Source organism: Paenibacillus canaveralius (assembly GCF_047238265.1).
In the GTDB taxonomy this organism is placed as follows: Bacteria; Bacillota; Bacilli; order Paenibacillales; family NBRC-103111; genus Paenibacillus_F.
Genome location: NZ_JBDFMM010000001.1, coordinates 4,345,043 through 4,672,500, shown reverse-complemented (window position 1 = coordinate 4,672,500; position 327,458 = coordinate 4,345,043). Strand labels below are relative to the sequence as shown.

Genomic DNA, 327,458 nt, shown 5'->3' with positions numbered 1-327,458 from the left:
ATCTCACACTGCCGAGAAAAGCTTCTAGCCAGGCGAAGGTGCCCGTACCGCAAACCGACACAGGTGGGCGAGAAGAGAATTCTAAGGCGCGCGGAAGAACTCTCGTTAAGGAACTCGGCAAAATGACCCCGTAACTTCGGGAGAAGGGGTGCCCCGGTAGTGTGAATAGCACGAGGGGGCCGCAGTGAAAAGGCCCAAGCGACTGTTTAGCAAAAACACAGGTCTATGCGAAGCCGCAAGGCGAAGTATATGGGCTGACGCCTGCCCGGTGCTGGAAGGTTAAGGGGAGCGGTTAGGGGTAACCCGAAGCTGTGAACCGAAGCCCCAGTAAACGGCGGCCGTAACTATAACGGTCCTAAGGTAGCGAAATTCCTTGTCAGGTAAATTCTGACCCGCACGAATGGCGTAACGACTTGGGCGCTGTCTCAACGAGAGATCCGGTGAAATTTTAATACCTGTGAAGATGCAGGTTACCCGCGACAAGACGGAAAGACCCCATGGAGCTTTACTGCAGCTTGATATTGGACTTTGGTACGATCTGTACAGGATAGGTGGGAGCCTTTGAAGCCTGAGCGCCAGCTTGGGTGAAGGCGCCGTTGGGATACCACCCTGATCGTATCGGAGTTCTAACCTACTACCGTAATCCGGTAGAGGGACCGTGTCAGGTGGGCAGTTTGACTGGGGCGGTCGCCTCCTAAAGAGTAACGGAGGCGCCCCAAGGTTCCCTCAGAATGGTTGGAAATCATTCGAAGAGTGCAAAGGCATAAGGGAGCTTGACTGCGAGACATACAGGTCGAGCAGGGACGAAAGTCGGGCTTAGTGATCCGGTGGTACCGCATGGAAGGGCCATCGCTCAACGGATAAAAGCTACCCTGGGGATAACAGGCTTATCTCCCCCAAGAGTCCACATCGACGGGGAGGTTTGGCACCTCGATGTCGGCTCATCGCATCCTGGGGCTGAAGTAGGTCCCAAGGGTTGGGCTGTTCGCCCATTAAAGCGGTACGCGAGCTGGGTTCAGAACGTCGTGAGACAGTTCGGTCCCTATCTGTCGCGGGCGCAGGAAATTTGAGAGGAGCTGTCCTTAGTACGAGAGGACCGGGATGGACGTACCGCTGGTGTACCAGTTGTCTCGCCAGAGGCATCGCTGGGTAGCTATGTACGGAAGGGATAAGCGCTGAAAGCATCTAAGCGTGAAGCCCCCCTCAAGATGAGATTTCCCAGTATGTAAGACCCCTTGAAGACGACGAGGTAGATAGGTTGGAGGTGGAAGCACAGCAATGTGTGGAGCTGACCAATACTAATCGGTCGAGGGCTTGACCACCAAACATGTGCGGAGTACAGGTTACTTCGAAAGCATATGCTTAGGCACTTACGACAGTAAAAGCCGCATCAGAAGCATACCTAGCGTATGCACCACAAGATCTTTGGATGGATCGACTGCACGTTTCGCTGCTAGTTTTCAGGGAGCAACCCTGATAGTTTATTCCCTGATAGCTCAGTTGGTAGAGCACTCGACTGTTAATCGAGTTGTCACAGGTTCGAGTCCTGTTCGGGGAGCCATATGGAGAGGTGTCCGAGTGGTCGAAGGAGCACGATTGGAAATCGTGTAGGCGAGAAATCGTCTCGAGGGTTCGAATCCCTCTCTCTCCGCCATTTACATATGGCCCGTTGGTCAAGGGGTTAAGACACCTCCCTTTCACGGAGGTAACAGGGGTTCGAATCCCCTACGGGTCACCATCATAATTTAATCTTTGACAAGATTGATAATTATGATTATAATGTAAATCTATGGACGCTTAGCTCAGCTGGGAGAGCATCTGCCTTACAAGCAGAGGGTCGGCGGTTCGATCCCGTCAGCGTCCACCATACAAGCTTTGTTACTGACGCGGGGTGGAGCAGCCCGGTAGCTCGTCGGGCTCATAACCCGAAGGCCGCAGGTTCAAATCCTGCCCCCGCAATACTTGGAGCTGTGGTGTAGAGGCCTAACATGCCTGCCTGTCACGCAGGAGACCGCGGGTTCGAATCCCGTCAGCTCCGCCATTTTTATCTCTGTATACAAATGGATTTTAAGAACATAATAAGGCTCGGTAGCTCAGTCGGTAGAGCAGAGGACTGAAAATCCTCGTGTCGGCGGTTCGATTCCGTCCCGAGCCACCATTGATAATTTCATATGCCGTTGTAGCTCAATTGGTAGAGCAACTGACTTGTAATCAGTAGGTTGGGGGTTCAAGTCCTCTCGACGGCACCATCCCTGGAGGCTTAGCGAAGTGGCCAAACGCAGCAGACTGTAAATCTGTTCTCTTACGAGTTCGGTGGTTCGAATCCATCAGCCTCCACCAGTTTTAGGGGCATAGTTTAAAGGTAGAACAGCGGTCTCCAAAACCGTTAGTGTGGGTTCAATTCCTGCTGCCCCTGCCAATTTTATACTTGTATGGCGGTCGTGGCGAAGTGGTTAACGCATCGGTTTGTGGATCCGACATTCGGGGGTTCAATTCCCCTCGTCCGCCCCACTTATTACTCACTGACAATTGCAAGTGTTGGGGGTTAGCCAAGCGGTAAGGCAACGGACTTTGACTCCGTCATGCATAGGTTCAAATCCTATACCCCCAGTATGATATGCGGAAGTGGCTCAGCGGTAGAGCATCGCCTTGCCAAGGCGAGGGTCGCGGGTTCGATTCCCGTCTTCCGCTCCATTATAACAAGGCGCCATAGCCAAGTGGTAAGGCAGAGCTCTGCAAAAGCTTTACCCCCAGTTCGAGTCTGGGTGGCGCCTCCACCATTCTTTGCCGGAGTGGCGGAATCGGCAGACGCACAGGACTTAAAATCCTGCGGTAGGTGACTACCGTACCAGTTCAAGTCTGGTCTTCGGCACCAAAAGTGCTAAACAAATGTGTGCCCTTAGCTCAGCTGGATAGAGCGTTTGACTACGAATCAAAAGGTCAGGAGTTCGAATCTCTTAGGGCACGCCATACACAAGCCGGTGTGGCGGAATGGCAGACGCGACGGACTCAAAATCCGTTTCTCGCAAGGGAGTGGGGGTTCAAGTCCCTTCACCGGCATCATAAAAGCCTGGTTCCAGATTTACTGGAGTCAGGCTTTTTCCTTTTCCGGCGGATCGGATCTTATGGGGAAAAGCTAACATTTTAATTAAAAGACAGAGAGCTTGTGTACTGTTAAGTACAGTAGGCTCCCTGTCTTTTCTTTTTTAAGAACACAGATGTTTTAAGAAGGTTATAGTCGGCTTCCTTCATATAGAACGTTCGGCAGCAGCTTATGAAGAATGCAATTGGCTTAGGAAGGCCGTAATGGCTTTGTTTACTTGATCGGGATGTTCCTGGACTGTTAGATGGGCAGAGTCTTTAATTTCGGTATAGACCGCATTAGGAATTGAATCGACCATCTTCTTCATAACGATCGGTGTGGTGATCGAATCCTTCTCGCCACCGATAACAAGAGTCGGCACTTGTATGGTCGACAGAAGCTCTGTAGAGTCTTTTCTAAACGCCATGGCTAGAGAGGCATGGACAAGTCCCAGCGGATTCATCCCCTTGATTTGATCCTGGAGTTCACCGGCTAATTCCGAATTTTCTCCATCGGATAAAAGCTTGGGAATCATAGCTGTTGAGGCCGCCTGGGAACCCTGTTCCAAGAGTGAAGCCGCCATTTTCATCCGGTTGATTTGTCCCTCCAGTGGGTCGGCATCAGGGCGTGTATTAGCGAGAATGAGTCCATTGAAACGCTGTGGTGCTTTTCGCAGGAGATTAAACGCTACATAGCCGCCCATCGAGAAACCGGCAAGAACAGCCTTTTCCACTTGAAGTTGATCGAGAAGAAGCAGCAATTCGTCTGCCATGTGTTCCAGCGTAATTAGGTCCTTGTGAGGCTCTGATTGTCCAAATCCTCTCAGATCCGGAGCAATGACCCGATAATTCGATTCCAGCGCTGCAATCTGTTCGTGCCACATCCGGTGGTCCAGAGGAAAACCGTGAAGAAGCAGGACCGCCGGGCCGCTTCCCCGCTCTTCATAATAAGTTTTTAAGCCATGAATTGTTGTGAACATAACGTATCTCTCCTTAGATTATCGAGTTATTTTATATGTATGACCTGAATGCGGATAAACGAAAGTCGGTAGGGTTAGGCGGCTGTCTAAATGTTCATACTCCTTAAATACAAAAAAGTTTGGTTTTCACACAAGATCATACGTGTGCCTTATTTATATGCCTATGGCAGCAAGTGAATATGAACTTGTTGGAAGCTGAAAAATTTTGTCGGCTCTTTCTCTTCCGAGGTATTGCAAAGTCTTACGACTGAAGCAAGAAGGTAAAGGTTTAACTTGAGTGCATATAGGGCACGCGTTACCGCTCCGACAGTTGAGTTTTAAGAGCAAGGAACAAGTATTACTTCGACCACGGAAGTCTGGGATTGTTTTGTCAGAGGTAGTGCCCCAAAGAGGCAAAAGTCGTCTTAATGTTAGCTTGCTCTTTAATGATCTCTTTACTCCTCATCCCGGGTACGGAACATGTTAAGAGTGCTTGCCGAACTTAATATTAGCTGTGCAATGAACGAAAGATTAGTGGGCAAGTTTCTTGCACATTTGAAAGCGTGCAGGTTAGGAAACCGGACAGGTCAATAACGAGATACTTGATTTAACGTGTTTAAAAAAAGACTCATCGGAGTCTTGTAATCGTAACTGGTATCTTTTTTGTAGGTGTTTAGTGCAACAAACGGTTAACATGTCTCTTCGGAAATTAGTCATCCAGTATCAGGAGGCAGCAATATAACCGGTCATTGTCATATCCCCAAATTATTTCCCCGGAAATTTTTGGCATATTAACGTATAATTTAAGAAAAGCACGCGAATAATGCAAAATTGGCTATCTAAAAATATTACCCGTATACGGATGGAATGAAACTCCTCGACAAGATATTTATCATATATTTTCTCAAAGTCACATTAGGATACGCACATCTCATAAGAAGTCTTGTTAGTGAGTGGACATTTAATGTCTATTTAGGAGTGGCAGACAGGTAAAGGATGAAAGGAAAGAGGTAAAGGTCTGGACATAGGCTGTGATCCGCTTCCTTTATGGTTTGGGTCCTGTTTGTGGAAATTTGGGAAGGGGTAATAAGAAGGATAGCGAATATTGCTTTAGACAGAATCGATTATATACACGCGTGCTTATAGGAGGAGGATTACCCATGAAATTGCTTACTTTTCTAGGTGAACATGGACCGAGACTGGGCATCAGGCTCGAACAAGGTGTCTTGGACGTAGCCGAAGCGTTAAAAAATATGAAGGACTACGAGGAAGGCAGTGTGCCTACCCACATGGATGAAGTGATCAAGGGAGGGCCGGAGGCTATTCAGTCTCTGCAAAAGCTTATCGATGATCTTCCGGAAACCTCCGTAAACGAACCCTATCTCCTGGAGGAGTCTCCGCTGGTGTTCGCACCTTGTGTCACAGAGCCGGGTAAGATCATTTGTGTAGGTTTAAACTATCAGAAGCATGCCGAGGAAACAAAATCTCCGATTCCCGAGCATCCCGTGCTGTTTAACAAATTCAATAACGCTCTTACCGGGCATAAATGCGATGTACCTCTGCCTAACGTAACTTCTGAGCTGGATTATGAAGCTGAACTCGTTATCGTAATGGGACAAAAGGCGAAAGATGTGCCGAAGGAAGAGGCTGCACAATACATCTTCGGCTACACCTGCGGAAACGATCTGTCCGCGAGAGATTTACAGAGAAGAACCAATCAATGGCTGCTGGGCAAATCTTGCGATGGCTTTCTTCCGTTAGGACCCTATCTCGTCACGGGAGATGAGGTCGGGGACCCGAACGATTTAAAAATCCGTTCTCTGGTCAATGGAGAACAGCGTCAGAACTCGACGACAGCGGATATGATTTTCAAGGTAGAGGAGCTTGTCAGTTACATTTCCCGTCATATGACGCTATTGCCCGGAGATATCATTCTTACCGGTACGCCTGAAGGAGTAACCATCGGTTACCCGCGGGAGCAGCGAGTCTATCTTAAGGATGGGGATCAGACTCAGTGTCGAAATTGAGAAAATCGGCACCTTGTCCAATAAAGTAGTGGCGGAAACGAAAGTCGAAGAGGGCAAACCGGTAGGCCGTACTCTGGGTGTCTAAACACTTTTCATGAATCATGGAGAATTTGTTAAGAAAATTTAATGAAATTAAACGGTGCAATCCGGCTAATTCTTTAAAGTTATAAAAGGAGCTTTTCATACATTTGAAAAGCTTCTTTTTTTATATCTAAAAAAAGCTTATAAAATAAAGATTTATGCCACATTTTTACTTACTTCGGACGGCTTTTTCCTTTTTAGGGGGCAGCATTACATTTTCCTAAAACTTCTTTAACAATTTATTGCTATCCTTTAGTTACCGGAACGTTGGTCACAACGAATACGACAAATGAACGGGGATGATGTGTATGGCGAAAAAATCTTGGTCGACACAGGAGATGGAAAGACTCTGTATGCTTTCCAAAGAATGCCCTCCATCGGTAATTGCCAAGGAACTTGCCCGCCCGGTTACCTCCGTACGGAAGAAGCTGCGTGAGATCGGCGTCACGTATGTAAAGGGAGACGAGTGGAAGCGGAAGCAGGTTCAAATGCTGATCTCTGACGAAGCACGCGGAGAACTTCCACGCAGAAACAAGCAGGAATTGACCGAGGAAGCGCAAGTGTTGAATGAATTTTGGACAACACTGTTGTCGATGGCCAGCGTGGCCAAGAAAAAGGGAAAAAGAGTGGACGTTTTGTCCTTTATAGATACGTACCGTAAAATCAAGCTGGGCGGTTAAATAAACATCTCTTGCGGGACCTTTCGAGGTTTTGCGGGAGATTTTTTTATGGCCGGGAGACTTCGCCCGTTCTTTTTTGGTATAGTGGATAAAAAAGAGGGGAAGGAGTGTTCCTGTGACACCTCAAATCGTATCCATAAACGTAGGCAAGCCCAAGCGAATCGTCTATCAGGGAAAAGAAGTTGAAACGGGTATATACAAAGAGCCTGTACATCAGCCTTTGTATTTGTCGAAGACACAGCTGGAGGGAGACGGCCAGGCGGATCTGAAAGTTCACGGAGGGCCCGATAAGGCGCTTTGCGTATATAGTGCGGACTATTATGACTACTGGCAGAAGGAGTCTCGGACAACCTCTTTCTTTCGGAGCATTCGGAGAAAACATCACGATAAGCGGTCTTAATGAAAAAACGGTATGTATCGGAGATATTTATCAGCTTGGAGAAGCGGTTGTACAGGTTTCACAGCCGAGACGTCCCTGCTTTAAACTCAGCGTACGCCATTCGGATGTAAAACTGCCCGTAAAGCTGCAGGATACCGGGTACACCGGTTTCTACTTCCGCGTGTTGAAAGAAGGTATCATTCCCGAGAATCCCGTTTTCAGACTAGTGACGAGACATACTCAAGGCTTAACGGTTGAGTTTGTAAATACATGCAAATATCACGAGAAGGACAATATTTCCGGCATCCGGACGATATTGGCGAACGAAGCGCTTGCCGAAAGCTGGAGAGGTTCTTTTGAGAAAAAGCTTACGGAAGCGGGAGAGTTACCGGAGCCTGTGCAAAGCGGCGGGGTGGAGAAATGACATCCTCCGGTCTGCTTATAGATAAATTTAACCGTATTCACGATTATTTGCGTATTTCGGTTACCGACCGCTGCAACTTGCGCTGCGTCTACTGCATGCCGGAGGAAGGGATGACCTTCGAACCGGATGAGCGTCTGCTGAGGTATGACGAGATTACCGAAGTTGTCCGTGTATTATCGGAGCTAGGCGTACGCAAACTGAGGATTACGGGCGGCGAGCCGCTTGTCCGGAAAGATTTGCACATACTGGTCGGTCAGTTGTCCGCTATACCGGGTATCGAAGATATCGCTTTGACGACAAATGCCGTTTTTTTCGCCCAGCAGGCGGAGCGCTTGAGAGAAGCCGGACTTACACGGATTAATATCAGTCTCGATTCTCTTCGTCCGGACCGTTTCAGGCTTATTACAAGGGGCGGAGACGTCGGCCGTGTGCTGGCGGGGATCGAGGCTGCCCAGCGGGTCGGACTTTATCCCGTAAAGCTGAATGTCGTGCTCATGCAGGGACTGAACGACGATGAAATTGACGACTTCCTGCAAATGACGCTCGACAAGGACATTCAGGTGCGTTTTATCGAATATATGCCTATCGGTCATCAGGATGATGCCTGGAAGCTCCGGTATGTTCCTCTTTCGTCCGTGCTGGACAGGTGTTCCGAACGCGGGTGGAAAGTGGAGGAGATACAGTCCGTAAAAGGGAACGGTCCTTCTCAAAATTACCGGATCGCGGGAGGCAAAGGCTCTTTCGGCCTTATCCATCCGGTGAGCGACCATTTCTGCGCTTCCTGTAACCGGCTGCGGCTGACGGCGGACGGCAATATCAAGCCATGTTTATATTGGTCCCACGAGTTTAACGTGAGGCCGCTCATCGGGGATGACCGTGCGATCAGGGAGTTATTTTATAAAGCACTGGATATAAAGCCGGAAAGCCATGAAATGGCGAAAGCGCTCGAAGGGGACGAGCCGTCCCACCTCCCGACCGTGAGACGTATGTCTCAAATCGGCGGTTAAGCCGGAGATGCGCCCGCGTTTTTTTATGCCTAGAAGGAGGTAATTCCATGAGTGAAATCAGAAAACTGCGCCGGGAAGAACTCCGGGACAGCCTCGATTTGTCGATGTATGCTTTTCAATACGAACTTCCGGAGGAAGAGCTTGTCGAAAGACTCGCTACTATGAACCCCGAGGAAATCTGGGGATATTTTATCGATGGGAAACTGGCCTCGAAATTAACCCTTTTGGATCTTACAACGTGGATAAACGGCCGGAAGCTGAAAATGGGCGGGATCGCCGGCGTTGCGAGCTGGCCGGAAAACCGCCGGCAGGGAATGGTGGGACAACTGCTGTCGAAAGCGCTGGAAGTGATGAGAGAGAACGGGCAGATCCTTTCGTATCTTCATCCGTTTTCATTTGGGTTTTACCGCAAGTACGGCTGGGAGCTGAGCATGACCTATAAAAAAATCGAGCTTCAAACCTCTCAGCTTCCGAAGCTTGGCAATGCGAGTGGGCGGGTCATACGGACAGCCCCCAGCGCGGCCGCGCTTAATCCGATCTACGATGCGTATGCGGCAAGATTTAACGGACCCATTACGCGTACCGAAGAGTGGTGGGAAAACCGTCTTCTCAAAAAGAAAGGACACGTGGCGGTGTATCTGAATGAGGCAGGGGAGCCCAGAGGGTACGTGCATTATTGGATCGAAAACCATGAGTGCAAAGTTCATCAGCTGGTTTATCTCGATCAGGACGCAAAGCGCGGGCTGTGGAAGTTTATCGGCGATCATGATTCCATGTTCGACAAGCTGACCATGCAGGCGCCCCCGGACGAGGATCTGGCCTTTGAGCTGAACGATCCGAGGATTAAACAAGAGCTCGTCCCGTATTTTTCGGCGCGGATCGTCGATGTGGAGGGCCTCCTGGGCCAGCTGCGGCTGCGGCATACGGGACTGCCGCGGGAGACGTCTCTGCGCCTGCACGTAACGGACGGGCAGGCACCGTGGAACCACGGCACGTTCGAGCTTAGGCTTAACGCGCCGGAAGGCTCTGCGGCCGTCGTGAAGACCGCAGATGAACCGGCCGGCGGCAGCGGAGCCGCAGCGGACGGATTGGCGTGCGATATCCGCACGCTGTCCGTCTTGCTGCTCGGCGCCAAGAGCGCCGGCGAGCTCTACCGGATCGGACGTCTGGAAGGCGACGAACGATCCGTAGAGCTGCTTGCGGCGGCTCTGCCGCGCCGCACCTGTTACTTGCCGGACTTTTTCTAGTCCGGCACAAGAAAAAGCCGCACAGCCCAGCAATAACGGGCTGTGCGGCTTTTTGGCGCAGGGCGTCCCCCCGGCAAGAGCCAATTCGACAATCCGCGAGTTGGCGGGGGATTGTCGGTCAGCGGCGCTTGGCTTAAGAACGCTCAATGAGCAGATGGATGTCCCGGGTTAGTTCGGCTTTGTCCGTTAGGCGGGCTTCATAGCGCTGCTGAAGCGCGTTCAGCAGCTGACGGAGGCGTTCGATATTATCGGATACCGCATCCTTAAGATCGGAGATCCGTCCCTGGACGATCCAGTCGAAAATAAAACCGTCCATAAAATAGTCGGCAAACCCCAGAAACCCGTTATAATCGAGGTTCATCTCCGCAGTGCCCCCGACATCCTCCAGCTCTCGCTTGAAGCGGCCCATCAGTCCTTGGGCGTATTCGATCTGTTCCATAGCTTCATTGGCTTTGCTGCGTTTGAGATGAGTGGCGATCACGCCTCCGCCGAACATATCGTAGGTTCCCCAGCTTTTAGCCGATTTCAGCAGACTTTCCGCTTCTTCGAGAGATTCGGCGAGCTCGTGTCCCGCCCGGAGCGCTTCATCCAGCTCTTTGACCTCGGAGAGAGCCTGCCTTTTGGCGTCGTAGAGGGCATTCAATTGACCACGGAAAACTTCGCTTCTTCCACGCAGCCATTGTTCTTTTTCCTGAAGCAGAGCGGCGGCTTCTTCCTCCCAGCCGAGCAGGGAAGAACGGCGTTGTTCGAGTTCCGAAGTCGTCCGCGTTAACTCTTCTTCCGCCAGCCTTGTTTCCTCGGCACGGATACGTGCCTGAATCGCTTCGGCTTCTTCTTTTTCCAGCTTCTCTTCTTTTCTTCCCAGAACGGTATAAAACAAATTGACAAGCGATGCTTTCTCCAAACGCTCGACATCCCGCGTCTCATTCAGCAAAGCTTTCTCTGCCGCCATCCGCTGCTCCCGGGCCTGCTTCAGCCGGGCTTGAGCTTTTTCCAGCTGTTTATTAACCGTTCCAAGCAGGCTTTCTTTATTCAAAACTTCGTCATACCGGTATTTCCAGTTCTCCTCCATGCGTACCCCGCCCTCCCTAATGAGCCGATAACCTTCTTCACCTACAATACGTTCTGGGGAAAATAGGGTTGCATTCGGGTATACGGGTTGAAAAACGCTAAAGCGGGAATACCGTGCAGCCGGGTTTAGCCGGAGGCGGGTACGGGCTTCAAATAACGAAGAAGACGTTCTTTTTCAAGAAAGGGCTTAACCTGGACGGAGGTCTTAAACAGAAAGGGTTTGCCTGCCGTAGAGAAAACGAGGAGCAGAGGCTCGTTTAACCGCGAAGGATCAAGAAACAGAAACAATTCATTGGAGCTTCCCTGCATCCAGCGGTTATTAACGGCGAGCGGAGGGTCAAGGGGGAGTTTCAGGACGACTCCCTGCACATTGTCGATTTTCGTTTGAACGGCAATATCTTTAATACTGGCCAGCCAACGGGAAGCTTCGGAGCGGATTTCATCGGTAACGATAAGGGTTTCCACGACCTTTTGTTTATCTACATCGTAAAGCTGTGCGCGAACTTCCCGGGAAAAGCCTCCGGAAGAAGGAGGAACGGCGTGCGATGGCGTCGCCTGCAGTCTGGTTGTCCAAGTGCCCCCGGGCAAAGCGATGCTTGAGGCTCCGGTCCCGGCTGCGGCGGATACGGAAGATCCGTTTCCGGCCGCCTGTACGGAGAAGGCTGATGAAGGCACGAAACCGGCTGCAGTCGTGCACAATAGGGCGATAAGAGCGGTGCGCGCTCCAACGTTTCTTTTAGTCATGGAAGTATCTCCTTGTGCCGTTGTTGTGGTTGGACTTATTTTCTTATAAAGTCCCGTGAATTATTCCTTGCCGGGAGCGGCAAAAACGCCTTCCCCCGACCTTGGTCCAGGGGATTGGACCGCCAATAGGCGGTGTCGGATACGCCCCATATTCGCTACAATAAAAGCATCATTTCTTATCTTGGAGAGGATAGGCGATTGTGATATGCTATGTAAGGATTCGCGGCTCTAAATGACGCTAGGGACCGGTAAGAGTCAGGCGATACAACGGACGGATAAATTTTTCGGCAGACTGCAGCCCGCAAAGGAGGTGCCCCATGGAACAACAAATGAAAAATAAACGCCACCGGAACACGGCTATGCTGTTGATCGCAATGGGGATTTTCCTCATCCTGGAACGGTGGGTCGGTATATTTGTGGTGATTGCCCTGCTGCTGATGTTTTTCGGTTTTTATAAAATCCGGTATGAGAATGAGAAGAAAGGCATCGCCTTTATGGGCGTCGGGGCCGTCATTCTGCTGGGCAACAACTTCTCTCTCGTGCTGGCGGTTATCTTGATTTCGCTCGGGATTTTCTATATCAAGTCCAAGAAGGTACAGCCCGGAGACGATTTTATCCAGAAGCAGACCCTGATCGACAGCATCCGTCCGGGCAAAGAACCCTGGGTGCTTAAAGACAGCAGCATCTGGTTCATTATCGGTGAAGCTCATCTGGACCTTTCGTATGCGATATTGGAGAAAAAAGAAACGACGCTCGTTCTGCAGGGGATTATCGGAGATGTGCGGCTCATTGTGCCCGAAGAAATAGGGGTATCCATCGAAGCGTCGGTTACGGTCGGACAAATCAGTTCGCCTCTGGAAAAAGAATCCGGAGTTATTAATAAACTTAATTGGATATCTCCTAATTACGAAACGAGAGAACAACAGGTGAAACTAATCGTCTCTTATATCGTAGGGGATATAGACGTTCGCATGCTTTAGAACGAAACCGTCTGCTGACAAGAAAGGAGAATGGTGCCGTGGACAGCTACAAGAAAAGACTGACTAATATGATTTGGCGAAGCATGGCGGAATCCATTGTTCTTTGTCTGGCGGTGCTTACTTTTATCGTTTATATGCTGTATACCGCTAAATTTATAACTCCGCCCGAGACGTGGGCGCAAGGGATCAAAATCGGTGCCATGCTCGTAGGCGGCTCGATCATTCTGGGGGCGGCTTACGGGTATTGGAGCAGCAACCGGACGACGCGCCGGCTGGAGCTGCTGATGGAAACGATGCAGATGCTGGAGATCGGCAGCATTTCCCGCTCGACCCTGCCCCCGCTGGGTGAGGATGAGATCGGGCGTCTGGGCGAACAGCTCGGCCGCATCCTGAAAAAGTGGGAGGAGCAGGTAGCTTCACTCCAGCGTCTGTCAAACAATAACGCCCAGCTTGCGGAGAAGGCCCGGGTATCGGCCATCATTGAGGAGCGGCAGCGTCTGGCCAGAGAGCTGCACGATGCGGTCAGCCAGCAGCTGTTCGCGATCTCGATGACGGCTACTGCGGCTTTACGAACACTGGACAAAGACTTCGAGAAAGCCCAGCGGCAGATTCACCTCATCGAGGAAATGTCCTCCGTGGCTCAATCCGAAATGAGGGCGCTGCTGCTTCATCTGCGTCCGGTTCATTTGGAAGGCAAACAGCTTTCCGAAGGGCTGATCCGGCTGCTTCAGGAATTGAAAGCGAAAGTTCCCATGGAGATTACATGGGATTTGGACGATGAAATTGTACTGTCCAAAGGAATTGAGGACCACCTGTTCCGGATTGTCCAGGAAGCCATGTCGAATGCCCTGCGGCATTCGAAAGCGACCAGACTGGAGCTGCGCATGCAGCAGAAAGCGGGCTGGGTACGCCTGCTTATCCGCGATAACGGGGTAGGTTTCGACCTTGACGAGGAAAAACAGACATCTTATGGTTTATCAACGATGCGCGAACGGGTGAATGAGGTCGGAGGATCTCTTCAACTGGTTACGGCTCCGGGAAAAGGAACCCGTATCGAGATCCGGGTACCGATAATGACGGAAGGAGAGGAAGCATAGTGGACATGGTTAAAGTGCTGCTGGTCGACGACCACGAAATGGTCCGGATAGGGCTGGCGGCCGTTCTCGGTACGGAAGAGGGAATCGAGGTAGTCGGCGAAGCCAGCAACGGGGAGGACGGAATCCGGCTGGCACAGGAATACAAGCCGGACGTCGTGCTGATGGACCTGGTCATGGAGGGCATGGACGGTATCGAGACGACGCGGAAGCTGCTACAGCTTTACCCGGACTGCAAAGTTATCGTGTTGACGAGCTTTCTCGATGACGAGAAAATGTATCCGGTTCTGGAAGCGGGGGCGTTCAGCTATCTGCTCAAGACATCACGCGCCACGGAAATCGCCCAGGCTATCCGCGCCGCCGCGAAAGGACAATCCATTCTGGAGTCGCAGGTAGCTTCGAAGCTGATGAACCGTTTCCGGCAGCCGAAACCGGAAGCCGCTCCTCATGAAGATTTGACCGAACGCGAAATGGAAGTGCTCCGGCTCATTGCCGCGGGCAAATCCAATCAGGAAGTCGCCGATGATCTGTTCATCGGAATTAAAACCGTTAAATTCCATGTAACGAATGTTTTGGCCAAGCTGGGCGTCGAAGACCGCACCCAAGCGGCCATTTATGCGTTTAAGCATGGACTGGCGGAATAAAGCGCAACCTAAAAGCCCGTACCGCGAGATGGCGGTACGGGCTTCCCTTATAAAGCGGCCGGCTCCGGATCAGTTTGCTTCCTGATGAACGGACGGTAGGCTTGAAGCGCTTTGTTCAGCTGCATCTGGTGCATAGCTCCGCCGGTTTGAAACAGCGGTTCATCCGCTTCTTCCGTGTACTCCGAGCGATCCGGGCGGTCATAATCTTTGGGCCGCTTCCACTCGTTCGCTTCCCCCAGCCTGCGGAGCATAGCCGGCATGCCGGATTGCTGCCGGGTATCTTTACCGGCAGCGGCGTCCCGCTGGTCGGCGGGAAGTGTGCCGGCAGAACTCTGTTCCGCCGGGGCTGCCTTGCCGCTCCGTTCCTGCCGGGTATAAAGCATTTCGGGAAAGGGCCCGCGCGGGCTTACGGGACCAAGCCCGTTCATACGGCGGATGGCCTGAATCCGAAATAAACTGGAATGACTGCGGTACGTCTCATTCACGTACTGGGGTGTAACTATATACATAACCGTCCGCCACCTTTCAGGAACGTGCTTTTATAAATTCCTTCTTTTTTCGATTTCCATATAGTTACAAACATATTACCACGTTTTCGACGTTTTGAAAGCATCAAGTTGGACAAGTTTATAAAATTTATTTATCGCTGCTTGCCGGAGCTTTGGCTGCCGACTTTTCATTCCGATCTGGAAAGGTCAGACGGCCGGTTTGACGCTTCCCGTCCGGCGACTTACAATGAAGGCATATCAGATAGGGTAAACAAAGGGGATTTGACAGTGAACGGGTCAACGATATTAGTCATCATCGGATTTCTTGTCCTATGCGTGGTTTTTATGTGGGGCATGTCCAAAAAGTATAAGAAGTAAAACCGGTAAAAACTTGGAGGATAAATACCTGTTTACGGAGCAAAGCCTGCCATTTCGCATACCATGCAGTATCTGCAAACCATGTGGAGGCGATGTTTCTTGATCCGCAAACGAATTCCGGCCAAGGATGACAGGATACTGGTGCGTCTGACCGAAAAGGAGCTTTTGCCTTACACAAGAATGACTGTGCCGGAAGCGGACGTTAACCTTTCGGAAATGAAGAAAAGATTCAAGCTGGGAGAAACTTTCGTAGCTGACGAAGGGGCTTTCGCTGCCGGTTTTGTGAGCGTTCAGGTGTCGGATGACAGCCTGTTTGTCGATATGCTGGCGGTCGATGCGCGTTTTCAGGGCCGTGGGCTGGGGACGTCCCTAATGGAGCAGGCCGAAAAATACGGCCGCAAAAGGAAATGCCGGACTTCGCGGCTATATGTAGATTCTGTGAATGAGAAGGCCATTTCCTTCTATCTGGCGAAAGGGTATACCGTTAAAAGCTATGTGCCTCAACTGCGTCTTCATTTAATGGAAAAAAAGCTGTAAAAACGTTTCCCTGAGGTGGTAAAAGAAAAAACCGGGAATGTGTCCATTCCTGGTTTTTGGGGATAGTAAGATAAACGACCGCTTTCTATTGAAGTGCGATCAGGGCGGCGACAAACTTCCGGTCAAGAACGATAGGAGAATATCCCGCCGAATGGGCGATAACGGCCTGACTTTCCCGGTCGGCCGGGGGAGACGATTTTTTCCGGCCGGTCTTGGCCACTTTTAATTTTTTGCCCGTTTTTGCAGAAGGACGTTCTACAACGGGTTCTTCGTTTAAGATGAGATTTCCTTGATCAAGCCGGCTGAGTATACCGAAAATTTCCGCGCCGTCTCTTAAATAAACGAGAACGGGGCTGCCGATATGGGGCCGGATCTGCTCACTGTTTGCAGGATCGATTCGCTGCACCGTACTGCACCTCCATGGGGAGAATTCTGATAACAGCCTATGGCGGGGAAGCGGGAACGGATTGGACAGATGCCCGGTTTGTGAAAAAAAGTTGAATCCCTTTTGCAATTTCGGTATGCTTATTCTAATCTAAAACCAAAGAGAAAGAATGATGCGACGATGAATGGTGCTGTTTTTCTGATTTTCGGAGCTACAGGAGATTTGGCCAAGAGAAAACTGTTTCCCGCCTTTTACAGCCTGTACCGTGAAGGCAAGCTGAATGAACATTTCGCCGTAATCGGACTTGCGCGCCGTTCCAGGACGAACGAGCAGTTCCGCGAAGATCTGCGTGATTCCATTAACGAATTCGCCCGTCATCATGTGCAGGACGACGAGGACTGGGCTAAATTTGCCGAACATTTCGAATATTTACCGCTCGACATTAACAATGTGGACGGGTTCCGCCAATTGAATACGCTGACGCAGCAGCTTGACGTCAAGTTCCAGACCAACGGCAACCGTTTGTTCTACCTGGCGCTTGCGCCGGAGCTGTTCGGCAACGTGTCTTACAACCTCCGCGAAGGCGGCCTGCTGGAAACCACCGGCTGGCATCGTCTCGTGATCGAGAAGCCGTTCGGTTACGATCTGGAGTCCGCAGGCAAGCTGAACCAGCAGCTCCGTCAGGTGTTCGAGGAGAAAGATATTTACCGCATTGACCATTACCTGGGTAAAGAAATGGTTCAGAACATTGAAGTGGTGCGTTTTGCTAACGCGTTCTTCGAGCCGCTGTGGAATAACAAGTACATAGCCAACATCCAGATCACGCTAGGCGAAACCGTCGGCGTCGAAGACCGCGGCGGTTATTACGACCATTCAGGGGCTCTGCGCGATATGGCGCAGAACCATATGCTCCAGATGCTTGCGATGATGGCCATGGAGCCGCCTAGCCGTCTTCATCCGGAAGATATCCGGGATGAGAAGGTGAAGGTGCTGCGTTCCCTGCGTTCTTTCGAGTCCGCCGAAGAGGTCGGCAAGAATGTCGTACGCGGCCAGTATACGGCCGGGAAGCTGAACGGCAAGGAAATGCCGGCTTACCGCAGCGAAGAGAGCGTCAATCCCGAATCGAACACGGAAACGTATTTGGCGGCACGTGTTTTTGTGGACAACTTCCGTTGGGCGGGCGTTCCGTTCTACATTCGTACCGGCAAGCGTCTGCCCGTGAAATCCACGGAGGTTGTGGTAGAGTTCAAAAACGTGCCGGACAACGTTTACCTGGCTAACAAGCATGACTTGCAGCCGAATCTGCTTGTATTCCGCGTGAACCCGATGGAAGGTATTTATTTGCAGATGAATGCCAAAAAGCCGGGTGCCGAAGGCGTCATTATCCCGATCGCGATGGATTTCTGCCAGAGCTGTCAGGTCGGACTGAACACGCCGGAAGCGTACGAGCGTCTCATCTTCGACGCTATGCGCGGAGATTCCACCTACTTCACCCGCTGGGACGAAGTGGCGCACGCATGGCAGTTCGTGGACGCTATCGCCCAGGCGTGGAAAGAAAACGGCGGGGACCTGGCCCATTATCCGGCAGGCTCCTGGGGACCGGATGCGGCCAACGAGCTGCTCGCCGCGGACGGATTCAAATGGTGGCCGGTTAACGGCCAGCATGAAGGCGAAGTCATCTGGGCGAGCCAGTCATAACCGGACGTTCCGGTTACATGAACAAGAGGTTTACGGAAGCACCCTGCGGCTTAGGCTGACGGGTGCTTCTTTTGCTGGCCGCTTAGTCCATTGAAAAAAGGTGGGACCGTATCAGAAAACACCGGGAGGGAAGTCATGTACCGCATTCTGATTGTCGAGGACGATGATAAAATCGCCCACATTTTGAAAGATACGTTAACCAAATATGAATACGAGGTTTTCCGCGCGGTGCGGTTTCAAGATATTAAGGGAGAGGCCGCCGAGCTGGAACCGGATCTCATTTTACTGGACATCAATCTTCCCCGCTACGACGGGTTCTACTGGTGCCGTCAAATCCGCACGTTCTCCAATGTGCCGATTATTTTCCTGTCGGCGCGGACGGGAGAAATGGACCAGGTGATGGCGATCGAAAACGGCGGTGACGACTATTTGACGAAGCCGTTTAATCTGGACGTCGTGCTGGCCAAGGTCAAAGGCGCACTCCGCCGCGCGTACGGGGAATACGCCCAGGCGCAGCCGTCCAGAGACGAATGGGAGCTCAACGGGCTGAAGCTCGACCGGTTGAAAAACAGCCTGGAATTCGGCGGTAAACGGATGGAACTGACGAAAAACGAGCTGCTGCTGTTCGACTGCCTGGCCCAGAAGGCGGGAAGCATTACAGCCAGGGAGGAGCTGCTGGAGGCTCTCTGGGACGACGTTCATTTCGTCGATGACAACACGCTGACGGTGAACGTCACCCGGGTAAGGCGGAAGCTGGAAGAAATCGGCCTGCCGGGGATTATCGAAACGGTCCGGGGCCAAGGCTACCGTCTTCAGACGGAATGGGGGAAGAGCGGCGATGCATGACAAAGCCTGGACGTGGAAAAAATTTTTGCTCGACCGGCTTTTGTATACGGCCGCCTTCTTTTTCGCTATCCTGCTTATTCTGGTCCTTTTGTGGCTGGACCGTATGGAGGCGGGGCTGCCTCTTAAACCGGACAATTTGCTGTACCTGTTCCTGCTCGCCGGAACCGTGTGGGCGGCCGTCCTGATTTATGATTATGTCCGGCAGGCCGGGTATGCAAACGCACTGAACAAGCGGCTCGGCGAATCCGATCAAAGCTCGCTGGACAGTGCGGTGTTTCTGCCGTTCCGGACGCGGGAGCAGCAGGCGGTAAACGAGCTGCTGCAGAAGCAGCACCGGGCTTATTTATCCAGGCTGTCTTCCTACCGCTCGGCTCAGGAGCAGCATCTGCATTTTACGAACCAATGGGTTCACCAGCTCAAAACACCGGTGTCCGTCATCGACCTGCTTATCCAGCAGTCGGAAGGGAGGCCGATCCCCCCTGAGGCGCCGGAGCGGATGAAAGAGCTTCTCACAAGCATTCAAGAGGAGAACGAGAAGATCGCCTCGGGTCTTCAGATGATGCTCTATACGGCAAGGCTCGAAAAATTCGAGCTGGATGTCCATCCGCGGCGGATCGAGCTTACGGCCGTAGCCCGGCGGGTCGTAAACGAATACAAGAAAGCCTGTATACGCGCTTCCATTTTTCCGAAAATCGAGACTTTCGCCTCCGGCGTCTATGTGGAAACGGACGAAAAATGGCTCTCGTTCGTCCTGCACCAGCTTATCGGCAACGCCATTAAATACTCCCGCAAGCAGGAAGGAAACAAGCTGCTTCTTATCCGGATCGAAGAGCAGTCTTACGGCATCCGGCTTACGGTTCAGGACAGCGGCATCGGTATCGCTCCGGAAGACCTGCCGCGGGTTTTTGACGCTTTTTTCACGGGAGAGAACGGAAGGGGCGTCGTTACGGAGTCGACGGGGATGGGGCTGTATCTCGTCAAACAGGTGATGTCCCGGCTGGGACACCGGGTTGCCATCGAATCCGAGCCCGGCCACGGGACGGCGGTCAGCCTGATGTTTCAGAGCCAGGGCCTCCACCGGTTAGAAGGGCGAGAGTGGGACGGAGAGTACGGAGAATAGTCCGGGTGACGAAAATGTAAGGTTAACCTGCCGCATTGAAAGGCAAATCAATAGGTGGCTTCTCTTCAGAGGTCTATACTAGGAACATAGACATCATCAATGGAGGGATACCGGATGGCGGTTTTGAAAGCCGAGCAGGTAACGAAAATATACGGAACGAAAAGCAATCTGACGTACAAAGCACTGGAGAACATCGGCCTTGAAATCGGCGAAGGGGAGTTCGTCGGCGTTATGGGGCCTTCGGGAAGCGGCAAAACGACGCTCCTTAACATACTGGCCACGATCGATAAGCCGACAAGCGGCCATATCGAAATCAACGGAACCGATCCCGCGGCTTTATCGGGAAAGCAGCTCGCGTTGTTCCGGCGCCGTGAGCTGGGATTTATTTTCCAGGATTTCAATCTTCTCGACACCTTGTCGATCCGGGAAAATATTATCCTCCCGCTTGCCCTGGACAAAAAGCCGGTAGCGGAAATCGAAAGCCGGCTTAAGCCCTGCGCCGAACTTCTCGGAATTACGGCGATTCTGGACAAACGGACATACGAAGTGTCCGGCGGACAGAAACAGAGGGCGGCCATCGCCCGGGCCATCATCCACAGGCCGTCCATTCTGCTTGCGGACGAACTGACGGGCAACCTGGATTCCAAAGCCGCCAAGGATGTGATGGAATCGCTCAAAGAGCTGAACGAGCAGCTCGGCGCCACCATCATGATGGTTACGCACGATCCCTTTGCGGCGAGCTACTGCAAGCGGATTGTGTTTATCAAGGACGGGAAGTTCTTCTCCGAACTGAGACGGGGGGCGAACCGGCAGGCCTTTTTCCAGCAGATTCTCGATTCGTTAAGCGTGCTTGGGGGGAATTTCGATGAATTTTCGACAGCTCGCCCTTAAAAATATCCGCGGCAACTGGCACCAGTACGGCGCCTTTTTCTGGAGCAGCGTGTTCTCCGTTACGATTTTTTATATTTACTCCGCTTTTATTCTGCATCCGGACGTCATAAACGGTTCAATGCCGGCCGCTTCTAAGATCCGGGAAGTGATGATCGCCTGCGATTATATCATTATCATTTTTTCATTCTTTTTTATCCTGTACTCGATGTCGGCCTTTTTTAAATCACGGAAAAAAGAATTCGGCCTGCTGACGCTGTTCGGCATGACCAAAGGACAAATCCGCCGGATGGTGCTGCTGGAAAATGTCCTGATTTCCATTCTGGCCGTTGCCGCCGGTATCGGAATCGGATCGCTGTTCAGCAAGCTGTTTTTTATGGGGCTGGCCCGGCTTCTTGAAGTCGATTCCCCCATCCGGTTCGTTATCCCGGTTAAAGCGGTTCTGCTGACGGTTATCGGATTTGTGCTGTTGTTTCTGACCATTACCCTGCTGACCCTTTACCAAGTGGGACGTTCGGAAATCATCGACCTGCTCCGGGCTTCCAAGCAGCCGAAAAAAATGCCGGTTTTCTCCGTCTGGCTCGTTCTGCTTTCGGCCGTCTGTCTGGTCGCAGGCTATACGCTGGCTTATCAGATTACGTTGAGAAATTTTATTCTCTATTTCATGCCGGTCGTCTTTCTTACGGTGCTGGGAACGTACTTTTTGTTCACCCAGGGCAGCGTGTTTATTCTCCGGAGGCTTCAGCGACGGACTTCGCTTTATTACAATCAGACGAATCTGATTACGATATCGCAGCTCACGTTCAAGCTGAAAGATAATGCGCGGATGCTGTTTATGGTGTCCATCCTGTCCGCTGTCATCTTGTCCGCATCGGGTACGGTGTACGTGATCCTTAAGGATACCCGCAACCAGCTTATGGAGCATTATCCCCAGTCCATCGCCTTTACGGAAAAAGGGCTGAACAGCCACCGTGTAGTAGACCCGGAAGCATTAAAAAAGACCCTGAAACAGAACGGGGTCGAGCTGGAGTACGAAGTGCGGATGGCGGGCATTCCGGTCCGGGTCCCCGTCGAGCTGGGGGGCAGAGTCCGCGAGCAGCAGCTGTTCATCGTGTCGGAGGATGACTACAACGCCCAGGCCAAACGGCTGAACAAGCCGGAGCTGCGGGTGGAACGGGGGCATGCCTCGTACATTTATCCGTACAAAGAGCAGCAGCGCAAGTCTTTCACCCCCGGACAAGACCTGGTAGCGAAAATGAAAACGGGAACAAGAACGTTCAAGCTGGAAGAACAAATTAACGGGTCCGTTGTCCCGACCCAGTTCGATATCTCGACTTTGCTTGTGACGGACGCGTCGGAGTACAAGGAAATGATGGACTCTACTGCGGACGAGGACAAAAGCGTTTTGTACGGCTATGAGATCAAAAATTGGGAGGAAGCCTCTCCGACCGTCCATCAGATCGAAAATATGGTTCCCGAGCAGGAGAAGACAAATTTCGGGACCCGCGTCAATCAGTATCTGGAAACGAAGCAGTTGATGTCGCTGATGCTGTTTATCGGAATTTTCGTCAGTTTCCTTTTCTTTATCGCTTCGGGCAGCATGATATATTTCAAGCTGTTTACCGAGATCGAAGAAGATCAGGCCCAATTCCGGGCTCTTACCCGGATAGGGATTACGGACCAGGAGATCAGGCGGACGGTATCCATGCAGGTCGGGATGATCTTTTTTATCCCCCTTGCAGTCGGACTTGTCCATACGGTCTTTGCGATGAAGGCGCTCGGCAATATGCTCATTTCGAACATATGGTCTTACGCGGCGGTGGTGTTCGTCATTTTTGCTCTGATGCAGACGCTCTATTTCCTGGCTGCGAGACGTTCTTACATGAAAAGAATTTTAGAGCATTCGGTCCGATGATTTAAGTAGAATTAAGCTGTGAAAAAAGGCTTTTCTTTCCCGCCGGAGGTTGGCGGGCAGGGAAAGCCTTCTTCTTTTTTAAGGGGCAAATTATTTTATATGTAAATTATTATGTATATTGACGATAAAAGTAAAGAAAGGATGTATAACTAAATTGTAAATGTATGGAATTTTAAGATGGGAGAGAAGAGCGATGTATAGAAAAGGGGACAGTCTGGACGACTTCATTTTATTTGACCGCATTTGGACCCGGGTCTGGCGGCAGCAGGGCTTTGAGCTGGAATTTACCCGCAGGGACGCGGATTGCTACCTGATTCTCTCCGATGACGGTGAAGCGGCGGGAACGGTCGAGTTCAAGCGATACGACCCCGGCCGTCATCCGCTGGACGCTCTCGCTCCGTTCTGCGGACATTCCGCACTTGCGCCGGGCAAGGTCGTGGAAGTGGACAAGGTAGCCCTCCTTCCGGAATACCGGGGCCGCAACCTGGACAAGCTCATTTCGCTCATCGTACATTATTGTGAAAACCGCGGCTGCACGCATATCGTCGCATTGATGGAACCCAAACTGTGCAAGGCTCTGCGCATGGCGTTTCGAATCAAGCTTGAGCGTATCGCGGAGCCTTTCCACTACAAGGGGGGGATGGTCGTGCCGGTCGTGTGCGACGTAAGCCGCCTTTATTCCAATAAATCCGCCTACGGCTGGTTGCTTCCGAATCCGGAACGGCCGGAAATCGTCCTGCCTGCCGTCGGCTCTTGAGATAGAAAACAGGAACACCCTCGTGCCGGGGGGTTCCTGTTTTCTTTAACCGCGGGTCATGGCCTTCAAATTCGTGATGAGGCTGTCCAGACGCTGGTAGCTCGTCACGATATCTTTAATGCGGGAATCGTGATTCTCAAGCCCCGCCATAATCTCTTCGAAGGAAGCCATGTTCTGTTCGGTGCTTCCGGCGATGGCGACGATTTCGTGGGAAATCTTGCGGTACTCTTCCTGCAGCAGCGCAACGGATTCTTCCACGTGATCGGACTGATTTTTGACGAGTCCGGTATTGTCGGCTACCCGCTGGATGATGCTCTCGACCTGTTCGTTGGCGGCGCGTCCCGCCGTAATCGCCTGCTTCCCGAGATTCACCTGTTTGGTCACCTCGATGCTCGTATGGCGGATGCCCTGAAGAATGTCGTTGATCTCTTCCGTGGAGCGGCGGGAATTCTCGGCGAGCTTGCGGACTTCGTCGGAGACGACGGCAAAGCCTTTGCCGTGCTCTCCGGCCCTGGCGGCCTCGATTGCCGCGTTGAGCGCAAGCAGGTTGATCTGAGATGTGATGTCATTGATTAACCCGACCATGCTGCCGATGCGTACGCCTTGTTCATTCAGATCATTCATCAAATGGACGGTCCGGTGAATGATGCTGTAGACGGTTTCGATTTCCGCGCTGAGAGCGTGAACCTGTTCGCTACCCTGATTCGTCAGGCCGATATTCTCCGTAGACAGGCGCTGGAGCGTACCGGAGCCGTCGGCTACGCTGGAGACGACCCGTTCGACTTCCTGGACGAAACCGCTGATATCCACCACAATTTGAGTCTGATGCTCGACGCTGGTAGAGACTTCGCCGAACGTGGCGGTGACTTCTTGTGAAATTTTACCGGCTGTGGCTACATTGGTTTTGAGAGTGGCATTGAAATCATTTAATACTTCCACGCTAGAGCCGACCTGTTCCAGCAGCGAGTCCGTTTGAGTTTTTGCCTCCAGGGTCTCCGCCTGCTTTTCCATAACTTCTGTTTGCAGTTTTTCCGAAAAACGTGCGGAAGCGGCTGAAGCCGCGGTAATCATGACGACATAGAGCAGCAGGTTGGCGAGGGATTCTTTGGGGAACATGGCTTCGTAAAAACGCGGTTGGACGAATAGAAAGGCCGTTAAAGCCGCTCCAAGTATGCCGGAGAATACGATTGGCCGATAATTGGAGTAAAGGGTCATCAGCGCAATGTTGACGAAGATGAGGTAATACGTGCTCGTCAGCGGTTCGGCGTAAATCAGCAGGGTGGTCAACACGGTGATGTTCACCGGAACGATATACATAACGAGCCGGGGCGCTATGTGTTTAACCGACATCAGGGTGCTGATTCCGCAGATCACTATACCGACAACGGCAAGCACGAGAACTACTTCTAAACTGGCCGTCATAAGATCGATTACGATACCCAGGGCAAGCATAATCCACAGAATGCGGTTGAGCAGTTTGTTCCTTTTAAAAAGCAGATGGTTCGATTCCATGATTTCCCTCATCTCTTAATATTTGTTTACTTTCACCTAATCGGTTGTTTACCGTAAAAAGTTTATAGATTCCGCCAATAAATGTTAGTCTTTTTTTAAGATTTTTTTCGGACGGCGTTTGAAGAATCCGCGTGCAGTGCGGCAAAAAACGGGTTATAATAGGGGGAAGCTTAGCCGGAAGGAGCTGGCAGATGGACAGGCGCGCGTTTCTCAAATGGCTTACCGCATTTTTTGCCATTCTGCTCGGCGCCGGTGCGGGAACCGTATTAAGCGGATTAAGGCGGAAATCCGGGCTGCCCGACCGTGAAGCATCCGTGGCCAAGGCGGAAGAAGCCGAAGAGCTCCCGGCGGGAGAGGATCTTCAGCTGCCGGATGATCCGAAGGCGGGGAAGGCGCTCGCCACTTTCGCGATCATGAGCGATATTCACGCTTCGCCTGACGATCCGTTGACTCTGGAGCATTTTAAATCCGCTTTGGACGATATGGCCGCCATGAAGCAGCCGGTGGATGTTCTCCTTCTGACCGGCGATTGTACGGACTACGGGAGAGCGCGGGATTACAAGGAGCTGGGCCGTATTATGAAGGCACACAAGCTTCCGCCCGTGCATGCCAACATGGGGAATCACGAATATTACGATCTTTGGCTGGACAAAGCCGGCGAGTTTAACCGGGAGGGCATGCCCAACGGCAAAACCGACGCGATGGCCAGGGAAAGATTTTTAACATTTTTCGGATACAAGCAGCCGTATAACCGGATGGACCTGGAAGGCTGTACCGTTCTGCTGCTATCGCAGGAAGGCTATATGCAGGAGAAGCCCGAGGCTGGCGAAGGCGCCTGGTACACGGACGCGCAGATGGAGTGGTTCAAAGCCCAGCTGGCGGGCCTGGACAAAACGGCGCGGATCTTCATTATGATCCACCAGCCTCTGCCGATGCAGGGACGAAGCGGGGGAAGCCACCAGATCGTCCGCGGCAAGGAAATCCGGGAACTCATCGCCCCGTACAAGAACGTGTTCGTTTTCTGCGGGCACCGGCACCAGGATTTCCAGAACGGATCGGCCCACTATTTGCAGGAGCCGTTCCATTATTTTCACAACTCTTCGGTCGGCCGGACATTGAACAAGGCTCTGCCGGATGCCCGAAAATCGAAGACGCAAGGCCTTTATGTCCAGGTCTTCGAGAATAAGGTCGTGGTCCGCGGCCGCGACTATGCCCGGCGCAGATGGCTGAAGGAAGCGAACTGGACGGTCGCATTGAACAGGAAGAGCGTATGACGCCGCAGGCACCGGGAGCGGGCAGCGGCATAAGATGAACTATAGAGAAAGCAGGAAGGATCCAACCATGAGTACACCCTTACAAAAAGAGCTTCAAACCGAGGCGGCCAAGCGCCGCACGTTCGCCATTATTTCTCACCCCGATGCGGGTAAAACGACTCTGACGGAAAAGCTTCTGCTCTTCGGAGGCGCGATCCGTCTCGCCGGAACGGTTAAAGGCCGTAAAGTCGGCAAATATGCGACTTCCGACTGGATGGAGATCGAGAAACAGCGGGGGATCTCCGTTACGTCGTCCGTGATGCAGTTCGATTATCTCGGACACAAGGTCAACATTCTGGATACCCCGGGTCACCAGGATTTCAGTGAAGATACGTACCGCACCCTGACCGCGGCAGACAGCGCAGTGATGCTGATCGACGTCGCGAAGGGCGTCGAGGCGCAGACGATCAAGCTGTTCCAGGTATGCCGCATGAGAGGCATTCCGATTTTCACGTTTATCAACAAACTCGACCGTGAGGGCCGGGACCCGTTCGAACTCTTGGAAGAGCTGGAGCAGGTGCTCGGTATCCGCTCGTATCCCATGAACTGGCCGATCGGCATGGGCAAACGGTTCTCCGGCGTATACGACCGCCAGAGGACCCAGCTTGAGCTGTTCCAGGGGGACGATCACAAGCAGGTTGCCGTCCGCAAGGTGGAAGGCTACGAGGACCCGGTTATTAAGGAAATCGCGGGGGAGCATCTGTATGAGCAGCTCGGTCAAGAGCTGGAGCTTCTGGACGTGGCCGGCGATCCGTTCGATTACGAGAAAGTAATGAGAGGCGAGCTGACGCCGGTATTTTTCGGCAGTGCCGTCAACAACTTCGGCGTTCAGACGTTCCTGGAAAACTTCCTCGAACTGGCACCGGCTCCGGAGCCGCGCAAAAACACGCAGGGCGAAATGGTAGAGCCGACCAAAGAGAATTTCTCCGGGTATGTGTTCAAGATCCAGGCCAACATGAATCCGGCTCACCGAGACCGCATCGCGTTCCTGCGTATCGTGTCGGGCAAGTTCCAGAGAGGCATGTCCGTGAAACACGTGCGCGCCGGGAAGGAAATTAAGCTTTCTCAGCCGCAGCAGTTTCTCGCTCAGGACCGCGACATCGTGGAAGAAGCGTATCCGGGCGATATTATCGGGTTGTTCGACCCGGGTATTTTCAGAATAGGAGACTCTCTCAGCCAGAAGGAAGAGATCGTGTTCGACGAGCTGCCTACGTTCTCGCCGGAAATTTTCGCCAAAGTGACCGTCAAGAACGCTTTGAAACACAAGCAGTATCAGAAGGGGATCGACCAGCTTACGGAAGAAGGAACCATTCAAGTGTTCCGGACTACCGGAGCGTTTGACGATACGATTCTCGGGGTAGTCGGCCAGCTCCAGTTCGAAGTGTTCGAGCATCGGATGAAAGCCGAGTACGGGGTAGATATCCAGCTTCAGCGTCTGGGCTTCCAGTTTGCGAGATGGATTATCGACGAGAAAATCGATCCGTCCCGCTTCCGCATCAACTCGCAGCTTGTCACCGACAAGAAAGGCAACTATGTCGCCTTGTTCGAGAGCGAGTACGCTCTGCGGTCCGCTATGGAGAAAAATCCGAACGCGCAGTTCCTGACAAACGCGCCTTAATAAATAAGGAGGCACGGGCGGTGATTGCTTCCCGGCTTCCTTATTAAACGAAAAGCCATTCCGCCGATTTGGGCGGGATGGCTTTTTTGATGATTCGGCGCTAGTCCGGGTTATGGCTGTCCCGTTCGGTTTGTTGTTTACGGGCCCGTTTTTCGGCTGCAAAAGCGGTTAAGGTGCCGGCTGCCGTTTACGATAAAAGGGTTTCCGGCTTTGAGAAGAAGCAGGTACCGCTCGCCCGGAAACATTGTGCCTTCGTTGGAAAATTGAAGCACGTTAACCCTGATAGGTGTTCTGACATCCGCATCGCCCTTAAGGATTTGTTCGGGCTGGATTGTGTAAATGTTGTCCGTACCGGATTTCTGTTCCCGCAGTACTGTCCCCGTTACGATGACGTCGGATTCTTCCTCCAGTTGTTTAAGCGGAATCAGCGCATAATCCAGCGCGCACGCTTGATACGGGATTATGATCACGCCGATCAAGCCCGCCAAGACCAATAAGACGGCCGTCGTTAAACGGTACTTTCTTCTCACGGGATTCACCTCGGTTCTTTTTCCTACTTAACGGCAGTTCGGCCCGCAAGGTTGCATTTTCCCGTCGGCAGGCGTTTGTCCGTGACGGTCCATGGCCCGGCCTCATAAGCTGATCGTAGGTTTGAAAGATATGATTCAAGCAGGCAAGCCGGCGGAAAGGATAGGAGGAGGCACCGGATGAGAAGATATGTCGTGAGCAAGTGGGTGAAGACGGAGGCTGTACTGCACAGCACGGCTGTGCGTCCCCATATACCGGCGACGCGGATCTTGTCGGAAGAATCGCTGCGGGAAATGCTGAACGAATATCAAATGGTATATGTGAAACCCGACTGCGGGACATTCGGCAGCGGTGTCATGCGGGTGGATTATAACGAGAAAGATGCCAATCCTTACCGGTATCAGCACCTCAAGACAAGCCGAAGCTTCGATACTTTCGAGGATTTGTATCAATCTCTAAAAGCGGCAGTGAGAGGAAGAAAGTATCTGGTTCAAAAGGGCATCCGGATGCTGAAGCATAACCACAACGTGTTTGATTTACGGGTTATGGTCCAGACCAATCCGGCCGGACGATGGGAGACAACCGGTATGATCGGCAGAGTTTCTCAAGCCGGCAAGGTGGTTACGAATTACCACAGCGGAGGCAAGCTGCGATCCGTAGAGACTTTGCTCGGGCCCTATTTAGGCGCCGATGAAGTGAAGCGCTTCAAAGCGAGGTTAAAACGGCTGGCGCTCGGCACCGCTCATGCCCTTCGTTCGAAATATCCCGGTATCCGGGAAATCGGGCTGGATGTCGCTGTGGACCGGGAGTTTAAGCCTTGGGTGCTGGAAGTGAACACGAAGCCGGACCCGTATATTTTCAAAGTTTTGAAAAACAAGCGAATCTACGCGAAGGTGCACCGGTACTACAAGTTCAACAAACGGAAATAAAAGAAACGGCCGGGCTGCGTCAGCCGGGCCGTTTCGGTTTGTTTTGGTACAGTACTTCGCGTCACGCGTTCGCTTGAAATTGCGGGAAAGCCATTACGGGCAAACCGAAAACCGTAAACCGAAAACCGTAAACCGAAAACCGTAAACCGAAAACCGTAAACCGAAAACCGAAAACCGAAAACCGAAAACCGAAAACCGAAAACCGAAAACCGTAAACCGTAAACCGTAAACCGTAAACCGTAAACCGTAAACCGTAAACCGTAACGGGAAACCAAATTCGATACGTAGAGGACCGGCGAAGCAGACAAGCTTCTTTTCCGTCAGATCGGTCAACAGACGGGCGCGCCGTCAAATGCCGCTCTCAGATTCTCCGGCACTTGTTCCCTCTTGAGCCTTTTCTGCCGGCTTAACGGGGAACCGCAGGCGGAAGGTGGTACCTTCGCCGGGCACGCTCGATACGTGTATGTCGGCGTCGTGCGCCTCCATAAGCCGTTTCACGATCGAAAGTCCGAGGCCGGTTTCACTCCGGTCCTTGGAGCGGGAAGGATCGGCTTTATAGAACCGGTCCCAGATCTGTTCCATCTCTTCGGCGGTCATTCCCCGGCCCGTGTCGGAGATGCTCAGCTCAGTGGCGTTCACTGTCTGCCTTGCGGAGATGCGTATGGTGCCGTGAGATGTAAACTGGATGCTGTTTTTGATCAGGTTAATTAAGATTTGCGTTAAACGGTCATAATCGCCGTAAATCATCGTATCCGGAGGACAGTCGATTTCCAGATGAAGGTCTTTTTCCCCGATCAGGAATTCGAAAGACTCTTTCAGTACTTCCAGCAAATCATTCAGCGGATAGTGCTCGCGGCGCAGGGTGATGAGTCCGTTTTGGATTTTTTCCATATCCAGCAGTTCGTTGATAAGACGGATGAGCCGGAGCGTTTCCTGCTCGATGATGCCGTAGTATTTGACCTGCTCGTCGTGTCCGGTAATATACTCGCTCTTCAAGCCTTCGACAATACCCCGGATTGAGGTGAGCGGCGTTCTCAGTTCGTGCGTCACATCCGTGATGAAACGCCTCCGTTTGATTTCGATACGCTCCAGCTTATGGGAGGTGACCTCCAACTGCTCCGCCATCCGGTTGAAATCCCGGGACAGATCCCCGAGCTCGTCCGTCCGCGTGAGGTCGCAGCGCGTGTCGTACCGCCCGTCGGCGATGCGCCGGGTTGCCTGCCGGATCGAAAGAACGGCCGCGTTCATATTGCGCGAAACGATAAGCGCGACGATCATGGCGAGCACGAAAACAACGACGCCGGCGAGCACCACCATTTCGTACACGCGGGAGAGCGTCTGTGTCATTCCTTTAACCGGAGACATGACGAACAAATAATTTTTGCCGTCGGAATGCTTTAATTTAAGCTCGTACGGATACACGAGATAGGGGTCCGGTCCGCTCTCTTCCACAATCAGGGCCTTGCCGCTTTGAAGCTTGGGGATCTGGGCGAGCAGGCTGTCCATAAAGGTTTTGGACCGGAACGTCGGAGGCGTGGTGCGCTGGTCTTTAAAATAAAGCTGCCCCTTCGCATTCATGGCGATGAAGGAAATGCCGCGTTCCCTCAGAACGGTGCGGTAAGCGCTAAGGGTCAATTCGGGCACGACTTCCTCCCGGAGGATCAGCCGCGAAATCGTGTCGCCGGCACTCTGGAGCTCTTCCGTTTTCTCATCGTAAATATGAATCTTAAACAGATAGACGAAAATAAAACTGACGAGGACGAGCACGAGCAGAGACAGGAAGAGCAGGGAGACGAATTGTCTCTGGAAAAAGGTGAAGCGGTGCCGGGTCGGAATCAGCCTGAATTTCATCTTATTCCTCCAGTTTGTAGCCGACTCCCCAAACCGTAGCGATCAGCGGCCTCTCGGCGCTGCCGATTTTGGTGCGGAGTCTCTTGATGTGGACGTCGACGGTACGTTCATCGCCGTAAAAGTCATATCCCCACACAGCTTCGAGAAGCTGTTCCCGTGTAAACACGCGCTTGGGGTAGCGGACGAGCAGAGAGATCAGATCGAATTCGCGGGGCGTCAGGTTCGTGAATTTGTCCGGTCCGACGTAGACCTCCCGCGTGCTCGTATCGACTTTGATATCTTTGTAGACGAGCCGTTCTCCGTTGTCTTCGGCAAGTTCCTCGGGGAACGCCGGATCTGCCGCACTGTTGTCGGTCATACTGCCGGGCCCGCTGTGATACCGGCGCATAATCGCTTTGATGCGCGCGAGAAGCTCCAGGGGACTGAACGGCTTCGTGATATAATCGTCCGCGCCGGATTCCAGCCCGAGCACGCGGTCGCTTTCCTCTCCGCGGGCCGTCAGCAGAATAACGGGGGTGTCCCGGGTCTGGCGGATCATCCGGCACAGCTCGATCCCGCTCCGGTTCGGAAGCATCCAGTCCAGAATAATCAGGTTCCAGGAAGCTTCCCGGATCAAAGATTCGGCTTCGGAACCCGTGTGCACGAACGTAACGGTCCCTTCCCGTTCGAGAAAAGGGCGGAGCATTTCGCACACCGACCGGTCGTCTTCTACGACGAGCAGTTTCATTTTTCGCTCAACTCCTTATATGACAAGCGGTTGTCCCGGCGGGCTTCGGCCGCAACCTTGTTGTTCGATGCGCAAGCGCAGCTTAGGTTAGTGCGCTTTCATAATCTTAGCATAGTCGGTCGGATAGACGAGTGCAAGTAGGCAGGAAACCGGCGGAAAGCGCCTTCCGCCGATTGACAGGAAGCCGCGGAACATGAGAAAATGAACGCGTGTTCATTTATTTTATCCGAAAAATTTTTTACAATAAACGATAATGATCTCATCGGATCGCAAGATTTTGATGTACAAAGTATATATACATGGAATGATCTACAGAAACCGGGCGGTACGGAACGCCGACTGAGGGGTAGCGGTATGGTAACGAGAAAAGATGTGGCAAAAATGGCGGGGGTGTCCGAAGCGACGGTTTCCCGCGTTTTTAACAATGTAGGGCCTATGAAGGAGAATACGAAGCAGAAAGTGCTGGCGGCCGCCAAGGAGCTGAATTATCATCCCAACGCGGTGGCCCGCAGCTTCGCGCTGGGGAAAAGCGGACACATCGGTCTGATTTTGCCTTACGTGCCGAAGGTGCATCTGTTCTCGACGTATTATTTCTCGGAAATATTGAGCGGAATCGGGGAAGGGGTCCGCAGGCACGGCTGCGATATGCTGGTTATGTTCCGTTCTCCCCACGAATCGGTGGATTACACGGAGCCTTACCGTTCCCGGAAAGTGGACGGGTGTATTTTTCTGGGCGCGCTGGACGTGCCCTCGCAGCGGGAAGGGTTCCGGGAGCTTGACCGTCAGGGAATGCCGTTCGTGCTGATCAATCAGCACTACGAAGGGGAGACCTACAGCGTTGTGGACGCCGACCACGAGCAGGGCTGCTACGAGGCGGTCAAGCACTTGCTCGACGTCGGGTACCGGCGGATCGCGTTCTTGAACGGGGCCCCGGAGTATTCGAACAGCGCGGACCGTCTGCGCGGTTATAACCGGGCGCTCAACGAAGCGGGACTGACGCCGGAGCCCGGGCTTATTCTGGAAGGCAACTATAGCCGGACAAGCGGTTATAAAGCCGCGGCACGGATTGCCGAACTCGGCGGTGAGGTGGATGCGGTGTTCTCCTCGAACGACCGGATGGCGGTCGGCCTCATGCAGGGTCTGAAAGAGCGCGGCATCATCCCCGGTGAAGATCTCGCCATCGTGGGCTACGACGATTCCGAAGCCGCCAAGCTCAGCGATCCGCCGCTGACCTCCGTCTATGTCCCGTTCTTCGAGATGGGGCTTCTGGCGGCCGATGCGCTGCTGAAGCGGATTAACGCTTCTCCGGAAACCGAAGAGCTGTCTCCTCCGTTCCATGAACGTCTTTCCACGAAGCTCGTCGTTCGTGCTTCCTCCAGCTCCCGGCCAGGGGAATAAAAGTACGCCGGGACGGACAGCTTTTTGCAAATGCGATTGCCGCCCGGATCTCTCTCATTCATTCCGTTAAATTCCGGTATGCTATAATAGAGAAAAAAGACTCATTCCAAAGGAGCCCGAGCGAGTGGATACAGCGGACAAAAGTACGCCGCGCGGCAGGCGGTTCTAGCGGAGGAATAAAGGAGTCTACAAGGGAGCGGATACCGTTTGGAGCAGGGACAGCTGGTTGTGGTGACCGATTTTGACGGCACGTTGATGGAGCAGGATGTAGGGGCGACCCTGATGAAGGAACTCGGGGTGGAAGACCGCCCGGATGTCCGGGGGAAGCTGGAGCGTTTTTTGAACAAGGAGATCGGATCGCGGGAGTGGATTCACACGTCCTACGGCTTGCTGGGGGACCGGCAGAAGGATGTGAACGCCATCGCCGACCGTATGAATTTGAGGGACGGGGCCGAGGATTTTCTGGCGTACTGCAAAAGCAAAAGCATTCCCGTAACCGTACTCAGCGACGGGATGAAATATTATATCGATCGCATTATGGCCGCCAATCATGTAACGGTCGACACCGTTATTTCCAATCCCATTCAATACGGGGAGGACGGCGTTTACACATTGGGAACGCAAAACACGAACCCGGCCTGTTCCTGGTGCGGCTGCTGTAAATCGGGAGTTGTGCGAAAGCTGAAAGAAGAAGGCTGCCGGGTCATTTATATAGGTGACGGCAGCAGTGACATATACGGCTCGGCTTATGCCGACTGGGTTTTTGCCCGCAGCAGTCTGGCCCGTTATTTGACGCGTGAAGAGATTCCTTTTTATCCGTTCGCCACTTTTCATGATATTTTGAAGGTTGTGCGGGAACGGGAAGAGCATTTCCTGACCGGAACCCCCGAGCGCAGGGAACCGGCCGGGCACAGCTTTTGTAAATTCTGATCCTTATTAAAAAGTTAAAAAGCGGCAGCCGGCTGGCGAACAGCGGCTGCCGCCTTTCGGTTGAAGACCGCCCGGGCGGGAATAGACCGGCGATGATAAGCCCGGTTTTAAGTCAAATGATCGTGCAGTGCCGTAACAAGCTCGGACTGTTTCTCGGAATCGATGTTCTTCCAAATCACTTCGAACAAAACACCGAGTCCCGGAAGCGCCTGCTCTTGCCCGTCAATGGAATCGTTGATGATTTCTTTGAGCTCATCGTTGGACTTTCCTTCGACCCGTTGAACAATCGCCTGCCGCAAACTGAGGATCATGCCTTATACGCCTCGCTTCCGTGTGGTTTCGTCTTTAATATGCTCGAAAACGGGGGCAATCATGCTATAATTAAGTTCAGAATCAGGTATCCTAAAGCGTAAGGATGGAATGCCATGAAAAAACAGTTTGCGGTCATCGGAATGGGCCGTTTCGGATCGTCGGTAGCCAAAAACTTGACGGGACTCGGTTTCGAGGTTTTGGCGCTGGATCACAGTGAAGAGCGCATCCAGGAGATATCCACGGTTGTCACGCATTCGGTACAAGTGGATTGTACCGACGAAGAAGCCTTGAAAGCGCTCGGAATACGGAACTTCGACGTTGTCGTTGTGGCAATCGGTGAAAATATACAGGCCAGCATTTTGGCTACGCTTCTCCTGAAAGACATCGGGATTCCGACCATCGTCGTTAAAGCGGCTAACGATTTACACGGCAAGGTACTGCGCAAGATAGGCGCGGATAAAATCATTTATCCCGAGCGGGATATGGGGCAAAGGGTCGCCCATCATCTCATTTCGCCGAATATTCTGGACTATATCGAGCTGTCGAGCGAGCACAGCATTCTTGAAATGAAGGCCAACGACCGGATGATCGGCAAAAATTTACGCGACCTCGATCTTCGCGCGAAGTTTCAGTGCAACGTGATCGCCGTCAAGCGGCAGGAGCAGCTCATTATTCCTCCGCCCGTCGAATCGCCTATCCAGCCCGGAGAAATTCTGATCGTGCTCGGGAACAACAAAGATTTAAAACGTTTTGAAGTCGAATATTCGGAGTAAATGAATCATGACACAAGCATACAACCAGCCGGACATCACGTCCGTGCAGAACAATAGAGTCAAAGAATGGGCTTCGCTGCTGGATCGCAAGGGCCGGCAGAAAGCGGGCGCTTTCCTCATCGAGGGGATTCATCTCGTCGAGGAGGCCGTCCGCGCCGGCGCTCCTGTCCGCACTCTCGTATACGAGGCGGACAAGGGCCTGCCCGGCGCGCTGGCGGATCATGCCGGAGCGGCCGGCATAGAGACCGTCTCGGTGACGCGCCCGATCATGGAGCGCTGCACCGACACGGAGACACCGCAGGGAATCTTCGCGGTGGTGGACAAGCCGGCGGAGCCGGCCGAGACGCTGCTGAGGGATACCGGCAGCGATCTCGTGGTCGTGGTCGACGGAGTCCAGGACCCCGGGAACCTGGGCACGATTATCCGCAGCGCCGACGCGGTCGGTGCCTCTGCGGTCGTGCTCGGCCGGGGGACCGTCGACCTGTACAACCCCAAAGCGATCCGCTCGACGATGGGATCGCTGTTTCATCTGCCGATCGTGGAGGCGGATCTGCAGGAGCTTCTGCCGGCCGCGCGCGGGGCGGGGCGGCAGATTGTCGTCACGAGCCTTCAGGCGGATTCGAGCTGCTACGCGCTCGATATGACCCGCCCGACCTGGCTCGTGGTGGGCAACGAGGGCCGCGGCGTGTCCGAGGCGGCCGGAGAGCTTGCCACGCATCGGGTCATTATCCCGATGCAGGGGCAGGCGGAGTCGCTCAACGTGGCGATGGCGACGACGGTGCTGCTTTTCGAGGCGTCGCGGCAGCGGCTCGCCGGCTCGCCCGTTTAAGTCACTTGTTAGTTATAGCGTAAATTGAGACTGATTATAATATCAAAACGAGACAACCGGATGGCATCAAAACCTTTGTAATACAAGGATTTGCTGCCATTTGGTTTATATATGATCTTAAAAATTTTAAGATGAATGTAAAAAAAGTGTACTTTAAGACCCGGTAAAATTTTATATCCTAAGTTCGGACAAACCGAAGGGTCATATCCACTTTCGATGTACTCGGAAATATCAATAATTTCCCTCGTAACACTGATTCTAATCTATCGGAATACTATGAAAAAATTGCTGCTAGAATAAATCAATCTCAATCCAATAAGACCAGAAGTTCTTATAGTGATAGATACTATATTCACGTTGCTAATGATAAGGCAAGCAAATTTGATAGAGTAATAGTATTAACTAAACTGGAAATTTCACCTAATTATGCTGTCAAGCTTTCGGTAAGAAATGATGTTATTGACATAATGGGAAAGACAATGCCTATTCAGATTGTTGATGGATGGGAAGTATCGATACGTCCATGCGAACTTCATACGTTTGCTAAAATAGTTTGGGCGGGCTCTGCCACTCATGGTGGCACGTCAGAATATCGTGAATTAATGCGTTTCCTAACGGAAACGGGGATGAGTTTTTAGTTGACTTGATTGATTCTTCTGAGGATTACTTCTTGCATATAAAAAATCAATTCTAGAAGTCGTTGTTGTGGATCAACCTAGTTGATGTATTATACAATAACCACGTTTAAGAAAAAGTTCCATCCATGCTTTCCCTTCTGTTATAATTTGGTTTTCAATTGAAGTTTGAAATTAGATCACAATCTCAAATAGACATTATAAAAACAGCCTTTAATGGGCTATTTTTGTCTCAATTGATCTTATAACTAACAATCAAGTTGGGAGTCGCGTGCAGAGGAAACGGTCGGGGCCGCGATGGCAGAAAGCTGGCACCTGAATAGGAAATTTCCGGTGCCAGCTGCTGGTGTTCTTAATGTGATGAAGAGCCAATGAGTTGCTCGGCAATGCTTTTGGAAAGAGGCAACGTATTAATTTCAGAAGGCATCGCATTAATATTAAGGGTTTGTACATAATCCCCGCCGCGAGTTCCACCTGCGAACGTTGCGAATCCTGGAAAGTTGCCGCCATGCCCCCAAATCGTAATACCATTCGTCAGCTTTATTCCAGCGATCCCCAAACCGTATTCACCTACTGGAGTTTCAACCCCAGTTAACATCTGATCTAAAGTAGCTGGTTTTAATAGCTTGCCACTAAGTATAGCTCTGAAGAATGTATTCATATCATCCGCTGTGGAGATCATAGATCCCGCAGCATCTGCCCAAGAGGGATTCATTTCGGTTCTATCTATGAATTGACCGTCGAGTACGAAGTATCCTCGTGCATGTTCACCTGGAATAAACGAGTAGTCGTCGGGTACATAAGTGCTCGTTAGATTAAGGGGAGCTATGAAACGTTTCCTAATATGTTCCCCGTATGTTTCTCCAGTAGCCTTCTTAATAATCATCCCTGCCAGTACCGTATTCGTATTGGAATAAACCCATTTCTCTCCAGGCTTAGAGGTTGCCTTCATGTTCAGTCCAGTACGAACTAATTCGTCAGCAGTAAAGGAATGTAACGGGTTTGGGAGTAATTTATCGAGAATATCCTTGTGTTCTGAATAGTCAGGAATACCGCTTGTTTGGTTTAATAGTTGCCGAATCGTGATATGATCCCCTTCATATTCAGTACCCTTAACAACATCAGGCAGCCATTTTTCTATCGTGTCATCCAGGTTCAGTTTTTCTTCATCAACAAGCTGAAGAACGACCATTGCAGTAAACGTCTTTGTTAGACTACCGATCCGGAAAGTAAAGTTCGTTTTAACCCGGTCAGTACCGTAAATGCTTGCTTCACCGGAAGCATATGCCCATTTTGATCCTTTGTTTGAAGAAGCTACAATTATGCCCGGTATATTTTGATTGTTAGCAGCTTCATCGATAAGTTGCTTGGCTTTGGTCTGCGAATCTTGAATGCAAGTAGTAACGAGGGGATCCGTCTGATTTGCAAAACCGGTTCCTGATAATGGCAGTAATAGAGTCGCGGTAATCATTGTCGATACAGTGAGCATAGAAATTTTGTTCATTTCGTTTCTCCTTTTGATTAAAGAATCGTATTATTCATTCATTTGTGATGGAGTGACCTTTTTGATATAGAAAAAGATGTCAAATGTCTTGCCGAATGCAGTGTCTACAAACAAAGGTATTTGAGGTCCCAATGTTGTTACTCCGGCAAGTAGAGGACGGGTTTCATCTAACCAAGTTTTCACCGAACCGCTTGCTTTGCGCAAGTCTACAAAAAATTGATCATGTTTGACTTGTCCGACGGTATAGTTAATGCTTTTGGGGTCATCGACTTTAACCGTTCCATAAGGACCGAATTTGCCACTTTCATTAACAACGTTATATGAACCTGAGTGGGTTGAAGTCCCGATGGATACGTATTTGTCGCCGTAATGTTTAGCCAAATGTTGTCCTGACATCTCCGGATATACGAATGGAAGAGTATTGGTTTTGGATATATGTCCGTTATGACCCCATACAATGGTTTTCCCCCATTGTTCTTGTGTCCACTTCGCATTTTCATACATTGCAATATCATGTCTTAAGAAGAACTCCGGCGTTTGTTCAGCTGAAAACATATGAATAAATTGCTCGATAATACGGGCGCTATGCAATGCCCATTCGTAAGCTTCTTTTTGCTTGCCGGCATTAGCTTCATTTTTTTCTAGCAGCTCAATAATAGACCGGGCATTGGAAAGATGTTTTTCTTTCTCATCTTTCGGCAGTTTCTCAAAACTTTCTTCATCTTTTGTTGCGGAAATAAGCTCTTTCATTTTGTCATTTAATTGAGAAATCAAATTCGGATGATATTGTTGGATATAGTCTGAAATTTTGTTAAACACAGGTTCATCTAATTTTTTTTGATCCATCCCGACTACACGTACTTTGTTGGGATGCTTGGGATCGGCATTGTAGTCACGAATCCATTCCAACATTTGCGTTATTTCTTTATTGTTAAACATGGGGCTAAGAATTTTGCTTGGATGCCCTTTACCTGTAAGAACATATTGATCAAGCATCAATCCTTTCCCCCAGTTCTCCTCTAAGACAAGGTTTGTAAACCCCAATTCCGTAATCATATACTGTACGATACGGTGTTTCATCGTGAATATTTCATGCATGCCATGAGAAGCTTCGCCTAAACCAATAATAGAAGCAGATCCTATCATCTCTTTAAGTGGTTGTAAATCTTCCAAAGAAGCACGAGGCTCTGTTGTTGTTAATTTGCTTGCATTCTTCTCCAGCCACTGTAATGGAGTCTGGTCGTCCTTCATGGCAGTTTCAAGTTTAGATGCAGGCGTATTGCCCGAACTGGATGGTGTTGATGGGATTTCTTCTGTGGAACAACCGGCCAAACTTATACTACATATTGTAGTAAGCGCCAGCTTCGTTAATAAGTTCTTGTTCATTTTTACCTCCCCGGAGTTATTGTTTGACATTCGTTGCGAAGCGATTTGTCTCCCCGAGTATTGCAAAGTGATTGTCATACTGCCAAGATGCCATTATGTCACCATGATGCGTTTTTACTGTCATATGACGGCTTATCGTCCAATGCTTTCTGGGACCGAGTGAGCAATTCGGCTTCACGAACAGAAGCTTATTCCTTGGATGAAGCGTTACAAGCGGCGGCAGAGGAGGCGGCGAGATCGGTCATTTTGTCGGATACCGGCGATAACCCGCGGCAGGCGCTAGCATGGATTTGACCCTCGTTCTGAAGCGGCTGCTAGAGTTGGGTTGGGGGGAGACGCTTGTTGCCGTCATCGTTGATGCGCAGCGTGGGAGATGTGTTCGAAGCAGGTGAAGGCGGGCGTGTCAGACTCGGTCTCGGACGGTTCTATCCGACATTTGCTTGCGACGATTCGCAGCTAGCCGTCGACGCAGGGAACCGTTCGCGGCAAGGCATGCGCTGTCGTCCGGAGCAGTGGGGTTACCTTATATTTAATACGAAAGAAATGACCGATCTGATTGAATGAATTCGGGTCTATAATAACAATCCAGACAATGATCAAAAGTGCGTACCATAGGCATGTGAAAACGATTAGCGAAAATGTCTATGAATCGATCATAGAGTATGTGCAACCGCATAAACCGGAACTTGTGCCACTTTTGAACGATAAGTTTAAAGACCTTATCCCCGAACGAAGGATGCGTACATTTACATGAATCTTTCGGAATAAATGAAAAACAAATATCATGAAGACACCGAAGAAATTTGTAGGTTGCTGGAACAGTACGTATTTAGGGCCGTAATGCTTTGTCAGATGTTATCCGGCGATCTCGTCATATACTTGCGGGAGCAGATTTGTTTTCGCGGTGTGGCCGTTGTGCGCCCAGACGATCGACTTCCCAAATTTCTCCTCCGTCTATCTGGCATTTTCGTACATCGCTTTATCATACTAGTCCTGGATTGTCAAATGATAAGTTATTTGGATTCAGTCAACGAAATGGATTCAAATCCGACTTGAGGATACGAAGCACGAATGGTCCGCAGGTTGATCCTCATTAGTTCATCTGCGATGCCGTCACATTCTGAATATGGACGACAATATCGAACTCTTGTTCCAAGGCTATGTTGACGTGTGAAGATCGATGGCATATTGCGAGAACCCGACTTGGCCGAATGCGTAGTTAAAGCTTTCAGGTGGTTCGCTTTAACTGGAATGGGAACGATGGCTTTGTCGTTTCGTCTTCCGCTTATTTGTAATATGTTATTTTGGATTACGCAAGTAGTCATTATCCAGAGAGGAGTCAACGATCCATTGAAGCATGCCGATTAAACAGCCGTTTTTTTGTTTTCGGGATAATCCTCTCTTTAGAAAGTATCACATGACATTTTTACACTGGCGCAAATGACACAGGAAGCTGTACGATGCGGGTATTACTGGAGAGGAGCGATGAACCCATGAAAAACAGAGTGACAGGTTTCATCCAAAATGGTTATTTTTTATTATTGACTTTTGCTACAGGTCTGTTTTACTTTTGCTTCTATCTGGTTGCTCTATCGTTTAGTTTAAGCCTTTCTTTTACAGTCATTGGAATTCCTTTAGTCACTCATGTTTTACGAACAACTGCAACGTTTATTCAATTTGAGCGAACGCAAACAAAAATTTATACTGATGTTACGATTGCCCTATACGACAAGAAAGCGACAACGGAAGGATCGGTGTGGACTCAAGCCAAATCCGAGCTAACGGATCGCCGCAATTGGGTCGCCGTCTATTGGTTGATGCAGAAATTAGTGATTGGGCTTATCAGCCTCGTTAGTGCCGCAGCGCTCTATGTAGCTCCTTTTATGTTACTCCTGACTCCACTGCTGTATCGTTACATTGATATGAATGTTATTATCATGCATGTAGATACTTTGGCAAAATCGCTCATTGTGATGGCGGTCGGAGCCGCATTTGCTTTGATCAGCTTCAAGCTAGCCGATCGCTTGGTGAAATCGATCGGAGGTTATACTCGTATCATGATTCGACAGTTAAAATGATAGCTATGAAAAATATCAGACGTTAGATACAGGGGTTGAAACGAATTGTTGGACATCGTTAAACAGTGGATATGGTATGACTGGATTATGTTGGCGACCCGCTTTATAAACAGCACTACGCTCATCATCACGATGATCAGTGTTCAGGAAGGTTTGACATTACCGCTTTGGATCGTTGTTTTCTGGGGAGTCGCTGCCTTCTCCATTCCTTGGCTTTGCTTGCGGCTCAGTTATAAATATTACCTGTTCACGGAAATGCTGATCTATGGCGGACTGTGCATCTATTTAACTTCATTGTTCCCTGTTGCATTCGTCTCATTTCTTGTCTCTGCGTTTCTCATCGCGGCGAATAGCGCCCACCGATCTTATCGTTGGACGGCTCCGGTCACGATCCTTATTTTCCCCGCCTTGTTCTATACGGTAGCGCAAAGCAACGATTACTGGATTACGATCAGTTATTATGGGCTTGCTTATGTGATGGGCTTCGCCTTTCATTTATTGATCGTCAATCATCGGCAAAATGAAACGATTCGTAAGCAGAACGCGGTGCTCGAGCAATATATGTCCCAGATCGAGCGCATTACGCTGACGGAAGAACGAAATAGGCTGTCGCGGGAGCTTCACGATACGGTTGGGCATGCGTATACTTCCATCATCATGGGAATGGAGACATTGCGTGCCGAGCTTGTTACCGAAACAGGCATACAAAGACTAGATTCCTTGCTTGAACTGGGCCGCAAAAGCATCGAGGAAGTGAGGGGCTATTTGCATCAAATGGGATCAGCAGAGGATTCGCTGATTCAGTCTCTCCAGCTGCTTGGAGATGAATTTCAGGAGCATGCCCAGGTCAATGTCATTTTCCGAGTGTTGGGAGAGGAGTATATGTTGTCACGGCAAGCGAAAATGGCCTTGACTCGCTGTGTGCAAGAGTCGCTTACAAATGCCGTTCGTCACGGCGAGGCGACGGAAATGACCGTTTCATTACAATTCGAACAGCAATTTACGAGGCTTGAGGTGCAGGACAACGGGCGAGGGATGGAAGAGTGGCGGGAGGGGTTCGGCATTAACGCGATGAAGGAACGAGCGATGAATTTGCAGGGCCAAGTATCCGTTTTTACGAAACCGGGGGACGGGACACGGGTCGCTTGTACTTTGCCCCGACAAGCGGAGACGTTGGAAGAGGAAATACGCTTGCTGATTGTCGATGACCAACCGTTTATTCGAGAAAGTTTGCGGACGCTGCTGGACAAATTCCCGGATTTGGCCATAGTCGGCTTGGCTGAGGACGGCGAGCAAGCTGTCGACTTGTGCGAACGTCTTCAGCCTCACGTGGTGCTCATGGATTTGGACATGCCGCGCAAGGGTGGAGCGGAAGCGACCACGATCATCAAGGAGCAGTGGCCTCATATCCGGGTATTGATTTTCACCACGTTTCAGGATAGCGAGCAAGCGCGGGATTTACTGCGCAACGGCGCGGACGGTTTCCTGCTGAAAACGACGGAGCCGCTTGAGTTAGCCAATAAGATACGGATTATTCACCGTGGAGACACGTTGATCGAACAGGGAATGTCCCGCAAAATATTTGAAAAGCTCGATGAGAGTAGCGCATTACCGCGATCGAATACGGCCGATACCTATGATTTGACACCCAGAGAAATCGAAATATTGCAGCTTGTCGCCAAAGGTTACCGGTACAAGACGATAGCGTCCAAATTGTATTTGTCGGTCGGCACGGTCAGAAACTACGCCAGCTCAGTTAATACTAAGCTCGGTGTCAGCAACAAGGAAGAAGCTGTTATGAAAGCTTTGGAACTTGGAATCATCGCATAAACTCGGATGATAACGTGCGGCATATACAATTGGCTTCGTTTATATTTTGAACGACTTGTTGATGCTGGGAATTTGGGATTTTTTCCATTTTTGAATAACTTACATGAGTTTAACCATCTCATTAAACAATCCGGAGTTGCTTTTGCAGCATTATCTTTTATTTTCGATATACAATTTTATTAGGGAAGCAGAGCAATACAAAAACGCGGTTGTTTCCCTATAGGGGAACAAGAATGTACAGTTATATCGATCTGTACGCGGCGAACGTCATTAATATTTGCCATTTCTTGTTCTTTAATTCCGGACAAGGAATTGCATGTTCTCTTCGCTCTTACTCCACTGTTTTAAGGCATAAGACGGCGCTGAACATATGAACACCGCTCCACTTCCCTTGGTTTATGCTGCCGTTTTCCCCTAACACCTAAGCCTGCCCAAATGGAAGTCGTGCTCAAGATGACGTTATCTTATAAAAATATAAGGTTTGACCAATCGGATATTATAAACAGTCTCACATTGATGTTAAAAAAAACAGCCTAAAATGGGCTGTTTATGTCTCAAATGATCATATAACTCACATCGCTTATTTGAATTTAACGAAATAAAGAAGAAGAGCCGCTTCCGCAAGGAAGAACTCTTTTTCTTTTTTTGGTTTTCCGGCTGTGGAGTGATTAACGAATATGCCTGCACGGTAGTCTTTCACTTGCCGCCGATCCGGTACTTGTATAGACGCCTTGCCCGTTCAATCCGCAAGACCTTTACTTCCATCACACGTTTTACCGAAGGCCGAATCTACTTCTTGCGCGCAAACCCTTCCTCTTCCAGATACTCCACCGCTTCTTCGTAACTTTCAAAAACGGAGTCGAGATTGAGCCCCGCATGGATAAACCACATGTCATCCTCCGGCTTGACCGTTAACACATGACCGTCTGCGTTTTCCCATGTCTGTTCGTCCGCGCCGGAAGAGCCGGCTTTGTCTGCTGCCTGACGGGACGCTCCGGCAGGGGCGGTTAACGACCGGATTGCCGCTCCGGCGAGTTCGCGCAGTTGTTCTTCCGAGTAATCCCGGATGTTGACGAGGCCCTTGTCGTCCGTTTCGGCGCCCTCAATCTGCCCGGCATAAATATACCCGTTTCCGTTCGGATGGAAATGGTAGCCGACCGTTTTTTTATCATAAGCACTGTCTTCGTAATGAAAATTTACACGTCCGAGAGACACGTTTTTCCGCTGCAGTTCAGGGAAAGATTCCATAATGGCGATTTTTTGATCAAAAGTGAGCATAGCTGCCTCCGTTATAGCTTCCATGATTTAATTGCTGATTGTATCATATCCTGTCGGAACGGGACATACAACCGGGAAGGGCCTTCTTTTTTGAAACGAGCCCGCATAGGGTAATAGTAATGCCGCAGGACAGGGAGGAACACGGATGATCCGGCAAAGATGGAAAAGCAGGCCTACCCGCAAGCAAGGCTGGAAAAAAAGGCTGTTCATCGTGCTGCTCATTTTTACGCTTGTCTCGCTGCAGTCGTTTATTATCATCGAGCGGAATTTGAAGCCGCCGCTGATGAATCTGGCGAAAGTGCGGATCAAGCAGATCGCCACCGAATCCATCAATGAAGCGATTTCCGATAGGATTTCCAGAGGAACGGATTTCGAGAAGCTGATCGACTGGAAAACGGACAGCGGCGGCAAAGTATCCGGCTTTATGCTTAATTATTCCGAGCATATGCGGATTACCGCCGAAACCCGCGGAGCCGTTCAAAGCCAGTTGAACCGCCTGACGGCGATTCCCGAACATATTCCTCTCGGGCAGGCGATGGGAAGCGCCATTCTCGCTTCTTTCGGTCCGAATATCCCGATCCGGATTACGCCCGCCGGAGCCGTCAAGGTGGACCTCAGCACCCGGCATGAAAATGCCGGCATCAACATGATTCTCGTTGAAGTCTATATCCGGATCGTCGCCGAGGTTTCCGTCATCATTCCGTTCGATTCCGAACCGGAAATCGTCGAAACCGAAATTCCGATTTCCTACTCGCTTGTTGTCGGCGACGTGCCCATGTACTATTTCGACAACAAGGGGAACCCGGTCGGATCGAGCAAGGACGCGGTGCCGCCGAGCATCTCGCTTCCCAATCTCAAGGGGCAGCCTACAGCGGGGAGCGGCGGTAAGCTGCCGCCGGATGCGCCTGCGGAAGGGGTGTCCAAACCCGAGGGAGCGGAGGATAAAAAAGCGGAGTAGCCCGGTCCGGGAACAGAACAAGCCCTCTCCACGGAGAAGGGCCTGTTTGTCCGACCGTACGGTCGGGCGGATTCGGAGGCGGGAGCAGAAGCAGAAGCAGAAGCAGAAGTGAAGGTTATTTTCCCGCCGCTTTTTTCCTGAATTCCTCGCGCTCCCATTTCTTCAGCGACGGATAAGGATCGAAGGGCCAATCCGCCAAGCCCCTGTCCCTGTACATGCCGAAGTGCAGATGGGGCGGGAATTTGCCGGAGGTCCCCGGTTTTCCGTAGCCTGAGCTGCCGACCCAGCCGACGACTTGTCCGGGTGCCACAACGTCGCCTTCCTTGATTTTTTTATCGAATCCGGACAGGTGAGCGTAGTAATGATAAACGTTGTCGAGATCGCGTATGCCGATCCGCCAGCCTCCGTACGGATTCCAGCCTTTTACTTCTATAACGCCGTAGCCGGTGCTGCGTACCGGCACTCCGTAACCCGCGAACAGGTCCGTCCCTTCATGGATGCGGAAGCCGCCCCAGCCCCGGCTGGCTCCCCAAGTGCTGCGGTAGGAATATTCCGATTTGACCGGAAGGGGAAAAGCATGCTCGTGGAGGCTGAGCGTGCCGAATTTTTCGTAGATATCCGCAAATTGTTCGATGCGTTCGACGCTGCGCGTATTGGAATAATGCTCCCACAAGGAAATGCGGATATCTTCGGGATCTTTTCCGTGACGAAGCATGAGCCTTGCCATGGAGGCCAGACGGTCAAGGTCGCTGCCGCGGTCGGCCAGACCGTCACCCGACCCGTCCACCCCGACGCCGCCGAAAAAGGAGATGCTTCCCGGATCGGTGTCTTCGTGGTCGGGGTTAAGCATCCCGACCCAGGTCAGCTCGGGGAAGTCGATGCCGATCAGCCTTTCGGGCGCGTCTTTTTTGCGGCTTTTGTTCATGGTATATTCATAGCGGTCGACAGCCGCCAGCAGAGTCCACGGTATCCCCGTGATCTCACTGACTTTCTGCATCAGTTCTTTGCGTTCCGCATCCGGTATTTGCTTCGTATTAGCGGCCGGTGGAGGGGCCTTAACCGGCTCGGCTGCCGTCACCGTAAGGGGGCATGCCGCGAGGCACGCCGCTAACAACCCTGCAAACAGCCTTTTGGACGGCAGATTTCCTTTCATGCGATCACCTCGTTTTGGTGCTGATGACATTAGGATGTACAGGCTTGGTGGATTTATCCCGCAGGGGTTCAATTAAATGCCGCCGGAAGTGAAGAAAAGCGGCGTGGATTGTTTGTCCATTCGTGCTATAATGAAAAAAGCCCGGCTTCCGTCAGGTTTCTTGCTTTGGATGGATTGGCAAGTATTCGGATCGGGAACGTTACAAGAAAAACGCAAGGCCTTACAACCCTTGCGAACAAAAGGTGGAGCAAGCAATGGCAACTAAACCGTTACAGCGTAAGCCGGAATGGCTGAAAATAAAACTGAACACCGACGATAACTTTAAAGATTTAAAAAACATGATGCGTTCCAAAACGCTCCACACGGTATGTGAAGAAGCGAAATGCCCGAACATTCACGAATGCTGGGCGAACCGTACGGCAACCTTTATGATCCTCGGGGATATTTGTACCCGTGCCTGCCGCTTTTGCGCGGTTAAAACGGGCCTGCCGACCGAGCTGGATCTTCAGGAGCCGGAACGCGTAGCCGACGCCGCCGCTCAGATGGGGCTCAAACACTGCGTTGTAACGTCCGTAGCGCGCGATGATCTGAAGGACGGCGGAGCGACGATTTTTGCCGAGACGATCCGTGCCGTGCGGAGCAAAGTGCCGTTCTGCAGCGTGGAAGTGCTGATTCCCGATTTTATGGGGGATGAAGCTTCCCTGCAGATCGTGATGGACGCGAAACCGGACATTTTGAACCACAACATCGAGACCGTTGAACGCATGTCCGATCACGTCCGGGCCAAAGCCAAATACAGCCGCTCCCTTGAGCTGCTGGCCCGGGCCAAGAAGATGAACCCGGACATTCCGACGAAGTCGAGCATCATGATCGGGGTCGGCGAAGAGTGGGACGAAATCCTGCGGACCATGGACGATCTGCGCCGTCACGACTGTGACATTATGACGATCGGACAATACTTGCAGCCGACCAGAAAACATTTGGCCGTAGAAAAATATTATACGCCGGAGCAGTTCGCTCTGTTGAAGGAAGAAGGAATGAAGCGCGGGTTCAAGCATGTGGAATCCGGACCGCTCGTCCGCAGCTCGTACCATGCACATGAGCAGGTTCGATCGGCCTCACAGACGTCCGCTCCGTAACCGACGCCGGGATACAGGGGAGGAATTGGGACATGATTCATATCGGAGGCAGAGCGTACGAGCTGATCACCGAACACCGGAACGGTTGGAATCAGGAAGTTTTCCGGGACCGTTACAGCGAAGTGCTCGAACGCTACGATTATATAGTGGGAGACTGGGGTTACAATCAGTTGCGCCTAAGAGGATTTTTTCGTGAGAATCACAGCAAAGCGGGCAAGGAATCTTCGATTGTCTATCTTCAGGATTATTTGAACGAATACTGCAACTTCGGGTGCGCTTATTTTATTCTTGAAAAGCTCCCGGGCAAGCATACTCCGCCCGAACAAACGGAGGAAGAAGCTGCCGCGGAGGGAGCTCCCAAGCCTTCCAGACACCAGGGGGCTTCCAGAGCGGAAGCCAAACAGGAGTCCCGGGAGGGCAAAAGCGACAGCCGTGAGCCGCGTGCGGACAACAAGCAGGAGGCGAGGGAATCACGGCAGGAGCAGAGGGGTTCTTCGAACCGCTCCCAGCGCCAGCAGGACGGAGGCCGTCCGGATGCCCAGGTTTCCCAGAAGCAGGGCAAGCCTCGTCCGCCGAGACAACCCCGCGGAGACCAGCAGCGCGGCGAGCGTTCGTCCGAAGGCAAGCCGCACAACCAGCGGCAGAGCGGCGGGCAAGGCGGCCAAGGCCAGAACAACAACCAGAACAACAACCAGAACAACAACCAGAACAACAACCAGAACAACAACCAGAACAACAACCAGAACAACAACCAGAACAACAACCAGAACAACAACCAGAACAACAACCAGAACAACAACCAGAACAACAACCAGAACAACAACCAGAACAACAACCAGAACAACAACCGTCCTAAGCCTTCCCAAGCTGTCCAAAATCCGGCTCCGCCCGCGGGCCCGGAATCTTCCGAATAATACCGGCTGGAGAAAAGCAAAACCCTCTGTTCCTCCTTATATACATAAGGACAAACAGAGGGTTTTTATGTGTGTGCCCTTCCGGCAAAGGGCGCGCCAATCAGTTTGCTTTGTTCGCTTTTTGAGCCAGGCGGACGAGCATGTGGGCAAGCATGTGGCGCTCTTCGTCGCGGCCTACGTTCCACAGCTCTCTAAGCAGATTTTCTTCCGCGTTGCGAGGCTCCTCGTGAGCGGCCAGGTAGCCTGCCACTTTCTCAGCCGTTTTTGCGAGCTGCTCTTCGCCAAGGCCGAGACTTTCGCCCAAGTGAACGCGGCTTCCCAGGTAGGATTTAAATTCTTCGAAGTTTTTAAGAATCTGATCTTTCTCACCAGCATCCATGCGATTCATGACATCATTCACTTTACCTGTATCCAAAGTTCCGTTTTTGTCAACCATATGATTGTGTTCTGTCATCGTTAACGCCTCCTTGTATAAGGTTAGTATAATGTTACAAGACATTCTTACCCTCACGATTCCGGGTTGAATCGGTCCGGGCTGTTTTTTCGGGCGGCACTCGTATTGACTCGGCACCGGGCGCTGGCTATAATAAGAGATAACTTCTTACAAAAAGGGGAAATTTTGATGTCGGTGTCCGTTCTTAACTAAACAAATTCCATAACCGGAGTTCGAACACGTATCGCGCAGGTCAAATGTCGTTTAAAGCGATGTTTATTTTGTTGTGCGTACCGGATTCCAGTGGATTAGTTAAGAACAGCGGAAATCAATCATCGCCCCAGGTGCATACCCGGCTTTGAGCTTATTCCGTGCTTTCTTAAAAGCACGGTTTTTTAGTTAGCTCCCGTAAAGCCGGTTACCCACAAGGCGGAGAATGAGCATGCTCATTCTTCGTCTTTTTTTATTACCCATTAAAAGGAGAGATAGACCACCGATGAATCCAAACACGTATAAACGGCTGAACTACGAGATCATTAAACAGAATGTGATGGAATATGCCCTTTCTTATTTGGGAAAAGAACGGATCGAGAATATGGTGCCCATGACCCGGAAAGAGGATATCCGCAGCAGTCTCGACGAGACGGAGCAAGCGAAAAAGCTTCTGGAACAAGGCCGGGGAGCTCCCATTCCCTCCCTTGAAGGCATACGGGACATTCTCGATCTGCTCGGATCGGGCTATGTATTCAGTGAGCGGAATTTTTCCGATATCGGACAGTTTCTGTACAGCTGCACCCAGCTTATCCGCTATATGAGGTCTCACGCGCAAGCCGCTCCGCTGGTAAACATGTACGCGGCCGATATGAACGACCTCCCCGCGCTGCAGGCAGAGATCGAACGGTGTATCCGCAGCGGAGCGATTTTGGATACGGCGAGCAAGGAGCTGGCGAAAATCCGCAAAAAAAAGGCGACCGCCGAAGAACGGCTTAAAAGCAAGCTGGCTTCTCTGGCTAACAGATACCGGTCGATTATGCAGGAAAACCTGATCAGCATGCGGGGAGGACACTATGTGCTGCCGATTAAGAAGGAGCACCGGAAGATGGTAAAGGGGTCGGTACTGGATGAGTCGGCAAGCGGCCAAACCGTGTATATGGAGCCTCACGAGATCGTGGAGCTTCAAAGCCAGCTTTCTTTTCTGCGAAGGGAAGAAGCCGACGAAGAAATGAAAATTTTGAGCGAGCTGACGGCCATGATGGAAGAGAACAGAGACGCTTTCTGCAAAAACGTCGAGCAGGTCGGTATTTATGATTTTTTGTTTGCAAAAGCGAAGTACGGTCTGGAAATCGGGGGGGCGAGCGTAAAATTAAGCGGGGATGGCAGAATCGATCTCCGCGAAGCGCGGCATCCGCTGCTGGGAAACCGGATGGTGCCCCTGCATTTTATCATCGGGGGAGCCTACAATTCCCTGATTATAACCGGGCCCAACACGGGCGGAAAAACGCTCACGCTCAAAACCGTCGGACTTCTGACGCTGATGGCCCAGTCGGGTCTGCTCGTACCTGCCGCGGAAGGGAGTACCTTGGCCGTATTTACGCAAATAGCCGTAGATATCGGAGACGGTCAGAGTCTTGAAAATAACCTCAGCACGTTTTCGGCTCATATCCGAAACATGATGGAGATTCTGGAGAGCGCCGACCGGTCGACACTGGTCCTTATCGACGAAATGGCGACGGGAACCGATCCCGGCGAAGGAGTCGCACTGTCGGTGGCCATCCTGGAAGAGCTTCAGCGGAGGGGAGCGACGGTGGCGGTAACGACCCATTTTAACGAAATCAAAAATTTCGCGGAAGCGGCGGAAGGCTTTGAGAATGCCCGGATGGAGTTTGACCCGGCAACGCTTCAACCCCTCTACCGGCTGCGCATAGGAGAGGCCGGCCGGAGCTATGCGTTTCTGATCGCGCAGAAGCTGGGAATGCCGGCGGGAATTATAGAACGGTCGCGTGAAATCGCGTCGGAGGGAATCGGCAGGATTGCGGATGAAGGGAAGTTTAAGTGAGGGCAAGTGCGTAAACCGTAAACCGTAAACCGTAAACCGTAAACCGTAAACCGTAAACCGTAAACCGTAAACCGTAAACCCAACACAAAAAACGGGACGTCCCGGCAGCTTAAGCTTGCCGGAACGTCCCGTTCGTTATTACACGGGCCCCAAGGCGCCCGTCAGAGCTTTACTGAAATTCTTGGCCGATAAACGCTTCGCGGACCCGGTTCCAGAACGGGAACGGGCGGTAGCGGGCGAATTTCACCTTCAAATTCGGACTTACCCGGCACCGGATCGATTCCACATCGCTGCGCTGCACATACTGGTAATCGAACGCCAGGTAAACCGGGTGCTTCGATTTGGGATAAATGTCGCAGTGGTGATGCATCGGAAGCAGCATCGGCGATCCGAGCGTTCGGTAGACGCGATTGTTGATGGATGCAATCTCTGCTATCTGAATCGCGGCCAGAGACGGATGCACGATGGCGCCGCCCAGACTTTTGTTATAGGCGGTGCTGCCCGACGGAGTGGACACGCAGATGCCGTCTCCGCGGAACATCTCGAACATTTCGTCGTTGATGTCGACCTGGGCGACGAGCGTGTTCTCGATGCCTTTTAACGTGAATTCATTTAAGGCCAGACGCTGCTCGACACCTTGAGAAGAATGAATTTCAATTTCAAGAATAGGGTATTGAACAATGCGCAAGTCCTGATTGATTTCTCCGTTGTGCATAAGCTCTACCAGGTAATCGAGCTGATCGGGTTTCCAGTCGGCAAAGAAACCGAGATGCCCGGTATGAATGCCCACAAAAGAAATACGGTCCAGTTTATCCACAAATTGATGGAAGGCGATCAGCATCGTGCCGTCCCCGCCTATGGATACAACAACCTCGGGTTCCTGCTCGTCGAGCTCCATGCCGTATTGCCCGGCCAGTTCGTGAAAACGGCGGGCCAGACCGGCGGATACATCATCCTGACGCTGCACTAAAAAATATTTCAACACGGTTCCTCCTAAGAAGATGTTTGTTCGCAATAGGTATCAATGAGATTCAATGACGAAAGCGGAACGTCATGAAATTCAATGCCGACGCGATAAGAATCGCTGCTGAAGGGCGTGCTGCTACGAACTTCGCCTGTCAGGAGAAGCGGAGCTTCAACTTCAGGCAAATGGAAGGATAATTCCAACATCAGAGATTCGGTCATCTTGTACGGAGTGATCATAGAAGTGCCGCTCCGGCTGATTTCCAGAAGCTGCCCCTTAAAGGCCTGCGTTTCCCCGGCGGAACGCTGCCGGGCTCCGATCACGCGGCATGTGGCGGTCGTGTGCGGAGGCAGGGGCTTCCTGCAGTGCCTGCGGTTCTGATAGGAGTACAGCTCCTGCGGAGAGACGAGTTTCAGCACGCAGGAGGAGACTCCCGGGTCAAGCTGTACAAGATCGACAAAAGAATAATAGTTGATCCCCTGATCCTGGAAAGAGAATTCGATAAAAGAAATCTGCTCCAGCTTATCAAGCGGATTGGCGAGATCAAAATATACATGTACCGAAAAAAAGTCCAAGCCGGCCTCCCGCAAAAACACGCGGGTTTCCAAGCAAAAGGGCTGACCATCGGCGTTTTCTCCGACAATGATCAGCTTGCATTCCGTTTTCGGCACGAGAATATGTTGGGTCAGCGCATACGTCCAATTCATCATTATCACCATGGTTCCATGCGGCGGCATCCAGATTAGGTACACTCATTCATAACGAACCTTCTTTTCTCATAATAATCAATTACGGCCGATAACACAATGCTTAGACCCTGTAAAGCTTTAACGGAAAAAGCAGGAACGGGAATGCTTATTTGCCCGAAAGCCCGTAAATCGCCATTTTCCGTGCCGCGGGTGAGGTGTTTTAAGATACGAAGAGGCTGCCGGAGCCTGGGCGGAGGGTCACTTTTTGCAAGGCCGATTCATAGGATGAATTGACAGAATATTCTTTCAAACGGGTCGTTTCAGGAAGGAGTGAAGGAGGCGAAGCGAGAATAAAATAAGCAGGGAACCGGCGAAGACCACGAACGCGAGAGGAAAAAGAGCCAGCCATCCGCTGCCGCCGCCCATTCCGAATGTTCCGGCAGGCAGGGTGTTCTCCAGAAGAACTCCGATCGGCCGCATCGGTTTCCAGAGCACGAACACGAGCAGCACGGCAAGTAAACTATGCAGAATGCGGGCTGTCAGAAATGGCGCGTAACGCATGTTCGTCTCGCTCAGGACGCTTACGATCTGGGCATGAACGGATAGCCCTCCCCAGGAAAGAATGAAGGCGGCTGCGGCAGTCTTGAATACGAGCAGGGTCGAATCATCCATGCCCCCGGCCGCTTTGGCGCCTAATGTTACTTCGAAGGTGCCCCCGATCAGCGCATCCGAGAGAGCCGGAGGGAGCTGAAGCACGCTCAGGAACATGCGCAGCAGCCCGGAGAGCATCTGAATGACGCCGCTAAGGGTAAGCATTTCAAGCACGACGGAGAAAAAAACGACGAGGCTGCCCAGCAGGAAGATCAGGTTCAGCGAATTCCGGACCCCTTGGGCCAGCAAAGTGCCGAAGGGCCGCCCGTCCTCCAGCCGTGCTTTGTGCATCGCTTTGAACGCACGGGTCCAGACGGACGAACGACGGTCTGCGGCGGCTCGGGGAGCGGGCGTCGAAGGCGCACCTCTTCCATGGAAGCGCATGAGAAAGCCGACCAGCAGGGCGCTCCCGTAATGGGCGGCCGCAAGCACGGCGGCAAGGGAAGCGTCATGGAAGAAGCCGACGCAGACGGCCCCGATGAGGAAGATGGGATCGGAGCTTGTCGTGAAAGCGACAAGGCGCTCGCCTTCCTCCCGGTTGACGAGCCTGTCTTTCCATAGCTGCGAAGTCAGCTTCGCTCCGACCGGATAGCCGGAGGCAAAGCCCATGGCCATAACGAATCCGCCGATTCCGGGTATACGAAAAACGGGACGCATCATGGGATCGAAAATCATTCCGAAGAAATGGACGATTCCGAATCCGAGAAGCACCTCGGAAATAACGAAGAAAGGGAACAAGGCCGGGAAGAGCACGTCCCACCAGATGGCGACGCCGTGAACCGCTGCCGCAAGACTTTCGCGGGGGTAGGCAACCATAAGCGCGGCGATGCCGATGATCAGTACACACAAAGGAATAAGGGTAAAGACGGAACGCCTTGACATGGGGTTTGTACACCTCCTCCCTAACGTATATGAGCGGCGGGAGGCAAACATGCTTTTTGTAAGCGTATACTTTGTTTTCGAAAACACTGGAAGTTGAACTTAAGTATGGTACAATGGTACTAAACCTGGTTTTTCATCCTGTAACCGTGGGAGTGAAACTTATGGCTGGAGTAATTTCTGGACTGTTGGTATGCTTTTTTGTTTACGTGATAAGGGAAGCCCTTATAAATGCGGCGGAGGACGATCTGGAAGGATATTGAGCCGGGCAGTCAGGTCTGTTCAGTGCAGTATCCGCAGGTTGTTCGGCGCCGACGATAATAGTTGCTAAAGGATGACCGCAGCATGAATATCGATGATTCAACGACAACGCTTTACGAGCGTATGGGCGGGGAGCCTGTCCTGCGCAGGCTGGTGGAAGCCTTCTATCCGAAGGTTCAGGAGAATCCGCTTCTCGGCCCTCTGTTTCCGGAGGATATCCGTCCGGTTATGGAGAAACAGATTCAGTTTCTGACCCAATTTTTCGGCGGACCCATGCTTTACACGATGGAGCACGGACATCCGATGATGCGTGCGCGCCATATGCCTTTTCCCGTTACGATAGAGAGGGCGGATGCCTGGCTGTTCTGTATGCGTGAGGCTGCCCGTGAAATCGGCCTTCCCGATGATTTGGCGGGGATTCTGCTTGCGAGGCTGCAGGCGCCGGCCTACCATTTCGTGAATCAGGAATAAAGGGAGGAATCCGTTTCCGGCAGGAGTATGGTCTTGATTCCCCCGAAAATTTCAAAACGCTTATTGAAACACGCATGCTCTTTTCCGCATGGTACTTCAATAAGCGTTTTGCTGTTCCAGGAGCGAATGCTCCGGAGATTCGGTGCACAGGGTGATCCGGTTCTTGCCCGTATTTTTGGAAATATACAGGGCGCGGTCCGCTTCGTCGATCAGCAGCTGCAAATCGGTGGCGGCATCCGCGGCCGCGGATATGCCGATCGAGACGGTGACAGGCGTAGTCTCGGCATGTTCGAACGGATATGCGGCAACGGCCAGCCGGATCTGTTCGGCGTACGCCCGGAGCTTGACGGGATCGGTTTCCGTGCTCATGAGGATAAATTCTTCGCCTCCGTAACGGGCGATATAATCATGCTCCGCGAGCTCGTTCTTCAGAAGGCGTCCCGTTTCCCGGAGAAGCTGATCCCCGTGCAGGTGACCCCAGCAGTCGTTATACTGCTTGAAATTGTCGATGTCGATCATAAAGATGGAAACCGCACGGAAGCCGAGCGTACGACCCGCTATTTCAAAAAAGCTCCTCAGGTTCGGAAGCCCCGTCAGCAGATCCTGGCTTGCCTTCATTTCGAGCTTGCGCTGAGTCAGCCACTTGGCGTTCTCGTCGTTGCTCATGCCGATCAGGATGCAGACGGAGACAGCCGACACCGCGGACATAAACAGCAGCGGATACGATTCGCTCAGCGCATGCCTTCCCGTATGCACGGCCGCGTAGATGACGACCTGGGTCAGGAACAGGAGCACGCTGATTTTCAAACCGGCCCGGATCGGAATCGGCCTGCTGCCGGTTCTGAATTCGGAACGATGAAAACCCGAACTGAGAACAGCCGGGATAATCAGACTTTGCAGTGTCTGCATCACCCACATGGAATCCTCCGCCGTCAGGAAACAGTAGAGTGTGGGGAGCAGGGTGGAGAACAGGGCGTTGCCGAGCCCGTAGCGCAGTCCCGCCATAACGACCGGAAGGTAGCGCAGGTCTACGGCACCCGTGTCCAGCGAGAGCGGCTGCTGCATCAGCAGAATGCACGCCAGGCCGGTCAGGACAGGTGAAGCTATTTTTTCATAATTTTCAAAAAAATGCATGCGCTGTATTTTCAGCGCCAGATAGCTGAGGGTGACCAGGGTACAAGCAATGGTGAGGGCAACCAGATATTCACTCAAGCGGAACCACTCCTCGTTATTGCAATGGATGGCTCGTCTTACCGTTTTCTGAAAGGCCTGTCCGCGAGCAAATAATCCGTGTCCGTATCCACCAGCGTCACTTTCTCACGGCAGCAGGGAAACACGAGAAGTTTTTTCTTGCCTTCATGAATAGGAAGTAAGTCTTTAGTCCTTAGAGGCAGGAGAACGTTAGATTGGCTGCAGAACGGGCATTCGGCTACATAAATATCTTTCAAAACGGTTTCATAAGGCCATGTATGACTAAAAGGAAGCATCATTTTACTTCTTTTCACTTTCGGAATCCGGTGTGCGGCCCTCATCGGGCTTGGACGAAGCGAGTTCGGCCAGCTTTTGCAGCAGTATGTGCTGAGGCATATGCATCAGGTGTTCAAGCGGTACGCCCAGGTGCTTGGCAAGCTTGACCGCCGTATCCGGAGAAATGTTCAGGGGTTTCATTAGACCTATCCTTTCTTCGGGAAAAATGGTTCTTTTTATCTATTGATAGCATATTTCTTAAGAAGAAGCAATTGGGTGAATAAACGGTCCCTCCTCTTTACTGTATCCTATCGGGGGTCCTCTCACAACAAGACGGAAGACCCTTCTTTTGTTTGAAGGTGGATTATGGTTTAATGTTACCGTAGGTCAATTTGTTCTTTACCCTCTAATCGGAAAGGTGGATTACACATGCATACACCGTTGAATCAGACCTGGGATCTGGACGTTTTTTTTCCGGGCGGCAGCGAATCTCCCCAGTTTGCCTCGTTTCTGAACGACCTGGACGGCGATATCGCCGCATTCCGCGCCAGTCTCGGGAAAGCGTCGTCCCCTCAAACCGCCGGCGATTCGGCTGACTTTAAAGCGCTAATAGATCAATATCAGGGTATCTTAAAACGGATCCGTGAAGCGGATTCATTCGTAGGCTGCCTTGCGGCCGATAATCAGAAGGACAAGAAAGCCGTGCAGCTCGGCGGTAAAGTGAAAACGCTCTATGCCGATTTCCTGGCATCTTTGACCCGTCTTGACCCGGTTATCACGGGAACGCCGGATGACGTCTGGAGCGCTCTGCTTGAGCAGGAAGGCCTCCGCGAGATCGCGTTCTCCCTGAACGAGCGCAGAACCCAGGCGAAAGAGAAGCTTCCGCCTGAGCAGGAAGCTCTGATCAGCGACTTGGCGGTTGACGGCTATCACGGCTGGAACGACCTCTACAACACGACGGTGAGCCAGTTCCGCATGGTGGTGGAAGAGAACGGCGAGCGCCAGGAGCTGTCGGCGGGCCAGGCTTTCAACCGCCTCCATACGCCTGATCTTGCGAAGCGTACCGAGCTCTTCGGCCAGTGGGAAGAAGCATGGGCGGAGAAGGCCGACTTTGCGGCGGAAGCGCTCAACCACATCGCCGGCTTCAGGCTGCAGGTTTACAAACAGCGCGGCTGGGATTCCGTACATAAAGAGCCGCTTGAAATTAACCGCATGAGCAAGCAGACGCTCGATGTAATGTGGGACGTCATTACCCGCAACAAGGGCGTGCTCGTCGATTATCTGAACCGCAAGGCACAACTGCTCGGGCTTGAAAAGCTGGCGTGGGCGGATGTGGACGCCCCTCTGGAAGGCGGAACGAAGACCGTCGGCTACGATGAAGGCGCCAAGCTGATCGTCGACCAGTTCCGCGACTTCAGCCCGAGACTGGCCGATTATGCCGCGCAAGCGTTCGAGAACCGCTGGATCGAAGCGGAAGACCGTGCAGGCAAACGTCCGGGAGGATTCTGTACGTCGTTCCCGCTGGCGAAGCAGACGCGTATTTTCATGACCTACAGCGGAACGCTGAACAACTTGTCCACGCTCGCTCACGAGCTCGGCCACGGCTTCCATCAGTATCTGATGGACGATATGCCGGCGCTGGCCCAGGAGTACGCCATGAATGTGGCGGAGACCGCTTCCACCTTCGCGGAGCTGATCGTGTCCGACGCGGCCGTAAAAGCGGCATCCAGCGACGACGAGCGCATCGTCCTGCTCGAAGATAAAATTCAGCGCGCGGTCGCGTTCTTCATGAACATTCACGCGCGGTTTATTTTCGAAACCAATTTCTATGACGAGCGCCGCAAAGGACTCGTAAGCCCTGACCGTCTGAGCGAGCTGATGGTTCAAGCGCAGAAAGAAGCGTTCAACGACTCGCTCAGCGCTTATCACCCTCATTTCTGGGCGGCGAAACTGCACTTCTACGCAACGGATGTGCCGTTCTACAACTTCCCGTATACGTTCGGCTTCCTGTTCAGCGCGGGCATTTATGCGCGTGCGCTTGAAGAAGGAGCCGCGTTCGAAGACAAATACGCGGCGCTTCTCCGGGATACCGGCAGCATGACGGTGGAAGAGCTGGCCCAAAAGCACCTCGGCGCCGATCTGACCCGGCCGGATTTCTGGCAAAGCGCGGTCGATACCGTCATCGAAGACGTGAACGAATTCATGCGCCTGACGGAAAGCAAAGTGAAATAAGATAAACCCGGTCTTTACGGCAAAAAGAACCTTCAAATCCGCCATTGGTGGAGATGAAGGTTCTTTTTTAGTGACCAGCCCGAACACTTCCCTCGTCTGGATCGTCGCTTCTTCGGCCAGCTTCCTTACCTCCTGCGCCACTACGGCAAATCCCCGTCCCTGTTCTCCCGCTCTTGCCGCTTCGATTGAGGCATTCAGCGACAAAAGGTTCGTTTGTTCGGCTATTTCCGAGATCGCCTTGGTGATTTTGGAGATTCCTGCCGTTTGCTCTGCAAGCGTGCGGATCGTGTCGGAAACGCGCGCCGCAGCTTCGACATTTCTTTGCATGCCCTGTCCCTGAATTTCGACAGCTTCCCGGCCTTTGTCGACGAGCGACAGCATCTGCTCGGAACGCGCATTCATCGTTTGGGTCGATCCTGCAAAGTCGGAAACCTTCTGCTCGATATCTTTGGTGGAGACGGAGATGGTGGAGACTTCCTCCGAAATTTGTCCGGCTCCCGAGGCAAGCTCCTGGGCGGAAACCGTCACCTGCTGCAAAACGTCCTTGAGCTGCAAGTTCTGGGAGTAGATCCTCTGGCTTGTATCGGCGACTTGTTTTGTAATGGCCCCGGTTTCGCCCAAAATGCCGCGCAGCTTATCGGTCATGCTGTTGAAGGAGCGCCCGAGATCGCCAAGAGCATCGTCGGTCGTCGCGTCCACCTTGCGGGAAAAATCTCCCTTGGAGATGTTGAGTGCCGCGCGTGTAAGGTCTGCTACGGGTTCTGTAAGCGTTCTCTCAAACCAGCGTACGAATGGAAAACTTGCGGCCAGCATGACGGCCAGAAAAACAAAGCCGATCCAGCGGTTGGAGCCCGGAAGGAGGAGAAGGAGAAGCAGGGCGGCCGAATAAACGGCGATCAAGCCGTAGCATCCGGTGAGAAGCTTGCTCTTGAAGGAGAGTGACGACCAGCTCTTCATACATAACACTCCTATAGACAGAATAAATTCAAAATGTAACTTATTTCCTGCGGCCATTATATCACCGGCCTTTATAGGGGTCTATAGTTTTATTCGGCGTCCATGAAGTGAGTTGAAAGGCCCATAAAAACAAAAGAAGACATAGGTCTTTAGATTAATTCCCAGTAAATTTTTTGCGAAAAGAAAGCTGTGAAATGTGCCTATTTGACGTATTTTAGCGAGAAAAAGGTTGAAAAAAATAAAAGTAATGTAAAATTTTGTTGTATTAGATCTTAAGACACATTATACTGTGGCTACATACCTAGAACAGCCGCATTAACGCTAGTTTGAAAGGAACATTAAGGGGGAAAATCATGATTATTGAACCGGTTTCATTGGTGCGTCAGGTTGAAATTGTATTTATCGAGCTTCGCCAGGAATTGAGCGAGTTAAATTCGGGAACGGTCTTTTTGCAGATCCGAAACAATGCCATAGGAAAGTTCGGCGTCCGGCATAATCCTCTCGAAGCAAGAGACGGAGTTGTGCAGAAGAGCGGAACGGGGCTCGCGGAATCGCAGTGGCAGGCTTTCCGTCAGCTGGCGCTGGATTCCTTGAAGTATAAGGTGAATTGGACCCACGGAGAAATTACGTTCGATTTTACGCTAAAAAAAGAAACGCTGTATGCCAGCGTCATGTTCGAATCGAACTATAACATGTCCAACCTTATCCGCGGATAAAAGGATGAGAACAAAGCAAAAAGGTGGCTGCTTCGGCCACCTTTTTTGGTCGTGCTTAAGTATGTTTGAATCAGACGATTAACGTCCCAATTTGCCTGCCAGCTGTTGCTCGGCGATTTGAACCAGTCTGCGAGTGATGTGTCCACCGATCGCGCCTGTGTCGCGAGTAGCCATGTAACCGTAGTAACCGTCTTGAGGAATTTGAATGCCCAGTTCTTGAGCGACTTCGTATTTCAGCTGGTCCAAAGCTTGGTTAGCTTGTGGCACAACCAGTGTGTTGCTGCTGCGGGATTGTCCTGCACCCATTGATGTCACCTCCTTCGGTAATGGGTAGTATGAACCGTTTTGTTAAAAATACTCATGCTTTTATAAAAATTTTTAACTTGTCGAAAAGCGCCTGGATAGAGGTGTATAAATAGGTAGAAAAAGTCGAAAGCATCCATGAAATAAAAGATGCGCGTTTCTTTACGAAGGGCGGTAAGGAGGCTTGAGTGAGAGGCGTAACCCCGGCGTTTTGTGATAAACTATAGGCCGGGGATTGGGACAAAGTTTCACAAGCTTGTCCGGAACGACCCCTTTGCATGGAAAGGAAGGGAAGTATGGCCGATAAAAAGTTTTATGTGGTGTGGGTGGGCAGAACCCCGGGAATCTATTCGACTTGGGCCCAGTGCAAGGAGCAAACCGATGCGTTTCCGCAGGCCAAATACAAGTCGTATCCGACGGAGGCCGAGGCGCGGGCCGCTTTTGAACGCGGCTGGCAGAAATCGCTCGATTTCGGTTCGAAGAAAAAGTCCGCGGGAACGGGGGCTTCCGGTAAATCCGAGGCGCCTCCGGAGGTGGATTACGACAGCATTTCCGTCGATGTGGGCTGTTCCGGCAATCCCGGAATCGTGGAATACAAAGGCGTGGATACGAGAACGGGCGAAGTGATTTTTTACAGGGGACCGATTTCCAAAGGAACGAACAACATGGGAGAATTTCTCGCCATCGTTCACGCCCTCGCGTACTTGCAGAAGCAGGGAAGCAGCAAAACCATTTATACCGATTCGATGACGGCCCTTAGCTGGCTCCGCAAAAAAGAGGTAGCCTCCAACCTGGTCAGGGACGCTTCGACCGAAGAAATATGGACCCTGGTAGACCGCGCGCTCCAGTGGGTCCGCACCAACACCTATGCCAATAAAATCGTGAAATGGGATACCAAAAAGTGGGGCGAAATCAAAGCCGATTTCGGCCGTAAATAAGCCAGGCTCTTAGACCGGAACATTCTCCGGGCTGAGAGCTTTTTTTAGTTATGCGCAAAAAGGCCGCCCGGGAAGCTGCGCAAAAGCACCTAAAATTTTCGTTGACGAAAAGAAGGACGTACAGTATGATATGCCTTAATCCAACTGGAATACTTGGATTAAAGAGATTTTTACACAGAAAATGAACAACGGGGGAGATGGAACTATGAAAGGGATACGCAAAGTTGTCCATGTTTTCACTATGATGATTCTCATCGTCGGTCTGGTGGCGGCATGCGGCAAAGCAAACACGGAGACAACTACGGGATCGGCCGCGCAGACACCGGGCGCCTCGCCGGCTGGCGGAGATAAAGCTAATACCCTGGCGGGCAAGAAAGTCGCGCTGATTATGCGTCAGAACCTGGGCACATTCTCGGCTCAGTACGTCGAAGGCGTGAAAGAGCAGGTTACCAAGCTTGGCGGTACGGTAACGGTAATTCCTGCGGACGGCGATTTGACGAAGATGGCTTCCAACCTGGATGCGGCCGTCAACCAGAAATTCGATGGTATTCTACTCGATCACGGAACACCGGATGCCCTTCAGAACGGAATCAACAAAGCCGTGGAGAAGAAAATTCCGATCGTCGCGTTCGATTCCAACGTCAAAGGACCCGGCATCGTGGCCCTGGAGCAGAACGACCAGAAGCTGGCCGAACTGACGCTGGAACAGCTCGGTAAAGACGCTGGCGGCAAGGGCAACATCGTCAAAGTGTGGGTAGCAGGATTCCCTCCGATGGAGAGCCGCCAGATCGCTTACAAAGCATTCTTGGATAAGAACAAAGACATTAAAGAAATCGCGGCGTTCGGCAACGCGCAGAACCCGGCACTGGATACGCAGGCGCAAATGGAAGCGATCTTGAAAAAATATCCGAACAAAGGCGATATTACGGCCGTATGGGCGGCTTGGGACGAGTTCGCCAAAGGAGCGACGCGCGCCATTCAGCAGGCGGGCCGTACGGAAATTAAAGTATACGGCATCGACATGAGCGACGAAGACCTTCAGCTCATTCAGGATGCGAACAGCTCCTGGGTAGCTTCCGCCGCTGTCGATCCGAAAGATATCGGACGCATTCAAGTCCGCTACCTGTATCAGAAGCTTCACGGAGATCAGACTCCGGAGAAAGTCGTCCTGGAGCCGGTGTTCGTCTCCCGAGACGAGCTGCCGAAAGACAAGAAAGTTACGACGGCGGAGCTCAGCCAGTACGTGAAAGGCTGGGGCAACAGCCAGCAGGGTTATACTGACTGGCTCAAAGAAGCCGAGAAACAGTCGGGCAAATAAGAAGAACACGCGAAATCCCATCGGGTTGTTGACGATGGGATTTTGAAAGTTCGGGGAGGAGTACGGTTCACCATGACGACGACTTCACTATCCGTGCTGCGGATGAACGGCATTACGAAAACATTTCCCGGGGTCAAAGCCCTGTCGGAAGTGGATTTTGAAGTAAAAGGCGGCGAAATTCACGGGCTGCTCGGCGCGAACGGCGCGGGTAAAAGCACGCTCATGAAGATACTGTCCGGCGCGTATACGGCCGATGCGGGAACGATCGAAATCGACGGCGCGCCCGTTCCGATTGCGTCTCCCAAGGATGCGATGCGCCAAGGTATTTTCTGCGTGTATCAGGAAGTGGATACCGCACTCGTTCCGGAGCTTACGGTGGCGGAGAACGTGCTGCTGGACAGCGTCGCGCACGGGAGCGCCTGGCTGAGCTGGGGCACCTTGAACCGGGAGGCGGCGAGAATCCTCGATTCGATGGGCTCGGACATCCCGGTGAAGCTGAAGGCGTCGCAACTGACCATCGCGCAGAAGCAGCTCGTGCTTATCGCCCGGGCGGTGGCTCATGCGGCGAAGTGCGTCATTTTCGACGAGCCGACGGCGCCTCTCAGCCTGGACGAATCGGAGCAGCTATTCGCCATTATGGAGCGGCTGAAGGCAAACGGTGTCGGCTGCGTGTTCATCTCGCACCGGCTGGCGGAAGTGACGCGGCTGTGCGACCGGATCACGGTTATGCGGGACGGAAGCCGCGTGCTCACGAAGCCCGCCCGGGATGCAAGCCACGCCGAAATCATTGAAACGATGCTCGGCAAGACGTTCGCCGAGGAGTTTCCCAAGCTGCCGGCGGACCTCGGCGCGGAAGTGCTGGAGGTCCGGGGGCTGCGCCGCGGAACGAAGGTGCGCGGGGTCGATTTCACGCTCCGCGAGGGCGAAATCCTCGGCATCGTGGGCCTGGTCGGCGCCGGCAAAACCGAGCTGAGCCGGCTGCTCTTCGGAGCCGACCGTGCCGACGGCGGCGAAGTCTCCCTGCGCGGCAAACGGCTGCGGCTCCGTGAGCCGGAGGATGCCGTACGCGCAGGCGTGGTGCTTGTGCCGGAGGAGCGGCGCAAGCAGGGGGTGCTTGTGGAGGAATCGGTCCAGCGCAACTTGTCGCTGCCGATTCTCCGGAGCCTGAGCGCCGGCGGATTTGTCCGCAGGCGTGAGGAGCGCGGCCACGCCGAGCGGCTGATCGGCGAGCTCGGGGTGAAGCCGTCTCAGCCGGACCGGCCGGTGAAGCATCTGAGCGGCGGCAACCAGCAGAAGGTGGCCGTAGGCAAGTGGCTGCCGACCGACGCTTCGGTGTACATGTTCGACGAGCCGACGAAGGGTGTGGATGTCGGCGCGAAGAGCGACATTTTCCGGCTGATCGGCCAGCTGGCGCAGGAAGGCAAGGGAGTTATCTACCTGTCCTGCGAAATTGCCGAAATTCTGGGGATCGCCGACCGGATTCTCGTCATGAGCTACGGCCGGATCACCGGCGAGCTCAGCCGCGAGGAAGCGACGGCGGAAGCCATTTTATCTTACGCCAGCGCAGGGGAGGCCGAACACGTTGAAAGATAAAGCACTGGACGTTTCGTTCCGCTACGGGACGCTTGTCGTCATCGCCGCGGTTTTTGTCTTTTTTTCCATTACAAACCCGAACTTCTTAAGCTACGACAATATTTTTGATATTTTGCGTTCCATATCCATTGTCACGTTCGTGGCGATCGGCGTCACTTTGTCGCAGATTGTCGACGGGTTCGACTTGTCTGTCGGTTCTACCGTCTCCATCACGACCGTGGTGGCCGCTTCGCTGATGGTCTGGTACGAGCAGCCCCTGATCGTGGTTCTGCTGGTGCCTCTGGCGATCGGAATCGGAATCGGTCTGCTCAACGCCTTCCTGATTGTGAAGGTGCGCATTCCCGACCTGCTTGCCACGCTGACGGTGATGTATATAATCGCAGGGGCGCACAAAACGTACACCAAAGGCTTCTCGGTCTATAACAACATGCCGATGCCCGACGGCACAACGGCCAAAGGCGTAGTGACGGAGAGCTTCAAATGGCTGGGCCAGGGGAAAATCATCGGCCTGCCGGTTCCCGTCGTCCTGATGATTATCGCGGTAGCGGCCGTCCATATTTTCCTGACGTACACACGCTGGGGCCGTCAGCTGTATATTACGGGCGGCAACCGCGAAGCCGCCAGGTTGTCCGGCATCGGCGTGAACCGCGTGCGGACGGCCGCCTATGTGCTCTCGGGGCTCTTCGCCGCGATAGGGGGCATCCTGTATGCGGCCCGGATCGGCTCGGGCCAGATCGACGCGGGGGCTCCCCTGCTTATGGAAGCGGTGGCGGCCGTGTTCGTGGGCTACTCCGTCCTGGGCGCGGGCAAGCCGAATGTAATCGGCACTTTCTTCGGCGCGGTGCTGATCGGCATTTTGCTGAACGGCCTGACGATGCTGAACGTGCCGTATTACTCCTTCGATATTATCAAAGGAGGCGTGCTTCTTGCGGCGCTTGCCGTTACGTTCGTTCACTTGAACCGTCGGCGCCAATAAGGCGGGCACGGGCAAAAGACCTTGAAGGAAATCCTTCAAGGTCTTTTTTGAAAATCAGACTCTTACAAAATCCGGCGCCGTCCGAAAACGAATCGTTTTATTCGACCGTGGACAGAGTCAGCGTGTAATTTTTTCTCGTATCGACGTTCAGGAAAGCAGGCGTCACTTTAACGAAATAATTTGTTCCGGACGCGCCGCCGTTCAGCGTGACCGAACCGTTACCGCTGGCGGAGGAGTGGTAAACGGGCAGACCGAGCGGGGAAAGCGTATAAAGCGTGATCAGGTAAGGGTAGTTGGCAGGAGACGTGAGAGTAACTTTGTGTACGCTGCCGGCCGGAACTTGATCGGACCACCAGTCTCTGTCGAGCGAACCGCTCAGTTTGCCGTAGTTGGCTCCTTGAGACAACACATTGGCAGTTGTGTAAGTATCGTTAGGCTCGGTTTCGGCGTAAGCGGAAGAAGCTCCTAAGGTCAGCAGTAAAAGAAGTGTGAGAACAACGATTTTTTTCATTAATGACACCTCCAGGGTATAATAAATGCTAGGTTGGCCAACCTCCTTAAAAAATAGCATAAAAAGGTAAAAATGTAAATTTAGTATTTGTAAAAAAGGAAGCTTCCTTGCAGCAAATAAGCATTACATACGAAAAAAACAGTCAACTCCAGCTAACGGCTGAAGCGGACTGCTTTTAAAACGTTCGGATTCTATCAAACTTTCACTCTCCGGGGTTTAGAATGACCGATTGTTAGACAGGATGTATAAGAGGAGAGAAAGCGTCCTGCCTGTTTTACGGCGCCATGGAACAAACAAGCCGGCTAGAGCCTCATGTACAGCAGCCAGCTCAAACTTCCGGCAACCGCCCCTGCCGCCACAGCGACCCAGAACCAGCCGTTGCGCAACATTTGCCGCAAAGACGCTGGAAGTTCCCGCATAAAACCGCCTCCTTTTTCATACTTTTTATCATAATCGCCAGGCAGGGGCCTGTCGCCCGCCAAATTTTTCTGAAAGTTTTGAAATACCGGAACCATCTTCCCGTCAATTCGTTATATAGTAGAGAGAGTTAGAGCGGGCGGAAAGGCCCCGAGTTTTGTGAGGATAGGAGCACACCAGCACATGTTTACCAGACAATATTTTCAAAGCAAAGGTTTTCGGAGAATTTTGATCTTCGCCCTGCTTGCCCTTATTCTTTATGCTATGCAGAGCATGATCAATCTCATTCTGCTTACGTTCATCTTCGCTTTTCTGATGGACCGTATGCAGTCGTTCGTCTCATCCAGGCTGAACCGGTATATGAGAGTGGACCGGCGCTGGATCGTGGCGATTCTGTACGTGGTTATACTGGCGCTGCTGGGGATAGGGATGTACAGGTATTTGCCTGTCGTGGCCGTCCAGGTATCGCAGGTCGTCAGGCAGCTGTATGAATTTTATACCCAGCCGCAGGACAACGAAGTGCTCAGCTATATCATCAACCTCGTTAAACCTTACATTGAACAGACCGAGCTTTCGAAGTATATGAACCAGGGCTTCGGTTTTGTGTTCAAATCGGTGACCGACATCGGAAAAGTGCTGCTGCAGGTTTTCATCGCCCTGCTCCTCAGCTTGTTTTTCCTGCTTGAGAAGCCGAGAATCATCCGTTTTACCGCGAAGTTCAAAGACAGCAAAATCGCGGCGTTTTACGAAGAGGTGGCCTATTTCGGCAGCCGTTTTGTCCACTCTTTCGGTAAGGTGCTGGAAGCCCAGTTCCTCATTGCGCTTGTCAACGGCATTTTGTCCGTCATCGCATTGTGGATTCTCGGTTTTCCTCAGCTGTTCGGCCTCGGCCTGATGATTTTCCTGCTGGGTCTTGTCCCTGTGGCGGGCGTCATCATATCCCTGATTCCGCTCTGTACGATTGCCTACAGCATAGGCGGGATCATGATGGTGGTGTATGTGCTTATTCTGGTCGCTGTCCTTCATGCGCTGGAAGCCTACATGCTGAATCCGAAACTGATGTCGGCCAAAACGAATCTCCCCGTGTTTTATACTTTCATCGTCCTCATTTTCTCCGAGCATTTTATGGGCGTGTGGGGGCTGATTATCGGGATTCCGATCTTTATGTTCCTGCTGGACGTACTGGATGTGACCCGGGAAAAAGAGACCGTTTCTTCTTAAATCAAAAAGAGCAAGCGTCCCTAAGGGATGTTTGCTCTTTTTGGTTTGTTCCCGCCGGCAAAAGGCTCACGGATGGCTGCACGCGATGACCGTTTGAGACACCTTGGCGAGGTTCTTGCACGGGCAGTAGGTCTGCCGGGTGAGACTTACGCCAAGTGTGGCCCGAGACGGATCACCCCCGCAGCGAGAGTGAATGTCGCTTCAGCCGGTTTTCTCCGTGCTCCGCTGCAAGTCCTCCGCAATCAGGTCGGCCGTAAGCTGACCGGATAGTGTCACCATCGGTACGCCGCCGCCCGGATGAGTCGAGCCTCCGACGAAGTAGAGATTGCCGAGCAGCTCGCTCCGGCTCGGAATTTTAAAGCCGCCGTTCAGCTTGCGGTCCGTGGCGACGCCGTATATGGAGCCTCCGTTAGATCCGTAGAGCGATTGAATATCATCGGGTGTGAATGTATATTCGAATTCGATATGTTCCCTAAGTCCCGTCAGGCCCATCCGTTCCAGCTTGTTCAATACAACTTCGCGGTAGGCGTCTTTATGAGAAGCCCAGGTTTCCCCTTCCTTGAGAGGGGGGACATGCGTCAGGACGAACAGATTCTCGCGGCCTTCGGGGGCCTGGGTCGGATCGGACTTGGATGAGATCCCGATGTATACGGTCGGATCGTCCGCCATTCTGCCTTCTTCGAAAATTTGCCGGAATTCTTGGGCCGGATCTTCGGAGAAGAAAAAGTTGTGATGAGCGAGACTTTCGCTGATTTTATCCACCCCGAGCAGGAGAACAAGACCGGAAACCGTCGGCACGTATTTCTCTTTCAGTTTGGTTTCGGTCTGCTTCGCGCCCGTATGCTCGTTAAGCAGGTACCGATGGGCGGGCACGGCTTCCAGGTTGGACACGACGAGATCGGCTTCGACGACTTCACCGTCCGACAGCCGTACACCCGCAGCAAGGGACCCTTCCGTTAAAATTTGAGCAACGGGAGCATCCGTGCGTATCTCGACTCCGAGCTCGCCGCAAAGCTTCTGCATTCCCCGGGCAATATTGTACATGCCGCCTTCCACGTAATAAATGCCGAGCCCGAGCTGGACATAAATAAGCTGGTGCAAAATGGCGGGTGCCTGATAGGGGGAGGAGCCGATATACATAATGAAAAAATTAAACAGCTGCTGCAGATGCTTATCCTTCAGAAATTTGCCGGTCGTCTGATCCATCGATTTCAGAGGATTCATGGCAATAAGATCTTTCAGCGTGTGCAGGCTGCGCATATCGCCGAGACCCGCCAAGCTGCGTTTGTAAAAGCTTTTTTGGGTCAGTTCGTACATGTCCTGACAATATTGGACATAGCTGAGGAAGGAGGAGGCGTCCGCCGGAGACACCTTGCGGATTTCTTCCAAAAGCGCGGGAAGATCGCTCGTTACATCGATTTGGACTCCGTCTTCGAAAAAGGTGCGCCACTGCGGTTCAATCCTCACGAAGGTCATGTAGTCCTCCACCTTGCGTCCCGCGCTGGCAAAAAGCTGCTCCAGCACCCACGGCATCGTTAATATGGAGGGGCCCGTGTCAAACGTATATCCTTGGCCGCTGCGCTGATTCAGCTTGCCTCCGACCCGGGCGCTTTTCTCCAGAACGGTGACCTTGTGCCCGTCGGACGCCAGACGGATCGCGGCGGAAAGACCGCCGAGGCCGCCTCCTATGACTGCAACTTTTTTACTCATGTGTTAACCCTCCATTCGGATATGTAACTGGATTGTGCGTCTACGCACTCGGGGGTGACGGATGGGGAATTCACGGACCGCAGATGATAGTGCATAGACCGTAAACCGCAGACCGCAAACCGTAAACCGTAAACCGTAAACCGTAAACCGTAAACCGTAAACCGTAACCTCCCCGACTTACACTTCTACCCGGCCAAGTTTGTTCATGGGTTTTTCTTGAAAAAGGACGGTATGTTGACAAGGCTTCTCCCGGGTTGTAATTTGTTTGTATAAGGTTTGTCAAAAATAACCGTTACGTATACATACACCGGCAAATTACAGTTGAATCCGGAGGGAGAAGGGAATTCATGCTCTACGGCTCGATCATTGTAATACTCGGCTGGGTGACGGGGTGGTTCCTGCTCTGGAGGACCGGCGTGTGCCGCATCAGTCCGGCGGAGAGGAAGAGTCCGTCCGGCGGCCGGCACGTGTCGGTCATCGTGCCCGCGCGCAACGAGGAGGGGCGCCTCCCTCCGCTGCTGGCGTCACTCGCGGCGCAGAGCGTTCCACCCGGCGAGATCATCGTCGTCGACGACGGATCCACCGACGGCACAGCCGCGCTTGCCCGCAGGAGCGGGGCCCGCGTGGTAGCTCCGGGCCCGCTGCCGGCCGGCTGGCTCGGCAAGCCGTGGGCGTGCCACCGCGGGACTGAGGCTGCCCGCGGGAGCGTCTTCGTCTTCCTCGATGCGGACATCCGCCTCGAGGAAGACGGGCTGGAGCGCCTGCTCGCCGTGCAGGCGCGAAAGGGCGGGCTGCTGTCGGTGCAGCCGTACCATGAGGTGAAGAGGCCGTACGAGCACTTGTCGGCCTTCTTCAACCTCATCGTGCCGGCTTCGACAGCCGCGTTCACTCCCTTCGGCGACATGGTCGCGCCGAAGGCGTCCTTCGGGCCCTGCATCGTATGCAGCAGGGCCGATTACACCGCCGCCGGAGGCCACTGGGCCGTGCGGGGCGAAGTGCTCGAGAACCTGGCGCTCGGCCGCCGGTTCCAGGCATCGGGCCTGCCGCTCGTCTGCCGGGCGGGCCGCGGTACCGTCGCCTTCCGGATGTATCCGGAAGGCATGGGGTCTCTCGTGCGAGGCTGGAGCAAAAGCTTCGCCTCGGGAGCACGGACGACGGCGCTGCCGGTTTTGCTGGCCGTCGTGCTGTGGCTGGCCGGCGGAGCTTCGGCCGGCATCCGGCTGGGGGAAACGGCCGTCACGGCGGCGATGTCCGTCAGCCGGTCCGCTGCCGATTCGGCCGCCAAGCCCGTCTCGTCCGTCAGCCGGTCCGCTGCCGATTCAGCCGCCAAGCTTGCCTCGTCCGTCAGCCGGTCCGCTGCTGATTCGGCTGCCAAGCCCGCCTCGTCCGTCAGCCGGTCCGCTGCCGATTCGGCCGCCAAGCCCGTCTCGTCCGTCAGCCGGTCCGCTGCCGATTCAGCCGCCAAGCTTGCCTCGTCCGTCAGCCGGTCCGCTGCTGATTCGGCTGCCAAGCCCGCCTCGTCCGTCAGCCGGTCCGCTGCCGATTCGGCCGCCAAGCTTGCCTCGTCCGTCAGCCGGTCCGCTGCCGATTCGGCTGCCAAGCCCGCCTCGTCCGTCACCGAGGCCGTGACGCCGGTTTCCGCAGCGGTGTCTGTCGGGCGGCCAGGTGCGTCAGCCCCGGTCGATGACGTACGGCCTGCGAGTACGGTCGGATTTGCTGTCTCTGCGGCATCGGCCGTGCAGCCCGTCATTCCGAAGACCGGCGCGGGCCAGCCGCTGCTTATTGCGGCGCTGATCTACACCGCTTATGCGCTGCAAATAACGATTTTGCTGCGAAGAACCGGAAATTTTCACTTGCTGACGGGCTTATTGTATCCGGTGCCGTTAATTTTTTTCTTCGGCCTGTTCGGCTGGTCGGCGGTTCTGACCTTTCTAAGAAAACGGGTCTCCTGGAAAGGAAGAGATATTTCCGTAACTAAGAATCGGGGGGCGTCCTGATGCTCATTGTGTTTACGCCGTTATGGACGGTGGTGATCAATACGGCGGCTTGGCTATTTTTTCACCTTCTTATTTCTTATGGGGCTTTCCGGATTCCGGCCGAACATTTTTTGGAGGACCGTGCTTTGTACAGTCAGCGGGGATGGGAGAAAAGCGGGAAGTTTTACGAACGTGTCTTCCGCATCAAGGCGTGGAAAGGACTTCTGCCGGACGGCGGCGACGTTTTCAAGGGCGGATTTGCCAAAAAACATCTGGCGGCCAAAAATCCGGCTTATTTCCGAACGTTTATTGCCGAATCACGCCGGGCCGAGTTTACCCATTACCTGGTGATGCTGCCGGCGCCGCTCTTTTTTCTATGGAATGAGGCGTGGGTGGGCGTTATTATGCTGGTTTATGCCGTACTTGTTAATGTGCCCTGTGTACTTGCCCAGCGCTATAATCGAATCCGCCTGGAGCGGGTTTTGCAGCGGATGAGCGCGTCTGATCAAAATTGGGTGTTGAAAAATGCTAACCACCTGTGATATAATGTGTAATTGTATTGTTAAACCCTCTTTTTTAGTTCCTCTTTTATGAATAACATTCCTCCACCGAATCAAATTCCAACAACCCTAAGAATTTGTTTACCGTGTTACTTGATTCACACTGGCGCGGTCATCGGAGCCGCAAGGATGAAAGAGAGGCAGGGCTTTCATTGTTTTAGGAACACTAATTGGTCATTTCTTTATTCAGAGATCATTAGGAACTAGAAAACAAGGCCGTTTCTTCGAGCCTTCTATATGAGCATACTAACGACATTTTCTATAGAAACGGCAGTGGGTTTCTTTCCGCCATAGTAGCCATGGCACAAGGAAGAAGCAGATGGACACATAACCGCTACAGGCAGTAAAACGAACATAAGAAGAACCCGTCAGCATGGCTGGCGGGTTCTTCTGTTTCTATTTTCTGTTTTTGGGCGTTTTTTCCGCTGCGCTAACTATGCGGAAGAAAGAGAACCCCTGCACTTTTGGCCTTCCGGCAGGAGACATGGTAAAATCGGGTACAAATAATACCGGAGAAAGGAAAAGGAAACACGATGGACCCCAATCCGAAGATGACACGCAGAGCCTTTCTGGCAAAAGGCAGATTTGTGGCAGGCGCTTTGTTGGCAGCCCCTTTTGTTTCCTACGGATACGCGCGGTTTGCCGAGCCGCACTGGATCCGTACCAAGCATGTCCGGCTGGAGCTGGAACGGCTGCCGCAGGCGTTCGATGGCGTACGTGTCGTCCAGTTCAGCGATGTTCACATCGGCCCTTATCTGGCGCCGAAAGACCTTCCGCAGCTGGTGGATAGGATCAACGCGCTCAAGCCGGATTTGCTGTGCTTCACCGGTGATTTGTACGATTACCGCGTGTACGAAGCTCCGGCAGTCAGCCAGGCACTGGCTGCGCTCAAAGCTCCGCTCGGTAAATTCGCGGTGCTTGGCAATCACGATTATTACGGCACTCCCGGCGAGACGGAGAAGGTGCTGAAGCCGGGTGGCTTCGAGCTGCTCACGAACCGGTCCGTCGCGGTCGGCAAAGACCGGTCGCTGATACGGGTGGCCGGCGTTGACGACATGTGGGAAGGCCGCCCGGATTTGAACCGGGCGCTGAAGGGCGCACGCGCAGACGACTTCGTGCTCCTGCTCTCCCATGCGCCGGATTTCGCGGATATCGCGCTGAAGGCACCGGTCGATATGCAGCTGTCCGGGCACAGCCACGGCGGGCAGGTGCGGCTGCCTTTCTACGGCGCGATTACGACGCCGATGTACGGCCGCAAGTACGTCGACGGCTTATACAAACTCGGCGGCGGCAAGCTTCACGTGTATACGAACCGGGGGATAGGGATGACCCTGCACCCCGTGAGGTTCTGGTGCCGGCCGGAACTGACGGTGCTCACGTTAAAAAAGCGTCTGTAACTCCGCTGACTCCCCAAAGGACCGCCAGCAGAACCCCTCAGTAGAATCCCCCCAGTAGAACCTGGAGTAGGCTCCGGCGGAATAGCGTTCATTTTGAACGAATGCGGGCTGACGTCCACTCCATCTTTTCGCACCCACATATAGTGTACGGTAAGACAATAACTCACCGAGAGGGGATACGAAAGATGGGTTATTACGGAGGAGTAGGCGTAGGCTGTGGAAAACCCGTGGGCATAGGTACGAGCGCGGGTGCAATTCTGGTTCTGTTTATTCTGCTGGTTATCATTTCCCGCGCATTCCTGTACTAATTCTCTTATAAGTTCCGGCGGCCGGATCAACGGCGGTAAACGTTCATGAACAAACTCCAGGCTTTTTAGAGCCGGGGTTTGTTCTTTTTTTATGTGTTTTTTCCTTCCGAAACGTGTAAGTAAGGTGGAGGTCTTCAATAAGGCCCGCATTCCGACATTCAGGAGGTAACGCCATGTACAAGGATCTGGAAGGAAAGACGATTGTCATTACAGGAGCGTCCACGGGGATAGGAAGAGCGGCCGCCGTCCGTTTCGGCCAAGAGAAAGCGAATGTTCTGATCAATTATTTGAGCCACGAGGAAAGCATTCCCGCTTTGATCGAAGAAGTGGAAGGCGCGGGTGGCAGGGCGCTGGCGCTCCGGGGAGACGTGACGAAAGAAGAGGACGTGAAGAAGCTTGTCGAAGCCGCACACGAACATTTCGGGTCTTTGGACGTGATGATTAACAACGCTGGAATCGAGAATGAAGTCCCTTCTCAGGAACTGTCCGCCGACGATTGGCGCAAAGTGCTGGACGTGAACCTGACCGGGGCGTTTCTCGGCAGCCGGGAAGCTATTTCCTATATGCTGGAACATGAAATCAGAGGGGCCGTCATCAACATTTCAAGTGTGCACGAAATGATCCCGTGGCCCCATTTCGTCCATTATGCGGCGAGCAAGGGCGGTATCAAAATGATGACCGAAACGCTGGCGCTGGAATTCGCGCCCAAAGGGATCCGGGTGAACAATATCGGACCGGGGGCCATCAATACGCCCATCAACGAAACGAAATTCGCCGACGAGGAGGCGCGCGCCGGTGTGGAAGCCCTGATTCCGATGGGATATATCGGCAAACCGGAAGAGATTGCGGCCGTAGCCGCCTGGCTGGCATCGTCGGAGTCCAGCTATGTCACCGGCATTACGCTGTTTGCGGACGGAGGAATGACCAAGTATCCGTCGTTCCAGGGAGGAAAAGGCTGACAGAGAGAGGAGGGATTCACTTGAACAAAACGTGGTGGAAAGAAAGTGTCGTGTATCAAATTTATCCGTCCAGCTTCAAGGATTCGGACGGGGACGGCCGTGGAGACCTGCGCGGGATTATTTCCAAGCTTGATTATCTTGCGGAGCTGGGAGTCAACGTCCTCTGGCTGTGTCCCATTTACAGCTCGCCGGGTGCCGACAACGGCTATGATATCAGCGATTATTATGAAATTGATCCGCAGTACGGCACCATGGAGGATTTCGATGAGCTTCTTGCGGAAGCGCGCAAGCGCGGTCTGAAAATCATGATGGATCTTGTGCTGAACCATACCTCGGACGAGCATGCCTGGTTTAAAGAATCGCGCTCTTCCCGGGATAACCCCAAACGGGACTATTACATCTGGAGGCAGGGGGAAAAGGGACTTTTTCCGAACAACTGGGAGTCTTACTTCAGCGGAAGCGTTTGGGAGCACGACGCGGAGACGGACGAGTATTACATGCATCTGTATTCGAAGCATCAGCCCGACCTCAACTGGGAGAACGAGGCGATGGTCGATGAGCTGTTCCGGATGGTGCATTGGTGGCTCGGCAAAGGAGTCGACGGTTTCCGCTTCGATGCCATCGCTCATATCGTAAAAGCGCAGGGGCTGCCGGATGCCGATAATCCCAAGCATCTGCCCGTCGTGCAGGCTTATCAGCTTTTTTCCAATCTGGAGAAGGTACATACGCTGCTGCAAAAGCTTCATGACCAGGTGCTTTTCGATTATGACATCATGACGGTGGGCGAAACGTCCGGACTCGGTCCGGAGCAGGCACTGGAATACGTGGGGGACGAGCGCCACGAGCTGAACATGGTTTTCCAGTTCGAGCATATGAATCTGGATGCGGCTTCCGCCGGGACGGGCAAATGGGAGTCGAAGCCGTGGACCCTGCCGGAGCTGAAAAAGGTGATGAGCCGCTGGCAGACGGTCCTTCACGATAAAGGATGGAACGCCAACTATCTCGGCAATCACGATCAGCCCCGCCCCGTTTCGAGGTTCGGAAATGACGGCCGGTACCGGGTGGAGTCCGCCAAAATGCTGGCCACGTTTCTTCTGACGCTGGAGGGGACGCCGTATATTTTTCAAGGGGAAGAAATCGGCATGACCAATGTCGCGTTCGATCTGATCGGCGATTACCGCGATGTGGAAACGATCAATTACTACAAGCAGGCGGAGCTGCTCGGCAAACCCCAGGACGAAATCATGAAGGCCATCTGGAAAAAAAGCCGGGACAACGCCCGCACCCCCATGCAGTGGGACGGTACGGCTAACGCGGGGTTTACGACAGGGGAGCCGTGGATGAAGGTCAACCGGAACTACCGCGAGATTAACGCGGCCGCAGCGGCAGCCGATCCCGATTCCATCTACCACTATTACCGGAGCCTGATCGCGCTTCGCAGAAAGCACCCCGTCGCCGTATACGGCGAGTATAAGCTGCTGCTTCCGCTGGACACGGAAATTTATGCGTACACGCGGACGCTGGACGGGGAGAAGCTGCTGGTCGTGCTGAACTTTTTCGGCGGAACGCCGGAGTTTTCGTGGCCGGAGGAGCTGGGGGAGGGGAAGGACGCGGAGCTTCTGATTTCGAATTACGATCCCGTCTCCGGCGAAGATATCGGGGTCCTCAAGCTGCGGCCTTACGAAGCGAGGGTTTATCGGCTCGGCTGAGGTGACCGTTTTATCGGCATAGACAAGTTCTTTGACCGGATGTTATGATGAACAGAACACAATCGAATATGGTAAAAACAGGTGCGGAGCCCATTCGAACGGATCAGACAGTCCGTAAGAACAGGGTTTCGCTTAAAACGGGAAGTTCGGTGAAAGACCGACGCGGACCCGCCACTGTAAGGAGCTCCCCGCATTGCAGGGAAAAAATTTTTTCGGCATCAACGTCACTGGATTTATCCGGGAAGGCGCCGAAGAAAGCTCCGAGCCAGGAGACCTGCCTGTTTGAATAACACTAGATAACCTACGAGGATTTAGGGAGGTGTTGAGAACGGCTGAATCGCTGCCAGCAGCGGCTTGCCGGACCCGGGTCATACAAGACAGCCCGCGGACCGGCGGTCTGTACGGGTTGGAAGCATATGCGGGATTTTCCCGCTGAATGGCTCGAAAGTTCGAAGCATTTCTATCCAAGGAGGATGGAAATGCTTTTTTTTATGGCCCGGACGGGATGAAAAGGGGAACGGCGGGTATGCCGGAAGGCACCGACGTGTATATACAAAGGTCTGTCTGTAGAAAAGCCGGATCGAACGATAGCGGCTGCCGGGCGTAAGCGCCGCAGCTTTCTTTACAGCGAAGAGGAGGAATGGGAATGGCCGGTAAACTGCTTATCATCGGATTTGGCCCCGGAGACGAAGCCCATATTACAAAACGCGCACGCGAGGCGATTTCGGAAAGCGAAGTCATTATTGGCTATAACACTTACGTGGATCTGATCCGCAGCCTGATCGACGGCAAACAGGTCGTGCGTACGGGCATGACCGAGGAAGTAAGCCGCGCGCAGGAAGCCGTCAGACAGGCGGAGGCCGGACGCAAGGTAGCCGTCATATCGAGCGGCGATGCGGGTGTATACGGCATGGCGGGTCTCGTGTACGAGGTGCTGATCGAGAAAGGCTGGAAGCCCGACGGGGGAGTCGAGGTCGAAATCGTACCCGGCATCTCGGCCATCAACTCATGCGCTTCGCTGCTGGGAGCCCCCGTGATGCACGACGCGTGCACGATCAGCCTCAGCGATCACCTGACGCCTTGGGATCTCATCCGGCGCAGAGTCGAGGCGGCCGCATCCGCCGATTTCGTCATTGCGCTGTACAACCCTCGGAGCGGGAGGCGGACACGGCAGATCGTGGAGACGCAGCAGATTTTGCTGAAGCACCGCTCTCCGGATACCCCGGTAGGTATCGTCAAAAGCGCCTACCGCGACAGGGAGCACGTCGTGCTGACGACGCTTGCGGAGATGCTGGAGCATGACATCGGCATGCTCACCACGGTGATCATCGGCAACTCCGCGACCCGCAACTATGAAGGGCTCATGATTACGCCGCGGGGCTATCAGCGCAAGTATACGCTGGACAGCGATATCCAGCCCCTGCGTCCTCATGAGCGTCTTCGGCGGGAGGCCGAGCCGTGGGCTCTGGAGCAGGATGGGGAAACCGGCGCGGAAGACACGCCGGCCTTGGAGGGCAAGGAATCCGCTTGTGCCTCGGAGGAACAGTCCGATGCCGCTTTGCGGCCGGATGAAGCGCGGGACACCGGTCTGCCGTCCCTCTTCGACGAGGACGAATACGGGGACGACGGATACGGCGAATACAGCCCGGAAGCCGAGGGGACCGGCACGGCCGAAGACTACGGCCGCGAAGATTTGCCGGTCCGCACACAAGCGGCCGGCACACGCTCCGCGTACGATACGTCAGCGGTTACCGGGGAGTATGAGGACTCGGCGGTTGCCGTGGCGGTCCGTCCGCCTGCCGCACCCGCACGGTCTGCCGCTCCGACTGCTTTTGAGCTTGCGGAGGAAGCCCTCCGTCTCGTTACGGGCGAGCCCGGCGGGCCGGCTGCTTCCGCTTCCCCGAGCGGTTTTTTCCGTCAGCAGGCTATTCTCGAGTTCGCCGTCAGTCCCGGTCTTGCGAACAAAAACCTGACCGCCAAACAGCTGATGGTCCTCGCCGAGGCCGTCGGCGATAAAGGAACGATGGAGTATACCCCCCATCACCAGCTTCTCGTCAAGCTGCGGACCGACGATCCCGATACCGTGACGAAACGGCTTCGCGGCGAAGGGCTTCTGCTGGCTCCGGTCGGCGATGTGGTTCAGGTCAAAGCCTGCGACTTCTGCAATATGGACAAGGGGGACGCGGTGCCGTATGCGGAGGAACTTCACGATCTTCTGGGCGGGACGGCCGTACCCAAAGAGATGAAAATCGGCTTCAACGGCTGCGGAATGGCCTGCTACGGGGCGGTGAAGGAGGACATCGGCATCGTGTACCGCCGGGAGAAGTTCGATTTGTTCCTCGGCGGAAAGACCGTCGGCCGCAATGCCCACGCGGCGCAGCCCGTTGCGGAAGGCATCGAGCCGGACAAGCTGGTCGAGACCATCGAACGGATCGTCGCCAGATACCGGGACGAAGGGCACCCGAACGAACGGTTCCACAAGTTTTTTGCCCGCGTAAAAGAGCTGGAGGGCTACCGGCACCGGGAAGTCCCCGCTTTTCAAATCGAAAACGCTTTGTGCGGAGATTAACGATCATTCCTTAAATAAGAGGCTTTCATTTCAAATACAGGTATACAAAAAAGGAGGCAGAACCGATGGATGCGGTACTGTTTGTAGGTCACGGAAGCCGTGACGCGGAAGGAAACAGCGAGGTCCGGGCGTTTGTAAACCGGCTCGCCGAATCGATGGAACAGGGCATTATCGAAACCTGTTTTCTGGAGCTGGAAAAACCGACTATTTCGCAAGGCATACAAACCTGCGTCAACCGGGGAGCCACACGGATTGCGGTGGTGCCGATCATTTTATTTTCCGCCGGTCATGCCAAAATTCATATTCCGGGTGCCATTGACGAAGCGAAAGAGCGCTACCCGGGCGTGCAGTTCATTTATGGCCGGCCGATCGGCGTACATGAGGGCGTAGTCGACATCATGACGGCTAGATTGGGCGGAGCGGACCGTTTCCGCGAAGAGACGCCGGGAGACACCGCCGTGCTTGTTGTCGGACGCGGAAGCAGCGACCCCGATGCGAACAGCGAGCTGTTCAAGATTTCCCGTCTGCTTTGGGAAAAGCTTCAGGTTCCCTGGGTCGAAACGGCTTTTATCGGCGTAACGGCGCCGCTTCTGGAAAACGGCATTGAACGCTGCCTGAGATTGGGCGCGAAGAAAGTCATCGTGCTTCCGTATTTCCTTTTTACGGGAATTCTGATCAAACGGATGGAAGGCATGCTGCTCGACTTCTCTCTGCGCTACCCCGACTGCGCGTTCGAGATGACCGATTATTTCGGCCTGGACCCTATTCTTGGCGGCATTCTCCGCGATCGTGCGGGCGAGGCGCTTCAGGATGAGGTGAAAATGAACTGTGACATGTGTTCCTTCCGCCTGGAGGCGATGAAACATATCGATCATCACCATCATCACGACCATGACCATGACCACGGCCATGACCACCATCATGGGCATCATCACGATCATCATCACGATCACCATCACGACCACGAGCACGCGCATGAACATCATCATGATCATGAACATACGCACGCGCATGAACATACACACCATCACGAGCATGATCATGTTCACGGACATACTCACGATCATGAACATGCTCACGACCACGGGCAGCATGCGCACAGTCATGAGCATGCACAAGCCCATGCGCATGAAGCGCACGCGGACGACCTCCGTACCGCAGGCGAGGCCGGCGTTCCCGGCGGCGAAGCGGGGCAGCGGGCGGCGGCGTCAGAGCCTGTGCCGGGCCCCGTAGCGGCCGGCACGTCCGGCGGGGAGGGAGGACGATGATCCTCCTCCTGGCCGGAACGAGCGATGCCCGCGAGCTCGCGGTGCTGCTGGCGCAGGCCGGGCACCGCGTGCTGGCGACGGTCGTCACCGACAGCGCCGCCAAGAGCCTGACCGACGCGGGCATCGCCGCCGCCGTCGGACGCCTCGACGCCGAAGCGCTGGCGGCGCTCATCCGGCGCGAAGAGGTCTCGCTCGTCGTAGACGCGAGCCACCCCTTCGCCGAGGAAGCTTCGCGCAACGCCATGGCGGCGTCGAAAGCGGCGGCTGTGCCGTACGTCCGCTATGAACGGGAAGGGTCGGACCTGAGGGTCCGGCCCGGTATCGTGTTTGCGGACGATTACGCGCACGCCGCCGAGCTGGCGGCCGTTCGCGGCGGTGTGGTCATGCTGACGACGGGCAGCAAGACGCTGCATATTTTCGCCCGGCGCCTTGGCGGGCTGCCGGACGTAAGGCTCGTTGCCCGCATGCTTCCGCGCCTCGACAATATGGAGAAATGCGAGGAGCTGGGGGTCGAGCAGCGCAATATCGTGGCGATGCAGGGGCCTTTTTCCAAGGAGCTCAACAAAGCGCTTTATGCGCATTACGGCGTCACGCTGATGATTACCAAAGAAAGCGGAAAAGTCGGCGCGGTGGACGAGAAGCTGGAAGCGGCTCTGGAGATGGGCATCGAGACGATCGTCATCGGCCGTCCGGGCCTGGAATACGGCATTCATTTTTCCGATTATGAGGGCGTGCTTAAAGCGGCCGCCGATCTTTTGCAGGAGGTATCTTCCTAATGGACTTTCGTACCGAATTTAAACCGCTGACGGTTCAGCCGCAGGAAATCGAAGCGAAAAGCTTCGAGATGATTACGGAGGAGCTGGGCTCTCACGATTTTACCGAGGAGCAGTATCCGGTCGTACAGCGGGTCATTCACGCATCGGCCGATTTCGAGCTGGGCCGGAGCCTTGTTTTCCATCCCCGTGCAATAGAAGCCGGGATTGAAGCGATTCGGGCGGGACGTACGGTCGTAGCGGACGTTCAGATGGTGCAGGTGGGGATCAGCAAGCCCCGCATCGAGAAATTCGGCGGTAAAGTGAACGTCTATATCTCCGATCCCGATGTGATGGAAGAGGCCAAAAGGCTCAATACGACGCGCGCGATCATTTCGGTCCGCAAGGCGATCCGTGAAGCGGAAGGCGGAATTTTCGCCATCGGGAATGCTCCAACGGCTTTGCTTGAGCTGATCCGTCTCGTCAAGGAAGGCGAAGCGCGCCCGGGCCTTATCGTAGGCGTTCCGGTCGGTTTCGTTTCCGCGGCGGAATCCAAAGAAGAGCTACTGCAGCTCGACGTGCCGTTCATTACGAATATTGGCCGCAAGGGAGGCAGCCCGGTCGCGGTGGCGGCGGTCAACGCGCTGTCCCTGATGGCAGAGAAGCGGGGGTAAGCTTACGCCTATGGAAGAGCAGGCAGCCAAACCGCTCCGACACGGCTACACGACAGGCTCCTGTGCGGCCGCAACGGCCAAAGCGGCTCTGACCGCGCTGATCGAGCAGGAGCCGCAAAGCGAAGCGACGATCCGGCTGCCGATCGGGGAGGTCGTCACGTTTACGATGACGGCCTGCTCGGTCGGAGAGGACACGGCTTCGGCCGAGACGATCAAAGACGGGGGAGACGATCCCGACGCGACTCACGGCGCCAAGATTATTACCGAGGTGAAGTGGCTTTCGGAACCCGGTATCGTCATTGACGGCGGAATCGGAGTCGGACGGGTCACCAAACCCGGTCTGCCCGTTCCGGTCGGTGAGGCGGCGATCAACCCCGTTCCGCGCAAAATGATCCGGGAAGCGGTAGAAGACGTTCTGAACGTGTACGGTTCCGGCCGGGGCGTTCAGGTTGTCGTTTCCGTTCCGGACGGGGAAGAAATCGCGAAGAAAACATTGAACGGCCGTCTGGGGATTATCGGCGGCATTTCCATTCTGGGAACGCGGGGAACCGTCGTCCCTTTTTCCACGTCGGCCTACAAAGCGAGCGTGGCCCAGGCGATCCGGGTAGCCGTACGCTGCGGCTGCGAACACATCGTGCTCTCGACCGGAGGACGCTCGGAGAAGTTCGGCATCGACCTGTATCCGGAGCTCCCGGAAGAAGCTTTTGTGGAGATGGGGGACTTCGTCGGCTTCGCCTTGAAGCAGTGCCGCAATCAGGGCGTGAAGAAAATTACGCTCGTCGGCATGATGGGCAAGTTTTCCAAGCTGGCGCAGGGCGTCATGATGGTCCATTCCAAAAGCGCTCCCGTGGATTTCGGGTTTCTGGCCGAGCTGGCGGAAGCGGCCGGTGCGGATGAAGAGCTCGTCGGCGAGGTGCTTTCTGCCAACACCGCTTCCCAGGTCGGAGACCGCATGCAGGAGCTGGGGATGACGGCTTTTTTTGAGGAAATGAGCAGCCGCTGCTGTCGGGAAGGCTTGAAAGAAATGGGGCTCGATCGGGCGGCGCCGGAGAAGGACGGGACGGTCGCGATCGAAACGATTCTGATCTCGATGAAAGCCCAGCTTCTGGACCGGGCTGTTTTATACGGAAAGGGGAAAGAAGAGTGAGCAAACCCATTAAAGTGATCGGGATAGGGGACAACGGGGCGGAAAGCCTGCTGCCGGCCTACCGGCAGTGGATCGAGGACAGCGAGGTTCTGGTCGGAGGGGAGCGGCACCTGGCTTTTTTTCCGGATTACCGGGGGGAGAAGAAAGTGCTGAAAGGCGGCCTGTCGGCCATGACGGACGAGCTCGCGGCAGAGGAGCGGACGGTTGTCGTGCTGGCATCGGGCGATCCCTTGTTCTATGGCATCGGCTCTCTGCTTGCGCGTAAGCTCCGGGTAGAGCTGTACCCGTATCTGAGCTCGCTTCAGCTTGCATTCGCCCGGATGGGCGAGAGCTGGCAGGACGCGCACGTCGTATCCCTGCACGGCCGCAGCATCAAAGGGCTCGCGCAGCGCATCGACGGCAGGCCGAAGGTGGCGCTGCTGACGGACGAGCACAATACGCCGGCCGCTATCGCCGCTTATCTGCTCCAGTACGGCATGACCGAATACCGCGTTTTCGTAGCGGAAAACGCCGGGGGGGCCGCAGAGCGCACGGGCTGGTACGAGCTGGAGCAGCTTGCGCGTACGGAGTGCGCGCCGCTTAATCTCGTGGTGCTGAAGAGCACGGGCCCTTCTCCGGTATGGCCGCTCGGCATCCCCGACGAGCAGTTCGCCCAGCGCAAGCCCGACAAAGGGCTGATCACCAAACGCGAGGTGCGCGTCCTCAGTCTTACCCAGCTAGCTCTCCGTCCGGACAGCGTCGTGTGGGACATCGGCACCTGCACGGGCTCCGTTGCCATCGAGGCGGGAAGAATCGCCCGTGAGGGGGCGGTTTTTGCGATAGAGAAAAACGAGGGAGATCTCGCCAACTGTCATGAAAATGCGCGGCGTTTCCGGGTCGATCTTACGGCTGTGCACGGAAGGGCGCCTGAGGGGCTGGAGGCTTTTCCTGACCCCGATGCGATTTTTATCGGCGGCACCGGCGGAGAGATGAGGGAACTGCTGCGCCTTTGCGCTTCACGGCTGAGACCGGGGGGCCGCATTGTGCTTAATGCCGTGACCATTGAGAATTTAAGCGACGCGATGGGCGCTTTTGCCGAAGAAGGGATGCGCACGGATATTCAGCTTCTCCAGATTTCGCGGAGCAAGCCGATTTTACAGCTGACGCGGTTTGAAGCGCTGAATCCGGTCTATATCGTGACCGCTTCGAACATTCCCGAAGAAACTACGGACACATCCGACATATCTGAACATAAAGGAGACGCAGCCACATGAGCGAATATGCAGCAAGCGACACCCGGGCGGCGGGTGCAAGACAGCCTGAGGGCCGCGCGGAATCCGTAGGGGCAGGGACCCTGTACGGGCTCGGAGTTGGTCCGGGAGATCCGGAGCTTTTGACCGTTAAAGCGTTCCGCATTCTCAAGCAGTCCCCGGTTATCGCGTATCCGCGCAAAAAAAGCGGTGCCCAGAGCTATGCGCTTACGATCGCCGAAACCTACGTCGACACGACGGCGAAGGAAATGCTGGGGCTTACTTTTCCGATGACGAAAGACCGGGAAGCCCTTGAAAAAAGCTGGAACAAGACGGTTGATGCCGTGTGGGAACACCTGGCCGCCGGCCGGGACGTCGCTTTTCTGACAGAGGGCGATCCCATGCTTTACAGCACGTTTATTCATATGATGCGTTTTCTGAAGCAGCGTCATCCCGAAGCGAAAACCGTCTCGGTACCGGGAATTTCTTCCGTCAACGCTTCTGCATCCCGGCTCGGCATCCCGCTGGCCGACGGAGACGAGCGGATCGCCATCGTTCCGGCAACGGACGATTACACGGCAGTCCGGGAAGCGATCGAAGAGCACGACTGCGTCGTGTTTATCAAGGTCGCGAAAGTGATCGATCTTATGCTGCAGGTGCTCGGGGACCTCGGTCTCACGGACAAAGCGGCCGTTCTCACGAAAGTGACGTCCGCCGAAGAATCCGTCTGGCTGGACGTGCGGGAACTCCAGGGCCGGCAGCTTGAATATCTGACTTTAATGGTGGTGAGAAAATGAGCCGTGTAGTTATCATCGGTGCGGGTCCCGGAGATCCCGATCTGATCACGGTAAAAGGGCTGCGTCTGCTGCAGGAGGCCGATGTCGTCTTGTATACGGACTCGCTTGTTAACGACGACCTGATCGCGCGGGCCAAACCCGGGGCCGAAGTGCTCAAAAGCGCGGGCATGGAGCTGGACGAAATGGTCGCCCTTATGATTGAGCGGGTGCGGGAAGGAAAGCTTGTCGCGCGTGTTCATACGGGGGATCCTGCCGTATACGGAGCGATTATGGAACAGATGTCTCAGCTCAAAAAAGCCGGCGTTCCCGTTGAAATCATTCCGGGTGTAAGCTCGGTATTCGGCGCCGCCGCGGCGCTTCAGGCGGAACTTACGATTCCGGATCTCACCCAGACGCTTATTCTGACGCGGGCGGAGGGCAGAACGCCAGTGCCGGAAGCGGAGCAGCTCCGGGAGCTGGCCAAGCATCACTGCACCCTGGCCTTGTATTTAAGCGCAACTCTGGTCAAAAAGGTCGTCGGTGACCTGCTGGAGGCGGGCTGGAGCAAGGATACGCCGGTAGCCGTCGTCCAGAAAGCAACCTGGCCCGACGAGCTTATCGTCCGCACGACGGTGGAAAATCTGGAAGCGGATATGCGGAGCAACGGAATCCGCTCCCACGCGATGATTTTGGCGGGCTGGGCGCTGGACCCTCATATTCATGACAAGGATTACCGCTCCAAGCTGTATGACAAATCGTTTACGCACCGCTACCGCCGCGGGGTGAAACCATGATTTCCCTCCAGGAAGGAATCGTGCCGGAAATCCGGGTACGGTCCGATTATGCGGTAGTCGCCATCACGAAGCACGGAGTGGAGCTTGCCAGAAGCCTGCTCCGCTCATTCGGCGGCGTGGACGTTTATTACATGAGCAAGTTCGCGCGCGGGGATGAGGACGTTGTCTCTCCCGGAGGCACGGAGCGTGTATCTTCCGCGGGTGCAGCCGAATCCGGGGCCGCGGGCTCCGGCGGGGTTGGAGCGAAAGCACCGGCCTCGGCGGAAGCCGCAGATGCGGCAGTATCCGCGGCTTCCGCCGCAATCGGGACTGCACCCGCGACGGCCGGCAGCCTTTACTCGGGCATCCAGCTCTTCGAAGGCAGCGTCAGGATGCTGTTTCCGGCGCTATTTCCCGCGTACAAAGGGATTATCTGCATCATCTCGCTCGGCGCGGTCGTGCGCATGATTGCTCCGCTGCTGCAGGACAAGAAGAAAGACCCGGGCATCGTCGTGATCGACGATAAAGGGGAGCATGTCATCAGCGTGCTGTCCGGACATTTGGGCGGCGCCAATGAGCTGACCCGTGAAATCGCCGCCGCGATGGGGGCCCGCGCGGTCATCACGACCGCTTCGGATGTCCAGAAAACGATCGCCGTCGACTTGTTCGGCCGGCGGTTCGGCTGGGAGTGGGAGTCCGCCGACAAACTGACCCCGGTCAGCGCTTCGGTAGTCAACGAGGAGCAGGTCGCCGTCGTCAACGAATCGGGGGAGCCGGGCTGGTGGACGCTGGACACTCCCGTCCCGCCTAACATAACCAGCTACGGCAGTGTCCGTGAGGCGCTGGCAGCGGCGCCGCATGCGGCGCTCGTCGTCACGCACCGGCTGCTTGCGGAGGACGAGCGGGCGATTCTGAGCAATGGCGTCCTTTACCGGCCGAAGGTAATCGTACTCGGCATCGGCTGCAACCGGGGAACGCCGGCTGAAGAGATCGAGGAAGTGATCGCCTCCACGATGGCGGAGTTGGCTTTCTCGATCCGCAGCGTGAAGACGGTATGCACCATTAACCTGAAGGCGGATGAGGAAGGGCTCTTGGCGGTCTGCGGCAAGTACGGCTGGCCTTTGGTCACTTATACGCCGGAGGAGCTGAACGAGATGCCGATGGATCAGCCGTCCTCTACGGTGTTCAAATATACGGGCGCCTACGGAGTCAGCGAGCCTGCCGTCAAAAGATTCATCGGCGGCTCCGCATCCTTGGCCCTTGTGAAGAAAAAATCCGGCAACGTAACCATTTCAGTCGGTATTCAGCCGTTCACCGGGGAGCTTCCACTGTGAGCGTGAGCAATCGGCAGGTGGACGCAGCGGCATGCGGCATATGCAAAGAGAGGGGCGAGGGGCAGAAATGACTGCTGAGCACGAAAAAGAACCGGGGATCCTCTCCGGAACGAAGGAAGCCTCCGCGGCGGATTTTGTCCCGGATGCGGGCCGTCCGGTCGTCAGCCGGGCTAAGCGGCTCCTCATCGCCGGAACGGGCAGCGGGGTAGGCAAGACGACGGTCACGATCGGCATTATGGCCGCATTGAAGGCGAGAGGCTTGTCCGTGCAAGGCTTCAAATGCGGTCCGGATTATATCGATCCGACCTATCACACCGCGGTAACGGGCCGCCAGTCCCGGAACCTGGACAGCTGGATGCTGCCGGCGGACACCGTGCGCGAAATTTACTGCCGGGCGTCTGCGGACGCCGATATCGCCGTCATCGAAGGCGTAATGGGTTTTTATGACGGCAAAAACCCCAAAACGAACGAAGGAAGCTCGGCCGAAATCAGCCTGCTGCTACAGTGCCCCGTCATTCTGGTCGTGAACTGCAAAAGCATGGCGCGCAGCGCGGCCGCGATCGTGAAGGGGTTCCAGCTTCTGGACCCGCGCGTCAAGATCGCCGGAGTTTTCGCCAATCTGGTCGGCAGCGAGGGGCATTACCGGATCGTGCGGGACGCTATCGAGCAGGAGTGCGGGGTTCCGGTAATCGGCTATATGCTGCGGGACGAGAACCTGGCGATGCCCGAGCGTCATCTCGGGCTGGTCCCGTCCATCGGACGGGGCGAGCTGTCGCCGTTCTTCTCGCAACTGGCCGAACGCGTTTCCGCCCATACGGATCTGGAGCGTTTGCTGCAGGCAGCCGTTACGGAGCCGCTGGAGGCGCCTGCCCGGATTTTCCGGCCGCAGGAAGCGGACGGAGGCGGCGAGGCGTCAAAAGCGGCAGAGATACATCCAGGGCGTTCGGATGGGGATAGGGATGTGGCTGGAGCCGGAGCCCCCGGCACAGACCGACCGCCTGTCCCGCTAGTGCGTATCGCGGTGGCCAAGGACGCGGCCTTCCACTTCTACTACCCGGAGAATCTGGAGCTGCTTCAGGCTTACGGGGCGGAGCTTGTTTATTTCTCCCCGCTTGCCGGAGAGGAGTTGCCCCAAGGGATGGACGGACTTTACCTTGGCGGGGGCTTCCCCGAGGAATTTGCCGAGCGTCTGGCAGGGCTTCACGAGATGAAGCGGTCTATTGCCGAGGCCATCGGAGCGGGGCTGCCGACCTTGGCGGAATGCGGCGGGTACATGTTCCTGACGGACGCGATCGTGGATACCGCCGGCAGGCGGTACCCGATGCTGGGCCTCGTTCCGGGAACCGTGACCATGCAGACCAAGCTTGCGGCACTCGGGTACAGGGAAGCGACGGGGACCGAAGGAAATTTCCTGCTCGGTCCGGGCGATACGGCGAGAGGGCACGAATTTCACTATTCCGTATTCGAGCCTGCGCCGTCCGCTGCGCTCCCGCCCGCTTACAAAACCAAAGGAATGCGCGGATCGAAGGAAGAGGGAGCACTTAGCGGTAGCCTCATATCGGGGTACACCCATCTTCATTTCGCTTCCAATCCGGACATGCCGCGCAGATGGATCGAGAAATGCCTTCACTTCCGCAAAATGAGGGAGGGCCGGATAACATGAAAGTTAAATCGACTACGGAGGTGCAAACCATATGACTACAGCCGCTGCATCTATTCTGGACCTGCTGCACAGAAGGCGGGCCGTGCGCGGATATACCGGACAACCCGTTGAGGAAGAAGCTGTCCGGACGCTTCTGCAAGCCGCCGTCAGCGCTCCCAACGACAGACTCAGGGAGCCTTGGCATTTCTACGTCATCCGGGGGGAAGCCAAAGCACGCTACGAGGCTGCGGCCGAAGCTTTTCTGACGGAAAGATTTCCGACCAAGCCGCATCTGGTGGAAGAAACGATGAAGGCCGTCAAAGGCGTGCCGCTCGTCATCGTCGTTACGTCCGACGTGATTCCGGGCGACGAACCGTCCAGCCGCGACAACGAATATGCGGCCGCCTGCGCGATTTACGGCATGTGGCTCACGGCCGAGGAATTGGGGCTGGGTCTTGTTTGGCGCACCCGCGGGGTTGGGCTCGTCCATGACGGGCGCATGCATGAATTTATTGGTTCGCCCGAGAACCGGAAGGTCGTCGGGACTCTTTTTATCGGCCACCCGGCAGAGCCCGCGAAACCTACGGCAAGAACCCCGTATGAGGAGAAAACGACCTGGATGTAGTTTCAGGCTGCCGTTGACTTTAAGAGCAAACGGGGTATAATAAATAAAAATCAATGCAGTTAACGCGAAGACGGGAACAAGTAAGCGGCATACGTTCCGTTCAGAGAGCCGGTGGGTGGTGTGAACCGGCGGAACATGCAGGCCGAATGGATCCCCGAGCTTAAAGTGGAACGGAAAGCGGGACTATGCGATGTCTCCGGAACCAGCTGCTTTTTTCAAAGCCGCAGGAGCCTTTCCCAGTATACGGAAACGGTTTTTCTCCCCGTTATCGGAGACGAAGGTTTGTTCTTTTTGCGGTGCGTGACGGATTCAGATCCGGTACTTGCAAGCGGACAAACGAATAAGGGTGGCACCGCGGTCTCTCGTCCCTTCGACGAGAGGCCTTTTTTGCGTTCGTTTTTCCAGTTCCAATACCAAATTCGATTCACTCAGGAGGTTTTTGTTATGAAACGTGTACTCTCAGGCATTCAGCCGAGCGGTCAATTGACTCTCGGCAACTATATCGGGGCGCTCCGCAACTTTGTAAAGCTCCAGAACGAGCATTCCTGTTATTTCATGATTGTGGATCTTCATGCCATCACGGTTCCCCAGGACCCGGCCGCTCTGAAAGAACAGACGGAGTCGGTAGCCGCTCTTTACCTGGCTTGCGGAATCGATCCCGCCAAAGCCAGCGTGTTTCTGCAGTCCTCGGTTAAGGAACATGCCGAGCTGGGATGGCTCCTGACGACGCTGACTTACATCGGCGAGCTGGAACGGATGACCCAGTTCAAAGACAAGTCGGCGGGTAAGGAGTCCGTCGGCGCCGGATTGTTCACGTATCCTTCGCTTATGGCGGCGGATATCCTGCTGTATAACGCGGACCTCGTACCGGTAGGCGATGACCAGAAGCAGCATCTGGAGCTTACGCGCGATCTTGCGGCCCGGTTTAACCACCGCTACGGGGATACGTTCACGATTCCGGAACCGTACATTCCCGAAGTAGGCGCTCGCATCATGTCGCTGGACGATGCTTCCAAGAAAATGAGCAAGAGCAATCCGAACCCGGGCAGCTACATCGCTATGCTGGATGATCCTTCGGTAATCCGCAAAAAGTTAAGCCGCGCCGTGACGGACTCGGGCCGCGAAGTGAAGTTCGATCCCAAGAACAAGCCGGAAGTGAGCAATCTCCTGGGCATTTATTCCCAATGTGCGGATATGACCGTTGCCGAGGTAGAAGCGAAATATGAAGGCCAAGGCTACGGCGCTTTTAAGAAAGATCTTGCCGAAGTCGTGGTCGAAGCGCTGGAACCGATTCAGAAGCGTTACCGCGAGATCCGTGAATCCGGAGAGCTTTACGATGTGCTCCGCAAGGGGGCGGCCGAAGCTTCGGAGCTTGCGGGAGAAACGGTCAAGCGGGTGAAAGAACGGATGGGCTTTGTTCTTCTGTAAGCATCCGCTTTACGGTCCGTGAATTAGCACGTATAAAAAAAGCGCCGCAGCGGCGCTTCGGGTTATTGTTTTCCCGAGGCTTCCCGCTTGCGGCGCATTTTTGCTTTTGTAACGAAACCGAATCCCATAAAACCGATGGACAAGACGATAAACAGCACGACCAGCAGCGGTTCCCTCAGGGCGATGGCGAAGCTGATGCCCGCCAGAAGTAGAGTGCCGATAACGGCGAAAAGTAGTGCGAGTCCGCGACTCATTGAAAATCCCCTGCTTTCAAAGTTTTTTATTTGCGGTGCGTATAGAATTCTTCAACCGTCACATACTATCTTTGCAAGCTTGCAAATACATCAAGAATCTTAACTGACCGAAAGGAGTCTGATCCCAATGGGAACTGGACAATCTCGCAGCAGCAACGTACTGGTAGTACCTCAAGCTAACCAAGCTTTGGAACAATTGAAATATGAGGTCGCTCAAGAACTCGGCATTCAAATTCCTCAAGACGGTTACTACGGCTACATGGCTACTCGTGACACTGGCGCGATCGGTGGACACATCACTCGTCGTCTGGTGCAAATCGCCGAGCAGCAGCTGGCAGGTCAAGGCCGCTAATCTTGCGGAAACTGTAATACGCAGTCTTCATATGAGCCCGAGGGACTTGTTCCTCGGGCTTTGCCATGTGAATTTCGAAGCTGCGGACACGGCAAAACCGCGCCTTCATCGGCGCGGAAGTGACCGTCGTCATGCAATACATTCGATACGTTCTTACATAAGTTGTTGTTCGGAATTGTGCCGGGTCCCGCTTTAATAGCTGTCCACGCGGAGCCTCTTTTGGAGCCGGTCGTCGCTGAGCCAGCCGATATAGGAATCAAGGGGCTTGTAGCTGTGGTCCATCAGCAGCACCGCCACGAACGGATACTGCTTGCGGTGCCGGTACCTTACATCGCTCCATCTTACTTCATAACCCCAAGGCTTTTCAATCACCTGCGCGCACGCATGGCCCGAGAAATAAAGGAAAGCCTGGATGTCCTTGTGGCTTTTGGACGCTTCCGCCGCCGGATGAATGTCGCATTTGACCTGATCGATCCACCGGAGGTTCCCTTTGCGCAGGTCCCCGAGCGTGTACAGGCCATCTTCGCCCTGCTTGACCACATTCCATGCGGTTAAACTATAGGTGGGAATGGCCATATATTTATCCCCGGCTTTGTGTGAGGGGTCCTGGATCGGCAGTTTCTTCTCCACGAGATAGTGGGCGAGAGTCCGCCATACGTAATAGAGAGCGATCAGCCCGTACAGCACAGGGAAAATCAATGTGGGTTCCGCGGCATGCACGGCCCACAGAAATATCGCGACAAGGTGTGCGGTAAAAATGAACGGATCGAAAATGTGGATAATGTTCCACGATATCCATTTCTGGTTAAAAGGCCGGAAGGCCTGCGTTCCGTACGTGTTGAACAAATCGGTAAAGACATGGAACGCCACGGCGATCAAAACCCACATCCCCAGATGCAGGACGGGCACTCCCCGGAATATAAGGGCGAGAATCCCCGTGATCAGCAGGGTCCAAAGCGCGACGAACGGCAGGGAATGGGAAATCCCGCGGTGATTGCGGATATAGACGGCATTGTTCTTGAATCTGAGCAGGGTATCGAAATCCGGAGCCTGCGAGCCCAATACGGTCCCGATGAAAACAGCGGTCATGACCGAAGGGTTGGAGGCTACCACCGGATCCACCATGGATAAACCGGCGAGGCCGAAGCCGATGACTAAATGGGTTCCCGTATCCACTGGCTCTCCTCCTAAGCTGGAATTGTCTTTGACGGTATATTATAGTTTACCATGTTCAGTGTGAATTTAAATCAAGCGGAGGGGAAAAATGAGTAAAGTTTTTGTTGAATACGCTATCCTGCCGGAATCACGCGAAGCTTACCTGTCCTTTATGCGGGAGAGACTCCGGGAGAACGGGCAGCTCTCCTTATTGGAAGGGACAGACCAGCCTAACTTGTTCGTGGAGATATGGACTCCCGTTTCCCCTGACGAATATACTCACATGCGGGAAGTCCGTCTCGGGAGCGGAGATCCGGTATGGGGATCTGTGCATCCCTGGATCAAAGGCGGGCGGGAAAAGCTGCACATCTGGCATTTCCGGTCCATCGGTCCCGATGAATAGAAGGCCGCTCCTGCTACTTTTCATTAACCTTTAATAACCGGTTAGAACCTGCAAAGCCTGTGGCTTAAGCGAAATAAAGCTGCCGGGCACGAGGAAAGCCCCGGCAGTCTGCCGGGGCTTCATCCTGTCTCCGTTAACGGGGCTGAATCGGCGTGTTGAAGTAGTTCAGCGGCTCGTCGAACGTCGCGTAATCGAGGTTCACCATCAGCAGCAGAAAGCGCATGCCCGTTTTGGGATCGCTGATGATGATGTGGTCGCGGCCCGCCGCTTCCACGACGCCGCGGAAAATTTTCGCGTTCCATTCCTTGTTGTTCTCATACGTCATGTAAAAGGTGCCGACTTTGCCCAGGTTGAGCCGCAAAATATTCTCGATGTACGACTCTTCCAGGGGAAGCTGGCTCGTTCCACCCGGCGGGGGCACCTGACCGGGACCGGGAAAGGACGGATAACCGGGAAACTGCGTACCGGGATATTGGCTTCCGGGGTACTGGGATCCGGGGTAGGACGGATAGCCGCCCTGAGCGGACCCGGGGTAAGACGGGTAGCCGCCCTGCGAGGAGCCGGGATAAGACGGGTAAGTCGTATAACCGGGAGCTGCTGTCGTACCGTTCGATTTGCTGCCTGGGTTTGAACTGATCGTCATGGGAGTACACCCTCCTTGTAATGCCCATTAAATTCGCTTTTGCGCCGGCTTTTGCCGGATGGGCGTTTTTCCTTACTTAGCATATGGGCTAGGCGCTTGTCTCGTGACACAAAAAAAACCTTGAGCCGGCACAAGGCCGTATTCAAGGTTATTCATAAGGGCTACTCCGCGGCGAGAATGAATTTGTATCCGACTCCCCACACGGTTTTGATGTATTTGGGATCTTTGGGATCGACTTCGATCTTTTTGCGCAAATTTGCGATATGTACATCAATGGCCCGTTCCGTTACGAACGAATCAATGCCCCTGATCCGGTTAAGCAGACTCTTCGCGGCTGAACACTTTCCCTTCGTGGAGCCAGAGCAGTTTAATAAGTTCAAATTCGGAAAAAGTAGTCTCCACAGGCGCATGGTTGACGTATAAACAGCGCTTGTCGGTATCCACATGGATGGACGGGGGAGCCTCCCGCACCGCCGGAGCGGATTTGGCCTGTACGATTTGAGACCGTCTGAGCAGAGCCTGAATTCTGGCGGAAAGTTCCCGCATGCTGAAAGGTTTGCATAAATAATCGTCGGCGCCGATCAGCAGGGCTTTTACGCGGTCGGACACATCGTTCTTCGCAGAAACCATGAGGATAGGCAAGGAAGATAGACTGCGGATATCGGCGCACAGCTTCATCCCGTCGGAATCGGGGAGCATGATATCGAGTACGATCAGGTCAGGTTCGAATTCCTTGAATAGCCGGAGCCCCGACCCGCCGTCCGAAGCGCGTTTTACCGTATACCCGTCCTCCACCAGGTAAATCGACATCATATCCCCAATGCTGTTATCGTCCTCAATGATCAGAATGCTCGACATTAAGGGGGACCCTCCTTGCATGAGGTTGATGAAAATTGTTAGGAAAATGTTTAGGAATCTAAAACTTTTTTAACTGCTTTCTTTAATTTTCCTAAAACGATTAATTTATCTATAACTATACTAAATCCGTTTTGTGTCGTCTAGGAAAGAATTCGTCGGAGACGCGGCGGGTCGGTCTGTCCGAATTCGACAATATGATGACAACTCATGCCATTACATTGTCAAACGTTGTCCTGCTTGATATGATGAGTGGGTACGAAAGACAGATGACTCGTTATGGTTTTGATGAATTTCTATGGAGGTTGAGATCCTTGGATAAACAATTAGGATACAAGGCTGCTCCCGATACGGTGCTTCACGCGGATCATCAAGCGGAAGTCGGATCGGCGGCGCAGACTGATGTTCCTTCGGAGCCGGCTACCTGGAAAGATTATTTCGCCCTGACCAAGCCGGGGATTATATTTTCCAATCTGATTACCGCTTTCGGCGGATTTTGGATCGCATCGGCGGGAAACTTTACGATAGACTGGTTTTTCCTGATGATTTTCACCCTGATCGGTACGGCGCTTGTGATGGCTTCGGGAACGGTGCTTAACAATTACCTGGACCGCGACATGGATGCCAAAATGGAACGGACGAAGAAGCGCGCTACCGTAAGCGGCAAGATCAAGCCGTCCGTGGTGCTGGGCTACGGGATCATTCTCGGCATAGCAGGTATCGCCCTGTTGTTTGTCGCCGTGAACCCGTTAAGTTCTCTTCTCGGTTTGACCGGTCTTTTCCTGTATGTGTGGGTTTACACGGCAATTTTCAAACGTACTTCCGTATGGAGCACGTTCGCGGGCAGCTTCTCCGGAGCGGTTCCGCCGGTGATCGGTTACTGCGCCGTATCGGGCAAGCTCGATATGACCGCGCTGATCCTGTTTCTCATTATGTTCCTGTGGCAGCCGCCGCACTTCTGGGCGCTTGGAATACGCAGGAAGGAAGAATACCGTGCGGCCGGATATCCGCTGCTGCCTGTCGTGAAAGGCAATTACGTCACTAAGGTCAGCATGATGCGTTACATCGTCCTGCTTGTGCCGGTTTCCCAGCTTCTCTTCTTCTACAGCGGAGACGCTCACGTTGGACCGCTGTATTTCTTCGCGGCGACGATTATGGGTCTGATTTGGGCCTTTATGTGCTACAAAGGATTTAAGGCGAAAGATGACGACAAATGGGCCAAAGGCATGTTCATTTATTCCGTGAATTACCTGACGCTGTTGTTCTTGATCATGGTGGTCGATTCGACCATTATGAATTTATAAGATAGATTACCCAAACTTGAATCCAGATGAACAAGACATCCCATGGCGACATGGGATGTTTATTTAGAGGGGAGAATTGTATTTATGGCGGGTGGATTTTGGGCAAAAAACTGGTTTAAGGTAGGTATTACCGTCGTTCTGCTTGCGATCATCGCATCGTTTGCCTACAAATTATACGGCCAGGAGCAGGCCAGCGAGTATTTGAAGGATAAGCCGGTCGGCACTGCGGCGCCGTTTGAACTGACGGATACGGAGGGCAAGAAAGTTTCTTCTTCCGATTTCGACAACAAGGTTAAACTGGTGTATTTCTTTTTCGCAAGTTGTCCGGACGTATGTCCCATAACGACTAATTTTTTATCCAAAGTCCAGGATGAGATGAAAGCCCAGAAAGTGTTTGCGGACAAAGCGGACATCGTATCGATCTCGTTCGATCCGGCGAGAGACACGCCTGCCGCTCTCAAAGAGTATGCGGTCCGCAACCGCGCCGATTTCACGGGATGGAAATTCCTGACCGGTACGGATGAAGCGGCCATGGCGCAGTTGGCCAAGAAGTATTCCATCGGCGTCACCAAGGACAACACAGGGAATTTCACTCATTCCAACGTCATTCTGCTCGTAGACAAAAAAGGCCAGATCCGCACGTATTACAATCCGGGCAGACCTGATCTCGATTACAAAACGATCGTGAAGGACATCAAAGCTTTAAGCAAGGAAAAAGCATAAGCACTTACAAGGCGGGAGCCGGGGGATACAGGATGTATTCTTCGAGCCCCGCCTTTTCCAATTGTTGGATCAAATATTCCTCCGGCGTGCCTTCCACGCCCGCGTACCCGCGTCTCGTGTAGATCTGCTCGCCGTCCGGGAACAAGTCCCGGAGGCGGCCGCGGATTTTTTTGCCGGAAGAGTCATTGTCGGTAAACACATACACTTCACGCGTCCCGACTTTTTTCCTCAATTGTTCCAGAGCTTCCGTACCGGGAGTCCCGTATGTACAGTAAATATCGACTTCACCGCTGAGCAGACGCCGGAGCCTGCTGCGGTCGTTTTTTCCCTCTACGATAATGGCGATAGACATATTCCCGGTTCCTCCGTTCGAGCGCATTCCGCTTGTCTGTTCATGGTGCAGATAAGTGTCGATATTTATTATAATAGACAGAATTCCGGCTCACAAATAGTCCGATCGGCAAAGAATGAAGGGCATTTCCTGGGAAATGTCGAAACGCCAAAAAAGACGGCTTGAACAATCAAGCCGTCTTTCGCGTCCTTTTGCAGGCGCTATGCTGTATGGTTAGATGAATGTGCGCGAAATGATAACGAGCAAAATGAACAGAACGAGAATCGTTCCCGCCGAAGTCCAAACGCCGTATACTCCGATTGCTCCCATTCGTCTGTACTCCTTTGTACGATGGATCACCTGACCCTGTACCGTATGTCTGCGCGATAAGGATTTCCTGTGCCCTCGCCCAAAAGATGACGGCAAACGAAACGGGCGGGATCAGACGGCCACGGGCTTGTGCTTCAGAACCCGGAACGGAAGCAGAGTGAGCGCCGCCATAAGGATAACGAAGGCAAGAAAGAAGGGCGAGATGGAGTCGCGCATTTTGCCCGCCACCATCGGACCGATAAAAGCGCCGATGGAGTAGGCGATGGAGAGGAGCGAGAACACTCTGCCGTAGCGGTTGCTGCTCGTTATTCCCGCGAGCAGGGTCGCGAGCGACGGGAAAATAAGCCCTTTGGCCATCCCGATCATAAACAGGGTGACCGTCAAAGGAAGCGGCCAGTCCACCGCGAGCCCGAAGAAAAGCACCGCCAGGGAAAGAGCTCCGGCAACGGTCCGGTGGGCGGGCGGGATCCGGTTCAGGAACAGCATGCTGAGCGTCACGAGAGCACCGAGACTGATCACGGAGAAGAACAGCCCGGAAGTAAGCAGCGAGGACTGGGCCGTTTTCATCAGGGGAAGCTCGAAAAATAAAATTCCCTGTGAACACGATATTGCCAGCGGAACGAAATAGAACATCCAGGGAATTTTGTCCGCATCCCCGTTACCGTCCAGAACTCCGGAGTTGTCCGCTGCCGGCGCATGAAGCTGTGAGGCCTTCCGTCCGGCGTCTTGCGATCCGGGTGACGGCGCGGCGGAATCCGTGCCGCCGCTTCCCGGTTTCCGGATCCCGACGGATACGCCGTTCCGTGCGGAAGCGGAGGCCGAACCGGTTCCCGTGTGCAGCGGCGGAAGCGCGCCTTGGGGACGCGTCTCTTTCAGCCACGGAATGGACAGCAGGCCCGTCACGATCAGCAGCCAGCCGAGAAGCGTGAAGGAGGCCGTGAAGCCGAACTGGGCGACAAGGTAGGCTCCGGCGGCGGGAGAGACGACGGACGCGAGCGTATGGATCAGCCCGTTTCCGGCCATAAGCTTGCTCTGGTGCACACTGTCTCTGGCGATTTTGGCGAGCAACGACAAGCAGGCGGGAGACAGGAAGGCGAGCACGAAGCCGCTGATGGAACGGATCATCAGAAGCTGCCAGGGGTCCTTAACCTGCGATTGAAAGATAAGCACGATACCTGCTACAATCAGGCTGAACACGATGAAGAGCTTGCTTCCGTATTTATCGACCCCGTAGCCGGCGAGCAGATTGCCGGGGAGATGGGTGAGGGAATACATCCCCATGATCAGACCGATAAACGAAGGCGCCGCGCCCAGGGACAGGGCGAAAGGCGTCAGGATGGGGTATTGGGCATGTAAGTCGAAGAATGCGACAAACATGAAGAAATAGAGCCATATTGCCGTTTTCATACGTAGCACACCGCCTCGTTATTTTTGCTGGCGAAACAACTTCTCGGTTCCGTTCGTCTTCTCTAGATGTACGCCCCTTGTCCCGTACTTATGCTACCGTTAACGTTCAGGCACGTATTAGGAAAGGAAGAAGGTGGCCGTATGGACACGTTCATCGTCGCACTGCTGGCCGCGCTCGGCGCTTTGGCCGTTATCCGTTTTCTGAGAACGAGACGGAGTGTGCGGCAGGAAACCGACCGCGAGGAACAGATCCGGCAGGAACTGAAAGAGCTCCGCAGAAAACGGGAAGAGGAGTAAGACCTTTCGCCGGGCGGAGCCGGTATTATATTTTACAAAGGGGGATATACAAGAAAATGGATGCCTGGATAGCGTTTTTTCAGGAGCGCTGGCTGCTGATTCTCGTGGCTGTCATCGTTCTGCTCGTCGTCGTCAGTCTCGTCAAAACCGTGGTCAAGTGGCTGCTGGTTATCGCCATTGTGGGGGCGCTGGTAGTTTACGGAGCCAACTATAAGGAAACGCTGCAAAGTATCGGAAACGCCGCCTTAACCGAGCTCAGCAGCCAAGCGGTCAAAGCCGTGCAGAACGAAGCCAAGGATGCCACTTACACCGCTAACCCGGACGGTACTTATACAGCGGCAACCAAAAATGTTAAAATTGTAGGAACACCCGGCTCGTCCGAGGTGTCCGTCACGTTTATGAATCAGACTTTTAAGGTTAAAGCAGAAGAAGCGGTCCGCGCATTCGTCGAACAGGCGAAGAAGAACGCCGGCCAATAATACAAAGCGAAGTCATATCCGTACAAAAGGAGGCCCGCGCCTATGTTTACCTCGTTGTTTTCCGGGGACACGACGATCAATTTCATCTCGGTTGCACTTATCCTCATCGTGATCGTTTCAGCCGTTCAAGGCATCATACGCGGAGCCTCCGGTTCTGCCAAACATCTGCTTCATATGGTCTGCGGAATTCTGATCACGGTAGCGGCCATCTATCTGGCCTGGCAGACCGCGATGCTGGTTTCGGACCCCGTCCGCAATTGGCTGAACAGCCTTGCCATTCAAATACCGGCCCAGGAAATGCCGGTCTGGAAGCAGACGTATTACACGGCGGTTACGGCTATCCGCGATTTCGAGCTGTTCCGCTTCGGCGTCCTGTTCCTGCTGGCTTATCTGATCATCCGTCAGGCTCTGTACTGGTTCGTCGATCCCGTTCTGCTCAGATGGGCGCAAAGCCGCTGGGACCGGGAAGACAAGCCTTCCGTCATCAGCGCGGCGACAGGCGGGCTGATCGGGTCCGTAACGGGCGTTTGGCGGGCCCTGCTCGTCGTAGCCGTGCTGTTTGTCTTTGTGACGCTGTTCCCGCAGGCGAAGCCCGCCGGGTATATTCAGGCTTCGTCCCTGTACCAGAAAGGCGCGCAGGAAGTCATCCAGCCGTTTACGGGCGATTTTCTGCAAAATCAGGTGCCGGTATTCACCAGGGCCGTTGAGCAGGAATTCAGCCAGATTCTGCAGCGCAAATACGAAGTGCTTGATGCGAACATTCCGAACAATATTTCCGCAGCCGCGCAGGAAGTCACGAAGGCGGGCAAAACGGACGAGGAGAAAGCGGAGCTGCTCTACAAATGGGTCGGCAGCCGGGTCGAATATGACTGGAACAAAGTCGAGCTTTACGAGAAGCAGCGTATCTGGAAGGAACAGACGCCGGAGGATACGTTTGCTACGCGCAAAGGAGTATGCATCGACTACTCCCGTCTTTACGCCGTTATGGCCCGTTCCGTCGGTCTCGACGTGAAAGTGGTGACCGGCCTCGGGTACGACGGGCGGGGCGGATACGGTCCGCATGCCTGGAACGAAGTGTATCTGGCGGATTCCAAAGAATGGATTCCGCTCGATTCCACCTGGTTTTCCAGCGGAGGCGACTGGTTTAACCCGTCGAACTTCAACCAGACGCACATCCGTGAAGCTTAAAGGACCGCTCCCTTACGGGGGCGGTTTTCTTTTGCCGGAATCGCAGCGGAGTGATTCTCCCATTCTCTTACATTTTTCTAGCGGTACCGGTCTATGGTAAACTGGTAGATAGAGCAAGGATAGAAAAGGACACAAGGAAGGAAGCAAGGATGCACAACGAAGATTTAGAAAAACCCGATTCCTCTAAACGCACGCGTTTCTCTGTTCGCATTAATTTATTCTTTTTCACGACGTTTATTTTGTTCTCCGTTCTGATCGTCCGCCTGGCTATTCTTCAGTTTGTCGAAGGAGACAGGCTCGCGGAAGAGGAGAACTCGGCAACCAACCGGGAAACTCCGATCCCTCCGATCCGGGGCAATATTTATGATTCCAACAGTTACCCTATCGCTTATACGATTCCCGTTCAGTCGGTCTTTTTCCGGATTGAATCGGGGCAGAACAATAAGGAAGAGGTAATCGGTCTCGCACGCAAGCTTGCGGAAGTTTTCCAGCAGTACGGTTCCAAGACCGCCAAACCTTTGACGCCCGAGGAAATCGTGGAGCTGATGGACGTGGGCTACGATATCAACCAGCAGCAGACGAAGGCGCCGAGCTATTACTCGATTCCGAGAAGGATCAAAGCCGACCTCACGAAGGAAGAGGTCTCCTATTTGCTGGAACACCGGGATGAATTCAAATGGATCGAAGTGATGGAAGAGAGCATCCGGACTTACGACCAGGATAAAATCGCGGTCCAGCTGACCGGATACATGCGGCAGTTTTCGACCGCGCGCGAATCTAAGTACGGGCTCAGCTTTTATAAGAACAAAGAAAACACGGCCGAATATCTCGATACCGAAGATGTCGGCTATGACGGGCTTGAGCTCATGTACCAGGAGGAGCTGCGCGGCAAGAACGGCTACAAGAAATATCCCGTAAACTCCTCGCAGAAAATTATCGGACCCGTATCCGTCACCAAGCCGGAAAAAGGCAACAACCTGTACCTGACGATTCATAAGGACATCCAGAACCGCACGGAACAGAAAATTATGGATCACCTGGCTTACCTGCGTCAGCCGAAATCCAGCTCCTACGGCTATTCGCCCAATGCCCGTTCGGGTTACGCCGTCGCCATGGAAGTCGATACGGGGCGTGTCGTCGCTATGGCCAGCATGCCGGATTACGATCCCAACCTGTGGACCGGTGGAATTAAGACCACGGAATACAAAAAAATCCAGCCGTTCGTCAACAACGGGACCATTACGACGGCCTATCCGGATTATCCGGAGAACGAGCTGAAAAAGCACGCCAATTCCATCGTATACATGGGTTCGACGATTAAACCGCTGACCGTGCTTGTCGGTCTTAAAGAAGGTTTTTTCGGCGTAAACGATTATTATAACGACAGAGGCTCTTATTCGTTCGGTAAAAAGGGCTCGCAGAGCACGATCTGGAACTCCGGCCGCAAAGCGTTCGGTCCGATCAATGCCGCCGACGCGCTTAAGCATTCCTCCAATACGTTTATGTCCGCACTGGTCGGGGAACGGCTGTATTTCGACCGGGAAGACGGGCTCAAGGTGTGGGACGATTACTTGAAACGGTTCGGCCTCGTCGTTTCCACGGAAAGCGGTCTTCCGAACGAGTATGCGGGCTCCAACGAATCGCTTGCCAACGCGAAGCTCGACAGCAAGCAGTCCGCTCTCGTTTACGCTTCCTGGGGGCAGAACGAGAAGTCGACCACGCTGCAGCTCGCCCAGCACGCCGCCATGCTCGCCAGCCGGGGCAAACGGATGAAGCCGCTGTTCGTGGACCGTATTACGACGTACGAAGGCGAGACCATCAAGAAATTCGATCCGGTAGTGCTTAGCGAAGAAAATTCGTTCAAGCCGCAGTATTGGGACACGATTTTCAAAGGCATGAAAGAAGTCAGCAAGCAGGGCTTCGACGGCGTGAACTATACCGTAGCCGCCAAAACGGGTACGTCGACGCAGCAGATCGGCTCCAAAGAGGTGGACAACGCCGTATTTATCGCGTTCGCTCCGGCCGATAAACCGAAGCTTGCCGTTGCGGTCGTCGTCCCCGAAGGGGGCTACGGTTCCTACGGCGCCGCTCCGATCGCGAGGGAAATGTTCGACGCGTACGACGAATACATCGGCCTGAACGGCACTCCGCGCGGATCGGCGAACGGCAAGACGGACGGCACGGCCAAGAACTAAGCCGGGACACCGTGCGCTGCCCTCAGGGGGCTTCGTGTAACGGAGAACGTCCGCCGCCCAGATCATTCATCCAAACCGGGCTCCCGCTCATGTTTGTCACTTCTAACGGGAAGGGACATAGACTGAGAGCAGGGAACCCGGTTTTTTTATCCTTAAAAGTTGCCTGTTGCCAACAATTATGCACGAAGGAAAAGGGGCGGTGGACATGAAAAAACGGAGGCTGGCTTCATCTGTTAAGCGCCTCATGTGGGTTATTGCGTTCTTGTAAACGAGGGCGGCCCGCGGTCCCCGAAAAAGGCGCGGACGCTTCTTTTCCGCGAGAAATGAAGCGTCTCCGGCAGGCTTGAAAAGCCGCGGTTAAAGGGGGCCGCGAGTTTTCATTTTCAGAAAGGCGACCGGGTGTGCTATACTAGTTTATCGAATAACAACAAGACTAGTTGTAGCTTTAGTGGAGGTGTGAATCACTCGTGTGTGGTATCACCGGTGTTATGTATTTTGAAGATAGAGAGCCATCCGTATCCATGCTTCAGCAGATGACGGACGTGATTCATCACCGCGGCCCGAACGACTCGGGCTTCTGGACGGAGAATCGAATCGGGCTCGGGTTCCGCAGATTGTCGATTATCGATATTGCGGAGGGTCATCAGCCGCTTTGCAACGAAGACGAATCCGTTTGGATCATTTTTAACGGGGAAATTTACAATTATAAATCTTTGCGGAGCATGCTGCAGGACCTCGGCCATGTTTTCCGGACGAACAGCGATACCGAGGTCATCGTCCATTTGTACGAAGAATTCGGTGAAGAGTGCGTGAAGCATCTTCGCGGCATGTTCGGCTTTGCCATCTGGGACCGCCGCAAGAAGCAGCTTTTCGCCGCCCGTGATCATTTCGGCATCAAACCTTTTTATTACCAGTACAACGACCGGCAGCTGCTTTTCGGTTCCGAAATCAAGAGCCTTGTCGCATCGGGAAGCGTAAGTCCGTCGATCCGGACCGAGAGCCTGATGAATTATTTGACGTTCCAATATGTCCCTGAACCGAACACGATGTTCGACGGGATTCAGAAGCTGCCGCCGGCGCACTACATAAAAGCGTCCTTTGACGGCGAAATGTCGATTCACCGCTACTGGGATCCGATGTTCGAGCCGGTGGACCGTCCTTTCGGGGAATATGTGGAGCAAATCCGCGAAACCCTGAAAGATTCCGTCGTCCATCACATGGTCAGCGACGTGGAGCGCGGCTGCTTCCTGTCCAGCGGAATCGACTCGACCGCGATTGCGGCGCATATGCGCCAGATCGAGCCTATCCGGACGTTCTCCGTCGGTTTCGAAGGGCCGAACAACGAGACTCTGATCGCGGCCGAAACGGCCAAAGCGCTCGGTACGGAGCACTACTCGAAGATCATCACGCGCGAAGATTTCTTCAACACGCTGCCGAAAGCCGTCTGGCATCAGGACGAGCCGGTCGCCGATCCTTCGGCCATCGCGCTCTATCACGTGGCTCAGCTTGCCCGTGAGCACGTTACCGTGACTTTGTCAGGCGAAGGGGCGGACGAGCTGTTCGGCGGCTACAGGATCTACCGGGAGCCACTGTCGCTGGCTCCGCTGGAGAGTCTGCCGCTATCCGTGCGCCGCATGCTTCACCGGATGGTCAAAATGCTGCCCGCCGGCATGAAAGGGCGCAACTACCTGCTTCGCGGAACGACTCCGCTGGAGGAGCGCTTCCTCGGCAACGCGAAGATTTTCACCGAAGATATGAAGGCGGAAGTGCTGCGCGTGGACAGCGAGATGTTCAAGCGGTATCAGAATCCGTTCCAGATAGCCGCCCAATATTACGACAAAACGAAGCATCAGGATCCCGTAACGCGGATGCAGTACATCGACATGAACCTGTGGATGCCGGGCGATATCCTGATGAAAGCGGACAAAATGACGATGGCCCACTCCCTGGAACTGCGCGTTCCTCTGCTTGACAAGGAACTGTTCGAGGTTGCCCGGCGTATCCCGACGAAATACCGGATTGCCGAAGGAACCACGAAGCACATCTTCCGCAAGGCGATGGAAGGCATCGTGCCGGACTTCATCCTGAACCGTCCGAAACTCGGGTTCCCGGTTCCGCTGCGCGACTGGCTCAAAGGGCCGACGGGTTCCACGATGGTGGAGCAGATTAAAGCGAGCGGCATCGAAGACTATGTGCGGCTTGACGCGGTCGAAAAAATGGCCAAGCTGCATCAGGACGGACAAGGCGATTATGCGCGCCGACTGTGGACCATTTACATGTTCGCTCTCTGGCATGCGACCTACATGGAAGAAACCACGAAGAAAGCCGTAGCCGCATTCTGACATAAAAATTCCCCAGCTCCAGGTTCCCTCAGGGAATCTGGGGCAATACTTACGAGCGGTTTTTCTGCCGGAAAGACGGGCATGCAGGCTGATGTAAAGGATGATCTGCGGGAAAAGTCGCAAGCACCAGGCTGCGATACGGTTATCCCAAGGAAAGTCCGAAGCAAAAGCTTACGAAGCAGCTTTCCTTGAAGGAAAGCTTGAAGGAGGAAACAAGTTGAGTCAATATAAGCTGGTAGCGCTGGATATGGACGGTACGCTGCTTAACGAAGAAAAGCAGGTCTCCCCTGCGAACCGGGAAGCGATTTACGCGGCTCTGGAAGCGGGAGTCACCGTTATTTTCTCGACCGGGCGCGGCGTGCAAAGCGCTCTCCCCTATGCGGAAGAGCTTAAGCTGGAAACGCCGATTGTTTCCGTCAACGGAAGCGAAGTCTGGAAAGCTCCGCACGATCTTCTGAAACGTACGCTGCTTGATTTGGACCTTGTCCGGCGGATGTACGACCTGGCGATCGAGCACGATACGTGGTATTGGGCTTATTCGGTCGAGGGCATGTACAACCGGGATAACTGGGCGGAGGACATTACCAAGCCCCAGTGGCTCAAATTCGGCTTTTATACGGAAAATAAAGAAAGCCTGGAGATTATCCGCGGAGAGCTGGCCCGCTGGGGAGAGCTTGAAATCACCAACTCCCACCCGGACAATCTCGAGTTGAACCCGAAAGGAATCAGTAAAGCAAGCGGCATTGAAGAAGTGTGCAAGCTTCTCGGCATCGAAATGTCGCAGGTCATCGCCATGGGCGACAGTGAGAACGATATCGCGATGATCCGCGCGGCGGGTCTCGGCGTTGCGATGGGCAACGCCCAGGAAGGCGTGAAGCGGATTGCCGACCTTGTTACGGTTTCCAACGACGAGGACGGAGTCGCCAAAATCATTCAGGAATACGTGCTGGACCCGTTATCCGCCCACTAAGACCACCGGTGACGTTTTTCGGGAAGAAAGGATGAGCAGACATGGCTATTTTGGGATGGATCCTCATTATTTTGCTGTTTGCCGTCGGAATGCTGGGTGCGGTTTTTCCCATTCTTCCGGGCGCGCTCGCTATTTTCGGAGCCTTTTTCGTCTATGGTTTTTTCTTCAGCTTCGAGCCTTTCGGCTTCTGGTTCTGGCTGATCCAATCGGCGGTCGTTATCGCCATCACCATCGCCGACTATCTCGTCAGTGCGTTCGGCGTCAAAAAATTCGGCGGTTCCAAGGCGTCCGTATGGGGAAGCACGATCGGTCTCCTCGTCGGCCCGTTCGTCATTCCGGCATTCGGGCTTATCCTGGGGCCTTTTATCGGCGCTGTGCTGGGTGAACTGATCCACGGTTCCAACCTTAAGCATTCCGCCCAGGTCGGGGTAGGATCGGTTCTCGGTTTCTTCTCCAGCGTTGTCGTCAAAGTTGTTCTTCAACTGCTGATGATCATTCTTTTCTTCATCTGGATTTAACCCGTTCAGGGATACCCGTCAGAAAAAGGCGGACTGCGGAAGCACGCGGAATACGCCTTATTTTCCCCATAGGAAAGGAAGTCCGACATGATTAAAGTAACCGTGTGGAATGAGAACGTGCATGAGAAAACGAATGCCAAAGTAGCCGAAGTATACCCGGAAGGCATTCACGGAGCCATTGCGGCCGGGATTGCGGGAGACTCTTTCCAAATCCGCACCGCAACGCAGGAACAGCCGGAGCACGGGCTTACGCGGGAAGTTCTGGATGATACCGACGTTCTGATCTGGTGGGGACACAAGGCCCACGGTGAAGTCGCCGACGAAATCGTCGAACGTGTACACCAGCGCGTACTGGACGGTATGGGTCTTGTCGTGCTGCACTCCGGTCATTTCTCGAAAATTTTCAAAAAGCTGATGGGCACATCCTGCGATTTGAAATGGCGCGAAGCCGGAGAGAAGGAACGCCTGTGGGTCGTGGATCCTTCCCATCCGATCGCCGAAGGCATCGGACAATATTTCGAGCTGGAGCAGGAAGAAATGTACGGGGAGCATTTTGATATTCCCGCGCCGGACGAGCTGGTCTTCGTCAGCTGGTTCGAAGGCGGCGAGGTATTCCGCAGCGGCTGTACCTATCACCGCGGACAGGGCCGGATTTTTTATTTCCGTCCGGGTCATGAAACGTATCCGACTTATTACAACGAGAACGTTCTGAAAGTTATTACGAACGGCGTGAAATGGGCGGCTCCGGTAAATACGGCGAAGCCCGTTTACGGGAACGCGCAGCCTTTGGAGAAGCTTCAGACGAAGTAAACCGGCGTCAGCCGATCACGTCCGGAAAAGGATCTCCTTTTCCGGTCTTATTATGTAAGGGGAGAAGGAACGACATTGTCTAAGGATTCGCTAGTCAAAGGCACTCTGATATTGACGGTCGCGGCTTTGATTGCCCGCTTTCTCGGTGTATTTCAGCGTTTTCCGCTCGTTTATATGCTGGGTAACGAGGGAATGGCGAGTTATGCGATCGCTTTTAACCTCTACAGCAATCTGCTGGTTATCGCAACCGCGGGCATTCCGAGTGCTCTGAGCAAAATGATCTCCGAGCGGACCGCGCTCGGGCGGATGGACGAAGCGAACCGGATCTACAAAGCCGCTTTGATATTCGCGGCGGGAGCCGGCGTTGTCATGTGCCTGGTCTTGTTTCTTCTGGCTCCGCATTATGCGCAGTCGTCCGGAGATCCTCATGCCACGCTGGCTACGCTGGCCATTGCCCCGGCCCTGCTGTTTTTCCCGCTGATCGCTATTATGCGGGGCTATTTCCAAGGCCGCCAGCGGATGATGCCCAACGGCATCTCGCAGGTAATCGAGCAGATCGTCCGGTTGATTACGGCGGTGGGTCTCGCTTATGTGCTGCTCGGCGTCTCTTTGGACTGGGCCGTGGCGGGCGCTTCCTTCGGGGGCGTAACCGGCGGTATCGCGGCTTTAGCCGTTATGCTGTATTACGCGCTTAAGCTCCGAAAAGAAGACAGGGGGACGCTGCCGGTCTCCGAACCCGTGTATACGGAAACCGCTCAAAACCGCCAATCGGGAGGAAACCTGCGTTACGGGCAAATTTACGGCCAATTGCTCAGATTGTCCATTCCGATCGTTATTTTTTCCATTACGGTTACACTGATTTACAACATTGATTCTTCCACCATCATCCCGCTTCTGCGGGATCAGATCGGGGAAGCCAAAGCCAAGGATATCGTCGGTATCCTCGGCGGGCAGGCCCAATCGCTCGCGGGACTGCCGATCGTGCTGGCGATCGCGCTCAGCCAGTCGGTCGTCCCGATTATCTCGGGAGCCTACTCGCGCCGGGATCTGGAGCTGGTCCGCAACCAGTCCTCCCGCGTCATGCAGCTCGCTATCCTGTCCGGCCTGCCTATGGTTCTGGCGATCTGTACGGCGGCACGCCCGCTTTCGGGCATGTTCGATTACGGCGGCACGCCGACCGGCTACGAGTACGGCCCTCCGATGATTGCCATGATGACCGCGGGCGCGATGTTCCAGATCATCATGCAGACGTCGGGCGCCGTTCTGATGGGCATGGGCAAAATGCGCGCGCTCGTGTCCAGCGTCGTCTTCGGCATAGCCGTGAAGCTGCTCGGCAACCTGATTTTGTCGCCGTGGCTCGGCATTTACGGCATTCTGGCATCGACGATGCTCTGTTTCATCGTCATGTCCGCCTTTAACCTGGCCGTGATGCGCAACGTGGTTTCTTTCCGCATCATGGCTCCGCGCCGCTGGACCGGCCTTGCCGTCACGACGGTTGTCGTCGTGGTGATCGGCGTGTTCGCGGAGCGGCTGCTCTTCGACCATCTCCACCTGTTCCCGTGGAGAGTCGTGAACGCAACCGTCAACGCCGTCGTAATCGGCGCCTTGGCCTGCGTGCTCTATGTCATCCTTCTTTTTGTCACGAAAGTGGTTACGAAGGATGACATCAAGACCTTCCCGGCACCGATGCAGAAGCTTTACGCCAAGGCGGGCCGATTGCTCGGCCGCAGGGGGTAAAGCTTCCGCGGGGCGGCGGTACGCCAGCGCCGCGTGCGGCTTACGCCCGTGCGTGCCTCGCGCCCACTTGCGTGCCTCGCGCCCGCTGGCGTGCCTCGCGCCCACTTGCGTGCCTCGCGCCTACTGGCGTGCCACGCGCCCACTGGCGTGCTTCGCGCCCACTGGCGTACCTCGCGCCCGCTGGCGTGTCTCGCGCCCGCTGGCGTGCATAGCCCCACTGGCGTGCCTTGCGCCCGCTGCGCTGCGGCACGCGCCCTCAAGGCTCTGCCCGGCGAGGCCTCCCAGCCGCCGGACCCCCAAAAAAACGCCCGATGTGCCTCTGCTTCAGCAGAGTGGACGCCGGGCGTTTTTTTAATCTCCTTTCAGTTGAACGGACGCCAGAGCGGCCAGCTGAATTTTGTGGAGGCCGAAGCAGCATTCGGCGCTCATCTCAAACAGGGCGGGGACACCGATGTCCCCGAAGTAGCCCGTCACGCTCCCGGCATTGGAGGGAAACCAGTCCCCCGGTTCCGGAGCTGCCGGCGGGACGTCCTTCCACGTGCGTTCGAGCTCCGGACTGTAGATGCCCGCCGCTCCGGCCTTCAGCTCGCAGCCTTCGAGCTTCGGTCCCGCAGGGCTTACACCCGGGACGTCCTTACGGATACGGGCGAACAGATGCGGCCAATAGTCCGCCCGTGAGCCGGTATGCGGCTGCGCGGAAGCGAAAAGCACGACGCCCTGGTGGACCGCCGGGATGCCGAACAAGACGGCGTACAGCGTTTTTCCGAACTCGATCCGTTCCCTGATATCCGTGAAGTCTTCCAGGATCTCACCCGCCAGCTTCAGACGGTCAGCGGACTTGTGAAGAGGATCTTTGTGCAGGGCGAAAGGAAAGAAAACCTGATTGAGCTGAAGGAGAGCCTGAGCCTGGAACTCCGTCGTTTCCAGCACGTTTGTAATGAAATATTGCTGTTTCACTACCCGATTTTCTATAAAATGCTGTTCATTCACGATTAAAGAGACCGTCAGCAGCACCGGATCGTGAACTTTCCAGAATTCCTCCCAGACCGGCTTCATAAAAACAGACACACCGAAGGCGGGGAGCAGATGAAAGAGAGGCTCACCGGACCGTTTGGACTCCTCGTAAAGCAGCAGCTTGCGGGTAAGCGTCCCCGAATATGAGCACATTCGCTCTCTCCAGAAAAGCGAAAAGAGCCTCTCGTGCGGGTCGTTTGAGGAGGGAGGGAAGAAACTCACCTTCCAGATCCGTCATGTTCCAGCCGCCGTTCCGCGAGACCATATGGGCGAGAAGAGCCCAGTGGAGCTCGGGATGCTGCTCATACAGGTTCCAGTAAGCCCGGGTGCGGGTCACGTTGTTCCGGTTCCTCCGCTGCGTTTCGAGGCGGATGCGTTCTACGAGCCGCCGCTCCCGATCGGACAGGGAAAGCTCCGGAGCCGGCTGCGGGGGAGCGGACAGTGCCGCCAGCCCTTTCCATGCCCTGCGCAATCTTTTGACGCTGTCCCTGCCGGGTACAAGCTTCTGGGCACTTTGGCCCAAGTGAAGAGCGGACTGCAAAGAAGCCCATTTGCCCGATGCAAGCTGGGTAATCGTGTGCGGCATTCCTGCCAGCCAGTGCCCGACCGCTTTGAGCGGGTTGTTGTCTTTAACCCCGTTGCCGTTCATTGTTGCAGCCTCTTTTCCCCGGATTACTTGATGAAGCAGCCGTAACGTCCATGAATAGGATGCCCGGTTTTTCCGATTTTTCATCTTCCTGCACGATATGCAAACAAATGGGCAGCGGTCCTGCTTTCGAGGAAAATTTACCGGGAATGTGAGTCTTTTTGCTTAGTTGCGCGTATATAAAAGAGTTAGCAATACTTGGGAGCTGGAAAGGAGCCGGGAAAATGAAAGTGAATAACTGGAAAAAGGTTGTGTGCGGGGGTACAGGCGCACTCATGATCGTTCTTACGGGTTGCGAATCCGTAGGAGGTCTTGACGTGAACAAGGCACTCGTCAACCAGTATGCCGTCAAATCGGCGGAATCGCAGGAGACGCTCAAGTTCGAACTTCTGACGGGAGATCTTGCGGGGCTGCCGCCTGAGGCGCAGAAGCTGATAGGCCTTTTTAAAGAAGTGACGGTCAAGTTTACGGAGGAGAAAATCCAGGATCCCCGGAACGCATCGATGAAAGGTGAATTTACATACGGCAAAGGAAGCATTCCTTTCGAACTGTCCCTTCAGAATGAAGATATCATCATCCGTATCGAAGGCGTAAGCAAGCCGATTTACATCCGCAACGCGCAGACAAGTCCGCTTAACGGAGGCCTGCTCGTACCGGGACAGAAGAGCATTCAGGAGCTTCAGAAGGTGCTTGAAGACAAACTTCCGTCGCTTGCGTCGTTCTTCATCGGCCACGCACCGAACCCGAAGACGATCGGAGTGACGTCCGTTTCGGAGAGCGTATATAACGAGACGGTTTCCCTGCAGAAGCTTCATGCCGAAATTAAAGGCAGCGAAGCGCTCGGTCTGGTCAAAACCTTCCTGCAGAACATTGCCGCGGATGAGAAAGGCCTGAAGGAATTCCTCGGCACCGTATTCGACGTATTCGGACCGATCGCCAAGGAAGCCGCCGAACAGTCAGGCGAGGAAAACAAGCTGCTCGATACTTATCTGTCTAACAAAACGCTTGCGGTTGAAACGATGTATGCCGCCGTACAAACCGGCTTGAAGGATGTTCTGGAGAGCTATGACAAAACGACCGAAGAGATGCTGAACGGACCGGCAGGCGAGCCGCTGCGCGACATCTTGAGCGACCGCTCGTCCGTAAACGTCGATTTGTATGTGGACAGCTCCCAGCATATCCGCAAAAGCAGCGCGGGCCTTACCATTCCGCTGCCTGAAGCGGAAACCGGCTTGAAAGGGATCAAGCTGAGCGTGACCGGAGAAAGATGGAATATCAACCAGCCGGTTACGATCAATCCCGTAAAAGCGGACGGAGACCGTTTCACGTACGATGCGGCTGATCCGGACTCGGTTCCTTCTCTCGGAAGCTTCCTGAAATCGGTGGATAAGAACTCCTCGATTTACAAGCTGCTTAAAGAGGATCTCCAGATTACGAAGCGTTCCTTTACGCTGCCGCTGGACGACGAAGACATGAGTTCATTCGGATTTGGAGGCTACCGCAAAGGTGACGTTTCCATGGCGCCGGTGACGTATGTAGCGAATATGCTGGACGCGAAAGTGAAATGGGACGGCGAAACGAAACAAATTACGGTAACGGACGATCTCGGCGGCCATACGATCGTGTTTACGCTGGGCAGTGCCGAAGCGCTGGTCGACGGTAAGCCGGTTGCCCTTGAGCAGGCAGTCGAGCTTAACGGGGATTACACGAACGTCCCTTTGAGATTCCTTGCCGAAACGCTGGGTGGAGAAGCGAAATGGGACAGCGAGCAGGATGCTGTCATCATTACACGTCCATAACACGGACGAAATTTGAGGAAGAAGCCGAATAGCAGGAGAGGAGCGGGCTGTGTACAGTCCGCTCCTTTTTGCCTCCGGTGGATTAAACCGGATATACACGGCTTATCCTGCAAAGATATGACGAAGAGGGAGACTAACATGGAAATCAGAAAGTTTCAGGCATCGGATATTCACCGTATCGTCTCGTTGTTTTACGAAACCGTTCATTCCGTAAATAAGAAAGATTACACCCCTGAGCAGCTTCATGCATGGGCATCCCAAAAGGAAAAGGAGCTCAGATTGGAATCCTGGAAGGAGTCGATGAGCCGCAATACCGCCTATGTAGCTGTAATCGATGGCACAATCAGGGGCTTTGCGGATATGACTGTAAACGGGTATGTGGACAGACTGTATGTGGATAAAGATTTTCAGGGACAGGGGATAGCGTCCGCCTTAATGGACGTTCTTGAACATGAGGCAAAAAAACGGGGGCTTGCCGAACTGGAAACGGATGCAAGTCTTACGGCCAAACGTTTTTTTGAACATCGGGGATACGGATTAGTCCGGGAGCAGTGTGTGGAACGCAGAGGGATTAAGCTGATTAATTTTAAAATGAAGAAAAATTTAAGCACAGGCGTTTGAGAGGAAGCAGCGCGTGCTTAAATAAAGGTCTTAAATGAAGAGCCGATACCCTTTCGAAGGTATTGGCTCTTCAGTGCGAGAAGGGGCATGCGCGTCCCGTTCTTCAGTTCGTATCTCCGGTTTCGCTGTCCGGAGGAGGAGGGGCGTGCCCCGGCATTCTGCCTGCACGTACCAGCGCCTCCCGGAGCAGGAATTCGATGTGCCCGTTGACGCTGCGGAATTCGTCGGCTGCCCAGCGCTCCAAAGCTTGATGGAGCTTCGGATCGAGCCGCAGCGGGAAGTTCTTCTTAACAGCCATCCGTCCGTTTAGTAGATGGAACTGGAGTTGATGACAGGCTGGGCGGACCTGTCGGAGACAACCGCTACGAGCAGGTTGTTGATCATCGCGGCTTTGCGTTCTTCATCCAGCTCGACGACGCCTTCCGCCTGCAGGCGGGCGATGGCCATCTGTACCATGCTGACCGCGCCTTCCACGATTTTCTCACGCGCGGATATGATGGCGGAAGCCTGCTGGCGCTGGAGCATGGCGCTTGCGATCTCGGTGGAGTAGGCCAGGTGAGTCAGCCTGGACTCCAATACTTCGACGCCGGCCACGCTGAGGCGGCTTTGCAGCTCGAAGGTGAGTTCCTTGGCAACTTCTTCGCTGTTGGCGCGCAGAGAGTAGGCTTCTCCGGCATAAGAATCGTACGGGTATTTGGAAGCGACATGACGAAGGGCGGTCTCGCTCTGAATTTCCACGAAGGCCTGGTAATTATCGACTTCAAACTTGGCTTTAGCCGTATCGACTACACGGAAAACGACGACGGCCGCAATTTCAATGGGATTGCCGTCCACATCGTTGACCTTCAGCCTGGCGCTGTTGAAGTTGCGGACACGCAGCGATATTTTCTTGCGCTCGCTGAAAGGAATCGTCATCCAGAAGCCGCTGTCGCGGACGGTGCCGCTGTAGCGCCCGAAGAAATTGACGACCATCCCCTGGTTAGGCTGCACGACGGTAAATGAGCTGAGTACTACGCCTGCCAGCACAAACAGCAGTACGGCGGGAACGATCAGCTCCGCGCTCAAGCAGTAAATGCCCGCCCCGATAAATACGACCATAGCAAGCAGGCCGGCAAATCCGTTGACTTTCCATACATGACGTTCGGTCATCGCGTTCATCTCCTCTGAGAAATTCATTCATTGTCTATCATTCAAATATCGTTTTGATATTTTTATGATATCACTTTTTACAATGTCTGTAAATAGACTGAGGTACTGAAATTTCACTGTTATTGACACGCCCGAAGGAGCATGCTATAAGATAAACAAGTTTATCAGATTCCGATGAAGCCGGTCGGGAATAAGGCCGGACGATTCTATTCGAGGTGATCCCCATGGAAAAAGTCCATAATGAACAAGATTTCCGGGCGGCGGTGGAGAAATCCGAAGTTACCGTTGCCGTTTTTAAAACAACTTGGTGTAAAGACTGCCATTATATCGAGCCTTTTATGCCGGACTTGGAAAAGACGTATGCCGGGCGCATCACGTTCATCGAGCTGGACCGTGACGAAGTGCCGGATCTGTGCGAAGAGCTGAACATCCTGGGCATTCCCAGCTTTATCGCTTTCCGCAGCGGACAGGAACTGATCCGTTTCGTGAGCAAACTGCGCAAAACGCGCGAAGAGATCGAGCAGTTCCTCGACCGTGCGATCGAAGTGGGCAACGCGCTGGCGAAGTGAGCCGGAGCGCCTCGGCCTCCTTTTGGAATAAGCCCCAAAGCCGTTTCTTCGGAAACGGCTTTTTTGTGTGCCGGCTCTTGGCTTTCTGATTCTTCGTCTCGCCTGACGATATCACCCGGTTTGCCGAAGCTCATCCGCCCGCTGACTGCACCGCTTTATCGCATCTTCCGCCGCTTCGTATAATTTGCGTCCATTAGGGACTCCCTAATACTGGGCCGCGTACCTTCCGCTTCTTTCAAGGCTTTGTAACATTTGCGAATGGAATTGGCCCCTAATAGTAGCTATAATGAATAGGAGCGGCATTGCTGCTGCTCGCGGCCAAATCTCTTGCAAAACAGCCTCATTGATTATAGAGAAGTAGGTGCATGTTATGTATAAATTAACGAAGCGGTTGTCCTTTCTGACCATGGTCGGCATGTTCCTGATCGTGATTATGGGCGCGCTCGTAACCAAAACCGAGTCGGGTCTGGGCTGCGGTAACGAATGGCCGCTCTGCAACGGCAAGTTCGTCCCTGCCTACACGATCTCATCCGTAATCGAATACAGTCACCGGGCGGTGACGGGCCTTGTGGGTCTGCTGCTGCTCGCCACATTTATTCTTGTTTTCAAAACGGTCAGCCGTAAAGACGCCAAATATTTCGTGTCGGGCGCGGGTTTCTTCACCGTGCTGCAGGCGATTATGGGCGCCCTGGCCGTTGTCTTCTCGCAGTCTTCCGCGGTTATGGCGCTTCACTTCGGCCTTTCGCTGCTTGCTTTCGCGATGACGCTGCTGCTCTGGCTGACGTTTACGAAATGGGGGAACTATACGGTTTCCGTCGCCCGCACGGCGGACGGCCGCACACCGGCTCTGCCGAAGAATGCGGCTCCGATCGGCCGGGGTTTCCGCGGGTTCGTCTGGTTTGTCGGCGTCTACTGTTACATCGTCGTTTATGTGGGTGCCTTCGTCCGGCATACGGAGTCTTCGGGAGGCTGTATCGGCTGGCCCCTTTGTAACGGACAAGTCGTCCCGGAACTGACGGGCGCCACCGGAATCGTCTTTTTCCACCGCATTGCGGCCATGATTATGTTTTTCTGCGGACTCGCTTTGTTCCTGGTCGCACGCAAGAAATACAGCCATCTTGAAAATGTGTACAAAGGCGCGGGATGGGTGCTCGGCTTCCTTATCGCGCAAATTTTCAGCGGAGCTACCGTTACCTGGTCCCTGGGACACGATACGGCTTTCTTGTTCACCGGCATGATCCACGCCGTCCTGATCTGCGCCTTGTTCGGCTGGATCAGCTATCTCTGCGTCGTCATGCTGAATGCCCGGGTGCCGGTCGGCGCGGAACATTCCCGTTCCAAGAAAGAAAGTCCGGCATCGGTTGAGGCTTCCGTTAAAAGAAAGGGAGCCGTTGCAGACTGACTTTACGGCCCCGGCCGTCTCCAAGCCTGAGTAGCCCGAAGCTTGCGGAATAGGCTGCCCGCTTCATAAGGAGGATAACGCGCTGCTTTTCACGAAAGTGAAGGGCAGCCGTTTTTTCTTTTTGCCGGAAATAGTTCCCGAAGGAATGCCGGGCGGAGTCCGGATAACCTGCACAGCCGCTAACCCGGTGCGAAGCTGAAAAGCATCCGATAGAGGAGACGGATACTGTTTTTACCTGCCTTCCCGGAAGGGCCGGTGAAAGGGGATTAACGTTCGGTTGAGACACCCGGACCCGGCACCGGCGATTTTCTTTTTTCGAAAAAGGCTCATTTAGGGTAATTCAGGAGTAGACGTTCCGGAAGGAGCGGCCTCTTCACGTGAAGCTCCGGCGGGCCGTATCCCCATGTATGGATCGCGGAGACGGAGCTCATACTGAAAAAAATAAGGAAATGGGTGAAAGCCATGCTAAGAACGATTTTCAACGAGACGAAACGCAGCGAACGCTCCGACGAGCGGCTGGAACAAGCTTTCACTTCGATCAAGCGTTATTTGAACGTCCTTCAGCAAAGCCGGCATTCTTCGCCCTCATACAGCCCCAAGAAGCTGCATAGACTCTATGTATGGACCCAAGGGTTCCTGGATGCCCTGGATGAGCTGGAAGAGAGTAAATACTGCGCCGGCCGTTTTGCGGAGCGGGTGAAAAAATCTTATCTCGATGAAATGCGGCCGGAGGAGCTGGACGACTACAGGCGGTATGTTTATTTTTATAAAAATGCCCTCATCCGTCTTTTTTCGGTGCTGGATAAGCTGGGGTACTTTTTGAACGATTTGTTCGATCTCAAGACGGAGACGCTCAAAACGCACTTTTCCTTTTTTACCGTATTGCGTAAAATGAGAGAGAGCGGGGTTCATCCCGCCCTGCAGCAAAAACTGTACGAACTGAAAATAGAAGCCAAACAGCCGCTTCAGGTTCTTCGAAACCAGCGGAATATGGAAATTCACTATGTGAATGTAGAGATGCTGGATGATCTGATGCAATCCCACTCTTATCTGGGCGACCGGATCCAAGTGGAGGATATTGCGGACAATCTGGCGCAGCTGAACCGCGGATACGAGATGGTTTGCATGACGATGGATCTTGTATTCCAGTATATATCCAGGGGAAGCACAGGGGAGAACGGGGAGGAGAATCATGGCGGAGGTACGCAGAACGGCTCTTATCACGGGCAGCGCGAAAGGGCTCGGCAAAATGGCGGCGCTGACGCTGGCCACTCAAGGGTATGATATCGTAATCAATTACGTACATAGTGAAGAGGAAGCGCATGATCTGGTCAGGCACATCCAGAATACGGGCGTCCGCGCCGCCGCTATTCAAGGGGACGTCTCGCGCGGCGAGGATATCGAGCGCATCGCGGAGACGGTGGGGGAAACGATGGGCGGCGTCGATGTGCTCGTCAACAACGCCGGCCCTTTCATCCGCGAACGGAGGCTGTTCGCGGATTATACGCGCGATGAGATTGATTATCTCATCCGCGGCAACCTGCTCGGCGTGATCCAGCTGGATCACGCCCTGCTGCCTCACATGCGGCGTAAGCGCTGGGGCCGCATTATCCACTTCGGCTTCGGCCATGCCGCCGAAGCGCGCGCCTGGCCCCACAGGGCCGTCTACGCGGCCGCCAAGGTGGGGCTGGTTTCGTTCACGAAGACACTGGCCGAAGAAGAAGCGGCCAACGGGATCACCGTGAACATGATCTGTCCGGGCGATATCCGCGGAGCCAACAAGGAGAAGCGGATCGAGGAAGTGGAGAACTGCACCGACGACGAGACGCCGCGGGGCAGGCCCGGCACGGGAGAGGATGTAGCCCGCGTGCTGTCCTTCCTGTGCGATCCCAAGTCGGACTTCCTGACGGGGAACATCATGGAAGTGAACGGCGGCCTCGATCCGATCCAGACGCTGCCGATGCTGAAGCAGGGCAAATAAGCGCGCCCGCTTCGCGCCCAATAAAAAAACCGGCCCCTCAAAGGGCCGGTTTTTTTATTAGAATACTTGAACAACCTCGACAACGCCTTCTACTTCTTCGACAAGCGCACGCTCGATACCGGCTTTCAAAGTAATCGTGGAGCTCGGGCAGCTTCCGCATGCACCCATCAGCTTCAGTTTTACGATGCCGTCTTCCACGTCCACCAGTTCCACGTCACCGCCATCACGCTGCAGGAACGGGCGAAGCTTATCTAGAACCTCAAGTACTTCATCATACATGGTTGCACTTTGGGTATTTTCAGTCATTTCAATCGACTCCTTTCTTATTTTATTATAGTACATTTCGGGAAAAAAAAATATCCCCCCGCATTCAAAGGGGCGGCCGGACGTTCGGATCGGCCGTTTATTTTTTTTCAAAAAAACACTTCTTATTCTGTGGCATATGTTATATAATACAAATCATATAAAATCGAAACTGTATTATAACATTTAAAAATGGGAAGGACGGATTCGCATGAACGAGACTAACGATTGCTGCCACTGTTACGGAGAAGGGGAGACGGAGTGCCAAAGCTGTTCGGGTGAAGGAAGCCGGGGAGACCGGGGAATCTGCACATCCTGCGGAGGAAGCGGAAAGACGGCCTGTGCGCGCTGCAGCGGAAGCGGCGTAGTGGCCGATGCGTTCGACGTTCAGGACTCGATCACCGACATTATGCGGAGCCTGTATTTCAGACCGGAGTATACGAGGGGAAGATAATGCCTGCCTCGCGTAAGCGGTTCTTGTGCTCAAATCTCCCGGGATGTGTTACAATACAGATAGTTTGTGAAACAGGTGGAGATCAAACATGAGACCTATCATTGAGTTTTGCGCAAGCAATATGCATCATGGTACGGACGACGTCATGAAGAAGCTGGAGGGCAATCCGGATTACGACGTTATCGAATACGGGTGTCTGGGAAACTGCGGGGAATGTTACCTTTTTCCGTTCGCTATGGTTAACGGTGAAATCGTGGCGGCCGAGACTGCCGACAAGCTGTTTGACGAAATTTCCAAAAAAATAAAGGAAGTCGAAGAGATGTACGATTTGTTCGGCGACTGAATAACAAAAAGCCCGGTCTGCACAAGGTGCAAACCGGGCTTTTTTTGCGTTTTTTAGCCCCAGTGGTGTTTGGACATCCACAGGACTCCGTTTTTCAGGACACGCGGTACCATGCCTGTCATAACGGTTTTCTTGCCCATCAGGCCGAAGCCCGTTTTCTTGCCCAGAGAACCGAGAACTCCTTTGAGCTTGATCTGGCCGAGCTTAGGCGTTTCGTTCTTCCAAAGCGCCTGCATCACTTCCACGATCTGTTTGCCCTGCGATTCGGCCGCCTGCGCACTCGGGGAGAACGGCAGGCTGGCGCAGTCGCCGACGACGAATACGTTCGGGTGGGACGGGATCTGATGGAACTCGTTCAGCAGAACGCGTCCGGAAGGATCCTTGTCCACGGGAAGCTGTTCGACGATCGGACTCGGCTTGATACCGGCCGTCCAGATCGTGGCGTCCGTGCGGATGATCTCTTCTTCGTTGTAGAGATCGCCGCCTTCCAGTCTCTTCAGAGAGACGTGGGAACGCATTTCGATGTCGTGATCGAGCATCCAGTCGCGTACGAAATCTTTCGCCTTCGTCGGGAAGGAGGACAGAATGCTTGCGCCGCGATCCAGGATGCGGATATTGATATCCTGCCGGCTTTCGCGAAGCTCCGCCGCCATCTCCACTCCGCTCAGACCTCCGCCGACGATCGTAACTTGACCGTATGGCACGACGTCATTGACACGCTGGTACGTGATGCGGGTCTGCGAGAACGTCTGAATGCCGTTGGAAAATTCCTGCGCGCCCGGTATGCCGTGGAAATTGTCCACGCAGCCGAGTCCGATCACGAGGTAATCGTAATCGAGCGGTTCCTTGTCGGCAAAAATCACCTGTTTCGTTTCCAGGTTAACTTCCGTAACCTCTCCGTATTTAAGCGATAATCTGGGATCGTTCGGATAGGCAACGCGAAGTTCCGTCTCGGCGGCCGTTCCGGCAGCCAGCGCGTAATATTCCGTCTTGAGCCCTTGAAAAGGCGAGCGGTCGACCATCGTGACCGTCCAGTTGTCGGGTATTTCTTTTTCCAGAAGCTCCGTGGCTATGGTAATGCCGCCATAACCGCCTCCCAGAATAACAAACTTGTTCATGTTACATGAATCCCTTCTGCCATGGCTTTTGTTCGTTGCGTCATCTTTCTGTCAAAGGCTTCTAAAGGTTCTTACCCCAATTAGTTGTAGGTTTGAACCACATTGTAGAAGGTATCCCGTTCTACCGGAATTCGTCCCGCTCCTTTAATCAGCCAGACCAGATCGTCTTTCGTGACTCCGTCCGGCGATTGAGCGCCCGCGGCATGGGAGATACGCTCCTTCACAATGGTTCCGTGAGCGTCAGATGCGCCGAATTGGAACGCAAGCTGAGTCACTTTGATGCCCATGTTAATAAAATAGGCTTTGATATGCGGGAAGTTGTCGAGCATCAGGCGGCTGATCGCAATCGTTTTGAGCTCATCGACGGCAGGCACGCGCCGGCGGATACCCGCGTTTGCGCTGGCCGGCTGGATCGAATTCGGGATGAATACGAGGAATCCGTCTGTTTCATCCTGCAGATCGCGCAGCAGGGCCATATGCTCGATGCGCTCTTCGAGCGTCTCGATCGAGCCGTAGAGCATCGTCGCGTGCGTCTTCATTCCGAGCTCGTGAGCCGCACGGTGGACATCCAGCCACTGGTTCGTGTCGGCTTTCTCGACTCTCATCTTCTTGCGGTAGCGTTCGGTCAAAATCTCGGCTCCGCCGCCGGGCAGCGTGTCAAGACCGACGTCCATCAGGGTGCGAAGCACCTCTTTGTAGCTGAGTCCGCTGATCCGCGCGAAGAAGTCGATTTCGGCAGCCGTATGAGCCTTGATCGCGACTTGCGGATAATGCTGTTTCAGGGTGCGCAGGGCGTCCACGTAGTATTGAAACGGAACATGCGGATTATGGCCCTGGCTGATGTGGAACTCGCGAATATCCGGGTGGAAATTTTCAGAGATATACGTCAGCATCTCGGAAGGCGTCAGCGTGTAGGAGCCTGCCTCGCCCTCGTCTCTGCGGAAATGGCAAAACGCGCAGTGTTCTTCGCATACGTTTGTAAAATACAAACTCATGTTTTGTACGAAATACACGTTTTTGCCGTTCTTCCGGAGGTTGACCTTATTGGCTAATTGACCAATGGTCAACAAATCGTCGGATTGGTACAAAAACAGGCCGTCCTCCCGCGAAAGACGTTCCCCGTTCTCGACCTTTTCTGCAATTTCCGCCATTCGGCGGTCAGTACTGTCTATAATGACATTCACTAGTATACCCTCCCCGTAGGATCTTTTGAATCCATCCTGTGTAAATTTTTCGCCGTACGTTCAAAATCAGAACCTCTACATAGAAACATATCCCGTCAACCGTATAACGAAGGCTGCAGGATTTCATACTAAAAAAGCGATAAATGTCCGGTTTCATCCTTCCTATTATAAACCTGTCATCTCAAAGGGGCAATAAGGATAAAGCTTGCAGCTCTTCCAGCAGGCTTGGGACAGAGCCTTTTATAAGCGTTTATTGGCAAATTTATTCGCAGAGAAGGACAAAAACTGGTAAAAAGGTCTTTATTATCCTTCGGTGTTTGATGTACACTGAAATGGTGATCTTTTTTGGGATAGGATGGTAGGTACATATGCAGCAATCGGAGGAGTGGGAATGCAGACAGAAGCTTGACGTCAGAATCGAGCAACTGCGGTCCCAGATGGTAGAGAACGGGATGAAATACGGATTCCTGCACCCGAGTGTACAGCACGACAGCAGAAGACTCGACAAACTTATACTGCGGTACTACCAGCTGGAGCGGGGAGAGTCACCTCTTGAGACGAAGCTTGAATAGGAGTATACTATAGGAAGATAAGTGGATTACTAAAAGACTGCTTTCAGGAGACGGGCGCTGGACTAAGGCCGCTCCGTACAAGGAGGTTTATTTATATGAGTCTGATCAAGATCAGTGAGGAAGCGACAGGCAAAATCAAAGAAATGCTTGCGGCCGAGGAAACGCCGGATCTATTTCTGCGCGTCGGTGTCAAAGAAGGCGGTCTGCAGCGGTTTTTCATACGGCATGGGTTTCGATAACGACCAGAAAGAAGAAGATACGGTTCTCGACTTCAGCGGTCTGAAAGTGGTCGTGGACCCGGAAAGCGCGAAATACTTGTATGGCGTCGAGATTGATTACAAGGATGCGGGTATGGGCGGAGGCTTCACGATTGACAATCCCAACGCGGTAGCATCCTGCGGCTGCGGCGCTTCCTTCAAGGTGAAAGGCGAAGAAGGCAAAGCGGAGAAGTGCGACGACTAATTAGCGATTATATAGTGAACCGGGGGATTCGGCTTTCCTTCGGTTCTTTCTTTTTATGTTCGGAAGTCTTTGGGATCCGCGGTAGCGGAAAACTATAAAAACCTGCCAAGAGGCGCGCTAAGGCTGCCATCTAGCAGGTTTCTTTTTGTAAAATTCGATAGTTTGAGATGCAAAATGCAAGCAGAGCGAACCGGCCCTAAGTTTGGGGCAGAGACTTCCGGTTCGAGCACCGAGGTGCAGCGCGGACAGCGGGTTGCCTTGGCGGCGATTTCCGAAATGCAGTAAGGGCATTCCTTCGTCGGTTCCGACTTCGGCTCCTCTTGAGGCTCTTCTTTCCTGCGCAGTTTGTTCATCTGGCGGATCATGAGGAAAATCACGGCCGAAACGATGAGGAAATCGATGATATTGTTGATAAAGGCTCCGTAATTGATCGTGACGCCGCCTGACAGAGGAAGTTTTAAATTTTTGAAGTCCATCTTGCCGAGCAGCAGACCGATCGGGGGCATAAGGATATCGTTGACGAGCGAGGTCACGATTTTATTGAAAGCGGCCCCTATGATAACGCCGACCGCAAGGTCCACAACGTTGCCGCGCATAATAAATTTTTTGAATTCACCGATGATTTGAATTTTCTTTGGTTGATTTTCCAAGTTCTATACAGCCTCCCTTTTACCCTCCTAGTCTATCAAAGGGGGCGGCAGGGAATCAATATACAATTAATAGAGGATTCGTTTGAGAACGCGTGTGTTCTCACCGTACTTCATCTTCATCTGCTTGGACTGTTCCAGCATGTACGCATACAATTCCTTCAAGCGGAGCTTCTGCGGCCGGATGGTCTCTTTCACTTCTCCGTTGACTACGATGTCGTAGACGATCATGACTCACTTCTCCTTTCGCTTACTGAACCCAGTATAAACGGCCAGTATTAAATCTACGTTAAATGTGATCGTCCATCCTGTGAAATTTACAGGTCCCGATAGAGTGTATGGACGACAACTATGTTCAATATATGCGAAAGGAGTCGGATTATTCCCGTTATATGGGAAATCGGTGCGGAGATTTGGTTAAATCCGCAAATGAAGATTAATGAATTCTGTTGATAGAAGGACAAGTTCCGATTATTTGTTTTTATCACAGTAAAGTGAAAAAAGGTGTGTATAACTTTGTCCACATTATCCGCCTACAAAACTCGCCAATTTTAGAGCCTATTCACAAATTACCCACAAGATATGCACATGGGTTTGTGGATAACAGAACGATTGTTCTAATTTTTGGCACATGGTAATATAATGACAAGTTAAGCAGGAAAGGTGGTTGGTATGAGACAGATTAGCGACGAGACCCTCGTTGAATCCTATTTCAAAGCCCTTGACCTTGAACTGGAATCGGAATTTGTCGATTTACTACTAGGCGAAATTAACCGGAGACATATTGTGCTGGAAGCTTATCATAGTGATGAAGCTGCGCTTGCGTAGCTTCTTTTTTTGTTCCGCGGTCAATAGAGAGGAATCAAGTCAGGCTTTCCGGAACGGCCAGCACGGAGCTTGCGCCGCATGTTTCGCAATAAAGCATATGCATGCATTCGTTTCGTGCGACATCCTGGTAGCCGTTGGTCATGGAAATATCCTCGATGGGCCGGTAGGGAGCGTAGGGGCCGTAATAATCGTTAACCCGTCCGTAGTCGGACGCGCTGCCGCTTCCGCAGTGCGGACAAACGGCGCTTAGCGCTTCCATTCCGTTGCAAACGGTGCAGAAAGAAGACAAAGGGCATTCCTCCTTTGATCGGCTCGCGGGTTCGCGGCGTCAAAGTTAGAATGCCCTCCGGGATTTATTTTCATTTGTAAGAGTTGACCGGCAGCTCTTGCGTCAGAACTTCATGTTGCTGCTGTGTCCCGGTGAAAGTTTGGCGGACGGATCCAGATAAACTTTCGCGTTGTTGACGGCGGTAGGCGCTTCTCCGAAGCCCACGGCGATCAGCTTCAGCTTGCCCGGGTAAGTGGTGATGTCCCCTGCCGCGAAGATGCCGGGTACGTTCGTCTCCATCCGCGAGTCGACTACGATCGAGCCGTTCTCGATCTGAAGCCCCCACTCCGCTATCGGGCCCAGGGAAGAAACGAAACCGAAATTAACGACAACGGCATCGACGTCAAGCACCGTTTCTTCTCCCGTCTTGACATGCTTGAGGGTTACTTTGCGGATCGCGTCGTCGCCTTCGAGTCCCGTGATTTCGGTCGGCGTCACGACGTTGACGCGTGAATTCATCAGTTTCTCCACACTGTGCTCGTGAGCGCGGAATTTATCCCGGCGGTGAATGAGCGTAACCTGCTCGGCGATCGGCTCCAGCATAAGCGACCAGTCGACGGCGGAATCGCCTCCTCCGCTGATGAGGACTTTCTGCCCGGCGAACGAGTTCAGATCGCTGACGAAATAGTGAAGATTCGTTTTCTCGTACCGGGCCGCTTCGGGCAGCTCCAGACGACGCGGTTCGAAGGCGCCGACGCCTCCGGTAATGATAACCGCCTTGCCGAAATGAGATTCCTTATCGGTGATAACCTCGAACAGGCGCTCCTCTTTCTTGACCACCTGCAGAACTTTCTCTTCCAGACAAACGTGAATGGGGAAGTGGTTCATCTGAACGGCGAGGCTGTTTACAAGCTCCTGGGCGGTCACTTTGGGAAATCCCGCCACATCATATATATGCTTCTCCGGATATAGAGCGGCAAGCTGTCCGCCCAACTGAGGCATACTCTCGATTAACGTAACGGATGCCTGGCGCATTCCCCCGTAAAACGCCGCAAACATACCGGCCGGTCCGCCACCGATGATGATCAGGTCTTTCACTTGGTCGTGCTGAATTCCGGTTTCACTCACTACTCGGACACCTCCACTGTTCTGCACATTGCTTTCTGTTCCATTATAAACGCCCGAAATGAGGAAATAAACCAAATAGATGAAGAAAAGCCGAGCAAACCGGTCGGCTATCATCCGGGAAGGCTCTTTCAAGGGAGCTTGTTTGGGACTAACTGCCCCTTAATTTAGTGGGAATTACTGGTCGAAAAACCTTCGTTTTTGAGGAAATTGTCCCTTGCTATTTAACAGGGCACATTATATGATTGCATGAGATTGGTGCTGCATTTCCGTGAAAAATGGCGAAATAGCCCCGCTTGAAGGATAGAGAGAGAAACATTTTCACGGACATATCCGTCAGAAGATATGTGTTAATTTTCACAATGCAAGCCCTTAAAAAAGTATGGAAGTGAGAGAGAACCAATGAGTAGAGTCCCAAGGATAGTCATATTGGGCGCTGGCTACGGTGGTGTTGTAACATCTTTACGTCTTCAGAAACTGTTAAATTATAACGAAGCGGACGTAACGCTGGTGAACAAGCATGATTATCATTATATTACGACCCATCTGCATATGCCCGCAGCCGGAACGGATAAACCTGATAATGCACGCGTCAATATTTCCTCTCTGATCGATGAATTCAAAGTGGACTTCGTTAAATCGACCGTAGTTCAAATACGCCCGGGGGAGAAGAAAGTCATCCTCGAAGACGGTACCTTGTCCTACGATTATCTGGTTATCGGTCTCGGCGGTGAGCCGGAAACGTTCGGAATCCCGGGTTTGAAAGAATATGCGATGACGATCCGCAGCATTAACAGCGTTCGGCATATCCGCGAACATATCGAATATCAATTCGCCAGATTCAAGCAGGAGCCGGACCGTAAGGAACTGCTCACTTTTGTCGTAGGCGGGGCGGGCTTCTCCGGTATCGAATTCGTCGGTGAGCTGGCGGACCGTATTCCCGAGCTGTGTAAAGAGTTCGACGTGGACCCTGCGCTTGTCCACATTTACAATATCGAAGCGGCTCCGACGGCTCTGCCCGGCTTCGATCCGGAGCTGGTCGAGTATGCGATGCGCCTGCTTACCGATAAGGGCGTCACGTTCAAAATCGCCACGGCGATCAAGGAATGTACGCCGGAAGGCGTCCTCATCGCCGGGGACGAATTCATTAAAGCGGGGACGGTCATCTGGACGGGAGGAATCCGCGGCAACCGTCTTCTGGAGGACGCGGGCTTCGAAACGATGCGCGGCCGCATCCAGGTCGATGAATTTCTGCGCGCTCCGGGTTACGACAATATTTTCGTAACGGGCGACTGCTCCCTGGTGATGAACCCCGAAGGCAGGCCCTACCCGCCGACGGCTCAAATCGCGACCCAGCAGGGCGAGAACTGCGCGTTCAACCTCGTCGCTTCTATCCGCGGGAACGCTTTGAAAGAGTTCGCGTTCGTAAACCGCGGCACGGTAGCTTCCCTGGGCAAGGGCGAAGCCATCGGCATTGTCGGGACGAAGAAAATGAAGGGCGGTACGGCGGCTCTTATGAAGAAAGTCATCGATATGCGCTATCTGTATACGATCGGCGGTCTTCCGCTCGTGGTCCGCAAAGGAAAGCTGCGTTAACCGGCTTCCCGGCCAGGCCAGGATGATCAAGACCGAAAGCCGCCAACGGCAGCCGTCCGCATAGGGCGTGCCGGGGCGGCTTTTTTTGCTGTACCATGGGATAAAGCAGCAAGGGAAGGAGTACATACGAAATGAGACACTGCAGTGTACAGGTGCGCGGTCTTCTGACGCGCAGCGAGCTGGACCGTTACAACGCGCTGATTGAAGTCGGCCACTATCTGGAGAACCAGAAAGAGTACGGTCACGTGGCCGTCGTGCAGAAGGAGATCGACATTCTCATCCTTCCGGCGATAGAACGGCTTAAGGAGAAGAGCCGCCAGCGCGACCGCGACACGGAGGACTACCTGCGCCGCAAAGCGGAGATGGAAGCCGAGATGAAACGGATCGCGGAGGAAGACGACGAGGACTGAACTGGATAAACAAAAGCCGCACTGAGGTGCGGCTTTTGTTTATTTCAGGCGAGAGGCTGCCGTCTTCGCGCCGGGGCATCTTGGCTGCGGGAGCCGCTCTATCCGCGGTCTTGCCAGCAGGGCTGCGCCCGCTGGTCCGTGCGCGCCGGGAGACGTCCCCGCGCTGCGAGGCAGCGGCTGTGCTGTGCGCGGGAGTCCCGCGCAAGCGCTCGCCTGCCTCGCGGTCCCCTGCGGCGGATCGCCGCCGCACCGCTGCGCCGGTTACCGCCCGGCGCGTCCGTGCGGGGCCGCCGCGGGCGGTGACCGGCACGCACGTTGACCGCGAACGCCGGCGGCTCTCTCCCGGAGGGCACAAAAAAGCCTGGACGTCTTCCCTAAGGAAAACGTCCAGGCTTTTTTGCTTGCCGCGGGGCGGCTTATACGTCCAGCAGACGGCCGAGGCGGTCATTGTCGAGCAGGTTGCCGACATAGAAGTCGCCGAACTCGCCGAAGCGTGCGCTCACTTCGTCGAAGCGCATTTCGTACACGAGCTTCTTGAACTGCAGCGCGTCGTCGGCGAACAGCGTGACGCCCCATTCCCACAGATCGAAACCGACGGAGCCGGTAATGATCTGTTTGACTTTGCCGGCATAACTGCGGCCGATCATACCGTGGCTGCGCATCATGGCTTTGCGCGAATCGAGGTCGAGCATGTACCAGTTGTCGCCGCCTTCGCGGCGTTTGTTCATCGGATAGAAGCAGATGTGCTTCGCTTTAGGCAGCGTCGGCTTCAAGCGTGCGACCACTTCGGGATTTTCCATCGGATCGGAGCCCGGCTTGGCCATGTAGCTGCTCAGCTCGACGACCGATACGTACGAGTAAACCGGGATTGTGTATTTGGCGAACGCCGATTTGTTGAAGGCGGTCTCCAGATCGTTCAGCTCTTCGAGCGTTTCGCGAAGCTGCATGAACAGAATATCGGCCTTCTGGCCTACGATGCTGTACAGCGCCGTGCTTCCTTCTTTATTATCTTCAATTGTTGCCCATTCGCCGATAAACGAACGAAGCTCGTCCTCTGCGCGCTTGCGCTCTTCGGGAGACGCTTCTTTCCAGGCGTTCCAATCCAACCGGCGGAAATCGTGCAGGGCGTACCAACCTTCTAATGTTTCGATGGCTTCACTCATAAGAAACGGAAACCCTCCTTTAATCTAGGGAAATTCGGGTCTTACCAATCTTTCTCATTGTATCGGCTCCGCTTTCAAAAGGCAAATGGACAAAAGGTGTCAAGCCTTTAATGTTCATGATGTGGACACTTTACCTGACTGTGGAAATTGCTTTACAATAGAGAGAAGAATGCGTAAAAGGAGTGGACCGATTTTGATTCAGTTGGTCATCGTCATCGTCCTGATGTTCGTGCTGTTTTTTGGACTCGGGTTTATTCTAAATATGCTGATGAAAACGACCTGGTTTCCGGTCTATGCGTTTGTGGCGCTGATCATCGGGCTGAGCTTCTATTACAGCGACAAAATGACATCGATTACGGCGGTGGATATCGCGCCGGTTATCGGCGGGCTCATCGGGGCCGTCGTGAGCGGGACAACCATCCGCACGCTCAGAATCAAAGGCTTCAAAATGTTCTAGAACGCGCTGTAAATACAGCCAGCAAAAGCCCGGAGCATCAGCTCCGGGCTTTCTTTTTAGAACGGATATTCAGTTGTCGGCTTACCGCAGCGGGTTAATACGAGTGGTAAGAATCGTGGTAGCCGTATCCCGCGTAAGGCTCTTTGGGAATGAACAGGGAAGCGACGATGTAAATCAGGGTGAAGGTGCCGAAGCTGAACAGGGCGCCGATTACGGCGATGAGGCGGACGACGGTCGGGTCTACATTCATGTATCGGGCAAGCCCTCCGCAAAGTCCGGTAAGCTTACGGTCTGTTCTGGAACGGAAAAGTTTATTCATGATAGAATCTCTCCTTTGATTTGGTCGATTGGGTCGATTAGTTGTCCGGAACCGGTCCGGCTCGTTTGTCTTGCGCCGTTTCCGTATTTCATGTCTTTATCTTACCGGATCGGGAGGAGAGCCAAAACGGCCCTAAGGCGGTTTTGGAGTTAGACTTTAGTCGGGGCGGCCCCTCGTCATAAAGGCCAGGTAACATTTTTCATTCCCTTCCTTGTCGAGATTTGTGGTAAAATGATGTTCAGACCTTTTAAGGTACGGATGGAGTTTGATGCTATGCGATTGACCAATTTGCTGCATTTTACAGAGAATCACCGGTTCTGCGTGTACCGGGATTTCGCGTTAAGCAGTCTTGATTATAAAATGCTGTCTTCGATCTATCAGCCGATGATCGGGGGCTATGCCGTCAGCTTGTACCATACGCTCTACCAGCAGGTTCCGTCGGACAAGACGGGCTATGCCGGGCTGGAGCAGCAGCGCAAGCTTTTTTTATCGCTGGAACTCGATCCCGGGGAGCGCAGCCGCAAGCTGTTCATCGAGCAGTCCTCGAAGCTGGAGGCCGTCGGGCTGCTTCAGACGTCGCGCATCTACATGCAGGACGAGGACGACTATATTTATGAATACACGCTGTCCTGCCCGCTGTCGCCGAACGAATTTTTCCGCAATCAGCATCTCACCCTGCTCCTGCGGGACAAAATCGGCAAGTTTCTGCTGCTGTCGCTGCGCGACGAGCTTACGATGCCGGAACCCGCGGAGCTGGCGGGGGCGGACAGCGAGAATTTGTCGGTGCCTTTCTACGAACTGTTCCGCCTGAACACCCAGGTGATCGATTACGAGCTGGAGCAGGCCCTGTATGAAGCGTCGGCCGGCAAACAGACGGCACAGGCGCTTGACGTGACGACCAAAGGCTATGCCTATGCGGATCTCATCACCCGGTATCCCCGGGAATCGTTTAACCGCATTTATGTCGAGAATCTCAAGTACAAGCCCGAAACGATGATCTCCATTAATATGGTCGCCAGAAAATACAGTCTTACTTTGCAGGAAACGGTCCGGCTGCTGGATGAGGACGGGATGTTCGACGAGGACGGCGAACTTCAGATCGACTCTCTGCAGTATAAGGCGAATTTGTATTTCCGCCAGGGCAAGAAGCGGGAAGAGGAGCGCGAGCGTTTCCTTCACCGTGCGGAGTCAGCCGCCCCCGGGGACAACACGGCCGAATCCGAAGAAGAAGCGCGGTCGGTGGAAATGCAGTACTACCTGGAGGTTCCCGCGTTCCTGCAGGGGTCGCACAATGAGCACCAGTACAATTCGCTCCTTAAAAACGAGCCGTACACCCTCGTTCTGCAGAGCTTTTTCACCCAGGGGCCGGTTCCGAACGGCGTTCTGGACATTTTCGAGAAAATCGATCTCAATTATAAGCTGAAAGAAGAAGTCATTAACGTTCTTATTCATTACATTCATATCGACAAACGCTCGTGGGCCAAATCGTCCATCGAAGCGGTCGCGTCGGACATGCTCGGCAAGCAGATCGCCTCGTTCGAGCAGGCCGTCGAATATGTGCGCCAACGGCTTCAGTTCCGGCAGCAGGCGGCTGCCAAAGCGGCGGCGGCCAAAGCTTCCGGCGGTTACGCGGGCAGAGGGAAAACCCGCACGGCCGGCAAGCAGATGAAGCCGCAGATACCGATCGTCCAGAACAAAGGGCAGACGTCCCGCGTGACGGAGGAAGAGCTGGAAGCGATGCTGCGCAAAGCGAAGAAGCTCGATGAAATGTTTAATTCCTGAGAGTTCTAGACAATGGCGGGAGGAGGAACCCCGATGGAATCCCTGTCCGAAATGCTGAAACAAATGCCCAAGAGCACATGGATGCAAAGGGCGGAGGAACAGGCCAAGCAGGTGCTGGAGGATCCGCTGATTCTGAAGCTTCGCGGACAGTATCCGCAGCTCGACGATCATACGCTGAAAATCAACATGAACCGTCTGTACCAGTATGCGACGGAGCATAAGAACTGCCTGAACTGCCCCGGACTGGAACGTTGCCCGAACGATATGCAGGGGCATTATACGATGCTTAACGTGGAAGATAACGGCGGCCGCACTTATATCCATGAAGAAAAGACGGCCTGCCGCAAATTTATAGCGAAGCAGTCCCAGGATGCGATCCGCAGCCGGATCCGCACGTTTCACATCGACGAGCAGGCGCTCAGCCGGGAACATACGTATACGGATATTTTGCGGACCGATATGGAGCGCGCCAAAGCGGTCGATTTCCTGAACGACTATGTGATGCGGACAACGGAAGAAGGGCTGCAGAAGAAAGGGCTGTACCTGCAGGGCTCCTTCGGTACGGGCAAAACGTTTCTGATGTGCTACATGCTTTATCAGCTGGCGAAAAAAGGCTTCACGGGAGCCATCGTGTACATGCCGGATTTTGCGGAGGATCTCAAGGGGATGTTCGGGGAGCCGCAAAAGCTGAAGGAGACGATCGAGACTGCTGAAGGAAACGGATCTTCTGGTCTTCGACGATATCGGAGCGGAAAATCTTAACCCGTGGCTGCGTGACCATGTATTGGGAGCGATTCTCAACTACCGGATGAACCGCAAGCCGACATTTTTTACGTCCAATTACGATCTGGACGCGCTGGAGAAGCATTTCAGCTTTACGAACAAAGACGGTGACGAAGAGTACAAAGGCCAGCGGATTATGGACCGGGTGCGGCCGTATGTCGAGGTCGTGACCGTAGACGGATATAACAAACGGGGGGCCTAGTGCCGCCCGTTTGTTCGTGAATGCCAAGAGCCGCCGCGGAATGCGATCCGCAGGCGGCTCTTGTGGTCCCGCTCCGCGGTATGCCGCCAGCATGCCGCGGAGCGGGGAAGGTGAAGCCGGAGGAAAGTAGTCCGGCTTATTTATTTTTGAGGCGCTCCAGATCGTGCGCGACCTGTTCGACCATCTGGACGAACGAGCTCAGCTCCTGGGAGCTGGCGGCCTGCGTGCGCGCGTAGATGGACGTCTGCTCGGACTCGCCGTGTACGGTGCCGAGAATCGTGCGGATCGCGGTCAGCTTGTCCTCGATCAGCTCCAGCGATTCGCGGGAGCGGGAGGCGAGCTTGCGCACCTCGTTGGCGACGACTTCGAAGCCGCGCCCGGCATCGCCGGCGCGGGCCGCTTCGATGGCCGCATTGAGGCCGAGAAGGTGGGTCTGCTCGGACACTTCCTTCATGAGAGAGCCCATCGCGTGGATATGGCCGACTTCTTCCTCCAGGTCTTTTAAATATTGATGCGACTTGTCCTGGGATTCCGCGGTTTGTATAGCCGTCTCGGCCACAATCTGACTGCTGCTGCTCAGTTCGACCATCATGGAGGCGAGGTCCTGAACGGCTTTGGAAATGCCGGAGAGCATAATGGCCTGATCATCGGCCAATTGCTGTATTTTAGCTTTCTCGTCATGCTCGTACGCTTCCAGAACGAGCTGCGAGTCAAGATTAAACATTTTCGTCAGGGCATGAACCACTTCAAGCCAGGCTCCGTCCGGAAGGACCCGTTTAAAATGACGGAGGGACAGATCAAGATAAAGCATGTAGGTTCCCAGGTACCATTCCGTTGTCAGACCGATCCGGGAATGCACTCTGCCTACGATAAGCCGGTTCTGGATATATTGTTCGTTCAGTACGCCCGAAGCCATGGACAGGAAGTAATCCGCCTGCGTCTGCTTCAAACGCTCCAGCGTGCTGTGCCGCGTGATCAGTTCTCTCAGCTCGGGTTCGGCGGCGATTTGCTCGTAGAGCTGCTCCACCACCTCTTCCACGACTTCCTTGAAAGCGGGTTCATTTACTTTTAGCAGCTGCAGGTCATTCTCGGTTATGCCGGTAAAACGCACCTGCTTCATCCGGTCATCAGACAATTGAATCAAAAAGGGCACCCCATTTTCTCTAGTTTCACCAGTTATTCGGAAGGGCGTAAAACGGCCTCTTACCAGAATTCTCCGTTTTGAGACCAAAGTCCTGCTTGATCGGGGACAAAAGGCAATTTTATCCCGCTGCCGCGGATGAAAACAAGAAAAAAACCTGTCCGCATATGCAGCAGGTTTCTTTCAGGCGGTCCGGATTATCCGATCACCAGTTTAATAATGACCCCAATGATGAAAATGATCATCAAAACGGCGAAGAATCCGCCAAAACCGAGGGCAACATCCATAAAGTCGTTGCGGGGCTCTTCATTGAGATGAAGTTCCGGATGTTTAGGATCGCTCATGCCTGTTCCTCCTCACTTGTCCGCCCGAAAATAAGCAGACGTAGGCTTATTGCCAGTATACCCATTTTTCGCGAAACTTGTAAAGATGCCCGGAGATTCAAAGCATGACAAAGTTGGCACAACCCGGAGGGATACCAGATTTTAGGGCTTGTCCTGTTCGGTTGAAAAACCGACACATTGTGGTATACTTTACATGTTGACAATATCCGGATCCGCTGAGGATTTCGATGAACTTTTAGATAAATGAGGAGGAAGAAATCATGGCGATCGTAAACGTAACAGACCAATCCTTTAAAGGTGAAGTAGAAGGAGAAGGCACGGTTCTCGTTGATTTCTGGGCACCATGGTGCGGACCTTGCAAGATGATTGCACCGGTTCTGGAAGAATTGGCTAAAGAGGAAGAAAACTTGAAAATCGCGAAAGTGAACGTGGATGACAATCCGGAATCCGCTTCCCGCTTTGGCGTTATGAGCATCCCAACCCTGATCGTATTCAAAAACGGTCAACCGGTCGATAAAGTCGTCGGTTTCCAATCGAAGGACGCGCTCAAGAACGTTCTTTCCCGTCACCAATAATTGCCTCGCGCAATCAAACGATGAGAAAAAGCTCTTTTTCTGCTATGCTGAAAAGGAGCTTTTTTTGTCATTTATCCGATAAAGACATAATTTTTTCGATGCAGGAAGCCTAAGGAGGGAGAGGCAGTGACAGAAGAACGGGGGGGAGAACCTCTCCACAGAATGACCCGCGAGGAAAGCGAAGAGCATATCCGCAACAAGCTGGCCTTGCTGCCGGATAAGCCGGGCTGCTACCTCATGAAGAACGCGGAAGGCACGATTATTTACGTGGGAAAAGCCAAAGTGCTCAAAAACCGCGTGCGTTCTTATTTTACCGGAAGCCATGACGGGAAGACACAGCGGCTTGTGTCGGAAATCCGTGATTTTGAATATATCGTGACCTCAAGCAACATTGAGGCGCTTATCCTGGAATGCAATCTGATTAAACAGCATTATCCGCGCTACAACGTGCTGCTTAAAGACGACAAGTCGTTTCCTTATATCAAAATTACCCATGAAGAACACCCGCGTCTGGAAGTGACGCGCAAGATCGTCAAAGATAAAGGAAAGTATTTCGGGCCGTATCCGAACGCGTTTGCCGCTCAGGAGACGAAAAAGCTTCTGGACCGGCTGTATCCGCTGCGGAAGTGCAAAACGATACCCGACCGCGTCTGCCTGTACTACCACCTGGGCCAATGTCTGGCTCCGTGCGAGCATGATATCACGCAGCAGCAGAATGACGAAATGGTGCAGGGGATTGTACGCTTCCTGAACGGCGGGCACGAACAGGTCAAGCAGGAGCTGACCTCGAAGATGCACGCCGCGGCCGAGGATTTGAACTTCGAGCGGGCGAAGGAGCTCCGTGATCTTATCGTGAACATCGACGCGGTGATGGAGAAGCAGAAGATTACCACGACGGATGTCGTGGACCGCGATATTTTCGGCTATGTCGCCGATAAAGGCTGGATGTGCGTGCAGATCCTGTACATGCGCCAGGGCAAGCTGATCGAACGGCATGTCACCATGTTCCCTTACTATGGAGACGAGTACGAGGACTTCATCACTTACGTGATGCAGGTTTACAGTGAGAATCCGGCGCTGCCGAAGGAGATCTTCCTGCCCGGGCGCAGCCGTGAGGAGCTGCCGGCAGAAAGCTTGAGCGCCGGTATGGAGGCAGCGGCGGGAGCGGCTGTCCGTCCGGCCGGAGATGAGGGCGGATCAACGGCCGGGAGCCTGCTGGAAACTCCGGAAGAGGCGGCCTCGCCGTCGCCGTCGCCGCTCGCCGGGGAAGCCGAGGAACACGCTGCTGCCGATTCTCGCAGCATGCCGACGACCGCGGAGCAGAAAGACGTGAAGGAAGCGCTGGAAAGCTGGCTGAAAGTGAAAGTGCATTTTCCGCAGCGCGGGCTGAAAAAGCAGATGGTTGACATGGCTAAAGACAACGCGCGTGTCGGCCTGGAGGAGAAGTTCCGCCTTATCGAGCGGGACGCCCAGCGTACGGTGCTTGCTGTCGAGAATCTCGGCAGCTGGCTCGGTACGGGGCCGGTCACACGGATCGAGGCATTCGACAACTCGAACATCCAGGGCTCCGATCCGGTGGCCGCGATGGTCGTCTTCACGGACGGGAAGCCGGACCGGAAGGAGTACCGCAAGTACAAGATCAAGACCGTACAGGGACCCGACGACTACGAGTCCATGCGGGAAGTTATCCGCCGCCGTTACGAGCGGGTACTGAAAGAGAACCTCGCGATGCCGGATCTGATCATCGTGGACGGCGGCAAGGGGCAGATGTCGGTCGCGATCGACGTGCTGGAGAACGAGCTGGGGCTGTTTGTCCCGGTGTGCGGCCTTTCCAAGGACGCGAAGCACAAAACCGCGATGCTGCTGGCCGGCGACCCCGCCGAAGTTGTGCCGATTCCGCGCGACAGCCAGGAGTTTTACCTGCTTCAGCGGATCCAGGACGAAGTCCACCGGTTCGCGATTACGTTCCACCGGGAGCGGCGGGCGAAGTCGATGGTCGTTTCGCAGCTTGATGCCATTCCGGGTATCGGGGAGAAACGCCGGAAGCTTCTGCTAAAGCATTTCGGCTCCGTTAAAAAAATCAGAGAAGCCGCAGTCGAAGACTTCCGGCCGCTGGGAATCGGCGAGAAACTCGCCGCACAAATATTGACCGCTCTACGGGGAGAACAAGAACAAGAGGAACCGTCCATTTAGACGGTTCCTCTTTTTTAGTACGGACGATCGCTTGCGTAATAAACAATCGCCTGCTTTCCGCTTGAGCTTCCTTCCGGCCGGTTCAGTGCCGAAGGGCGATGCCCCTTGCGCCGTGATGTCCGACTCGGCTTTATTAAGGGCTGGGCCGGACCACGGCATCGCGTAATAAGGGCCGATCATACGGCCGCTGCCGTGTAAGCGCCGAGTCCCTGGAAGACTGCGGCGGCTCTACTGTATGCGGATATATACGGATGTATTCGGACACATCGAAGCCGCTTCTAACGAAGCCGCCGCAGATCCTAGACGGGCCGCCTGTTGTGCCTGCCTGCGCGGATCATCCCCAGCTTGTGAAGCCAGGATACCGCCAGGGCGACGGCTGCCGGCAGCGCCATATAGAGCAGGCCGAGCGCAGGCGTGCTTGCCGTCATTCCTTCGCCCGTTAGCAGGGACAGGCCCATGAGGATGCTGTCCATTGCCGTATGGGCGAACAGGGCGGTAAGGAAGCCGTACCGCAGGAAGGCCCAGCCGAATACGATGCCGAGCACCGTTACCTCAATCAGCCTGGTGTAAACGGGGTAGATGGGGTAGGCGGTGTGCCCCGCCGCCCAGATAAGGCTGGGCACAAGCACGGCCAGCCATCTGTACCGGAGCAGCCTGCTGAACAGGGCGATGCCGAGCAGCCGGAAGGTGGCTTCCTCCGATATGCCCGCCGCCCAAGCCATCAGCGGAAGCAGGGCGGGCTGAAGCATGTTGCGGGGAGAGGACATCGGGTCGTTCACCGACCAGACGCCGAAGCCTTTCTCCGCCACAAGGAACAGCACCTGCTGGAGACCGAGCAGGAACAGGCAGAGCAAATACCCTTGCACCATGCCGCGGGTGACGAGCGAACCGAAGTCGGCGTCGCGCCAGCGGGGGATGACGGATTTTCCTTCGCGTCTCCACAAGGCTTCGCCCGCCGTGAAAGAGAAGTAGACGGCTGCGGCCATCAACAGTGTGACGAAGTTGATCAGCACGATCGAAAGCATCGCTTCCTGGCCGCTTCTCGTCAGTGTGCTGCCGGCTTTGTAGGCCGGGTACATGTTGATGTTGTTCATGACGTAGATCACGGCATACACGGCCGTTAACAGGACGCCCCGGGAAAAATCGACCGTTCTCCATTTAAGCACGGTGTAGCCCAGAGCAATCAGGGCCATCAGGGCATTGCCCCACAAGCTGATGCGTGTCCATATGGAGGCGGTATCCTCCTGGTGTTCCAGCCATGCGGTAAAAGCGGCTGGGAGAGCGAACGACTGGGTGAACGAGGAAACGGAGGCGCCCTCCAGTTCCACACCGATCGTCAGCTTCGCGTCCCCGACCGGCTCTTTCTGCCGCTCGAACAGCAGCTGGCCGGATTTGGCGGCAGGCGGACTGATCCGCTTGAACTCCGCCTCTTCGTAGCCCTGCTTCGCTATCGCTTCCCGTGCGAGCTTCTCCGCATCGAGAGCGGTCACGGCCGCCCGTTTTTCGCCGCCGGTGCCCGTCCAGCCGATGACGGCTTTCGTCGTCATATGGATATCGATAATCCACTTGCGGTCGGAGGGAGAAGGCTCGGCGAGCTCTACCCGGTAATAATCGACGGGTATCCGGCCGGCGTAGCTTTTGTCATACACCTTTTGAAGCTTCTCTTTGGTCAGGTAGCCGCTCAGTTCCTTTTCCGATTGATAGCTGACGAAAGTGCCGGGAGAGCCTCCGGCCGTAACGCTGCCGGTACCGCTTTCGACATCGGTGGCAGTCCGCTGCCGCAGCCATTCGACCGCCGCGTCCGCGGCCTGTTCTTTCGTAATGGTGGCTGCCGTTTCGTAAGGATCGGAACCGGCCGGAGCGGCCCCGGTATTGTAGATATAAACCACGGCCGCATACAGAAGGAATCCGGTCAGGGCCAGAAGCAGCAGCGGTTTATCCGGACCGTATTTTTTCATGGTCAGCTCCTTCTCCGATCGTTTTTTTTACCGTATCACAGTTTGCGTAAGGATGCCAATTCGTGTCTCCCAGTTAGCTGCAGGAAGATTGTCTAAGTTTCCTGCCGTAAAATCCGGTTAAAAGGGCTTTGTGCTTGTTTAATAACAGATATATAATGCGGATGATCATTTCTTCTCACAACTTCATACGCCGAATTTCCGCAGGAAAACGGGGGAACCATACATTGGGGTGAATTTTACCGCTTGTGCCTGAATCGGGCAGGGTAAATAGGGTGGCCTGTACATCCGAATCCGTCAGCTAACTTCGTAGGCGACCAGCAGGAACCATAACCGAAAGGGCAGTGGGACTCCAGTGTCTTTTTTGTGCTTCATATAGGAGGAAATCATGTGTTAAAAAAGTCGAGATTTACGCCGCCGCAGATTCTCGTTCTCGGGTTCGCGCTCATTATTCTTATCGGCTCCGGCCTGCTGATGCTGCCGATCTCGTCAACGGACGGGCTTCCGCTTCCGTTTATCGACGCCCTTTTCACGGCCACCTCGGCCACCTGTGTGACAGGTCTGGTCGTGGTTGACACCGGAACGCATTTTACGACGTTCGGGCAAATCGTAATTATTTCGCTCATTCAAATCGGCGGCCTCGGTTTTATGAGCATGGCGACGCTTTTTGCCTTCATCCTGCGCAAGAAGATATCGCTCCGCGAAAGACTGCTGCTCCAGGAAGCCCTGAACCAGGGCAGCATGGAAGGTATCGTACGCCTATTCCGGAAAGTACTGATTTACTCGCTGACGATCGAAGGAGTAGCGGCTGTCCTGTTCACGGCCCGCTGGTCGGTGGATCTCGGTTTTCCGAAGGGACTGTACTATGGCATCTGGCACGCCGTTTCCTTTTTCAACAATGCCGGGTTTGACCTGTTCGGTCCGATCACGGGCCCCTTCACTTCACTGACCGCTTACGCCGACGACTTTATTACCAATGTAGTGACGATGGGGCTCATCGTTCTGGGCGGAATCGGTTTTATCGTGATGTCCGATGTGATGGATTACCGGAAAACGAAGAGGCTGACCCTTCACTCCAAAGTGGTGCTGAGCGCCACAAGTATTCTGATCGTGACCGGAGCACTCGTGATTTTCATCTTCGAGTATTCCAATTCGAAAACGCTGGGCTCGCTGGACTTCGGCGGCAAGATTCTCGCTTCGTTTTTTCAATCGGTCACACCGCGTACGGCGGGGGCGAACACGCTTGATCTCGCCTCTATCCGCCAGGCCACTCAATTTTTTATGATCATCCTGATGTTTATCGGGGCTTCTCCGGGATCTACCGGGGGCGGCATCAAGACGACTACGTTTACGATGCTTGTTGGAGCCATCGTCGCGATGGTGCGAGGCAAAGAAGATATCGTCTTCTTCCGCAACCGTCTCGGCAAGGAACGAATTTTGAAGGCGATCACGCTGACGATGTTTGCACTTTTTCTTGTTATTTTTGTCACCATGCTGCTGTCTACGACGGAAGATCATGAGTTTCTTATGATTTTATATGAAGTGACTTCGGCATTCGGCACCGTTGGACTCACCCTGGGGCTGACTACGAAGCTTACCCTGTTCGGTAAGGTCATGATCGCCCTCACCATGTTCGCCGGACGTCTCGGTCCCCTTACACTGGCTTACGCGCTGCAGCCTAAGGCCGAGAAAGAGCTTTACCGTTATCCCGAAGGAAAAATCACGATAGGTTAAGGAGAAACAAAACAATGGCTTTCATTCAATATGCAGTTATCGGACTCGGACGCTTCGGTTCCAGTTTATCCAAAGAATTGACTCAGCTCGGGCATGAGGTGCTGGGCATCGACAGAGACGAAGAGAAAGTGGACGAGATGAGCGACAAGCTCACCCATACCGTAGTGGCGGACGCGACGGACGAAGAGGTTCTCCGCTCGCTCGGCGTCCGTAATTTCGACTGCGCCGTCGTGGCTATCGGGGACAACATCCAGGCGAGTATCATGGCCGCCATTCTGCTGAAAGAGCTTGGCGTCAAAACGGTCGTCGCGAAGGCGCTGACCGATCAGCATGCCAAAGTGCTGGAGAAAATCGGCGTGGACCGGATTATTTTTCCGGAGCGGGACATGGGCGTGCGGGTGGCTCATCAGCTTGTGTCGCCGAATCTTCTCGATTATATCGAGTTGTCCAAAAACTACACCATCGCCGAACTCGTCGTATCCCGGCGTATATCCGGTCTGACCCTGAAGGAGCTTGATCCGCGGGCCAAATACGGATGCAGCATCGTCGCCATCAATAAAACGGACGACGTGATTATCGCACCTACCGCCGAAGATGTCCTGCACGAGAAAGACGTTATGGTCGTTATCGGCACGAAAGAGCAGATCGATACGTTTGAGAGCCGCGTAATCCGGTAAAATAAGGGGCGTATGCGCATGGAGAACAGTTTTACACAGCTCATTGATTATGAGCTGTATTTATTTATCCTGATCGTGGTGCTGGGCATGCTGTTCGGCAAATTGGCGGGGTGGCTCCGCCTGCCCGATGTGGCCCTTTTTCTGATCGCGGGGATGATTTTCGGACAAGCGTTTCACTGGATCGCCGAGCCGAGCGGCTCGCTGACCAACCAGTTCATTCTGGTCGTAGGCTCGACGCTCATTCTGTTCGACGGAGGACGCAATATCCGGCTGAGCGGGCTGAAGAATGTCTGGATCTCCGTCACGCTGCTGAGCATCCCGGGCGTCATTCTTACGTGCGGGGCGGTCGCGGTCGCTTCCCACTGGTTTCTCGGCCTGCCCTGGCTGCACGCGCTTCTGCTCGGTGCCATCATATCTTCCACCGATCCGGCTACGCTCATTCCCGTGTTCAAGCAGGTGAGCATCCGCACCAAGGTGCGGGAGACGGTGGAGAGCGAGTCGGCATTCAATGACGCGACGGGCTCCATTCTTACTTTCTCGCTGATTGCCGTTCTTCTGGGAACGGAGCAGGTATCCGTCGCTTCCGGCGCATGGCAGTTTGTGAAAACCGCTTTGGGCGGGCTGGCGGTCGGCGCCGTTATCGGGTATGCGGGAGCCTTCCTGACCGCGCACGTCAAAATCGGTTTCCTGCGCGATTACGCGACCATTCTGATGCTGGCGGCGGCTTTCGGCTCTTACCTCGCGGGTGAGCAACTGGGAGTCAGCGGTTTTATGGCCACGTTCACGGCCGGGCTGATCTGGGGCAATTCCGATGTCTTCAAGCTGCATATGGAAGATAAGAAGCAGGAGATGAACCATTTCTCGGAAAATGTGACCGTTCTGATGCGCATGCTGATTTTCATTCTGCTCGGCAGCCAGGTTAATTTTCCGCTGCTCCTCAAGTATTTGTGGCCGAGTCTCGGCATTATTTTCGTGTTTATGTTAATCGCCCGTCCGCTGGCCGTGCTTGTCTGCACGCTGCCGGACCGCAAAGCGAAATGGACCTGGAGAGAGATTGTGTTCATGTTTTGGGTGAGGGAAACCGGCGTTATTCCTGCGGCTCTTTCCGGCATGGTGGCCGGGCTTGGCATCGCCCAAGCGGATCTGATCGCGTCCGTTACGTTTATGGCGGTGCTGATCACCATCCTGTTCCAGGCGAGCACCACGGCCTTTGTGGCGCGTAAGCTGGGCCTTGAGGAGGCTGAAGGGGGCATTGGAGGCGCAGACAGCGTTCCGCCCGCGAAGCCGAGACCGCAGTAATGGAAAGTTTCGCATTCGGAGAATAAAACCAATGGAAACCGTAACCGCCTTTGCTTCCCGCAGGGGCGGTTTTTTTGACGAAAAAAAGAACCCCTACAGGCCGTGGGGCGGACAGGTTCTATGCAGTGCTGGCAGGGGCGCTCAGACGGCCTCTCCGGAGCATCGGCGTGCTTGACGGCACAGCCGACATTCAGGCTTAACCGAAAAGCACGACGTATAGCCGCTTTACGGTGGGCATCACCGAGTGGGCACAGCCCATATACGGGTACAATCGAGATGCGGGCCTCATCGAGATATGGACAATCGGCATAAGGACACAATCGGCATAAGGCACAAGTGACATACGGGTGCAACAGACGTACGGGTACAACCAAGATGGGGCCGCCAACTTGCGAGGATAGCCGAGATATGGGGCCTCACCGCATAAGGGTTTCAGGCGCTCGCGCGGCTGCGGCCCTTGCCTGGTCCCGGCTTATTGGCTTAAGCCCGCGAAATGCGCCTTGGCCTTGCGGATGAAATGCGCGACCGCCTCGTTCTGGTGGGTTTCCTTCACGAAAATCAGCGAGGTGGTCCGCGGCGTTTTCATAAGCTCGGGCAGTTCCCGGACGCAAAGCCCGTCATGCTCGGACGAACGGTCGTGCAGGTACGACCTCGGCAGCAGTGTGGCCGCCTGGCACGTAACGACGAGCCGCATGATCGCTTCGAACGAGTCGATTTCCATTTTGACGTCGGGAAAAATAAAAAAGCGGTGAAACAGCTCGTCGGTGAGCACGCGGTACCAGGTGCCCTTGGAGAAGAGGATCATCGAGAGGCCGTTCAAGTCGGCGATGGACAGCTCCTCGCGTTCCAGGTAAGGATGGCCCTGCGGCAGCACCAGACAGAGATGGTCGTCGAAAAGAGGCTCGCAGGCAAGGCCGGGCTGGTCGATAGAGGAGGCGACGAGGCCGATGTCGACTTTCTTCTCTTTGACCATCATGACGATCTCGTGAGTCTTGCCGGTGAGGGCTTTCATGTCCGTAGACGGATATTCCGCCAGGTACATCGTCACGAGCTCGGGGAGTGTGGTCTGCAGCGTAGTCAGACTCGCTCCGATGGTCAGGCTCATATGGCGCCCGGCGGTTTTATATTCGTACAGAGTCTGCATGAAACGGCGTTCGCCCTGTCTCTGCTCCAAAGCATACTCGTATGCGATCTCGCCGGCCCGGGTCAAATCGAGTCGCTTGCCTTTGCGGGAGAAGAGCTGGACGCCGAGCTGCTCCTCGAGCTTCATGATCTTGCGCGATAAGGCAGGCTGCGACAAATTTAGCACCTGCGACGCTTTATTCAAGCTGGCCTGTTCGACAACGACAGCAAAAACGTCGAGATGTTCCATAATCCGTGCCTCCCTGGGGTTTAATTTCTTCTTATTATGCAAAAATATTATAATGAATATAAAAAAACAGCAATTCCATTATAAGCGATAAAGAGGTACGATGTATATGTCACCAGTTGTTCACAAAAATTTCGGCTCATTGTCGCTAATCCGAGGCAGGAAAAAGCGATGAGTGTGCCTTTTTTGGCGGTTGACGGTCCCCGGACAGGGGAGTACAATGGAATTTGGTTTTGTCTGGAATTGTCGAGACGTATCGTGTCGAGGCGAAAATTTGAGGGGGGAAGCATTACTAATGGGCAAGAACTCGTATTTTAACCGCAAGCTGCATTCCTTGCTTGGCGTTATTCCGGTTGGTTTCTTCTTGATCGAGCATTTGCTTACCAACTTTGAAGCAACTAAGGGACCTGAAGCGTTTGTGGATCAAATCAACTGGCTGAACAGCCTGCCGCTCGTGCTTGTGCTCGAGATCGTCGGGATCTGGATTCCGCTGCTGTACCATGCCGTTTACGGCCTGTACGTGGCGTTCACGGCCCGCAACAACGTAAGCCGCTACGGCTATTTCCGCAACCAGATGTTTTTGTGGCAGCGGATCACGGGGGTTCTTACCTTCCTGTTCGTGGCATGGCATTTCTTTGAAACGCGTTTTCAAGTGGCAATCGGCAACGTAGAGCATGAACGCTTAGGACAGACGATGCATGACATCGTATCTCAGCCTCTTTTGCTGACTATATACGTAATCGGCGTTATCGCCGCGTCTTTCCATTTTACAAACGGCATGTGGTCGTTCCTCGTCAGCTGGGGCATCACGGTGGGCCCGCGTGCCCAACGCGTATCTTCCTATATCTGGATCGGCTTGTTCCTTGTTATGTCCGTGATGTTCATCGCATCTCTCGTAGCATTTAAAGACCCGCAATTTCAGGAGCTTCCTGTCGTTAGCGGAATGATCGGAGGGGTGACCAGCAATGGCTAATTCAAAAGTAATTGTCGTCGGCGGCGGTCTGGCCGGCCTGATGGCAACCATTAAGGCAGCGGAAGCGGGTGTGCCCGTACAGCTTTTCTCCCTGGTTCCTGTAAAACGTTCCCACTCCGTGTGCGCCCAAGGCGGCATCAACGGTGCGGTTAATACGAAAGGCGAAGGCGACTCCACTTGGGAGCACTTTGACGATACGGTATACGGCGGCGACTTCCTCGCCAACCAGCCGCCGGTTAAGGCGATGTGTGACGCGGCTCCCGGCATTATCCACTTGATGGACCGGATGGGCGTTATGTTCAACCGGACACCGGAAGGTCTTCTTGATTTCCGCCGTTTCGGCGGTACGAAGTACCACCGTACGGCATTTGCCGGCGCTACGACAGGCCAGCAGTTGCTTTACGCGCTCGACGAGCAGGTCCGCCGTTTCGAAACAGCGGGACTCGTCACGAAGTTCGAGCACTGGGAATTCCTCGGCGCGGTCATTGATGACGACGGCGTCTGCCGCGGGATCGCGGCCCAGGATCTGCGCAACATGGAAATTCAGACTTTCTCTTCCGATGCCGTTATTATGGCAACCGGAGGTCCCGGTATCATTTTCGGCAAAACGACGAACTCCGTTATCAACACCGGTACGGCGGCAAGCGCCGTGTACCAGCAGGGCGTTTACTACGCGAACGGCGAGTTCATCCAGATTCACCCGACCGCGATTCCGGGCGACGACAAGCTCCGCCTGATGTCCGAATCCGCGCGCGGTGAAGGCGGACGCGTATGGACGTATAAAGACGGCAAGCCTTGGTACTTCCTTGAGGAAAAATACCCGGCTTACGGAAACCTGGTACCGCGTGATATCGCGACCCGTGAAATTTTCCACGTTTGTAACGACCTGAAGCTCGGCATCAACGGCGAGAACATGGTTTACCTGGATCTGTCCCACAAAGATCCGAAAGAACTGGACGTTAAGCTGGGCGGCATCATCGAAATTTATGAGAAATTCACAGGCGACGATCCGCGGAAGCTTCCGATGAAGATTTTCCCTGCGGTTCACTATTCGATGGGCGGCATCTGGGTCGATTACAACCAAATGACGAACATTCCGGGCTTGTTCGCGGCAGGCGAGTGCGATTACTCCGTTCACGGGGCGAACCGTCTCGGCGCGAACTCCCTCGTATCCGCTATTTTCGGCGGTATGGTGGCGGGTCCTAAAGCAATCGAATATATCCAAGGTCTCGACAAGCACGTGGAAGATATGTCCACCGCCATGTTTGACCGCGAGAAGCAGAAGCACACCGATCGTTACGAAAGCCTGCTTAAAATGGACGGCAAGGAAAATGCTTACGTCATCCACAAAGAGCTTGGCGAGCTGATGACTTCGAACATGACTGTCGTTCGTTACAACAAAAATCTCGAAGATACGATCGTCAAGATTAAAGAATATAAAGAACGTTTCCAGAATATCAACATGACGGATACGGCACGCTGGAACAACCAGGGCGTAGCCTTCACGAGACAGCTCTGGAACATGCTCGAACTTTCCGAAGCGATGACGCTGGGCGCTCTTCTGCGTAACGAGAGCCGCGGCGCTCACTACAAGCCGGAGTTCCCTGAACGCGATGACGACAACTTCCTGAAGACGACCAAAGCGAAGTGGACCCCTCAAGGTCCGGTTATCGAATACGAGGACGTAGACGTATCGCTTATCGCACCGCGTAAACGCGATTACACTACGGACAAGAAGAAGAAAGAGAAAGAGGGAGGGCATTGATCATGGCCGAAGCGCAAACAGCAGTACCAAGCAAAACGGTCAAGTTTATCGTCACCCGTCAAGACAGCCCGGAATCGGCTCCTTACAAAGAGGAGTTTGAAATCCCGTACCGTCCGAATATGAACGTGATCAGCGCTTTGATGGAAGTCCAGCGCAATCCGAAAAAATCGGACGGCGGCGAAACGACTCCGGTTTGCTGGGAGTCCAACTGTCTCGAGGAAGTATGCGGCGCCTGCTCCATGATTATCAACGGCAAAGCGCGTCAAGCCTGCGCAGCCTTGATCGACAAGCTGGAACAGCCTATCCGCGTTGAACCGATGCGTACGTTCCCGGTCGTAAGAGACCTGGTTATCGACCGCACCCGGATGTTCAACGCCCTCAAGAAAGTGAAAGCATGGATTCCGATCGACGGTACGTACGATCTGGGTCCGGGACCGCGTATGGCGGAATCGAAGCGTCAGTGGGCTTATGAGCTTTCCAAGTGCATGACGTGCGGCGTATGTCTGGAAGTTTGCCCGAACGTGAACGAGAAGACAAGCTTTATCGGTCCTGCCGCGGTCTCGCAAGTCCGCCTGTTCAACTCTCACCCTACGGGAGAAATGAACAAGGATGAGCGTCTCGATACGCTGATGGAAGACGGAGGCATCGAGGGCTGCGGTAACTCGCAGAACTGTGTGCGTTCTTGCCCGAAAGGCATTCCGCTCACGACTTCCATCGCGGAGATGAACAAGGACACCACGAAACGTCTTTTCAAAAAATGGTTGGGCATGTAATCACGCCTGCCCCGCATAGAATAAAGAATACGGCACTTCCGCGCAGCACTTCCGCGCGGAAGTGCTTTTGTTATGAAAAGAAAATCTGCGGCATGCTAATGAAATAAAGCGTAAGCGTTCCACGCCGTTTAGTTCGGAAAGAGAGAAGGGGAGCAACACCATGTGGAAAGCGATTATTCTAGTCTTCCTGGGAGCATGCAGTTACGGGATGCTCTCTACGTTCGTTAAATTCGCGTATGACGCGGGTTTCGAGCCGGGTGAGGTAGTAGGCGCCCAGAACTTGTTCGGCACGCTGATCTCGCTTGTACTCGTTCTGACGCTATCCCGCCATAAGATGAAGCCGGGGCAGTGGATTCCGCTTCTTATGGTGGGGCTGACAACCGGTTCGACCGGTATTTTATATTACAATTCGCTGCAGACGGTTCCGGCCTCCATCGCCATCGTACTGCTGTTCCAGTTCACCTGGATCGGCGTTATTCTGGAAGCGGTGCTGGAACGCAAAAAACCGAGCCGCGCGAAGGCGGTCTCCCTGGTTCTGCTCTTGATCGGAACGGGGTTGGCCTCCGGCGTGGCCGATCTGGGCTCCATCGATTTACCCGTAACGGGGGTGGTTCTCGGCCTGCTGTCTGCCGTGACCTACACCGGTTTTATTTATTTCAGCGGCAAGGTGAGTACGGGAGTTCCGGCAATCAACCGGACGTTGATGATGAATATGGGAGGGCTTTTGCTCGTATTCGTTTATCATACGCCGAGTTTTATATGGAACGGCGCGCTCGGGGAGGGACTATGGAAATATGCGCTGCTCGTGGGGTTGTTCGGAGTTGTTATTCCGACCGTGTGCTTTAACTACGGTATGCCGAAGCTGGGTACGGGTCTGGGTTCCATCCTGGGGGCGGCCGAGCTGCCCGTAGCGGTCGTGCTGTCGGCGGCGGTGCTTCGGGAGAACGTGTCATTGATTCAGTGGGCGGGCGTCCTGCTTATTCTTTTCGGAATCGCCTACCCTCACCTGCGGAGAGGAAAAGCAGGGGAGCTTAAGCCGGCTTGATTTTAAGGCGCAGCCGATCCCTTCTTGCGAAAAAACACAGAAAGAGCCGGAACGCGCCTGCGTTCGGGCTCTTTTCTTGCTCTTACAGATCGTTCGTCAGCACGACTTTGCCGATCGCGCTGCCCGACTCCAGGCGGCGGTGAGCTCCCGCCGCGCCGCGGAACGTGAACCGCTGCTCGTCCAGCAGCGGGCGCAGATGACCTTCGTCGGCCAGGCGCGCCAGACGCTCCAGCGTCTCGCCCTGATGCTTGCGGCCGACGCCGGTCAGAAGCGGCAGCACGGTGAACACCACGTGCAGCGTTAACCCCTTCGCATGAAGAGGGCTGAGATCATGCGTAGAGCGGGCCGCGATGGCGACGACATGCCCGCCCGTGCGCGCGGCGGCGAAGGAACGGTCGAGGTTATCCTTCCCGACCGTGTCGAACACGACGCCGAAGCCCTGGCCGCCGGCCGTGCACCTGCGGACGTAATCCTCAACCGGCTCCGTCAGGTAGTTGATGACGCCGTCCGCGCCCAGCCGCGAAGCGATGTCCAGCTTGGCGCCGGAAGATGCCGTCGCGAAGACGTCGGCGCCGCCCCATTTCGCGAGCTGGACCGCGATATGGCCGACGCCGCCCGCGGCGGCATGCACGAGCACCTGCTGGCCGGGCTGAAGCCGCGCCCGGTCGAACAGGCCCTGCCAGGCGGTAAGCGCCACGACGGGCAGGGCCGCCGCCTCGCTCATCGAAAGCGAGGCGGGCTTGCGGGCGATGAGCTCCGCATCGGCCAGCATATATTCGGCGAGTGCGCCGCCGAAGCCCTTGAAGCCGCCGGCAAAGCCGTACACTTCGTCGCCGGGCCGGAACTTCGTCACGTCTTCGCCCACGGCTTCGACGATGCCCGCCACGTCTCCGTGCAGGACCGCAGGGGCATGCGGAGCGAGATGCGGCATCAGTCCCTGGCGGATCCGCGTGTCGATCGGGTTGACGCCGCTGGCGGCGACACGGATAAGCACGTGCCCGGGAAGGACGTCGGGAGTCGGAATCTCTCCGACGGAGAAGGAATCCGGAGCACCGAATGTTTCGAGAAGAACTGCTTTCATGGGAAGCACCTCCGATAGGTTGACTGGGATGGAACCATTAGATTCATTATAAAACACCCCGCATAAGAATGGTACAAGCCCGGAAAAGCGAAAAACACCGGACTCCCCGAAGGGGGACCGGTGTTTGCGATGCCGTTTTTCGTATCACGTCACAGCTTGTTTATGAACGGGAGCCGGAGCATCTTCCTGGTGCTTCTCCTCCCGGTGTTTAAGAAATTCCCGGCCGTATTCACCGTGCGGATGTATGCCCGCGTGTTCCATTTGAATGGTGGAATGCGTAATGCCGTACTTTTCTTTCAGCGTTTCGTTAATGGCGAGAATGATGCAGAAAGGCTGAATTTTGTCGTCGATAAAAACGTGCGCGGTCAGAGAGTAATGATCGGTCGAAATCGCCCAAAGGTGCATTTCATGAACATCTTCGACGCCTTCGACTTTACCGATATCCCGGCGGATTTCTTCCAGATTAAACTTCGCGGGAACGGATTCCATAAGAATGAGGAAAGATTCTTTAATGATCCGGCTGCCGCCGATGAAAATAATGCCCCCGATTACGATACTGATCAACGGGTCGAACCACAGCAAGCCCGTAAAGTAAATGATTACCGCCGAAATGATGACCCCTACGGAGCTGAGCAGGTCACCGATAAAATGCCAAAGGGCACTCTGGACATTGAGATTCTCCTCTTCTTCCATACTGCGGTGCAAAACAAGCGTGAGCACCAGATTGACCACGAATCCGATGGAGGAGATGATGAGCATAAGTTTGAAATCAATGTTTTGCGGATCGTAAAACCGCTTGATTCCTTCAATAAGAATTCCGATAGCGATTACGGCCAAGGCCAGACCGTTGAGGAAGGAGGCGATAATTTCAAACCGCAGAAAGCCGAACGTATACCGGCTGTTGGGTTCCCTCGAGGCCAGGTAAATGGCGGTCATGCTGAGTCCGAGCGCAATAACGTCTGAGATCATATGGGCGGAATCGGAGAGAAGGGCGAGGGAATTCGACATAATCCCTCCGACCACTTCGACAATGGTGAAAAATAACGTGAGCAGAAGGGTAATCCACAGCGTACGCTTGGACGTGGATTGTTCCTTTACATGGTCAAGATGATGAAAATCGGTCATAGCTTGTACCTGCTTTCCGGCTTTTTTATATGGATGAACGGACGATAGTAGACACTTCACCAGGTTGTTCTGTTGGAATTATACGTCACGTCCCGAAATCCTGCAACGGCTGTTCTATGAAATAGGCAAAAGCGGATTTTCATAGGCGAATGCTGCCGAACCCGGGGAAGCTGCTGTCGGAATATAAGAGAACGCTTTCAATTTTGTTACATAAATGAAACATTTCTGTTACGTTCCTATAATGTAAGGGAGGTATTATAATAACCAAGACCCCCTTTTTAATATACAACGTTTCAGGCTTACCCCGTTGGTAAGCCTGCTTTTTTTGTCCGGAAACCTTTTTTCCTCTAACAATAACGTCCGGTAGCCTCATAATGAGCACGCTGATTTGAAGTTGTCTCTGATATTGAGACGCTTTTTTCCTGCATGATCTTCGGTAGGGAGGGGAAGCTATTCCAGGCAGTCCGAGAAGGCGCCCAAACTACGTTACCGGAGGGACTACACGATGTATAACAATTACAATCAACAGCTGCAGCACTGTCAGCAAACGGTTCAACAGCTTATCCAGCAAACCCAGCAGGCAAGTGCCGTATATCAGCAGCTGCTTCAACAAGAGCAGCAGAACGCCCAGCAGCTGGAACAGCTTGCCCAAAGAGAGCGTCAAGCCAGCCAGATTATCCAAACGGCTCTTCAAGGCCACAGCCGTGCCGTCCAGCAAATGCAGCACGTGTCGCAAATTTGCGGGCAGCTGGAGCAATCTTTCAACAATACCGCTATCTACTCTCAGCAAAATAACAATTCCGCCGATTACCGCTTCCAGTAATTTCGTTACTGTCTGATAACGGTTCAAAAGCAGACGGCTGAGGCTTCATGCAGGTAGAGCGTTTTTTCAACTGCTTCCGTTAAGTGGAATGCTCAAGCAAACTAAGCTTCGAAATCAAAAAAGAAACCGGCCGTTTGAGGGCCGGTTTCTTTTTGTTTTTTTAATAAGGAGAGTGTTACAGGGAGACGAGAACCCGCTCTTTATTGCGGAAGAAACACCATTCTTTAAAGCCGATTTCTTTCAAGCGTTTGCTTACCAGTCTCGAAATCGTCGCCGACACGCTGAGGAACATGGGCGTCCGAGCCGAAAGTGACTTTTACCCCGTAATGAAGGGCTCGTTCCAGTATAAGATCGGACGGATACCAGCCGCCGACGGTTTTGGTTTTGCCTGAGGTGTTGATTTCAATCGCCACGTCCTCTTCCGCGATGACTTTCAGAGTTTCGTCCACTTTGGGAGTGGGGATGTCCGAGAAGGCGGGATAGAATCCTTTCATCGCGTCGATATGACCCAGTATCTGAAACAATCCGGCCCGGGCCGACTGCTGGATGAGATCATAGTAAGTTTCTTTATGGACGACATGCTGGGCTTCGTCAAGCCCTTTCCACCGGTTCTTGTTGAAAATGCTGACGCCTCCGGACAAGTGGACCGATCCGATAATATAGTCGAACGGGAATTTCTCATACATGGAGCGGTACAAGTCCAGATGCTCCGGGAAAAAGTCGGATTCGACGCCCAGCAGCACTTCGATTGTGCCCGCGTATTCTTTCTTCAGGCTCAGCACTTCATCCACATAGGCGGCAAAGGCGCTTTTGCCCATGGCGATCCCGGGAAACAACTGGTCCTGCTCGCTGTAAAAATAAGGGGAGTGATCCGAAATGCCGATCACGGACAAGCCCGCTTCAACCGCCGCGTCTACGTAGTGACGAATGGTCCCCGTTGCGTGCCCGCATCTTTCGTTGTGCGTATGAAGATCGAATTTCATTAGTAGCCCTCCTATTCGGAACCGAGAAATTGAGTTTCCGGCATTCCTTTCAAATCCTGCAGGAACTGGTGCATCGCGGAGTTGAGATAGCGGCCGGATTTGTACACAACACCGACGGGATGAGTGATATCGAGCTCGTCTACTTTCACCATTTTCAGTGTTCCGTGGTCGAGATCGTTGACGACAGACAACTTGGAGATGATGGCGGCGCCGAGATTCAGTTCCACCATCCGTTTGACTTCTTCGCTGCTGGACAGCTCCATAACGATTTGCGGGTTGATATCGTATGTCTTGAACACCTGGTCCACGAACCGGCGTCCCGCCGTTTCCGGCGACAGCATGATAAAGGGCAGATTACGCAGCTTCTCGATGGAAATATGTGCGTACCGGCTGAGCGGGTGACTGGTGGAGACGATGAGCTCGAACGTGTCGTAGTACAGGACGGAAGCTTCCAAAGACGGATATTTTTCGTAGAGATATGAAATGCCGATATCTACACTGCCGTTGTCGACACTGGCCATAATTTGCGAAGAGGTCATGGAATGAATGGTGGTTTTGATTAAAGGGAACTGGTCCTGAAAATAAAACAGAACCCGCGGTAAAATTTGCATGGCAATGGACGTGGTCGTCCCGATATGGATATGGCCCTGGGGAGTCTGGCTCAGATCGGCCAGCCGCTGCTTCAAATCCTCGACGGTGCGGAGGATTCTTTCGGCATGCTCCAGAAACAGCTTGCCGCTGTCCGTCAGCGTTACAGGCTGGTTGCGGTCGATCAGAATCGTCCCGAACTCTTCTTCCAAGCTTCTAATCTGCGCAGAAACGGCCGGCTGCGTCAGGTTGAGAAGTTCGCCTGCCTTACGGAAACTCATCGTCTTGGAAATCGTGATGAGCGTCTCCAATTGATTGAGATTCATGGGCAGCCCTCCGATATAAGTAAAATTTATCGAAACATGTAACGAGATAACTTAAATTTAGTTTTATTATAAAGGATCGCCGGGGAGAGTTCAACGAACGTTTGTAAATAAATGACAATGAAGTCGGCGTACGATCAGGTAGACCGTGTTTGACGAATGAGGGGGAAACGGGCATCCTTCCTCGGAAGAAAGTCCGCTTCACATAGCTAAGATTCCGTTACTTACCGGCATTGGGCCGGATTATTTCATGAGGCTGTTCCATAAATGAGGCAGGTCGCGGCAAATCAGATCCGGTTCGTTCCCGGACTTCGAAATCTGTTCTTGAACGTTCGTCTCTGTGGCAAGACCTGTAAGCACGAGGGCAGTCCGGCAGCCGGCCGCTATCCCCCCGCCGATGTCCGTCGCGGTATTGTCGCCGATCACCCACGTGTCTTTTGCCTGCAGCCCCAGACGGGCCAAAGCATAGTTCATAATAACCGGCGAGGGCTTGCCGATGACGACCGGGTTGGCACCGGAAGCGGTCCGGATGAGGGCACCGATGGAGCCGGCTCCGGGAATCAGGCCCCCGTCGGACGGAAGCAGGTGGTCGGGATTCGTCAGGATATACCGGGCGCCGCCGAGCAGATGCCTGACCGCCGATGCCAGCTTGTCGTAGGTGAGCTGCCGGTCGATACCCTGAACGACATAGTCCGGTTCCTTCTCGGTGAGCTCGAATCCCGCTTCCTGCAGAGCGTTCCGCAGTCCTTCTTCGCCGATGCAGAAAACGCGCTTTCCGCTTCCGTGTTCCAGCAAATACTGGACGGATGCCATGGCCGTCGTGTACACGCGGTCGGGGCCGATTTCTATGCCCATTGCGTTCAAATGACCGGCTACCTGTTCCGGCGAGCGGGACGAATTGTTGGTTACAAGAAGATAAGGAAGCCCGTTCTCGTTGAGCAGCTCCACAAACTCCTTGGCGCCGGGTATGGCTTCGTTCCCTTTGTATAATGTGCCGTCCAAATCAATCAAAAATCCGTGCATGTTTTGGTCACCTCACCTTTAATCGTACCAAACGGAATGCTTCCTCACAAGCGCGGTCATTTCTGACGTGCAAAACGGTTCGGCGGCGTCTAATCCGGTAAATGACCGATTCGCTTCGGACCCACATGGTGAAACCACGGGAATGGGCAAGTAGGACCGCCGCTTGATTCCTTTCCCGATTGCCTCCGCTTTATAGGTCCAATGATAAGAAAGTCTCAAAGCTGACATGGATAAAATAGGACAAAAGAAGTATACGGACAAAGAATTTTACTATATAATGTAGAAAAATGTGTAAGTTGGTTCGTGAAAAATCCGACATGAGTGCCTAAACCGGAGGGACGGTTTTATCACCTCGTGAAATCAATTTGTTGTTCCTATATGTTGGTAAAGGGGTTAAAGAGCACATGAAAGCGGAATACATCAATCCTTTTCTGGAATCCGCGCGGCTTGTTATCGAACAAGTGGCGAACGTGCGTCCGACTACCGGTAAATTGTCTGTCAAAGATATTTACTTTATCGAACGTTATGTATGGATACAAATCGGTATGACCGGTCAAATGCAGGGAAACATACGCTTCGGCTTTGAAGAGTCAACGGCACTGCGGATGGTTTCCGCTATGATGGGCGGATTTATTTTGACCGAACTGGACGAAATGGGACACAGCGCGATTTCCGAGCTCGGAAACATGATCAGCGGCAATGCCAGCACGATCTTGTACAATCAGGGCATCAAGGTTGACATTACGCCCCCCAAGGTCGTCACGGGAGACATCCATGAGGTGGATGCATTGAAGGCGCTGACGGTTCCTCTGCTCATGGACGGAATCGGAGAATTGGATATTCAGGTTCTGCTCGCTTAGATTAACCGGACCAAGCCGGAGAACCGCGATTAGACTGCTTCTATAGAAGCAGTCTTTTTTTGATTCCTTTTTTCGCGGGATGGAGAAGAGGGAGCGGCCCATTTGTAAGCCAAATTCTACGAAATTTTATAATCATCAATTACATATTTGACAATATAAGTAAATAAGTACTATGGTGAAGGCAAAGCATCGTTCAGCTTTTTATGGAAGGGGGTCCGCTAAGTCAAGCATGCTGAATTTCGGCTACTATTATGCGCTTTTTATCAAAACGGGATTGCTCCTTACCCTTGGCGTAGCTGTGCTCTCCTCCCTTTACGTAACGAAGGCCGAGCCGCCCCCCGACACCACAGCCTTGTCTTACCCGCTGCGATTCCAAAACCTTACCATTAATCAGGGGTTGTCCCAGAACAGCATTATCGACATCGTCCAGGATCCTTCGGGTTTTCTATGGTTCGGCACGCAGGACGGTCTTAACCGGTATGACGGGTATTCGTTTGTTATTTACAAAAACGACATGAACGATCCCGACTCGTTATCGGACAATTGGGTCACGGACCTTTTTGTCGACTCTAAGGGGAATCTCTGGGTCGGGACCTACAACGGCGGAGTAAACCGCTATGATGCCGCTTCCGGGAAATTCAACCGTTACAGGAGCGATTCGGGACAGCCGAACCGTCTCAGTTCGGACTCCATAAAGTCGATTAAAGAAGATGCGCGGGGGAGAATCTGGATCGTGACCAAAGACGGCGGACTCAACCTGCTGGATCCGGAATCGAATGAGTTCAAGGTCTACGATCTGACGGCCGCAGACTCCGGCGGACCGATGCCGGCCCGCATAAGCAGTATGACGACGTCACCCGACGGCAGCATCTGGATCGGGACCGAAAATGCGGGGGTCATGCAGTTCGATCCGGAGAAGGAGCGGTTCGTCTCCTATCGTCATATTCCTGGCGTAGGACAGTCGCTCGTTAACGATAGTGTTAAATTTGTTCACCGCGCCTCGGACGGGTACATCTGGATCGGAACCGACGAAGGACTGGACCGGTACGATCCGAACGGCAAGATCTATACACATTACGGAAGCACCGGCGCAAGCGGGGCGCTTCCAGGAAATGAAATCACCAGCATCTACGAAGATTCGAGCCGCCAATTGTGGATCGGCACGACGGAAGGACTGAGCCTGTATGTCCGCAGCAAGGATGCTTTTTATTCTTACCGGCACAATCCGAAGGAACCGGAAAGTTTAAGCGGCAACTGGGTGTTTTCCATTTTTGAAGACGCATCGGGATCCCTGTGGATCGGAACGAGAGACCAGGGCATTAACAAAGCGAAGCCCGGCATGTTTTCACAGGGAAGAATCGATAATCTGGACGGAAGCGGCGTATGGAGCCTGTATGTGGATGCGCTGGACCGTGTATGGGTAGGAACAGATAAGGGCATCGAGATTCATCCTGTCTGGGGAACGGGAGCCGCGGAGAATGAGGGCGATGCTTCAGCAGGTAAGGCACAGGGGAACTCGAAGGAGGTGGCCGGATTAGATGGTGCCGGCACCGTCCGCAGTATTATAAAGGATGCGCAGGGGAATATTTGGGCCGGAGGCGACGGAGGTTTATTCTTGTTTGACCGGCATTCGGAGCGGTTTAACCGGTTTCAACTGGAGCTGCTGGGCGGATTGAAGGACGAACGCATCCGTTTCTTGTATGAGGATAAGCAGTCCCAATTGTGGATCGGGACCTATTCGCACGGACTGGGCAAATTGGACGCTTCCCGCACCCGTCTCCAGTCCGTTCCCGTCCCATCGGACGGTGAGCAAGCTGCAAGTGTCTGGATCACATCGCTGCTGGAGGATTCTTCCGGCAATCTGTGGATCGGAACGAACGAGGGATTATTCCGGATGAAAGACAGTATGAGCGTTAAAATGAACATCCCGCCGTTAGCGGCGACTACGGACAAACCGCGGATCCGTTCCATTCTAGAAGCGTCCGACGGCACGATCTGGATAGCGACGTTCGGCTCGGGATTTCTGCGCTACAAGACTTCGACCGACCATTACGTTCATTATACGGAAAAAAACGGGCTCGCCAACAATACCGTATACGGTATCCTGGAAGACCGGGAGGGGAATTTGTGGCTGAGCACAAACCGGGGCTTGTCCAAATTCGATCCGGACCGCGAAACCTTCTCCAATTATGACAGCAGTCACGGATTACAGAGCAATGAATTTAATGCGAACGCTTTCTTTAAGTTTATAAAGGCGGATGACGAGATGATGGTTTTCGGCGGGGTCAACGGCTTCAATTTGTTCCGGCCCCGTCTTATCGAGAGTAATACGTATCAGCCGCCGGTACGCATTACCCGATTCGACGTTCCCGGAAGACAGATTTTCCAGCCCGGAACGGCTGTCGAAGCGGGGGGCCCCGTCACCCTGCCTTATCAGACCAGGACCGTCTCGTTCGAGTTCTCCTCGCTCGATTATACGAATCCGGAAAATAACCAGTACGCCTACCGGCTCGAAGGTTTCGACCCGGATTGGGTTCCGGCGGGCCGCCGCCGCTTTGCCAGCTACACCAATCTGGAGCCCGGCACGTATACCCTCCATGTGAAAGGAACGAACAGCGACGGCTTGTGGAGCGGAAAAACGGCATCTTTTACCCTTACGGTGGAAACGCCGCCCTGGAAAACCTGGTGGGCCTACTCGCTCTACGCCGTTACCGCCGCATTGGGCTACTCCGCCTGGACAAGGAAGCGAACGAAACGGCAGGAAGCCAAAATGGCTATGCAGAAGAAGGAGCTGGAAATCAGGGAACAGGAGCTGGAAAGAGAGCGGCTGCTGAACAGCGAGCTGACTAAGCTCGACCAGTTAAAGGACGAATTTCTGGAGAAAACGTCTCATGAGCTGCGGACCCCGCTCCAGGGGATTATCGGCATGTCCGAATCGCTTCTGGACTACGGGCAGAAGATGGAGAAAGACGACCTGACGACCGCAAACTTATCGCTGATCTTAAGAAGCGCCCAAAGACTATCCCATCTGGTGGAAGAGGTCATGGATCTTTCCAAAATCAAGCACGAGCAGATGACTCTCCAGCTTGAACCGACCTCCATGAAATGGATTGCCGATACCGTCGTTTCATTCGCTGTCCCTCTGCTGAAACAGAAGCCGGTGAAGCTTCTGAATAGGCTGCCGGAAGACCTCCCGCTTGTCATGGGAGACGGAGATCGTCTTCAGCAGGTGATGTACAATCTGATCGGCAACGCGATCAAATTCACGGAAGAGGGACGCATTGAGGTATCGGCGGCCGTCCGAGGGGCCTACCTGGACATCTCCGTAACCGATACGGGCCCGGGTATTCCGGAGGGAAGTCTGCCTGCCATCTTCGACGCGTTCGAGCAGGACCGCCATTCCGGTCTCATCCCTTCGGACGGGCTCGGTTTGGGACTTGCCATATCGAAAGAGCTGATTGCTCTGCATGGCGGGGACCTCAGGGTTTCTTCGGTGCTTGGAGAAGGCTCCGTCTTTACGTTCTCCATTCCGCTTTATGCGGGTTCCGTTCCCGTCCAAGCGGAGACCGCCTGCGGTCAGGAGAATCCGCCGGAAATCAATCCTCTTGACTTCAAAGGAGAAAGTCTTGAAATCCTGCTGCCGGCGGAGACGGGAGACCGGGCTTCCCTGCTGCTTGTCGACGACGAGCCGGTTATTCTGCAAGTACTGATTAATCATTTGTCTCCTCTGTATAATCTGACGCTGGCGACCGACGGCGAGCAGGCTTTATCCCGCATCGAATCGTCGAGGTTCGATCTTGTTTTGCTCGATGTGGTGCTTCCTTCTAAATCCGGCTATGACGTTTGTAAAAAAATCCGTGAACAATTTACCCTTCACGAGCTGCCCGTCATTCTGATCTCGGCCAAAGGCATGGCGGCGGATATGGCGGCCGGGTACGAGGCGGGAGCCAACGATTACGTGACGAAGCCGTTCACCAGACAAGAGCTGTTATCCCGGATCGACGCTCACTTGCAGCTTAAGAAGATGCAGAAGCCTCTGCTCACCAAGCAGGAAACCCGTATTCTCCGTTATATTCATCAGGGTCTGACAAATTCGCAGATTGAGAAAGAACTGAACATCACGGAAAGAACGATTACAAACCACGTGAATTCCATTCTAAAGAAAACGGGCGCCGCAAGCCGGTTCGAGGCTGCGAGAAAAGCGGCGCAGAAAGGTCTGCTCGATGTGTAAGTGCCCGCCGGGCGCAAAACTACCCCCATAGCGGGTAGTTTTTTTATGTCCGCCACCTACCAATTCCAAATTAGTAGGCCTTCCAAACGCAAAAAGGTAGTTATGCGGCCCCCGAAACGGATGCTACGCTTGGCATGTACCACAAAAAACCATTTTGAAGGAGTGTTAATCATGAATTTCAAAAAAGTCGCAACAAGTTCCGTACTCGCCCTGTCGCTGTTGGTTTCCGCCGCACCCGCTTTTGCAAGCACGGTCGCCCCGAACGCCGTTGCATCCAGCGTAACGCCTAAAGCCATCATTAAACGTGATGTTGTAAAAACGGAAAACGTTTTTGCCAACTCCTTCACGGAAAACGGAATTACCTGGTACCTGAAAAGCATTTCGTACTCGGGCGGCTATTATATCGGTCATTACGAAGCTAACGTTTAATACCTGCCTGTTCTAACGAAAGTAATCCCGAAAGAGTAACCCCAAAATTCCCTTTGAATAAACAGTGTAACTTTCGCTGTTGACTTCAAAGGGAATTTTTTTATGCGCCAGGTTAAGATCTCGGCGGTGGGTGTGAACGGTTCCAGCCCTCTCCGACCCGCCGCACGGGACTCAAGCGCCGCTCTCAGTAAACACAGCGGAATAAAGTCCATCCCGCCCGCCCCAGCCTGGTGAAGAAATGCCGCGTAAGGTATACTAAGCCTACAAGCGTCACCGGAAGGGGAAGAAGCACATCCATGAATATTGAAGGCAAAATAGTCGTCATCACCGGAGCTTCCAGCGGAATCGGCGCGCAGACCGCGCGGGCGTTGGCGCAGCGCGGAGCCGTGCCCGTCCTTATGGCACGGTCACGGGACAAGCTGGAAGAGCTGGCGGCGGAGATCGGCGGGCAGTGCGGCGTGTACCGGCTCGATGTACAGGACACCGTCGAAGTGAACCGGGTATTCGCCGAAGTTACGGCGAAATACGGCCGGATCGACGTTCTCATCAACAACGCGGGATTCGGCATATTCGAACGGTTTGTGGACACGCCGCTGGAGCAGTTCGAAGAGATGATGGACGTGAATTACCTGGGCATCGTCCGCTGCACGAAAGCGGTTCTCCCGGCTATGATCGCATCGGGCTCGGGCCACATCGTCAACATCGCTTCCATGGCCGGCAAAATCGGATCGGCGAAATCGTCCGGATATTCCGCCACCAAGCACGCCGTGCTCGGCCTGACTAACTCGCTGCGCCAGGAGCTGGCCGGCACGGGCGTCCGGCTGAGCGCCGTCAACCCGGGCCCGATCGATACCCCGTTCTTCGAACGGGCGGACCCGACAGGGAACTACGTCAAGAACATCAGCTGGTTTATGCTGAAGCCCGAGAAGGTGGCCGGGGCGATTATTCGCGCGGTCGAGAAAGACAAAGCGGAGATCGACCTACCTTTTATAGCGGGAGTAGGCACGAAACTGTATTCGCTGTTTCCCCGCCTGCTGGATAAAACCGCGCAGCGTATGCTGAACAAGAAATAAGCCAAGAAAAAAAGCGGCTCTCCCGAGAAGGAGAATCGCTTTTTTAATCCGTTGTTTGGTGAGGCAAAACTTGCGGGAAAAACGGGAACCGGCCGCTCCGGTCAGAAACCTTGATTTTGACCGGTCGTTCTGCTTACTTCCTGAACGATTTCTTCGTCCGTCAAACCGTGAGCGTTGATGACGGAAGCGGAGGTGACGGCGTCCGCAAAGCCCATCACGTTCTGGTCCAAACCGGAAATAACCACGCAGGACGCTCCGTCCGCCTGATTTAACGAGGTAACTTCGTAGCCGCTGCTCTGCAGGGCCTGCTTGACACTGGACAAGGTGTCTTCTACTGCGATTTTAGACATATGCCTTCGCTCCTTTATAAGGGATCTCCGGCTTATTGTGGCTGTGCGGACGGAATCTTATTCAGGCTTGCCCCGGCTCGCTTTCTGCCGTTCGTTGAGATCGCGTATTTCCTCGAAAATCGCCCGCATTTGCGCTTTGGCTTCGGGATGCGAGCCGTTCCAGTGATTCGTCAGGGCGGGCATCGCTTTATGTAAGTGTTGATAGATGGCCCAGATTTTTATTTTCTCGGTCATTTCGGAGGAATCGTCTCCGGTCAACAGCTCGGCCGCTTTGGATACGAGGGCGTTAAACTCGTTTTCGAATTCTTGACTCATAAGATCATTCCTTCCGTATGAAAATAAGATACTTCCAGTCTATCGGAAGCCAGGGGGACTGTAAAGTTTCCTCCGCGGGGCAACCGCATCCGCATCTGTTCATTCTTGCAATCACGACGTTTACATACAAGGAGGCTGTACAAACATGTCGGAATCCATTCAATCGGGTAAAAAAATCAGCACCCTCTCGCCAGTCACCCTCTCGCCTGCCGTGCGCGCGGCAGGCGGAAGCGAAGCGGGAACCCTTAAAGACGGCCAGCTCCTGGAGAAGGAGCTGTTGTCCCGGCACGCGAGAAACGTGTCGCTGTACGTTGTGACGTATGCGGCCCAGGGACTTCGCGTGAAAGGATACCTGGCCGTACCCGAGCACGCGGAGCCGCTGCCGGCCGTCGTCTACTGCCGGGGAGGCATCCGGCGTGTCGGGATGGTACGTATCCGCCGGATCGTTTCGATGGCGCGGCGGGGCTACGTAGTCTTCGCGCCTTTCTACCGCGGCAACGAAGGGGGAGAAGGACGCGAGGACTTTGCCGGTGAGGACCGGTACGATGTGTATCACGGGCTGCTGATGCTGCGGGATCTGCCCGAGGTCGCTTCCGTACCGGTCTCTCTGATCGGCTTCTCCCGCGGCGCCCTGATGGCGCTGCTGGCCGCCAGAGACTGCGAGGAAGTCGGCCCTGTCGTCGTATGGGGCGGCGTCAGCGACCTTCACGACACATATGAGGAGCGGGTCGACCTGCGGCGCATGCTCAAACGGGTAGTCGGCCATCCCCTCAAGCAGGCCGATGAATATATCCGCAGGTCGCCGGCCAGATGGGCCGACCTTATCGAGTCTCCCGTGCTGATCGTGCACGGAACGGCCGATCCTCAGGTAAAAGTTTCGCATGCTTACAAGCTGGCCGCCGCCCTTGAACATGCGGGCAAAGATCACACCATGCTTATTTACGAAGGGCTTGAACACCGTTTTCCGAAGGAAATGGACGAAGTGGCGCTGGACGAGGTATTCCGCTGGATGGAGCAAAAAAGAACTGAAATAGAAGGGAAGAAGAGTAAAAAAGAAGAAAATTAGTTTAAATTTTCTAGTTCAAAATAGAAAAAAACCTCCATTTTGAGAGCTGAAAATGGCGTTATCCCGCTTGTATATATACGAAATGAGACTTAGAAGCAGGTTTGGATAGAAATGTAAGCTTTTTCTGTAAATATAATGATTTTTTTTGCTGTTTAATATTGTTAACTCCCTCGCTATAGCCTAATATGAGTTTTAGGAATGGTTTACATAAGGGGGATGTCTCATGTCAAAGTACATGATTCATTTGTTTACATCGAATTACTTCCACCTGGATAAAAGTCTCCAGGAAAAAATATATAAAGAATTCCATGTCATGGTCTATCCGACCATTTATTTTATCCTGCAAGATCACAATCTGGTCGAGGATATTATTCAGGAATCGTTTCTCCGCGCGATCGACAAGGCTCCTCAGTTGAAAGAAACGGAGAAATATGAGAGCTGGCTGAAGAAGCTGACGCGCAACGTGACGCTTAACTACTTGCAGAAGCATAAACGCAATCGCAACGAACTGGATTCGGAGATTACGCTGACGCTAAGGGAAACCGCCCCGGCCTACGAGGCCGGCAGCACACCGCTGGAGAAGGAGGTTGAACTGAAGATCATGCAGGAAGCGATAAGCCATTATGTGAACCAGCTCAGCCCCGCTTACCGGCAGATTCTGGCCATGAAAGTCGTTCAGAACATGTCCTACAAGGAAATGGCCGAGGAGATGAACGTGACGGAAGGCGTCATCCGGCAGCGTCTGTACCGTGCGCGCGAAGCGATCCGGCAAATGCTTTTGGAAGAATGGGATTTTCTTAAATAAGCGCTTCACACAGGCCAATACTACCCGTTAAGGGGTGGGAAAAGCGGTCAAGCCCCGCAGCCCATCCTTTTTTGGCGTGATTCCGGTTTGTTACCGGGAGCTTCCTCGCGTATAATGTAGACAAACAACAACGGTATACAGAAAAGAGGTTCTTCATGTACGACAATTTTGAACAGCTGCAAATCGCCCCCGTCTGGGCGGAAAAGTTGAAGGAACGGGGGATAGCCAAACCGACGGCCGTTCAGGCCGAGGCGATCCCGCTCATTCTTACGGGACGGGACGCTATTGTGCAGTCGCAAACGGGAACGGGCAAAACGCTCGCCTTCCTGCTTCCGGCCCTGCAGCGGATCGATGTGAACGCGAAGCATGTCCAGGCGGCCATCATCGTTCCGACACGGGAACTCGGCATGCAGATTTTGCGCGTGGCGGAAGATCTGATCGGCGACGGTCCCATCAAGTGCCAGGCTCTGATCGGAGGAGCGGCTCTTGCCCGGCAGGTGGAGAAGCTTAAGAAGGGCTCTCCGCATCTGATTATCGGAACTCCGGGCCGCATCAACGAGCTGATCAAGGCTCGTAAACTGAATGTGCATCATGTATCCACGCTTGTCGTGGATGAAGTCGACCACGTGCTGGAGCTGGGCTCCATGAAAGAAGTTTACGCGATCTTTAAAGCTCTGCAGCGCTCGTCGCAGTCGCTGTTCTTCTCGGCGACCATTCCGGCCGAGATCGGACAAGCGGCGGAAAGCCTGATGAACGATCCCGCCGAGATCCGCATCAATCCCGACCAGCGTACGGCTTCCACGCTGGAGCATCTCGCTTTTAACTGCGAAGCCCGCAATAAAATCGACACGCTCCGCCGGATCGTCCGCCTGTACGAACCGCCTAAAGCGATGGTGTTCGTCAATGCGACGGCAGACGTGTCCGAAGTCGTATCAAAGCTGCAGCACCTCGGCTTGTCCGTGGAGGCGCTCTACGGCGAGGCCGGCAAGCAGCAGCGGGCGAACGTCATGCAGTCGTTCCGCGAAGGCAAGTTCCAGCTGCTGCTGGCTACCGATGTCGCGGCCCGCGGGCTCGACATCGAGGAAGTGACGCACGTCATCAACCTGGACATGCCGCTTAACGCCGAGTACTACCTGCACCGTGCAGGACGTACCGGAAGAATGGGCCGCAGCGGAACCGTGATCTCGATCGTCGCTCCGAAGGAGCGGTTCATCATCGATAAGTTCCGCAAAGCTCTGCGCATCTCCATCGACGAGAAGGAGATGTACGAGGGCCGGGTGGTCGACGCCGGCCAAGGCCCGCGCAGCGGCTTCCGCGGCGCACCGCGCCGCGATGACGCGGGCGGCGGGGCAGACCGCGCTGCGGGCACGGCCCGCAGCGCAACCGGCGCCGAAGCGGGAGCACGCCGGGGCGGAGCCTCCGGCGCGGGCGGGGAGCGGCTTTCCGCGGACCGCCGCGGGGAAAGCGGCCGCAGCGGCTCGCCGGCGGGACGCGGCAGCGCGGGCGGAGCCGCCCGGAGCGGTGGGGCCGAGGGACACGGGGGAGCGGCGCGCGGAAGCTCCGCGCAGCAGCCGGCCTCGCGCAAGGCCGCCCGCAAGCAGGAGACCGCCCAGGACCGCAAAAACAAAGGCGCACCGAAATGGCTGAAAGCCAAAAGAGACGGCGACGGGAAATAACAGGAGCCGCGGCACGCGTATCAGACTCCAGGCCGGTTCGGTTGAACCGGCTTTTTCATTTGGGGTCCGAAGGGTAAATAGAGGGTACGCGTTATTACGGCAAGGAGGGAATCAACGTGAAAATCATTCGGCGCATCATCGTAGTTCTGCTCGTCCTGGCCGTTGCGGCGGGGCTGGCGGCTTGGGGTTTGTTGACGTATATCAAACCGCAGCAGCAGCTCCATCTGGCGTATACCGATATATCGCTGGAAAGCCAGCTGGTGGATATTATCCGGAGCAAGAAGCCCGAGGTCCGTTTATCCGATGAAGAACTCAATCAGCTCGGCAAAAAGGCGATCGCCAAACATGCACGGGTATCTCCCGATGTAACGATAACCGGAGCCGACTTTACGCGAAACGGCGACAATCTGACCGCGGATGTGAATCTGCTTTGGAAAAATACCGTTCCGGTCGGGGCGCAAATGACGTTTAAACTGGCCTGGACAGGCAAGGAACTGACCGTAACGCATACGGATACGCATATCCGGAGTTTCCAAGTGCCGCAGGGATTGGTTTCTATCGCGCCCGCAGCGATTTCGCTGGATTCGTATTTGCCTTCTCTCGTGCATATCAAGGAAGTCCGTTTTGATCCCGAATATATCGTGATCGGTCTCACTCTCAGGTAGAGTGGGACTTTTTTTTCATCATTTTACCGGCTGCTCTAGAAACGGACCCCCCTAAAAAGCCGAGACCGCCAGAATTGCTATAGTGTAAACCGTAATACTTCGCGAAGAGTTGCCGGTTCATCCAGCCCGGGCCGGGGCTGATTCCCACACGCACAAAGGAGAGTTTTCCGATGAAAAAACTTAACATGAAAAAAACCGTTCTATCCACGCTCGTACTCGCTATGGCAATGGGCGGAGGCACTGCCGCTTTCGCTAACGGAAACGGCAAGGATAAGGACCACGATAAGGATAAAGACTGGAAAGAAGGCAAAAACGGAGGCGTACACGGCTCTTTCGATTTCCGGATTACGTTCGACGATTTGAAGGGTTCGGATGTGGAGTGGGCGCTGAAAAATATTGCCAGCCTTTCTTCGAAGCGTGTTTTTGAAGGGTATGAAGACGGTTCGTTCAAACCGCGGAACACGGTTACCCGTATTGAAGCCATTACGGCTGCCGTCCGCCTGATGGGCCTGCGCGATAAAGCGGAATCTAACGAAGAGAAGCAGACGAAGCTGAACTTCAAGGATGCGAACAAAATTCCCGATTGGGCGGTAGGTTACGTGGCCGTAGCGCTTGAGAACGATCTGTTCGGCGAAAACGAGGACATGGTTCAGCCGTCCAAGCCTGCCGACCGTCTGTGGGCGACTATCCTTCTCGTGAAAGCGATGAAGCTGGATGCCGAGGCTAAAGCGAAAGTCAACACGCAGCTTTCGTTCAAGGATGCGAAACAGATTCCGGCGGGAGCCGTCGGTTATGTAGCCGTCGCTATCGAGAAAGGGCTGATCGACGGTTTCGAAGACAAAACGTTCCGTCCGAATATGCCGGTAACCCGTGCTCAGCTCGCCGCGCTGCTGGATCGTACGGATAGCCAGATGCCGGGACAAGACCAGACCACGGCTGTCGGCAAAGTAACGGGTACCGTAAGCGGGAATACGCTGGTGCTCGATCAGAACGGCACGCTGAAGACGTATGCGCTGCATCCCGAAGTGTTCGTTTACCGCAACGGCGCCAAAGTGAGCGCGTCCGAGCTTCAAAACGGGGATGTCGTCAGACTGCGCTCGTACAACAACACCGTTGTTTTTATCGAAGTAACGAAAAAAGCGGTTGAAGACCGGACGCTGCAGGTGAGCGGCTTGTTCGACTCCATGACACTGAATAAAGATGGCCGTATCGCTACGGTTACCGTCACGAATCAGGTGTACGGAAATGCGGACAAAGCAACGTATAAGGTAGCTTCCGACGTTGTGATTCAAGGCGACGTAAGCCGTCTGGTTAAGCCGACTCCGGTTGAGCTGAAAGGCAAAGACAAAGTCGTCGAGACGATTGTCATTAAATAAAAAAAACACGGCAAAAAGCCCGGTGTTTGGGGGAATCCCAAGCTCCGGGCTTTTTTTTATGAAGGTGCGGCCGCCGTGTGAAAATCGTTTGCATAGGCCGCAAGAGTAAGGCCCGGCACGAACAAACTGCTTCTGGCGCGCGGTGTCGGCCCGGCCGTTTTAGTCCGCACTAAGCGAGCGGCCCGGCCTTCTTATCCCTCGGCTTTCATGCCGAAAGCTTCGGCGATCAGGCGGTAAGAGCGGAGACGGGCGCCGAAATTGTGGATCGGCGACACGATCAGCAGCTCATCCGCGCTGTAAGCTTCCGCAACCGCATGAAGCTGACGCTTGACCTGCTCGGGGCTGCCGACGATGCGTTTTTCCCGGCGCTCTTTGATGCGGGCCAGGTCATACTCCGTGTAAGGATAATTCAGCGCCGTATCCACGGAAGGGAAGAAACCGAGCTCCAGGCCGCGTTCCAGGCGCAGGAAGTACAAATCGGTGCTCGAAGCGAGCTGATTCGCTTCTTCATCAGTGTCCGCGCAGACGGCCAGTACGGCTGCCAGCGTACGGGGCTTGTCGCCCAGCACGGAAGGCTGGAAGTGCTTCTTGTAGTGGCGCATGGCTTCCTCGCCGCCGGGGCTCCCGAAGAACTGGGCGAAGCCGAACGCGGCGCCCTGTCTGGCGGCTATGCGGGCGCTTTCGCCGCTGGAGCCGAGGAGCCATACCTCCGGCGCCGTCGGTATGGAGGGCGAGGCTTGCAGCCCGGCGAAGGGGTGCTCGGAAGGCAGCGACTCGTGAAGGTAGCCGGCGATATCGGCTACCTGATCCGGATACCGGTCGATGCTGACGTATTTGTCCGCCTGCAGGGCGCGGGTCGCCAGCGGCATGCCCCCCGGCGCCCGGCCGAGCCCGAGGTCGATCCGGCCCGGGTGCAGGGCTTCCAGCAGGCGGAAGTTCTCCGCAACCTTGTAGGCGCTGTAATGCGGCAGCATAATGCCGCCGGAGCCCACGCGGATGCGGGAGGTCGCCGCCGCGAGATGGGCCAGGAGCACCTCGGGGCTCGAATGGGCCAGTGATTTCGAAGCGTGATGCTCCGAAACCCAGTAGCGGCTGAAGCCGAGACGGTCCGCTTCCTGCGCCAGCCGGGTCGTTTCTTTAAGAGCGTCGGAGGCCGTCCGGCCTTCGGCTACTTGCGATTGATCCAGAATTCCCAATTTCAACATAAGCTCACCTCTTGTGGGTAACTGTAACAAAAACGGTTTAACTGTAATCTTAACTGTAACAAATTTGCATTCCAAGGTCAAAATTCCGTTTCGTTCCGTAGGGGCCTTCCGGGTCCCCCGTCCATGCCGCCGTCCATAGGAGGAGCACCCGCCACGCCCCAACGCTGAAAAGACCCGCAGCCGCCTGCGGGTCTTCCGTATTAATCCGGCCGGGGTTCCGGCGCTCCGGCGGATTTCCAGATCTTTTCCTTCAGCCGGGAGGGGGCAAGCGGTTTGCTGATCAGGAAGCCCTGAATGCAATCGCAGCCCTGTTCTTTCAAATAAGCGAGCTGCTCTTCCGTCTCGACGCCCTCCGCAACGACCGTCATATGGAGGCCGTGGGCCAGCTGGATGACCGTACGGACGATCCATTCGTCTCCCGTGCGTTCATTCATATGCCGGATGAAGGACTTGTCGATTTTAAGCCGGTCGAACGGATAGTAGTTCAAGTAACTGAGCGAGGAATAGCCGACGCCGAAATCGTCCATGGCGATGTGAACGCCGAGTTCTTTGAGCTGCCTGAGCGTACGCATCGTTTTGATTTTATTGCGGAGGAGAAGGCTCTCCGTAATTTCCAGCTCCAGCCACCGGGCTTCCAGTCCGGTTTCACCCAGTATGCGCCGGATAGTAGGAATCAGCTCGTCGTGTTCAAACTGGATGGAAGACAAATTAACGGCCATCCTGACGGGCGGAAAGCCTTCGTTCTGCCAGGCTTTATTTTGCTCGCAGGCTGTTCTCAGCACCCATTCGCCGATCGCAAGAATCTGCCGGCTTTCCTCCGCAAGCGGGATGAAATCTTCGGGAGACACGAGGCCAAGCTCGCGGTTGTTCCAGCGGACAAGAGCCTCCATGCCTTGAATTTGGCCTGTATCCAGCTCGAGCTGGGGCTGATAGACGAGATGGAATTCCCCGCGTTCCAGCGCTTTATGTAGATTTCTCTGCAAAATCAGTTTCTTCTCGATATTTTCTTCCAGGTCGGAGGTGAACATGGAGTACAAGTTGCCGCCGAGCTCCTTGGCCCTGTACATGGCGGTGTCCGCGTTTTTCACGATCGTTTCGGAATCGTATCCGTTGTCCGGGTACAGGCTGATGCCGATGCTCGGCGTAATATAAATGTCTTTACCTTGCAGGAAAAAGCCCGTTTTCAGAGCGGAAAGGACCGTTTCGGCCACCAGCACGCAGTCCTGCGCCCCCGTAATATCCCGCACGATAATCGTAAATTCATCGCCCCCCAGCCTGGATACCGTATGGTCCTGCCCGAGACAGCTTTGCAGCCGTCCGGCCACTTGAACGAGCAGGGCGTCCCCGCTGATGTGACCCATGGTGTCGTTAATATTTTTGAACTGGTCGAGATCGAGAAAAAGCAGCCCGACTTTGCCTTTCGTTTCCCGTGCCACGGCAATGTCCTGAGTCAAGCGTTCGTTAAAATGAGCCCGGTTGGGCAGACCGGTGACGGAGTCGTAATAAGCCATCTTTTTGTAGCGCTTGTTGCTCTCTTCAATGATACCGATCTGCTTCAAATACCCGGAAACAAAATAATGAATAATCTTGATCGCAATAATCGTGAAGACGATTTCCGAAATGAAAAGCTCGTAGCTGGGCTGTTTCAGCATTTTATAAAGCACGACCGAGGCGATCAGGATGCCGATTTGAAGGCTGCGCGCCTCATAAATGGCTTTGCCTGCGGAAACGGGTGTACCTGTGACCGAACGCATGATGCCCAGCCTCAGCAGGAGGTTCACGCCCTCGAACGCGAGAAATACGCAGACGATTTTGACATACAGAGGGGCCTGAACCGTCAGAACGCCCGTCCCCCAGGCGGCCAGCATACTGACGCCGTACATGCCGAGCGTGGAGAAGAAGCGGAACCATCTGATTTTATAAAAAGGCTTGGAATGCAGCGTAAAAAACGTAAGTGTATTCAGAACAAGAAAGAAAGTGCTTGCAAAAAATCCCATTTCAAAAAGAGAAACAATAAAACCGATCGTGACGCCGCTGAAGTAAGTGCCGTTGGGCATTTTAAGGGGCATCATTTCAAAGACGATGACCATGACGGCGATAGGCAGCAAAATTTTCAGATCATAAGTGTTTTGCGCGATAAAAGCCGATGCGGTGATCAAGGTGAGGATTCCGAAAGCCGACAGCACGAATGTAAACGGGTTATGGTCCTTCATTCTTCCTCCTCTTCACCGTATTTCCGAGCAGAAACAGGACGAGTCCGGCTCCGATCCCTATATCGCCGATGCTGATTACTCTTCGCACAAGCGGAATCCAATCGCCCATCCACCAGAAAGCGGACGCCTCCATAAGCTGATGGCGGGGTTCGTTTTCCGGCAGGCTCGCAAGTCCCGCCCATGCCAGCGCCGTATCGGATACGGGCATCAGTCCTCCATGTATGACAAGAGCCGTCCAGTTCCAGAGAGCGCCCAGGAAAATAAGGGGAATGCCGGGAACTTTCCGGTTCAGCCATAAAAACAGAAGCACAGCCAAAATGGCCGCTTCCGTCCAATAAGGGTACGTCCGGTTTGTCCGGACCGATAGGGTGAAAATCAAGATCTGGGCGGCAAAGCTTCCGAGCAGGAGATAGGGCAGTTTGAAGTTCACTTTCTCTACCAGGGAGAGCGGGTTCCGTCCTGAAAGAAGGGTAATGATGACAGCCAGAACGATGAAGTAGATCATATTAACCTCCAAATAAAAAAAAGAACCAGGCTCAGCCCAGTTCCTCTAAGTGGCTCACGGACCCCAAGGAAAAGCCAGTCCGGATGAGTAAACCAATGCCGCAACCGTAACAATAGCAAAAACCCAGCGTTTCATCGCGTTTACCTCCAATCCTTTAAAATAATAGGTATAAAATGCCATTATGTACTCCCATTATAGCTTCCGGACCCTGTTTGTACAAGGTATCAAATTTCGACAAAAAAAGACACAATTTGAGCTTATTTTTATAGCCGTTTACGGGGGTATCCGGTACCTTGACGAACGCGGGATGCGTGCTTTATGGTGGAAGGAACCTTTATCTGGAACAGGATGAGATGTATGACCATACTTGTGTGGCTTTTGCTCGCGGCAGCCTGCGCGTATCTGTTCTTAATCGTCCCCACCATGTGGCTCAAAGTTGAGCGCGTAAGGGTGCCTGCCGGGCTGGGTATTAAGATTTTGCAAATCAGCGATCTTCATGTTGAAAAGCTGAGAATCCGTCCGGGCAGGCTAGTCCGGCTGATCGATGAGGAGAAGCCGGATTATATCGCGCTTACCGGCGATTTTACCCGCAGAAGCAAATATTTGCCGAAAGTTGAAAAGGTGCTGAAGGCGGTCGCTTCCCGCGGAATTCCGGCGTTCGCCGTTCTCGGCAATCACGATCACCGCCTGGACCCGGCCGGGATGAGGAAGCTGACCGGGATCCTGGAAGAGGCGGGCGTTGTTCTGCTGAACAACTCGTCCGCGGATCTCGGCGATTTCCAGTTCATCGGCATCGATGATCTCGGAACCGGGCACAGCCGGATCGGGAAAGCTTTCCGGCGCGCCGCTTTACACAAGCCGGTCGTGGTGCTGACCCACAATCCGAATCTTGTCCTTCGCTTACAGCGTCGTTTCACTTACCTGATGGCCGGGCATTTTCACGGCATGCAGTTCCATGTGCCGTTTCTGTTCCGGTTTATCCGGAAGGGAGAGCTCCCGGCAAGGGGGATTACGAAAGGCCTGCATCAAACCGCTTACGGGACCTATTATATTTCCAAAGGAATCGGTCAGGCAGGCCCTAACGCCCGGTTTATGGTCCGCAGCGAAGTCACCGTCCATGAGCTGTGACGGGGGGATGAACGTACCGTCGCCGTCTGCCGGCTGTGAATTCGTCATGCGGCCGGTAATTACCGGACCCAAGGGACGGCGCAGGCATAGTGTGCTGCCGGGCACCGCGTGCCGGGAACTTTGCGCGGTGCGGAAAGCACCCGGTTGGACAGAGACAGGAGACGGAGCCGCCCGAACGAAGACAAGTAGGCCGAAGACAAGATAATGGAGGAAAGCCAGTGGAAGAGAAAAGCAGCTGCAAAATCCGGCGTCCGGGTGTCGTATTGGAACTGGACGGATCGTCGGCGGTCCTGGAGATCGAGGGGAAGAGGGTGCGGGTGCCCGCAGCTAAAATCGCGTCCGGGACGGCCGCGGGAACGCCTGTTCAGTGGGACGGAACTATGTGGATACCGTTAAGGTGAACCGGCTCCGGGCCCTCTTGATCGCTACCGCGTCTTGCGGCTCCGATGACTTTCACGACCTGGAGCACGCATAGGAATACGGCGTGGAACCGCTTCTGTGACTTCCTGGATATAAGATAAAAAAAAGCCCGGCTGCAGCAGCCGGGCTTTTTGAGTATCTCGAAGGGAGCTTTCGCTTAATTCGCGGATACCGTTTCAAGGTCGCGTACTCCCTGATAGATCAGGTCAAACAGCTCCTCGATATTTTCTTCGTCGATGCAGGAGAAGGCGACGCGCAGATCCGTTTCGCTCAGGGCGATCGTTCCGACGCCGTATACTTCCAAGAGGCGCTGGCGGAGCGCTTCCGCATCAACGGTTTTCAGCTTCAGGCACATGAAGTAGCCGGAGTTGAACGGATAGTAATCCCAGGAGTCTCCGTACTTGCCGCTGTCGAGCAGAGCTTTCACTTTGTTCGCGCGGCCTTTCATGATTTCGAACTTTTCCTGCTTTTGAGCGTTGAATTCCGGAGAATTCAGGGCGTGCAGGACAAACGTCTGCGAAGGATGCGAGCACGAAGAGATCGTGGCCCGGATAATCCCGAGCGTTTTCTGCTCCAGTGCGCTGAGCAGCGCTTCATTCTTGCCGGCGTAAGTGATAAAACCTACACGGAAGCCCCACACATATTCTTCTTTCGTAGCGCCGTCCACTTTAACGGCCAGTACGCGGTCGTGAAGATCGGCAAGCTGGCCGAAAAGAGATTCCTGCAGGGAGTTCTCGAAGAACAGGGCGAAATAGGCGTCGTCGGTTACCGCTACGACATTGATGCCCGCTTCCGCGGCTTCGCGGATCACCGAAACGATCTGGCGTCCTTCTTCAGGACCCGGTGTATATCCCGTCGGATTGTTCGGGAAATTCAGGACGACGAACGCTTTGCCCTTCTCTTTCTGGGCTAGGAGCCGTTCGCGGAGTCCTGCGGAGTTAAACGTGTTGTCTTCATTGTAAAGCGGGTACGTCACGATTTCCGCACCCCGGCGGATTCCGAAGGTGAGCTCGTAGTTCTCCCAGTTTTTATCCGGAATAATGACGCGGTCCCCCGCTTCCACGAACAGATCGGCCGCAACGCTCAGGCCGTGTGTAAGGGCATTGGTCACGATCGGATTGCCGAACGTTTTGTTGCTTAAGGACGGATTTTCCTCCAGCATTTTTTTGCGCCAGGCGGTGCGTAAACCGGGCTTGCCCGCGGGAGGCGCGTATTCGTAGAGATCTTTGGGGTCATAGGCGGACAGCGTGTCCTGAATGACCTTCAGGTGCATAGGCTGACCCTTCTCGATGGCAGTACCGATCGTGGCATTATATTTACCGGCTTTCGCTTTAGCCTCGGCCGATTGGCTCAAAATGCCGACTTTCGGGAAATACATTTGCTTGCCGAGCGACGACAACATCTCGTACACATAGGCGTTTTCTTTTTCGATGGTTTCATTCAACTGCTTAGCAAGGGGGTTCATTCCGCTCCATCCTTCCGGGGTTATGGAAATTCATTTTAGCCATTATTATAGCACTTCTTACCGGAATGCGTCACTGCGTTACCTAAAAAAAACGGCCCCCGGTATCCGGGAGCCGCTTAAGCCCGCAAGAACCGGCAGTAAAACTCCGGAAAACGTGCGGGGAAGAAAAGAAACGCCGAATGATAGGCAAGCATGCCGCCGGCAAATTCTGCGTATGTCGAATTCGTTTGGTGAAGGGATAATGAAGGCGGCAGGCTAGGCTTCCATTCCCGCATCGTACAGCAAAAGCACCTTGCGGATATGTGCGGCCAGCGCATCCCGGGGACATACCAGATTCGTCTCGTAATATTCCATTTCGACAAGTTCCGGGTGTTCGAGCACACGCTCGAACTGAATTTCCCGGAAACCGATTCCCTGATTCGTTTCGCTCTCCAGAGCGGAGGCGACGGCTTGAAGCGCAGGTGGATCCAGGGCATCCTCTTCCATATTCAAAATGATGTAGTGCCAGATATCATCGGCTTCCGTATCGATGGGGCGGTGAATCTGGGCCAAATGCCGCAGCAGCTCCATGCTGGCTTCCATTGGGTATCCTCCTTTCCGGACATTCCGCATCCGCAGCGCCTGCCTCCATACGGATACAAGAGCGGCACACGGCGTTTAACCGGAAAAATTCAGTCCTGATCCGCCGCAAGCGTGCGGAATGACACCGTCTGGCGGTGATTGTAAGGGAAATGGTCGCTAATTTCCGTCAAATTGCCTTCGGCATCGGGGAGGACTCTGCCCTGAACCCCGATGATTTTTCCGTCGGGCCCGACGACTTCTTCTTTAAACGTATACGCCTGAAGGCGGCCGCGATGGTCGTTCTGCGTTTGCAGCCGGTTATGAAGAATAGCCTTGTTCAGCGCGTCTTCCCCTAAGCGGTCGATTTCCGAATCGTTGTAGTGGCTGGGATAAAACGTTTTGCCGTACGTCAGGGAGGTGAACGTTTCTCCGGTTAGGGGGTCCGTTCCCTGCCGTCTGATGACGGCTCTGCGGATTCCGTTCTCCGGCAATTCCTCGATTCTTACCACGGTGCAGCGGTCCCGGCTGACGGCGTTCAGAAAGCCGTTCCAGTTGCGCAGCCCCTTCACCGTCCACCTGCCTCCGTAGCGTGTTCCGGCGGGAGAATAAGCCTGCTCACCCCGGTGGACGCTCTGCCGCGTGCGCGCCGTCGTGAAACGGTTCCGGCGTTCCGGCGTGGAACCGGCACGCGCCGCGCCAGCCGCGCCAGCCGCGCTAGCCGGATCGTCAGCGCCGTGATCGGCGTCCGCCGCGTTTTCCGCGGCAGACGGGGCTTCAGCGGACGGGGCCGCGGTGGCCTGCTCCTGCGCGCCGGGTGAAACCGTCTGCGCGCTTGGCGCGGACGGCTCCCTCCCGGCCGCAAGACCTGCCAGGCGGTCGAGGAGCAGCCGCAGGCCGGCCGCCGCCGCCGCACGCGGAGGAAACGCGCCGAGCAGCGGCAAAATCTCGCCGGGCTGCAGCCGCCCGGCATGTTTGCGGCGGGCATTGGAGCTGCCCGCCAGCGTATCGCTTACCGCGCCCCACAGCGGGAAGAAGGAAGTGAACAGGAAGGCGGTGCCCAGCAGAAGCACGCCTTTCCCGGCGGCACTCTGTCCGCTCCACCAGGCCGCGGTGGGAGCATACAGGCAGGAAACGCAGGCGCTGCCTGCGGGGCTTGTTCCTGCGGCGGCAAGTCCGCCGCTCCAGGCTCCGGCGCTGAGCAGCAGGAATCCCGCCGCAAGCAGAACGGGAACAGCCGCCTTGTTCAGCGTTTTCATTTCGTCCTGAAGAGTTCCGAGACTGCGTTTGGCGTCTTTTTTGCCGTACAGCAGGGTGAAGGCCAGACGGCGCCGGATCCGGTAGAAACGGAGCAGGCTTACGTACCGTTTGGCGCCTTCGCGCAGCGTATCCACAGAACGGTACAGCTCACGGAACGGTTCGATCAAATTTTCGGAACGGAGCAAAGTCAGCCCCTTCCGGATGCGGTTCAAGTCGGCATAATCATATGCGACCGCACCGATCAGCAGCACGATAAACAACGCTTTCGTATAAGCGCCGCCCCCGAGCGTCATATGAAACCCGTTCAGCCAGGTAGCCTGTGTCCCGTTATGCACCGCATGATCCGCAGCGACCCAGACAAGCAGAAAGACGGGCAGCGCGTAAGCGGCTTTGCCGATGACCCTGCGCAGGCGGATGGCGATTCCGAGGCCGAGTGCGCAGAGGGCGGTCGCAGCCGTGTGCCCGGTCCAAGGCGAAGCCAGACCCTGTTCAAGGGAAGGCAGGAAATGAAACAGGTTCCAGCTCATCGCGTTATCGGGCGAAACCGCTGCGGAGCCGGCCGGCTCCAGACTGGCATGCAGCCTCATCCAATATTCCTCCAGGAACTGGAGTCCGGCACCGGTAGCGCCGCCGATCAGGGCGAAGTCGGCCAGACTGAGCGAAGTCGCCTTGCGCGAACCCCACAAAAACAGGAGCAGGGGGGCCAGCTTCATCAGCTCCTCCGTCAGCGGAGAAACAAGGGAAGCGTTCCAGACGGCGTAAACCGCGGGATCGAACGGCAGGAAGACCAGCTGAATGAACAGCGTGTTAAGCGGAGCCACGATCCAGGTGCCGATGATAAAAAAGGCGGCGTAAGCGGACCAGCCGACGGTTTTGGAACGGCAGACGATCCACAGCTGCCACAGGACGTAAAAAGAGGCAAAAGCCTGCACAACCAACGTGCGGCTGTCTTTCATAAAAGGCAGGGACAGGCATAAGACGGCCAGGCCCAGCCATGATAAAAGCGAGTAGAAAGCGAACAAGCGCGGAGCCTGCGCGGCTCTTTTTTTCCAATGGGTACGAAACCGGTCGCGAGCGGTCCGGATGGTTATACGCAAACCAGGCAAAATCATATCATTTTCCTTTCTGTGCGCCGATTGCAGACCGTTAGCGTCTGTCCTGTTACGGTGCCGGAGACGAGACGGGCGGGGAACCCGTGCTTCGCTCCGCTGCCGGAACAGCCCCGGGGAAGCAGGGCGGCGGCTTTAAATATGCCTAATCGAACGGGTGAAGCGGTTCAGGCTTCCTCTAAAAGAAGCGGAAAGCTCTCCCCGGCTTTACTTTCCCCCTATAAAAGTTCGCAGAGGCCGCCCGGAATGGGACTCGGCTTACGCGCAGCCGGGAGCCCGCTAAAATACCGTTGATTTTAAACACGGCTCTGTGAGATGGTAAGAAGCAGAGAAAAGAACAGGCGGCTTAATATTTGCACCGTAATTCGGCGGAGGTTTATGTGAAGATTTTAATCCCTTTTAATCATTATGCACAACTGTTTCCCCATAAAAATACCGCCCTCTACCATGCGCTGCGGGAAAGTATAGTAGAAGGAAGACTGGAATCGGGCTCCAAACTCCCTTCCAGCCGGGAGCTTGCGGAGGTGTACGGAGTGTCCCGGGGACTCGTTACGCAAGTGTATGAGATGCTGATATCCGAAGGATACATAGAGGGCAGACCGGGTAAAGGAACGTTCGTCGCTTACCGGAGCGATCAGGGCGCGGGAACCGGCTCCCTATCGGAGGAGCCTCTTCTGTTGTCGGCGTGGGGGCACTTTCTGATGCAGCCGGGAGGCGGGGCCGGCAGGCGGGAGGAAGAGAGCGGCCCGGCGGGAAATAAGGATGATCGCCCGAGGAGAGAGTATGGCGGAACAGAGCGGAGGCCGGGCGGTGCAGCCGGGCGAGAGCACAATGACGGCGTGGAGCGGGCAGGAGCAGGCGCAGCCGGGCGAGAGTACAATGACGGCGTGGAGCGGGCAGGAGTAGACGCAGCCGGGCGAGAGCACAATGACGGTGTGGAGCAGGCAGGAACAGGCGCAGCCGGGCGAGAGCAGAATGACGGCGTGGAGCGGGCAGGAGAAGGTGCAGCCGGGCGAGAGCACAATGACGGTGTGGAGCAGGCAGGAACAGGCGCAGCCGGGCGAGAGTACAATGACGGCGTGGAGCGGGCAGGAGCAGGGATTGCGGATTATGCCGAAGCGAGCGGCTTTCCCGCGGCCCACTCAGGCCCCCGCTTGCGGGCGGACGAAACGCACAGCCGCAGTAAAGCCTCCCGGAGTGCGGAGCCGCGCATACCCGCGGCCCCGGACGCGGTCGTCTTCGAGCTGTCCGGTACGGACAGCGCGGCTTTCCCGCGGCAGGCCTGGAACCGCTGCCTGCACGAGCAGGTGCGCAGCGCCGCCTTCCTTGAGGGTCCGCTGTGCGACCCCCAAGGCGATTATTCGCTGCGCTCGGCGATCGCGCTGCATCTGCGGCGGTCTCGAAGCATCGACGCGGACCCCGATTGCGTCGCAATCGTGAACGGGTCGATGCAGGCGATCGCGCTGACGATGCAGCTGCTGGTAGGCCCGGGCGACGAGGTAGTCGTCGAATCGCCCGGGTACAGCGGCGCCGTACGCGCCGCCTCCGCCGCAGGCGGCAAGGCCGTCGATGCGCCCGTCGACGCGCAGGGCATCATCCCGCAGCCGTGGAATGCGCGGCTGCTGTTCGTCACCCCCGGACGGCAGTTTCCGACCGGGGCGGTTCTCCCGCTCCAGCGGAGGCAGGAGCTGCTCCGCTGGGCGAAGGAACGCGGCGCCGTCATCATCGAGGATGACTACGACACCGAGTTCCGCTACGCGGGCCGGCCGCTGGAGCCCCTGAAGGCGCTGGACCGCGAAGGCCGCGTCCTGTTCGTCGGCACGTTCTCGCGGACGATGTACGCGGGCCTGCGCCTCGGCTATGCGGTGCTGCCGCCGTCTCTCGTCGAGCCGTTCCGGCGCGCCAAGCAGCATTATGAGCCGCTGACGACAGGGATGCTGGAGCAGCGGGCCTTGGCCGCTTTTATGAACAGCGGAGCCTACGAGCGCCATCTGCGCAAAATGCAGCGGGTATACGGGGAGAAAGCCGCCCTGCTGCGTTCGGGGCTGGCCGCGCTGGATTCCGCTTTCGAATGGATGCCGAGCGAATCGGGGCTTCATATTTTCGGCTGGTGGAAAGGCGGCGCTGAGGAGTACATGCGCTTCACCTCCGCATGTGCCGGGCGTGGTGTTTACTGGCGGGACGCGGGAAGACATGTCCGCTGCGGAGAAAGACCCGCGGCATGTTTCGGTTTCGGACATTTGTCACGGGAGGAGATCGGCCGCGGCATCGCCGTAATGGGGGAAGTCCTGAGGGAAACTTTTTTATAGGCATGCGGGAATCTCCAAAAGGTTTGTGCTATGATGTGAATGAAGGACGAGCCCGGTTTGACTCGCCGAGGCTTTTCCGCACTATAGAATTACCGTAGGAGTGATTGGATATGGCCGGATTTACCGGAGGTACAAGTATTATTTTGCGGCTTGAGATGATGAAAGAACGCACGAATTTCGGACAGATCGCGACTACGATCGGAGACGCCGGCGGCGATGTCGTGGCAATTGACGTTAACCGTTCGACGAAAACCGTTACCGTCCGGGATATTACCGTTAATGTAAGCGACCAGAATCATACGGGTGCCATCGTGAAGGCCCTGAACGAGCTGGACGGCGTAAAAGTCATTAACGTGTCCGACCAGACGTTCCTGCTTCACTTGGGCGGTAAAATCGAAACGACGCCGAAAATACCGATCAAAAACCGTGATGATTTGTCCCGTGTGTATACACCCGGAGTGGCAAACGTTTGTATGGCTATTCATGAAGATCCTTCGAAAGCGTTCTCATTGACGATTAAACGCAACACCGTTGCCGTTGTATCGGACGGTACGGCGGTTCTGGGACTGGGCAATATCGGTCCGGAAGCGGCCATGCCGGTTATGGAAGGTAAGGCGATGCTGTTCAAACAGTTTGCCGGCGTAGACGCTTTTCCTATCTGCCTCAATACACAGGACCCTGAAGAAATTATATCGATCGTGAAAGCGATTTCCCCGGCTTTCGGCGGAATCAACCTGGAGGATATTTCGTCCCCGCGCTGTTTTGAAATCGAGAACCGGCTTGTCGAAGAGCTGGATATACCGGTTTTCCACGATGACCAGCACGGTACGGCGGTCGTTCTGCTTGCGGGAATGCTGAACGCCGTCAAGGTCGCGGGCAAGAAGCTCGAAGACTGCAAGGTTATCGTCTGCGGCATCGGAGCGGCCGGTATCGCGTGCACCAAGATTCTGCTCGCGGCGGGCGTTAAGAACGTGATCGGAGTGGACCGTGAAGGAGCACTCGTCCGCGGCCAATCGTATCCGTACCAATCGTGGCAGTGGTATGCCGAGAATACGAATCCGAATGAGGAAAAAGGACGCCTCTCCGACGTGATCGAAGGAGCCGATATTTTTGTCGGCCTGTCGGGACCGGGTGTGCTTAAAGTGGAAGACATCAAGAAAATGGCGGCTGATCCGATCGTATTTGCCATGGCGAATCCGACACCGGAAATCGCGCCGGAAGAAGCGGAGCCTTACGTGCGCGTCATGGCGACGGGCCGCTCCGACTATCCGAACCAGATCAACAACGTCCTGTGCTTCCCGGGCCTGTTCCGCGGTCTTCTGGACTGCCGCGCCACGCGCGTTAACGAGCAGATGAAGCTGGCGGCCGCCAAAGCTATCGCGTCCGTCGTTTCGGAAGAAGAGCTCAACGAGCTTTATATCATCCCGAGCGTGTTCAATAAACAGGTCGTGAAGAAGGTCCGCGAGGCCGTAATTGCGGCCGCTTACGAAACCGGCGTAGCCAGACGGAAAAGCGCGGATATCCGCGGTGACGAAAGCGCCCAGTCCGAGCAGTCCGCGGACGGCGCGGGTATGCTATAATAAATTCCTGGTTACAGTTTTACTAGGAAAGCAGGCGATATTATGTTTCATACCGAAACTTACGGAGGAACCCGTGAAGAGCAGTATACGCTCGTCATAGCCCAGTTGAAGGCGCTGGTTGAGGGGGAAACAAGCCGTATTGCCAACCTGGCGAACGCTTCGGCACTGCTCGGCCAGTTTCTCCGGGACATAAATTGGGTAGGTTTCTACTTGCTGGAGGGAGAGCAGCTGGTGCTCGGACCTTTCCAGGGGCTTCCGGCTTGCGTGCGTATTCCGCTCGGACGCGGAGTATGCGGTACAGCGGCGCAGAAGCGCGAGACGCTGGTCGTTGAGGATGTGGAGCGGTTTCCCGGGCATATTGCCTGCGATGCGGCCTCCCGCTCGGAGATTGTCGTACCGCTCGTTAAAGATGGCGAGCTGCTGGGCGTCCTGGATATCGACAGCCCGAACCTGGCCCGTTTTGATGAAACCGACCGCGTTATGCTGGAGCGGTTCGTGACGGAGTTGGCGGCTCATCTGTAAGCTCTTGATGAGACAGCCTTTCCACGGCGTAAGTAAAGGTAGCGCAAGGAAGGAATTTTAGTTTCGAGAAGCCCTCGTACCGGCCGGTGCGGGGGCTTTTTTACGGAGCTGTAAAGCATTTTGTAATTATGTATTTATTTTCCAAGGTTAATTCGTTAGAGTAGAGGGAGAGAACACGGCGATGTTTCCAGCCGGAGGATGAATACACAGAGGACAAAGCTTGCTTGCGCGAAACAGCACTCATTTGCCGAGGAGGAGAACTTATGAAGACGATTGAAATACGAAATCCGCTGCTGCCTCTGCTGGCCGGGTCGTTATTCAGCGTTTTTATGTTTGTCACGCTGATGATTCAAAGCTGGGACCAGCCAGCCTCGCTTAGGCCGCTGATCGTTCTGGGCCTGCTTTTTGCGCTTTTTACCGCCGGATGTGTCCTGTTCGATATGATCGAATCCCGTCACGTTGAATTTGAAGGCCGGGTAACGTCTTATGACAACGGAAGGCTGTCGCTGAAAACGCGGGAGGGCAAGGTGAAGCGCTACAGGCTGCCGTCCAAGGAAATACCGCCCGGGGAAAGCGGAGAGCTTCTGGAGGCTGGCAATCAGGTGAAGGCTACCGTAACGAAAAGAACCGGTCAACTGCTGGCTTTGGAGGTCTTGTCCGGCTAACCGGAAGGATTTCCCGCAAGCGGTGAACACGGACTGAAACGAGCCTGCCGTTCTTCGCAAGGGGGTGATTCTAAGCAGGGTATCGCCAGCAGAACCCGGGAATGCCGAATCGTGCCTTATCCGGGCTCTTGATCCGGCTTTTTTTTCGGCCTGTCTGCCAAATATAGAATCAGATAAAAAAACGTCATAATCTGGGCCAGAACGGCGCAGGGCAAACCTTTCGAGAACAAGTCATCAAACTGCTGCTCGTTTCCCAGCGGTCCGGTACGCTGCTTGTAAACTTCAGGCATGCCGCTGATAAACCGGGTCGTGTATACGGCCGTCATTAAAAGACAGAGTCCTCCGTAGAGCAAAAAAACCGGTCGCGTACGCATGTTTTTAAGCCCTTCTTATCCTCACATTTTACTGCATCCGTGTCTATAAAGTTGCGATAAATGGCCGATTCATTGACAGGCCCTACCGTGGCTCCTAAGATATGGGTACGATGAAATGTAGTTTGTGCGGGTATGAACTTACGCTGCCCGTTAAAGAAAACCCCGGCGGACGGGGAGAAAGAGGGCGAGAACACATGCTGACAATTGCGGATAGCAACCTGCGGGCCGACCGGGAGCCGCTGCTTCATCCTTTCGGATTTAAAGGAGGACAACTGACGGAGCTGTGGCAGCCGATTGTCACGCTAACTGCTGAAAGCGGTCACAAGGGTACGGGAGTAGGTGTGCAAAGCCCGTTATGGTCCGATGCGAATCTGATGGCTTCTCTCGGGGAACAGGGAGCTAACGAGCTCATGTACAAATTCTCGGAGGAGACTGTAAAGTCACTGAAAGGAGCTTCCTTCGCGCATCCGATGGAACTGTTCGAGGAATTGTATGGACGGCCTTCGAAGTCCTGGTTTGCCCGTCACGGGCATCCGGATGTCCGGCCCACTTATGTGCTGAACGCGCTCGCGGCAGTCGATTTCGCGGCTTGGGTGCTGTACGCGCGGGAGCGGGGGATCTACCGCTTCTCTGACCTGCTGCCGGAAGAATTCCGCGGCTTGGGCGAGCAGAAGACGGAGGCGGTTGCAGCCGTACCGGCCGTTGCTTACGGTACGGAAGACGGCGAAATCACCGGCTTGCTGGATCAGGGGTGCACCGTACTTAAAATCAAGCTGGGGTCCGGCGGCGACGATATGATCGACTGGGACAGCAAACGCCTGCGGCATATTCATAAACTGACCGAGACGTATTTACAGACCCGCCGGGCCCCTTCCGAGGTGTCCTACTATCTCGATCTGAACGGCCGTTACGCGGGTAAAGACGATCTTCTGCGGCTGTTGGAGGATGCGGACCGCAGCGGATCGCTGCCTTCCGTCATTCTGGTGGAAGAACCGTTCCTCGATGGACGGGAAATCACTGTCGAGGATGTACCGGCCCGTATTGCGGGGGATGAGAGCATTCAGTCCGAAAGCGACGCCCGCTATTACATGGATCTCGGCTATGGCGCGCTTGCCCTTAAACCGGCTGCGAAGTCGATGAGCCTGAGCCTGAAGGTGGCCGCTCTGGCCGCCGAGCGGGGAGTGCCGTGCTTCTGCGCCGACCTTACGGCCAATCCGCTGCTCGTGGAGTGGACCCGCGTGCTGGCGGCTCATCTCCGGCCTCTGCCGGGGATGGCGTACGGCCTGATCGAATCCAACGGCGGGCAAAATTACCGCGGCTGGGACCGGCTCGTAAGCTATCATCCCGCGGCTGGAGCTGGCTGGACCCGCACGCGCGGCGGACTGTTCGAGCTGGACGAAGCTTTCTACGCGGAAAGCGGAGGCGTGTTCCGGACGAGTTCTTATTACGAGAACCGGTAGGTATTGCTCGCGGGCTTGTGAACCGGCGTCAGCGGCCCACGGCTTCGAGGCTGAGGATATCTTTCAGATAGCCCGGAAGGGCGTCGAGATGGTTGCCGAGGAACGCGTCGCTTTCCCTGCCGACCCGCTGGGCGGCGGGCACCATGGACAGCTGGGCCGCGAACACCGTTTTGCGGGGATGGTCTTCGATGGCATGGAACAAGCCTCTGGAAACCGCTTCGATATAATCGTTTTTCTTGCCCTGCATGACGAGCTGGAACGTATTTTCCAGGAGAACCGGCTCGACTTGAATCTCCTGGCCGGCAGCGGCCGCAAACTTATGGAGCTGTTCCATCGTGCCTTCGACAGTCGAAGGATTGGTAAAAACGAGAACCGAAGGCCGGTTCAGCAACAAAATTTTATGAAACAAAGGATCGTCGATTTTAATAATCGGCACTGGGCAGGAGAAATTTTCAGGCAGATGAGCCGTAAAATACGTACAGGTAATCAAAATGGCATCCACATGACAGCTGGCTAACCAGTCGAGTGTGGATTTTATTTTGTTCATGGCCAGCTCCTCGGTAAAATTGCTGTCGTTCTTAATGCGGTCCAAACCGGGATCGACGAAATGGACAAGCTCGATGTCATAAGAGCCGAGGGCTTTCTCGATATGTTCGATATTGGAATAGTGGGCATGATAGCAGCCTAGTTTTCTTTTCATGATAGACACCCCGTCCGAAGTTTTCTATGAAGTATAGCAAGGTTAACAATATTTGGCAATGGGAACACGGGGTTGAACGGTTAAAAAAATGTCTTCTCACCATGCGCCCGAATCGTTTGATCGGAATCGCAAGCGTAATGATGAACGGAATAATGAACCGAAATAATGAACCGGATGTCGAGGACTGCAAGGTGTGAGCTTCGCGCGGTCAAAGCCGAATACCCGGCGGTACAAAGAACCGGAACTAGGAGCCGGCGAACCGCATCAGCTCCCGGTTGAACTTGCCCATTTCGCAGTAAAACAAGCCATGTCCGCTGTATGCGAAAGGCACGAGCTCCGAGCCTTTAATACCCGCTTGTGTCGCCTGGGCGAGCGGATAAGGACAGATCATGTCCTGCGCTCCCTGGAAGATCACCGTGGGCACTGAAATTTTGGGCAGATCGGGACGCATATCCTCATCTCTCAAAAGCGCAGCCCCCATCGCGGTCGCATGCCCGGAGGAAGATAAAGCGATCCCGTGAAACCAGTTTTGAAGCGGGGCCGACACATACCGGGCAAAAAAACGGCCGCCGAGATCTTCGAGCATTTTAGGCCGGTCGGTATAAGTTCCCTCTATGAGATGATTCACCTCTTCGATTGAATTGCCGTACGGGAAATCCGGCCGTTTGGTAAACAGGGGAGCCGCCGGGGCGAACAGAGCCAGCTTGGAAACGCCGAATCCGCCGTGTCTGGCCATATACCGGATCGCAATGGCTCCGCCCATGGAAAACCCCGCCAGGATAATGCCTTCAAGCCTGAGCGCCTCGATTACGCGGCGTATATCGTCCGCCATCCGGTCGTAGGAGTAGCCTCCCCACGGGCGGTCGGATTTGCCGAACCCTCTCAAATCCAGGCCGATACAGCGGTATCCGGCTTTGGGAAGCTGATCGAACTGGTACTCGAACATCGTATGGTTGAGCGGCCAGCCGTGAATGAACAAAATCGTTTTGCCGCCGCCCCCGGGTCCGGGGTTCCAATCCTCGACGTAAAGGTTAACTCCCTGCTCAACGGGTATGTAGATGCCCATCCTGCGCCTCCTTTGGTTGAAAATACAATGCGTTAGGGAAATGGCCTGCCGCCGGTGAGCGATTGCACGAAAAAAAATCACGGTTCTCTTTGAAGCAAGCCCGGACGGTTTTGAAGAGCCCCCGCTTTTTAAGTGTATGTGCGACGGTTTGGACGATATTTCTTCCGGCTTGAGTGATTGTGCGGGGAACGGACGGAGTACATTACTGACCGGATAAAACGGATTAGGGCCGGGACATGCAGGGGGGACATCATATGGAAAAAGTGGAGGAGCGGCTGGGACGACAAAAAACCGGTATTCCCGCAAGGGGATACCGGTTTGCTTTTGCTTATACTTCTGCGGACCATTCACGAAGCTTGCGGTCTGACGGAAGAAACAAGGTCAGGATGCCGAGAATCGGCAGCAGGCTGGACAGCTTCATAATGAGGCTGATTCCGTGGGCGTCGATCAGGTTGCCCAGAACGAGCGCTCCGATTCCGCCCATGCCGAACGCAAAGCCCGTAATCAGGCCGGATACCATGCCGACTTTCCCCGGGATCAGCGTCTGCGCGTACACGACGGTGACGGAGAAGCTGGAGAAGATGACGAATCCGGTCAGCGTCAGCAGCACGGTCGCCCATCCCAGACTGACGTAAGGGATCAGCGCGGCAAGCGGAGCCGCACCGAATATGGAGACGAAGATGACGGTTCTCTGTCCGAACTTGTCGGCGAGAGGACCGCCGAAGAACGTTCCGAGCGCGCCGGCCGCCAGGAACAGAAAAATATAGATTTGCGCCTGATCGATGGTCGTGCCGACGACATCGCGCAAATAGAAGGCGTAATAGCTCGTCATGGCCGCCGCATACCACGAGCGGGTAAAGACGAGGAACACCAGCACGACGACCGCGGCGGCGATCTTCTTCCGCTTGGCGGGGTCCATCGCGCGCTGGACGGTCTTCTTCGCCGTGACGGCTCCGGCCTCGATCACGCCCTTGTACCAGCGGGCGATGAACGTTTGCACGAGCATGGCGGCCCCCGCCACGAGGGTGAACCAGATCGAGCCGAACTGGCCGAGCGGGATGAAGATCCATTTCGTCAGCAGCGGAGCCAGCGATTGCCCCGCGTTGCCGCCGACCTGGAAGATCGACTGGGCCAGTCCCTTGCGGGAGCCTGCGGCCAGGTGGGCGACCTTCGAGCCCTGCGGATGGAACGCCGCCGATCCCAGGCCCACCAGCGAGACGGCCAGCAGCACGAACCCGTACGAAGGCGCGAACGCGAGCAGCAGCATGCCGAGGAAGGTGGCGGCCATACCGAGCGGCAGCATGTAGGGTTTAGGCTTCCGGTCGGTATACATGCCGATTACGGGCTGCATGATGGAAGCGGTAAGATTGAAATAGAACGAGATCCAGCCGATCTGGGCGTATGAAAGCGTCATACTGTCTTTTAAAATCGGATAGATAGCCGGAATGACCGACTGAATCGAGTCATTAAACAAATGCACGAGACTGATGGCGAGGAGTACCTTGTAAACCGTCGGTTTCGACGAAGGAATTCCTGCAGAGGGTCGTGCGGTGCCGGCGCTGACTGTCGCCTGCGACGCCATAGGGCACGAACTCCTTTCGTGAAGCTAATGTGTAGGACGCTGAAGCGTACCGATCCGTTCGCCCATGCGGACTTTGCTGCCCACCTGGAGATCGGAGCGCGGCGTCAGGATTCCGTTCTCGGTAACGAGCACTACCGTTGAACCGAATTCGAAATAAGCGAGGTCATCGCCCGCCTGCAGATGAGACGGAAGGCCCTCCACATACTGAATGGAGCTGACGTTCAGCGCGCCGACTTTCACGACGGCGATTTCGCCGGCTTCGTGCTCCATCACGGTAATGAGGCGCTCGTTGCGGCTGAGCACGCGTGTCATGTGGCGCAGGCCGAATTCGTTCACGGGGTATACTTTGCCGGGAACATGTTCTTTCTCCAGAATCTCACCGGTAACCGGGGAATGGATACGGTGATAATCCGTGGGGCTCAAATAAAGCACCATAAAGAAGCCCTTCTCGTAATTAATCGTACGCGGGGAACGGTTGAGCAGCTCCTCGACGGTGTAATCCTGCCCCTTGACGCTGAGCATTTGGCCCGCTTCTACGGGACCGTAGCCGGTAATAACGGCATCTACCGGGCTGACAAGCGCGGCCGGATCCGTATCGACCGGACGGAGTCCGGGCTTCAGGCGGCGGGTGAAGAACTCGTTGAGTGTGGCGTATTCCCCGATGGCCTTCTCCGCTTCTTCAACCGGAATGCCGTAAGACTTGGCAAACCACGGGATGAGTGAGCGGCTGAGCGGGGATTTGGAAAACGAACCGGTCATCCGGGAAATCCATTTGCGGGATGAGAGTTCCGTCATAAGTCGAAACAATGGTTTCATGCTTGGTTCAATGCTCCTATCTGTCATGACTATAGTCTTCGCTTTATCTTGCCATAGAATGAACGTTTTGACAATTGCCGCGACCCGGCGTTTTCGGGCGCTCATCCGCTGAAAACGCGCCTTTTCGCCGGGACCGTGCCCTTATCCTCGGGCAGACAGGTATGGTTCGGAGCAAGGCTGCGCAAGCTGGTTAGAAAAGGGGGAAGATCTTATGTCCGGCTTGGTGTGGGGAGCGGTTTTTACCGTTCCGTGGCTGCTCGTTTGGCTTCAAAATAAAGTAACCGGGGCCAAAAGAATCATGGATACCGCGGCATATGCCGCACTGGTACTTTTTTCGGGGATTGCCGGGGTAACCGTGTCAGAGATTCTTGTGAACGGCACGGTTTTTATGACCAGCGTGCACAAAGTGTTCCTGAATCCCCTCTTTCTGGCCAGCGGAGGGTGGCTGGGGTTGTATGCTCTTCAGCGTCTTATAGTAGAAGCAATTTTTCCGGGAAGAGCAAAGAGAGACTGAATCCGTATTTTTTATGGATAAAAAACTGGTACAAAATGTAAAGATTATATATAATAAGGTTAGCTTTGATGAAAGCGCTTACTGACACAAAAAGAAATTTAGGAGGAGGAAGCTGATGAAAAAGCGAGCCAAAGAGCTCAACTACACGGAAATCGCGAAGTCCAGTCAGTTCCAAGCTTTGTTGAAACGAAAAAGACAGTTCATTTTACCGCTTTCCCTGTTCTTCTTTGCCTTTTATTTTACGCTCCCGATTCTCACCTCTTATACCACCGTGCTTAACACCCCCGCATTCGGTTCCGTCTCTTGGGCGTGGGTATTCGCCTTTGCGCAGTTTATTATGACCTGGGTGCTGTGCATCCTTTACTCGCGCCGGGCCGCTAAATTCGATGTGATGGTACAGCAAATCCGGCAGCAAATGAAAGGCTGATCTCATTTCTCATACTTGGAGGGAAGTCAAGTGAATCTGACGGCATTCTGGTTATTTCTGGGCATCGTGGCGATCACGCTTCTGATTACATATTTTGCGGCCAAAAAAACCAATTCCACCGATGACTTTTACACGGCTGGAGGAGGTCTGACGGGCTGGCAGAACGGTCTGGCCATCGCAGGAGATTACATGTCGGCCGCTTCTTTCCTCGGAATCGCGGGCACGATCGCACTGGCCGGCTTTGACGGGTTCTTTTACAGCATCGGATTTCTGGTCGCGTATCTGGTCGTTCTCTATCTCGTGGCGGAGCCTCTCCGCAATTTAGGGAAATATACGGTGGCGGATATGATTGCGGCCCGTTTCAACGAAAAGAAAATCCGGGGCGTGGCGGCCCTGAATACGATCACGATCTCCACTTTCTATATGATCGCGCAGCTCGTGGGCGCGGGAGCGCTTATCAAACTGCTGCTGGGACTCGATTTCACGACGTCTGTGCTCATTGTCGGCCTGCTCATGACCGTTTACGTCGTATTCGGCGGGATGACGGCAACTTCTTGGGTACAGATCGTCAAAGCGGTGCTGCTGATGGGCGGGACCTTCATTCTTTCGATTGTCGTGTTCTCGAAGTTCAACTTCAGCGTGACCGAAATGTTCGATCAGCTGAAAGCCGTTACTCCTCTCAAAGAGAAGTTTCTGGACCCCGGCAACAAGTATAAAATACCGCTCGACACGCTTTCGCTTAACCTGGCGCTTGTGCTGGGGACGGCCGGTCTGCCGCACATTCTGATCCGCTTCTTTACGGTGAAGGACGCTCCGACCGCGCGCAGCTCCGTCGTGTACGCGACCTGGATCATCGGCATTTTCTACGTGCTGACGCTGTTCCTGGGCTTCGGCGCTGCCGCGTTTGTCGGGTATGACAACATTATCGCGGAAGACAAGGGCGGCAACATGGCGGCGCCTCTACTGGCCAAAGCGCTCGGCGGCGATTTCTTCTTCGCCTTTATCGCGGCCGTCGCATTCGCGACGATTCTGGCCGTCGTCACCGGTCTCGTTCTCTCCGCCGCTTCCGCGTTCGCGCATGACTTCTACAGCCATATCTTGCGCAAGGGAAAAGCTACGGAGTCCGAGCAGATGAAGGTAGCCCGCTGGGCGTCGGTCGGCGTCTCCATCCTGTCGATCATCTTGTCGCTGGCCGCATCCAAGCTGAACGTGGCGTTCCTCGTGTCCGTCGCCTTCGCCATTGCGGCGAGCTCCAATCTGCCGGTCATTCTGTTCACCGTCTTCTGGCGGCGCTTTAACACGGCGGGCGCGGTAACGGGCATGCTCGTCGGCCTGATCTCTTCCCTGGTGCTCGTGGCCGTAAGCCCGAGCGTGTGGAGTCCGGAAGCGGGTAAAGCCATCTTCGTAGGCACGCCATTGTTCCCGCTCACGAATCCGGGCATCATCTCCATTCCTCTCGGATTTCTGGGTGCCATACTCGGAACGGTCCTGTCGAAGAAGAAGTCTTCCGATGCGAAGTTCGACGAGATCGTCGTCAAAGCCAACGTCGGCAATATCAACATGTAAGCGGGCCGCGGCAATGCCCGGCACAACAAAGAACCTCCCGGTCCTTGGCGGACGGGAGGTTCTTTTGTTCTATTTGGCCGGTACTTCTCAAAGTTAATCGTCGAAACGGCATTCTTCGAGGCGGAGCACCTTCGTTTTCTTCTTGACTTTATACCCGATCCAAACGATCAGGAACAGCGGAATTCCGATATATGAAGCGGTCAGACCCGCCCAGTCGACGCCGCTTTCCGAGATGGCGGAATAGTTCTGGCCGAGGATAACGACGATACAGACGATCAGGGCGAAGATGGGGCCGAAAGGGAACCATTTCGCCAGGTACGGCAGATCGCGAAGGTCCCGGCCCTGCGCCGTGTAAGCGCGTCTGAAGCGGTAGTGGCTGACGGCGATGCCGAGCCAGGCGATGAATCCGCACATGCCGGAGGCGTTGAGCAGCCAGATGTAAACGACGCCGTCGCCGAACATGGAGGCGAGGAAGGCGAACATGCCAACGGCTGCCGTCGCGATCAGCGCCAGTACCGGTACGCCGCGCTTGTCGAGCTTGCCGAGGAAGCGCGGTGCTTTGCCTTCGCGGGCAAGCGTCCAGATCATCCGCGTGGATGCGTACATGCCGGAGTTGCCGGCGGACAGGACGGACGTCAGGATAACGGCATTCATGACGGAGGCGGCGAATGCCAGGCCGGCTTTCTCGAACACGAGCGTGAACGGGCTGATCGCGATATTTTCGACGTCGCCGCTGATCAGGTTATCGCTCGTGTAAGGAATGAGCAGGCCGATGATGAAGATGGCGAAAATATAGAACAGCAGGATGCGCCAGAAAATGGTGCGGATCGCTTTGGGCACGTTCTCGCGGGGATTTTCGCTCTCACCGGCCGCCACGCCGACAAGTTCGGTCCCCTGGAAGGAGAAGCCCGCGGCCATGAATACGCCGAGCACGGCCATGAATCCGCCGCTGACGGGTGCGTCTCCCAGCGTGAAGTTGCTGAATCCGACGGACTCGCCGCCGATAATGCCGAAAATCATCAGAACCCCGACGATGATGAACACAATGACCGTCACGATTTTAATCAGGGCGAACCAGTATTCGGACTCCCCGTATCCGCGGACGGACAAGTAGTTCAGGCAGAACATCAGCACCAGGAACAGCAGACTCCATAGAATGGAGGGACTGTCGGGCAGCCAAAATTTCATAATAAGGGTGGCTGCGGATAATTCGGCGGCAATCGTGATGGCCCAGTTGAACCAGTAGTTCCAGCCGAGGGCGAATCCCAGCGCCGGATCGACGAACCGGGAAGCGTAGGTGGAGAAGGAGCCGGATACCGGCATGTACGCCGACAGTTCCCCGAGGCTCGTCATGAGAAAGTAAACCATGATGCCGATAGCCGCGTAAGCGATTAAAGCGCCGCCGGGACCCGCGGAATGAATGGCGCCGCCGCTCGCCAGGAAGAGTCCGGTTCCGATGGAACCGCCGAGCGAAATCATCGTTAAATGTCTGGATTTCAGGCCGCGCTTAAGTTCCGTAGTTTCGGAACCGGAGTTCGGTTGTTTCATAAGGAACACCTCTGTCAATAATTTGTTTCTTGCCTGCCGCGCTAACCGTCGGTTAATAAAGGAAAACATAAAAAGCCCCGAAAAGGAGTTTTCGCGGCTGCTGCTTCTATCTCGCCTTTTCCATGAAGATAGCGCAACACCGCTGCTTGGAAGGGCAGCAGTGACAGTTCCGCCCCTGTTCGGGAACGGACCCAATCCGGACGCAAGAGAGACGGCCCGAATTTCGGCGGCTGCTCCTTTCTCCCGGCTTCACTGACGTCTCTATCGTCTCCCCCGGAATACTCCTAGCACCCGCAACCTCTACCTCATCGAAAATGGATGAGGAACTTGCTATTAAGTTTTTGTAAAAAGGTACATCGTTCAGTATAGATAAAAAGCGGAATAGTGGCAATAGGAGAAACTGGAAACGGATACAAATATTTTTCCGGCTGATTTTACAACGAAAAAACATGCCGTTAATACAGGGCAAACAGGCCGGGGTTACGATAATGGGGACGGAAGAAAGAAGGGTGACTATGGATAAAGGAATCGGCAATCTGGGACCGAGACGCATCATTGCGGCCGTCCGGCATTCGGAGGATTTGAAACTGGCTTGCGCAAGCGACCTTCCGGTCGTTTTTCTGCTGGTCGGTGATTTGTTCACCGTTCAGGATTATGTGAAGCAGGTGCTCGACAGCGGCAAAAAGGTGTTTTTGCACGTTGATTTCATAGCCGGGCTCGGAAGCGATCCCATCATTATTAAATATTTGGCCGAGAAGGTCAGGCCGACCGGTATTATTTCCACGAAAACGCATTTGATCAAGCACGCGAAAAAGAATGGCCTGGCGGCCGTTCAGCGCTTGTTCCTTATCGATTCGGCGGCTCTGGAGAACGGCATCGCCAACGTCCAGCAGAGCGCGCCCGACGCCGTGGAGATTATGCCGGGGCTGATTCCGCGCGTGATTACGGAAGTCAGCGAGAGGCTGAGCGTGCCGGTCATAGCGGGAGGGTTGATCCACCACCATGAAGAGATTGAAACGGCTTTACAGGCGGGGGCTGCGGCGGTTTCCATGGGCAGCCGGGCTCTGTGGGTGAAGGAAGCGAAGCGTCCGCGCGCGGACGAGGCGATTGTGCGTTAATCCGCAGAGGGGCCTGCGGGGCTTGGCCGACGGCATCCGTTATCTTTACAAATCTTTAAAACCCCGTTCATACAGCGCTAACACTGGAGAGATAAAGTAGAAGCAAAGAGAGAACCAACTGAATCGGTAAGGGTTGAGATGAGGAGAAAACCCTTTATGCAGTATTCGCCGCAAGGGCAAGGCACGACGGAAGTCCCGCTATCGACGGGGGGCCGTTTGTACGCTTGTTTCCTGTGCCAGGCGCGTATTGGATGAAGGGTTTTTTGGGTTGTCTTCTTCCCGCCGGTGAAGTGTTTGAGGAGGCAAAACGGTTGCGGGGTCTGACAGAATGGAACGACGCAGAAGCTTATTTTTTTGATCTCGACGGGACGATCTTCCTCGGAGGACGTCTTCTTCCCGGAGCGGCGGAGCTGCTCCGCTCGCTGGAGGAAGCCGGCAAGACGGTCGGCTTCCTGACCAACACGACGACGCAGACGGCCGCGGACTGCGGCCGCCGCCTGCGTGGGCTGGGCCTTGCCGTCCGCGACGAGCAGGTCGTGACGGCCGCGGCGGCCGCCGCCGCCTACCTGGCGGAGCGGGCTCCGCAGGCCCGGGTGCTCGCCGTCGGCGAGGAAGCGCTGATCGCGGAGCTGGACGCGCAGCGTATCCGCGTCGTGCGGTCGCCCCTGGAGGCCACGCACGTGGTCGTCGGCATGGACCGGCGCTTCGACTATGCGAAGCTTCATGCCGCGTCCAGGGCGCTGCGGTCCGGGGCGGAGCTCATCGCCTGCAACCCGGACACGTTCTGTCCGGTGGAAGGCGACGAGCTGCCCGACACCGGTGCCATGACCGCCGCCATCGAGGCGGCTTCGGGCGTTCGCGCGTCGGTCGTCGCGGGCAAGCCGTCGCCGCACTATGCGCGGGTGGCCCTCCGCCGGACCGGCAAGGCGGCGGAGCGGTGCGTCATGATCGGCGACCGTCTGGAGACGGACATCATGCTGGGCCGCGCCAGCGGCATGCGCACCGCGCTCGTACTGACGGGCGCGGCGACTTTGGAGGAGGTGAGAGCGGGGACGGTCATGCCGGACTGGATCGTACCGACACTGGAGGCGTTTGCGAAGCCTTCCGATGAAGAAATATTTAACATCCCCATTACAAAACGTTAACGCAGCGGTGGAAATCGAGTGTTACATTGGGGACAAGCACGGTGTACTGCAAGTACCGAAATCATTTTATTTGGGGGAGACTATCCAATGCGGACAATCGCGAAAATGAGTGTGTTGACACTGCTTACGGCAAGTTTGATGGCGGGCTGCGCCAAGCCTCAAGCGGAAACGAGCGCAAGCACCCCGGGGGCGGGAACGGAAAAAGCGAAAGAGAAAACCGAGCTGACGTTCTACTACCCGATCGCCGTAGGCGGCCCTCTGACGGCCACGATCGAAGCGATGGCGGCCGATTTTACAAAAGAAAACCCGGACATCACCGTGAAGCCGGTATACACCGGAAGCTACGCGGATACGACCGTGAAAACCCAGGCGGGCGTACAGGGCAAAACGCCTCCGGACGTGGCCGTTAACCTGTCGACGGAGCTTTACAGCCTGCTGGACATGAATGCGATCATTCCGCTGGACGAGTTTATCGCCAAGGAAGACAAGAACTGGCTGTCGGACTTCTACCCGGCTTTCCTGGCCAACTCCCAGACGGGCGGCAAAACGTACAGCATCCCGTTCCAGCGCAGCACGATCGTCCTTTACTACAACAAGGACATGTTCAAGGAAGCGGGTCTTGATCCTAACAAACCGCCGACAACATGGGAAGAGATGGCCGAATACGGCAAGAAGCTGAAGAAGGAAGGCCGCTGGGGGCTTGAAATTCCGGTATCCGGTTTCGCTTACTGGATGATGCAGACGTTCTCCCTGCAAAACGGCAAGAACCTGATGAGCGAAGACGGAAAGAAAGTCTTTTTCGATACAAAAGAAAACGCCGAAGGGCTTCAATTCTGGTCCGATATGGCCCGCAAGGACAAAATTATGCCGGAAGGCGTAACGGAGTGGGCGACGGTGCCGTCCGACTTTATCGCCGGTAAAACCGCGATGATGTACCATACGACAGGCAACCTGACGAACGTGAAGAAAAACGCGAAGTTCGATTTCGGCGTGACGTTCCTGCCGCAGAAGAAATCGTACGGCAGCCCGACGGGCGGCGGCAACTTCTACATTTTCAAAGATATCGACAAGAAAAAGCAGGAAGCGGCCTGGAAGTTCGTCAAGTTCATGACGGAGCCTGAACGTGCGGCCAAATGGAGCATCGAAACGGGCTACGTGGGCGTGCGCAAGTCCGCTTACGAAACCGACGTGATGAAAAAGTACGTAGCGGAGTTCCCGCCGGCGCTTGTCGCCCGCGATCAGCTCCAGCATGCGGCAGCCGAGCTGTCCACGCACAACAACGGTAAAGTGTCCAAAGCGCTGAGCGATCAGCTTCAGGCGGTGCTTACCGGTGCGGCGGAACCGGCGGCTGCGCTCAAGAAAGCACAGGAAGAAGCGGACAAGGCGCTGGCGCCGTTCAACAAGTAAGCGGGCCGGAGCGGAAATGCGGTCGGCAGGGTCTCCTTTGGCTCTGCCGATTCTTTATTCAACCGGCCGGAAAGCGCAGGGAGGGAAGACAATGACCGGGAAAGTCGCGGTTTGGAAAGAAAACGGGTTTGCGTGGCTGCTTCTGCTGCCGTCACTGGTGTTTCTTATTCTGTTTACGTTTTATCCGATGCTCAAGACACTGATCCTAAGCTTCCATCAGGCTGATCTGGCTACGCCGCAGCCGATTTTTACGGGACTCGACAATTACAAGCATATGGCGGAGGACGCCGTCTTCTGGAAAGTGCTGCGCAACAACGTCTGGTTTGCGATCGGCACGGTGCCGACGGCTATCGCGCTCGCGCTGGTCATGGCGGCGTTCGCCAATAAAGCGCTCCGGGCGAAAGGGTTCGTCCGTACGGCTTTCTTTTACCCGAACATGATACCGATGATCGCCATCGCCAACGTATGGCTGTTCATTTATACGCCGCAGTACGGGCTGCTCAGCAGAGCGATGGGCTGGCTGGGACAATCCCAGGCGGTCAATATTCTGGGAAGCCAGGAAACGGTCATGTGGGCGATGATTGCGATGATCGTCTGGAAAGAAGCGGGATATCTGATGATTTTCTATCTCGCCGGTCTGCAGAATATTCCGAAGGACTTGTATGAATCCGCCGAAATGGACGGGGTCGGACGCTGGACCGTATTTCGTAAAATTACGTTTCCGCTGCTTATGCCGACGACGCTGTTTGTGATGATCGTGGCTTTGACGAATTCGTTCAAGCTGGTCGATCACCTGTTCATTATGACAAAAGGCGGCCCCGACAACGCGAGCAACCTTCTTCTTTTCTATATTTACGATACAGCGTTCAGCTTCTGGGATCAGGGACTGGCCTCGGCTTTGACGATGGTGATGATCGTTCTGCTGATGGCGTTTGCGGCGCTTCAATATTTCGGACTCGACAAGAACATTCACTACCGTTAATTTTGCGCTAAAAAAGGAGGGTGGAACTTATGACTTCCACAACCGCCGGGACTGCGGCACCCGAAGCTTCACGCCGCGGCGGCACGGAGAGGCCCGCATCCGCCAGACGCAGGCTGCTCGCCCGCGGACCGCTGACCCTCGATTTCTGGCTGAATGCGCTCATGTTTATCGTCGCGCTCGTCTGGATCGTACCTCTGGTCTGGATGCTGTGGACCGCATTCCGGCCCAAAGATTCCGTTATCAATCCCACGCTGTCGTGGGATTTTACCCTGGAGCATTTCCGGCATGTCTGGTCGGCCGCTCCGTTCGGCCTTTACTACGGCAACACGCTGCTCATTACGGGAGGCATTCTGATCGTTCAGACTGCTAACCGTAACGATGGCGGCCTTTGCTTTTGCCCGGCTGAATTTTAAAGGCAAAGAATTTGTCTTTATGCTGTTTCTCGTGCAGATCATGATTCCGGCCGACGTGCTCGTTTTCCCGAACTACAACGTGCTCAAAGAGCTGAGCCTGCTCGACACGAAACTGGGGATCATGCTTCCGTATTTCGCTTCGGCTTTCGGTATTTTTCTGCTGAGGCAGATGTTTAAGACGATTCCTCCCGAACTGGATGAAGCCGCCGTGATGGAGGGCTGCACGAAGTGGCAGATCTTGTGGCGCATCTATGTGCCGCTTGCCCGCCCGTCTTACGTGGCTTTCGCCCTCGTATCGGTCAGCTATCACTGGAACAATTTCCTCTGGCCGCTTATCGTAACGAACTCGGTAGAAAACCGTCCGCTGACGGTCGGTCTGGCCATTTTCGCCCAATCGTTCGAAACCGGAGCCCAGTGGGCCGAGGTGAGCGCGGCTACGCTGATCGTGATTGCGCCTCTTCTGGCCGGTTTCCTGCTGTTCCAGCGCCAGTTTATGAACAGCTTTATGCAGTCGGGCATCAAATAACCTCATCCGCGAAGGAATCGCATGACGATGAGAATTCATCCGTTATACCGGCATGCCGATATAACGACAATAAAAAGGGCCGCTACCCGGTAGCGGCCCTTTTCAGTTTTTTACCGACCGCAATCCAGCGTCCGTCGATATCTTCGAAAACCAGCTCGCGGTTGCCGTAGTCCGTTACGGACAGGGAGCGGACGATTTTCACGCCCAGCCGGACGAGTTCGGCTTCGATGTCCTCCTGGAAGTCCGTGATCAAATACGCATCGTACCCGCAGCCGTGAACGACCCGGTTAGGCACGATAGCACCCAGCTTGGAGGCCGTCAGCACGATTTCGACGGCGTCTTTATAAAGGCAGACGTGAGGTTCGGAGGCTTCAAGATAGTAGACGGCCCTGAAACCGAGGCGTTCGTAAAAGCCCGCCGTCTCCTGAAGACGGGGAACCGGAAAAATTTGCAGACAGGAAGTGAACCCGCTTTTCATTACTTTTCTTCCCCTTCTATTTAAAATGTAAAATGCCGGCATTATGGTCAGCATAGCACAAGGGAGAGGGAAGCTTCTTTGTAAAAATCAATAAAACTTAATTTATCGGATGTTTATAGCGTTAAAAAGATACCCGGCTTCCGTTTCGAACCGCCCTTTATTTGCAGGCGGACGCGGCTGCGGGTGTTTTTCTATTGGCAATTTACCCAACCAAGGCGAGTCCGGCCGTCATATCTTATAGGAGGAGCGTTTTGCAGAAGGTTAGAAGGTCTGGATGCAGTACCTAAGGAGGTCACAAGATGGCATATCGCATCGATATCAATACCTCGACATTTGTCCTGACGTTATCCGATGACGGCAAAACCGTGAAGACTTATCCGGTCGGTGTAGGGAAGGTGGGAACGAGCACCCCGGAGGGCACGTTCACTATCGTCAACAAGGAGCCGAATCCCGGCGGACCTTTCGGAGCTTTCTGGATGGGGTTGTCGAAGAAGCATTACGGCATCCACGGAACGAATGATCCTTCTTCCATCGGCAAGCGTTCTTCCCACGGCTGCATCAGAATGCACAACAAGGATGTGCTGGCGCTGTCCCGCCTCGTTCCGATCGGCACCGTCGTGCGGATTCACCCATAAGAGAGGAAGGTGAATGATGAACATCTCATCCATAGCTATCGTGTCGCCGGGATCGTTCGCCGTTCCTTCCGGAACCAGCAGTTCGGTTGAGCATGTGGTGGAGCGTCTGGCGGACCGGCTCAGCGAGACGGCGCAGGTCACCGTTCTGGGAAGAAGAACGAGGCGCAGGCCGGCAAGGGAGCAGATCGGAGGCGTCACCTATGTGCGGCCCAGCTTTAAAAGCGGTCTGCCCTACATCGAGGCGGTTTACCGGAAGCTCAGGCCGATGAACCCCGATCTCATCCAGGTGGAAAACCGGCCCCGGTTCGTCCGTTATTTGCGGAAGCGGATGAAACGGGCGACCATCTGCCTCGGCCTGCATTCGATCACCTTCATATCGAAGCCACATATCGGGCGCAAAGAGGCCGCCGAATGCCTCCGCTGCGCCGATCTCATTTTCGTCAACAGCGACTATTTGCGCCGGGAGGTTATACGGCGGGCCCCTTCCGTCGCTCACAAGGTAGTCGTGAATCCGCTTGGAGCGGACCCTTCGATTTTCGCTCCCCGGATGTTCCACGAGGAGGCCCGGCAGGAGATGCTGGCGTCCCTGGGGCTGTCGGGGCGCAAAGTGGTTGTCTTCGCCGGGCGGCTTATGCCGATGAAGGGCGTCGAGCAGCTGCTGCGCGCGATGCCCGCCGTGTTTGCGGCTCATCCCGATGCGGTGCTGCTCGTCATCGGCGGCGCGGGCTACGGCAGCACGAGACAGACCGCTTACGTCAGGAAGCTGAAAAGGCTGGCGGCCCGGTATCCGGATCACATCCGCTTCATTCCTTACGTGTCGCACGATTCAATCCCGGCCTGGTTCCGTCTGGCCGACGTCGTTGCCGTTCCTTCCATGCGGATCGAAGCGTTCGGTCTCGTCAACGTCGAGGCCATGTCCTCGGGTGTGCCGGTTGTCGCCACGCGGGTCGGGGGCATTCCCGAGATTGTTCTTCACGAAGCGACGGGGCTGCTGGTGCCCCTCCAGTCGGTGGAAGCGGAGCTGGCGCAGGCTATCACCCGGATTCTGGCCGATGACGAGCTGAGGCGGCAGATGGGTCAGCGCTCCCTGGAGCGGGTGGCGGAGCTCTACACGTGGGAGAAGATGGCGGAGAGGCAGCGGGCTTTTTACAGCCTGCTTCCCTGAAAAAAATAAGTGATCGGGGCCGGACGATGTCCGCGCCTTTTTTTTCATAAATAGGCATAAACACCGGAGCGGAACGCTGCATAGGATATAGGAGGGAGAAGAACCGGAAAGGGAGATGGGAATGAAAAAAAAGAAAAATCCGGCGGGAGGCGCGCAGCGTCCGGCCTCCAGTAAATACAACGCGAGCATGAATGAATTGCGCTGGCTCGATGAAGAGCCGAAGAAGAAGGGGCATGCCGATGCGGTCATTTCCAAAGCGGAAGCCGAAGCGGTCCGCAAAGCCGTTCCGTCGGGGGAACCCAAAAGAGGGGCGCCGGAGAAGTCTAAGCCTCAAGGCCTCCTCCGGGCAAAAGCAGAAGGAGCATCCGGGGGAGGAAAGCAGACGGAACCGGATAGGAAAGTCCCGAAGGAATACACGTCAGCCCCCCGCGGAAAAAGCGAGATCAAGTCGGTTGCCGCCGAGCTGATGTCCGAAGAGGATATGTTGGCCGGGGAGGAAATGCCCGAGGATTTCGAAGAAGATTTGCTGCTGCGGGACGAGGAGCGGGAGTTGCGGGTAAGCGAAGAGGACGAAGATGAAACAGCCGGGGATTCCGATGATCCGGAAGATGAAGAAGTACCGGAAGTACCGGAAGCCCAGGCACCTCCGGAGGTGCGGGCAGCGCCGAAAGCTCCGGCGCCCCGGGAAGTGCCGGAAGTTGAAGCGGCTTCGAAAGCTTCGGAAGCTTCGGAGGATGCCGGAGATTCAAAGCGCGAGGCCCGACCGGACACCGTGAAAACCGGCAGAAACGGTTCGCCGCTGCTGCTTTTGTCCGAGCGCAAAGAAGAACGGGGCAGCGAGGGTGTCGTATACACCGACGATATCGTGGAAGCCGCCGTTACGGGCGAGAAAATCGCCAGCCGAGCCATCGACGAGTCGAAAATGAAGCCGAACAGCATCGGCACACGCTCTCTCCAGGATTTTTCGGTTGAGCGCTCGAAACTGGCCGACGGCAGCGTGACCAGCGAGAAGCTTGCTCCCGGTGCGGTGCTCCGCGAACATTTGGCTTACGGCATTGTGAACGGCGATCATATTCAGATCCGCACGATTACCAGCGATAAGATTGCGGACAAAAGCATCACGGTGGAAAAATTGGCCGACGGAACAATTGATGCCGCCAAATTGGCCCCTTATTCGATTCAGTCGCACCACTTGGCCGAAGCCAGTATCACCCCTGAGCTTCTTGAAGATCAGGCCGTGACTTCGGATAAAATCAAAAGCGGCGCCGTCCAGTCCCGCCATCTGGGCAACTATGTCATCAATTCGGCAAAGCTTGCCGAAGATGCGATTACTACCGAGAAGCTCCGGAATGAAGCGGTAACCGGGGAAAAAATAGCGCCGGCCAGCATCTCGGCTTCCCACTTGGCGCCCGGAACGATAACGGGGGACAAAATTTCCGCAAGTGCGGTAAATGCCGCCCACCTGGCGAAAGGGTCGGTAGGGGATCAGCATATCGGAAGCGGAGTGATCGGGAGCGAGCATTTGAAACCGGGTTCCGTGACACGGGAAAAACTGACCCCGGGTGTCGTAAATTCCGCCCAATTGGCGGAAGAATCGGTAGGCTCCCGGGAGCTTGCGAAAAAATCGGTGCGTCCCGAGCACTTGGCGGACGGTTCCGTTCTCTCGGTTCACATCGCGGAGGGAGAAATCCGTTCCGGTCATATCGGCGGAGCTCAGATTACCGAGGAGCTGATCGAGAACGGGGCCGTTAAATCAGGTAAAATCGGCCGGAGAGCCGTCGAAAGCCGGCATATTGACGAAAGTGCCGTTTTGACGACGCACTTGGCGAATCAGGCTGTCACCACGTCGAAGCTTGCGACGGAATCCGTTTCGACGGATAAACTGACGGACTACGCAGTGAGCACGGCCAAACTGAATGACAGCAGTGTGACGGGTAAAAAGCTTGCCCGCGGAGCCGTTGAAAGCGAGCATATCCAGCCGTTCAGCGTTCAATCCGTTCATATCGCGAACAACGCCATTACGGCGGCTAAGATATCCGAACAGGGCGTGAACGGAAGCCACCTGAAGGAAGGCTCGGTCAGCGGTATCCATCTTGCCTCCAGCGCTGTGGAAGGACGCCATCTGGCGGCGGGCGCTGTCAAGCAGCAGCATCTTGCCAAAGGTGCGGTGACGAGCGAGGCGCTGGCGGGCGGAGCCGTGACGAATGAAGCGTTGTCGGACAATGCCGTGACCAGCGAAACGCTGGCGGAAGCCGCCGTAACCAGCAAAGCGCTGGCGAACGGTGCCGTGACGAACAAGGCGCTGGCGAGCGGCGCGGTGACGAGTGATGCGCTTGCCAGCGGGGCTGTGACGAGGGACGTTCTGGCGGCGGGTTCGGTGACGAGCGAGAAGCTGGCGGCAGACTCGGTGACAGGCAGAGTACTGGCGGAAGGCGCCGTGACAAGCAAAGCGCTGGCTGCAGGATCGGTGACAAGCAGGGCACTGGCCGCAGGATCGGTGACGAGCGATGCGCTGACGGCAGGCGCCGTAACGAGCGAGGTGCTCGCGGAAGGTGCCGTGACGAGGGATGCTCTGGCAAGCGGAGCCGTAACAAGAGATGCGCTCGCGAACGGGTCCGTGACGAGCGAAGCACTCGCGGAAGATGCCGTAACGAGCGAAGCGCTGGCGAGCGGTGCCGTGACCAGTAAGGCTCTGGCGGAAGGCGCCGTAACGAGCGGAGCGCTGGGTGAAGGTGCCGTGACGAGTGAAGCGCTGGCGTATGGAGCGGTGACGAGCGAGGCTTTGGCGGAAGGCGCGGTAACGAGTGAAGCGCTGGCGGCGGGCGCCGTGACGAGTGACGAACTGGCGGAAGGCGCAGTTACGAGTGAAACGCTCGCGTACGGCGCGGTAACGAGCGAAGCGCTGGCGGAAGGCGCGGTGACGAGCGAAGCGCTGGCGTACGGAGCGGTAACGAGTGAAGCGCTGGCGTATGGCGCGGTAACGAGTGAGGCTCTGGCGGAAGGCGCCGTAACGAGCAAAGCACTGTCGGCAGGATCGGTGACGAGTGAAACGCTCGCGTACGGAGCGGTAACGAGCGAAGCGCTGGCGGAAGGCGCGGTGACGAGCGAAGCACTGGCAGAAGGCGCGGTGACGAGCGAAGCGCTGGCAGAAGGCGCGGTGACGAGTGAAGCGCTGGCGGCAGGAGCGGTGACGAGTGAGGCGCTGGCGGAAGGCGCGGTGACGAGCGAAGCGCTGGCGGAAGGAGCGGTGACCAGTGAAGCGCTGGCGAACGGAGCGGTAACGAGCGAAGCGCTGGCGAACGGAGCGGTAACGAGCGAAACGCTCGCGTACGGCGCGGTAACTAGTGAAACGCTCGCGTATGGAGCCGTGACGAGCAAGGCGCTGGCGGAAGGCGCGGTGACGAGTGAGGCATTGGCCGAAGGCGCGGTGACGAGCGAAGCACTGGCGGCAGGAGCGGTGACGAGTGAAGCACTGGCGTACGGCGCGGTGACGAGCGAAACGCTGGCGGAAGGAGCCGTGACCAGCGAAGCGCTGGCGGCAGGGGCGGTAACGAGCGAAGCGCTGGCGAGTGGAGCCGTGACGAATGAAACGCTGGCATATGGCGCGGTGACGAGTAAAGCGCTCGGGAGCGGCGCGGTGACGAGTAAAGCGCTGGCGTATGGAGCCGTGACGAGCAAAGCGCTGGCGAGCGGATCGGTGACGAGCGAAGCGCTGGCGAGCGGCGCGGTGACGAGTGAAGCGCTCGCGGAAGGCACGGTGACGAGTGAGGCGCTGGCGGCAGGAGCGGTGACGAGTGAAGCACTGGCGAACGGCGCGGTGACAAGCGAGGCACTTGCGGCAGGCGCGGTGACGGGCGAAGCGCTGGCGAACGGCTCGGTAACGAGCGAAGCGCTGGGAGCAGGTGCGGTGACAAGCGAAGCACTGGCGGCAGGAGCGGTGACAAGCGAAGCGCTGGCGAACGGCGCGGTGACGAGCGAAGCGCTGGGAGCAGGCGTGGTGACAAGTGAAGCGCTGGCGAACGGAGCGGTGGCAAGCGAAGCACTGGCGAGCGGAGCCGTGACGAGCGAGGCATTGGCGAGCGGAGCCGTGACGAGCGAAGCATTGGCGGCGGGCGCGGTGACGAGCGAAGCACTGGCGGCAGGCGCGGTGACGAGCGAGGCACTGGCGAGCGGCTCGGTGACGAGTGAAGCATTGGCGAGCGGCGCGGTGACGAGCGAGGCACTGGCAATCGGTGCGGTGACGAGCGAGGCACTGGCGATCGGTGCGGTGACGAGCGAAGCGCTGGCGAACGGCGCGGTAACGAATGAAGCACTGGCATACGGTGCGGTGACGAGCGAAGCACTGGCGGCAGGCGCCGTGACGAGCGAAGCGCTGGCGAGCGGCGCGGTGACGAGCGAAGCCTTGGCGTATGGCTCGGTAACGAATGAAGCACTGGCGAACGGTGCGGTGACGAGCCAAGCGCTGGCGGAAGGCGCGGTGACGAGCGAGGCACTGGCAAATGGTGCGGTGACGAGCGAAGCACTGGGGGCAGGCTCGGTAACGGGCGAAGCACTGGCGAACGGCGCGGTAACGAACGAGGCGTTGGCGAACGGCGCGGTGACGAGCGAAGCGCTGGCGGAAGGCGCGGTGACGAGTGAGGCACTGGCGTACGGCGCGGTAACGAGCGAAGCGTTGGCGAACGGAGCGGTAACGGGCGAAGCACTGGCCAACGGAGCGGTAACGAGTGAAGCGCTGGCGTATGGCTCGGTGACGAGCGAAGCACTGGCGTACGGCGCGGTAACGAACGAAGCATTGGCGAACGGAGCGGTAACGAGCGAGGCACTTGCGGAAGGCGCGGTGACGAGCGAAGCGCTTGCGGTAAGAGCGGTAACGAGCGAAGCGCTGGCGAGCGGCTCGGTCACGATTGAAGCGCTGGCGTACGGCTCGGTGACGAGTAAGGCGCTGGGAAGCGGTCTCGGTGACGAGCAAAGCACTGGCGTATGGCTCGGTAACGAGTAAGGCGCTGGCGAACGGCGCCGTAACGGGCGAAGCGCTGGCCGAAGGAGCGGTGACGAGCGAAGTGCTAGCGGCAGGCGCAGTAACGAGCGAAGCGCTAGCGGCAGGCGCGGTGACGAGCGAAGCGCTGGCGGCAGGCGCGGTAACGAGCGAAGCGCTAGCAGCAGGCGCGGTGACAGGCGAAGCGCTGTCGGCAGGCGCGGTGACGGGCGAAGCGCTGTCGGCAGGCGCGGTGACGAGCGAAGCGCTGTCGGCAGGCGCGGTGACGAGCGAAGCGCTTGCAGCAGGCGCGGTGACAGGCGAAGCGCTGTCGGCAGGCGCGGTGACGGGCGAAGCGCTGTCGGCAGGCGCGGTGACGAGCGAAGCGCTGGCAGCAGGCGCGGTGACGGGCGAAGCGCTAGCGGCAGGAGCGGTGACGAGCGAAGCGCTGGCGGCAGGCGCGGTGACGGGCGAAGCGCTAGCGGCAGGCGCGGTGACGAGCGAAGCGCTGTCGGTAGGCGCGGTGACGGGCGAAGCGCTAGCGGCAGGCGCGGTGACGAGCGAAGCGCTGTCGGTAGGAGCGGTGACGAGCGAAGCGCTAGCGGCAGGCGCGGTAACGAGCGAAGCACTGGCAGCAGGCGCCGTGACAGGCGAAGCGCTGTCGGCAGGCGCCGTGACGAGCGAAGCGCTGGCAGCAGGCGCAGTAACGAGCGAAGCGCTGGCGAACGGCGCGGTGACGAGCGAAGCGCTGTCGGCAGGCGCGGTGACCGGCGATCATGTCCAGCCGGGGTCTATCACGCGGGCGCACCTTCATCCCGACGCGCTTTCGAACCGGGAGCCTGCCGATTACGGCAATGGCCAGCTCACTCCGAAGAGCATTACGGAAGATCACTTGGCGATGGGATCTGTGTCGAGTCAGCATTTGCAGGCTTCCTCGGTTCTCTCTCTCGTTATCGCGAACAAAGCGGTGACCGGTGAAAAGCTTGCGGACGAGGCGGTTTCTTCCGCAAAGCTGGCGCCATCGGCCGTAGGGAGCGCGCATTTGCAAGCCGATGCCGTAGGCACGGAGCACCTTGTAAACGGTTCTGTCACGGAAGACAAAATCGCTGCGGATTCCGTCGGAACGGTGCACCTCCGGAGCCAATCCGTCGAGAACGGACATTTGGCAGACGGAAGCGTTACGTTCAGCAAAATTTCCGCAGGTGCGGTCCAACCCATCCACCTGGCGGAAGGCTCCGTAACGGAAGAGAAGCTGGCCCCGGAATCGGTGCATGCCGGGCATCTGGCGGCTGAGGCCGTCGATGAGAGCAAGCTGGCCTTCCGGCCGGTGCAGGCTCCTTCGGGCAAGAAGGCCGTGCTTCAGCAGTTCGGTCTGGCGCCCTTCAGCTTCCAGGAGCAGGACGACGTGCTGGAAATCGGGATTTCTTTCGAAGAACCTTTTGCGAATGCCTCTTACGTGCTTGTGGCGACCGGAAGCCACCCGGCCTGCTATGCGGTATGCAAACAGAAAACGGTGAAAACGGCCGTCCTCTCGATTGTCCGGACACAGCCGGGGATCGCGTTCGACGTCGTGCTAAACTGGATTGCGGTCGGCTCCAAGGCTGATACGGCAGACTGAGCTTATAAAAATTATTTTCACTGAAAACCTTCCATTAACGGGAAGGTTTTTTCTTTTTACACCGGGATAAATAACCCCGTACAAAAGCCAATTTTAAGCGGAGTGGTTGGAAGTCCTTATTCGCGGAATGGGGAAAAGCATATGATTTACCATATGACCCTCAGGAATGAACTGGAAAATAAATCGTGAAGTTTGGCAGCGGCTTTCTTGTTTTCCGGAAAGCATGCGGGAAAGGGGTATGCCTGGTGAAAGGAGTTATACTGGCGGGTGGAACGGGAAGCAGACTGCGTCCCCTGACGAACCTGATGAATAAGCATCTTCTGCCTGTCGGGAAATATCCGATGATTCATTATTCCGTCATGAAACTGAAGGAAGCGGGCGTGAAAGAAATTTTGCTGGTCACGGGCAAGCAGTCCGCCGGTTTGTATACGGAATATTTGGGGAGCGGCTCGCAGTGGGGCGTTACCATTACGTACGCGGTCCAGGAGCAGGCCGGCGGGATCGCCGAAGCGCTCGGTCTTGCGGAGCGTTTTGTCGGGCGGGATGAGAAATTCGTGATGCTGCTCGGGGATAATCTTTTTCAGGATTCTCTGGAGCCGTTTCTTCGCGATTTCGAAAGCCAGTCTGAAGGAGCTTTGGTCCTGCTCAAGGAAGTTCCGGATCCGGAACGTTACGGAGTACCTGTTTTGAAAGAAGGACGGATTGTACGTATCGATGAAAAGCCGGCAAGGCCGAAATCCTCTTACAGTGTGACGGGGATTTATTTCTATGATACCGGGGTATTCGATGTTCTGAAATCCTGCCGGCCCTCCAAGCGGGGGGAACTGGAAATAACGGACGTCAACAATGCATACGCCCTTAAAGGGAGGCTCGCTTACCGGATACTGAAAAACTGGTGGGTGGATGCGGGAACTCACGAATCTTTGTATGAGGCGATCCGCCACATGTGGAAGGAGGAGGAAGTGTAATGGCCGTTCTCCTCGTAACCGGCGGTATGGGCTTTATCGGGAGCAATTTTATCCGCTTTTGGCACAGCCGTCATCCGCAGGATTCGCTGATTAATCTGGACCTGCTTACTTATGCCGGCAATCCGTACAATGTGACGGATCTGCAGGATTCGCCCCGTTACCGTTTTATCCGCGGTGATATCGGGAATGCCCCGTTTCTGGAGCGGCTGATGGGCGGGACTTCCATAGACGCTGTCGTACATTTCGCGGCGGAGTCTCACGTGGACCGGAGCATCCGGGAGCCTGCCGCTTTCGTGCGGACGAACGTTCTGGGTACCCAGCAGCTTCTGGAAAGCGCACGCCGTGCGGGCGTTCCGAAGTTCGTCCATGTTTCCACAGACGAAGTATACGGGACTCTCGGAGCTTCCGGCATTTTTACGGAAGAGACTCCTCTTGCGCCCAACAGTCCCTATTCCGCCTCTAAAGCCGGTTCGGATCTGCTGGCCCGGGCTTATTACGAAACTTACGGCTATCCGGTTATCGTGACACGCTGCTCCAACAACTACGGACCGATGCAGTTTCCCGAAAAACTGATTCCGACGCTTATTATCCGGGCCCTGCAGGATTTGCCGCTGCCTCTTTACGGAGACGGGGAGTATGTGCGCGACTGGCTCCATGTCGAGGACCATTGTGCGGCTGTCGCCGCGGTGCTTGAATCCGGCAGGCCGGGTGAAGTTTACAACGTCGGGGGCGGCAGCGAGCGCACGAATCTGGAGGTCGCCCGGAGCGTCCTGAAGGAACTGGGAAAGCCGCACACCCTGATTACTTTCGTTGCGGACCGGCCCGGTCACGACAGAAGATACGCGATCGATGCTTCCAAGCTCACGGCCGAGCTGGGCTGGAAACCCGCTCACACGTTTGAGGAAGGGATCCGCTCCACGGTTGGCTGGTATGTCCGGAACCGCCGCTGGTGGGAACGGATTTTAAGCGGGGAATACAGGGGCCATCCTCTGTTGAAAGGAGGCGGTCTCCTGTGAAAATATTGATCACCGGAGCAGGCGGACAGCTCGGAAACGATCTTGTCCGGGTGTTGTCTCCGCGGCATAAGCTTGCGGCTTTGACCCGGCACGAGCTGGATGTGGGAGACGGAGCTGCAGCCCAGGCCGCCGTATTCCGGGAACAGCCCGAAATTATTATCCATGCGGCGGCCTACACGGACGTGGACGGGGCGGAACGCGAGATCGACCGGGCCTACCGTGTCAATTCGGCAGGTACCTGGCACATGGCGGAGGCGGCGGCGAGCATCGGGGCGAAGTTCGTCTACGTCAGCACGGATTACGTGTTTGACGGCTGCAAAGGCGCCCCTTATATCGAGCGGGATAAACCGAATCCGCTCAGTGTTTACGGAACCTCCAAGCTGCATGGGGAAAAATTCGCGTCGATGCTTTGCGAGCGTCATTTTATCGTCAGGACCTCCTGGCTGTACGGCCGCGGCGGAAACAATTTCGTCTCGAAAATCGTGGAGAAGGCCCGGAGAGGAGCCGAACTGAGCCTCGTCGACGACGTGTACGGGTCGCCGACCTACAGCTACGATCTGGCCGTCTTCATCGGATCGCTCCTTGAAACCGAGGAATACGGGACGTATCACGGCTCGAACGGAGGCGTCTGCACCCGGTACGAATTCGCCCGCGAGATTATCCGGGTCCTCGGGTTGGAAGGCGTGAAGCTGAGGCGCGCCAAGGCCGACATGTTTCCTCTCCCGGCGGCGAGACCGGCACATTCGGCGCTGGCCGATACGGCTGCCGGGGCGATCGGCGTGGCGCCGCTCCGTCCGTGGAAGGAAGCCCTCCGCCAGTTTCTGCTGACGGACCTGCCGGACGGGAGAGAAGCCAGCCATGCGTGAACGGGGTAAACGAGAGCGCCGCCTGCGCCCCGCGAAAACGGCGGAGAAGGCCCGGAGCGAAGGCTATGTCCGGGGCTGGGAACAGGGCCGCCGCTTCGGGGGCAGCCAGGCGGTCCTGAACCGGCTGCCCGTACCGGCCTTTGCCTTCTTCGATAAGCGCGTCATGTTCGTCCTGCAGGGGTTCGAGGCGATCGATGCGGGAATTCAGCAGGGGTTGGCAAGCTTGACGCGGGAGCTTATCGTATGCAAGGCGGAGCATATGCTTCAGACGGCGGCCGCCTCCAGGCCGGATATGATGCTGGTGCTTAACGGACTCCACGTGTTTCCGGAAGATCATCTGGCCCAGGCGGACGGAGTCCGGCAGCTCGGCATCAAGACGGCGATCTGGTTCGCGGATGACCCGTATTTTATGGATCTGACGCCGGCAATTGTGCCTCATTACGACTACGTTTTCACCCATGAGCGCAATGCCGTCGCGTATTACCGATCGCTCGGCTGCGAGCGCGTGTTCCATCTGCCCCTTGCCGCCGCAGGCCACATTTATTTCCCGCAGCCGGCGGAACCGTCCTATCTGAGCGATGTGTGCTTCATCGGCAACGCCTTTCCGAACCGGATTGATTTTATCGACAGACTGGCTCCCGTGCTGGCCGGCCGCAAAGTGGTGCTGATCGGCGCGCTCTGGGACCGGCTGAAGCATTACAAGCAGCTGCGCGCGGACATTCATCTGGGGTGGAAGCCGATGGACGAGGCGGCAAAGTTTTATAACGGGGCCAGAATCGTATTAAATCTGCACCGGGCACCGCTTGATCCCGTGTACAGCAAGAATGCGATCGGCCTGCCGGCGGGCTCGATCAATCCGCGCACCTATGAAATCGCGGCCTGCGGAGCGTTTCAATTAACGGATTTGCGGGGAGATCTCGTGGAATTTTATACCCCCGGAACGGAAATAGAGACGTTCCAGTCTCCGGAAGACTGCGCAGGCAAGCTGCTCTATTATCTTCAGAATGAGGATGAAAGAAGAAAGATAGCCGTCCGGGGAATGATGCGAACGCGGGTAAGCCACAGCTTCGAAGCGAGGCTTAGCCAGCTGCTTCAAATCGTTTTCGGCTAGACGGAATTTGCAGAAGGAGGTGGGGCAGATGGCTGCTCTGTCCAAAACGAGCCGGTCTCTTGCCGTAAAACAAGCGGAAGGCTGGCAGAACGGGTACGCCCTGGGCGCCGAAGCCGGTTACAGGCTGGGCCGGTGCGAGTCGATCATGAACCGGATTTCTCTTGCGTCTACGGCTTTTTGGGATAAAAAAGTGCTCTATGTAACGTCCGGCAAGGGGCTTCCTTATTCCCCGCTGGATACGGGGATTATCGACACCATCCGGCCGATGGTGCGGGAACTCGTCTTTGCCCAGCCTACTCCCGACCTGGCGCTGACGGCAGCCCGGGAAATGCCGGATTTTGTTCTGGTGCTCGATGCGATGATGCTCCCGATGGATCAGTTGGAGCTTATCCGCAATTGGGGAATCAAGACCGCCGTCTGGCTGCTGGACGATCCGTATTATACCGATGTGACGCTGAATCTGGCGCTGTCTTTCGACTACGTGTTCACGATGGAGCTGAACTGTGTCAGCTTCTACAGCGAGAGCGGATGTCCGAACGTTCACTACCTGCCCCTCGCCGTGAATCCTTCCGTCTACCGCCCCAGAGCCGTTGCCGCAGGGAACAACAGGGGGGCCTGCTTCGTCGGCTCGGGATACTGGAACCGGATCCAGATTTTCGACTCCTTGACGCCGACGCTGCTCAGGCACGACGTTCATTTTACGGGCTTGTGGTGGGACCGGCTCGCCGCTTATTCCAAACTGTCCGGGAGAATCAATCTTAACAAGTGGATGGGGCCCGAAGAAACGGCCGATTATTATAACGGCTCGAAAATCGTTATCAATCTGCACCGAGCCTACGATGATGAACAGTTCAATAACAACAGCCGCGGAATCCAAGCCGTTTCTCCCAATCCCCGCACATTCGAGATTGCGGCCTGCGGCGTGCTTCAACTGACGGATATCCGGAACGACTTGTCCCGTTTCTACGAGCCCGGTACGGAGATCGTGACCTACGGATCGGCGGAGGAACTTCGCGACAAGCTTGAATATTACATGACTCACCAGGAAGAAGGCAGGGAAATCGGGCTGCGCGGACTGGGCAGAACGATGCGGGAGCATACGTTTACGAACCGGCTGACGGACTTGTTCCGGGTCGTATTCGGGTGAATCATTCGTAAAACCCGGTAATGGGCGCAAGCGGAAAGCGGCGGGGGCTGCACCGGCATATAGTAAAGGAAGCGCGTAGGCGCGGCTGCCGCCTGCCCATACCGCTAGCGGGGAAGGGACGAGAGCAACTATGAACAAGAAGACAGGAGCCGGACCGGCACCGGTAAAAAAAGCGCGGACGGCCGGAGCGGCCGCCGCAAAATCTTTAAAGAAACGGCGGACTCCGGCCGCCGCGGCCGCATCGGAAGCTCCCGTAAAACGGAAGTCCGGGCCGAAGAAAGCGTCGGGGACCGGCGCAGCGAAAAGCGGGAAAGCGGGAGCGGTTTCCCGAAAACGCACCGGCGGGAAGAAAGGCGCCCGCGGGAAAAATCTGCGTAAAAAAGGGCCTGTTTCCGAAGCCGTGAGACGCAGAACCGCGGCCGATGCCGCCTATAATCAGGCTTTTAACGAAGGATACGATTTCGGCTTCCAGGCCGGCTTATCTCATGGCGTCGCGGACGGGGAACAGATTCTGGGAGCTGCGGCACCGGCGGGATAGCGTTCGGGTGCGGATACCCGTCAGGGACTTCCTAAGGGAAGTCCTTTTTTTTGCGGCCGGAAATGGCCAAACCGCCGCGTTGCCCCGCATGTGCGGGATGTCCGCCGTGGCAATCCGGCATGAGGAGGGGCGGGTACTCGTGAAAACGGCCGGTCTTTTTCCAAATTGTACGAATGTTAGGGGTTCAACTGTCGTGCCGTGTAGAATGTCCCGCTAATATATTGTACTACCCACACAGATAAGGAGGTGAACACCATATCTGATCCGCAGGTATGTATCCGATGAATGCACGAAGGATCATGCTGTTCTCGCATTTGTGCTCCAGGCAGCATATAACCGGTGCCGAGAAATTGCTGCTTTTCATGGCCCGGGAACTGAAAGAACGGCATGACTGCATCCTGGTCGTACCGGGCGAAGGTGTTCTTTCCCGGGAGGCGCGGGCGGCCGGCGTCTATACCCTGGTTGTACCGTTCCCTCTCGTGTGGGAGGTGTACACCCCGGATGCCGGTCTCGCGGGACAATTGGATGGGCTGCCGGCCCGGGAGCCGGGAGCTTTGGTGGAATTGCTGCGCGTGCTCGGTCAATACCGGCCTGATCTGGTCATCTCCAATACATGCGTCAACGTGCTGCCGCCCATGGCGGCCAAGGCTCTCGGAATCCCGGTGCTCTGGATGATTACGGAAAAAATGACGGATACGGCTTTCACGCCCGTTTCGGCGGATTTTATTCACCGGCATGCGGATTTGGTGGCGGGCATCTCGGAAGCGACTTTGGCCCCTTTCGGCGCCAGGGAAGCCGGCTCGCAGATTGTAATTTATCCGTCCTGGCATGCGGAGGAGGCGAAGAATGGCGGCTGGAGCCCGCTGCGTGAGCAGCGCAGGGCAGAATTCGGCATCGGAGACGGTGAAGTGCTGGCGGGCTATATCGCTTCGGACATTTATCCGCTCAAGGGATTGGATCATTTTATCGGCGCCGCTCTGGAGCTTTGTCCCGCCTACCCCCATGTTCATTATCTGATTGCGGGAAAACCGACGGACCCCGTTTTTTACCGGCAGTGCCGGGATCTGACGGCGCGGTCGGGTTACGAAGGAAGATTTCATTGGGCCGCGTTCGAAAAAGAGGTGGCCTCGCTCTACACGGCCATGGATTTCGTCGTCGTTCCGAGCTTGACCGAAGAAGGCTTCGGCATGACCGCTTTGGAAGGCATGATGTTCGGTAAGCCGGTGATCGCTTTCGAATCCGGCGGACTGCGGGAAATTCTCGCGTATACCGGGAATGCCCGTTTTCTTGTGCCGAAAGGAGATACCCGGAACCTGGCGGCCCGGATGAGAGAGCTGATTGAGGACCCGCTGCTGCGGATGCAGACCGGAAATGCCAACCTCTCCGCAGTACGGAATGCCTTCGGGATCGAAGCTTACCGGTCCAGACAGGAGCAGCTTCTGGCGAGGCTGGAAAACAGGCTGGCGGCCCGGCAGAACAATCCGGTGCTGCAGGCGCCGCCCGTCCTCGGAAGTGTACCGGGTCCCCTGGTCATCGCCAGAGGGGGGCAGCCGGGCCTCTACCTGCTGCGGGACGGCGTCCGCTACCCGGTCACCGAAGCGCAGCGGCAGCGGCTCGGAGCGGGCGTGGTGCAGCTTCCGGAGGCGCTGCTGGCTTCCCGGCCACTCGGCACGGGCCTGAGCTTCCCGGACGAAGCCGCTCCGCCGCCCTGGACCGGCGCCAGGCCGGCCCGCCGCAAAGGCGCGCGCACGGCGCGGAAAGGACGCCCCGGCGCCAAGCCGGCCCGCCGCAAAGGCGCGCGCACGGCGCGGAAAGGACGCTCCGGCGCCAAGCCGGCCCGCCGCAAAGGCGCGCGCACGGCGCGGAAAGGACGCTCCGGCGCCAGGCCGGCCCGCCGCAAAGGCGCGCGCACGGCGCGGAAAGGGCGCTCCGGCGCCAAGCCGGCCCGCCGCAAAGGCGCGCGCACGGCGCGGAAGGGGCGCTCCGGCGCCAAGCCGGCCTGACATTCCGTTCGGCGGCCGGTCTGGGGAGCAAGTAGAGAAGCCTATCACGGAAGGAAGGTGGGACCGTTGAAAATCGTGACGTTGCTCGGCACGCGTCCGGAAATTATCCGGCTGAGCCTGATCATGCGCAAGCTTGACGAATTGGCGGAGAAACATGTCGTGGTGCACACGGGCCAGAATTTTACGTATACGCTCAGCGACGTGTTCTTCCGGGAACTCGGATTGCGGCAGCCTGATCATGTGCTCCAGGACCGGCAGCAGTCTCTCGGTGCGCAGCTTGCGACGATGTTCGGCGAGCTGGAGACGATCCTGAACACGGAGCGGCCCGACCGCGTCCTGCTGCTGGGCGATACGAACAGCGCACTGGGCGCCGTACTGGCCGAGAGAATGGGGATTCCCGTCATTCATATGGAGGCGGGCAACCGCTGTTACGATCTGACCGTGCCCGAGGAGAAAAACCGCCGCATTATCGATGCGGTGTCCACGATAAACATGCCGTACACGAAACAGAGCAAGGAGCATTTAGTCAAGGAAGGTGTGCCGAGCCAGCGCATCGTCCGCACCGGCAATCCGATCTACGAGGTGCTGAAGCATTACAGCGGCCGGATCGAAGAAAGCGACGTGCTGGAGCGTCTGAACCTGACGCCGGGAGAGTATTTTGCAGCAACTATCCACCGGGCGGAAAATGTGGATCACCCCGTTCATCTCCGCGAAATCATGAACGGTCTGAGCGGGGTGGCGGAACGCTTCGGCAAACGCATCCTGTGCAGCCTGCATCCCCGCACCAAGTCCCGCTTGGAGGCGGAAGACAGCCTGAGTGTTCATCCGCTGGTGGAGTTTCACGAGCCTTTCGGGTTTTTCGATTTCGTGAAATTGGAAAAGAATGCGGACTGTGTCCTGACGGACAGCGGAACGGTTCAGGAAGAGTGCTGCATATTCCGTGTGCCGACCGTCACCGTACGCCGGACGACAGAACGGCCGGAGACGATTGACTGCGGCAGCAATGTGGTGTCGGGACTGGACGCGAAACGGATCGTATCCGCCGCGGACCTGATGACGCGGATGCCCCGGGACTGGGAATGCCCGGAAGGCTATCTGGATACGGACGTATCGGCAAAAGTCGTGAAATTTGTACTGGGAGGGAACCTTCATGTTTCGTAATACGAGGATATTGGTTACCGGAGGAACGGGTTCTTGGGGGTATGAATTGATCCGGCAGCTTCTTCCGCAGGACCCCAAGGAAATCATTGTGTTTTCCCGGAATGAATCGACTCAGGTGGCGATGCAGCGCTCTTTTGAAGACAGCCGTCTCAGCTTCTGCATCGGGGATATCCGTGACAGGGAAGCTTTGATCCGCGCGACGGAGGAGGTGGATTACGTGTTCCATCTGGCTGCCCTCAAGCACGTTCCGGTATGCGAGGAGCAGCCCTACGAAGCGCTTAAAACCAACGTCGTCGGCACCCAGTACGTCATCGAAGCGGCCATCGAGAACAAGGTCAGGAAAGTGATTTACATCTCCACGGACAAAGCGGCGAACCCCTCTAACTTCTACGGCATGACCAAAGCGATCGGAGAGAAGCTGATCGTGCACGCGAACCTTTTGCGGACCGATACGAAGTTTGTTTGCGTCCGGGGCGGCAACGTACTGGGAACCAACGGCAGCGTCATCCACTTGTTCCACAAGCAGATCCACGAGAAAAATCAGATTTCGATTACGGATAAGGCCATGACCCGGTTCTTCCTGACACTCGAAGAGGCGATTTCCTTGCTTTTCAAAGCTTCGGAGGAAAGTGTGGGCGGCGAAATCTTCGTCATGACGATGCCGACCTGCAAAATTCTCGATTTGGCCGACGTGCTCATCGAGGCTTCCGGCAAGACGGAAGTGGGGATAGTGGAGACCGGAACGAGACCCGGCGAGAAGATCCACGAGATTTTGCTTACGGAGTTTGAAAGCCAGACGACGGTTCTTTACGACGAGGAGTATCTGGTTATTCTGCCGACGCTCGAAATTCCCGGTCTCAAGGATCATTACGCTCCCTATCCGAAGGCGGAAATCAGCAGCTTTTCTTCCAAAGATAATTTGATGGAAAAAGAGGCGATCCGTGCTCTGCTCGTTAAAGGAGGTTTTCTTGCATGAAGCTGCTCGTCACCGGCGGGCAGGGGATGGCGGGACATGTGATGGTCCGGTATCTGCGCCGTCTGCCCGGATTTCAGGTCGCTTACACGACAAGGGACGGAAGCGACCGGGAAGGGCTGCTGGCCGATGCCAGAGATACGGCCCGGATCCGGGGCATTATCGGCACGTTCCGTCCCGACGCCGTCATTAACTGTATCGGTGTGCTGAACCAGTTTGCCGAAGCGGACCCCGTTAACGCCTATCGCGTCAACGGGATTTTCCCGCACGATCTGGCGGAAGCGGCCCAGGAGACTGGGGGCAGGCTTATTCATATCAGTACGGATTGTGTCTTCTCGGGCCGCCGCGGAGATCATACGGAGGACGATGTGCCGGACGGCACAAGCGTATACGGGCGGTCCAAGGCGCTCGGGGAAGTGAGGGAAGCGCCCCACCTGACGGTCCGCACGTCGATCATCGGCCCCGAAATCCGGGAATCGGGAATCGGGCTGCTGCACTGGTTTCTGAGCCAGGAAGGAGAAGTGGGCGGCTATACGAGAGCTTACTGGAACGGCGTCACTACGCTGGAGCTTGCCAAATTTGTGGAGCATGCGCTGCAGCGTCCGGAACTGACGGGTCTCGTACATTTGACGGCCCCCGTTAAGGTGAGCAAATACGAGCTGCTGAATTTGTTCCGCAAGCAGTTCGGGCGCACGGATATCGAGGTGCGGAAAAACGCTTCGGTCCGGTTGAACCGGACGCTCAAAAATACGCGCGATGATCTGAACTACGCTATTCCGGGGTATGAAACGATGCTGAAGGAACTGGATGAATGGATGTGTGCGCAATGTCTCGAATCCTGATCACCGGAGCGGCGGGGTTTACGGGCCGCGCCGCTTGGGATTATTTTGCCGCCAAAGGCTATGAAGTCGCCGCTGTCGTCCGCGGCGCGGGCTCGCGGCAAGGGAAGCCGGTGCGCGCGGAAGTCCCGGACGGCAAACCGGACGGAGGTGCTGAGCCCGTACCGGAGCGTACGGAGGCGCATGGCGAACCGCACGCGGCCGGCGGGCCCGGAAAGGCGCATGCGGATCATCCGCCGGATGCGTTCCGTGCGCCTCAAGCACAGTATTCCGCCGGACGGCCCGGCTCCATGCCTGCGGGTACGCTCCATGCCTGCGATTTGACCCGGCAGGAGGACGTGTTGGCGCTGGTAGCCGAAGTGGAGCCGGACTGGGTGCTCCACCTGGCCGGGCGCAATTCCGTCGCCGAATCGTGGGAGGCCCCGGCGGCTTTCCTGCAGGCGAATCTGATGGCTTCCGTGTATCTGCTGGAAGCGCTGCGTACGCGGCCCGGCACGCGGATTCTCATCGCGGGCTCCATGCTCGGCGCGGCCGAACCTGGCGAGCCGCTCCCGCATCCGTACGGCTTCAGCAAAATGCTCCTGCTGTACGCCGCCCGGTCCTGGCACCGGTGGTTCTCGCAGCAGATTATGGTGGCGCTGCCGTCCAATCTGGTCGGCCCCGGTCCTTCCGGCGGCATTTGCGGGCTGCTCGCCCGCAAAATCGCGGCGCTGGAGAAGGGCGGACCGCCGGATGCGTTCCGGCTGTCGTCCCTCGGCGAGGAGCGCGACTATCTCGACGTGCGGGACGCGGTTTCGGCCTACGAAACGATTCTCGGCCGGGGGGAACCCGGAGCGGTCTACCGCATCGGATCGGAGCGGCTGCGCCCCCTCGGCGAGATCGTTTCGGTCTTCCGCTCGCTGACTCCTGCGGCGCTGCCTCTGGAGGTCGAGAACAAGCCGCGTCCGGAGCCCGTCAGACCGGTGGATGTCTCGGCACTCAAGGCGCTCGGCTGGTCGGCGCGGATTCCTTTCGAAACGTCCCTGGCGGATGCACTGGATTATTACAGGCGGAACTGACGGCCGCCCCACCTTTGAAGGAAAAGAGGTGAATGCATGCTGCCGAAAGTAACGGTCGTGATTCCCTTCTACAACTGTCCGTACGTGGATCAGGCGGTTTCCAGCGTGCTGAACCAGACTTATACGAACATCGAGCTGATTGTAGTGGATGACGGCTCCACGCAGCACAAAGATAAGCTGGAACCCTATATGGACCGGCTGATTTATATCGGGAAAGAGAACGGGGGGGCCGCGTCCGCTCTGAATATGGGGTTTGCACTCGCCACTGGGGACTATGTGGCCTGGCTCAGCTCCGACGATCTTTTTTATCCGGATAAAATCGGGCGTCAGGTGCAGTTCATGCTGGAACGGAACTCGATTTTCAGCCATACGGCCTTCGACCAGATCAACGAGGCGGGAGCCGTCACGCAGGCGAATGTGGCTTCCAGATACCGGTATCCTCATGAATTTACGCACGCCTTCCTGTCAATCTGTCCTGTCAACGGCTGCACGGTCATGATGCGCCGGGATCTGTTCGGAGCGGTCGGATTTTTTGACGAGACGCTCCGGTATACCCAGGATTACGAGTTCTGGATCCGCGTGCTGCTGGCCGGTTTTCCGCTGGATTTCCTGGATGTCCCGCTGACCTTGTACCGCCTTCACGGCGGCATGGGGACCATGCTCTACCAGCCCGCTATCTGGGAGGAAGTGCTGAGCGTCCGCGGGCGTTACCGGCCGTACTTGCTGCAGCATTCGCGAAGCCAGAGGCGGCTTGTGCCCGGAGGAAGGCGTCCGGCGGTCCGGCACCGCAAACGACCGGGCGGGCGGTCCCGCAAACACCCGGCTAAGGCGGTCAAAGCCCGCGGGAAGAAGGCCGGCAAAGGGGTTAAAAAACGCAGATAATTGGGCGGGCGTCTGCGGGAAGGAGGTGGGGAATGCCGCCCCGGGTGAGCATCATAATCCCTTTTTACAATTGCGCTTATGTGGATCAGGCGATCGTCAGCGCGTTAAGCCAGACATACTCCGAACGGGAAATCATCGTGGTCGACGACGGCTCGACCCTGCATCAGGACAAAATAACGCCGTACTTGCCGTGGATTCATTATTTGGGAAAAGCGAACGGTGGAACAGCCTCGGCGCTCAACCACGGAATCCGCCATGCTTCGGGCGATTATATCGCGTGGCTCAGTTCGGACGACCGTTTTCATCCGCATAAACTGGCGGCCCAGCTTTACGGGCTGGCCGAGGCGAAAGCGGAAATCAGCTTCACGAACTACGAGGTTGTCGATGAGGGCGGACACGTCCGGTACGCGCCGAATTTTCCCACTGATCCGGGGAATACGCACTATTTCAATACGTCCACGAAGCTGTACACCTACATGCTCCAGTACAATCCGATTAACGGCTGCACCGTCCTGATGCACAAGAGTTTGTTCAGGCGCTACGGTTATTTTGACGAGACGTGCAGATATACGCAGGACCTGGAAATGTGGCTGCGCCTTGCCGTAGCCGGTGTCCGGATCGAGTTCCTGAACGAGAAACTGACCCAGTACCGGTTCCACGGGGGAATGGGCAACCGGAATCACCAGCCGGCCATCCAGCGTGAAGTGGCGAGGCTGCGTGCCCGGTACAACCCGCTGCTTACCGCCCGCATCGCTGCCATGGAGGCCGGGAGATAGAATCTCCGGCGCGAGCGGCCGAATCTATCGGCGATTCAGCCCAGGTTCTGCGGGCAAGCCGCCCGGCACGGCACACGTACGCACGGCGCACAACGCGCCGCATCCGTGTGAGATCATCGTGCGGTCAGCGCATAGCGTGCTGTTTCCGGGTGCGGTACGCCGTATGGCTCAGCGCGCAGCGCCGCAACCGCGTGCGGTACGCCGCATGGCTCAGCGGGCAGACCGGCTGCCGGGACCGCCCGGAAATCCGCCGTATATGCACGCGGAAATTCGTCCGGTCCGGCATACGGGTCACGCACGCTGCACGGTCGGCACGCGTTTAGCCGCCGGGTCTGCGGGATTTGTGCGGATTGCTGTCCGGTGCCGTAGGGCCTCGGCTGCCGGACCGCCGCAAGTTCCGCCGCACAGTCCGCCTTATACGCGTACAGGGTGCGTCCCTGCGGACTGCTCAGGTCCACCCTTTCCGCCGAGGTGGGAGAAGGGTGGACTTTTGCATGGCGGCGGCCATGTTTTTTTAATAGCTAGAAGGAAGGTGTACCATGAAGCTTTTATTCGTGTTCTACATCCCGAGCGGAGGAATGGAGACGCTGAACCGCCAGCGGGTTATCGCGCTTAAGAAGATCGGCATCTCGTGCAGTCTGCTTTATTTGCACAAAGGGACGGGAATGCAGAATCTGGACGGGGTGCCCGTTTACGTGACGAAAGACGAGAGGGAGATTACGGAGATCGTCAACCGGGAACGGTTCGAGGCGGTTATCATCTCAACGGTGGCCGAACTCATTCTGCCCCTGCGGTCAAGCGGCTACAAGGGCAAAATCATTTACGAGGCCCAGGGGCTGGGGAGCGTGGAGGAAGCGGAGTTTATTCTGAAGCGGATCGCCCCGCTGCTCCTTCTGCACGCCGATGCCGTGCTGTATCCCCGGACTCCGCATCTGATGCGGATTTTCGAGACCTATTACACCCGGATGAAAAGGTTCAGCTTTCATAATTGTATCGACATGGAGAGCTTCCGTTTTGAAAGCCATCCCGTCGCTCCGGTTCCCGTCATCGGCTGGGTGGGGAGGATCGAGCCCAACAAGAACTGGCGGAGTCTTCTGGAGGTCGGACGCTTGTTCCGGATGCGGGGCCGCCGGGTCGAAATCCGTATGTATGTGGACAATACGCTGGGTTCGGAAGAGGAAGAGTTCCGCAAGCTCGTCGCGGACTACCGGTTGTGGTCCTGCTTGACGGTAGTGCCGAATCTTCCCCACCAAGAGATGGCAAGGCAGTATTCCATCATCGGCGATTCCGGCGGCGTGCTGCTCTCCACCTCACGCGTGGAGGGCTTCGGATATGCGGTGCTCGAAGCCATGTGCTGCCGCTGCCCGGTCGTCTCGACGGATTCGGACGGAGTCAGGAGCTTTATCGCGGACCGCGTAACGGGAAGGTTCTATCCCCACGACGACCATGAAGAGGCGTTCCGGCAAATTTCGGAGCTGATGGACAATGTTCCGCTGCGCGAGGAAATCCGCTTCAGAGCATGCCGGCATGCGGCGGAGCAGTTTTCACCCGGCCTGTATGCCGGGCAGTTCTCCCACATGCTGGGCATGCTTGGAATCGGGCTTATGAAGCAGCACGTTTAAAACGCTTGGCGGAATCCGCCAAGCGTTATTTTGTGTAAGCGTGCTGGAGCCGGAACGTGCGGAAGGCGGTCTTCTACCCGAGCAGAAGTTCCTTTAGCTTCGCTGAACGGAACAGCTCGGTCGAGGGCATAGCCGCCTGCGGAAAGAAGCGGTACGCGAGGTCGCTCCGGTCGCCGTTGTAGCAGACGGAATAAGCTCCTTCGGGGGCGCTTCGCAGGGCGGCCGTCAAGACTTGCAGATCCATGTATTCAAAATCACGCTCTTTGTAAGCGATGGCGGCAAATGGGGTCGTGAGATCTTCCAGGCAGGCAAGGACGGCTTCGATCGGCGGCATGCCGGGAAAAAAGCGGGTGCTCAGCAGAGGATCTCTTATCCCGCGAAGAAGACCGGCTGATGCCCCTTCCGGCGTCACATCAACCACGACCGTCTTAAAATTGCTGTAGTATTGGTCCAGAAGACGGTCCAGCTTCTCGGGAAGGCTTTCGGACGCATCGGCCACCGGCACGTAAACGGTCGTTTCCAGAGGAATGCCTTGCCTTTCCCTTGCCTGTTTTTTGGTCAGACGGAAGGCGCGCCGCCAGCGCCGGTGCTGCTCGATAGAACCTTTGAGCTTGGCGGAAATGCTGAAATCCGAGTCGACCCGGTATTCCACGAGCTCTACGGGAATGTACCGCAGGTCGCACAAATGAGATAACCTCAGCCAATATTCGTAATCTTCGACGGGCTCCATGTGATACCCGGCGATTTTCCGGGCGTAGCACGCTTTATACATAAAAGAAACGCCGACAATGCACACGTCGAGAAGCTCTTCTTTCGGCTTATTCTGATACCGCCGGAATTCTTCCTGAAAAGCCTCGTCGCGAAGAGGTTTTCCGTCCGCGTCTATTTCACGGAAACAGCTGTAGATCAGCCCGACTTCCTCGGGCGCATGCGCAAGCTCGTGCCGCAGGAGCTCGATGAAGTAAGGATGGGTGCGGTTGTCGCTCGACACCCAGGTTACGTACCGGATGCCGGGATCTTCAAAAACCCGCTGAAATCCCCGGTTTAGTGAAGCGGATACGCCTAAATTCCGTTCGTTCTCCAAAATTTCCACGCGCTTGTCATGTGCGGTCAACTCCCTGATTTGCGGTCCCATTTGCTCCGATACTCCGTCGATCACGAGGACAAAACGGAAATCCGCATACGTCTGGTTAAGGATAGTTTCGATCGCTTCCTTCAAGTAGGACGGTCTCTGAAGATAGACCGGCATGACAATGCCGACATCACTCATGTATAAGATCCCTTCTTTCCCGGCTGATTGTCCGGACGGACAAGCGTGCCGCCGATGCGCCGGATGTTTATTCCAGTTTATTCCCCCGCATTTGACGGGTGTGGACATTGGCGGGGAAGGCGATTAATTTCCGGATTGTCCATTGCCTTACAGCTTCTCCGGCATAAGCTGACTATAAGAGAATCGAATGGGTAAGGAGGCCCCTATGCCAAACTTTCAAGTGAGTGCTTCGGGCAACCCGAAGCAGGAGCCGTCGCTAGCCGTCAATTTGCTGGACGCCAATTTCATGATCGCAACGGCGACCGATTTTACGCTGGGGCCGCCGCTTACCGGCGTATACCGGTCGCAGAATGCGGGAGTGAACTGGACGAATTCGTTCCTCCCCCTGCCGCCGGGATTTGTCGGAGCGGAGGCCGCCTTTGCGGCTTACGGATTTCCGAATCAGTTTCTGATCGTCGCGCATGTTTTCCCGGGTAATTCCAGCGGTACGATAGCTTGTTACAGGTCCACGGACAACGGGCTAAGCTTCTCGGCACCGACGATTGTCAATCCCGGCTACGGAACGTTCATCAATGACGACTGGACGAAGGTGTTCTATGACAATTCCCAATCAAGTCCGCATCTCGGCAACGCTTATGTGACCTATAACCGGCAGTACAATGTCGATGCGGGGGGCTTTTCGGTGGCGGCCTTTCAGCGGTCCCTGGATGGAGGGGCCACTTGGGAAGCTCCGTTGATTTTATCGAATGTGATGAGGAATACCGAGCGTCCCGATGTAGGTATCGGACTGCGGGGAGACCTCTACTTTGCCTGGATCGACACGACAACCCCCGCAGCCTATTACATCAGACGGTCGCTGGACGGAGGGAAAACATTCGGACCGCCCATTCTGGTCTCCGCCGTATCGGTCGTTCCGCTCGTGCTTCCCGTTCCGGGATACGAGTTCCGTGTCCTGACTTGCTCCAACATTATGGCGGATACCGCCCTTGTGTCCCCCGGACGCGGCAATATTTATGCGGTCTGGCAGGATTACCGGCAGGGCTACGCAGACGTGTTTCTGTCCCGTTCACGGGATCAGGGAACAACGTGGAGCACGCCGGTTCCCATTACGGCGAGTCCGGCGGGCGCCCAGAATTTTTTCCCGGCCATAACGGTATCGCCCAAAACCGGTACGATCACCGTTGTCTATTACACAAACCGGCTTAACGGCTTTGATCTCGATGTGTTTGCGGCTCAATCCCGGGACGGGGGAAGCACGTTCGCCAATTTTCGTGTGACGACGACATCTTTTAACCCGAACGGTGACAGCCCCATCCCGACGCCGCTAATCGGAGATTACATTGATGTCGATACGGTGCCGCCGGACAATTTCTACGCCGTCTGGACCGATACCCGAACAGGCACTCAGACGACATGGGGCGGATTTTAATATTTACTAGAGGAGGCGGTCTTACATGGCGGATTCGCAGGTATCTCCTGCCGGGTCGCTTGCACAGACACCCAGCGTGGCTGCCAATTACTTGACTTCGCTGAATATCGTGGCGGCGGCGACGGATTTTACGACCAGCTCGGCGAGGATAGCCGTCTACCGTTCCGTGGACCAGGGCATTTCTTGGGGGCCTCTTATTCTGCCGCTTCCGGCGGGATATATCGGAGGCGAATCCAACGTCGTCGCGTACGGTTTCCCGGACGTATTCATCGTGGCGTCTCATGTTTTCGATGCGGCCGGCAACGGCTCGATTGCCGTCTATACGTCAACCGACAACGGCTTCAGCTTCGGACCGCCGGTCATTGCGGCTCAAGGGTTTACGACGTTTATCAACAACGTTCAGGTGAATGCGGCGTTTGATAATTCCCAGGCGAGCACGTATCAAGGCAGCGTTTATCTGGTTTATGTTCATCAATACAATACGGACTTTGTGGGCGGCTCCGTTATTTTCTTCCAGCGCTCCTTTGACAATGGTCTGACCTGGCAGCGCCCTGCCCTCGTTTCGCCGGACGCCGACTATGTAACGCGTGGAGACGTGGCCGCCGGATTGACCGGGATAGTCTATGTGGCGTACATTTCGTTAACTCCGTTTACGCGCTTCGAGGTCAGCCGTTCGCTGGATGGCGGGGCTACTTTCCAGACGCCCGTGATCGTTTCGCCCGTCGCGCTGGTCCCCGCCATCCTCCCGGTTACGGGATACGGCTTCGAGGTGCCGACCGGCGCGAATATCGCCGTCGACAATTCGGCTTTGGCCACAAGCGGAACCCTCTATGCGGTCTGGCAGGATAACCGGCAGGGCTATGCGGATGTATTCCTGTCCCGGTCTTTCGATCAGGGATCAACCTGGACGGCTCCGGTTTCGGTTACGTCGGCTCCGGCAGGTACCCAGAACTTTTTCCCTTCCATAGACGTGTCTCCAAAAAGCGGACTGGTCACCATTTTGTACTATTCCAATCAGATTAACGGATTTGATTTGGATACGTATGTAGCCATTTCGGCGGACGGCGGAAACAGCTTCTTCAACCGCAGGGAAAGCACCGTATCCAGCAACCCGAATGCGGGAAGCGCCACGCCGGTTCCGTCGATTGGCAATTACACGACGATAAGCACGATACCGCCTTTCGGGTTTGTCGGCGTATGGACGGACACGAGAACCGGAGTCCAGACCATTTTCTCGGGCAATTAAACGGTATGCAAGCCGGGCGGGAGACACATTCAGAATCCTGAAGCAGGCACACAGGCAAAATTCGGACGGCCCCGGGGTCGTCCAATCTTTTGACGATAAAGAAGAATATACTGCTTGAGAGATTGACAGAGAGGGGGTGAAGAGAATGGCTTTTACAACAGGAATGCTTATTAATACGAGGGATTTCGGTACAGCTTCCGCTAATGCGGCCGTTACCATCGTCAGCGAAGACGCTGTAAATACGGCTCAAATTACGGTTGAAATCTTTTATACGCTGAGCACTGGGGTTGCCAAGACGCCGCTCTTTTTCCAAACGTATTCGGTGCCCCCGAAATTTGTGGATATCCGCACGTTTTTTATCTCCGGTGTTCTGGCTTATGAAGTTCAGATAGCGGTCGTTACCCCTCAGCCGGGGCTTATTGTGGCTTCCGTATTCGGATTGGACAGTTTCAACAATATCGTGCCTGCGCATCGTGTTCTCCAATCCGAGCTGACCCGGATTCCGTCGCTGGGATGACGCCGGTTCGGACTCGAACGCTTGGCACCGGCAGCCGAAAGCCGCAAAAAATAATAACCCTCAAAAGGCCGCTTCCGGAAGAAGGGCCTCTTTTTTACGGGTAAGTTCCGGCACAGACGGTTACAAGGGATCGACTAGCGTCAATTCATTCGTCGTGAAGGTTGCGACAAGAGCCCCCTCGTTTTTGGCGTACATCGTCATCGCGAGAGGATAAGGATTGGTCAGATTCGTGTGAATATAGAGCGTAAAAGGCTGGTTATGGTTATAGGCGGAGGGCAGATGGGCGATCGACCCCATTTGCGGAGCGGGGTCCAGATGATAGAGCCCCAGCAGAAAACGATTCTGGCCTTGATAGCCCTGAATTAGAACGTCGAAATGCCGCTGGGCGATATTTTGAAAAACAAGATCGAAGCATTGGATATAGCGCGAGTCGTAAGGCCCGTACTCATAGGCGTCAAAACGGTATATGGACATGGTCACCTTCCTTCCGTTCCATCCGGCATAGTCCAGTATATGAAATTGCGGCGCAGACGTATGGACACGTACACATTTTGAGCCCGGTGAGGCAAACGACCCGTGAAGGAGGAGAACAGCCGCATATAGTGTAGGGATAAAGGCATGCCGGTGCGGACACGCAGCGTTGTGAGTCTCGCGCAGAAAAGAGGGGACATTCTTGAAAATACTGCTCGCTACCTACTGGCGGTTACCGCATTTGGGCGGAGTATGGCCGCTTATGGTCAAGATGAAGGAAAAGCTGGAGGCGCTCGGCCACGAGGTCGATGTATTCGGCAACAGCGAAGACGAAAGTGTGTTTCATATGCCGTTCAGCGGCCGTGTTTTTCATAAAGAGGCGGTAAGACCTTTTCTGGAAAAGAAAATAAGCCCCGAACTGTATCCGGTCCTTCACTCCAGCTCTTGGCTGTCGCATTTTGAAATGAATACCTTGTGCATGGAGCTGGCCGCCGCCTATTTCGGGCTGGAGCAGTACGACGTGATTCATACGCAGGATGTCTTGTCCACGCGTTCATTCCGGCGGGTCAAATCTCCGCGGACGGGACTCGTCGCCAGCCTGCACGGGTCGGTAGCTCACGAGATCAAGCTGCATCTGATGGAAAATAACGTGAATCTGGGAGAATCCGTCATCTGGCGGTTCCAGTCCGCTATCGAGCATCTCGGCGCCACGAGCAGCGATATTACGATCGCCTCTTCCCAGTGGCTGAAACGGCTGCTGACCACGGAGTACTCCGTTCCCGAGCATCAGGTCGAGGTGTTCCAGTACGGATACGCTACGGACGATTTCTATGCGCAGATGTCAAGCTCAGCCACCCCGATCTATAAGCCTCCGGGCAAAAAGGCCATTATTTTCACCGGCCGGCTCATTCCGATCAAAGGCGTATCCCTGCTCATCGAGGCGGTCGGCCTGCTGCGGACGGTGCGGGACGATTTCGTCTGCTGGATCGTGGGAGAAGGGGACCTGGCGGCGGAGCTTAACCGGCAGTGCACGGAGCTCGGGCTGCTGGATACGGTCCAGTTTCTGGGCAGGCGGAGCGACGTGCCCTACCTGCTTGCCCAGTCCGATATCTTCGTACAGCCAAGCTATGTGGACAATCAGCCTTTGTCGCTGATAGAAGCGCAGCTTGCGGGGAAGCCGTCCGTAGTCAGCGACGCCACGGGCGTGCCCGAGATGGTTGAGCACGGCCGTACGGGTCTTATCTTCCCGTCGGGCAACAGCCAGCAGCTGTTTACCCACTTGTACACGCTGCTGGAGAATACCTCCATGCGGGAAGCGATGGGCAGAGAGGCGGGACAGTGGGGGGCCGTCCACTGGTCCATGGATCTGATGATTCAGCGGCTTCTCGATGTGTACGGCAGGGCGATCGTCAAAGCCGCTCAATCCTGATTTTCCCTGCGGGGACAGAAAGGAGAAGGAACATGAGTGAAAAAGTGTATGTGATGGGCGACCTGTACAATTCGCTTTTTTCCGTGCAGGTGTCCAACCCGGATTATCTCGTCGATTACAAGCTGTGGAACCAGATCAGAGCGGGGCTCCCGGACAACTACCGGATGCCGGACCCGGTAATCCAGCATATTTTGAACAGCCACCCGAACGGGTAAGCGCCGTTCCGCAGAAAACCGGTACGGCCGGCGCGTCCATGAAAGGAGGAAATGCATGAGACTCGTGTTTCCCATCCTCACGTTGAATTTCGGCGGAGCCCAGCGGATGCTGGCGGAAATTACGAACGGACTGGCGGACCGCGGTTACGACGTCACCATCGTGATGCCCGCTCATGCCGAAGTGAAGTTCGATATCCGGGCCCGGATTGTCCGGGGCCGTCACAGTATTACGCTGGACGCGGATGATATCCCTCCGGGAGACGTGGTGATCTCCAACTTCTACACGACCGTGCCCGCTTGTGTGGAAGCGAGCGAGCGGGACCGGAGTGTTCATGCCCGGTTCAGTCTTTGTTACGAGCCGACTTTTTTGCCGGACGATCATATCACGTTCCCCACTTATCATTCCACGCCGCATCTTATCGTATTGTCCGAATGGCAGCAAAAGCTGATCGAACTCAATCACGGCATTCGCGGACATATCGTCCCGATCGGACTCGGACCGTTTATGCAAAATCTGAATCTACGGGATTCCACCCCGCCCGCAGTCAAAATTTCCGCCGTCGTCCGCAACTCGGAAGGGGGAATCGCCTGGCACCGCGATCAGGATTACCTGGTCAGCCAGCTTGCGTTCGTCAAACACCATTATCCGGATACGGAGATCAATCTGATCTGTCCGCCCGACGAATTCCACACCGCACCGAGTCTGCAGCGTCTTCGCGATACGGGAAGCTTTCAGTTCTGTCTGCCCAATAACGACGAGGAACTGCGCTACCTCTACAATAAAACCGACATTTACGTCAGTTCCTCGCTTTACGATTCGGGTTCGCTGCCCGGTCTGGAGGCCATGAGATGCGGGGCGGCGCTCGTCACGACCTATTCGGGCGGAAATGCGGATTACGCGAGGCACGAGTACAACTGCCTTCTTTCGTACCGGTATCAGAACCGGCTGGCGGCGGACGTCGTCCGGCTGATCCACGATAAGGAGCTCCGGGCCCGTCTCGCTCTTCAGGGCCAGTACGATTCGTATCAATGGCCGTGGGCCAGAAGTGTGGACGCGTTCGCCCAAGCTATTCACGATATATGGAACAGCCGCTGATCTTTTTGTGCAAAAGCAAGCCCCGGTATTCCGGATTTTCCGGAATAGACCGGGGCTTGCTGTTTGGGGCGCGGGCATGACAGCGTCCCGTACGGCTTAGGCCAGGAAAGCGGCGCAGGTTTCCCGCAAGCCGTCGGCGACGCGGTACCGGGGGCTCCAGCCCAGCGCTTCCCGTGCCCGGCCGTTGTCCAGGCAGCTGTGGCGGATATCGCCGGGCCGGGCTTCGGCGAACACGACCGGAACGTCCGCCGCCCGGGCTTCGCGGATGAGCTCGGCGAGCTGCCGGATGGACGTGCTCCGGCCCGTGCTGACGTGGTAAAGCCCGCAGCCCGTCGATGCGGCCGCCGCCAGGTTCGCCTCCACGACGTCCCGGACGTAGACGAAATCCCGCGTCTGCCCGCCGTCTCCGTGGATCGTAATGGGCTGCCCCCGGCGCAGCTGCTGCAGGAACACGGCCACTACGCCGCCCTCCCCCTTCGGCGTCTGTCTCGGGCCGTACACGTTTCCGTAACGGAGAATCGTGTACGGCAGCCCGTACAGCTTGTGAAAAATCCGGATATATCCTTCCGCCGCCAACTTGGACTGACCGTAGTACGAAATGGGAGCGGCCGGTATATCCTCCGTTAATTTTTCGTGCACGCTGTCGCCGTACACTCCGGACGTCGAAGCGAAGACGAACCGCCGCACAGCCGACTTCCGGCAAGCTTCAAGCAGCGACACGGTTCCGGTGATATTGACCTGCGCATCGAAAGAGGGATCGGCTATAGACCGCTGAACGTCTGCTTGAGCGGCCAGATGGAACACCACATCGGGCCGAATCCGTTCGACAAGCTCGTGAAGCTCCGGGCTGTTGATATCCAGGACATGAAGAACTGCCTGGCCGGGCACCCATTCGGCCTTTCCGCTCGACAAGTTGTCGAGCACGTGGACTTCGTGGCCCCCGTCCGCGAGCGTTTGCGCCAAGTGAGAGCCGATAAATCCCGCCCCTCCGGTGATTAAGGCTTTCATAACGCACCTCTTTTCTCTGTGCTTGTATCCTTCATATGGTATGAAAACGGCGGGGCGAAGGTCCGGGCGCAAGCGGATGAAACGGCGGGTCCGGCCGGTTTCCGCCGCCTTTTTTGAAGGATAAAGGCCGCTCTCCATGTCAATCCGGTTATCCCGTCCATATGATGGAAGAAGATGCTTGTTCTCCGCGCAAAAGATGCGGGCTGCAGAGATGCCGTTTAAGAAGGATACAGAGGCGAAACGGGGGGAAGGTTCTTGAAAATACTGCTTGCGACCTATTGGCCGGTTCCGCATGTCGGCGGGGTATGGCCGTTTATGCTCCAGCTCAAACACCGCCTGGAAAACTGGGGGCATCAGGTCGATTTAATGGGAAACGGACCGGACGAACCCAAATATTACATCTACGGAACCGGACAAAAGGTGATGAAAGACGACCTGATGCACATGCTTCAGGCCAAATTAAACCGGGGCGCGCTGCCGCTCCTTCATCAGGACCCGCTCGTGTACCGCGTGGAAATGGACCGCTATTGCATGGAACTGGCAGCCGCTTCGTTCGGACTTCAGCAGTACGACGTTATCCATGCCCAGGACGTGATCGCCTCCATCGCGTTAAACCGGGTAAGGCCGCCAAGCACCGGACTGGTGGCGAGCATTCACGGCTCTCTGGCAAGGGAAATTAAAATATTGCTGGATGAGGACGGCAGACTCGATTCCGAGACGCTGCGGCCCCTTGCGCATCTGTATTACCGGACGCTTGAATATCACGGCGCCATGGCGGCAGAGAAGGCGGTAACGGCCTCCTACTGGCTGAAAAACGTCCTGTCCCGGGATTACGGCGTGCCCGCCGGGCATATCGACGTATCGCCTTACGGTTTCGATATGGAGCCGTTCGCGCGCAAGCTCGCCGCCGGAACCCCTCTGGCCCGTCCGGAAGGAAAAAAGCTGATCGTGTGCCCGGCGCGTCTGGAAACGATCAAGGGTATTCACTTTCTTATCGAGGCCCTGGCCAAATTGAAACAAAAACGCAGCGACTGGGTCTGCTGGCTGGTCGGCGACGGTGACAAACGCGAGGAGCTTATCGCTCAGGTTCACGCTTTCGGCCTTGAGGGTGACGTCTCGTTCCTCGGCCACCGGGAAGACGTGCCGGCTATCCTGGTGCTCTCGGATATTTTCGTTCACCCGAGCGTACAGGATAACCAGCCCTTTGCCGTCATGGAAGCGCAGGCGGCGGGCAAGCCGGCCGTCGTGTCCAATGCGGGCGGGCTGCCGGAGATGGTCGCGCACGGAGAGACGGGGTTTGTTTCGGGCGTAGGTGACACCGGCACGCTGGCTTTTCACCTGGAGCTGCTGCTTGCCGACGACAGCCTCCGGCTGAGGCTTGGCGAAGCCGCCCGTGTTTCGGGCCGTGAACGCTGGTCCCTGGACCGGATGACCGAGCATTTCATGAGAGCTTATCTGGCGGCCGGACGCAGCCGGGGACGATTTTAACCGATGCGGATGACCGCCTCTAAACCTTACGTTAGACGTGAGGTTTTTTTGTTTCGGACGAAGCGCCGGCGGACGCAAAAAAAGCAGACAGGATGTTGCCCTGTCTGCCTTTGCCGCAAAGATCCCCTTACGGAGCGATAACGAATGCCCCGAAGTGAACGGGCCCGCGAATCGATATGCTGCCCAGTCCGCGGACGGCAACGGTCAGGAAATAAGGCTGCGAGCCGGCCGGAACGACCGCGGCTGAAATCGAGTGCTGGAAGGAAACCGTCATGATGTTGTCCGTGATAGTCGTCAGGACACCGGTCCCGATCAGAGCGGAATCGTCCGTTTCATAAATGACGGTTCCTGTCGGGCTGCCCACGCGGATTCTGACCTGCAGAACCGGAAGCAGCGGAGTGAGCAGAAGAAGATCCGGCTGCCAGCCGATCGTTCCCTCAAAACGGAGGATGTTAGTCGTTGCCGCAGGCGACAGGTTGATTGTGGCGACTTCGAGCTCAACGCCGCCGAGCAGCGGATTTGTCACCGGAAAAGGGAGGGAGCCTCCGCCTATGAGAGCATCATTTGTCTGATAGTCCAAAATGGTAGCCATGGTATGTCATTCCCTTCTGGAAAAATTATTCTTACAAGATTAGTAAATTCAAGAACGGACCGTTTCGATACGGACAAGTAGCAGGGGAGAAACAACCATTTCGTCAAACCTCAATCTTCTTCCAGAACAAATCCCTCGAAAAGAATAGGCCCCTCGATCAGCGCTTTGCCCCCGGGCGAACGCACCGTCAAGTAGTACACGGCGATTTCCGCCGAGCCTCCCTCGTCCTCTCCCTCCATCTTGGCCGTTCCTCCGCGGAAGCGTGAATCTTCGCTGCTCTCGACGACGGGTCCGCCCGGGTGGTCGCGCCGTATTTTGAGTTCCAGCTCTCCGATGTCGTAAGTGACGGGATTGGTCCAGGCTACGCTTACTTTAAAGGCAATCCGGATGCCCGGCGTTATTCCGTATAAATAAAGGGGACACAGAAACACTTCCTGATCGCTTGCCTGAAGGGGCAGCGCGTGCGTGTGCCGGTCTATCTCCACCTTCTGATAGTACTTGTACATACCTTCACCTCCGTGTTCCGGATGCTCCCGTTTCGCATCCTTTCTAACAGAGTATGGCCGGGGCACATCGCCGGACTGGATGTGCGCGTCCATTTTTCCGGGCAAGGACGGGGGTCCACGCTGAATGTCCCTTTCTCGCATTGTATACAAGAGGATGCCAAAGGAGGGAGTACGATGCGTTTACAAGATTTGGCGGGCGGCTACGACGCCGTCTTCAGCCTTGGACAAAACTGCCTGCCGGCGATTCAGATGGAGAAGCACGGCCTGCGTTCATCCGCGGGAGTGCTGGATTGGATGATGTCGGATTCGCTCTCGGACGTGAACCGGCTGCTCGGCAGACGGTTTGATGGATTCATGGAGCTTGCCAATATGAGCGTGGTGGAGCCGGTTACCCTTCAGCCTAACTATCAAGTGAAGGATTCCGCTTACGGCGTAATATCGGTACACGATTTTCCGGTAAACCGGAATTCGCCGGAACAGCTTTTCACCTACGGAGAATTCAAGGAGAAACTGAACCGCCGGATTAACCGGTTTTTAAAAAAATTAAGCGAGGAACAGCGGATCCTGTTCATTCGCATGCACGGAACATATGAAGAGACCGCCGAGCTGGAGCAGGTGCTGAACGGGCTGGTCACGCACGAATACAAGATCCTGCTCGTGGAATATGATCAGGTTCCGGGACTCGTCGAATTAGAATGGCCGCTCCCGCATACGTGCGCCGTCCAGGTGCCCTATGCCGACATCTGGAATTTTAACAGCGACCGCTGGTGGGATACGTTCTTTGCGGATATCACTCTGAAATAAGGCTCGTGGGAAGGGAGACGGAGCATTCATGGACTTAAGCGGAATAGCCGGAAAGTACGATATGATTTACAGCCTGGGAGAAAACTGCACTCCCTCCATACAGTTGAAAAGAATGAACCTGCGTTCGTTTTCAGGCGTGTTCGACTGGATGATCTCGGAATTGGAAGATATAAACGGAGTACTGGACAGAAGATTTCAAGGTTTTATGGAGCTCCCCAATCTGAAAGCGATCGGGGTCGATTATGCAGGTGGAAATTTTTTGGTTAAAGATCGAAAATCCCGGATCATTTCAGCTCATGACTTTCCGCAAAAACATAATCATATTTTCCATTTCGCTTCCTACCCGGAATTCAGGAGCAGGCTTGACCGCCGCATCTACCGGACCCTGCATTATCTGACGTACGGCCAACGGCTGCTGTTTGTCCGCACGAGCGCGTCTTACGAGGAGGCGCGGGAACTGGAGCGGGTGCTGAACGGGCTGGTGAAACAGGACTACCGGGTGCTGATCATCAACCACAGCAACGCGGACGGCATTACCGACCTGAATTGGCCCCTGCCCCGAACGTGCGCGGTCGGCTGCTACAGCATCAACCCGGACTGCTGGGATAAGCTTTTCAAAGACGTCAGCCTGAGCTGAACCGGGGCGGATTTTGAAAAAAGACGGGCCGTACTCCGGCTGTGTGCCTGCAAGCCGTTGTCGGCCGCAAGGCGGGTTCGCGCTATTTTCGCAGGGTGTGATGCCGCTTCTCCGGAGAAAAAGACAGCCCTTTTTTTGCGTGTCTCCACATCAGCCCTCCCGATCCGGCAAGCCGGCCCATATCATAAGAAGAAAAGGCGCAGAGAAGGAGACGGAGGTGAGCGGCAGGTGAAGAAGAGACGGAAGACACCGCTTGCGCAAAACCGGGGCGGGAGGAGTCTGCACACGCACAGCAACGATCCCGCTCCGAAGGTATCCGTGGTGATTCCGGTCTACAATGAGCGGCGGTCTCTTGCGGCTGTTATAAGGGAAGCGTACCGCGTTCATCCGAGCGTGGAAGTAATTGCCGTAGTGAACGGTTCTACGGACGGTTCCCGCCGCATCGTGGAGAAAATGGGGCCGAGGATGATCTCGTTCGATACGGCTCTCGGCCATGATGTCGGCAGAGCCGTCGGAGCGCGGGCGGCGAAAGGGGATATTGTGCTTTTTACGGATGGGGATATCGTCATCCCTGCCGCAAAGCTCTCCTCTTTCGTCAAAGCCGTAGAAGACGGGGCGGATGTAGCCATGAACACTTACGTGGGGCCGGTCAAGCGCGACAGCGTCCACCGGGTCATCCTTGCCAAGCATGCGCTGACCGCGATGCTGGACCGGCCGGACCTTGCGGGGACGTCGCTGACGACAATTCCGCACGCGTTAAGCCGCAGGGCCATAAGCGAAATCGGAGCGGAGTCGCTCGCTGTACCGCCCAAGGCGCTTGCGCTTGCGCTGCGTAAAGGGCTGAACGTTAAAGCCGTGGAGTATGCGGCCGTGGGAGCCAAAAATCCGAGGAGGCGCAAAAGCGCCGGAACCGACCCCGTAGGAGACTTGATCATAGGCGATCATCTGGAAGCGCTGTATGCCTGGATCGAGGCCGAAGCGCTTACGGAAGCGGGGGCGGAGGGAGCTCCTCCGGACAGAGAGAGGGAAGGAGGGAGCGGATGAAGCGGCAGAGGACTAAGAAGAAGCTGTCCGGTATGGCCGGAGGCCAGAAACGGCGGAGTCCGGTACGGTCCCGCAGCGGAAGAGCCGGCAAAACCGGCCCGAACACGAAGGCGGGAACGCCCCCGAAGGGACGGGGGATTGCCGAACTTGCCGCGGCCGGAAGGAGACTGGGAGGTCTGCTGGCCGCGGGCTTGCCGGTCCCGTCGGCTTCCGGGGACGGAGACGAAGCGGGCTCCCGCCCGACGGCTGCGACGGCGCGCAGACAGATGAACGATCTCTGGGTCCGGCACGGGGGAGTGCTGAGCGGCCTGAATCCTGCGGGGCCGGAGTATGCGGCTGCGGCGTCGGCTTTTGCGCAGGGCTATTGCGAGAAAGCGGGGCTGCTGGACAAGGGCTGGTTTCCGTTTCCTTCGGATCAGCGGGTTTCCGCCGTTGTCCTTTTACACGGCTTAGGCCCGGAAGCTTTTGCCGGGCAGGATTTGTCCCTGCACAGATTGCTCGGGGAGCTTCAAAGGCTGGCTCTGTACGAAGTTGTTTTCGCATCGCGTGACGCCGCCGCTGCGCATGTGCTGGTTCAAGCGGCCGGGGCTCCGGGCCTCGGGGCGGAAGTGAAGCATGTCGTCGCCGCGGCCGGGACCACCGGAGGCGGAGACGGCAGGCAGGCGGCTGCGGTTGCCGGCTGCGGCGGAAGGCGATATCCTGGTATTCCTCGACGCTTCCGTGCCCACGGCGGCGGAGGAAATCGCCGCGCTGGCCGGCGCGGTAGCCGGAGGGTGCGATGCCGCTTTGTGGGGCGTTTCCGCGAAGCTGCCTCTTTTTCACAAACGGACGCCCGAAATCATGGCGAAGCAGTTCGTCAACTACGCGCTGGGCCGCCGGGATTTGCAGGCGGACAGCTTGACGGTCCTGCCCCATGCTTTGTCCCGGCAGGCCGTGACGAGGCTCGGCGCGGAACTTTCCCGTCCCGCCAGAGCGCATGGAGCCGCTCTGCTCGAAGGGCTCGCGGTTTCCTCCGTACGGCCTTCCGGCGGGAATGCGCAGACCGCGGGGGGCGGCCGGCCCTCCGCCTGGCTGGACCGGAGCCGGGCTTCCGACCATCTGGAAGCGCTGGGATTCGCCATGGAAAGGCTCGGTCCGCGGCTATTCTATCCGGACAACTGGCGGCGCCGGGGTTATGCCGCGGATGCGGATGTTCCGGAGGAACCGTCCGCCGGCGGGAGCGGGGATTTTGCACGGGAAAGCGTGTGAAGCGGGAATAGAGGAAACGCGGGCCGGCAAACCCGGTCAAACTGGGGATGCCGTCTTGTCCGCGGACAACGGCGGTTCTCCGTGCATATACTTTTGAATAAAGAAACAAGGGCGGTACGGGGGGAAGGAGGTGCGGGATGGAACGCGAAAAAGACACGCTGGTAAGGCATATTTCCAGATCCCATCTAGAGCTTGCCAAAATTCTTCATTATAAAAGCGAGGTAGCCGCGCATATGGCGGGACTAATCGGACAAATTCCGGATGAAAACCCGGCTTTCGCGGATATCGAAACGCTTCTCACCCAGTCGGTTAACGTGACGCGGAATGTAACGAGCTATTTGTCCTCACTCGCGGATCTGGAGGAAGCGCTGGCGACCAATCTCGGGCTTGCCGTGAAAGAATTGGAAAACAGCGAAGAGAGCGAGTAACACCGGGCGGGCGAGGGCCGTGAGCTGAAAAGCGGATGCCTGGAGCGGACACCGGAAAATGAAGACTGACGCGGGGGCCGGAAGCGGGTGCTGATGGCCGGACATGCGGAATGGCAAGTCGGGCAGGGCGGATTACGCAAGGCACGAAAAGAAAGAAAGAAAGGCGGGCGGAGCTTGTGAGCAGGGAAGTCTCCTATGTACGGATTCTCCAGTCCGTGGCGCAAATGCAGGTGAGCATCGCGTCGATACTGGAAGCGAAAGCGGCGGAAGCCGAGAAATCGAAGGCGTGGATATGCAGTCATCTGACGGCGCGGCAGTTTGCCACGCACCAGGATCAGGTGCAGCAGCCGCTGGAAGTTCATGACGGTTTGATCGAGCTTATTGAGGCAATGACGAGGATGGAGCAATCGCTGGGCAGACATCTGCAGATTGTAATCGGAGAACAGGAAAATCAGGGCGGGGGTCTTGGCGACTATTCCGAACTGCTCGGAGGCGGGAACAAATGAACCCGCGTCTGACGGAAGACGCCTGGAAGCTCGAGATGCTGCAGGCTCTGGCCCGCAGCCAGCGGGCGATGATGCGCATAACCGAGGCCGCCGCCGCAATGCCGGGAACCGGTGTGCCGGCTGCGGCCTCCTCCGGCGGAGAAGCGGGTACGGCGGGCCGGAGTCAGCCCGCCGACTTGCTGCTTTCTCCGGAGGCGTTTCCCGGAGGCCGGGGACCCGTTTCGCCGGCCGGCGGGCTTCTCCAGACGCTGGCCGCCTATCATTTTGTGCTGCAGCGCAAAATAGACCTGCTGCTGCCGCCGCGCCGCCGCCGGTCGAAGACCGACGCGAAGCCTTGGCTGAACACGCGGGTGCAGGTCCGCTCCGGCACGGCACTCGCCGGTCCAGGCGCGGAAGAGCCCGCCGGGAACGCATCGGGGCGACGGCTTCGGGGCCGGCCGGGTGAGTCCGGCTGAGAAAGCCGGTGCCCTATGCCGATGCTCTGTGCTGGTGCTCTATGCCGGTGCCCTGTGCCGGTGCTCTAGGCCAGAGCCCTATGCCGGTGCTCTAGGCCGGCACCCTGTGCCGATGAGGGGCAGGCGCAAGGCGCGCAGGTGTGGCGGGCGCAAGCGAAGGTAAAAGGGCAGGTACATCACTGCGGCAAGGGCGAGGGTAAGTGCAGGACAAATGCCCGTGCCACAGTAACAGCGACAGCAAAGAGCAGGTCTATTTGCAAGATCAGTCAAGAAAGATCCTTACAAGATCACGCGCTGCGGCTTATCCCCAGCGCACAAGCAGCCCGCCGTGGACGAGCCCGCCGCCGAAGCCGTAAAGCAGTAGCAGGTCGCCCGGCTTGATTTTGCCTTCCTTAAGTCCCATATGAAGCGACAGCGGAATGGTGGCCGCGGATGTATTACCGTAATACTCCAGGCTGTAAAGGGTCTTCCCGACAGGGAAATCCATGCGCTCGCAGACGGATTCGATAATGCGCAGATTGGCGCTGTGCGGAATAAACCAGTCTACTTCGGACATCGTCATGCCGGCCGAATCCAGCAGAGCGCTTACCCCTTTGGGGACTGTGCCGGCTGCGAATTTGTACACTTCCCGGCCGTTTTGGACAAGCTTTCCCGCACCGTCCAGAGCTTTCTCTCCGATCCGGTCCGCCAATCCGGTGCGGTACAAATGCACGCCGCCCGTACCGTCCGAGCCCAGATGATGCCCGAGGAAAGCACCGGCAGCACCGCTTGGTGCCGCCTCTACAAGAGCGGCTCCCGCACCGTCGCCAAGCAGAATGCACGTGGTCCGGTCCGTATAATCGGTAATGGCCGACATATGATCGGCGCCGAGCACGAGAATTTTGCGGTGCAGGCCCGCCGTTATAAAAGCGTTCGCCGTATGGAGCGCGTAAACGAAACCCGCGCAGGTCGCGTTAAGATCGAGAGCGCCCGTTGACGGGATGCCGAAGTGCGCCTGTACGAGACAGGATACCGTGGGAAAAGGGAGATCCGGCGTATTGGTCGCCGTCAGGATAAGATCCACATCTTCCAGAGTAACCCCGTATTCGGCGATCATGTTATCGATGGCGGAGATACACATATGACTCGTAAACTCTCCGGGAGCGGCGATCCGTCTTTCCCGCATACCGGTTCTTTGCACGATCCAGTCGTCGTTCGTTTCCACCAGGCGCTCCAGGTCGGAGTTCGTCAATCTTTTTTCGGGAACATAGTTGCCGACCGCGGAAATTCTTGCTTTTGAGTTCATACGATCACCTCATCAAAAGTTTTGGTAGTTGATATTAGTACCAGGTGCTAAATTTAATTTACTCCACAAAAGGCCCCTCTGTCAATCGACTGATCTCTCTTGAAAATTTTATTGCGGGAGAGGCCCTATTTGACGGGAGTTAAGCAGACGGAAGCGGCCGGTATCCGGGAAAAGATTTTTCCGGGTTCCTTGCCAAACTTTGTCCGGGTGGGATATGATTATTTTTTTAACATACCTTAAGACTGTAAAGATTTGTTTATAGTCGAGCCCGATAAGGAGTCTTGTTCCGATGAAATTGTTTTTTTCTACGATCCAGTGGCTGGCCTTTATTCTGGCCGGGAGCCTGGTCGCTCCGCTAGCCGTAGGCAATGCGCTGCATCTGCCGCCCGCGGATATCGCGACTTTTATGCAGCGGACTTTTTTGCTGATCGGCGTCTCCGCCCTGCTGCAAACGCTTTTCGGCCATAAACTGCCGATGATGGAAGGCCCCGCCGGCCTGTGGTGGGGTATTTTCGTTGTATATGCGGGCCTGATCTCTTCGGGTGCTCTGGCGCTCGCGGACGGTCTTCGCCAGCTTGAAATGGGCATGTTGTTGACGGGGGCGCTGTTCCTGCTGCTCGGTGCCTTGGGGTGGATCGGAAAAATCCGCAGACTGTTCACGCCTCTCGTTACAGGCACGTACCTGCTTATTCTGGTCGCCCAGCTCAGCGGCTCTTTTATGAAAGGACTGCTTGGAATCGGCTATCTGCAGGATGCCGTGGATTCGCGGGTCGCTCTGCCTGCTTTCGCCGTGCTTCTGCTTTCGATGCTCCTGCCGCGGACCCGCAGCCGGTTTCTCCGAAATTACTCGATTTTGCTTTCGCTGCTGACGGGCTGGGTTCTGTTTATGCTGCTGGGTATCGCGCCCGACGTACCGGCTTCGGATTCGGCGTTCGCCCTGCCGGGGATTTTTGCGTGGGGCCTGCCGCAGTGGGATGCGGGCATTCTGCCGACATCCGTTCTGATCGGCCTGCTGCTGCTCGCGAACCTCATTGCCAGCATTCAGGTCGTGGAAAAAGTGTCCGCCGATAAAACTGCGGCCGCACCTCCCGTGAACTACAACCGCACCAGCCTGATGATGGGCGTCTCGACGGCGCTCGGCGGCTTGTTTTCCGCGATGGGCTGCGTGCCCATTTCGGGAACCGCCGGCTTCATACTGACGACGGGGCTGGTTCAGCGTCTGCCGTTCGTGCTGGCTTCCGCCGGGATGGTGCTGATCAGCCTGTTTCCGCCGGTCACGGCTATTTTCACCTCCCTGCCGATGCCGGTGGGCTACGCGGTCATTTTCGTGCCCTTCGCTTCGATGATCGGTCTCGCGCTGCGCGAATACCATTCATTAAAAGGCGGGGACCGCGATTACTTTATTATCGGGGTATCGCTCATGATCGGTATCGGCAGCTTGTTCGTTCCCGCTTCGGCGATCGCCCAGCTTCCGGGCCTGGTCCGCACGGTGGCCAACAACGGGCTCGTGCTGGGGATGCTCGTCTGCATCGTCCTGGAGCAGTTTTTTCTCTACCGGGAACGTTCCGCGCGTAAAAAAGAATCCTCCGGGACGGTGTAAACCGCCGGGATGTAAAAAAGCCTCTGACAGGCCGATGCGTTGTATACGCATCTCCTCTGTCAGAGGCTTTTTGCTTGCCTTGCGGCAGGGGCAGCGGTTTCGGCAGCTCGCAAGGCCGTCCGCCTGCGTGCCGTCGCCGACGCGCGTGCCGCAGGCATGCCGCTACGGGCCCCCGCCGTGGCTGCGATCCTGCGGCGTCCGTCTGCGCCGCTGCCGCCGAAGCGCGGACCGCAGGCATGTCGCCGCGACCGCCGCTTCTACAGCGTCACGGCAACGGTCGTCCCCCCGTCCGGGCTCGCTTTCCGCTGTAATGTCGCCGTGACCGCCGCTTCTACAGCGTCACGGCAACGGCCGTCCCCCCGTCCGGGCTCGCTTTCCGCTGTAATGGAGCCGCGATCGCCGCTTCTACAGCGTCACGGTAACGGCCGTCCCCCGTCCGGGCTCGCTTTCCGCTGTAATGGAGCCGCCCAGCCGCAAAGCCAGCTGCCTGGCGATTGCCATGCCGAGTCCGGTCCCGCGGGTGGTGCCCTCGGTATTCGTTCCCCGGTAATAGCGGTCGAAAAGCTTATCCAGGGTGTGCTTATCCATGCCGACTCCGTTATCTTCCACACGCAGGAGGAAACCGCCCGGCGGGGAAGCGGCCCCCTCGGGCACTTTCCGAAGGAGCACCCGAATTTGGGTGAACGGAGGATTATGGCGCACGGCATTGGCAACGAGATTGTCGAGAATACGACGGAGAGCCTGCCGGTCGACAGAGCGGACAAGCGCCTCCTTTTCCGGCTCGAACGACACGTTGGCGTGGGCGAACTCGGCATCGTTCACGACGCCGAGAATACAGCGGCGTACAAATTCGTTGAGTTCCGTCTGTTCCGCGCTTTGGGGCCGTTCGTCATTGCTAAGGCGGAAAGTGAGGCTGAGATCGCCGATCAGCTCATCCATAAAATCCGCCTTATCTTTGATGATGGCGGCAAATTCCCGTATTTCCCGCTCCGTCCACGTATAATGGGGCGTTTCGAGCATATGGGCATACCCTTTGATGGACGCGAGAGGGGTCTTCAGATCGTGCGAGATGCCGGAGATCCATTCGTCCCGCGTCCGCTCCAGGCGCCCGCGGGCTTCCTCGGCGGAGCTTAAAGCGCCCGACAGATGCTGCATCGACTGCATCACATCGCTGTAAAGACGGTAGCGCCTCTTGAGGCGCCCGTCCTTGCGCCGGCTGCCCGATCTTCCTTCCGCACCTCCCGGCTCCGTATATTCACCCCGGCTGAGCCGGTGCAGCCACGCGAGTATATGCACGATCGGCGTACCGAAGCGGTGGCCGTACCAGAACGCCGCTCCGACGAGCAGCACCAGCATTCCGGCGGCGAGGCCTGCGAATGCCGTGAGCATGACCTGCGCCTCCGTAGCGGGGAAAACGTCCGGCTCCGCGCCGCGCGAGGGAACGTGCACGACCCAGGTGCGGCCGTCCTCCAGGCTGCGCGAAGCGGAGGCGTACCCGTAGCGCTCGCTGTACTGGCGGCGGAGCGCCAGATCCTGCAGCGTATACACCGCGGGGATCGAATCCGGCCGGTTATACGAAGCAAGCTCGACGCCGCTGCGGTCAAGCAGCTGAAGAACGGCGCCGGACCGGTCCAGCTTCTCCCGGAAGAACGCGGGTATCTCCGGCTGCTTGTCCCCGGGCGGACCTGCGGCGAGAATTTCGTCCAGCAGGACATTTTGGGCGCTGCGTTTTCCGTAAAGCAGCGTGTAGATGCGGCCGTCTTTTTCCTCGATCCAGAGAAAAAGGGAGTAGGGGAAGGGCTTGTTCCCCATCCAGTAATCCATAAATTGCCCGGGCTCGTACCGGGCCGGAACGTCGGAGGGCGTCCCGTAAGACCGGATAACCGCTCCGGTTTCGTCCACCGCCTGCAGCCAGCCGCCGGACCGCAGCGCTTTGTCCAGCAGAGCCTCGTCGAAGATCAGCTCCCCGTTCTCCGTCCGCACCGTCTGGACGAGCTTGGACATGCCGGCTTTGCTGAAATCACGGTTCATTTCCAGCTTCTCCATACCCTTGAGCATATAGGCGACGGCTCCGCCGATCAGCAGCAGAATACAACCGCTCACGGTCACAAGCTGGATGACAAAACGGAGAATCAGCCGTTTTCGGACCGTCACGGTACGTCTACCTCCTGCGGGGCCGCCGGGCGCACAAGCTTGTAGCCGAGTCCGCGCACCGTCACGAGAAAGCGGGGATCGCCGGGATTCTCCTCGATCCGCTCTCGTATGCGGTGAATGTGTACCATCACGGTATTGTCGTCGCCGTAGCTGTCCGTTCCCCAAACCTGCTCGTATAATTGCTGCTTGCTGAAAATCCGGTTCGGATGGCGGCACAGAAAAACAAGCAGTCTGAAACACGAGCGCCGGACACGCCAGGCTTTCATCCCCAACACGGAGTTCCCCGGCCGGCACGTGAACCTGGAAGCGACCGTAGTCGTAGTGTTCGGAAGCTCCTTCCGCCGCTCCGCCGCCGGCTTTCGGACTTCCGGCATCCGGCGCGGTGCGGAGATCTCGTCTCAAGCGGGCTTTGATGCGTGCCGCTACTTCCAGGGGATTGAACGGCTTCGTCACATAATCGTCTCCCCCCAGAGCGAAACCGGTCAGTTTATCGAGGTCCGAGTCCCTGGCGGTCAGAAAAAGAATCGGCGCATCCGTTTCGGCGCGCACCAGCGGACAAATATCGAAGCCGCTTTTGCCGGGGAGCATGACATCCAGAACAATCAGATCATAATGTTGCCGCTTGCAGGCTTCCAGGGCCTCTTCGGCGGTTGAGACCGTATCGATCTTTGTAAAACCTTCTTTGGCAAGAACTTTCTCCAGCATATGCAAGAGAGCCGGTTCGTCGTCGACGATCAGCAGCCGGACTTCTTTCATAGGAAACCGCTCCTCTATATCCATTCTTATTGCTTATCATATCACGATCGGGTGAACCCGTCTGAAACGCAGCCTTAACGGAATCTTAACGATTCGGAAAAAGGGGCTTTGAAAATAAGCTGCCGGTAATGCGGAGTTTCGGCTGCGGTAATATCCGGGTGGTACGCTGAATTTGCCGGAGCGGACAGAATAGACAGAGCTCCGCGATCTTAAGCAATCGTAAAGGAGAGGGAGATATGAAACTGAGAACGACGATCTGGGGAATGGCCGCCGTACTGCTTGTTCTTCCGGGGCTTGCCGGATGCGGTGCGGCAGAGCCGTCTTCCGCCGTTTCGCCGCCTGCATCCCCGGCAGCTTCGCCGGAAGCGGAGAAAGAGGCGGAATTTGAGCCGGGGAACCTGGGGGCTTTATTTTTGCAGGGGAAAATCAAAGAGATCTACAGCCGTTTCAGTCCTGAATTCAGGAAAAAAGTGAGTTTAGAGCAGTTAAGCGAACTCGCCGGGGATTTTAACAAAGACGTTCGCGAGTATAAGATGCAGAGCAAGCTGCCCCTGGGGGACGGGGATCGTTACGTGTGGACGGACGAGTCCGGGCAAAAAGGGATGATGGCCGCTATCGACGGCAAAGGGATCATCGGGGGGCTTCAATTCCTGCCTCTCAAGACGTATCCAGCTTCGGACGAAGCATTCAGCCGCACGGAATTTTCCCTTCCTTTCCGGGGAGAGTGGACCGTATTCTGGGGCGGCACAAACGTGCTTCTGAATTATCACTACGAGCATGAATCGCAGAGGTACGCGTACGACCTTGTGCAAATCAAGGGAACCTCCAGTTACAGCGGCGATCCCGGCAAGCTGGAGAGCTATTACGCGTACGGTCAGGAAGTGACGGCACCGGCTCCCGGAATCGTGAAAGCGGTGGAGAACGGCAGGCCGGATAACGAAATCGGTAAGACCGACGAGAAAAATCCCGCCGGCAATCACGTGGTCATCGATCACGGAAACGGGGAATACAGCTTTCTCGCCCATTTCCAAAAAGGCACCATTACGGTGAAACCGGGAGACAAAATCGAACGGGGACAGGTTCTCGGACATGTCGGAAACTCGGGCAATACAAGCGAGCCTCATATCCATTTTCACGTTGCGGACGGGGCGGATTTATCCGGTTCCAAGTCTATCCGCATCCGTTTCGAGGAGGGAGCCGCACCCAAGCAGGGCGACGTTATAAAGGGAGTCCGCTAACAGCCCGAAGACCTCCATTCTTTTTGTCGAAAGCCGCTCCTTTATCTATAGAAGGAATTCATGCAATCGGTTAAAATAGGTAAAAGAGATGCAACATATCGCAAGAACGGCTCGTCAGAAGGAGTGGAGGTGAACATTATGAAAAAAATGACGAATATCGTCCTGTTGGCCTCGTTGCTCGTGTTCTCGCTCGGTTCCTCGGCTTTCGCGTTTTCGGATCTGAAGGGCAGCCCCGATGAGGCGGCTATTCAATCTTTGCAGGACAAAGGAATCGTTGAAGGTATGGACGGCGACCGGTTCGCACCGAATACATCGATGACGGCGGCTCAGGGCGTACAATTGATCGTGAAAGCACTTGATTTGAATCTGGGCAAAATCCGTTTCATCCGCGCGCCCAAAGCAAGCGACAGCTTCACAAAAGCCAAGGATGACGTCTGGTATTCCGAATCGTTCATTATTGCGGCCATGAACGGTCTTCCGATCGGCCGGGATATCGATCCCCAGCAGACGCTGACACGGGAGCAGTTCGCCGAATGGCTGCATACCGCGGTGGAGAAAACCGGTCCTTATCCGGTTGCAAGCATGTTCGTGAACATTGCGGATCAGGCGGAAGTGACGCCGGGCAGCATGAACGCGATTCAAGTTCTGCTCCTGACCAAAATCGCCAAGCTGGACGATGCGTCGAAGTTCAATCCGAAGAAGCCCGTTACCCGCGCCGAAGCGGCTGTAATGGCTTATAACGCGATGGAATTCGTCGCCAAGCACAGCAAGGCGGAGGAGCCTGCGACAGCTCCTTCGGAGGAAGAAGGCGTTAGGGTCATCGTGGAGAAACAAAGCGATGAGCTGAACAAGGTAACCCTCTCCCGCGGCCTTCAGCCTAACCCGGGCTACGCTATCACCATCGACCGGGTCGAATACGTTTCGGAATCGGAAGCCGTAGCCTATTACACGCTGCGCAAGCCCGATCCAGACAAAATGTACCCGGCCGTCATGACCGAAGCGAAAGCTTCCGTCACCGTTAAAGCCGGCTATAAGGTAACGGCCAAGCCGACGAAGTAAACGGACGGGGCCTAAAACCCCTCTGGTCCGGCATAGGGGAAAAAATTTTCCTCCGCTGTCCGGACTTAGGACGATGCCCGGCATCCCGAACACCTCCCTGAAATCGAGTTGCGATTTCAGGGAGGTGTTCGGCGTTTACGGCCGATGAAGGAACATACCGATTCGCGGGGGTTCTGAGCCGCCCGGACCGGTCGGCCGGCCCTCGGGATGCAGAGTTTTTTATGCGAATGGCAGTATGCGCAAACGTTCAACGGTAAAGTGAGGATCATCAAATTTAGCGGCGGCCGCTGTCCCGGTGGTAGCGGAACCACTTTCAAGCTGTCCGGCTGCGCCTGCTGTCCAGCCTGCTTCCGGGAAAGCCGCAAGAAACAACAAAAGGACGCGATCAATCGGATCGCGTCCTTTTTACGTGCATAACAATCCTCAAAACCTAACCCACCACAGCCACCGCCACCGGCTTGCTCGGCAGATGGTGAATCGAGCGGACGTACCGGATCGTCCGTGTTTTCGCGCGCATGACGATGGAGTGAGTCTCCGCCCGCTCGGCGGAGAGAAAACGCACGCCGCCGAGGAAATCGCCCGGCGTAATGCCCGTTGCGGCGAAGATGACATCGTCGTCGCCGATCATATCCGGCAGGCGCAGCAGCTTCGCCGGATCGTCGATGCCCATCGCGCGGCAGCGCGCCGCGTCTTCTTCGCCGGACGGCATAAGGCGGCCCTGCAGCTCGCCGCCCAGACAGTGCAGCGCGGCCGCGGCCAGCACGCCTTCCGGCGCGCCGCCGGAGCCGATGTAGAGATCGACGCCGGATTCGGGGAACGCGGGCGCCATCGCTCCGGCCACGTCGCCGTCGCTGAGCAGCTTGAGCCGGACGCCGACCCGGCGCAGCACGGCGATGTGCTCCGCGTGGCGCTCGCGGTCGAGGATCGACACCGTCAGATCGGCGATGTTCTTGTCGAGCAGGCGGGCCGCCGCGCGCAGCGTCTTCTCCAGCGGCTCGTCCAGGCTCAGCTTTCCGCAAAGCGCGGGTCCGACGGCCAGCTTCTCCATATACATATCGGGCGCATGCAGAAGTTTGCCTTTGTCTGCCGCCGCGATAACGGCTAGGGCATTGTTGAGCGCCTTGGAAACGAGCTCCGTGCCTTCAACGGGATCAACGGCGATGTCGACCTCCGGTCCGTCCCCGCTGCCTACGCTCTCTCCGATATACAGCATGGGAGCCTCGTCCATTTCGCCTTCGCCGATTACGACGGTTCCTTTCATGGAAACGGAACGGAAGGATTCCCTCATGGCGGCTGTCGCGGCGCCGTCCGCTTCGTTCTTATCCCCGCGCCCCATCCAGCGGGCGGCCGCAAGAGCCGCGGCTTCCGTCACGCGTACAATTTCCAAAGACAGTTCTCTCTGCATCTTCTGTTTTTCCCTCCACACGTTTAATATGACTCATATTTAAATTAATGTGTTGTACTAAATACTAATATATGATATAAAATAAGTGAAATCAATCCTTGTTTGAGGATTATTTTGAAATGTGCAGCCCAAATGCTGCATGTTATGCTCATGATGGGACGAACTTTCCTCTTTTTTTAAAAGAATGAAAGGGATTTCATCATGAACGGGATTATGACGTCATATATCTTCATTAAGAACCAACAACCAATCACAGAGGAGCGATGAAAACAATGAGCAAGGCGAAATCGGACGTCATGCTGGGAACTCTGCTCTGCAAATGGTGCAATGAGATCGTAGGGGAATTGGATACGGAGAAAGTGACCTTGTATTACACGCAATGTAAAGATGGCGCCTGCAGGGCGGCCGTAGACAAAGAGGGAGTGGGACACAATGAGCAAGCAATGGCTGATGCATTTTTATGAGGGAAATCAATCACTAGCGGGGCTTCTTGGCGGCAAGGGCGCCAATTTGGCCGAAATGACCCGGGCGGGGCTTGCCGTTCCCCCCGGGTTCACTCTGACTACGGAAGCTTGCAGAGCTTATTATATAGAAAGCCGGCTGCCGGACGGACTTCTCGCTGAAGTGCGCGAAGCGATGGCGGAGCTTGAACAGAGCAAAGGACAGCGTTTCGGGGACGCGGCTTCGCCGCTCCTCGTCTCGGTCCGCTCCGGTTCGGTCACGTCCATGCCGGGCATGATGGATACGATTCTAAACCTCGGCCTTAACGACGACACGGTGGAAGGATTGGCCGCCGCCACGAAAAACCCGCGGTTCGCCTATGACTGCTACCGCCGCCTGATCCAGATGTTCGGCAGCGTCGTTTTCGGAATCGAGGGAGCCTGGTTCGAGAAAAAACTTCACGCGCTGAAACAGGCCGCCGGGACGGAATCCGACCAGGAGATCCGGGCTGAGGACTGGCAGGAGCTGATCGGCACCTATAAAGCGCTTATTCTGAAAAGAGCGGGCGTTCCGTTTCCGCAGGACGTTTACGAGCAGCTCCGGCTGGCCGTCGAAGCGGTTTTCCGCTCCTGGAACAACCAGCGCGCCCAAATTTACCGCCGCTTGAACGGAATCCCCGACGAGCAGGGAACCGCCGTCAACATCCAGGCGATGGTGTTCGGCAATCTTAACGAAGAAAGCGGCACGGGCGTTGTATTTACACGCAATCCGAGCACGGGTGAGAGAGTCCTGTTCGGCGAATACCTGACGAATGCGCAGGGGGAAGACGTCGTCGCGGGCGTACGCACGCCGCAGCCGATCGCCAAGCTTGCGGGGGACATGCCCGCCGTTTACGAGAAGCTTGCAGGGATGGCGGAGCTGCTGGAGAAGCATTACCGGGATATGCAGGACATCGAATTCACCGTTGAAAACGGGACGCTCTACATGCTCCAGACGCGCAACGGCAAAAGAACGGCCCAAGCGGCCATGAGAATCGCCGTAGAGCTCGTCCAGGCAGGCATCCTGACGAAGGAGGAGGCGCTGCTCCGCGTAGAGCCTTCGCATCTTGACCAGCTTCTTCATCCGAGCCTGGATGAAAGCGAAGCCCCGGCCGCGCTGGCGACGGGTCTACCGGCATCGCCGGGAGCGGCCTGCGGACAGGCCGTCTTCACGGCGGACGAGGCTGACGCCTGGGCCCGCGCGGGCAAAGCCGTCATTCTCGTCCGCACGGAAACGACGCCGGAAGATATTCACGGTGTACTCGCAGCGACAGGCGTGCTGACGTCACGCGGCGGCATGACAAGCCATGCGGCGGTCGTGGCGCGGGGCATGGGTAAGCCGTGCGTCTGCGGCTGCGAGCTGCTCGCCATCGACAGCGAGGAGAAGCAGGCCGCCATCGGCGGACAGGCGATCCGGGAAGGCGACTGGCTCACGATCGACGGCGCCACGGGGCGCGTTATGATCGGCGAAGTGCCGCTCAAGGAAGCGGATATGTCCGCCGAGCTTCAGCTCATGCTGCAGTGGGCGGACGACGTGCGGCAGATGAAGGTGTACGCCAACGCGGACAATCCCGAAGACGCGGCGAAAGCGCGCAGCTTCGGAGCGGAAGGCGTCGGCCTGTGCCGCACGGAGCACATGTTCCTGTCGCCGCAGCGGCTGCCGATCGTCCAGGAAATGATTCTGGCCGACTCGGATGCGGCCCGCGGAGCCGCGCTGGAGAAGCTGCTGCCGATGCAGCAGGGGGATTTTGACGCCATCTTCCGCGCGATGGCCGGCCTGCCGGTGACGATCCGGCTGCTGGACCCGCCTCTGCACGAGTTTCTCCCGAACCTGGAGGAGCTTGTGGCCCGCCATGCGCAGCTTACAGCCGCACGGTCCGGCGCTTCCGGTCCGGATGCCGAGCTGCAGAAGCTGGAGTTCCTGATCCGTAAAGTACGCGGTCTGCACGAAGTGAACCCGATGCTGGGGCAGCGGGGCTGCCGGCTGGGCATCCTGTTCCCCGAAATTTACAGCATGCAGATCGAGGCGATATTCGGGGCGGCCCTGGCCTGTCTGAAAGACGGCGTGGACGTTTCGCCGGAAATTATGATTCCGCTCGTGGGACACGCCAACGAGCTGCGCATTATGCGCGCGCTGGTCGACCAGGTTGCGGACCGCATGCTCGGCGATCTGCGCGCCCAGGTGAGCTACCGCGTCGGCACGATGATCGAGGTGCCGCGCGCCGCGCTTACCGCGCCGCAGATCGTGCAGCATGCCGATTTCTTCTCGTTCGGCACGAACGATCTGACGCAGATGACGTTCGGCTACAGCCGCGACGACGCGGAAGGCAAGTTCCTCACGCATTACGTCGACAGCAAGCTGCTGCCGGACAATCCGTTCCAGGTGCTGGACCGCGACGGCGTCGGCCAGCTGATCGAACTGGCCGTTACCCGTGCGCGCGCCGCGAAGCCGAAGCTCAAAACCGGCGTCTGCGGCGAGCACGGCGGAGACCCGAAATCGATCCGGTTCTGCCGGGAAACCGGGCTCGATTACGTGTCCTGCTCCCCTTACCGCGTGCCGCTCGCCCGCATAGCGGCCGCGCAGGCCGAAATCGAGATCGCCGCGGAAGAAGCCGCCTCGGGGCAGCAAAAGATTGTATCCTGACCGCATTTTATATATCATGGAGATAACCCCGATTCACCTGCGGGAATCCGCCCGTGAGGAGTGAGAGTCATACAGCTGTCTCAGCGCCAGATGGAAATTCTGGAACTCATTCATAAGCAAGCGCCCATAACCGGGGAGCAGATTGCCGAACAGCTTGGCGTAAGCCGTCCGACCATCCGTTCGGATCTGTCTCTTCTGGTGATGCTCGGCCATATCAACGCGAAGCCGAAAGTCGGTTATTTTCCGAATAAATCGTTTCGCGAAGAACAGGCGGGCGGGCTGAAACTGAAAGTGAAACAGGTGCAGTCCATGCCTGTCATCGTACGCAAAACCGCTACCGTGGGCGATGCCGTCGTCGCCCTTTTTGTGGATAACGTGGGCGGTCTGGTCGTAGCGGATGAAGAAGGCATGCTGCTCGGCGTCATTTCGCCGAAAGACCTGCTGAAGGTTACACTGGGCAACCCCGCGGCCGCCTCCATGCCGGTCTCGCTGGTCATGACGCGCAAGCCGCAGCTTGTTACGGTGACTCCCGATGACGACGTCATCGAAGCCGCCCGTAAAATGGCGGAGAACCAGGTCGATATGCTGCCTGTGGTCGTGCCGCATGAGAACGGCACCGATACGCCGTCTCTGGAAGTGGTAGGGCGCATCTCCAAAACAACAATGACCAAAGTGCTGCTCGACGCAGCCAGGAAGTGGTAAGGAAGGGGAACACATACCGGATGGTTCAGGATGCACATGAGGCGCAGCAAACGATCACAATCTGCTCCGATTCCGTCGGAGAGACGGCGGAGACGGTCGTACGCGCCACAATCCGCCAATTTAACGGCCATAATGTCAAGATGCGGCGCATCGGACACATTAAGCATGAAGATGAAATCCGCGAGATAATGGAAGAAGTGCAGCGCGAAGGCGGCTTCGTCGCTTATACGCTCGTCCAGCCTGAACTGCGGGAAATGATGAAAGAAGAGGCGATCCGTCTCGGCGTCCGCGCCATCGACATCATGGGGCCCATGATGCAGGCGTACATCGACACGTTTGACGGCGCGCCGAGCCGCAAGCCCGGCCTCATGCACGAGCTCGACGACGCCTATTTCCGGCGGGTCGAGGCCATTGAATTCGCCGTCAAATGCGACGACGGGCGCGATACGACCTCGATGATGAAAGCGGACATCGTGCTCATCGGCGTATCCCGCACCTCGAAGACGCCGCTGAGCATCTTCCTGGCGCATAAGGGCTACAAAGTCGCGAACTTTCCGCTCGTGCCCGAAGTGAAGCTTCCGAAGGAGCTTTTCGAGTTCCCCGGCAGCCGCATCGTGGCCCTCACCATGAACGCGGAGAAGCTCTTCAAAATCCGGATCGAGCGGCTGAAGACGCTGGGTCTGCCGTTCGGCTCCCAGTATGCCACCATGAACCGGATCAACGAAGAGCTGGAGCACGCCAGCAGCATTGCGAAGCGTCTCCGCTGCCCGGTCATTGACGTGACGGACAAAGCCATCGAGGAGACGGCGGGTCTGATCATTGAGTTTTTGCAAGCGTAAGGCCAGCCGCTTAGAACGGCTGGATAAGTCCCCCGGTTACGGGGGGCTTTTTTTAGTTGGATTTTTGAAATAGGAGCGAGCCGTAGGGGGGGGAGTTGAGGGTTTATTCCAAAATTTGACACAATATACTTGCAGCGGTAGCATGAACTTATGAACTTATCTTGCCTTGGCCTCGGCCTTATTTGGCGAAAAAGAGTGGAACCGTGCCGTCTATCCGAATCAAAAAGTCCTCCTTGATCATCGGAGGCGTTATCCTGCTGCTTGCGCTTTCCCCCTTTGCTTATTCCCGGTATACCCTTTATAAACTCGAAAGAGGAATTCTTGCTTATTTAACCGAAACGAAACACTACGAAGAGAAGGAAATCCTCAGCATTCAGGCAAAAGTCAGTAAAACTCCGAGATATCCGATCTATGTAAAATTCGCGGACGAACCCGATATCACGTATATCTACTTACACAGGGACGATAAGTACATTCAATTTCCTCCCACCAGAGATGCTCGCGGGAACCTGATTCTTCACAAACATACCGATAAAGAGACGTTATGACGAGAAAAATGGGTTCAACTCGAAGGAGTCTCGGGATCAATATGGAAATCTGCCTAGGCACAAACATGATGAAGATACAAACATCATAAAATAACGAGAATTTGTTAAGCAGTATATTTCAATTCCGGACAAATAGAAATTGCAGCAGTATGGTTTGGGAGAAGGTGAATCACATTATAAAATTAATTGGCGCAAGCTTTGTATTAATTTTTTTAACGAGTTGTTCCACATCAGATATAGAAAGTAAGACTCTATACGCCCAATCTTCGGATTGGTATGTCGAGCTTTCCTATGACAAAATCGATGGAAAGTTTATAGAGACGCCGAGAATACGATACACCGGTAATGAGAGGCTAATCAACGTTGATCTAAATATTAGATATAACAATAACAGCTTCACCGGAAATGGAATTACGGATGTAGAGCCGTTAATGGATGACAGCGTTCCGATGACTCTTCCAACCAGAACTTCGGTTAACAATTGGAAAAATACGAAGAGTATCAAACTGATTTGGATGACTAAAGAAAAAAGTGAGAACGAAGAATGCCTGAGATTAAGCGAAACAAAACCTGAATAAGTGAGAAATGGTTGTTTTCTTAAATGAATATATCCAAGGAGAATGAACGGGAGTTGATTACCTTTTGTCCTATTTTATTACTTTTACCTTTAACTTTATATTAGCTTACTTTATCTATGACGATTCCCGGTTCCTTAAACCTTTAATCCATTCTATTTGTATAGTGATTTTGGTGGCCGGGATGGATTTAATTTTAAAAAAAAGGAAAAATCATTCAAGTAAAAGTGCAAACAGAAAATAATAAAGAACGGGCAAAAAGATATCAATATGCTTATTACGCAACGAAAGTATCGTATACAGACTCCAGCTATACGACTCCAATCCATGTAAAGACTGAGTTCATGGGTTGGGCTGATTGATTCGATACGCAAGGAGGTTTTGTGATCGTGAAAGACGTAATAGCCGCAATGGTAATCGCAATTCTTACAACAATAGCCTCCTCTTTTGTTGAAAATACCTTTAGCATTTCTTTTTTGGTGATTATCGCCGTTATCTGTTTCGGTGTTCCTGCGATTGTTGGAAAGATAAGCAAATATATTTCGAAAAATAAAAATAGTAAGCAATTTAAAGGTTAATGAAGGATAAAGGCCGCCATTGTTTAAATGCAGACTCAAAGCACGACTAACCGAATGTATCAAACCAAAGTTGTCCAATCTGGGCGGCTTTTTTATTACTGCGGTGGCGGAATAGGTAGAACGTTATTTAAGTATTTTATATAAAAATAGCAGCTTTATTGGAAATGGTATTAATGATGTACATACGTTGATGAATGATAGTGTTGCGATGACTCTTCTAACTGAAACAATGGTTAATAATTGAAAAAATGGTGACCAGGAGATTACAACCCCAAAACAAGAAAAGACCTTCCGTTATCCCCAAAGGATGACCGGAAGGTTTTCTGTGCCCTGGCAAGGGTGGCTGCGTCAGATTTTTAGCTCCCCGAGCTTGATTAGCTCGACTACCGCCTGTGAACGACCTTTTACATTCAACTTCTGCATGACATTCGAGATATGGTTACGCACGGTCTTCTCGCTGATAAAAAGCTGCTGTGCGATATCCTTCGTCGTTTTGTCCTGTACGAGTAATTCAAAGACTTCGCGTTCACGATTTGTGAGTAAGAATTTGTTTTTATGATCGCTGCCCTTCAAGTTGTCATCCCTCCTTGCTCGGGTTTTGGAGTAATTACAAGGGTAAGGGATACAGTCAACTTAGTGTATGAAGGGCGCTTACCAATGGTGCGATGGCGGGGGAAAAATAGGCGGGAACAGCGGCTGTTATCATACCCGTGATTTCGTATCGATTTTGATAATCGTTTGTAACAAATCCCGGTCTGCTCTGTTGTACACTGGTCTGGAGGGCATTAGGGAGGGAGATTCGGGCGATGCGGAAAAGATGGACGGCGGCAGGCATGACAGCGGCGCTGCTGGTCGGCATTACGGCGGGCGCTTACGCGACGAGTAATTTGAAGGAGATCCAGGCGTTTTTAAACCCGGATTTGCAGGTGGAGCTAAACGGCACGGCGTTTACACTGAAAGATGAGCAGGGGAAAGACCTGGTTCCCATCACGTATGAAGGCAACACATACCTGCCTCTCCGCGATCTCGCGCAGCGGCTTGATTTGAGTGTCGCTTGGGACGGCACCAACAATAAAGTCATTTTGAAAGAAAAACCTTACATGGAATTTTCCGGAGAGGACGAGGCCCTGCTTGAGAAATACGGGTACGGATTCCGGTTTCCGCGGTGGATGGAGAATGTGATGGTGAGCGTCATACCGGAGGAAAACGTGAAAACGTCGATTGAAGAGGGCCGTTTGGATAAGCGAGCCCAGTCGCTGACCTTGATCCATTATATGGTTCAGGATGAGAACCTGCACCGCCTGCACGATGTGGCGGCCCGGATCGAAGTGTACAAGAAAGAAGACTGGCCCGAGGTGAAGAAAACGGCGGCCGGCTCAGAAGTTCTCGGCGAGAACGACCGATATGTGTATATCGCGAAGAAGGCCGCGGAGAATCCATACGAGCCCGGAACGCTGGATGCGGAAGGCTTCGGGGATTTGCGGGATTGGCTGGATCTGCACGAATATTACTTTACTTTGAGCGGCACATAAGCGGGCAGGAAATCATTAAGATAATCCTTTAATTTACAGGCGCAGCGACGAAACGTCTCCGGGAGGGGGCGTTTTTTTGTTTTTCAAAGTCAATTCTTTCCGTCTAAAAACTAGACTGGTTCTAAAGTCATGACCATTACAGGATAAATTAAACAAATATATACAAATATTATCTTTTTGGCGATATAATATAGGAGATATGGCCTATTAATTCAGGAGGGGTAGAGAAAACAAGCCCGATAGAACGGGCGGTAAGGTTCATACTATTCATTGAGGAAAGAAGGCATTTTTTTGAGACACTTACATAAGCTGTTGAGTTTAATGATGATCGTCTGCTTGCTTCAGATCAGTCCTTTGGTACATGCGGAAACGGTTCTCCAGAATCAGGCCGTGAACGGCGGAACGATTAACCAGAATATCGTCTTTATTGATGTAAATAATCATTGGGCGAACGACGCTATCTATGATATGGCGAAAAAAGGCATTATTAGCGGCTACGAGGATTCCTCCTTTCAACCGGAGAAATCCATCACCCGTGAAGAGTTTGCCAAACTGATTGCCCTGACGTTTTCGATCAACCTGCAAACGCCGGCAGAGCCTACCTTTGCGGATTTGAATCCGGACAAATGGTCGTTCGGTTACGTCGAATCCACGAAAGAATTTTTGACCGGCTACTATCCGCCGAAAGGTAAGCCGTTCTTCAGCCCGGATACCAAGGCCACTCGTGAAGATGTTGCCGTTGCGCTCGTCAAAACGATGGGTTACACGACCGATGATCTGCAGAGCAGCAGTACGCTCGGAAGAAATTTCAGCGACGTGGATGAAATTTCCTATAACCTTCGGGACTATGTCGCCATTGCAACGGAAAAGCAGCTGATCGGCGGCTATGAGGACAGAACGTTCAGACCGCAGAAGCCGATTACAAGGGCGGAAGTAGCCACTCTTCTTTTCCGGGTCATTAAATCTTCCGCTCAAGATCAGACTGACGGCCCTTCCCTGGAAGTATCCGTACCGGAGAAAACAGAAAGCGGCACGTTCTATGTTTCGGGCAAAACGCATCGCGACGCCAAGGTGCAGATCAATGAGAAGGCGGTATCGACCGACGGAGGCTCTTTTAAGGAAGGCTACCGTCTGGAGAAGGAAGGCACGTATGAAATCCGCGTTACGGCCAAGCTCCCGAGCGGCAAAACGACAACCGTGACCAAGAAAGTAACGTATCAGGTGAACGGTCCGGAATTAAAGGTAGACAACACGCCTGATACGGTTACGAAGGGGTATCTGACCATTTCGGGGAAGGTGAAGAAGGATGCCGGTTATTCGTACCCGACCGTCTATCTCAACGATGAGAAAATGTACGTCAGCAGCTGGGACGGCACCTTTTCCAAAGAGGTAAAGCTGACGGAAGGCGAAAACACGTTCACCGTTAAAGCGGAAAACGAAGCTGGAAAAGAAACCGTCGTTACGAAGAAAGTCACCTTTAGCTCCGGTGGTCCCGAGCTGAAAGTAAGCTCCATTCCGGACAGCACGCAGGTCGCTTCGATCCGGGTTTCGGGTACCGTTAAGGATGCCAACGATTCCTACCCCGTCCTGTATATCAACGACAAGAAAGTATATATGTACGGCGGTTCTTTCAGCGAGTCCGTCACATTGGAAGAAGGCGAAAACACGCTGACGTTCAAAGCGGAGAACGCGAACGGCAAAGTGACGGTCGTGACCAAAAAAGTGACCTTTAACGTCAACGGGCCGACCTTGAAGCTGAATGCCGTCCCCGAGAAAACCGCCTCTAAAACTTTGACGGTTTCCGGGTATGTAACGGATAAGAACGACAGCATACCGACGTTCAGGATTAACGGAAAGAAAGTGTATTACACCTCTTACGCCAGCGGAGCGTTCTCCGAAGAAATCGCGCTGTCGGAAGGCGAGAATACGCTCGTTTTCGAAGCGACCAATTCAGCGGGAAGAAGTACGACCTTGACCAGAACGGTCACCCTGGAAGCAGGCGCACCCGTTATTCGGGTCAACTATCACCCGGGCAGTACGACGCTCAGCTATATGACCATTTCGGGAAACGTAACCGATAAGAACGACAGCTATCCGGTGGTTTACTTGAATGACCGCAAAATTTATACTTCTTCTTATGACGGAACCTTTTCGGAATGGTTTGATCTGAAAAAAGGCGCCAATCCGTATACGATCGTCGTGTCCAATAAATACGGCAAAACGGCGACGGTAACCGGAAACGTATACCGCGTCGACAGGTAAGCCTGCTCTAGGCGCGGCATCATTTGCCGGATTCCGACGAATGTTACGAAAAACCTCTCTCGTGCTTGGCATGAGAGAGGTTTTTTTAGGTTCGCGCCGAGGAAACGGCCTGCCCGCGGAGTAAGACCGAGCGCCGAACGGGCAGGGCTGCGAGAGTGAGCGCCCGCAGACCCTATCCGCCGTCCCGCAGCCAGTCGCCCGATGGTGTTTCGTCCGCTTCGGACGTCTGCCGCTTCGCCTGCGGGAAAAGCGCCATTGTGAGGCTCCCTTCCCGCGGGAAAAGCGCATTGCGGCGCCTCCTTCTGCGGGGAAATCGCCGAATGGTAATCGCCGCCTGATGGGAGCGAGAGCGTGATAAAAGACCGCCTCCCGCAGGAAAAGCGCCGATGCCGGCCATCCGCCAACGGTCGCGGAACAAAAAAAGACCGCCTCCCCGAGGAAGCGGTCTTTCCACGCTGCCGCCGTCACAGAAACGGCGCCATGATCGGCTGGATCAGCCCCAGCGAGAACAGCGCGGCCAGGATCATCGCCACGCTGGCGATGGCCCCTTCCTCGCTGCCGAGCTCGTGGGCCTTGCTCGTGCCGGCGCCGTGGGCGCCCATGCCGAGCAGCAGCCCCCGCGAGATGCCGCTGCGGATGCGCAGCGAGCGGATGACCAGCGGCCCGATCACCGAGCCGCAGATGCCCGTCACGACCACGAACACGGCCGTGACCGAAGGAATGCCGCCGAGCGAACGCGACACCTCCATGGCAATGGGAGTCGTGATGGAGCGCGGCGCCACGCTCTCGATCATCTGCGGGCTGGCGTGAATCCAGCCCGCAGGCAGCACCGACGTGAGCACGGCGACGACGGAGCCGCACAGCACGCCCGCCACAAGCACCATGGCATGCTTGCGCAGCAGCTTGAACTGGCGGTACAGCGGGATCGCGAACGCCACGGTGGCGGGCTGAAGCAGATCCGTCAGCGGCTTCGTGCCCGCGTTGTAGGCTTCGACCGGCGTACCGGTGAAGAAGAGGCCGGCGATAAGCAGAACCGGCGCGACGACGAGCGGCGACAGGTAGGCTTTGCCTGTCTTCCGGTACAACCGGTTGGCCGCCCAGAAGACGACGACGGTGATCAGCAGATACAGAAGTCCGGTTCCGGTCATAAGGACGCTTCCTCCTTCTTGTCTTTGACGGCGCGTCTGCGCCCCAGAAACTCCGCCACGAGTCCCGTGCTGGCCATGACGAAAAACGTGCTGATTATAATGATGAGCAGGTACCGGCTTCCCGATACCGAGAACATTTCTTTATACTCCAAAATGCCGACGGCGGGCGGGACGAAGAAGAGCAGCAGCTTCGACAGCAGAAAATCGGCGCCTTTCTCGACCCAATCCAGCCGGACCCAGCCGAAGTGCAGGGCGGCGAAGACGATCAGGATGCCGACGATGCTTCCCGGCACCGGCAGGTGCAGCCGCTCGGATACGAGACGTCCGAGATAGGCGAACGCGATCAGCAGGCCGATCTGACCGGTCGTGACGAGCGCGCGCCGGACGTGAACCGGGGCAAACCGGTCCGGCGACCAAGCGAAACGTTGTTTTTTAGGAGGACCGCTTAAAGGTGGTGCGGGTTGTTTGTTCATCCGGATAATCCCCTTCCATAAATTCGAGTATACGCAGGGGACAAGGATAGGTAAAATACATATATTGAATGGTTTTCATTCCTTTTCTCTATGGAAGGGGAACCAATGCAGACGCATAAAGGAGACGATGGCATGGACGTTCGGCATCTGCACTATTTTCTGGAGACGGCGAGGCGCAAGAGCTTCACCAAAGCGGCGGAAGCCCTGCACGTCACCCAGCCCACGATCAGCAAAATGATCCGCATCCTGGAGGAGGAGCTCGGTGTCGAACTGTTCGACCGCACGGCCCGTCAGATTGTGCTGACGGATGCGGGCGAAGCCGTGCTGATCCAGGCGCAGCAGATTGTCCGCTCCCTGGAAAATCTGTCCGTCGATCTGGCTGACGTCACTTCCATGCGCAAAGGGCAGATCCGGATCGGCCTGCCGCCCATGACCGGGGCGCCTTTCTTCCCGGAACTGATCGCAGCATTCCACCGGCTGTATCCGGGAATCGGAATCCGGCTGATCGAGGAAGGGGCGCGCACAGTCGAGCGAGAAGTGGAGAGCGGAAGCCTCGATCTGGGCGTCGCGGTGCTTCCCGTCGATGCGGACCGCTTCGGGATGTTCGCCTTCGTCAAGGAAGAGCTCCGGCTTGTCGTGCATCCCGGGCACCGGCTCGCCCGCAGACAGACCGTCCGCCTTGCGGAGCTGAGCGGCGAGAAGTTCCTTCTGTTCCGCGAAGGCTTCACCCTGCACGAGAGCATTCCCGAAGCCTGCATTCAGGCGGGCTTCAAGCCCGACATCATCTACGAAAGCTCCCAGTGGGACTTTCTGAGCGGAATGGCGGAGGCGGGTCTCGGCGTCGCCCTGCTGCCCGAAACGATCTGCCGCAAGCTGAATCCGGACAAAGTGGCCACGGTTACCCTGGTTTCTCCGCGGATTCCGTGGCATCTTGTTATGATTTGGCGCAAAGAGGGTTACTTATCTTATGCCGCCCGTGAATGGCTCCGGTTTTCGAAGGAATGGCTGTCCCGTCCGGATCTTTAGAGCCCGGGGATTCAGCAAGGAGACCGGCTCCAATCGCTTCCGCGCCGGGCACCGTTTTGTTTCCAGGCAAAACATGGTACGATATACCCAATGCTTTCACCTTGATCACGGACGAAATGAGGCCCTTTATGATTCGCACGGTCGCTGTTACCCGCAGCGGAGAACTGGTCCTGGACCTGCCTTTGCGGGAGCTGAACGAGGATTCTATCGACTGGTACTGGGTAGACTTCAACAACCCGACTCACGAAGAAGCTCTGCTGCTCGACACCCATTTTCACTTTCATCCGCTTGCGGTTGAAGACTGCTTTCATCTGCTGCAGAGGCCGAAGCTGGACCACTATGAGGATGTCCACTTTTTCGTTCTACACGCCATTCATCCCCAGACGCTGGAAGCCGACGAGGTCAATCTGTTCGTCACGCCCCGCTTCCTCGTTTCGTTTCACTTCACCGAGCTTAAAGAGATCAACGACGCCTGGCAGAAGCTTCAATCCGAACCGGATAACTGGAAAAGAGGCACTTCCTTCGGCGCGTATCTCATCATGGACAAGCTTGTGGATGAATATTTTCCTTGTATACATATGCTGGAAGACGAAATGAACGATTTCGATTCCGACCAGAAGGGTACGTCCATTCACGCGCTAATGCGCGGCGTGTTCGATATCCGCTCCAAGCTGGCGCATCTGCGGCGGTCGATCATTCCCATGCGCGACCTGCTTTACCGGGTCGTCAATTCGGACAAGCTGCCCAACGTGCGCGAACAGCAAGTTTATTATGCGGACATTTACGATCATCTGCTGAAGCTGGCGGAAATGATCGATTCGATCCGGGACACGACCGCGGACATGCGGGAAAATTTCATCTCATTGAATTCTTACCGGATGAATACCATTATGAAAACGCTGACTGTCATCACGACGATTTTTATGCCGCTGACGTTTCTTGCGGGAATTTACGGAATGAACTTTGACAACATGCCCGAACTTCACTGGCACTACGGTTATTTTGTTATTCTTTTCGTTATGTTCGGAATCGGGTTTGCCATGTATGTCTGGTTTAAGCGAAAAGGCTGGTTCGATTGAAAACCGGCAGCTTATTAATAATCCGTACTAAAAAAGATCGGGAGGATGCGGGCATGAAAGTAAAAAGCGCGTGGTACCGGGAAAGCTTCGGAAAAGACTACTTGCTAGTGTACAAACACCGCAATTTCGAAGGAGCTTACGCCGAAGTCAAGCGGATGATGAACTGGCTTCATCTACCCGAAGGCGCCCGTGTGCTGGACCTGTGCTGCGGCATGGGCCGCCATTCGCTGGCGCTCGCCGATTTCGGCTATACGGTGACGGGGATCGACTTGTCCGATACCCTGCTTGAGGAGGCGCGGAGGCAGGACCCGGAAGGCCGGGTAACCTGGCTGCACGGAGATATGCGCAGGGTTCCGATTGAGCAGCCTTTTCACGCCGTCGTCAATTTGTTCACGTCGTTCGGATATTTCGAGCGGGAGGAAGAAAACCGCCTGGTGTTGTCGGAAATCGCACGGCTTATGCGGCCGGACGGGAAATTTATTATCGATTATTTAAATCCGGCTTATGTCAAAAATAATCTCGTTCCCCATTCAAGCCGAGAGGAAAACGGTCTTTTTATAGAAGAGACACGCTCTATCGAGAACGGCTATGTCCGCAAACAAATTTGCATCACGGATGAAGAGGACGGTCCGCGCCATTATTCGGAACAGGTGCGCTTGTACAGCTGCGAGGCGTTTGTCGATATGCTGTACGGGGCGGGCCTGCGGGTCGACCGGATCTACGGCAACTATGACGGAAAGGATTACGACCGGGAGTCGTCTCCCCGGATGATTTTTGTCGGAGGAAGGGAAGGAGAAAGCCTGCAATGAGTCATGCAACTACAACGGTTATCGCTTTACGGGAGGGGCTTTGGCAGATCAAAGTCCCTCTGCCTTTTCCCCTGCGCTGGGTCAACAGCTATCTGCTTCGGGAGCCGGACGGGAGTCTGACGGTGATCGATCCGGGCCTGCGGACGGAAGCCGGAGAGATGCTGTGGAACGAAGCGCTGGAAGAGCTCGGCTTCGGATACGACCGCATCGCGCAGGTCGTACTGACCCACCACCATCCCGATCACTACGGGATGGCGGGCCGGTTCCAGGAGCGCACGGGCGCGCCGGTTTACTTGTCGGAAACCGGGATCGGTCAGGTGCGTCTCCTGTGGGGAGCCGGTCAGCCGATGACGGAGGAGCTGACCGGGCTTTTCGCGCGGCACGGCATGGATGCCGCGCTGTGCGGAGAGCTGGCGAAGCATATGGACAGCTTCGTCCCGCTCGTTTCTCCGCAGCCCCAGCTTACCGCGCTGCGGGCGGGAGACCGCGTGCGTCTGGGCGGCGCGTCGTACGAAGCGATCGAGACGCCCGGACATGCGGCCGGGCATCTGTGCTTCTACAACGCGCAGACGCACGAGATCTTTTGCGGCGATCATGTGCTGCCGCAAATATCGCCGAACGTGAGCTTCATGCCGGGCGTCGAAGAAGACCCGCTCGGCGCGTACATGGGCAGCCTGCGGGAGATCGGCCGGCTGCCGGTCAAGATGGCGTACCCGGGCCATCGTTCGCCCTTCGCGGCCTTCGGCCAGCGGGCGGAAGAACTGGTCCGCCATCACGAGGAGCGGCTTGCGCTCATGGCGGACAAGCTGCGGGAGCCGATGACGGCTTACGCGCTCTGCCGCGATACGTTCGGCGACCGGCTTACGCTGCATCAGTCCCCGCTTCGCTATGGCGGAGACGATCGCCCACACGGTGCGTCTTGCCCTTGACGGCCGAGTGGCCGAGAGCGAGAGAGAAGGCGTCATCGTGTACCGGGCGCGGGTTTAAGCAGGGGACCTGAAGATCCTCATGTCTCGCGCGGTTTCAATCTTGCGCGAATGGAAAGCGAGCTTGATTTTCCAGGTGCGCGGATTCCCTTGAATCTTGCACCACTTCAAGCTCGGCGGCTGATGTTCCGCCAGGTTTCGTAAAAGCGGGGCAGACGTTCCGTCAGGCTTCATAACACGTAACGGCGTGGCTGACCGCAGACGGTGCCGATGCCCCGCGCGGACTCGTGTCTGTTCATGCAGAAACCTTGTGCCGGCGGTACACACTTTTTTTCTTGCGCTTTTTGCGCCCCGCAAAAATTATACGGCGGACTCTCGTGATAGAGGGTCCGTTTTTTGGTGCATCCGCAGGGCAGGGGCTCCCTGTCTTCCCTGCCGAGGCATCTGGCCCCGCCAGATGCCGTCCTGCCCGGCTTAATGTAAAAAACATTTGACATTGGAAACGCAATTTGCTTACAATCAGGCTGTAAAAACATTTTGACATTGGAGCTTGTTATGGAAAATCGGATTCATGAGCTGCGCAAACGAATCAGGCTGTCACAGGAAGATCTCGCCAAAGCGTGCGGCGTGTCCAGACAGACCATTAACGCCATTGAAAACAACAAGTACGATCCGAGTCTCCAGTTGGCCTTTCATCTGGCCCGGACGCTGGGCGTTACCGTGGATGACTTGTTCCAGGCAGACCAAGCGACGTAAACGGCAGGATATGAGGAGGCGGGAACTTTGACCGGACGGAAAACGCCGAAGCGGCGGCTCATCGCCGCGGGATTCGGGCTTACTTCACTGGTTGTCATCGGATTTACGCTTAACAAGTGCTGGTCCGGAGAACCGGTCGGTACCAGCGAATTAACGAGTATAGCGGCTGCGCTGGCAGCCATGTTCGGAGCCCTGACCTGGGGGAGCAAGGAGGAGGGGGAAGGCATTATGCAGGAGGAAGAGATGGGCAGGCACATTCGTCAGCGCCAAAGCGGCCTATTTTATTATGCTTGCGGCCGCCCTTATCGTTTGTATGGTCGAGAAGCTGGCTTTCGGCCGGGATAACATGGGGGTGCTGATTTTGCTCGGACTGGGCATCGTGCTTCTCCCGGCGGCGGAATATATCGTGGCCCGGAAGTACCGGTAACGGGACAGGGCCGCCGCATGCCGCCTATATATGGGGTGGGGGCCGCAAGAAAGCCGCAGAGCCATTTGCGATGAAAAAAAGAAAAGGGAACCGCCATAACGGCGGTTCCTTTTTTGTCGCTCCTATATTCAAAGCGACCGCTGCGAGAAGGGAAACAACTCTCCTGACGGACGGTTTTGTCCCCGCCTTATCCGTTCCTTCATAAAAGGTCCGCATTTCTCCCTGCTCGCAGTTCCCGGCAGCTTGCGGTATTTGGACAGGCCGCGAATGGACATGGCACATAACGGAAGGCGCACTCACAATGAAGAAAAGCTTCTCAGCTTCCCGGCGCGTCGCCTTTCTTTTCGGCTTCCGACTGCTTGCGGTGGGCAATGCGGGAGCTTGCGGCAGCGGCGATGGCGCCGACGATATCGTCGAGAAACGTATGTTTTTCGTAGGTGCTTTTATCGTTGAGCTTTTTCAGGATGCCCGGTTTCAGCTTGTCGATATAGCCGAAATTCGTAAATCCGATGCTGCCGTAGACGTTCACGATCGACAGGGCAAGGATCTCGTCGCAGCCGTATAACCCTTCGTCATGCTGAATCATCTCCTGCAGAGGGGAGATCAGTTTGCCTTCTTCCGCAAGCATATCCAGCTGAATGCCGGTCAGGACGGCGTTTTGTACTTCCCGCTTGGCAAGGACGGATTCGACGCTCGCCAGACACTGCTCCAGCGTCAGCGATTCGAAATAATCTTTTTGCAGAAAATAGGTAAGTTCGGCGATTTGAGACGTTTGAACGCCTCTTTTTTCAAGCAGTTCGCGGGTAGCCGAAGCTACTTTTTCACTATCCAGGGAATATTTCACGTGGGCTTCTCCTCCGTTGTCAAATGAAAGCAGATACCCTAGTATACCCTTATTTTAGGAAAGAGTATCGTTTTGGTTCGGATTTATGTTCCGGAAAAGAGGACGGGAAGGGCCAAGCCCGGAAATTGTCCCGTTTTTTCGGACAACTAGGGCATAAAGTAGGAGAGCTTCCTGTATACATAGGAGTACGAAGGACAAACGTCATCCGGACCGGCAGGAAACACCCGGAACAAGGCGCTGCCGGCGGCGGGCCCAGGCCGTACCGAACCTTTGCGCAGGGCACATACGAACAGGAGGGGATGGAATTGAGAAAAGTACGCTGGCTTCAGGCGGCAGCCATGACAGGGGCGATCGCGATTCTCGGGACGGGATGCAGCTTGTGGGGGACCGAGTCCCAATCGATCGACGCTCCGCCGCCCGGTACCGAAACCGCGATGGAAACGGGAACCGGCACGGGGGGAACGGGAGCGGACGCGGGCGCCAAAACGTCGCAAACCGCCAAAATGACCGTTTATGCGAAAGACCCGAAAGGCTTCGTCGTTCCGGTCAGTCTGGATTTGCCTAAAACACAGTCGGTGGCAAAAACTACGCTGGAATATATGGTGGCCAAAGGCCCGGGCGAGAGCCAGTTTCCCGCCGGGTTTGCCTCTCTGCTGCCTGAAGGGACTACGCTGACGGTGGATATAAAGGATAAACTGGCCACGGTCAATTTCAACCAGGCTTTCAAAAAATACGACGCCAAAGAAGAACGCAAAATCATGGAGGGAATCACTTGGGCGATGACCGGGTTTTCAACCGTCGAACAGGTGAAAATCAAAATAAACGGGCAGGAGCTCAAGGAAATGCCGGTGGCCCGCACCCCGCTGGACGAACCGCTTTCGCGCAAAATAGGCATCAACCTGGAGAAGCAGGAAGGGGTCGATTACGGCCAGTCCACGCCCGTAACGCTGTACTTCACGAATGCAACGGCGCAAAACGGCAAATATTATGTACCGGTTACACGCCTTGTAAAAAGGACCGATGACGTCGCCAAGGCGGTCATGGACGAACTTTTGAAAGGTCCGAACACGTCGAAGGGCCTGCAGCCGGTGCTTAACGCTTCCGCCAAAGTGCTGGATGTGAAAAAGACGTCGGACACGGTGCTGACGGTAAACTTCTCGGATCAGCTTCTGGACGAGAACAAAAAAGCGCCTGCGGACGGGCTCCAGTCGGTTATTTTGTCCCTGACGGAAAATACGAACGCGGCCAAAGTGCAAATTACGGTAAACGGCAGCCCGAAGGTGGAAACCTCCGATTCCCAGACCTACAGCCAGCCCGTATCGCGGCCGCTTCATCTGAACCCGAACCCGGAAAAGCTGTAGGGGCAGCCGGGGGGAGCGCGCCGCCGGAGCAGGCTGAAATGCGGCACTGCGAGGCCCCGGAGCCGGACCTTACGGAGATTTCAGGGAGAGGAGAGCTCTCCCTTTTTTCGTCGAATTCCGCGGCGCTTTTGCTCGGCTCCTTTGTTTGCTACAATAGGAAGGATAGAAATGGATGCTATGATCGTACAGGAGGATACAGAATGCGAGCCGATGGAAGACAGAATGACCAGCTAAGACCGATGAAAATTACGCCGCACTATATCAAACATGCCGAAGGTTCGGTTCTAATAGAAATCGGAGAGACGAAAGTCATTTGTACCGCAACCGTGGAAGAGCGGGTTCCTCCCTTTATGAAAGGCCAGGGCAAGGGCTGGGTAACCGCCGAGTATTCGATGCTTCCGCGTGCTACCCAGGTCCGCAACCAGAGAGAAGCGGCCAGAGGAAAGCTCGGGGGCCGCACGATGGAAATCCAGCGGCTGATCGGACGCGCGCTGCGCTCCGTCGTTAATCTGGAAGCGCTCGGAGAGCGTTCCGTGACGCTTGACTGCGATGTGATCCAGGCGGACGGCGGAACGAGAACGACTTCCATCACGGGAGCCTTCGTCGCAATGGCGCTTGCCATGGAGAAGCTGGTGGCGGGCGGCAAGCTGAGCAAGCTGCCGATTACGGATTACCTTGCCTCCGTCAGCGTCGGAATCGTGAACGGCAAGCCCCTGCTGGACCTGATGTACACGGAAGATTCCCAGGCGCACGTCGATATGAACGTGGTCATGACCGGAACCGGGAAATTCGTGGAGGTGCAGGGGACCGGAGAAGAGGCGCCTTTCTCGCGCGAAGAGCTGAACACCCTGCTGGCCTTGGCCGAGGGCGGTATCCACACGATGGTCGAGGAGCAGAAAAAAGCGCTCGGTCGCGTAAGCGGCCTGATCGGAGCGGGTGTCCGTGTCTGATCTTTCCGCTTCCCGCGTCGTAGTGATCGCGACGCGCAACAAGGGCAAAGTCCGCGAATTTGCCCATTACTTCGCCCGCTTCGGCAAGGAAGTGCGCAGCCTCGACGATTTCGGAGATATGCCCGAAATCGTCGAGGACGGCGCGACCTTCGCGGCGAATGCCCGGATCAAGGCGTCGGCGATTGCAGGCAGGCTGAACCTGCCGGTGCTGGCCGACGACTCCGGGCTGTGCGTCGACGCGCTCGGCGGCGACCCGGGCGTATACTCCGCCCGGTATGCCGGCGAGCACGCCGCCGACGCCGACAACAACGCCAAGCTGCTGCGCGAGCTTGGCGCGGTTTCGGCCGCGGACGGCCGGCCCGGGACCGGCGCTGCCGGGCAGGCGGCTTCCGCCGGCCATCCGGCTTCCGCAGCCGGTGCGAACGCGGCGGCGGACAGCGAAGCCGCGCGGGCGGCGGGCCTCGCGGAGGCCGCGGACGCGGCTGCGCCGCAGGTGCTCAGCACCGCGCGCTTCGTTTGCGCGCTGGCGCTGGTCGACCCGCTCCGCGGGGACACGCTCGAGGCAGAGGGGACCTGCGAGGGTGTCATTATCGCGGAGCCGCGCGGTACGGGCGGATTCGGCTACGATCCGCTGTTTTATGTGCCTGAGCGCGGAAAGACGATGGCGGAGCTGCCGCTCGAAGAGAAAAATGCGGTCAGCCACCGGGCTGCGGCGCTGAGGCAGTTTTTCGAGCGCCACTCCGGCCGCTTGATTTAACCGTATAGACAACGTGCCTTCATTGCGGCACGAACCAAACCGGTCTCCGAGCTTTTTCGGGACCGGTTTTTTGCTGTATTGCGTGTCCCAAAGGTTCGGCGGAAGAGCAAGAGAAACGGAAACTCCAGCTCGGGTGAAAAGCATAAAACCTCCAGTGCCCCTTTATGGCGGCTGGAGGTTTTTTTGAAGTTCCCATCGGGAGACCGTGTGCGTGTAAACAGACGTACGCATAGAACGTGCACTGCGCGCCTACATGTGCAGTACGCGCCTTCTTTTCGTCGAAGCAAACACAGGAACAAGCGTGCAGACGCGCGTTTAGGTCCTTAGCGGATCGGCACCTACGCTTTGTAAGGTTCTCAGCGGATCGGCACCTATGCCCGCCAGTAAGATGGCTCCTTAGCGGATCGATACCTTGTACTCGCGGAGCCACGTATCCACCTGGATCAGATACGCGAACATTTGCGGCCCGGACATGAGCTGGCCGAACCAGGGGAATTCCGTCGATTCGGCTCCCGGTGCCGCCATGGCACGCAGCGTTTTGGCATCCACAAAGGGAAGCAGCGGTGACGACGGATCGCTTAAAATTTCAAGCGCCTGCCTCTTGACCGCGGTCGCGTAGTTCGGATTGTGCGTCTTGGGATACGGACTTTTTTTGCGGGCCAGCACATCCTCCGGCAGTACGCCTGCGAGCGCCTTCCGCAGGATGCCTTTCTCGCGCTCCCCCGCCGTTTTGATGTTCCACGGGATGTTCCACACGTACTCGACGAGCCTGTGGTCGCAGAAGGGCACCCGGACCTCAAGCCCGACGGCCATGCTCATCCGGTCTTTGCGGTCAAGCAGGGTCGGCATGAAGCGGGTAATGTTCAGGTAGGACATCTCCCGCATCCGGTTCTGCTCCCGCGTTTCCCCCGCCTGACGGGGCACCTCGGACAGCGCCTGCTCGTAGCGGCTGCGGACATAAGCCTCGGGCTTGATCCAGTCGGCGAAATCGCGCGCAAGAATGCCGACCCGCTGAGGCAGAGAAAGCGACCACGGAAACGTGTTCGCATTGAGGGCGTCTTCCCGGTGGAACCAGGGGTAGCCGCCGAAGATTTCGTCGGCCGCTTCGCCGGAAAGCGCCACGGTGGCGCCTTTCTTGATTTCGCGGCAGAACAGGTAAAGCGAGCCGTCGATGTCGGCCATTCCGGGCGTGTCGCGGGCGAGTACGACGGTGCGGAGCGATTCGACGAGCTCCGGCGTGTCGAACTCGATGTAATGATGCTCCGTCCCGAGGTACTCCGTCATCCGCTTGATCCACGGGGCGTCGGAGTTCGGCTGGAACGCGTTCTCCTTGAAGTTCTTGTCGTTGTCGGCATAATCGACGGAGTACGTATCCAGCACGCCGCTGCCGCTGTCCCGGTAATGGTGGGCGGCGAGGGTCGTCAGCGCGCTGGAATCCAGCCCGCCGGAGAGCAGGGTGCAGACCGGGACGTCCGAGACGAGCTGCCGCTTGGCGGTATCGGCCAGGAGTTCGCGGATATGGAGAGCCGTTTCCTCCACATTTTCCGTATGGGGGCGGTTTTCCAGCTTCCAGTACGGACGGACCGTCAGTCCGCTGCGGTCGTACACCATAAAATGTCCCGGCTTCAGTTCCGCGAGGTTGCGGTAAATGCCGTGACCGGGCGTGCGCGCGGGTCCGACGGCGAAGATCTCGGCAAGGCCTTCGGCGCCCACCTCGGTTTTGATATCCGGATGGGCCAGAATGGCCTTCGGCTCCGAACCGAACAGGAACGCACCGTCCGTGTGGCTGTAGAAAAGCGGCTTGACCCCAAGGCGGTCCCGGGCCAGAAACAGAGTCTGTTCCTGTTCGTTCCAGGCGGCGAATGCGAAAATGCCGTTCAGCCGCTCCAGGCAGCTTCGTCCCCATTCGACGAATGCGGCCAGCAGAACTTCGGTGTCGCAGGAGGTCGTAAACCGGTGGCCCCGGTGTTCAAGCTCGCTGCGCAGTTCGGGAGCGTTATACAGCTCGCCGTTATATACGATGGAGTATGTCCGGTCCCCGTCCTTGCGGATCATGGGCTGGGCGCCGTTAAGCGGGTCCATGACACTCAGCCGTCTGTGTCCCAGGGCGCAGTGGCCCGATATCCACGTGCCGGAAGCGTCAGGACCGCGGTGGACCAAGGTTTCCGTCATATTTTCGAGAATGGATGAAGATGTGGTCAGATCTTTGCGCCAGTCTATCCATCCTGTAATTCCGCACATGATGTTCACCCTTTCCAAATACGTTCTAAGCGAGCCTTTCGAGAAGACTGCCGAATGCGATGATTAAAAGGTATGCGGCGCCGGAGGCGAAAATGTCTGTCCATCCGGGAACGTCCGGAAGAACTGGAAGGGCAAAATCGGTTTTGTTTCCAGAAAAATTTTGTTACAATAGAATCCGGTAGAAGAAAACTCCCCCTGCAAGCGCTATCGGGGAAATCATGCTAAAGGTGGACTGTTATTGATGAAACGTAAATACGCCAGGGCGCAAATCGATTATTTGGCGGCCAAGGAACAATTTCTCGCAGCCAGCCAGCAGGCTGACAAGAAACTGAACGACATGAGACAAGACGGTGCGGAGATCGGTCAGAAAGAAATGGAAGACGCGATTGAACGCAGCGGTTTCCATAAAGCTTTCAATGAGCTGCGCCAGGCGGAGAACCGTCTGATCGAGTGGAGTCATTTCACGATCAAGAACGAAGGCGAGTTCAAAGAAAACAAAGCGGCTTTCGAGAAGCTTTACAGCGAAGTGAAAATGAAGCCGGAAGCGCGCGCGGTTCTGGTTGACATGGCCATGAGACTGGAAGCGGAAGCTTAAGTTTTTTCGAATGGACACGCACTTATACGTATAAAGAACCGAGGAGCGCCGGATGGTGCTCTTTTTCTTTTTTCAGGGACCCGGCATGGTATCCCCTAAAGCCCGGACATACTAAGACGGCTTCACGAAACTTATTTCTCGGGGAGGCTTGCGGAGATGGACAGTCATTTCATCAGCAAACTGCATGACACTCAGCGTAAAGACGAACGCAACCGGAGGACACAAGGCAATAACCGCCCGGAAAAACGGCTCCCGAACAAACAGCACTGAGTCGTGCCGCTTTGAGTAATCCGGTTGCACCGTCCGCTTGGGACGGAAGCCGGAGAACGAAAAATCGACAATCGGGCGGGGGTGATGAACATGGCGAAGGTTTCAAAAGCGACCAAAGGCAAAAAGTACGAAGTCAACGCGGAATTTGCCGAGGAGATGGAGGCCAAAAACGTCAAGCATGCGGCCCAGAACAATCCCAGCCAGGGAACGGAGAAGTAAGCGTAGGGAACACGGAAAGCCCGCTGCGCCGGCAGCGGGCTTTTCGGCGCGCACGCATAAGGAAGCGGAGAAGCTAATAAACTGAAGGGAAAGAATATAAGCTTATTAAGGATGAAAAGGGTAGGAAATAGGTGAAATTATTTATAATAACGCGATTATTATTTATATTCTATGATTAATTTTACTTTTTATATTGACATCATGTAAACGGATACATATACTTGATTTAATTAGTTTGTTAGTCATTTTAACTAAGTAAGGTGGTGATGAGGCTTGTGATCGGCAGGGGGAAAACGGGAAATACGAAGTTAGTGAAACAAATGAACCGGGAAGGCATTCTGTACCAGCTGCGCCAGCATCCCCGTTTGTCGAGAGCCGAATTGTCGGTCCGGACGAAGCTGAGCAGACCCTGCGTCTCCTCTCTCGTCGACGAAATGATTCATGAAGGGCTTATTCATGAAGTGGGAACCGGGGAGTCGAAAGGCGGACGCAAGCCGATTCTCCTGGAATACAATGTGCAGGCGTATACGGTCGTCGGGGCCGTTTTTGAAGGCAGTGAACTGGAGATGGCCATTGCCGATATGAAAGGCGAGCTGCTCCATCATGTACATACCCGTCTGGAGCAGCCGGTTGACGGCGATTCCGCTCTGGAAGCGCTCAAGACCAACCTGGACACGCTGCTTGAGAAAAGCGGGTTCGGCCGCGACCGTGTCATCGGGATTGGCGTCGGCTTGCCGGGTATTACCCAGAAGCGCAGCGGCACCGTCAGCTACGCGCCGAGCACGGGCTGGATGAACCTGCCGGTCGGGAAGGAAATCGAAGAGCGGCTGGGCCTTCCCGTTATTCTCGACAATGACGTCAATATGATGACGATGGGTGAGTTTTACGGGGGCGCCGGCTCGGGGGTTTCCAGTCTCGTCTACATGTATGTGGGAACCGGGATCGGGGCCGGCATTATCATCGACAAGCAGTTTTACAGAGGCAGCAAAGAAGCCGCCGGCGAAATCGGCTACATGCTCATCGGCGGCGACCGGCTCCGCAGACAAGGCGAATTCGGCGTGTTCGAGAAGAACTACTCCGTTACCGGCATCTGCGACAAAGCGAAGGCGGCCGGCCTGACCGTCGATCCCGGGCGCAGCATCCTGCGGCAGCTGGGCGAGCAGGCGGATCAGGGAAGCCGCCAGGCCCGGACGCTGCTCGAAGATGTCTACACGCATTGGGCGTCGGGGATCGCCAATACCGTCAGCGTGCTGGACCCCGAGCTGCTCATCCTGAGCGGCGAAATGGTCCATCTGAGTGAAAGCGGCCTGGCGCGTATACGCGAGCTGCTCGGGCAGTGGGTACCGGTGCTGCCGGACATTCAACTGGCGGGCCTGCGGGAGCGGGCCGGTTTGCTGGGGGCCGTGCACAGTGTGCTGGAAGCGTTTCCGTCCGCCCAGCCGGCAAGATCCTCCGGATCTGCCGGCGCGGATTAAACGATACAATCTAGAACTAGGGGGAGTACAAGTGAAGAAGAAGATGACCAAATGGACCAGTTTGACTCTTATCGCGGCGATGGCTGTCGGCCTTTCGGCCTGCGGCGGCGGTGACGACGGCGCGAAGAAGGGTGCCGACGGCGCCGGCGGCGGGAACGCTTCCGGTTCCCAGAAGCTCGTGATCTATACCGCCCGCGACAAGAACGTGGTAGACGAGATTTTGCCGAGATTCAAAGAGAAAAATCCGGGCATCGACGTGGAAGTCATGACGATGGGCGCCCAGCAGGTTCTGGAGCGTATCCGCGGCGAGAAATCGAATCCCCAGGCGGACTTCTGGTGGGGAGGCACGCAGTCCTCTTTCATAACCGGAGCCGAGGAAGGCCTGCTTGAGCCGTATAAGCCGACCTTCGCGGATAATGTAGCCGCCGAGAACAAAGACGCCCAGGACCGCTGGTACGGCGAAATGCTCCTGCCAGAAGTAATCATGTACAACTCCCAGGCGCTGAAGAAAGAAGACGCTCCGAAAGACTGGGATGAGCTGCTCGACGCGAAATATAAAGATAAGCTTCTGATCCGCGGCGTTATGGCGTCCGGTACGATGCGCACGATCTACTCTTCGATGATTTACCGCCAGGACCCTGCGGACCCGCAGAAAGGGTATGAATGGCTCAAAAAGCTGGACGCGAACACGAAAGAATACACGCAGGACCCGACTAACCTGTATCTGAAAATGGCCCGTCAGGAAGGCACGCTCTCCCTCTGGAACCTGCAGGACATCCTGATCCAGAAGGAAATGAAGAAGCAGCCGTTCGATTTCATCTATCCGGCCAGCGGCGCGCCGATTCTCGTGGACGGCGTAGGTATTGTCAAAGGCGCCAAGAACATGGACGCCGCCAAGAAGTTTTATGAGTTCCTTTTCGATAAAGATGAATTGAAGAAGAAAGCGGAGAAGCTGTTCCAGATCCCGACCCGGACTGACATCAACAAGGATGAATTCCCGGCTTGGCTGAAAGGAATCGAAACGAAACCGCTGCAGTCTCGACTGGAAAGTACTGGCCTCCAAAGAAAAAGAGTGGATGCAGTACTGGGATGAAAACATCAAGGGCAAAGGCAAGAAATAAAGCCCGAAGCCTGACAGATCCGGGTGGGGGAAACCTCATCCGGACCCGTTTAGGCCGGGCGCCGTATACGATTTGTGCCTTTGTGCCGGCGGGAGAGACGTACGGATAGGCAGGGAAGTTTTACTTTTTAGGAGGGATTCCACTTGATAGAAGTCAAGCTCGATAAAGTAAGCAAGCAGTTTAACGGCGCCCGCGGCGTCGAGAACGTCGACATCCACATCCAGCCGGGCGAATTCTTCACGTTCCTCGGACCCAGCGGCTGCGGCAAAACGACGACGCTCCGCATGATCGCCGGTTTCTATTACCCGACGGAGGGGCGCATTATGTTCGGCGAGAACAATGTGACCTACACGCCTCCGAACAAACGCAACACCGGGATGGTGTTTCAGAACTACGCCTTGTTTCCGCATATGACCGTATTCGAGAATATTGCTTTCGGTCTCCAAGTCCGCAAACAGTCCAAATCGGAAATTATGGAGAAGGTGACGCGCGCCCAGAAGCTCGTCCACCTGGACGGATACGGCGACCGCAGAATCGACCAGTTGTCCGGCGGGCAGCAACAGCGTGTGGCACTGGCCCGCGCCTTGGTGATCGAACCGAATATTCTCCTGCTTGACGAGCCGCTGTCCAACCTTGACGCGAAGCTGAGGGAAGAGACGCGCCTGGAAATTAAGCGCTTACAGCTTGAGCTCGGCATTACGACGATTTACGTGACGCACGACCAGGCCGAAGCCATGTCCATGTCCGACAGGATCATGGTCATGAAAGACGGCATCGTGCAGCAGATCGGCACCCCGCACGACATTTACAACCGTCCCGTCAACCGGTTCGTCGCCTCTTTTATCGGGGAATCGAACCTGTGGGAAGGAACCGTAGAGCGCCTGGAAGGCGACACGGTGTACGTCCGCACTTCGTCCGGCACGGTTATCACGGGATTTGCCGCCAACGCTTCTCCCGAGTGCCGCCTGTCCATGGGCAGCAAGGTGACGGTGTCGGTCCGTCCGGAATCGATCCGCGAAGCCGCGGCTTCGGAGAGAGGCCTGGAAAACATTTTGGCCGGAAAAGTACTGATGTCGGAGTTTACGGGCGTGAGCGTCAACTACGTCGCGCAGGTCGGCACGCTGCCGGTGAAAGCGATGTTTATCGGCCCCGGCCAGCGCATGCGCCACCGCGATGAGGATATCGCTTTTGCCGTCCCGAAGGAAAGCGTCTATTTCGTAGAATAAGGAGGGTGCGCCCGTGCAGACGAACAAACCGCAAGCCAAGCAGCAGCCGGCCATCCGTCCGAACAGCCGATGGACCACGATCACGACGTCGCCATACTTCGTCTATGTGCTCATCGCGCCGTTGTTTCTGATTTTGCTTGCCTATGTCATTTATCCGTTTTTTCAAACGTTTTTGCAGAGTGTGAGGCTGGAAGGGGCTTTTTCGTTCAAAAACTACGCCCGTTTCTTCAGCCTTGATCATACATCGAATCTGGAAGCGCTGTGGAACAGCGTCTACATTTCCGTACTCAGCGTCGTCACCTGCGGCATCGTCGGTGTCGCGATGGCGTTCCTGCTGGAACGTTACGAGTTTCCCGGACGCAAAATTTTGTCCGTCCTCGCGATCGTGCCGATGGCGCTTCCGCCGCTGATCGGGGTGCTGTCCTTCTCGTTCCTGTACGGGGACAGCGGGATTATCCCGCGCGCGCTGCAGAAGCTGTTTGACCTCGATCACGCGCCGCTTGCGCTTAAGGGCATCTGGGGTGTTATCGTCGTTCATACGTTCACGATGTACACCTATTTCTATATGACGGCGTCCACCGCCATCAGAGGCCTGGACCCGTCGCTGGAAGAAGCGGCGGCCAATCTGGGCGCCGGGCGCCTGCTCATCTGGCGCAGAGTCATTCTGCCGATGCTGACGCCGGCGATCATCGCGGCTTCGCTGCTCGTCTTCATGATCTCGATGGCGTCCTATACGGCGCCGCTCGTGTTCGGGATCGACCGGACGCTCACCATGCAGATTTACTTGTCCCGCACGAACGGGGACCTGGACATGGCGGCGACCCAATCGACCCTGCTGTCGATCGTTTCGATCCTGTTTCTGATTATGATGCGCTGGTACCAGAACGCGCGGAACTATCAGAACATGAGCAAGGGCGTCAGCGTCCACCGGACCGAAGTGAAAAGCAAGGCGGGCAAGTACACGGCGATGGTGCTGTCCTTTATCGCCACGCTCGTGCTGATGCTGCCGATTCTCGTCATCGTCCTGCTTTCCTTCTCCGAAGACAGCACATGGACGGTACAGGTCCTTCCGCCGGAGTACACACTCCAGCACTTTAAAGACCTGTTTACCGATCCGAAAACGTGGCGGCCGATCGCCAACAGCTTCAAGATGAGCTTCGTGGCGACCATCGGCAACCTGCTCTTCGGCGTTGCCGCCGCTTATGCCATCGTACGGATGAAATTCAAGGGCAAAACGCTGCTCGACATCCTGATCATGCTGCCGTGGGCCTTGCCGGGTACGGTCGTAGCCGTCAACCTGATCACGGCGTTCAGCGAGCCGAACGTCTTCTCGTTTAATCAGGTTCTGATCGGCAGCTTCTGGATTTTGCCGCTCGCCTATTTCGTCCGTCACCTGCCGCTGATTTTCCGGTCGACTTCATCGACGCTGATGCAGATGGACAGCTCGGTAGAGGAAGCGGCGCGCAACCTGGGAGCTTCCTGGTGGTACAGCTTCCGGCGGGTCGTCTTCCCGATGGCCCTGAGCGGTATTCTCGCGGGTACGCTGCTCGCCATGGTAGAGGGCCTCGGAGAGTTCGTGGCGTCGATTCTCCTGTATACGAATAACACGACACCTATGTCGGTTGAAATTTTCCAGCGCATGTACGCGTTCGAATTCGGTACGGCGTGCGCCTACGGGGTTCTGCAGATTGTGATGATCATTCTCGTTCTTTTCGTTTCCAGAAAGCTGACCGGCGGCAACGCCGGATCCGCTATCTGACCCAGCTACGGTTCATTGTCGCACGGGCGCCGGCCGTTCCCCCGCGGAACGCCGCGTCCCCGCGATTTTGATAAAGGCAGGGAGTCACGCACGATTCCTGCCGCCACTTTTACGCCTGAGGAGGAGAAGCGATTGAGTCAAGCAAGTGCAAACAGATGGATGAAAAAGTGGGTGGCAGCCGCCGTCTCGCTGACGGTTGTCGGAACCGTCGCCTTACCGGCGGCGCCGCAGACAGCCTCGGCCGACAGAGGGGTTGTCGATCTCTGGAAATCGATCAAGCCGCTCACCACAATCGCCAGTGCCATGAATACGGGGGCTCACCCCGACGATGAGCACAGTGCTACACTCGCGTATGTATCTCTCGGTCAAGGGGTCGACACCTCCAGTGTCATCGCCAACCGCGGAGAAGGCGGACAGAATGAAATCGGCAGCGAGCTCGGAAATGCCCTCGGCATTATCCGGACCCGGGAACTGCAGGAAGCTTCCAAGATCACGAACATTACGCTGGCTAACCTTAGCGTGAAGCTCGACGATCCCATCTACGACTTCGGCTTTTCCAAAAGCCCGGACGAAACGCTGGAGAAATGGGGCGAGTCCGTCGCCTACGAGCGCCTGATCCGGCAAATCCGCCAGAAGCGGCCGGATGTGCTGATTCCCGCTTTCCTTAACGAAGCGTCCACGCACGGTCATCACCGGGCCATCAACGTGCTGACGGTGCGGGCGTTCAAAGACGCCGGCAATCCGGCCATTTTCCCGGAGCAGCTTAAAGAAGGCCTTGCCGTATGGCAGCCGAAGAAGCTGTATCTCCCGGCCACCGACAAAGATTACGATGTTGCGCTTCCGGTCGGAGATTATAACGAGATTTACGGAGCCTCCTACTCCCAGTTGGGTGAAGAGTCGCGTTTTATGCACAAAAGCCAAGGCATGGGCCGTCACGTAGACGAAGGGCCCGGCAATTCTTATTACAAGCTTGCAGGGACGGCGGGGAACGACAAGGCGGCCGTTTCGAAAAGCAGCTCGCTCTTCGACGGCATTTCCTTCACGTTCGAGGATCTTGCCAAAGAACTGGACACCAAAGGCAAGGACAACAAGATCGTCAAAGATCTGAAAACCCTGCAGCAGGATGCCAATGAAGTGATAGCCGCTTATCCGAAATTCGCGAGCGTCGCGCGCGAGGTTCACGAGATGAAAGCGGACGTAAAGTCAGCGATTCAAAACGTGGAAAAATCCACTTTAGAAACTTCTGTTAAAACAGATCTCCTTCACAGACTTCAGGTAAAAACCGATCAGCTGAACAAAGCGAGCATGGAAGCGGCCTCTTTGACCGTTAAAGTGAAGCCCGTATCGGGTGAGCTTGTAGCCGGACAAACGGCCAAGGTAGCGGTTACCGCACACAGCGGCGGCGGCGTGGATGTCTCGGACATCGCGATGAAGCTGAACGTTCCCGAAGGCTGGACGGCCAAGCCGGCGGGTTCCGCCGAGTTCAAGAAACTGGGCTACAACCAGACGGTCAAAACCGAGTTCGATGTAACCGTTCCGGCGAAAGCCGCCGATTTCAACCCGTACGCCCTGCCGCTTATCAGCGCTGATGTTACATACACAGCCTACGGTACGCAGGCAGATGTCCACGCGGTACCGGACAACGCGGTTGCCGTTCTTCCGGCAACTTCCCTGACCCTCAGCCCGGAAGCGGCCGTGTTCAATACGCTTAAGCCGGACGAAGCGGTACCGGTGAAAGTTACCGCCCGCAATTACGCGCCGGGAGCTTCCAAAACGACCGTGACGCTGAAAGCTCCGGAAGGCTGGACGATCGAGCCCGCTTCCCAAGACGTGAGCTTTGCGGCGAAGAACGAAACGAAAGCCGTCGAGTTTACCGTGAAAGCGCCGAAGGGCGTGAAACCGGGCAAGGTGGACATTTCCGCCGTGGCCAAAGAAGGCCAGACCGACACAAGCCGGACGGTGCAGGTCATTTCGTACCCGCATATCGGCACGACCTATTACGTGAAACCGGCCACTCTGACGATTCAAGCTTTTGATCTTAACTTGCCGAAAGATCTTAAAGTCGGCTATGTTTCCAGCGGCTTTGACAATATCGACGCCGTTCTGCGCCAGGTTGGCGTTAACGTGACGAACCTGGACGCGAAAGCGATCCAGTTCGGGGATCTGTCCCAGTACGATACGATCGTGCTCGGCATTCGCGCTTACGCGTTCCGTCCGGAACTGATTCCGAGCAACCAGCGACTGCTGGATTATGCGAAAAACGGCGGCAACCTGGTCGTTCAGTACCATAAACCGGAAGACAAATGGACGCCGGACCTCGCTCCGTACCCGATCAAAATCGGCCAGCCGCTCATTCAGTGGAGGGTAACCGACGAGAATTCGAAGGTCACCATGCTGGCACCGGATCACAAGATTTTCAATACGCCGAACAAAATTACGGACGCCGACTGGCAGAACTGGATTCAGGACCGTTCGGCCTACAATCCGGCTGAGTGGGGCAAGGAGTACACCGAGCTGATTTCCAACGGCGATCCGGGTGAAAAAGAATTTACGGGCACTTTCCTGTCCGCCGATTACGGCAAAGGAACGTACACGTACAGCTCGCTTGTGTGGTACCGTGAAATGCCTAGTCTTGTTCCGGGCTCCATCCGGATGTTCGTGAACATGATCAGCCTGAAGCAGTAAAAAAGGCAAGCATGATTTGAACTTGTACCGTTCTTTTATCCGTACTTCTTTTGAATGAAAAAAGATTTCAGCCTTTCGGGGCCCGTCATTATTTAATGAAGAAAGACCGCAGCGGGGGATCTTCCGATCCTCCGTTCTATCGCGGTCGGCTTGATCAATAGAGCAGTGACAACCCAAAGAAACCGGAGGGGATAAGATGCAGGCGCTAGATATTCACGGAAGGCATGCCGAGGCCGCTTTCGGGAGTGCGGCTTTTGCGGTCGTTCCGCTGGGCAGTTTCGAATACCACGGTCCGCATTCTCCGCTGGGGACGGATTTTTTTCTGGCTCAAGGCTTCGCCTCCCTTATTGACCCGGGGTTAAAACCGCTTGTATACCCGGCCGTTCCTTACACGGCATGTCCGGGCAAAACAGGTGATTATCCCGGTACCATCTCCATCGATCCGGCCGTGTTTCACCGGTATTTGAGCGATGTGCTGCAAGGCATCTGCCGTTCGGGCCTGAGAAAAATCGTGCTGCTCAACGCCCACGACGGCAATATCGGAGTCTCCAGGACGGTAGCCGAGGAAGTGACTTCCCGCTGGAAGGATGCAAGCTTTCTCCTGATCAACTGGTGGCAGCTGGCTGCCGCTGACGCTCCGGAAAAGCTCGGATTTTTTCAAGGGACGACAGGAAGAGGACATGGCGGGCCTTACGAAATGTCCGCCGTCAAAGCGTTCCGTCCCGACCTGGTTCATGTTTCGGAAGAAGACGCGGAACTGACCCCGCCTCCCCCGCTTTCCCCGATGCCTTACGCATTGGTGGAAGGCACGCCGGAAGGCTGGGAGGGCTACACGGGACACATCCGGCAGATTTCTCTTCAGGCGGGCGACTGGATTGTAGGCGAGGTTACGGCCAACATGAACGCCCTTATCGCGAACTGGCTCGGCCGCCGCGCTCCCTGAAACCGCACACGGTCTGCCGGTCATAAACATATAAAAAGTACCATTAGGAGGAATGGACCGCATGAGAAACCGCGAACAGATTTTACAGGAAGAAGGGGCAGCTTTCCCGGGACTGACTTATACGGAAGCGGTGCTTAAACCCGCATTCAACGAAGCGAAAGCAAGCCTTCTCGGCCCCATGATGGCGATTAACAAAGCACACCTGATTATGCTCAAGGACCAGGGGCTCGTTACCCCAGAGGAAGCGGCGCAAATCGCGAAGGCGATCCGCGGGCTGGATCTGGAAGGACTTCGCCGGGCGGAGTATACGGGACAGTTCGAAGACCTGTTCTTCCAGGTGGAAAGCGACCTGCTGGAAGCGGCGGGAGACATCGCCGGCAATCTCCATCTGGCCCGCAGCCGCAACGATATGGGCATCTCGATTTACCGGATCGTTCTCCGGGAGAAGCTCCAGACCACGATCCGGGGAGCGCTTGCCCTGAAAAGCCAGCTGCTCGCCTTCGCCGAGGAGCATGCCGAAACGATCATGATCGGCTATACGCATACCCAGCAGGCGCAGCCGACAACGCTCGCTCACTACATCATGGCGGTGGCGGATTCGCTCGACCGGGATGTGCGCCGCCTGCAGGCCGCCTACGCCAACTGCAACCGCAGCAGCATGGGCTCGGCCGCGTTGACTACCTCGGGATTCAATATTTCCCGGGAGAGAATGCAGGAGCTGCTCGGCTTCGACGAGCTGATTTACAACTCCTACGACGCCATCGGCGGTGCCGATTATGTCGGAGAGATTGCGACAGCCGTGCAGCTGGCGGCCATTAACCTCGGCCGTTCCTCCCAGGACTTCCTGCTGTGGTGCACACAGGAATTCGGCGCCCTGCGCGTTGCGGACCCATACGTGCAGATCTCGTCGATCATGCCGCAGAAACGGAATCCGGTCTCGTTCGAACACATGCGCTCGCTTCTTTCGAGCTGTGTGGGGAACACCCAGACCGTTCTGACGATGATGCACAACACGCCTTTCGGCGACATCGTCGATACCGAAGACGACATGCAGCCTTACGCGTGGAAAGCCTTGGCCGTCCTCGATCAGATGTACCGCCTCCTGTCCTGCGTCATCGGCACGATTCATGTGGACAAGGAAGTGCTTCGCAAGCGGACGGAAGGAAGCTTCGCGACGGTGACCGAGCTTGCCGATACGCTGGTGCGGACCGACAATCTGTCTTTCCGCAAAGCTCACCACATCGTGAGCGGCGTCGTGAAACGAGCGGTAGCCGAAGGGATGGCGGCCAACGAAATCTCGCTGGAGATGGTCAACGGGATTGCCCGCCAGGTGATCGGCCGCGACTTGTCGATTACGGAGGAAGCGTTCCGCAGCTCGCTGGACCCGGTCCATTTCGTTTACATCCGCACCCTGCCCGGAGGCCCTGCCCCGGACGAAATCCGCCGCACGATCGCAGACCGCCGCAGCCGCCAGCAAACCCAGGAAGACTGGCTCCGGGACTCGCAGAGCAGAACGGAAGAGGCGCTGTCGCATCTGGATGCCGCGCTTGAAGGATGGAGCTCCGGCCAATGAAGGGGCGCAAAATTCCGCTGCTTGCCATAGACGGCGGTGGAACCAAGTGCCTGGCTGTTTTTACCGATAAGCGGGGAAAAATAGAGGGAACCGGCCGGGGAGGTTCCTGCAATTATCAGACGACAGGCACGGAAGCGGCCGCGGATGAGCTGGTGCGGGCCATGCGGATCGCCAGGGAGGATCTGCCGGAGCCTTCCGGCCCGGACGAAACGCTGAGCGTCGAATGCGCCGTCTTCGGAATGGCCGGACTGGATACCGGCTATGACCGGCAGATCATTGAGGCGCTCGTCCGCGAAGCCCTTGCCAGGGCGGAGATTCGGGCGGACCGCATCGTCGTCGAGAACGACGGGCTTGCCGCGCTGCTCGGAGCGACGGACGGCAAGCCGGGCGTCCTTCTCATTGCGGGCACCGGCTCCATCGTCTACGGCGTCAACGCGCAGGGATGCAGCGCACGCGCGGGCGGCTGGGGCTACAGGGTCGGAGACGAGGGAAGCGCGTATTGGATTGGCAAGCAGGCACTTACGGCCATTCTGCAAAGTCTGGACGGCAGACAGGGGCCGACAAGCCTCGCACGCAGAGTGCTTCCCTATCTTGACCTCCGCTCGGAGGAGGAGCTTTACAACTGGGTCTACTCGGCGGACTACCGGGTAGACACCGTTGCGGAGCTGTCGCTTCTCGTCAGCGATTCCGCGCGGGAGGAGGACGCGGCTTCCCTGCGTATCCTTGAAGCTGCGGCGGATGAGCTTTTTTACGGGGGGCGGGCCGTTATCGACAAGCTTGGAATGAAAGACTCTTCCTTCACTTTAATACTCCAGGGCGGGGTTCTCCAGAATAATGAATTTGTGCGAAGCCGTTTAACGAAAAAATTGCGCGAATTCGCCCCTTCATGTAATCTGGAAGAAATAAAAAAAGAACCGATTTACGGGGTAATTGCCCAGGGGCTCAGCCTACTGCCGTAAACCGGAGGAGGGTGGGGGACGTTATGAGGAAAACGCTGCTCTTTGTTTTTGCGCATCCGGACGACGAATCGTTTGCCTGCGGAGGCACGATCGCCAAATATGCGGAGCGTGGACATGCTGTCCATCTGGCCTGCGCCACGTCGGGCTGCAAAGGCAAAACAGGGGAGTATACGTTTACCTGCAGGGAAGAGATCGCGCTGTACCGGGAAGGGGAGCTCCGCCGGGCGGCGGGCGTTCTCGGCGTGGAGCAGGTTCACTTCTACCGTTACCCGGACGGAGGCCTTGCCGAGGTCCGCGAAGATCTGCTGGCCGCCCGGGTAGCCGCAACGATTCAGGCCCTGCAGCCTCATCTCGTCGTCACGTTTCCCCCGGACGGAGTTACGGGGCATCCCGACCATATCGCCATTTCTAGGGCGGTGCTGCGGGCGGTTGAACATATGGCGGCGGACGGAGGGGCCGCGCCCGACCTTTATTACGCGTCGATTCCGAATTATTATGATCACTGCGGAGACTGCGGGCCGTCCGAATGCTGCCCCATCACTTCACGCGTGAACATATCGGAATTCCGCAGCCGCAAGGGGGAAGCGCTCCAGGCGCATAAAAGCCAGGTTTATTCCGTAGACCGGGCTTACCCGGGCGTCATGCACGGCGATTATTCGGTTATCGGGCGCTATGAATACTTTACGCTTGTGCGGAGAGGCGGCCGGCCCGCCGGGTTAAACAAATGCGCCGGAGAAATTCCGGTCGTGGAACTGGTCTGATTTTCTTACTTGCTAAACGGCTTAACAAACGGGGTCAGCTTCCTTTCGGCGGGAGGCTGGCTTTTTTTTCGGTCCGGGCGTTTTGCAGCCGTTTTCTTCGGAAAGACGTGCGGACGCGCCTCGCCCCCGCCGGATCTTTAACCTGAGGGGGATACAAGGGCATACAATCCCGCTCTTTTGATTTCCTCCCGGTAATCCGGTACACTTTATGGATGATCTTTTTGCAGGAGCGTCTGCGAGAGAATTTTCAAAATCAGCCGGGACGAGTCCGGCTTTGAGGTGGAACCTTTGACTCATTCCTACGACAATGTAGTTTTATTTCCGAAAACGGCCGCTTCCTACGAGAAGCAGATGACCGAGCTGCTGGAGCAGGAACGCTATGAAGAAGCGGTCCGCCTGCTTCGTTACCTGCTGCAGTTCGCCAGGGAGGACGCCGAGAAACAAGCCCAGTGGAGAGCACTCCTGCAGTGGCTGGAAACGATGTTCCCGGAAACTCTGTACGACGACGCCATCATGAAGGAGGGCGGAGAAGAGGAGGAGATTACCGAGGAAGATCTCAAGCGCCAGTCCGTGGCCGGAAAATCCGCGGAAGGCCGGCAGTATGTCGGGCGCCTGCTGGACATGCTCGAAGACGGTACGGATATGGAGCGGCAGATGATCGCCCTGGAGCAGCTTGCTTTTGCGGAGGACGACCGGATCGACGAGTTTGTAAAAGAGTGGCTCCATACGGCCCGGAGCCATCCTTTCGTCCAGTTCAGAGCCTTGCAGATGCTGAAGCAGCGGGGAGGCAAAGGGCCGGTCGTGCTTGCCCGCGCGCAGGACAAAATCGTGCTCCGCACCGAGGATACGCCGCTGAAGCTCGAAGATTTTCCGGAGCGGATCCGCGAAATGGTGTACCGGGTTCAGCAGATCAGCGAGTCGGAGCAGCCGGACTTCGGTTTTTTTGCCGAGCAGACCTGGCTGGAATTTCTCAAGACGGTGTACGGCACGGAGTTGTACACGTCCATGAGCAACTGCCGGGAAGAAGAGGTGGACGTATGGGCAAGCGCCCTGCATACCGTTCTTCACGAATCTATGTTCGGAAGCGCGGACAGGGAGCACCTGCGGGAGCAGTACGGAATCACCGCTTCCATGCTGCAGCCGTGGGGCGAAGCGTACGCTTGTCTGCAATCTTTTATCCAGGCTTTGTACACGGGCGGGTAAAATAAAGGCATTCCAGTCAGTCGCTTGAAAAAGCAAGGTTTTGTGGTATACTAGAATGGTTATAATGGCCACTAAAAGGCTTATAAGCTTATTTACGAGGTCAGAACGTGAAAAAATACTTGTCAGGGTACATTTTTGGAGGGGAAAGCATAAAATGAAAGCAAGCTGGGAAAAAATAGAGAAGAACACTGCAGTTCTTGATATCGAAGTGGAAGCGGAGCAAGTTGCCGACGCTCTCGACAGAGCTTTTAAGAAAGTCGTAGCCAAAGTAAACGTTCCGGGATTCCGCAAAGGTAAAGTACCGCGGTCCATCTTTGAAAAGCGTTTCGGCATCGAAAGCCTGTACCAGGATGCACTGGACATCATTCTGCCGGAAGCTTACATGCAGGCCGTTCAAGAAACGGGCATCGAGCCTGTTGACCGTCCTGAAGTGGACGTTGAACAATTCGGCAAAGGCCAAGCCCTGAAGTTCAAAGCGAAAGTAGCCGTGAAGCCGGAAGTGGAACTCGGCGACTACAAAGGCATCGCGATTCCTGCAGACTGACAGCGCGGTAACTCCGAAAGAAATCGACGAAGAGCTGGAACGCCTGCAGCAAAGACACGCTGAGCTTGTCGTGGTAGAAGAAGGCGCGGCGGCTAACGGCGACATCACGATCATCGACTTCGAAGGATTCGTGAACGGCGAAGCGTTTGAAGGCGGCAAAGCGGAGAAGTATTCCCTTGAGCTGGGCTCCAACAGCTTCATCCCTGGTTTCGAAGAGCAAATCGTCGGCATGACCAAGGACGAAGAGAAGGACATCGAAGTGACATTCCCGGAAGAATACCACTCCGAGCAGCTTAAAGGTCAAGCGGCTACTTTCAAAGTGAAGCTGCATGACATCAAGCGCAAAAACCTTCCTGTGCTCGACGACGAGTTCGCTAAAGACGTAAGTGAATTCGACACGCTCGAAGAGTACAAGCAGGACATCGCGAAGAACCTGGAAGAGAAGAAGAAGCAGGAGGCAGAAGCTCAGCGTGAGACTTCCGTGGTCGAGAAGGCCGCAGCTAACGCAAACGTTGAAATCCCGGCTTCCATGATCGAAACCGAACTCGACCAGATGGTAAGTGAATTCGAAAGACGTCTGCGCATGCAGGGCATGACGCTGGACCTGTACTTCCAATTCTCCGGCCAGAACGTGGACGTGCTGAAATCTCAGATGAGAGAAGACGCCGAAAAACGCGTCCGCAACAACCTGGTTCTCGAAGCGATCGCGGTCGCGGAGAAAATCGAAGCGACGGACGAAGACGTGAACGCCGAGCTGGAGCGTCTTGCCGAGCAGTACCAGAAATCCGTTGAAGAGCTTCGTTCGATCTTCGAAGCTAACGGCAGCCTGGAAGGCATCAAGCAGGATCTGGCTGTTCGCAAAACCGTAGACTTCCTGCTGGCCAACAGCACGGAAGAGAAGGAAAAGCCGGCTAAGAAAGAAACGAAAGCTAAAAAAGCAGCGAAAGAGGAAGCTAAAGAAGAAGAAGCGGCCGAGTAATCGCTTCGCCTTCCCAGGCACTGCACGATCCCGACAAAAGCTGTATAATAGGACACATACAAAGGCACGTAATCCAAAGCGTGCCTTTGTTTTACCCGAAAACAGCCGCGGAAACGATTTTTGGCGGGATTTATCCTAAAAATGACTTTACCTTTTAAACATGGTAAAATGAAAAGTAAGTACCCGCAAAGGAGTTGGTCCAATGAGTCTTATCCCTATGGTTGTGGAGCAAGAAGCCCGTGGTGAGCGTTCCTACGACATCTATTCTCGCCTGCTCAAAGACCGTATTATCTTTATCGGCAGCGCGATTGATGATGATGTGGCTAACCTTGTCATTGCCCAACTGCTGTTTTTACAGTCCCAGGACGCAGAGAAAGACATTCACGTATACATTAATTCTCCGGGTGGCTCGGTAACGGCCGGACTCGGAATTTACGATACGATGCAGCATATCAAACCGGACGTGTCGACGATTTGCGTGGGCATGGCAGCGAGCATGGGTTCTCTGCTTCTGACGGCCGGTGCACCCGGCAAACGTTTTGCCTTGCCGAACAGCGAGGTTATGATTCATCAGCCGCTGGGCGGTGTCCGGGGGCAGGCGTCGGATATCAAAATCCACGCCGACTGGATCATTAAAACGAAGCAGAAGCTGAATAATATCTATGTGAAGCATACCGGCCAGCCGTATGATAAAATAGATCGCGATACAGACCGCGATAACTTCATGAGCGCGGAAGATGCGAAGGCGTACGGTTTGATCGACGAAGTCATCACTCGAAGCGACCTGAAATCTTAAAGGAGTGATCCAATGTTTAAATTCAACGATGAAAAAGGTCAGTTGAAATGTTCTTTCTGCGGAAAGTCCCAAGATCAAGTCCGTAAACTCGTTGCGGGTCCCGGCGTTTACATTTGCGATGAGTGCATCGAATTGTGCACGGAAATCGTGGAAGAAGAACTCGGACACGAGGAAGAGCTGGATCTTAAAGACATTCCGAAGCCGAAAGACATTTGCGGCATTCTCGATCAATATGTAATCGGCCAGGATCAGGCGAAGAAATCGCTCTCCGTTGCCGTTTACAATCACTATAAGCGGATTAACTCCCAAAGCAAGCTGGAAGAAGTGGAACTGCAGAAGAGTAACATCATTCTAGTCGGTCCTACGGGAAGCGGGAAGACCCTTCTCGCCCAGACGCTTGCCAAAATTCTCAACGTTCCTTTCGCCATCGCGGATGCGACTTCCCTTACGGAAGCCGGCTACGTGGGCGAGGACGTCGAAAACATTCTCTTGAAGCTGATCCAAGCGGCCGATTACGATGTGGAGAAAGCCGAGCGCGGCATCATCTATATCGATGAAATCGATAAAGTTGCCCGCAAATCCGAGAACCCGTCGATTACACGCGACGTGTCCGGCGAAGGCGTGCAGCAGGCCCTTCTGAAAATTCTGGAAGGTACGGTCGCTTCCGTACCGCCGCAAGGCGGACGCAAGCATCCGCATCAGGAATTTATCCAGATCGATACGACGAACATCCTGTTCATCTGCGGCGGCGCTTTTGACGGCCTGGAGCAAATCATCAAGCGCAGAATCGGGAAGAAAGTCATCGGTTTCAGCTCCGACGGACTGAAAACCGATTTGAAACCGGGCGAATACTTGTCCATGGTACTGCCTGAAGATCTGCTGAAATTCGGTTTGATTCCCGAGTTCGTAGGACGTCTGCCGGTTGTTTCCACTCTGGAACCGTTGGATGAAGCCGCGCTCGTTCGTATTCTTACCGAACCGAAGAATGCGCTCGTGAAGCAGTATCAGAAGATGCTGGACATGGATAACGTCAAGCTTGAATTCGATGCGGAATCACTGGATGCTATCGCCAAAGAAGCCATTAAGCGCAACACCGGTGCCCGCGGTCTTCGTGCCATCATTGAGAGCATTATGCTTGATGTGATGTTCGACGTGCCGTCCCGCACGGATGTAACGAACTGCACCGTTACGAAAGACACGGTTCAGGACAAACTGACTCCTATCCTTTCCTCTCAGGAAGGCCAAGATGTCAACAAGAAGAAAGAAGAAAGCGCCTGATCTCGGTTGAGACCGGAGCTCATACTATAGAGTAACCGACAGCCTCCAAGCTGCCCGGCTTTGGCTGCCCGCTTCATCATTTGAGGCCGGTGCGGCTTCTGCCGATGCGGCGCGGAGGATGTTTGGTTCATGGGAGAGAAGACACGTATGTTTCACAGAAAAGATACGAGACCGGTTCGTGTCGGAGATTTAACGATCGGCGGCAGCGATGAGGTTATCATTCAAAGTATGTGTACGACGAAAACGGCGGACGTCAAAGCGACGGTAGCCGAAATCCACCGTCTGGAAGAAGCCGGCTGCCAGCTCGTCCGTGTGACCGTCAACAATATGGAAGCGGCGGACGCCGTCAAGGAAATCAAGAAGCAGATTAACATTCCGCTTGTATCGGATATCCATTTCGATCATCGTCTTGCATTGGCTGCCATTGAGAACGGCATCGATAAAGTCCGGATCAACCCGGGTAACATCGGCCGCCGCTCGAAAGTCGAAGCCGTTGTGAAAGCTTGTAAAGAGCGGGGAATTCCGATCCGTATCGGCGTAAACGCCGGTTCTTTGGAAAACCACCTCTTGGAGAAATACGGGTACCCGACGCCCGAAGCGATGGTGGAGAGCGCCTTGTTCCACATCGGCATTTTGGAAGAGCTCGATTTCCACGACATCATCGTATCCCTGAAGGCGTCCGATGTGCCTATGGCTATCGCCGCGTATACCCAGGCTGCACAGGCATTTAATTATCCGCTTCACCTCGGTATTACCGAAGCCGGAACGCTGTTCTCCGGCACGGTGAAGAGCGCTGCGGGTTTGGGCGCGCTGCTTAGCATGGGCATCGGCTCCACGATGCGGATTTCGCTCAGCGCGGACCCGGTCGAGGAAGTGAAAGTCGCCCGCGAGCTGCTGAAAACATTCGGCCTCATCACCAATGCGGCGACGCTGATTTCGTGTCCGACCTGCGGACGTCTGGACATCGACCTCTTTTCCATCGCGAATGAAGTCGAGGCTTACATTGCCAACCTTAAGGTGCCGATTAAAGTTTCCGTACTCGGCTGTGCCGTGAACGGACCGGGCGAAGCCCGCGAAGCCGATATCGGAATCGCCGGAGCGAGAGGCGAGGGCTTGCTTTTCCGTTACGGGGAAATGGTCCGTAAGGTACCGGAGGCCGAGCTTCTGAACGAACTGAAGAAGGAAATCGACATCATTGTCCATGAATTCAACCGTACGGGTGAAATTCCGGGACGCCGCCAGCATCAAGAACGTATCGAGCTCGCTCAGAAGCAGGCTCAAGCTCAGCATTCCTAATGCTGAAGAACTCTCCGGCCTAGCTGGAGTGCCTGCAACTGGTAAGAACTTTATAAGCGTTAAAAAAGCAAAGTCACGATCCCTGGGATCGTGACTTTTTTTGTTGAAGCTTGAACTGACATTAGCTCTAACTGGTGCTTCTTCTAAAAGTTATTGTATGCCGGCAACGCAATCTTAACTGTCATCGTTACCTTGTGTGAGAATCTAACCCTCTTATCGTATACCGGGAGTTTGAATCATCGTTCACTGGAGGTTATCCCCGGCAATTTGCCGAAATCCTTTGGCCGGCTCTAGCCCTATAGCCCGATCTCTTGGCAAGTGAGACGCTGTCCGTTATTTTACCGGTGATGGAGCGCTGCCTGTTTTTCCGTCGGGTCCTGGTCCTAAATCTCCATGCGCGATATAAGCGGCAACGGCATCCCGGATCGCTGCGGCGATTTTTTGCTGACCTTCATCGCTGGTCATCCGTGTCCGGTCCTCCGCATTTGTGATAAATCCGATCTCCACGATAACCGCGGGGCTCTGCGCTCTCTTAAGCAGATAATACGTTTTCCCGTGGATAGGAAGATGCCGGGTTCCGGAAAGGACATTTAAGCGCTCCTGAATCTGGGTGGCGAGAAAAAGTGAACCCGCATTGTTTTGATGCAGCACATACGGCCCTTTTTTGGACCGGACGAAAGAAGAATTCACATGAAGCGAAATGAGCAGCTTCGGTTTCAGGTCGTTGGCCATCTGCATCCGCTGGGCAAGGTCCCGGATGTGCCGGCTGCGGTTATTGAGCCATTTGTTGTCGTCGCTCAGAGCGTAATCTTTGTCGCGGTTCAAAACGACCCGGTATCCCGCCTTCGTCAGCAGTTGATAAGTCTGTTTGGCGACAGCCAGGTTGATGTCTTTTTCGAGCAGGCTGCCGTGAACGGCCCCGCCGTCAATGCCGCCGTGCCCGACATCAATCAGCACATCCGGCGGATTTATATGGCTGTTGGTTCTGGAAGCGTCTTTTGGCTGCGGAACCGTGGAAAATTCTGTGTCAGGCGCCGGCGCGGGGTGTGCCTCAATGTGAGGCACCGGTTCCGCATGAGCTTTCCCCGCAGCAAGCGATTTTCCGGCATCGGCTGCAAGCCTGGATGCCTGTGCTGCGGGATTACCGGTATGAGGATTAGTTTCGGCCAACCGGTTTTGCGTTCCGCAAGCCGCGGAAAGCAAAGAAAGGCCGGTTATGCAGGCGGCCAGACAAGTGCCCGTCAGTAAACGCTTGGTAAACATCCGGTCCATCCTTTCCGGAAATAAGTATACGGGTAGCTTTCTACGCCGCCGGTCCTCTCATTCACTATTGGGGGAGAAAACATTTGCACGGCATGATTATTCCGTCACAGGAGGGGAATACTGCCATGTATGAGACCGGACCGGAAAGGACTGAAGATAAAATGGATATGAGCTTTAGCATGATTTTAATGTTGATTCAGGTGTTTTTTGCCGTTGTCATCGGGATGTACTTCTGGAATTTGCTGCGCAACCAGCAGACCAACCGGTCTGCCATCGATAGAGAGTCGAAGAAAGAGCTGGAGAAGCTGAGAAAACTGCGGTCCGTTTCGTTGACCAAGCCTCTGGCGGAAAAAACAAGACCATCCAGCATGCAGGATATCGTCGGCCAAAAAGAAGGGCTTAAAGCGTTAAAAGCCGCTCTGTGCGGTCCGAATCCCCAGCATGTGCTGATCTACGGCCCTCCGGGCGTGGGGAAGACGGCGGCGGCCCGGGTCGTTCTGGAAGAAGCGAAGAAAAATCCGCAATCGCCGTTCCGTAATGAAGCGAAATTTACCGAAATCGACGCGACTACCGCCCGTTTCGACGAGCGGGGGATTGCCGATCCGCTGATCGGCTCCGTTCACGACCCGATTTACCAAGGCGCGGGCGCGATGGGCGTTGCCGGAATTCCGCAGCCGAAGCCGGGTGCCGTTACGAAGGCTCATGGCGGTATCTTATTCATTGACGAAATCGGGGAACTCCATCCGATCCAGATGAATAAATTGCTCAAGGTGCTGGAAGACCGTAAAGTTTTCCTGGAGAGCGCCTATTACAATTCGGAAGACAACAACATTCCGAACTTTATCCATGATATTTTTCAAAACGGGCTGCCTGCGGATTTTCGTCTTGTCGGGGCAACGACGCGCACGCCGAATGAAATTCCTCCGGCTATCCGTTCCCGCTGTATGGAAATCTTCTTTCGTCCGCTCCTTCCGGAGGAAATCGGCGAAATCGCGGCCAACGCGCTGGCCAAAATCGGATTTCCGGCGAATGAATCCGCTGTTGACGTCGTCAAACGCTATGCCACAAACGGCCGCGAAGCGGTCAATGTGATTCAGCTCGCGGCCGGACTCGCTTTGACGGACAAACGCGAAGAGGTGACGGCGGCCGATATCGAGTGGGTCGTCAACAGCTCCCAGATCCAGCCCAGACCGGAGCGCAAAATCCCTTCGGATCCGCAGATCGGTTTTGTTAACGGGCTTGCGGTATACGGTCCGAATTTGGGCACGCTATTGGAGCTGGAAGTTATCGCGATCCCCGCCGCCCGTCCGGGAAGCGGTTCGTTTAACATCACCGGCGTCGTCGACGAGGAAGAGATGGGCGGCGGTGCCCGGACGCTTCGCCGCAAAAGCATGGCCCGCGGCTCCGTGGAAAATGTGCTGACGGTATTGAAACGGATGGGCCTGCGCACATCCGACTACGACCTGCACATCAACTTCCCCGGCGGTACGCCCATCGACGGACCGTCGGCGGGAATCGCCATGGCCACGGCGATCGCTTCGGCCCTTCACCAGATTCCCGTGGATAACAAGCTCGCCATGACCGGCGAGATGAGCATACACGGGAAAGTGAAGCCGGTGGGCGGCGTGGTCGCCAAGGTAGAAGCCGCCTTCCAGGCGGGGGCGACGCGCGTGCTCATTCCGAAGGAGAACTGGCAGGAGCTCTTCGCGGATCTGCCGGGTGTCGAGGTGGTCGCGGTAGAGTCGGTCGAAGAGGTACTTTCGCTTGCCCTGGGCCTGCAGATCGGCGGCAATGTCATTCCGATGCCTGCGGCGGGAGAGCAGATGATGACGGGCACGATGCCGTTCCTGCACGCGGGACCGACCGACGGATCGGAATCCGCCAAATCGTAATATTCCGTCTCCGGGCAGAAGCGGCTTTCGGCAGGGAGAAATTCCTTTCCGGGGGCCGTTTTGTGCCCAATTGGTGTTTTGCAGACAATTTTGTTAAAATGTTATCTACAGCATTAGCCCACCAGTAAAAAAGTGGAGGTGTCGGAACATGGGGCCTAATAAAACGCGGATACGCCGCCTGCCGTTATTGCCTCTCAGGGGACTGCTCGTATATCCGAGCATGGTACTGCATCTGGACGTAGGCCGGGAAAAGTCGGTCAAAGCCTTGGAAAAAGCAATGATCGAAGACAGTATGATCCTGCTCTGTTCCCAGGCCGAAGTGAATATAGAAGAACCCGCCAAGGAAGATATTTACCGGGTGGGGACCATATCGAAAGTACGTCAAATGCTCAAGCTTCCGAACGGTACGATTCGCGTGCTTGTAGAAGGAGTCGTTCGTGCGGAAATCGCGGAGTATGTCGCCAACGACGAGTTTTATGAGGTCAACGCGAAAGAGCTTCCCGAAGAAGAAGTGAACGATGCCGAGATCGACGCGCTGATGCGTACGGTGCTCAATCAGTTCGAGCACTATATTACGCTGTCCAAGAAAGTAACGCCGGAAACGTTGGCGGCGGTATCCGACATTGACGAGCCGGGGCGACTTGCCGATGTCATCTGCAGCCATCTTTCCCTCAAAATCAAAGACAAGCAGGACATTCTCGAAACGGTGGACGTGCGAAGCCGTCTGGAGAAACTGCTTAGTATTTTGAATAACGAACGCGAAGTGCTTGAACTGGAACGCAAAATCAGCCAGCGCGTGAAGAAGCAGATGGAGAAGACGCAGAAGGAATACTACCTGCGCGAGCAGATGAAGGCGATTCAGAAGGAACTCGGAGATAAAGAAGGCCGGGCCGGAGAGATCGAAGAACTCCGCAGCCAGCTTGCCGCTTCGGAAGTGCCGGAGAACGTCCAGGAAAAAATCGAGAAGGAAATCGACCGTCTCGAGAAAATGCCTTCCACGTCGGCCGAAGGAAGCGTTATCCGCAATTATATCGACTGGCTGCTCGCTCTCCCGTGGACGAAGAAGACGGAAGACGATCTTGATATTCATAAGGCGGAAGAAATTTTGAACGCCGATCATTACGGACTGGAAAAACCGAAAGAACGCGTGCTGGAATATTTGGCGGTCCAGAAGCTCGTCAAAAAGCTGAAAGGGCCTATCCTCTGCCTGTCGGGTCCTCCGGGAGTAGGTAAAACGTCCATCGCGCGTTCGATCGCGAAATCGATGAACCGTGAATTCGTCCGTATTTCGCTGGGCGGGGTCCGTGACGAGGCCGAAATCCGCGGCCACCGCCGCACGTATGTCGGGGCTATGCCGGGACGGATTATCCAGGCCATGAAGACGGCCGGCAGTGTGAACCCGGTGTTCCTGCTTGATGAAATCGACAAAATGGCGATGGATTTCCGTGGAGATCCGGCTGCCGCGCTTCTTGAAGTGCTCGATCCGGAACAGAACAACACGTTCAGCGACCACTTCATCGAAGTGCCGTTCGATCTTTCTAACGTGATGTTCATTACGACGGCCAACGCGCTGCACAACATTCCGCGGCCTCTGCTCGACCGGATGGAAGTCCTGTACCTTCCGGGCTACACGGAAATCGAGAAGCTTGAAATCGCGGACAGCTACCTGCTGCCGAAGCAGAAACGCGATCACGGGCTCGAAGACGGCCAGATGGTGATGAACCGCGATGCTCTGCTCCAGGTGATCCGCGAGTACACCCGCGAAGCAGGCGTCCGCAACCTGGAGCAGCAGCTTGCCGCGATCTGCCGCAAGGCCGCCAAGAAAATCGTCTCCGAACCCGGCCGGACGGTCGAGGTCACGGTCGACACCGTCAAAGAGGACCTCGGTCCGCCTAAATTCCGCTATAATATGGCGGAAGAACAGGACCAGATCGGCGCGGTGACGGGTCTTGCCTGGACGGAAGTGGGCGGCGATACGCTGGTCATCGAAGTCACGGTTATGCCGGGCAGCGGCAAGCTGACGCTGACGGGCAAGCTCGGCGACGTGATGAAGGAATCCGCCCAGGCGGCGTTCAGTTACACCCGCTCGAGAGCGGAGCAGCTCAAAATCGCGCCGGATTTCCATGAGAAGAATGATATCCATATTCATATTCCGGAAGGCGCGATTCCCAAAGACGGACCGTCGGCGGGGATTACGATGGGAACGGCGCTCATTTCCGCGCTGACGAACATTCCCGTGTCCAGCCAAGTGGCGATGACCGGGGAGATTACGCTGCGCGGCCGCGTCCTCCCGATCGGCGGACTGAAGGAGAAGGCGCTTGCCGCGCATCGCGCGGGAATCCGCACCATCATCCTGCCGAAGGACAACGAGAAAGACATCCGGGATATTCCCGAAAGCGTCCGTAACGATCTTACGTTTATTCCGGTCTCTCATATGGACCAGGTACTGGAACACGCGCTCGTCAAGGAAGTGGATCTGAAGGCATAAGCCGCCGGAGATCTACCCGTCTTCCTCAAAGCGGAAGACCGGCGCATATCGATGAAAAGAGTGTGAAACATGAAGGTCAACCAGGCTGAATTTATTATCAGTGCGGTGGGACCGGGACAATACCCTGAGGATGCCTTGCCGGAGATTGCTTTGGCAGGGCGTTCCAACGTGGGTAAGTCTTCGCTCATCAACCGCATGATTTCCCGTAAAAATCTGGCCAGGACAAGCTCCCAGCCGGGCAAAACGCAAACCCTCAATTATTACCGCATTAATGATGACTTATATTTCGTCGATCTTCCCGGTTACGGCTATGCCAAAGTTTCCAAAACGAAACGTGCCGAATGGGGCAAGTTTATCGAAAATTACCTGCTGAAGCGGGAACCGCTGAAAGCGGTCATGCAGACTGGTCGATCTGCGTCACCCGCCGTCCAAGGACGATCAGGCCATGTATGCCTGGCTGAAACATATGGACGTGCCGGTTATTGTCGTTGCGACCAAAGCGGACAAGGTGCCCAAGGGCAAATGGCAGAAGCATGCCAAGATTATCAAGGACGATCTGGAGTTTGACCGTTCCGGTCCTTTTATCATATTCTCGTCGGAAACGGGAATGGGGAAGGACGAGCTGTGGGAGATCCTGGAGTCCGCCATCGGCTGGGGACAACAGGAGCCGGATAGCGAAGCTTTGCCGGAATCGGCTTCTTCGGAGCAATAATACCGGCGGTCTCTCGTTAGGCTGCGGCTGCAAGGCGTAAACCGTCTCTTACGGAGACGGTTTTTTGCTGTCCGCTGGGGGAGGGATGGTCGCCATGGAATTCCAAGCGCCGCGCGTCAGAAGCCTTGCATAGCCGCAATAAGAAGGGCGAAGCGGTCTCTTGACGGGAAGTGGAAATCGTTGTATTCTTTATTTAGACATTTATCTAAATATCTAATTAAGAACGATAAGGATGTGCAGCCGACCATGAATCAGCCTGCCGATTCCAAACAACTCCAGAATCACCACATTCGCTTGTCCCAGCTCATGTCTCCGCTTTATCTCCTGATACCGCTTGCCTTCTGGGCGTTTTTCGACTATCAGGGCGTGGCTGTAACCGTAAAACTTGTCCTGCTGGGCGCAGCCGGCTGGATTGCGGCTCTCGTTTTGAGAGGGCCGGTAAATCTTCTTGCATCCCGGATGCCCGCAGCTAAAGGGCGCCTGCTGCTCGTGTCGTCTTCCGGACCGCTGGAGGAACTTGTCCGCCTGTTTACGTTGCTTGCCGCCGGTATGACGATCGGCTCCGCGGCTTCGATAGGCATCGGCTGGGCCGCTATCGAGATTGTGTACACGCTCATAACTCTTTTCGCGGTCATCTCCCTTTCCAGGCGCACGGATGAGAAAGCGATGCAGGCCAAAGCTATGCTGGAGGCGCAGGGGACGTACGGGGCCCATCCGGCATGGGGACTCATCGAGCGGGTTTTCGCCAGCGCTTTCCACATCGGCGCCGCCTTGTGCATAGCCCGCTACCCCTGGTCGGTGGTCATTCTGATCCCGGTTCATTCCCTGCTGAATCTGGCCGTAACGGCAGCCGCCAAAAAATCGCTGCCCCAGGCCGAAGCCATCGCCGCTTTCGTCGGCACGACGGTACTTGCGATCGGCTGGCAGCTGTACTCCTAACCCGGAAGCTGCCGCACGCCCCGATTCCTTTTTTCCATCCTGCTGTTCAAACAAGTTTTCATGAGGAGGTGAGGGTGGTGAACGATACCTTTAAAGCCCTGTCGGATCCGACGCGGAGACAAATCCTGAAGCTTCTGAAGGAGACGGATTTATCCGCGGGCGAAATCGCCGACCATTTTCAAATGTCCAAACCGAGTATCTCCCATCACCTGAGCGTCATGAAGCAGGCTAAGCTGGTGCTCGACGAACGCAAGGGCCAAAGCATTATCTACTCGCTGAACACGACCGTTATCCAGGATGCGCTGGGATGGTTGATGGATTTTACGCATAAAGACGAAGGAGGAAATCAACAATGACCAACGATATTCGTAAAACGCCGAGATGGACGTGGAAAGACACTCTGCTGCTAATCATTGCCGCCGCGCCCATTCTCTATGCCATAGGGGTCTACGACCAGTTACCCGAACGGATGGCGGTCCACTTCGGAACGGGTGGTGAAGCCAACGGATACCAGAGCAAAGGGGCATTCCTGATTCTGATATCCCTCCTTAGCCTAGGACTTCCTCTACTGATGAAGTGGTCGCCTTCCCTGGATCCGAAACGTACGAACTACGAGAAATTCCAAGGCTTTTACGATCTTTTCCGGATTTTAATCACGGTTTTATTAAGCGGTATTTTCTTCATGACCCTGCTTACCAATCTCGGGTACGACGTGCCCGTCAACTTCTGGGTTCCCCTCGCCGTCGGCGCTCTTTGGATGGTAGTCGGCAACTATATGGGACGCGCGCGCCCCAACTATACGTTCGGGATCCGGACTCCCTGGACGCTGGCTGACGAGGAGGTATGGCGCCGGACCCACCGGATGGCGGGTCCCGTCTGGATGCTGGCGGGAATCGTATTTATCGGAGTCTCGCTGTTTCCGGCGTTCGTTCCCGTCTGGTTCGGTCTGGTCGTTATTTTGCTGAGCGTACTCGCTCCGACCTTGTATTCCTACCTTAAATACAAGCAGTTGAAAAATTAAATTCCTGACCGGCGGTCGATAACGGCCTTAAAAGCGAAAAGCGCGCACTCCGCGCTTTTTTTGTTTAATCGGAAGCATAAACGGGTAAACAGCCGTATGGAAGACTATTTTGGGAAGTCTATGTGGAAAGCGATGAGTTTTCAAGGCAATTGGAGACTAAACGGTGCTGATAGCCAATTTTTTCAGGCAGGAGAGCGTTTTTTCCTGTTTTCGCCGGATTTTCATGCATCGCACGCAGGAATATTAAGTCTTGATGTAGTATAATATGAAGTAGGCAAGATCAAAGGCGTTGAAAAAATAGAATTGAGGGATTTCCATGGCACAGAGGTTAGCGACTGAATATGTCAAAACCCGCCTGCAATTAACGGAAGCCGAAATGTCCAAATTTGTCCAAATGTTTGCCGATCAGCAAATCACGGCTCAGGTCAAAGTCATCGAGAACGGAAACCAGGAGTTTGTCTTTCAGGAAGAAGCGGGAGAAGAGATCGTTCTTTCGTTTGAACGCGTCGGTAAGCAGTATATTAGCTCGGGATCCTGCCGTGTAACGAGTCTGCGTTTGACTAATCTTATGCGTAAGGCGATAGCGGAATTCAAAGGTTCGGCCATCGTTAAGCGGATATACGCTACGTTTGTGATGATGTACACCTACGAGAACGGCAAAGTCGTCAAAATCGTCGAGATTAAAGGACAGCATACGAACGTTGTCTATGAGTATCACGATACGCTCGGCCAGTTGGAGAACCTGTTCCGACGGACGGAGATCGAACGCGAAATCGGCATGATCCAGGATCAGATCAACCATCTGCTGGATATGCGCAATGAAGTTCCCTGCCCATCGCTCAAGCGCGACATCGACGATCGGCTCACCATGCTGACCCGCCGTTTGTTCGTACTCGAAGCGTAGACCGGCACAAGCCCGGCAGTAGGCCTACTATTTTACGTGCAAGTTAAGCTCTATATACAGAAGCGGAGAGCCTGTCCACAGGCTCTTTTTTTATTTTTTCCGTGAAGAAAAAAATGGATTCGGCCGATGCTCTTCCGCTGACACCAAGCGGGGTGCCGCTACATAGTGTATTACGACAGAAATGCGGGGGAAAGCTTTCGAAAATGAATTTTGCGAATATGAAAAAAACTATTGCATTTCTGTTCAATAGATGTTATTTTTAATTTCGTTGAAAACAATATAGGAACCAGGATTCACTCAGGACATTGAATGTTGCGAGAGATTATTCCCTCGGGAAGTGAATGACGTAGGTCCTAGCGGATGAAATGCGAGAACAATTTTATTCCTAGGAAGGGGGAACCGGAAGATGGAATATTCAACTTTCGGAAGACACGTTGCTGTAGATACTTGGGGAGTAGATTTTGAACTTTTGAACAATGCAGAGTGGCTGCAAGCCCAAATGGTAGACGCAGCTGAAGCGTGTGGAGCAACGGTCATGTCTGTTCAGTCCAAGCAATTTGAGCCACAAGGTGCCACAGTACTAGTACTGCTGTCTGAGAGTCATCTTTCCATTCATACGTATCCTGAGAGAGGTTTTGCCGCGCTGGATTGCTACACTTGCGGTGAAACGGTAGATCCTCAATTGGCCATCGACCACATGATCTCGCTGCTTAAGCCTGAGAAGGTCTATGCCAAGAAACTGGTTCGCGGAATGGGCGAGTTTGAAGTCGAAACGCCGGAAATCAAGCAAGCCGTATTGGCTAAGTAAGTTAGAGTTCGTTGTTTCAGTATACAAGATAAGCGTTTATATAAGTAAGATAACCACGGAGTCCGCATTCCGTGGTTATTTGTTTGTCAGGCCTCTCATACAATGGTACGGGTCTTCTTAATGGCCCGGAAGGAGAGAGGTGCCGTGCGAAGCCGGATCAAATCGAAGATCATCGTGTTTGTGCTGGCAGCCGGGCTGATCGCTTGGCCGCTTACCAGCTTGTATGGCTATATGACGAAAGGCCCGGCTAAGCCGGACGCGGAGCGTCTTTTGTTCCAGGTTTCTTTGTTTCAGATCGAACTGCTGAACCGTTTTCTGCAGGACGCCGCACGTTCTGCCGATACACGGGAGCTGGATTCGCTTAAACAGGCCCTGTACACGGCCAGTTATACGCATGAGCGGCTCGTTCTTGCCGAAGGAAGCGAGAAGCTGCATACGCTGGGCAGCCTGCCTCAACTGATGCAGTACATACTGAGGCTGCAGATCGGCGGAGAACGCGCTCTTAAAGCGGATGAACAGGGTGTCCTCCAGGAATCCGCCAAGCTTTACGCGCAGCTCTACGAGGCTTACAGCAAGCTTATGACCTCCTCGGGGAGTGTCGTAAGTTCACAAAGTGAAGCCGTGTCGAAAAATGATGAAGCGCTGAGAGAACTGCTTGAAAAAAAGCTCCTCCAATAATCGGTATATCTACAAGAAACATAGACCACACTAGGCATAGCGGCTGCCGGCAGCATTCAAAATTTAGTCAAAATATTTGTCGGTCAGGAACGTCGGCTATGTTATAATAATTATTGTTAGCTGCAAAGAAAGGTAGGTGTGCCCCATGCATATTGTCGTCGTCGGATTAAATTACCGGACAGCTCCCGTCGCGATCCGCGAGAAGTTTACTTTTACACAGGAAGAGTTGTCGCAGGCGCTCGTGGAGCTGAGGCAGACAAAAAGCATACTGGAATGTGTTGTCGTGGCCACTTGCAACCGTACTGAAATCTACGCCGTGGTCGATCGTGTACACATTTGCGGGCACTACATTCGCAAGTTTATGGAAGAGTGGTTCGAGATTCCGCGGACGGAATTCAATAACCATCTGTATATATATGAACATGACCGGGCCATTGAACATTTGTTCCGGGTCGCAAGCGGTCTTGACTCGATGATTATCGGCGAAACGCAGATTTTGGGGCAAGTGAAGGACGCGTTTTTGGAGGCCCAGCGTCTAGGCGCCACGGGCACGATTTTTAATACGTTGTTTAAACAGGCCGTAACGATGGCCAAACGCGCTCACTCGGAGACTTCGATCGGTGAAAACCCGGTTTCCGTCAGCTATGCAGCCGTGGAACTGGGCAAACGGATTTTCGGAAGCTACGAGGGCAAAAAAATCTTGATCGTGGGCGCGGGCAAGATGAGCGAGCTGACGGTGAAGCACCTGTACGCGAGCGGCGCCGAACGCGTTGACGTCGTGAACCGCACGTATGAGCGGGCATTGGAGCTGGCGGGCAAGTTCAACGGCCACGCTTACCCGATGGCGCAGCTTTACGAGCGGCTGGCCGAAGCGGACATCGTCATTTCGTCCACGGGATCGAGCGATTATGTGCTGACGAAGAAGCAGTCTGCAGTCCGTGCTGCCCAAACGGAAGTCCCGTCCGTTGTTCATGATGGACATTGCGGTTCCGCGCGACCTTGATCCGGACATCAGCGATCTTCCGGACGTTTTCTTATACGACATTGACGATCTGGAGGCTATCGTGGACAGCCATCTCAAGGAACGCAAGAAAGAAGCTGTCAAAATCGAGGAAATGATCGGCGCCGAGATTGCGGCTTTCGAACAGTGGACGAAGACGCTCGGAGTGAGCCCGGTTATTCACGCTCTCCAGGCCAAAGCAAACTTGGTGCATCAGGAAACAATGGAAAGCTTGTTTAAAAAGCTGCCGGATCTGGATGAGCGTGAAATGAAAGTGATCCGGAAATTGACCAAAAGCATTGTCAATCAGATGCTGAGGGACCCGATTCTGGCCATTAAGGAAATGGCTGCGGAGAAGAAGGGCGACGAAGCGCTTGAAATGTTTACGAAAATGTTCGCTTTAGAGGAACTTATGGCGGAGCAGGCACAAGCCGAAGCTTTGGAAGAAGCCAGAGCGGAAGCGGTCCAGACGGCTGCCCAGAAGCATGCCAAAGAAGAGCTGACCGGCGGATTTACGATGCAGCCGGCGCTTGCACGCTCCTGATTTCCGGTTCTCCGAGATAGAGGAAGGAGAAATGCCGTGTTCACTCGCAGCTTTCTGTACGATGCGATAATTTATTTATATGCCCTGAGCCTGCTGTTTTACTTCTCTGATGTTGCGCGCGCGAATCGGAGTGCGAAACGGATGGGTACGGGGCTGCTTTCTTTTGTATGGGTTTTGCAGACAGGCTATCTGGGCTACAATTTATATGAGCACCTGGGACGATGGGTGTTCTCCATGTTCGAAACGCTGTTTTTATTTTCATGGGTGCTCGTTACGGTATCGCTCATTATGAGCCGGTTTTTCCGGATTGAACTTGTGGTCTTTTTCGTCAATTTATTCGGGCTTGCCGTACTGGCCTTAAATTTTTTCAGCGATTCAAACGTCTCTCCCATGATTGATTCCTGGAACATTAACGACGAGCTGTTGTTCATTCACGTATCACTGGCTGTCGGAAGTTATGCGGCCTATACGATCTCGGCCATTTTCTCGGGCATGTACTTGTTCCTGCACCGCAAGCTGAAGCAGAAGAGCTGGACGAATACGATGAAGCGGCTGCCTTCCCTGGAAAAAATCGAACGGTACACGTATGTGAGTGTCGTCATCGGAACACCTCTGCTTATGCTGGCGCTGGCACTGGGGGTCGTGTGGGTGCTTATCGAGAAGAACGTTAACGTGCTGTTCGACTCGAAAGTCATCAATTCGCTCCTGGTGCTGTGTGCGTACGGATTCTACCTGTTCCAGCATCATTCGCTAAGCATGTCGGGTCCGAAGCTGGCGAAGTGGAATTTGGCGGCTTTTGTCATCGTGCTGCTGAATTTTATTCTTTCCAACGTGCTCTCCGGGTTTCATAATTGGCAGCAGACGGGGGTCGGAGGATGAAGGAATACCCGGCGATGCTGCGGCTTCAGGGCAAGCGCTGCCTCGTTGTAGGCGGCGGGGCCGTAGCCGAAAGAAAAATCGCTTCCCTGCTGGAAGCGGGTGCGCTCGTAACGGTAATCAGCCCGTCGGCCGCGGAGGCCGTAGAGAAGTGGGCGGAAACCGGACGGATCGTCTGGCACCGCGGATGTTACGGAGAGCAAGGTTATTTTTACACAAAAGATAGTGAGGGTTCGGATAAGGGCCGGCCGGGCAAGGAGGCCGCCTTATATCCGGACCTCTCTCCATATCTCGTTGTTTTTGCGGCGACGGACAATCCGCAGGTCAACGAGCGGGTCCGGGCCGATGCAGACGAGGCGGGAAAGCTGGTCAGCGTGGCGGACAAGCCCGACGGCGGAAGCCTGGTCGTGCCGGCCGTGGTAAGGCGCGGCAAGCTGACTCTGGCCGTATCGACGTCAGGAGCAAGTCCCGCGCTTTCGGCGGCCATACGCCGCGATCTGCTGGAGCGATACGGACCGGAGTATGAGTCTTACGTGGATTTTTTGGCGGAGCTGAGAGAACTCGCCCGCCGCCGGGTCGGCGATATGCCCCTGCGGCATGAACTGCTGAGAGAGCTGCCGCACTGGCGTGTCCTGGAGCGCATCGCCGCCGGTACATACGAAGTTTGGAAAACCGCGTTGCTGGACAGACTCCGGGCGCAGAATTCGGAAGAAGCTTTCGCCGCCACCTGGATGGAAGCGGATCGGAATTAAAGCCGGCACCCGGCTGCGGGCCCGGCAGGGAATAGACATCTTCACGGCTTCATAGTAGAAACGGAGGAATTACACATGCGTACGATCGTCGTGGGCACCCGTCAGAGCGCACTGGCCCTCACTCAAACGAATCAGGTTATCGACGAATTAAAGGAACTGAGCCGGCAATACGGCATCGAATGCGAGTTTGAGCTTCGCAAGATCGTGACCAAAGGAGACCGGATTCTGGATGTAACGCTGTCCAAGGTCGGCGGCAAAGGGCTGTTCGTCAAAGAAATCGAGCAGGCGATGATGGATAAAGAAATCGACATAGCCGTACACAGCATGAAGGACATGCCGTTCGAGCTTCCCGAAGGGCTGATGGTTGGCGCGGTACCGAAGCGCCAGGACCCGCGTGATGTGCTCATCACGAAAGGGGAGAAGTCGCTGGACGAGCTGCCCGAGGGCGCGCTCGTCGGCACGAGCTCGCTGCGGCGTTCCAGCCAGCTGCAGCACAGCCGCCCGGACCTGCGCATCCAGCCGGTCCGCGGCAATATCGATTCGAGGCTGCGCAAGCTCGAATCGGAAGGCTTCGATGCGATCGTATTGGCCGCCGCCGGTATGCACCGGATCGGCTGGCAGGATCGCATCAGCGCCTACGTTCCGCCCGAAGTATGCGTGCCTGCCGTAGGGCAGGGCGCGCTGTGCATCGAATGCCGGGCGGACGACGAATTCGTCTTGAATCTGCTGGGCAAGATTCAAGATGAAGATACGGCGCTCGCGGTCAGGGCCGAGCGCAGTTTCCTCGGCAGACTCAACGGAGGCTGCCAGGTGCCTCTCGGCGCTCACGCGACCATCGAACGTACCGGCGGCGGCACGGAGCTGTCGCTGACGGCGATGGTCGGTTCGCCGGACGGCGCCGAGCTGCTGAAGGAGACGCTGCGGGGCAGCGATCCGGAAGCGCTCGGCATAGAAGCCGCGGAAAAGCTGATCGCCCGGGGCGCGGACCGGATTCTGGCCGAAGCTTACGAAAGCGGGCAGATCGAGTAGCCGGAGAGCAGCTTGGCGGCGTACAGGGGATTTTCCATGGCGTGTTGTAACTCACACGGCATGCTGAATCCACTCCGAGCCGCTTACGATAGCTGCAGTTCGGTCTGTTTTCTTACTTTTACAAATAGAGGTTGGCTAGAGACAGGGTTTCCATGAAGTCGGAAAATCCTTTCTAACTTATCGGCCGGGCCGGCGTTCACGTCTGAATACCGAACGGCCGTGATGAATGAAGCAGTGCGAAACCGCCCTAGCCGGTCCGCTCATATTGAATGGAATCGGCCGGTCCGGCTGCAAGAACTTGACGGGTGCGGCTGGTATTTTGCCCCGTTCATCGAATTAAGCAAGCAGCAGTTGAGGGATAGAAGAACGAGCAGCAAGCAGCGGGGGAAAGCTTCCGATCGAGAAGCGGCAGAAGGAACGCCGGAAAAAATGGCGGCCCTTCCCGCAGAGACGGAAGCAGCTGAGAGGGAGTGGGCGAGTGGAGAGAGGGAAAGTTTATTTAGTCGGTGCAGGACCCGGCGATCCGAAGTTGATTACGGTCCGCGGGCTTCAGGCGATTGAGCGGGCCGACGTGATTGTCTATGACAGGCTGGCGAGCCCCAGATTGCTCAAACACCGCAAACCTGATGCGGAACTGGTGTTTGTAGGAAAGCTCCCGGACAAACATATGATGAAACAGGAAGATATTAACCGCCTGCTCGTAGATTTGGCCCTCCAGGGCAAAGTCGTGACCCGTCTGAAGGGCGGCGATCCGAGCGTATTCGGCCGTGTCGGGGAAGAAGCCGAGCTTCTGGCCGACCATGCGGTTCCGTTCGAAATCATTCCCGGTATTACTTCCGCCATAGCGGTTCCCGCTTATGCAGGCATCCCCGTCACACACCGGGATTTCACTTCTTCGGTCGCCATCGTAACCGGGCATGAATATCCGAACAAAACGTATACGAAGCTAGATTGGGAGCATTTGGCCAAAGGGATCGGCACGCTCGTGTTCTTGATGGGCGTGGCGAATCTGGAGCAGATCAGCGAGGAGTTGATCCGCCATGGAAAGCCTGCCGATCTGCCGGTTGCCCTGATCCGCTGGGGGACTTGGACCGAGCAGCAGACGCTGACCGGCACCCTGTCTGACATTAGCGCCAAAGCCAAGGAGGCGGGGTTTCAGTCTCCGGCTGTCATTATTATCGGCGAAGTGGTCAAGCTGCGTGAAAAGCTGGCCTGGTTCGAAAAGAAGCCGCTGTTCGGCAAGCGCGTGCTCGTTACGCGGGCGCGCAGCCAGGCCAGCGAGCTCGTCGCGATGATCGAAGAGCTTGGAGGAGAACCGGTCGAGTTTCCGGTCATCAAGCTCCAGCCGCCGAGCAGTCCGGACGCGCAGCGTCTGCTGGACGAAGCTCTTCGGGGGCTCGGCAGCTATAATTGGGTCGTGTTTACGAGTACGAACGGAGTGGAGTTCTTCTTCCGCCGTATGCGGGAGCTGCGTCTGGATATACGCAGCCTGTCCGGCGTACGGATCGCGGCAGTAGGACCCAAGACTGCGGAAGCTCTGGAATCCAGGGGCCTTCTCGTTGAAACGCTTCCCGGAGAGTTCCATGCGGACGAACTGCTTGCAGAGCTGGAGAAAGTCGTCCGAGCGGGAGAGCGCGCACTGCTGCCTACGGCAGACATTGCCCGCAACGCACTTCCACAGGGGCTGCGTTCACTCGGTCTCGAAGTAAACGAGGTGGACGTTTACGAGAACGTCCCCGAAGTCGAAGGCGGCGAAGATGTGGTCCGGCTGCTGGAAGAAGGGCAGCTGCACATTACGACTTTCACCAGCTCCTCGACCGTTACGAATTTGATCGGAGCGCTTGAGAAGCTTGGCGTCCAAAATCCCGTATCCCTGTTGAAAAACACGGAAATCGCCTGCATAGGTCCGAAGACGGAAGCGACGCTGGCCCGTTATGAGCTGGCGGCGGCCTATATGCCGCAGGAAGCGACCATTTCGTCCCTTGTGGAAAGCATTGCCGCAGGCCGTGCCGTTAAAGCGGAAGAGCCTGCGGGCTCTTGAATCCACTATACTTTTCGTTATGCGGCGGGAGCGCCGGGCTGGAATTTCGGGTCCGGTGTCCTGCCGGCATTGATTAAAAGGAGGAAGTTATTATGAGTTTCCCATTAGTGCGTCACCGTCGTCTGCGCGGTTCGGCTGCAATCCGCAACCTCGTGCGTGAGAACGCGCTGTCCGTTAACGATCTGATTCAACCGGTTTTCGTTGAGGCCGGTCATAATATCAAATCCGAAATTCCGTCCATGCCGGGCGTTTACCATTTTTCCCTGGATCGTCTGGAAGAAGAAATCCGCGAGATTTCCGAGCTGGGTATCCAGGGTATTCTTCTGTTCGGTGTTCCCGAAACGAAAGACGCGGTAGGAACATCGGCTTTTCATGAGGAAGGTATCGTCCAGCAGGCATCGCGGCTGATCAAGAAGATCAACCCCAATCTGCTCATTATTGCGGATACCTGCCTGTGCCAGTTCACGGATACCGGCCACTGCGGCGTGGTACATCATAATCCGGAAACGGGCTGCACGGATATCGCCAACGACGAATCGCTGGAACTGCTCGTTAAAACAGCCGTTTCCCAAGCGAAGGCCGGCGCGGATATTATCGCTCCGTCCAATATGATGGACGGCTATGTGCATGCGATCCGCGCCGGACTGGATGCGGAAGGGCTGGAACATGTGCCGATCATGGCCTATTCCGTCAAGTATTCTTCCGCTTACTACGGACCGTTCCGTGAAGCGGTCGATTCCGCCCCGCAGTTCGGGGACCGCAAAACGTACCAGATGGATTCGGCGAACTCCCGTGAAGCGCTGCGCGAAGCCGAGAGCGACGTGCTGGAAGGCGCGGATTTTCTGATGGTCAAGCCTGCTCTTGCCTACATGGACATTCTGCAGCTGCTTAAGCAGAACTTCGACCTTCCGCTCGTGGCTTACAACGTAAGCGCGGAATATTCGATGGTCAAGGCTGCGGCCCAAAACGGCTGGATCAACGAAAAAGAAATCGTGCTGGAAACGCTGCTTGGATTTAAGCGCGCGGGAGCCGATATCATTTTGACTTATCATGCCAAGGATGCGGCACGCTGGTTGAAAAACGTTTAACGAAGGTACATTCCACTTTCTTTCTCCGCAGGAGCCCGCCGGGAAACTGCGGAGCGTTTTTTATGAGGGTGAAAAAAAGCGGGAGCGGCTGACGCAGCCGTTTACATCCGGAACGTGCCTCCGGTAAAGTGCGGTTTTCATTTGATTTTGTGACAGGAAGAGAACGGAGTAAGGCCCGCTGCCGGCGGCTTTGTCAAACATTTGTCGGAAGTCGGAGCGCGGCTGCGGTTGTGACCGGGGTATAATTAGGGCATAATGGTAACAAATCATGACAGGGTCAGGAGAAGGTGTCTTGTGATAAATAATGACCGTTTTATTCGAGCCTGCCGCAAGCAGGAAGTGGACCGGCTGCCTGTGTGGTATATGCGCCAAGCCGGACGCTATGATCCCGAATACCGCAAGATCAAAGAAAAATACTCGCTGCTTGAAATTTGCGAACAGCCGGAGTTGGCAGCTGAAGTCACGTTGATGCCGGTAAAGAAGCTCGGCGTGGATGCGGCTATTTTGTATTCCGATATTATGAATCCCGTAGCATCGCTCGGCATTCAATTCGATATTGTAAAAAACGTGGGACCGGTGATCGATAATCCGATCCGTTCCCGTGAAGATGTGATGAAGCTGAAACCGATCGACGTGGAAGGCGATTTGTCCCATGTCATCGAGACGATCCGGATTTTGGACCGTGAGCTTACGGTTCCGCTCATTACGTTTGCCGGAGCGCCTTTCACCATCGCAAGCTATTTGATAGAAGGCCGCCCTTCGAAAAGCTATATTCGCACGAAAGAACTCATGTACGGAAATCCGGAAGTCTGGCACGCGCTGATGGATAAGCTCGGAGACATGGTTATTACATATTTGCGGGCTCATATCGCCGCAGGCGCGAAAGCGGTCCAACTGTTCGACTCTTGGGTCGGAGCGCTTGCACCGGAAGACTTCCGGGTGTTCGTCCTGCCTACGATCCAACGGATTTTCCGCGAACTCGGGGATCTGGAACAGCCGAAGATCTACTTCCCAGGCGTGAGCTCGGGCGAGCTGCTTCCTCTGCTTGGAGACCTCCAGACAGACGTGATCGGCCTCGATTGGCGCGTATCCATCCCGGAAGGACGGAGAAGAACCGGAGGACGCTTTGCCGTTCAGGGAAATCTCGATCCTTACGTGCTTACGGCGCCGATGCCGGTCATTCAGGAGCATGCGAAGCGCATTATCGATCAGGGAATCACGGAGCCGGGATACATTTTCAACCTGGGTCATGGCTTGTTCCCGGAAGCGTCGCTGGATAAATTGAAGGAACTCACTGATTTTATACACGCTTATTCCGCTGAGGTGCTGGCCGGGCGGAACGCGGGCAAGGGGGGTTGAACATGAGCAGGAAGAAAGTCGGCGTATTGGTGATGTCTTACGGCACGCCCCAGAGCATGGAGGATATCGAAGCTTATTACACGCATATCCGGCGGGGCAACAAGCCGAGTCCGGAACAGCTGCATGAGCTGACCAGCCGTTACGAAGCGATTGTCGGAGGTGTTTTTCCGCTGCGGGAAAATACGGATAATCAGGTAGCGGGTCTGCAAAATGCACTGGCTTCCGAGCATGACGAGGTGGAATTCGTCTGTTTTCAAGGCTTGAAGCACGCCTATCCCTTCATCGAAGACGGCATTGAGCAAATGGCTCAAAACGGAATCACCGAAGGCGTGGGCATTGTTCTGGCTCCCCACTATTCGACGATGAGTATCGGCAGCTACAACAAGCGCGCACGCGAAAAAGCGGACGAACACGGCATTGCCATGACGTTTGTCGACAGCTATCACCTGCATCCGAAGCTGCTTCAAGCTCTGATCGAGCGGGTGGAACGTGCGCTGGACAAGTTCGGAGAGGAGAACCGCTCCTCCGTCCGCGTCCTGTTCTCGGCGCACAGTCTGCCGGAGAAGATTTTGGAGCTGGGCGATCCGTACCCGGAGCAGCTGCTTGAAACTTCGCGGGCGATCGCAGAGAAAGCCGGCATCGAGAACTGGCAGTTTGCGTGGCAGAGCGCGGGCCAAACGGCTACACCTTGGCTGGGCCCGGACATTCTGGATGTACTGCGAACTCTCGCTCAGGAAGGCGAGAAGCGCGTACTCGTGTGTCCGATCGGATTCGTATCGGATCACCTGGAAGTACTGTACGATCTGGACATCGAGGCGCAGCAGCTTGCCAAGGAAATCGGCCTGCACCTGGAGCGCACGGATTCGCTCAATACGGACCCGCTGTATATGCAAACGCTCAGCGATGCCGTATGGAAGCAGTACGGCGAATTGACGAAGCAAGTTTAAATGTGACGATAAGAGAGCGCAGACATTCGGATGCGCCTCTTTGCGATTTTATAATCCGGACGGCCTTAAGATGCAGTCCGGGCGGAAAGGACGTAGCCCTATGAACGAGGCCCGTAAAGTAATCGTTGTCGGCGGAGGCATCACCGGATTGACCGCCGCTTATTACGTGCAGAAGCGGTTGAAGGAGGCCGGATGCGCGGCTGATGTTACCCTGGTTGAAGGAACGGAGAAGCTCGGCGGCAGAATCCATACCCTGCGTAAAGAGGGGTTCGTCATCGAGAAGGGGCCGGATTCTTTCCTGGCCCGGAAGCTTCCGATCATTGAACTGAGCCGCGAGCTCGGACTGGAAGAGGAGCTCACCGGTACGAATCCGGAGGCGAAGAAGACGTATATATTGCGCGACGGCACTCTGCATCCGATGCCTGCGGGACTCGTGCTGGGCATTCCGACGGATATTGAACCGTTTATGAGAACGGGTCTCGTTTCTGCAAAAGGCAAGGCGCGGGCGCTGATGGATCTTGTGCTGCCCAAGAAGGAAGACGACAGTGACGAATCTCTCGGCCATTTCCTTCACCGGAGACTGGGCAAAGAAGTGCTGGATCAGATCGTCGAACCGCTTCTGGCGGGCATCTATGCAGGCGATACGTATGCGCTCAGCCTGCAGTCGACTTTTCCGCAGTTTGGCGAAATGGAGCAGAAGTACCGCAGTCTGATCTACGGCATGATGTCGAACAGGAAGAAATCCCAGCAGGAGGCTTTGAATTTGCCGGCACCCGGCCGCAACTCCGTCTTCCTGACTTACAAGAACGGCCTGCAGACGCTGGTTGAGCGTCTGGAGGAAGTGCTGCGGGAGGAAGGGGTTGCGATCCGGACGGGCACGAAAGTAACGGAACTCCGTAAGGAAGGGGACCGCTACGAGATCGGTTACGAAGGCGGGAAGCGGGAAACGGCCGACAGTGTCATTTTGACCCTGCCGACGTATCATTCCGCGGAGCTGCTGGGCGATCACCCGGCCGTCGACAAGCTCAAGGCGATCAATTACGTATCGGTGGCGAACGTAGTCATCGCTTATCGGGAGAAAGACGCGAACGTGAAATTCGACGGATCGGGTTTCCTTATCCCGAGATCCGAAGGGCGCTCCATTACGGCATGTACCTGGACGTCCACGAAGTGGCTTCACACGGCGCCGGAAGGGCACGTTCTGCTCCGCTGTTACGTTGGACGCTCAGGCGAGGAAGACTGGGTTCATCTCACGGACGAAGAAATCGTGGCGAAAGTCCGCAAGGATGTTGCGGAGCTGATGGGCATCACGGCGGAGCCTCTGTTCTACGAAGTGACCCGCCTTTACCGGTCGATGCCCCAGTATCCGGTCGGTCATCTGGATCATGTCCGGGAGCTGCGGAGCGATCTCGTGGGACGTATGCCGGGCGTGTACGTGACGGGCGCGGGCTTCCACGGCGTCGGTTTGCCGGACTGCATCCGTCAGGGACGGGAAGCGGCATTCGAAGCGGCCGAGCGCTTGACGGGCGGAGCTGGAGGAACGGCGGCGGAAGCATCGGCGGACGGGGTGAAGGCGGCTTCGAAGGTCTAGCGCGGAGCCGGATGCTAGGCCGGGGACGCAGCAGCCAAGGCGTAAGCTGCTGCCATGGTTAACTCCCGGCTCGGGGCTCCACGCGAGATGTCCGTTGAGGGCGCTGCCCAAAAGCAAGACGAGGATCAAGGTCGAGGCGAAGATCAAGATGAAGGTCAAGATGAAGGTCAAGATGAAAGACCAAGATCAAGACCAAGACCAAGACCAAGACCAAGACCAAGACCAAGACCAAGACCAAGACCAAGACCAAGACCAAGACCAAGACCAAGACCAAGTCACACAGTCGCTCAGCCCCGCACCGCAAAAAGCTGCTTGCCGAAATGAAGCAAGAAGCTGACTATGTCATAGGTAACGCACGCGGAGATAGCGAACGTCATGTGTCACTTAAAGCAATCGCGTGAGGAAGCGTGTATAATAGAAAATACTGACAAGCAGGAGCCGGGCCGCCTTTGTTCGTTGAAGCGTTCCGGCTTTAGTCAAGCGGGCGGCAGAGGACGGCGGTGGTTGGCGGTTTTACCGCATTCGTCTGTCCGATCGGCCCGATTGAGCTTAATGATGACTGAAACCAGGAGGTATCCGGCTATTATGGAACTGAATCACAAACGCAACGATACGAAGTCCGCGGCTGCTTTTGCCGAAGCCAAGAAAGTGATCCCCGGAGGTGTGAACAGCCCGGTCCGCGCATTTAAATCGGTCGGTCTCACTCCGATGTACATGGAGCGCGCAAGCGGCTCGCGGGTATATGACATTGACGGCAACGAATATATCGACTATATCGGTTCCTGGGGCCCCCTCATTCTCGGTCATGCCCATCCCGAAGTGATCGAAGCCGTCAAATCGACGGCGGAGAAGGGAACGAGCTTCGGAGCACCCACGCTGATCGAGACGGAAATGGCCAAACTTGTCGCCGAGCGCGTACCTTCCATCGATATCGTGCGGATGGTGAATTCCGGTACGGAAGCGACGATGAGCGCACTGCGGCTGGCCCGCGGTTTCACCAAGCGCAACAAGATTCTAAAATTCGAGGGAAGCTACCACGGTCATGCCGATGCGCTTCTGATTAAAGCGGGCTCGGGCGTAGCGACGCTGGGCCTGCCGGACAGCCCCGGTGTGCCGGAATCCGTCGCCCAGAACACGCTGACGGTGCCTTATAACGATTTGGAGACCGTCAAGGTGGTATTCGAAAAATTCGGCGAAGATATCGCGGCCGTCATCGTCGAGCCGATTGCGGGCAACATGGGCGTCGTGCCTCCTCTGCCCGGTTTCCTGGAAGGACTGCGCGAAGTGACTTCCAAATTCGGCGCTCTGCTTATTTTCGACGAAGTGATGACGGGCTTCCGCGTTCACCTGAACTGTGCACAGGGATTGTTCGGCGTGACGCCGGATCTGACCTGTCTCGGCAAAGTCATCGGCGGCGGGCTTCCCGTCGGCGCTTACGGCGGACGCAAAGACATCATGGAGCAGATTGCGCCAAGCGGCCCGATCTATCAGGCGGGTACGCTGTCCGGAAATCCGCTCGCGATGGCGGCGGGGTATACGACTCTTAAGCTGCTCGGACAGCCGGGCGTGTATGAGGACCTTGAGCGTAAATCCGCCCGGCTGGCGGAAGGCTTCCTGGCCAACGCCAAGGAAACCGGTGTTGCAAGCACACTGAATCGCGTCGGGTCCATGGTATGCCCGTTCTTCACGGAGCAGGACGTTGTCAATTACGAGACGGCCAAAACGTCCGATCTGTCGGTTTTCAACCGTTATTTCGGCAACTTGCTGGATCTGGGTGTCTCGGTAGCTCCTTCCCAGTTCGAGGGCATGTTCGTTTCGGCCGCCCATACGGATGAAGACATCGAAGCGACGATTGAGGCGAACCGTGAAGCTTTAAAACGGCTGTAGGCGTTAGCCGGCTGTTTTGCATGGTTTTTATTATGATGTACGATAAATCCCCGGTCTGTCAGGACCGGGGATTTTTTGTGCCTATCGATATGCACATAAGGCTTGGTGTTGGGTCTTTCATCGGGTTCCGTCCCGAGAGATCAGCCGTTTTTCCGCATCGCGCGAAGCTCCCAGCGCGCAGCGCTCGGCGTCACATGGTGGTGGTCAACCACAGCTGGGCAGCTCTCATTTCCTGCCTGGAGGCGGACCGATGCCGGGAAGCCGGTTGATGCCGTTAAGGGAAAGGGCGTACCGCTTCGCGCGGGGCTTGTTTTCTTTTAAAAGGCGGAGATGATAAAATGGGGAAGACTTTCGATAACGAACGGAGCTGTTTATTGGCATGAAACGGTATTATTTTTTTGATTTTCCGATTGATCTGATTTTTGTCGTATTCGTATTTGTCGTGCTGCTTGCCGTCATGGCAGTCGGGCTGCGGAAGGGAGGGCGTTATCGTGACGGGCAGAAGAAAAGGGGAATGGATTGAGCTGACGTTGCCGGGCGATGCGTGTACGTGGGAAGAGGTCAGCGCCGTACTGCCGGTTCCGCTTAAGCTGTGGCGCAGGCTGGAGCGTGAAGACGGAATCCGCCGCCAGGGGAAAAAGATCCTGCTGAAGGTATTCCCTGACGAACCTTCATCCGTGCCCGGGGAATGGACCGATCTGCAGGTCTTGTTTGAAGACGATTATCTGCTTGTCGTCAACAAACCGGCGGGGATGGCGGTTCATCCGTCGGAACCGGGGCAGGGAGGGACGCTGGCGAACGCGGTATCCGGCTATTACGAATCCACGGGCCAGAGCTGCGGTGTCCGCCACATCCACCGGCTGGATCAGGACACGAGCGGTGCCGTGCTGTACGCGAAGTATGAGCTGCCGCATCTTCTGCTTGATGAAGCGATGCGGGAGAAGGCGATCGGGCGCATCTATGCGGCCGTCTGCAACGGCAGGCCGGCACCTCCGGCGGGAACGGTTTCGGCTCCGATCGGAAAAGACCGTCATCACCGGGCGCGCCGCCGTGTATCTCCCGGAGGAGACGCGGCGGTCACTCATTACCGCACGGTGGAGAGCTTTAAAGACGCGGCCCTGCTGGAGCTCCGGCTGGAAACCGGGCGGACGCACCAGATCCGCGTGCATATGAGCCACATCGGCCATCCGCTGCTCGGGGATTCGCTGTACGGCGGGAGAGTAAACGACTTCGGAAGGCAGGCGCTGCACGGCGCACGCTTGCTGCTTCGTCATCCGGTTACCGGCGAGGATCTGGCCGTCGATGCCCCTTATCCGGAAGATTTTCGTGAGCTTCTGGCCGCATTGAACGTATAAATGAGAAAATGCAGTCATGCCGTCCTCCATCTCTCATATACATAGTAAAGAACGGAGTCCCGCGATAAGGCGCAGCTTTACTAGAGGACAACCGAAGGGAGGATGGCAACGTTGACGGAAGAGCAGAACGGTCTGCGATTCGACATCTACGAACGCGTACATTTGGCGGAAGGAGCCGCCGGCATACGGGATCTGGACGATGTGGAACTGATTCCCCGCATAGAGGTGATACCCCAGCAGGAACAAGCTTTGCTGAAAGGCAGCCTGCTGCTGAACGGAAGCTATCTGGATGAGCAGGAAACGAAACGTTCGCTGGAGCATTCCATTCCGGTGGAGATTACGCTGCCGCTCAGCCGGGTACAGCGGATCGAAGATATTTTGGTCGATATCGAAACGTTTGACGTGGACGTACTGAATTCACGGAGCCTGAATGTGACCGGGGTGCTTTCCCTGCACGGCGTGGAGATGGCATACGAAGCCGGAGGGTGGAGCGAAGAGGACGAAGAGGTTGTTTTCGTGCACGAGGCGGCTTCCGCTCCGCAGCATGTTCCGGCAGAGCAGCCCGGTATTACCCTGGCGGAGCAGTCCGTTGAATCCGCGGGAGCAAGCGACGGTCTGCAGCTTCGCCAGCAGACGGAATATGCGGCCGCGGCGGACGGGCCGGGGAAGCAGCCGCCGGCATCGGCCCAGTTCCAGGCCCAACCGCAGGCTCCCGTCTATCCGGGCAGCTCGTACAAGGCCGAGAACCCGTGGCTGCGCGAGATGCGGGCGGAGCAGCCCGGGGCACAGGCCGCGGCGCCGTCCGCGCCGGCGCCAAGCGCCTGGGACCGGCTGGCCGCGCCGAAGTCACCTCCGCCGCAGGCGGATTCGTCCGCTTCGTATGCGGAGCGGTCTTTCGGCGAGCTGACGCTGAACCAGCTCTCGTCCGAGCGCTCCTACCGCAGCGCGGGCGAGGAAGAGACGCAGGAGCAGCGCACGCCGTCCGCGGCTGGGGGGCAGCAGGCGCTTGCCCAGGCGGCGGACCCCGCTTCGGCCTCCCCGGCGGAGCAGGAGGCGGCCGGTAAAGCGGAGGGCGAAGAAACGGCGCCGGCTTTCGGCGTCGAGGCGGAAGTCATCGAGCCCGAGAAAGAGCCGGTGAATGCTTCCGCTCCCGCCGAGGAGAGCTTGGAAGTATTCGCCGATGAAGAGCCTGCCGCGCAGGAAGAAACGAAGGAACTGAAGGTGGCGTTCGGAAGCAAGAAGCAGCAGGATGCGCCATCGTCCGGAGGTTCCGGCCTCCAGTCGCTCTTCGCAAACGGTGCGGGCAGCAGCGGCGCATCTTCTCACGACCGCACCGATAAGGATGAGCGGGAATACGCAGCCGCGGCGGGTTCGGAAGAATCCAAGGCAGACTCCCTGGAGTGGAAAAAGCTTTTTATCCAAGCGGAAAAAGAAGATCAGCAGTTCCGCAAAGTGACGATGTGCATCGTCCAGAAGGAAGACTCGCTGGATCTTATCGCGAAACGGTATGAGATCAATCCGAGAGAGCTGCAGCTTTACAACCGGCTGGAGGATCAGGAAGTCAGCCCGGGACAGATCCTTTATATCCCCGGGAAAGCCGTGTTTTCTTCCTCCGATCAATAATCCGGCAGGCATCCGGGCAAGTTCCCGCAAGGTGCGATAAGGTTGTTGGGGTTCAATAAGTCCGATAAACTCCGTTAAATTCCGATAGCGCCTATGAACCGAATAATTGGGGTTGAAAGAGGAGCCGCCGCGTGCGGCTTTTTTCTTTTGCCGGTGGGAAGCCGGACAGACTTTTGGGTTATGAAAAGGAAAGTACAGGAGAAGCCCCTAAAAATTTGAATGGAAACGCTTGCAAAAAACAGCTCTTGAGACCGTGTCGGATTGGGCTGAAAGAAGGAAGGCGTGCGCCTCCTTGTGCCCTAAGTCACTGCCGAGAGGCTAATATAACCTGAATCGGCCGAAAAACGGCGGTTTCCGCGGGGTTGAGACTTCACGGGAGAGCCACATCTCGGCTTTTTCGCATGCGCAGCTCACACGGGGAGGGAATTTAGTAGCGGTATTGCCCGGAAGAATGGGACGAAAAAAAGGAGTTTGTCCCGGTTTCCCGAGGAGGTAGGTACAAGCCGGGACTATTCCAAGTAAAATTGTGGGAATTAAATGTCCCTCTTTTTCCGCCCCTAAATCCGTCCCTAAGACCTAGCCTAGTTACCCCGTCCCACCCCCAAATCGAAAATTGAGCCGAATGGCTTTCCCTGGGACCTGTCTTTGGTAGCAACTGTTAAAAATACGTTTACGACCCCCTGAAAGCCCGCGGGGCCAGTCTTTAACAAGTACGGGGGAACTTTTACCGTGAAAATGAAACATGTCCGGACAGTTACGGCGTAGAGACAAAGGTCTGATTCGTTGTACCTTACAAGCCTCTGTAGAAAGCATTTTAACCGTAAAATACTCGAAAAAAATTATAAATAACTGGAAAATGTGATAAATAAAAACAAAAACAAACAGGAAATCCAGCTCATACTTCGCTTTGCAAAATAAGCAGTAGTAACTACATGAATTTATAACTATACACCCTCATGCAATCCATACGATTTGTGACATAATTTTAGTAACATTCGGATCTGGAGGGAAAATGAATGATTGATATCCATACCCATATCCTTCACGGTCTGGATGATGGACCAGGCAGCCTGGAGCATTCACTCGAAATGGCGCGAATGGCGGTGTCGAATGGAATATCGACGGTATTCGCTACCCCTCACCACCGGACAAGCCGATATTTCACCTCTCCCGCTGAAATAGAAGAAGCGGTTGCAGAATTGAATGCCTCCCTGCTGGAGCACAATATTCCGCTTCACGTTAAAAGCGGCCAGGAGATCCGCGTTACCCCGAATCTGATTGACGACTGGTACGAGGATACGCTGCTGACGCTCGGAGGAACCCGGTATCTGCTGATCGAATGTCCCGCTTACTCCCTTCCCGGGGAGCTGGCCGAGATTTGCCACGAATGTTCGGTTTTGGGGCTCGTCCCCGTCCTTGCGCATCCGGAGAGGAACGCCGAGGTGGCGGGAGATCCCGACAAGCTGCTGCGGCTGGCGGAATGGGGGGCGGTGTTTCAGCTTACCTCAGACTCCATCCTGGGTACATTCGGCTCGAAAGTACAGTCGCTCGCTTATGAGCTCTGTTCCCGCCGGCTGATCCATCTGGTTGCGTCGGATGCGCACGATCTGGTCCGCAGACCGTTCAGGCTGAGCGAAGCCTACGCGAAGATAGAAGCGAAGATAGGCCGTGATTATGCGGAATACTGCCGCCGCAACGCCATCCGGGTAGCGAACGATCTCCCCTTGGAAAAACTGGAGCCGGTCTCAAGCCGGCCGCGAAGGCTTTTTGCGATGTTCCGCTAGATGGCGCACCTTTGTGCTTTAGGGTTACAAAGCGGCAATTAACCATTGTTTTAATGCGATGAAGCGTATGGAGCGGCGGCTGGCTGCCCGTAAGCCTTCATCCGGGCCGCGTCATACGGATACCAAAGGAAAGCGAGGGATTCAATTCGGTGAGTATAGATTTTGAAATTAAACGGTATTTGGCTGTCCTCCGTAAAAGATTGTGGCTCATTCTGCTGATCGTGGCGGCGGGTTGTCTCATTACCGGCGTCGTAAGCAAATATTACTTGAAGCCCGTTTATCAGGCTTCCACAAAGCTGATCGTGAATTCCCCTGCGGACAACCAGGGAATGCTGAGGCTCGATATGAATGCGATTAACACGAATATTTCCCTGATTCACACTTACAAAGAAATTATCAAAACGCCGGCGATTATGGATCTTGTCGTCAAGGAGCATCCGGAATACGGAGTGACCTCCGACGATCTCATGAGGCGCATCCAGTTCAGTTCGGTCAGCGATACGCAAATTTTTACGCTGAGTCTTCAAGATGCTTCCTACTCCAAAGCGGCCCAGATGATTAACACGGTGGCGCAAATGTTTCAGAAGCAGATTCCGAACATTATGAAAATCGACAACGTCTTCGTACTCCATGAAGCGGACCCGGCCAAAACGCCGGCGCCGGTCAAGCCGAATGTGCCGCTTAACGTGGCCATCAGCTTTCTGGCTTCGCTCATGTTCGCGATCGGACTCGTTTTCGCACTCGAATATTTCGACGACACCCTAAAAACGGAGGAAGACGTGGAGCATTATCTCGGCCTTCCGACCCTGGTAGCCGTCCCGGAAATACGGGCCGGAGATATGAAGCCCAAACGCACCCCGCTCGGGAAGAAAGTAGGTGAAGCATCCGGTGTCCCAATCCAGTAAACAGCGGCCGATTATCGCCCACAGCAATCCCATGTCGCCGATATCCGAAACATACCGCACCCTGCGGACGAATATCCAGTATTCCGGGGTGGACGGAGAAATCCGGACGCTGATGGTCACCTCGGCCAGCCCTTGGGAAGGGAAGTCCACCACAATAGACAACCTGGCCGTCGTGTACGCCCAGACGGACAAGAAGGTGCTGCTTATCGACGCGGACCTGCGCAAGCCGACGGCTCACCGCACGTTCGGCCTCTCGAACCGCACCGGATTGACGGACGTGCTGACACGGCAGGCCGAAGTGGAGGAAGCGCTCAAGGAGACGGACATCCCGGGCCTGTACGTCATGACCTGCGGCACCGTGCCGCCCAACCCGTCCGAGATCCTCGGTTCCCGGCGGATGACGGATCTGCTGGAGCGGCTTAAACAGGAGTTCGACGTGATTCTGGTCGATACGCCTCCCGTCCTTGCCGTCAGCGACGCTCAGGTCGTGGCGACCCAGTGCGACGGCGTCGTGCTCGTCGTGAACGCGGGCGGCGTCAAACGCGAGCTGGTGCAGAAAGCGCGGGACAGCCTGCAGTTCGTCCATGCAAGAATCCTGGGCGTCGTACTGAACAAAGTCGCCCGCAAGGATGCCAAGATGAATACGTATTACGACTACAGCAGCTGACTGGTTTGGGAAACGGCGGCTTTATCCATTATCCATTATCCATTTAGATTCATCATCCTTTGATCAAAACGGTTTTCAACACTATGGGGAGGGGAAAAGATGAGTTATTCTAAACGGACGCCCATGCTTGTCCTGATCGACATGATTATCGTATGGGCGAGCATTTACCTGACTTTCCTGGCGCATTTCCGGGGCGGCATTCCGCAGGAAGTCATGAGTGTCATTATGCTCTACACACTGGTATCCGGTATCTCGCTGGCATGCGCGATGTTCTACTTCCAGCTCTATAACCGGATCTGGCAGTATGCCAGCGTCGGTGAGATGGTAGCGATCGCCAAAGCGGTCATCGTATCCTGCCTGATTTCGTATGCGGTGACGTCATTCCTGTCTGCGGGCGAGATTACGCTGTACATGTTCCTCCAGAATCTGAATGGCATCCTGCTGATGCTGGGCGGTTCACGATTTGTATGGCGCGTGTTCTGCGACAATTTTTACGGCAGCTCAAAATCCCGCGGCGGCAAACCCGCCCAAAGGACGCTTGTCGTCGGAGCCGGAAGCTGCGGGGTCATGTTCGTGAAGGAGCTTGCACACAACGACAGCTTCATGATGAAGCCGGTCGCCTTCGTGGACGACGATCCCTACAAACAGAAGCTCCAACTGCATGGCATACCGGTTATGGGAACCCGCCTCGATATTCCCCGGATCGTGGAAGAACAGCGGATCGACGATATCATCATCGCGCTGCCTTCGGTGTCGAAGACGCAGATTTCGGACATTATCAATATTTGCAAAACGACGAAAGCCCGTCTGAAAATCATTCCGCAAATCCAGGAATACATCCAGGGAAAAATGGCGGCGAACCAGATGCGCGACGTGCAGGTGGAAGACCTGCTCGGACGTGATCCGATCCAGACGGATTTACAAAATATCGCCGATTACGTGCAGAACAAAATCGTGCTGGTTACCGGCGCGGGCGGGTCTATCGGCTCCGAGCTCTGCCGTCAGGTAGCCCCGTTCAAACCGGCCCGGCTGCTCCTGCTCGGCCACGGTGAGAACAGCATTTACGGCATCGAAATGGAAATGCGCCGGCTGTTCCCGAACCTGCCGATCGAAACGGTGATCGCCGATGTGCAGGACCGGACCCGCATTGCGGACGTGTTCCGCGAGTTCAGCCCGCAGGTCGTCTTCCACGCCGCAGCGCACAAGCATGTGCCGCTCATGGAGCGCAACCCGTCGGAGGCGATCAAGAACAACGTGTTCGGCAGCAAAAACGTCGCGGAATGCGCGGACGAATTCGGTGCGGAGCGTTTCGTGCTCATCTCCACGGACAAAGCGGTCAACCCGACGAGCATCATGGGAACGACCAAGCGGATCGCGGAAATGTTTATCCAGAGTCTGGACAAGCACAGCAAGACGAAATTCGTGGCCGTCCGTTTCGGGAACGTCCTGGGCAGCCGGGGCAGCGTGATTCCGAGATTCAAGGACCAGATCGCCCGGGGAGGCCCGGTGACGGTAACCCATCCCGAGATGGTGCGTTATTTTATGACCATTCCCGAAGCGGTGCAGCTCGTCATTCAGGCCGGAGCTTTCGCCAAAGGCGGCGAAGTGTTCATTCTGGACATGGGCAAACCGGTGAAAATCGTCGATCTGGCGACCGACCTGATCCGGCTTTCCGGCTACGAGCCGAACGTCGACATCGATATCGAATTTTCCGGTATCCGCGCCGGCGAGAAGCTGTACGAGGAGCTGCTGACCAGCGAGGAAGGAATGTCCTCCACGATGCACGACCGGATTTTTATCGGAAAGCCGATGAACATCAACCGGACAGAGCTGGAATTCGAAATGCGCCGTCTCGAACGCGTGCTCGGCAGCGATCCCGATGAAATCCGCGCGCTGCTTCAGCATCTGGTGCCGACCTACCGCAATGTTTCTTAAAACTCAAGCAGGAATGGAATTGAATCCGGGATGAGTACCAATACAACCGCGAAACCACTTACACAGCGTTCTTTATCGAAAATGCTGATGAAAAGCAGCTCGCTGTCCTTCCTGGTCAACGTGGGGGGAATCGGCATCGCGCTGATTCTGCAAATCCTGCTGGCCAGACAGCTGGGCGCCGTCAGCTACGGCTATTATTCGTTCGTCACGACCGTAGTGACGTTCCTTGTTTTCCCGACGAAGCTCGGGTTCGACACCGCCATCGTCCGCTACGTCTCGTCCTACCGGGCGCACGGGCAGTGGGCGGAGGTAAAAGGCCTGCTCCGCCGGGCGAATCAGATCACGGCGGGGTTGTCGCTGGCCGTTACGGTCATATCGCTTCTCGTCGTGCTCCTGATGAGCGGCACCATGAACGGCGAACTGCTCTACACCTACATAGCCGGACTGCTCGGCATACCGGTGATGGCCCTGGCCCTGCTCCGCCAAAGCTCCCTTCAGGCGCTGAAGGAGATGCTGCACGCGCAGCTGCCGGAGAAAATCATCCGCCCGGTCGTGTTCATCGCGCTGCTGTTCCTCTACAACGCCTTCGCGGAGTCGAAGGCGGGAGCGGGTGAGGCGATGCTGCTCTTCCTGGCCGCCATGGCCGTCTCTTACGCCATAGGCGCCTGGGTGCTCAAGCGCAGACTGACCCCGCAGATCCGGGATGCCGGCACCGCCTACAACACCCGCGAATGGGTGAACGTGTCCCTGTCGCTTATGTTTGTCTCGGGCATGTACCTCGTGCTTGGCCAGCTTAACGTGCTGATGCTCGGCTGGATGGAAGGGACGACCGAGGCTGGGATTTACGGGGCGGCCGTCCGGATCGCGACGCTCGTTTCGTTCGGCCTGACGGCCATCAACATGACGGCGGCTCCTTTTATTTCGGAGTCTTACGCCAAGAAGGACGACAAGCAGCTCCAGCAAGTGCTCAGTCTGAGCAACCTGGCGGGATTCCTGTTTGCGGGCGTCATCTACGTCGCCTTCCTGTTTCTGAACGATCCCATTCTCGGCCTGTTCGGAGAAGAGTTTAAACAGGGTTCGCTGGCCTTGCTGATTTTGTCCACCAGCCAGCTCGTCTCCGCTTTCAGCGGACAGACGGGTACGCTGATGACGATGACGGGGCAGCAGAAAACGCTCGGACGGATTCTGGCCGGTTCCGCCGTTCTGAACATCGTGCTGAACCTGGCTCTGATCCCTGCCTTCGGCATGCTGGGAGCGGCCGTTACGAATCTGCTCTGCACCGTCTGCTGGAAAACAGCCATGGTGATCGTCATCCGGCGGAAGCTGAATATTTCCATTGGAATGTTTGCCTGGATGACCGCCAACAAAAAGCGAGGGAATTAATGTGAAACATATATTGCTTGCGGGTGTGCCCCACTCGACGAACCTGGGAGACGGGCTTATCGCGATGACCGTCAATCAACTGATCCGCACGTGCGGGGAATATACCGTCACCAACTTCGATTTGACGGCCGGTCTGTACAAAGAACCCGCGGGGAGCCGCGAATCAACCCGGGAAACCGGCAGGCCCGCGTTAACGCGCGACTACAAACTGAACGAAGTCAGTGTGAAAAAAAAGCTGACGCCGGATTTTCTGCGCTACATGAAGTCGTATTCGGTCCATAAGCGCAAAGACGCCGTACTCGGCGAGCAGATCCGCGAGCTTGTCACCCGGGCGGATGCGGTGCTGATCGGCGGAGGACATTTGTTTATCGACACGTACTTGTCGTTTCCTATCGCCATGCGCCGTCTGGTCCGGGAAGTGAAGAGACAGGGCAAGCCGCTTCACGTCGTGTTCGTCGGGATGAGAGGGCCCTGGAGCTTTCTGGCCCGGAAGTGGTTTACCGATATTTTGCATTACGCCAAAACAATATCAGTCCGAGACGAAGATTCGCTGGCTTATTTACTTTCCATCGCTCCGTCTCTGGCGCACAAGGCCGTGGCTTTGTCCGATCCGGCGCTGGTTACCCTGGAAGCATTTCCGGGAAGGCGCTCGGCCGGGGACGCAGGGGCCGTTACCGCCCGGACCATCGGTCTTGGCATCATGGACCCCAATGAGATGAGACGGCATTCCCCTTACCAATGGGAACGGGACGATTGCGCCGATTGGTGGTACAGCCTGGCGAAAGGGGCGGCCGACGGCGGCAGCCGCGTCCGGATCTTTACGAACGGGGCGGATACCGACAACGCCTTCGTGGAGCGGTACGTCAAACCGCGGCTGGCCGGAATGCCAGGCGTGGAATTCGCCCCTTATCCGGACGATGTCGGGGATCTGGTCGAGAGCATCCGGGACTGCGATACGGTTATCGCGCAGCGCCTGCATGCGTGCATCCCGGCCATCTCCTTCGGCAAGCCGACCTACGGCATCGCCTGGGACAAGAAGCTGGCGAGCATTTTTAAAGATCTGGGCCTCTCCGGGCACGTGCTCGATTTCCGTACGGACCCCAAAGCGGTGCTTGCCGGGCTTGTCCCGGAGAAGAGCCGCCAGGAAGGCTCCGTCCGGATCGTCAACCAGAAGAAACGGGAGCTTGTTACTTACGTCGGGAGGATTCTGCATGAAGCCTAAAACAAAAATTCTTCACGTCGTCGGAAAAATGCATCCCGGCGGGATCGAAACGCTATTGATGAACTTATACCGGACGATTGACCGGGATAAATATGAATTTCATTTTGCCGTACAGTTTGAGGAAAAAGGATTTTACGATGACGAGATCATCGAGCTGGGAGGCCGCATCTTCAGGCAGCCCCATCCGAAAAAAGGGCTGCGCGCCTTCCGTCGTGCTTTCCTCGCCAACTTGAAGGAACACGGGCCGTATCAGGTCGTACACAGCCACATTTACCAGTTCAGCGGCTATGTGCTGAAGCTTGCGGGTGAGATGAACGTCCCGGTAAGAATCAGCCACAGCCACAACACGCATGACAGCAAGCGGGAATCGTGGCTGCGCAACCTCTACCGCAGGTATATGCGGGGATTGATCCGCAGCAACTCCACGACGATGCTCGGCTGCTCCCGCTCCGCCTGCGAAGCGCTTTTCGGGCCCGACTGCTGGCGGGACGAGCGGGTCGTCGTGTTCCCGAACTCGATCCAGGTCCAGCCTTACGGGCAGCTGGAGAGAGACCGCTCGGCTTACCGCAGAGCGGTCGGGGTCACGGACCCTCATGTGCCCGTGATCGGGCACATCGGAAGATTCAGCGAGCAGAAGAACCACCGGTTTCTGCTCGAGATCTTTGCCCGCTTCCTGCGGACCCGTCCGGACGCCCGGCTTGTACTGATCGGGGACGGACCGCTGCGCGGCGAGATGGAAGCCCGGGTCCGCGAGCTGGGAATCGCGGACAATGTGCACCTGCTCGGGGTCCGCAAGAACATCCCCGAGCTGATCGGAGCCTTCGACCTCTTCCTGCTGCCTTCGCTGTACGAAGGACTCGGCATCGTGGTCATCGAGGCGCAGGCTGCGGGCGTTCCCTGCCTCATCTCCGATCAGGTGCCGGCGGAAGCGGACCTGAAGCTGGGGCTGGTCAGCCGCCTGTCCCTGAACGAAACGGCCGAGACGTGGGCCGGGGCGATCCGGGAGCAAACCGCCGGGTCGCGGCTGGACTGGCCCGTCCGGCTGGAGGCGCTGCGGGAATGCGGATACGACATTCAGACAAGTGTGCGGAGACTGGAGCGGATGTACGCTGCGGCGCCATAGCTCCGCAGCCGGGCTGCCGGAGGGAGCGCCTCCCCTTCGCAACCTGTTTGTGATCGGATATGTACTCCTTATGCTGCTTCTGGAAAAAGGAATTTTTCTGCTGGATGAGCGTATGGGAATCATTTCTTTTTTCGTTCTGCTGCTGCCGCTCTTCTGCATGATCCGTTGGCCGGATCAGCCGTTCCTGCTGTATATCGGCTTTTGCGTGATGCTGATCGGGAAGTTCGTTTATGCGCTTACGGCGACTCCCTTGGCGGGGCCCGACGAAAATCATTATTACGAGCAGGTCGTCACGTACCTGGGACTGGGTGATTTTCTGAACTACGCCTTCGAGCATATTTCGACCTATCTGTTCAATTCGTCGGCCTACCCGATTTTCGGGCTGATGTATATGCCGTTCTTTAAATTTCTCGACGTGTCCGATCCGCTTGTCATTATCACGTACAATTCGGTTATGCTGATCTGGATCGCTTATCTGGTTTATGCGCTGAACCGGTCGTTTTTCGGCTATGAGCAGGCAAACCGCCGCTTGTATGAAGGCTGGATCATTCTGGGGCTGTTCGTCAGCCCGTCGTTCATGATGATGACTTCGCTCTTCGCAAAAGACGTCACCTGCGTGGCGCTCGGCCTGTACTGCACGCACTTGCTCCTGAAGCGGAAGTACGTAGTTTTCCTGCTCGTGATGCTGTATGCAACCGGCCTGCGCGACTATGCCATCGTGTACACGCTGTGCTTTTATCTGCTGTTTACGAAAAGATTCAAAACCGCTGTCGCCATGCTGGTCGTATCGGCCGGAGTGCTCGCCGTCAAAATCGGCGGACTGGGCATCGTCAATGCGGTATTGCTGACGGCTTTCCTGTTCCTGAGCCCCAATCCCGTTAATCTGGAAAATTGGGAGACGAACGTGATGTACCGTTCCATGGAAGCCGTCGCGATGCTCGTGGCGCTTGCTTTTGCGGTGCTGATGTTTATCCGGTATAAAGAGACGAGGGCGTTTTACGGAATTGTCGTGGTGCTGCTCTTCGCTTATGCCTGCACGCTGGTGCTCGTCGGCTATATGACCGTAACGGGCCGGGATCTTGAATACGGCGTCGGCACGATCGGGGACAACATGGTGCGCAAGAAGCTGCCCATTCTGCCCCTGCTGTATATGTTTCAGGCTTACACGGCAGGCTGGACGCTGAAATGGCTGAAGTCTATCCGAGACAAAAGGAGAGGAATCCATGAGAGGCCGAGACCGGTTTCACAAATTCAAAACGGTGCTGGACATCGTCATCCGCATTCTCCGTCTCTTCCCGAGGCCGGCGCTTAAGTACGCCTGGACGCTGACCGATCTTCTGCCGGACACGGCGGGAGTGGCGATGCGGTACTGTCTGCTGAAGTGTCTGGCGCTGAGCTGCGGAGACAACGTCTTCGTCGGCCGGTCGGTGGAGATCAAATACTGGGAGCGCCTGCGGATCGGCAGCAATGTCAGCATCCACAAGCAGTGCTACCTGGACGCGTGCGGCGAGCTTCAGATCGACGATGAAGTGTCCATCGCGCACCAGAGTTCGCTGATTTCCTTCCAGCACAGCTGGGAGGACGAGTCTCTGCCCATCCGCGACAATCCGGTCGTCTGTTCCAAAATCCATATCCACCGGGATGTCTGGATCGGCTGCGGATGCA

At 55.4% G+C, this 327,458-nt stretch carries 290 protein-coding genes, 17 tRNA genes, 1 rRNA gene, 16 pseudogenes and 3 riboswitches (2 of these 327 running past the window's edge); of the genes and pseudogenes, 238 read left to right on the top strand and 86 right to left on the bottom strand.

Features of this window, described 5'->3' with window-relative positions; all coding sequences use genetic code 11:
- The 18 genes from ABC395_RS21205 to ABC395_RS21120 all read left to right on the top strand — a co-directional run.
- Positions 1 to 1,322, top strand: a 23S ribosomal RNA gene (locus ABC395_RS21205); it begins 1,594 nt to the left of the window's first position.
- A 163-nt stretch (positions 1,323 to 1,485) separates the two neighbouring features.
- Positions 1,486 to 1,561 (top strand) — tRNA-Asn (locus ABC395_RS21200).
- Between the two features lie 3 nt (positions 1,562 to 1,564).
- Positions 1,565 to 1,654: transfer RNA gene (locus tag ABC395_RS21195), tRNA-Ser, on the top strand.
- A 9-nt stretch (positions 1,655 to 1,663) separates the two neighbouring features.
- Positions 1,664 to 1,738 (top strand) — tRNA-Glu (locus ABC395_RS21190).
- 53 nt (positions 1,739 to 1,791) lie between these two features.
- Positions 1,792 to 1,867 (top strand) — tRNA-Val (locus ABC395_RS21185).
- Between the two features lie 18 nt (positions 1,868 to 1,885).
- Positions 1,886 to 1,959: transfer RNA gene (locus tag ABC395_RS21180), tRNA-Met, on the top strand.
- Between the two features lie 5 nt (positions 1,960 to 1,964).
- Positions 1,965 to 2,041: transfer RNA gene (locus ABC395_RS21175), tRNA-Asp, on the top strand.
- Between the two features lie 41 nt (positions 2,042 to 2,082).
- Positions 2,083 to 2,158: transfer RNA gene (locus tag ABC395_RS21170), tRNA-Phe, on the top strand.
- 15 nt (positions 2,159 to 2,173) lie between these two features.
- Positions 2,174 to 2,249: transfer RNA gene (locus tag ABC395_RS21165), tRNA-Thr, on the top strand.
- 5 nt (positions 2,250 to 2,254) lie between these two features.
- Positions 2,255 to 2,340 (top strand) — tRNA-Tyr (locus ABC395_RS21160).
- Positions 2,341 to 2,345: 5 nt separating this feature from the next.
- A tRNA-Trp gene (locus ABC395_RS21155) sits at positions 2,346 to 2,419 on the top strand.
- A gap of 16 nt (positions 2,420 to 2,435) precedes the next feature.
- A tRNA-His gene (locus ABC395_RS21150) sits at positions 2,436 to 2,511 on the top strand.
- Between the two features lie 28 nt (positions 2,512 to 2,539).
- A tRNA-Gln gene (locus tag ABC395_RS21145) sits at positions 2,540 to 2,611 on the top strand.
- Between the two features lie 8 nt (positions 2,612 to 2,619).
- Positions 2,620 to 2,694: transfer RNA gene (locus tag ABC395_RS21140), tRNA-Gly, on the top strand.
- Between the two features lie 9 nt (positions 2,695 to 2,703).
- Positions 2,704 to 2,777 (top strand) — tRNA-Cys (locus ABC395_RS21135).
- A gap of 9 nt (positions 2,778 to 2,786) precedes the next feature.
- Positions 2,787 to 2,875, top strand: a tRNA-Leu gene (locus ABC395_RS21130).
- An 18-nt stretch (positions 2,876 to 2,893) separates the two neighbouring features.
- Positions 2,894 to 2,970 (top strand) — tRNA-Arg (locus tag ABC395_RS21125).
- A 7-nt stretch (positions 2,971 to 2,977) separates the two neighbouring features.
- Positions 2,978 to 3,060 (top strand) — tRNA-Leu (locus tag ABC395_RS21120).
- Positions 3,061 to 3,272: 212 nt separating this feature from the next.
- On the opposite strand, the gene ABC395_RS21115 is transcribed toward ABC395_RS21120, so the two are convergent.
- Positions 3,273 to 4,061 carry an alpha/beta fold hydrolase gene (locus ABC395_RS21115; protein WP_413005831.1) on the bottom strand — a complete coding sequence of 263 codons (789 nt, stop codon included), beginning with the start codon at positions 4,059 to 4,061 and terminating at the stop codon, positions 3,273 to 3,275.
- A gap of 1,139 nt (positions 4,062 to 5,200) precedes the next feature.
- On the opposite strand from ABC395_RS21115, the pseudogene ABC395_RS21110 reads away from it, so the two are divergent.
- The 5 genes and pseudogenes from ABC395_RS21110 to ABC395_RS21090 all read left to right on the top strand — a co-directional run bounded on the left by ABC395_RS21110 (position 5,201) and on the right by ABC395_RS21090 (position 9,885).
- Positions 5,201 to 6,152, top strand: a pseudogene (locus tag ABC395_RS21110) (fumarylacetoacetate hydrolase family protein).
- A 304-nt stretch (positions 6,153 to 6,456) separates the two neighbouring features.
- A complete protein-coding gene (locus ABC395_RS21105) occupies positions 6,457 to 6,828 on the top strand; it encodes a hypothetical protein (protein WP_016423567.1) in 372 nt (123 codons plus the stop codon).
- Positions 6,829 to 6,943: 115 nt separating this feature from the next.
- Positions 6,944 to 7,631 (top strand): annotated as a pseudogene (locus tag ABC395_RS21100) (MOSC domain-containing protein).
- Complete coding sequence (moaA, locus tag ABC395_RS21095; RefSeq protein ID WP_413005830.1) at positions 7,628 to 8,638, top strand: GTP 3',8-cyclase MoaA; 1,011 nt, start codon at positions 7,628 to 7,630, stop codon at positions 8,636 to 8,638. Before ABC395_RS21100 ends, moaA begins: the two are co-directional and overlap by 4 nt.
- Positions 8,639 to 8,685: 47 nt before the next feature.
- Complete coding sequence (locus ABC395_RS21090) at positions 8,686 to 9,885, top strand: GNAT family N-acetyltransferase (RefSeq protein ID WP_413005829.1); 1,200 nt, start codon at positions 8,686 to 8,688, stop codon at positions 9,883 to 9,885.
- Positions 9,886 to 10,018: 133 nt separating this feature from the next.
- On the opposite strand, the gene ABC395_RS21085 is transcribed toward ABC395_RS21090, so the two are convergent.
- Complete coding sequence (locus tag ABC395_RS21085) at positions 10,019 to 10,957, bottom strand: hypothetical protein (protein WP_413005828.1); 939 nt, start codon at positions 10,955 to 10,957, stop codon at positions 10,019 to 10,021.
- Between the two features lie 125 nt (positions 10,958 to 11,082).
- The gene (locus ABC395_RS21080; protein WP_413005827.1) at positions 11,083 to 11,700 is read right to left on the bottom strand and encodes a hypothetical protein; all 618 of its coding nucleotides are present in this window, start codon (positions 11,698 to 11,700) and stop codon (positions 11,083 to 11,085) included.
- Positions 11,701 to 12,017: 317 nt separating this feature from the next.
- Between ABC395_RS21080 and liaF the strand changes: the two genes are divergently transcribed.
- Genes liaF through ABC395_RS21065 form a run of 3 tightly spaced genes read left to right on the top strand, consistent with a single transcriptional unit; the run spans position 12,018 to position 14,418 of the window.
- Complete coding sequence (gene liaF, locus ABC395_RS21075) at positions 12,018 to 12,680, top strand: cell wall-active antibiotics response protein LiaF (RefSeq protein ID WP_413005826.1); 663 nt, start codon at positions 12,018 to 12,020, stop codon at positions 12,678 to 12,680.
- 38 nt (positions 12,681 to 12,718) lie between these two features.
- The gene (locus ABC395_RS21070) at positions 12,719 to 13,777 is read left to right on the top strand and encodes a sensor histidine kinase (protein ID WP_413005825.1); all 1,059 of its coding nucleotides are present in this window, start codon (positions 12,719 to 12,721) and stop codon (positions 13,775 to 13,777) included.
- Positions 13,778 to 13,782: 5 nt separating this feature from the next.
- On the top strand, positions 13,783 to 14,418 hold the full coding sequence (locus ABC395_RS21065; protein ID WP_413006782.1) for a response regulator: 636 nt from the start codon (positions 13,783 to 13,785) through the stop codon (positions 14,416 to 14,418).
- A gap of 47 nt (positions 14,419 to 14,465) precedes the next feature.
- Here ABC395_RS21065 and ABC395_RS21060 read toward each other — a convergent pair whose 3' ends face one another.
- Positions 14,466 to 14,927, bottom strand: coding sequence for a hypothetical protein (locus ABC395_RS21060; RefSeq protein WP_413005824.1), 462 nt, complete (start codon positions 14,925 to 14,927; stop codon positions 14,466 to 14,468).
- Positions 14,928 to 15,383: 456 nt separating this feature from the next.
- Between ABC395_RS21060 and ABC395_RS21055 the strand changes: the two genes are divergently transcribed.
- Positions 15,384 to 15,821 (top strand): GNAT family N-acetyltransferase, encoded by a 438-nt coding sequence (locus ABC395_RS21055; protein ID WP_413005823.1) that lies wholly within the window; start codon positions 15,384 to 15,386, stop codon positions 15,819 to 15,821.
- Positions 15,822 to 15,906: 85 nt separating this feature from the next.
- On the opposite strand, the gene ABC395_RS21050 is transcribed toward ABC395_RS21055, so the two are convergent.
- Positions 15,907 to 16,227: an LSm family protein gene (locus ABC395_RS21050; RefSeq protein ID WP_413005822.1), complete on the bottom strand. Its 321-nt coding sequence runs from the start codon at positions 16,225 to 16,227 to the stop codon at positions 15,907 to 15,909.
- Between the two features lie 159 nt (positions 16,228 to 16,386).
- On the opposite strand from ABC395_RS21050, the gene zwf reads away from it, so the two are divergent.
- From zwf to ABC395_RS21020, 6 genes are all read left to right on the top strand, one after another.
- Positions 16,387 to 17,904 (top strand): glucose-6-phosphate dehydrogenase, encoded by a 1,518-nt coding sequence (gene zwf, locus ABC395_RS21045; RefSeq protein ID WP_413005821.1) that lies wholly within the window; start codon positions 16,387 to 16,389, stop codon positions 17,902 to 17,904.
- Positions 17,905 to 18,039: 135 nt separating this feature from the next.
- Entirely contained in the window at positions 18,040 to 18,750 is a 711-nt protein-coding gene (locus ABC395_RS21040) for a response regulator (RefSeq protein WP_413005820.1), read from the top strand.
- Complete coding sequence (locus ABC395_RS21035; RefSeq protein ID WP_413005819.1) at positions 18,743 to 19,870, top strand: sensor histidine kinase; 1,128 nt, start codon at positions 18,743 to 18,745, stop codon at positions 19,868 to 19,870. Before ABC395_RS21040 ends, ABC395_RS21035 begins: the two co-directional genes overlap by 8 nt.
- A gap of 114 nt (positions 19,871 to 19,984) precedes the next feature.
- Entirely contained in the window at positions 19,985 to 20,761 is a 777-nt protein-coding gene (locus ABC395_RS21030; RefSeq protein ID WP_413005818.1) for an ABC transporter ATP-binding protein, read from the top strand.
- On the top strand, positions 20,736 to 22,673 hold the full coding sequence (locus ABC395_RS21025; RefSeq protein ID WP_413005817.1) for an FtsX-like permease family protein: 1,938 nt from the start codon (positions 20,736 to 20,738) through the stop codon (positions 22,671 to 22,673). The genes ABC395_RS21030 and ABC395_RS21025 overlap by 26 nt, the downstream gene beginning before the upstream one ends.
- Positions 22,674 to 22,866: 193 nt before the next feature.
- Positions 22,867 to 23,430, top strand: coding sequence for a GNAT family N-acetyltransferase (locus ABC395_RS21020; protein ID WP_413005816.1), 564 nt, complete (start codon positions 22,867 to 22,869; stop codon positions 23,428 to 23,430).
- A gap of 45 nt (positions 23,431 to 23,475) precedes the next feature.
- Here ABC395_RS21020 and ABC395_RS21015 read toward each other — a convergent pair whose 3' ends face one another.
- Positions 23,476 to 24,942, bottom strand: coding sequence for a methyl-accepting chemotaxis protein (locus ABC395_RS21015; protein ID WP_413005815.1), 1,467 nt, complete (start codon positions 24,940 to 24,942; stop codon positions 23,476 to 23,478).
- A 191-nt stretch (positions 24,943 to 25,133) separates the two neighbouring features.
- On the opposite strand from ABC395_RS21015, the gene ABC395_RS21010 reads away from it, so the two are divergent.
- Positions 25,134 to 26,216 carry a metallophosphoesterase family protein gene (locus tag ABC395_RS21010; protein WP_413005814.1) on the top strand — a complete coding sequence of 361 codons (1,083 nt, stop codon included), beginning with the start codon at positions 25,134 to 25,136 and terminating at the stop codon, positions 26,214 to 26,216.
- Between the two features lie 67 nt (positions 26,217 to 26,283).
- Positions 26,284 to 27,873: a peptide chain release factor 3 gene (locus ABC395_RS21005; RefSeq protein WP_413005813.1), complete on the top strand. Its 1,590-nt coding sequence runs from the start codon at positions 26,284 to 26,286 to the stop codon at positions 27,871 to 27,873.
- A 137-nt stretch (positions 27,874 to 28,010) separates the two neighbouring features.
- On the opposite strand, the gene ABC395_RS21000 is transcribed toward ABC395_RS21005, so the two are convergent.
- On the bottom strand, positions 28,011 to 28,403 hold the full coding sequence (locus tag ABC395_RS21000; protein ID WP_413005812.1) for a hypothetical protein: 393 nt from the start codon (positions 28,401 to 28,403) through the stop codon (positions 28,011 to 28,013).
- Between the two features lie 177 nt (positions 28,404 to 28,580).
- On the opposite strand from ABC395_RS21000, the gene ABC395_RS20995 reads away from it, so the two are divergent.
- Positions 28,581 to 29,330: a YheC/YheD family protein gene (locus ABC395_RS20995; protein WP_413005811.1), complete on the top strand. Its 750-nt coding sequence runs from the start codon at positions 28,581 to 28,583 to the stop codon at positions 29,328 to 29,330.
- Between the two features lie 348 nt (positions 29,331 to 29,678).
- Here ABC395_RS20995 and ABC395_RS20990 read toward each other — a convergent pair whose 3' ends face one another.
- Together ABC395_RS20990 and ABC395_RS20985 are read right to left on the bottom strand one after the other, a co-directional pair.
- Positions 29,679 to 31,181 carry an ATP-binding protein gene (locus ABC395_RS20990; protein WP_413005810.1) on the bottom strand — a complete coding sequence of 501 codons (1,503 nt, stop codon included), beginning with the start codon at positions 31,179 to 31,181 and terminating at the stop codon, positions 29,679 to 29,681.
- 1 nt (position 31,182) lies between these two features.
- Entirely contained in the window at positions 31,183 to 31,908 is a 726-nt protein-coding gene (locus ABC395_RS20985) for a winged helix-turn-helix domain-containing protein (RefSeq protein WP_413005809.1), read from the bottom strand.
- Between the two features lie 354 nt (positions 31,909 to 32,262).
- On the opposite strand from ABC395_RS20985, the gene ABC395_RS20980 reads away from it, so the two are divergent.
- Positions 32,263 to 33,306 (top strand): LacI family DNA-binding transcriptional regulator, encoded by a 1,044-nt coding sequence (locus ABC395_RS20980; RefSeq protein WP_413005808.1) that lies wholly within the window; start codon positions 32,263 to 32,265, stop codon positions 33,304 to 33,306.
- 207 nt (positions 33,307 to 33,513) lie between these two features.
- The gene (locus ABC395_RS20975; protein ID WP_413005807.1) at positions 33,514 to 34,236 is read left to right on the top strand and encodes an MtnX-like HAD-IB family phosphatase; all 723 of its coding nucleotides are present in this window, start codon (positions 33,514 to 33,516) and stop codon (positions 34,234 to 34,236) included.
- A gap of 107 nt (positions 34,237 to 34,343) precedes the next feature.
- On the opposite strand, the gene sspI is transcribed toward ABC395_RS20975, so the two are convergent.
- On the bottom strand, positions 34,344 to 34,547 hold the full coding sequence (gene sspI, locus ABC395_RS20970; protein ID WP_103995943.1) for a small acid-soluble spore protein SspI: 204 nt from the start codon (positions 34,545 to 34,547) through the stop codon (positions 34,344 to 34,346).
- A gap of 114 nt (positions 34,548 to 34,661) precedes the next feature.
- Here sspI and ABC395_RS20965 point away from each other — a divergent pair, with 114 nt between their 5' ends.
- Both ABC395_RS20965 and ABC395_RS20960 read left to right on the top strand, forming a co-directional pair.
- A complete protein-coding gene (locus ABC395_RS20965; protein WP_413005806.1) occupies positions 34,662 to 35,321 on the top strand; it encodes a potassium channel family protein in 660 nt (219 codons plus the stop codon).
- Positions 35,322 to 35,328: 7 nt separating this feature from the next.
- The gene (locus tag ABC395_RS20960) at positions 35,329 to 36,150 is read left to right on the top strand and encodes a TrmH family RNA methyltransferase (protein WP_413005805.1); all 822 of its coding nucleotides are present in this window, start codon (positions 35,329 to 35,331) and stop codon (positions 36,148 to 36,150) included.
- Positions 36,151 to 37,137: 987 nt separating this feature from the next.
- Here ABC395_RS20960 and ABC395_RS20955 read toward each other — a convergent pair.
- Together ABC395_RS20955 and ABC395_RS20950 are read right to left on the bottom strand one after the other, a co-directional pair.
- Positions 37,138 to 38,289, bottom strand: a complete 1,152-nt coding sequence (locus ABC395_RS20955; RefSeq protein ID WP_413005804.1) for a serine hydrolase domain-containing protein — start codon at positions 38,287 to 38,289, stop codon at positions 37,138 to 37,140.
- 30 nt (positions 38,290 to 38,319) lie between these two features.
- The gene (locus ABC395_RS20950; protein ID WP_413005803.1) at positions 38,320 to 39,675 is read right to left on the bottom strand and encodes an erythromycin esterase family protein; all 1,356 of its coding nucleotides are present in this window, start codon (positions 39,673 to 39,675) and stop codon (positions 38,320 to 38,322) included.
- 342 nt (positions 39,676 to 40,017) lie between these two features.
- Here ABC395_RS20950 and ABC395_RS20945 point away from each other — a divergent pair, with 342 nt between their 5' ends.
- The 3 genes from ABC395_RS20945 (at position 40,018) to ABC395_RS20935 (ending at position 43,583) form a co-directional block, all read left to right on the top strand.
- Positions 40,018 to 40,239, top strand: a complete 222-nt coding sequence (locus ABC395_RS20945; protein WP_413005802.1) for a hypothetical protein — start codon at positions 40,018 to 40,020, stop codon at positions 40,237 to 40,239.
- A 929-nt stretch (positions 40,240 to 41,168) separates the two neighbouring features.
- Positions 41,169 to 41,753: a sensor domain-containing protein gene (locus ABC395_RS20940; protein WP_413005801.1), complete on the top strand. Its 585-nt coding sequence runs from the start codon at positions 41,169 to 41,171 to the stop codon at positions 41,751 to 41,753.
- Between the two features lie 45 nt (positions 41,754 to 41,798).
- On the top strand, positions 41,799 to 43,583 hold the full coding sequence (locus ABC395_RS20935; protein ID WP_413005800.1) for a response regulator: 1,785 nt from the start codon (positions 41,799 to 41,801) through the stop codon (positions 43,581 to 43,583).
- A 789-nt stretch (positions 43,584 to 44,372) separates the two neighbouring features.
- Here ABC395_RS20935 and ABC395_RS20930 read toward each other — a convergent pair.
- Positions 44,373 to 44,861 carry a polysaccharide deacetylase family protein gene (locus ABC395_RS20930; protein ID WP_413005799.1) on the bottom strand — a complete coding sequence of 163 codons (489 nt, stop codon included), beginning with the start codon at positions 44,859 to 44,861 and terminating at the stop codon, positions 44,373 to 44,375.
- A gap of 145 nt (positions 44,862 to 45,006) precedes the next feature.
- On the opposite strand from ABC395_RS20930, the gene yunB reads away from it, so the two are divergent.
- The gene (yunB, locus tag ABC395_RS20925; protein ID WP_413005798.1) at positions 45,007 to 45,819 is read left to right on the top strand and encodes a sporulation protein YunB; all 813 of its coding nucleotides are present in this window, start codon (positions 45,007 to 45,009) and stop codon (positions 45,817 to 45,819) included.
- Between the two features lie 115 nt (positions 45,820 to 45,934).
- Here the strand turns inward: yunB and ABC395_RS20920 are convergent, their stop codons facing one another.
- On the bottom strand, positions 45,935 to 46,972 hold the full coding sequence (locus tag ABC395_RS20920) for a M23 family metallopeptidase (protein ID WP_413005797.1): 1,038 nt from the start codon (positions 46,970 to 46,972) through the stop codon (positions 45,935 to 45,937).
- A 76-nt stretch (positions 46,973 to 47,048) separates the two neighbouring features.
- Between ABC395_RS20920 and ABC395_RS20915 the strand changes: the two genes are divergently transcribed.
- The 3 genes from ABC395_RS20915 to ABC395_RS20905 are packed head-to-tail and all read left to right on the top strand — an operon-like array spanning position 47,049 to position 49,025.
- Positions 47,049 to 47,237 carry a hypothetical protein gene (locus tag ABC395_RS20915; RefSeq protein ID WP_413005796.1) on the top strand — a complete coding sequence of 63 codons (189 nt, stop codon included), beginning with the start codon at positions 47,049 to 47,051 and terminating at the stop codon, positions 47,235 to 47,237.
- Positions 47,227 to 48,111 carry a lipoyl synthase gene (gene lipA / locus ABC395_RS20910; protein WP_009673125.1) on the top strand — a complete coding sequence of 295 codons (885 nt, stop codon included), beginning with the start codon at positions 47,227 to 47,229 and terminating at the stop codon, positions 48,109 to 48,111. The genes ABC395_RS20915 and lipA overlap by 11 nt, the downstream gene beginning before the upstream one ends.
- Positions 48,112 to 48,143: 32 nt before the next feature.
- Complete coding sequence (locus ABC395_RS20905) at positions 48,144 to 49,025, top strand: YutD family protein (RefSeq protein WP_413005795.1); 882 nt, start codon at positions 48,144 to 48,146, stop codon at positions 49,023 to 49,025.
- Between the two features lie 100 nt (positions 49,026 to 49,125).
- Here ABC395_RS20905 and ABC395_RS20900 read toward each other — a convergent pair whose 3' ends face one another.
- The gene (locus ABC395_RS20900) at positions 49,126 to 49,479 is read right to left on the bottom strand and encodes a DUF3243 domain-containing protein (protein ID WP_413005794.1); all 354 of its coding nucleotides are present in this window, start codon (positions 49,477 to 49,479) and stop codon (positions 49,126 to 49,128) included.
- 475 nt (positions 49,480 to 49,954) lie between these two features.
- On the opposite strand from ABC395_RS20900, the pseudogene ABC395_RS20895 reads away from it, so the two are divergent.
- Positions 49,955 to 51,478, top strand: a pseudogene (locus ABC395_RS20895) (endonuclease MutS2); the annotation flags it as partial.
- Between the two features lie 205 nt (positions 51,479 to 51,683).
- On the opposite strand, the gene ABC395_RS20890 reads toward ABC395_RS20895, so the two are convergent.
- From ABC395_RS20890 to ylbJ, 3 genes are all read right to left on the bottom strand, one after another.
- A complete protein-coding gene (locus tag ABC395_RS20890; RefSeq protein WP_413005793.1) occupies positions 51,684 to 52,496 on the bottom strand; it encodes an NAD kinase in 813 nt (270 codons plus the stop codon).
- Positions 52,497 to 52,507: 11 nt separating this feature from the next.
- Positions 52,508 to 53,053, bottom strand: coding sequence for a PilZ domain-containing protein (locus tag ABC395_RS20885; protein ID WP_413005792.1), 546 nt, complete (start codon positions 53,051 to 53,053; stop codon positions 52,508 to 52,510).
- Positions 53,054 to 53,473: 420 nt separating this feature from the next.
- Entirely contained in the window at positions 53,474 to 54,700 is a 1,227-nt protein-coding gene (ylbJ, locus tag ABC395_RS20880) for a sporulation integral membrane protein YlbJ (protein ID WP_413005791.1), read from the bottom strand.
- Between the two features lie 342 nt (positions 54,701 to 55,042).
- Between ylbJ and ABC395_RS20875 the strand changes: the two genes are divergently transcribed.
- Positions 55,043 to 55,429 (top strand): globin domain-containing protein, encoded by a 387-nt coding sequence (locus ABC395_RS20875; RefSeq protein ID WP_413005790.1) that lies wholly within the window; start codon positions 55,043 to 55,045, stop codon positions 55,427 to 55,429.
- A 96-nt stretch (positions 55,430 to 55,525) separates the two neighbouring features.
- Here the strand turns inward: ABC395_RS20875 and ABC395_RS20870 are convergent, their stop codons facing one another.
- Genes ABC395_RS20870 through ABC395_RS20860 form a run of 3 tightly spaced genes read right to left on the bottom strand, consistent with a single transcriptional unit; the run spans position 55,526 to position 57,097 of the window.
- The gene (locus ABC395_RS20870) at positions 55,526 to 56,641 is read right to left on the bottom strand and encodes a GGDEF domain-containing protein (protein WP_413005789.1); all 1,116 of its coding nucleotides are present in this window, start codon (positions 56,639 to 56,641) and stop codon (positions 55,526 to 55,528) included.
- 38 nt (positions 56,642 to 56,679) lie between these two features.
- Positions 56,680 to 56,916 (bottom strand): hypothetical protein, encoded by a 237-nt coding sequence (locus tag ABC395_RS20865; RefSeq protein WP_413006781.1) that lies wholly within the window; start codon positions 56,914 to 56,916, stop codon positions 56,680 to 56,682.
- Positions 56,917 to 56,920: 4 nt separating this feature from the next.
- The gene (locus tag ABC395_RS20860; protein ID WP_413005788.1) at positions 56,921 to 57,097 is read right to left on the bottom strand and encodes a YycC family protein; all 177 of its coding nucleotides are present in this window, start codon (positions 57,095 to 57,097) and stop codon (positions 56,921 to 56,923) included.
- 228 nt (positions 57,098 to 57,325) lie between these two features.
- Here ABC395_RS20860 and ABC395_RS20855 point away from each other — a divergent pair, with 228 nt between their 5' ends.
- On the top strand, positions 57,326 to 59,128 hold the full coding sequence (locus ABC395_RS20855) for a M3 family oligoendopeptidase (protein WP_413005787.1): 1,803 nt from the start codon (positions 57,326 to 57,328) through the stop codon (positions 59,126 to 59,128).
- A 126-nt stretch (positions 59,129 to 59,254) separates the two neighbouring features.
- Here ABC395_RS20855 and ABC395_RS20850 read toward each other — a convergent pair.
- Positions 59,255 to 59,941: pseudogene (locus tag ABC395_RS20850) on the bottom strand (methyl-accepting chemotaxis protein); the annotation flags it as partial.
- A 497-nt stretch (positions 59,942 to 60,438) separates the two neighbouring features.
- On the opposite strand from ABC395_RS20850, the gene ABC395_RS20845 reads away from it, so the two are divergent.
- Positions 60,439 to 60,801, top strand: coding sequence for an O-methyltransferase (locus ABC395_RS20845; protein WP_413005786.1), 363 nt, complete (start codon positions 60,439 to 60,441; stop codon positions 60,799 to 60,801).
- 78 nt (positions 60,802 to 60,879) lie between these two features.
- On the opposite strand, the gene ABC395_RS20840 is transcribed toward ABC395_RS20845, so the two are convergent.
- Positions 60,880 to 61,107, bottom strand: coding sequence for an alpha/beta-type small acid-soluble spore protein (locus ABC395_RS20840; RefSeq protein WP_009673104.1), 228 nt, complete (start codon positions 61,105 to 61,107; stop codon positions 60,880 to 60,882).
- A gap of 293 nt (positions 61,108 to 61,400) precedes the next feature.
- Here ABC395_RS20840 and rnhA point away from each other — a divergent pair, with 293 nt between their 5' ends.
- From rnhA to ABC395_RS20820, 4 genes are all read left to right on the top strand, one after another.
- Complete coding sequence (gene rnhA, locus ABC395_RS20835; RefSeq protein ID WP_413005785.1) at positions 61,401 to 62,042, top strand: ribonuclease H; 642 nt, start codon at positions 61,401 to 61,403, stop codon at positions 62,040 to 62,042.
- Positions 62,043 to 62,247: 205 nt separating this feature from the next.
- Positions 62,248 to 63,360: a sugar ABC transporter substrate-binding protein gene (locus ABC395_RS20830; RefSeq protein ID WP_413005784.1), complete on the top strand. Its 1,113-nt coding sequence runs from the start codon at positions 62,248 to 62,250 to the stop codon at positions 63,358 to 63,360.
- A gap of 72 nt (positions 63,361 to 63,432) precedes the next feature.
- Positions 63,433 to 64,953, top strand: coding sequence for a sugar ABC transporter ATP-binding protein (locus ABC395_RS20825; RefSeq protein WP_413005783.1), 1,521 nt, complete (start codon positions 63,433 to 63,435; stop codon positions 64,951 to 64,953).
- Positions 64,943 to 65,929, top strand: coding sequence for an ABC transporter permease (locus ABC395_RS20820; protein ID WP_103995923.1), 987 nt, complete (start codon positions 64,943 to 64,945; stop codon positions 65,927 to 65,929). The genes ABC395_RS20825 and ABC395_RS20820 overlap by 11 nt, the downstream gene beginning before the upstream one ends.
- Before the next feature lie 97 nt (positions 65,930 to 66,026).
- Here ABC395_RS20820 and ABC395_RS20815 read toward each other — a convergent pair whose 3' ends face one another.
- The gene (locus tag ABC395_RS20815; RefSeq protein ID WP_413005782.1) at positions 66,027 to 66,440 is read right to left on the bottom strand and encodes a hypothetical protein; all 414 of its coding nucleotides are present in this window, start codon (positions 66,438 to 66,440) and stop codon (positions 66,027 to 66,029) included.
- 600 nt (positions 66,441 to 67,040) lie between these two features.
- Here ABC395_RS20815 and ABC395_RS20810 point away from each other — a divergent pair.
- The gene (locus ABC395_RS20810; RefSeq protein ID WP_413005781.1) at positions 67,041 to 68,078 is read left to right on the top strand and encodes an AI-2E family transporter; all 1,038 of its coding nucleotides are present in this window, start codon (positions 67,041 to 67,043) and stop codon (positions 68,076 to 68,078) included.
- Positions 68,079 to 68,279: 201 nt separating this feature from the next.
- Here ABC395_RS20810 and ABC395_RS20805 read toward each other — a convergent pair whose 3' ends face one another.
- On the bottom strand, positions 68,280 to 69,788 hold the full coding sequence (locus tag ABC395_RS20805) for a phytoene desaturase family protein (protein WP_413005780.1): 1,509 nt from the start codon (positions 69,786 to 69,788) through the stop codon (positions 68,280 to 68,282).
- 347 nt (positions 69,789 to 70,135) lie between these two features.
- On the opposite strand from ABC395_RS20805, the gene ABC395_RS20800 reads away from it, so the two are divergent.
- From ABC395_RS20800 to trpS, 18 genes are all read left to right on the top strand, one after another.
- The gene (locus ABC395_RS20800) at positions 70,136 to 71,785 is read left to right on the top strand and encodes a glycosyltransferase (protein WP_413005779.1); all 1,650 of its coding nucleotides are present in this window, start codon (positions 70,136 to 70,138) and stop codon (positions 71,783 to 71,785) included.
- Positions 71,785 to 72,306 carry a glycosyl-4,4'-diaponeurosporenoate acyltransferase CrtO family protein gene (locus ABC395_RS20795; protein ID WP_413005778.1) on the top strand — a complete coding sequence of 174 codons (522 nt, stop codon included), beginning with the start codon at positions 71,785 to 71,787 and terminating at the stop codon, positions 72,304 to 72,306. The genes ABC395_RS20800 and ABC395_RS20795 overlap by 1 nt, the downstream gene beginning before the upstream one ends.
- Positions 72,307 to 72,857: 551 nt before the next feature.
- Positions 72,858 to 73,721 (top strand): metallophosphoesterase, encoded by an 864-nt coding sequence (locus ABC395_RS20790; RefSeq protein WP_413005777.1) that lies wholly within the window; start codon positions 72,858 to 72,860, stop codon positions 73,719 to 73,721.
- A gap of 185 nt (positions 73,722 to 73,906) precedes the next feature.
- Positions 73,907 to 74,029, top strand: coding sequence for a YjcZ family sporulation protein (locus ABC395_RS20785; protein ID WP_413005776.1), 123 nt, complete (start codon positions 73,907 to 73,909; stop codon positions 74,027 to 74,029).
- A gap of 173 nt (positions 74,030 to 74,202) precedes the next feature.
- Positions 74,203 to 74,988 carry a glucose-1-dehydrogenase gene (locus ABC395_RS20780; RefSeq protein WP_413005775.1) on the top strand — a complete coding sequence of 262 codons (786 nt, stop codon included), beginning with the start codon at positions 74,203 to 74,205 and terminating at the stop codon, positions 74,986 to 74,988.
- Between the two features lie 20 nt (positions 74,989 to 75,008).
- Positions 75,009 to 76,697, top strand: coding sequence for a glycoside hydrolase family 13 protein (locus ABC395_RS20775; RefSeq protein WP_413005774.1), 1,689 nt, complete (start codon positions 75,009 to 75,011; stop codon positions 76,695 to 76,697).
- A gap of 92 nt (positions 76,698 to 76,789) precedes the next feature.
- A riboswitch (cobalamin riboswitch) is annotated at positions 76,790 to 76,993 on the top strand.
- Positions 76,994 to 77,343: 350 nt separating this feature from the next.
- Positions 77,344 to 79,266: a precorrin-3B C(17)-methyltransferase gene (gene cobJ / locus ABC395_RS20770; RefSeq protein WP_413005773.1), complete on the top strand. Its 1,923-nt coding sequence runs from the start codon at positions 77,344 to 77,346 to the stop codon at positions 79,264 to 79,266.
- Positions 79,267 to 79,331: 65 nt separating this feature from the next.
- On the top strand, positions 79,332 to 80,534 hold the full coding sequence (locus ABC395_RS20765) for a sirohydrochlorin chelatase (protein ID WP_413005772.1): 1,203 nt from the start codon (positions 79,332 to 79,334) through the stop codon (positions 80,532 to 80,534).
- Positions 80,531 to 81,310, top strand: coding sequence for a precorrin-6A reductase (cobK, locus tag ABC395_RS20760; protein WP_413005771.1), 780 nt, complete (start codon positions 80,531 to 80,533; stop codon positions 81,308 to 81,310). Before ABC395_RS20765 ends, cobK begins: the two co-directional genes overlap by 4 nt.
- Entirely contained in the window at positions 81,310 to 81,960 is a 651-nt protein-coding gene (locus ABC395_RS20755; protein WP_009673181.1) for a precorrin-8X methylmutase, read from the top strand. Before cobK ends, ABC395_RS20755 begins: the two co-directional genes overlap by 1 nt.
- Positions 81,961 to 81,970: 10 nt before the next feature.
- Positions 81,971 to 83,107, top strand: a complete 1,137-nt coding sequence (locus ABC395_RS20750; protein ID WP_413005770.1) for a cobalt-precorrin-5B (C(1))-methyltransferase — start codon at positions 81,971 to 81,973, stop codon at positions 83,105 to 83,107.
- Positions 83,104 to 84,360 (top strand): precorrin-6y C5,15-methyltransferase (decarboxylating) subunit CbiE, encoded by a 1,257-nt coding sequence (gene cbiE, locus ABC395_RS20745; RefSeq protein WP_413005769.1) that lies wholly within the window; start codon positions 83,104 to 83,106, stop codon positions 84,358 to 84,360. Before ABC395_RS20750 ends, cbiE begins: the two co-directional genes overlap by 4 nt.
- The gene (cobI, locus tag ABC395_RS20740) at positions 84,357 to 85,133 is read left to right on the top strand and encodes a precorrin-2 C(20)-methyltransferase (protein ID WP_413005768.1); all 777 of its coding nucleotides are present in this window, start codon (positions 84,357 to 84,359) and stop codon (positions 85,131 to 85,133) included. The genes cbiE and cobI overlap by 4 nt, the downstream gene beginning before the upstream one ends.
- Positions 85,130 to 85,906 carry a precorrin-4 C(11)-methyltransferase gene (gene cobM / locus ABC395_RS20735; protein ID WP_413005767.1) on the top strand — a complete coding sequence of 259 codons (777 nt, stop codon included), beginning with the start codon at positions 85,130 to 85,132 and terminating at the stop codon, positions 85,904 to 85,906. Before cobI ends, cobM begins: the two co-directional genes overlap by 4 nt.
- On the top strand, positions 85,903 to 87,219 hold the full coding sequence (locus ABC395_RS20730; RefSeq protein WP_413005766.1) for a cobalt-precorrin 5A hydrolase: 1,317 nt from the start codon (positions 85,903 to 85,905) through the stop codon (positions 87,217 to 87,219). The genes cobM and ABC395_RS20730 overlap by 4 nt, the downstream gene beginning before the upstream one ends.
- Positions 87,220 to 87,286: 67 nt before the next feature.
- Positions 87,287 to 88,882 carry a cobyrinic acid a,c-diamide synthase CobB gene (locus ABC395_RS20725; RefSeq protein ID WP_413005765.1) on the top strand — a complete coding sequence of 532 codons (1,596 nt, stop codon included), beginning with the start codon at positions 87,287 to 87,289 and terminating at the stop codon, positions 88,880 to 88,882.
- A gap of 31 nt (positions 88,883 to 88,913) precedes the next feature.
- Positions 88,914 to 89,486, top strand: a complete 573-nt coding sequence (locus tag ABC395_RS20720) for a nitroreductase family protein (RefSeq protein ID WP_413005764.1) — start codon at positions 88,914 to 88,916, stop codon at positions 89,484 to 89,486.
- Positions 89,487 to 89,930: 444 nt separating this feature from the next.
- Positions 89,931 to 90,914, top strand: a complete 984-nt coding sequence (gene trpS / locus ABC395_RS20715; protein WP_413005763.1) for a tryptophan--tRNA ligase — start codon at positions 89,931 to 89,933, stop codon at positions 90,912 to 90,914.
- A gap of 62 nt (positions 90,915 to 90,976) precedes the next feature.
- Here the strand turns inward: trpS and ABC395_RS20710 are convergent, their stop codons facing one another.
- On the bottom strand, positions 90,977 to 91,168 hold the full coding sequence (locus ABC395_RS20710) for a DUF5325 family protein (protein ID WP_413005762.1): 192 nt from the start codon (positions 91,166 to 91,168) through the stop codon (positions 90,977 to 90,979).
- Positions 91,169 to 91,295: 127 nt separating this feature from the next.
- Here ABC395_RS20710 and ABC395_RS20705 point away from each other — a divergent pair, with 127 nt between their 5' ends.
- Complete coding sequence (locus ABC395_RS20705) at positions 91,296 to 91,520, top strand: alpha/beta-type small acid-soluble spore protein (RefSeq protein WP_042233503.1); 225 nt, start codon at positions 91,296 to 91,298, stop codon at positions 91,518 to 91,520.
- A gap of 192 nt (positions 91,521 to 91,712) precedes the next feature.
- Here ABC395_RS20705 and ABC395_RS20700 read toward each other — a convergent pair whose 3' ends face one another.
- Positions 91,713 to 92,696: a metal-dependent hydrolase gene (locus tag ABC395_RS20700; RefSeq protein ID WP_103995896.1), complete on the bottom strand. Its 984-nt coding sequence runs from the start codon at positions 92,694 to 92,696 to the stop codon at positions 91,713 to 91,715.
- 88 nt (positions 92,697 to 92,784) lie between these two features.
- Between ABC395_RS20700 and ABC395_RS20695 the strand changes: the two genes are divergently transcribed.
- A complete protein-coding gene (locus ABC395_RS20695) occupies positions 92,785 to 93,078 on the top strand; it encodes a hypothetical protein (protein WP_413005761.1) in 294 nt (97 codons plus the stop codon).
- 133 nt (positions 93,079 to 93,211) lie between these two features.
- Here the strand turns inward: ABC395_RS20695 and gerQ are convergent, their stop codons facing one another.
- Positions 93,212 to 93,721, bottom strand: a complete 510-nt coding sequence (gerQ, locus tag ABC395_RS20690; RefSeq protein ID WP_413005760.1) for a spore coat protein GerQ — start codon at positions 93,719 to 93,721, stop codon at positions 93,212 to 93,214.
- Positions 93,722 to 93,882: 161 nt separating this feature from the next.
- Positions 93,883 to 94,579 (bottom strand): annotated as a pseudogene (locus ABC395_RS20685) (response regulator transcription factor).
- A gap of 311 nt (positions 94,580 to 94,890) precedes the next feature.
- Between ABC395_RS20685 and cyoE the strand changes: the two are divergent.
- Positions 94,891 to 95,880 (top strand): heme o synthase, encoded by a 990-nt coding sequence (cyoE, locus tag ABC395_RS20680; protein ID WP_413005759.1) that lies wholly within the window; start codon positions 94,891 to 94,893, stop codon positions 95,878 to 95,880.
- A gap of 84 nt (positions 95,881 to 95,964) precedes the next feature.
- A complete protein-coding gene (locus ABC395_RS20675) occupies positions 95,965 to 96,603 on the top strand; it encodes an SCO family protein (RefSeq protein WP_413005758.1) in 639 nt (212 codons plus the stop codon).
- Between the two features lie 4 nt (positions 96,604 to 96,607).
- Here ABC395_RS20675 and ABC395_RS20670 read toward each other — a convergent pair whose 3' ends face one another.
- The 3 genes from ABC395_RS20670 to ABC395_RS20660 all read right to left on the bottom strand — a co-directional run bounded on the left by ABC395_RS20670 (position 96,608) and on the right by ABC395_RS20660 (position 98,671).
- The gene (locus ABC395_RS20670; protein ID WP_413005757.1) at positions 96,608 to 96,955 is read right to left on the bottom strand and encodes a ribonuclease M5; all 348 of its coding nucleotides are present in this window, start codon (positions 96,953 to 96,955) and stop codon (positions 96,608 to 96,610) included.
- A gap of 213 nt (positions 96,956 to 97,168) precedes the next feature.
- Positions 97,169 to 97,264, bottom strand: a complete 96-nt coding sequence (locus tag ABC395_RS20665) for a YjcZ family sporulation protein (RefSeq protein WP_413005756.1) — start codon at positions 97,262 to 97,264, stop codon at positions 97,169 to 97,171.
- Positions 97,265 to 97,375: 111 nt separating this feature from the next.
- Positions 97,376 to 98,671 carry an MFS transporter gene (locus ABC395_RS20660; RefSeq protein WP_413005755.1) on the bottom strand — a complete coding sequence of 432 codons (1,296 nt, stop codon included), beginning with the start codon at positions 98,669 to 98,671 and terminating at the stop codon, positions 97,376 to 97,378.
- A gap of 141 nt (positions 98,672 to 98,812) precedes the next feature.
- Here ABC395_RS20660 and ABC395_RS20655 point away from each other — a divergent pair, with 141 nt between their 5' ends.
- The 9 genes from ABC395_RS20655 to ABC395_RS20615 all read left to right on the top strand — a co-directional run bounded on the left by ABC395_RS20655 (position 98,813) and on the right by ABC395_RS20615 (position 109,207).
- Positions 98,813 to 98,968, top strand: a complete 156-nt coding sequence (locus ABC395_RS20655; protein WP_181024416.1) for a hypothetical protein — start codon at positions 98,813 to 98,815, stop codon at positions 98,966 to 98,968.
- 56 nt (positions 98,969 to 99,024) lie between these two features.
- Complete coding sequence (locus ABC395_RS20650; protein WP_217558421.1) at positions 99,025 to 99,447, top strand: hypothetical protein; 423 nt, start codon at positions 99,025 to 99,027, stop codon at positions 99,445 to 99,447.
- A 42-nt stretch (positions 99,448 to 99,489) separates the two neighbouring features.
- Complete coding sequence (locus tag ABC395_RS20645; protein ID WP_413005754.1) at positions 99,490 to 100,635, top strand: transglutaminase domain-containing protein; 1,146 nt, start codon at positions 99,490 to 99,492, stop codon at positions 100,633 to 100,635.
- A gap of 149 nt (positions 100,636 to 100,784) precedes the next feature.
- Positions 100,785 to 102,830 (top strand): peptidoglycan D,D-transpeptidase FtsI family protein, encoded by a 2,046-nt coding sequence (locus ABC395_RS20640; protein ID WP_413005753.1) that lies wholly within the window; start codon positions 100,785 to 100,787, stop codon positions 102,828 to 102,830.
- Between the two features lie 467 nt (positions 102,831 to 103,297).
- Complete coding sequence (asnB, locus tag ABC395_RS20635) at positions 103,298 to 105,172, top strand: asparagine synthase (glutamine-hydrolyzing) (RefSeq protein ID WP_413005752.1); 1,875 nt, start codon at positions 103,298 to 103,300, stop codon at positions 105,170 to 105,172.
- 217 nt (positions 105,173 to 105,389) lie between these two features.
- Complete coding sequence (locus ABC395_RS20630) at positions 105,390 to 106,142, top strand: Cof-type HAD-IIB family hydrolase (RefSeq protein ID WP_103995884.1); 753 nt, start codon at positions 105,390 to 105,392, stop codon at positions 106,140 to 106,142.
- Positions 106,143 to 106,183: 41 nt separating this feature from the next.
- Entirely contained in the window at positions 106,184 to 106,660 is a 477-nt protein-coding gene (locus ABC395_RS20625) for a DUF456 domain-containing protein (RefSeq protein WP_413005751.1), read from the top strand.
- 87 nt (positions 106,661 to 106,747) lie between these two features.
- The gene (locus ABC395_RS20620; protein ID WP_413005750.1) at positions 106,748 to 107,470 is read left to right on the top strand and encodes a ThuA domain-containing protein; all 723 of its coding nucleotides are present in this window, start codon (positions 106,748 to 106,750) and stop codon (positions 107,468 to 107,470) included.
- Between the two features lie 75 nt (positions 107,471 to 107,545).
- Complete coding sequence (locus ABC395_RS20615) at positions 107,546 to 109,207, top strand: putative polysaccharide biosynthesis protein (RefSeq protein ID WP_413005749.1); 1,662 nt, start codon at positions 107,546 to 107,548, stop codon at positions 109,205 to 109,207.
- Positions 109,208 to 109,558: 351 nt separating this feature from the next.
- On the opposite strand, the pseudogene ABC395_RS20610 reads toward ABC395_RS20615, so the two are convergent.
- A pseudogene (locus ABC395_RS20610) lies at positions 109,559 to 110,807 on the bottom strand (DUF2515 family protein).
- Between the two features lie 284 nt (positions 110,808 to 111,091).
- Here ABC395_RS20610 and ABC395_RS20600 point away from each other — a divergent pair.
- Together ABC395_RS20600 and ABC395_RS20595 are read left to right on the top strand one after the other, a co-directional pair.
- Positions 111,092 to 112,666 (top strand): copper amine oxidase N-terminal domain-containing protein, encoded by a 1,575-nt coding sequence (locus ABC395_RS20600; protein WP_413005746.1) that lies wholly within the window; start codon positions 111,092 to 111,094, stop codon positions 112,664 to 112,666.
- 138 nt (positions 112,667 to 112,804) lie between these two features.
- The gene (locus ABC395_RS20595) at positions 112,805 to 113,287 is read left to right on the top strand and encodes a GNAT family N-acetyltransferase (protein ID WP_413005745.1); all 483 of its coding nucleotides are present in this window, start codon (positions 112,805 to 112,807) and stop codon (positions 113,285 to 113,287) included.
- 103 nt (positions 113,288 to 113,390) lie between these two features.
- Here the strand turns inward: ABC395_RS20595 and ABC395_RS20590 are convergent, their stop codons facing one another.
- Together ABC395_RS20590 and ABC395_RS20585 are read right to left on the bottom strand one after the other, a co-directional pair.
- Positions 113,391 to 113,585, bottom strand: a complete 195-nt coding sequence (locus ABC395_RS20590; protein WP_413005744.1) for a type II toxin-antitoxin system antitoxin — start codon at positions 113,583 to 113,585, stop codon at positions 113,391 to 113,393.
- Positions 113,586 to 113,593: 8 nt separating this feature from the next.
- Complete coding sequence (locus ABC395_RS20585; RefSeq protein ID WP_413005743.1) at positions 113,594 to 114,436, bottom strand: SPFH domain-containing protein; 843 nt, start codon at positions 114,434 to 114,436, stop codon at positions 113,594 to 113,596.
- Between the two features lie 224 nt (positions 114,437 to 114,660).
- Here ABC395_RS20585 and ABC395_RS20580 point away from each other — a divergent pair, with 224 nt between their 5' ends.
- The 4 genes from ABC395_RS20580 (at position 114,661) to ABC395_RS20565 (ending at position 118,388) form a co-directional block, all read left to right on the top strand.
- Complete coding sequence (locus ABC395_RS20580) at positions 114,661 to 115,005, top strand: thioredoxin family protein (protein WP_181024414.1); 345 nt, start codon at positions 114,661 to 114,663, stop codon at positions 115,003 to 115,005.
- Positions 115,006 to 115,375: 370 nt separating this feature from the next.
- Positions 115,376 to 116,407 carry a COX15/CtaA family protein gene (locus ABC395_RS20575; protein WP_413005742.1) on the top strand — a complete coding sequence of 344 codons (1,032 nt, stop codon included), beginning with the start codon at positions 115,376 to 115,378 and terminating at the stop codon, positions 116,405 to 116,407.
- Positions 116,408 to 116,869: 462 nt separating this feature from the next.
- Entirely contained in the window at positions 116,870 to 117,691 is an 822-nt protein-coding gene (locus tag ABC395_RS20570; RefSeq protein ID WP_413005741.1) for a Cthe_2314 family HEPN domain-containing protein, read from the top strand.
- The gene (locus tag ABC395_RS20565) at positions 117,600 to 118,388 is read left to right on the top strand and encodes an SDR family oxidoreductase (protein ID WP_413005740.1); all 789 of its coding nucleotides are present in this window, start codon (positions 117,600 to 117,602) and stop codon (positions 118,386 to 118,388) included. Before ABC395_RS20570 ends, ABC395_RS20565 begins: the two co-directional genes overlap by 92 nt.
- Positions 118,389 to 118,445: 57 nt before the next feature.
- Here the strand turns inward: ABC395_RS20565 and ABC395_RS20560 are convergent, their stop codons facing one another.
- A complete protein-coding gene (locus tag ABC395_RS20560; protein WP_009673094.1) occupies positions 118,446 to 118,694 on the bottom strand; it encodes a NifU family protein in 249 nt (82 codons plus the stop codon).
- 208 nt (positions 118,695 to 118,902) lie between these two features.
- Here ABC395_RS20560 and ABC395_RS20555 point away from each other — a divergent pair, with 208 nt between their 5' ends.
- Together ABC395_RS20555 and ABC395_RS20550 are read left to right on the top strand one after the other, a co-directional pair.
- On the top strand, positions 118,903 to 119,145 hold the full coding sequence (locus ABC395_RS20555; RefSeq protein ID WP_413005739.1) for a hypothetical protein: 243 nt from the start codon (positions 118,903 to 118,905) through the stop codon (positions 119,143 to 119,145).
- A gap of 88 nt (positions 119,146 to 119,233) precedes the next feature.
- Positions 119,234 to 119,488, top strand: coding sequence for a YuzB family protein (locus ABC395_RS20550; protein WP_413005738.1), 255 nt, complete (start codon positions 119,234 to 119,236; stop codon positions 119,486 to 119,488).
- A 53-nt stretch (positions 119,489 to 119,541) separates the two neighbouring features.
- On the opposite strand, the gene ABC395_RS20545 is transcribed toward ABC395_RS20550, so the two are convergent.
- Both ABC395_RS20545 and mqnE read right to left on the bottom strand, forming a co-directional pair.
- A complete protein-coding gene (locus tag ABC395_RS20545) occupies positions 119,542 to 120,606 on the bottom strand; it encodes an NAD(P)/FAD-dependent oxidoreductase (RefSeq protein ID WP_413005737.1) in 1,065 nt (354 codons plus the stop codon).
- Positions 120,607 to 120,686: 80 nt separating this feature from the next.
- Positions 120,687 to 121,790 (bottom strand): aminofutalosine synthase MqnE, encoded by a 1,104-nt coding sequence (gene mqnE / locus ABC395_RS20540; protein WP_413005736.1) that lies wholly within the window; start codon positions 121,788 to 121,790, stop codon positions 120,687 to 120,689.
- A 368-nt stretch (positions 121,791 to 122,158) separates the two neighbouring features.
- Between mqnE and ABC395_RS20535 the strand changes: the two genes are divergently transcribed.
- Positions 122,159 to 122,362 (top strand): aspartyl-phosphate phosphatase Spo0E family protein, encoded by a 204-nt coding sequence (locus ABC395_RS20535; RefSeq protein WP_016423556.1) that lies wholly within the window; start codon positions 122,159 to 122,161, stop codon positions 122,360 to 122,362.
- 101 nt (positions 122,363 to 122,463) lie between these two features.
- A pseudogene (locus tag ABC395_RS20530) lies at positions 122,464 to 122,824 on the top strand (HesB/IscA family protein).
- 206 nt (positions 122,825 to 123,030) lie between these two features.
- Here ABC395_RS20530 and mscL read toward each other — a convergent pair.
- Positions 123,031 to 123,447: pseudogene (mscL, locus tag ABC395_RS20525) on the bottom strand (large-conductance mechanosensitive channel protein MscL); the annotation flags it as partial.
- A 93-nt stretch (positions 123,448 to 123,540) separates the two neighbouring features.
- Positions 123,541 to 123,702: a hypothetical protein gene (locus ABC395_RS20520; protein WP_009676280.1), complete on the bottom strand. Its 162-nt coding sequence runs from the start codon at positions 123,700 to 123,702 to the stop codon at positions 123,541 to 123,543.
- A 441-nt stretch (positions 123,703 to 124,143) separates the two neighbouring features.
- Here ABC395_RS20520 and sda point away from each other — a divergent pair, with 441 nt between their 5' ends.
- Entirely contained in the window at positions 124,144 to 124,299 is a 156-nt protein-coding gene (gene sda, locus ABC395_RS20515) for a sporulation histidine kinase inhibitor Sda (protein WP_009676266.1), read from the top strand.
- A gap of 34 nt (positions 124,300 to 124,333) precedes the next feature.
- On the opposite strand, the gene ABC395_RS20510 is transcribed toward sda, so the two are convergent.
- Together ABC395_RS20510 and ABC395_RS20505 are read right to left on the bottom strand one after the other, a co-directional pair.
- Positions 124,334 to 124,588, bottom strand: coding sequence for a hypothetical protein (locus ABC395_RS20510; protein ID WP_413005735.1), 255 nt, complete (start codon positions 124,586 to 124,588; stop codon positions 124,334 to 124,336).
- Positions 124,589 to 124,690: 102 nt separating this feature from the next.
- Positions 124,691 to 125,695 carry an NAD(P)/FAD-dependent oxidoreductase gene (locus ABC395_RS20505; protein WP_413005734.1) on the bottom strand — a complete coding sequence of 335 codons (1,005 nt, stop codon included), beginning with the start codon at positions 125,693 to 125,695 and terminating at the stop codon, positions 124,691 to 124,693.
- 399 nt (positions 125,696 to 126,094) lie between these two features.
- Here ABC395_RS20505 and ABC395_RS20500 point away from each other — a divergent pair, with 399 nt between their 5' ends.
- Positions 126,095 to 127,288, top strand: a complete 1,194-nt coding sequence (locus ABC395_RS20500; protein ID WP_103995863.1) for an NAD(P)/FAD-dependent oxidoreductase — start codon at positions 126,095 to 126,097, stop codon at positions 127,286 to 127,288.
- Between the two features lie 131 nt (positions 127,289 to 127,419).
- Entirely contained in the window at positions 127,420 to 127,698 is a 279-nt protein-coding gene (locus ABC395_RS20495; protein ID WP_009676256.1) for a hypothetical protein, read from the top strand.
- 416 nt (positions 127,699 to 128,114) lie between these two features.
- Here ABC395_RS20495 and hemQ read toward each other — a convergent pair whose 3' ends face one another.
- Positions 128,115 to 128,861, bottom strand: coding sequence for a hydrogen peroxide-dependent heme synthase (hemQ, locus tag ABC395_RS20490; protein WP_413005733.1), 747 nt, complete (start codon positions 128,859 to 128,861; stop codon positions 128,115 to 128,117).
- 193 nt (positions 128,862 to 129,054) lie between these two features.
- Between hemQ and ABC395_RS20485 the strand changes: the two genes are divergently transcribed.
- Positions 129,055 to 129,318 carry a YuiB family protein gene (locus ABC395_RS20485; RefSeq protein ID WP_009676274.1) on the top strand — a complete coding sequence of 88 codons (264 nt, stop codon included), beginning with the start codon at positions 129,055 to 129,057 and terminating at the stop codon, positions 129,316 to 129,318.
- A gap of 94 nt (positions 129,319 to 129,412) precedes the next feature.
- Here the strand turns inward: ABC395_RS20485 and ABC395_RS20480 are convergent, their stop codons facing one another.
- Complete coding sequence (locus ABC395_RS20480; protein ID WP_413005732.1) at positions 129,413 to 129,637, bottom strand: PspC domain-containing protein; 225 nt, start codon at positions 129,635 to 129,637, stop codon at positions 129,413 to 129,415.
- A gap of 273 nt (positions 129,638 to 129,910) precedes the next feature.
- Between ABC395_RS20480 and ABC395_RS20475 the strand changes: the two genes are divergently transcribed.
- Complete coding sequence (locus ABC395_RS20475; protein WP_413005731.1) at positions 129,911 to 131,419, top strand: replication initiation and membrane attachment family protein; 1,509 nt, start codon at positions 129,911 to 129,913, stop codon at positions 131,417 to 131,419.
- Between the two features lie 33 nt (positions 131,420 to 131,452).
- Positions 131,453 to 132,404 (top strand): annotated as a pseudogene (dnaI, locus tag ABC395_RS20470) (primosomal protein DnaI).
- Between the two features lie 136 nt (positions 132,405 to 132,540).
- Here dnaI and ABC395_RS20465 read toward each other — a convergent pair.
- Positions 132,541 to 133,557: a protoglobin domain-containing protein gene (locus ABC395_RS20465; protein WP_413005730.1), complete on the bottom strand. Its 1,017-nt coding sequence runs from the start codon at positions 133,555 to 133,557 to the stop codon at positions 132,541 to 132,543.
- A 185-nt stretch (positions 133,558 to 133,742) separates the two neighbouring features.
- Positions 133,743 to 133,889, bottom strand: a complete 147-nt coding sequence (locus tag ABC395_RS20460) for a YqzM family protein (RefSeq protein WP_103995858.1) — start codon at positions 133,887 to 133,889, stop codon at positions 133,743 to 133,745.
- A gap of 260 nt (positions 133,890 to 134,149) precedes the next feature.
- Here ABC395_RS20460 and trxA point away from each other — a divergent pair, with 260 nt between their 5' ends.
- Positions 134,150 to 134,464 (top strand): thioredoxin, encoded by a 315-nt coding sequence (gene trxA / locus ABC395_RS20455; RefSeq protein WP_413005729.1) that lies wholly within the window; start codon positions 134,150 to 134,152, stop codon positions 134,462 to 134,464.
- Between the two features lie 162 nt (positions 134,465 to 134,626).
- Positions 134,627 to 136,657, top strand: a complete 2,031-nt coding sequence (gene uvrC, locus ABC395_RS20450) for an excinuclease ABC subunit UvrC (protein WP_413006780.1) — start codon at positions 134,627 to 134,629, stop codon at positions 136,655 to 136,657.
- Between the two features lie 299 nt (positions 136,658 to 136,956).
- Here uvrC and ABC395_RS20445 read toward each other — a convergent pair whose 3' ends face one another.
- A complete protein-coding gene (locus ABC395_RS20445; RefSeq protein ID WP_413005728.1) occupies positions 136,957 to 138,615 on the bottom strand; it encodes a CPBP family intramembrane glutamic endopeptidase in 1,659 nt (552 codons plus the stop codon).
- A gap of 178 nt (positions 138,616 to 138,793) precedes the next feature.
- A riboswitch (cyclic di-AMP (ydaO/yuaA leader) is annotated at positions 138,794 to 138,943 on the top strand.
- Positions 138,944 to 139,002: 59 nt separating this feature from the next.
- Between ABC395_RS20445 and ABC395_RS20440 the strand changes: the two genes are divergently transcribed.
- The 4 genes from ABC395_RS20440 to ABC395_RS20425 all read left to right on the top strand — a co-directional run bounded on the left by ABC395_RS20440 (position 139,003) and on the right by ABC395_RS20425 (position 142,522).
- Positions 139,003 to 140,346: a TrkH family potassium uptake protein gene (locus tag ABC395_RS20440; RefSeq protein WP_413005727.1), complete on the top strand. Its 1,344-nt coding sequence runs from the start codon at positions 139,003 to 139,005 to the stop codon at positions 140,344 to 140,346.
- A 14-nt stretch (positions 140,347 to 140,360) separates the two neighbouring features.
- On the top strand, positions 140,361 to 141,023 hold the full coding sequence (locus ABC395_RS20435; protein ID WP_103995854.1) for a potassium channel family protein: 663 nt from the start codon (positions 140,361 to 140,363) through the stop codon (positions 141,021 to 141,023).
- An 18-nt stretch (positions 141,024 to 141,041) separates the two neighbouring features.
- Complete coding sequence (locus ABC395_RS20430) at positions 141,042 to 142,322, top strand: cation:proton antiporter (protein ID WP_413005726.1); 1,281 nt, start codon at positions 141,042 to 141,044, stop codon at positions 142,320 to 142,322.
- Positions 142,323 to 142,396: 74 nt separating this feature from the next.
- Positions 142,397 to 142,522: a hypothetical protein gene (locus tag ABC395_RS20425; RefSeq protein WP_413005725.1), complete on the top strand. Its 126-nt coding sequence runs from the start codon at positions 142,397 to 142,399 to the stop codon at positions 142,520 to 142,522.
- A gap of 272 nt (positions 142,523 to 142,794) precedes the next feature.
- Here the strand turns inward: ABC395_RS20425 and ABC395_RS20420 are convergent, their stop codons facing one another.
- Complete coding sequence (locus ABC395_RS20420; RefSeq protein WP_103995851.1) at positions 142,795 to 143,694, bottom strand: LysR family transcriptional regulator; 900 nt, start codon at positions 143,692 to 143,694, stop codon at positions 142,795 to 142,797.
- Between the two features lie 292 nt (positions 143,695 to 143,986).
- Between ABC395_RS20420 and ABC395_RS20415 the strand changes: the two genes are divergently transcribed.
- The 4 genes from ABC395_RS20415 to ABC395_RS20400 all read left to right on the top strand — a co-directional run bounded on the left by ABC395_RS20415 (position 143,987) and on the right by ABC395_RS20400 (position 148,247).
- The gene (locus tag ABC395_RS20415) at positions 143,987 to 144,664 is read left to right on the top strand and encodes a succinate dehydrogenase cytochrome b558 subunit (RefSeq protein WP_042233415.1); all 678 of its coding nucleotides are present in this window, start codon (positions 143,987 to 143,989) and stop codon (positions 144,662 to 144,664) included.
- Positions 144,657 to 146,429 (top strand): succinate dehydrogenase flavoprotein subunit, encoded by a 1,773-nt coding sequence (gene sdhA / locus ABC395_RS20410; protein ID WP_103995850.1) that lies wholly within the window; start codon positions 144,657 to 144,659, stop codon positions 146,427 to 146,429. The genes ABC395_RS20415 and sdhA overlap by 8 nt, the downstream gene beginning before the upstream one ends.
- A 2-nt stretch (positions 146,430 to 146,431) precedes the next feature.
- The gene (gene sdhB / locus ABC395_RS20405) at positions 146,432 to 147,202 is read left to right on the top strand and encodes a succinate dehydrogenase iron-sulfur subunit (protein ID WP_009676242.1); all 771 of its coding nucleotides are present in this window, start codon (positions 146,432 to 146,434) and stop codon (positions 147,200 to 147,202) included.
- A 160-nt stretch (positions 147,203 to 147,362) separates the two neighbouring features.
- Complete coding sequence (locus ABC395_RS20400; protein ID WP_413005724.1) at positions 147,363 to 148,247, top strand: EamA family transporter; 885 nt, start codon at positions 147,363 to 147,365, stop codon at positions 148,245 to 148,247.
- A gap of 82 nt (positions 148,248 to 148,329) precedes the next feature.
- Here ABC395_RS20400 and ABC395_RS20395 read toward each other — a convergent pair whose 3' ends face one another.
- Entirely contained in the window at positions 148,330 to 149,328 is a 999-nt protein-coding gene (locus ABC395_RS20395; RefSeq protein WP_413006779.1) for a zinc-dependent alcohol dehydrogenase family protein, read from the bottom strand.
- Between the two features lie 144 nt (positions 149,329 to 149,472).
- Complete coding sequence (locus tag ABC395_RS20390; protein WP_413005723.1) at positions 149,473 to 150,453, bottom strand: cation diffusion facilitator family transporter; 981 nt, start codon at positions 150,451 to 150,453, stop codon at positions 149,473 to 149,475.
- A gap of 505 nt (positions 150,454 to 150,958) precedes the next feature.
- On the opposite strand from ABC395_RS20390, the gene ABC395_RS20385 reads away from it, so the two are divergent.
- Positions 150,959 to 151,276 (top strand): hypothetical protein, encoded by a 318-nt coding sequence (locus tag ABC395_RS20385; protein WP_413005722.1) that lies wholly within the window; start codon positions 150,959 to 150,961, stop codon positions 151,274 to 151,276.
- Positions 151,277 to 151,451: 175 nt separating this feature from the next.
- Here the strand turns inward: ABC395_RS20385 and ABC395_RS20380 are convergent.
- From ABC395_RS20380 to ABC395_RS20370, 3 genes and pseudogenes are all read right to left on the bottom strand, one after another.
- A pseudogene (locus tag ABC395_RS20380) lies at positions 151,452 to 152,259 on the bottom strand (histidinol-phosphatase).
- An 11-nt stretch (positions 152,260 to 152,270) separates the two neighbouring features.
- Positions 152,271 to 153,173: a LysR family transcriptional regulator gene (locus ABC395_RS20375; RefSeq protein WP_103995844.1), complete on the bottom strand. Its 903-nt coding sequence runs from the start codon at positions 153,171 to 153,173 to the stop codon at positions 152,271 to 152,273.
- A gap of 240 nt (positions 153,174 to 153,413) precedes the next feature.
- The gene (locus tag ABC395_RS20370) at positions 153,414 to 154,193 is read right to left on the bottom strand and encodes a TIGR01457 family HAD-type hydrolase (RefSeq protein WP_413005721.1); all 780 of its coding nucleotides are present in this window, start codon (positions 154,191 to 154,193) and stop codon (positions 153,414 to 153,416) included.
- 404 nt (positions 154,194 to 154,597) lie between these two features.
- Between ABC395_RS20370 and ABC395_RS20365 the strand changes: the two genes are divergently transcribed.
- From ABC395_RS20365 to ABC395_RS20350, 4 genes are all read left to right on the top strand, one after another.
- Positions 154,598 to 155,053 (top strand): chemotaxis protein CheX, encoded by a 456-nt coding sequence (locus tag ABC395_RS20365; protein ID WP_413005720.1) that lies wholly within the window; start codon positions 154,598 to 154,600, stop codon positions 155,051 to 155,053.
- Positions 155,054 to 155,282: 229 nt separating this feature from the next.
- Positions 155,283 to 159,284: a hybrid sensor histidine kinase/response regulator gene (locus ABC395_RS20360; protein WP_413005719.1), complete on the top strand. Its 4,002-nt coding sequence runs from the start codon at positions 155,283 to 155,285 to the stop codon at positions 159,282 to 159,284.
- Positions 159,285 to 159,455: 171 nt separating this feature from the next.
- Entirely contained in the window at positions 159,456 to 159,713 is a 258-nt protein-coding gene (locus tag ABC395_RS20355) for an LCI fold-containing protein (RefSeq protein ID WP_413005718.1), read from the top strand.
- 296 nt (positions 159,714 to 160,009) lie between these two features.
- Positions 160,010 to 160,786: an SDR family NAD(P)-dependent oxidoreductase gene (locus ABC395_RS20350; RefSeq protein ID WP_413005717.1), complete on the top strand. Its 777-nt coding sequence runs from the start codon at positions 160,010 to 160,012 to the stop codon at positions 160,784 to 160,786.
- A gap of 101 nt (positions 160,787 to 160,887) precedes the next feature.
- Here the strand turns inward: ABC395_RS20350 and ABC395_RS20345 are convergent, their stop codons facing one another.
- Entirely contained in the window at positions 160,888 to 161,136 is a 249-nt protein-coding gene (locus tag ABC395_RS20345; protein WP_413005716.1) for a YkuS family protein, read from the bottom strand.
- A 57-nt stretch (positions 161,137 to 161,193) separates the two neighbouring features.
- Positions 161,194 to 161,451, bottom strand: coding sequence for a DUF2573 family protein (locus ABC395_RS20340; RefSeq protein ID WP_413005715.1), 258 nt, complete (start codon positions 161,449 to 161,451; stop codon positions 161,194 to 161,196).
- A 145-nt stretch (positions 161,452 to 161,596) separates the two neighbouring features.
- Here ABC395_RS20340 and ABC395_RS20335 point away from each other — a divergent pair, with 145 nt between their 5' ends.
- The 5 genes from ABC395_RS20335 (at position 161,597) to ABC395_RS20315 (ending at position 167,039) form a co-directional block, all read left to right on the top strand.
- Positions 161,597 to 162,517: an alpha/beta hydrolase family protein gene (locus tag ABC395_RS20335; protein ID WP_413005714.1), complete on the top strand. Its 921-nt coding sequence runs from the start codon at positions 161,597 to 161,599 to the stop codon at positions 162,515 to 162,517.
- Between the two features lie 223 nt (positions 162,518 to 162,740).
- Positions 162,741 to 163,322, top strand: a complete 582-nt coding sequence (locus ABC395_RS20330; protein ID WP_103995838.1) for an RNA polymerase sigma factor — start codon at positions 162,741 to 162,743, stop codon at positions 163,320 to 163,322.
- 155 nt (positions 163,323 to 163,477) lie between these two features.
- Positions 163,478 to 164,998 (top strand): DEAD/DEAH box helicase, encoded by a 1,521-nt coding sequence (locus tag ABC395_RS20325; RefSeq protein WP_413005713.1) that lies wholly within the window; start codon positions 163,478 to 163,480, stop codon positions 164,996 to 164,998.
- A gap of 116 nt (positions 164,999 to 165,114) precedes the next feature.
- On the top strand, positions 165,115 to 165,663 hold the full coding sequence (locus tag ABC395_RS20320) for a hypothetical protein (protein WP_413005712.1): 549 nt from the start codon (positions 165,115 to 165,117) through the stop codon (positions 165,661 to 165,663).
- 170 nt (positions 165,664 to 165,833) lie between these two features.
- Entirely contained in the window at positions 165,834 to 167,039 is a 1,206-nt protein-coding gene (locus tag ABC395_RS20315; protein ID WP_413005711.1) for an S-layer homology domain-containing protein, read from the top strand.
- Positions 167,040 to 167,230: 191 nt separating this feature from the next.
- On the opposite strand, the gene ABC395_RS20310 is transcribed toward ABC395_RS20315, so the two are convergent.
- The 3 genes from ABC395_RS20310 to ABC395_RS20300 form a co-directional block, all read right to left on the bottom strand.
- On the bottom strand, positions 167,231 to 168,244 hold the full coding sequence (locus tag ABC395_RS20310; protein ID WP_413005710.1) for an LLM class flavin-dependent oxidoreductase: 1,014 nt from the start codon (positions 168,242 to 168,244) through the stop codon (positions 167,231 to 167,233).
- A gap of 200 nt (positions 168,245 to 168,444) precedes the next feature.
- Positions 168,445 to 170,457, bottom strand: coding sequence for a putative bifunctional diguanylate cyclase/phosphodiesterase (locus ABC395_RS20305; protein ID WP_413005709.1), 2,013 nt, complete (start codon positions 170,455 to 170,457; stop codon positions 168,445 to 168,447).
- Positions 170,444 to 170,962, bottom strand: coding sequence for a DUF5317 domain-containing protein (locus ABC395_RS20300; protein ID WP_413005708.1), 519 nt, complete (start codon positions 170,960 to 170,962; stop codon positions 170,444 to 170,446). The genes ABC395_RS20305 and ABC395_RS20300 overlap by 14 nt, the downstream gene beginning before the upstream one ends.
- 357 nt (positions 170,963 to 171,319) lie before the next feature.
- On the opposite strand from ABC395_RS20300, the gene ABC395_RS20295 reads away from it, so the two are divergent.
- Positions 171,320 to 172,090, top strand: a complete 771-nt coding sequence (locus tag ABC395_RS20295; protein ID WP_413005707.1) for a metallophosphoesterase — start codon at positions 171,320 to 171,322, stop codon at positions 172,088 to 172,090.
- A gap of 218 nt (positions 172,091 to 172,308) precedes the next feature.
- Positions 172,309 to 172,491: a hypothetical protein gene (locus ABC395_RS20290; protein WP_413005706.1), complete on the top strand. Its 183-nt coding sequence runs from the start codon at positions 172,309 to 172,311 to the stop codon at positions 172,489 to 172,491.
- Positions 172,492 to 172,667: 176 nt separating this feature from the next.
- Here the strand turns inward: ABC395_RS20290 and ABC395_RS20285 are convergent, their stop codons facing one another.
- The 3 genes from ABC395_RS20285 to ABC395_RS20275 form a co-directional block, all read right to left on the bottom strand.
- Positions 172,668 to 173,975, bottom strand: a complete 1,308-nt coding sequence (locus ABC395_RS20285) for an aminotransferase class I/II-fold pyridoxal phosphate-dependent enzyme (protein ID WP_413005705.1) — start codon at positions 173,973 to 173,975, stop codon at positions 172,668 to 172,670.
- A gap of 255 nt (positions 173,976 to 174,230) precedes the next feature.
- Entirely contained in the window at positions 174,231 to 174,557 is a 327-nt protein-coding gene (locus ABC395_RS20280) for a hypothetical protein (RefSeq protein WP_413005704.1), read from the bottom strand.
- An 89-nt stretch (positions 174,558 to 174,646) separates the two neighbouring features.
- Positions 174,647 to 176,905: a PrsW family glutamic-type intramembrane protease gene (locus ABC395_RS20275; RefSeq protein ID WP_413005703.1), complete on the bottom strand. Its 2,259-nt coding sequence runs from the start codon at positions 176,903 to 176,905 to the stop codon at positions 174,647 to 174,649.
- Between the two features lie 377 nt (positions 176,906 to 177,282).
- Between ABC395_RS20275 and ABC395_RS20270 the strand changes: the two genes are divergently transcribed.
- The 4 genes from ABC395_RS20270 (at position 177,283) to ABC395_RS20255 (ending at position 181,978) form a co-directional block, all read left to right on the top strand.
- Positions 177,283 to 179,211: an aminotransferase class I/II-fold pyridoxal phosphate-dependent enzyme gene (locus ABC395_RS20270; protein ID WP_413005702.1), complete on the top strand. Its 1,929-nt coding sequence runs from the start codon at positions 177,283 to 177,285 to the stop codon at positions 179,209 to 179,211.
- Positions 179,212 to 179,321: 110 nt separating this feature from the next.
- Complete coding sequence (locus tag ABC395_RS20265) at positions 179,322 to 180,791, top strand: NAD-dependent malic enzyme (RefSeq protein ID WP_413005701.1); 1,470 nt, start codon at positions 179,322 to 179,324, stop codon at positions 180,789 to 180,791.
- Between the two features lie 42 nt (positions 180,792 to 180,833).
- Positions 180,834 to 181,313, top strand: coding sequence for a GAF domain-containing protein (locus ABC395_RS20260; protein WP_413005700.1), 480 nt, complete (start codon positions 180,834 to 180,836; stop codon positions 181,311 to 181,313).
- Between the two features lie 263 nt (positions 181,314 to 181,576).
- Positions 181,577 to 181,978, top strand: coding sequence for a hypothetical protein (locus ABC395_RS20255; RefSeq protein ID WP_413005699.1), 402 nt, complete (start codon positions 181,577 to 181,579; stop codon positions 181,976 to 181,978).
- Between the two features lie 116 nt (positions 181,979 to 182,094).
- Here ABC395_RS20255 and ABC395_RS20250 read toward each other — a convergent pair whose 3' ends face one another.
- Positions 182,095 to 182,304, bottom strand: coding sequence for a hypothetical protein (locus tag ABC395_RS20250; RefSeq protein ID WP_413005698.1), 210 nt, complete (start codon positions 182,302 to 182,304; stop codon positions 182,095 to 182,097).
- Between the two features lie 242 nt (positions 182,305 to 182,546).
- On the opposite strand from ABC395_RS20250, the gene ABC395_RS20245 reads away from it, so the two are divergent.
- Positions 182,547 to 183,812 (top strand): hypothetical protein, encoded by a 1,266-nt coding sequence (locus tag ABC395_RS20245; RefSeq protein ID WP_413005697.1) that lies wholly within the window; start codon positions 182,547 to 182,549, stop codon positions 183,810 to 183,812.
- Between the two features lie 28 nt (positions 183,813 to 183,840).
- On the opposite strand, the gene ABC395_RS20240 is transcribed toward ABC395_RS20245, so the two are convergent.
- The 4 genes from ABC395_RS20240 to asd all read right to left on the bottom strand — a co-directional run bounded on the left by ABC395_RS20240 (position 183,841) and on the right by asd (position 187,976).
- Positions 183,841 to 184,512, bottom strand: coding sequence for a hypothetical protein (locus ABC395_RS20240; RefSeq protein ID WP_413005696.1), 672 nt, complete (start codon positions 184,510 to 184,512; stop codon positions 183,841 to 183,843).
- Between the two features lie 244 nt (positions 184,513 to 184,756).
- Positions 184,757 to 185,578 (bottom strand): alpha/beta fold hydrolase, encoded by an 822-nt coding sequence (locus ABC395_RS20235; RefSeq protein WP_413005695.1) that lies wholly within the window; start codon positions 185,576 to 185,578, stop codon positions 184,757 to 184,759.
- Between the two features lie 328 nt (positions 185,579 to 185,906).
- Positions 185,907 to 187,160, bottom strand: a complete 1,254-nt coding sequence (locus ABC395_RS20230; RefSeq protein WP_413005694.1) for an MFS transporter — start codon at positions 187,158 to 187,160, stop codon at positions 185,907 to 185,909.
- Positions 187,161 to 187,184: 24 nt separating this feature from the next.
- Entirely contained in the window at positions 187,185 to 187,976 is a 792-nt protein-coding gene (gene asd, locus ABC395_RS20225) for an archaetidylserine decarboxylase (protein ID WP_413005693.1), read from the bottom strand.
- Positions 187,977 to 188,187: 211 nt separating this feature from the next.
- Here asd and ABC395_RS20220 point away from each other — a divergent pair, with 211 nt between their 5' ends.
- From ABC395_RS20220 to ABC395_RS20210, 3 genes are all read left to right on the top strand, one after another.
- Complete coding sequence (locus tag ABC395_RS20220) at positions 188,188 to 188,490, top strand: hypothetical protein (protein ID WP_413005692.1); 303 nt, start codon at positions 188,188 to 188,190, stop codon at positions 188,488 to 188,490.
- A 115-nt stretch (positions 188,491 to 188,605) separates the two neighbouring features.
- Complete coding sequence (locus tag ABC395_RS20215) at positions 188,606 to 188,917, top strand: DUF485 domain-containing protein (protein ID WP_413005691.1); 312 nt, start codon at positions 188,606 to 188,608, stop codon at positions 188,915 to 188,917.
- A gap of 30 nt (positions 188,918 to 188,947) precedes the next feature.
- A complete protein-coding gene (locus ABC395_RS20210; RefSeq protein WP_413005690.1) occupies positions 188,948 to 190,483 on the top strand; it encodes a solute symporter family protein in 1,536 nt (511 codons plus the stop codon).
- Between the two features lie 93 nt (positions 190,484 to 190,576).
- Here ABC395_RS20210 and ABC395_RS20205 read toward each other — a convergent pair whose 3' ends face one another.
- Positions 190,577 to 192,031 (bottom strand): amino acid permease, encoded by a 1,455-nt coding sequence (locus ABC395_RS20205; RefSeq protein WP_413005689.1) that lies wholly within the window; start codon positions 192,029 to 192,031, stop codon positions 190,577 to 190,579.
- A 121-nt stretch (positions 192,032 to 192,152) separates the two neighbouring features.
- Positions 192,153 to 192,342, bottom strand: a riboswitch (Lysine riboswitch).
- A 204-nt stretch (positions 192,343 to 192,546) separates the two neighbouring features.
- Between ABC395_RS20205 and ABC395_RS20200 the strand changes: the two genes are divergently transcribed.
- From ABC395_RS20200 to ABC395_RS20180, 5 genes and pseudogenes are all read left to right on the top strand, one after another.
- The gene (locus tag ABC395_RS20200) at positions 192,547 to 193,149 is read left to right on the top strand and encodes a glycerol-3-phosphate responsive antiterminator (RefSeq protein ID WP_413005688.1); all 603 of its coding nucleotides are present in this window, start codon (positions 192,547 to 192,549) and stop codon (positions 193,147 to 193,149) included.
- Positions 193,150 to 193,460: 311 nt separating this feature from the next.
- Positions 193,461 to 194,294 carry an HAD-IIA family hydrolase gene (locus ABC395_RS20195; protein ID WP_413006778.1) on the top strand — a complete coding sequence of 278 codons (834 nt, stop codon included), beginning with the start codon at positions 193,461 to 193,463 and terminating at the stop codon, positions 194,292 to 194,294.
- Between the two features lie 87 nt (positions 194,295 to 194,381).
- Positions 194,382 to 195,701 carry an ABC transporter substrate-binding protein gene (locus ABC395_RS20190; RefSeq protein WP_413005687.1) on the top strand — a complete coding sequence of 440 codons (1,320 nt, stop codon included), beginning with the start codon at positions 194,382 to 194,384 and terminating at the stop codon, positions 195,699 to 195,701.
- Between the two features lie 91 nt (positions 195,702 to 195,792).
- On the top strand, positions 195,793 to 196,683 hold the full coding sequence (locus tag ABC395_RS20185; RefSeq protein ID WP_103995810.1) for a carbohydrate ABC transporter permease: 891 nt from the start codon (positions 195,793 to 195,795) through the stop codon (positions 196,681 to 196,683).
- Between the two features lie 161 nt (positions 196,684 to 196,844).
- Positions 196,845 to 197,622, top strand: a pseudogene (locus ABC395_RS20180) (carbohydrate ABC transporter permease).
- Positions 197,623 to 197,704: 82 nt separating this feature from the next.
- Here ABC395_RS20180 and ABC395_RS20175 read toward each other — a convergent pair.
- The gene (locus ABC395_RS20175) at positions 197,705 to 198,100 is read right to left on the bottom strand and encodes a VOC family protein (protein WP_413005686.1); all 396 of its coding nucleotides are present in this window, start codon (positions 198,098 to 198,100) and stop codon (positions 197,705 to 197,707) included.
- 299 nt (positions 198,101 to 198,399) lie between these two features.
- Between ABC395_RS20175 and ABC395_RS20170 the strand changes: the two genes are divergently transcribed.
- The 17 genes from ABC395_RS20170 to ABC395_RS20090 all read left to right on the top strand — a co-directional run bounded on the left by ABC395_RS20170 (position 198,400) and on the right by ABC395_RS20090 (position 219,831).
- On the top strand, positions 198,400 to 198,735 hold the full coding sequence (locus ABC395_RS20170; RefSeq protein WP_413005685.1) for a L,D-transpeptidase: 336 nt from the start codon (positions 198,400 to 198,402) through the stop codon (positions 198,733 to 198,735).
- Between the two features lie 13 nt (positions 198,736 to 198,748).
- The gene (locus ABC395_RS20165; RefSeq protein ID WP_413005684.1) at positions 198,749 to 199,900 is read left to right on the top strand and encodes a glycosyltransferase family 4 protein; all 1,152 of its coding nucleotides are present in this window, start codon (positions 198,749 to 198,751) and stop codon (positions 199,898 to 199,900) included.
- A 121-nt stretch (positions 199,901 to 200,021) separates the two neighbouring features.
- On the top strand, positions 200,022 to 204,899 hold the full coding sequence (locus ABC395_RS20160) for a beta strand repeat-containing protein (RefSeq protein ID WP_413005683.1): 4,878 nt from the start codon (positions 200,022 to 200,024) through the stop codon (positions 204,897 to 204,899).
- On the top strand, positions 204,859 to 206,493 hold the full coding sequence (locus ABC395_RS20155) for a WIAG-tail domain (RefSeq protein ID WP_413005682.1): 1,635 nt from the start codon (positions 204,859 to 204,861) through the stop codon (positions 206,491 to 206,493). The genes ABC395_RS20160 and ABC395_RS20155 overlap by 41 nt, the downstream gene beginning before the upstream one ends.
- Before the next feature lie 245 nt (positions 206,494 to 206,738).
- Positions 206,739 to 207,461, top strand: a complete 723-nt coding sequence (locus tag ABC395_RS20150) for a sugar phosphate nucleotidyltransferase (RefSeq protein ID WP_413005681.1) — start codon at positions 206,739 to 206,741, stop codon at positions 207,459 to 207,461.
- Positions 207,461 to 208,477 (top strand): dTDP-glucose 4,6-dehydratase, encoded by a 1,017-nt coding sequence (gene rfbB, locus ABC395_RS20145; protein ID WP_413005680.1) that lies wholly within the window; start codon positions 207,461 to 207,463, stop codon positions 208,475 to 208,477. The genes ABC395_RS20150 and rfbB overlap by 1 nt, the downstream gene beginning before the upstream one ends.
- Positions 208,474 to 209,343 (top strand): dTDP-4-dehydrorhamnose reductase, encoded by an 870-nt coding sequence (gene rfbD / locus ABC395_RS20140; RefSeq protein ID WP_413005679.1) that lies wholly within the window; start codon positions 208,474 to 208,476, stop codon positions 209,341 to 209,343. Before rfbB ends, rfbD begins: the two co-directional genes overlap by 4 nt.
- Positions 209,336 to 210,454 (top strand): CgeB family protein, encoded by a 1,119-nt coding sequence (locus ABC395_RS20135; protein WP_413005678.1) that lies wholly within the window; start codon positions 209,336 to 209,338, stop codon positions 210,452 to 210,454. Before rfbD ends, ABC395_RS20135 begins: the two co-directional genes overlap by 8 nt.
- A gap of 28 nt (positions 210,455 to 210,482) precedes the next feature.
- Positions 210,483 to 211,601, top strand: a complete 1,119-nt coding sequence (locus ABC395_RS20130) for a CgeB family protein (protein WP_413005677.1) — start codon at positions 210,483 to 210,485, stop codon at positions 211,599 to 211,601.
- A gap of 130 nt (positions 211,602 to 211,731) precedes the next feature.
- Complete coding sequence (locus ABC395_RS20125) at positions 211,732 to 212,139, top strand: hypothetical protein (RefSeq protein WP_413005676.1); 408 nt, start codon at positions 211,732 to 211,734, stop codon at positions 212,137 to 212,139.
- 272 nt (positions 212,140 to 212,411) lie between these two features.
- Positions 212,412 to 214,142: a glycosyltransferase gene (locus ABC395_RS20120; RefSeq protein ID WP_413005675.1), complete on the top strand. Its 1,731-nt coding sequence runs from the start codon at positions 212,412 to 212,414 to the stop codon at positions 214,140 to 214,142.
- 66 nt (positions 214,143 to 214,208) lie between these two features.
- Positions 214,209 to 215,303: a non-hydrolyzing UDP-N-acetylglucosamine 2-epimerase gene (gene wecB, locus ABC395_RS20115; RefSeq protein ID WP_413005674.1), complete on the top strand. Its 1,095-nt coding sequence runs from the start codon at positions 214,209 to 214,211 to the stop codon at positions 215,301 to 215,303.
- A complete protein-coding gene (locus ABC395_RS20110; RefSeq protein ID WP_413005673.1) occupies positions 215,293 to 216,279 on the top strand; it encodes a polysaccharide biosynthesis protein in 987 nt (328 codons plus the stop codon). The genes wecB and ABC395_RS20110 overlap by 11 nt, the downstream gene beginning before the upstream one ends.
- The gene (locus tag ABC395_RS20105) at positions 216,276 to 217,118 is read left to right on the top strand and encodes a dTDP-4-dehydrorhamnose reductase family protein (RefSeq protein WP_413005672.1); all 843 of its coding nucleotides are present in this window, start codon (positions 216,276 to 216,278) and stop codon (positions 217,116 to 217,118) included. The genes ABC395_RS20110 and ABC395_RS20105 overlap by 4 nt, the downstream gene beginning before the upstream one ends.
- Positions 217,103 to 218,173: an NAD-dependent epimerase/dehydratase family protein gene (locus tag ABC395_RS20100; RefSeq protein WP_413005671.1), complete on the top strand. Its 1,071-nt coding sequence runs from the start codon at positions 217,103 to 217,105 to the stop codon at positions 218,171 to 218,173. The genes ABC395_RS20105 and ABC395_RS20100 overlap by 16 nt, the downstream gene beginning before the upstream one ends.
- Before the next feature lie 36 nt (positions 218,174 to 218,209).
- A complete protein-coding gene (locus ABC395_RS20095; protein WP_413005670.1) occupies positions 218,210 to 219,055 on the top strand; it encodes a glycosyltransferase in 846 nt (281 codons plus the stop codon).
- Between the two features lie 32 nt (positions 219,056 to 219,087).
- Complete coding sequence (locus ABC395_RS20090; RefSeq protein WP_413005669.1) at positions 219,088 to 219,831, top strand: glycosyltransferase; 744 nt, start codon at positions 219,088 to 219,090, stop codon at positions 219,829 to 219,831.
- Positions 219,832 to 219,944: 113 nt separating this feature from the next.
- On the opposite strand, the gene ABC395_RS20085 is transcribed toward ABC395_RS20090, so the two are convergent.
- Positions 219,945 to 220,289, bottom strand: coding sequence for a hypothetical protein (locus tag ABC395_RS20085; protein ID WP_413005668.1), 345 nt, complete (start codon positions 220,287 to 220,289; stop codon positions 219,945 to 219,947).
- An 81-nt stretch (positions 220,290 to 220,370) separates the two neighbouring features.
- Between ABC395_RS20085 and ABC395_RS20080 the strand changes: the two genes are divergently transcribed.
- The gene (locus ABC395_RS20080) at positions 220,371 to 221,453 is read left to right on the top strand and encodes a glycosyltransferase family 4 protein (RefSeq protein ID WP_413005667.1); all 1,083 of its coding nucleotides are present in this window, start codon (positions 220,371 to 220,373) and stop codon (positions 221,451 to 221,453) included.
- 73 nt (positions 221,454 to 221,526) lie between these two features.
- Here ABC395_RS20080 and ABC395_RS20075 read toward each other — a convergent pair whose 3' ends face one another.
- The gene (locus tag ABC395_RS20075) at positions 221,527 to 222,723 is read right to left on the bottom strand and encodes a glycosyltransferase family 2 protein (RefSeq protein WP_413005666.1); all 1,197 of its coding nucleotides are present in this window, start codon (positions 222,721 to 222,723) and stop codon (positions 221,527 to 221,529) included.
- Positions 222,724 to 222,928: 205 nt separating this feature from the next.
- Between ABC395_RS20075 and ABC395_RS20070 the strand changes: the two genes are divergently transcribed.
- From ABC395_RS20070 to ABC395_RS20060, 3 genes are all read left to right on the top strand, one after another.
- Positions 222,929 to 224,152, top strand: a complete 1,224-nt coding sequence (locus ABC395_RS20070; protein WP_413005665.1) for an exo-alpha-sialidase — start codon at positions 222,929 to 222,931, stop codon at positions 224,150 to 224,152.
- 25 nt (positions 224,153 to 224,177) lie between these two features.
- Entirely contained in the window at positions 224,178 to 225,398 is a 1,221-nt protein-coding gene (locus tag ABC395_RS20065) for a sialidase family protein (RefSeq protein ID WP_413005664.1), read from the top strand.
- Positions 225,399 to 225,543: 145 nt separating this feature from the next.
- A complete protein-coding gene (locus ABC395_RS20060) occupies positions 225,544 to 225,915 on the top strand; it encodes a hypothetical protein (RefSeq protein WP_413005663.1) in 372 nt (123 codons plus the stop codon).
- Positions 225,916 to 226,035: 120 nt separating this feature from the next.
- Here ABC395_RS20060 and ABC395_RS20055 read toward each other — a convergent pair whose 3' ends face one another.
- Entirely contained in the window at positions 226,036 to 226,389 is a 354-nt protein-coding gene (locus ABC395_RS20055) for a hypothetical protein (protein WP_413005662.1), read from the bottom strand.
- A 199-nt stretch (positions 226,390 to 226,588) separates the two neighbouring features.
- Between ABC395_RS20055 and ABC395_RS20050 the strand changes: the two genes are divergently transcribed.
- The 3 genes from ABC395_RS20050 to ABC395_RS20040 are packed head-to-tail and all read left to right on the top strand — an operon-like array spanning position 226,589 to position 229,126.
- Entirely contained in the window at positions 226,589 to 227,815 is a 1,227-nt protein-coding gene (locus tag ABC395_RS20050) for a glycosyltransferase family 4 protein (RefSeq protein WP_413005661.1), read from the top strand.
- 32 nt (positions 227,816 to 227,847) lie between these two features.
- Entirely contained in the window at positions 227,848 to 228,030 is a 183-nt protein-coding gene (locus ABC395_RS20045; RefSeq protein ID WP_103995786.1) for a hypothetical protein, read from the top strand.
- A gap of 55 nt (positions 228,031 to 228,085) precedes the next feature.
- Entirely contained in the window at positions 228,086 to 229,126 is a 1,041-nt protein-coding gene (locus ABC395_RS20040; protein WP_413005660.1) for a glycosyltransferase family 4 protein, read from the top strand.
- 96 nt (positions 229,127 to 229,222) lie between these two features.
- Here ABC395_RS20040 and ABC395_RS20035 read toward each other — a convergent pair whose 3' ends face one another.
- A complete protein-coding gene (locus tag ABC395_RS20035) occupies positions 229,223 to 230,134 on the bottom strand; it encodes an NAD-dependent epimerase/dehydratase family protein (RefSeq protein WP_413005659.1) in 912 nt (303 codons plus the stop codon).
- Positions 230,135 to 230,389: 255 nt separating this feature from the next.
- Between ABC395_RS20035 and ABC395_RS20030 the strand changes: the two genes are divergently transcribed.
- Positions 230,390 to 231,622 carry a glycosyltransferase family 4 protein gene (locus tag ABC395_RS20030; RefSeq protein ID WP_413005658.1) on the top strand — a complete coding sequence of 411 codons (1,233 nt, stop codon included), beginning with the start codon at positions 230,390 to 230,392 and terminating at the stop codon, positions 231,620 to 231,622.
- Positions 231,623 to 231,749: 127 nt separating this feature from the next.
- On the opposite strand, the gene ABC395_RS20025 is transcribed toward ABC395_RS20030, so the two are convergent.
- Positions 231,750 to 232,214, bottom strand: a complete 465-nt coding sequence (locus ABC395_RS20025) for a hypothetical protein (protein ID WP_413005657.1) — start codon at positions 232,212 to 232,214, stop codon at positions 231,750 to 231,752.
- A 110-nt stretch (positions 232,215 to 232,324) separates the two neighbouring features.
- Positions 232,325 to 232,720: a hypothetical protein gene (locus ABC395_RS20020; protein WP_413005656.1), complete on the bottom strand. Its 396-nt coding sequence runs from the start codon at positions 232,718 to 232,720 to the stop codon at positions 232,325 to 232,327.
- 174 nt (positions 232,721 to 232,894) lie between these two features.
- On the opposite strand from ABC395_RS20020, the gene ABC395_RS20015 reads away from it, so the two are divergent.
- From ABC395_RS20015 to ABC395_RS20005, 3 genes are all read left to right on the top strand, one after another.
- Positions 232,895 to 233,524 (top strand): DUF1796 family putative cysteine peptidase, encoded by a 630-nt coding sequence (locus ABC395_RS20015; protein WP_413005655.1) that lies wholly within the window; start codon positions 232,895 to 232,897, stop codon positions 233,522 to 233,524.
- A 28-nt stretch (positions 233,525 to 233,552) separates the two neighbouring features.
- On the top strand, positions 233,553 to 234,161 hold the full coding sequence (locus tag ABC395_RS20010; RefSeq protein ID WP_413005654.1) for a DUF1796 family putative cysteine peptidase: 609 nt from the start codon (positions 233,553 to 233,555) through the stop codon (positions 234,159 to 234,161).
- Between the two features lie 228 nt (positions 234,162 to 234,389).
- Positions 234,390 to 235,205 (top strand): glycosyltransferase family 2 protein, encoded by an 816-nt coding sequence (locus ABC395_RS20005; protein WP_413005653.1) that lies wholly within the window; start codon positions 234,390 to 234,392, stop codon positions 235,203 to 235,205.
- Between the two features lie 449 nt (positions 235,206 to 235,654).
- Here ABC395_RS20005 and ABC395_RS20000 read toward each other — a convergent pair whose 3' ends face one another.
- A complete protein-coding gene (locus tag ABC395_RS20000; protein WP_413005652.1) occupies positions 235,655 to 235,783 on the bottom strand; it encodes a hypothetical protein in 129 nt (42 codons plus the stop codon).
- Between the two features lie 37 nt (positions 235,784 to 235,820).
- On the opposite strand from ABC395_RS20000, the gene ABC395_RS19995 reads away from it, so the two are divergent.
- From ABC395_RS19995 to ABC395_RS19980, 4 genes are all read left to right on the top strand, one after another.
- The gene (locus tag ABC395_RS19995) at positions 235,821 to 236,453 is read left to right on the top strand and encodes a hypothetical protein (protein WP_413005651.1); all 633 of its coding nucleotides are present in this window, start codon (positions 235,821 to 235,823) and stop codon (positions 236,451 to 236,453) included.
- 137 nt (positions 236,454 to 236,590) lie between these two features.
- Positions 236,591 to 236,881, top strand: a complete 291-nt coding sequence (locus tag ABC395_RS19990) for a hypothetical protein (RefSeq protein ID WP_413005650.1) — start codon at positions 236,591 to 236,593, stop codon at positions 236,879 to 236,881.
- Positions 236,882 to 237,057: 176 nt separating this feature from the next.
- Positions 237,058 to 237,387 carry an alpha-helical endospore appendage domain-containing protein gene (locus tag ABC395_RS19985; protein WP_103995977.1) on the top strand — a complete coding sequence of 110 codons (330 nt, stop codon included), beginning with the start codon at positions 237,058 to 237,060 and terminating at the stop codon, positions 237,385 to 237,387.
- Positions 237,384 to 237,842 carry a hypothetical protein gene (locus ABC395_RS19980; protein WP_413005649.1) on the top strand — a complete coding sequence of 153 codons (459 nt, stop codon included), beginning with the start codon at positions 237,384 to 237,386 and terminating at the stop codon, positions 237,840 to 237,842. Before ABC395_RS19985 ends, ABC395_RS19980 begins: the two co-directional genes overlap by 4 nt.
- 301 nt (positions 237,843 to 238,143) lie before the next feature.
- Here ABC395_RS19980 and ABC395_RS19975 read toward each other — a convergent pair whose 3' ends face one another.
- A complete protein-coding gene (locus ABC395_RS19975; RefSeq protein WP_413005648.1) occupies positions 238,144 to 239,127 on the bottom strand; it encodes a ketoacyl-ACP synthase III in 984 nt (327 codons plus the stop codon).
- Positions 239,128 to 239,416: 289 nt separating this feature from the next.
- Between ABC395_RS19975 and ABC395_RS19970 the strand changes: the two genes are divergently transcribed.
- On the top strand, positions 239,417 to 240,727 hold the full coding sequence (locus ABC395_RS19970) for a purine/pyrimidine permease (protein WP_413005647.1): 1,311 nt from the start codon (positions 239,417 to 239,419) through the stop codon (positions 240,725 to 240,727).
- A gap of 405 nt (positions 240,728 to 241,132) precedes the next feature.
- Here the strand turns inward: ABC395_RS19970 and ABC395_RS19965 are convergent, their stop codons facing one another.
- Positions 241,133 to 242,881 carry a sensor histidine kinase gene (locus tag ABC395_RS19965; RefSeq protein ID WP_413005646.1) on the bottom strand — a complete coding sequence of 583 codons (1,749 nt, stop codon included), beginning with the start codon at positions 242,879 to 242,881 and terminating at the stop codon, positions 241,133 to 241,135.
- Positions 242,878 to 243,637 (bottom strand): annotated as a pseudogene (locus ABC395_RS19960) (response regulator transcription factor). The gene ABC395_RS19965 and the pseudogene ABC395_RS19960 overlap by 4 nt, the downstream one beginning before the upstream one ends.
- Before the next feature lie 236 nt (positions 243,638 to 243,873).
- Here ABC395_RS19960 and ABC395_RS19955 point away from each other — a divergent pair.
- Together ABC395_RS19955 and ABC395_RS19950 are read left to right on the top strand one after the other, a co-directional pair.
- Positions 243,874 to 244,875 (top strand): M23 family metallopeptidase, encoded by a 1,002-nt coding sequence (locus ABC395_RS19955; protein WP_413005645.1) that lies wholly within the window; start codon positions 243,874 to 243,876, stop codon positions 244,873 to 244,875.
- 138 nt (positions 244,876 to 245,013) lie between these two features.
- A complete protein-coding gene (locus ABC395_RS19950) occupies positions 245,014 to 245,934 on the top strand; it encodes an S-layer homology domain-containing protein (RefSeq protein WP_413005644.1) in 921 nt (306 codons plus the stop codon).
- Positions 245,935 to 246,364: 430 nt separating this feature from the next.
- Here the strand turns inward: ABC395_RS19950 and glpX are convergent, their stop codons facing one another.
- Entirely contained in the window at positions 246,365 to 247,339 is a 975-nt protein-coding gene (glpX, locus tag ABC395_RS19945) for a class II fructose-bisphosphatase (RefSeq protein ID WP_413005643.1), read from the bottom strand.
- Between the two features lie 272 nt (positions 247,340 to 247,611).
- Here glpX and ABC395_RS19940 point away from each other — a divergent pair, with 272 nt between their 5' ends.
- From ABC395_RS19940 to ABC395_RS19915, 6 genes are all read left to right on the top strand, one after another.
- The gene (locus tag ABC395_RS19940) at positions 247,612 to 247,803 is read left to right on the top strand and encodes a GapA-binding peptide SR1P (protein ID WP_009675441.1); all 192 of its coding nucleotides are present in this window, start codon (positions 247,612 to 247,614) and stop codon (positions 247,801 to 247,803) included.
- On the top strand, positions 247,772 to 250,462 hold the full coding sequence (gene ppdK, locus ABC395_RS19935) for a pyruvate, phosphate dikinase (RefSeq protein ID WP_413005642.1): 2,691 nt from the start codon (positions 247,772 to 247,774) through the stop codon (positions 250,460 to 250,462). Before ABC395_RS19940 ends, ppdK begins: the two co-directional genes overlap by 32 nt.
- 60 nt (positions 250,463 to 250,522) lie before the next feature.
- The gene (locus ABC395_RS19930) at positions 250,523 to 251,164 is read left to right on the top strand and encodes a helix-turn-helix transcriptional regulator (protein ID WP_413005641.1); all 642 of its coding nucleotides are present in this window, start codon (positions 250,523 to 250,525) and stop codon (positions 251,162 to 251,164) included.
- Between the two features lie 20 nt (positions 251,165 to 251,184).
- Positions 251,185 to 252,003, top strand: coding sequence for a pyruvate, water dikinase regulatory protein (locus tag ABC395_RS19925; RefSeq protein WP_413005640.1), 819 nt, complete (start codon positions 251,185 to 251,187; stop codon positions 252,001 to 252,003).
- Between the two features lie 203 nt (positions 252,004 to 252,206).
- Entirely contained in the window at positions 252,207 to 252,551 is a 345-nt protein-coding gene (locus ABC395_RS19920) for a DUF3139 domain-containing protein (protein ID WP_413005639.1), read from the top strand.
- A gap of 964 nt (positions 252,552 to 253,515) precedes the next feature.
- The gene (locus ABC395_RS19915; RefSeq protein ID WP_413005638.1) at positions 253,516 to 253,704 is read left to right on the top strand and encodes a hypothetical protein; all 189 of its coding nucleotides are present in this window, start codon (positions 253,516 to 253,518) and stop codon (positions 253,702 to 253,704) included.
- 348 nt (positions 253,705 to 254,052) lie between these two features.
- Here ABC395_RS19915 and ABC395_RS19910 read toward each other — a convergent pair whose 3' ends face one another.
- Complete coding sequence (locus ABC395_RS19910; RefSeq protein ID WP_009672290.1) at positions 254,053 to 254,277, bottom strand: helix-turn-helix domain-containing protein; 225 nt, start codon at positions 254,275 to 254,277, stop codon at positions 254,053 to 254,055.
- A 233-nt stretch (positions 254,278 to 254,510) separates the two neighbouring features.
- On the opposite strand from ABC395_RS19910, the gene ABC395_RS19905 reads away from it, so the two are divergent.
- A complete protein-coding gene (locus tag ABC395_RS19905; protein ID WP_413005637.1) occupies positions 254,511 to 255,236 on the top strand; it encodes a stalk domain-containing protein in 726 nt (241 codons plus the stop codon).
- A 291-nt stretch (positions 255,237 to 255,527) separates the two neighbouring features.
- The gene (locus ABC395_RS19900) at positions 255,528 to 257,498 is read left to right on the top strand and encodes an S-layer homology domain-containing protein (RefSeq protein WP_413005636.1); all 1,971 of its coding nucleotides are present in this window, start codon (positions 255,528 to 255,530) and stop codon (positions 257,496 to 257,498) included.
- A gap of 172 nt (positions 257,499 to 257,670) precedes the next feature.
- Here the strand turns inward: ABC395_RS19900 and ABC395_RS19895 are convergent, their stop codons facing one another.
- Genes ABC395_RS19895 through ABC395_RS19885 form a run of 3 tightly spaced genes read right to left on the bottom strand, consistent with a single transcriptional unit; the run spans position 257,671 to position 259,119 of the window.
- A complete protein-coding gene (locus ABC395_RS19895) occupies positions 257,671 to 257,916 on the bottom strand; it encodes a hypothetical protein (protein WP_413005635.1) in 246 nt (81 codons plus the stop codon).
- Between the two features lie 46 nt (positions 257,917 to 257,962).
- Positions 257,963 to 258,646: an LrgB family protein gene (locus ABC395_RS19890; protein ID WP_413005634.1), complete on the bottom strand. Its 684-nt coding sequence runs from the start codon at positions 258,644 to 258,646 to the stop codon at positions 257,963 to 257,965.
- Positions 258,643 to 259,119, bottom strand: coding sequence for a CidA/LrgA family protein (locus ABC395_RS19885; protein ID WP_413005633.1), 477 nt, complete (start codon positions 259,117 to 259,119; stop codon positions 258,643 to 258,645). The genes ABC395_RS19890 and ABC395_RS19885 overlap by 4 nt, the downstream gene beginning before the upstream one ends.
- A 132-nt stretch (positions 259,120 to 259,251) precedes the next feature.
- On the opposite strand from ABC395_RS19885, the gene ABC395_RS19880 reads away from it, so the two are divergent.
- The 6 genes from ABC395_RS19880 to ABC395_RS19855 all read left to right on the top strand — a co-directional run bounded on the left by ABC395_RS19880 (position 259,252) and on the right by ABC395_RS19855 (position 264,060).
- Positions 259,252 to 260,145: a LysR family transcriptional regulator gene (locus ABC395_RS19880; protein ID WP_413005632.1), complete on the top strand. Its 894-nt coding sequence runs from the start codon at positions 259,252 to 259,254 to the stop codon at positions 260,143 to 260,145.
- A 128-nt stretch (positions 260,146 to 260,273) separates the two neighbouring features.
- A complete protein-coding gene (gene corA, locus ABC395_RS19875; RefSeq protein WP_413005631.1) occupies positions 260,274 to 261,224 on the top strand; it encodes a magnesium/cobalt transporter CorA in 951 nt (316 codons plus the stop codon).
- Between the two features lie 53 nt (positions 261,225 to 261,277).
- Positions 261,278 to 262,033 carry a class I SAM-dependent methyltransferase gene (locus ABC395_RS19870; RefSeq protein ID WP_413005630.1) on the top strand — a complete coding sequence of 252 codons (756 nt, stop codon included), beginning with the start codon at positions 261,278 to 261,280 and terminating at the stop codon, positions 262,031 to 262,033.
- A complete protein-coding gene (locus ABC395_RS19865) occupies positions 262,030 to 262,962 on the top strand; it encodes an MBL fold metallo-hydrolase (RefSeq protein WP_413005629.1) in 933 nt (310 codons plus the stop codon). The genes ABC395_RS19870 and ABC395_RS19865 overlap by 4 nt, the downstream gene beginning before the upstream one ends.
- A 552-nt stretch (positions 262,963 to 263,514) precedes the next feature.
- Entirely contained in the window at positions 263,515 to 263,715 is a 201-nt protein-coding gene (locus ABC395_RS19860; RefSeq protein WP_103995751.1) for a helix-turn-helix transcriptional regulator, read from the top strand.
- 27 nt (positions 263,716 to 263,742) lie between these two features.
- Entirely contained in the window at positions 263,743 to 264,060 is a 318-nt protein-coding gene (locus ABC395_RS19855; RefSeq protein WP_413005628.1) for a hypothetical protein, read from the top strand.
- A gap of 398 nt (positions 264,061 to 264,458) precedes the next feature.
- On the opposite strand, the gene ABC395_RS19850 is transcribed toward ABC395_RS19855, so the two are convergent.
- A complete protein-coding gene (locus ABC395_RS19850) occupies positions 264,459 to 264,986 on the bottom strand; it encodes a phosphatidylglycerophosphatase A family protein (RefSeq protein WP_009672297.1) in 528 nt (175 codons plus the stop codon).
- 305 nt (positions 264,987 to 265,291) lie between these two features.
- On the opposite strand from ABC395_RS19850, the gene ABC395_RS19845 reads away from it, so the two are divergent.
- The 3 genes from ABC395_RS19845 to ABC395_RS19835 all read left to right on the top strand — a co-directional run bounded on the left by ABC395_RS19845 (position 265,292) and on the right by ABC395_RS19835 (position 268,054).
- The gene (locus tag ABC395_RS19845; protein ID WP_413005627.1) at positions 265,292 to 266,347 is read left to right on the top strand and encodes a GerMN domain-containing protein; all 1,056 of its coding nucleotides are present in this window, start codon (positions 265,292 to 265,294) and stop codon (positions 266,345 to 266,347) included.
- A gap of 200 nt (positions 266,348 to 266,547) precedes the next feature.
- Positions 266,548 to 267,297: a ribonuclease PH gene (gene rph, locus ABC395_RS19840; protein ID WP_103995749.1), complete on the top strand. Its 750-nt coding sequence runs from the start codon at positions 266,548 to 266,550 to the stop codon at positions 267,295 to 267,297.
- Complete coding sequence (locus ABC395_RS19835; protein ID WP_413005626.1) at positions 267,290 to 268,054, top strand: non-canonical purine NTP pyrophosphatase; 765 nt, start codon at positions 267,290 to 267,292, stop codon at positions 268,052 to 268,054. The genes rph and ABC395_RS19835 overlap by 8 nt, the downstream gene beginning before the upstream one ends.
- Positions 268,055 to 268,450: 396 nt before the next feature.
- Here ABC395_RS19835 and asnB (ABC395_RS19830) read toward each other — a convergent pair whose 3' ends face one another.
- Positions 268,451 to 270,295 (bottom strand): asparagine synthase (glutamine-hydrolyzing), encoded by a 1,845-nt coding sequence (gene asnB, locus ABC395_RS19830; RefSeq protein WP_413005625.1) that lies wholly within the window; start codon positions 270,293 to 270,295, stop codon positions 268,451 to 268,453.
- Positions 270,296 to 270,536: 241 nt separating this feature from the next.
- On the opposite strand from asnB (ABC395_RS19830), the gene ABC395_RS19825 reads away from it, so the two are divergent.
- From ABC395_RS19825 to ispG, 17 genes and pseudogenes are all read left to right on the top strand, one after another.
- Complete coding sequence (locus tag ABC395_RS19825; RefSeq protein WP_413006777.1) at positions 270,537 to 270,890, top strand: hypothetical protein; 354 nt, start codon at positions 270,537 to 270,539, stop codon at positions 270,888 to 270,890.
- Between the two features lie 156 nt (positions 270,891 to 271,046).
- Positions 271,047 to 271,160: a DUF4023 domain-containing protein gene (locus ABC395_RS19820; RefSeq protein ID WP_413005624.1), complete on the top strand. Its 114-nt coding sequence runs from the start codon at positions 271,047 to 271,049 to the stop codon at positions 271,158 to 271,160.
- A 90-nt stretch (positions 271,161 to 271,250) separates the two neighbouring features.
- Positions 271,251 to 271,379 carry a hypothetical protein gene (locus ABC395_RS19815; RefSeq protein ID WP_413005623.1) on the top strand — a complete coding sequence of 43 codons (129 nt, stop codon included), beginning with the start codon at positions 271,251 to 271,253 and terminating at the stop codon, positions 271,377 to 271,379.
- Positions 271,380 to 271,654: 275 nt separating this feature from the next.
- Positions 271,655 to 272,854, top strand: a complete 1,200-nt coding sequence (locus ABC395_RS19810; protein WP_103995740.1) for an ROK family transcriptional regulator — start codon at positions 271,655 to 271,657, stop codon at positions 272,852 to 272,854.
- Positions 272,855 to 272,897: 43 nt separating this feature from the next.
- Positions 272,898 to 273,975 (top strand): annotated as a pseudogene (locus ABC395_RS19805) (extracellular solute-binding protein).
- A 143-nt stretch (positions 273,976 to 274,118) separates the two neighbouring features.
- Positions 274,119 to 275,201, top strand: coding sequence for an ABC transporter ATP-binding protein (locus ABC395_RS19800; RefSeq protein ID WP_413005622.1), 1,083 nt, complete (start codon positions 274,119 to 274,121; stop codon positions 275,199 to 275,201).
- Between the two features lie 52 nt (positions 275,202 to 275,253).
- A complete protein-coding gene (locus ABC395_RS19795; RefSeq protein WP_413006776.1) occupies positions 275,254 to 276,960 on the top strand; it encodes an ABC transporter permease in 1,707 nt (568 codons plus the stop codon).
- Positions 276,961 to 277,119: 159 nt separating this feature from the next.
- Positions 277,120 to 279,645, top strand: coding sequence for an NEW3 domain-containing protein (locus tag ABC395_RS19790; protein ID WP_413006775.1), 2,526 nt, complete (start codon positions 277,120 to 277,122; stop codon positions 279,643 to 279,645).
- A 196-nt stretch (positions 279,646 to 279,841) separates the two neighbouring features.
- Positions 279,842 to 280,588 carry a creatininase family protein gene (locus ABC395_RS19785; protein WP_413005621.1) on the top strand — a complete coding sequence of 249 codons (747 nt, stop codon included), beginning with the start codon at positions 279,842 to 279,844 and terminating at the stop codon, positions 280,586 to 280,588.
- A 61-nt stretch (positions 280,589 to 280,649) separates the two neighbouring features.
- Positions 280,650 to 282,161 carry an argininosuccinate lyase gene (gene argH / locus ABC395_RS19780; protein ID WP_413005620.1) on the top strand — a complete coding sequence of 504 codons (1,512 nt, stop codon included), beginning with the start codon at positions 280,650 to 280,652 and terminating at the stop codon, positions 282,159 to 282,161.
- The gene (locus ABC395_RS19775; protein ID WP_413005619.1) at positions 282,158 to 283,120 is read left to right on the top strand and encodes an N-acetylglucosamine kinase; all 963 of its coding nucleotides are present in this window, start codon (positions 282,158 to 282,160) and stop codon (positions 283,118 to 283,120) included. The genes argH and ABC395_RS19775 overlap by 4 nt, the downstream gene beginning before the upstream one ends.
- A gap of 23 nt (positions 283,121 to 283,143) precedes the next feature.
- Positions 283,144 to 283,881 carry a PIG-L deacetylase family protein gene (locus ABC395_RS19770; RefSeq protein ID WP_413005618.1) on the top strand — a complete coding sequence of 246 codons (738 nt, stop codon included), beginning with the start codon at positions 283,144 to 283,146 and terminating at the stop codon, positions 283,879 to 283,881.
- 288 nt (positions 283,882 to 284,169) lie between these two features.
- On the top strand, positions 284,170 to 285,084 hold the full coding sequence (locus ABC395_RS19765) for a hypothetical protein (RefSeq protein WP_413005617.1): 915 nt from the start codon (positions 284,170 to 284,172) through the stop codon (positions 285,082 to 285,084).
- Positions 285,085 to 285,238: 154 nt separating this feature from the next.
- Positions 285,239 to 286,607: pseudogene (gene tig, locus ABC395_RS19760) on the top strand (trigger factor).
- A gap of 202 nt (positions 286,608 to 286,809) precedes the next feature.
- A complete protein-coding gene (gene clpP / locus ABC395_RS19755) occupies positions 286,810 to 287,403 on the top strand; it encodes an ATP-dependent Clp endopeptidase proteolytic subunit ClpP (protein WP_009674201.1) in 594 nt (197 codons plus the stop codon).
- Positions 287,404 to 287,415: 12 nt separating this feature from the next.
- Entirely contained in the window at positions 287,416 to 288,681 is a 1,266-nt protein-coding gene (gene clpX, locus ABC395_RS19750) for an ATP-dependent protease ATP-binding subunit ClpX (RefSeq protein ID WP_103995728.1), read from the top strand.
- A 147-nt stretch (positions 288,682 to 288,828) separates the two neighbouring features.
- Positions 288,829 to 289,977: a flavodoxin-dependent (E)-4-hydroxy-3-methylbut-2-enyl-diphosphate synthase gene (ispG, locus tag ABC395_RS19745; RefSeq protein ID WP_009674222.1), complete on the top strand. Its 1,149-nt coding sequence runs from the start codon at positions 288,829 to 288,831 to the stop codon at positions 289,975 to 289,977.
- 333 nt (positions 289,978 to 290,310) lie between these two features.
- Here the strand turns inward: ispG and ABC395_RS19740 are convergent, their stop codons facing one another.
- Positions 290,311 to 291,240 carry an N-acetylmuramoyl-L-alanine amidase gene (locus ABC395_RS19740; RefSeq protein WP_413005616.1) on the bottom strand — a complete coding sequence of 310 codons (930 nt, stop codon included), beginning with the start codon at positions 291,238 to 291,240 and terminating at the stop codon, positions 290,311 to 290,313.
- A gap of 167 nt (positions 291,241 to 291,407) precedes the next feature.
- On the opposite strand from ABC395_RS19740, the gene lonB reads away from it, so the two are divergent.
- From lonB to ABC395_RS19585, 31 genes and pseudogenes are all read left to right on the top strand, one after another.
- Complete coding sequence (gene lonB / locus ABC395_RS19735; RefSeq protein ID WP_413006774.1) at positions 291,408 to 293,132, top strand: ATP-dependent protease LonB; 1,725 nt, start codon at positions 291,408 to 291,410, stop codon at positions 293,130 to 293,132.
- 148 nt (positions 293,133 to 293,280) lie between these two features.
- Positions 293,281 to 295,620, top strand: coding sequence for an endopeptidase La (gene lon / locus ABC395_RS19730; protein ID WP_413005615.1), 2,340 nt, complete (start codon positions 293,281 to 293,283; stop codon positions 295,618 to 295,620).
- A 69-nt stretch (positions 295,621 to 295,689) separates the two neighbouring features.
- Positions 295,690 to 296,332 (top strand): annotated as a pseudogene (yihA, locus tag ABC395_RS19725) (ribosome biogenesis GTP-binding protein YihA/YsxC).
- Positions 296,333 to 296,578: 246 nt separating this feature from the next.
- Entirely contained in the window at positions 296,579 to 297,271 is a 693-nt protein-coding gene (locus ABC395_RS19720) for a hypothetical protein (RefSeq protein WP_413005614.1), read from the top strand.
- A 77-nt stretch (positions 297,272 to 297,348) separates the two neighbouring features.
- Entirely contained in the window at positions 297,349 to 297,627 is a 279-nt protein-coding gene (locus ABC395_RS19715) for an autorepressor SdpR family transcription factor (protein ID WP_413005613.1), read from the top strand.
- Entirely contained in the window at positions 297,624 to 298,292 is a 669-nt protein-coding gene (locus ABC395_RS19710; protein ID WP_413005612.1) for an SdpI family protein, read from the top strand. The genes ABC395_RS19715 and ABC395_RS19710 overlap by 4 nt, the downstream gene beginning before the upstream one ends.
- Positions 298,293 to 298,608: 316 nt before the next feature.
- Positions 298,609 to 299,196 carry a non-ribosomal peptide synthetase module gene (locus ABC395_RS19705; protein ID WP_413005611.1) on the top strand — a complete coding sequence of 196 codons (588 nt, stop codon included), beginning with the start codon at positions 298,609 to 298,611 and terminating at the stop codon, positions 299,194 to 299,196.
- 406 nt (positions 299,197 to 299,602) lie between these two features.
- Positions 299,603 to 300,004 carry an adenosylmethionine decarboxylase gene (speD, locus tag ABC395_RS19700; protein ID WP_016423520.1) on the top strand — a complete coding sequence of 134 codons (402 nt, stop codon included), beginning with the start codon at positions 299,603 to 299,605 and terminating at the stop codon, positions 300,002 to 300,004.
- A 144-nt stretch (positions 300,005 to 300,148) separates the two neighbouring features.
- Positions 300,149 to 300,682: a hypothetical protein gene (locus tag ABC395_RS19695; protein ID WP_413005610.1), complete on the top strand. Its 534-nt coding sequence runs from the start codon at positions 300,149 to 300,151 to the stop codon at positions 300,680 to 300,682.
- Positions 300,683 to 300,827: 145 nt separating this feature from the next.
- Positions 300,828 to 302,226: pseudogene (hemA, locus tag ABC395_RS19690) on the top strand (glutamyl-tRNA reductase).
- A gap of 36 nt (positions 302,227 to 302,262) precedes the next feature.
- Complete coding sequence (locus ABC395_RS19685; RefSeq protein ID WP_413005609.1) at positions 302,263 to 303,105, top strand: cytochrome c biogenesis protein; 843 nt, start codon at positions 302,263 to 302,265, stop codon at positions 303,103 to 303,105.
- Positions 303,102 to 303,854 (top strand): precorrin-2 dehydrogenase/sirohydrochlorin ferrochelatase family protein, encoded by a 753-nt coding sequence (locus tag ABC395_RS19680; protein ID WP_413005608.1) that lies wholly within the window; start codon positions 303,102 to 303,104, stop codon positions 303,852 to 303,854. Before ABC395_RS19685 ends, ABC395_RS19680 begins: the two co-directional genes overlap by 4 nt.
- A gap of 75 nt (positions 303,855 to 303,929) precedes the next feature.
- On the top strand, positions 303,930 to 304,883 hold the full coding sequence (gene hemC / locus ABC395_RS19675; protein ID WP_413005607.1) for a hydroxymethylbilane synthase: 954 nt from the start codon (positions 303,930 to 303,932) through the stop codon (positions 304,881 to 304,883).
- A 478-nt stretch (positions 304,884 to 305,361) separates the two neighbouring features.
- Complete coding sequence (gene cobA, locus ABC395_RS19670; RefSeq protein WP_413005606.1) at positions 305,362 to 306,924, top strand: uroporphyrinogen-III C-methyltransferase; 1,563 nt, start codon at positions 305,362 to 305,364, stop codon at positions 306,922 to 306,924.
- Between the two features lie 92 nt (positions 306,925 to 307,016).
- Positions 307,017 to 308,012: a porphobilinogen synthase gene (gene hemB, locus ABC395_RS19665; protein WP_009674217.1), complete on the top strand. Its 996-nt coding sequence runs from the start codon at positions 307,017 to 307,019 to the stop codon at positions 308,010 to 308,012.
- Positions 308,013 to 308,306: 294 nt separating this feature from the next.
- Entirely contained in the window at positions 308,307 to 309,371 is a 1,065-nt protein-coding gene (hemE, locus tag ABC395_RS19660; RefSeq protein ID WP_413005605.1) for a uroporphyrinogen decarboxylase, read from the top strand.
- Between the two features lie 2 nt (positions 309,372 to 309,373).
- On the top strand, positions 309,374 to 310,318 hold the full coding sequence (gene hemH / locus ABC395_RS19655; protein ID WP_413005604.1) for a ferrochelatase: 945 nt from the start codon (positions 309,374 to 309,376) through the stop codon (positions 310,316 to 310,318).
- A gap of 100 nt (positions 310,319 to 310,418) precedes the next feature.
- Positions 310,419 to 311,909 (top strand): protoporphyrinogen oxidase, encoded by a 1,491-nt coding sequence (hemY, locus tag ABC395_RS19650; RefSeq protein ID WP_413005603.1) that lies wholly within the window; start codon positions 310,419 to 310,421, stop codon positions 311,907 to 311,909.
- 585 nt (positions 311,910 to 312,494) lie between these two features.
- Entirely contained in the window at positions 312,495 to 313,796 is a 1,302-nt protein-coding gene (gene hemL, locus ABC395_RS19645) for a glutamate-1-semialdehyde 2,1-aminomutase (RefSeq protein WP_413005602.1), read from the top strand.
- Positions 313,797 to 314,175: 379 nt separating this feature from the next.
- A complete protein-coding gene (locus tag ABC395_RS19640) occupies positions 314,176 to 314,319 on the top strand; it encodes a hypothetical protein (protein ID WP_413005601.1) in 144 nt (47 codons plus the stop codon).
- Positions 314,288 to 315,151 (top strand): RluA family pseudouridine synthase, encoded by an 864-nt coding sequence (locus ABC395_RS19635; protein WP_413005600.1) that lies wholly within the window; start codon positions 314,288 to 314,290, stop codon positions 315,149 to 315,151. Before ABC395_RS19640 ends, ABC395_RS19635 begins: the two co-directional genes overlap by 32 nt.
- 102 nt (positions 315,152 to 315,253) lie before the next feature.
- Positions 315,254 to 316,774, top strand: coding sequence for a LysM peptidoglycan-binding domain-containing protein (locus tag ABC395_RS19630; protein ID WP_413005599.1), 1,521 nt, complete (start codon positions 315,254 to 315,256; stop codon positions 316,772 to 316,774).
- A 1,016-nt stretch (positions 316,775 to 317,790) separates the two neighbouring features.
- The gene (locus ABC395_RS19625) at positions 317,791 to 318,558 is read left to right on the top strand and encodes a tyrosine-protein phosphatase (RefSeq protein ID WP_413005598.1); all 768 of its coding nucleotides are present in this window, start codon (positions 317,791 to 317,793) and stop codon (positions 318,556 to 318,558) included.
- Positions 318,559 to 318,707: 149 nt separating this feature from the next.
- The gene (locus tag ABC395_RS19620) at positions 318,708 to 319,463 is read left to right on the top strand and encodes a YveK family protein (RefSeq protein WP_413005597.1); all 756 of its coding nucleotides are present in this window, start codon (positions 318,708 to 318,710) and stop codon (positions 319,461 to 319,463) included.
- Complete coding sequence (locus tag ABC395_RS19615; protein ID WP_413005596.1) at positions 319,447 to 320,130, top strand: CpsD/CapB family tyrosine-protein kinase; 684 nt, start codon at positions 319,447 to 319,449, stop codon at positions 320,128 to 320,130. Before ABC395_RS19620 ends, ABC395_RS19615 begins: the two co-directional genes overlap by 17 nt.
- 99 nt (positions 320,131 to 320,229) lie before the next feature.
- On the top strand, positions 320,230 to 322,065 hold the full coding sequence (locus tag ABC395_RS19610) for a polysaccharide biosynthesis protein (RefSeq protein ID WP_413005595.1): 1,836 nt from the start codon (positions 320,230 to 320,232) through the stop codon (positions 322,063 to 322,065).
- Between the two features lie 30 nt (positions 322,066 to 322,095).
- Positions 322,096 to 323,448, top strand: a complete 1,353-nt coding sequence (locus tag ABC395_RS19605) for a flippase (RefSeq protein WP_413005594.1) — start codon at positions 322,096 to 322,098, stop codon at positions 323,446 to 323,448.
- Position 323,449: 1 nt separating this feature from the next.
- On the top strand, positions 323,450 to 324,670 hold the full coding sequence (locus ABC395_RS19600) for a polysaccharide pyruvyl transferase family protein (RefSeq protein WP_413005593.1): 1,221 nt from the start codon (positions 323,450 to 323,452) through the stop codon (positions 324,668 to 324,670).
- Positions 324,660 to 325,793, top strand: a complete 1,134-nt coding sequence (locus tag ABC395_RS19595) for a glycosyltransferase family 1 protein (protein ID WP_413005592.1) — start codon at positions 324,660 to 324,662, stop codon at positions 325,791 to 325,793. The genes ABC395_RS19600 and ABC395_RS19595 overlap by 11 nt, the downstream gene beginning before the upstream one ends.
- A gap of 70 nt (positions 325,794 to 325,863) precedes the next feature.
- A complete protein-coding gene (locus ABC395_RS19590) occupies positions 325,864 to 327,105 on the top strand; it encodes a hypothetical protein (RefSeq protein ID WP_413005591.1) in 1,242 nt (413 codons plus the stop codon).
- A protein-coding gene (locus tag ABC395_RS19585) for an acyltransferase (RefSeq protein WP_405082195.1) crosses the window boundary here: on the top strand, positions 327,017 to 327,458 show its 5' portion. Its footprint extends 161 nt past the window's final position; the window shows 442 of its 603 coding nt (coding positions 1-442); the start codon lies at positions 327,017 to 327,019; its stop codon lies beyond the right edge, outside the window. The genes ABC395_RS19590 and ABC395_RS19585 overlap by 89 nt, the downstream gene beginning before the upstream one ends.

Bases quoted from the DNA above. Each gene is read 5' to 3' on its own strand.
- ABC395_RS20725 (WP_413005765.1), top strand. From the start codon at position 87,287: ATGACTGCTGAGCACGAAAAAGAACCGGGGATCCTCTCCGGAACGAAG.
- ABC395_RS20330 (WP_103995838.1), top strand. From the start codon at position 162,741: ATGTCAAAGTACATGATTCATTTGTTTACATCGAATTACTTCCACCTG.
- cobI (WP_413005768.1), top strand. From the start codon at position 84,357: ATGAGCGAATATGCAGCAAGCGACACCCGGGCGGCGGGTGCAAGACAG.
- clpP (WP_009674201.1), top strand. From the start codon at position 286,810: ATGAGTCTTATCCCTATGGTTGTGGAGCAAGAAGCCCGTGGTGAGCGT.
- ABC395_RS20965 (WP_413005806.1), top strand. From the start codon at position 34,662: ATGAAAAAACAGTTTGCGGTCATCGGAATGGGCCGTTTCGGATCGTCG.
- asnB (WP_413005625.1), bottom strand. From the start codon at position 270,295: ATGTGCGGAATTACAGGATGGATAGACTGGCGCAAAGATCTGACCACA.
- ABC395_RS20640 (WP_413005753.1), top strand. From the start codon at position 100,785: ATGCACAACGAAGATTTAGAAAAACCCGATTCCTCTAAACGCACGCGT.
- ABC395_RS19860 (WP_103995751.1), top strand. From the start codon at position 263,515: ATGGAAAATCGGATTCATGAGCTGCGCAAACGAATCAGGCTGTCACAG.
- ABC395_RS20915 (WP_413005796.1), top strand. From the start codon at position 47,049: ATGCCGCCGGAAGTGAAGAAAAGCGGCGTGGATTGTTTGTCCATTCGT.
- ABC395_RS20240 (WP_413005696.1), bottom strand. From the start codon at position 184,512: ATGAAAAGAAAACTAGGCTGCTATCATGCCCACTATTCCAATATCGAA.
- rfbB (WP_413005680.1), top strand. From the start codon at position 207,461: ATGGCCGTTCTCCTCGTAACCGGCGGTATGGGCTTTATCGGGAGCAAT.
- ABC395_RS21020 (WP_413005816.1), top strand. From the start codon at position 22,867: ATGTATAGAAAAGGGGACAGTCTGGACGACTTCATTTTATTTGACCGC.
- ABC395_RS20905 (WP_413005795.1), top strand. From the start codon at position 48,144: ATGATTCATATCGGAGGCAGAGCGTACGAGCTGATCACCGAACACCGG.
- yunB (WP_413005798.1), top strand. From the start codon at position 45,007: ATGATCCGGCAAAGATGGAAAAGCAGGCCTACCCGCAAGCAAGGCTGG.
- ABC395_RS20230 (WP_413005694.1), bottom strand. From the start codon at position 187,160: ATGGCGTCGCAGGCGACAGTCAGCGCCGGCACCGCACGACCCTCTGCA.
- ABC395_RS20255 (WP_413005699.1), top strand. From the start codon at position 181,577: ATGAAGACGATTGAAATACGAAATCCGCTGCTGCCTCTGCTGGCCGGG.
- ABC395_RS20430 (WP_413005726.1), top strand. From the start codon at position 141,042: ATGGAGAACAGTTTTACACAGCTCATTGATTATGAGCTGTATTTATTT.
- ABC395_RS19740 (WP_413005616.1), bottom strand. From the start codon at position 291,240: ATGTTTACCAAGCGTTTACTGACGGGCACTTGTCTGGCCGCCTGCATA.
- ABC395_RS20785 (WP_413005776.1), top strand. From the start codon at position 73,907: ATGGGTTATTACGGAGGAGTAGGCGTAGGCTGTGGAAAACCCGTGGGC.
- ABC395_RS20100 (WP_413005671.1), top strand. From the start codon at position 217,103: ATGTCTCGAATCCTGATCACCGGAGCGGCGGGGTTTACGGGCCGCGCC.
- rph (WP_103995749.1), top strand. From the start codon at position 266,548: ATGCGAGCCGATGGAAGACAGAATGACCAGCTAAGACCGATGAAAATT.
- ABC395_RS20750 (WP_413005770.1), top strand. From the start codon at position 81,971: ATGGAAGAGCAGGCAGCCAAACCGCTCCGACACGGCTACACGACAGGC.
- ABC395_RS21080 (WP_413005827.1), bottom strand. From the start codon at position 11,700: ATGACTAAAAGAAACGTTGGAGCGCGCACCGCTCTTATCGCCCTATTG.
- ABC395_RS19775 (WP_413005619.1), top strand. From the start codon at position 282,158: ATGAAGGGGCGCAAAATTCCGCTGCTTGCCATAGACGGCGGTGGAACC.
- ABC395_RS20585 (WP_413005743.1), bottom strand. From the start codon at position 114,436: ATGACCGAACGTCATGTATGGAAAGTCAACGGATTTGCCGGCCTGCTT.
- ABC395_RS20040 (WP_413005660.1), top strand. From the start codon at position 228,086: ATGAGACTCGTGTTTCCCATCCTCACGTTGAATTTCGGCGGAGCCCAG.
- ABC395_RS20090 (WP_413005669.1), top strand. From the start codon at position 219,088: ATGCCGCCCCGGGTGAGCATCATAATCCCTTTTTACAATTGCGCTTAT.
- ABC395_RS20415 (WP_042233415.1), top strand. From the start codon at position 143,987: ATGGGCAAGAACTCGTATTTTAACCGCAAGCTGCATTCCTTGCTTGGC.
- ABC395_RS20305 (WP_413005709.1), bottom strand. From the start codon at position 170,457: ATGAAGGACCATAACCCGTTTACATTCGTGCTGTCGGCTTTCGGAATC.
- ABC395_RS20670 (WP_413005757.1), bottom strand. From the start codon at position 96,955: ATGTCTATCGCCATTATCGTAGAGGGAAAAAACGACCGCAGCAGGCTC.
- ABC395_RS20495 (WP_009676256.1), top strand. From the start codon at position 127,420: ATGAGACACTGCAGTGTACAGGTGCGCGGTCTTCTGACGCGCAGCGAG.
- ABC395_RS19815 (WP_413005623.1), top strand. From the start codon at position 271,251: ATGGCGAAGGTTTCAAAAGCGACCAAAGGCAAAAAGTACGAAGTCAAC.
- ABC395_RS19880 (WP_413005632.1), top strand. From the start codon at position 259,252: ATGGACGTTCGGCATCTGCACTATTTTCTGGAGACGGCGAGGCGCAAG.
- ABC395_RS19790 (WP_413006775.1), top strand. From the start codon at position 277,120: ATGAAAAAGTGGGTGGCAGCCGCCGTCTCGCTGACGGTTGTCGGAACC.
- uvrC (WP_413006780.1), top strand. From the start codon at position 134,627: ATGACCCGCGAGGAAAGCGAAGAGCATATCCGCAACAAGCTGGCCTTG.
- argH (WP_413005620.1), top strand. From the start codon at position 280,650: ATGAGAAACCGCGAACAGATTTTACAGGAAGAAGGGGCAGCTTTCCCG.
- cobM (WP_413005767.1), top strand. From the start codon at position 85,130: ATGAGCCGTGTAGTTATCATCGGTGCGGGTCCCGGAGATCCCGATCTG.
- ABC395_RS20060 (WP_413005663.1), top strand. From the start codon at position 225,544: ATGGCTTTTACAACAGGAATGCTTATTAATACGAGGGATTTCGGTACA.
- ABC395_RS20385 (WP_413005722.1), top strand. From the start codon at position 150,959: ATGTATAACAATTACAATCAACAGCTGCAGCACTGTCAGCAAACGGTT.
- ABC395_RS19595 (WP_413005592.1), top strand. From the start codon at position 324,660: ATGAAGCCTAAAACAAAAATTCTTCACGTCGTCGGAAAAATGCATCCC.
- ABC395_RS20790 (WP_413005777.1), top strand. From the start codon at position 72,858: ATGGACCCCAATCCGAAGATGACACGCAGAGCCTTTCTGGCAAAAGGC.
- ABC395_RS20695 (WP_413005761.1), top strand. From the start codon at position 92,785: ATGAGTAAAGTTTTTGTTGAATACGCTATCCTGCCGGAATCACGCGAA.
- sspI (WP_103995943.1), bottom strand. From the start codon at position 34,547: ATGATCCTCAGTTTGCGGCAGGCGATTGTTCAACGGGTCGAAGGAAAG.
- hemC (WP_413005607.1), top strand. From the start codon at position 303,930: ATGCGTACGATCGTCGTGGGCACCCGTCAGAGCGCACTGGCCCTCACT.
- ABC395_RS21035 (WP_413005819.1), top strand. From the start codon at position 18,743: ATGCATGACAAAGCCTGGACGTGGAAAAAATTTTTGCTCGACCGGCTT.
- ABC395_RS21115 (WP_413005831.1), bottom strand. From the start codon at position 4,061: ATGTTCACAACAATTCATGGCTTAAAAACTTATTATGAAGAGCGGGGA.
- sda (WP_009676266.1), top strand. From the start codon at position 124,144: ATGAGACAGATTAGCGACGAGACCCTCGTTGAATCCTATTTCAAAGCC.
- rnhA (WP_413005785.1), top strand. From the start codon at position 61,401: ATGGCCGATAAAAAGTTTTATGTGGTGTGGGTGGGCAGAACCCCGGGA.
- ABC395_RS21090 (WP_413005829.1), top strand. From the start codon at position 8,686: ATGAGTGAAATCAGAAAACTGCGCCGGGAAGAACTCCGGGACAGCCTC.
- ABC395_RS20720 (WP_413005764.1), top strand. From the start codon at position 88,914: ATGACTACAGCCGCTGCATCTATTCTGGACCTGCTGCACAGAAGGCGG.
- ABC395_RS19720 (WP_413005614.1), top strand. From the start codon at position 296,579: ATGAATCAGCCTGCCGATTCCAAACAACTCCAGAATCACCACATTCGC.
- ABC395_RS20600 (WP_413005746.1), top strand. From the start codon at position 111,092: ATGAAAGTGAATAACTGGAAAAAGGTTGTGTGCGGGGGTACAGGCGCA.
- clpX (WP_103995728.1), top strand. From the start codon at position 287,416: ATGTTTAAATTCAACGATGAAAAAGGTCAGTTGAAATGTTCTTTCTGC.
- ABC395_RS21010 (WP_413005814.1), top strand. From the start codon at position 25,134: ATGGACAGGCGCGCGTTTCTCAAATGGCTTACCGCATTTTTTGCCATT.
- ABC395_RS20580 (WP_181024414.1), top strand. From the start codon at position 114,661: ATGGAAAAAGTCCATAATGAACAAGATTTCCGGGCGGCGGTGGAGAAA.
- ABC395_RS20135 (WP_413005678.1), top strand. From the start codon at position 209,336: ATGCGTGAACGGGGTAAACGAGAGCGCCGCCTGCGCCCCGCGAAAACG.
- ABC395_RS20350 (WP_413005717.1), top strand. From the start codon at position 160,010: ATGAATATTGAAGGCAAAATAGTCGTCATCACCGGAGCTTCCAGCGGA.
- ABC395_RS20070 (WP_413005665.1), top strand. From the start codon at position 222,929: ATGCCAAACTTTCAAGTGAGTGCTTCGGGCAACCCGAAGCAGGAGCCG.
- ABC395_RS20275 (WP_413005703.1), bottom strand. From the start codon at position 176,905: ATGATTTTGCCTGGTTTGCGTATAACCATCCGGACCGCTCGCGACCGG.
- hemY (WP_413005603.1), top strand. From the start codon at position 310,419: ATGAACGAGGCCCGTAAAGTAATCGTTGTCGGCGGAGGCATCACCGGA.
- speD (WP_016423520.1), top strand. From the start codon at position 299,603: ATGGAATATTCAACTTTCGGAAGACACGTTGCTGTAGATACTTGGGGA.
- ABC395_RS20285 (WP_413005705.1), bottom strand. From the start codon at position 173,975: ATGAACCCCCTTGCTAAGCAGTTGAATGAAACCATCGAAAAAGAAAAC.
- ABC395_RS20370 (WP_413005721.1), bottom strand. From the start codon at position 154,193: ATGCACGGATTTTTGATTGATTTGGACGGCACATTATACAAAGGGAAC.
- ABC395_RS20960 (WP_413005805.1), top strand. From the start codon at position 35,329: ATGACACAAGCATACAACCAGCCGGACATCACGTCCGTGCAGAACAAT.
- ABC395_RS20315 (WP_413005711.1), top strand. From the start codon at position 165,834: ATGAAAAAACTTAACATGAAAAAAACCGTTCTATCCACGCTCGTACTC.
- ABC395_RS20120 (WP_413005675.1), top strand. From the start codon at position 212,412: ATGTATCCGATGAATGCACGAAGGATCATGCTGTTCTCGCATTTGTGC.
- ABC395_RS20865 (WP_413006781.1), bottom strand. From the start codon at position 56,916: ATGCTTCCTTTTAGTCATACATGGCCTTATGAAACCGTTTTGAAAGAT.
- ABC395_RS20310 (WP_413005710.1), bottom strand. From the start codon at position 168,244: ATGTTGAAATTGGGAATTCTGGATCAATCGCAAGTAGCCGAAGGCCGG.
- ABC395_RS21005 (WP_413005813.1), top strand. From the start codon at position 26,284: ATGAGTACACCCTTACAAAAAGAGCTTCAAACCGAGGCGGCCAAGCGC.
- ABC395_RS20990 (WP_413005810.1), bottom strand. From the start codon at position 31,181: ATGAAATTCAGGCTGATTCCGACCCGGCACCGCTTCACCTTTTTCCAG.
- ABC395_RS20025 (WP_413005657.1), bottom strand. From the start codon at position 232,214: ATGGCTACCATTTTGGACTATCAGACAAATGATGCTCTCATAGGCGGA.
- ABC395_RS19605 (WP_413005594.1), top strand. From the start codon at position 322,096: ATGAGTACCAATACAACCGCGAAACCACTTACACAGCGTTCTTTATCG.
- ABC395_RS20390 (WP_413005723.1), bottom strand. From the start codon at position 150,453: ATGACCGATTTTCATCATCTTGACCATGTAAAGGAACAATCCACGTCC.
- cobK (WP_413005771.1), top strand. From the start codon at position 80,531: ATGATCCTCCTCCTGGCCGGAACGAGCGATGCCCGCGAGCTCGCGGTG.
- ABC395_RS20550 (WP_413005738.1), top strand. From the start codon at position 119,234: ATGAGACCTATCATTGAGTTTTGCGCAAGCAATATGCATCATGGTACG.
- ABC395_RS20355 (WP_413005718.1), top strand. From the start codon at position 159,456: ATGAATTTCAAAAAAGTCGCAACAAGTTCCGTACTCGCCCTGTCGCTG.
- ABC395_RS20420 (WP_103995851.1), bottom strand. From the start codon at position 143,694: ATGGAACATCTCGACGTTTTTGCTGTCGTTGTCGAACAGGCCAGCTTG.
- ABC395_RS20345 (WP_413005716.1), bottom strand. From the start codon at position 161,136: ATGTCTAAAATCGCAGTAGAAGACACCTTGTCCAGTGTCAAGCAGGCC.
- lon (WP_413005615.1), top strand. From the start codon at position 293,281: ATGGGGCCTAATAAAACGCGGATACGCCGCCTGCCGTTATTGCCTCTC.
- ABC395_RS20015 (WP_413005655.1), top strand. From the start codon at position 232,895: ATGCGTTTACAAGATTTGGCGGGCGGCTACGACGCCGTCTTCAGCCTT.
- lonB (WP_413006774.1), top strand. From the start codon at position 291,408: ATGAGCTTTAGCATGATTTTAATGTTGATTCAGGTGTTTTTTGCCGTT.
- sdhB (WP_009676242.1), top strand. From the start codon at position 146,432: ATGGCCGAAGCGCAAACAGCAGTACCAAGCAAAACGGTCAAGTTTATC.
- ABC395_RS20985 (WP_413005809.1), bottom strand. From the start codon at position 31,908: ATGAAACTGCTCGTCGTAGAAGACGACCGGTCGGTGTGCGAAATGCTC.
- trxA (WP_413005729.1), top strand. From the start codon at position 134,150: ATGGCGATCGTAAACGTAACAGACCAATCCTTTAAAGGTGAAGTAGAA.
- ABC395_RS20160 (WP_413005683.1), top strand. From the start codon at position 200,022: ATGAAAAAAAAGAAAAATCCGGCGGGAGGCGCGCAGCGTCCGGCCTCC.
- ABC395_RS20780 (WP_413005775.1), top strand. From the start codon at position 74,203: ATGTACAAGGATCTGGAAGGAAAGACGATTGTCATTACAGGAGCGTCC.
- ABC395_RS19590 (WP_413005591.1), top strand. From the start codon at position 325,864: ATGCTGCTTCTGGAAAAAGGAATTTTTCTGCTGGATGAGCGTATGGGA.
- ABC395_RS20555 (WP_413005739.1), top strand. From the start codon at position 118,903: ATGAACGAGACTAACGATTGCTGCCACTGTTACGGAGAAGGGGAGACG.
- ABC395_RS20165 (WP_413005684.1), top strand. From the start codon at position 198,749: ATGATGAACATCTCATCCATAGCTATCGTGTCGCCGGGATCGTTCGCC.
- ABC395_RS20805 (WP_413005780.1), bottom strand. From the start codon at position 69,788: ATGAGTAAAAAAGTTGCAGTCATAGGAGGCGGCCTCGGCGGTCTTTCC.
- ABC395_RS20645 (WP_413005754.1), top strand. From the start codon at position 99,490: ATGTTTACCTCGTTGTTTTCCGGGGACACGACGATCAATTTCATCTCG.
- ABC395_RS19940 (WP_009675441.1), top strand. From the start codon at position 247,612: ATGAGCAAGGCGAAATCGGACGTCATGCTGGGAACTCTGCTCTGCAAA.
- ABC395_RS21030 (WP_413005818.1), top strand. From the start codon at position 19,985: ATGGCGGTTTTGAAAGCCGAGCAGGTAACGAAAATATACGGAACGAAA.
- ABC395_RS21065 (WP_413006782.1), top strand. From the start codon at position 13,783: ATGGTTAAAGTGCTGCTGGTCGACGACCACGAAATGGTCCGGATAGGG.
- ABC395_RS19980 (WP_413005649.1), top strand. From the start codon at position 237,384: ATGAACCCGCGTCTGACGGAAGACGCCTGGAAGCTCGAGATGCTGCAG.
- ABC395_RS20080 (WP_413005667.1), top strand. From the start codon at position 220,371: ATGAAGCTTTTATTCGTGTTCTACATCCCGAGCGGAGGAATGGAGACG.
- hemH (WP_413005604.1), top strand. From the start codon at position 309,374: ATGAGCAGGAAGAAAGTCGGCGTATTGGTGATGTCTTACGGCACGCCC.
- ABC395_RS19825 (WP_413006777.1), top strand. From the start codon at position 270,537: ATGAAACGTAAATACGCCAGGGCGCAAATCGATTATTTGGCGGCCAAG.
- ABC395_RS20710 (WP_413005762.1), bottom strand. From the start codon at position 91,168: ATGAGTCGCGGACTCGCACTACTTTTCGCCGTTATCGGCACTCTACTT.
- ABC395_RS20055 (WP_413005662.1), bottom strand. From the start codon at position 226,389: ATGTCCATATACCGTTTTGACGCCTATGAGTACGGGCCTTACGACTCG.
- ABC395_RS20335 (WP_413005714.1), top strand. From the start codon at position 161,597: ATGTCGGAATCCATTCAATCGGGTAAAAAAATCAGCACCCTCTCGCCA.
- ABC395_RS19710 (WP_413005612.1), top strand. From the start codon at position 297,624: ATGACCAACGATATTCGTAAAACGCCGAGATGGACGTGGAAAGACACT.
- ABC395_RS20875 (WP_413005790.1), top strand. From the start codon at position 55,043: ATGAATATCGATGATTCAACGACAACGCTTTACGAGCGTATGGGCGGG.
- ABC395_RS20575 (WP_413005742.1), top strand. From the start codon at position 115,376: ATGTATAAATTAACGAAGCGGTTGTCCTTTCTGACCATGGTCGGCATG.
- ABC395_RS20940 (WP_413005801.1), top strand. From the start codon at position 41,169: ATGAAAAACAGAGTGACAGGTTTCATCCAAAATGGTTATTTTTTATTA.
- ABC395_RS20620 (WP_413005750.1), top strand. From the start codon at position 106,748: ATGATTAAAGTAACCGTGTGGAATGAGAACGTGCATGAGAAAACGAAT.
- ABC395_RS20765 (WP_413005772.1), top strand. From the start codon at position 79,332: ATGGATGCGGTACTGTTTGTAGGTCACGGAAGCCGTGACGCGGAAGGA.
- ABC395_RS21085 (WP_413005828.1), bottom strand. From the start codon at position 10,957: ATGGAGGAGAACTGGAAATACCGGTATGACGAAGTTTTGAATAAAGAA.
- ABC395_RS20930 (WP_413005799.1), bottom strand. From the start codon at position 44,861: ATGCTCACTTTTGATCAAAAAATCGCCATTATGGAATCTTTCCCTGAA.
- ABC395_RS20560 (WP_009673094.1), bottom strand. From the start codon at position 118,694: ATGACTGAAAATACCCAAAGTGCAACCATGTATGATGAAGTACTTGAG.
- hemL (WP_413005602.1), top strand. From the start codon at position 312,495: ATGGAACTGAATCACAAACGCAACGATACGAAGTCCGCGGCTGCTTTT.
- ABC395_RS19770 (WP_413005618.1), top strand. From the start codon at position 283,144: ATGAGGAAAACGCTGCTCTTTGTTTTTGCGCATCCGGACGACGAATCG.
- ABC395_RS20545 (WP_413005737.1), bottom strand. From the start codon at position 120,606: ATGAACAAGTTTGTTATTCTGGGAGGCGGTTATGGCGGCATTACCATA.
- ABC395_RS20220 (WP_413005692.1), top strand. From the start codon at position 188,188: ATGTCCGGCTTGGTGTGGGGAGCGGTTTTTACCGTTCCGTGGCTGCTC.
- ABC395_RS20250 (WP_413005698.1), bottom strand. From the start codon at position 182,304: ATGACGGCCGTATACACGACCCGGTTTATCAGCGGCATGCCTGAAGTT.
- ABC395_RS20190 (WP_413005687.1), top strand. From the start codon at position 194,382: ATGCGGACAATCGCGAAAATGAGTGTGTTGACACTGCTTACGGCAAGT.
- ABC395_RS20955 (WP_413005804.1), bottom strand. From the start codon at position 38,289: ATGAACAAAATTTCTATGCTCACTGTATCGACAATGATTACCGCGACT.
- ABC395_RS19680 (WP_413005608.1), top strand. From the start codon at position 303,102: ATGAAGGAATACCCGGCGATGCTGCGGCTTCAGGGCAAGCGCTGCCTC.
- ABC395_RS20035 (WP_413005659.1), bottom strand. From the start codon at position 230,134: ATGAAAGCCTTAATCACCGGAGGGGCGGGATTTATCGGCTCTCACTTG.
- ABC395_RS20860 (WP_413005788.1), bottom strand. From the start codon at position 57,097: ATGAAACCCCTGAACATTTCTCCGGATACGGCGGTCAAGCTTGCCAAG.
- ABC395_RS21025 (WP_413005817.1), top strand. From the start codon at position 20,736: ATGAATTTTCGACAGCTCGCCCTTAAAAATATCCGCGGCAACTGGCAC.
- moaA (WP_413005830.1), top strand. From the start codon at position 7,628: ATGACATCCTCCGGTCTGCTTATAGATAAATTTAACCGTATTCACGAT.
- ABC395_RS20705 (WP_042233503.1), top strand. From the start codon at position 91,296: ATGGGAACTGGACAATCTCGCAGCAGCAACGTACTGGTAGTACCTCAA.
- ABC395_RS20020 (WP_413005656.1), bottom strand. From the start codon at position 232,720: ATGTACAAGTACTATCAGAAGGTGGAGATAGACCGGCACACGCACGCG.
- ABC395_RS20825 (WP_413005783.1), top strand. From the start codon at position 63,433: ATGACGACGACTTCACTATCCGTGCTGCGGATGAACGGCATTACGAAA.
- ispG (WP_009674222.1), top strand. From the start codon at position 288,829: ATGTTTCACAGAAAAGATACGAGACCGGTTCGTGTCGGAGATTTAACG.
- ABC395_RS20235 (WP_413005695.1), bottom strand. From the start codon at position 185,578: ATGGGCATCTACATACCCGTTGAGCAGGGAGTTAACCTTTACGTCGAG.
- ABC395_RS20655 (WP_181024416.1), top strand. From the start codon at position 98,813: ATGGACACGTTCATCGTCGCACTGCTGGCCGCGCTCGGCGCTTTGGCC.
- ABC395_RS20840 (WP_009673104.1), bottom strand. From the start codon at position 61,107: ATGGGTGCAGGACAATCCCGCAGCAGCAACACACTGGTTGTGCCACAA.
- ABC395_RS20500 (WP_103995863.1), top strand. From the start codon at position 126,095: ATGAGTAGAGTCCCAAGGATAGTCATATTGGGCGCTGGCTACGGTGGT.
- ABC395_RS20010 (WP_413005654.1), top strand. From the start codon at position 233,553: ATGGACTTAAGCGGAATAGCCGGAAAGTACGATATGATTTACAGCCTG.
- ABC395_RS19905 (WP_413005637.1), top strand. From the start codon at position 254,511: ATGCGGAAAAGATGGACGGCGGCAGGCATGACAGCGGCGCTGCTGGTC.
- trpS (WP_413005763.1), top strand. From the start codon at position 89,931: ATGAAACGTGTACTCTCAGGCATTCAGCCGAGCGGTCAATTGACTCTC.
- ABC395_RS20280 (WP_413005704.1), bottom strand. From the start codon at position 174,557: ATGGAAGCCAGCATGGAGCTGCTGCGGCATTTGGCCCAGATTCACCGC.
- ABC395_RS20900 (WP_413005794.1), bottom strand. From the start codon at position 49,479: ATGACAGAACACAATCATATGGTTGACAAAAACGGAACTTTGGATACA.
- ABC395_RS20795 (WP_413005778.1), top strand. From the start codon at position 71,785: ATGCTCATTGTGTTTACGCCGTTATGGACGGTGGTGATCAATACGGCG.
- ABC395_RS20675 (WP_413005758.1), top strand. From the start codon at position 95,965: ATGGCGGGTGGATTTTGGGCAAAAAACTGGTTTAAGGTAGGTATTACC.
- ABC395_RS19950 (WP_413005644.1), top strand. From the start codon at position 245,014: ATGAAAAAAATGACGAATATCGTCCTGTTGGCCTCGTTGCTCGTGTTC.
- ABC395_RS20200 (WP_413005688.1), top strand. From the start codon at position 192,547: ATGGATAAAGGAATCGGCAATCTGGGACCGAGACGCATCATTGCGGCC.
- ABC395_RS20260 (WP_413005700.1), top strand. From the start codon at position 180,834: ATGTTTCATACCGAAACTTACGGAGGAACCCGTGAAGAGCAGTATACG.
- ABC395_RS20125 (WP_413005676.1), top strand. From the start codon at position 211,732: ATGAACAAGAAGACAGGAGCCGGACCGGCACCGGTAAAAAAAGCGCGG.
- ABC395_RS20065 (WP_413005664.1), top strand. From the start codon at position 224,178: ATGGCGGATTCGCAGGTATCTCCTGCCGGGTCGCTTGCACAGACACCC.
- ABC395_RS20665 (WP_413005756.1), bottom strand. From the start codon at position 97,264: ATGGGAGCAATCGGAGTATACGGCGTTTGGACTTCGGCGGGAACGATT.
- ABC395_RS20435 (WP_103995854.1), top strand. From the start codon at position 140,361: ATGGCTTTCATTCAATATGCAGTTATCGGACTCGGACGCTTCGGTTCC.
- ABC395_RS20245 (WP_413005697.1), top strand. From the start codon at position 182,547: ATGCTGACAATTGCGGATAGCAACCTGCGGGCCGACCGGGAGCCGCTG.
- ABC395_RS19990 (WP_413005650.1), top strand. From the start codon at position 236,591: ATGGAACGCGAAAAAGACACGCTGGTAAGGCATATTTCCAGATCCCAT.
- ABC395_RS19610 (WP_413005595.1), top strand. From the start codon at position 320,230: ATGAGTTATTCTAAACGGACGCCCATGCTTGTCCTGATCGACATGATT.
- ABC395_RS20830 (WP_413005784.1), top strand. From the start codon at position 62,248: ATGAAAGGGATACGCAAAGTTGTCCATGTTTTCACTATGATGATTCTC.
- zwf (WP_413005821.1), top strand. From the start codon at position 16,387: ATGAATGGTGCTGTTTTTCTGATTTTCGGAGCTACAGGAGATTTGGCC.
- ABC395_RS19640 (WP_413005601.1), top strand. From the start codon at position 314,176: ATGAAACGGTATTATTTTTTTGATTTTCCGATTGATCTGATTTTTGTC.
- ABC395_RS20590 (WP_413005744.1), bottom strand. From the start codon at position 113,585: ATGGCTGTTAAGAAGAACTTCCCGCTGCGGCTCGATCCGAAGCTCCAT.
- ABC395_RS20520 (WP_009676280.1), bottom strand. From the start codon at position 123,702: ATGATCGTCTACGACATCGTAGTCAACGGAGAAGTGAAAGAGACCATC.
- ABC395_RS20980 (WP_413005808.1), top strand. From the start codon at position 32,263: ATGGTAACGAGAAAAGATGTGGCAAAAATGGCGGGGGTGTCCGAAGCG.
- ABC395_RS20110 (WP_413005673.1), top strand. From the start codon at position 215,293: ATGTTTCGTAATACGAGGATATTGGTTACCGGAGGAACGGGTTCTTGG.
- ABC395_RS20105 (WP_413005672.1), top strand. From the start codon at position 216,276: ATGAAGCTGCTCGTCACCGGCGGGCAGGGGATGGCGGGACATGTGATG.
- ABC395_RS19970 (WP_413005647.1), top strand. From the start codon at position 239,417: ATGAAATTGTTTTTTTCTACGATCCAGTGGCTGGCCTTTATTCTGGCC.
- ABC395_RS20170 (WP_413005685.1), top strand. From the start codon at position 198,400: ATGGCATATCGCATCGATATCAATACCTCGACATTTGTCCTGACGTTA.
- ABC395_RS19955 (WP_413005645.1), top strand. From the start codon at position 243,874: ATGAAACTGAGAACGACGATCTGGGGAATGGCCGCCGTACTGCTTGTT.
- lipA (WP_009673125.1), top strand. From the start codon at position 47,227: ATGGCAACTAAACCGTTACAGCGTAAGCCGGAATGGCTGAAAATAAAA.
- ABC395_RS19995 (WP_413005651.1), top strand. From the start codon at position 235,821: ATGTCGTCGCCGCGGCCGGGACCACCGGAGGCGGAGACGGCAGGCAGG.
- ABC395_RS20130 (WP_413005677.1), top strand. From the start codon at position 210,483: ATGGCTGCTCTGTCCAAAACGAGCCGGTCTCTTGCCGTAAAACAAGCG.
- ABC395_RS20460 (WP_103995858.1), bottom strand. From the start codon at position 133,889: ATGAGCGATCCTAAACATCCGGAACTTCATCTCAATGAAGAGCCCCGC.
- ABC395_RS19705 (WP_413005611.1), top strand. From the start codon at position 298,609: ATGGCACAGAGGTTAGCGACTGAATATGTCAAAACCCGCCTGCAATTA.
- ABC395_RS20800 (WP_413005779.1), top strand. From the start codon at position 70,136: ATGCTCTACGGCTCGATCATTGTAATACTCGGCTGGGTGACGGGGTGG.
- ABC395_RS21105 (WP_016423567.1), top strand. From the start codon at position 6,457: ATGGCGAAAAAATCTTGGTCGACACAGGAGATGGAAAGACTCTGTATG.
- ABC395_RS20845 (WP_413005786.1), top strand. From the start codon at position 60,439: ATGATTATTGAACCGGTTTCATTGGTGCGTCAGGTTGAAATTGTATTT.
- ABC395_RS20075 (WP_413005666.1), bottom strand. From the start codon at position 222,723: ATGAGTGATGTCGGCATTGTCATGCCGGTCTATCTTCAGAGACCGTCC.
- ABC395_RS20400 (WP_413005724.1), top strand. From the start codon at position 147,363: ATGTGGAAAGCGATTATTCTAGTCTTCCTGGGAGCATGCAGTTACGGG.
- ABC395_RS20810 (WP_413005781.1), top strand. From the start codon at position 67,041: ATGTTTACCAGACAATATTTTCAAAGCAAAGGTTTTCGGAGAATTTTG.
- liaF (WP_413005826.1), top strand. From the start codon at position 12,018: ATGGAACAACAAATGAAAAATAAACGCCACCGGAACACGGCTATGCTG.
- ppdK (WP_413005642.1), top strand. From the start codon at position 247,772: ATGAGCAAGCAATGGCTGATGCATTTTTATGAGGGAAATCAATCACTA.
- asd (WP_413005693.1), bottom strand. From the start codon at position 187,976: ATGAAACCATTGTTTCGACTTATGACGGAACTCTCATCCCGCAAATGG.
- cobJ (WP_413005773.1), top strand. From the start codon at position 77,344: ATGGCCGGTAAACTGCTTATCATCGGATTTGGCCCCGGAGACGAAGCC.
- ABC395_RS21015 (WP_413005815.1), bottom strand. From the start codon at position 24,942: ATGGAATCGAACCATCTGCTTTTTAAAAGGAACAAACTGCTCAACCGC.
- ABC395_RS20375 (WP_103995844.1), bottom strand. From the start codon at position 153,173: ATGAATCTCAATCAATTGGAGACGCTCATCACGATTTCCAAGACGATG.
- ABC395_RS20185 (WP_103995810.1), top strand. From the start codon at position 195,793: ATGACCGGGAAAGTCGCGGTTTGGAAAGAAAACGGGTTTGCGTGGCTG.
- ABC395_RS20325 (WP_413005713.1), top strand. From the start codon at position 163,478: ATGTACGACAATTTTGAACAGCTGCAAATCGCCCCCGTCTGGGCGGAA.
- ABC395_RS19785 (WP_413005621.1), top strand. From the start codon at position 279,842: ATGCAGGCGCTAGATATTCACGGAAGGCATGCCGAGGCCGCTTTCGGG.
- ABC395_RS19885 (WP_413005633.1), bottom strand. From the start codon at position 259,119: ATGAACAAACAACCCGCACCACCTTTAAGCGGTCCTCCTAAAAAACAA.
- hemB (WP_009674217.1), top strand. From the start codon at position 307,017: ATGAGTTTCCCATTAGTGCGTCACCGTCGTCTGCGCGGTTCGGCTGCA.
- ABC395_RS20045 (WP_103995786.1), top strand. From the start codon at position 227,848: ATGAGTGAAAAAGTGTATGTGATGGGCGACCTGTACAATTCGCTTTTT.
- ABC395_RS19870 (WP_413005630.1), top strand. From the start codon at position 261,278: ATGAAAGTAAAAAGCGCGTGGTACCGGGAAAGCTTCGGAAAAGACTAC.
- ylbJ (WP_413005791.1), bottom strand. From the start codon at position 54,700: ATGTCAAGGCGTTCCGTCTTTACCCTTATTCCTTTGTGTGTACTGATC.
- ABC395_RS20950 (WP_413005803.1), bottom strand. From the start codon at position 39,675: ATGAACAAGAACTTATTAACGAAGCTGGCGCTTACTACAATATGTAGT.
- ABC395_RS20445 (WP_413005728.1), bottom strand. From the start codon at position 138,615: ATGAAAAAATACGGTCCGGATAAACCGCTGCTGCTTCTGGCCCTGACC.
- ABC395_RS20535 (WP_016423556.1), top strand. From the start codon at position 122,159: ATGCAGCAATCGGAGGAGTGGGAATGCAGACAGAAGCTTGACGTCAGA.
- ABC395_RS19820 (WP_413005624.1), top strand. From the start codon at position 271,047: ATGGACAGTCATTTCATCAGCAAACTGCATGACACTCAGCGTAAAGAC.
- ABC395_RS20300 (WP_413005708.1), bottom strand. From the start codon at position 170,962: ATGATCTACTTCATCGTTCTGGCTGTCATCATTACCCTTCTTTCAGGA.
- ABC395_RS20175 (WP_413005686.1), bottom strand. From the start codon at position 198,100: ATGAAAAGCGGGTTCACTTCCTGTCTGCAAATTTTTCCGGTTCCCCGT.
- ABC395_RS20215 (WP_413005691.1), top strand. From the start codon at position 188,606: ATGAAAAAGCGAGCCAAAGAGCTCAACTACACGGAAATCGCGAAGTCC.
- ABC395_RS20565 (WP_413005740.1), top strand. From the start codon at position 117,600: ATGGCGGAGGTACGCAGAACGGCTCTTATCACGGGCAGCGCGAAAGGG.
- ABC395_RS20365 (WP_413005720.1), top strand. From the start codon at position 154,598: ATGAAAGCGGAATACATCAATCCTTTTCTGGAATCCGCGCGGCTTGTT.
- ABC395_RS20660 (WP_413005755.1), bottom strand. From the start codon at position 98,671: ATGAAAACGGCAATATGGCTCTATTTCTTCATGTTTGTCGCATTCTTC.
- ABC395_RS20570 (WP_413005741.1), top strand. From the start codon at position 116,870: ATGCTAAGAACGATTTTCAACGAGACGAAACGCAGCGAACGCTCCGAC.
- ABC395_RS20595 (WP_413005745.1), top strand. From the start codon at position 112,805: ATGGAAATCAGAAAGTTTCAGGCATCGGATATTCACCGTATCGTCTCG.
- corA (WP_413005631.1), top strand. From the start codon at position 260,274: ATGATTCGCACGGTCGCTGTTACCCGCAGCGGAGAACTGGTCCTGGAC.
- ABC395_RS20095 (WP_413005670.1), top strand. From the start codon at position 218,210: ATGCTGCCGAAAGTAACGGTCGTGATTCCCTTCTACAACTGTCCGTAC.
- ABC395_RS20995 (WP_413005811.1), top strand. From the start codon at position 28,581: ATGAGAAGATATGTCGTGAGCAAGTGGGTGAAGACGGAGGCTGTACTG.
- ABC395_RS19975 (WP_413005648.1), bottom strand. From the start codon at position 239,127: ATGAACTCAAAAGCAAGAATTTCCGCGGTCGGCAACTATGTTCCCGAA.
- ABC395_RS19865 (WP_413005629.1), top strand. From the start codon at position 262,030: ATGAGTCATGCAACTACAACGGTTATCGCTTTACGGGAGGGGCTTTGG.
- ABC395_RS20480 (WP_413005732.1), bottom strand. From the start codon at position 129,637: ATGAATAAACTTTTCCGTTCCAGAACAGACCGTAAGCTTACCGGACTT.
- ABC395_RS20340 (WP_413005715.1), bottom strand. From the start codon at position 161,451: ATGAGTCAAGAATTCGAAAACGAGTTTAACGCCCTCGTATCCAAAGCG.
- ABC395_RS20625 (WP_413005751.1), top strand. From the start codon at position 106,184: ATGGCTATTTTGGGATGGATCCTCATTATTTTGCTGTTTGCCGTCGGA.
- ABC395_RS19625 (WP_413005598.1), top strand. From the start codon at position 317,791: ATGATTGATATCCATACCCATATCCTTCACGGTCTGGATGATGGACCA.
- ABC395_RS20730 (WP_413005766.1), top strand. From the start codon at position 85,903: ATGATTTCCCTCCAGGAAGGAATCGTGCCGGAAATCCGGGTACGGTCC.
- ABC395_RS21040 (WP_413005820.1), top strand. From the start codon at position 18,040: ATGTACCGCATTCTGATTGTCGAGGACGATGATAAAATCGCCCACATT.
- ABC395_RS20205 (WP_413005689.1), bottom strand. From the start codon at position 192,031: ATGAAACAACCGAACTCCGGTTCCGAAACTACGGAACTTAAGCGCGGC.
- ABC395_RS20360 (WP_413005719.1), top strand. From the start codon at position 155,283: ATGCTGAATTTCGGCTACTATTATGCGCTTTTTATCAAAACGGGATTG.
- ABC395_RS20265 (WP_413005701.1), top strand. From the start codon at position 179,322: ATGGCCGGATTTACCGGAGGTACAAGTATTATTTTGCGGCTTGAGATG.
- ABC395_RS20295 (WP_413005707.1), top strand. From the start codon at position 171,320: ATGACCATACTTGTGTGGCTTTTGCTCGCGGCAGCCTGCGCGTATCTG.
- ABC395_RS20855 (WP_413005787.1), top strand. From the start codon at position 57,326: ATGCATACACCGTTGAATCAGACCTGGGATCTGGACGTTTTTTTTCCG.
- ABC395_RS21060 (WP_413005824.1), bottom strand. From the start codon at position 14,927: ATGTATATAGTTACACCCCAGTACGTGAATGAGACGTACCGCAGTCAT.
- ABC395_RS20650 (WP_217558421.1), top strand. From the start codon at position 99,025: ATGGATGCCTGGATAGCGTTTTTTCAGGAGCGCTGGCTGCTGATTCTC.
- sdhA (WP_103995850.1), top strand. From the start codon at position 144,657: ATGGCTAATTCAAAAGTAATTGTCGTCGGCGGCGGTCTGGCCGGCCTG.
- ABC395_RS19630 (WP_413005599.1), top strand. From the start codon at position 315,254: ATGGCAACGTTGACGGAAGAGCAGAACGGTCTGCGATTCGACATCTAC.
- ABC395_RS20755 (WP_009673181.1), top strand. From the start codon at position 81,310: ATGGACTTTCGTACCGAATTTAAACCGCTGACGGTTCAGCCGCAGGAA.
- ABC395_RS19890 (WP_413005634.1), bottom strand. From the start codon at position 258,646: ATGACCGGAACCGGACTTCTGTATCTGCTGATCACCGTCGTCGTCTTC.
- hemQ (WP_413005733.1), bottom strand. From the start codon at position 128,861: ATGAGTGAAGCCATCGAAACATTAGAAGGTTGGTACGCCCTGCACGAT.
- ABC395_RS19925 (WP_413005640.1), top strand. From the start codon at position 251,185: ATGGTTCAGGATGCACATGAGGCGCAGCAAACGATCACAATCTGCTCC.
- ABC395_RS20475 (WP_413005731.1), top strand. From the start codon at position 129,911: ATGCGATTGACCAATTTGCTGCATTTTACAGAGAATCACCGGTTCTGC.
- ABC395_RS20815 (WP_413005782.1), bottom strand. From the start codon at position 66,440: ATGAAAAAAATCGTTGTTCTCACACTTCTTTTACTGCTGACCTTAGGA.
- ABC395_RS20395 (WP_413006779.1), bottom strand. From the start codon at position 149,328: ATGAAAGCAGTTCTTCTCGAAACATTCGGTGCTCCGGATTCCTTCTCC.
- gerQ (WP_413005760.1), bottom strand. From the start codon at position 93,721: ATGACGATCAGTTCAAACCCAGGCAGCAAATCGAACGGTACGACAGCA.
- glpX (WP_413005643.1), bottom strand. From the start codon at position 247,339: ATGCAGAGAGAACTGTCTTTGGAAATTGTACGCGTGACGGAAGCCGCG.
- ABC395_RS20920 (WP_413005797.1), bottom strand. From the start codon at position 46,972: ATGAAAGGAAATCTGCCGTCCAAAAGGCTGTTTGCAGGGTTGTTAGCG.